This is a genomic window from Mycobacterium venezuelense (genome assembly GCF_054919535.1).
This window is the reverse complement of record NZ_JBONDW010000006.1, coordinates 1-373038: the sequence shown is the minus strand read 5'-3', so window position 1 is coordinate 373038 and position 373038 is coordinate 1. Positions and strand designations below refer to the sequence as shown.

The 373038-nt window shown below is 66.2% G+C and carries 345 protein-coding genes, 2 tRNA genes, 1 other RNA gene, 3 pseudogenes and 1 riboswitch; of the genes and pseudogenes, 186 read left to right on the top strand and 165 right to left on the bottom strand.

What is annotated here, in order from left to right; translation table 11 throughout:
- Positions 1-243 precede the first annotated feature (243 nt).
- The 7 genes from whiB1 to pcaH form a co-directional block, all read right to left on the bottom strand.
- The gene (gene whiB1 / locus ACRCUN_RS12935; RefSeq protein ID WP_003882795.1) at positions 244-498 is read right to left on the bottom strand and encodes a transcriptional regulator WhiB1; all 255 of its coding nucleotides are present in this window, start codon (positions 496-498) and stop codon (positions 244-246) included.
- Between the two features lie 258 nt (positions 499-756).
- Positions 757-1719, bottom strand: coding sequence for a diacylglycerol/lipid kinase family protein (locus tag ACRCUN_RS12930; RefSeq protein WP_462142028.1), 963 nt, complete (start codon positions 1717-1719; stop codon positions 757-759).
- Positions 1720-1754: 35 nt separating this feature from the next.
- Positions 1755-2144 (bottom strand): YchJ family protein, encoded by a 390-nt coding sequence (locus ACRCUN_RS12925; RefSeq protein WP_462142027.1) that lies wholly within the window; start codon positions 2142-2144, stop codon positions 1755-1757.
- Positions 2145-2154: 10 nt separating this feature from the next.
- Positions 2155-2523 carry a 4-carboxymuconolactone decarboxylase gene (gene pcaC / locus ACRCUN_RS12920; protein WP_462142026.1) on the bottom strand — a complete coding sequence of 123 codons (369 nt, stop codon included), beginning with the start codon at positions 2521-2523 and terminating at the stop codon, positions 2155-2157.
- Positions 2520-3716: a lyase family protein gene (locus ACRCUN_RS12915; protein WP_462142025.1), complete on the bottom strand. Its 1197-nt coding sequence runs from the start codon at positions 3714-3716 to the stop codon at positions 2520-2522. The genes pcaC and ACRCUN_RS12915 overlap by 4 nt, the downstream gene beginning before the upstream one ends.
- Positions 3713-4267 carry a protocatechuate 3,4-dioxygenase subunit alpha gene (gene pcaG / locus ACRCUN_RS12910; protein ID WP_462142024.1) on the bottom strand — a complete coding sequence of 185 codons (555 nt, stop codon included), beginning with the start codon at positions 4265-4267 and terminating at the stop codon, positions 3713-3715. Before pcaG ends, ACRCUN_RS12915 begins: the two co-directional genes overlap by 4 nt.
- 1 nt (position 4268) lies before the next feature.
- Positions 4269-5048 (bottom strand): protocatechuate 3,4-dioxygenase subunit beta, encoded by a 780-nt coding sequence (pcaH, locus tag ACRCUN_RS12905; RefSeq protein WP_462142023.1) that lies wholly within the window; start codon positions 5046-5048, stop codon positions 4269-4271.
- A gap of 69 nt (positions 5049-5117) precedes the next feature.
- On the opposite strand from pcaH, the gene ACRCUN_RS12900 reads away from it, so the two are divergent.
- Positions 5118-5867 carry an IclR family transcriptional regulator gene (locus ACRCUN_RS12900; RefSeq protein WP_462142022.1) on the top strand — a complete coding sequence of 250 codons (750 nt, stop codon included), beginning with the start codon at positions 5118-5120 and terminating at the stop codon, positions 5865-5867.
- Between the two features lie 13 nt (positions 5868-5880).
- Here the strand turns inward: ACRCUN_RS12900 and ACRCUN_RS12895 are convergent, their stop codons facing one another.
- The 3 genes from ACRCUN_RS12895 to ACRCUN_RS12885 all read right to left on the bottom strand — a co-directional run bounded on the left by ACRCUN_RS12895 (position 5881) and on the right by ACRCUN_RS12885 (position 8896).
- Complete coding sequence (locus ACRCUN_RS12895; protein WP_462142021.1) at positions 5881-7224, bottom strand: MFS transporter; 1344 nt, start codon at positions 7222-7224, stop codon at positions 5881-5883.
- 38 nt (positions 7225-7262) lie between these two features.
- Complete coding sequence (locus ACRCUN_RS12890; protein WP_462142020.1) at positions 7263-8147, bottom strand: shikimate dehydrogenase; 885 nt, start codon at positions 8145-8147, stop codon at positions 7263-7265.
- Positions 8148-8251: 104 nt separating this feature from the next.
- The gene (locus tag ACRCUN_RS12885) at positions 8252-8896 is read right to left on the bottom strand and encodes a TetR/AcrR family transcriptional regulator (RefSeq protein ID WP_067854484.1); all 645 of its coding nucleotides are present in this window, start codon (positions 8894-8896) and stop codon (positions 8252-8254) included.
- A gap of 106 nt (positions 8897-9002) precedes the next feature.
- Between ACRCUN_RS12885 and ACRCUN_RS12880 the strand changes: the two genes are divergently transcribed.
- The 3 genes from ACRCUN_RS12880 to ACRCUN_RS12870 are packed head-to-tail and all read left to right on the top strand — an operon-like array spanning position 9003 to position 11616.
- Positions 9003-10805, top strand: a complete 1803-nt coding sequence (locus ACRCUN_RS12880) for a bifunctional sugar phosphate isomerase/epimerase/4-hydroxyphenylpyruvate dioxygenase family protein (RefSeq protein ID WP_462142019.1) — start codon at positions 9003-9005, stop codon at positions 10803-10805.
- On the top strand, positions 10802-11242 hold the full coding sequence (gene aroQ / locus ACRCUN_RS12875; RefSeq protein WP_462142018.1) for a type II 3-dehydroquinate dehydratase: 441 nt from the start codon (positions 10802-10804) through the stop codon (positions 11240-11242). The genes ACRCUN_RS12880 and aroQ overlap by 4 nt, the downstream gene beginning before the upstream one ends.
- Complete coding sequence (locus ACRCUN_RS12870) at positions 11239-11616, top strand: hypothetical protein (protein ID WP_462142017.1); 378 nt, start codon at positions 11239-11241, stop codon at positions 11614-11616. The genes aroQ and ACRCUN_RS12870 overlap by 4 nt, the downstream gene beginning before the upstream one ends.
- A 9-nt stretch (positions 11617-11625) precedes the next feature.
- Here ACRCUN_RS12870 and ACRCUN_RS12865 read toward each other — a convergent pair whose 3' ends face one another.
- The 5 genes from ACRCUN_RS12865 to ACRCUN_RS12845 form a co-directional block, all read right to left on the bottom strand.
- On the bottom strand, positions 11626-12252 hold the full coding sequence (locus ACRCUN_RS12865; RefSeq protein ID WP_462142016.1) for a hypothetical protein: 627 nt from the start codon (positions 12250-12252) through the stop codon (positions 11626-11628).
- Position 12253: 1 nt separating this feature from the next.
- Positions 12254-13537: a hypothetical protein gene (locus ACRCUN_RS12860; protein ID WP_462142015.1), complete on the bottom strand. Its 1284-nt coding sequence runs from the start codon at positions 13535-13537 to the stop codon at positions 12254-12256.
- Between the two features lie 66 nt (positions 13538-13603).
- Positions 13604-14083, bottom strand: a complete 480-nt coding sequence (locus ACRCUN_RS12855; protein WP_462142014.1) for a GNAT family N-acetyltransferase — start codon at positions 14081-14083, stop codon at positions 13604-13606.
- 22 nt (positions 14084-14105) lie between these two features.
- On the bottom strand, positions 14106-15194 hold the full coding sequence (locus ACRCUN_RS12850; RefSeq protein ID WP_462142013.1) for an isochorismate synthase: 1089 nt from the start codon (positions 15192-15194) through the stop codon (positions 14106-14108).
- Positions 15191-15802, bottom strand: coding sequence for an acid phosphatase (locus ACRCUN_RS12845; protein WP_462142012.1), 612 nt, complete (start codon positions 15800-15802; stop codon positions 15191-15193). The genes ACRCUN_RS12850 and ACRCUN_RS12845 overlap by 4 nt, the downstream gene beginning before the upstream one ends.
- A gap of 58 nt (positions 15803-15860) precedes the next feature.
- Between ACRCUN_RS12845 and ACRCUN_RS12840 the strand changes: the two genes are divergently transcribed.
- A complete protein-coding gene (locus tag ACRCUN_RS12840) occupies positions 15861-16658 on the top strand; it encodes a ParA family protein (RefSeq protein WP_462142011.1) in 798 nt (265 codons plus the stop codon).
- Between the two features lie 54 nt (positions 16659-16712).
- Positions 16713-17798, top strand: coding sequence for a MerR family transcriptional regulator (locus tag ACRCUN_RS12835; RefSeq protein ID WP_462142010.1), 1086 nt, complete (start codon positions 16713-16715; stop codon positions 17796-17798).
- Between the two features lie 11 nt (positions 17799-17809).
- Here ACRCUN_RS12835 and ACRCUN_RS12830 read toward each other — a convergent pair whose 3' ends face one another.
- A complete protein-coding gene (locus tag ACRCUN_RS12830) occupies positions 17810-19027 on the bottom strand; it encodes an Rv3212 family protein (protein ID WP_462142009.1) in 1218 nt (405 codons plus the stop codon).
- An 18-nt stretch (positions 19028-19045) separates the two neighbouring features.
- Positions 19046-20560 carry a DEAD/DEAH box helicase gene (locus ACRCUN_RS12825; RefSeq protein ID WP_462142008.1) on the bottom strand — a complete coding sequence of 505 codons (1515 nt, stop codon included), beginning with the start codon at positions 20558-20560 and terminating at the stop codon, positions 19046-19048.
- Positions 20561-20872: 312 nt separating this feature from the next.
- Here ACRCUN_RS12825 and ACRCUN_RS12820 point away from each other — a divergent pair, with 312 nt between their 5' ends.
- On the top strand, positions 20873-21571 hold the full coding sequence (locus ACRCUN_RS12820; protein ID WP_462142007.1) for a ferritin-like fold-containing protein: 699 nt from the start codon (positions 20873-20875) through the stop codon (positions 21569-21571).
- 6 nt (positions 21572-21577) lie between these two features.
- On the opposite strand, the gene ACRCUN_RS12815 is transcribed toward ACRCUN_RS12820, so the two are convergent.
- A complete protein-coding gene (locus tag ACRCUN_RS12815) occupies positions 21578-22369 on the bottom strand; it encodes an MmpS family transport accessory protein (protein ID WP_462142006.1) in 792 nt (263 codons plus the stop codon).
- A 243-nt stretch (positions 22370-22612) separates the two neighbouring features.
- On the opposite strand from ACRCUN_RS12815, the gene ACRCUN_RS12810 reads away from it, so the two are divergent.
- Entirely contained in the window at positions 22613-22864 is a 252-nt protein-coding gene (locus tag ACRCUN_RS12810) for a DUF3107 domain-containing protein (RefSeq protein ID WP_462142005.1), read from the top strand.
- A 6-nt stretch (positions 22865-22870) separates the two neighbouring features.
- Here the strand turns inward: ACRCUN_RS12810 and ACRCUN_RS12805 are convergent, their stop codons facing one another.
- Positions 22871-23530 (bottom strand): HTH-type transcriptional activator FasR, encoded by a 660-nt coding sequence (locus ACRCUN_RS12805; RefSeq protein ID WP_067854445.1) that lies wholly within the window; start codon positions 23528-23530, stop codon positions 22871-22873.
- A gap of 205 nt (positions 23531-23735) precedes the next feature.
- On the opposite strand from ACRCUN_RS12805, the gene ACRCUN_RS12800 reads away from it, so the two are divergent.
- The 3 genes from ACRCUN_RS12800 (at position 23736) to ACRCUN_RS12790 (ending at position 26962) form a co-directional block, all read left to right on the top strand.
- Positions 23736-24773: a DUF3152 domain-containing protein gene (locus tag ACRCUN_RS12800; RefSeq protein WP_462142004.1), complete on the top strand. Its 1038-nt coding sequence runs from the start codon at positions 23736-23738 to the stop codon at positions 24771-24773.
- Between the two features lie 119 nt (positions 24774-24892).
- Entirely contained in the window at positions 24893-26071 is a 1179-nt protein-coding gene (gene moeZ, locus ACRCUN_RS12795; protein WP_462142048.1) for an adenylyltransferase/sulfurtransferase MoeZ, read from the top strand.
- Positions 26072-26107: 36 nt separating this feature from the next.
- A complete protein-coding gene (locus ACRCUN_RS12790; RefSeq protein WP_462142003.1) occupies positions 26108-26962 on the top strand; it encodes a TIGR02569 family protein in 855 nt (284 codons plus the stop codon).
- A gap of 117 nt (positions 26963-27079) precedes the next feature.
- Here the strand turns inward: ACRCUN_RS12790 and ACRCUN_RS12785 are convergent, their stop codons facing one another.
- Both ACRCUN_RS12785 and ACRCUN_RS12780 read right to left on the bottom strand, forming a co-directional pair.
- Positions 27080-27376, bottom strand: a complete 297-nt coding sequence (locus tag ACRCUN_RS12785) for an MGMT family protein (protein ID WP_462142002.1) — start codon at positions 27374-27376, stop codon at positions 27080-27082.
- A gap of 2 nt (positions 27377-27378) precedes the next feature.
- A complete protein-coding gene (locus ACRCUN_RS12780) occupies positions 27379-28152 on the bottom strand; it encodes an alpha/beta fold hydrolase (protein WP_462142001.1) in 774 nt (257 codons plus the stop codon).
- A 99-nt stretch (positions 28153-28251) separates the two neighbouring features.
- Between ACRCUN_RS12780 and ACRCUN_RS12775 the strand changes: the two genes are divergently transcribed.
- Together ACRCUN_RS12775 and ACRCUN_RS12770 are read left to right on the top strand one after the other, a co-directional pair.
- Positions 28252-31395: an ATP-dependent helicase gene (locus tag ACRCUN_RS12775; protein WP_462142000.1), complete on the top strand. Its 3144-nt coding sequence runs from the start codon at positions 28252-28254 to the stop codon at positions 31393-31395.
- The gene (locus ACRCUN_RS12770; protein ID WP_462141999.1) at positions 31392-34679 is read left to right on the top strand and encodes an ATP-dependent helicase; all 3288 of its coding nucleotides are present in this window, start codon (positions 31392-31394) and stop codon (positions 34677-34679) included. Before ACRCUN_RS12775 ends, ACRCUN_RS12770 begins: the two co-directional genes overlap by 4 nt.
- Here ACRCUN_RS12770 and ACRCUN_RS12765 read toward each other — a convergent pair.
- Positions 34674-35063, bottom strand: coding sequence for a DoxX family protein (locus ACRCUN_RS12765; RefSeq protein ID WP_462141998.1), 390 nt, complete (start codon positions 35061-35063; stop codon positions 34674-34676). The genes ACRCUN_RS12770 and ACRCUN_RS12765 overlap by 6 nt on opposite strands.
- A gap of 69 nt (positions 35064-35132) precedes the next feature.
- Here ACRCUN_RS12765 and ACRCUN_RS12760 point away from each other — a divergent pair, with 69 nt between their 5' ends.
- A complete protein-coding gene (locus ACRCUN_RS12760; RefSeq protein WP_462141997.1) occupies positions 35133-36227 on the top strand; it encodes a potassium channel family protein in 1095 nt (364 codons plus the stop codon).
- Entirely contained in the window at positions 36224-37159 is a 936-nt protein-coding gene (nudC, locus tag ACRCUN_RS12755; protein ID WP_462141996.1) for an NAD(+) diphosphatase, read from the top strand. Before ACRCUN_RS12760 ends, nudC begins: the two co-directional genes overlap by 4 nt.
- An 8-nt stretch (positions 37160-37167) precedes the next feature.
- Here nudC and ACRCUN_RS12750 read toward each other — a convergent pair whose 3' ends face one another.
- The 3 genes from ACRCUN_RS12750 to ACRCUN_RS12740 are packed head-to-tail and all read right to left on the bottom strand — an operon-like array spanning position 37168 to position 38521.
- The gene (locus tag ACRCUN_RS12750; protein ID WP_462141995.1) at positions 37168-37434 is read right to left on the bottom strand and encodes a hypothetical protein; all 267 of its coding nucleotides are present in this window, start codon (positions 37432-37434) and stop codon (positions 37168-37170) included.
- Positions 37435-37479: 45 nt separating this feature from the next.
- Positions 37480-37728 carry a mycoredoxin Mrx1 gene (gene mrx1, locus ACRCUN_RS12745; RefSeq protein ID WP_462141994.1) on the bottom strand — a complete coding sequence of 83 codons (249 nt, stop codon included), beginning with the start codon at positions 37726-37728 and terminating at the stop codon, positions 37480-37482.
- Positions 37729-37774: 46 nt separating this feature from the next.
- A complete protein-coding gene (locus ACRCUN_RS12740; RefSeq protein WP_462141993.1) occupies positions 37775-38521 on the bottom strand; it encodes an IclR family transcriptional regulator in 747 nt (248 codons plus the stop codon).
- A gap of 128 nt (positions 38522-38649) precedes the next feature.
- Here ACRCUN_RS12740 and ACRCUN_RS12735 point away from each other — a divergent pair, with 128 nt between their 5' ends.
- The 8 genes from ACRCUN_RS12735 to ACRCUN_RS12700 all read left to right on the top strand — a co-directional run bounded on the left by ACRCUN_RS12735 (position 38650) and on the right by ACRCUN_RS12700 (position 46845).
- Positions 38650-39888, top strand: coding sequence for a CaiB/BaiF CoA transferase family protein (locus ACRCUN_RS12735; RefSeq protein ID WP_462141992.1), 1239 nt, complete (start codon positions 38650-38652; stop codon positions 39886-39888).
- Entirely contained in the window at positions 39885-41027 is a 1143-nt protein-coding gene (locus ACRCUN_RS12730) for an acyl-CoA dehydrogenase family protein (RefSeq protein WP_462141991.1), read from the top strand. The genes ACRCUN_RS12735 and ACRCUN_RS12730 overlap by 4 nt, the downstream gene beginning before the upstream one ends.
- A gap of 7 nt (positions 41028-41034) precedes the next feature.
- Positions 41035-42081, top strand: coding sequence for an acyl-CoA dehydrogenase family protein (locus tag ACRCUN_RS12725; RefSeq protein WP_462141990.1), 1047 nt, complete (start codon positions 41035-41037; stop codon positions 42079-42081).
- Positions 42082-42091: 10 nt separating this feature from the next.
- On the top strand, positions 42092-43435 hold the full coding sequence (locus tag ACRCUN_RS12720) for an MFS transporter (protein ID WP_462141989.1): 1344 nt from the start codon (positions 42092-42094) through the stop codon (positions 43433-43435).
- A 10-nt stretch (positions 43436-43445) separates the two neighbouring features.
- Positions 43446-44225: an enoyl-CoA hydratase/isomerase family protein gene (locus ACRCUN_RS12715; RefSeq protein ID WP_462141988.1), complete on the top strand. Its 780-nt coding sequence runs from the start codon at positions 43446-43448 to the stop codon at positions 44223-44225.
- Between the two features lie 110 nt (positions 44226-44335).
- Positions 44336-44893, top strand: a complete 558-nt coding sequence (locus ACRCUN_RS12710; protein ID WP_462141987.1) for a flotillin family protein — start codon at positions 44336-44338, stop codon at positions 44891-44893.
- 33 nt (positions 44894-44926) lie between these two features.
- Positions 44927-45601, top strand: a complete 675-nt coding sequence (locus tag ACRCUN_RS12705) for a translation initiation factor, IF2 family protein (protein WP_462141986.1) — start codon at positions 44927-44929, stop codon at positions 45599-45601.
- Between the two features lie 68 nt (positions 45602-45669).
- Entirely contained in the window at positions 45670-46845 is a 1176-nt protein-coding gene (locus ACRCUN_RS12700; protein WP_462141985.1) for an acyl-CoA dehydrogenase family protein, read from the top strand.
- On the opposite strand, the gene ACRCUN_RS12695 is transcribed toward ACRCUN_RS12700, so the two are convergent.
- Positions 46839-47315, bottom strand: coding sequence for an RrF2 family transcriptional regulator (locus ACRCUN_RS12695; protein ID WP_462141984.1), 477 nt, complete (start codon positions 47313-47315; stop codon positions 46839-46841). The genes ACRCUN_RS12700 and ACRCUN_RS12695 overlap by 7 nt on opposite strands.
- 67 nt (positions 47316-47382) lie before the next feature.
- Here ACRCUN_RS12695 and ACRCUN_RS12690 point away from each other — a divergent pair, with 67 nt between their 5' ends.
- The 4 genes from ACRCUN_RS12690 (at position 47383) to ACRCUN_RS12675 (ending at position 51066) form a co-directional block, all read left to right on the top strand.
- A complete protein-coding gene (locus ACRCUN_RS12690; RefSeq protein WP_462141983.1) occupies positions 47383-48126 on the top strand; it encodes an SDR family oxidoreductase in 744 nt (247 codons plus the stop codon).
- Between the two features lie 36 nt (positions 48127-48162).
- On the top strand, positions 48163-50277 hold the full coding sequence (locus ACRCUN_RS12685; protein ID WP_462141982.1) for an ATP-dependent DNA helicase UvrD2: 2115 nt from the start codon (positions 48163-48165) through the stop codon (positions 50275-50277).
- A gap of 108 nt (positions 50278-50385) precedes the next feature.
- Positions 50386-50616, top strand: coding sequence for a hypothetical protein (locus tag ACRCUN_RS12680; protein WP_462141981.1), 231 nt, complete (start codon positions 50386-50388; stop codon positions 50614-50616).
- A gap of 153 nt (positions 50617-50769) precedes the next feature.
- Positions 50770-51066: a WhiB family transcriptional regulator gene (locus ACRCUN_RS12675; protein WP_110775093.1), complete on the top strand. Its 297-nt coding sequence runs from the start codon at positions 50770-50772 to the stop codon at positions 51064-51066.
- A 51-nt stretch (positions 51067-51117) separates the two neighbouring features.
- Here the strand turns inward: ACRCUN_RS12675 and ACRCUN_RS12670 are convergent, their stop codons facing one another.
- Complete coding sequence (locus tag ACRCUN_RS12670) at positions 51118-52863, bottom strand: helix-turn-helix domain-containing protein (protein ID WP_462141980.1); 1746 nt, start codon at positions 52861-52863, stop codon at positions 51118-51120.
- A gap of 111 nt (positions 52864-52974) precedes the next feature.
- Here ACRCUN_RS12670 and ACRCUN_RS12665 point away from each other — a divergent pair, with 111 nt between their 5' ends.
- The 7 genes from ACRCUN_RS12665 to ACRCUN_RS12635 are packed head-to-tail and all read left to right on the top strand — an operon-like array spanning position 52975 to position 59065.
- Positions 52975-54036: an ABC transporter substrate-binding protein gene (locus tag ACRCUN_RS12665; protein WP_462141979.1), complete on the top strand. Its 1062-nt coding sequence runs from the start codon at positions 52975-52977 to the stop codon at positions 54034-54036.
- Complete coding sequence (locus ACRCUN_RS12660; protein ID WP_462141978.1) at positions 54033-54878, top strand: ABC transporter permease; 846 nt, start codon at positions 54033-54035, stop codon at positions 54876-54878. Before ACRCUN_RS12665 ends, ACRCUN_RS12660 begins: the two co-directional genes overlap by 4 nt.
- Complete coding sequence (locus ACRCUN_RS12655) at positions 54875-55663, top strand: ABC transporter permease (RefSeq protein WP_462141977.1); 789 nt, start codon at positions 54875-54877, stop codon at positions 55661-55663. The genes ACRCUN_RS12660 and ACRCUN_RS12655 overlap by 4 nt, the downstream gene beginning before the upstream one ends.
- A gap of 30 nt (positions 55664-55693) precedes the next feature.
- Positions 55694-56431, top strand: a complete 738-nt coding sequence (locus tag ACRCUN_RS12650) for an ABC transporter ATP-binding protein (RefSeq protein ID WP_462141976.1) — start codon at positions 55694-55696, stop codon at positions 56429-56431.
- On the top strand, positions 56428-57399 hold the full coding sequence (locus ACRCUN_RS12645) for an amidohydrolase family protein (protein WP_462141975.1): 972 nt from the start codon (positions 56428-56430) through the stop codon (positions 57397-57399). Before ACRCUN_RS12650 ends, ACRCUN_RS12645 begins: the two co-directional genes overlap by 4 nt.
- Complete coding sequence (locus tag ACRCUN_RS12640; protein ID WP_462141974.1) at positions 57392-58612, top strand: FAD binding domain-containing protein; 1221 nt, start codon at positions 57392-57394, stop codon at positions 58610-58612. The genes ACRCUN_RS12645 and ACRCUN_RS12640 overlap by 8 nt, the downstream gene beginning before the upstream one ends.
- A gap of 18 nt (positions 58613-58630) precedes the next feature.
- Entirely contained in the window at positions 58631-59065 is a 435-nt protein-coding gene (locus tag ACRCUN_RS12635; RefSeq protein ID WP_462141973.1) for a cupin domain-containing protein, read from the top strand.
- A gap of 183 nt (positions 59066-59248) precedes the next feature.
- On the opposite strand, the gene ACRCUN_RS12630 is transcribed toward ACRCUN_RS12635, so the two are convergent.
- The 3 genes from ACRCUN_RS12630 to ACRCUN_RS12620 all read right to left on the bottom strand — a co-directional run bounded on the left by ACRCUN_RS12630 (position 59249) and on the right by ACRCUN_RS12620 (position 62967).
- The gene (locus tag ACRCUN_RS12630) at positions 59249-60583 is read right to left on the bottom strand and encodes a macrolide-binding ATPase MABP-1 (protein ID WP_462141972.1); all 1335 of its coding nucleotides are present in this window, start codon (positions 60581-60583) and stop codon (positions 59249-59251) included.
- A gap of 42 nt (positions 60584-60625) precedes the next feature.
- The gene (locus ACRCUN_RS12625; RefSeq protein ID WP_462141971.1) at positions 60626-61465 is read right to left on the bottom strand and encodes a TOMM precursor leader peptide-binding protein; all 840 of its coding nucleotides are present in this window, start codon (positions 61463-61465) and stop codon (positions 60626-60628) included.
- A gap of 83 nt (positions 61466-61548) precedes the next feature.
- Positions 61549-62967 (bottom strand): zinc-dependent metalloprotease, encoded by a 1419-nt coding sequence (locus tag ACRCUN_RS12620; RefSeq protein ID WP_462141970.1) that lies wholly within the window; start codon positions 62965-62967, stop codon positions 61549-61551.
- A gap of 91 nt (positions 62968-63058) precedes the next feature.
- On the opposite strand from ACRCUN_RS12620, the gene ACRCUN_RS12615 reads away from it, so the two are divergent.
- From ACRCUN_RS12615 to ACRCUN_RS12595, 5 genes are all read left to right on the top strand, one after another.
- On the top strand, positions 63059-64087 hold the full coding sequence (locus ACRCUN_RS12615; RefSeq protein ID WP_462141969.1) for a YlbL family protein: 1029 nt from the start codon (positions 63059-63061) through the stop codon (positions 64085-64087).
- Between the two features lie 96 nt (positions 64088-64183).
- Positions 64184-67201 (top strand): UPF0182 family protein, encoded by a 3018-nt coding sequence (locus ACRCUN_RS12610; RefSeq protein ID WP_462141968.1) that lies wholly within the window; start codon positions 64184-64186, stop codon positions 67199-67201.
- 102 nt (positions 67202-67303) lie between these two features.
- Positions 67304-70702, top strand: coding sequence for an ATP-binding protein (locus ACRCUN_RS12605; protein ID WP_462141967.1), 3399 nt, complete (start codon positions 67304-67306; stop codon positions 70700-70702).
- Between the two features lie 191 nt (positions 70703-70893).
- Entirely contained in the window at positions 70894-72288 is a 1395-nt protein-coding gene (locus ACRCUN_RS12600; protein ID WP_462141966.1) for an FAD-binding oxidoreductase, read from the top strand.
- A 75-nt stretch (positions 72289-72363) separates the two neighbouring features.
- Positions 72364-72437 (top strand) — tRNA-Met (locus ACRCUN_RS12595).
- Between the two features lie 146 nt (positions 72438-72583).
- Here ACRCUN_RS12595 and ACRCUN_RS12590 read toward each other — a convergent pair.
- Positions 72584-73561, bottom strand: a complete 978-nt coding sequence (locus ACRCUN_RS12590; RefSeq protein ID WP_462141965.1) for an NAD-dependent epimerase/dehydratase family protein — start codon at positions 73559-73561, stop codon at positions 72584-72586.
- Positions 73562-73683: 122 nt separating this feature from the next.
- On the opposite strand from ACRCUN_RS12590, the gene ACRCUN_RS12585 reads away from it, so the two are divergent.
- From ACRCUN_RS12585 to ACRCUN_RS12575, 3 genes are all read left to right on the top strand, one after another.
- A complete protein-coding gene (locus tag ACRCUN_RS12585; protein ID WP_462141964.1) occupies positions 73684-74130 on the top strand; it encodes a MarR family winged helix-turn-helix transcriptional regulator in 447 nt (148 codons plus the stop codon).
- Between the two features lie 92 nt (positions 74131-74222).
- Positions 74223-75668 carry a DHA2 family efflux MFS transporter permease subunit gene (locus tag ACRCUN_RS12580; RefSeq protein WP_462141963.1) on the top strand — a complete coding sequence of 482 codons (1446 nt, stop codon included), beginning with the start codon at positions 74223-74225 and terminating at the stop codon, positions 75666-75668.
- Positions 75669-75680: 12 nt separating this feature from the next.
- Positions 75681-76433: a 5'-methylthioadenosine/adenosylhomocysteine nucleosidase gene (locus tag ACRCUN_RS12575; RefSeq protein ID WP_462141962.1), complete on the top strand. Its 753-nt coding sequence runs from the start codon at positions 75681-75683 to the stop codon at positions 76431-76433.
- A 12-nt stretch (positions 76434-76445) separates the two neighbouring features.
- On the opposite strand, the gene ACRCUN_RS12570 is transcribed toward ACRCUN_RS12575, so the two are convergent.
- The 4 genes from ACRCUN_RS12570 to ACRCUN_RS12555 are packed head-to-tail and all read right to left on the bottom strand — an operon-like array spanning position 76446 to position 80530.
- The gene (locus tag ACRCUN_RS12570; RefSeq protein ID WP_462141961.1) at positions 76446-76886 is read right to left on the bottom strand and encodes a DUF5078 domain-containing protein; all 441 of its coding nucleotides are present in this window, start codon (positions 76884-76886) and stop codon (positions 76446-76448) included.
- Complete coding sequence (locus tag ACRCUN_RS12565; protein WP_462141960.1) at positions 76879-77214, bottom strand: DUF732 domain-containing protein; 336 nt, start codon at positions 77212-77214, stop codon at positions 76879-76881. Before ACRCUN_RS12565 ends, ACRCUN_RS12570 begins: the two co-directional genes overlap by 8 nt.
- Positions 77214-80111, bottom strand: a complete 2898-nt coding sequence (locus ACRCUN_RS12560; protein ID WP_462141959.1) for an MMPL/RND family transporter — start codon at positions 80109-80111, stop codon at positions 77214-77216. Before ACRCUN_RS12560 ends, ACRCUN_RS12565 begins: the two co-directional genes overlap by 1 nt.
- Entirely contained in the window at positions 80108-80530 is a 423-nt protein-coding gene (locus tag ACRCUN_RS12555) for an MmpS family transport accessory protein (protein ID WP_462141958.1), read from the bottom strand. Before ACRCUN_RS12555 ends, ACRCUN_RS12560 begins: the two co-directional genes overlap by 4 nt.
- Before the next feature lie 205 nt (positions 80531-80735).
- Between ACRCUN_RS12555 and ACRCUN_RS12550 the strand changes: the two genes are divergently transcribed.
- From ACRCUN_RS12550 to ACRCUN_RS12535, 4 genes and pseudogenes are all read left to right on the top strand, one after another.
- Positions 80736-81407, top strand: a complete 672-nt coding sequence (locus ACRCUN_RS12550) for a TetR/AcrR family transcriptional regulator (protein WP_462141957.1) — start codon at positions 80736-80738, stop codon at positions 81405-81407.
- A 204-nt stretch (positions 81408-81611) separates the two neighbouring features.
- Positions 81612-82661 carry an alpha/beta fold hydrolase gene (locus ACRCUN_RS12545; RefSeq protein WP_462141956.1) on the top strand — a complete coding sequence of 350 codons (1050 nt, stop codon included), beginning with the start codon at positions 81612-81614 and terminating at the stop codon, positions 82659-82661.
- Positions 82662-82686: 25 nt separating this feature from the next.
- Positions 82687-82812 (top strand): annotated as a pseudogene (locus ACRCUN_RS12540) (SDR family NAD(P)-dependent oxidoreductase); the annotation flags it as partial.
- 214 nt (positions 82813-83026) lie between these two features.
- A complete protein-coding gene (locus ACRCUN_RS12535) occupies positions 83027-83971 on the top strand; it encodes a mechanosensitive ion channel family protein (protein WP_462141955.1) in 945 nt (314 codons plus the stop codon).
- Positions 83972-84036: 65 nt separating this feature from the next.
- Here ACRCUN_RS12535 and ACRCUN_RS12530 read toward each other — a convergent pair whose 3' ends face one another.
- Entirely contained in the window at positions 84037-84186 is a 150-nt protein-coding gene (locus ACRCUN_RS12530; protein WP_110775098.1) for a hypothetical protein, read from the bottom strand.
- A gap of 277 nt (positions 84187-84463) precedes the next feature.
- Positions 84464-85042, bottom strand: a complete 579-nt coding sequence (locus tag ACRCUN_RS12525; RefSeq protein ID WP_462141954.1) for a TetR/AcrR family transcriptional regulator — start codon at positions 85040-85042, stop codon at positions 84464-84466.
- 75 nt (positions 85043-85117) lie between these two features.
- Between ACRCUN_RS12525 and ACRCUN_RS12520 the strand changes: the two genes are divergently transcribed.
- A complete protein-coding gene (locus ACRCUN_RS12520) occupies positions 85118-85942 on the top strand; it encodes an alpha/beta fold hydrolase (protein WP_462141953.1) in 825 nt (274 codons plus the stop codon).
- Positions 85943-85955: 13 nt separating this feature from the next.
- Here the strand turns inward: ACRCUN_RS12520 and ACRCUN_RS12515 are convergent, their stop codons facing one another.
- Positions 85956-86498 carry a putative immunity protein gene (locus tag ACRCUN_RS12515; RefSeq protein WP_462141952.1) on the bottom strand — a complete coding sequence of 181 codons (543 nt, stop codon included), beginning with the start codon at positions 86496-86498 and terminating at the stop codon, positions 85956-85958.
- An 80-nt stretch (positions 86499-86578) separates the two neighbouring features.
- Positions 86579-88105 carry an APC family permease gene (locus ACRCUN_RS12510; RefSeq protein ID WP_462141951.1) on the bottom strand — a complete coding sequence of 509 codons (1527 nt, stop codon included), beginning with the start codon at positions 88103-88105 and terminating at the stop codon, positions 86579-86581.
- Positions 88106-88269: 164 nt separating this feature from the next.
- On the opposite strand from ACRCUN_RS12510, the gene ACRCUN_RS12505 reads away from it, so the two are divergent.
- From ACRCUN_RS12505 to ACRCUN_RS12460, 10 genes are all read left to right on the top strand, one after another.
- Positions 88270-89010 (top strand): FadR/GntR family transcriptional regulator, encoded by a 741-nt coding sequence (locus ACRCUN_RS12505; protein WP_462141950.1) that lies wholly within the window; start codon positions 88270-88272, stop codon positions 89008-89010.
- Positions 89007-89738: a PDC sensor domain-containing protein gene (locus tag ACRCUN_RS12500; protein WP_462141949.1), complete on the top strand. Its 732-nt coding sequence runs from the start codon at positions 89007-89009 to the stop codon at positions 89736-89738. The genes ACRCUN_RS12505 and ACRCUN_RS12500 overlap by 4 nt, the downstream gene beginning before the upstream one ends.
- Positions 89739-89862: 124 nt before the next feature.
- On the top strand, positions 89863-91065 hold the full coding sequence (locus ACRCUN_RS12495; RefSeq protein WP_462141948.1) for a cytochrome P450: 1203 nt from the start codon (positions 89863-89865) through the stop codon (positions 91063-91065).
- 22 nt (positions 91066-91087) lie between these two features.
- Positions 91088-91276, top strand: a complete 189-nt coding sequence (locus ACRCUN_RS12490) for a ferredoxin (RefSeq protein WP_067856493.1) — start codon at positions 91088-91090, stop codon at positions 91274-91276.
- Positions 91276-92499, top strand: coding sequence for an NAD(P)/FAD-dependent oxidoreductase (locus ACRCUN_RS12485; RefSeq protein WP_462141947.1), 1224 nt, complete (start codon positions 91276-91278; stop codon positions 92497-92499). Before ACRCUN_RS12490 ends, ACRCUN_RS12485 begins: the two co-directional genes overlap by 1 nt.
- Before the next feature lie 36 nt (positions 92500-92535).
- A complete protein-coding gene (locus ACRCUN_RS12480; protein ID WP_462141946.1) occupies positions 92536-93921 on the top strand; it encodes a glutamine synthetase family protein in 1386 nt (461 codons plus the stop codon).
- On the top strand, positions 93918-94637 hold the full coding sequence (locus tag ACRCUN_RS12475) for an ABC transporter substrate-binding protein (protein ID WP_462141945.1): 720 nt from the start codon (positions 93918-93920) through the stop codon (positions 94635-94637). Before ACRCUN_RS12480 ends, ACRCUN_RS12475 begins: the two co-directional genes overlap by 4 nt.
- Entirely contained in the window at positions 94634-95347 is a 714-nt protein-coding gene (locus ACRCUN_RS12470; RefSeq protein WP_462141944.1) for a gamma-glutamyl-gamma-aminobutyrate hydrolase family protein, read from the top strand. Before ACRCUN_RS12475 ends, ACRCUN_RS12470 begins: the two co-directional genes overlap by 4 nt.
- Positions 95344-96180 carry a gamma-glutamyl-gamma-aminobutyrate hydrolase family protein gene (locus ACRCUN_RS12465; protein ID WP_462141943.1) on the top strand — a complete coding sequence of 279 codons (837 nt, stop codon included), beginning with the start codon at positions 95344-95346 and terminating at the stop codon, positions 96178-96180. The genes ACRCUN_RS12470 and ACRCUN_RS12465 overlap by 4 nt, the downstream gene beginning before the upstream one ends.
- Positions 96181-96190: 10 nt before the next feature.
- Entirely contained in the window at positions 96191-97666 is a 1476-nt protein-coding gene (locus tag ACRCUN_RS12460) for a PucR family transcriptional regulator (protein WP_462141942.1), read from the top strand.
- 38 nt (positions 97667-97704) lie between these two features.
- Here the strand turns inward: ACRCUN_RS12460 and ACRCUN_RS12455 are convergent, their stop codons facing one another.
- Genes ACRCUN_RS12455 through ACRCUN_RS12435 form a run of 5 tightly spaced genes read right to left on the bottom strand, consistent with a single transcriptional unit; the run spans position 97705 to position 104102 of the window.
- Positions 97705-98808, bottom strand: a complete 1104-nt coding sequence (locus ACRCUN_RS12455) for a CaiB/BaiF CoA transferase family protein (protein ID WP_462141941.1) — start codon at positions 98806-98808, stop codon at positions 97705-97707.
- Positions 98805-100265, bottom strand: coding sequence for an aldehyde dehydrogenase family protein (locus ACRCUN_RS12450; RefSeq protein WP_462141940.1), 1461 nt, complete (start codon positions 100263-100265; stop codon positions 98805-98807). The genes ACRCUN_RS12455 and ACRCUN_RS12450 overlap by 4 nt, the downstream gene beginning before the upstream one ends.
- A gap of 31 nt (positions 100266-100296) precedes the next feature.
- Positions 100297-101502, bottom strand: a complete 1206-nt coding sequence (locus ACRCUN_RS12445; RefSeq protein ID WP_462141939.1) for an acyl-CoA dehydrogenase family protein — start codon at positions 101500-101502, stop codon at positions 100297-100299.
- A 13-nt stretch (positions 101503-101515) separates the two neighbouring features.
- Positions 101516-102868 (bottom strand): 4-aminobutyrate--2-oxoglutarate transaminase, encoded by a 1353-nt coding sequence (gene gabT / locus ACRCUN_RS12440; RefSeq protein WP_462141938.1) that lies wholly within the window; start codon positions 102866-102868, stop codon positions 101516-101518.
- Positions 102869-102920: 52 nt separating this feature from the next.
- Positions 102921-104102, bottom strand: a complete 1182-nt coding sequence (locus tag ACRCUN_RS12435) for an NAD(P)/FAD-dependent oxidoreductase (RefSeq protein ID WP_462141937.1) — start codon at positions 104100-104102, stop codon at positions 102921-102923.
- 123 nt (positions 104103-104225) lie between these two features.
- Between ACRCUN_RS12435 and ACRCUN_RS12430 the strand changes: the two genes are divergently transcribed.
- The gene (locus tag ACRCUN_RS12430) at positions 104226-104492 is read left to right on the top strand and encodes a YdeI/OmpD-associated family protein (RefSeq protein WP_462141936.1); all 267 of its coding nucleotides are present in this window, start codon (positions 104226-104228) and stop codon (positions 104490-104492) included.
- On the opposite strand, the gene ACRCUN_RS12425 is transcribed toward ACRCUN_RS12430, so the two are convergent.
- Together ACRCUN_RS12425 and ACRCUN_RS12420 are read right to left on the bottom strand one after the other, a co-directional pair.
- Positions 104489-107305, bottom strand: a complete 2817-nt coding sequence (locus ACRCUN_RS12425; protein ID WP_462141935.1) for an MMPL/RND family transporter — start codon at positions 107303-107305, stop codon at positions 104489-104491. The two genes, ACRCUN_RS12430 and ACRCUN_RS12425, sit on opposite strands and share 4 nt — an antisense overlap.
- Positions 107302-107715, bottom strand: coding sequence for an MmpS family transport accessory protein (locus ACRCUN_RS12420; RefSeq protein WP_462141934.1), 414 nt, complete (start codon positions 107713-107715; stop codon positions 107302-107304). The genes ACRCUN_RS12425 and ACRCUN_RS12420 overlap by 4 nt, the downstream gene beginning before the upstream one ends.
- Before the next feature lie 139 nt (positions 107716-107854).
- Here ACRCUN_RS12420 and ACRCUN_RS12415 point away from each other — a divergent pair, with 139 nt between their 5' ends.
- From ACRCUN_RS12415 to ACRCUN_RS12395, 5 genes are all read left to right on the top strand, one after another.
- Entirely contained in the window at positions 107855-108418 is a 564-nt protein-coding gene (locus ACRCUN_RS12415; protein ID WP_462141933.1) for a TetR/AcrR family transcriptional regulator, read from the top strand.
- Positions 108419-108723: 305 nt separating this feature from the next.
- Positions 108724-110109, top strand: coding sequence for a GntP family permease (locus ACRCUN_RS12410; protein ID WP_462141932.1), 1386 nt, complete (start codon positions 108724-108726; stop codon positions 110107-110109).
- A 16-nt stretch (positions 110110-110125) separates the two neighbouring features.
- Positions 110126-111343, top strand: a complete 1218-nt coding sequence (locus tag ACRCUN_RS12405) for a CaiB/BaiF CoA transferase family protein (protein WP_462141931.1) — start codon at positions 110126-110128, stop codon at positions 111341-111343.
- Positions 111340-112305: a hydroxymethylglutaryl-CoA lyase-like TIM-barrel protein gene (locus tag ACRCUN_RS12400; protein ID WP_462141930.1), complete on the top strand. Its 966-nt coding sequence runs from the start codon at positions 111340-111342 to the stop codon at positions 112303-112305. Before ACRCUN_RS12405 ends, ACRCUN_RS12400 begins: the two co-directional genes overlap by 4 nt.
- Positions 112306-112345: 40 nt before the next feature.
- Positions 112346-113131 (top strand): IclR family transcriptional regulator, encoded by a 786-nt coding sequence (locus ACRCUN_RS12395; RefSeq protein ID WP_462141929.1) that lies wholly within the window; start codon positions 112346-112348, stop codon positions 113129-113131.
- A 79-nt stretch (positions 113132-113210) separates the two neighbouring features.
- Here the strand turns inward: ACRCUN_RS12395 and ACRCUN_RS12390 are convergent, their stop codons facing one another.
- The 3 genes from ACRCUN_RS12390 to ACRCUN_RS12380 are packed head-to-tail and all read right to left on the bottom strand — an operon-like array spanning position 113211 to position 115631.
- The gene (locus tag ACRCUN_RS12390; protein ID WP_462141928.1) at positions 113211-113636 is read right to left on the bottom strand and encodes a nitroreductase family deazaflavin-dependent oxidoreductase; all 426 of its coding nucleotides are present in this window, start codon (positions 113634-113636) and stop codon (positions 113211-113213) included.
- Positions 113629-114879: a Cmx/CmrA family chloramphenicol efflux MFS transporter gene (locus tag ACRCUN_RS12385; protein ID WP_462141927.1), complete on the bottom strand. Its 1251-nt coding sequence runs from the start codon at positions 114877-114879 to the stop codon at positions 113629-113631. The genes ACRCUN_RS12390 and ACRCUN_RS12385 overlap by 8 nt, the downstream gene beginning before the upstream one ends.
- Positions 114879-115631 carry an SDR family oxidoreductase gene (locus tag ACRCUN_RS12380; RefSeq protein WP_462141926.1) on the bottom strand — a complete coding sequence of 251 codons (753 nt, stop codon included), beginning with the start codon at positions 115629-115631 and terminating at the stop codon, positions 114879-114881. Before ACRCUN_RS12380 ends, ACRCUN_RS12385 begins: the two co-directional genes overlap by 1 nt.
- A gap of 77 nt (positions 115632-115708) precedes the next feature.
- On the opposite strand from ACRCUN_RS12380, the gene ACRCUN_RS12375 reads away from it, so the two are divergent.
- On the top strand, positions 115709-116296 hold the full coding sequence (locus ACRCUN_RS12375) for a TetR/AcrR family transcriptional regulator (protein ID WP_462141925.1): 588 nt from the start codon (positions 115709-115711) through the stop codon (positions 116294-116296).
- Positions 116297-116374: 78 nt separating this feature from the next.
- Here the strand turns inward: ACRCUN_RS12375 and ACRCUN_RS12370 are convergent, their stop codons facing one another.
- Complete coding sequence (locus ACRCUN_RS12370; protein ID WP_462141924.1) at positions 116375-116929, bottom strand: TetR/AcrR family transcriptional regulator; 555 nt, start codon at positions 116927-116929, stop codon at positions 116375-116377.
- Positions 116930-117038: 109 nt separating this feature from the next.
- Here ACRCUN_RS12370 and ACRCUN_RS12365 point away from each other — a divergent pair, with 109 nt between their 5' ends.
- From ACRCUN_RS12365 to ACRCUN_RS12345, 5 genes are all read left to right on the top strand, one after another.
- Entirely contained in the window at positions 117039-117893 is an 855-nt protein-coding gene (locus ACRCUN_RS12365) for an SAM-dependent methyltransferase (RefSeq protein WP_462141923.1), read from the top strand.
- A gap of 85 nt (positions 117894-117978) precedes the next feature.
- The gene (locus ACRCUN_RS12360) at positions 117979-118506 is read left to right on the top strand and encodes a helix-turn-helix domain-containing protein (RefSeq protein WP_462141922.1); all 528 of its coding nucleotides are present in this window, start codon (positions 117979-117981) and stop codon (positions 118504-118506) included.
- 237 nt (positions 118507-118743) lie between these two features.
- Complete coding sequence (locus ACRCUN_RS12355; RefSeq protein WP_462141921.1) at positions 118744-119529, top strand: aldolase; 786 nt, start codon at positions 118744-118746, stop codon at positions 119527-119529.
- A 21-nt stretch (positions 119530-119550) separates the two neighbouring features.
- Complete coding sequence (locus ACRCUN_RS12350) at positions 119551-120435, top strand: dihydrodipicolinate synthase family protein (protein WP_462141920.1); 885 nt, start codon at positions 119551-119553, stop codon at positions 120433-120435.
- A gap of 32 nt (positions 120436-120467) precedes the next feature.
- A complete protein-coding gene (locus tag ACRCUN_RS12345; RefSeq protein ID WP_462141919.1) occupies positions 120468-121223 on the top strand; it encodes a YggS family pyridoxal phosphate-dependent enzyme in 756 nt (251 codons plus the stop codon).
- Between the two features lie 6 nt (positions 121224-121229).
- Here ACRCUN_RS12345 and ACRCUN_RS12340 read toward each other — a convergent pair whose 3' ends face one another.
- Positions 121230-122201, bottom strand: a complete 972-nt coding sequence (locus ACRCUN_RS12340) for an NADPH:quinone oxidoreductase family protein (protein ID WP_462141918.1) — start codon at positions 122199-122201, stop codon at positions 121230-121232.
- A gap of 83 nt (positions 122202-122284) precedes the next feature.
- Here ACRCUN_RS12340 and ACRCUN_RS12335 point away from each other — a divergent pair, with 83 nt between their 5' ends.
- The 14 genes from ACRCUN_RS12335 to ACRCUN_RS12270 all read left to right on the top strand — a co-directional run bounded on the left by ACRCUN_RS12335 (position 122285) and on the right by ACRCUN_RS12270 (position 140036).
- On the top strand, positions 122285-123373 hold the full coding sequence (locus ACRCUN_RS12335; RefSeq protein WP_462141917.1) for an NAD(P)-dependent alcohol dehydrogenase: 1089 nt from the start codon (positions 122285-122287) through the stop codon (positions 123371-123373).
- Between the two features lie 41 nt (positions 123374-123414).
- Positions 123415-124338 (top strand): alpha/beta fold hydrolase, encoded by a 924-nt coding sequence (locus tag ACRCUN_RS12330; protein WP_462141916.1) that lies wholly within the window; start codon positions 123415-123417, stop codon positions 124336-124338.
- A gap of 116 nt (positions 124339-124454) precedes the next feature.
- Positions 124455-127037: a helix-turn-helix transcriptional regulator gene (locus ACRCUN_RS12325; protein ID WP_462142047.1), complete on the top strand. Its 2583-nt coding sequence runs from the start codon at positions 124455-124457 to the stop codon at positions 127035-127037.
- 157 nt (positions 127038-127194) lie between these two features.
- Positions 127195-127500, top strand: coding sequence for a hypothetical protein (locus tag ACRCUN_RS12320; RefSeq protein ID WP_462141915.1), 306 nt, complete (start codon positions 127195-127197; stop codon positions 127498-127500).
- Between the two features lie 102 nt (positions 127501-127602).
- On the top strand, positions 127603-128862 hold the full coding sequence (locus ACRCUN_RS12315) for a GlnX family signal transduction membrane protein (protein ID WP_462141914.1): 1260 nt from the start codon (positions 127603-127605) through the stop codon (positions 128860-128862).
- The gene (locus ACRCUN_RS12310; protein ID WP_462141913.1) at positions 128859-129821 is read left to right on the top strand and encodes a glutamate ABC transporter substrate-binding protein; all 963 of its coding nucleotides are present in this window, start codon (positions 128859-128861) and stop codon (positions 129819-129821) included. The genes ACRCUN_RS12315 and ACRCUN_RS12310 overlap by 4 nt, the downstream gene beginning before the upstream one ends.
- 1 nt (position 129822) lies before the next feature.
- Positions 129823-132024 carry a serine/threonine-protein kinase gene (locus ACRCUN_RS12305; protein ID WP_462141912.1) on the top strand — a complete coding sequence of 734 codons (2202 nt, stop codon included), beginning with the start codon at positions 129823-129825 and terminating at the stop codon, positions 132022-132024.
- Positions 132021-133040, top strand: a complete 1020-nt coding sequence (locus ACRCUN_RS12300) for a PP2C family protein-serine/threonine phosphatase (protein ID WP_462141911.1) — start codon at positions 132021-132023, stop codon at positions 133038-133040. The genes ACRCUN_RS12305 and ACRCUN_RS12300 overlap by 4 nt, the downstream gene beginning before the upstream one ends.
- Positions 133019-134026: an FHA domain-containing protein gene (locus tag ACRCUN_RS12295; protein ID WP_462141910.1), complete on the top strand. Its 1008-nt coding sequence runs from the start codon at positions 133019-133021 to the stop codon at positions 134024-134026. Before ACRCUN_RS12300 ends, ACRCUN_RS12295 begins: the two co-directional genes overlap by 22 nt.
- Positions 134023-136314, top strand: a complete 2292-nt coding sequence (locus ACRCUN_RS12290; protein ID WP_462141909.1) for an ATP-binding protein — start codon at positions 134023-134025, stop codon at positions 136312-136314. The genes ACRCUN_RS12295 and ACRCUN_RS12290 overlap by 4 nt, the downstream gene beginning before the upstream one ends.
- Complete coding sequence (locus ACRCUN_RS12285; protein WP_462141908.1) at positions 136314-136709, top strand: response regulator; 396 nt, start codon at positions 136314-136316, stop codon at positions 136707-136709. Before ACRCUN_RS12290 ends, ACRCUN_RS12285 begins: the two co-directional genes overlap by 1 nt.
- Positions 136709-137830 carry an adenylate/guanylate cyclase domain-containing protein gene (locus ACRCUN_RS12280; RefSeq protein WP_462141907.1) on the top strand — a complete coding sequence of 374 codons (1122 nt, stop codon included), beginning with the start codon at positions 136709-136711 and terminating at the stop codon, positions 137828-137830. The genes ACRCUN_RS12285 and ACRCUN_RS12280 overlap by 1 nt, the downstream gene beginning before the upstream one ends.
- Before the next feature lie 8 nt (positions 137831-137838).
- Complete coding sequence (locus tag ACRCUN_RS12275; RefSeq protein ID WP_462141906.1) at positions 137839-139413, top strand: peptide ligase PGM1-related protein; 1575 nt, start codon at positions 137839-137841, stop codon at positions 139411-139413.
- On the top strand, positions 139410-140036 hold the full coding sequence (locus ACRCUN_RS12270; RefSeq protein ID WP_462141905.1) for a histone deacetylase: 627 nt from the start codon (positions 139410-139412) through the stop codon (positions 140034-140036). Before ACRCUN_RS12275 ends, ACRCUN_RS12270 begins: the two co-directional genes overlap by 4 nt.
- Before the next feature lie 33 nt (positions 140037-140069).
- Here ACRCUN_RS12270 and ACRCUN_RS12265 read toward each other — a convergent pair whose 3' ends face one another.
- The gene (locus ACRCUN_RS12265; protein ID WP_462141904.1) at positions 140070-141422 is read right to left on the bottom strand and encodes a flavin monoamine oxidase family protein; all 1353 of its coding nucleotides are present in this window, start codon (positions 141420-141422) and stop codon (positions 140070-140072) included.
- 28 nt (positions 141423-141450) lie between these two features.
- On the opposite strand from ACRCUN_RS12265, the gene ACRCUN_RS12260 reads away from it, so the two are divergent.
- Both ACRCUN_RS12260 and ACRCUN_RS12255 read left to right on the top strand, forming a co-directional pair.
- A complete protein-coding gene (locus ACRCUN_RS12260) occupies positions 141451-142422 on the top strand; it encodes an LLM class F420-dependent oxidoreductase (RefSeq protein WP_462142046.1) in 972 nt (323 codons plus the stop codon).
- Positions 142423-142466: 44 nt separating this feature from the next.
- Complete coding sequence (locus ACRCUN_RS12255; protein WP_462141903.1) at positions 142467-143954, top strand: flavin-containing monooxygenase; 1488 nt, start codon at positions 142467-142469, stop codon at positions 143952-143954.
- A 94-nt stretch (positions 143955-144048) separates the two neighbouring features.
- On the opposite strand, the gene ACRCUN_RS12250 is transcribed toward ACRCUN_RS12255, so the two are convergent.
- Positions 144049-144789 (bottom strand): AraC family transcriptional regulator, encoded by a 741-nt coding sequence (locus ACRCUN_RS12250; protein ID WP_462141902.1) that lies wholly within the window; start codon positions 144787-144789, stop codon positions 144049-144051.
- 45 nt (positions 144790-144834) lie between these two features.
- Here ACRCUN_RS12250 and ACRCUN_RS12245 point away from each other — a divergent pair, with 45 nt between their 5' ends.
- Positions 144835-145200, top strand: a complete 366-nt coding sequence (locus ACRCUN_RS12245) for a DUF4345 family protein (protein ID WP_462141901.1) — start codon at positions 144835-144837, stop codon at positions 145198-145200.
- A gap of 144 nt (positions 145201-145344) precedes the next feature.
- Here ACRCUN_RS12245 and ACRCUN_RS12240 read toward each other — a convergent pair whose 3' ends face one another.
- Positions 145345-146460, bottom strand: a complete 1116-nt coding sequence (locus tag ACRCUN_RS12240; RefSeq protein ID WP_462141900.1) for an Rv3169 family protein — start codon at positions 146458-146460, stop codon at positions 145345-145347.
- Positions 146461-147597 (bottom strand): phosphotransferase family protein, encoded by a 1137-nt coding sequence (locus tag ACRCUN_RS12235; protein WP_462141899.1) that lies wholly within the window; start codon positions 147595-147597, stop codon positions 146461-146463.
- A 45-nt stretch (positions 147598-147642) separates the two neighbouring features.
- Here ACRCUN_RS12235 and ACRCUN_RS12230 point away from each other — a divergent pair, with 45 nt between their 5' ends.
- The 4 genes from ACRCUN_RS12230 to ACRCUN_RS12215 are packed head-to-tail and all read left to right on the top strand — an operon-like array spanning position 147643 to position 150426.
- Entirely contained in the window at positions 147643-148248 is a 606-nt protein-coding gene (locus tag ACRCUN_RS12230) for a TetR/AcrR family transcriptional regulator (protein WP_462141898.1), read from the top strand.
- Positions 148249-148281: 33 nt separating this feature from the next.
- Positions 148282-148680, top strand: a complete 399-nt coding sequence (locus ACRCUN_RS12225) for a YybH family protein (RefSeq protein ID WP_462141897.1) — start codon at positions 148282-148284, stop codon at positions 148678-148680.
- 2 nt (positions 148681-148682) lie between these two features.
- Positions 148683-149369 (top strand): PIG-L deacetylase family protein, encoded by a 687-nt coding sequence (locus ACRCUN_RS12220; RefSeq protein WP_462141896.1) that lies wholly within the window; start codon positions 148683-148685, stop codon positions 149367-149369.
- 19 nt (positions 149370-149388) lie between these two features.
- Positions 149389-150426 carry a zinc-dependent alcohol dehydrogenase family protein gene (locus tag ACRCUN_RS12215; RefSeq protein WP_462141895.1) on the top strand — a complete coding sequence of 346 codons (1038 nt, stop codon included), beginning with the start codon at positions 149389-149391 and terminating at the stop codon, positions 150424-150426.
- Here ACRCUN_RS12215 and ACRCUN_RS12210 read toward each other — a convergent pair.
- The 18 genes from ACRCUN_RS12210 to ACRCUN_RS12125 all read right to left on the bottom strand — a co-directional run bounded on the left by ACRCUN_RS12210 (position 150423) and on the right by ACRCUN_RS12125 (position 168282).
- Positions 150423-151190: an enoyl-CoA hydratase gene (locus tag ACRCUN_RS12210; RefSeq protein WP_462141894.1), complete on the bottom strand. Its 768-nt coding sequence runs from the start codon at positions 151188-151190 to the stop codon at positions 150423-150425. The genes ACRCUN_RS12215 and ACRCUN_RS12210 overlap by 4 nt on opposite strands.
- A gap of 97 nt (positions 151191-151287) precedes the next feature.
- Complete coding sequence (gene nuoN / locus ACRCUN_RS12205) at positions 151288-152853, bottom strand: NADH-quinone oxidoreductase subunit NuoN (RefSeq protein ID WP_462141893.1); 1566 nt, start codon at positions 152851-152853, stop codon at positions 151288-151290.
- Positions 152854-152855: 2 nt separating this feature from the next.
- Positions 152856-154442: an NADH-quinone oxidoreductase subunit M gene (locus tag ACRCUN_RS12200; RefSeq protein WP_462141892.1), complete on the bottom strand. Its 1587-nt coding sequence runs from the start codon at positions 154440-154442 to the stop codon at positions 152856-152858.
- Positions 154436-156316 carry an NADH-quinone oxidoreductase subunit L gene (gene nuoL, locus ACRCUN_RS12195; RefSeq protein ID WP_462141891.1) on the bottom strand — a complete coding sequence of 627 codons (1881 nt, stop codon included), beginning with the start codon at positions 156314-156316 and terminating at the stop codon, positions 154436-154438. Before nuoL ends, ACRCUN_RS12200 begins: the two co-directional genes overlap by 7 nt.
- Before the next feature lie 7 nt (positions 156317-156323).
- A complete protein-coding gene (nuoK, locus tag ACRCUN_RS12190) occupies positions 156324-156623 on the bottom strand; it encodes an NADH-quinone oxidoreductase subunit NuoK (RefSeq protein WP_036428167.1) in 300 nt (99 codons plus the stop codon).
- Positions 156624-156630: 7 nt separating this feature from the next.
- On the bottom strand, positions 156631-157401 hold the full coding sequence (locus ACRCUN_RS12185) for an NADH-quinone oxidoreductase subunit J (RefSeq protein WP_462142045.1): 771 nt from the start codon (positions 157399-157401) through the stop codon (positions 156631-156633).
- An 11-nt stretch (positions 157402-157412) separates the two neighbouring features.
- The gene (gene nuoI, locus ACRCUN_RS12180; protein WP_462141890.1) at positions 157413-157937 is read right to left on the bottom strand and encodes an NADH-quinone oxidoreductase subunit NuoI; all 525 of its coding nucleotides are present in this window, start codon (positions 157935-157937) and stop codon (positions 157413-157415) included.
- Positions 157930-159153, bottom strand: coding sequence for an NADH-quinone oxidoreductase subunit NuoH (nuoH, locus tag ACRCUN_RS12175; RefSeq protein WP_462141889.1), 1224 nt, complete (start codon positions 159151-159153; stop codon positions 157930-157932). The genes nuoI and nuoH overlap by 8 nt, the downstream gene beginning before the upstream one ends.
- Positions 159150-161537, bottom strand: coding sequence for an NADH-quinone oxidoreductase subunit G (locus ACRCUN_RS12170; protein ID WP_462141888.1), 2388 nt, complete (start codon positions 161535-161537; stop codon positions 159150-159152). The genes nuoH and ACRCUN_RS12170 overlap by 4 nt, the downstream gene beginning before the upstream one ends.
- A gap of 44 nt (positions 161538-161581) precedes the next feature.
- Positions 161582-162898, bottom strand: a complete 1317-nt coding sequence (gene nuoF, locus ACRCUN_RS12165) for an NADH-quinone oxidoreductase subunit NuoF (protein WP_462141887.1) — start codon at positions 162896-162898, stop codon at positions 161582-161584.
- Positions 162895-163761 (bottom strand): NADH-quinone oxidoreductase subunit NuoE, encoded by an 867-nt coding sequence (gene nuoE / locus ACRCUN_RS12160; RefSeq protein WP_462141886.1) that lies wholly within the window; start codon positions 163759-163761, stop codon positions 162895-162897. The genes nuoF and nuoE overlap by 4 nt, the downstream gene beginning before the upstream one ends.
- Positions 163758-165095: an NADH dehydrogenase (quinone) subunit D gene (gene nuoD, locus ACRCUN_RS12155; protein ID WP_462141885.1), complete on the bottom strand. Its 1338-nt coding sequence runs from the start codon at positions 165093-165095 to the stop codon at positions 163758-163760. The genes nuoE and nuoD overlap by 4 nt, the downstream gene beginning before the upstream one ends.
- Positions 165095-165811 (bottom strand): NADH-quinone oxidoreductase subunit C, encoded by a 717-nt coding sequence (locus ACRCUN_RS12150; protein ID WP_462141884.1) that lies wholly within the window; start codon positions 165809-165811, stop codon positions 165095-165097. Before ACRCUN_RS12150 ends, nuoD begins: the two co-directional genes overlap by 1 nt.
- A complete protein-coding gene (locus tag ACRCUN_RS12145; protein WP_462141883.1) occupies positions 165808-166362 on the bottom strand; it encodes a NuoB/complex I 20 kDa subunit family protein in 555 nt (184 codons plus the stop codon). Before ACRCUN_RS12145 ends, ACRCUN_RS12150 begins: the two co-directional genes overlap by 4 nt.
- Positions 166353-166721 (bottom strand): NADH-quinone oxidoreductase subunit A, encoded by a 369-nt coding sequence (locus tag ACRCUN_RS12140; protein ID WP_462141882.1) that lies wholly within the window; start codon positions 166719-166721, stop codon positions 166353-166355. Before ACRCUN_RS12140 ends, ACRCUN_RS12145 begins: the two co-directional genes overlap by 10 nt.
- A 171-nt stretch (positions 166722-166892) precedes the next feature.
- Entirely contained in the window at positions 166893-167291 is a 399-nt protein-coding gene (locus tag ACRCUN_RS12135) for an Rv3143 family two-component system response regulator (RefSeq protein WP_067856644.1), read from the bottom strand.
- A 64-nt stretch (positions 167292-167355) separates the two neighbouring features.
- Positions 167356-167874, bottom strand: coding sequence for a YceI family protein (locus ACRCUN_RS12130; protein WP_462141881.1), 519 nt, complete (start codon positions 167872-167874; stop codon positions 167356-167358).
- Between the two features lie 18 nt (positions 167875-167892).
- The gene (locus tag ACRCUN_RS12125; RefSeq protein ID WP_462141880.1) at positions 167893-168282 is read right to left on the bottom strand and encodes a nuclear transport factor 2 family protein; all 390 of its coding nucleotides are present in this window, start codon (positions 168280-168282) and stop codon (positions 167893-167895) included.
- A 61-nt stretch (positions 168283-168343) separates the two neighbouring features.
- Here ACRCUN_RS12125 and ACRCUN_RS12120 point away from each other — a divergent pair, with 61 nt between their 5' ends.
- A complete protein-coding gene (locus ACRCUN_RS12120) occupies positions 168344-168973 on the top strand; it encodes a class I SAM-dependent methyltransferase (RefSeq protein WP_462141879.1) in 630 nt (209 codons plus the stop codon).
- 4 nt (positions 168974-168977) lie between these two features.
- Here the strand turns inward: ACRCUN_RS12120 and ACRCUN_RS12115 are convergent, their stop codons facing one another.
- The 10 genes from ACRCUN_RS12115 to ACRCUN_RS12070 form a co-directional block, all read right to left on the bottom strand.
- On the bottom strand, positions 168978-169316 hold the full coding sequence (locus ACRCUN_RS12115) for a DUF6285 domain-containing protein (RefSeq protein ID WP_462141878.1): 339 nt from the start codon (positions 169314-169316) through the stop codon (positions 168978-168980).
- Positions 169313-170284, bottom strand: a complete 972-nt coding sequence (locus tag ACRCUN_RS12110) for a phosphotransferase family protein (RefSeq protein WP_462141877.1) — start codon at positions 170282-170284, stop codon at positions 169313-169315. Before ACRCUN_RS12110 ends, ACRCUN_RS12115 begins: the two co-directional genes overlap by 4 nt.
- Positions 170281-171525, bottom strand: coding sequence for an acyl-CoA dehydrogenase family protein (locus ACRCUN_RS12105; protein ID WP_462141876.1), 1245 nt, complete (start codon positions 171523-171525; stop codon positions 170281-170283). The genes ACRCUN_RS12110 and ACRCUN_RS12105 overlap by 4 nt, the downstream gene beginning before the upstream one ends.
- Positions 171526-171545: 20 nt before the next feature.
- On the bottom strand, positions 171546-172157 hold the full coding sequence (locus tag ACRCUN_RS12100; protein ID WP_462141875.1) for a TetR/AcrR family transcriptional regulator: 612 nt from the start codon (positions 172155-172157) through the stop codon (positions 171546-171548).
- 7 nt (positions 172158-172164) lie between these two features.
- Positions 172165-173067: a hydroxymethylglutaryl-CoA lyase gene (locus ACRCUN_RS12095; protein ID WP_462141874.1), complete on the bottom strand. Its 903-nt coding sequence runs from the start codon at positions 173065-173067 to the stop codon at positions 172165-172167.
- On the bottom strand, positions 173067-174269 hold the full coding sequence (locus ACRCUN_RS12090; RefSeq protein WP_462141873.1) for a CaiB/BaiF CoA transferase family protein: 1203 nt from the start codon (positions 174267-174269) through the stop codon (positions 173067-173069). The genes ACRCUN_RS12095 and ACRCUN_RS12090 overlap by 1 nt, the downstream gene beginning before the upstream one ends.
- Entirely contained in the window at positions 174266-175492 is a 1227-nt protein-coding gene (locus tag ACRCUN_RS12085) for an alpha/beta hydrolase family protein (protein WP_462141872.1), read from the bottom strand. Before ACRCUN_RS12085 ends, ACRCUN_RS12090 begins: the two co-directional genes overlap by 4 nt.
- Before the next feature lie 34 nt (positions 175493-175526).
- A complete protein-coding gene (locus ACRCUN_RS12080) occupies positions 175527-176630 on the bottom strand; it encodes a homogentisate 1,2-dioxygenase (protein WP_462141871.1) in 1104 nt (367 codons plus the stop codon).
- A gap of 216 nt (positions 176631-176846) precedes the next feature.
- Positions 176847-177434: a GrpB family protein gene (locus ACRCUN_RS12075; RefSeq protein WP_462141870.1), complete on the bottom strand. Its 588-nt coding sequence runs from the start codon at positions 177432-177434 to the stop codon at positions 176847-176849.
- A gap of 18 nt (positions 177435-177452) precedes the next feature.
- A complete protein-coding gene (locus ACRCUN_RS12070) occupies positions 177453-178619 on the bottom strand; it encodes an acyl-CoA dehydrogenase family protein (protein ID WP_462141869.1) in 1167 nt (388 codons plus the stop codon).
- 422 nt (positions 178620-179041) lie between these two features.
- On the opposite strand from ACRCUN_RS12070, the gene ACRCUN_RS12065 reads away from it, so the two are divergent.
- Complete coding sequence (locus ACRCUN_RS12065) at positions 179042-180019, top strand: esterase family protein (RefSeq protein ID WP_462141868.1); 978 nt, start codon at positions 179042-179044, stop codon at positions 180017-180019.
- 66 nt (positions 180020-180085) lie between these two features.
- On the opposite strand, the gene ACRCUN_RS12060 is transcribed toward ACRCUN_RS12065, so the two are convergent.
- The 4 genes from ACRCUN_RS12060 to hisN form a co-directional block, all read right to left on the bottom strand.
- Positions 180086-181084 carry an oxidoreductase gene (locus tag ACRCUN_RS12060; RefSeq protein WP_462141867.1) on the bottom strand — a complete coding sequence of 333 codons (999 nt, stop codon included), beginning with the start codon at positions 181082-181084 and terminating at the stop codon, positions 180086-180088.
- 85 nt (positions 181085-181169) lie between these two features.
- The gene (locus ACRCUN_RS12055) at positions 181170-182390 is read right to left on the bottom strand and encodes an acyl-CoA dehydrogenase family protein (protein WP_462141866.1); all 1221 of its coding nucleotides are present in this window, start codon (positions 182388-182390) and stop codon (positions 181170-181172) included.
- Between the two features lie 14 nt (positions 182391-182404).
- Positions 182405-183802, bottom strand: coding sequence for an acyl-CoA dehydrogenase family protein (locus ACRCUN_RS12050; RefSeq protein WP_462141865.1), 1398 nt, complete (start codon positions 183800-183802; stop codon positions 182405-182407).
- 171 nt (positions 183803-183973) lie between these two features.
- Positions 183974-184756 (bottom strand): histidinol-phosphatase, encoded by a 783-nt coding sequence (gene hisN / locus ACRCUN_RS12045; protein ID WP_462141864.1) that lies wholly within the window; start codon positions 184754-184756, stop codon positions 183974-183976.
- A 23-nt stretch (positions 184757-184779) separates the two neighbouring features.
- On the opposite strand from hisN, the gene ACRCUN_RS12040 reads away from it, so the two are divergent.
- Entirely contained in the window at positions 184780-185133 is a 354-nt protein-coding gene (locus ACRCUN_RS12040; RefSeq protein WP_462141863.1) for a hypothetical protein, read from the top strand.
- Between the two features lie 85 nt (positions 185134-185218).
- On the opposite strand, the gene ACRCUN_RS12035 is transcribed toward ACRCUN_RS12040, so the two are convergent.
- On the bottom strand, positions 185219-186589 hold the full coding sequence (locus ACRCUN_RS12035) for an FAD-dependent oxidoreductase (RefSeq protein WP_462142044.1): 1371 nt from the start codon (positions 186587-186589) through the stop codon (positions 185219-185221).
- Between the two features lie 163 nt (positions 186590-186752).
- On the opposite strand from ACRCUN_RS12035, the gene prfB reads away from it, so the two are divergent.
- The 10 genes from prfB (at position 186753) to ACRCUN_RS11985 (ending at position 195671) form a co-directional block, all read left to right on the top strand.
- Positions 186753-187859, top strand: coding sequence for a peptide chain release factor 2 (prfB, locus tag ACRCUN_RS12030; protein WP_462141862.1), 1107 nt, complete (start codon positions 186753-186755; stop codon positions 187857-187859).
- Entirely contained in the window at positions 187849-188856 is a 1008-nt protein-coding gene (locus ACRCUN_RS12025) for a mechanosensitive ion channel family protein (protein ID WP_462141861.1), read from the top strand. Before prfB ends, ACRCUN_RS12025 begins: the two co-directional genes overlap by 11 nt.
- On the top strand, positions 188853-189371 hold the full coding sequence (locus tag ACRCUN_RS12020) for an Rv3103c family proline-rich protein (protein WP_462141860.1): 519 nt from the start codon (positions 188853-188855) through the stop codon (positions 189369-189371). Before ACRCUN_RS12025 ends, ACRCUN_RS12020 begins: the two co-directional genes overlap by 4 nt.
- 45 nt (positions 189372-189416) lie before the next feature.
- Entirely contained in the window at positions 189417-190106 is a 690-nt protein-coding gene (gene ftsE, locus ACRCUN_RS12015) for a cell division ATP-binding protein FtsE (RefSeq protein WP_462142043.1), read from the top strand.
- Positions 190107-191000 carry a permease-like cell division protein FtsX gene (ftsX, locus tag ACRCUN_RS12010; protein ID WP_462141859.1) on the top strand — a complete coding sequence of 298 codons (894 nt, stop codon included), beginning with the start codon at positions 190107-190109 and terminating at the stop codon, positions 190998-191000. It abuts the gene before it with no gap.
- A gap of 2 nt (positions 191001-191002) precedes the next feature.
- The gene (gene smpB, locus ACRCUN_RS12005; protein ID WP_067857432.1) at positions 191003-191488 is read left to right on the top strand and encodes an SsrA-binding protein SmpB; all 486 of its coding nucleotides are present in this window, start codon (positions 191003-191005) and stop codon (positions 191486-191488) included.
- Positions 191489-191649: 161 nt separating this feature from the next.
- Positions 191650-192018: a transfer-messenger RNA gene (gene ssrA / locus ACRCUN_RS12000) on the top strand.
- A 223-nt stretch (positions 192019-192241) separates the two neighbouring features.
- A complete protein-coding gene (locus tag ACRCUN_RS11995) occupies positions 192242-193096 on the top strand; it encodes a cutinase family protein (RefSeq protein WP_462142042.1) in 855 nt (284 codons plus the stop codon).
- Positions 193097-193148: 52 nt separating this feature from the next.
- A complete protein-coding gene (locus tag ACRCUN_RS11990) occupies positions 193149-193925 on the top strand; it encodes a YwaF family protein (RefSeq protein WP_462141858.1) in 777 nt (258 codons plus the stop codon).
- Positions 193926-194015: 90 nt separating this feature from the next.
- Positions 194016-195671, top strand: coding sequence for an alkaline phosphatase D family protein (locus ACRCUN_RS11985; RefSeq protein ID WP_462141857.1), 1656 nt, complete (start codon positions 194016-194018; stop codon positions 195669-195671).
- On the opposite strand, the gene ACRCUN_RS11980 is transcribed toward ACRCUN_RS11985, so the two are convergent.
- From ACRCUN_RS11980 to ACRCUN_RS11965, 4 genes are read right to left on the bottom strand one after another with little or no spacing between them, the layout of a single operon-like run.
- Positions 195646-196548, bottom strand: coding sequence for a diacylglycerol/lipid kinase family protein (locus ACRCUN_RS11980; protein ID WP_462141856.1), 903 nt, complete (start codon positions 196546-196548; stop codon positions 195646-195648). The two genes, ACRCUN_RS11985 and ACRCUN_RS11980, sit on opposite strands and share 26 nt — an antisense overlap.
- Before the next feature lie 5 nt (positions 196549-196553).
- Positions 196554-197654: a YihY/virulence factor BrkB family protein gene (locus ACRCUN_RS11975; RefSeq protein WP_462141855.1), complete on the bottom strand. Its 1101-nt coding sequence runs from the start codon at positions 197652-197654 to the stop codon at positions 196554-196556.
- Between the two features lie 54 nt (positions 197655-197708).
- Positions 197709-198422, bottom strand: a complete 714-nt coding sequence (locus ACRCUN_RS11970) for a phosphatase PAP2 family protein (protein WP_462141854.1) — start codon at positions 198420-198422, stop codon at positions 197709-197711.
- A gap of 57 nt (positions 198423-198479) precedes the next feature.
- On the bottom strand, positions 198480-199238 hold the full coding sequence (locus ACRCUN_RS11965; protein WP_462141853.1) for a phosphatase PAP2 family protein: 759 nt from the start codon (positions 199236-199238) through the stop codon (positions 198480-198482).
- A gap of 258 nt (positions 199239-199496) precedes the next feature.
- Here ACRCUN_RS11965 and ACRCUN_RS11960 point away from each other — a divergent pair, with 258 nt between their 5' ends.
- Positions 199497-200471: a YihY/virulence factor BrkB family protein gene (locus ACRCUN_RS11960; protein ID WP_462141852.1), complete on the top strand. Its 975-nt coding sequence runs from the start codon at positions 199497-199499 to the stop codon at positions 200469-200471.
- On the opposite strand, the gene ACRCUN_RS11955 is transcribed toward ACRCUN_RS11960, so the two are convergent.
- Positions 200468-201424: a DNA polymerase domain-containing protein gene (locus ACRCUN_RS11955; protein ID WP_462141851.1), complete on the bottom strand. Its 957-nt coding sequence runs from the start codon at positions 201422-201424 to the stop codon at positions 200468-200470. The genes ACRCUN_RS11960 and ACRCUN_RS11955 overlap by 4 nt on opposite strands.
- Before the next feature lie 204 nt (positions 201425-201628).
- Here ACRCUN_RS11955 and ACRCUN_RS11950 point away from each other — a divergent pair, with 204 nt between their 5' ends.
- The 3 genes from ACRCUN_RS11950 to ACRCUN_RS11940 all read left to right on the top strand — a co-directional run bounded on the left by ACRCUN_RS11950 (position 201629) and on the right by ACRCUN_RS11940 (position 206708).
- Positions 201629-202537: a metal-dependent hydrolase gene (locus ACRCUN_RS11950; protein WP_462141850.1), complete on the top strand. Its 909-nt coding sequence runs from the start codon at positions 201629-201631 to the stop codon at positions 202535-202537.
- Positions 202530-203696, top strand: coding sequence for a PDR/VanB family oxidoreductase (locus ACRCUN_RS11945; RefSeq protein ID WP_462141849.1), 1167 nt, complete (start codon positions 202530-202532; stop codon positions 203694-203696). Before ACRCUN_RS11950 ends, ACRCUN_RS11945 begins: the two co-directional genes overlap by 8 nt.
- Before the next feature lie 168 nt (positions 203697-203864).
- The gene (locus ACRCUN_RS11940; RefSeq protein ID WP_462141848.1) at positions 203865-206708 is read left to right on the top strand and encodes an MMPL/RND family transporter; all 2844 of its coding nucleotides are present in this window, start codon (positions 203865-203867) and stop codon (positions 206706-206708) included.
- Positions 206709-206791: 83 nt separating this feature from the next.
- Here ACRCUN_RS11940 and ACRCUN_RS11935 read toward each other — a convergent pair whose 3' ends face one another.
- The gene (locus ACRCUN_RS11935) at positions 206792-207679 is read right to left on the bottom strand and encodes a glycoside hydrolase family 5 protein (protein ID WP_462141847.1); all 888 of its coding nucleotides are present in this window, start codon (positions 207677-207679) and stop codon (positions 206792-206794) included.
- A gap of 780 nt (positions 207680-208459) precedes the next feature.
- On the opposite strand from ACRCUN_RS11935, the gene ACRCUN_RS11930 reads away from it, so the two are divergent.
- Entirely contained in the window at positions 208460-209911 is a 1452-nt protein-coding gene (locus tag ACRCUN_RS11930; protein WP_462141846.1) for a glycoside hydrolase family 183 protein, read from the top strand.
- On the opposite strand, the gene ACRCUN_RS11925 is transcribed toward ACRCUN_RS11930, so the two are convergent.
- Both ACRCUN_RS11925 and ACRCUN_RS11920 read right to left on the bottom strand, forming a co-directional pair.
- Positions 209883-210536: a TetR/AcrR family transcriptional regulator gene (locus tag ACRCUN_RS11925; protein ID WP_462141845.1), complete on the bottom strand. Its 654-nt coding sequence runs from the start codon at positions 210534-210536 to the stop codon at positions 209883-209885. The two genes, ACRCUN_RS11930 and ACRCUN_RS11925, sit on opposite strands and share 29 nt — an antisense overlap.
- The gene (locus ACRCUN_RS11920) at positions 210533-211867 is read right to left on the bottom strand and encodes an aromatic ring-hydroxylating oxygenase subunit alpha (protein WP_462142041.1); all 1335 of its coding nucleotides are present in this window, start codon (positions 211865-211867) and stop codon (positions 210533-210535) included. The genes ACRCUN_RS11925 and ACRCUN_RS11920 overlap by 4 nt, the downstream gene beginning before the upstream one ends.
- Before the next feature lie 106 nt (positions 211868-211973).
- On the opposite strand from ACRCUN_RS11920, the gene ACRCUN_RS11915 reads away from it, so the two are divergent.
- Positions 211974-213734 carry an N-acyl-D-amino-acid deacylase family protein gene (locus tag ACRCUN_RS11915; RefSeq protein WP_462141844.1) on the top strand — a complete coding sequence of 587 codons (1761 nt, stop codon included), beginning with the start codon at positions 211974-211976 and terminating at the stop codon, positions 213732-213734.
- Positions 213735-213740: 6 nt separating this feature from the next.
- Positions 213741-214751, top strand: a complete 1011-nt coding sequence (locus ACRCUN_RS11910; RefSeq protein WP_462141843.1) for an alpha/beta fold hydrolase — start codon at positions 213741-213743, stop codon at positions 214749-214751.
- Here ACRCUN_RS11910 and ACRCUN_RS11905 read toward each other — a convergent pair.
- Positions 214696-215313, bottom strand: a complete 618-nt coding sequence (locus tag ACRCUN_RS11905) for a TetR/AcrR family transcriptional regulator (RefSeq protein ID WP_462142040.1) — start codon at positions 215311-215313, stop codon at positions 214696-214698. The genes ACRCUN_RS11910 and ACRCUN_RS11905 overlap by 56 nt on opposite strands.
- A 126-nt stretch (positions 215314-215439) precedes the next feature.
- Here ACRCUN_RS11905 and ACRCUN_RS11900 point away from each other — a divergent pair, with 126 nt between their 5' ends.
- The 5 genes from ACRCUN_RS11900 (at position 215440) to ACRCUN_RS11880 (ending at position 219786) form a co-directional block, all read left to right on the top strand.
- Positions 215440-216390, top strand: a complete 951-nt coding sequence (locus ACRCUN_RS11900; protein ID WP_462141842.1) for a metal-dependent hydrolase — start codon at positions 215440-215442, stop codon at positions 216388-216390.
- Entirely contained in the window at positions 216383-217549 is a 1167-nt protein-coding gene (locus tag ACRCUN_RS11895) for a hypothetical protein (RefSeq protein ID WP_462141841.1), read from the top strand. Before ACRCUN_RS11900 ends, ACRCUN_RS11895 begins: the two co-directional genes overlap by 8 nt.
- Positions 217550-217605: 56 nt before the next feature.
- Entirely contained in the window at positions 217606-218583 is a 978-nt protein-coding gene (locus ACRCUN_RS11890) for an LmeA family phospholipid-binding protein (protein ID WP_462141840.1), read from the top strand.
- Between the two features lie 79 nt (positions 218584-218662).
- Positions 218663-219277: a hypothetical protein gene (locus ACRCUN_RS11885; protein WP_462141839.1), complete on the top strand. Its 615-nt coding sequence runs from the start codon at positions 218663-218665 to the stop codon at positions 219275-219277.
- Positions 219274-219786 (top strand): hypothetical protein, encoded by a 513-nt coding sequence (locus tag ACRCUN_RS11880; protein ID WP_462141838.1) that lies wholly within the window; start codon positions 219274-219276, stop codon positions 219784-219786. Before ACRCUN_RS11885 ends, ACRCUN_RS11880 begins: the two co-directional genes overlap by 4 nt.
- A gap of 8 nt (positions 219787-219794) precedes the next feature.
- On the opposite strand, the gene ACRCUN_RS11875 is transcribed toward ACRCUN_RS11880, so the two are convergent.
- Positions 219795-221363: a PTS transporter subunit EIIC gene (locus ACRCUN_RS11875; protein WP_462141837.1), complete on the bottom strand. Its 1569-nt coding sequence runs from the start codon at positions 221361-221363 to the stop codon at positions 219795-219797.
- 147 nt (positions 221364-221510) lie between these two features.
- Here ACRCUN_RS11875 and ACRCUN_RS11870 point away from each other — a divergent pair, with 147 nt between their 5' ends.
- The 4 genes from ACRCUN_RS11870 (at position 221511) to ACRCUN_RS11855 (ending at position 226700) form a co-directional block, all read left to right on the top strand.
- Positions 221511-221981 carry a PTS sugar transporter subunit IIA gene (locus ACRCUN_RS11870; RefSeq protein ID WP_462141836.1) on the top strand — a complete coding sequence of 157 codons (471 nt, stop codon included), beginning with the start codon at positions 221511-221513 and terminating at the stop codon, positions 221979-221981.
- A complete protein-coding gene (gene nagB / locus ACRCUN_RS11865) occupies positions 221982-222767 on the top strand; it encodes a glucosamine-6-phosphate deaminase (RefSeq protein WP_462141835.1) in 786 nt (261 codons plus the stop codon). It abuts the gene before it with no gap.
- The gene (nagA, locus tag ACRCUN_RS11860) at positions 222768-223913 is read left to right on the top strand and encodes an N-acetylglucosamine-6-phosphate deacetylase (RefSeq protein ID WP_462141834.1); all 1146 of its coding nucleotides are present in this window, start codon (positions 222768-222770) and stop codon (positions 223911-223913) included.
- A 168-nt stretch (positions 223914-224081) separates the two neighbouring features.
- Positions 224082-226700 carry a LuxR C-terminal-related transcriptional regulator gene (locus tag ACRCUN_RS11855; RefSeq protein ID WP_462141833.1) on the top strand — a complete coding sequence of 873 codons (2619 nt, stop codon included), beginning with the start codon at positions 224082-224084 and terminating at the stop codon, positions 226698-226700.
- Here the strand turns inward: ACRCUN_RS11855 and ptsP are convergent, their stop codons facing one another.
- Genes ptsP through ACRCUN_RS11835 form a run of 4 tightly spaced genes read right to left on the bottom strand, consistent with a single transcriptional unit; the run spans position 226701 to position 231535 of the window.
- Positions 226701-229130, bottom strand: a complete 2430-nt coding sequence (gene ptsP / locus ACRCUN_RS11850) for a phosphoenolpyruvate--protein phosphotransferase (protein WP_462141832.1) — start codon at positions 229128-229130, stop codon at positions 226701-226703.
- The gene (dhaL, locus tag ACRCUN_RS11845) at positions 229127-229762 is read right to left on the bottom strand and encodes a dihydroxyacetone kinase subunit DhaL (RefSeq protein WP_462141831.1); all 636 of its coding nucleotides are present in this window, start codon (positions 229760-229762) and stop codon (positions 229127-229129) included. The genes ptsP and dhaL overlap by 4 nt, the downstream gene beginning before the upstream one ends.
- Position 229763: 1 nt before the next feature.
- Positions 229764-230762, bottom strand: coding sequence for a dihydroxyacetone kinase subunit DhaK (gene dhaK, locus ACRCUN_RS11840; protein ID WP_462141830.1), 999 nt, complete (start codon positions 230760-230762; stop codon positions 229764-229766).
- Between the two features lie 11 nt (positions 230763-230773).
- On the bottom strand, positions 230774-231535 hold the full coding sequence (locus tag ACRCUN_RS11835; protein ID WP_462141829.1) for an MIP/aquaporin family protein: 762 nt from the start codon (positions 231533-231535) through the stop codon (positions 230774-230776).
- A gap of 130 nt (positions 231536-231665) precedes the next feature.
- Here ACRCUN_RS11835 and ACRCUN_RS11830 point away from each other — a divergent pair, with 130 nt between their 5' ends.
- Complete coding sequence (locus ACRCUN_RS11830) at positions 231666-232403, top strand: IclR family transcriptional regulator (protein ID WP_462141828.1); 738 nt, start codon at positions 231666-231668, stop codon at positions 232401-232403.
- Between the two features lie 2 nt (positions 232404-232405).
- On the opposite strand, the gene ACRCUN_RS11825 is transcribed toward ACRCUN_RS11830, so the two are convergent.
- Positions 232406-232606: a hypothetical protein gene (locus ACRCUN_RS11825; RefSeq protein WP_462141827.1), complete on the bottom strand. Its 201-nt coding sequence runs from the start codon at positions 232604-232606 to the stop codon at positions 232406-232408.
- Positions 232607-232625: 19 nt separating this feature from the next.
- Between ACRCUN_RS11825 and ACRCUN_RS11820 the strand changes: the two genes are divergently transcribed.
- Complete coding sequence (locus ACRCUN_RS11820) at positions 232626-232985, top strand: DUF488 domain-containing protein (protein ID WP_462141826.1); 360 nt, start codon at positions 232626-232628, stop codon at positions 232983-232985.
- A gap of 62 nt (positions 232986-233047) precedes the next feature.
- Positions 233048-233659 carry a GNAT family N-acetyltransferase gene (locus tag ACRCUN_RS11815; RefSeq protein ID WP_462141825.1) on the top strand — a complete coding sequence of 204 codons (612 nt, stop codon included), beginning with the start codon at positions 233048-233050 and terminating at the stop codon, positions 233657-233659.
- Between the two features lie 14 nt (positions 233660-233673).
- Here ACRCUN_RS11815 and mbtN read toward each other — a convergent pair whose 3' ends face one another.
- From mbtN to crcB (ACRCUN_RS11785), 6 genes are all read right to left on the bottom strand, one after another.
- Positions 233674-234858, bottom strand: a complete 1185-nt coding sequence (mbtN, locus tag ACRCUN_RS11810; RefSeq protein ID WP_462141824.1) for a mycobactin biosynthesis acyl-ACP dehydrogenase MbtN — start codon at positions 234856-234858, stop codon at positions 233674-233676.
- A complete protein-coding gene (gene mbtM, locus ACRCUN_RS11805) occupies positions 234855-236426 on the bottom strand; it encodes a long-chain-fatty acid--ACP ligase MbtM (RefSeq protein ID WP_462142039.1) in 1572 nt (523 codons plus the stop codon). The genes mbtN and mbtM overlap by 4 nt, the downstream gene beginning before the upstream one ends.
- 5 nt (positions 236427-236431) lie before the next feature.
- On the bottom strand, positions 236432-236701 hold the full coding sequence (locus tag ACRCUN_RS11800) for a mycobactin biosynthesis acyl carrier protein MbtL (RefSeq protein WP_462141823.1): 270 nt from the start codon (positions 236699-236701) through the stop codon (positions 236432-236434).
- A gap of 80 nt (positions 236702-236781) precedes the next feature.
- Positions 236782-237846: a putative PII-like signaling protein gene (locus ACRCUN_RS11795; RefSeq protein ID WP_462141822.1), complete on the bottom strand. Its 1065-nt coding sequence runs from the start codon at positions 237844-237846 to the stop codon at positions 236782-236784.
- Positions 237843-238211 (bottom strand): fluoride efflux transporter CrcB, encoded by a 369-nt coding sequence (gene crcB / locus ACRCUN_RS11790; protein ID WP_462141821.1) that lies wholly within the window; start codon positions 238209-238211, stop codon positions 237843-237845. Before crcB (ACRCUN_RS11790) ends, ACRCUN_RS11795 begins: the two co-directional genes overlap by 4 nt.
- Positions 238208-238606: a fluoride efflux transporter CrcB gene (gene crcB, locus ACRCUN_RS11785; protein WP_462142038.1), complete on the bottom strand. Its 399-nt coding sequence runs from the start codon at positions 238604-238606 to the stop codon at positions 238208-238210. Before crcB (ACRCUN_RS11785) ends, crcB (ACRCUN_RS11790) begins: the two co-directional genes overlap by 4 nt.
- Before the next feature lie 79 nt (positions 238607-238685).
- Between crcB (ACRCUN_RS11785) and pgm the strand changes: the two genes are divergently transcribed.
- The 3 genes from pgm to ACRCUN_RS11770 all read left to right on the top strand — a co-directional run bounded on the left by pgm (position 238686) and on the right by ACRCUN_RS11770 (position 241710).
- The gene (gene pgm, locus ACRCUN_RS11780) at positions 238686-240320 is read left to right on the top strand and encodes a phosphoglucomutase (alpha-D-glucose-1,6-bisphosphate-dependent) (protein WP_462141820.1); all 1635 of its coding nucleotides are present in this window, start codon (positions 238686-238688) and stop codon (positions 240318-240320) included.
- Positions 240317-241582, top strand: coding sequence for an MFS transporter (locus ACRCUN_RS11775; RefSeq protein ID WP_462141819.1), 1266 nt, complete (start codon positions 240317-240319; stop codon positions 241580-241582). Before pgm ends, ACRCUN_RS11775 begins: the two co-directional genes overlap by 4 nt.
- Positions 241583-241637: 55 nt before the next feature.
- Positions 241638-241710 (top strand) — tRNA-Ala (locus tag ACRCUN_RS11770).
- Positions 241711-241936: 226 nt separating this feature from the next.
- On the opposite strand, the gene ACRCUN_RS11765 is transcribed toward ACRCUN_RS11770, so the two are convergent.
- Positions 241937-243187, bottom strand: a complete 1251-nt coding sequence (locus tag ACRCUN_RS11765) for a neutral zinc metallopeptidase (protein ID WP_462141818.1) — start codon at positions 243185-243187, stop codon at positions 241937-241939.
- 957 nt (positions 243188-244144) lie between these two features.
- Here ACRCUN_RS11765 and ACRCUN_RS11760 point away from each other — a divergent pair.
- Positions 244145-245338 (top strand): S1C family serine protease, encoded by a 1194-nt coding sequence (locus ACRCUN_RS11760; protein WP_462142037.1) that lies wholly within the window; start codon positions 244145-244147, stop codon positions 245336-245338.
- A 312-nt stretch (positions 245339-245650) separates the two neighbouring features.
- Positions 245651-247905 (top strand): annotated as a pseudogene (helR, locus tag ACRCUN_RS11755) (RNA polymerase recycling motor ATPase HelR).
- On the opposite strand, the gene ACRCUN_RS11750 reads toward helR, so the two are convergent.
- Complete coding sequence (locus ACRCUN_RS11750) at positions 247850-249346, bottom strand: potassium/proton antiporter (protein ID WP_462141817.1); 1497 nt, start codon at positions 249344-249346, stop codon at positions 247850-247852. The pseudogene helR and the gene ACRCUN_RS11750 overlap by 56 nt on opposite strands.
- An 81-nt stretch (positions 249347-249427) precedes the next feature.
- Between ACRCUN_RS11750 and ACRCUN_RS11745 the strand changes: the two genes are divergently transcribed.
- Both ACRCUN_RS11745 and ACRCUN_RS11740 read left to right on the top strand, forming a co-directional pair.
- Complete coding sequence (locus ACRCUN_RS11745; RefSeq protein ID WP_462142036.1) at positions 249428-250120, top strand: potassium channel family protein; 693 nt, start codon at positions 249428-249430, stop codon at positions 250118-250120.
- A 21-nt stretch (positions 250121-250141) separates the two neighbouring features.
- Positions 250142-250438 carry a hypothetical protein gene (locus tag ACRCUN_RS11740; RefSeq protein WP_462141816.1) on the top strand — a complete coding sequence of 99 codons (297 nt, stop codon included), beginning with the start codon at positions 250142-250144 and terminating at the stop codon, positions 250436-250438.
- Positions 250439-250442: 4 nt separating this feature from the next.
- Here ACRCUN_RS11740 and ACRCUN_RS11735 read toward each other — a convergent pair whose 3' ends face one another.
- On the bottom strand, positions 250443-250964 hold the full coding sequence (locus ACRCUN_RS11735; protein WP_462141815.1) for a methyltransferase family protein: 522 nt from the start codon (positions 250962-250964) through the stop codon (positions 250443-250445).
- A gap of 90 nt (positions 250965-251054) precedes the next feature.
- On the opposite strand from ACRCUN_RS11735, the gene ACRCUN_RS11730 reads away from it, so the two are divergent.
- The gene (locus tag ACRCUN_RS11730; protein WP_462141814.1) at positions 251055-251651 is read left to right on the top strand and encodes a TetR/AcrR family transcriptional regulator; all 597 of its coding nucleotides are present in this window, start codon (positions 251055-251057) and stop codon (positions 251649-251651) included.
- Between the two features lie 6 nt (positions 251652-251657).
- On the opposite strand, the gene ACRCUN_RS11725 is transcribed toward ACRCUN_RS11730, so the two are convergent.
- Both ACRCUN_RS11725 and ACRCUN_RS11720 read right to left on the bottom strand, forming a co-directional pair.
- The gene (locus ACRCUN_RS11725) at positions 251658-252437 is read right to left on the bottom strand and encodes a Fic/DOC family protein (RefSeq protein ID WP_462141813.1); all 780 of its coding nucleotides are present in this window, start codon (positions 252435-252437) and stop codon (positions 251658-251660) included.
- Positions 252434-253444: a putative nucleotidyltransferase substrate binding domain-containing protein gene (locus ACRCUN_RS11720; RefSeq protein ID WP_462141812.1), complete on the bottom strand. Its 1011-nt coding sequence runs from the start codon at positions 253442-253444 to the stop codon at positions 252434-252436. Before ACRCUN_RS11720 ends, ACRCUN_RS11725 begins: the two co-directional genes overlap by 4 nt.
- 168 nt (positions 253445-253612) lie before the next feature.
- Here ACRCUN_RS11720 and ACRCUN_RS11715 point away from each other — a divergent pair, with 168 nt between their 5' ends.
- The 5 genes from ACRCUN_RS11715 to atzF are packed head-to-tail and all read left to right on the top strand — an operon-like array spanning position 253613 to position 260308.
- Positions 253613-255157, top strand: coding sequence for an amino acid permease (locus ACRCUN_RS11715; RefSeq protein ID WP_462141811.1), 1545 nt, complete (start codon positions 253613-253615; stop codon positions 255155-255157).
- The gene (locus tag ACRCUN_RS11710; protein ID WP_462141810.1) at positions 255158-255997 is read left to right on the top strand and encodes an urea amidolyase associated protein UAAP1; all 840 of its coding nucleotides are present in this window, start codon (positions 255158-255160) and stop codon (positions 255995-255997) included. It begins immediately after the preceding gene.
- Positions 255994-256602, top strand: coding sequence for an urea amidolyase associated protein UAAP2 (locus ACRCUN_RS11705; RefSeq protein WP_462141809.1), 609 nt, complete (start codon positions 255994-255996; stop codon positions 256600-256602). Before ACRCUN_RS11710 ends, ACRCUN_RS11705 begins: the two co-directional genes overlap by 4 nt.
- Complete coding sequence (locus ACRCUN_RS11700) at positions 256599-258596, top strand: 5-oxoprolinase/urea amidolyase family protein (protein WP_462141808.1); 1998 nt, start codon at positions 256599-256601, stop codon at positions 258594-258596. The genes ACRCUN_RS11705 and ACRCUN_RS11700 overlap by 4 nt, the downstream gene beginning before the upstream one ends.
- Positions 258597-258622: 26 nt before the next feature.
- Positions 258623-260308, top strand: coding sequence for an allophanate hydrolase (gene atzF, locus ACRCUN_RS11695; protein ID WP_462142035.1), 1686 nt, complete (start codon positions 258623-258625; stop codon positions 260306-260308).
- A gap of 100 nt (positions 260309-260408) precedes the next feature.
- On the opposite strand, the gene ACRCUN_RS11690 is transcribed toward atzF, so the two are convergent.
- Complete coding sequence (locus ACRCUN_RS11690) at positions 260409-260987, bottom strand: TetR family transcriptional regulator (RefSeq protein WP_462141807.1); 579 nt, start codon at positions 260985-260987, stop codon at positions 260409-260411.
- 181 nt (positions 260988-261168) lie between these two features.
- On the opposite strand from ACRCUN_RS11690, the gene ACRCUN_RS11685 reads away from it, so the two are divergent.
- Positions 261169-262764: an FAD-dependent oxidoreductase gene (locus ACRCUN_RS11685; protein ID WP_462141806.1), complete on the top strand. Its 1596-nt coding sequence runs from the start codon at positions 261169-261171 to the stop codon at positions 262762-262764.
- Here ACRCUN_RS11685 and ACRCUN_RS11680 read toward each other — a convergent pair.
- Genes ACRCUN_RS11680 through ACRCUN_RS11670 form a run of 3 tightly spaced genes read right to left on the bottom strand, consistent with a single transcriptional unit; the run spans position 262742 to position 266051 of the window.
- Positions 262742-263638 (bottom strand): DMT family transporter, encoded by an 897-nt coding sequence (locus ACRCUN_RS11680; protein WP_462141805.1) that lies wholly within the window; start codon positions 263636-263638, stop codon positions 262742-262744. The genes ACRCUN_RS11685 and ACRCUN_RS11680 overlap by 23 nt on opposite strands.
- 25 nt (positions 263639-263663) lie before the next feature.
- Positions 263664-264806, bottom strand: a complete 1143-nt coding sequence (locus tag ACRCUN_RS11675; protein WP_462141804.1) for an acyl-CoA dehydrogenase family protein — start codon at positions 264804-264806, stop codon at positions 263664-263666.
- A 12-nt stretch (positions 264807-264818) separates the two neighbouring features.
- The gene (locus tag ACRCUN_RS11670; protein ID WP_462141803.1) at positions 264819-266051 is read right to left on the bottom strand and encodes an acyl-CoA dehydrogenase family protein; all 1233 of its coding nucleotides are present in this window, start codon (positions 266049-266051) and stop codon (positions 264819-264821) included.
- A gap of 198 nt (positions 266052-266249) precedes the next feature.
- On the opposite strand from ACRCUN_RS11670, the gene ACRCUN_RS11665 reads away from it, so the two are divergent.
- Positions 266250-266612, top strand: a complete 363-nt coding sequence (locus ACRCUN_RS11665) for a PAS domain S-box protein (protein WP_462141802.1) — start codon at positions 266250-266252, stop codon at positions 266610-266612.
- Positions 266613-266619: 7 nt separating this feature from the next.
- Here the strand turns inward: ACRCUN_RS11665 and ACRCUN_RS11660 are convergent, their stop codons facing one another.
- Both ACRCUN_RS11660 and ACRCUN_RS11655 read right to left on the bottom strand, forming a co-directional pair.
- Entirely contained in the window at positions 266620-267273 is a 654-nt protein-coding gene (locus tag ACRCUN_RS11660) for a TetR family transcriptional regulator (RefSeq protein ID WP_462141801.1), read from the bottom strand.
- A 22-nt stretch (positions 267274-267295) separates the two neighbouring features.
- Positions 267296-268009 (bottom strand): TetR family transcriptional regulator, encoded by a 714-nt coding sequence (locus ACRCUN_RS11655; protein ID WP_462141800.1) that lies wholly within the window; start codon positions 268007-268009, stop codon positions 267296-267298.
- Between the two features lie 474 nt (positions 268010-268483).
- Here ACRCUN_RS11655 and ACRCUN_RS11650 point away from each other — a divergent pair, with 474 nt between their 5' ends.
- Positions 268484-269374 (top strand): FAD-dependent oxidoreductase, encoded by an 891-nt coding sequence (locus ACRCUN_RS11650; RefSeq protein ID WP_462141799.1) that lies wholly within the window; start codon positions 268484-268486, stop codon positions 269372-269374.
- Here ACRCUN_RS11650 and ACRCUN_RS11645 read toward each other — a convergent pair.
- The 3 genes from ACRCUN_RS11645 to ACRCUN_RS11635 are packed head-to-tail and all read right to left on the bottom strand — an operon-like array spanning position 269324 to position 274099.
- Positions 269324-271171, bottom strand: a complete 1848-nt coding sequence (locus ACRCUN_RS11645) for a bifunctional diguanylate cyclase/phosphodiesterase (RefSeq protein ID WP_462141798.1) — start codon at positions 271169-271171, stop codon at positions 269324-269326. The two genes, ACRCUN_RS11650 and ACRCUN_RS11645, sit on opposite strands and share 51 nt — an antisense overlap.
- Before the next feature lie 19 nt (positions 271172-271190).
- A complete protein-coding gene (locus ACRCUN_RS11640; RefSeq protein WP_462141797.1) occupies positions 271191-273350 on the bottom strand; it encodes an Rv1355c family protein in 2160 nt (719 codons plus the stop codon).
- Positions 273347-274099, bottom strand: coding sequence for a hypothetical protein (locus tag ACRCUN_RS11635; protein WP_462141796.1), 753 nt, complete (start codon positions 274097-274099; stop codon positions 273347-273349). The genes ACRCUN_RS11640 and ACRCUN_RS11635 overlap by 4 nt, the downstream gene beginning before the upstream one ends.
- 496 nt (positions 274100-274595) lie before the next feature.
- Here ACRCUN_RS11635 and purU point away from each other — a divergent pair, with 496 nt between their 5' ends.
- The 4 genes from purU (at position 274596) to ACRCUN_RS11615 (ending at position 278391) form a co-directional block, all read left to right on the top strand.
- Complete coding sequence (gene purU, locus ACRCUN_RS11630) at positions 274596-275486, top strand: formyltetrahydrofolate deformylase (protein ID WP_462142034.1); 891 nt, start codon at positions 274596-274598, stop codon at positions 275484-275486.
- Positions 275487-275508: 22 nt separating this feature from the next.
- Positions 275509-275961, top strand: coding sequence for a MaoC family dehydratase (locus ACRCUN_RS11625; RefSeq protein ID WP_462141795.1), 453 nt, complete (start codon positions 275509-275511; stop codon positions 275959-275961).
- A 154-nt stretch (positions 275962-276115) separates the two neighbouring features.
- Positions 276116-277444 (top strand): flavin-containing monooxygenase, encoded by a 1329-nt coding sequence (locus ACRCUN_RS11620; protein WP_462141794.1) that lies wholly within the window; start codon positions 276116-276118, stop codon positions 277442-277444.
- A complete protein-coding gene (locus tag ACRCUN_RS11615) occupies positions 277441-278391 on the top strand; it encodes an alpha/beta hydrolase (protein ID WP_462141793.1) in 951 nt (316 codons plus the stop codon). The genes ACRCUN_RS11620 and ACRCUN_RS11615 overlap by 4 nt, the downstream gene beginning before the upstream one ends.
- On the opposite strand, the gene ACRCUN_RS11610 is transcribed toward ACRCUN_RS11615, so the two are convergent.
- Genes ACRCUN_RS11610 through ACRCUN_RS11600 form a run of 3 tightly spaced genes read right to left on the bottom strand, consistent with a single transcriptional unit; the run spans position 278388 to position 281846 of the window.
- A complete protein-coding gene (locus ACRCUN_RS11610; protein ID WP_462142033.1) occupies positions 278388-279866 on the bottom strand; it encodes a class I adenylate-forming enzyme family protein in 1479 nt (492 codons plus the stop codon). The two genes, ACRCUN_RS11615 and ACRCUN_RS11610, sit on opposite strands and share 4 nt — an antisense overlap.
- 4 nt (positions 279867-279870) lie before the next feature.
- Positions 279871-280692 carry a mycofactocin-coupled SDR family oxidoreductase gene (locus ACRCUN_RS11605; RefSeq protein WP_462141792.1) on the bottom strand — a complete coding sequence of 274 codons (822 nt, stop codon included), beginning with the start codon at positions 280690-280692 and terminating at the stop codon, positions 279871-279873.
- On the bottom strand, positions 280689-281846 hold the full coding sequence (locus ACRCUN_RS11600) for an acyl-CoA dehydrogenase family protein (RefSeq protein ID WP_462141791.1): 1158 nt from the start codon (positions 281844-281846) through the stop codon (positions 280689-280691). The genes ACRCUN_RS11605 and ACRCUN_RS11600 overlap by 4 nt, the downstream gene beginning before the upstream one ends.
- Positions 281847-281960: 114 nt before the next feature.
- Between ACRCUN_RS11600 and fabG the strand changes: the two genes are divergently transcribed.
- From fabG to ACRCUN_RS11575, 5 genes are read left to right on the top strand one after another with little or no spacing between them, the layout of a single operon-like run.
- A complete protein-coding gene (gene fabG, locus ACRCUN_RS11595) occupies positions 281961-282701 on the top strand; it encodes a 3-oxoacyl-ACP reductase FabG (protein ID WP_462141790.1) in 741 nt (246 codons plus the stop codon).
- Positions 282698-283918, top strand: a complete 1221-nt coding sequence (locus ACRCUN_RS11590; RefSeq protein ID WP_462141789.1) for an acetyl-CoA C-acetyltransferase — start codon at positions 282698-282700, stop codon at positions 283916-283918. The genes fabG and ACRCUN_RS11590 overlap by 4 nt, the downstream gene beginning before the upstream one ends.
- On the top strand, positions 283915-285108 hold the full coding sequence (locus ACRCUN_RS11585) for an acyl-CoA dehydrogenase family protein (protein ID WP_462141788.1): 1194 nt from the start codon (positions 283915-283917) through the stop codon (positions 285106-285108). Before ACRCUN_RS11590 ends, ACRCUN_RS11585 begins: the two co-directional genes overlap by 4 nt.
- 3 nt (positions 285109-285111) lie before the next feature.
- On the top strand, positions 285112-285780 hold the full coding sequence (locus ACRCUN_RS11580; protein ID WP_462141787.1) for a GntR family transcriptional regulator: 669 nt from the start codon (positions 285112-285114) through the stop codon (positions 285778-285780).
- Between the two features lie 22 nt (positions 285781-285802).
- Complete coding sequence (locus ACRCUN_RS11575; RefSeq protein WP_462141786.1) at positions 285803-286507, top strand: alpha/beta fold hydrolase; 705 nt, start codon at positions 285803-285805, stop codon at positions 286505-286507.
- A gap of 13 nt (positions 286508-286520) precedes the next feature.
- On the opposite strand, the gene ACRCUN_RS11570 is transcribed toward ACRCUN_RS11575, so the two are convergent.
- Positions 286521-287375 (bottom strand): bifunctional 5,10-methylenetetrahydrofolate dehydrogenase/5,10-methenyltetrahydrofolate cyclohydrolase, encoded by an 855-nt coding sequence (locus ACRCUN_RS11570; RefSeq protein ID WP_462141785.1) that lies wholly within the window; start codon positions 287373-287375, stop codon positions 286521-286523.
- A gap of 18 nt (positions 287376-287393) precedes the next feature.
- Positions 287394-287471, bottom strand: a riboswitch (ZMP/ZTP riboswitch).
- 91 nt (positions 287472-287562) lie between these two features.
- Between ACRCUN_RS11570 and ACRCUN_RS11565 the strand changes: the two genes are divergently transcribed.
- The gene (locus tag ACRCUN_RS11565; protein WP_462141784.1) at positions 287563-288750 is read left to right on the top strand and encodes a CaiB/BaiF CoA transferase family protein; all 1188 of its coding nucleotides are present in this window, start codon (positions 287563-287565) and stop codon (positions 288748-288750) included.
- Between the two features lie 60 nt (positions 288751-288810).
- Here the strand turns inward: ACRCUN_RS11565 and ACRCUN_RS11560 are convergent, their stop codons facing one another.
- Genes ACRCUN_RS11560 through ACRCUN_RS11535 form a run of 6 tightly spaced genes read right to left on the bottom strand, consistent with a single transcriptional unit; the run spans position 288811 to position 295591 of the window.
- Positions 288811-290298 carry a class I adenylate-forming enzyme family protein gene (locus tag ACRCUN_RS11560; protein ID WP_462141783.1) on the bottom strand — a complete coding sequence of 496 codons (1488 nt, stop codon included), beginning with the start codon at positions 290296-290298 and terminating at the stop codon, positions 288811-288813.
- Positions 290291-291772, bottom strand: a complete 1482-nt coding sequence (locus ACRCUN_RS11555) for a class I adenylate-forming enzyme family protein (RefSeq protein WP_462141782.1) — start codon at positions 291770-291772, stop codon at positions 290291-290293. Before ACRCUN_RS11555 ends, ACRCUN_RS11560 begins: the two co-directional genes overlap by 8 nt.
- Entirely contained in the window at positions 291747-293189 is a 1443-nt protein-coding gene (locus tag ACRCUN_RS11550) for a class I adenylate-forming enzyme family protein (RefSeq protein WP_462141781.1), read from the bottom strand. The genes ACRCUN_RS11555 and ACRCUN_RS11550 overlap by 26 nt, the downstream gene beginning before the upstream one ends.
- Complete coding sequence (locus tag ACRCUN_RS11545; RefSeq protein WP_462141780.1) at positions 293189-293971, bottom strand: enoyl-CoA hydratase/isomerase family protein; 783 nt, start codon at positions 293969-293971, stop codon at positions 293189-293191. The genes ACRCUN_RS11550 and ACRCUN_RS11545 overlap by 1 nt, the downstream gene beginning before the upstream one ends.
- Positions 293968-294783, bottom strand: coding sequence for an enoyl-CoA hydratase/isomerase family protein (locus ACRCUN_RS11540; RefSeq protein WP_462141779.1), 816 nt, complete (start codon positions 294781-294783; stop codon positions 293968-293970). Before ACRCUN_RS11540 ends, ACRCUN_RS11545 begins: the two co-directional genes overlap by 4 nt.
- 13 nt (positions 294784-294796) lie before the next feature.
- Complete coding sequence (locus ACRCUN_RS11535; RefSeq protein WP_462141778.1) at positions 294797-295591, bottom strand: enoyl-CoA hydratase/isomerase family protein; 795 nt, start codon at positions 295589-295591, stop codon at positions 294797-294799.
- Between the two features lie 109 nt (positions 295592-295700).
- Between ACRCUN_RS11535 and ACRCUN_RS11530 the strand changes: the two genes are divergently transcribed.
- The 3 genes from ACRCUN_RS11530 to ACRCUN_RS11520 all read left to right on the top strand — a co-directional run bounded on the left by ACRCUN_RS11530 (position 295701) and on the right by ACRCUN_RS11520 (position 298609).
- Complete coding sequence (locus tag ACRCUN_RS11530) at positions 295701-296468, top strand: FadR/GntR family transcriptional regulator (protein ID WP_462141777.1); 768 nt, start codon at positions 295701-295703, stop codon at positions 296466-296468.
- Positions 296458-297360 (top strand): enoyl-CoA hydratase/isomerase family protein, encoded by a 903-nt coding sequence (locus ACRCUN_RS11525; protein ID WP_462141776.1) that lies wholly within the window; start codon positions 296458-296460, stop codon positions 297358-297360. The genes ACRCUN_RS11530 and ACRCUN_RS11525 overlap by 11 nt, the downstream gene beginning before the upstream one ends.
- Positions 297361-297433: 73 nt before the next feature.
- Positions 297434-298609 (top strand): thiolase family protein, encoded by a 1176-nt coding sequence (locus ACRCUN_RS11520; protein WP_462141775.1) that lies wholly within the window; start codon positions 297434-297436, stop codon positions 298607-298609.
- A 9-nt stretch (positions 298610-298618) separates the two neighbouring features.
- Here the strand turns inward: ACRCUN_RS11520 and ACRCUN_RS11515 are convergent, their stop codons facing one another.
- Positions 298619-299389 (bottom strand): TetR/AcrR family transcriptional regulator, encoded by a 771-nt coding sequence (locus ACRCUN_RS11515; RefSeq protein ID WP_462141774.1) that lies wholly within the window; start codon positions 299387-299389, stop codon positions 298619-298621.
- A 257-nt stretch (positions 299390-299646) separates the two neighbouring features.
- Here ACRCUN_RS11515 and ACRCUN_RS11510 point away from each other — a divergent pair, with 257 nt between their 5' ends.
- The 9 genes from ACRCUN_RS11510 (at position 299647) to ACRCUN_RS11470 (ending at position 309159) form a co-directional block, all read left to right on the top strand.
- A complete protein-coding gene (locus tag ACRCUN_RS11510) occupies positions 299647-300411 on the top strand; it encodes a crotonase/enoyl-CoA hydratase family protein (protein ID WP_462141773.1) in 765 nt (254 codons plus the stop codon).
- 47 nt (positions 300412-300458) lie between these two features.
- The gene (locus ACRCUN_RS11505; RefSeq protein WP_462141772.1) at positions 300459-301256 is read left to right on the top strand and encodes an SDR family NAD(P)-dependent oxidoreductase; all 798 of its coding nucleotides are present in this window, start codon (positions 300459-300461) and stop codon (positions 301254-301256) included.
- 11 nt (positions 301257-301267) lie between these two features.
- Positions 301268-302275, top strand: a complete 1008-nt coding sequence (locus ACRCUN_RS11500; protein WP_462141771.1) for a dihydrodipicolinate synthase family protein — start codon at positions 301268-301270, stop codon at positions 302273-302275.
- A gap of 107 nt (positions 302276-302382) precedes the next feature.
- Positions 302383-303207, top strand: a complete 825-nt coding sequence (locus tag ACRCUN_RS11495; protein WP_462141770.1) for an enoyl-CoA hydratase — start codon at positions 302383-302385, stop codon at positions 303205-303207.
- A gap of 4 nt (positions 303208-303211) precedes the next feature.
- Positions 303212-304459 carry an amidohydrolase family protein gene (locus ACRCUN_RS11490; RefSeq protein WP_462141769.1) on the top strand — a complete coding sequence of 416 codons (1248 nt, stop codon included), beginning with the start codon at positions 303212-303214 and terminating at the stop codon, positions 304457-304459.
- 8 nt (positions 304460-304467) lie between these two features.
- Positions 304468-306090 carry an acyl-CoA synthetase gene (locus tag ACRCUN_RS11485; protein ID WP_462141768.1) on the top strand — a complete coding sequence of 541 codons (1623 nt, stop codon included), beginning with the start codon at positions 304468-304470 and terminating at the stop codon, positions 306088-306090.
- Positions 306087-306923, top strand: coding sequence for an amidohydrolase family protein (locus ACRCUN_RS11480; protein WP_462141767.1), 837 nt, complete (start codon positions 306087-306089; stop codon positions 306921-306923). The genes ACRCUN_RS11485 and ACRCUN_RS11480 overlap by 4 nt, the downstream gene beginning before the upstream one ends.
- Positions 306923-307966 carry an acyl-CoA dehydrogenase family protein gene (locus ACRCUN_RS11475; RefSeq protein WP_462141766.1) on the top strand — a complete coding sequence of 348 codons (1044 nt, stop codon included), beginning with the start codon at positions 306923-306925 and terminating at the stop codon, positions 307964-307966. The genes ACRCUN_RS11480 and ACRCUN_RS11475 overlap by 1 nt, the downstream gene beginning before the upstream one ends.
- Positions 307967-307968: 2 nt before the next feature.
- The gene (locus ACRCUN_RS11470) at positions 307969-309159 is read left to right on the top strand and encodes an acyl-CoA dehydrogenase family protein (RefSeq protein WP_462141765.1); all 1191 of its coding nucleotides are present in this window, start codon (positions 307969-307971) and stop codon (positions 309157-309159) included.
- Between the two features lie 65 nt (positions 309160-309224).
- Here the strand turns inward: ACRCUN_RS11470 and ACRCUN_RS11465 are convergent, their stop codons facing one another.
- The gene (locus ACRCUN_RS11465; protein ID WP_462141764.1) at positions 309225-310538 is read right to left on the bottom strand and encodes a hypothetical protein; all 1314 of its coding nucleotides are present in this window, start codon (positions 310536-310538) and stop codon (positions 309225-309227) included.
- A gap of 485 nt (positions 310539-311023) precedes the next feature.
- A complete protein-coding gene (locus ACRCUN_RS11460) occupies positions 311024-311614 on the bottom strand; it encodes a CGNR zinc finger domain-containing protein (RefSeq protein ID WP_462141763.1) in 591 nt (196 codons plus the stop codon).
- A 108-nt stretch (positions 311615-311722) separates the two neighbouring features.
- Between ACRCUN_RS11460 and ACRCUN_RS11455 the strand changes: the two genes are divergently transcribed.
- Positions 311723-312613, top strand: coding sequence for an alpha/beta fold hydrolase (locus ACRCUN_RS11455; RefSeq protein WP_462141762.1), 891 nt, complete (start codon positions 311723-311725; stop codon positions 312611-312613).
- Positions 312614-312723: 110 nt separating this feature from the next.
- Here ACRCUN_RS11455 and ACRCUN_RS11450 read toward each other — a convergent pair whose 3' ends face one another.
- A complete protein-coding gene (locus ACRCUN_RS11450) occupies positions 312724-315048 on the bottom strand; it encodes an MMPL family transporter (protein WP_462141761.1) in 2325 nt (774 codons plus the stop codon).
- 104 nt (positions 315049-315152) lie between these two features.
- Between ACRCUN_RS11450 and ACRCUN_RS11445 the strand changes: the two genes are divergently transcribed.
- Positions 315153-315743, top strand: coding sequence for a TetR/AcrR family transcriptional regulator (locus ACRCUN_RS11445; protein WP_462141760.1), 591 nt, complete (start codon positions 315153-315155; stop codon positions 315741-315743).
- On the opposite strand, the gene ACRCUN_RS11440 is transcribed toward ACRCUN_RS11445, so the two are convergent.
- Both ACRCUN_RS11440 and ACRCUN_RS11435 read right to left on the bottom strand, forming a co-directional pair.
- Complete coding sequence (locus tag ACRCUN_RS11440) at positions 315740-316972, bottom strand: amidohydrolase family protein (protein WP_462141759.1); 1233 nt, start codon at positions 316970-316972, stop codon at positions 315740-315742. The two genes, ACRCUN_RS11445 and ACRCUN_RS11440, sit on opposite strands and share 4 nt — an antisense overlap.
- Before the next feature lie 91 nt (positions 316973-317063).
- Positions 317064-318212, bottom strand: coding sequence for a thiolase family protein (locus ACRCUN_RS11435; protein ID WP_462141758.1), 1149 nt, complete (start codon positions 318210-318212; stop codon positions 317064-317066).
- 163 nt (positions 318213-318375) lie between these two features.
- Between ACRCUN_RS11435 and ACRCUN_RS11430 the strand changes: the two genes are divergently transcribed.
- Positions 318376-320565 (top strand): molybdopterin-containing oxidoreductase family protein, encoded by a 2190-nt coding sequence (locus ACRCUN_RS11430; protein WP_462141757.1) that lies wholly within the window; start codon positions 318376-318378, stop codon positions 320563-320565.
- Between the two features lie 42 nt (positions 320566-320607).
- The gene (locus ACRCUN_RS11425) at positions 320608-322146 is read left to right on the top strand and encodes an aldehyde dehydrogenase family protein (protein ID WP_462141756.1); all 1539 of its coding nucleotides are present in this window, start codon (positions 320608-320610) and stop codon (positions 322144-322146) included.
- Positions 322147-322216: 70 nt separating this feature from the next.
- Here ACRCUN_RS11425 and ACRCUN_RS11420 read toward each other — a convergent pair whose 3' ends face one another.
- The 3 genes from ACRCUN_RS11420 to ACRCUN_RS11410 form a co-directional block, all read right to left on the bottom strand.
- The gene (locus ACRCUN_RS11420; protein WP_462141755.1) at positions 322217-322918 is read right to left on the bottom strand and encodes a TetR/AcrR family transcriptional regulator; all 702 of its coding nucleotides are present in this window, start codon (positions 322916-322918) and stop codon (positions 322217-322219) included.
- Between the two features lie 11 nt (positions 322919-322929).
- On the bottom strand, positions 322930-324150 hold the full coding sequence (locus tag ACRCUN_RS11415) for a cytochrome P450 (RefSeq protein WP_462141754.1): 1221 nt from the start codon (positions 324148-324150) through the stop codon (positions 322930-322932).
- Between the two features lie 76 nt (positions 324151-324226).
- Entirely contained in the window at positions 324227-325012 is a 786-nt protein-coding gene (locus ACRCUN_RS11410) for an SDR family oxidoreductase (protein WP_462141753.1), read from the bottom strand.
- Positions 325013-325156: 144 nt separating this feature from the next.
- On the opposite strand from ACRCUN_RS11410, the gene ACRCUN_RS11405 reads away from it, so the two are divergent.
- Entirely contained in the window at positions 325157-326644 is a 1488-nt protein-coding gene (locus ACRCUN_RS11405; protein ID WP_462141752.1) for an aldehyde dehydrogenase family protein, read from the top strand.
- Here the strand turns inward: ACRCUN_RS11405 and ACRCUN_RS11400 are convergent.
- Genes ACRCUN_RS11400 through ACRCUN_RS11390 form a run of 3 tightly spaced genes read right to left on the bottom strand, consistent with a single transcriptional unit; the run spans position 326628 to position 329926 of the window.
- Positions 326628-328280 carry a medium-chain acyl-CoA ligase Mig gene (locus ACRCUN_RS11400; RefSeq protein WP_462141751.1) on the bottom strand — a complete coding sequence of 551 codons (1653 nt, stop codon included), beginning with the start codon at positions 328278-328280 and terminating at the stop codon, positions 326628-326630. The genes ACRCUN_RS11405 and ACRCUN_RS11400 overlap by 17 nt on opposite strands.
- An 18-nt stretch (positions 328281-328298) precedes the next feature.
- The gene (locus ACRCUN_RS11395; protein WP_462141750.1) at positions 328299-328916 is read right to left on the bottom strand and encodes a cysteine hydrolase family protein; all 618 of its coding nucleotides are present in this window, start codon (positions 328914-328916) and stop codon (positions 328299-328301) included.
- Positions 328913-329926 carry an aromatic ring-hydroxylating oxygenase subunit alpha gene (locus tag ACRCUN_RS11390; protein ID WP_462141749.1) on the bottom strand — a complete coding sequence of 338 codons (1014 nt, stop codon included), beginning with the start codon at positions 329924-329926 and terminating at the stop codon, positions 328913-328915. The genes ACRCUN_RS11395 and ACRCUN_RS11390 overlap by 4 nt, the downstream gene beginning before the upstream one ends.
- A gap of 118 nt (positions 329927-330044) precedes the next feature.
- Between ACRCUN_RS11390 and ACRCUN_RS11385 the strand changes: the two genes are divergently transcribed.
- Positions 330045-330479, top strand: coding sequence for a nuclear transport factor 2 family protein (locus ACRCUN_RS11385; protein WP_462141748.1), 435 nt, complete (start codon positions 330045-330047; stop codon positions 330477-330479).
- Here ACRCUN_RS11385 and ACRCUN_RS11380 read toward each other — a convergent pair.
- Complete coding sequence (locus ACRCUN_RS11380) at positions 330476-331387, bottom strand: TIGR03619 family F420-dependent LLM class oxidoreductase (RefSeq protein ID WP_462141747.1); 912 nt, start codon at positions 331385-331387, stop codon at positions 330476-330478. The two genes, ACRCUN_RS11385 and ACRCUN_RS11380, sit on opposite strands and share 4 nt — an antisense overlap.
- A 77-nt stretch (positions 331388-331464) precedes the next feature.
- Between ACRCUN_RS11380 and ACRCUN_RS11375 the strand changes: the two genes are divergently transcribed.
- Genes ACRCUN_RS11375 through ACRCUN_RS11365 form a run of 3 tightly spaced genes read left to right on the top strand, consistent with a single transcriptional unit; the run spans position 331465 to position 335181 of the window.
- On the top strand, positions 331465-332478 hold the full coding sequence (locus tag ACRCUN_RS11375) for an NAD-dependent epimerase/dehydratase family protein (RefSeq protein ID WP_462141746.1): 1014 nt from the start codon (positions 331465-331467) through the stop codon (positions 332476-332478).
- Complete coding sequence (locus ACRCUN_RS11370) at positions 332475-334094, top strand: flavin-containing monooxygenase (RefSeq protein WP_462141745.1); 1620 nt, start codon at positions 332475-332477, stop codon at positions 334092-334094. Before ACRCUN_RS11375 ends, ACRCUN_RS11370 begins: the two co-directional genes overlap by 4 nt.
- Entirely contained in the window at positions 334087-335181 is a 1095-nt protein-coding gene (locus ACRCUN_RS11365; RefSeq protein ID WP_462141744.1) for an alpha/beta hydrolase, read from the top strand. Before ACRCUN_RS11370 ends, ACRCUN_RS11365 begins: the two co-directional genes overlap by 8 nt.
- Here ACRCUN_RS11365 and ACRCUN_RS11360 read toward each other — a convergent pair.
- Positions 335164-335751: a TetR/AcrR family transcriptional regulator gene (locus tag ACRCUN_RS11360; RefSeq protein ID WP_462141743.1), complete on the bottom strand. Its 588-nt coding sequence runs from the start codon at positions 335749-335751 to the stop codon at positions 335164-335166. The two genes, ACRCUN_RS11365 and ACRCUN_RS11360, sit on opposite strands and share 18 nt — an antisense overlap.
- 82 nt (positions 335752-335833) lie before the next feature.
- Here ACRCUN_RS11360 and ACRCUN_RS11355 point away from each other — a divergent pair, with 82 nt between their 5' ends.
- From ACRCUN_RS11355 to ACRCUN_RS11345, 3 genes are read left to right on the top strand one after another with little or no spacing between them, the layout of a single operon-like run.
- Positions 335834-336898, top strand: coding sequence for a phosphotransferase (locus ACRCUN_RS11355; RefSeq protein ID WP_462141742.1), 1065 nt, complete (start codon positions 335834-335836; stop codon positions 336896-336898).
- A complete protein-coding gene (locus ACRCUN_RS11350) occupies positions 336895-337269 on the top strand; it encodes a nuclear transport factor 2 family protein (RefSeq protein ID WP_462141741.1) in 375 nt (124 codons plus the stop codon). Before ACRCUN_RS11355 ends, ACRCUN_RS11350 begins: the two co-directional genes overlap by 4 nt.
- The gene (locus tag ACRCUN_RS11345; protein ID WP_462141740.1) at positions 337266-338324 is read left to right on the top strand and encodes a TIGR03857 family LLM class F420-dependent oxidoreductase; all 1059 of its coding nucleotides are present in this window, start codon (positions 337266-337268) and stop codon (positions 338322-338324) included. Before ACRCUN_RS11350 ends, ACRCUN_RS11345 begins: the two co-directional genes overlap by 4 nt.
- Here ACRCUN_RS11345 and ACRCUN_RS11340 read toward each other — a convergent pair.
- A complete protein-coding gene (locus tag ACRCUN_RS11340; protein WP_462142032.1) occupies positions 338299-340437 on the bottom strand; it encodes a PAS domain-containing protein in 2139 nt (712 codons plus the stop codon). The two genes, ACRCUN_RS11345 and ACRCUN_RS11340, sit on opposite strands and share 26 nt — an antisense overlap.
- A gap of 145 nt (positions 340438-340582) precedes the next feature.
- Here ACRCUN_RS11340 and ACRCUN_RS11335 point away from each other — a divergent pair, with 145 nt between their 5' ends.
- The 6 genes from ACRCUN_RS11335 to ACRCUN_RS11310 all read left to right on the top strand — a co-directional run bounded on the left by ACRCUN_RS11335 (position 340583) and on the right by ACRCUN_RS11310 (position 347474).
- A complete protein-coding gene (locus ACRCUN_RS11335) occupies positions 340583-340933 on the top strand; it encodes a response regulator (RefSeq protein WP_462141739.1) in 351 nt (116 codons plus the stop codon).
- A gap of 167 nt (positions 340934-341100) precedes the next feature.
- Complete coding sequence (gene rox / locus ACRCUN_RS11330) at positions 341101-342546, top strand: rifampin monooxygenase (RefSeq protein WP_462141738.1); 1446 nt, start codon at positions 341101-341103, stop codon at positions 342544-342546.
- Between the two features lie 166 nt (positions 342547-342712).
- Positions 342713-343759, top strand: coding sequence for a cupin domain-containing protein (locus ACRCUN_RS11325; RefSeq protein ID WP_462141737.1), 1047 nt, complete (start codon positions 342713-342715; stop codon positions 343757-343759).
- A complete protein-coding gene (locus ACRCUN_RS11320) occupies positions 343760-345964 on the top strand; it encodes a xanthine dehydrogenase family protein molybdopterin-binding subunit (RefSeq protein WP_462141736.1) in 2205 nt (734 codons plus the stop codon). It begins immediately after the preceding gene.
- Entirely contained in the window at positions 345964-346482 is a 519-nt protein-coding gene (locus ACRCUN_RS11315) for a (2Fe-2S)-binding protein (RefSeq protein WP_462141735.1), read from the top strand. Before ACRCUN_RS11320 ends, ACRCUN_RS11315 begins: the two co-directional genes overlap by 1 nt.
- Positions 346479-347474 carry an FAD binding domain-containing protein gene (locus ACRCUN_RS11310; protein ID WP_462141734.1) on the top strand — a complete coding sequence of 332 codons (996 nt, stop codon included), beginning with the start codon at positions 346479-346481 and terminating at the stop codon, positions 347472-347474. Before ACRCUN_RS11315 ends, ACRCUN_RS11310 begins: the two co-directional genes overlap by 4 nt.
- On the opposite strand, the gene ACRCUN_RS11305 is transcribed toward ACRCUN_RS11310, so the two are convergent.
- Entirely contained in the window at positions 347451-348947 is a 1497-nt protein-coding gene (locus tag ACRCUN_RS11305) for an acyl-CoA carboxylase subunit beta (RefSeq protein WP_462141733.1), read from the bottom strand. The two genes, ACRCUN_RS11310 and ACRCUN_RS11305, sit on opposite strands and share 24 nt — an antisense overlap.
- 87 nt (positions 348948-349034) lie before the next feature.
- On the opposite strand from ACRCUN_RS11305, the gene ACRCUN_RS11300 reads away from it, so the two are divergent.
- Positions 349035-350072, top strand: a complete 1038-nt coding sequence (locus ACRCUN_RS11300) for an LLM class F420-dependent oxidoreductase (protein ID WP_462141732.1) — start codon at positions 349035-349037, stop codon at positions 350070-350072.
- A gap of 11 nt (positions 350073-350083) precedes the next feature.
- The gene (locus ACRCUN_RS11295; protein ID WP_462142031.1) at positions 350084-351298 is read left to right on the top strand and encodes a cytochrome P450; all 1215 of its coding nucleotides are present in this window, start codon (positions 350084-350086) and stop codon (positions 351296-351298) included.
- 75 nt (positions 351299-351373) lie between these two features.
- Here the strand turns inward: ACRCUN_RS11295 and ACRCUN_RS11290 are convergent, their stop codons facing one another.
- The 7 genes from ACRCUN_RS11290 to ACRCUN_RS11260 form a co-directional block, all read right to left on the bottom strand.
- Positions 351374-352660, bottom strand: coding sequence for an amidohydrolase family protein (locus ACRCUN_RS11290; protein ID WP_462141731.1), 1287 nt, complete (start codon positions 352658-352660; stop codon positions 351374-351376).
- 91 nt (positions 352661-352751) lie between these two features.
- The gene (locus ACRCUN_RS11285; protein WP_462141730.1) at positions 352752-352955 is read right to left on the bottom strand and encodes a YbdD/YjiX family protein; all 204 of its coding nucleotides are present in this window, start codon (positions 352953-352955) and stop codon (positions 352752-352754) included.
- Positions 352889-355195 (bottom strand): carbon starvation CstA family protein, encoded by a 2307-nt coding sequence (locus ACRCUN_RS11280; RefSeq protein WP_462141729.1) that lies wholly within the window; start codon positions 355193-355195, stop codon positions 352889-352891. Before ACRCUN_RS11280 ends, ACRCUN_RS11285 begins: the two co-directional genes overlap by 67 nt.
- 92 nt (positions 355196-355287) lie before the next feature.
- Complete coding sequence (locus ACRCUN_RS11275) at positions 355288-356823, bottom strand: ATP-dependent DNA ligase (RefSeq protein WP_462141728.1); 1536 nt, start codon at positions 356821-356823, stop codon at positions 355288-355290.
- A gap of 21 nt (positions 356824-356844) precedes the next feature.
- Positions 356845-357213: a GatB/YqeY domain-containing protein gene (locus tag ACRCUN_RS11270; RefSeq protein WP_462141727.1), complete on the bottom strand. Its 369-nt coding sequence runs from the start codon at positions 357211-357213 to the stop codon at positions 356845-356847.
- A gap of 51 nt (positions 357214-357264) precedes the next feature.
- Positions 357265-357753, bottom strand: a complete 489-nt coding sequence (locus ACRCUN_RS11265) for a universal stress protein (RefSeq protein ID WP_462141726.1) — start codon at positions 357751-357753, stop codon at positions 357265-357267.
- A gap of 197 nt (positions 357754-357950) precedes the next feature.
- On the bottom strand, positions 357951-359471 hold the full coding sequence (locus ACRCUN_RS11260; protein WP_462142030.1) for a molybdopterin-dependent oxidoreductase: 1521 nt from the start codon (positions 359469-359471) through the stop codon (positions 357951-357953).
- 206 nt (positions 359472-359677) lie between these two features.
- On the opposite strand from ACRCUN_RS11260, the gene ACRCUN_RS11255 reads away from it, so the two are divergent.
- Complete coding sequence (locus ACRCUN_RS11255; RefSeq protein WP_462141725.1) at positions 359678-360445, top strand: SDR family NAD(P)-dependent oxidoreductase; 768 nt, start codon at positions 359678-359680, stop codon at positions 360443-360445.
- 54 nt (positions 360446-360499) lie between these two features.
- Here ACRCUN_RS11255 and ACRCUN_RS11250 read toward each other — a convergent pair whose 3' ends face one another.
- From ACRCUN_RS11250 to ACRCUN_RS11225, 6 genes are read right to left on the bottom strand one after another with little or no spacing between them, the layout of a single operon-like run.
- Positions 360500-362011 carry an amino acid permease gene (locus ACRCUN_RS11250; RefSeq protein WP_462141724.1) on the bottom strand — a complete coding sequence of 504 codons (1512 nt, stop codon included), beginning with the start codon at positions 362009-362011 and terminating at the stop codon, positions 360500-360502.
- A complete protein-coding gene (locus tag ACRCUN_RS11245) occupies positions 362008-362877 on the bottom strand; it encodes a 2-keto-4-pentenoate hydratase (protein WP_462141723.1) in 870 nt (289 codons plus the stop codon). The genes ACRCUN_RS11250 and ACRCUN_RS11245 overlap by 4 nt, the downstream gene beginning before the upstream one ends.
- A complete protein-coding gene (dmpG, locus tag ACRCUN_RS11240) occupies positions 362874-363884 on the bottom strand; it encodes a 4-hydroxy-2-oxovalerate aldolase (protein ID WP_462141722.1) in 1011 nt (336 codons plus the stop codon). Before dmpG ends, ACRCUN_RS11245 begins: the two co-directional genes overlap by 4 nt.
- Positions 363881-364753 carry an acetaldehyde dehydrogenase (acetylating) gene (locus ACRCUN_RS11235; protein ID WP_462141721.1) on the bottom strand — a complete coding sequence of 291 codons (873 nt, stop codon included), beginning with the start codon at positions 364751-364753 and terminating at the stop codon, positions 363881-363883. Before ACRCUN_RS11235 ends, dmpG begins: the two co-directional genes overlap by 4 nt.
- Entirely contained in the window at positions 364750-365232 is a 483-nt protein-coding gene (locus ACRCUN_RS11230) for a RidA family protein (RefSeq protein ID WP_462141720.1), read from the bottom strand. Before ACRCUN_RS11230 ends, ACRCUN_RS11235 begins: the two co-directional genes overlap by 4 nt.
- A complete protein-coding gene (locus tag ACRCUN_RS11225) occupies positions 365219-365956 on the bottom strand; it encodes an aspartate/glutamate racemase family protein (protein WP_462141719.1) in 738 nt (245 codons plus the stop codon). Before ACRCUN_RS11225 ends, ACRCUN_RS11230 begins: the two co-directional genes overlap by 14 nt.
- A 64-nt stretch (positions 365957-366020) precedes the next feature.
- On the opposite strand from ACRCUN_RS11225, the gene ACRCUN_RS11220 reads away from it, so the two are divergent.
- Both ACRCUN_RS11220 and poxB read left to right on the top strand, forming a co-directional pair.
- The gene (locus tag ACRCUN_RS11220) at positions 366021-366914 is read left to right on the top strand and encodes a LysR family transcriptional regulator (RefSeq protein ID WP_462141718.1); all 894 of its coding nucleotides are present in this window, start codon (positions 366021-366023) and stop codon (positions 366912-366914) included.
- 35 nt (positions 366915-366949) lie between these two features.
- Complete coding sequence (poxB, locus tag ACRCUN_RS11215) at positions 366950-368686, top strand: ubiquinone-dependent pyruvate dehydrogenase (RefSeq protein ID WP_462141717.1); 1737 nt, start codon at positions 366950-366952, stop codon at positions 368684-368686.
- Positions 368687-368691: 5 nt separating this feature from the next.
- On the opposite strand, the gene ACRCUN_RS11210 is transcribed toward poxB, so the two are convergent.
- Positions 368692-369366: a winged helix-turn-helix transcriptional regulator gene (locus ACRCUN_RS11210; protein ID WP_462141716.1), complete on the bottom strand. Its 675-nt coding sequence runs from the start codon at positions 369364-369366 to the stop codon at positions 368692-368694.
- A gap of 202 nt (positions 369367-369568) precedes the next feature.
- Between ACRCUN_RS11210 and ACRCUN_RS11205 the strand changes: the two genes are divergently transcribed.
- Positions 369569-370339 carry a class I SAM-dependent methyltransferase gene (locus tag ACRCUN_RS11205; protein ID WP_462142029.1) on the top strand — a complete coding sequence of 257 codons (771 nt, stop codon included), beginning with the start codon at positions 369569-369571 and terminating at the stop codon, positions 370337-370339.
- A 23-nt stretch (positions 370340-370362) separates the two neighbouring features.
- On the top strand, positions 370363-371424 hold the full coding sequence (locus ACRCUN_RS11200) for a phosphotransferase family protein (RefSeq protein ID WP_462141715.1): 1062 nt from the start codon (positions 370363-370365) through the stop codon (positions 371422-371424).
- 2 nt (positions 371425-371426) lie between these two features.
- On the opposite strand, the gene ACRCUN_RS11195 is transcribed toward ACRCUN_RS11200, so the two are convergent.
- Positions 371427-372188 carry a sulfite exporter TauE/SafE family protein gene (locus tag ACRCUN_RS11195; RefSeq protein ID WP_462141714.1) on the bottom strand — a complete coding sequence of 254 codons (762 nt, stop codon included), beginning with the start codon at positions 372186-372188 and terminating at the stop codon, positions 371427-371429.
- A gap of 190 nt (positions 372189-372378) precedes the next feature.
- On the opposite strand from ACRCUN_RS11195, the gene ACRCUN_RS11190 reads away from it, so the two are divergent.
- Positions 372379-372882, top strand: a complete 504-nt coding sequence (locus ACRCUN_RS11190) for a 2-isopropylmalate synthase (protein ID WP_462141713.1) — start codon at positions 372379-372381, stop codon at positions 372880-372882.
- A gap of 5 nt (positions 372883-372887) precedes the next feature.
- Here the strand turns inward: ACRCUN_RS11190 and ACRCUN_RS11185 are convergent.
- Positions 372888-373038, bottom strand: a pseudogene (locus ACRCUN_RS11185) (nitroreductase); the annotation flags it as partial.

Below are 373038 nucleotides of genomic sequence, written 5' to 3'. Positions count from 1 at the left end.
AATAAGCTTATGCGTCTCGTGGGCGTCGGAGATGTGTACCAGAGACAGGCGGTAGCGAGCCGCCACAGGCAGTTGGCAGACGGTTGGCAGGCCCGGTGCAGCCACGCCGATTAAATAGACAGTTTCGTCAATGCGAAATGTGACGGCGATTACTCAATTCGCTATTGAATTCGTCGGGAAAAAGGTTACGGCCCCGACTATTTCGTCGGGGCCGTAGGTGCTTCGGGGAAGCTGTGCGAAGGCTCAGACTCCCGTGCGGGCCTTGGTGCGGGCGTTGCGACGCTTGAGCGCGCGACGCTCGTCCTCGCTCATCCCGCCCCACACGCCGGCGTCCTGGCCGGAGTCCAAGGCCCAGGTGAGGCACTCGGTGGTCACCGGGCAGCGGTTGCACACGAGCTTCGCGTCAGCGATCTGGGCCAGCGCCGGGCCGCTGTTCCCCACGGGGAAGAACAGCTCCGGATCCTCGTCGCGACAGACCGCCTTGTGGCGCCAATCCATAAGATCAAACTCCTCGTCAGATTTGTCATGTGTGCGCAGCGAAGCGCACGAGTTTTTCTTCGGCTGTTAACGCGTGCACACGAAATGTTTCTGCACTGTTGCATCCGATGCTTTCACAGGCTGAACAGATGTCAATAGCAGTGAGTTAACACGTGGGCAATGTCACTACGTAGGGCTGTTACCAGACCCCTCATTCGTTTGTACTACACTGAACTCACCTGCGCCCTAAATTGCCAGGTGTGAGATTATTCTCCCAGTTCAGAGCGGTTTTGCCGGAGGTGCGACGACGCACAGAGCGTCCGGAACCGCGGTGAACGTCACAGTTTCGCGCAAACCGGCGTAATCCCCGTCGATCTGGCACGAGACGGGCGTGTCGCTCGTCACTGTCACGGTCGAGACGTCGTCATTGCGGATCAGGTGCTTGCCGGTGATCCTCGGATTCTTGGCCACCATCTGGCGCACGAGGCGCAGGTTCGCCCAGAGGTTCATGCTCGTCGTCGCGAACACTCCCAGCCCCGTCTCGAACGTCGTGTTCGGGTTGGTCCACACCGGCCGGGTGTTGGCGTATGTCCACGGGCTGGAGTTGGACACGAACGCGAAATGCACGCCGGTGATCGGTTCGATGCCGGGCAGGTGCAGCGTCAGTTCCGGCTCCTTGCGGGCGCTCGCCAGGAACTGGCGAACCGCCACCCGGATGTAGCGGCCCGCGGTGACCTTGCGTCCCTTGGCGCGCTGCGCTTCCACCGCCGCCACCACGTCGCCGTCGACGCCCATACCCGCGGTGAACACTCCCCAACGCTCCCCGCAGTCCATCAAGCCGATCCGCCGCCACGGCCGACCCATCCGATAGTCGCTGAGCAGGTCGACGAGTTGGTTGGTGGCTTCGATCGGGTCCGGGCTGATGCCGAGGGCACGGGCGAACACGTTCGCCGATCCGCCCGGCACCACCGCGACCGCGGGCGCGGTGCCGGCGTCCGGGCGGGTGCCGCAGGCGGGCAGAACTCCGTTGACCACTTCGTTGACCGTCCCGTCGCCGCCGTGAACGATCAGCACGTCGACGCCGTCGCGTGCGGCATCGCGGGCGATCTCGATCGCGTGACCGCGATGGTCGGTATGCGCGACGGTGAGCGTGACGCGGCTTTCGAGTGCGTGAGCGAGGAGGTCACGCCCGGCAGGGGTGGTCGAGGTCGCGTTCGGGTTGACGATCAGCACGGCACGCACGGGGCACCACCCTATCCGGGCAATGTGAAGGACCGTCAGTCCAGCAGATCCCCGTCGACGTACATCCACTTTCCGCCGGTACGGGTGAACCGGCTGCGTTCGTGCAGTATGCGCCGTTCGCCGTCCGCCACGTACTGGGCCCGGAACTCGACGACGCCGTGAGCGTCATCACCGCCGCCGGCTTCGGTGTCGACGATCTGCAGCCGACGCCACACGATGGTGTCGTCGAGTGTGAGCGTCTTCGGGCGCGTGGTGCGATGCCAGGTCGCCATCAGGTAATCGGCGTCACCGACCGCGAAAGCGCTGAAGCGCGAGCGCATCAGTGCGACGGCGGTATCCGCAGCCCGCTCGCCGCGGTGCAGCGGACCGCAACAGGCGGTGTAGTCGGCGCCCGATCCGCACGGGCAGGCTCCATCACGCGGCACCCGACGATTATCACGCCTCCTCGGCGAGCACCCGGGCCGCGATCCGAAACGCCGTGTTGGCGTCGGGCACTCCGCAGTAGATCGCGCTCTGCAGCAGGACTTCCTTGATCTCGTCGGTGGTCAGCCCGTTGCGCAGGGCGGCGCGCACGTGCATCGCCAATTCGTCGTGGTGGCCCCGGGCGATCATCGCGGTGAGGGTGATCATCGAGCGTGATCGCCGGTCCAGGCCCGGCCGGGTCCAGATCTCGCCCCACGCATACCGGGTGATGAGATCCTGGAAGTCGGCCGTGAACTCCGTCGTGGCCGCGACGGCGCGGTCGACGTGATCGTCGCCGAGTACCTCGCGCCGCACAGTCATGCCGTCCTCATGGGTGGTCATGGTGCATCCTTCAGATAGTCGCGGGCGCGCTGAAGCGCGCTGTCGATGAGGAGGTCGGAGGCGCCGAGGTAGTTCGGGGCAGGTTCTCGGCCGGTCAGTTCGGCCATCTTCTGTTGTTCGGCGTGAATGCCTTGTGCTGCGGCGAGGTTGGCGGCAGCGCGGTCGGTGTCCACTCGGAGCCCGGCCAGCAGGTCCGCCGCCTCCGACGCGGCCACCGCGGTGCGCCGCGTCAGCGTGGCGAGCGTGGCCCATTCTGCGTGCCATCCGCCGTCGGAGCGTTCGTCGATGCTCGCCGCCGATGTCGTATGCAGGGTGGCGCCGAGCGGGGGAGCGGTCAGCGCCGCCCGGCGCAGCAGCACCGTAAGCACCGGATTGTTCTTGTGCGGCATGGTCGATGAGCCACCGCCGGACCCCTCGGACAGTTCACCGGTACGGCTTCCGGCGGCGATGTCGTTGGCCAGGTGCCCCCAGGCGTCACAGCAGCCGACCAGTGCATCGCCGGCCCGCGTGATCACCGAGCGTGTGGTGTGCCAGGGATGTGCCGCCGCCAGTCCGAGACCCTCGGCCCATCGCCGGGTCAACGCCAAGGCGGCCTCCGGCGACCCGGCGAGCTCGGTGGTGGCGGCCAGGGTTCCCGCCGCCCCGCCGACGGCAATGGGCAATGGAGACAACGCTTTCAGGCATTCGGCGGCATCGAGCACCGCGGTCAGCCAAACCGAGAACCTTCGGCCCGCGGTGCCAGGTAGTGCGGGTTGGGTCAGGGTGCGGGTCAGCATCGGCGTGCCGCAGTGCGTCTCGGTGAGCTCCGCCAGGGCTCGAACCTGCCGACCGATGTCGTCGGTGATCGCCTGCAATGCGTCACGCACGCACAGCATCAGTGCGGTGTCGAGCACGTCCTGACTGGTCAGGCCGCGGTGCAGCCAGCGGGACGGCTCACCTTCTGCGCGTGACCGCAGCAGTGCCACCAGACTCGTGACCGGGTTGCCATCGCGTTCGGCACCGGCGGCGATCTCGTCGAGGTCGCCGGGACGAATCAGGGCATGCAGATCGGCCGTGGCCGCACGTGGCGCGATGCCGGAGTCGACAAGTGTTGTCAGCCAATCATTTTCGGCTGATATCAAGGCGTCCAAAAATGCGGCGCCGCTCATCAGGTCGCCGGCCCGGTGGTCGCCCGGCCAGAACAGATCGCTCACTGGCCCGAGAACCGCAGGAAGACGGTTTCGTTCTCGCCCTGTAGTCGGATGTCGAACCGCAGCCCTTGTGCGTCGCGTTCGGCGATCAGGGTCTGACGGCGATCCTCGGGCAGGCTTGCCAGTAGGGGTTCGTCGTCGCAGCCGGGACCGGGCACGTATGCGCGGGTGAACAAGCGGTTGAGCAGTCCACGGCCGAACACGGTGATGGCGATGAACGGGGCGCGGCCGGGATCGGTGGCGCCGGGTTCGACGGTCGTGAAGCTGAAGTGGCCTTCGTCGTCGGTGGACACCCGGCCCCAGCCGGTGAACGTCCAGCCGTCGCGATGCAGGGAGCCACCCGACCGGGCGATCTGCCCGTCACCGTCGGCCTGCCAGATCTCCAGCATGACATCGGGCACCGGCTTTCCCTCGCCGTCGGTGACGAGGCCGTGGAATCGGATGGACCCCGGAACGCCGGTTGGCACAAGCTCATTGCCCCGGTCGAACGGAAGCGCGTAGCCGTAGAAGGGGCCAATGGTCTGGCCCGGGGTTGCCATAAGGAGCGTACCCATGTCAGTCCTCCTCGAAGTGCGTGCGGTGGGCGCCGGTCAGGACGATGTCCCAGCGGTACCCGGTGGCCCATTCGTGGCTCGTGACGTCGTGGTCGTAGGCGGCGACCAACCTGTCGCGGGCTTTTTGATCGGTGATCGACTGGTAGATCGGGTCGAGGCCGAACAGGGGATCGCCCGGGAAGTACATCTGGGTGATCATCCGCTGGGTGAAATCCGTTCCGAACAACGAGAAGTGGATGTGCGCGGGACGCCACGCATTGCGGTGGTTCTTCCATGGGTACGGGCCCGGCTTGATGGTGGTGAAGCGGTAGGTGCCGTTGTCGTCGGTCAGACACCGTCCTACACCGGTGAAGTTGGGATCGATCGGCGCGTGGTGCTGGTCGCGTTTGTGGATGTAGCGCCCGGCCGAATTGGCCTGCCAGATCTCGACGAGCTGACGGCGCACCGGCCGCCCTTCGCCGTCGACGATGCGTCCGGTCACCACCATCCGCTCACCTATCGGCTCGCCGTCGTGCTGAATCGTCAAGTCGGCTTCCAGCGGATGCACGTCGCGCGCTCCGAACACCGGTGCCCAGGTCTCGATGGTCTCGGGGTCGGCGTGATGCAGGTTTTTGGTGGGGTGACGCAACAGGCTGCTGCGGTAGGGCGCATAGTCCAGACGTGGCTGTGTCTCCTCGACACCGGTTTGCAGATACCCGGTTTCGATGGCGGCGATCTCGGCGTTGATCTCCGCCTGGCTCGCCGACGCACTGTCGGGATTGGTGTCGATTTGGGCTGTCATGAACTTGACGCTAATTACGCCCGGCGGCCGCGGGAAGACTAGACTTTCGCTCAGTGAAAGGAAGTGTAGATGGCCGGCAACACTTCGGTGCCTGGCGCAACGGTGGCCTCGCGACTGCTGGCCATCATCGCTGCCTTCGATGAACGCCACCGCGCGCTCACTCTGACAGAACTTGCGCAGCGGGCGAATCTCGCGCTTCCCACTGCTTCTCGACTGGCGGGGGAACTCGTGGCGGGCGCGGCGCTTGACCGCCGTGAGGACGGGCGCTACGTCATCGGAAAGCTGTTGTGGGAGGCCGGCCTGCGTGCCCCGGTTGAGGGCAGGATCAAACAAGTGGCGGAACCGTTTCTGCACGACGTTTACGCGGCCACGCTGGCGACAGTGCATCTGGCCGTACGTGACGGCGCCCAGGTGCTGTATCTGGAACGCATGTCGGGCCGTGCGTCGGTGCCTATCGTCAGCACGGTCGGCAGCCGGTTGCCACTGCATTGCACCGGCGTGGGCAAGGTGTTGCTCGCGCACGCCCCGAAAGATGTCGAGCGGCGGGCACTGGCGACCCTCACCCGGGTCACGCCCTACACCATCACGACGCCCAATGTACTTGTGGCGCAACTGGAACAGATCCGGCGTGACGGTGTGGCCACGACCGTCGAGGAGATGTCACTTGGTGCGTGCTCGATGGCGGTACCGGTGATCCGGGCTTCCGACGACACCGTGGCGGCCGCGATCGGGGTGGTCGTGCCCACCCTCAAACGCGACCGCCAGCGGTTGCTCGGCGCCCTGCAGGTCGCCGCGCGGGGTATCGGGCGCCTGCTCTGATCGATGCGTTGTTTCAGTGATGCACAAGCTCTTTGGTGGAGGCCGGCATCTTGTGGCCCAGCATGTCGGTGGGGACATCCTTGGTTTCGCGTGCGGTCAGGGCTGCAGCGGCGGCGATCAGGCAGACGACCGCGGTGAAGATGCTGATCACGACCCAGCCGCCTTCGCGCACGCCGCCCAGCGCGGTGACGATCGACGGCGCGAAACCCGCTACGAGGAAGCCCAATTGGGTGCCGATCGCCATGCCGGAGAAGCGGACCTGCGTCGAGAACATCTCGCCGTAGAACGCTGGCCACACCGCATTCGCGGCGGCGTAGCCGAACGAGAACGTGGCGACCGCGAGCGCGAAGGTCAGCAGCTGGTTTCCGCCGCTCATCGACAGCATGTAGAACGGCATCAGCGCGGCCGACGACAGTGCGCCGTAGACGAATACCGGCTTGCGGCCGATGCGGTCGGCGAGAATCCCGAACATGGGTTGGGTGCCGAGCGCGACGACGTTGGCGACCACGACGAGCCACAGTGTGACGTCGGCGTCCAGGCCGACCTTCTTGCCGTAAGCGATCGCCAGGTTGCCGAAGACGGTCGAGACCGCTGCGATGAACGCGCACAGGATGACGCGCAGGACGTCGCGCCAGTGGTTGCGCAGCAGCGGCACCAACGGCACTCGCGCGATGGTGCCTGCCGCCTTGGCCTCGGTGAACTGCGGGGTCTCGTGCAGCTGGCGGCGGATGAAGTATGCGACGACCACCACGACGGCGCTGAGCCAGAACGGCACCCGCCAGCCCCAGCCGTATTTGGCCTCGTCGGGCAGCGATACGAACGGAATCAGCACGAGCGAGGCGAGGATCAGGCCGCCCTGGGTTCCGGTCAGCGTCCACGACGTGAAGAACGCGCGGCGGTGGTCGGGGGAGTGCTCGAGGGTCAGTGAACTCGCACCGGCCTGCTCGCCGGCTGCGGACAAGCCCTGCATCAACCGGCAGACGACCAGCAGGGCCGGGGCGGCCCAGCCGATCGTGTCGAAACTGGGCAGGCAGCCGATCAGGAACGTCGACAGGCCCATCAGCACGAGCGTGAACATCAGCACGCGCTGACGGCCGATGCGGTCGCCGAAGTGGCCGAGGATGAAGGCGCCAACCGGGCGCGCCACGTAGGCGAACCCGAACGTCGCGAACGACATCACCAGCGCGGCTTCGTCGTCGGAGGGGAAGAACACGTGCGGAAAGATCAGTGCGGCAGCCGATCCGAACAGGAAGAAGTCGTAGTACTCGACAGCGCTGCCCATGAAGCTGGCCAGCGCTGCGCGCCTCGGGGTGCGTGCGCCCGGCCCATCCGGTGTCCGGGGTGCGGTGGTGGTCATCAGCTGCTCCTTAGCGAATTGTGCTGGGCGGTGTGGCTTTAGGCGGCGGTTTGAGCGACGAGATCGCGGAAATGGGCCGACATTCTGTCGGCGTCCGGGGTCAGTCCGGTGATGAGGGCGAAGGCGTCGACGGCTTGGTATACGGCCATGTGGCCGCCGTCCAGGGTTCGACAGCCTGCCGCGCGGGCCGCCTGTAGCAGCGCCGTGTCCAGGGGCCGGTAGACGATGTCGGCCACCCACAGGCCGGGGTGCAGCAGGGCTGCGTCGAACGGCAGTCCGGGGTGCTCGGCCATGCCGGTCGGTGTCGCGTGCACGATGCCGTCGGTGTCGGGCAACAGCACCGAGAGTTTGTCCAGTGAGGACGCGTCGACGCGCGACAACGCGTGGCGGCCTGCGAGTTCGCGGGCCAACGTCGCGGCCCGGTCGACGTCGAGGTCGACGACGGTCAGGTGGCCGATACCGATGCGCAGCAGCGCGTCACCGACGGCAACCCCTGCCCCACCGGCTCCGACGAGCACGGCCGAGGTCATGGGCACTCCCGGCAAGCCCTCGGCGAACCCATGGGCGAATCCGGTGGTGTCGGTGTTGTAACCGACCGACGTTCCGCGGTCGAACACGACGGTATTGACTGCGCCGAGCATGCGCGCGGTCTCGTCGATGTCGTCGAGGTGGTCCAGGACGAGCTGCTTGCACGGGTGAGTGATGTTGAGCGCGTCGTAACCGAGTGTCCGCGCCCACGACAGCACCTCGCCGATCTGGTGGGGGGCGATGCCGAACTCGTTGAGGTCGATGGTCCGGTAGACGTAGTCCAGGCCCTCGGCCCGGCCTTCGGCCATGTGCAGCGCGGGAGTCAGGGAGGGACCCACGCCGGTGCCCACGAGGCCAACGAGATAGGGCCGCCCCGCGTCCGATTTGAGGGTCATCAGCTGCCTTCCTTAATGTACGAACTAGTACGTTCGCAAAGTAGAGCACTGTGTTGCGCGTCGCGTCAAGGGGTGAATGTGAGGTGGCTCTCGACGAGGCGCCGTTACGGCCGGCTGGTGAGCCAGCCGACCACCATGTCGCCGAGCATGCGACGCAGGTGAGCGCGCTGCGACGTCTCGGTGAGGTCGACGTCGAAGAGGTAACCGAAGGTGTAGCGGTTGGCAACCTGGAACACGCAGTACGAGCTGATCACCAGATGTACGTCGAGCGCGTCGACGTCGTCGCGGAACACGCCGGCTTCGCGCCCGTCGCGCAGGATCTCGTCGAGCAGTGACGTCGCCGGCCGGGAGAGGTCCGGGAGCTCGCGCAACTGCCGGATGAACTCGCCGCGATGGATGTTCTCGATGGACACCAGCCGGATGAACGCGTCGTGGGCAATGTGGTGGTCGAACGTCACCTCGGCGAGCCTGCGGATCGCGATCACGGGATTGGCGTGATCGACGCGCAACCGCTGTTCAGCAGCGCGGATGCCGCGGTAGGCGTTCTCCAGGACGGCGAGATACAGCTGCTCCTTGCCGCCGAAGTAGTAGTAGATCATCCGCTTCGTGGTGCGGGTGCGTTCGGCGATCTCGTCGACGCGCGCGCCGGAATATCCCGATTCAGCGAACACTTCGGTGGCCACCTCCAGCAGCTCCGCACGCGTGCGCTCGGCATCGCGTTGCAGTTCGGCTTTCGGCTTGGCGGCCATGTCGGCAGAGCTTACTGGGGGAGGCGCCGACGCCTGCGCAACTCTTCCGCCTCAATTAACTATTTGGTACATTGAGGCGATAGTGGCCCCCGTCACAGGAGGAATGATGAAGACGTCGATCGCCACGGTCTCGCTGTCGGGATCGCTCGTCGAGAAGCTGCACGCCTGTGCCGACGCCGGTTTCGACGGTGTGGAGATCTTCGAACCCGACCTGATCGCCAGTGAGCACTCGCCCGAGGAGATTCGACATCTGGCGCAGCGCCTGGGATTGACCCTCGACCTTTACCAGCCGCTGCGCGACCTCGAGGGCGTCGACGAGGTGACGTTCGCCGACAACCTGCGCCGCGCCGGGGCCACCTTCGCCACGGCGCAGCGCCTCGGCATCGACACCGTGCTCGTGTGCAGCAACGTCGCCACCGCCACCGTGGACTCCGATGAGGTGTCGGCCGACCAATTGCGCCGCGTCGGCGATCTGGCCGCCACCTACGGCATCCGCATCGCGTTCGAGGCGCTGGCCTGGGGCCGGTTCGTCGACGACTATCGCCGGGCGTGGCGGATCGTGCAGATCGCCGACCATCCGGCGGTGGGAATCTGTCTCGACAGCTTCCACGTTCTTTCCCGCGGGCACGATCCGGCCGCGATCGCCGACATCGACGGGCAGAAGATCTTCTATCTGCAGCTCGCCGACGCCCCGGCGCTGAACATGGACGTGCTGTCCTGGAGTCGTCACCACCGGCTGTTCCCCGGTGAGGGCGCGTTCGACTTGGCCGAATTCGTGCAGTACACCCTGGGTACCGGCTATGCGGGGCCGCTGTCGCTTGAGGTTTTCAACGACACGTTCCGCCAAACCGACCCGGGCCACACCGCGGTGCATGCGTTGCGGTCGCTGCTGTGGTTGCGTGATCAGGTGTCGTCGACACTCACCGATGCCAAGCCTCCCACCGGGTTCGACTTCGTCGAAATCAAGGCCGAAGACACCACTGAGGTCGAAATCCTGCTCGGCCAACTCGGTTTCACGCCGCGCGGCAGGCATCGCACCAAGCCGGTGTCGCTGTGGTCGGCCGGGGGAGCGCGTGTCGTGCTCAACGAACAGCAGGCGCGCGACGAGGTGCCGCATGTCGCGGCCGTCGGACTCCAGGTACCCGACGCCGACGCCACCTCGCAACGTGCCGCCGAACTCATGGCGCCTGTGGCCTACCGGCGCACGTTTGCCGCCGAGCAGCCTTTCGGTGGTGCGGTCGCGCCCGACGGCACCGAATTCTTCTGGGTCACCGAGCCTTCCGGCGACGGCACGCCGGCCTGGGTCGCGGAGTTCGAACGCGGGCTGCCGGAAGCCGGCCCGAGCTTCGTCCGTGCGATCGACCACGTGAACCTGACCCAGCCGTGGCAGACCGCCGAGGACGCGAGGCTTTTCCTGACGAGTGTGTTCGGCATGACCGCCGATGCCCCGGCCGACGTGCCGGGCCCCACCGGTCTGGTCAGGAGCCAGGTGATGCGCAACGCGGACTCGTCGGTGCGGGTGCCGCTGAACGTCGCTCCGCACATCCTCGACGGTGCCGGGCTGCCGCAACACGTCGCGTTCGCCTGTTCGGACGTGATGGCGCTGGCCCGTACCGCCGCGGCTGCCGGGCTCGTGTTCCTCACCGTGCCGGACAACTACTACGACTACCTGTCGGGACGGTTCGGTCTGCCCGACGCGACCGTTGCCGAGCTGCGTGCGCTCAACCTGCTCTACGACCGGACTCCCGGCAGCCAGCGGGCCGAGTTCATCCACTTCTACACCCGCACGGTCGGCACGGTGTTTTTCGAGTTCGTCCAGCGATTCGGTGGATACGACGGCTACGGCACCGACAATGCGCCGGTACGCCTTGCCGCGCAGCGTGGTGGCGTCGGTACCGTACGGATGTGACCGATCGCCGCCTGCTGCTCGTCAACGGACCGAACCTCAACCTGCTCGGCACCCGGCAGCCCGAGATCTACGGGTCCACCACGCTCGCCGACATCGAACACTCAGTCACCGAGTTGGCTGCCGAACTCGGGTTCGACGTGCGCGCGGTGCAGAGCAATCACGAGGGCGAGCTGATCGACGCGATCCACGCCGCCCGCACCGACTGTGCCGGCATCATCATCAATCCCGGTGCCTACAGCCACACTTCGGTGGCAATCCCGGACGCGTTGACCGCCGTCGAGCGACCGGTTGTCGAAGTGCATCTGAGCAACATCCACCGCCGCGAAGCGTTCCGCCACCACTCCTACGTGTCGGCGGTGGCCGAAGTGGTGATCGCGGGCGCGGGCGCGGCCGGATACGAGTACGCGGTGCGCTACCTCGCGGGGCGGGTGTCGTGATTCAGCCGCCCGCGGTCCGGTACGCCGGTTTCCTGACCGCCGCGGAGGGGGTGGCGGCACTCGTGATGGCCGTCGTGCTTCTGGTGCGCGCCATCGGTGGAGCCGACCAGCACATCGTCAGTGGCTACGGAACAGCGATCTGGTTCGTGCTCATCGGTGGTGGTGTGCTCGCGGGCGGCTGGGCGCTGATCACCGGACGGCGGTGGGGCCGCGGCATCGCGGTGCTGACCAACCTGCTGCTGCTGCCGGTGGCGTGGTATGTCGTCACCTCACATCACATCGTCTACGGCGTGTTGGTCGGGCTGTTGGCGCTGGTGACGCTGGGCCTGCTGTTCAGTCCGTCGGCAGTGCAGTGGCTCACGAGCCGCGACTGATTCCGGCGGTCAGCTCGTCTGTAGGTCCTCCGTACGTTGGGCATCCGTACGCAGCAGGGCCACACCGTTTTTGAGCCGGATGGCCCCGGGCACATCGAACTGGCGCTGCCGTTTGGCCACGACGGCCTTGCCGACTGCCAACGTTGCGGTCACCGTGCAGTTCCCGGACTGTACTTCGATCAGTCGTGCATCCTGCACGACAGCCACCACACCGGCCATCTCGAACGTGACGTCGAGTTTCACGTCGATGACGGCGGCTGATGTGCCGTTGATGAAAACCTCGACCGTGGGTCGGTGGCTGGACGTGATCTGGTGGGTCGCGAGCGAGACATACTCTTTGCTCTTCGGTGTATCCCGGGATCGGCGCGCGGCTTTCATGAGGTCGCCGTAGCGGTTCCAACCGGCGACCGCCAGATCGCGCAGGTCCAAGTCGAGGAGTTCGCCGACCTCGTCGGCGACGGCCCGCTCGACCGCGTGGCGGGCGGGAGCGGTCAACGACGCGATTCCGCTCACCGCGGGCTCGACCGTGTCGTGCTCGTGTAGTGACTTCGCGAGCACGTCAACGGGATCACCACGCACGCCGTCGAAGATCACGTCATGGACGGTGGCGGTTCCGGTCAGCGTGGCCATGGTCATGTCACACCTCTCTGACGGTCTGCGTGCCGGGGTCAGGGTGAGCCTCGAGGCGGATGGCGAGGGTGCGGCCTTCCGGCGCTTGGCTCACCGAGACGGTGGGGGCGGTGTCGACGTGCGGTTCGGCTCGGACGTCGATGCCGACTTCGTGGGTTCGAGGATGACGACGGCTACGGAAGTGAAGCGCGGCCGCGACGATGGCCGCGAGAACCAGCGCCGCGACAAGCCAGCCGAGCCACTGCCAGGTACGTGGGGTTATCGCGGTTGCCGGCACGACCCTGAATTCGGACTTCGCCGTAAGTGTTTTGCCCGAGCAGGTCGCCCGCACCTCGTGTGGGCCCTCACCGGCATCGGTTGGAATCACGAACGGTGCACTGAACTCGCCCAATCCGTCAACCGGGAGGCCGCTTCGCATCGGGCGACCTTCCCACCAGATGTCCACGGTCGGCGACGTGCTCGTACACGTGAACCCGGTACCGCTGATGCGTACGGAATCATCGGGCCGGCCGCGGTTGGGCTGCACTGTCAAGACCGGCTCACTCGCCGCCGCGGTATCGCTTGTCGTGACCGGTGTCGTCACCGTGCCGGTAACGGAGAAGGGTTGCTGCACAGTGAGATCAGGCTGGCCCTCGCAGAACGTCTCGACGAAGTGGGGGCCGGGTTCGGCGTTCGGCGGCACCTTGATCGTCGTGGCAAAGGTGACATCGAGGTCGTCCTTTACTGCCTCCACGCCGTCCCACAACAGTTGCAAGTTTGTGCGGCAAGGGAACCCGCTGCCTGTGGCGGCCACCTCGTTTCCCGGTGCGCCGCTCGACGGATCCAGTGTCAGCGTGGGTTTCTCGGTCGAGGTGACTCGGAATGTGGCGGTGACGGGTGCGCTGACGGCCGGAGCGAGGGGATTCCTGCACTGCGCTGACACGGTGTGCTCACGGGCATCCGCTGTCGTGGGTACCGTGAAGTCGAAGGCCACGCTGCCGCTGTCGAAATCCACGGTTCTGACGGCGTCCGCGGATAGTGGATCTTCGTCCCACCACAGTGCGATCATTCCGCGCGGGTTCCGCATGCACGAATTCATGCCGGTGGTGTTGGCCGTCACCGCAGAACCGGGCCCACCTTTGTCAACGCTGAGAGTGATCGTGGGGACCGCCACATCGGCGACGGGAACCTCGGGCGTGGTCGTCAGGTCATCGTCGGGTTCGGCGAGAGCACCGACCGACGAGAGCATCGTCCATGCCAGCACCAGACCCGCCGTCAGCACGATCCACTTGAATCGCGCGTGCCTGTCCATATGCGGCAGCATCCCGCCCTATGCGCCTCGGTGTCACGAGTAACGCACTACTCGTATGTACGATCGTCAGCTTTCGGCGAGCGCGGTGAGCTCGGCGCCCGAGACGCGGTAGGTGGTCCATTCGGTCTGTGGCTTGCCGCCGACCGCGTCGTAGAGCGCGATGGCGTTGACGTTCCAGTTCAGCACCGCCCATTGCAGCCGCGAGTACCCGTTCGTCACGCACTCCCGGGCCAACGTGGACAACAACTTCCGCGCGAGGCCCCGCCGCCGGAACGCCGGCCGCACGTACAGGTCTTCGAGGTAGACGCCCGCCACGCCATCCCACGTCGAAAAATTCAGGAACCACACCGCCGTGGCGGCAGGCTGCCCGTCGACCTCGACCATGTGTGCATAGGCAACCGGGTGTTCGCCGAAAAGTGCGGTGCGCATATGCTTTTCGGTGACCGTGCAGTCGTCGCTGGCGCGTTCGAATTCGGCCAGTTCGTGAATCATCGCGGTGATCTCGACCTCGTCGCCTGGCTGTGCCCGGCGGATCAACTCGCTCATGCGCGGGCCTCGCAAGCGTCACTCATGTTGCCCCCAGTCCAGTCAGGATCGTGCGGAATTTGGTCGTGGTCTCTTCGACTTCGTCGTCCGGGTCGGACTCGGCGACGATGCCCCCGCCGGCGTTGGCCAACGCGGTGCGGCGATCGGCCGACAACACCGCGCAGCGGATCGACACCACCCAGCGGCCGTCACCGCGACTGTCGCACCACCCGACGGCGCCCGCATAAAAGCCCCGGTCGCCCTCGATCTCACCGATCAGCGCGGCCGCCAGGTCGGCGGGTACTCCGCCGACAGCCGGCGTGGGATGCAGTGCCGTCGCGAGATCGATGGCGGTGGTGTCTTTTTCCCGCAGGCGGCCGCGGATGGGCGTGCTCAGATGCCACAGCGCGTCGGTGCCGTGCAGTTCGGGTGCTGCGGCGATCTGCAGGTCGACACACAACGGGTCAAGGGCCTTGCGCATGACATCGACGACGAGCTCGTGTTCGTGGCGGTTCTTCGCCGAGGCGGCGAGCGCAGCGGCATTGGCCCGGTCGATGTCCGGATCGGCCGCACGCGGCGCCGACCCCGCAAACGGCTGGCAGATCACCGATTCGCCCTCTCGGGCGACGAGTAGTTCCGGACTGGCACCGACCAACGCGGCGCCCGTATGCGGTCCGCCCGCGGGGCTCAGGTCCGCCAGATACACCGTGGCGGCCGGATCGGCATCGGCGAGCCTGCGCAGTACGGCGCGGGCGTCCCAGGGCGATCCGGCGGTCAGCCGCAGGGCCCGCGCCAGCACCACCTTGTCCAGCGCGGTCCGGGGGTCGCGCAGTCGTCGCACCGCTTCGGCCACGCGCTCGCGATGCACCGCACTCGGCGGCACGGTCTCGCGGCCGAGCAACTCGGGGGCTGCGCCCACTGTCCAGTTCGGCAAGCTGTCGACAAACCGCACGTCCTCCGGCTCGTGCAGCGCCGCGGAAGAGGACAAGTCGAACGGCAACGCGCCCAAGACAATTGATGCCGCACCTGAGCGCAATGCGGCTTGCGCCGCGGAGATCTCGGCGTATGACGTCCGGATTCCCTCGGCGATCACCGTGCCGGACGGACCGGCCAGGACGAAGGACGGTGTCATTGGGGAAGGCACGGGTTGGGATGAGCGGTCAGGCCCAGCGCGGTGATCTGGCGGACGCCGTGCTCAAACCCGCACACCGCGATCGACGCGGGCACCATCGAAAGCCGGATGCCGTCGGAGACCGGCAGTTCCACCCAGCGGGTCAGCATCGCGCGGGAGAAGTGACCGTGCCCGACGAACACCACGTCGCGCCTTTCCATATGACTCAAGGCAAGTGCCACGGCCCGGTCAGCGCGCTCACTGACCTCGGCGACGCTCTCGCCGCCGGGGCAGCCGTGCGTCCACACCAGCCAGTCCGGTTCGGTCTCGCGAATCTGCGGGGTGGTCAGGCCTTCGTAATCGCCGTAGTCCCACTCCGCCAGCAGCGGGTCGACCTCATCGACCGTCAGCCCGGCGAGTTCAGCCGTGACCAGCGCCCGGTGGCGCGGGCTGCTGATCACCAACGGATCGTGCAGCTGCAACTCGGCGAGGGCTTCGGCGGCCAACTTGGCCTGATAGCGGCCGGTGTCGGTGAGGTCCAGGTCCGTGCGTCCGGTATGCCTCCCACTGGCGGACCACTCGGTCTCACCATGCCGAAGCAACATAAGGCGGTGCTGCGTGGCGCTCACACCGGCGATTCTGCCGCACGTCGGGCCGCGGCCGCTCATAGCGTGCTTGGATGAACATGTGACGCGAGTATTAGCGGTCGCCAATCAAAAGGGTGGGGTAGCCAAGACGACGACAGTGGCGTCGCTGGGTGCGGCGATTGCGGAGAAGGGCCGGCGTGTGCTGCTGGTCGACCTGGATCCGCAGGGCTGTCTGACGTTCTCGCTTGGCCAGGACCCGGACAAACTGCCGGTGTCAGTGCATGAGGTGCTGCTCGGGGAGGTCGAGCCGAATGCGGCGCTCGTCGCGACCGACGAGGGGATGACGCTGCTGCCGGCCAACATCGACCTGGCCGGCGCCGAGGCCATGTTGTTGATGCGCGCCGGGCGCGAATATGCGCTCAAGCGGGCGCTCGCGAAACTTGAATCCGACTTCGACGTGGTGATCATCGACTGTCCACCGTCGCTTGGGGTGCTGACTCTCAACGGATTGACGGCCGCGCACGAGGTGATCGTGCCGCTGCAGTGCGAGACGCTGGCCCATCGGGGTGTCGGTCAGTTCCTGCGCACCATCTCCGACGTGCAGCAGATCACCAACGCCGAACTGAAACTGCTCGGCGCCCTGCCGACGCTCTACGATTCGCGCACCACTCACAGCCGCGACGTGCTGCTCGACGTCGCGGACCGGTACGAACTGCCGGTGCTGGCTCCGCCGATCCCGCGAACGGTCCGGTTCGCCGAGGCCAGCGCGTCGGGCTCGTCGGTGCTGGCCGGACGCAAGACCAAGGGCGCGCTGGCGTATCGCGAGCTGGCCGAGGCACTGCTCAAGCATTGGAAATCCGGCAAGAAACTGCCGACGTTCAGCCCCGAAGTGGGGTAGCGCACCACGTGCGTCCTTGACCTTGTCCTACGGGCAGGCGCAATCCTTGGCGGCATGAACGAGGAACTGCTGAGCATCGGGGAGTTCGCAGCTGAATGCGGGCTGTCGGCGAAGATGCTGCGGTCATACGCGGCGATGGGTGTTCTGATTCCCGCCGCCGTCGATGAGCTGACCGGCTATCGCTATTACAACCGTCATCAGGTGGCCGAGGCCCGTACTGTCGCACTGTTGCGTCAGGCCCACGTCCCGGTGGCCGAGATCGCCGCTTATCTGCGCGAGCCGAGTGAACGGCAACTCGCCGCGTGGCTGGCCGCCTTGGATGCGGAGTACGACACGCGCCGCCAGGCGCTGGGTACGGTCGGCGCGGAGCTGGCCACACGACCCAACCCGGTGGTAGGGCGCCGCCGGTCACAACCCGAAGACGAGAGGACGTTTCTGATGGCATCGGTTCTCGCGGCAGCGACCGCCTCTGATCAGGGGCCGGTGCGGGAGAGCAACCAGGATGCCGTGCTGGCCGACGGCATCCTGTACGCGGTCGCCGACGGCTTCGGGGTCTGCGGTGAACACGCCAGCCGTATCGCGCTCGAAGTCCTCGCAGCCGGATTCGCCGCCGCGCCGGACCGAGCCGGTTTGATCCAGGCCGTGAAGCACGCCAACCAGCAGGTGTGGGAATTCGTCACGGGCGACGGTGCCGTCTCGGGTGCGACGCTGACCGCTGTGGCCGTCTTCGGTTCCGAGGACGGTGGTCCGCTGGCCGTCAACATCGGGGACTCTCCACTGCACCTGATCCGCGACGGTCGGATGGACCAGCTCACCGACGATCACAGCGTCGCGGGTGAATTGGTGCGTGCCGGCGAGATCACCCGGGATGAGGCGCGCTCCCATCCGCAGCGGCACTTGCTCACCCGGGCGCTCGGCATCGGCCCGCACATTCAGCCAGATCTCCTCGACATCGACTGTCGTCCCGGCGACCGGTTGCTCATCAGTACCGATGGGCTGTTCGCGGCCGCCGCAGACGCGGCGATCGCCGACGCCGCGGCCACGGTGGCACCGGAGGCGGCCGTGCGCCGACTGGTCGATGTGGCCAACGACGCCGGCGGACATGACAACACCTCGGTCGTCATCATCGACATCGGTTGAGCCGCAAGCTGTTACGCGGGGCCGAGCGCCACGATCTCCGAGCCGCGCTGCTCGAGCACGGTGGAGCCGGCCACCGCGGGCACGACCGGTGACACGCTCGGTTGCCTGGGCACCGCGATGTGCCGCTCGCCCGCACCGGTGGCCGGGTCGAAGACGTCATAGCCGTCGTCGACGGGCACCAGGAGGCGCCCGGCCATCAGCGTGGCCGGGCCGACCGGAACATGGGGACCCGACGGTGTGACAGTGAACTTGTAGCGCAAGCCGCTGGCACTGAACACGAGTACCGAGTCGCCGGTCCACCAGGTGATCAGATCACCGGCCTTCGTGGTGGTGGACTGCGGTGCGGCCGGCTTCGCCAAAAGCGTGCTTGCGACCGTCGCACCCGTCTCGTCGATGATGTTGACCGTCGGCTTCGGCGTCGGCACATACACCGCTGTCGTCGTCTCCGACACCGCGATCACCTGCGCGCCGGAATCGTCGGTGACACCCGGCAGCTCGACGTAGCGCACCTCTGGGGTGTCTTCCTCGTCGGCGGGCCGCAGCAGCGTCAGCCGCACATCCTTCTGTTTGGGACACGATTCCAGCACCGACACCGCCGAGGAACTCGCGGCTGCCGACAGCTTCCGGCACACCGGCGAGGCCGGAACATCCGGCTTGATCCGGGCATCGAGCGCGCCGTAGCTCAGCATGCGAACCATGTCGGAACGCCATAGCTCCAGGCGGCTGTCACCGGCCGACAACACCGTCACACCGTCGGAGGCCAACCTGACCTCGGGATCGGAGTAGCCGGTGCGGGCCGGGCCGCGACGACCGGTTTTGCCGTCGATCGTGCTGACCTGCCCACAACCGCGAGTGTCCGGATAGACCGCGACGGCGTATTGGTACACCGACGTGACACCGCACAACTCGACGTCACGGGCATAGCTCCACAACACCGCACCGGTGACCGGATCACGTCCGTCGACGGTCCGGCCGTCGCCGGTCACCACCGATCCACCGGCGACGACGGGAGCCGTGGTCTTCGGGCTCGGCGTCGCCCACAGCTGTTGCAGGCCGGCGGGCACCTCGGCGGCCGGGGTCAGATAGGGCACCGGTGACGCTGCGGGTCGACTGATCGTCGCCCGAGCGTCACTGGTCCACCAGATCAATCCGGCGGCGACGGCGACCACCACAACGATCGCCGCGGCCGCGACCATATCGCCGCGCGTGCGGCGTTCGGGTTTGACCATCGGGTGGCGAGTTTAGGGTCAGCCCGTTGTTGCTGCTTGAGTGGCCGCTTCGGTTTTGCGCGGACGGCGCCGCCGCCGACGTCGCCCGGCATGCGTACCTTCGCCGGCGCTGTCGCCGGAATCCGGCGCGGCGTCGGTGTCGTCCGATGCCGCCGCAGCCTCGACATGACCGGTGACGGGCTTGCCGCCGCGGGTGCGACGACGCGTGCGGGTCTTGGCCGGGCGGTCCGCCGAGTCATCCGACGAGGAGATCCGCGTCTCGGAGCCGTCGGAGTCGTCGCTGCGGCGCTTGGCACGGGACCGGCGCGGTGTGCCGACGTTGCCAGTGGCATCGGTCGGGATGTCGAGTTCCTCGTAGATGTGCGGTGAGCTCGAATATGTCTCGGCCGGGTCGGGGCAACCCAGGTTCAGCGCCTTGTCGATCGTCTCCCAGCGGGCCAGCTCGTCCCAGTCGACCAGGGTGATCGCCACACCGGTCTTGCCGGCACGGCCGGTGCGGCCGATGCGGTGCACGTAGGCCTGCTCATCTTCGGGGCACTGGTAGTTGATGACGTGCGTGACGTCGTCGATATCGATGCCCCGTGCCGCGACATCCGTCGCGACGAGCACGTCCACCGCACCGGTGCGGAACGACTTCAGCGCCTTCTCGCGCGCGCCCTGGCCGAGATCGCCGTGTACAGCGTCGACCTTGAAGCCGCGTTCGGCGAGTTCGTCGGACACCTTCTGCGCGGTGCGCTTGGTGCGCGTGAAGATCATCGTGGCGCCGCGGCCCTTGGCCTGCAGGATCCGGCTGACCAGCTCGGCCTTGTCGAGGGCGTGAGCCCGATAGGCGAACTGCTCGGTGGTGTCGTGCGTGGCCGCGGAGTGCGGTGCCTCGGCCCGGATGTGGGTCGGCTGGTTCATGAACGTGCGGGCCAGCGTGATGATCGGGTCGGGCATGGTCGCCGAGAACAGCATCGATTGCCGGTCGTCGGGGGTGAGCCGCAGGATGCGCTCGATGTCGGGCAGGAAGCCCAGGTCGAGCATTTCGTCAGCCTCGTCGAGGACGAGCACGGACAGCCCGCCGAGCTGGAGGTGACCCTGCTGTGCCAGGTCGAGCAGGCGTCCGGGGGTGCCGACGACGACGTCGACGCCTTTGCGGAGCGCTTCGATCTGGGGCTCGTAGGGCCGTCCGCCGTAGATCGACGTCACGGTGAATTTGCGGTCAGGCCCGGACAGGTATTTCGACGCGGCGGCCAGATCGTCGTAGACCTGGAGACACAGTTCCCGGGTCGGTACGACGACGAGCGCACGCGGCGTTCCGGTCAGCGGACGGCTTTCGTCGGTCGAGACCCGGTGCAGCAGCGGTACGCCGAATGCGTAGGTCTTGCCCATACCGGTGCGGGCCTGACCGATCAGATCGTCGCCGGCGAGCGCCAGGGGCAAGGTGAGTTCTTGAATGGCAAAGGGGTGTTCGATGCCGTTGTCGGCGAGTGCGCGGACTATTTCGTCGCGAACGCCGAGTTTGGCAAACGATGGATTGAGTTGCGTCATATGCGGTGGAGGTAACCTTTCACTGTCAAACCTCATGGGCATCCAGCGCGCACGAGTTCGACGATGAAACGGCCGGGTTCGCCGGGATACGTCCGTATCCGGTGGCGCTGCCGATCCGCTGGGCCCAGCTCTGCTGGCGGGCCAACGCGTGCACGCGCATTTCCTGGTAGCGGTTCGTGCGGCCCAGAAGCGACTCAGCATCGATCCAGAAGTCGGCCCGAAGCCGTTACCACATGCCATTGTAGCTGGTCGGGGTAGTCAGCCTGATTTGCCGGCACGTCGGCATGCCGCGCGGCGTCTAAAGTTGGCCCCATGAACGCGTCTCAGCCTGCCGCAGAACAGGTCGCCGAGTCGGTCACCGCAGGCGTGACGGCGGATCATCCTGGCGTCAACGAGCTGTTCGCGGTGCTTGCTTATGGAGAGGTGGCGGCGTTCTACCGGCTCACCGACGAGGCGCGGATGGCGCCCAATCTGCGCGGCCGGATCAACATGGCGAGCATGGCCGCCGCCGAGATGGGCCACTACGAGCTGTTGCGAGATGCGTTGGAGCGCAGGGGTGTTGACGTGGTCCCGGCGATGACGCGCTATGCCTCGGCGCTGGAGAACTATCACCGGATGACGACCCCAAGCACATGGCTGGAGGCGTTGGTGAAGACCTACATCGGCGACGCGCTCGCCGCCGACTTCTATCTGGAGATCGCCGACGCGCTGCCCGACGAGGTGGCGTCGGTGGTACGCGCGGTGCTGTCCGAGACCGGTCACTCGCAGTTCGTCGTCGCCGAGGTGCAGGCCGCGGTGACGGCCAGCGATCGCCAGCGACACCGGCTGGCCCTGTGGGCGCGCCGGCTGCTGGGGGAGGCCGTCACCCAGGCCCAGTACGTGCTTGCCGACCATGACGAGCTCGTCGACCTCGTCATGTCGAGCGGCGAGGGGTTGACGCAGTTGGCCGAGTTCTTCAGCCGGCTGCAGAACACCCATCACAACCGCATGCAGGAGCTCGGCCTGGCCTGACGCCCGCTACTGCGTGCAGGTCGCGATCATGCTGTTGTTGGCCTGCTGCACCAGCACGGCGCCTGCGGCGTCGGTGATCGCGCAGTTGAGCTGACCGGCCACGCTCGTCGCGGTGACCGATTTGAGCTGCACGCCCGGGTTGAGCACCACGGTCTTGGTCCACGGCAGCGCCACGTTGATGTCGGTCTGCAGCGCACCCTGCGCATCGGTATAGACGATGGTCACCAGGTCGATCAGCTGGCGGTTGCCCGTCACGGTATAGGTGACGGTGCGTGGGTCCGGCGGCGGCGGGGCGGCCTCGGCGGGCGGTGCGGCCGGTGCGGGTGCGGCGGTCGCCGACGGTGCCGGAGCGCTCGGCGTCACCGTGGTCACGGTCTCGGGAGACAGCGGCCCGGTCGGCGCCGACCGCGGCGGAGCCGGCTTCGACGTGGCATCCTGCGGCGCGGTGGTCGCGGGCTGGCTGGTTTGCGGTGGTGCGGCCACGGTGGCCGACACCGAACCGCTGTCGCCGCCGCCGAGGATGACGACCGTGCAGATCACCGCCACGAGCAGGATCGCGCCTGCCACCCCGGCGACCCAGATCCAGCGCCGGTCGATCGACTCTTCGTAGAACTCGATGTCGTCGTCGACGAAGTCGTCGTAGTTCTCGTAGTCACCTGCGTAGGCGCCGTAGTCGCTGCCGGCGTAACCGGTGGAGCCCGGGTGGGAGGTGTGCTCGCGGTAGCTTCCCGGCCCGTGTGGGCGGTCCCCGAAGCGTTCGGTCGGCGCGGTGTCATACGGCGAATAAGGCCTGGTCATGCGGCTTTCCCAGTCGTCTCGTCCAATATCGCTGCTGATGCTATCGAGGCAGATGTGACAGATGAGGTTGAGCACGGGGCGTGTTGGTTACGGTCCGGACTCGGTTCGGTCGCCGAATATCACTGCGGGCGCGCGACGGCTTCGCTCACCGCGAACCGCCTGCGTCGGCACCTCACCCGTTCTGTCTACTAGCCTGCTGATGGACACGAAGTCCATGAAGAGAGATAGAGAAGGGGTTCCAGCGTGGAGGTCAAGATCGGTGTCACGGACAGCCCGCGTGAGCTGACCTTCAACAGTGCGCAGACACCGAGCGAGGTGGAGCAGCTGGTCACCGACGCAATCGGTCAGGGTTCGGGTGTGCTCGCGCTGACCGACGAGAAGGGCCGTCGTTTCCTGGTGCAGACCGCCAGGATCGCCTATGTCGAGATCGGTGCCGCCGATGTGCGGCGGGTCGGGTTCGGAATCGGCTCCGAACCGGCCGGGGCTTCCGTCTGAGCGGGTCTAGGAGCGCGTGAGCGGCACGTGTGACAGTCCGCCCCAGGCGAACTGCACCGTGCCCTCAACGGCCGCGTCCTTGTCGATCGGCCGCTCGTTGTTCAGCCAGTAGCGCGCCGAGTCGACGCTGATGGCCACCAGCCCGACGGCGATCATCCTGGCGCGATGGGCTTCGAGTCCCGAATCGCGACTGATCAGGTCGAACACCGCATCGGTGCACGCTTCGGTGGCCACTTTCACCTGCGAGGCCACCTGCGGTTCGGTCACGTAGTCGTTCTCGAAGATCAGCCGGTAGCCCTGGCTGTCATGTTCGATGAAATCGAAGAACGCCTCCACCGCTGCGCGCAGCCGTTGCCGGTTGTCAGTCGTGGTGCGCAACGCCTGGCGCACGCCCGAGACCAGGTTGTCGACGTGGCGTTGCAGCACGGCCAGATACAGCTCGAGCTTCGACGAAAAGTGTTGGTACAGAACAGGCTTGCTGACGCCCGCGCGCTCGGCGATCTCGTCCATGCCGGCCGCGTGATAGCCACGGTCGACGAAAACCTCGCTCGCGGCCACCAGAAGCTGCCCCCGCCGTTCGTCGCGGGGCAGCCGGTTTCCACGTCGTCCACCACCGGTCGCCGGTTTTTCACCTCTCTTCTCGGCGGTGTTGGCGAGATCGCTCATCAAGTCCTCAATCTGTATTGCTCTGGCGCACTTGGACATGTTCGTCCACGCGGCTCATCGCAACGACATTACTACCGTTGCGCCACACGTTGCGAAATGCAGGCGCTGAACCGCGCTGCGCCGGTTGTTTCGAAATGGCAGCGGCGTGGTCACGGACCAGATGCACGGGCGACAGATCCTCAGGTGGCTATGCCATCCTGGTTCGGTGACCTACGACCCGGGACATCGCGGGGGTGGCCGTGTCCCGGCGCTGCGCAACGAGTGGCGGGAGCCGCTGCGCGCACAACGCGATCCGCTCGCGGCGGACTCGGGCCGGCCGCGGTCCAACCGCGATGAGCACCAGCATTGGCGCAAGCAGACCTGGATCGGGCGCTTCGTCTCCACCTACGGCTGGCGGGCCTACGCGCTTCCGGTGCTCATCGTGCTGACAGTGGTCGTCGTGTACCAGACGATCACCGGCACCAGCAGCTCGTCGCCCGCCCATGAGGCCGAAGGACCCGTGCAGGGACCGCCGACCATCGACGCTGCCAGCACCGCGATCATCGGCGCCCCGCCCAAAGGCCTCACCCAGTTCGACGCCAATCTCCCCACCGGGATCCTGCCGGCGGGCGGACCGTTCACCGAGGCCGGTGCGAGAACCTGGCACGTCGTGCCGGGCACGACGCCGAAGGTGGGCGAGGGCACCACGAAGTCGTTCACCTACACCGTCGAGGTCGAGGACGGCCTGGACACCACGTCCTTCGGCGGCGACGAAGGTTTCGCGCGGATGGTCAGCGAGACGCTGGCCAACCCGAAGAGCTGGACGCACAACGGGCTGTTCGCGTTCACCCGCATCGACGCCAGCAGCGGGATCGAGCCCGATTTCCGGGTGTCGCTGACCTCGCCCATGACGGTGCGCGAAGGCTGCGGGTACGACATCCAACTCGAGGCGTCCTGCTACAACCCATCGTTCGACGGCAACCAGCCGCGGGTGTTCGTCAACGAGGCCCGCTGGGTGCGTGGCGCGGTGCCCTTCCAGGGTGACATCGGCTCCTACCGGCAATACCTCATCAACCACGAGGTCGGTCATGCCATCGGTTACCAGCGGCACGAGGCGTGTGCCGCGAACGGGGAGCTCGCGCCGATCATGATGCAGCAGACGTTCTCGACGTCCAACAACGATGCGGCGAAGTTCGACCCGGAAACCGTCCAGGCGGACGGGTTGACGTGCCGGTTCAATCCCTGGCCATACCCCATCGCCTAGCGGGCGTGCACGCGGCTGCCGGAGTACGGGAAGTATGGCGGCCGGATTACCGTTGTGGTTACGAGCACCTGGGATCATGTAGTGACCACAAACTGAGGAGACGTGCGGTGTCCGCGAATTTGGATGTGTCGTTACCGCCGCTGGTTGAGCCGGCTGCCGAGCTGACCCGTGAAGAGGTGACCCGCTACAGCCGGCACCTGATCATCCCGGACGTCGGCGTGGACGGCCAGAAGCGGCTCAAGAACGCCAAGGTGCTGGTGATCGGTGCGGGCGGGCTCGGATCGCCCGCGTTGCTGTACCTGGCCGCGGCCGGCGTCGGCACCATCGGCATCGTCGAGTTCGACGTAGTCGACGAATCGAATCTGCAGCGCCAGATCATCCACGGTCAGTCCGACGTCGGGAAGTCCAAGGCGCAGAGCGCCAAGGAATCGATCAACGAGATCAACCCGCTGGTGCAGGTCAATCTGCACGAGTTCCGGCTGGAGCCCGACAACGCCGTCGAACTGTTCAGCCAGTACGACCTGATCCTGGACGGTACCGACAACTTCGCGACCCGCTACCTGGTCAACGATGCAGCGGTGCTGGCAGGCAAGCCGTACGTGTGGGGTTCGATCTACCGGTTCGAGGGCCAGGTCTCGGTGTTCTGGGAAGACGCCCCGGACGGGCTTGGCCTCAACTACCGCGATCTCTACCCCGAGCCGCCGCCACCCGGCATGGTGCCGTCGTGCGCGGAGGGCGGCGTGCTGGGCATCCTGTGCGCATCGATCGCCTCGGTCATGGGCACCGAGGCCATCAAGCTCATCACCGGCATCGGGGAGCCGCTGCTTGGCCGGCTGATGGTCTACGACGCGCTGGAGATGTCCTACCGCACCATCCGTATCCGCAAGGATCCGGCGACACCGAAGATCACCGAGCTGATCGACTACGAGGCATTCTGCGGTGTGGTCTCGGACGAGGCCGCGGCCGCGGCGGCCGACTCGACGGTCACTCCGCGCGAACTCCGGGAGCTGCTGGACTCCGGAAAGCCGTTGGCGCTGATCGATGTCCGCGAGCCGGTCGAGTGGGATATCAATCACATCCAGGGTGCCGAGCTGATCCCGAAGCCGTCGTTCGAATCGGGCGAAGCACTCGCCAAACTCCAGGTGGACCGCACCCCCGTGCTGTACTGCAAGACCGGTGTCCGGTCGGCTGAGGTGCTGGCCATCGTCAAGAAGGCCGGATTCTCCGACGCGGTGCATCTTCAGGGCGGCATTGTGGCGTGGGCCAAGCAGCTCGAGCCCGACATGGTCATGTACTGACGGCCGGTTTGCGGGCTCACACCTTAGGCTGAGCTTGTGACTGTGGAACGCCCGCCGGAACATGTGCTGGCGGCGTTCGGCCTTGCCGGGGTGCGCCCGGTACCGCTCGGCTCGAGCTGGGAGGGTGGCTGGCGCTGCGGCGAAGTTGTGCTGTCGATGGTTGCCGACCACGCCAGGGCGGCGTGGTCGGCCAAGGTCCGCGAAACCTTGTTCGTCGACGGAGTCCGGCTCGCGCGGCCGGTGCGCTCGACCGACGGCAGGTACGTGGTCGCCGGTTGGCGGGCCGACACGTACGTCGCGGGCACGCCAGAACCCCGCCATGACGAAGTCGTCTCGGCCGCTGTGAGATTGCACGAGGCCACCGCCAAACTCGAACGGCCCCGGTTCCTGACGCAGCCGCCGGTCGCGCCGTGGGCCGACGTCGACGTGTTCATCGCGGCCGACCGCGCGGCATGGGAAGACCGTCCACTGCACTCGTTGCCGCCCGGCGCCAGGGTGTCGCCTGGCTCGGCGGACGGTCAACGCTCCGTCGAACTGATCAACCAGCTCGCCGGACTGCGCAGGCCGACCAAGAGCGCCAGCCAGCTGGTACACGGCGACCTCTACGGCACAGTGCTTTTCGCGGGCACCGCGGCTCCTGGCATCACCGACATCACCCCGTACTGGCGCCCCGCGCCGTGGGCCGCCGGCGTCGTCGTGGTCGATGCGCTGTCCTGGGGCGATGCCGACGACGGGCTCATCGAGCGGTGGGAATCGCTGCCGGAATGGCCGCAGATGCTGTTGCGGGCACTGATGTTCCGGCTCGCCGTTCACGCGCTGCATCCCCGCTCCACCGCGGCGGCCTTTCCCGGCCTCGCGCGGACCGCGTCGCTGATCCGACTGGTGCTCTGACTTTTCCGGCGAGCAGCTATCCGGCGGCGCCGTATCGAGTCTGCGGTTGTGCGGTTTCATACGCGACTCGCCGCTGCGCGCGTATGAAACCGCCCACTCGCGGTGACCGCCTCGCGCTCAGAACGCGTGCCGGTATTCGCGCAGCGGCACCCGACCGTCGACCGCCAGGACTCCTTCGGCGCGCAGTCGTTCGAGCTGGCGCGCGGCCAGATGCGGGGCAGGCCGACCAGATGCGGTGATCACGCGGTGCCAGGGCAGATCCGACGAATCGGTGCGCATGATCCAGCCGACGATGCGTGGGCTGGAAAGCCCTGCCGCATCGGCGATGTCGCCGTACGTCGAGACACGCCCCGCCGGGATCGCGGCGACCAGCCCTCGCACCATCTCCACCTGTTCCTCGGTCACCGCAGCCATGGCTACCCCAGCCGGTCCCGGATCAGCGCGGCCGTTTCGGCGGGCTTGGCCACCGGAACCATGTGGTCGCAATCCCAGTCCAGCAGCGTGAAGTCCGCACCGAGGTGCTCGGCGAGCGCATCGATCAACGTTTCGCGGGCATACGGCGGGTCGGTGCGGGTGGCGCGCACGAGTGCGGTAGGGGTTCCCTTGCGCGGCAAAGCAACCGGTCGGGCGAGTTCACTCCAGTACGCCATCATCGCCGGGATGCTGATACGCCAGCCCCAGCGACCGGCGGGAAATTCGATCAGGTGCTCATCGAGCTCGCGTTCCAACTCGGCGGGCTCGACCTCGCCCCACGATCCATTGACCTTCTCGTCGCGGGCCTCATCGCGGTCCGGGTAATCCGGGGAGGCCATCATATTGTCGGCGATGTCACGCATCCACGCACCGTCGAGCCCGACGGCCGGATCCAACAACACCAGCCCGCTGACGAGATCGGGACGAGCGGCCGCCAGATTCAGTGCGACCGCGCCGCCGAACGAATGCCCCACCACCAGCGTCGGGCCATCCAGCAGGGCTGACAGCGCCGCCACATTCGCGTCCAGCGTCCAAGGCGCAGCCCACGACGACCGGCCATGCCCGATCAGATCGGGTGCCACGATCGAGAATTCGGCCAGGTGCCGGGTGGCGAGGGTCTTCCAGCGCTGGCCATGACCGGTCAATCCGTGGACGAGCAAGAGCTGCGGAGACCCCGGCGGGCCGAAGCGGTGGAGGTGCAAAACATCGGCTGACACCCCGTCGATGCTGCCAGGTGGCGCGCAGCCGCTACTTGTCGGGTTTGTCGCTCCAATCCGCTCCGCTACTTGTCGTACCCCTCTGGTGTCATCCCTTCCATGACCGCACAACATGTCGACTCCGTATCACCGACGGGCACCGCTCTGCTCGAACCGGGGTGCAGCGGTGTGGTGCGCCTACTCGGCGGGCCCGGCACCGGCAAGAGCTCGCTCCTGGTGAGCACTGCCGTCGAACACATCGAGGCGGGTACCGATCCCGAATCGGTTCTGCTGTTGACCGGTTCGGCCCGGCTCGGCGCGGCCGCGCGGGCCGCCATCACGGCGCGACTGTTGGGCGCCGGTGAACAGGGTGTCGTGCGTGAGCCGCTGGTGCGCACGGTGCACTCGTATGCGTTCGCGGTGCTGCGGCTCGCTGCGCAGCGTAACGGGGATCCGCCGCCGCGATTGATCACGAGTGCCGAGCAGGACGGCATCATCCGGGAACTGCTGGCCGGCGATCTCGAGGACGGACCGAACTCACCCGTGGGGTGGCCCGAGCAGTTGTGGCCCGCGCTCAGCACGGCGGGCTTCGCCACCGAGCTGCGCGACATGATGGCGCGGTGCACCGAGCGCGGGGTGGATCCCGTTGCGCTGCAACGCCTCGGCCGTTCCGCGGGGCGGCCCGAATGGCTGGCCGCGGGCCGGTTCGCGCAGGCCTACGAGCAGATCATGCTGCTGCGCTCAGCCGTGGGAATGGCTGCCCCGCAGGCCACCGTGCCGGCCTTGGGAGCTGCCGAACTCGTCGGTGCCGCCCTGGAGGCGCTGGGTACCGACGCCGAGCTGCTGGCCGCCGAACGTGCCCGCATCAAGCTGTTGTTGGTCGACGACGCGCAGCACCTCGACCCACAGGCTGCCCTGCTGGTTCGGGTCCTTGCCGCGGGCGCGGGCCTGACCGTCATCGCCGGCGACCCCGATCAGTCCGTATTCGGTTACCGTGGCGCGGATCCGGTGTTGTTGCGCGACGAAACCCACCCCGCGATCACCCTGACCGAATCCCACCGCTGCGCACCGGCGGTCGCATCGGCCATCTCGGGTGTCGCGCAGCGGTTGCCCGGCGTCGGGGCCACCAGGACACTGACGGGAAATCCACGGACCGACGGCACGCTGACGCTGCGCCTGGCCGCATCGTCACACGCCGAAGGTGCGCTGATCGCCGACGTGCTCCGCCGCGCACACCTGGTCGACGGGGTGCCTTGGTCGGAGATGGCCGTCATCGTCCGGTCGGTTCCGCGAGCAGGAGCCGCGCTGGCGCGTGCGCTGACCGCTGCGGGGGTGCCGGTGCAGGAACGGTCCACCGGGCTGCCGCTCGCACACCAGCCTGCGGTTGCCGCACTGCTGACTGTGCTCACCGCAACCGCGACGGGCGGCCTGGATGCCGATGGCGCGGTGAGTCTGCTCACGGGGCCTATCGGCCGGGTCGACCCGGTGACGCTGCGCCAACTCCGGCGGGCGCTGCGGCGTGCCGACGGATCAACGCCGCCAAGGGATTTCGGCCAGTTGCTGATCGCGGCGATCGATTCGGACCCGAACGGCGTGTCGGCCGAGTTGCTGCGTCCGCTGCGACGGCTGCGCGCGGTGTTGGCGGCCGCGCGCCGCAGCGCGGGCGACGGAGCCGATCCCAGGTTCACGCTGTGGCAGGCCTGGCATGCCAGCGGATTGCAGCGTCGTTGGCTCGCGGCCAGTGAGCGCGGAGGAAGCACGGCCGTGCAGGCCGATCGTGACCTCGATGCGGTGACGGCACTGTTCGACGTAACCGACCAGTATGTGAACCGGACCGCTGGGGCCTCGCTGGGCGGCTTGGTCGACCACGTGACCGGCCTTGGCGCGCCGGCAGGTGAAGACAAGCAGCAGGACAACGCGGTCGCGGTCCTCAGCGCGCACGCAGCGCTCGGCGGTGAATGGGAGTTCGTGGTCATCGCCGGTGTGCAGGAAGGGTTGTGGCCCAATACGATCCCCCGGGGCGGCGTGCTGGGTACTCAGCATCTGGTGGATGTGCTCGACGGCGTCGCGGCGCCTGCGGACCGCGCGGTGTCGACCAGGGCGCCGTTGCTGGCCGAGGAGCGGCGGCTGTTGATGGCCGCGATGGGCCGTGCCCGCACCCGGCTGTTGGTCACCGCGGTCGACAGCGATGCCGGTGACGAATCCATGCTGCCGTCGCCGTTCTGCGCCGAACTGGCCGCGCTGGCCACCGAGCCGGTGCCACAGCCACCGTTGATCGCGCCGCGGGTACTGGCGCCCTCTGCGCTGGTCGGCCGGTTGCGGTCGGTGGTCTGCGCACCTCCCGGGGCGATCGACGACGATTCACGTGCCTGCGCGGCAACGCAATTGGCCCGGTTGGCCGCAGCGGGCGTGCCCGGTGCCGATCCGGCCCAGTGGCACGCGTTGACCCCGCTGTCCACCGAGGAGCCGCTGTGGTCGGACACGGATGGTGCGGCCGCCCCCGCGGTCTCACTGTCGCCGTCGACGTTGCAGATGCTCACCGACTGCCCGTTGCGCTGGCTGCTCGAACGCCACGGCGGCAGTGACGGACGTGATGTGCGGTCCACCGTGGGATCAATGTTGCACGCGCTCGTCGCCGATTCCGGAAAAACCGAGAGCCAACTGCTCAACGAACTCGAAAAAGTTTGGGGTCAGCTGCCTTACGAAGCGCAATGGTATTCGGACAACGAGCTGGTGCGGCACCGTGCGATGCTCGAGACCTTCGTCCGGTGGCGCGCCGAGAGCCGGCGTGAACTCACCGAGGTCGGCACCGAGATCGACGTCGACGGTGTCATCGTCGAGCCGGGGGAGGGCACACCGGGGGTACGGGTACGGGGCCGCCTGGATCGCCTCGAACGCGACGATGCGGGTCGGCTCGTGGTTGTCGACCTCAAGACCGGCAAGACCCCGGTCAGCAAGGACGACGCGCAGAGCCACGCGCAGCTGGCGATGTATCAGCTCGCAGTCGCGGCCGGCCTGCTGTCCGACGGGAATCAGCCCGGCGGTGGCCGATTGGTCTACCTCGGTAAGGCAGGCGCGGCCGGCGCGACCGAACGCGAGCAGGACCCGATGACCCCCGCCGCCCGTGCCGAGTGGTTGGAATCGGTCAGGCAGGCGGCTTCGGCGACTGCGGGTCCGCAGTTCCTCGCGCGCGTCAACGACGGGTGCTCGAATTGCCCGGTGCGGTCGAGCTGCCCGGCTCAGTCTGGTGAAGGACGGTCATGACCGCTGTGAGTTCCGCGCCGGCCCGGCCCCGGTACAGCCCCGCCGAACTGTCCAGGGCGTTGGGCCTGTTCCCGCCCACCGACGAGCAGGCCGCCGTCATCGCCGCGCCGCCCGGGCCGCTCGTGGTGATCGCCGGTGCCGGGGCGGGCAAGACCGAGACGATGGCTGCGCGCGTCGTCTGGCTCGTGGCCAACGGGTTCGCCACGCCGTCGCAGGTACTCGGCCTGACGTTCACCCGGAAAGCGGCGGGGCAGTTGCTGCGCCGGGTGCGCACGCGGCTCGCCCGCCTCGCCGGTGCGGGACTGGCGCCCGCGTCGGGTGTCGCCGACGAGTCCGCCGAGTCCGTGACAGTAGGCACCTATCATGCGTTCGCCGGCACGCTGCTCCGCGAGCACGGTCTGCTGTTGCCGGTCGAGCCGGATACTCGCCTGCTCAGCGAGACCGAACTGTGGCAGTTGGCTTTTGAGGTGGTGTGCGCGCATCCGGGCGAGCTCGCCACCGACAAGACGCCCGCGGCGGTCACGGCGATGGTGCTGCGGTTGTCCGGGGCACTCGCCGAGCATCTGGTCGACACCGACCAGCTCCGCGATACGCACGTCGAACTGGAACGGCTGGTGCACACCCTGCCCGCCGGGCCGTACCAACGCGACCGCGGGCCAAGCCAGTGGCTGCTGAAAATGTTGGCCACGCAGACCGAACGCACCGAGCTGGTGCCGTTGATCGACGCCCTGCACGAACGGATGCGCGCCGACAAGGTCATGGATTTCGGGATGCAGATGGCGGCCGCGGCTCGATTGGCGGCGCAATTCCCTCAGGTGGGCCGGCAGCTGCGCGAACGGTACCGGGTCGTGCTGCTCGATGAATACCAGGACACCGGTCACGCCCAGCGGGTGGCGTTGTCAGCCCTGTTCGGTGGAGGGGCCGACGACGGGTTGGCACTCACGGCCGTTGGCGATCCGATCCAGTCGATCTACGGCTGGCGTGGTGCGTCGGCGACGAATCTGCCGCGCTTCACGACCGACTTCCCGTACGCCGACGGAACCCCCGCGCCCACGCTGGAATTGCGTACGAGTTGGCGAAACCCGCCAAGCACCCTGCACGTGGCGAACGCGGTGTCGGCCGAGGCGCGGCGGCGCTCGGTCGCGGTGCGCGAGCTGCTACCGCGGCCCGACGCCGACCCGGGCACCATTCGGTGCGCTCTACTGACTGACGTTGTGGCCGAACGTGATTGGGTTGCCGATCACCTCGCACAGACATATCACGACGCCATCGGTCGCGGCGCGGCCGCGCCCACCGCCGCGGTGCTGGTGCGGCGCAACGCCGACGCCGCACCCATGGCTGCGGCACTCACTGCTCGCGGGGTGCCGGTCGAAGTGGTCGGCGTGGCGGGCCTCTTGGCGGTTCCCGAGGTCGCTGACCTGGTGGCGATGCTGCGGCTCGTGGCCGACCCCACCGCGGGGTCGGCCGTCATGCGCGTTCTCACCGGGCCGCGGTGGCGGTTCGGCGGGCGCGACATCGCTGCGCTGTGGCGGCGTGCGGTCGAACTCGACGATCGGCAGCCGGGGGAGTTGAGCACCGCCGACATCGTCGCGCAGGCCGCGCCCGACGCCGACGCGGCATGCCTGGCCGACGCGATCTGTGACCCGGGCCCGGCCGAGAACTATTCGGGCACCGGCTATCAGCGCATCGTGGCGCTGAGCCGTGAGCTGACAATGCTGCGCGCGCACCTGAGTCATCCGCTGCCCGAGTTGGTCGCCGAGGTGCGGCGGGTGCTCGGCCTGGACGCCGAAGCGCGGGCAGCCCGGCCGGTTACGGCGGGATGGACCGGCACCGAGCACCTCGACCGGTTCGGCGATCTGGTGGCGGACTTCTCCAGCAGGTCCACGGCCTCGGTGCTGGCGTTGCTGGCGTACCTGGACGCCGCGATGGAGGTGGAGAACGGTCTGGCCCCCGCCGAATTGACGGTGTCGCACGACCGCGTGCAGATCCTCACCGTGCACGCCGCCAAAGGGCTGGAATGGCAGGTGGTTGCGGTGCCGCACCTGAGCGGCCGGGTGTTTCCCTCGACGGCGCAGGCTCGAACCTGGTTGACCGACGCCTCGGATCTGCCGCCGCTGCTGCGCGGGGACCGGGCAACCGTCTCCGAAATCGGCGTGCCGGTGCTCGACACGTCGGATGTGAACGACCGGAAGATCTTGTCAGACAAGATTTCCGAGCACAAACGCAGCCTCGACCAGCGTCGTATCGACGAGGAACGTCGACTGCTCTATGTCGCGATCACCCGTGCCGAGGACACCTTGCTGCTGTCGGGCCACCACTGGGGCGCGACCGAGAGCAAGCCCCGTGGGCCCTCGGAGTTTCTGTGTGAGCTCAAAGCCATCATCGACGAGGCCGCGGGCGGTGGGCTGCCGTGTGGCGAGATCGAGCAGTGGGCTGCCGAGCCCGCGCCGGGTGAGCAGAACCCATTGCGGGACAAGGCTGTCGAAGCGATGTGGCCGGCCGTGGCCGCAAATGGTGCCGATGTCGGCGGCGGTGCTGATCTGGTGGCCCGCGCGATGGCCGGTGATTTCGAGACAAGTGCCGACCGCGAAGACTGGGCGGCCGACGTCGACGCGCTGCTGGCGGAGCGTGAGCGCGGACCGCAGGCTGCGGCGGCCGAACTGCCCGGCCAGCTGTCGGTCAGCACCCTGGTCGAGCTGAGTCGCGATCCCAAGGCGGCACGGGAGCGGCTGCGTCGGCGGCTACCGCAACGGCCCGATCCGCACGCCTTGCTCGGGACCGCCTTCCACGAGTGGGTGCAGCGGTTCTTCCACGCCGAGCGGTTGTTCGACCTCGACGACCTGCCGGGCGCGGTCGACAGTGACAGTGGGCGGGCATGCGCAGAGGACCTCGCCGAACTGCAGGATGCGTTCGTCAAGTCTCGGTGGGCGGCCCGTACGCCGGTCGAGGTGGAGGTGCCGTTCGACATGGTGATCGGGGAGACGCGCAGGACTATCGTGCGTGGTCGCATCGACGCGGTGTTCGCCGAATCCGACGGCACGACCACGGTGGTGGACTGGAAGACCGGCGATCCTCCGGCCACCCCAGAAGCTTTGGGGCAGGCCGCGATTCAGCTTGCGGTGTATCGGCTCGCGTGGGCCGCGCTGCGGGGCTGCCCGCCGGAATCGGTGCGGGCGGCGTTCCACTATGTGCGTTCCGGCCAGACTGTCAGTCCGGATTCGCTGCCCGGCCCGGACGAACTGGAGGCGCTGTTGGCCGAGCAGCAGGCGCAGGAGGGCCTATGAGTTGCGATACACCTTGAGTGCCGTGGTGATCATCGGGATCTGCAGCGGCAGCCGGGCGATCGCGCCGATGCGCATCGGCCATGGCTTACTCCACCACAGACGCACCATGTTGATGTTGGCCGGGTATACCGCAAGGAACAATGCCACCGCGGCGAGGGCTCCGGCCCGCCGCGTGCGCGGTGCGGCCAATAGCGCGCCGGTGGCGAGTTCACCGACCCCCGAGGCATAGGTGTAGAAGCGGGGGCTGCCCGGCAGCTCGGCCGGGATCACCGAGTCGAACGGTTTGGGTGCGACGAAGTGCAGCGCCCCCATGCCGAGAAGGAGCGCGGAGAGGCGGCGGGCGGCCGGTGCAGCGGAGATCCGCTGAGGGGAGGAGGCGGTCATGGTTACATTGTGGCGTGCGTCTGCTCGGATCGATCCCGGCGCTGCTCGGGACCTGGGTGAAAACTTCCCGTGGCTAAAGGCAGGCTGCGGCGCAGGCTCGCCGCCATCGACCCGAACCTGACCTCGCGGCCGGACGCCGCGCTCGTCGACGTGCTGCGCATTCCCGAGCCGTTCGTCAGTCCGGGACGCAAGATCGCCATGCGCGTGTTGTATGCGCTCGGGGCACTTTTTGCCGCCGTGTTGATCGTCTACCTCGACCGGCACGGTTACCGCGACATCGAGAGCGCGCCCGACGAGAACAACCCGTTGTCGTTCTTGGACTGCCTCTATTACGCGACGGTGTCGCTGTCGACGACGGGCTACGGCGACATCACGCCCTACACCGATTCGGCGCGGCTCGTGAACGTCCTCGTCATCACTCCGCTGCGGGTGGCATTCCTGATCGTCCTCATCGGTACCACGGTGGAAACGCTGACCACCCAGTCGCGCCAAGCACTGAAGATCCAGCGATGGAGGAGCAGAGTGCGTAACCACACCGTCGTCATCGGATACGGCACCAAGGGCCGTACCGCGGTCGCAGCCATGGTCGGTGACGAGGTCGCGCCGGCCGACATCGTCGTCGTCGACGAGAACGCGTCTGCATTGGAACGGGCCAAGAGCGCCGGTCTGGTCACCGTGCACGGCGACGCCACCAAGTCCGACATCCTGCGGTTGGCCAGTGCCCAGCACGCCAAGGCGATCATCGTCGCGACCGACGATGACGCCAGCGCCGTGCTCGTGACGCTGACCGCGCGCGAACTCGCCCCGAAGGCCAAGATCATCGCCGCGGCGCGCGAAGCCGAGAATCAGCATCTGCTCAAGCAGTCGGGCGCGGATTCCACCGTGGTGTCCTCCGAGACGGCAGGCCGGTTGCTGGGTATCGCGACGCAGACGCCCAGCGTTGTGGAGATGATGGAAGATCTGTTGACGCCCGACGCCGGGTTCGCCATCGCCGAACGTGAGGTGAGCCCCAAGGAGGAGGGCGGCTCACCGCGGCATCTGCACGACATCGTGCTCGGCGTGGTTCGTGAAGGTCGCCTGGTGCGCGTCGACGCGCCGGAAGTGGATGCTTTGGAGGCCGGCGACCGCCTGCTCTACATCCGCAGTGCGGACACCGAACGATGACCGATCGCCGGTCTTTCAGCCTCCGTAACGTCCCGCTGTTGTCCCGTATCGGTGCCGACCGCGCCGACACCGTGCGCACCGATGTCGACGCCGCATTGGCCGGTTGGCCGGATGCCCTGCTGCTGCGGGTGGACCGGCGCAACCAGGTGCTGATCTCGGAAGGGCGGGTGGTGCTGGGCAAGGCAATTGCCTACGCCGACAAGCCGCCCGAGAACGCGGTGTTCCTGGGCCGCCTCTATGACGGCCCACACGTGTGGGCGGTGCGTGCCGCACTCGAAGGGCCCGAGGACCCCAGCGAGGAAACCGAGGTGTTGGATCTGCGCCGCGCCGGTCAGGTTTTCGACGACACGAGCGCTCAGCTCGTCGCAACCGCGACGGCCTTGCTCAACTGGCATGACCACGCGCGCTTCAGCCCAGTCGACGGTGCGGTGACCAAGCCGGCGCGCAGCGGCTGGGCGCGAGTCAACCCCGACAACGGTCACGAGGAATTTCCCCGCATCGACTCGGCCGTGATCTGTTTGGTGCACGACGGTCATGACCGGGCTGTGCTTGCCCGCCAAGCGGTGTGGCCGGAGCGGCTGTTCTCGATCCTGGCCGGCTTCGTCGAGGCCGGCGAGTCCTTCGAGACGTGCGTGCAGCGCGAGATCGCGGAGGAGATCGGCCTGACGGTCACCGACGTGCAGTACTTGGGCAGTCAGCCGTGGCCGTTCCCGCGTTCGCTGATGGTCGGGTTCCACGCGATCGGTGACCCGGAGCAGCCGTTCTCATTCAACGACGGCGAGATCGCCGAGGCTGAGTGGTTCACGCGGGCCGAGATCCGCGAGGCACTCGACCACGGCGACTGGAACAGTGAATCGCCGTCGCGGTTGCTGCTGCCCGGATCGATTTCCATCGCGCGTGAAATCATCGAATCCTGGGCTGCCCTGGACTGACCGCCCGGTCACGGCCCGGCGAGCGCGACCTCCCTCAACAGACGCCGGGCCTGCTCGTGATTGATGTTGAGTCGCCTCGACAGCACTTCGACCCAGGATCGAGCGCCCAGCGCCGCCGGTGTCGTGAGCGTTTTCAGCCGGGCGATGGCCTGGACCCGCGCTGCGTGTGCCTCTTTGGCCCGCCGATCGTAATAGGCGATGCCCTCGCGTAATTGCTCGTCACTCAGTGACGACAACGATGCGCCGTCGTAATCGCGCCATTGGAAATCCATCATGCATCGAACACTAGTTCGATGCGCCGACAGGTCGTTGGCGAGCGGCTAACCGAGCTTGGCTTTGACCTGCTTGACGCTCGGGTTGGTCAGCGTGGACCCATCGGCGAACTTCACGGTCGGCACGACGTGGTTTCCACCGTTCACCGAACCCACGAACTCGGCCGCGCTCGGATCGGCCTCGATGTCGACCTCGGTGTAGGGAATGCCTTCGGCCTTGAGTGCGGTCTTGAGCCGCGAGCAGTAGCCGCACCACGTCGTGGTGTACATGGTCAGCGCCGTGGATGAACCAGTCATAGTCCACACAACGTAACCGAACCCCCGGGTATGCCGGTACTCGCGATCAACTGGTCTCGCGTGCCGACCACTGCCCGGCCCGGTCGGTCAGAATCGCGGTCAGCTCGTCGCGGCGTGAGGAAATCTCTTCGTGTGTGGAGATGATGCCGACGGCCGCGACGGTCTTGTCATTTTCGCGCACGGCGATGGAAATGCCGTCGCCGTGCTCGGAAGCGTTGGGTGCCGCGCAGACTCCGGTCTGCGCGATCTGCGGCACTGCCGCGAAGAAGCGGTCGATCAGTGGCCGCTCGGCCTCCTCGACGCCCCTCAGGTAGGCCCATTGATCACGCTTGTCCATGCCGGCGAGCAGCACCCAGCCCGCCGAAGTGCGGATCAACGACCGCTGCACGTAGTTCTCGGCCAGGTATGCGAACCGCGGGTCCGACGAGCAGTAGTCGACGTAGAAGATGTTGGGGCCGACGGCAATGGACAGCACGGTGGTCAGCCCGGACTGCTCGTGGATGTGTGCCAGATCGGCGTGGGTGACGGTGGAGACCGGTTGGCGCCCCGCCATGCGATTGAGCAGATAGGGCGCACTGCCGAGAACGTACCGGCGATTGTGTTCGTCCAAATAGCCGGTGGCGACGAGTCCATTGACCAATCCCTGCACTGAACTCACCGGTGCGCCAAGGTTTTTCGCGATCTCACTCAATGTCGTACCGGCGTGGGCGCGTGCCGCGAATTCCAGGATCTCCGCAATCCGGTCAACGGTGCGGTGCCTCGCGCGGGGCTTCGCGTCGGATGGCTGTGTCACTGGCGGTCCTCTCGCTGGAGCCACAATCGTACTGTCTATGTATATACGTAAAATGATCCGACATTGCGTAAGTTCAACGAAACTGCAATAGTTTCCGGTGCTGCCCGTCACAGCGAAAGGAGGTTTCGATGCACATCACACCCGGCGCTCTGACAGGTCTGCGGGTGATCGATCTGACGACGGTGATCATGGGTCCGTTCGCGACGGCGACACTGGCTGACCTCGGCGCCGAGGTCATCAAGGTGGAAAGCCTCGACGGCGACATGAGCCGCGACATCGGTGCCCGCCGGCATGAGGGCATGGGTGCGCTCACCATGAATTTGCAGCGCAACAAGCGCAGCATCGCCGTCGACCTCGGCTCTCCCGACGGTCGGAAGATTCTGGACGACCTGGTGCGTGACGCCGACGTGCTGGTGACGAATCTGCGACCCCGGTCGCGCGAGAAGCTCGGCATCACCTACGAACGGATGTCCGCGATCAATCCGGGTCTCATCCTGTGCACCGCGCAGGCCTACGGGTCGCAGACGGCGTACCGCGACTATCCCGCTTACGACGACATCGTCCAGGCCGCATCGGGCGCAGCGAAACTCTCCGAACTCATCGATGGCGCACCGCGGTACGCGCCCTACGTCATCGCCGACAAGGTGGTCGCGCTCTACATCGTCATCGCGGTGCTCGCGGCGGCGATGGAGAAGAAGGCCACCGGCCTCGGTCAGGCGGTCGATGTTCCCATGGTCGACGCGATGATCGCGTTCAACCTCGTCGAGCACCTCGGCGGGCACACCTTCGCCCCTGCGGAGGGCGCCTTCGGCTGGACGAGAGTGCTCACGCCGGAACGGGTCCCGCACCGCACCGCCGATGGCTGGATCTGCATCATGCCGTACTCCGCGCAGAACTGGCGTGACTTCTTCACCGCGGCGGGCCGCGCTGACCTGGTCGACAACCCGCGTTACGCCACGGTGGACGACCGGCACCGCCACATGGGCGAACTGCTCACGGCAGTCCGTGAAGCCGCCCCCGGGCGGAGGACCGAAGAATGGCTGAAGATCTGTGAAGCACATGGCATCCCGGCGTCCGGCCTGCTCGATCTCGCCGATGCTCACAACAACGACTACGTGGCGGGTCAACAACTGCTCGCCAAGCACACACACCCCACCGAGGGCGAGTACTACGCCACGCGGACGCCGTTCGATATGTCACGCACACCGGTGAGCCTGCAGAGACATGCGCCGCTGCTCGGGCAGGACACCGCCGAAATTCTTGCCGGCCTCGGGTATCCGGAGGCCGATATCGCCGCGCTGCTCGAAGCCGGCGTCGTGACGGCCACGTCAACGGTCACATCGATGGCGACCCAGGGAACGGAGTGAACATGACCAGACTCGTGCCACCGGTAGCCGGCGATCCGCACGACTTGGACGAATTGCGGCTGGAGGTACGGAAATTCGTCGGTGCGCAGCAGCAATCCGGCAAGATCGGACGTTACGCCGACAGCTGGTTGACCGGCTGGGACGAGGACTTCAGCCGGGCTCTGGCCGCCCGGGGCTGGCTCGGCATGACCGTGCCGGTCGAATACGGCGGTCACGGCCGTAGCCATCAGGAACGATTCGTCGTCACCGAAGAACTGCTGGCCGCCGGCGCGCCGGTGGGTGCGCACTGGATCGCCGACCGCCAGATCGTGCCGTCCTTGCTGAAGTACGGGACCGAGGTGCAGAAACGAAAGTTCCTGCCTGCCATAGCAAAAGGTGAATGCTACTTCGGTATCGGCATGAGCGAGCCGGACTCCGGCTCGGACCTGGCCAGCGTGCGGACCAGGGCCGTGCAGACAGAGGGCGGCTGGAACCTGACGGGCACCAAGGTCTGGACCTCGGGTGCCCATCTGGCCCACGCGTTCATCTGCCTGGCACGCACCGCACCCGTCGACCCCGCACACCGCCACGACGGACTGAGCCAGTTCATCGTCGACCTGCGTGCGCCCGACGTTGACATCCGGCCCATCATCTCGATGAACGGCAAGCACCATTTCAACGAGGTCATCCTCGACGAGACATTCGTGCCCGACGACATGGTATTCGGCACGATCGGTAACGGCTGGCAACAGGTGACCTCGGAGCTGAGCTTCGAACGCAGTGGCCCCGAACGCTTTCTGTCCACGTTCCCGTTGCTGGCCGACGTCGCGGGGCACATGGCCGACGGAACCTTGGCCCGGCACACCGATCTGGGCCGCTATGTGGCGCGGATCGCGGGGCTGCACCAGATGTCGATCGCGGTGGCCGGTGCGTTGGAACGCCATGAACCGGCTGACACCGCCGCTGCCGTCGTGAAGGTACTCGGCACGTCTACCGAAGGCGATATCGCCGATTTCGCCGACCTGCTCGGTGAGACCGAGGATGACGCCTACAACGTGATGCTCGCCGACGCCGTGGTCCAACGCCCCGGGTTCACGCTGCGGGGCGGTACCAACGAGATTTTGCGTGGTGTGGTTGCGCGGGGACTGGGGTTGCGCTGATGAGCGCTTGCGCGAAGAAGAGAGGGCGCTGATGAAGAGCGTCGATACCGAACTCGTCAACATGATGTCCGCGGTGTTCGCTGCCCACCGCGAGCAGTACGAATCCGGGCACGGCCTGGACGAATTGTGGGAAAAGTTGGGCGAACTCGGCCTGGTGCGGCTCACCGGATCCGAGGAGTCCGGCGGGAGCGGAGCAGGCTGGCCCGAGGCCGCCGAGCTGTTGCGGGCCGCGGCCCGCAACGGCGTGAGTGTGCCGGTGGCCGAACATGATCTCCTGGCCTGCTGGTTGTTGGAGAAGGCCGGACTGCCGGTGGACGACTCACGGCGAACCGCCTGCGTGCTCGATGACGACGGCGGCGCGCGCGGTGTGCCGTGGGCGTCGACCGCCGGGCGCGTCGTGGTCGTCTGGCGTGACGGGCCGAACTACCGCGTGGAAGATGTTGCAGCCGAGTCGCTGTCGATCAGAAGCGGCAGAAACGGTGCGGGCGAACCGCGGGATGAGTTCCGTGTCGACACCGCAATGCTGACCGGCACACCCCTGTCGGAAACCGTGATGCGGCAATGGCATCTGCGCGCCGCGTTGGTGCGCGCGATACAGGTGTGCGCGGTGTTTGACCGGATCCTGGAGTCTTCGGTTGCCCACACGATCGAGCGCACTCAATTCGGCAGACCGCTGGCCAAGTTCCAGGCAGTCCAGAACCTCGTCGCCGACATCGCCGCCGAGGCGGCCCTGGCCCGCGCGGCGACCGATGGCGCTTTGGCCGAGGCGGTCCGCACCGAATGGAGTTCGCCGAACCTGGAGTTTCTTGTGGCCGTGGCCCGTTCGTGTGCAGGGCACGCCGCATCGGTTGTGGTGCGTAATGCGCATCAGGTGCACGGCGCCATCGGCACCACACGCGAACACCGTCTGCACGAGTTCACCAAACCCGCACTGTCCTGGCGTTCGGAGTTCGGCTCCGTTCAGCACTGGGACGACAAGCTGACCGATTTCGCCACTGCCGCAGGCGCCGACGGGCTCTGGGCCCTGACGACGGCCACCGCGGCCCACCAGTAAGGACATCGGCATGACGACTCACACTGAGCCGCAGCACTCACGCGGCTACTACTTCCGGATGGTGATCGCCGGATCGATCGGCAACATGATCGAGTGGTACGACTGGTTCGTCTACACCACGTTCGCGATCTACTTTGCGGGACAGTTCTTCCCGAAGGGCGACACCACGGCGCAATTGCTCAACACTGCAGCGATTTTCGCGGTGGGCTTTCTGGCTCGCCCGCTCGGTGGCTGGCTGCTGGGACGGCTGAGCGACCGTAGTGGCCGCAAGGCCGGTCTGACCATCACCGTCACGATGATGTCGTTCAGCGCGCTTCTCATCGCGGTGGCCCCGAGCCATGCCACGGCCGGCTACGTGGGCGCCGCGATGCTTCTCATCGCCCGCATCCTGCAGGGTCTTTCGGTCGGCGGCGAGTACGCGACATCGGCGGCCTATCTCACCGAGGTGTCGAAGAAAGGCTGGCGTGGCCTGGGAGCCAGTTTCCAGTACATCTCGGTCACACTCGGGCAGATCGCCGGTGTGCTGCTGCTGGTGATCCTGCAACTCTTCCTCAGCGACGAGCAACTCAAGGACTGGGGTTGGCGCATCCCGTTCGTCATCGGCGCGGTCGCCGCGGTCGCGGTGTTCTACCTGCGCCGCGGCATGCACGAGACCGATGCGTACTCGACTGTGGAACAGCAGGATTCGCATAACCGCCGGGGCACGCTGGCCGAGGTGTGGAAGCACCGCAAGGCGGCTTTCCTGGTGCTGACGCTCACGCTCGGCGGTTCGGTCGCTTATTACACCTACACCACTTACCTGTCGAGCTACCTGGTCAACAGCGTCGGACTGTCGAAGGAGGATGCGGCGCGGGTCAACTTCATCGCGCTCGTGGTGTTCCTGTTCCTGCTGCCGCTCGGCGGCTACATCTCCGACAAGATCGGCCGAAGGCCGGTGCTCATCTTCTTCGGGCTTGGCACCACGCTGTTCACCTACCCGATCCTGCAGGGCATGCAGGATCAGCCGACCTGGTTGTGGTGCCTGGCGTACACGCTGTTGGGGCTGCTGTTCGTCGCCGGATACTCGTCGGTCAACGCGGTGGTCAAAGCCGAACTGTTCCCGACCGAGGTCCGCACCGTCGGCGTCGCGATCCCGTACAACATCGCGCAGGCGGTGTTCGGCGGGACGGCTTCCTACGTCGCGCTCGCACTGCGCGACGCCGGCCACGAACCCTGGTTCTTCATCTACGTCTCGGTCTGCGCGGCCATCTCGCTGGTGACCTATCTGGTGATGCGCGAAACCCGTGACGTCGAACTGATCGCCGATCCCACCAAATCAACTGCCAGCGAAACGCATTCCGCGGCCAACGTCTGAAAGCGACACCATGCCTGATCTCGAATACACCGTTGCCGACGGTGTCGGCACCATCCTGCTGAACCGCCCGCACCGCAAGAACGCCTTCACCCTCGACATGCTCGACCGATGGGCCGAGGCACTGCGTTCGGCCCGCACCGACCCCGATGTGCGCGTCCTGGTGGTCACGGGCGCCGACGGCGCCTTCTGCTCCGGGGTGGATCTCGACGACTTCGCCGAGATCACCACGACTCTCGGCCGCCAGCAGGTGTTGCAGGATCGCGTACATCGGGTGGCGGCGGCCGCGCTCGACCTCGACAAGCCGCTGATCGCCGCGGTCGACGGCGTCGCGGTCGGCGCGGGCATGGACATGGCATTGGCTTGCGACCTGCGATTGGCCTCGACCCGCGCGCGGTTCTCAGAAGGCTACGTGCGGGTCGGCCTGATCCCCGGCGACGGCGGCGCGCATCTGCTGCCGCGGATCGTCGGGCAGGCCCGCGCGTTGGAGTTGCTGTGGACGGGACGGTTCGTCGAGGCCGACGAAGCGCTGGCGCTCGGCCTGGTGTTGTCGGTGCACGGCCCGGACGAGTTCCCGTCCGCGGTCGGCGATCTGTGCCGAAAGCTGGCCGCGGGTCCGCCGGTGGCGATCCGCGCGATCAAGCGGTTGGTGCGCAACGGCGAGCGCGTCGACTTCCTGACCTCGTTGTCGATGGTGGCCGCTGAGCAGGCCGTCGTGCAGTCCACCGAGGATTCCGCCGAAGCGGTTGCCGCATTTCGGGAGAAGCGCAAGCCGGTGTTTCAGGGGCGGTGACCGGCAACCCGTAGCGGGACGCGATTCCCGATTAAGTGGGGCACGCCACATTGGGATTAGGCGCTCGGCATGTGTGGAACCCAGGGGGTCAGTTACCGAAGGGGACCCACATGACTGAGCACAGCAAGGCTGATCAGGCGCGCAAAGGCTTCATCGACTCCGTCAAAGGCACGGCGAAAGAGGTCGTCGGTGCTGTGACCGGGAACGACTCGTTGACGGCCGAAGGCCAGCTCCAAAAGGCCGAGGCCAAGGAACGCAAGGAAGCCAGCCGGGCCGAGGCCGTCGCCGACGCCGAGGCCAAACAGGCCCAAACCGCGGCGACAGAGGCCAGGACCGAGGCCGCCCGCGAGCGCGCGGCGGTCAGAACCGAGACAGCGGCCGTCGAGAACGCCGTGCAGGCCGACAAGGTCGAGCAGAAACAGGCCGCCGAACGCGCTGCGCACCGCGATGCCGAGCGCGAGAGGTCGCGGGCCGACGTCGAGGCGCAGCGTGACGTGGAGCAGGCCAAAGCCGAGGAACGGTTGGACGTCGCGGTGGCCCGTGAAGAGGCCGCAGAGGCCGTCGAAGACCATCAGGACGCCGTCAAGGAATCGGCGAGCGCCCGGGCGGAAGCCGACCGCAAGCGGCGGGCGGCCGACAAGTTGACCGACGAAGCCGACCTGCCCTGAGGCTTGGCGGATCCCGACAATCAGGAGTGACAAGTGAGAATCACCGACGTCCCTATCGCGGTTCTGCGATTCCAGTATCAGCTCGCTCGGCTTCCGCTTCAGTTCATCGAGGAGCAGGTGGTCACTCGCATGGACTCCGAAGCGCCCGCCCGGCTCTTCTACGAGCGCTCGCTGGGCATGCTGGATGTCACCGTGGGCGGTGCACTCGGGGCTCCGGAGCTGGAGAAAAGGGGCACGGCGCTGATCGAGCGCAGCGACGCGCTACGCCAGGCCGCCCAACTCGACGCCGAGGCCGCCGCGAACGTCAAACAGGCGGATGCCGACCTCAAGAACGCCCGCACGCAGGCGAAAGAAGAGCAGAAGGCAGCCCATAAGGACAAAGAGCAGGCGGTCAAGGACGCGCGGTCCACCGCGCTCCAGCGGAAGACCGCCGCGACGGAAGCCGCCCAGAAGCGCACTGCCGCCGCCAAGAAGCGGGCCGATGAAGTCGCAGCCAAGCGCACCCAAGCCGCCGAGACCGCCAAACAGCAAGAGGAGGCCGTGATTCGCGCGGCCGAACAGGCCGAGACCATGGTCGCGCGAGCCAAGGCCAGCGAGGCGCAGGACAAACGCGCCGACGCGGCCGCCAAGCGCGCACGCGCCGACGAGATGGAAGAGTTGGCCGACGCCGAAAAGCAGAAGCGCCAGGAGGATCGGGCCAACGACTGACCGACGCCACTCGTTGTCGACCACCGGCGACCGAATATCGTCGGTGGTCACAGCGAGGAGGCGCCCCGATGAGTTCGACGAAGCTGACGGCCGAAGAAGAGACCATCGTCAAGACCGTCCACGATTTCGTGGAAAAGCAGGTCAAGCCGGTTGTCCGGGAGCTTGAGCACGCCAACACCTACCCCGAAGAGCTGATCGGCACCATGAAGGAGATCGGCATTTTCGGGCTGGCGATCCCCGAGCCGTACGGCTTTGGCGCGGTGTCGATGCCGTGCTACGTGCGGGTCGCCGAGGAGTTGGCGCGCGGCTGGATGAGCTTGGCCGGCGCGATGGGCGGCCACACCGTGGTGTCGAAGCTGTTGCTGTTGTTCGGCACCGAGGAGCAGAAGCAGAAGTACCTGCCGCGAATGGCGACCGGTGAACTGCGAGCCACGATGGCACTCACCGAACCTGGCGGCGGATCGGATCTGCAGGCCATGCGGACCGTGGCACGCCGGGATACCGGCGCCGCCGACGGCTATGTCATCAACGGCAGCAAGACCTGGATCTCGAATGCCCGTCGCTCGGATCTCGTTGCGCTGCTGTGCAAAACGGACGCAACCGCTCAACCCCAATACAAGGGCGTATCGATCCTCCTCGTCGAGAAGGTACCCGGTTTCGAGATCTCGAAGGACCTGCCGAAGCTCGGCTACAAGGGTGTCGAGAGCTGCGAGCTGAATTTCACCGACTGCCACGTGCCTGCCGATGCGTTGTTGGGCACAGAAGAGGGCCTGGGCTTCGCGCAGATGATGAAGGGTCTCGAGGTGGGCCGATTGCAGGTGGCGGCCCGGGCGACGGGGGTGGCTCGTGCGGCATTCGAGGACGCGCTGCAGTATGCGCAGGACCGGGAGAGCTTCGGCAAGCCCATCTGGCAGCACCAGTCGGTGGGAAACCTGTTGGCGGACATGGGAACCAAACTTTATGCCGCTCGGTCGCTGCTGCTGAGCGCCGCCGAGAAGTTCGACGCGGGCGAGCGCTGCGACATGGAGGCCGGTATGGCCAAGTTGTTCGCGTCCGAGACGGCGATGCAGATCGCGCTCGACGCAGTGCGGGTGCACGGCGGCTACGGCTACTCGACCGAATACGACGTGGAGCGCTACTTCCGGGACGCGCCGCTGATGATCGTGGGTGAGGGCACCAACGAGATCCAGCGCAACGTCATCGCCAAACAGTTGGTCGCACGAGGCGGTCTCGACCTCTACTGACGGTCCCTGGTCAGCAGTGAGCGGGTGCGGGCCGGAGCGGTGGCAGGCAGGTCGGCGAGGATGTCGGCAAGGGTGACGCCCTCGAGGCTGGCCCGCCACGCCTGATGCGCATCGGCCATTTTCACCGCGAGGATGCATGTGTGACGGCACCAGCTGGCGGGCAGTGCGCCGCGGCCCTGCTTGCGGATCTCGCGGCATTCGTACGGCGCTGAGGCCCCGTCAACCGCCTCGACGATGTGTAGCAGCGTGATCTCGGAGGCTGCCCGCCCCAGCCGAAACCCGCCACGCGGACCCGTCGTCGCCGCCAGCACGCCCGCCCGCGTCAGCGCCTGCAACTGCTTGGCGAGATAGGCCGCCGGGAGATCGAAGTACTCGGCGAGATCGGCCGCCGAGGCGGTCGCTCCCGGCTCCAGCTGCGCGAGCGATGTCGCGCAGTGCAGCGCCCACTCCGTGGCTACGGGAAGTTTCACAGCTCGTATCCTATTACAGCTATCAAGGACCTATATTGTCCGAAATACCTACCGAAGGAGAGAGACCATGCGAATCGCAGTTGCCGGGGCCACGGGGAACATCGGGGCCCGGGTGGTGGCGGCCCTGGAAGCGGCCGGCCACGACGTCGTGGCCATCAGCCGTGCGCGCGGCGTCGACTTGACGACCGGGGAGGGCCTCGATGCCGCGCTCGAGGGTGTCCAAGCGGTCGTCGACGCCATCAGTGCCCCACCCACCGACCGGGACAGGACGGTCGACTACCTGGGCACGGCCACCGCGAACCTGCTCGCCGCCGAGGAGCGCGCCGGCGTCGGTCATCACGTCCTGCTGTCGATCGTCGGGATTCACGCGATCGAGGGCAATCCGCACTATGCCGGCAAGCGCGAGCAGGAGCGGCTCATCGAGGCCGGCTCGGTGCCGTGGACGATCGTGCCCGCGACGCAGTTCCACGATTTCGCCGAGATGGTGGTCGGCTGGACCGAACAGGACGGCACCGCACCGATCGCACCGCTCCTCGTGCAGCCGATCGACCCCGACGACATCGCCGCGATCCTGGCCGAGGTCGCCATCGGTGCGCCGCAGGGGCGGTACCCCGACGTCGCCGGCCCGCAGACGCAGGACCTCGTCGACATGGCGCGTCGCACGTTGGCGGCCCGCGGGCGCGCGGTGACGTTGGTGCCCGCCTGGTCGGCCGTGTTCGGCCTGGACATGGCGGGCAACGCGCTGCTGCCGGGTGACGGCGCGCGCATCGCCCCGACCACGTTCGAGGAGTGGCTCGCCCGGCAGCGATAGGCCGCGATGTCGGGCGTCCCTGCCATGATGGGAGCCATGCCGTTGGAGGCTCCCCCCTCGACCCTGAGCGATCTGGACGATGAGCAGCGGGAGGCGGTGCTGGCTGCCCGTGGCCCGGTGTGTGTGCTTGCCGGGGCGGGCACCGGCAAGACCCGCACCATCACGCGCCGGATCGCGCACCTGGTTGCGGCCGGCCATGTCGCCGCCAGCCAGGTGCTGGCGGTGACGTTCACCGCGCGCGCGGCCGGTGAGATGCGGGGACGGCTTCGCGTGCTCGGCCAGGAATCGGGGGTGGGCACCGGGGCCGTACAGGCGGTGACGTTTCACGCCGCCGCGCGGCGGCAGCTGCAGTACTTCTGGCCGCGGCTCGTGGGCGACACCGGCTGGGAGCTGCTCGACAGCAAGTTCTCCGTCGTCGCGCAGGCGGCCAGCCGGTCCGGGATGCAGCCCAGCACGGACGACGTCCGCGACCTCGCAGGCGAAATCGAATGGGCCAAGGCATCTTTGATCACGCCGGAGGCATATGGCGCGTCCGTCGCGAAGACCGGTCGCGATATTCCGTTCGACGCTGCGAAGGTCGCGGCGGTTTATGCCGGCTACGAGGCACTCAAGGCCCGTCGGGACGGGTCGGCCCTGCTGGATTTCGATGACCTGCTGCTGCACACCGCAGCCGCGATCGAGAACGATCCCGCGGTCGCGCAGGAGTTCCGCGACCGCTACCGGTGTTTTGTGGTCGACGAGTATCAGGACGTCACCCCGCTGCAGCAGCGTGTGCTCGATGCGTGGCTGGGGGACCGGGACGATCTCACCGTCGTGGGCGACGCCAACCAGACGATCTATTCGTTCACCGGGGCGACTCCGCGCTACCTGCTCGATTTTTCGCGGCGCTTCCCCGATGCCGCGGTCGTGCGGCTCGAACGTGACTACCGCTCCACACCGCAGGTGGTGTCGCTGGCCAACCGCGTGATCGCCGCCGCGCGCGGACGGATGGCCGGCAGCAAGCTGCATCTGGTGGGTCAGCGTGACCCCGGCCCGGTGCCGACGTTCTCCGAGTACTCCGACGAGGTGGCCGAAGCCAACGCGGTGGCCAAGGCGATCAAGAAGCTGATCGAATCCGGTACGGCGCCCGCCGAAATCGCCGTGCTGTACCGGATCAACGCGCAGTCCGAGGTATATGAAGAGGCGCTGACCGAGGCAGGCATCGCGTTCCAGGTGCGTGGCGGGGAAGGGTTCTTCAGCCGTCAGGAGATCCGCCAGGCGCTCGTCGCGCTGCAGCGCAACGCCGATCGGGAGGCCGGTCCGGCGCAGCTGCCCGCTCTCGTGCGCGAGCTCCTGGAGCCGTTGGGACTGACGGCCGAACCACCGTCGGGCACGCGCGCCCGCGAGCGCTGGGAAGCCCTGACCGCGCTGGCCGAATTGGTCGACGAAGAGGTCGCGGTGCGGCCCGACCTCGACCTGCGCGCGCTCGTCGCCGAACTACGTCAACGCGCCGACGCACGACATCCACCCGTCGTGCAGGGCGTGACGCTGGCCTCGCTGCACGCGGCGAAGGGGCTGGAGTGGGACGCGGTGTTCCTCGTCGGCCTGGCCGACGGCACGCTGCCGATCTCGCACGCACTCGCGCACGGCCCCGACAGTGAGCCGGTCGAGGAGGAGCGCAGGCTGCTCTACGTCGGTGTCACCCGGGCGCGCGTGCATCTGGCGCTGAGCTGGGCTTTGGCGCGCACCCCTGGCGGGCGGCAGGGGCGACGCCCGTCGCGGTTCCTCAACGGCATCGCACCGCAGACCCAGGGGTCGAAGTCCACTGGGCCCGACCGGCCCCGTCGTCAGCGCGGCCCCGCTCCGCGCTGCCGAGTATGCAACGGACCCCTGACAACACCCTCGGCGATCATGCTGCGGCGGTGCGAAACCTGCCCGGCCAATCTCGATGAGCAGCTGCTCGCCGAACTCAAAGACTGGCGCCTGCGCGTCTCCAAGGAGATGAAGGTGCCCGCGTTCGTGGTGTTCACCGACAACACGTTGATCGCCATCGCCGAAACGCTGCCGACCGACGACGCGGCCCTCGTCGCCATCCCCGGTATCGGCGCTCGAAAACTCGAGCAGTACGGCCAAGACGTACTGGAGTTGGTCAAAGCCCGCCAGGCTTCGTAAAGATCGTGCCAAAACCGCAGGTAGAAAATAGGTTGTGCGATTCGGCTGTTAGGCTTTAGCCTCAAGATCACACTCAGGCGACGAGACGGAAGGAGGGTGCCCGCAATCATGGATATCAACATCACGTTCAGCGGTGTAGCGGTTGCAGGCATGCCGGCGTCCTTCCGTGCGGTCGAAACCATCGCCAAAGCTGCTTACGTCGTGCCGCAGAGGCTCGCCGAGCACCCCACCGCACATGCCGCTGGCGCTGGATGGCCGGCCGCTGCTGCCGTTGCACCGCAGCGTAAGCGCCGCCCCGCCGCCGCGAACCGCGCGTCCGTGGATTGGAGCCCCCTCTAGGTAGAGCTCCACCACCAGCCAAATGGCCACGGACCCGCAGTCAACCCGGATCCGTGGCCAAATTTTTTTCGGAGTTGTTCGAAACCCGAAACCTGGTCGCAGATCCAACAACTTCTCCGACAAACAACGACCAGGAAGTAGGGGGACAAGCACATGTCCATTGCGATGAGCGCTCCGGGGATGAGCGTCGCGCCGGTGACATGCGAAGAGCGGCTGCCGGCAGTGCCGTGCCACATCGGTGATCCGGATCTGTGGTTCGCCGAAAGCCCCGTCGAACTCGAGCGCGCGAAGGCGCTGTGCACGGATTGCCCGATCCGGCGCGAATGCCTGTCTGCCGCGCTGGAACGGCAGGAGCCGTGGGGTGTTTGGGGCGGCGAGATCCTCGACCGCGGCACCATCGTGGCGCGCAAGCGGCCGCGTGGGCGTCCGCGTAAGGTCGCGGCGGCCTGACACCGGGAACGGCGCCGAGTGCGAGTACGCACTCGGCGCCGTTTCGCGCGTTCACCCGATGCCGGCGATGCGGGCGACGGTCAGTGCGGCGGTGAGCCGTAACAGGTCACGGGGGCGGGCGATCCGCAGGCCCGTCAGTTCTTCCAGTCGATGGATTCGCTGTTGAACGGTATTGGGATGCAGGTGAAGAACTGTCGCGGCGGCCCGGCGGTCGAGGTTGTGGTCGAGCAGGATGCGGGCGGTGCGCAACAACTCCGTTGAGCGTTCGCGGTCGTAATCCAGCGCGGAACCCAAGACCGCAGAGGCGAACTCGCGCAGCCGCCGCGGATCGTCGAGTTGCAGCAGCAGATGTTCGATCGCGACGTCCTGCAGGTCGATGACCCGTGAGGTGCCGTCTTCCGCGGCCAGCCCGAGCACCCCGCGCAACGTGCGGTAGACGCCGGGGAGTTCGGCAGGTTCGGCCGCGGGCGTGACCGCGGCGACGGCCCGCTCGATATTTCCTGTGGCGGTGAGGGTTTCGACGAGCCGCGCTGCGGCGTCGTCGGTGTGGAGGCCGGTTGTGTGCACATTTCGCGGCCAGAGCAGGATCAGATCGCCGCGATAGATCGCCGCGAGCGGACGAGGCGTCACGTGGGTGATGAGCCGGTCCGCGGCCGCGAGCATGTGTTCGGTGACGGGCCTGCCTGCGGATGTCCCCGAATCGACGCACCGCAGTCCCAATAGCAGATGCTCGCCCGAGAGGTCCCAGCCGAGGCGGCGGGCCCGGTCGAGCAACCCTTCGACGTCGGTGCCGTCGGAACTGAGCAGATCGGCCGCGAGCGATCCCCGAAGGCGTTGCTCCACTTCGGCAGCCGTGCGGGCGCGCAAGAGTTCAAGCGCTGCCACCACAGCGGTGTGTTCGATCGCGCGTACATCGAGTCCGCTGAGCAGCCGGCGTTGCGCGTCGACGTGGATGTGGGCCACGACGGCGCCGTCGAGGACGACACCGGCGACGGTGGTGTCGTCGGTGCCGACGACCTGGCCGCGTACGAGGTCGTCGGACGCGGGGGTGCCTGGGCTCTGGCCCGCCCAGCCGGCCGCGGCCAGCGTTTCGCGGTAGACGTCTGTGATGAGCACGGGCCGTCCGAGCAGCTCGGCGAGTGCCTGCGCGACGCCCGTCAGGCCCTCACCGCGCAGCGCGGTGGCGGTCAGCAACTCGTGCACTTCTTCGGCGCGGCGAAGCTCTCGGATGGTGTTCTGTTCGCTCGCTCGCAACTGGGCAGTGCCCAGCGCGATCGCGACCTGCGTGGCCAGCGTGGTCACCAGGCTGATCTCGGCGGCATCGAATCGATGCGGCAACGCGTGGTAACCGTTGAGCGCACCGACGACTCGACCGGAGCGCCGCAGCGGCGCCGAGATCAGTGCGCGGTAACCCTGTTCGTGCGCGACACCGCCCCACGCGAAGCCGGGATAGGCCTCGATGTCCTCGATCGCGACGACGTCACCGGTCCGGTAGGCGATGCTCGTGGGCGCCTCGTCGTCGCCGCGGACGTCGAGGAGGATCGGCCGATCGGCGTTGACCTGGGCGATGTATTCGGCCGACAACCCGTGCGAGCCGACGATCGTCAGGGCGCGGCCGCTGGGTTCGGGCAGGAACGCCGCGCAGAAGTCGTATCCGAGCAGTGTGCACGCCGTGCGGGTGACGCGGTCGAGCAGATCGGCGACCGGTTCATCGCTTCCGACGGCCTCGCCGATGCTGGCCAGCGCATCGAGCCAGCGTTCCAGAGGCGGACCGATCGGAGGTGTTTCAGCAGACACACTCGACAGCATAAGAGTGTGTGGACAGACATTGTCGGTGGTTTCGTTTTCCCGGATCGTTGGTGTGCGACGGTGACAGCCGTCACAGACGGTGATCAAGGAGGTTCTCCGTTGCGCAACCGACTACGCGGCCGGTGGATCCGGTCGACGCTGGCGTTGGGACTGTCCGCGGCCACGGTCGCGTGCACCGCGGCGTGCGCGGCCGGTCTCGGCGGCCCGGCTTCGTCGCGCGCCGCCCAGGACGGCGTCATCCGTTTCACGTTCGCCCCGGACCCGGTGTGGGACTACATGAACGACACCGGACTGCTCGACGAGTTCGAGCAGGAGAACGGCGTCCGGATCGAAACGAGCGCCACCTGGGACGAATTCGGTTTGTTCGCCGGCGGCCACGCCGACATCATCTCCTCGGCGTCGTTCGAGGTTCCCGGGCTCGAGGAGCAGACCGAACGCGACACCGTGGTGATCGGGCGCTACAACTCCGAGCGCAGCCGAATCCTCGTGCGTGCGGACGATCCCGCGCAATCGCTCGCCGATCTGAAGGGCAAGCGGCTGGGGGTGTTCACCACGGTGTCGGGCACGTTGGTGTGGAGTGCCCTCGTGAAAGAACTGCACGGTCTCGATATGCGCAGCGGCGGAGGTGATTTCGACCTCGTAGTGGCCGACATCCAGAACTTGTCGAACCTTCTGGCGCGTGGTGAGATCGACGCCTGCATCTGCTATCCGGATCTGTCCGCGCGTGAGCTCAGGGAGCAGACCGTGCGGCCGCTCTACGACGGGAAGTCCTCGGCCGAGGTCTTCGCCGAGACCAACGCGCCCGGCCACGACGGTCCGATGGGCAACGTGTTCGTCGCACGTCGCGACTGGGTCGAGGACCACCCCCGCGAGGTGTCGGAGTTCCTCGATCTGTGGAACCGCGGCCTGGCCGAGTGGCGCGCCCACCGCGACGAGATCATCGAACGCTACCCACAGCATTTCGCCGTCGAATCGCCTGTCGACATCGCGTTCATGAAAAAGTATGTCGCCCAGCATGACTGGGTGGTCGATGACGTCCGGTTCGACGAGAAGTGGGCCACCGACGAAAGTTCGATCTTCGACCTGATGCGCAAGACCGGGGTCATCGGTGACGACGTCAAAGACCCGGACTTCCTGCCGACCGAAGGAGTCGACAAGTGACCCAATCGCCGACCATCGCGCCACCCGAACCCGAGGCGGCCGCACCGGCCCGTACCCGGCGCAGGCAGGCCGGCAGCACCGGCGCGAGGCGCCGTCCGGCCCGCTGGGTGGTCTCGCTCATCTCCCTGGCGCTCGCCGTCTGTGCCTGGGCCGCGGTCGCCGCCTGGATCGACGACCCCATCGTGCCCTCGCCGGGTGAGGTGTTCGAACGCGTCGTCGCGATCACGGTGTCGGGGGAGGCGTTCACCAACTTCGCTTCCAGCATCGGCAAGATCGCCGTCGGGTTCGCACTGGCCATGGTCGGCGGCTTGGTCATCGGATTCCTCATGGGCCGAAGCTCGTTCATGTCGTCGTACTTCTCCTTGCCGTTGTTCGTGATCGGCAACATGCCCGGCCTGACATACGCGGTGTTCGGCCTGCTCATCTTCGGGGTCGGCGCCACCGGGCCGATCGTGGTGTCTGCACTTGTGGCGTTGCCGTTCATCGCGATGAACGTCGCCGAGGGCGTGCGGTCGGTCGACGGCAAACTGCTCGACATGTGCCGCGCGTTCGAGCGCAACCGCTGGGACATCGCTCGCCACCTCTACTTGCCTGCGCTTGTGACGTTCGTATTCGCCGGCGTCCGTTATGGATTCGCGATGGCCTGGAAGGTCGAGGCACTCACCGAGGTGTTCGGCGCGCGCGAAGGTGTCGGCTTCATGATCCGCCGCGCCTACCAGGAATTCCAGGTCGCCGACATGCTGGCATGGACCATGCTCTTCATCGTCGCGATGATCCTGATCGAACGCGCCCTGGCCCACCTGGAGAACCGGTTCTTCGCCTGGCGGAAGGAAATCGCATGACCACCACCGCAATGCCGGTACAGTTCCGGCGCCGAGCCAAAGCACACACCACGTCGGTGATCGCAGTGCTGGCCGCGGTGGCCACGCTCGTGGCCGGATGGCAGGTCGCCGTCGTCGTCGGCAACCGGGTTCCGTCCCCGGCCGACACCCTCGACCGGCTGGCCGCCGAGCAGGCGGCAGGCCAGCTGTGGCACCAACTCGCCATCAGCACCAACAGGTTTCTGCTCGGCCTGGCGCTCGCGCTGGTCGTGGGCGCTGCCCTCGGCGTATTGATGGGGTTGTCCCGACTGGCCGACCTCGCGTTCTCCGACCTCACGATGGCCGGGCTCGCGATGCCCGCGGTGATCTGGGCGCTGTTGACCACCATGTGGTTCGGATTCGGCTGGCTCACACCGGTAACCACGGTCTTTCTGTCCGGCTTGCCGTTCGTCATCGTCAACATCGCCAAGGCGACCCGTGCGGTGCCGGCCGACCTGGTGCTCATGGCGCGGGCGTTCGGGGTGCCGCGGGTTGCGGTCCTGCGTCAGATCGTGGCGCCCGCGGTCGCGGGATCGAGTGTGGCGGCCGTGCGGTTCGCGATCATGAGCGCGTGGAACGGCTTGCTGCTGGCCGAATGGTTCGGCGCCACGTCCGGCGTGGGCTGGCGCTCGCGCTACTGGTACGACGCCAACCAGCTCGACGGCTTCTTCGCCTGGGTGCTCGTGTTCGTCCTGCTGCTCGTCATCGCCGATCAGCTGATTCTCGGCCCGCTCGAGCGTTACGTGACCCGCTGGCGCTCAGCCTGACCTCCACCCCTCCTACGAGAGCGAGACAACATGGCATCGATCGAAGTTCGCAGTCTGGTCAAGGATTTTCACGACCGGCACGGCAATCGCACGCGCGTGCTCGACGGCATCGACTTGACCATCTCCGGCGAGACCTTCGTGTCGGTCGTCGGGCCGTCCGGCAGCGGTAAGACCACGCTGCTCAACATCGTCTCCGGCATCGAGACCCACACGTCGGGGTCGGTGCGGCTGCGGTCGGGCGAGCGCGACGCCCGGGTCGGATACGTGTTCCAGGACCCGCGGCTGTTGCCGTGGCGCACCGTCATGGGCAATCTCGGGTTCGTCCAGCGGGAGCGTGACGGCTGGGAGCAGCGTGCGCGGCATTACCTCGATCTGGTGGGCCTCGGGCACGTCGGCGAGCGTTATCCCGCACAGCTTTCCGGTGGTCAGCAGCAGCGCATCGGCATCGCCAGAGCCTTCTCCGTCGAGCCCGACGTGCTGTTGATGGACGAGCCGTTCAGCCACCTCGACGCCATGACCTCGCGCACGCTGCGCGAGCACCTGGAACGGATCTGGCTGGAGACCCGCCGCACGGTCATGTTCGTCACCCACGACGTGACGGAGGCCGTCCAGCTCTCCGACCGGATCGTCGTGCTGGCACCGGGCGGACGGGTCCACGAGATCATCGAGGTGGACCTGCCCCGGCCGCGACGCGCATCCGATCCGGCGGTGGCGGTGCTGCAGGCCGAGGTGCTCGCCCGCTTCGAGGCGCTGGAGGTCGCGGCATGAGCATCGACGTGCACGCACACTGGCTGCCCGAGGAGCTGTTCTCACTGCCTCCCGGCTCGCCGGTTCCCCCGTTGAACGGCCGTGACGAGCAACTGCACCTGGGTGACCTGCCGTTGTCCATCGAGACCGCGGCGATGAGTGACGCCGGCCGGGTGCTCGCCGATACCGACGCGGCCGGTCTCGCCACGCGAGTGCTGTCGGCGCCGCCGTTCGCGTTCCCGGTGGCCGACGCTCCTGGGGTGGACGATTACGTCGGGTCGTTCAACGAGCACCTGGCGCGCGTATGCAGCGACAGCGGGGGCCGGCTGCTCGGACTCGGCCTGGTGTCACTGCACGACCCAGCTGCGGCGGCAGAGCAGATGGACACGATCAAACGCTCGGAGTTGTTGCGCGGCATCGCCGTACCACCGCTCTTGGGGGCGACCTCGTTTGACAATGGCCCGCTGCGCGAGGTCGTCGAGACCGCGGCCGACCGGGGGCTGGCCGTGCTGGTGCACCCGATGCAGCTGCCGCGACCGGAGTGGTCGTCGTACTACCTGGCGAATCTCATCGGCAATCCGACCGAGACGGCAACCGCGGTAGCCGCATTGGTGCTCGGTGGGGTCATGGACAAGCTGCCCGAGCTCCGCATCTGTCTCTTGCACGGCGGCGGCTGTGCACCGGCGCTGCTCGGCCGCTGGCAGCACGGTTGGCGGCAGCGGGCCGATGTGCGCGCCGGCGGTGGCCGTCCGCCTGTCGAGGGCTTCAGCAAACTGTGGTTCGACACCCTGACCCATGATGTCCCGACGCTGGAACTGCTACGCGCACATGCCGATCCAGGCCATCTCATGTGTGGCAGCGATTACCCGTTCGACATGGGCGTCGCACGCCCGCTGGAACTTCCGCGCGCCGCAGGCATCGACGACGACCTGCTGGAACGCAACGCACGCCGATTCCTCGGCATCGACGAAGGAGAGACACATGCCTGAGCACATCGACCGCGGCACGACCCGGCAAGACTGGAGTGGCCACCGCGCCCTGGTCATCGGCGGCTCCATCGGTGGCCTGACGACAGCACTGCTGTTGCGGCGTCTCGGGTTTGACGTATCGGTCTTCGAACGAACCCCCACCGCACTCGAGCACCGCGGCGGCGGCATCGTCCTGCAGCCCGACACGTTGCGCTGGTTCGCCGAGTGCAGTGCGCAGCATCCCGAACAGGTCAGCACGGCCACCGAGTATGTGCAGTACCTCGACGGCGCCAACGGGGTGCTGCATCGCGTCACGGCGCCATGGCGCTACACCTCGTGGGGCACGTTCTACCGGGCTCTGCTGGCCGACTTCGGGACAGCCGACTACCACCTCGGCGAGTATGCCGCCGGATTCGGCGAGGACGCCGATGGTGTCGAGGTGCGGTTCGCGTCCGGGCGTCGCGAGCGCGGTGACCTCGTCGTGTTCGCCGACGGCATCACCTCGCCGAGCCGGCGGCGCATCTCACCCGGAACCGACCTGGTCTACTCCGGCTACGTGGGCTGGCGCGGCACCGTGCCGGAATCTGAGGTGTCGCGCGAAACCTTTGAGCTGATGCGTGATTCGATCACCTACAGCGTCGCGCCCTATACACACATCGTCATCTACCCGATCCCGTCACACGACGGCGGCCTCGCGGTCGGTGACCGGTTGCTCAACTACGTCTGGTACCGCAACGTGCCCGAAGGCCACGAGCTCGACGAGCTGATGACCGACACGCGCGGATTCCCCACCAAGGTGTCGCTACATGCGGGCCAGGTGCAGGATCGCTTCGTCGCCGAAATGCGCTCGGCAGCAACGGAACTGTTGGCTCCCGCCGCGGCCGAGGTGGTCAACCGCACCGAGCAGCCCTACCTGCAGGCGGTGTACGACGCCGGCGTCGACCGGATGGCGCTGGGCCGCGTGGCGCTGATCGGTGATGCCGCGAGTGCCGCCCGCCCCCATGCCGCGGCCGGCACCGCGAAGGCCGCGGCGAATGCGTGGGCGCTGTTCGACGCACTCGCCGACTCCGGTGACATCGCCGAAGCCCTCGCGAAATGGGAGCCCGGACAACTCGAACTGGGGCAGCGGCTCCTGCGTCGGGTCAAGGACATGGGCACCCGGTCGCAGGTCTCCTGCACTTGGACGCCCGGGGACCCGGATCTGCGGTTCGGCCTGTACGGGCCGGGCCGGTAACAACGAAAGGACGAAAAGTTGACCAGCACACACGAATACCTGACCGACGCGCCACTCGCGGGCACGCTGGTGGCCACCGACTTCGAGGGCTGGACACCCGAACTGCGGGCCGAGTTCGACGCGCACGCCCACGACGGGAACGTCGGGTCGCGACTGCTGAGCCAGAACGAGCGCGTGCGGGTTTGGGAGATCCGGCTCGCGCCGGGGGAGCGGTTCCACGCCCACCGTCACGTGCTCGACTACTTCTGGACCGCGGTCAACGCCGGCCGCAGCCGCCAACACACCGCCGACGGCACGACCCGCGAAGTGTCCTACGTCGCCGGTGAAACCCGCCACTTCCACTTCGCCGAGGGCGAGTTCCTGCTCCACGACATCGAGAACGTCGGATCAGACGAGCTCGTGTTCACGACCGTCGAGCATCTCGACTCAGCGAATCGCCCCCTGCCGATTTAATTTCGGACGTGCGTGCGGGCCTTTGGCGTGCGCTGAGTTGCGCGGCTTTTGGTGTGCGCGCGAGTGTCACGCTGGAGTGACGTCAGCGGTCCGCAGCCACTCTGGCGTGACAAAGGCGGGCCGGGGGCGTGTCAAGCGCACGCCCGCCAAGCGCAAGCACGCCAAGCGCACGCCCAGAAGGAGCTAGGCAGCTTCCTCGGCGAAGCCCGGAACCAGTTCTGTCGCAATGGCTTTCACCGGGACATGGGCATCTAGCTGGCAGCAGATCGCGATCGTCGATGCGATCACGCGCAAGGGGATCGCCAGGTTGGGCGGCAGATCGAGTTGGCGGGCCATCTTGATCTGGGCCACGGAGTTGTCCATCTGGCCCGCGGCCATCCGCTGGATCCACCGGCGGGTGTAGTGGAAGACGTCGACCTCGATGGGCTCGACGTATTGGCGCAGCATGTCGTCGACTTCCTGCACCGAAACCTGTTGGCCCTTCTGGATGAAGCCCGCGCTCTCCATGACCGGGATCAGTTGGTCGTAGTTCTTGTCGCGGGCCAGCCGGATCGTCAGGCCGAGCGAAGGCGGGAACCCGCCGGGCAGAGGTGCGACGGCGCCGAAGTCGATGACGCCCATGCGCCCGTCGGGCAGCAGCATGAAGTTTCCGGGATGCGCGTCGCCGTGCATCATGTCCAGCCGGGCCGGCGCTCCGAAGGTGAGTTCGGTAAGGCGGGTACCCATCAGGTCCCGTTGCTCGGGGGTGCCCTCGCGGATGATCACCGACATCGGGATGCCGTCCATCCATTCGGCGATAACGACTTTCGGCGCGCTCGCAATCACGGCGGGAACGGCGAAGTGCGGGTCGTTGCGATAGGCCTTGGCGAACGCGCGCTGGTTGTCGGCCTCCAGTCGGTAGTCCAGTTCCATCTCGGTGCGTTCGATGAGCTCATCGACGACGCCTTGGATGTCGGCGCCGGGCGCGAGTTGTTTGAACACGCCGACGAGCCGCTGGATGGTCTTGAGGTCGGCGCGCAACGCCTCGTCGGCGCCGGGGTACTGGATCTTGACGGCGACCTCGCGGCCGTCCGACCAGATGCCTTTGTGCACCTGGCCGATGCTGGCCGATGCGACGGGCGTGTCGTCGAACGAGGTGAACCGGTCACGCCACTTGGTGCCCAACTGGGCGTCGAGGACGCGATGCACCTTGGCCGCAGGCAGCGGGGGAGCGTCTTTCTGCAGTTTGGTGAGCGCCTCGCGATACGGTTTGCCGTATTGCTCGGGAATGGCGGCTTCCATCACCGAAAGGGCCTGGCCGACCTTCATGGCGCCGCCCTTGAGCTCGCCCAAGACGGTGAACAATTGCTGAGCGGCCTTGTCCATCAGCTCAGCGGTGACTTCATCCTTGGACTTGCCGGTCAGGCGTTTGCCGAAGCCCAACGCGGCGCGGCCGGCCATGCCGACGGGCAGGCTAGCCAGCTTCGCGTTCCGGGCGACGCTTCCCCGTTTGATGTCAGACACCAGACCATCATCCACGACTCTGCTGAACAGCCCACAACCAACTGGCAACATTCGTTTTCAACAAGGGCACTCCGGATGTCGTGACCAGCGGCGCGCGACGATCGAATAACCGTCGGCGTCGAGCTCGAGCGTGGTGTTCAGAGTCGGCGGCTCGGGTGCCTGGGCGGCGGCGTCGCCGACCGCCCGAATGACCAGATCGACCTGGCGGAGGGCGAGCGCCGCGGTGGCAAGCAGGGTGGCGCGGTTTGCGCTGCCGACGGCACCGCGCAATTGTGCGGCGACGGCAGGCCAGGCCGCGTCCTTATCGCTGCGGTGCAGGTCGGCGCATTGCAGGCAACTGGTCACACCGGGGATGACGAGTGGCCCGACGAGCCCGGCCCCGTCGCGCACCCGGACGGGAAGATGCGCGACGCCGGTGCGGTGCAGCTCGCGCACCACCCGTGGTTCGGCGATCAGGTAGTCGGCCAGCACCACCAGGTGGGTCTGATCCGGTATTGCCGCCGCGTGGGGCTGGGCGCTGCGCCGGACCCGGGCGCCCGAGCAGCGCAGCGCACCGGCCAGCAGTTCCGACAACGGTCCGCGGCCGTGGATGCGGACCGATGCCGTGCGCGTCGGAGGGGGTGGGGGAGCGGTGAGCAGCCCGGCCGCGGTGAGCGCGGCGATCACCTCGTCGATCGCGGCGGTGTCATGGAACTCGAACTTCGTTGCTGCCGTGAGCAACTCAGACCGGCTGATCCCGCCCTGCAGCGTGCGCAACAGTGCGGCCAGCTGCCCCTGCGTCGTACCCGCCGGTGGGCGTACCAGGACCGCGCGGCGCGGATCCCAGCCGACCTGCACTGCGCCGTCGGGCCGCAGCAACACCGGCTTGTCCGCCGCCAGGACATAGCGCGCCGTCATGCGATGACTGTGCCATGCGCAGCGGTTGTGGCGAATCAGTTATCCACAGGCTCCCGGAACGCCGGGGCCAACCCACGGCGGCGTCAGTTCTCGGGCTTGTCTTCGCCTTCGTCCTGGCCCTTGCCCTGTTCCTTCTCGAGGTCGGCCAGGCCCTGTTCGAAAGCCTGCTCCAAGGCGCTGTCGATGCCGCTGGTGTCGCCGCCGACCATCCGGTCGATGAATCCGGCGGGTTCGTCGAGATCGGACGAGTTCGGCAGCAGGTCGGGGTGTTGCCACACGCCGTCGCGGGCATCGGAGCCGACTGCCTCGGTCAGCCGTTCCCATAGCGCAGCGGCTTCCCGCATCTTGCGGGGGCGCAGTTCGAGGCCGACGAGCGTGGCGAAGGTCTGTTCGGCAGGGCCGCCGGTCGCGCGGCGCCGCCGCAGGGTCTCCGACAGTGCCGACGTGCCGGGGATGCGGTCGCCGAGCGCGGCGCTGACGACGGTTTGGACCCAACCTTCGATGAGCGCCAGCAAGGTCTCGAGCCGCTCCAGCGCGGCCTCCTGCTCGGGGGTGGCCTTCGGCTCGAAGATGCCTTGATTGAGCAGCTGCTCCATCTCCGACGGATCGCTCAACGACGCCGGGTTGAACCCGCGGGCGAAGTCTTCGATGCCGGACATGTCGACCTTCATGCCCTTGGCGAACGCCTCGACGGCACCCAACAGCTGGCTCGGCAGCCACGGCACATGGCTGAACAACCGGTGGTGGGCGGCTTCGCGGGCCGCGAGGAACGTCAGGATCTCGCTGCGCGGGCGTTCGAGCCCCTCGGCCAGTGATTCGATAGCCTCCGGCATCAGCGCGGCCACGCCCTTGGGTCCGAGCGGCAGGCCAATGTCGGTGGAGGTCAACACTTCTCGCGACAACTTGCCCAACGCCTGCCCGAGCTGCGAGCCGAAGGCCATGCCGCCCATCTGCGACATCATGGCCAGCAGCGGGCCCGCCATGCTCCTGGCTTCCTCGGGCAGCGCCGAGGCCCAGACCGCCGAAATCTGCTCGGCCACGGGGTCACACAACCGCTTCCAGGTCTCCAGTGTGTTGTCGAGCCAGTCGCTGGGCGTCCACGCCACGGCCTTCGTGGTGCCCTCGGGGAGCGGGGTCACGCCGTCGAGCCAGGTCTCGGCCAACCGAACCGCGTCGGCGACCGCGCCCCGGGTCTGCTCGGGCACCGGCGCCACGAAGCCGATCGAGCTCGACGCCAGCTGGCGGGCGAGGTCGTAGTTGACCGGCCCCGATTTGCCTCCGGCCATCGTGCTGCCCGCGCCGCTGAACATCTCGCCCAGCTTGGTGAAGATCTGGCCGAGGTCACCCATGTTGAAGTTGCCCCCGGCCGCGCCGAAGCCGAACGGATCCGACCCAGGACCAGGTCCGGGATTGCTCGGGCCGGACCCCGAATCGGGGTCTTTTTTGGGCTTGTCTTTGTCGGGGTCGTCCCCGGCGGAGAAGCCGAAGGGCAGGTCAGCCATACCCTCAACGGTACTCATGCCGAGGTGCCGGCGTACCCGTGCGGGTCACGCTCTAAGTGAACCTCTAACCGCAGGCTTTACTGTGGGCGGCGTGAACAGGCGGATTTTGACGCTGCTGGTCGCGCTCGTGCCCCTCTTGGCGTTCGGCGTGCTGCTGTCGGTGGTGAAGGTTCCCTTCGTGTCGCTGGGGCCCGGTCCGACGTTCGACACCCTCGGTGAGGTCGAAGGCAAGCAGGTCGTCGACATCGAGGGACCGGACGCGAACGTGCATCCCACCACGGGGCATCTGAACATGACGACGGTGTCGCAGCGCGACGGCCTGACACTGGGGCAGGCGCTCACGTTGTGGATGTCGGGCCGTGAGCAGCTGGTCCCGCGTGACCTCGTCTATCCGCCGGACAAGTCCAAGGACGAGATCGATGAGGAGAACACCGCCGATTTCAAGAGCTCCGAGGACAGCGCCGAGTACGCCGCACTGTCGTTCCTGAAGTACCCGCTGGCGGTAACCGTGCAGGGCGTGACCGATCCGGGCCCGTCGGCGGGCAAGCTGCACGACGGCGATGCCATCGACGCGGTCAACGGCAAGCCCGTCGCCAACCTCGACGATTTCCAGGCGATCCTCAAGACGACGAAGCCGGGCGACACACTCGTCGTCGACTATCGCCGCAAGAACTCCCCGGCCGGCGTCGCCACCATCACCCTCGGTGACAACCCCGACCGCGACTACGGCTATCTGGGCATCGGCGTGCTCGACGCGCCATGGGCGCCGTTCGACATCGATTTCAACCTCGCCAACATCGGCGGGCCGTCGGCCGGTCTCATGTTCAGCCTGGCCGTCGTCGACAAGCTGACCACCGGCGATCTCAACGACGGCAAGTTCGTCGCGGGCACCGGAACCATCACCGGAGACGGCAAGGTCGGGTCGATCGGCGGTATCACCCACAAGATGCTGGCCGCGAGGGAAGCCGGGGCGACGGTGTTTCTCGTACCCGCCGACAACTGCACGGAGGCCCGCTCGGCCCCGCAGGACGGGCTGGAGTTGGTGAAGGTGGAAACGCTCACCGGAGCCGTCGACGCCTTGCACGCGCTTTCCGCTGGTGGCGAACCTCCTCGCTGCTGAGCCGCATGTCGTCGGCACATGACTAGAGTTGTAGAAAATCGGTCGGGCCGCATCGGGCTCGTCACGTTTCGAAGAATCTGAGACTGGAGTTGACGAGTGGGTATGCGGCCCGCGGCAAGGATGCCGAAGCTGACGCGACGTAGCCGGGTTCTCATCGGCCTGGCCCTGGTCGCGGTGCTGCTGTTGCTGATCGGGCCGAGGTTCATCGACACCTATGTCGACTGGCTGTGGTTCGGCGAGCTCGGGTACCGGTCGGTGTTCACCACCGTCCTGGCCACCCGGATCATCGTGTTCCTGGTGGTGTCGGTGCTGATCGGCGCGATCGTGTTCGCCGGGCTGGCATTGGCCTACCGCACCCGTCCGGTGTTCGTGCCGACGGCCGGGCCCAACGACCCGGTTGCCCGGTACCGCACCACGGTGATGTCGCGGCTGCGGTTGTTCGGCATCGGCATTCCGATCGTCATCGGTCTGCTCGCCGGCATCGTCGCGCAGAGCTACTGGGTGCGCATCCAGCTGTTCCTGCACGGCGGTGACTTCGGCATCACCGATCCGCAGTTCGGCAAGGATCTCGGCTTCTACGCCTTCGACCTGCCGTTCTACCGGCTGGTTCTGAGTTACCTGTTCGTCGCGACGTTCTTGGCGTTCGTCGCGAATCTGCTGGGCCACTACCTGTTCGGCGGCATCCGGCTGACGGGGCGCACGGGTGCGCTCAGCCGCGCGGCTCGCATCCAGCTCATCAGCCTGGTCGGCACGCTCATCCTGCTCAAGGCGTTCGCCTATTGGCTCGACCGCTACGAGCTGCTCAGCAACACCCGCGCGGCCAAGCCGTTCACCGGCGCGGGCTACACCGACATCAACGCCGTGCTGCCGGCCAAACTCATCATGCTGGCCATCGCCGTGATCTGTGCGGTGGCGGTGTTCTCGGCAATCGTGCTGCGGGACCTACGGATTCCGGCGATCGGTGTGGCGTTGCTGCTGCTGAGCTCGCTGGTGGTGGGCGCGGGCTGGCCGCTGATCGTCGAACAGTTCAGCGTCAAGCCCAACGCCGCGCAGAAGGAAAGCGAGTACATCAGTCGCAGCATCACCGCGACCAGGCAGGCGTACGGGCTGACCGACGAGACCGTGACGTATCGCAACTACGAGAGCAGCGGGCAGACGACGGCGGCCCAGGTCGCGGCCGACCGGGCCACCACGTCGAACATCCGGCTGCTCGACCCGACGATCGTCAGCCCCGCCTTCACGCAGTTCCAGCAGGGCAAGAACTTCTACTTCTTCCCGGATCAGCTGGCCATGGACCGCTATGTCGGCCCGGACGGCAATCTGCGTGACTTCGTGGTCGCGGCCCGTGAGCTCAACCCGGACCGGTTGATCGACAACCAGCGCGACTGGATCAACCGCCACACCGTCTACACCCACGGCAACGGCTTCATCGCCTCGCCGGCCAACACCGTGCGCGGAATCGCCAACGACCCCAACCAGAACGGCGGTTACCCAGAGTTCCTGGCCAGCGTGGTCGGCGCCAACGGCAGCGTCGTGTCGCCCGGCCCGGCCCCGCTCGATCAGCCGCGCGTCTACTTCGGCCCCGTCATCGCGAACACGCCCTCCGACTACGCGATCGTCGGCAAGAACGGTGACGTCGACCGCGAGTACGACTACGAGACCAACACCGAGACCAAGAACTACACCTACACCGGCAGCGGCGGCGTGCCGATCGGCAACTGGCTGACGCGCAGCGTCTTCGCCGCGAAGTTCGCCGAGCGGAACTTCTTGTTCTCCAACGTGATCGGCGAGAACAGCAAGATCCTGTTCAACCGTGACCCGGCCGAGCGCGTCGAGGCCGTGGCACCGTGGCTGACCACCGACACCAGCGTGTACCCGGCGATCGTCAACAAGCGCATGGTGTGGATCGTCGACGGCTACACGACCCTGGACAACTACCCGTATTCGGAGTTGACCACGCTGTCGAGCGCGACGGCCGACTCGAACGAGGTCGCGGTCAACCGGCTCGCACCCGACAAGCAGGTGTCCTACATCCGCAACTCGGTGAAGGCGACCGTCGACGCCTATGACGGCACGGTCACGCTCTACGCGCAGGACGAGACGGATCCGGTGCTGCAGGCGTGGATGAAGGTGTTCCCCGACACCGTCAAGCCCAAGGCCGACATCTCCAAGGAGCTGCAGGACCATCTGCGCTACCCCGAGGATCTGTTCAAGGTGCAGCGGGCCCTGCTGGCCAAGTACCACGTGGACAACCCGATCACGTTCTTCTCGGCGCAGGACTTCTGGGACGTGCCGCTCGACCCGAACCCGACGGCCAGCAGCTTCCAGCCGCCGTACTACATCGTCGCGAGAGACCTTGCGAGCAACGACAGTTCGTCGTCGTTCCAGTTGACCAGTGCGCTCAACCGGTTCCAGCGTGACTTCCTGGCCGCTTATGTCAGTGCGAGCTCGGACCCGTCGACGTACGGCAAACTCACCGTGCTGACCATCCCGGGCCAGGTCAACGGTCCTAAGCTGGCGTTCAACGCGATCAGTACCGACACGGCTGTCAGCCAGGACCTCGGTGTGATCGGGCGCGACAACCAGAACCGGATCCGGTGGGGCAATCTGCTGACACTGCCGGTCGCCGACGGTGGTCTGCTCTACGTCGCGCCGGTGTACGCGTCGCCGGGCGCCAGTGATGCGGCCTCGTCGTACCCGCGCCTCATCCGGGTGGCGATGCTGTACAACGACCGAGTCGGCTACGGCCCGACGGTCGGCGACGCGCTGACCGAGCTGTTCGGCCCCGGCGCCGCTGCCACCGCGACGAACGTCGCCCCGACCGATGGCCGGCCACAGGCCGCACCGCAGCAGGCCCCGACCGACGGGCAGGCGCCCGCCGCGCAACCGCCGGCCAACCAGGACGGCCGGCCGGCCCAGGCGCCGCCACCGGCGGCCGCGGTGCCGCCGGGCGGCCCGGTGCAGCTCTCGGGTGCCAAAGCCGCGGCGCTGCAGGAGGTCCAGTCGGCCCTGACAGCCGCGCAGGAGGCGCAGCGCAGCGGTGACTTCGCCGAATACGGCGAGGCGTTGCAGCGCCTCGACGACGCGATGAAGAAGTTCGACAGCACCCGGTAACTTCGCCCCGCGAGCGTGCGTGTCTGCTGCGCAGCACGCCGCTCGCGGGCCGCATTACGCGCACGCTCGCGCGCTGGGGACGGGGACATTTACGATGCCCCGGTGCACTATCGCGTGCTGGGGCCGTTGCAGGTGGTGCACGGAGGATCGCCGGTCGACATCGGCGCACCGAAGCAACGGGCCGTGTTGGCGATGCTCCTGCTGGCCCAGGGCCGGGTCGTCTCCGTCGATCGCCTGATCGACGCGGTCTGGGGCGACGACCCACCGGCCAGCGCGACGGCCAGCCTGCAGGCCTACATCTCGAACCTGCGGCGCGCGCTGCGTGACGACACGGCCGTGTCGCCCATCGTGCGCCAGTCCCCGGGCTATTACCTCGACGTACCGGCCGACGCCGTCGACCTGACGGTGTTCGCGGCGGGGTGTGCACAGGCCGCCGCGGCCGTGGAGGAAGCCCGCTGGGCCGACGCGCTGACTGCCGCCGACGACGCACTGGCGTTGTGGCGCGGCGCATTTCTCGACGATCTTCGTGATCAGGACTGGGTCACCGAGGACGCCGCCCGTGCCGCCGAGATGCGCACGGAGTGTGTGGACCACCGCATCACCGCGCTGCTCGCGCTCGGGCGGGTGCCCGCGGCGCAGGCCGCGGTCGGGGAACTGCGGGCGGCCGAGCCACTGTCCGATCGCGCCTGCTGGTTGCACATGCTGACGCTCTACCGGTCGGGCCGGGCCTCCGAGGCACTGGAATCCTATGGGCGCTACGCGCGGCTGCTCGACGACGAGCTCGGTCTCGCACCGGGAGCGGAGGTTCGGGAGCTGCAGACCGCGATCCTGCGGCAGGCACCTGAGCTGGCGGCGTGGCCGCGGTCACCGGAGTGGACCGGTGCGGGGGAGGTGCACACGCCTGCGGGCCCGATGGCTCAGGCTCCGACCGCCGAGGTGCGCCGTGCAGTCCTGATCGGTCGGGATCGCGAATTATGTGTGGCGGCAGATCTTCTCTCCGATGTGCGGGCAGGGGAGACCCGCTGGCTGGTGTTGTCCGGCCCACCGGGTATCGGCAAGACCCGCCTGGCCGAGGAGATCGACGATCGGTTCGACGTCGGGGCGATCTGGGTGACCTGCCCCGACGAGCAGGCTCCGCCGTGGTGGCCCATGCGCCAATTGGTCCGCGGCCTGGGCGCAGATCCCGACGAGGTGCTGGAGGTGCCGCCGCACGCCGATCCCGACACCGCGCGGTTCCGGGTCTACGAGCGGGTGCAGACGCTGCTGGAGTCGGCGCGACGGCCGGTGGTTGTCGTGATCGACGATGTGCAGTGGGCGGATTCGACGTCGGCGGCCTGTCTGGCGTACATCGCCGGCGCGCTGTGGGGGCATCCGGTCGCGATACTGCTCACGGTCCGCGACGGCGAGCGCAATGCCGAAGTGTCGCGGCTGTTGGCGACGGTCGCCCGCGGCGAAGGAAACCGACACCTCGAGCTGTGCTCGCTGTCGTCGGAAGACGTTGCCGCGCTTGCCAATCAGGTCGCCGAGGATGCCGTCGACGCCGACGAGGCACAGGTGCTGGCCGAACGGACCGGCGGCAACCCGTTCTTCGTCTCCGAGTACGCGCGACTTCCGCGCGCCGAACGCGGCGAGATTCCCGTGGCGGTCAAGTCGGTGCTCGAGCGCCGCCTCGCCGGCCTGGATCCGGCCGTGCTCGGTGTGCTGCGCGTGGCTGCGATCATCGGGGACGCGATCGACGCCGATGCGATTCCCGTGCTCGCACAAGTGGCGGGCCTGGATTTCGACAGTCTCGCAGACCATCTCGACGCCGCGGCCGACGAGCGCATCGTGGTGAGCGCGCATTCGGGCGACGGTTACGCCTTCGCCCACGGTCTGCTACGGGACCACCTCGTCGCCGACCTGCCGGCGCTGCGCCGTCAACGGTTGCACGCGCAGGTCGCAAAGGTGCTGGCGAACAACACATCCGAGGACATGGTGACTCGACGGGCCCAGCACCTGGTGGCCGCGCAACCGCTTGCCGATCCGCAGGACGTCGTCGCCGCGTGCCGACTGGCCGCCGAGCAAGCCACCGCGCGCTGGAGCTCGGACATCGCCGCCAACTGGTGGCAGGCCGCGCTCGACGCATACGACCGGATGCCCGCCGCCGCGCGCAGCGATACAGAGCGTGACGCGTTGACCGTCGCGATGCTGGAAGCACATTCACGAGCAGGCCGTGGCCGGTTGGTGCTCGACACCGTCGAACGCCACCTTGCCGAGGCGCTGCGCAGCGAGCGGGCCGAGACGGCGGGCCGCGTTGCCAGCGCGCTGTTGCGGGCCAGTGGCGGCTGGCCATGGTTGGCACCCGGCGACGATCCCGGTGCGCTACTGGCGTTGCTGTCGCGCGCGGCCAGGATGGCTGACGCACATCCGGCCGCCGGAGCGCGCGTGCTTGCTGCGTTGGCCGTCGGACTCTGCTATCACCCCGATCCGTCACTGGCCGCCGGCCACCTCGACCGAGCCGAGCAATTGGCTGAGAGCACAGCCGATCCCGACATCATCGCCGACGTCGTGATGGGCCGGCTGATCACCTACTCCGGCGTGGCCTCCTTCAGCCGCCAGACGTCCGACTGGATCGCGCGGTTGAATTCCCTGCGCCACACCAGGTCCCGGGAGGACGCGGTGATCGCGCACTCGGTCGCGACGATGGCCGCCATGACGCTGGCCGACGTCTCGCTCGCCGAACACCACCTGCGGGCGGGTGTCGAGGGCAGTGAAGAACTTCAGCTTCCCGTGCTGCGGGCCCAATTGCGGTGGATGGAAGCGGTGTTGGCGATGTGGCACGGCGACTTCGCCGAGGCGCAACGCCACCACGCGATTGCCGCGCACGTCCACGAGCAGACGGAGCTCTACGTCGCCGGCAGCGGGCTGGTGGCAGTCGTGACGCTGCTGCGCGAGCAGGGTGGGCCGATCGGGCCGGGTTGGTCAGGTCTACAAGCCAGCAGCGAGACCGGCGGGCAGAGCATGGAGGCGCTCGTCCACACCGCGCTGCTCACGATCGACACGGGCTCGCGGGCCGAGGCCGTCGCGCGGCTCGACGATTGGCTCGCTGACGGCTCCCGCAGTGAGGTGTGGACCACCCTCGGCCATCTGACCTGGCTTGCGCATCTGGCGGCCGACCATGAGCTGACCGAGTACGCGACGCCACTGCTGGCCGCGCTCGAACCGTTCATCGACGGCATCGCGGTGATCGGTCAGGTCGGCCTCGCCGGACCCGTTTCGTTGGCGACCGCCCGGCTGCACGCCCTGCAGGGGGACCGCGACCGTGCGCTGGCGGATCTCGCCAAGGCTGAGGACATCGGCCGCCGCCACGGCGGCAAGCCCACGCTCCTGCGGTGTGCGCTGCTGGCCTGCCAGCTCGACAACGATGGGCCGGCCCGCCGCGAGGCTGCACGCACGGTCGCGCACCAAGCCGAGGAACTCGGCATGCGCGGCATTGCCGCCCGCGCGTCCTTACTCACCTAAACACCGCGCCTAAACACCGCGAGCGAGCGTGTCTGCGGGCCAACACGCCGCAAAACGTCGTCGCTCCACGCTCGCTCGCGCCGCGCGAGTGAGCGTGTCTTGCGGCATCCTTGAGCTGACCGCCAAGGGAACGCCAAGCGGGCCGAGCGATGCTCTGCGCAACTCGCCTGGACTGCTTGGAGGACACCCCGATGACCCTGACCGACCTGCCGCACGACGGACTTGCCGACGCGCTCGGTGAACTGCGCACGCACGTCGCTGCACCCGTCGCGCTGCCCGGCGAAGCCGGCTACGAGCGCGCCACCCCGTGGAACGTGGCCGCAGCCGTGGAGCCCGGCGCGGTCGTGCTGGCGACGTCCGCGTACGACATCGCCAACACCGTGCGCTTCGCGGCGGCACGTGGCCTGCGGGTCGCCGTGCAGGCCACCGGACACGGCGCCCTTGCCGTCACCCGCGACACAATTCTCGTCGTCACGTCCGGAATGACCAGCTGCACAGTCGATCCGGCCACCCGCACCGCCCGAGTCGCCGCCGGAGCCAAGTGGCAGCACGTGCTCGACGCCGCTGCACCGCATGGCCTCGCCGGGCTGTGCGGGTCCTCACCCAACGTCGGCGTCGTCGGTTTCCTCACCGGCAGCGGTATCGGGCCCCTGGTCCGTACCGTCGGAGTGTCCTCGGACTATGTGCGCTCCTTCGAGTTGGTCACCGGGAAGGGGCAATTGCTGCGCGCGACGCCCGACGAGAACGCCGAGTTGTTCTGGGGGCTGCGCGGCGGCAAGTCGACGCTCGGCATCGTCACCGCCGTCGAGATCGATCTGCTGCCGATTCCCGAATTCTACGGCGGTGCACTCTATTTCGACGGCGCCGACGCAGCGGCCGTGCTACGGGCGTGGAGTGTCTGGTCGGCCGCGCTGCCGGACTCGATCAACGCTTCCATCTCCCTGCAACAACTTCCGCCGCTGCCCGGTGTGCCCGAGCCGTTGGCGGGACGGCTGACCGTCGCAGTGCGCTACACAGCGGTGGGGGATTTCGCGCGCGCCGAGCGGCTCTTGGAGTCCATGCGCGCGGTTGCGACGCCTTTGCTGGATACCGTTGCCGTGCAACCCTATGCGGCCATCGGCGCGGTGCACGCCGACCCCGTCGATCCCATGCCGATCTACGAACATCAGACCCTGCTGCGTGAGTTCAACGCCGATGCCGTCGACGTCATGCTGGCCGCGGCCGGGCCCGACACCGGCTCTGTCCAGACCATAGTGGAAGTGAGAATGCTCGGCGGTGCACTCGCGCGTGAACCCCGTCACCGCAGTGCGTTCTGCCACCGTGACGCCGCCTATGCGGTGACGATCATCGGTGTACCCGTGCCACCCGTCGCCGATGAGGTCCGCGGGCAGGCGCAGGCCCTCGTGGCCGCACTCGCGCCATGGTCCACCGGCGGTCAGCTGCCCAACTTCGCGCCATCTCACGATGCCGGCCGGGCCGCGCGCGTCTACGACGAGGACACCCGGCACTGGCTGGCCGCGCTGGCCGACCGTCACGACCCCGCGGGGGTGTTCCGGTGCGGTCAAGTAGTGAGATTCATCGAGTGATTTCGGGGCAGAAACCGCGGTTGACCATACGATTTGGAGCACGCGTCACGCCCCCGGTAACCTTATGTTCACCGACGCGGGGTGGAGCAGCTCGGTAGCTCGCTGGGCTCATAACCCAGAGGTCGCAGGTTCGAATCCTGTCCCCGCTACTAGCGAGAATGGCCCTCGGACGAAAGTCCGAGGGCCATTTTCTATGGGCTATGTACTCAACTCAGCGTGGGCGTGCGGCTTGGAGGCCTATGCGCGACGCACATAGAACCGCGTTGACCGACAACGCTATTCATCCGCACAAGAGCTACCGCGCCATCTCAAGCATGCCGGCGTCGAGGCTGACGCGCGGTTGGTACCCGAGATCTGCACGGGCCGCGCTGATGTCGTAGATGCGGTCGCGGCCCATGGTGGCGATGAGCCAGTTGGTGAGCGGTGGCGGCGTGCGTCGGCGGAGCAGGCGGGCGGTGCCGTCCATGATTGCTGCGAGCGGCGCGGCGATCGCGAGTGGGATGCTGCGGCTGCCGGAGATGTCGACGCCTTGTGTGTCGAGTAGCGCGGTGAAGAAGTCGCGGACCGGCATGGGGTTACCGTCGGTGATGTAGTAGACCCCACCGTCGCTACCGCGGGTGAGCGACAGCACGACGGCGTCGGCGAGGTTGTCGACGTGGACGTAGTCCATGAGATGGCGGCCACCGTCGATCCACATCCACTGCCCTTTCTTGGCGGCCTCGACCGCGTCGGCGATCGTGGTGAGCCCCGAACCCCAGATGAAGGGCGGGCGCAGGATCACCAGGTTCATGCCCGGAGTAGTGACGCTGCGTAACGCATTCTCGGTGGCGAGTTTGACGCGGCTGTAGGCGATGTTGGGCGTGCCGTTGTCGGTGTTCTCGTCGACCACGGTGGCACGTTGGCTGCCGATGGAGACGCCCGCGGCGCTGATGAGCACGAACCGGGACACCCCGGCCTGTGCGGCCGCGGCGTGCAAGGCGACGGTCGGCTCGTGGTTGTCGGTGCGGAAGCCTTCGTCGGGCCCCCAGAACTCCATGCGGGCCGCGGCATGCACGACGGCCTCGACCTCTTGCAAGCGAACGAGCCAGACCCCCGGGCTGCGGCCGGACAGTTCGGCAAGGTCACCGCGCACGGGCTCGGCACCGGCATCGGTCACCGTCCGCGCGCTGGAGGCCGATCGGGCCAACGCCAGGACGGTGTGACCCTCAGCCCGTAATTGGCGGATCAGGTGCCGGCCCACGAAGCCGCTTCCGCCGGTCAGAAAGATACGCATGAAAGACTCCTCATCATCGAAGGCAATGCATTCGCATAGATGTATCGAGGCCAATACATCGGTAGGGATATATTGGCGTGAATGCATCGACGCGTCAAGACATGCGCGAAGAAAGGTGCGAGATGGCAAACCGAACCGACGCCAAGCACACGGAGCCGTCGGCCGCCGAACTTGCCGACACTTTCGGCCGGGTGGCGAAGACCTTGGCCCGCAAGTTCGACGAGCGACTGGCCGAGGTCGGTGTGTCCTTCCCACGGGCGCGCGTGCTCGCGGAGGTGGTCCGGCTGGGGCCCATCCGCGTCACCGACGTCGCCGCGGCTGTCGGCATCGCGCAAGGCACGGCCTCGACTCTGCTGGAGGCGCTGGTCCGCGATGGGCTCGTGGCGCGTTCCGAAGACTCCGCCGATCGACGTGTAACAAAGATGGTCGCGACCCCGAAAGGCGTGCAGCAGGCGCAGTTATGGCTTCGGGCCTACGAAACCGCGGCCGAGGAGTTGTTCGCGCCACTACCGCGATCCCGCTGGACCGAACTCGTCGACATCATGTCGATCCTCAGCAGCCAGGACTGAGCGCCACTGCGGCAAAAACGATTTTCGGCCCCAAGGTTTCCCACATACCCTGGGGAGCCGCGCAGACGAAGCCGGGGGAGTAGGGAGAGGTAATGACGACGGGCCCGAGCACGGGGGAGACGGTGACGTTGCAGCGTTCCCAGCCGAGCGCCAATGTGATCATCGCGCTGCTGGTCGGTTCGGCGTTCGTGATGATCCTCAACGAGACGATCATGAGCGTCGCGTTGCCTGCCCTGATCGTCGACCTCGACATCGCCGCCAGCACCGCGCAGTGGCTGACAAGCGGCTTCCTGTTGACGATGGCCGTGGTGATTCCGATGTCGGGTTCGCTGCTGCAACGCTTTCCGGTGCGCGGCATCTATCTGACGTCGATGGGATTGTTCTGCACGGGCACATTGGTGGCCGCGCTCGCGCCCGGTTTCGCCGTCCTGTTGGTGGGCCGCATCGTGCAGGCGTGCGGTACCGCCGTGATGGTGCCGTTGCTCATGACGACGGTCATGACGTTGATTCCCGCCGAACGGCGCGGGCAGACAATGGGCACCATTTCGATCGTCATCGCCGTCGCGCCCGCGATCGGGCCGACCCTGTCGGGGTTCATCCTCGGTTCGCTCAACTGGCGCTGGATGTTCTGGATCGTGTTGCCCATCGCCCTTGTGGCGCTGACGGCCGGCCTGGTGTGGCTGCGCGTCGACGACGAGCGGGAGGACCCGACGCCGATCGACGCGATATCGGTCCCGTTGTCGGCGATCGCGTTCGCGGGCTTGGTGTTCGGGCTCTCACTGATGGGTGAGTCAAGTCACGGCGAGCAGAGCGTACCGGCGTGGGTGCCGATGATCGTGGGCGCCGTGGCGATGGTTCTGTTCGGCGCACGGCAGGTGCAGTTACAGCGACGCGATCGCGCGTTCCTCGACCTGCGGCCGTTCACGTACCGACGGTTCTCGGTATCACTGTCACTGGTGATCCTCGGCTTCATGGGACTGTTCGGCGCGATCATCATGGTGCCGCTGTATGTCCAGGATGTGTTGGGGCAGAGCGCGTTGGCCGCCGGTTTGACGAGCCTGCCGGGCGGTGTGCTGATGGGGTTGGCCGGACCGATCGTCGGGCGCGCCTATGACCGTCACGGTGCTCGGCTGCTCGTCGTGCCGGGTTCGGTGCTGCTGTGCGCGTCGCTGTGGGGTTTCACGCTGCTGTCGGCCGCATCCCCGATCTGGGAACTGATCATCATGCAGACGATCATGATGGTGGGCCTGTCGATGATGTTCACGCCGCTGATGACCGACGCGCTCGCCGTCCTGCCCGACCGGCTCTACTCGCACGGCAGCGCCATCCTGACGACCCTGCAACAGGTCGGCGGAGCGGCGGGTACCGCGTTGTTCGTTACGGTCATGACCACGGCCTCTCAGTCGGGTGGAGCCCCGGATCTGCCTGGCGTGCATGCGGCTTTCCTGGTTGCGGCGATCATCAGCATCGCTGCGGTCGTCGCGGCATTCTTCACCGCGCCCCGTCCGAGCCCGGCCGGTGGTACGCCTACCCACTAGGAAAGAGGCGTTGTGCCCATCGGTTTGATCTCGGCGATCCCGCAGGAGCTGGCTCACTTTCGCAGCGTGATGGGCGATGTGCGTGGTGAGGACATCGCCCATACGCGCTTCGAAACCGGGACGCTCGACGGCTGTGAGATCGTTCTGGCCGAGACGGGTATGGGCAAGGTCAACGCGGCGGTGGTCACGACCCTTCTGGCGCACCGGTTCGGTTGCCGCACCGTCGTTTTCTCCGGTGTCGCCGGTGGTTTGGACCCACAGCTGCATGTGGGGGACGTGGTGATCGCCGATCGGCTCATCCAGTACGACGCCGGTCTCATCGAGGACGAGCGGTTGCAGACCTATCAGCCCGGCCACGTTCCGTTCATCAACCCGACCGATCGTCTGGGGTACGAGGTCGACGGGGCGGTACTGGAGAAGGTCCAACAGGCGTTGCGCGGCCTTGAGCTTCCGCCGCTGTCGCGGCGCGCCGGTGGGCAGGGAAGGCCGGCCCAGATCGTGTACGGCACCGTCCTGTCCGGCGATCAGTACCTGCACAGCGAGCCCACGCGGGTACGGCTTCACAGTGAATTCGGGGGCCGCGCAATCGAGATGGAAGGCGGCGCGGTGGCCCAGGTGTGTGAGTCGTTCGGGATCGATTGGCTGGTGATCCGGGCATTGTCCGATCTGGCCGGCCAGGATTCTCAGTTCGAGTTCAACCAGTTCGCGGGTGAAGTGGCAGCCTCGTCGGCCATGGTTTTGCCCACGCTGTTACCCGTGTTGTGAACCGAGCCGCGCTCAAGTCCAGTTCCACACGGACATGTCGTCCGGCGGGTACTGCTGGCAGATGTCGGTGGTGTTGGCTGCCACGCCCTTGTTGTTGAAGAACAGCTTCGCCCAGTTCGGCCACATCCACGTCACCTGCTCATAGAACGCGTTGGTGGCGGTGTTCTCCGAGTATTGACGGCGCCCGGCGTAGTCCATCGAGAAGAACCAGTGGATCCGGTCTTTCGTGGCCTGCTGCACGTGTGGCGGCTTGTTGTTGTAGTCGATCATGTAGCGCTCGTAGTAGACCGGCTCGACGTCGCGCGCGGCCGCCATGATCTGCTCGGCCGTGCACGGCGTCTTGAGTATCCGATTGGGGATCGGGTAATCGTCGGTGGCATCAGCCGACGCCACCCCGGGCGCCGCCGAAAGTGCCATCACCGCAATCACACCCGCGATCAGCCGCTTACCCATGAGCTGCCAACTGTTCCAACACCACGCGCTTCTCCGGGCAGTAGTAGTTGATGGCGGTGCCGAGGAACTGCCACGCCTGCGCCGTGGTGCTGTCCTTGTCGAGTTGATCGGACACGAACTTCGCCGACTCATGGGCGTCGGCGTCCACACCCTGATACATCCGCTTGCACGTCAACTTCCCGATCCACGCGTTGTAATCCCTCGGCCCGTAGATCCCGTGAGTGTGCAACTCGTTGGCGAAGTCGGTGTCCGGGTCGGCAGACGCCGGCGCCGACAACGCAAGACTCGTCGCTGCACAGGCAATCCCAGCTGCTACAAGACGTTTCATCAGACCACCGCCTCCTGGGGATCGCGCTGGATCGGCTTCGGCCACGGCTGCGGTACCGGCCGGGGCCGCACCCGCATTGGCCACCAGAACCAGCGCCCGAGCAGCGCCGCCAGTGACGGTGTCATGAGCGAGCGCACCACGAGCGTGTCGAACAACAACCCGAGACCAATGGTGGTCCCGACCTGACCGATCACGATCAACTCACTGACCGACATCGAGATCATCGTGAACGCGAACACCAGTCCGGCCGCGGTGACCACGGATCCTGTGCCTGCCATCGACCGGATGATGCCGGTCTTGAGCCCGGCGTGGATTTCCTCCTTCATCCGGGACACCAACAGCAGGTTGTAGTCCGCGCCGACGGCGAGCAGCACGATCACCGACATCGGCAGCACCATCCAGTGCAGCGGAATCCCGATGAGGTGTTGCCACAGGAGCACCGAAAGACCAAACGACGCACCGAGACTCAGCACCACAGTGCCGACGATCACCGCCGCGGCCGCGATGGCGCGGGTAAGCACCACCATGATGAGGAAGATCAGGATCAACGAAGCGATCGCGGCGATCAGCAGGTCGTAGTCCGCGCCCTGCTGCATGTCCTTGTACATGGCCGCGCTGCCACCGATGTAGACCGTCGAGCCCTCCAGCGGCGTGCCCTTGATCGCGTCGACCGCGGCGATCCGCAACGGGTCGATGTGGGCGGTGCCCTCCTCGGTCAGCGGATCACCTTGGTGGAACACGGTGAACCGGACGGCACGGCCGTCGGGCGACATGAACAGTTTCATGCCCCGCTGGAAGTCGGCGGTCCCGAACGCCTCGGGCGGCAGGTAGAACAACTCGTCGTTGCGGGCCGCGTCGAAGGCCTGGCCCATCGCGGTGGCGTTCTCCTGCTGCGCCATGTTCTGGTCCTGCTGCGCCTTCTGCGCCTGATACTGGTTGAGCAGCATCTGTTTCTGGTTCTTCAGGGTCTGGATCTGCGCCGGCATCACCGCCGCCATCTGGGGCGTCAGCTCGGCCATGCGATGCAGGTCCGGAACGATCTCGGCGAAATCGTCGGACATCGTGCCGATGCCGTCCAGCGCGTCGAAGATCGACCGGAGCGAATGGCACATCGGGATGTCGAAGCAGTGCGGTTCCCAATAGAAGTAGTTGCGCAGCGGGCGGAACTGATCGTCGAAGTCGGCGAGGTGGTCACGCACCTCGTCGAGGTTCTGCGACGTCGTGTCCATCTTGTCGGCCATCCGTTTGGTGACCTCAGCCAGCTGCAGCGTGATGCTCTGCATCTTCTCCATCGAGTCGATGCTGGCCTGGAGATCGTTGGCCTGCTTGAGCGTGTTGTCCAGCACCTTCTGCTGGTAGTCGTTGTTCATGAGTTGGCCTGTGCCGCTTTGGCTGAGCGTGTAGGCCAGCGAGGCGTGTTCGACGGGCTTGCCGTCAGGGCGGGTGATCGTGTTCACCGACGCGATGCCGTGCACCCGCGCCATGGCTTTGGCGATCTTGTCGATCACCAGGAAGTCGGCGGAGTTGCGGAGGTCGTGGTCGGACTCCACCATCACCAGCTCGGGATTCATCTTGGCGTCGGAGAAGTGTCGATCGGCGGCCGCGTAGCCGACATTCGCCGGCACCTCATCCGGCAGGTAGATGCGGTCGTTGTAGGTGGTGTGGTAGCCGGGCAACGTGAGCAGCCCGACCAGCGCCAGCACGGTGGCCCCGATCAGCACCGCGCCGGGCCAGCGCACGGTCGCCGCGCCGACGCGCCGCCACCCGCGGGACCGATCCATCCGCTTGGGCTCCAGCACCCGCCCGAACCGGGTGACGATCGAGATGAGTGCGGGCCCGAGGGTGAGGGCTGCCGCGACCACGATCGTCATGCCGACCGACAACGGTATGCCCATGGTTTGGAAGTAGGGGAGCCGGGTGAAGTGCAGGCACAGCGTGGCCCCGGCGATCGTGAGGCCCGAGGCCAGCACGACATGCGCCGTCCCATGAAACATGGTGTAGTAGGCCGATTCTCGATCTTCGCCGCTTCGCCGCGCTTCTTGGTAGCGGCCTATCAGGAAGATCGCGTAGTCGGTCGCGGCGGCGATCGCCAGCGTCACCACCATGTTGGTCGCGAACGTCGTGAGCCCGAAGACATCGTGATAGCCGAGGAACGCGACGATTCCGCGGGCCGAGAGGAGGCCGACGACCACCATGCCGAGGGTGATCACCACGGTGATGATCGATCGGTAGACCATCAGCAGCATCACCGTGATGACGGCGAAGGTGAGGCCTTCGATCATCTTCATGCTGGCATCGCCGACGGCGTTCTGGTCCGTCGTCGTCGCGGCCGGCCCCGTCACGTATGCCTTGACACCATCGGGCTTCTGGACACGGTCGACGATGTTGCGGACGGCCTCCACTGACTCGTTGGCCAGCGTTTCGCCTTGGTCACCGGCGATGTACACCTGGACGTATGCGGCTTTGCCGTCAGCGCTTTGGGCGCCGGCCGCAGTCAACGTATCGCCCCAGAAGTCCTGCACGTGCTGCACGTGTGTCTTGTCGGCGCGCAACTCGCGGACCATCTCGTCGTAGAAGGCGTGGGCATCCGCGCCCAGCGGATTGTCGCCCTCCAGCACGATCATCACCGAGCTGCTGGTGTCGTACTCGCCGAAGACCTTTCCGACGTGTTTCGTCGCGATCAACGACGGCGCATCGTTGGGGCTCATCGACACCGCGCGCAGTTTGCCCACCTCTTCGAGCTGCGGCACGGTGGTGTTGAGGATCGCGACGATGGCTATCCATCCGAGCACGATCGGCACGGCGAAGGTGCGGATGAACCGCGCCAACCGAGGGCGTTTGACGTGCCGGGCCGGCGGTATCGCGTCGGTCGGGGCGTCATCACTGATGGTGCTCATGCTGCCTTCACCAAGCAGTACGTCGCGGCATTCACGCCGTGGGCCGTCCTTTCGTCTTTGACCTCGTCATCGACGGTGACGCGGCAGCTGATGGATTGGCCGTCGCCCTGCACCATCAGGTTCGGCATGACGGACGGGATCGTCGTCTCCAACCTCAACGTCCACGGCAGGCTGACCTCGCCCGTTCGCTGTGGCAGGCCGGCGAGATCGGTGTAGTTGATCACCGCGGTGGAGCCCGATCCGAATACCTCGTACACCACGACCTTGGGGTTGAACTTCTCTGCGGTGTCCGTGTCCACGGGCGTCACGACCGCCCCATGGGATCCGAACACCGACCGCAGATGGGCCACGCTCGCCACGCCGATGGCTACCGCAATCACCATGAGAACGGGCAGCCAGACCCGCTTGAGAATCGACATCACGCCTGCCGCTCCGAGTGCGAAAGGCGTTGGTAAGCGGCCGCCTTGAGGCGCACAGCGAGGTGCTTCGGGACGACGGTCACAGTCGAGCCTTTCCATGTGGGTCCGCGGACCAGCCGAAACGAGACGCGTTAAGTAGGCAACCTAAGCGCAATAAGTGGATGAAGTCAATCCACTTATGACGCTCGTCACCTAAACTGAGGTCATGACTGCCGACGAACCTCGTCGCGCACTGCGCAAGGACGCGGAGCGCAACCGGCAGCGCGTGCTCGACGCTGCCCGGGAACTGTTTGCCGAAAAAGGTCTCGAGGCGACGCTCAATGACGTGGCACACCATGCCAACGTCGGTGTGGGAACGGTGTACCGACGATTCGCCACGAAAGAAGAACTGCTCGACGCGGTCTTCGAGGATGGCATCGACCAGGTCGTCGCGCTCGCGGAATCCGCTCTGGAGTACGAGGATTCGTGGGCCGGGTTCGTGTGGTTCGTCGAGCACATGTGCGAACTGACGGCAACCGATCGCGGTCTGCGAGAGATGGTCTACAGCAAGGCCTATGGCGGGTGTGGAGTCGAGTCGTCGCGGCTGCGTCTCATCCCGCCGATCTCGAAACTGGTCGAACGGGCCCGCGATGACGGTCACCTGCGGCCCGATGTCGAACATACGGACATGCCGGTCTTGGGCCTGCTGGCCGGCACTGTGAGCGAGTGGTCCGGCCATGTCGAACCGGAACTGTGGCGACGCTACGTCGCACTGTTGCTCGAAGGCATGCGCCGACGGGACGGGCAGCCGCGCCTGCGGGTCGAAGCACTCTGCGAGGAGCGGATGGAAGCCGCGATGCAGGGGTGGCACCCTGCCGGGTGTCCGGCGCAGAGCTGACGCACAACCGCAGGGCGGCGATTTCGCCGTCTGCGCTTGACGCCGCTCGGCGAGCGTGTATGTTCAGTCGTGTTATTCCCATTTGGAAGTAACTGGCTCGTCCCGCCACGGAAGGTGCGGCATGGCTTGCCCTTGATGCGCCTGTGGCACAAGCGGATTCAATGATTGTGGGCATCCGGTCCCACCCGCCCGAAGGAGCTCATCGTGCCGCCACCCACCGATGCCGAGTACTTCGACCTCGGCGACTTCACCCTCCAGGGCGGTTTCACGTTGCGCAACGCACGCCTTGCGTACAAGACCTATGGCACGCTGAACGCCGACAAGACCAATGTGATCGTCTATCCCACTTGGTATTCGGGTTGGCACACGGACAACGAATGGCTGATCGGCACCGACAAAACGCTCAATCCCGACGAGTGGTTCATCGTCGTCCCCAACATGCTGGGAAACGGACTGTCGTCGTCGCCGTCGAACACCCCGGCACCATACGATCGGGCCCGCTTTCCGGCTGTGACGTTCTACGACCAGGTGCAGGCGCAGCACAAGCTCGTTACCGAGAAGTTCGGGATCTCCACGATCGCGCTCGTCACCGGGTGGTCGATGGGTGCAGGCCAGACCTACCAGTGGGCGGTCAGCCACCCAGAGATGGTGCAACGCGCGGCACCGTTCTGTGGGTCGAGCATCACAGCGCCACACAACAAGGTCTTCCTTGAATCGCTCATCTGCGCGCTCACCGCGGACGCCGCGTGGGCCGACGGCGACTACTCGCCGCAGGCACTTCCCATCAAGGGTTTGCGGGCATTCGCCCGGGTGTACTCCAGCTGGGGATTCTCGCAGGCGTTCTATTGGGAAGAAACGTGGCGCGAGCTCGGCTTCACGTCATTCGACGACTTCCTCTACGGATTCTGGGAGAACTTCTTCCGCGACGGCCGCGATCCCAACAACCTGATCGCCATGCTGCGGACTTGGCACAGCGGAAACGTCGGCAACACACCAGGTTTCGGCGGCGACGTGGAGAAAGCACTGGCTTCGATCAAATGCCCCCTGCTGGCGATGCCGGCCGAAAAGGACCTGTATTTCCCGCCTGAGGACGAACAGTGGGCGAGCCAGTTCATCGCCCATGGTGACGTGCGGGTCATCCCCGGTGTCTGGGGTCACTTTGCGGGAGGCGGCGCGAACCCCGTCGACACAGCGTTCATCGACGCGGGCATCCGGGACCTGATGTCGAAGCCGGGTTATTCGCCCGCGGGCTGATTCGCACGGAGACACACAGGGCACAATCGACCACGTGCGAAAAGTCGTAGTCGTCACCGGGGCGGGTAGTGGCATCGGCCGTGCCACGGCGCGGGTGCTGCTGGATGCCGGTCACGATGTCGTCCTGGCCGGTCGGCGTTCGGAGCGGTTGTCCGAGGCCGTGGTGAACCAGGCTCCGGCGCCATCGATTTCGCTGAGCATCTCACACATCTGAAAAGTCGTGGATATCGCGGGAACGTCAGCCTGGAGTACTTTGCCACCGCCCCGGATTCATTCGCGTGGCTACCGCCGTCACGACGAAGCCCGAGCCCCTGGAGCTGAAGCGGCCCTTTGAATGCATAGACGCAGTCCGTACGGTCGGGCATATGCATGTGTACAACCTGGCTTTCGAATGGACGGACACCAATCGACATTGGCTCATCGAAGTACCCGTGCGGATCGTCGCCTACATCGTCATCGCACTGATCGCGCGCTATGTGTTGCACCGGCTGATCGACCGGGCCACCACCGGCCGGCCGCGCAAGGCCGGCGCGGCGCCTGACCGGGAGGGAACCAAGCCGCCGCTGCTGCGGCATCTACGCGATCGCACACCGAAGGCGGCCAGCGGTCAGCGAATCGCCGAGCGACGCCAGCAGCGCGCGCAGACGATCGGATCCGTCCTCAAGTCGACGGTGTCGATCGTCCTCCTGGTCTGGGTCGTGCTGACCGTTCTCAACGTGCTTGGCGTCAACATCGCGCCGTTCATCGCGTCGGCCGGCGTGGTCGGGCTGGCGATCGGCTTCGGTGCGCAGAACCTGGTGCGTGATTTCGTCACCGGTGTATTCATGCTGCTCGAAGACCAGTACGGCGTCGGTGACAACGTCGATCTCGGCGACGCCGTGGGTGAGGTGCAGAGTGTGGGCTTGCGGATCACGACTGTCCGCGACATCGACGGCACGCTCTGGTACGTGCGCAATGGTGAGATCGCGCGGGTGGGGAACATGAGTCAGGAATACGCCGTCGCACGCATCGAGGTGCCGGTCGCGTTGACCGCTGACATCGATCGTGCCGAAGAGGTCGCGTTAGAGGCCGCTGAAGCTGCCATCGCTGACCCCACGTTGGCCAACAAGGTGCTGGGCAAACCCGAGATGCTCGGCGTGCAGGAACTGTCGCCGGATCTTCTCAAGTTACGGATGACCGTGAAGACGAAGCCCAACGCGCAATGGGCGGTGCAGCGCAAGCTTCGCCGCGAGGTCTTACGTTCGTATGACGAGCACGGGATCGATCTGCCCTATCCCAGCGGACGGTTCCAAGCCGTGGTCGGCGGGTGACTGCACCCGAGAAAACAACAGAGCCGGGGCCTGTGGGCCACCGGCTCTGTAGGGCGTCTGTCGCGTCAGCGACGAGCTTCTTCAAGCTCGTACCGCTGGGCCACTGCAATCAACTCTTCGCGAACCGTCGAGTCGGGCAGTGCGCTGATCCGTGCATACAGGCGCCGCCGATTGTTGGCACGCTTCATATTTGCGCGAAACTGCGCGAACGGCATTTCTTCTCACTCCTCGTCACGCTCCCCGGATCGCGGGGAACCGTTTGATCTCATCGCCCACAGGCTGGGGGTCTCCCAAAATGTGGAACACCTCGATCCTCCTTGTTAATTCTGGGTAAAGCAACTTTCTTGGTGTGAGTTTCACTACAGCTCTTCAGTGTTCTGGACTCGCGCACCAGGATCGACTGTGCTGCGGTCACTTTCGGGGCAAGAAGTAGCGTAGGTCACTGCCAATCTCTATCGCACTCTTGCGCAACGGGATTCGGCGATGCAGCACCTACTTCTCGGCACGCATGGCAGCCACGGCGGCCTGCACGCCGTGACCGGCGATCGTCATCGGCTCGGTCGACCGCAGTGTGCGGCACAACACGAATGCTCCCTCGAGGGCGGTCAACGTGGTCACCGCCAAGCGTCGGCTCTGCTCGCCGGTGAGGTCGAGCTGCCCGAACCAGTCCGCGAGCCGTGTCAGCCAGTTCTCGAACACCTCGGCGGCTTCGCGTCGTAGCCGTTCGTTGGTACTCGCGACTTCCAGGGCGATGGTTTCGATCGAACACGCCTCGCTGTAGTCCTGGGACTCCAGGAGTCGGCCGGCGTTTTCGAACAGTTGTGGAATGCCGTCGGCGGGATCGGTGTGCGCCAGCTCTGCGCCGACGAACTCGCCGTACCGCACGCCCTCGCATCGGATGACCTCCACGCTGATCGATTCCTTGCCACCGGGGAAGTGGTGGTAGATCGAGCCGAACGGTGCGCGGGCCGCGCTCGAGATCTGTTTGAGTCCGGTGGCCGCCATGCCTTGGCGCCGGTACAGCTCCGCCGTTGCCTCCAGGATCCGGTCGCGGGTGCCGAGGTCGGCCATGGCATCACTCCTTGCGCGGGGTACCGGGACAGCATATCGTCAGCCTGAGTAGAACGATCTATCTAGGAGTGTCGAATGCCCACAGTCGACCTGCCTGCCGGTCCCGTCTCGTACGAAGACACCGGTGGAGACGGGCCCATCCTGGTTTTCGGTCACGGCCTGCTCATGGACGGCCGACAATGGCGCAAGGTCCTGCCACTGCTGCCCGGTTACCGCTGCATCACGCCGACACTTCCGATGGGCGCGCACACCACGCCGATGAACGGCGACGCGGTTCTGACCGAGGACGGAATGGCCCGCATCCTCGCCGACTTTCTCGACGCGCTTGACCTCGATGACGTGACACTGGTCCTCAACGATTGGGGCGGAGGGCAATTCATCATCTCGGAAGGCCGGGACAAACGGGTGGGCAAGCTGGTGCTCGCCTCGTGCACGGCGTTCGACAACTACCCGCCCAAGCCTGCTCGTCCGGCAGCGCTCCTGTGCCGCTTTCCGGGTGGTGGATGGGTACTGAGCAGAATGTTCGGCACAAAGTTCTTCCGGCGCAGCCGCCGGGCCTATGGCGCGATGAGCAAGAAGGGGATTCCCGACTCACTGTACGACGAGTGGTTTCGGCCTTCCGTCGAGAACGCGGCAATCCGCCGCGACCTGGTGAAGTTCGCCACGGGCGCGCCCTCGCGTCGTCGGCTGCTCGAAATGTCAGACCAGATGCGGACATTCACCCGACCGGTGCTCGTCGTCTGGGCGCGCGAAGATCTGATGATGCCGCTTGAGCACGCAGACCGCCTGGTGGCGCTCTATCCCAACGCCACCAAGATCGTCATCGACGACGCGTGGACATTGATACCCGAGGATCAACCCCAGGCGATGGCAAAGGCGTTGCGGGAGTTCGTACAGTGACCGGAATCCGGACTCACCGGCGGCCGTGGCGGAGTTGAGAATCCAACTCGCGCATCAACTCACCGACTCGGCCACCGCCGTCCGGCGCGTGCGGGAAGCGGTGCAGGACGGCGACGACGGCAGGCGTCGCTCGCTTCACTGCTCGATCAAGATGCTCGGCCCCGACGGTGCGATCGTCACCCGCGAAAAGCTCGGCCGCCCGGGCCGCGAACGCGCCCGCCCCGACAATGTGTTTCACCTGCGTGGCCTTGGCCAACGGATGTAAGTATGCCGCCCCGGCGGCAGACATCGCCGCCATCGCCGCTTCCCGCGCAGCGGGGTTGTCGGTCTCCTTGGCCGCTCTGAGCGCCGCCCATGCGGTATCCCGGAGAGACTTCCCGCGGCGCCCGCCGCGAGCGAAATCCCATGCGGCCTCGATTGCCGCCCGCGGCCGCGGGTCGTCGGGCCGATCGGCTTGAAAGATCCCGACCGCGACTTCCGCGCAGCCGGCGGCGAACGCCGTGACCTCGCGGAGGTCCGGCACGCTCAACGCGATCGCGGTCGGGTCGGGGGCCATGACGCCATTGTGCGCCGACGCGAAAACGGCCCCGGGAGCGGACTCCGGGGGCCGTTCTGATCGCGCGGCTTCGTCGACCCTCAGGCCGTCGGAACCTTGCGCGCCTCAGACTTCTGCGGGATGGCATCGCTGAATGGCGCGGTGCTGCGGTCGTGCAGCGGATGAATCGTCATGTACACCAATCCGATTCCCACGACGACCACCGCAGACAGTGCGACGATCCAGTTGTCGTACCACGGCGCGTCCGGGGTGCGGGGCCACGCCATGTTGATCATCGCGATGACGCCGTAGGCGAGGGCGGCGATGTTGACCGGCAGACCCCATTTGCCGAGCGTGTACTTGCCGCTGGGCACCCAGCCTTTGAGCCGGGCCCGCAGCGCCGCGAGGACCACCATCTGGAATCCGAGGTAGATACCGAAGGCCGCGAAGCTGATGATCTTCGTGATGGCGTCGGTGGACACCTTCGATCCGATCACGATCACCGCGGGCACCAGGGCCGCCAGCAGCAGCGCATACGGCGGGACATGGCGGGTCGCCGAGAACTTGTTGAGCAGCGAGCTGCCCATGATCATGCCGTCACGGCCGTAGGAGTAGGCCAGCCGGCTCGCCGCGGCCTGCAGGCTCATCGCGCAGGACAGGAACGAGATCAGCACGATGACGAGGATGACCTTGGAACCCACCGGGCCGAAGGCCTCGTTCAGGACGGTGCTCACCGGATCGGTGTTCTCACCGGCGATGACGGCGGGGATGTCGGCGACCGCCAGCACGAGGGCGAGGCACACGAACGTCGCGGCGGCGCCGCCGATGTAGATGGTGCGACGCATGGCCTTGGGGATGAGGCGCCCCGGGTTGGGCACCTCTTCCGCGACGTCGCCACAGGCCTCGAAACCGTAGTACTGGAAGACGCCGATCAGTGCCGCGGCGGCGAACGCCCACAGGTAGTTGCCGTCGCCGCCCGCGCCGAAGCTGTCGAACAGGACACCGAGGTTGTGGTGGCGATGTGCGATCAGCAGCCATCCGCCGACGATCAGCGCGCCGATGATCTCGGCGGTGAAGCCGATGATCGCCGCTTTCGCAAGGACTTTCGTGCCCATGAAGTTGACGGCGGTTGCCAGCGCCAGCAGCGCGAGAGCGAACGCGATGGTGTTGTTCACGGTCGCTTCGATCCCGAACGTCGCCGCGATGAACGGGCCTGCGCCGTAGACCACCGAGGCGATGGTGACGAGCAGCGCCACCAGATAGACCCAGCCGGTCATCCACGCATATCGGCGGCCCCACAGCCGCCGCGCCCACGGATACACGCCGCCCGCGACCGGGAACTGCGCCACGATCTCACTGAAGATCAGTGCCACCAACAGTTGGCCCACGCCGACGATGAGGAAGCTCCAGATCATCGGCGGCCCGCCGGTCGCCAGGGCAAAGGCGAACAGCGTGTAGACGCCGACAACGGGGGACAGGTAGGTGAAGCCGAGCGAGAAGTTCGCCCACGGGCTCATGTCGCGCTTGAACTCCGACTTGTAGCCGAGAGCATGCAGATGCGCGGCGTCGTCCTCATCGTGGTACGAGTAGTACCCCTCGTCGGGGCGTTCTGGGCTGGAGGTTGACATCGCCCTACTTTCTTGGGTGATTGAGGTCACTGTAGTGAAGTAGTGCGAAAAACTACAGTCCTATTGTTTAACGGGCAACCGGAACGGCAGAATTTGTTCAAAATCGGGTAGATTGCCGACGACGGACCCTCCAGGAGAGGGTGTTCGCGGAGGAGGAGACGCCGGTGTCGTCGTTGTCGCCCCTCGTCGCGCCAGAGGCCCCGGTGGGCCGGGCCGACGAGATCGTGCAACGCATCACCGAGGCGATCCATCTGGGATTGCTCGACGACGGTGAGCGGCTGCCGGTCGAGGTCGATCTGGCCGCCCAATTCGGTGTCGCACCCATGACCGTGCGGGAAGCCCTGGCCACCCTGCGCGAACAAGAGCTGGTCGAGACGCGCCGTGGCCGCAGCGGTGGGTCGTTCGTCCGACGGCCCGCGGGCCCTCCCGTCGACCAGCTGGCCGCGCGACTGTCTGCGATGAGCGCCTCTGACCTGCGCGATCTGTTCGACGAGCACACCGCGATCGCCGGCCAGGCGGCCCGGCTTGCGGCCGAGCGGGCGGCGCCGTATGTGGTGCGGCGGCTCTTTGCGTTCACCGATCAACTCGACTCGGCCACCACGTTGGGCGACCGCATCCGCGCGGACAGTCGCTTCCACATCGAGGTGGCCGTGGCCTCCCAATCGGCGCGGCTGGCCCGTCGGGAAGCCAACCTTCAGGCCGAAGTCGCCGGCCTGGTCTGGCTGCCCATCGGCCCTCCGGTAGACGTGGGCGCCTACGTTGAGGAGCTGCACGCGATCGCCGCGGCGGTGGCCGCCGAGAATCCGCTAGAGGCGCGTCGCGTTGCCGAAGACCATGTGATGGGCCAGCTTCCGCGACTGACTTCGGTCCATCTCGACCTCACGACCCAGGAACCCGCCGGATGACCGACGACACGCTGGCGCATCGCCTCGCCGAGCAGGCTTCGGAGCCCTTGGAGCCGATCTATGCGCTCCTCGGCCGCATTGCCGAGGTGGTCTTGCGCAGCAGGCCGCCCCGGGCCGCGCTCACCGAGGCGCACTTCAGTGGATTGCAGCGCATGCTCGCCGAGCTACTCCAGGATGAGCGGGGCGTATGGGGCATGGGTTTCATCGCGGCCCCGTTCGTCGTCGAAGGGCGCGAGCGCTATCTCGCCTGGTGGCAGCGGCGCGACGATCGAGTGGCCCGCCTGCGTCTCAACTTCGACCCGACGAGCGTCGACGTCTACGACTACCTGCAGATGGACTGGTATCAGCTGGCGCTGCGCGGCCAAGCGCGCGTGGCCTACGGCCCGTACGTCGACTACAGCGGGTCGGACATGTACACGATCACCGCGACGATCCCGATCGTCACCGACGACGGGACCTTCCTCGGGGTGGCCGGCGCTGACCTGGTGGTCGGCGACGTCGAACGCAAGCTGCTCGAGGTGTTGCGCCAGACGAGCGAGGACGCGGTCGTGATCAGCACCGAACGGCGAGTCATCGCCGCGAACACGCCCCGATGGATCGTCGGCTCACGGCTGCCCGCCATGCCCGCAACCGGGCCGGCCGATGATTCGTCGACGTTCCGCGAGGTCGCCGAGATGCCCCTTGGCATCGGCTGGGTGCTGGCGATCGCCTGGCCCGAAGCCCGCTGAAACCCCAGGTGAATCGTTCGTAACTGACACTTAACAACCAATCCGCTTCCGCCTATTGACATTAAGAATCTACTTCTAGAGTATTTAGTGACCATTCGGTCCCGAGATCTCGGAGGTAATCCCGATGTCGTCCACCACCCTCGGCCCCGTCCCCGTTTTCGACGTCGCCGACCCGGCGTTTTCCATCACGTCGGCCGAGGTCCACGAGGCTCGCGAGCAGAGCTGGTATGCCACCACGCCATACGGCATCGCGGTGCTGCGCTACGAACAGGTCAGCCGGCTCCTCAAGCACCCCAAGCTGCGGCAGGGCAGTGTCGCCTGGCCGGCTCACAACGGCGTGACCGAGGGCCCGTTCGCCGAATGGTTCGCCAGCTGGATCCTGAACAAAGAGGGCGAAGAGCACCACCGGCTGCGCCGGCTCATGAACCCCGCGTTCTCGCCCAAGCTCATCGGTGGTCTGGTGCCGAGGTTTCAGGCGCTCGCCAACGAGCTCATCGACGACTTCGCCGAGCCCGACCGCTGCGAATTCGTCAGCGAGTTCGCCGAACCGTATGCCGCGCGGGTGATCGCCATCATGCTCGGGATCCCCGAGGGCGAGTGGAGGATCATCTCCACCGAATCGGTCACGATCGGGCTGGCACTTGGCGTGACGCTGCGCGACGACCTGCCCAAGATCGAGGCGGCGCTGCAGCGGCTCTACACGTACTGCGACGACCTCATCGCCGATCGCCGGAAGAACCCGCGCGACGACTTCGTCACCGCACTCGTCAACGCTTCACGTCCCGAAGACGGCCGGCTCAGCGACACCGAGCTGCGAGATGCCATGGTGCTGTTGATCTTCGGGGGCTTCGACACGACCCGCAACCAACTCGGCCTCGCGATGCAGACCTTCATGGCCAACCTCGACCAATGGCGGCTGCTCGCCGAGCGACCCGACCTCGGCGGCAAGGCCGTCGAGGAGGTCATGCGGGTCAACCCGACCGTGCGGTGGGTGACGCGAGAAGTGCTGGAGGACTTCGAATACGAAGGCGCGATGCTCACGGCCGGCACCACCGTCCATCTCTACAGTGAGTCGGCGGGCACCGACCCCCGCGTATTCGAGCCGGGTTTCGACATCACCGCTGAGCGCAAGCCGCACTTCGGTTTCGGTGGCGGCGCCCATCACTGCCTCGGGCATTTCGTGGCCCGCTCCGACATGAGCGAGGCGCTGCCGCTGCTGGCCCGCCGGCTGCGCGAGCCCTATGAACTGCCCGGCGCCACCTGGCTGCCCGACTCGGGCAACACCGGGCCGATCCAACTGCCCATCGGTTTCACCCCAGCCCCCTGACCGGCATACGAAAGGACTTCCCATGCGCGTCACCGTCGATCTCTCGCTCTGCCAGGACCATGGCCAGTGCGCCATCGCCGCCCCGGCCGTCTTCACGATGAACGACGACGGCAAGCTCGAATTCAATGGCAACCCCGATGATTCCGAGCGCGACTACGTCGAAGAAGCCGCGGACGTCTGCCCGGCCCAGGCCATCTTCATCGAGGACTGATGTCGACGCCGCGTCACGTCGCCGTCGTCGGCGGCTCGCTGGCCGGCCTTCGGTCGGCTGAGCAGCTGCGCGCATGCGGCCACACCGGGCCCATCACGGTGTTCTCCGCCGAACACCACTTCCCGTACAACCGCCCGCCGCTGTCGAAAGACGCTCTCGCCAACCCTGATTCGATTGCACCCGAGGAGCTGGCCGGTCGCCTGGCCTTCCGCAGGCGGGCCAGCGTTGCTGACGTCGACTTCCGCTTCGGCGCGTATGTGTCAGACGCCGACCTCGACGCCCACGCCGTCACGGTCGATTCCGGCGAGACGGTGTCCTACGACGGGCTCGTCGTCGCGACCGGACTGCGGCCACGCCGGCTCACCGTGCCCGGCCCCGAGCGCGGGCGCCACGTGCTGCGTACCGTCGAAGACTGCCTCGGACTGCGCAACGCGTTGCTGCCCCACAGCCGCATAGTCGTGGTCGGCGGCGGGTTCATCGGCTGCGAGGTGGCGGGAACCCTGAGCGCGCTGGGACACCATGTGACCGTGGTCGAACCGGTCGGCCCACCGATGCAGCGCGTCCTGGGAACCGAACTGGCCACCGCGATCCAGCGCCACCACACCGCCAAGGGCATCGACTTCGTCATCGGAACCGGTGTTGTCGCGTTCACCGGCGACGACGTTGTCGCGGGCGTCGAACTCGGAACCGGCGAGACCCTGTCCGCCGACCTCGTGGTCGAGGCTGTCGGGTCGGTCTGCAATGTCGAATGGCTTGACGGCAATGGGCTCGACCTCAGTGACGGTGTCCTGACCGACAATCATCTCGCGGTCGTCGGCGCCACCGACGCCGTCGCGGTCGGCGATCTCGCGCGCTTTCCTAATCCGCTCTTCGACGGCGTGGCCCGCCGTGTCGAGCACTGGTCGATCCCGAGCGACACCGCCAAACGGGCCGCGGCGACCCTGGCCGGCCGAGTGGCCGGCGAGCCCGACGACACGACACCGTTCGCACCCGTTCCGGCGTTCTGGAGCGATCAGCTCGACCTGCGTCTGCAGAGTTACGGATCACCGGCTCTCGCCGATGAAATCCGTTTCGACGAAGGCACTCTCGACGACCTGACCGGCGGCGTCATCGCGACTTACCACCGTGACGGCCGACATGTCGGGACGGTCGCCGTCAACCTCAGCCCCGCACGGTGCCGCGTGCTCCGTGAAGCCTTCACCGCCGTCGACGTGACGGCGTGAGAACTTCCTTTCCCTTCCCAACAAAGAGGTGACCCGATGACTACGACACCACTCGACTCACATCGACAGGCGAACGCCACCAGTCCCGATCTGGCCGCGGCCCTGGAGACAATCGCCGACCGCGGCGTGGAATTCGTCTATTTCCAAGCGATCACGATCACCGGCCGCGTCGTCGGAAAGGTAGCCCCGGCGCGGCACTTCGAACGACTGGCCACCAAAGGCGTACAGCAGCACCAGACCGCGGTCGCTAACCTGCAGGGCACGCGTGAGGGTGTGCTGCTGGCCGGCGGCGTGAACGCTCCCGAATACACCGCGGTCCCGGACCTGGAGACCTTCGCGGTGCTGCCCTGGGACACCACGTTCGCCCGGGTGTTCTGCCGGCTCTACGAGCCCGACCACCTGGCCGAGGGTGCCGGCGCCGAATTCGCGTGCGATACCCGGGGCTTGCTGCGCCGCATGCACGCCGCGTTCATCGACCGCACCGGCCTGGAACTGCGCACCGGCTGCGAACCCGAGATGACCTGGCAGGGCGAAGGTTTGGAGGCGAGCTTCCGGCCCGGATCGAGTCCTGCCTACCACATCGAGCACCTCGAGCGGAACCGCCCGATCGTCAAGAAGGTGGTCGAGTATGCGCAGGCGCTCGGTCTGGACATGATCGAAGGCGACTACGAAGACGAGTTCCAGGTGGAGCTCAACTTCATGTACGACCGTGCCGATCTCACCGCCGACCGGCTGACCACATACCGCCAGATCTGCAAGCAGGTGGCGCGCGAACTCGGCATCCACGCGAGCTTCATGCCCAAACCGGCCACTGGCATGATGGGCAACGGCTGCCACCACAACTTCAGTTTCTGGCGCGACGATGTCAACGTGCTCGCTGATCCGGGAGTCACCGAGCTGCACCTGTCCGAGGTAGGCCAGCACGCACTCGGTGGACTGCTGGCCCACACCGCCGGCGCCATGCTCGTCAACGGTTCGACCGTCAACTCTTACAAGAGGTATTGGGACGACGGACAATTCGCGCCGTCGCGGATCAACTGGGGCCTCGACAACAAGACCTGCACGGTCCGGTTGTCGGCCAACGGCCGCCTCGAGTACAAGCTGCCCGACGCGAGCGTCAACCCGTACCTGTCGCACGCGGTGATTCTCGCGGCCTGCGAGGACGGGATGAAGAACGCCATCGACCCGGGACAGCCGACGCAGGGCTCGTCCTACGACACCGCGCAGGACACGCGATTCCCCGCCCTGCCGCTGACGCTGGGCGAGGCCATCGACGCCTTCCGCGCCGACGAGGTGCTGACGCAGGCATTCGGACCGAAGTTGTCGGATCTGCTCATCGACTTCCATGCCGATGAGTGGGCTCGATTCTGTGGATACGTCACTGATTGGGAGCGCGATATGTACTGGGATGACACGCCGTGAACCAAAACGGGAACGCACTGAGGCTGGCGTGCCTCGACGCCGAAGCGCCGCCACTGTTTTCGCTGTGGACGCCTGAGCACGGCCGCAAGGGTTACGAACCCGGCGTCGCCGAAGCACTGGGCGCCGAACTCGGCAGGCCCGTCGAGTGGGTACGGGTGCCGTGGGTCGACATGATCCCCGCCGTGCAACGCGGCGACGCCGACGCGGTGCTGTGCGGTCAGGGCATCACCGCCGAGCGGCAGGCGCAGGTCGACTTCACCCGGCCGTACGCGATCTTCCACGAAGGGGTGCTGGTGCGGCGGGGTGCCGACATCCACACACCCGAGGATCTCGTGGGCCGCAAGGTCGCCGCGATCGAGAACAGCACCAACATGGCGCTCGTCGAAACGTTCACCGGCGCAGTGCCGGTGGCATTCGGACCCGGATCCGACGACGTGTACGCCGACATGCTGGCCGCATTGCTCGCCAAGGACGTCGACGCCGTGGTCGACGACGACGTGGTGTTCGTCCCCCTCGGTACGACGCACCCCGACTACGAACTCGCCTTCACGGTGCAGACCGCCAACAAGTGGGGGATCGCGGTTTCCAAGGATCGGCCGGACACATTGGCCGAACTCGATGGTGCGCTCGGCCGGATGATCGATTCCGGCCGCCTGCACGACGTATGGAAGGAATGGCTGCCGACCCTCGACTATCCGTTCGGCGGGTCGCAGTGACCAGACCGCTGGTCGCCGTGGTCGGCCGGCGGGCCGTGCAGGTGCCGATCCTGCGCTTCTCGGCAACCCTCGCCGCCGAAGCCATCTGTGAAGCCGTGTGGGCGGCGGGCGGCGAGCCCGTCGTCCTGCACGGCCCGGCCGCCGATCCGGAGGCCGAACTGCCGGGCCGCTTGGCGGCTTTCGATGGGATACTGCTTCCGGGCGGTGCCGATGTCGCACCCGGCCGCTACGGACAGGAACGCGCGCCCGAGACGCACGACACGGTGGCGTTTCAGGACGACTTCGATCTCGGCGTCACCCGAGCCGTCATCGAACTCGACATGCCGACGCTGGCGATCTGCCGGGGCATGCAAGTCCTCAACGTCGGGCTCGGCGGCAGTCTCACACAGCATGTGCACGAAACGAACACCGCGCACCACAACGCCGTTCACGACGTCGAGGTCGTGAGCGGCTCGCGGCTGCACGCCATCGTGGGCTGTGAGAGCATCGCGGTGTCGTCCTACCACCATCAGGCGCTGGACCGACTTGGCACCGGTTTGACGGTGACGGCCGTCGCGGCCGACGGCATCGTCGAGGCGGTCGAGCACCGGCGGTCCGACATCGTCGCCGTCCAGTGGCATCCCGAGGACCGTCACGCCAGCTCGGACACCGACGCCGCACTGTTCGCCGATCTGGTCGATCGTGCCCGCAAACGAAAGGAAACCAAGTGAGCAGCCCTCAGTCCGCGGAAGACCCGGTGAGCCGTCAAGACGTCACCCCGGATCTGCCGATGCCGGAGACGCCACGCGCCCATGTGTGCGTGCTGGCTTCGCTCAACTTTCCGGACATCAGTCCCGAGGACGTCGCGCTCATCCGCCGGTTCACGCGCCTCGCGCTGACGACGTTGATCGAGCTCGGTGCGTCCTACGAACTGTGGGACACCACGGCTGCACTCGACAATCCCTCGGCTGCAGGAGAATTCGACGGCCTCCTGCTGCTCGGCGGTGGCGACATCGACGGCTCGTGCTACGGCGTCAGCACGCCGAACCCGAAGGCGTACGGTGTCGACGCACGCGCCGACCGCGACGCGTTCGCCGCGATCACCGCCGCGGAGGCCGCCGACCGCCCGATCTTCGGCATCTGCCGAGGTTCGCAACTGCTCAACGTCGCCCGGGGCGGCACCATCATTCCCGACATCGTCGACTACAAACTCCATCACGGCGCACCCGGTGAACCCGAGTTCGTCGACGAGCCGATCGACATCGTGGCGGGCACGCGGCTGGCGTCGATCCTCGGTACCGAGCGGGTCATCGGGCGTTCCGGCCATCACCAGGCGGTCGACCGCGTGGGCGAAGGGCTCGTCGTGGCCGCTCGCGCCTTGGACGGCATCGTCGAAGGCATCGAGGACCCGTCACGCTTCTACCTGGGCGTGCAATGGCATCCCGAAGACGAGTACGGCCCGGAGGCTGACCGGCTCCGGTTGTTCAGTGCGTTCGTCGCCGCGGCGGAGCAGACGCGCCAGGGGAGTGTGGCCTCAGTGGCTTCGGCGGCAGTGAGCGAGTAAGACTGCTCCTGTGGCGATCACTGCACGGGACCTGGCTCAAGTCGAGAGCCTGGGCTTGTCGTTGGTCGCCGGGACGCAGGCCGCCGACCGCGAAATCGCCTGGGCGCACGCCATCGAGCTTGCCGACCCCACCCCGTATCTCGCTGGGGGCGAGCTCGTCATGACGACGGGTATCAACATCGGCACCGACGACGCTGCGCAAGCCGCGTACGTCGCGCGGCTGGCAGCGGCAGGCACCGCTGCCCTCGCCGTCGACACCGGCACCACGTTCACCGACGTGCCGGAGGGTGTGCGCGCTGCCGGTGACCAGACCGGGATGCCGGTGCTCAAGGTGCCTGCCTCGACACCCTTCATCGCGATCGCGCGTGTGGTCATCGATGCGCTCAAGGCCGACGAGCTGCGCTCGGTCCAGCAGGTCGTCGACCAACAGGAAGTGCTCGCACGCGCGACGTTGCGGGGCGGTATCCCCGGCGTGGTGAGCGCACTCGCCGACTGCCTGCCGGCGACCGTCGTCGTCGTCGATACCGACAACACCGTGCTCGCCACCGGAGGGCCCGAGCGGGAGCGGCTGATCGGGCTGCTGACCGAGTCGGTCCCGGCGGGCCGCCGGCACGGCGGTTACGTAACCGCTGACGGTGACGCCTTCGTCACGGTTCAGAATCTCAGGGCGGCCCAGCCGGTTCGAGGCCAGCTCGCGGTGCGGACGGTTGGGCCGTTGTCGAACTCGGACCGCCTGCTGGTCGCGCACGCGGTATCGCTCATCTCGATCGCGATCGAGAAGCCGGCCCGGGTGAGCGACGCCGAACAGTTGTTGCGCACCGCGGTGACACGCGAATTGTTGTGCGGATCCGGATCGGTGGACAGCGCGGTGCTGCGCTACTTCGGTTTTGAACCGGACAGTGACGTCGTCGTGGTGGTGTTCGACAGCGTCGGCCCGGTCTTGGCAGCCGAACAAGCTCTGGGGCGTCTGTTGAACACCTTCCTGATGGCGCCGATCGGCGATGAACTGGTGATCGTTGTGCCTGCGGCCGGAAGCCGGCGTCGACTTCTCAGCGTGCTCTCCGAAGATGAGTTGAGACCCGGTGGCGGCGCCAGCCTGCCCGTCCGGATCTCGGATATCGCCGTGGGCCTTGAGCAAGCGCGTCTCGCGGCCAGGTCGGGTTCCGGCTTCACCGAATTCGTCGAACTGGGCACCTACGGGGTGCTTCTCGGCGGCCGAAGCAGAGCCGAGCTCCGGGTGCTCGCGACTCCTGTGGAACCTCTCGTTGGTGACGAACTGGTCGATACGCTCGAGGCGTTCCTGCGGCGCAATGGCCAGGTCGAAGCCGCCGCATTGGATCTCGGGGTCCACCGGCACACCCTGCGCAATCGCCTGCGCCGCATCAGCGAGGTTTTGGGTGACGACCTTGAATCCGCGGACAGCCGGGCGCAACTCTGGTTGGCGCTCAAGGCGCGACGCCTGCTGGCGAGCCGGCGGTCCGGCTAGATCTGTCGGGTGAGTCCAGGCGCCGTCTTCCGAGGAACCTATCCCAGCGACGGCGGCCCGCTGCGGTACGTCACCGGAGTGGCCGACATCGTGACCGGATTCGCCACTTGCGGGGTGGGCGAATCGGGCACCGACACCTCGGCCTCGATCCCGAGGTCACGCGCGAACGCGAATGCCTCGGCCAGGTCGTTGATCGGCCCGGCCGGCACCCCCACCGCAGTCAGCGCGGTGTACCAATGGTCGGCGCCGTTGCCCTTCAACTCGGTTTCGATCAGAGCGCACAACTCATCCCGGTTCGCCACGCGCTGAGGATTCGACGAAAACCGGGGATCGTCGGCGAGCTCGGGGCTTCCGATGGCGCCGGCAAACGCCCGGAACTGCTTGTCGTTTCCGACGGCGATCGCGATGGGACGGTCAGCGGTGTCGAACGTCTGGTAGGGGGCGATGCTGGGATGGCGGTTACCCATGATCTGCGGCACGGCGCCGGCGCCCAGATAGCCCGAGGCCTGATTGACCATGGACGACAACAAGACCGACAACAGATTGGTGTCGACGCGCTGCCCCTCGCCGGTACGATTGCGGTGGTTGAGAGCAGCGAGGATTCCGCTCAACGCGTGCAGGCCCGCGAGGACATCCACCAGGGCGACACCGGCTTTGGTGGGATCACCCGGCTCGGTTCCGGTCACGCTCATCAACCCGCCGACAGCCTGCACCAGCAGGTCGTACCCGGGCAGATCGGCACCGCCGTCGCGGCCGAATCCGGTGATCGAGCAGTAGATGAGATCCGGACGGATCGCACGCAGGTCGTCGTACCCCAGACCGAGTTTCTCCATGGTTCCCGGCCGGAAGTTCTCCACGACGATGTCGGCCCCGGCCACCAGATCGCGGGCCCGCTGGACATCGGCGGGATCGGTCAGATCCAGCACGACGGATCGCTTGTTGCGGTTCACGGCGTTGAAATACGTTGCCACGCCGGCCGAATCGTAGGGCGGTCCCCACTGGCGGGTGTCATCGCCCACTCCGGGGCGTTCGATTTTGATGACCTCGGCGCCGAAGTCGCCCAGCATCATCGTCGCGTACGGCCCGGCGAGCACCCGGCTGAAGTCGACGACCACCAGTCCGTCCAACGCGTATGCGCTCATGCGCCCGCGCTCCCACCACGCAGATACACCGTGGTGGTGTGGGTGAAGAACTCGCGAGCCGCGCCGCCCTGTTCTTTCGGGCCGAGCCTGCTCTTCTTGGCCCCGCCGAACGGTACGTGCGGATCGGCGCCCGCAGACTCGGAGTTGATGTGCAGGACGCCGACATCGATGTGGTCGACGGCCTGCAACGCACGCGTGACGTCCTGAGTGAACACTGCTGCGGAGAGGCCGAATTCACTGTCGTTGGCCAGGGCGAACGCCTCGTCGGCGTCGCAGGCCCGTTTGACGGCGAGCACAGGACCGAACAGTTCCTCGTTCCAGACGTCCGCGGACGTGCCGTTGAGCTCGACGATCGTCGGCGGAACGAAGTAGCCCTCGGCGAGCAGATCGTCGGTATAGGGATGACCACCGGCCAACAGGGTTGCGCCCTGAGCAGTGGCGGTGTCGATGCCCGTGGAGATCGACTTGTGCGCGGAATCGTTGACGACGGGGCCCATCTGGGTCGCATCGTCGGTCGGGTCACCGACGGTCAGTGCTTGCGCCCGGTCGGCCAGCAGGGTCAAGAACCGGTCGGCGATGCCGTCGGTGACGATCAATCGCGATGTGGCCGTGCACTTCTGGCCGGTGGACCGGAACGCGCCGAGCATCACCTGTTCGACGGCGAGGTCGAGGTCGGTGTCGTCGAGCACCACCGCTGCGTTCTTACCGCCCATCTCGGCCTGCACGGGCACCCCGCGCGCGGCAGCGGCTGAGGCGATGCGACGCCCGATTCCGGTGGACCCGGTGAAGGTGATGGCGTCGATTCCGGCGTGGCCGACGATCGCATCGCCGATTGCCGAGCCGCCGACAAGCAGGTTGAGCACCCCGGCGGGCAGCCCGGCGGTCGTCAGCGCTTCGGCAAGCCGCATCGCCAGTAGCGGAACCGTGCTCGCGGGTTTCCACACCACGGTGTTGCCGTACACCAGAGCGGGTGCGATTTTCCACGCCGGGATCGCGATGGGGAAGTTGAACGGCGTGATAATCCCGACGACACCAATGGGCTTGCGCGTGACCAGGATCTGTTCACCGGCCCGCGGTGAGGCGAAGATCTCGCCGGCCTGGCGATCACCCTCGTTGCCGTAGTAGCGCAGGATCTGCACGGCGCGCCGGACCTCGCCGACGCCCTCGGCGCGGGTCTTGCCTTCCTCCGTGGCGAGCTCGAGCCCCCACGCCTCGGCGTTGCGCTCGGCCACGTCGGCGGCGGCCAGCAGCACCGCGCCGCGCTGGTGGATCGGCGTGGCCGCCCACGCGGCGGCTGCCGAGGTGGCCGCGGCCACGGCCGCGTCGACATCGGACGCGACAGCGCCCGCCCCTTCGGCCACGACGATGCTCGGGCGGGCCGGGTTCAGGCTGCGCAGCTCACCGCCGCTGCCTGCCAACCACTCGCCGCCGATGAGGTGCTGGATCTGTGCGCTCATCGGTGCATTCTCTTCTTCGCGCAGGCGCTCATCAGCGAAACGCCGCCTGACCGGTCAGCGCCTTGCCGATGGAAAGCAGATGCATCTCGGATGTGCCCTCATAGGTCAGCACGGATTCGAGGTTGTTGGCGTGCCGCAGCGGCGAGTACTCCAGCGTGATTCCGCTGCCACCCAACAAGGTTCGGCATTCGCGGGCGATCGCGATGGCTTCCCGGACGTTGTTGAGTTTACCCAGCGACACCTGCTCGGGACGCACGCCTTCGGCGTCCTTGATGCGGCCAAGGTGGATCGCCAGCAGCATGCCCTTGCCGAGCTCGACGGTCATGTTGGCGAGCTTCTCCTGGGAGAGCTGGAAACTCGACAGCGGCCTGTCGAACACCTCGCGGGATTGCGCGTAGGCGATCGCGGTCTCCAAGCTGTCGCGAGCCGCGCCGAGCGAGCCGAACACGATGCCGAACCGGGCCTCGTTGAGACAGGACAGCGGCGCGCTGAGCCCCTCGGCAAGCGGCAGCTGTGCCGATGCGGGCAGACGGACGTTGTCGAGTACCAGCTCGGAGGTCACCGAAGCCCGCAGCGAGAGCTTGCGGTGAATCTCATTGGCGGTGAATCCCGGTGTGTCGGTGGGCACGAGGAAGCCCCGGATGCCGTCGTCGGTCTGTGCCCATACCGTCGCGACGTCGGCGAGATTGCCGTTGGTGATCCACATCTTGGTGCCGTTGAGCACCCAGTCCGCATTTTCTCCGGCGCCGGAGCGCTTAGCACGCGTCCGCATGCCGGCAGGGTTGGAGCCGAAGTCGGGCTCGGTCAGGCCGAAGCAGCCGATCGCGTCGCCGGTCGCCAGCCGCGGCAACCACTCGTTCTTCTGCTCCTCGGATCCGTAGCGGTGGATCGAGAACATCGAAAGCGAGCCCTGCACCGACACGAAACTGCGGAACCCGCTGTCACCGGCCTCGAGCTCCATGCAGGCCAGGCCGTAGCTGACGGCATTGGTGCCCGCGCAGCCGTAGCCGTCCAGGTGCATGCCGAGCACGCCCAGCTTGCCGAACTCTTTGCCGAGTTCCTTTGGCAGCGTGGCTGATTCGAACCACTGCTCGACGTTGGGCTTGAGCTGGGTTTCGACGAACCTGCGTACCGTGGCGGCGATGTCGCGCTCGTCGTCGTCGAGCAGTCGGTCGGTGTCGAACAGCTCGAGCGGCGCGTAGGTGGCCTTCTTGTTCGGTGCGGTTGTTGCGGTCATGGTCAACTCCTTGTCAGAGATTCGCAAAGCCGTCGCGTACGACCTCGAAGGCCTCGGCGAGCAGGTCGTCGGAGATGGTCAGCGGCGGCAGGAAGCGTAGGACATTGCCGAAAGTCCCTGCCGTCAAGGTCAATACCCCGTTGTTCTGGCAGTGTCGGGTGATGGCGGCGACGGCCTCGCGGTTGGGTTCGCGGGTACCCGGCGCCACCAGCTCGGCGGCGATCATGGCGCCCCGGCCACGGATCTCGCCGATGACGCCGGTGGTGGCGGCGATGTCGCGCAGTTGTTGCACCATCAGGTCACCGATCAGGCGGGCACGCTCGATGAGACCGCCGGTCTCGATCTCCTCGAGGACACCGAGTGCGGCGGCGCACGCCACGGGATTGCCGCTGTAGGTGCCGCCGATGCCGCCCGCGTGTGCGGCGTCCATGATGTCGGCGCGGCCGGTGACCGCGGCCAGCGGCATACCGCCGGCCAGTCCCTTGGCGGTGGTGATGAGGTCGGGCACCAGGTCTTCGTGCTCGCACGCGAACCAGGCGCCGGTGCGGGCGATGCCGGTCTGCACTTCGTCGGCGACCAAGATGATGCCGCGGTCGCGGCAGAACTCGGCCACCTTGGCGAGGAACCCTGGTGCGGGCACGATGAAGCCGCCCTCGCCCTGGATGGGCTCGACCACCACGCACGCCACGGCGTCGGCGCCGAGCTGCGCGTCGATGAGTTGCGTGAACTGGCTGAAGGCTTCGTCCGCGCAGTTGTCGGGTCCCGACGGCCAGCGGTACGGGTAGGCCATCGGCGCGCGGTACACCTCGGGGGCGAACGGCCCGAAACCGTGCTTGTACGGCTGGTTCTTGGCCGTCATCGTCATGGTCAGCAGCGAGCGGCCGTGGAACGCGTGGTCGAACACCACGACCGCCGGGCGCCCGGTCGCGGCGCGCGCGTATTTGACCGCGTTCTCGACGGCTTCGCTGCCGGTGTTGAACAGGGCGGTGCGCTTTTCGTGGTCACCGGGCGTGAGCCGGTTCAACGCCTCCGCCACCTCGATGTACGGCTCGTACGGGGTGGCCAGGAAACACGTGTGGGTGTACTGCGCGAGCTGCGCGGCCGCCTTGGAGACCACGGCCGGGGCGGCGTTGCCGACGGTCGTGACCGCGATCCCGCTGCCGAGGTCGATGAACGAGTTGTCGTCCACGTCGACCACGACACCGCCGCCGGCCGCGGCCACGTACACCCCGGCCGCGCTGGCCAGCCCGGCCGGCAGTGCCGCCGCGCGGCGTTCGGCCAGTTCGAGCGAGCGGGGGCCCGGTATGTCGGTGCGGACCCGGCGCACTTGCTGCAGTGCGGGCCCGCCCACGAGAGACGCAGTCATGCGTCCAGGCTAGGCCCGCCGCCCCGATCAGCCGATGGCCGATCTGTACATCTCAGGGATGACTGCTGTCCAACTCGGCCACGACAGGCCGAATGCCGCCCTTGGGCCATACGGTCGAGCCCGGCTTGCGGCCCTCGCGACGGATGCCCCACAACGTGCCTTTCGTGACGGCCTCCTTGATCGCGCCGGCGATACGGCCGCCGATGCGGCCACCGATGTAGACGTTGACCGGGGTGTCGTCCTTGCGGGTGAACTGGAACCGGGCGGCTCGCCGGCCCAGGCCGACGTTGGTCACCGTGTACGCCAGGTCGAGCACGGCCGGTTGAGCACCGGCGATGCGGCTGAGCACGGTGTCGGCCGCGGTGGCGGCTGTGGGTCCGGCGGTGTAGCAACTCATCCGGAGCGGTTGTCCGGACGGGGCGGCCGCGTCACCCGCCGCCACGATGCGGTCGTCGTCGACGCTCGTCAGTGTCTCGTCGGTCAGCAGCCTGCCCAGCGGGTCGGTGCGCAGGCCGCTGCGCCCGGCGAGGTCGGGTACGCCGAATCCCGCCGTCCACACCGTGACGGCGCTGGGCAGGTCGGTGCCGTCGGCCAGCGCCACACTGTCGGCGCGTACCTCGGCCACCACGCCGGTCTCGACAACTCCGACACCGTGCTTGGTCAGCCAGTCGGCCACCGAGCGCCGGGCAGGGTCGGAGAACGACGGAGCAAGCCTGCCGCCGCAGGCCAGGATGACCTTGTGGCCCTGTTCGGCGAGTTCGGCGGCTGTCTCGATGCCGGTGAGCCCGCCTCCGACCACGGTGATCCAGGCGTCCGGGCTCAAGTCCGCGATGGCGCCGCGCAGCCGAGCGGCGTGCTCCAATTCCGCTATGGGGTAGGCGAATTCGGCAGCACCGGGCACCGTTGCCGGAGCGGCACCCGTGCTGCCGACGGCGTAGATCAGATAGTCGTAGGTGAGCGCGCGGCCCGACGCCAATTGCACTGTCCGCGCGGCGGTGTCGATACGGTCGGCGTTGTCCACGACCAGGTTTACGCGGCGGCCGAGAAGCGAACCGTAGTCGGCCGTGGCCTCGCCGGTGCCAGCCGCGAATTGGTGCAATCGCAGGCGCTGGACGAAACGCGGGCGCGGATTGACGAGCGTGATGTCGATTTCGCTGTTCTGCTGTAGACGGTTGGCCGCCAGTGTTCCGGCGTAGCCACCGCCGATGACGACGACGTGCGTGCGGGCGTTCATGGTGTCTCCTGTCCTCACGGGTTCGATGATCACAAGATGCCGCTCACTGCCGAGCTGTGACACGGTGTGACGGGAGTCACCCTCGTGTCTGGGTTGAGCGCGCGTACGGGTTACCGTGACTGCATGAGCGGCAAGCGAGTTCCCGGGGGCGTGGTGCACAAACTTCCCGCCGACCTGCGGGAAGCGCTGATCGGCAACGGCACGGCCCTGGCCGCGTGGAAAGACATCACGCCGTTGGCGCGCAATGAGTTCATCTGCTGGGTCGAAGACGCCAAGCAGCAGGCCACGCGCGAGCGCCGGATCCGCCGCACCCAGGAGGAATTGGAGGAGGGCATGCGCCGGCCGTGCTGCTGGCCCGGCTGCAAGCACCGCGAGCGAAACGGCCGTTAGCGCACGTTCGGGGCCGTCCGCCGGAGGATGTTCTCGGGCCACCAGAACCAGCGGCCGGTCAGGGTCGCGATGGCGGGGATGACGTAGGAGCGCACGATGAGAGTGTCGAGGAAGAGGCCGATCCCGACGACGGTGCCGATCTGGGCGATATTGTGCGCCGAACTCGCCAGCATCCCGAACATCGTGAGCCCGAAGACAAGTCCGGCGGTGGTGACGACACCACCGGTGTTGACCATGGATCGGATGATGCCGGTCTTGATGCCCGCCGGGAGTTCTTCCTTGAAGCGCGCCACCAGCAGCAGGTTGTAATCGGCTCCGACGGCGACCAGGAACGTGAACGCGATCGGCGCGACCGACCAGTGCAGCGGATTGTCGAGCAGGTGCTGCCAGATGAGGATCGACAGCCCGAGCGCGGACAGATAGGCGATCGCGACCGTCGAGATCACGGTGATCGCCGCCACCAGGCTGCGTAACAGAATCAGGATCACGCAGAACACGAACGCGAACGCGGCGACCACGCTGGTGGTGAAGTCCTCCTCGGTGAAGGCCTCGAGATTCAGCAACGTGCCGCCCGGACCGCCGACGCTGACGGTGCTGCCGGCCAGTGATGTGCCCTTCATCGCTTGCAGCGCAGACGGAACGAGCTCGGCGGCCACGTCCATGGCTTCGCGGCTGAAGCCTTCCATCTCGGGTGTGACGATCATGCGGGTGACCTTGCCGTCGGCCGAGAAGAACAGCGGCAAGGCGCGATGGAACAGCGGGCTTTCGAACGCCTGGCTCGGCAGGAAGAAGAACTCGTTCGGGGTGCCGTGGGCGAATGTCTCGCGAATCTCGTTGGTGAACTCGGTGATCTGCGAGATCTGGGGGATGAGCACACCGAGGGCGGCCTGCAGCGGCGAGACGAGCTGAGTCAGCTGATCGACGAACGACGTCAGGCTGCCGATCTGGGCCGACAACTGGGGCAGCGTCGACGATGCCGCGCGAGCGCCGTCGGCCAATCCGGTCACTGGCGCGTTGATGCGGTCGACGTCGTCGAGCAGCGCGAAGCCGGTGAGTACGGATTGGCACGGTGCGAGGGTTTGGCAATTGGGCAGCGATCCGATGAACTGGCGTGCCGGTTCGGCCGTACCGCGGATGTCGGCGAGTTTCGTGGTCACATCGGTCAGCTGCGTCTGCAGCTGTGCGGCACTGTCGTTGACCCGGTCGAACCCCTGATTGGTGTCCGTCAAGGCTTTTCGGGCACCTGAGATCGTGCCGTTGAGCCGGCCAAGCAATGCGCCGAGCGCGTTGAGGTCGTCGAGTCGTTGCGTCAACAGTGCGGTGATCTGGTCGATGCGGTTGCCGATGTACCCGGCCTGGTTGGGCAGGGTCGCCTGTTCCAGCGGGACGCCGAGCGGACGGGTGATCCCCTGGACGTTGTCGATACCGCGGATCTGCAGGATCGCGTTGGTGACTTTGGCCAGTGCGAGCAGATCGGCCGGGTTGCGCATGTCGTGGTCGGCTTCGATCAGAAACAGGCTGGGCGCCATGATGTTCGGCGGGAAGTGGCGGTCTGCCGCGGCGAACCCGAGGTTGGACGGGGTGTCACTGGGCTGAGTGATGCGCTCGTTGTAGCTCACCCGCAGCGTCGGCACGAGCAGCATCAGCACGATGAGAATCGACATCGCGCCCACCAGTACGGGACCCGGCCAGCGGACCACGGTGGTGGCGATACGGCGCCACCGACGCAGCGACGGTTGGGGTTTGGGTTCGAAGAAACCCAGGCGGCTGCCGAGCGCGAGCAGGGCAGGCCCGAGGGTCAGGGCGGCGGCGAGGGTCGCTGCGATGCCGATCGTGCACGGCAGACCAGCCGTGCTGAAGATGGCCAAGCGCGTCACGCACATGCACGCCGTCGCACCGGCGACGGTGATCCCGGAAGCCAGGATGATGTGCTGGGTGCCGCGCATCGCGGTGTAGTAGGCACTGGCCGGGTCTTCGCCGGCGCGACGGGCCTCCTGGTACCGGCCGAGAAGGAAGATGCCGTAATCGGTTCCCGCACCGAGCACGATGACCAGGAGCAGCGCGGACGCGAAGATGGACACGCCGATGATTCCGTGGTCGCCGAGGAACGCGACGAGTGGTCTCGCGACGGCGATGCCCATGCCGACGGTGAGCAGCGGAAGTGCCACGGTGATCGGTGAGCGGTAGACCCAGAACAAGATGATGGCGATCAAGGCGGCGCAGGTCACCATGATGATCAGGATCGAATCGTTGATCTCCACCAGTTCGTCGTTGACGATCGCCGACGGTCCGGTCACGTGCACTCGAATGCCTTGCGGCGCAGGCATGCCGGCGATGGTGTCGCGCACTGCCTGCGTCGACTCCATGGCCAGGGCCGTGCCCATGTTCCCGGCCAGATTCACCAGCGTGTAGGCACTCTTGCCGTCAGCGCTCTGATTTGCCGCCGCGAAGTCCGGTTCCGACCACAGGTCCAGCGCCGACACCACATGTTCGGTGTCGGCGGTGAGGGTGGCCAGAAGCTTGCCGTGGTAGTCGTGTGCCTGCGGGCCGAGCGGCTCGTCACCTTCCAGCAGCACGTAGACGAAGTTGTTCGTGCCCGTTTGCCCAAAGTACTGGCCCATCTTCGAAATCGCCTGCACCGACGGGGCGTCGTCGGGCAGAAAGGACCGGGCATGCTCTTTGATGACGGTTTCCAGTTGGGGCACCGCGAGATTCAGCACGCCCGCCAACGCGATCCAGCCAAGGATGACCGGGATGGCCAACACGTAGAGCGCGTTGGCGAATCTGGGCCGTCGCTCGTCGCCGATCGTCATGACACCAGCACCTGGCAGTTCACCGCTCCCGGCTGGGTTTCCGAGTGGCGCTGATCGCGCACCGCGCCGTCGATCAGGATACGGCAGGTCAGCCCACCGGCCTCCGACTGGGCAACCACGCCACCCGCGACAGTGAGGTTGCGGGTGTGCAACTGCAGTGTCCATGGCAGGGATGCGGTGGCGTTCTGGGCGAACCCTGACTCGTCGAGATAGGACACCGTCGTCGACGCTCCGACTGGTCCCTGTACTTCGTAACTGAGCACTTTCACGCGCGATTCGGCCATCGATGCCGGGCGGTTGGAGTGCCCGATGGCCAGGTCGGGGATGTGGCTCAACCTCAGACTGGCGATGAACATGCCTGTGGCGGTCAGTACGAGGACGACCGTGATGGACACCCATCGTTTTCGCATCGGCAAACCCCCACCCGCCTCGCGTCGGCGCAGCCCGTGGGCTATACCGATCGATCTACATGTGATTACGGCAAACTAGTAGACCGATCGTGATAGTGTCAACGGGCTGTCGGGGGACGGAACGAAGAAGGGCTCCACCGTGGCCGTACGAGATCGCCTCATCGCCAGCGCTATTGGATTGATGCGTCGTCATGGCGTTGCCGGCACCGGAATCTCCGAGCTCATCGATCAAGCCGGCATCGCGCGCCGCTCGTTGTATCTGAACTTTCCCGGCGGCAAATCCGAATTGCTCGCCGAGGCGACCGCGGTGGCCGGCCACACCATCACCCAGGCTGTCACCGCGCTGTCGGGGCACGGGCCGGTGCGCGCCCTCCAGACGTTCATCCAGGGATGGCGTGTCGCGCTCGCCGAGAGTGAATTCACTGCCGGTTGTCCGATTGTCGCTGCGGCCTTGGGGCGTACCGAAGCTCCTGAAGTGGCGGAGGTTTCGGGTCAGGTGTTCACCGAGTGGGAGCGCAAGCTGACCGACGAACTGTGCGCTGCCGACATCGAACCGGCCACGGCCCGGGACATCGCGACGACGACGCTGGCTGCCGTCGAAGGTGCCATCGTGATGGCGATCGCCACCCAGACGGTCGCACCGCTCGATCGCGTCGGGCGAGTGCTGACGGAGCTGATCCGGCAGCACGTCGACAGCTCGTGACCGTTGCCGTGCTCGTGGTGTCTGCGCCGTCCCGCTCCTATGCCGGGACTGGAATCGGCCTTCTCTTGTGACGCACTGTGACGAATGTGCAGGCTTTTGCGCTCTGCGACCGAGATCGCCACAACAGGTTGCACGCTCGCCACAGGAATCGGCTCACCACATACCCATAGGTTGACCTCACGCGGCCCGCAAGCTTGTTTATATTGTGGGTGTGTGCTCATAATGTGAGTGAGCCGTAGATCACACCGCGCTGTGCCAGTGATGTGACCCACCGGCTGGCAAGAGTCGATCTAGGGAGTTCGCCCATGTCACACACCGCAGTGTTGATCAATACCGCGGTCGCGATCCTCGCCGTTGTCGTGATGATCGTGAAGTTCAAGTTCAACCCGGTGGTATCGCTCGTGATCGGGTCCGCCTATCTCGGGTTGGCGGTCGGTCTCGGTGTCGAGAAGACCATCGAGGCGATAACGCTCGGATTCGGCGACATCATGGCCGAGGTCGGGTTGTTGATCGCCTTCGGCGTCCTGATGGGAGCGATCCTGCAACAGACCGGCGCCATCGAGCGCCTCGTCGAGCTGCTGCTGCGCCTGTTCGGCCCGAAGCGTATGCCCTATGCGATGTCGCTGACGATCGCGACCGCCCTGCAGTCGATCTTCCTCGACGTTCTCCTCGTCATCTCGGCGCCGCTGGCACGCAATCTCGCCAAGCGCATCGGCAAGAACGGCACCGCCCGGATGGCGGTGGCGATGGCGATCGGCCTCGAATGCGGCATCGTGCTCACGGTTCCCGGCGTCGGCGCGCTGGCGCTGGCCGGACTGCTCGGTGTCCCGCTCGGCAAGATGCTGCTGTTCGGCGTGTGCCTGGTGATCCCGACGGTCGCGATCTCGGTGGCCATCATGTCGTTCCTGTTCAACCACGGCTGGTGGGACGCCGATCGCGACGAGCAGCCGTTCCTTGGGGAAGAGCCGACCACCGACGAGCCCGGTGACACCGACGCCGACGCCACCGGCGGCGTGGCCGTCAAGACGGCGACGACACCCCGTACGCAAACCCCGCTACTCGTACTGTTCGCGCCGATGCTCGCCGCATTGGTGCTCATCGCGACCGGCGCGATCCTCGACGCGGCCGAAATCCACAATCCCATCGTGAAATTCGTGTCCTCCCCGGTGATCGCGCTGCTGATCGGCCTCGTCGGCACGAGCTTCGTCGGCCGTCACGCGTTGGGAGCCGAGGCGATCCAGAAAGCGATCGCTACAGGCTTCAAGGAGAGTGGCCAGATCCTCATCCTGACCGGCGTCGGCGGTTCGCTCGCAGCCACGATCAAGGCCGCAGGGCTTGGCGACATCCTCGGCGAGTACTTCACCGCGAGCACCGCCGCCCCGCTGTTGGTGGTGTGGGCGATCGCCGCGGCGCTGCACGTCGCGGTCGGCTCGGTCACCATCTCGGCGATCACCTCAGCAGGCATCCTGGCCCCGGTCGCGCCGATCATCGGCCTTGACCCGGTGCTCATCGCGCTCGCCGCCGGCGCGGGTTCGCTGTTCGCGGTTCACGTCACCAGCAACACGTTCTGGCTGCTGCAGTCGCTCATGGGGCAGTCCACCCGTGGCGCGCTCAAGACCGTGACGGTCGGCGTATCGGTGGCCTCGGTCGTCGCGATCCTGCTGATCCTGCCGGCCAGCCTATTGTTCTGACACCTACGGAAAGACCATGACTGACAAAGGTATTCGGGTTATTCGCCCTCTCGCCGGTGTGCGGGTGCTCGAACTGGGCAACTACATCGCCGCACCGACCGCCGGTCGCATGCTCGCCGACTTCGGAGCCGAGGTCATCAAGGTGGAGCGGCCGGTCACCGGCGACGAACTGCGCAACTGGCGGCTCTACGCAGGCACCACATCGATGCTGTACCGCACGATCAACCGCAACAAGAAGTCGATCGTGCTCGACCTGAAGACCGAGCGGGGCCGCGGCGTCGTGCTCGATCTGCTCAAGCACTGCGATGTCCTGCTGGAGAACTTCCGGCCCGGCACGCTCGAGAAGTGGGGGCTGGGGCCACAACAACTCGATGAGGCGAACCCGAATCTGGTGATCACGCGCATCTCGGCGTTCGGCCAGACCGGTCCGCTCGCCCAGCGGCCCGGCTTCGCGGCCGTTGCCGAGGCCTACGGCGGATTGCGCGAACTGGTCGGCGATCCCGACCGCCCACCGGTACGCACCGGGGTGTCCATCGGCGACTCGATCGCCGGCATCTACGCCGCATTCGGCACCGTCATGGCTCTGTTCCAGCGCCAACGCACGACTGTGCCGTTGGAGCAACGCATCGTCGACGTCGCGCTCAACGAGGCGATTCTGTCGGTGATGGAATCGCTGGTTCCCGACTACCTTGCCTACGGCGTCAAGCGCCAACGCGTGGGCGGGCGAATGGAAGGCATCGCGCCGAGCAACGCCTACCCGTGTGCCGATGGCACCAGCATCATCGTCGCGGGCAACGGCGACGCGATCTACCAGCGCTACATGACCACGATCGGCCGCCCGGATCTCGCGGCCGACCCCGACTTGCAGACCAACGCCGGACGCTGGCAGCGCCGCGACGAACTCGATTCCGCGATCGCCGAATGGTCGAGCCGGCTCACGCGCGACGAAGCGCTCAAGCTGCTCGACGAGGCCGGGGTGCCGTCCGGGCCGATCTACACGGCCGCCGACATCTGCGACGACGAACAGTACGAGTCGCGAAACATGATCCAGCACTTCGATGTCGACACCGGCGGCACCGAGCCGCAATCGGTCGGATTTCCCGGCATCGTGCCGGTGATCGGCGGCGCGTCGCTGCCCATCCGCAGCGTCGGACCCGACCTGGGCGAGCACACCCACGAGGTGTTGTCGAACCTGCTTGGTCTCGACGACGAGGAAATCGGAGCTCTCACATGACCATTCCGCAACCCCGCTCCTACACCCCGCAAGCCGAGCTGCGCGATGTGACGTTGCGCGACGGTCTGCAGTTGACGGCCAAGATGCTGCCAACCGATCTCAAAGTCGAAGTCATCCGCGAACTTCTGGCGATCGGCGTGCCCGCACTCGAGATCGGGTCGATGGCCCGGCCCGATCTCGTGCCACCCCTCGCCGACACCCTCGACGTGGTTTCGGCGTTGACGCCTGAGGAACTGGACAAGTGCTGGATCTGGGTGGCCACCCCGAGGCACGTCGAAAAGGCGGCCGGGGCGGGTGCGCGCCACTTCCAGTACTGCTTTTCGGCATCCGACTCCCATAACAAGGCCAACATCGGCCGCGACACCGAGACCAGCGTGGCCGCGATGCCTGATGCCGTACGCATCGCGACCGAAGCGGGGGGCTCGATCCAACTGTGCATCGCGACTGCGTTCACGTGCCCGTTCGAAGGGCTGATCGACCCGCAGCGGGTGTGGGCGATCGCGTCGGACCCGCGCACCGATGGCGCGAGCGACGTCGTGGTGTGCGACACGATCGGCCAGGCCATCCCGACCCAGGTCGGCGATCTGATCCGAGGCCTTCGCACGTCGAATGCCGAGCGCCGCATCGTCTTTCACGGTCACGACACGTGGGGTCTCGGCGTGGCCAACAGCTTGGCGGCCATCGACGCGGGCGCGACCATGGTCGATGGATCCCTCGGCGGCCTTGGCGGTTGCCCCTTCGCGCCGGGTGCCAGCGGCAACACGTCCAGCGAGGACCTGTTGTTCGCCTTAAGGCCGCCGTGGTTGACCCCGAATGCCCTCGCATCGCTCGTGCAGCTGTCGGACAAGGTGCTCGCCGAGATCGGTGAACCGAATCGGTCGAAGGCCGCGCAGGGCGCGCGGTCGAGCGCCACCGCCTTCCCGTGGGTCATCGGTGGTGCGGCCGCGGAGTGCACTGAGTGAGCCGCGCGGCCCGGCAATAGCGGTTGGGTAGATTCTCGGCATGGCCAAGGAAGAGGTGGATTCGTCCGGCAAGCAGCAGACGCTGTTGGTGCTGACGAAGATCACGGAGATCCTCAACGCGTTCACCTTGGCACGGCCTGCGATGACCCTCGGGGAGATTCAACAAGCGACCGGGCTACCGACGTCGACCGTCCAGCGCCTGGTCAGCAACATGGTCGCGCAGGGCATGCTGGACCGTGTCGGCGACCAGATCCGCATCGGAATCCGGATGTCGTACTGGGCGGCCACCGCACGCAAAGACATCGACGTCCTGGCGGTGGTCAACCCGGTGCTGAAGGAAGTCCGCGACAAGACCGGCGAGACCGCATGCTTTTTCACGGTCGAGCAGAATTTCCGGGTGTGCGTCGCCGTCGCGGAAACTCATCACGCGCTGCGCCGGGACATGTACGTCGGCAAGGTGATCCCGTTGCATGTGGGTTCGGCCTCGCGTGTGCTGCTGGCCTGGAATCCCGACCTCGCCAGACGCATCCTGAGCGCACCACTGGAGCCGATGACGGAAGGCACTGTCACGAGTGCCGATGAGCTCGCCGGCCTCGTCGCGGCCGCCCGAGCCGACGGCTACGCGATCACCGCCGGGGAGCGCGAGGACTCCGCGTCGGGACTGTCCGCGCCCGTATTCGACTCTGCGGGTGACATTCTCGGCGCGTTGACGCTGAGCGGTCCCACGGTCCGCATGCCGCGCGAGCAATGCGAGGCGTGGGTCGACTTGGTGGTCGGCTATGCCGAGCAGATCACCCGAACCCTCGGTGGCCGCCCACCGCAGTGACCGCCGTAGCCGGTGGTACGCCAAGCGGCCCCGGATGTTCTCCGCGGCCGCTTGGTGTCTTGATGTCTGGGCGAACGTGTTACTCCACTACGAAGACGGGAATGAGGCGATCGGTCTTCGTCTGGTATTCGGCGTAGGGCGGGTAGGCCTCGACGGCCAGCTTCCACCAGTGTTCGCGCTCTTCACCCTCGAGCTCGCGGGCGGTCAGGTCCTTGGCCACCTTGTCGCCGTCCTGCACCGTCACGGTGGGGTTGGCCTTGACGTTGAAGTACCACGACGGGTGCTGGGGATCGCCACCCTTCGACGCGACCATTGCGTAGCGGCCGTTCTCCTCGACGCGCATCAACGGTACGTAGCGCTTCTTACCGGATTTCGCGCCCGTGGTGGTGAACAGGACAATGGGCCGGTCCAGAACCTCGACCCCGTCGGTGGTGCCCTGCTCCAAAATGCGTTCGGTCTGCTCGCGAACCCAATCGGTGGGGCTCAACTCGGCGTGTTCAGTCACCCACCGCGCAACACGCGCGCCCCCGCCCATATTCCCCCTGCACCGCGACCGTGCGCGTCTGCTGCCCGCCACGCCGTGAATCTTCAGCAGTTTGCGCACGCTCGTGGCCCGCGGCGCGCATGTCGATGGCCAGCAGGACCAGCGCGAACCCCGCCAACACCGCGCCGATCCACGGCACCGCCGGGTATCCGAGACCCGCGGTGAGCGCGGTCCCGGCCAGCCACGGGCCGATGCTGATGCCGACGTTGAACGATGCCACGTTGCCGGCCGCGGTCAGCGTCGGCGCTGCCGGGGCAAGCGCGAACACGCGAGAGTTGAGGGCGGGGTTGGTCCCGAATCCCGCGAAACCGAGCAGGCACGTGAGCGCGCCGACGGCGGCGACATCGCGGGTGGTCAGCGCGATCGCCATAAGGATCACCAGCAGGGTCGTGAAACCGACCGCGAGGGTCACGCGCGGCCAGCGGTCGGCCGCCTGCCCGCCCACGGCCATGCCGGCAAGTGCCCCCAGGCCGTAGCCGAGCAACACGGCGGGCACCCATCGCGGCGACAGCCCACTCGTTGTGACGAGCATGGCGGCCAGATACGTGAATGTGCCGAGCAGCGCGGCGGTCGAGACCGCCGTCATGGCGTAGGACAGCCACAGCCGCGGCACGCCGAGCCCGCGAAGCTCATCGCCGATACGTGGTGCGGTGTCGGCCCGGGTGTCGGGAACGGCGGCCAGCACGGCGCCCGCGGCGACACACGACAGTGCGGCCACCGCCCAGAATGCGCCGCGCCAACCGAGGTGCTGGCCGATCCACGTGCCTGCGGGCAGGCCGATCACCGTTGCGACGGTGAGCCCTCCCGCGACGATGCTCATGGCGCGGCCGCGTCGCGCTGCACCGACCAGTGCCATCGCGGTGCCGGCCCCGACCGCCCAGAATCCGGCGTAGACGAACGCTGCGACAAATCGGGCCGTCATCAGCACCGCGTACGAACTCGTCAAGGCGCTTGCGATGTGCACGACGACGAAGATCGCGAGGAACGCGACCATGGCGCGGCGGCGGGACCATCGCAGGGTGACGATCGCGAGAATCGGTGCACCGACGAGCATTCCGAGCGCGAACACCGACACCAGAAGACCGGCCTGTGGGATCGTCACGCCGAGGTCGGCTGCCGTCTCGGGCAGCAGGCCGGCGAGCATGAGTTCGCTTGTCCCCTGGGCGAATATGGCCAGACCGATGACCCAGATCGCGATCGGCATCAGAGCATCGACCCGCCGCTCGCATCGATCCATTGGCCGGTGACCCACCGCGCGTCGTCGGATGCGAGGAACGCGACGATGTCGGCGATGTCGCCGGCCTGAGCGACCCGGTTGAACGGAGACTGCGCCGCGACCGCCGCTCTGCCCTCCGGAGTGGCCAGCCGGGCCGCGTTCATGTCGGTATCGGTACTTCCCGGGCCGACGGCATTGACGGTGATGTTGCGCGCGGCAAGCTGTTTGGCCAACGTCGCGGTGAACGAGTCGATCGCTGCCTTCGACATCGCGTACGTCATCAATTCGGGTACGCGGGAACCGTGCGTGAAGCGCGTCGAGATGTTGACGATCCGGCCGTTGTCCCGCAGCCGGGGCAGCGCGTGCTGGGTCACAAAGAACGGCGCCCGGGTGTTGACGGCGAAGATCTCGTCATAGGTCGATTCGGCCACATCGGTGAACGGGACACGGCCGCCGAGGATTCCGGCGTTGTTGACCAGGATGTCCACACCGTCGGCGTGTGCGTCGAACGCGGCCCACACGGCGGCGGCGTCGCCGGGGACACCGAGTTTCGCTTGCACTGCGAACGCGTCACCGCCGGCATCGACGATGTCTTGCAGGGTTTGCTTCGCGGCGTCGGCGCCCGTGCCGTAGTGCACGCCGACCCGAGCACCGTCACGGGCCAGGCGTAACGCGATCGCACGGCCGATACCGCGGCTGGCACCGGTCACCAGGGCAGTTCTGCCAGTCAGAGCGGACACGGCAAATCCTTTCTTTAGCGGCTGATACAGAAATAGACGCTAGCACATTATCTAGCGCCCGCTATAGAATGGTGTGCATGGCACCGGTGCGCGGGCGTCCCCGCTCCTTCGATCGCGATGCCGCCCTCGACAAGGCCATCCGGCTGTTCTGGGAGCGCGGCTTCGAGGCGACGTCGACGCGCGACCTCAGCAGCGCGCTCGGCGTCGGAATCCCCAGCATCTACGCCGCTTTCGGTGACAAGCAACAGTTGTTCACCGAAGCGGTGCAGGTCTACGACACGCGTTACGGCGGATTCATCGAAGCCGCGCTGACCGAAGAGCCGACCGCGCGCCGCGCCGTCACACGGATTCTCACTGAGGCCCCCGGGCGCTACACCCGCCGTGGACTGCCCAGTGGGTGCCTGGTTGTCAGCGGCGACGACGGCACCGCCGACGAGGCGGTGAAAGGATGCCTGCTCCGGATCCGCCGCCACAAGACGGACATGCTCGCGGACAAGATCCGGACCGATGTCGCCGCCGGCGACCTACCGGACGACACCGATTCCCTCGCGCTCGCGCAGTACGTGATGACCACGCTCAGCGGCATCGCGCAGGCCGCGTCGGACGGGACCTCGCGGGCCATGCTCGACCGCGTCGCAGCGATCGCGCTGCGCGCCTTCCCGTAACCCCTGCACCGCGAGCGACCGTGTCTGCCCTTAGACACGCCGCGAAATAGCGGTATTTTGCGGTCGCTCGCGAGAATGTCAGCTCCGGTTGTAGATGCCGAGCGCGATCGTCAGCGCGGTTTCGTTGCACTGTTCGTCGGTCAACGGCAGATCGCCCATCATCGCCACGCTCCACGACATCGTCAGCAGTGCCTGGCGCGCATGGAACACGGCGAGGGGATCGTGGTCGGGTGCGGTCATCGCGTCCGCGACCGCCCGGAACTGATAGCGCAAGTCGGTACCGATGCCGAGTCGATTGAACGCGGCGTAGTTCTCGTTCATGAATCGAGTCATGGCCCGGCCGGTGCCGTGCAGCACTGCGCCGTAGCGGCGAAGGATCTCGCGGCCGGTGCGCTTGCCGGGTGGTTGGCCGGCAGCCCAGGACAAGATGTCGTCCACGCCGGTGCGCAGATCGTCCGACAGGCTCACCACGATGTCTTCCTTCGCGGAAAAGTGGTAATAGATGGCCGCTTTGGTGATGCCGAGTTGTTCGGCGATCTGCCGGATGGAGGTCTGGTCATAGCCATGGGTCGAGAACAGATCCAGCGCGACGGAACGGATCTTGTCCCGTGTGTCGGTGCGGCGACCCACCACGGCCGAACTCCAATCAATACTTGACGACCGGTCAGCGATGAGCCTAGCGTTGCGGCCAGGCGATCAATACTTACCGGCCGTCAAGTAATGACATGGACCAGGGGGACCCATGGCAACGCCAATACCTGAAATCTTGAGCGGTGCGCCGTTGACGGCTGTCGGCGTCGCGGTCATCAGGGCCAGAGAATCCGAGCGTGACGACCGGCTGTACGACGATCCCTATGCGCGCCGGTTCGTCGAGGCGGCCGAACAGGCGTATCTGAGTCCGACGGCACCGGACGGGGCTGCCGAGACGTGGGCATCGGTACTGCGACTGGCCGATGTCATGTACGAAACCCGCACTCTGGGGGTGCGGATGGCCGACGATGCGCTGCTGCAGGCCGCGGCCGAGGGGCGCACCCAGATCGTGGTGCTGGGAGCGGGCCTGGACACCCACGCATTCCGGCTGGCCTGGCCGAAGCCCGTGCGTCTCTTCGAAATCGACATGCCACAACTGTTCGCGTTCAAGGAGCCGGTGCTGGCTGGGGTCGAACCGGTCTGCGACAGACACGTCATACCCGCTGACCTGTGTGGGAGCGAGTGGCCGAAAGCGCTCCTGGACGGTGGCTTTCAACCGGACCGTCCCGCGCACTGGGTCGATCATGCGTTGATGACCCTGTCGATCGAGGCGGCCCGCGCCGGTGTGCGCATCCTGACCGAGCTCTCTGCACCCGGCAGTCAGTATGGGTTCCCGGTGATGTCCGGCGACTCGTTCAAAGACACGTTGCGATCAGTTGATGCCGAAAGGCTGTATCGGAATATTCCGAACAGCGACCGGGGACTCGGTGAGGACGCTCGAGAGTGGCTTGAGAGTATCGGTTGGACAACGTCTTTCGAGACAACGGCCGACTTGACCAAAGCCTACCCGCGTCGATCGGCGGTCGAACCTTCCGGTGGACATATCACCGCAACCCGGTGCGGGTAGCCGTCGACACCTCCACAGGACACCGGATGTCCTGTAGTGGATGTGCCACACTGTCAGGCGTGGCATCGACAACTGCTGAGCAATCGTGAGCGCCCTGCTGCGCGCCGTGCGCCAACAGCGGGGTATGACGCTCGATCAGCTCGCCGAGGCCACCGGCCTGACCAAGAGCTACCTGTCCAAGATCGAACGGCAACGGTCCACACCGTCCATCGCGGTCGCGATGAAGGTTGCGCGCGTCCTCGAGGTTGACGTGGCGCAACTGTTCGCCGAGGATCCGGCCACCGCGACGTTGTCGGTCGACCGTGCCGACGAGCGTCCGGATGTTCGATATCATGCTGTTGCGGCTGCCATGCTCGGAAAGACGATGTCGCCGTTCATCGTTCGTCCCACACAACGATTCGCCGAACATCCACATCCCGCGCATGCCGGACAGGAAATGGTGTTCGTGCACCGGGGGGCAGTCGAATTGCGCTACGAGGACCAGTTGGTGACGCTGGAAGCCGGCGACAGCGCCTACTTCGACGCGTCTCGGCCACACCAATTGCGTCAACGGGGGAGCGCGCCGAGTGAGGTGCTGGTGGTCACGCACACGGAGTACCCCAGAAACCGCTGATTCGGTCGGCGATCGAGGCCGACATGCGGGGTGCGGATCCTGCAGGCAAACCGGACGGCGTGGACCGATGTCACGGTAAAAGTCGATGAAATGACACTTGGTGTCCTGAAGGGCCTCAGCGCCACTTGACGGGGTGGCGCGCCTTTGTGCCGGGAAACAAGCTTGACGGTAGGACACAAAGTGTCCTACCGTCTGCTATGTGTCACCTATCGCGTACCAACGGAAAGGGGTTCTCTGATGACGAGCACACTTGGTGATTCGAAGCAGGTCTTGATGCAGCGCGCCCTCGACGGACTGTCGAATCATGTCGAGGACTCTGCGCTGACCACCCGGCAGAAGCTCGCGCTGACGTGCCGGGCGTTGTTCGACGCCGGCCATGATTCAGGTCTGGCGGGCCAGATCACGGCACGGGCCGAGCAGCCGGGAACCTATTACACGCAGCGCCTCGGTTTGGGATTCGACGAGATCACCGATGAGAACCTGCTGCTCGTCGACGAGGATCTGAATGTCCTCCATGGCAGCGGAATGGCCAACCCTGCCAACCGCTTCCATTCCTGGATCTATCGTGCCCGGCCGGACGTGCAGTGCATCGTGCACACGCATCCGTTCCACGTGGCGGCGCTGTCGATGCTGGAGGTTCCGCTGAAGGTTTCGCAGATGGACATCGCCCCGCTCTACGGCGACTGCGCATTCCTCGCCGACTGGCCCGGGGTGCCGGTCGGCAACGAGGAAGGCGAGATCATCAGCGCCGCACTTGGCGACAAGAAGGCCATCCTGCTGGCCCACCACGGGCATGTGGTCGCAGGCGCGAGCGTCGAGGAGGCGTGCTCGCTGGCGATGTTGATCGAACGCGGCGCCAAACTGCAGCTCGCCGCGATGGCCGCCGGCACGATCGCCGACCTTCCGCCCCGGCTGGCCCGCGAAGCCCACGACTGGACGCTTCGCCCCAAACGCAGCCAGGCCAACTTCGCCTATTACGCGCGGCGCGCACTCGTCCGCCATCCCGACGCAATCACGAGCTAACCCAACCTGAAAGAGAGAAGAATGTCCGACAATACCGAAATCCACGGCATCCTCGCCTATCCCGTCACGCCCTTCACCGCGGACAACGACGTCGACACCGGCAAACTGGCCGCGCTCGTCGAACGTTTGGTGGCCGGTGGCGCACACGGCATCGTTCCGCTCGGCAGCACCGGTGAATCCGCTTATCTCACCGAGGCGGAGTTCGATGCCGTCGTCGACACCACGATCGGCGTGGTCGGCCGTCGCGTGCCGGTCATCATCGGCGCTTCCGACCTGACCACCGCCAACACCATTCGTCGCGCGCGGTATGCCGAGCGTGCCGGTGCCGACGCGGTGATGGTGGTGCCCATTTCCTACTGGAAACTGTCGGAACGCGAACTGCGACAGCACTATGCCGCTATCGGCGCCGCTATCGGCATTCCCATCATGGTGTACAACAACCCGGCGACCAGCGGCATCGACATGAGTCCGGAGCTGCTTGTGGGCATGTTCGACGACATCGACAACGTGACGATGGTCAAGGAGTCCACCGGAGATCTTTCGCGCATGCAACGGATCGCCGAGCTCAGCGACGGGCAGCTGCCGTTCTACAACGGCAACAATCCGTTGGCGCTCAAGGCGTTCAACGCGGGTGCCAAGGGTTGGTGCACCGCGGCGCCAAACTTGCGCCCACAGCCGTGCCTCGACCTCTACGACGCGGTCCGCGGCGGGGACGGCTCACGTGCTGAAGCGTTGTACGAGGAGCTGCGGCCGTTGCTGGAGTTCATCCTGGCGGGCGGGCTGCCGACCACGGTCAAAGCCGGGCTCGAGCTGCTCGGCCAAGGTGTTGGCGATCCGCGCCTGCCGCTGCTCCCGCTCGACGACGCCCGCCGTGCGCAACTGAGCCGTCTGCTGACCACCGCGTAACCCGGACGGTTGGCCGGAGGAGAATTCGATTCATGAGTCACCCGACCGCCTACCCGCAGGCTCGCACCGTCGCCGACCTCGCGAACAACCTCCGCGAGGTCGGTGCGCGGATGGAGGAGGCGCTGCAGCGGGCCGGTCGCGAGCCCGGTGAAGTGCGGCTGCTGCCGGTGAGTAAGACGGTCGACGAGGATCGCCTGCGGCTCGCGGCCGCCGCCGGGTGCACGATGTTCGGGGAGAACAAGGTGCAGGAGGCCAAGCGCAAGTGGCGCAACCTGTCCGACCTCGACGTGCAGTGGTCGGTGATCGGCCACCTCCAGACCAACAAGGCCAAAGACGTCGCGGAGTTCGCCGCGGAGTTTCAGGCGCTCGACAACCCGCGGGCCGCGGAAGCCCTCGACCGGCGCCTGCAAACGCTCGGTCGCTCTCTCGACGTCTTTGTCCAGGTCAACACTTCCGGCGAGGACTCGAAGTACGGCTTGGCGCCCGACGACGTGATCGCGTTCCTGCGGACTCTGCCGAACTACAGCGCGCTTCGGGTCCGCGGGCTCATGACCATCGCCGTCTTGAGCTCCGACGTCGAGCGCGTCCGGCCCTGTTTCGCGCTGTTGCGCGGGCTGCGTGATCACGCACGCGAACTCGACCTCGTCGGTCCGGGCGAATTGTCGATGGGTATGTCCGGTGACTACGAGGTCGCGATCGAGGAGGGGGCGACGTGCGTGCGGGTCGGGCAGGCGATCTTCGGCGCCCGCGCCACTCCGGACAGCCGCTACTGGCCCGCGAGCCAGTAGCGGCGCTCACCGCAGCTTGAGCACCACCTTGCCCTTGGCAGTCCGATTCTCCAGGGACGCAATGGCTTCGGCGGCCCGCTCGAGTGGATACACGTCGGGTTGCGGTGCCGCGACGGCTCCGGAGGCCAACAGCGGTTCGAGCTCGGCCCACTGCTCGGCCAGGTAGCCGGGATGCGAGAAGCTCCACGCTCCCCAACCGGCACCGACGACGTCGACGTTGTTGAGCAGCAGGCGATTGACCTTGACGGTGGGGATCTCACCACCGGTGAAGCCGACCACGAGGAGCCGACCGCCGACCGCGAGCGAGCGCAAGGAATCGGTGAACCGGTCACCGCCAACGGGGTCCAGGACGATGTCGACGCCCCGCCCACCGGTGAGTTCTTTGACCGCATCGCGAAAGCCGTCGGCCAGAACCACGTCGGAAGCTCCGGCGCTCCTGGCGATTTCGGCCTTCTCCTCGGTGGACACCACCGCGATGGTGCGCGACGCGCCCAGGGCGGGCGCCAGTCGCAGCGCCGACGTCCCGATGCCACCGGCCGCGCCGTGCACCAGAACGGTCTCACCCTGGGCGAGTCTGCCGCGGGTACGCAGGGCGAATTGCACCGTCAGGTCGTTGAACAGGATGCCGGCGCCTGCCTCGAACGACACGGCATCGGGCAGCTTGAACACCCGATCGGCAGATAGCGCAACCACTTCGGCCATCCCGCCCGACAGCATCGTCAGCCCGAGCACCCGGTCCCCGGCCGTCACGTGCGCATCGGCCGGGGCGCTGCGCACCACACCGGCGATCTCGGCACCCGGACTGAACGGCAACTCCGGCTTGTACTGGTAGAGCCCGCGGGTCAGCAGCGCGTCGGGAAACGCCACCCCGGCGGCGTGGACGTCGATGACGACGGCGTCGTCGCCTGCCGGTTCCGCCACGTCGGCGACCTCAACCGCATCGGGACCGTCGAGCCGGGTGATCACTGCTGCACGCATGAGGGCCTTCCTGTTGTCGTCGTGCCACATTCTGCCCGGAACCGATTGTGACAGGTGTCAAGTTTGTCGCTTAACATCACCGGATGCTCACTGCCCGCGCCGCCGTCCTGCTCGAAGCCGGAGCCGACCCGCAACTGGCTGACGTGCAGATTCGCCCGCCGGTCGACGACGAAGTGCTGGTCAAGATCGATGCTGTGGGCATCTGCCACACCGATGTCAGCGTGGCTTCCCGCTTCCGCAAGTTGCCGATGGTGTTCGGCCACGAGGGAGCGGGAACCGTCGTCGAGGTCGGGCCGAACTCGCAGCGGCGGGTTGGCGAGCATGTCGTGCTGACCTTCGCGAGCTGCGGCACCTGCGCGAACTGCGTCGCCGACCGCCCGGCCTACTGTGACCATTCCAGCGATCTCAACTTGCGTGGCAGCCGCCGCGACGAGTCCAGTGCCCTGCGCCTGGACGGCGCCCCGATCAGCGGCGGCTTCTTCGGCCAGTCCAGTTTCGCCACGTACGCGATCGCCGGAAGCCGCAACGCCGTCGCCGTACCCGAATCGATCGATCCCGCATTGGCCGCCCCGCTCGGCTGCAGCGTGCAGACCGGTGTCGGCGCCGTGCTCAACGTGCTCGCGTCGCGGCCCGACGACGCGGTCGTCGTGTTCGGCGCCGGGGCGGTCGGCTTGTCGGCCGTCATGGGCGCCAGAATCGCGGGCTGCCGGACCATCGTCGCGGTCGACCCCATCGAGCAACGGCGCACGCTCGCAACCGAATTGGGCGCCACCGCCACCGTCGATCCCACGGCCACCGATAGCGCTGCGGCGGTGCTGGAGTTGACCGGGGGAGTTGCCGGCGCGGTCGACACCACGGCGCGGCCCGATGTCATCGCATCGGCTGTCGCGGTGTTGCGTTCCCGCGGGACGTTGGCACTGCTCGGTCTCGGCGCCATGACTGCCGAGCTTCCGGTCGCCCTCATGATGGGCAGGGGCTTGACGGTGCGCGGCGTGGTGGAGGGTGACAGCGAGCCCCACACCTTCATCCCCCGGCTCGTCGATCTCTACCGAACTGGCGAACTGCCGCTCCACAAACTGGTCACGACATACGCCTTCGGCGACTTCGACCGGGCATGGGCCGCCGCCAAGGCCGGTGAGGTGGTCAAACCGGTGTTAGTTACCGAGCGGTAGGATCGCGCAATCAGGCAACGAAGCCGATGAACGGAGCATCCATGACTCTTCCCCAGCTACCTTCCGGCCGCACCGTCGAGGTGCGCGCCGTCGACGGGGTCAAGCTGCACGCGCAGGTCTTCGGCCCCGAGGACGGCTATCCGATTGTGCTGGCACACGGCATCACGTGCGCCATCGAAGTCTGGGCCCACCAGATTGCCCACCTGGCCGGCGAATACCGGGTCATCGCCTACGACCATCGGGGGCACGGCCGCAGCGAGACGCCCCGCGGCCGCAACCGCTACAGCCTCAACCACCTCGCCGCCGACCTCGACGCCGTGCTCGACGCCACGCTCAAGCCCGGCGAACACGCCGTCATCGCGGGTCACTCGATGGGCGGGATCGCGATCACGTCGTGGTCGCAGCGCTACCCGAACCGGGTTCGGTCGTGCGCGGATGCCGTCGCCCTGATCAACACCAGCACCGGCGACCTCCTGCGCGACGTGCAGCTGGCCCAGGTGCCCGCGCGCCTGACGGCCACCCGGATCCGCACTGCCGGGACGGTGCTGCGGACGTTCGGCAGCACCCGCGTGCCGAAGATGGCCGAGGGTCCCAACAAACGGTTCGTCGCGCAGCTCGCGGTCGGGCGGGACGCCGAGCCCTGGGTCGCCGACTTCGTCTATCAACTGTTCGCCTCGACCCCACCGGCCGGGCGCGGTGCGTGGACGCGCGTACTCGTGGACAACCTCGGCCCCAGGCACATCTCCCTTCGCAACCTCACGGTGCCGACGCTCGTGATCGGCAGCGCGAAGGACCGCCTGCTGCCGATCAACGCGTCACGGCGCATCGCCGCCGACGCCCCGAATCTGGCCGGCTTCGTCGAGTTGGGCGGCGGGCACTGCGCGATCCTCGAACGCCCCGCCGACGTCAACGCCCAGTTGCGGTCACTGGCCCGGTCGGTGACGACCGGGCAGCCGATCAGCTAGCCGGGCGTTCGGCCACTCCGCTCGGCGGATTCGGTCAAGCCCAGTAAATGCGGTGCGCACCGACTTAGGCTTTCGAGGTGCGCTTGTCGTGGCCGTTGACCGGCCGCACCGAGGAGATGCGTGCCATCGAGGCCGCCATCCTGTCTCCGGATGTGTGCGGAATCGTGGTCTCGGGCGCGGCAGGGGTCGGCAAGAGCCGGATCGCTCGCGAGGCGCTGTCCGCGGCTGCGTCGCACGGATGTGAAGGTCGCTGGACGGTCGGCACGTCGGCGGCCCGCATGCTGCCGTTGGGTGCCTTCGCTGCATGGGCCCAATCCGGCGTCAGCGACACTGTCCAACTGGTGCGGGGCGTGCTCGAATCACTGACATCCGCGCCCCCAGGCATCGCGGTGGTCGTCGGAGTCGACGACGTCCATCTGCTCGATGCGCTGTCGACGTTCGTCGTCGAGCAGATCGTGCAACGGGCCGCTGCGAAAGTGGTGCTCACCATGCGTGACGGCGAGCCGGTACCTGCTGCCGTGCGAGAGATCTGGCGCGACGATCGATTCGACCGGCTCGATCTGCAGCCCTTGTCACCCGAGGAGACCTCGGCCCTGTTGGCGGCGACGCTCGGCGGAGCGGTCGACCATGAGGCCGCGGTTCGACTATGGACGATGACCCGCGGCAACGTTCTGTACCTGCGCAACATCGTCGAGCGCGAGGTCGCCGACGGCCGACTCGAGATACGGCACGGCTCATGGCGGTGGACAGGGGAACCGGTTGTGGCGCCGGGCCTGGCGGAGCTGATCGAGTCGCGGATCGGTGACCTGCCCGCACCGGTCGCCGATGTGATCGACGCGGTGGCGGTGGGCGAACCGATCGAGTTGACGGCTCTGATCCGGATCGCCGGACGATCGGCGGTCGAAGAAGCGGATTCGCGGGGTCTCATCGCGGTGGAATCTGCCGACCACGCGGTCGAGGTGCGCGTTGCGCATCCGCTCTACGGTGAGGTCCGCCGACGGCGCGCGGCTCTGACACGATTACGCCGGTTGCGCGGACTGGTCGCCGGCGAACTGGCTGTGTCCGACGATCCCGACGACATCCGGCTTCTCGTTCGTCGGGCCACACTGAGTCTGGACTCCGACCTCGCGCCGGATCCAGATGTCTTCGTCAAAGCGGCCCACGGTGCGGTTGGCTTGGCGGATCTGTCGCTTGCCGAACGGCTCGCCGACGCCGCCGTTCGCGCCGGAGCCGGTCCGGAGGCGAGTTTCATTCGGGCGCATGCACTGTCATGGCTGAGCCGCGGCGACGAGGCGGACTCGGTGCTGGCCGGGATGCCCGCTGCAGAGTTGACGGCAGGCGACCGTGCCAGATCCCTGTTCCTCCGCGCCAGCAACATGCTCTGGGTGCTCGCCGATCCCGACCGTGCAGCGGCGATCATCGACGGGGCGGCGGACCAGACGTCGCCGGAGGCGCGCTGCTATCTCGACGCCTTCCGCACGGTGTACCGGTTCGCCATGGACGATCCACGTCTGGCGATACTGGCGTCGGAGAATCTCCGCCTGAACGATCTGCCGGGCGTCGTTGCCGCTGAGGTGGCGTGGGCCCTCGCCTCCATATCCGCCGACGCCGGGCGTACGACCGAAGCGGTGGGCGTCGCCGATGCCGGTTATGCCCTCGCCGCACGCTCATTCGACGCTCCGCAGATGAGGTTCAACATCGCGGACGCCCATGTCAGTGCACTGCTGCTGTCGGGAAGGATCCCCGACGCCGCCGACGTGGCCGAGCAGGTACGTCGGGAGGCGGCCGATCTCCCTGGCACCGCACACTTGCTCGGTCCCGCTGTGGCGGGGCGTGTCGCGCTAGGTGCAGGCCGACTGGATGCCGCGTGCGTATCGCTGGAACATTCGGCAAGTGCTTTGGCTGACAACGGTTATGCCATCGGCTGGGGTTACCGCTATCACGTCGCTCGAGCGATCGCCCTGGCCATGAGGGGTTTCACCGAAGAGGCGGCGACCGCGCTCGCCGAGCTCGACACGGTGGTACGGCCTTTCCGATCGCTGGACTACGAGCGAAGTCTGGCACGCGCGTGGGTGTCGGCCGGTCAGGGGGCCATCAGTGAAGCCGTCTCCGGTTTACTGACGGCAGCCGAAAAGGCAAGGGCGAAAGATCAATTCGCAGCGGAGGTGTTTTGTCTGCAGACGGCGGCCCAGTTCGGTGACCGCACGGTAGCGCCACGGCTGCGCGAGCTCGAGGCGATCGTCGAAGGTCCGCGTGTCGGTCTCGCGGCCCGGCTGGCTGAGGCGCTGCGTGATGGCGATGCGTCTGAATTGGCCGCTCTTTCCGAGGATTTCGAGCGTATCGGCGACGTCGTCGCGGCCGTAGATGCCGCCGCGCACGCCGCCATCGGATTCCGCCGCCGTGGTCTGCGCGGGTCGGAACTGCGTTGCTCGACACGAGCAAACGCTCTCGCTGAGCAATGCGGTGACGCCCGAACGCCTGCACTTCGTAGAACGTGTGAGAAGTTGCCACTGACCGATCGCGAACGTGAAATCGTCGGGTTGATCGCCGCGGGACTGTCGAGCCGTGCGGTCGCCGAGCGTCTGACGCTGTCGGTGCGCACCGTGGAAAGCCATCTCTACCGCGCCATGGCCAAGACCGGAACCACCAAGCGTGACGAGATCGCGCGGCTGCTGCCCCGCCAGGAGCCGCGCACCTGAGCGGTGCGGGCTCAGTAGCTACTCACGGGAGTTCGGCGGGATTGCAGTAGCCCTCTACTGATTTCGTGCGAGCGAATACGGGCGACGATTCCCATGACGGCTCAGCCGGTGGCAAAAGTGCCGGTGGCAGCCGCGAGACCGCGAGAAAGGAACGGCCATGAAACATCTCCTGCTAACCGCTCTCGCAGCGGGCGCGCTTGGCGCATCACTCGGACTGGGCGCACCCGCCGGTGCCGCTCCCACCGGCCCGTCGTCGGCCGAAGATGCCATCGGCCAATTACGTGCGCAAGGTTTCGACGTCGTGGTGAACCGGATCGGCAGCGGCACATCCGACCGGTGCGTCATCACTGCGGTCCGTCCCGGACATACGTTCTCGCGCACGGACTCCGGTGTACCCGGGGCGGGCGACGACCTCGTCACCACGGTGATCGGCAGGACCCTCTACGTCGACCTCACTTGTTGAGATATTCGCTACCGCAAGGATCGACGGCGTCGATCGGTTCAATGCCAGCTTCGGTTGCACCGTCCGCGGTTACGATCGCGTCGTTAGAGACGGGTGATCGGTATGGGTACTCCTCTCAGGCCGGATGTGCGGGCATCCGTGGAGTGGTTGCGCCGCTTCGCCCGGACGACTCCCGGCATCGTCGGCATGGTCGCGATAGCCGTCGCGACGTTGTGCGTCATCGCCGGTGTGGTGTCCGCGGCGCAACTCGGCGGTCGGCTCGCCGAGCGCGACGCGATACTCACCCACTCCGAACCGTTCGCGTACGCCGCGCAGAATCTCTACGCCGCGCTGTCTGCCGCCGATGCGGCCGCTGCGTCAGAGTTCTTGTCGAGCAACGAGACAGGTCCCATGCGAGAGCGTTATCAGCAGGCACTGGCCGACGCGTCGGCGGCTCTCGCGGATGCCACCGCGGGATCGGCCGACATCGAGACCCGCACCGCGGTCGCCGAAATCGCGGTCCAACTGGCCGCGTACGCGGGATTGGTCGAATCTGCCCGGGCGAACAATCTTCAGGGGTTCCCGATCGGTTCCGCGTACCTGCGGGAGGCTTCGTCGTTGATGCAGTCGGCGCTGCTGCCCGGCGCGGAGAGGATCCACACCCGCAATCTCGCCGAGGTTGACGCAAACCAGCGTGTCGTCGGCTCCACGCCCACGGCGGGTCTCGTACTCCTCGGGCTCGCTGTAGTCTCGATCGTCCTCGGCTCGGTGGTTGTTGCGGCCCGCACCAACCGTCAGTTCAACGTCGGTCTCGTCGTCGCGGCGGTCACGGTGTTGGCGGTCGTGGCGTGGGTCGTCGTGGCCACTCGGCTGGCCGCGGGTGACATCGAGAAGAGTCGTACCGAGGGCACCGAGATGTTCGGGCAGCTCGCCAAGGCACGCATACTCGCCCAGCAAGCCAGAACCGACGAGACGTTGCAGCTGATCGCGCACGGTGACATCACCGCAGGAGAGGAATCGTTCAACGGCCATCTTGAGAACCTGGGCGTACTGCTCGGCACGGCGTCGTCTGCCGCCGGGGAAGCGGTGCAAGGCTGGGCGGACAGTCACCGCAGGCAGGTAGAGGCCTATCAAAGCGGGGACTATGCCGGCGCCGTCGGATTGGCGATCGGGCCCGACCCGCGCGGCTCCGCCGGGCAGTTCACCCTTGTCGAATCCAGTCTGCGGACCGAGATGGAACGCAGCCGCGCCACATTGCGCGACGGTGTGTCCGCCGCCGGGGGATGGTTGGCGTGGAGTCCGACCGGAACGCTCGTGCTGATGGGGTTTGCGGCCGGCGCTGCCGTAACAGGACTGTGGCCACGGCTCAAGGAGTTCGTGTGAGAGCGCGCATCGCGGCCGCGTCGATCGCGATGGCGCTGTCAGCCGGATGCGGAACGCCGTCGTCCACACCGGAGGCGGTCACGGTGGCACCGGTCGATGTCCGGCCGGCCGGTGCCCAGGAGGTCACGTCTGCGCCCGCGGCGCCGAACACCGAATGCGATCGCGAAGCAAGCTTGCGGCCGGGCCCTGCGCCCACACCCGGTGCCATGCCGCCCGGCTCGACGATGGCGGCGATCGCACAGCGTGGGCGGTTGATCGTCGGGGTCGATCAGAACACGTATCTGTTCGGGTTCCGCAACCCGTCATCGAGACAGTTGGAAGGCTTCGACATCGACGTGGCACGCGAGATCGCCCGCGACATCTTCGGTGATCCGGACCGCATCGATCCGCGCGTGGTCGAAGCGAACCGACGGGAATACGCGTTGCAGTCGGGTGAAGTGGATCTGGTGGTCCGAACGTACTCGATCACGTGCGACCGCAAACGCTCGGTCGCATTCTCGACGCCGTACTACCACGCCACGCAACGGATACTCACATTTGAGGGATCTGGAATCGATTCAGCCGCAGCGCTTTCCGGCAAGCAGGTGTGCGCGGTGTGGGGAACCACGTCACTGCCAACGCTGTTCGCGCTCAACCCGAGGCCAATCGTGATCGGGGTGAACAGCTGGACCGATTGTCTGGTGATGTTGCAGCAGGGCCAGGTTGACGCGATCAGCACCGACGACGCCGTGCTGGCCGGGCTTGCCGAACAGGACCCGAACGTGAAGTTGGTCGGTGCCGGCCTCGGCGTCGAACCCTACGGTGTGGGAATCGGCAAGGACCATCGGGACCTCGTGCGGTTCGTCAACGGTGTGCTCGCCCGGATACGTGCCGACGGAACGTGGGAACGTCTCTACCGAGCACGGTTGAGCAGCCTGGGGCCCTCTCCGGGCCCGCCGACGGCACGGTATGAGGACTGAGATGAAGTGCGCCGAGGCGGGCTGCGACGGGGCCGTGGTCGACGGCTACTGCGACCTGTGCGGCACCGCGCCCACCAACGCCGGCCATCAGGAACCCGAGCCGACTGCGGCGGCAGGCAGTGTGCGGGCGCGCCAGGCGAGGGCGGCGCGTGCCGGATCGTCTCGGTCCGGCGGCGGCCGAGGCCGCCTCGGCGCCGGAGTGATCACCATCCCGCCTGTCCCACGAGGTGATCCGGCCGCCGCGATCCTCGCCGATCCGCAGGTGCCCGAACGAAACCGGTTCTGCGGCAACCCGGTCTGCCGGCTCCCGGTAGGGCGTGGCAACGACGGGCGACCCGGTCGGGTCGAGGGTTTCTGCCCGCAGTGCGGGACTCGATATTCGTTTATTCCCAAACTGTCTCGTGGTGACCTGGTCGGCGGGCAGTACGAGGTGCAAGGCTGCATCGCACACGGCGGGTTCGGTTGGATCTATCTGGCGATCGACCGCAACGTCAGTGATCGCTGGGTGGTACTCAAGGGCCTGATCAACTCGGGCGACGCCGATGCCATGGCCGCCGCTGCTGCCGAGGTTTTCACGCTCGCCGAGGTGGAACATCCGAATATCGTCCGGATCTACAACTTCGTCGAGCACATGGACACCGCAGCCGCCACGCCAGTCGGCTACATCGTCATGGAGTACGTCGGCGGCACATCGCTCAAACAAATCCGCAAGGCGCGCAACGCACCATTGCCTCCCGACCAGGCGGTCGCCTACATGGTCGAGATCGCGTCGGCGCTCGATTACCTGCACACCCAGGGATTCGCCTACTGCGACTTCAAACCTGACAACGTGATGCAGACCGACGAGCAACTCAAACTCATCGATCTCGGTGCCGTGGTCGCCATGGACGACGACGAGTGCTCGATCTACGGGACGATCGGCTACCAGGCGCCGGAGATCGCGATGACCGGCCCGACCATCGCCAGTGACGTCTATACGGTCGGGCGCACGCTGGCTGTTCTGGTGATGGATGTCCCTCAGACGAACGGCCGGCTCGTCGAGCAGTTGCCCGGGCCCGAGGAGGTGTCGGTCCTTGCGCGGCACGATTCGTTGTACCGGGCGATCCTACGGGCCACGGACCGTGATCCCCGGCGACGTTTCCCGTCGATGGCAGAGATGGCCGACCAGCTGACCGGAGTGCTGCATGAGATCGTGGCCGCCGACACCGGGGTTGCGCGACCACGGATGTCGAACCACTTCAGCCCACAGCGGACGGTCTACGGCGTCGGGCCAGATGTTCTCGTTGACCCTGCTGCTGTCATTGCGGCGTTGCCGGTTCCCGTCGTCGACCCGAGCGACGCAGGCGCCGCGTTGCTCGCCACGACGAGTGGCACGCCGCCCGATCAGCTGGAGCACGCTCTCCAGCTGGCGAGGGGCGGCGCACATCAGGGCGACAATTCGTCGGTCGAGGTTCCACTGCGACTGGTCCGCGCGGCACTCGAGACCGGCTCCCCGAAAGACGCCAGGAAACGCCTGGCAGAACTGGAGTCTGTGGTGCCCGGCGACTGGCGGCTGCCGTGGTATCGAGGTCAGTGTGCCCTCGTCGAGGGCGACTTCGAGCAGGCCGCCGTAGATTTCGAGTCGGTCCTGGCGATGCTGCCGGGCGAACTCGGCCCCAAACTCGCGCTCGGCGCCACCGCCGAGCTGCGCGGGGCGCACGCCGAAGCCGCGCGGTACTACGAGACGATCTGGCGGACCGAACACAGCTACTACAGCGCCGCATTCGGTCTGGCACGAGAGCGTAGGCGCGGGGGAGACCGCGCCGATGCCATCACCGCACTGGACCAGATTCCCTCGTCCTCGGCGCATTTCACCGCCGCGGGAGAGACCGCGATCGACATCCTGTTGGACGGCCGGACGCCCGAGCACCTGGATGAGCAGACACTCCTCGACGCCGGAGGCCGGGCGGCGGCGCTGAAGCTGGAATCCGTCACCAAACGGGCAGCCGTCCGGCTGTCGATATTCGATGCGGCGTTGGGCTGGCTACGGGCTGGGCACGATGCGAAGGCACCGCGATTACTCGACGCCGAGTTCGACGAAGCGGGTGTCCGCACCGGCATGGAACGCTGCTATCGCGATCTGGCACGCGCGACAGATGACGGGTGGGCGCGAATAGCGTTGGTGGAAAAAGCAAATGCGATCAGACCGAGGACACGGATATGACAGGTCCCGACCTCGCAGACATCACGGCGCCCGGCAACCAGGCGTGCCCACGATGCGCTGCGACTGTGCGGCACGCCGACCAGTTCTGCGAAAGCTGCGGCGCGCTGCTGTTAGACGTTCGGCGAGTTGCCATACCCCGGCGCGCTGCCGATCTTCACGCTGCGTCCCGCGTCGAGGCCGGTGATCGGCACGGCGAATCCGATCGAGCGGTGGCCGAACTCGGCGGCGTTGCGCTCGTCACGGACCGCGGTTTGCAGCACGCACACAACGAGGACGCCGCCGCGGCCGGGATCATGACCGGACACGGCTTCGATCGGCCGTATGCGATCGCTGTCGCAGTGTGTGACGGGGTATCGACTTCGCGCGACGCCCAGACCGCCGCGGTCGCGGCCTCGATGGCGGGCGTGGACGCGATGCTCACCGCGCTGTCCGCGGCCGATCAACCCCGCGACACGGTGTTGTCCGGGCTCGCCGCCGCAGCGAAAGCCGCTGTGCGGGTGGGACAGTCCGGCCACGCGGGACCGTCGTGCACCTACACCGGGGCGGTGGCCGTCAGATCGGCGGCAGGCGACGTGGTCATCGCGGTCGGCAATATCGGCGACGGCAGGGCGTACTGGCTTCCGGAACCCCCAGCGCAAGCCCAATTGCTGACCGTCGACGACTCGGTGGCGCAGGAGCTGCTCAGTGTCGGCACGCCGCAGGACTCGGAAGAGGTACGTCGCGGCGCGCACACGCTGACCAGGTGGCTAGGCGAGGGCGCCGAAGCCGAGCCATGGTCGGATTCCGACGTGCGCACTTTCACACCGGCGTGCGCCGGTGCGTTGTTGATCTGCACCGACGGCTTCTGGAACTACCTGCCGCGTGCCGACGACATCGCGGGGATGTGCACCGATCTCGACACGACGAGGGTGGCGCATCGACTCATCGACCACGCGATGCGGGCCGGTGGCGAGGACAACATCACGGTCGTGGTGATCCCGATCGGAGAACGGTCATGGGCTCGGATGAAGCGCTGACCATTTCGGTCGACGTCGACCACAACCCCTACCTCGCCGACGGCGCGGGCACGGTCGACGCGATCGTCAGTGTCCGCGCGACGACAGGGCGCACATCGATGGACATGCCGAATCCCGATCTGAGGCTGCGGTTGTGGACACCGGCAGGCGCAGGGATCGAGTTCGTCAAGCAGGTCGCACCCACGGTTGAAGATCTCACGTGCCGACGGATCGACGCGGACGATCGGACCGGGGAATACCCGCTGGGCTCCAGAGTCGCCGAGGATCGGGACTACCACATCCGTATCGAGGTCCAACCGGCCGCGGTCGGCCGAGAGAAGCTCGCCGCCCGGGTGAGCGTTGTTGCGGGGGACCAGGTTTTGGGCGAGGGGTTGGTGCGGGCAGTGTGGACGGCCGATACGGCGTTGTCGGCCGTGATCAGCCGCCGGGTCGGGCACTACACCGGTACGGCGAAGCTGCTGGACAAGGCGATCGAACGGGGCGAACGGACCGGAACAGCTCAGCTCAGCCGTCAAGGACTTGACGAGATGGCGCTCGATGCGTGCTCGGCGAACGGCACGGTCGGCTGGATCGCCGTCGTCGTTGCCGATCGGGAATTCTACGAACGGGTGCTGGCACGCGGCGGGCCGGACATCGTTGAGTTCCCGTCGTCCTTCCCGGAGCGTCGAATCACTTTGCGCGACAGCATGTTGATCGGCAGGCGCAACCGCGATCAGGGTGTGGAACCGGCGATCGACCTCGGTACCCATCCAGCGGACCGGGGCGTATCCACCCGACATGCGCTGCTGCGATGCCACGAGAATTCCGTGACGGTCACGGATCTCGGTTCGACCAACGGCACCACTCTCAACGAGTCCGACGACCGTCTTGGCTACGGCGAAGAGGTGTCACTCACCGACGGCGACCGCATCCATGTCGGCGCATGGACAACGATCACGATTCGGCAGGCTGGTGCCCCGCCCCCGGCTGGAACGGAGGGACCGTGACCGATCGCAGTGAACGCACGTCCCGTACGTCGCGAGCATCCTTCGCGAAACACCGCGAGTTGCGCGATGCACGCCACCAGTCGGCGGCGAGCCGGGAGATCCTTGCGGCACTCGGTCGTTCTGCCGCGAATCCGGGTGAGGTACTGGACACCATCGTCGAGTACGCGGCACGCCTGTGCGGTGCGCGTGCTGCGCAATTGTTCCTGTTGGAGGACGGAGTCTTCCGGCTCTCGCGCGTGGGCGGCGAGACGCCCGAGGAGTACCGCAGATATCTGCAGCACCACCCGATAGCCAGGAGCCGGTCGTCCACCGTTGGGCGTGCGGCCGAGGACAGGTGCACCCACCAGATTCCTGACGTTCTCACCGATGCCGACTACGGACGCCACGACCTGCAGCGCCTCGCGGGCTTTCGCACCCTCCTGTCCACACCGATGATCCTTCAGGACGAGGTCGTCGGCGTGCTGTCCATGTGGCGTACCGACGTCGCACCGTTCAACGTCCGCGAGCGAGAGTTGTTGGAGGAGTTCGCTGTTCAGGGTGCGATCGTGCTGCGGCAGGTCAATCTGATGCGCTCGCTCGAGGCCAGAGGTTCCGAGTTGGCCAGCAAGGTGACACAGTTGGAGGCCTTAAGGGAGGTGGGAGAGGCCGTCGGATCGAGTCTGGACCTCGACGAGGTGCTCGACCAGATCGTAAGCAATGCAGTACGGCTGACGAATCTCGGCTTCGGCGATATCACCCTGAGCACCGACGGTGGATCGATACTGGAGTACGACGAGTCCAGCGATTGGTTCGAGGTCCGCGCGGCGTTCGGCAGCAGCCCGGACCTGATCGCCAAGCTGCGTGCGATCACGATCGACCGCGAATCGACGCAATTGGGAAGAACCGCACTGCAACACCGGCTACTGGAAATCCCCGACCTTGCGGCGACGGAGGCAGATCCCTATGTCGAGATCATGCTGAACGACGGCTGGCGGTCGCTGCTCGCGGTCCCGATGCTGCGTGGCGACACGATGGTCGGTGTCTTGGTGGTCCGGCGTCGCGGCACCGGTCGTTTTCCTTCCGATGTGACCGAGATGCTGGAGACCTTCGCCAGCCAGTCGGCGCTGGCCATTGTCAACGCCCGCCTGTTCCGGGAGCTGGAGACCAAGACCAGGGAGCTCGAGATCGCGAGCCAGCACAAGTCGGAATTTCTGGCCAGTATGTCCCACGAGTTACGCACCCCGCTGAACGCGGTGATCGGTTTCTCCGAAGTGCTGCTGGACCGGATGTTCGGCGAACTCAACGAGCGACAAGACGAGTACCTGCGAGACATTCGCAATTCCGGCCGGCACCTGCTCGAACTGCTCAACGAGATCTTGGACCTGTCGAAGGTCGAAGCAGGGCACATGGTTCTCGATCCCAGTGAGTTCAGCATCGCCGGAGCGCTGGAGTACACGCTGACGATGATCCGGGAGCGCGCGGCGATGCATGCCATCACGGTGACAGTGGAGGTCGCCGATGATCTCGACACAATTGAGGCCGACGAGCTGCGCTTCAAACAGGTCGTGCTCAACCTGGCCTCGAACGCGGTGAAATTCACGCCGGACGGCGGCAATGTCACGATACGCGCAGACCGCGATGGGACGCAGTTACGGGTCACGGTGAGCGACACGGGAATCGGAGTGGCTGCAGAGGATCAGGAGCGGATATTCGAGTCCTTCCAACAAGGTCGCAGGGGCCCGGCGAAGGAGGAAGGCACCGGCCTCGGATTGACGCTGTGCCGGCGCATCGTCGGGCTCTTCGGCGGTCAGATGTGGCTGGAGAGCACCCCAGGCGTCGGAAGCACATTCGGCTTCTCGATTCCAGGGCTGCCTGCCGAGCGCGGCGATGGCGCTGATTCCGACCATGGCGAGTTTCCCGTCGTGGTTCTGGTCGACGACGACCGGGCATCACTGGATCTCATGTCCGCCTACCTCGACGGCGTCCCGGTGCGGATCCTGCGCGCGAAAGACGGCGCGGCTGGGCTTGCGCTGGTCCGGCGAGTGCTTCCCGCGGCGGTGGTGCTCGACATCAAGCTGCCCCGGCTCGACGGCTGGCAGGTGCTCGGCGAACTCAAGGCCGGTCCCGCCACCACCGACATCCCGGTGGTCATTGCCTCAGCCGTCGACGATCGGGTCCGCGGCCTTGCCAGTGGTGCGACCGCGTATCTGCGAAAGCCCATCGGCCGCAACGAATTTCTGGACACACTGCGGCGCGCGGCCAGCTTCGATTGGCCGGATTCCGGCCACAGCGCCGCGGAGCCGGCCTGATGGGCCGGCGCATCCTCGTGGTCGAGGACAATCCGTTGAACCTCAAACTCGTCCGTGACGTCCTCCGGTTCGCCGGCTATGACGTCTTCGAGGCCAGTTCCGGGGAAGAGGGTCTGCGAGTCGCCGAGGAACATCGTCCCGATCTGGTGTTGATGGATCTTCAACTCCCGGGCATCGACGGGACCGAGACACTGCACAGATTGAGGCAGGGCAGCTGTGGGCCGGCGATCCCGGTCGTCGCGGTCACCGCCTTCGCGATGGCCGAGGACCGGGAGCGAGCATCTGTGGCGGGTTTCGACGGGTTTGTCGAGAAACCGATCAGTGTGCGAGCACTGCCGGGTCAGGTCGCGGCGTTCTTGGCCGGCGCCGAAGAAGCAACGGACAGGAGACGGTGATGGACACCCCCGTTACCGTGCTGGCCGTCGACGATCAACCGGCCAACCTCAAGCTCCTCGACGCAGTTCTCACACCACGCGGGCATCGGGTACTCACCGCGATGTCCGGGGCCGACGCACTCGCGCTACTGGGCACCGAGGACGTCGACGTGGTGCTGCTCGACATCGTGATGCCCGGGATGGACGGACATGAGGTGTGCCGCAAGATCCGCGCCACTCCGGCGACGGAATTCCTTCCAGTGGTGATGATCACCGCCAGCGGAAGTGAACAACGCCTCGCCGCCCTCCAGTCGGGAGCCGACGACTTCGTCAACAAACCGTTCGACCAGAACGAACTCCTGGCCCGCGTGTCATCGCTGGCGCGGATCAAGCGGTATCACGACACCATCCAACGGCAGGCCGACGAATTGGCCGCCTGGAATGCCGAGCTCGAAACGCGGGTCGCGCGGCAGGTGTCCGAGTTGGAACGCACCAACCGCCTAAGACATTTCCTGTCACCGCAACTGGCCGATCTTGTGGTCGGCGACGAAGAACTGCTGCGTAGCCACCGTCGCGAGATCGTGGTCTTCTTCGCAGATCTCAGGAACTTCACCCCCTTCGCCGAAACCAGCGAGCCCGAAGAGGTGATGGGCGTGCTCGCCGAATACCACCGCGAGATGGGAAGTTTGGTTCACGCATACGAAGGCACCCTCGAACGGTTCACCGGTGACGGCGTCATGGTTTTCTTCAACGACCCGATCCCGTGCGACGACGCGGCCGAACGCGCCGTCAGGATGGCGATAGGAATCCGTGACGTGGTGCGGGACCTTGCCGGCGGCTGGTTGCGTAGGGGCCATGACCTCGCCCTCGGAATGGGTATCGCGCAAGGCTTCGCGACGCTGGGCAGGATCGGCTTCGAGGGACGATTCGACTACTCGGCGATCGGCAGCGTCACCAACCTGGCTGCCCGGCTGTGCTCGGAGGCCGGTCCCTGGCAGGTGCTCGTCACGGACCGGGTGTTGGCTGCGGCCGAACACGTTTCGGTGTCGGAGCTGGTCGGTGACCTGCAGCCCAAGGGATTCAGCCGTTCGGTGCGAGTTCACAACGTCAGTGCTCTGAAGCAAGAACCGGACAACGGATAGGAGTTGCCATGACCCGGGTAGACGCTCCGGCGCGACCACTGTCGCAGCTCGATGATGCCGAACGATACCGTCGCTTCGACGAACTGCAGCGGGCGATGCCGGCGGTGTGGGAGGCGATGCGCCTCGGCTTCGACGATGAATCGGTGGTCGTGGTTCCGTCGATCAGCATCGAGGGACCAACTCCCAAGAGCGGCACGCTCATACAGGCAATGGAAGAGCGCGCGCTGTTCTTGCTGTTGCTGCTGCGGCAACCTCAGCTTCGCATGATCTACGTGACCTCGCAGCCGGTATCCGAGGCGATCATCGAGTACTACCTCGGGTTGTTGCCGGGCGTCATCCCCAGTCATGCCAGGGCGCGGCTCACCATGGTCGCGGTCGGGGACGCGTCACCTCAGCCGCTAAGCGCCAAGCTGCTCGCCAGACCGCGACTCATGCGTGAGATCCGGTCGCTGATTCCCAATGTGGCCCGCAGCCATCTGATTCCGTACAACACGACAGCGATGGAGCGGGATCTCGCGCTGATCTTCGGCATCCCGATGTATGGGGCCGATCCCCGGTTGGCCGAACTCGGAAGTAAGACCGGATGCCGCAGGATGTTCGAGGAACTCGCGGTGCGATGCCCGGTCGGTGCGGAGGATCTGCACACGGTCGAGGACATCGTGGCCGGTGTGCAGAGCATGCGGAGGCGGCGGCCGTCGCTCACCCAGGCGATCGTGAAACTCAACGAAGGGGTGTCCGGCTCCGGCAATGCCCTCGTCGACCTCGGCGGCCTGCCCGACATCGGTGCGGCAGATGAGGCAGCCACCATCGCCGAGCGCGTACTCGGGATGCAATTGGAGGCGGAGAATCTCGCACTCGATGTCTACCTCGCCGCGTTCGCCGAACACGGTGGAATCGTCGAGGAACGGGTCACGGGCGTCGCGTTGACGAGCCCTAGCGTTCAGATGCGGGTGCTGCCGAACGGCACCGTGGAGCTGCTGTCCACCCACGATCAACTCCTTGGCGGCAAGAGCGGTCAGAAATACCTCGGCTGCGTGTTTCCGGCGGACCCCGGCTACGCGGCAGCCATCGCTGAGCCGGCGATGGTGATCGGGCGGCATCTCGCGCAGCTCGGGGTGCTCGGCAGGTTCGCGGTGGATTTCGTTGTCGTCCAAGATGACCGGGGAACATGGTCGCCGTATGCGATAGAGCTGAATCTCCGGAAGGGCGGCACCACCCACCCGTTCCTCACGCTGCAGTTCCTCACCGACGGAAGCTACGACGGAGAACGCGGTGTATTCCTGACGCCCGGTGGCAGCGCCAAGTATCTGATCGCGACCGACCACCTCGAGGACGACCGGCTCAAGGCGCTGACGGTCGCCGAACTGTTCGAGGTCATCGTCAACCACGGGCTACATTTCGATCAGTCCCGCCGTAGTGGCGTGGTGTTCCACATGATCAGCTGTCTCACCGAATGCGGCCGGATCGGCCTGACCGCTGTCGGAGACAACCCGGAAGACACCCGTCGGATATACGAGGAGGCGCAGGCAGTCATCCTGCAGGAGGCGGAGCTCGCCCTCGCGGACGGACTGCTCGGCAGTTGAACATCCGGCTGAGTACCGGTGATCCGGTCTGGTATGTCGCGTACGGGTCCAACATGCGCGCAGCGCGGCTCGCGTGCTACATCGCGGGAGGGCGGCCACGCGGTGCCTCCCGTACCTACCTGGGTTGCCGGGACATGTCGCCGCCCCGCCGAGTCGTCGGGGTCAGCCTGCCTGGCTGCCTGTGGTTCGCGGGCAGATCCAGGGTGTGGGGCGGTGGCATGGCTTTCTACAACCCCGATGCGGACGGCGAACTCGCCGCGCGTGCCTATGTACTCACCTTTGGGCAGCTCAGTGACGTGGTAGCGCAGGAACGGCGGCGCGCGGTCGGCCACGACCTGGTGCTCGGCCATGGCCGCCATCGCCGATGGGCGCTCTCTGCCGATGGTTACGAGACGTTGATGCACGTCGGCGACCGGGATGGGATGCCCATGTTCACCCTGACTTCGCTACGAAACCTCGAGCCCGCCCCGCCGTCTGCGGCCTATCTGCGGACGATTCTCTGCGGACTCGCAGAAGCGTTCGCTTGGACTTCGCGTGAGCGTGCGCAGTATCTGCATGATGCGCCCGGGGTCAGCGCGGCCTGGTCCGTCAGGCGGATAATCGCGCTGGACGACCGCCGGTGACCCATCCCGACGCCGACCGGCCAGCTCTGCACGTCAGCTCCTCAGCCGCTCGGCCACCTCACCGGCCGCCCGCTGGCCGGACCGTACGGCGCCGTCGAGGAATCCGGTCCAGTGGTCGGCGGTCTCGGTGCCGGCCCAGAAGATCCCGTCGACCGGCGTACGCAGCCAGCAACCGTAGTTGGTCCAGGCGAGTGGCGGCACTGCGGCGGTGGGCCCGCCCGGCGCGAATTGCTCTGTACCCCAGCAGTGATCGACGTAGTCGATGGGCTTGAGGGCGGCATCACCGAACAGCGCGGCGAAGCCGGCAAGCGCCTGCTCGCGGCGTTGCTCGGGCGGCAGCTCGTCGAACGATCGGGAGTCGGTGAAACCGAGCAGGATCCCGGGGCCGTCGTCGCCGGGGCTGACGTCGAACGTGATGAACACCGGACCCTCGTCGGAGAGCGCCTCACCTGAGCAGCCGTTGGCGCGCCAGTACGGGCGGTCGTAAGCCGCGTACGCCTTGCTCTGGCTGCCCTGCGGCCAGTGCGCCGCCACCTGGTCGTACTGTTCAGCCAGCGGCGGGTCGAATTCGATTGCGGTGCGGTGTTGCGGTGCGATCGCCACGATCACCGCCTGCGCGCTCACATGGCCGCCCGGGCAACTGACCGCCACCGTACCGTCGACGAGCCGCTCGATCCGCTCAACGGGCGCCCCGAGCACGACGCGGTCGCCCAGCTCATCAGCCATGCGCACGGCGATCTGCTGTGTTCCCTCGGGGAACCGGTCCTGTTGCGCACCGCCCTTGACGTCGAGAAGCCGGTCGAGCCCGCCGGCAGCCTTCACATAACGCACGGCATGCAGCATCGAAACCGCTTCCGGTTCGGCGCCCCACGTGACTCGCGACATGATCGCCATCAGATTCCGCGTCGACGCGCTCGCATGCAGCGAGCGCAGCCACCGTTCCAAGCTGATCTTGTCGAGCTTGTGCGCCTGCGGACCGCTCCATGGCTCGTCGACGCGGATACCGCGGCACAAGCGCTCGAATCGCCACTGGATGCGGGACACGTCGAGCAGTTCCAGGATCGACAGTCGCGGGATCGTGCTGCGGTAGGACCGCACCTTGCCGTGCCAGCGGATCAAGTTCTTACCGCGGCTGTAGGTGGGGACGGTCTGGCAGCCGAGCTCGGCCGCCAGGGCCAGGACGGCATCCTGAGTGGGGCCGACGAACGTGCCGCCCAGGTCCACCGGCACCCCGGCGATCGTGGCGGTCGACGAGCGGCCACCCACCCGGTCGCGACCCTCGAGCACCACCACCCTGTGTCCGCGGCGGACCAATTCGCGGGCGGCTGAGAGACCGGCGAACCCGGCCCCCACGATGACGACATCGGCACTCGGTGGAATGCTCACGTGACTAGGCTCTCACGGCGTGAAGGTCATGACGGCGTTGTTCGGGCCGATGGATGCAATTGAGCGGGCGCAAGCACTGCGAGAGGCCGGGGCGAGCGGGGTGTTCACGTTCGAAGGCCCGCACGACGTGTTCGCGCCGCTGACACTGGCCGCCACGGTGGGTGGCCTCGACCTCATGACCAATGTGGCAATCGCATTTCCGCGCAATCCGATTCACCTGGCGCACCAGGCGATCGACCATCAGCTGCTGTCCGGCGGCCGATTCACCCTCGGGCTGGGCACGCAGATCCGCACCCAGATCGAGAAGCGGTTCGGCGCCGACTTCGACCGGCCAGTGGCCAGGATGACCGAGCTCATCGGGGCGCTGCGAGCCATCTTCGCGGCCTGGCAAACCGGCGAGCGGCTCGACTTCCGGGGCGAGTTCTACCGGCACACCCTGATGACGCCCACGTTCAGCCCGGGCGCAAACCCGTACGGCCCGCCACCGATCTATGTCGGTGCGCTCGGGCCTCGGCTCACCCGGGCGACCGCTGAGCTGGCCGATGGACTGCTGGTGATGCCGTTCGGCTCCAAGCGCTTCTTGAACGAGGTGACGATGCCTGCGGTGCGGGCCGGTCTGGCCGCGGCCGATCGCGATCCGGCGGCATTCGCCGTCGTGCCGGAGATCATCGTGTCGGTCGGAGACGATCACGACGCGGCACGCCGGCTGCTGGCGTTCTACGGGTCGACTCCGGCCTATCGGCCGGTGTTGGAGGTACACGGCTGGGGTGACCTGCAGCCCGAGTTGAACGCGCTGTCCAAGCAGGGCCGTTGGCTGGAGATGGGTTCGCTGATCGACGACGAGGTGCTGCACACCATCGCGGCCTGCGGTAGCCCTGCTGAGATCGCCGCGCACATCACCGATCGCGTCGCCGGCGTGTCCGACCGGATCTGTCTGTATCAGCCGGGTCCGATCGCGGTGGATTCGCTCGCGCAGATCGTTGACGCGCTGGCCACCTGAGCACCTACTGTGGTGGTACGCAGCGGGACCAAAGGAGGTTCGCCATGGGTGCCAACGAGCCCGGAGACCCCGAATATTCGGACGTGCTCATCATCGGGGCGGGCATATCGGGACTGGGCGCGGCCTACCGCATCCACGAGAAGTGCCCGGGGCTGACCTACACGCTGCTCGAACGCCGCGCACGCATCGGGGGCACGTGGGACCTGTTTCGGTACCCGGGCATTCGGTCCGACAGCGACATCTTCACACTGAGCTACCCGTACGAGCCGTGGACCCGGCCTGAGAACGTGGCCGACGGCGCCGACATTCGCGAGTACCTGGTTCAGACAGCCCACAAGCACGGCATCGACCGGCACATCCGGTTCAACACCCATGTGCTGTCGGCGGATTGGGACTCGACGACCGACACCTGGACCCTGCACACCCAACAGGACGGTCAAGCCAAGGACTACCGCGCGCGGTTCGTGTTCTTCGGCACCGGCTACTACAACTACGACGAGCCATACACCCCCGAGTTTCCCGGCGTCGAGAACTTCCACGGCGAGGTCGTGCACCCGCAGTTCTGGCCCGAATCCCTGGACTACACCGGCAAGCGCGTCGTCGTCATCGGTAGCGGCGCCACGGCGATCAGCCTGATCCCGGCGCTCGCGAAGCAGGCCGGGCACGTGACTATGTTGCAGCGTTCCCCGACCTACATGATGTCGATGGCCCGGGTCGATCCGATGGTGCAGGCCATCCGTAAAATGTTGCCGCGCAGGCTGTCTCATCAAGTCGTGCGGTTCCGCAACGCGATGGTCCACGTGTTGATGTACTTCTTCTTCCGCAAGGCACCCAAGGCCGGGCGCTGGCTGATCCGCAACCGGAACACGGCCGCGCTGCCGCCGGGCTATCCGGTCGACGTGCATTTCAGGCCGCGCTACAACCCGTGGGATCAGCGGATGTGCCTGGTGCTCGACGGCGACCTGTTCGAGCACATCAGCCAAGGCCGCACCGAAGTGGTGACCGATCACATCGACCACGTCGACGCCGACGGCATCGTCCTCAAGTCCGGCAACCGCATCGACGCCGACGTGATCGTCACCGCCACCGGTCTGCAACTACAGGCACTCGGCGGCGTCGCATTGCGTGTGGACGGCAGTGAGGTCAAGCCGACCGAACGATTCGTCTACAAGGAATTCCTGCTCGAAGATGTCCCGAACATGGCGTGGTGCATCGGGTACACCAACGCGTCGTGGACGCTGCGCGCCGACATGACCGCGCGGGCCGTCGCGAAGCTGTTGGCGTACATGGGTTCTCACGGCTACACCCACGCCTACCCGCACAAGGGCGCGGTGCCCATGCCGGAGAAACGGACCTGGGACCTCGAGGCGGGCTACATCCAGCGGTCCGAACACGCGTTGCCGCGATCTGGCACCAGGCGTCCCTGGCATGTCCGGCACAACTACGTCCTCGATGTCATCGACCACCGCTTCGACCGCATCGAGGAGTCGATGGTCTTCGGCCGCGCCCCCGCCGCGCAGTCCGTCGCCTAGTTCGATCCCCTTGGCACCTTGGCACCTTGGCACCGCGAGCGTGCGTGTCTGTTGCTCAACACGCCGCGCCCCAGCAGCATTTCGCGCACGCTCGTCAGGGCACCCGCACCGTCAAGCCCGTCCCGAGAAGCTGTGTCGCCGAAAGCCCGAACGTCGTCTTGAACCGATCGGCGAGGTGTGACGGGCTGGCGAAGCCCGCCTCGGCGGCGGCCGTGGTGAGATTTCGCCCGGCGGCGATCTCGGCGCCGGCCCGCAACAGCCGACTCCACAGCCGATAGCGGCGCAGGCTCGAACCGATTTCCTGCCGGAATAGATGCAGGAACCGCGATTCGGACAGTCCCACCGAGGCCGCCAACTCGCGTGCCGACACGTCAGCGGCAGGGTTATCTCGAATCTGCTTGGCCGCCAATTCGATTCGAGGGTCGATAGCGTGCACCGCCGATGGCGCAGCGGTGTTCAACCAGCGCAACGCCGAACCGTCGTCGTCCGGTGCGGTCAGCAGCACGTCCTCGGCCCGGTGACCGACACCGATGCCATGACGCATCTCGTCGAACTGTTGCCGACACGACGCCGTGCGGTGTGACGCCGGATCCAGGTAGCACGACACGAGCGGCCCGGTCATCGCGAGGTGGTGGGTCAATCGCGGCGGAATCAGCGCCGTTCGTGCGACGACTGTCTCGCCATCCACAGCCACCATCAACGGGGTGTCGACGCCGACCGCCAGGCACCATGCCGATCCGGAGTGCGGTTCCAACCCGAGGCTGGGCCCGGAGTAAAGCGCCTGCCCCGGCCACAGCCACACCGCTGGATAGCAGGTTTGTGGAAGCGCTGTCATGGGTTCAGTCTGCATGCTGAGCGGACAACTGATCAGGAGGCCAGCGTGGCAATCGCAGTGATCGTCGTGGTCGGGGTGTTCTTCCTCGGCATGGGTATTTATGCGCTGGCGGCACCGCAGGCGATTCTGCGTCCGTTCGACTACGCACTCAAGACGGCGGCGTCTCGCGCGGAAGTGCGTGGGGTGTATGGCGGTTTCGGCCTTGCCATCGCCGCAACACTGGCCTATGCGGCCGTCACACCGGGGGAGACACGCACCGGGATACTGATCACGGTCGGCGCGGCGCTTGCGGGAATGGCGCTCGGCCGCGGCGTCTCAGCGGTGTTCGATGAGCGGACAGCGTTCTACCCCAACTGGTTCTATTGCCTGGTCGAAGCAGTTGGCGCAGCAGCGTTGTTCTGGGCGGCGTGATGGCTTGGGCGAGTGTGCATCGGTTGGTTGCCGAGCGTCGTTGGCTGCCGATTGTCACGCCAGAGTGACGCTCGAAGCCGGCAGCCACGCTAGCGTGACAATCGGCGGGAACCGACAATCAGCGGGGAACGGACAACCAACCAACTAGGGCGCGACAGTCAACCAGTCGGCGAAACCTGACGGGTCGTGGCGCCCCAGCGCGCCATGCTCGAACAGGCCCCAACCCTCGGCGGGCGACGCATTGCCTTCGGTGCACACCGCGCGGCCGACATGGTCGATGACGCCGAACCCGGACCGGCCGACGATCGCCGGATCGTTCATGTCGTAGGTGAGCCGTTCGGTGAACTTCTCGCCTTTCCAAACGCCGTGAATCCAGTCCGAGTCGCCGCCGTAGCCGCCGCCGACGTGAATGGGCACGGGCAGTTTGGATTCCACGTCGAACCGCACAGGCGAACCGTCGGCCGCGGTGGCGTCGATGGTGGCCCCGGTGGGAATGCGGGTGCCGGACCGGTAGTGAATCTTGATGCGCGGCCAGCCCAGCTGCTCGATGCGGCCGTCCTTCCAGATCCGCGTGCAGTCGTTGAGCGACCGGAACCCGTTGGGCTCCTCCTGGATGATGATGACGATCGAGAACTCGTCGAACGCCATCGGCACGTACAGCCACCACATGCCCTCGAACGGCGGATCGGCCGGCCGACCCGCGGGCTCGGCCTCACCGATAGGGCGGATACCCCAGGACCGGTCGCGGGAGCCGATCCAAGTGGCGGGGTCGACGGCGATGCGCTCGCCGTCGATCGTCAGATGTCCACTCCACGAGCCCAATTGCGCGAACCGTTGTGCGTTCAGCGTCACCCGGTTACCCGAGCGGAGGATGTGCGGCTGTTCCTGCACAACGTCGAACAATCCGTTCCATGTGAGGTCGGCCGAGATTCCCTCGGTCTGGTCGAGCGTGATGCGCAGCTTGTGCAGCGGTTGCTCGACGTCGACGCGGTAGCCCATCACGTGCTGGTTGAGCCGGTCCTGGTCGATCGCATCGGACAAGTGCACCGCGGTCTGGGTGTCGCCTCGGCGGACGAGAAAGAACGCGTCCTTCACCCCTAGGTTCGGGTAGTACCCGATGCCGGTGATGACGAAGATGTCGCCGGTGCGGTCGTGAGCGTTGAAGTACGAGCGGTCGTAGAAGTTCCGGTCCGAGGAACCCGGCCACGCGATCGGCTGCGGAACCTGGTGTACCGGAAACTCATCCATTGGGCCGAGCATCTAGGACTCCTCAATCAGTCGGCGGAGCAGGGACGCGTGGTAGAAGGTCGATTCCACGTCGTCGGGCATTTCCATCTCGCCGAACCGCACTCGGCGGGCCGAGGTGCGCATGAACACGCAACACCAGATCACCCCGGAATAGATGTAGAACCACTTCAGGTCGCCGAGCCGGGCGCCCGTCAGTTCCTCGTAGGTGGCCCGGACATCCTCTTCGCGCATGACATCCGGCAAACCGGGCAGCCCGGCCAACCCTGACAATTCCTGGAAGACCATGTGCGCGAAAATGATCCAGGAAACGTCGAGCTCGCGCGGGCCCACGGTGGCCATCTCCCAGTCCAGCACCGCCACCGGCCGGAAGTCGTCGTAGAGCACGTTGCCGATGCGCGAGTCACCCCATGCGAGAACCGGTTCGGACGCCGCGACGTCTTCCGGGAAGTGGCTTTCGAGCCACGCCAGCGCCTGTTCGACCAACGGGGACCGTCCGATGTCGGGGACGGAGAATTCGTACCAGTCCTTGAGCCAGCCGAAGTGCCGGTGCAGCGGGGTGTCGCCGGGCGGGTCCACTTCGGTGAGGAACCCGAACCGGTTCTGCGCGTCGGGAATCGAGTGCAGCTTGGCCAGCACGGCAACCGTGCTGTCCTGGAGTTCCCGACGTCTCTCGGCTGGTGCGTCAAAGAACCAGTTGTCGCCGAACGTGTAGGGCATGACGTCGGGTGGCACGACGCCGTCGACACGGTCCATGAGGAAGAATGGCGTCCCCAGCACCGCACCTGTGGTTTCCAGGCAGCGGACCCGGGGGACCGGGACATCGGTCAGTTCGGCGACCTGGCGCATCAGCTCGAATTGGTGATCGAGCCGGTACGACGAGAACACCGGCACGTCCTCGTCGGTCGGTGCGACGCGCGCGACGAGGCGCTGCTCGACGGGCGAGCCGTCCTCCTGCCAGCGTGCGGTCAGCAGGATGGTCTCCGAGGACATGCCATTGGAATCCACGCCGCTCTCCACGGTGACCTGCGGGTTGGCGCCGGTAGGCAACACCGTCGCGAGCCAATCCGCCAGCGCGACGGGCAGGGTGGTGACGTCGCGACTTGAATGCTGCAGGCGGCTGACATCTTCGACAGCCGGTTCATGTGCCATCCGATTCTTCCTTACGACCGCAATTACGATACTGTTAGTAGCGTTATGAAAGCAGAGCCATCAACCGTTGGCAAGACTGCCGGCGCAGGACGTCCCCGCGACCCACGTATCGACGCTGCCATATTGCGCGCCACCGCGGATCTGCTTGTGGAAATCGGCTATTCGAACGTCACGATGGGCGCGGTCGCGGAGCGGGCCGAGACCACGAAAACGGCGCTGTACCGCCGGTGGTCGAGTAAAGCCGAGCTGGTCCACGAAGCGGTGTTTCCCGCAGCCCCGACCGCGCTTGCCACGCCGGCCGGCGACATCGCCGCGGATGTGCGCGCGATGATCGGCGCCGCGCGCGACGTGTTCACCAGCCCGGTGGTGCGCGCCGCGCTGCCCGGATTGGTGGCCGATGTCGCCGCGGACGCGGATCTCAACGCCCGGGTCATGGGTCGGTTCACCGACATGTTCGCCGCGGTGCGGGAGCGGATCGTCGACGGCATCGTGCGCGGCGAGGTTCACGCTGATGTGGACCCCGATCGACTCGTCGAAATCATCGGCGGGGCCACCATGCTGCGGATGCTGCTCTGGCCCGACAGTGAACTCGATGACGACTGGGTTGCGCAGACCGCGGCGATCGTCGTGCATGGGGTCACCAAGGGTTGACCTCAATTACCGTTGAGGTTTCACACTGGCCTGGTGAACGCGAAAGATGAACAGGACATCAGGGCCGTGATCGCCGTGATCACCGATCTGTGGATTGCGCACGATATGGACGGGTGGGGTGAACACTTCACCGAGGACTCCGACTTCGTCGCGCACAGTGGCCGGTGGTGGGCTTCCAGGGGCGACAACGTCGATGGCCACAAAGACGTCCCGGAATCCGTTGTAGGACAGAAGCGCAACTACCGCCAACAGGTCGAGTCCGTCGCCGACGTGGCACCGGGTGCGGCCGTTGTGCACACTCGCTGGTCCTGGCCCGATCACGTCCAGCCCGGCGCCGACCCGCAGGACCGGTCCGGCATCATCACCTATGTCATGGTCAAGCGCAACGATCGGTGGCTGATCCGTGCCGCCCACAACACCCGAGTGAGCTAGCCATGAATATTCAGCCGTTTCCCACAGATTGGCGCACCGCACTGGTACTGGTGCCGCATCCCGACGACCCGGAGTACGGAATCGGTGCGGCCGTCGCTAAATGGACGGCGGAGGGAAAGTCCGTTCACTACGCGCTCGCGTCACGCGGCGAGGCGGGCATCGCCGGCATGCCCGCCGAGCAGGCCGGTCCGATCCGGGAGGTGGAGCAGCGCCGGTCCGCGGCGATCGTCGGGGTCGACGACGTGGCGTTCTGGGGGTTTCCGGACAGCGACATTCGCAACACACCTGAACTGCGCGCCAAGATAGCCGAGACCATCGCCGCACACGCACCCGACGTCGTCATCACCATTTACAGCGGCCCGAGTTGGGCACCCGACGCGCCCAACCAGAGCGATCACATCGAGTTCTCGCAAGCCGTCGCGGCGGCCTTTGACGAGCTCTCAGGCAGCCTTGCCGACCCGCCGCGGTGGCTGTTCGAGAACGGGCCTGAGCCCACCCATGGCGAGGTCATCGATGACTACGTCGCTCTCGCCGTGGATTCCCTTGCCGCGCATAAGGTTTACCTCGAGGTTCTCGATCCCGACACGCCCGTCGTCGAGCAGGCCCGCAGGCAGGTGGACATGTCGACCCCGCCGTGTTCTGAATTGGGCGGGCGCATCGCCGAGTTCATCCTCAAGCGTCACCGCTGAGCGAACGTACGATCAGACGGTGCGTGCAGTCGTGTATCCCGAGGTCGGCGTGGTGCCTGCCGTTGTCGACGTGGCCGACCCGGAGTGTCCCGAGGACGGGGTGATCATCGAGGTGGCGGCCACGGGGGTGTGCCGGTCGGACTGGCACGCCTGGCGCGGACACGATCCGGTGGAAATGCCGATCATCCCCGGGCACGAATTCGCCGGAGTGATCGTGACGGTGGGCGCCGAGGTGTCCGGCTGGCGGGCCGGGGATCGAGTGACGGCGCCGTTCGTGCTCGGCTGCGGCCGGTGCGAGTTCTGCCTGGCCGGTGACGCGCAGGTGTGTCCCGATCAGTTGCAACCCGGCTTCACACTGCCGGGCACGTTCGCACAGCAGGTGGTGATTCCGCGCGCTCAGTTCAACCTCGTGCGCCTGCCCGACGCCGTCTCGTTCGTCGCGGCAGCGTCGCTCGGGTGCCGGTTCGCCACGTCGTTCCGCGCGGTGGCGACGCACGGACGGGTGCAACCGGGGCAGTGGGTGGCGGTCCACGGCTGTGGTGGGGTGGGCTTGTCGGCGGTGATGATCGCGAAAGCGTTCGGGGCCAAGGTCGTCGCGATCGACGTCAGCGCCGAGGCGCTGGAGATCGCTGGGCGCCTCGGTGCCGACGAGCTCGTCGATGGCAGCGAAACCCCTGACACCGCAGCCGAAATCGTGCGACGAACCGGTGGCGTGCACATCGGAATCGACGCCGTCGGCCATCCCGCCCTCGCCGCGGCGTCGGTTTCCTCACTGCGCCGTCGCGGCCGGCACATCCAAGTGGGTCTACTCCTCGGCGATGCGGCCCAGAGCGCGTTCCCGATGGACCGGGTGATCGCGCAGGAATTGGCAATCCTCGGATCGCACGGTATGCCTGCCGTCGACTATCCCGCGATGCTCGAACTCCTCGCGTCGGGCGCCCTGGACCCCGAGCGGTTGGTGACACGCCGAATTGGTCTCGACGGCGCCGGTGCCGCACTGGCGGATATGGACAATCCCGCCGGCCACGGCATGACGATTGTCGAACCGGGCGCTTAGCCGCCGATCTGGTTCTTGTTGCGCTGCGCGACGGCCCGGTACTGATCGCCGAGGGCGTCGAAGTCCTGTGTCTGGGCACCGGCGATCTCCTGCTCGGCGGCCAGCGCAGGGGAGATGAGCGGATCGGTGCCGCGCAGGTAGATCTCCTTGAGCCCAGCCATGATCGGTCCGGGCACCTCGGCGATCTGGCCGGCCAGTTCAAGGGCCCGGTCCATGAGTTGCGCGTGCGGCACCACCTCGGTCACCAGGCCGAGGCGTTCGGCGCGCACCGCGTCGACCACCTCACCTGTCATCGACAACCGGCGTGCCATCGCGGCGCCAACGACATGGGGAAGCCGTGCCGTCATACCGCCGCCCGGCAGGATGCCCACCCGAGCGTGAGTATCGGCGAACACGGCTCGCTCGGAGGCGATCAGGAAATCACAGCCCAACGCCATTTCCAGCCCGCCGGTGAACGTCGCACCGTTGATCGCCCCGATGATCGGTGTGCGCATCTGACCGGTCTTGGTGATGCAGTTGTGCGTCTGGAACCGCTCGAAATACTCCAGGCCGAGCGACTGCGCCTGCTTGAGGTCGACACCAGCGCAGAAGGCGGGATCGGTCCCGGTCAGCACGACCGCCCGGACCGCCTCATCGGCATCGGCGGCATCGAGCGCCGTGTACAGCGCCTCGATCAACTCCGCGCCGAGCGCGTTACGCGCCTCCGGACGGTTCATCGTCAGGACGCGGACTGCGCCGTGGTCGGCGGTCAGCAGGATGGTCATGGATCGAACGTAGCCCTCGGCAGCACGAGAAGACGCGAAAGCACCCTGGATTGTGCAATTCCCGGGTACCTGCGCGTCTGTTCGCGCAGGGAAAGCCCTAGCGCAGGAACGCCTCGGCGTTGTTGGCCAGATCCAGCAATGGCTGCGGGAGTGCGCCGAGCGCGAAGGTGACCGCCGCGGTGACGGTGACGACGGCGGTCGTGAGGCCGCTCGGCACCACGACTTCGGGTGCGTCGTCGGGTGGATCGGTGAAGAACATCAGCACGATCACCCGGACGTAGAAGTAGGCCGCGACCGCGCTGGCGATCACGCCGACGATCACCAGCGGAATCGCGCCGCCTTCGCCCGCTGCCTTGAACACCGCGAACTTGCTGACGAATCCACTCGTCAGAGGAATACCGGCGAAGGCGAGCAGGAACAGCGAAAACACCGCGCCGACAACCGGATAGCGGCGACCCAGGCCGGCCCACGATGCCATCGCGGTCTCCTCGTCCCCCGCGGCGTTGCGCACGAGCCCGACAACCGCGAACGCGCCAAGTGTGCTGAACCCGTAGGCGAACAGATAGAACAGCGTTGACGACACTCCGGCGGCATTGGCGGCGATCACGCCGGTGAGGATGAAACCGGAGTGCGCGACCGCCGAATACGCCAGCATGCGCTTCACGTCGTTCTGGGCGACGGCGGTGACGGTGCCGACCACCATGGTCAGGATGGCGATCGCCCACAGCACGGGCCGCCAGTCGTCACGTAACTGCGGCAGCGCGACGTAGAAGATCCGCAGCATCGCACCGAACGCCGCGATCTTGGTGGCGGCCGCCATGAACGCGGTGATCGCGGTCGGCGCGCCCTGGTACACGTCGGGTATCCACGAATGGAACGGCACCGCACCGACTTTGAACAACACGCCGACGAGCAGCAGGCCCACCCCGATCAGCGCCAGGGGTGTGTTGCCTGATCCGTTGTCGACCGCATCGGCGATTCCGCCGAGGTCCAGCGTGCCCGAGTAGCCGTACAGCATCGCCGCGCCGTACAGGAAGAACGCGGACGAGAACGCGCCAAGCAGAAAATACTTGAGCGCGGCTTCCTGTGACAGCAGCCGGCGTCGACGGGCCAGCCCGCACAGCAGATACAGCGGCAGCGACAGCACCTCGAGCGCGATGAACATCGTCAGCAGATCGTCAGCCGCCGGGAACAGCAGCATGCCGCCGATCGCGAACATCGTCAGCGGGAACACCTCGGTCTGCATCACGCCGGTCTTGGTGGCGAGCTGCTCGGCGACGCTACCGGCCACCGCCGAGGCCTGCGGCGTGAACCCGTCCAAACCTCGTTCGCCGTCGGCTGTTTGGCTGACCTTCTCCCGTTCGGCGATCAGCAGGATGCCGAGAATGCCGACCAATGCGATCGTGCCTTGCAGAAACAGCGCGGGTGCGTCGAGTACGACCGAGCCCAGTACCGCGGGCTTGCCTGGCGTGCCGTGCAGATCGCGGGCCACCAGCACGACGGCCACCGCCGCGGCGACCAAACCGCCGAGGGCGATGGTCACCTGGGCGGCGTAACGCGCCTGGCGGGGCGCGAACGCCTCGATGAGGACGCCGAGAACCGCCACGCCGAACACGATCAGCATGGGGGACAGCAGGCCGTACTCGATGCTGGGTGTGACCATGTCTAGCGTCCCCCCTCTGCCACAGTCGGCGCGCTCGGCGGCGGATCCGTCTGGCCGATCGTGGTCATGGTGTGCTCGACGGCCGGGTTGATCACGTCGAGTGCGGGCTTGGGATAGATGCCGAGCACCAGCAAGAGGGCGATCAACGGTGCCACCACGGCGAGTTCGCGCGGTACCAGATCGCGGACCCGGTGCTCACCGTCGGCCAGTCCGTCCCGTACCGGGCCGGTCATCATCCGCTGATAGGTCCACAGGATGTAGACGGCCGAGAGCACGAGAGCCGTGGCGGCGAACACCGCGAGAACCGGGTATCGCGTGAATGTCCCGATGAGGACCAGGAACTCGCTGATGAACGGTGCCAGCCCAGGAAGCGAGAGAGTGGCGAGCCCGGCGACCAGGAATGTCCCGGCCAGCACCGGCGCGACTTTCTGTACGCCGCCGTACGCGTCGATCAGGCGGGTGCCACGCCGGGACACGAGGAATCCGGCGACGAGGAACAGTGCGGCCGTGGAGATTCCGTGGTTGACCATGTAAAGCGTCGAGCCGGACTGTCCCTGGCTGGTCATCACGAAGATGCCGAGGATGATGAACCCGAAATGCGATATCGATGTGTAGGCGATCAACCGCATGACATCGACCTGGCCGATCGCGAGGATTGCGCCGTACACGATGCCGATCACCGCCAACGTGATCACGACAGGACGGAAATACGTTGATGCGTCGGGGAACAACTGCAGGCAGTAGCGCAACATGCCGAAGGTGCCGACCTTGTCCATGATGGCCATCATCAGCACCGCGCTGGCCGGCGTGGCTTCGACGGCCGCGTCGGGCAGCCACCGATGGAACGGCCACAGGGGAGCCTTGACGGCGAACGCGAACATGAAGCCCAGGAACAAGAAGTTCATCACCGCCGGGCTGATCATCAGTTCCCCTGACGAGACGGCCGCGACGATCGCACGGAAGTCGAACGTGCCCGACGCGAACGCGTCGCTGCCGGCGGTCACCACATAGAGGCCGATCACCGCGGCCAGCATGACCAATCCGCCGAACAGGTTGTACAGCAGGAACTTCACCGCCGCTTTCGATCTGTTCTCACCGCCGAAGCCTCCGATCAGGAAGTACATCGGGATCAGCATCGCTTCGAAGAACACGTAGAACAGCAGGATGTCGAGCGCCACGAGGGAAATGAGCACCATGCCCTCGACGGCGAGTGTGAGGGCCAGGTAGGCCTGCACCGACCGGCCCGCCAGACCGGACTGCCCGGCGGCGTCGTTCCAGCCTGCGACGATCAGCAGCGGCACCAGCACGACGGTGAGCACGATCAGGGCCAGTGCGATGCCGTCGACCCCCAGGATGTACCCGGTTCCGAATGACGGTATCCAGCGGTGGGATTCGACGAACTGATACTGCTCACCGGCGGGATCGAAGCCGACCGTGATCGCCACGGTCAGGCCGAGGGCCGCCACCGATATGGCCAGCGCAAGCCACTTGGCCAGTGCCCGTTGGGCAGCAGGCAACAGCATGACCACCGCGGCTCCGATGGTCGGGGTCGCCCACAACGCCGTGAGCCACGGGAAAGAACTCACCACAGTCGCACCGCCAGGATCGCCGCCACGACAAGGGCCGCGCCGCCGAGCATCGACAACGCGTAACTTCGCGCGAACCCGGTCTGCAACTGACGCAGGCCGTTGGAGGTTCGGCTCACCAGGGTGGCCAGCCCGCCGGCCGCACCGTCCACACCCTTGTCGTCAACCGTCACCATCGCCGCGGTCAAGACCTGGCCGCCCCGCATGAACACCGCCTCGTTGAATGCGTCACCGTAGAGGTCGTTGCGCGCGGCGACGGTCAACTCCGAACCCTCCGGCACCTCGACCGGCACGGTCTGCTGTGCGTACATCCGGTAGGCCACCGCGATGCCGATCGCCACGACCGCGAGCACCACGATCGTGACGATCCACACCGGGACCGCGTGATGGGCCTCGTGCGCGCCGACGACCGGCTCGAGCCAATGTGACAGCGTGCCACCGACGGCCAGTGCTCCACCCGAGACCACCGAGCCGATGGCCAGCAGGATCATGGGCCACGTCATGACGGCAGGTGCCTCATGCGGATGTGCGCCGTCGGCCCAGCGCTTGTCACCGAAGAAGGTCATCAGCATGACGCGGGTCATGTAGAACGCGGTGATGCCGGCACCCAATATGGCCGCACCGCCGAGGATTACGCCGCGGACACCGCCGGCGCCCAGCGCGGCCTCGATGATGCTGTCCTTGGAGAAGAAGCCGGCCAGCGGTGGCACGCCGATGATCGCGAGATATCCCAGCCCGAACGTCGCGAAGGTTATCGGCAGGGCCTTGCGCAGGCCACCGTAGCGGCGCATGTTGACCTCGTCGTCCATCGCGTGCATGACCGAGCCGGCGCCGAGGAACAGGCCGGCCTTGAAGAAGCCGTGCGTCAGCAGATGCATGATCGCGAACGCGTATCCGGCCGGGCCGAGCCCGGCCGCGAGCACCATGTAGCCGATCTGACTCATGGTCGACGCGGCAAGTGCCTTCTTGATGTCATCTTTCGCGCAGCCGATGATCGCGCCGAACAACAACGTGACCGCACCCACGAGCACGACACCGGTCTGGGCCGCGGGAGCCAGGTCGAAGATCGGTCCGGACCGCACGATCAGATAGACGCCTGCCGTCACCATGGTGGCCGCGTGAATGAGTGCCGACACCGGGGTCGGACCTTCCATCGCGTCGCCCAGCCAGGACTGCAGCGGGACCTGAGCTGACTTGCCGCAGGCTCCGAGTAGCAGGAGCAGCCCGATCGCGGTCAGTGTGGGTTCGCTCAGTGCCGGAGCGGATCCGAACACCGCGGCGAACGAGATCGAGCCGACGGAGGCGAACATGATCATCAGCGCGATCGCGAGACCCATGTCGCCGACCCGGTTGACGATGAACGCCTTCTTGGCCGCGGTGGCGGCCGACGGCTTGTGCGACCAGAACCCGATCAGCAGGTAGGAGGCCAGGCCGACACCTTCCCACCCGGCGTACAGGCCCAGGTAGTTGTCGGCGAGAACCAGCAGGAGCATGGCTGCCAGAAACAGGTTGAGGTATGCGAAAAACCTTCTGCGGTCGGGATCGTGAGCCATGTAGCCGACCGAGTAGATATGGATCAGCGAGCCGACCCCGGTGATCAACAGCACGAAACACATCGACAGCTCGTCGAGTTGCAGCCCGAAGTCGACCTGCAACCCGGCCACCGGAACCCACGAGAACAGATTCTCGTGGACCGCGCGGTCCTCCCCGTGGCGGCCCAGCATGTCGACGAACAACAACGCGCCCACGACGAACGACGAGAGCGCGGCGGCGCAACCCAACAGGTGCCCCCACCGGTCCGCTCGCCTGCCGGCCAGCAGCAGGATCACCGCACCCGTGATCGGCAGGTCGATCAGCAACCACACTGGAAGTGACATGGCGCCCTTAGTTCTTCAGCAGGCTGGCGTCGTCGACCGAGGCCGACCGGCGGGTGCGGAAGATCGTCATGATGATGGCCAGGCCGACGACGACTTCGCAGGCGGCGACCACCATGGTGAAGAACGCCACCACCTGGCCGTCGAGGTGGCCGTGCATACGGGAGAACGCCACGAAGGCCAGGTTGGCCGCGTTCAGCATCAGCTCGACGCACATGAACATCACGATGGCGTTGCGCCGCAACAGAACCCCCGCCGCACCGATGGTGAACAGCAGCGCCGACAGATACAGGTAGTTGTCGGGATTCATCCTGGCATCACCCCTCCCCGTTTCTCGAATTGCTCATGGCCCGCTGCGGCAGAATCGAGCTGACCGATATCGCGGCGTCCGAACCGTCGGGCAGCCGCGCCGGGATGTCGACGGCATTGTGCCGGGCATAGACGCCGGGATTCGGCAAGGGTGTCGGGTGCCCACCCGCCTGGAAGCGCTCGACGGCCAGTTCGCGCTGAGTCTTGCGGCGCTCGAAGCGCTCGCGGTGCGCGAGCACCATCGCCCCGAGTGCGGCGGTGATCAACAGCGTGCTGGTCAACTCGAACGCCCACAGGTAGCGCGTGAAGATCAGTGCCGCCAAGCCTTCCACGTTGCCGCCGGCGTTGGCCTCCGCCAGGCCGGTGAAGCCGGCCACCGAGACGTTGCCGATTCCTGCGATCAGCAGCACCCCGAAACCCACCCCGGCTGCGAGTGCGGCAATGCGCTGGCCGCGCAACGTTTCCACGAGCGATTCCGACAGGTCGACACCGATGAGCATCAGCACGAACAGGAACAGCATCATCACGGCGCCGGTGTAGACCACCACCTGCACCACACCCAGGAACACGGCATCCTGCGCGATGTAGAGCACGGCCAGCACGATCATCGTGCACGCCAGGAACACCGCGGAGTACACGGCTTTCGGCGCGGCGACGACTCCGATGCCGCCGAGCACCGCGACCGCCCCGAGAATCCAGAACAACACCGCCTCGGTCGTGGACGTGCGGGCCGCGCCGTCGACCGCGGCGAGCCGCGAAATATGCTCCGCCAGCAGCATCACCTCAGGCGTCATCGAACGTCCTCCGTGATGGGGTTGATCTTTCCGAGGTAGTAATCGTCGTCGGTGCTGCCGGGCGCCATCTCATGCGGCGGTGCCTGCATACCCGGCTGCAGGGGAGCGAGCAGCTTGTCCTTGCCCCAGATCAAATCGGCGCGATTGTCGTCGGCCATCTCGTAGTCGTTGGTCATCGTCAACGCTCTGGTGGGGCAGGCTTCGATGCACAACCCGCACCCGATGCAGCGCAGGTAGTTGATCTGGTACACCCTGCCGTAGCGTTCGCCGGGCGAAAAGCGTTCGCCCGCTGCGTTGTCGGCGCCTTCGACGAAGATCGCATCGGCCGGGCAGGCCCACGCGCACAATTCGCATCCGATGCACTTCTCCAGCCCATCGGGATATCGGTTGAGCTGGTGGCGGCCGTGATAGCGCGGCGCGACCGGTCCGGGTTTCTCGGGATACTCCTCGGTGAGCGGCTTTTTGAACATCGAACCGAACGTCACCGCGAACCCCGCGAGTGCGTCGAGGAACTTAGGCATCAGCGGTCTCCTTGCTGGCAGCCGGCAGCGGTGGCACGGGATAGGCTCCCGAACTCTGCTGCGGTGCCGGTCGAACAGTTTTGCGGCGCAGGGCTTTCCACAGTGCCCAGGCGAGGACGACGACCGCGACCACGGCCGAGGTGACAAGCCAGGTCGCCCAGTTGTGGTAGCCGTGTTCGCGCAGGCTGTGCGTGGTCGCGACGATCATGATCCAGGCCAGCGATACCGGAATCAGGACTTTCCAGCCCAGTGCCATGAACTGGTCGTAGCGCAGCCGGGGCAGTGTCGCGCGCAGCCAGATGTAGAAGAACATGAACGTCCACACCTTGGCGGTGAACCACAGCAGCGCCCACCAGCCGCTGTCGGCGCCGTCGATCATGTTGAACGGGAACGGTGCATGCCATCCGCCGAGGAACATCGTCGTGGCGAGGGCCGAGACCGTGGTCATGTTGACGTATTCGGCGAGCATGAACATCGCGAACTTCAGCGAGGAGTACTCGGTGTGGAACCCGCCGACGAGCTCACCCTCGGCCTCGGGGAGATCGAAAGGGGCCCGGTTGGTTTCGCCGACCATCGACGTCACGTACACCAGGAATGACGGCAACAGCAGGAAGACGAACCACGTGCCGTCCTGCGCGGCGACGATGCCCGACGTGGACATGGTGCCCGCATAGAGGAACACCGCGGCGAACGACAACGCCATCGCGATCTCATACGAGATCACCTGCGCGCTCGAGCGCAGTCCGCCGAGCAGGGGATAGGTTGAGCCGGACGCCCAGCCGGCCAGCACGATGCCGTATACGCCGATCGAGGTGACGGCCAGGATGTAGAGCACCGCGACCGAGAGATCCGTCAACTGCAGCGGGGTGCGGTGCCCGAACACCGATACCTCGCCGCCCATCGGGATGACCGCGAACGCCATGAACGCCGGGATCACCGAGATGACCGGGGCGAGCAGATAAATGGGTTTGTCGACGCCGGCCGGGGTGAGGCCCTCTTTCAGAGCGAGCTTGATGCCGTCGGCCAGCGATTGGAGCAGGCCCCACGGGCCGACGCGGTTGGGTCCCGGCCGCATCTGCATGCGGCCCAGGACTTTACGTTCGATCAGAATCGCCGAAAGCACCGTCAGGAGCAGGAACACGAAGATGGCGAGTGCCTTGGCGAGGATCAGCCACCACGGGTCGTGGCCGAACAGCGTCGGGTCCGGGTGTGTCATGAGGCGGTCCGTCCGATCGATACCAGCGCGCCTGCCGTGACGCCGAGTTGCGAATGCACCGCCGAGCCGGAGGAGTTCATCGGCAGCCACACCACGCGGTCGGCCATGTCGGTGATGGCCAGCGGCAGCGTGATCGCACCCCGGTCAGTGCCGACCGTCACCGGATCGCCATCGGCCGCGCCGATCTCGGCGGCGGTCGCTGCGGACAGGCGGGCGACCGCAGGCCGGGCGGTTCCGGCCAGGTACGGTTCGCCGTCTTGGAGCCGGCCGGCATCGAGCAGCATGCGCCAGCAGGCAAGCACCGCCTGACCGGCTTCTGGCTCGGGCGGCTTGGCCGGCGACACCGTTGGTGCGGGAGCGCGGGTGCCGGTCCACACACCGAGGCGGGCCAGCTCGGCGTCGGCGGCATCCGCGGTCGTGAGGCCGAGGTCGACGCCGATCTCGTCGGCGAGGTAGTGCAGGACCCGCAGGTCCGGTATGGCGTTGGACTGCAGCGACGGCTTGAACGGCCGAATCCGGCCTTCCCAGTCGAGGAAGGCCCCTGCCTTCTCCACCACCGGTGCGACGGGGAACACCACGTCGGCCAGATCGGTTACCGCGCTCTCGCGCAACTCCAGGCTCACCACGAACGGCGTCATGCGCAACGCGTTCAGTGCCACGTCCGGATCGGGCAGATCGGCGATGTCCACCCCGCCGATCAGCAGCGCTGCCAGCTTGCCGTCGGCTGCCGCGGCGAGAATCTCGGCGCCGTCACGCCCTGGCGAGTCCGGCAGGTCGCCGGTGTTCCAGGCTTCCGCGGTCTGCGCGCGGGCCGTCGCATCGGTGACCGGGCGGCCGCCCGGCAGCAGATTGGGCAGCGCACCGGCTTCCAGTGCGCCACGCTCGCCGGCGCGCCGCGGAATCCACGCCAGCCGAGCACCGGTCCCGGCCGCCAGTCTTGCGGCAGCAGAGAGCGCGCCCGGTGAAGTGGCCAACCGCTCACCGACCAGGATGACCGCACCGGGCATGCGCAGCCTCTCGTCGTCGGCGAGGCTGTCCAGCGCCGCGGCTTCGCCTCCGGGCGCCGTGGGGATCAACGTGCCCGCCATCTTCGTAAGCCCGCGACTGGCGAACGGCGCCACGGAAAGCACCCGAACCCTGTTCTTGCGGGCCCCTTTGCGGAGCCGCAGGAACACGATCGGCGATTCTTCTTCTGGCTCGAAGCCGGCCAGCAACACCGTCGGCGCCTGCTCGAGCTCCGCGTAGCGCAGTGTCATCGCCGTCCCGGCCACTTGCGCGGCCAGGAACTCGGCTTCCTCCGCTGAGTGGGCCCGCGAACGGAAGTCGATGTCGTTGGTGTTGAGCACCATTCGGGTGAACTTCGAGTACGCGTAGGCGTCCTGGACGGTGCACCGACCTCCCGCGAGCACGCCGGTGCTACCGGCCGCCGCGAGGAGACCCGCTCCCGCAACGCCGAGTGCTTCCGACCACGACGCCGGGCGCAATACACCGTTGTCGCGCAGCAGCGGTGTGGTGATCCGATCGCCGACGGTCGCATAGGTGAAGGCCCAGCGGCCCTTGTCGCAGTTCCACTCCTCGTTGACCTCGGGGTCGTCACCGGCCAACCGGCGCATGACTTTTCCGCGCCGGTGGTCGGTTCGCTGCGCACATCCGGACGCACAGTGCTCGCACACACTGGGGCTCGAGACGAGGTCGAACGGGCGGGCCCGGAACCGGTAGGCGGTGCCGGTCAGCGCGCCCACCGGGCAGATCTGCACGGTGTTGCCCGAGAAATAGGACTGGAACGGCTCGCCGGGAGCGATACCGACCTGTTGCAGGGCCCCTCGCTCGAGCAAGTCGATGAACGGATCGCCGGCAATCTGTGCGGAGAACCGCGTGCAGCGGGCGCACAGAACGCAACGCTCGCGGTCCAGCAGCACCTGCGACGAGATGTTGATCGGTTTGGGGAAGGTCCGTTTGACGTCTTCGAACCGGGTCTCCGGGCGCCCGTTGGACATCGCCTGGTTCTGCAGTGGGCATTCGCCACCCTTGTCGCAGACCGGGCAGTCCAATGGATGGTTGATCAGCAGCAGTTCCATCACCCCGCGCTGCGCCTTATCTGCTGCCTCGGAGCTGAACTGGGTGCGCACCACCATGTCCGGCATGACCGTGGTGGTGCACGACGCCATCGGTTTGCGTTGACCTTCCACCTCGACCAGGCACTGTCGGCACGCCCCGACCGGATCGAGCAGCGGATGGTCGCAGAACCGCGGGATCTGGACCCCCATCAACTCGGCGGCGCGGATCACCAACGTGCCCTTGGGAACGCTGATCTCATGCCCGTCGATGGTCAGCGGCACCATTTCCACCGGCGGGCTGTCCTTGGTCGGCTCGGCCAGCGTCATCGACGTGCCCCCTTTCTCTGCGTGTCCGCTCGCCGAATGACCATCTACACACCGACCCCTTCGGTCGCCATCAACGTCGAGGCGTGCGGATCGAACGGACACCCGCCGCCCAGGTGCGCCACGTACTCGTCGCGGAAATGCTTGATGGACGACATGATCGGGCTCGCAGCGCCATCACCCAACGCGCAGAACGACTTCCCGAAGATCGTGTCGGAGATGTCAAGCAGCTTGTCGATGTCGGCCTCGGACGCGGCCCCGGTCTCCAGCCGCGCATAGATCTGTGCGAGCCAGTAGGTGCCCTCCCGGCACGGGGTGCACTTACCGCAGGATTCGTGCGCGTAGAACTGAGTCCAGCGGCGTACGGCCCGCACCACACACGTGGTCTCGTCGAAGATCTGCAGTGCCTTGGTGCCCAGCATGGAACCCACCGAGGCCATGCCCTCGTAATCCAGTGGTACGTCGAGATGCTCACCTGTCAGCAGTGGCGTCGAGGATCCGCCAGGTGTCCAGAACTTCAGGGTGTGTCCCGTTCGGATGCCGCCGGCATAGCCGAGGAGTTCGCGCAGCGTGATGCCGAGCGGCGCCTCGTACTGCCCGGGACGATTGACATGGCCCGACAGCGAATACAACGTGAAACCAGGGGATTTCTCCGATCCCATCGAGCGGAACCAGTCGACGCCGTTGAGCAGGATCGGTGGGACGCTGGCGATGGATTCGACGTTGTTGACCACGGTCGGGCACGCGTACAGACCCGCCACGGCCGGGAACGGCGGCCGCAGACGAGGCTGCCCGCGCCGGCCTTCCAGGGAATCCAGCAGCGCGGTCTCCTCGCCGCAGATGTAGGCGCCCGCGCCGGCGTGGACCGTCAGCTCCAGGTCGAATCCCGAATCGAGGATGTTCGAGCCCAGATAGCCGGCGTCATAGGCCTCGGCGACCGCTGCCTGCAGGCGCCGCAACACCGGAACCACCTCGCCGCGTACATAGATGAAGGCGTGCTTGGCGCGGATCGCGTACGCCGCGATGATCACGCCTTCGATCAGGAAGTGCGGCGTTGTCAGCAGCAGCGGGATGTCTTTGCACGTGCCCGGTTCGGACTCGTCGGCATTGACCACGAGGTAATGCGGTTTCGCACCGGCGCCCTCGTCACCCTGGGGGATGAACGACCACTTCGTGCCGGTGGGGAATCCGGCGCCGCCACGGCCGCGCAGGCCGGAGTCCTTCACCAGCGCAATCACATCGTCCGGAGCCATCGACATGGCGCGTTGCAGCCCCTGATAACCATCGTGACGGCGGTAGGTATCCAACGTCCACGGATCGGGTTCGTCCCAGAATCTGCTGAGTACCGGCGTCAGTGCGGTCATGAGCGCGAATCCGTTGCGTCCGGGTCGGTTTCGGGGGTGTTCGGCTCGGGTGGCACGGTCGCGGACGGCCCGGGCGCCGGGGCGTCCTGCGTGGCCTCCGCGGCCGCCTGCTCGTCGTCGACGACCTGCTCGGAGGACGCGGATGCGTTGGTGCCGGGTGCCGCCATACCGCGTTCGTGTGCGACGCGCAGCCCGGCGAGGGTGGCGTCGCCGGGTGCGCCGCCCGCTGCGCGGGGATCGCCCAAACCGGCCAGGGTGCGCGCGGTTTCGCGGAAGCTGCACAACGGCGCGCCGCGGCTGGGCGCAGGCGCGTCACCGGTGCGCAGCCCGTCGACGAGATCGCGTGCCGACGAAGGAGTCTGGTTGTCATAGAACTCCCAGTTGACCATCACCACCGGCGCGTAATCGCAGGCGGCATTGCATTCGATGTGCTCAAGCGTGACTCGGCCGTCGGCGGTGGTCTGCCCGGCGTGGATATCCAGATGGTCCTGAAGCGCGTCCAGAATCGCGTCGCCGCCCATGATCGCGCACAGCGTGTTGGTGCACACACCGACGAGGTAGTCGCCGGTCGGTGTGCGCCGGTACATCGAGTAGAACGTGGCCACCGCGGTGACCTCGGCCTCGGTCAGACCCAATTGTGCGGCGCAGAACGCGATTCCGGCCGGCGTCAGGTAGCCGTCCTCGGCCTGGGCCAGGTGCAGCAGGGGCAGCAGCGCCGAGCGGGCGTCTGGGTAACGCGCGATGATCTGCTCGGCGTCGGCGCGTAGCCGGGTCGTGACCTCGTCGGGATATGCCACGGGCCCGTTGATCGGCGGGCCCGCTTCGTCGGGGCGCTGCCCCAGTTCCAGGAACACTTCGCTCATCTGTCGACCCCTCCCATGACCGGGTCGATCGACGCCACCGCCGCGATCGCGTCGGCCACCATGCCGCCCTCGCACATCGCGGCCACGGCTTGAAGATTGGTGAAGGAGGGATCGCGATAGTGCACCCGATAGGGGCGGGTTCCGCCGTCGGAGACCATGTGCACCCCGAGCTCGCCCCGCGGTGACTCCACCGCGACATACACCTGACCCGCAGGCACTCTGATGCCTTCGGTGACGAGTTTGAAGTGGTGGATAAGCCCCTCCATCGAGTGGCCCATGATCCGGGCGATGTGCTCGGGCGAGTTGCCCAAACCGTCCGGACCGAGCTTGAGATCAGCCGGCCAGGCCAGCTTCTTGTCGGTGATCATCACCGGCCCCGGGCCGAGTCTTTCCAGCATGTCCACACACTGCTCGACGATCTTGAGCGACTCGCGCATCTCCTTGACGCGGATGATGTAGCGGCCGTAGGAGTCGCAGCGGTCATCGGTGATGACGTCGAATTCGTAGTTCTCGTAACCGCAGTACGGTTGTGCCTTGCGGAGATCGTGCGGCAGGCCGGTGGATCGCAACACCGGACCGGTGATGCCGAGCGCGATGCAGCCCGTGAGGTCGAGGTAGCCCACGTCGATGGTGCGGGCCTTCCAGATGTAATTCTCGTTGAGCAGATTCTCCAAGTCGCGCAGGCGTTTCGGGAGCAGGTCGAGGAGTTCCCGAACCTGGGGGATCGCTTCGTCGGGGAGGTCGGCGGCCAATCCGCCTGGGCGGATGTACGCGTGGTTCATCCGCAGGCCGGTGATCGTTTCGAAGACCCGCAGGATCTCCTCGCGTTCCCGGAACCCGTAGAACATCGCGCTCATCGCGCCCAATTCCATGCCGCCGGTTGCCAACGCCACCAGGTGCGAGCTGATGCGGTTGAGTTCCATGAGCATGACGCGGATGACGCTCGCGCGCTCCGGAATGTCGTCGGTGATGCCGAGCAGCTTCTCAACCCCGAGGCAGTACGCGGTCTCGTTGAAGAACGGTGAGAGGTAGTCCATTCGGGTGACGAATGTGACGCCCTGGGTCCAGTTCCGGTACTCGAGGTTCTTCTCGATTCCGGTGTGCAGATAGCCGATGCCGCAACGGGCTTCGGTGATGATCTCGCCTTCGATCTCGAGGATCAGCCGCAGCACGCCGTGCGTCGACGGGTGCTGGGGACCCATGTTGACGACGATCCGTTCGCCGGCCGCCGCCGCCGCGCTCGACCGGGCCGCGGCCACCACCTGGTCCCAATCCGCGCCGCCGACCACGACGACCTTTTCCCCGCCCTCGGGCGGCACCGTTGAAGTGCTCATCAGTTGTACGACCTCCGCTGATCTGGCGGTGGGATCTGAGCGCCGTGGTATTCCACCGGAATTCCGCCCAGCGGATAGTCTTTGCGCTGCGGATGGCCCACCCAGTCGTCGGGCATCTCGATGCGGGTCAGTGCCGGATGGCCGTCGAAGACGATGCCGAAGAAGTCGTAGGTCTCGCGTTCGTGCCAGTCGGTGGTGGGGTAGATCGCGTAGAGCGACGGTATGTGCGGATCGGCGTCTGGTGCCGCGACTTCGAGCCTGAGCCGGCGGTTGTGGGTGATCGACATCAGCGGATACACCGCATGCAATTCACGGCCGGTGTCGTCGGGGTAATGCACGCCGCTCACCCCGAGGCACAATTCGAAACGCAGGGCCGGATCGTCCCGTAACACACTCGCGACGGCGGGAAGCTGGACTCGACTGACTTCGAGAGTCAGCTCGTCGCGGTACACCACCACACGCTCGATCGAGACGGCGTAGCGCTCCTCGCCGAGAACCGCGGCCAGTTGGTCGACCACCTCGTCGAAATACCCGCCGTACGGTCGGGGGGAACTCCCGGGGAGAGCCACCGGACGCACGAGACGCCCGTACCCAGAAGTGTCGCCGGTGCCCTTGGCGCCGAACATGCCGCGCCGCACCCCGATCACCTCGGGTGTGTCGCCGATCCCGGTCCGGACGCCGTTGGTGCCGTTGGAGGATCCGTTGGATGTGCTCACCGCAGCAACCCCTTGAGCTCGATGGTCGGGGGGAGCGCGAGCGCAGCCTGTTCGGCTTCGCGGATGGCCTCCGCACGGTTCACGCCGAGCGGCATCTGCTGAATCTTGTCGTGCAGCTTGAGAATTGCATGCAAGAGCATCTCCGGGCGGGGTGGACATCCGGGTAGGTAGATATCCACCGGAACCACGTGGTCAACGCCCTGGACCACTGCGTAGTTGTTGAACATGCCGCCCGACGATGCGCACACGCCCATCGCCAGCACCCATTTCGGTTCGGCCATCTGGTCATAGATCTGCCGAAGCACCGGCGCCATCTTCTGGCTGACCCGCCCCGCGACGATCATCAGATCGGCCTGCCGCGGGGTGGCCGAGAACCGCTCCATGCCGAACCTGGCGATGTCGAACCGTGGCCCCGCCGTGGACATCATCTCGATCGCACAGCAGGCCAGGCCGAATGTCGCGGGCCATAGCGAGCCTTTACGGACGTATCCGGCAACCGTCTCGACTGTCGACAGCAGGATCCCGCCGGGCAGACGTTCTTCTAGTCCCAATTCAGGCCCCCTCGGCGCCAGACATACGCGTACGCCACGAAGACCGTGAGCATGAACAACAACATCTCCACCAGCGCGAACAGGCCCAGACTGTCGAATGCGACCGCCCACGGGTAGAGAAAAACGATCTCGATGTCGAACACGATGAACAACATCGCGATCAGGTAATAGCGGATCGGCATCCGTTGACCGGTGGCTCCCGCCGCGCCGGCCGGCATGGGCTCGATACCGCATTCGTATGCTTCGAGTTTGGCCCGGTTGTAGCGCCTTGGTCCGATGACGAGCGCGATGACCACGGACACCACGGCAAAGGCAGCCGCAATCGCTCCGAGAACCAGGATGGGCGTGTAGAGATTCATGCCTCGCGGTCGCTCCCTCGGTGGGCTGTCGATGTGAGCTAACCCACAGCCTAGCGAGGTTTGCGGCCCGTGCCACATATTTTGGTTAGTATCGTTTCATACCGCGGCAGCGCACAGCTGCGTCGCAGCCATGCCGTGAAGAACCAACGGCTACAGGGTAATTCGCTGGGATTACTGAACCGGGGCACGCAATAGGCGCACGACGGCGTCGCCCAGCCGGATGGGATCGATCGGATGGGGGACAGCGGCTTCGGCACGCGACCAACTGGCGAGCCAGGCGTCGTCGGGACGCCCGGTGAGCACCAGGATCGGTGGGCAGACGTCCAGCTCGTCCTTGAGTTGCTTGGCGACGCCCATGCCGCCGGCCGGCGTGGCCTCGCCGTCGAGGATCGCCAGGTCGAATCCTCCAGCGTCCATCTGAGAAATCACCATGGGCGCGGTGGCGACCTCGACATAGGTGAGCTCCGGCAAATCCGGGTGGACGCGTTTGCCGAGCGCGAGTCGCACCTGTTCGCGGGTGCGTGGATTGTCGCTGTACACCAGGATGCGCAGCGGCGCGGGGCCGGCCATGCCGCCGATGCTACTGCGTGCGGGGTCGACGATCGGGCAACTCGCCGAATCCTGTTGCGCCGCTTCAGGCCCGGACGAACACCAACGTGGCCGACAGCGCGGTCGCCGGCCCGACCATGCCGAGCATATTGCCGGAAACGCCGAATTCGCCGCGCTCGACCGTGCACTGGCCGGCCAGCTGCACGGCGCCGTCGTCCAGAACCTGCACGCTGACCGGCAATTCGATCGGCCGGGCCACACCCCGAACGGTCAGGGTGGCGCCCAACCGAGCGTCGTTCGCTCCTGACGGTCGTGCCTCGTCGACGTCGACGGTGATCTCCGGATGTGTGTCGACGTCGAAGAAGTCAGCCGAGCGCAGATGCTCGTCCCGCTTGCGGATACCGGTCCGCAGCGACGCCGCACGAATCGCAACCCGGCCGCTGACCCCGCCGTTTGCCCGGCCTTCGCCGCTGAACTCGGCAAATCTGCCGGTGACAGTAGCCAAACCCCACATGGTCTTGTTCCGAAAGGTCACCGAGGACCGCTCAGGGGCCAAGGTCCAGTTGCCCGCGCTGGCGGTGAGGATGTCTCGCAGCGTCGTCATGTTGCCTCCGTGGTGAACTCAGTTGAGCAGTGGTGCGATGTCCTTGGGGTCGAAGTACTCGTCGATGCGGTTGATCAGGCCGTCAGCTCCTACCTTGATGACGATGCAGACCCGCAGTGCGATCAACGCACCGTCGCGCCCGGTCGCGTGCACGATGTGCTGCTGGACGAATCCGCCGTCGAAGAACTGGCGGTCGAGAACCTCGTAGCGGCGCTCGGTGGTGGCGTCGATGAACCAATCGATAACCCGCAGGGCGCGGGCTCGTTTGTTGTCCTTGGGATCGCCGGAGTGCCACACCGTGACATCGTCGGTCCACAGCCCCGCGATGGTGGCGCGGTCGCTGCGTTCGATCGCCTCGAACAGCCGATTGGCGACCTCGTCGATGGCCTCAGCGTCGATTACGGGCATCTGTTCCCCTTCCCCGGCTGATGCTTGACCTCAAGCGACATTGAGGTTGAAGACTTGATCCATGGATACGACACCGGCACTTTCCCTGTTCGATGAAGCGTACGAGTCCCGCACCGCACCGTGGGTGATCGGCGAGCCGCAATCGGCGATCGTCGACCTGGAACGCCGTGGGCTGATCCGCGGCAAGGTGCTCGACGCGGGCTGTGGGACGGGCGAACACACGATGCTGCTCACGCGCATGGGCTATGACGTGCTCGGCATCGACTTGTCGCCGCGGGCGATTGCTCAGGCTCGGGAAAACGCTGTTCAACGCGGTGTGGACGCACGTTTCGCCGTTGCCGACGCGATGCGGCTCGATGCCGATCCCGGTTACGACACGATCATTGACAGCGCGCTGTTCCACATCTTCGACGACACCGACCGGCCCACGTATGTCGCGAGCCTGCACACGGCCTGCCGGCCCGGCGGGTCTGTCCACGTGCTGGCCCTGTCCGACGCCGGGCGCGGCTTCGGTCCCGAGGTCAGCGAGGACGTCATCCGCGGTGCGTTCGCCGACGGCTGGCTGCTCGAGGCGCTGGACACCACCACCTACCGCGGGGTGGTCAGCCCGGCTCAGGCCGACGCCATCGGCCTGCCGGCCGGCACGCACGTCGACGAGCCCGCATGGCTGGTACGGGCACGCCGGGTATGAGCGACTACGGCCCGTCATAGCCCGGATGCGCAGCCGCCAACCGCTGTCGTACCAGCATGCGCAAACACGCGGTGACGGCATCGGCGCGGTCGTCGAGGTCGCCCGCGCGAATGGCTGACGCGAGCGCCGCCTCGTCGGGGAAACCGAGCCCGGCCAGGGCGGCGTCGGTGTCGACGGGGTCACCGGCGAGCAGCTCGCGCTCGACCATGCGCAGTGCGTTGGCCGCCACGCGGGCGTGGAAGTTGACCGCTCCGGCGGTCTGGGCTCGCACCTCCGTCTCGAGGAACTCGGCCACCGCCGCGACGAGCTCGGCCGCCGTCGGCCGGCCGTAGAGACCACTCACAGCGCGCTCCCGTCCAGCAGGTCAAGCAGATCCCACTCGGTTTCGCAGACCCGGCGCCCGATCGTCGCCAACTCCACCGATCTGGTCTGGCCGCTGAGGTGCCGCTCGGCCTGATACCGGCAGATGATGCCCCAGCGCAGGGTCGCCTGCACGAGCCACCAGCGGATCGCCGCGCGGTCGACCGCCATCCCGCCGGCCTCCTCGTATGCGGTCAGGAAATTTTCGATACTGCCGAGGCCACCGGCCCCCATGGACTGCGGCGCCCCGAAGCGCCACGCGCGGATGCAGAACCAGGACAGGTCTTCGTACACCTCGCCAAGATGCACCAGCTCCCAGTCCAGTACCGCAGCCAGGTCCGAGCCGTCAACGATGAGATTGCCCATCCGGAAGTCGCCGTGGACCAACCGATGTGGCGAGGGCGGTGGCCGATTGGCCGCCAGCCAGCGAAACGTCCACTCGAAAGTCGCTGTGGTGTCGCCCATCTCGTCGAGCTGGCCGCGCCACTGGGTCAGCTGGTCCTGTTCGGCCAAACCGGGCATCCGCGGGGGTTCTGCCCGGTGGATCGCGGCGAGGGCCTGCGCGCATTGCGTGAGCAACTTGGCGCGGCCGGCGTCGTCGAGCTGACGCTGGATGCGTCGAACGATGGTCTCCCCGGCGATGAAATCGCAGATGAGGAACGGATTGCCCAGCGCGCCAGCGGAATTGTCGGCGACGAGGACATGCGGGACGGGTGCGCCGACCGCGGCAGCCGCGCGTTGTGCGCCCGCTTCCAACTCCATGCCGGCATGCACTTCGTCGGGTGGTCCGGTGCGCAGGATCAGTGCACGGCGTGCCGAGGACGTGACGGCGTCGAACGACCACGTCGTGCGGCTGGCCCCGCCGGTGAGCTCACGCAGGTTCTCGACGGCCACGTCGGGATCGAGCACGGGCGCGAGCACCTCGGCCAGCGCGCCCGGCAGGTCGGTCACTTCTTGGCCTTGCCGAACCCGAAGAGGCGCTGCGCCACCCGACGCATCTGGATTTCCTCGGCGCCCTCGGTGATCCGGTAGCGGCGGTGGTGTCGGTAGATGTGTTCGAACGGCTCATGGCGGCTGTAGCCGATGCCGCCGTGCACCTGCATCGCCCGGTCGGCTGCCTCGCACACCAACCGATTGGCCCGGTAGTTGGCCATCGACACCTTGTCTGAGACTTCCATGTGGTGATTCGCGTCCAGCTGGGCCGCGGCGTACCGGACCAGGAGCCGCACCATCTGCGCCTCGGTCTGCAACTCGACCAGCGGCCATTGGACCGCCTGATTGACCGCCAGCGGCTTGCCGAACACCACGCGGTCACCGGCGTAGGCGACGGCGCGGTCGATGCAATATTGCGCGGCGCCCAGGCTGCTCGCGGCCTGGCGAATCCGGTTCTCGTGCAGGAAGGTCTGGCCGACCTCCAGACCGCGGTCGACCTCACCGAGTACGGCGTCGGCGGGCACCCGGACATCCTTCAGTTCGACCTCGCCGTGGTCGGTAGGCATGTTGAACGTCCACCAGTAGAAGGGGACATGAAAACCCGGGGCATCCGTCGGGACGAGGAACGCGGTGATCCCGCGAGCCTGACCCGGCTCACCGGACGTGCGCGCGAAGATGAGATCGTGCGTGGCGCGGTGCACGCCGGTGTTCCAGCGCTTGGTGCCGTTGATGATCCAACCGTCACCGTCGGCGACCGCGGTGGTCTCCAGCCAGGTGGCGTCCGACCCGTGGCCGGGCTCGGTCAGCCCGAAGGCCATCGAGCGCTTGCCGGTGAGCATCGCCTCGACCCATACGCTCTTCTGATCTTCGGTGCCGAACCGGTCCATCATGATGACCTGTGGAAAGTTCCCGACGATCGACGACTCGTCCTGAAGATCGTTGTGTAGGCCAAGTCCCTTGTGCGCCAGGTGTTCCCGGATGACGGCCATGTCGAGGTTGCTGCCGTCGCGGCCGCCGAAGCGGGCGGGCAGGCCGTATCGCAGCCAGCCCGCGGCGTCGGCGCGCCTGCGCATCTCGTCGAGGAGGTCTTCCCACTCGCGCCGGGGGATGCCGCCGTTGTCCCAGTCGGTGCGGGCATATTCGCGTCTGTGGTCGAAGTACTGGATGTGTTCGCGTTCAAGCGGCTTGATCTCCGTCTCGATGAATGCGTCCATCTCCTGGAGTAGACCTGGAAGGTGTTCTGGTAAAGCGAAATCCACGATGATCTCTCTTTCTGGCTTCAGAAGCCGTACAGGGTTTTCTTCCAGATGCTCGATAGGGTGGCGATTGCCTCGGAGTCGCTGAGTTCGATGCCCAACCCGGAGTGGCCCACGAACACCGTGGTGAAGTTCTCGAACAGCAACGCGATCGCTGCCGCAACGTGCTCGGGGTTCAGGTCCTTGGCGTGGCCTTGTTCCTGCGCGCGCTCGACCGATGCGGCGACGATGTCGATACCGAAGCGGCGGAACCCGTTTTGCACGTCGGCGAACCGCTGCTGGGTGGCCGCCAGTTGTGCGACGGCGATCATGATGCCGATGTTCTGTTTGAAGATGTTCCAGTAGCCGGTCACAACCGAGGTGAAGAACTCGGTGTCGTCCGGGGAATCCGGCAGGTGCAGGTTCAGTCCGGACGGCTCGACTACGTCGTGGAGGAACGATTCGGCCAGTGCGGCCAGCAGATCCTCCTTGTCATCGAAATAGCGGTAGAACACCGCGGGGCTCTTGCCGGCCGCTGACGTGATGTCGGCGAGGGTGGTGCCGTGAAAACCTCGTTCGGCGAACAGCTTCCGCGCGGCCAACTCGATCGCCGATCGCGTTTGGCGTCCCTTGGAGCTCAGTTCACCGACTGCCATGGGGGGCTCAGTTCAGGATCCGGTCACCGGCGCGCAGCAGTGCGCTCGGCAGGTCGTGCCCGACGGCTCGCTGCGCCACCCGAGCCGCGCCGATGGCCGCGGTCAGGTCGACGTCGACGCTGATGTCGCTGTCGCGCAGCAGATACACGAGGTCCTCGGTGGCGATGTTGCCGTTCGCGCCCGGTGCGAACGGGCAGCCGCCGAGGCCGCCCACCGACGCGTCCAGCCTGGTGACGCCGGCCTGTACCGCGGCGTAGGCACTGGCGAGCCCGCATCCGCGGGTGTTGTGGAAATGTGCGCCGAGCGGTGTGGTGCCGAGCAACGGTGTGACGGCGGCGACGAGGTCGGTGACGCGTTTCGGCGTCGTGGTCCCGATGGTGTCGGCTATCGCGATCCGGTCGACTCCGAGATCGACGGCCGCCGAAACGATATCGAGCACACGGTGCTGCGGTGTCGGGCCGTCGAACGGGCAGTCCCATGCGGTGGCGACGATGACCTCGATTGCGGCGCCGCTGTCGTGCGCGATGCGCGTGACATCGGCTATCGCGACGGTCGCCTCGGCAGTCGACCGCCCGACGTTGGCGCGGCTGTGGCTGTCAGCGGCCGACACCACATATTCGATCGAGCTCAATCCCGCCGCGATCGCGCGTTTCGCCCCGTTGGGACTGGCCACGAGCGCGGAGAACTCAACGTCCGGGAACCGGTGCAGCTCGGCGGCCAACTCGGCGGCGTCGGCCAGTGCGGGCACTTTCGACGGTGACACGAACGCCGTCGCCTCGACCTCGCGCACCCCGGTCGCGACGATCGCTTCGAGGACCTCGATCTTGGCCGCCAACGGGATCGGGTCCTCGATCTGCAAGCCGTCGCGCAGGCAGACTTCGCGGATGTCGACGTGGCTGGGCACGCTCATCACAGCACCCCCTCGGCGCGAAGCGATTCGAGTTCCTCGGCGCTGCGCCCCAGCAGGCCCCGGTAGACCTCGTCATTGTGCTGACCCGGCCGGGCCGACCCCGCATTGCGGATGCTGCCGGGTGATTCGGTGAGAACGGGGACGATGCCGGGTCCCTTGACGGCCCGCTGGACTCGCTCATCCCAGTGATCGGCGATCATGCCGCGGGCCCGCAGCTGCGGGTCGTTGACCACCTCGGCCACGGTGTTGATCGGACCGCTGATGACCCCCGCGTCCGACAGCGTGGCGATGATCTCGGCGGGCTGTCGTTCGGCCGCCCAGTCGCCGATGATCTTGTCCAGCTCGTCCTGATTGCGGCCACGCGCAAGGTGATTGGCGAACCGCTCGTCGGTGGCCAGCTCGGGGCGGCCCATCGCTTCGCACAGCCGCCGGAAGACGGTGTCCTGGTTCGCCGCGATGACCACCCAGCTGCCGTTGGCGCTCTGGTAGATGTTCGACGGGGCGATTCCCTCCAGTCGCGTGCCCGACGGCCCGCGGACCACACCACCCACGTCGTAGTCGGGAATGGTGGATTCCTGGATGGCCAGGCATGATTCGGTCAGTGCGGTGTCGACGATCTGGCCTTCACCGGTGACGGTGCGCCGGTAGAGTGCGGCCAGGGCGCCTTGTGCGGCGAACATCCCGGCCAGGCTGTCGCCCAACGACAGGGCCAGCCGCGGGGGAGGACCACCGGGGAATCCGTTCATATGTCGCAACCCACTCGCGGCCTCGGCCACCGAGGCATACCCGGCCTTGCCGGAATCGGGGCCGGTCTGCCCGTATCCGGACACCCGAACCAGGATGATGCCCTTGTTGCGTTCGCGCAGAACGTCGTAGCCGAGGTTCCACTTTTCCAGCGTGCCGGGGCGGAAGTTCTCGACGATGATGTCGGAGCGCTCGACGAGGTCGAGGAACATCTCGCGGCCTTGCGCGGCACGCAGGTCGAGTGTGACTGCTTTCTTGTTGCGGGCGTGCACGGTCCAGAAGAAGTGGTGACCGTCGAGTTCGGCCTGCCCCCACGTCCGCAGCGGATCCGGTGTGTTCGGCAGCTCGATCTTGATGACTTCGGCGCCCATGTCGCCGAGCAGCCGGCCGGCGAACGGACCCGAGATCAGGGTGCCGAGTTCGATCACCCTGACCCCGTCGAGAGCCCCAGTGCTCACTGTGCCGAATCTCCGGTCTCTGTGCTTCCAACCCCCAGTGAAAACCCGTGCCGGTGCAGCCAATCCGTGCAGACTTCGACGGCTTGGCGCAGCTTGTCGCGCTGGTCCGGTCCGGAGTAGTAGTGGTTGGCGCCGGGAATCTCGTGCATCTCCTTGTCCGGGTGGCCGATCGCCTCGAACAGCCGCCTGGTGTGACTCGGCGTGCAGGCGTCATCGGCGAGATTGCCGATGACGAGTGCCGGCACCGCGATGTCCGGGCCTGCCTTGACTGCGTCGCCGTTGGCGTCGTCATAGCTCCACTGCGAGAGCCAGCTGCGCAATGTGCAGAACCGCGCCAGCCCGACCGGGCTCATGTTCACCACCTGAGGATCGCCCAGGTAGCAGGTTCCCGGTGTGCGTTCGTTCGGATCGACCGTCGGATCGAGCCAGCGCGGGTCGGCCATCGTGCCGTGCACGACGAAGGCAAACTCGTCATCGGGCCGACCGGCGGCGTTGAGCTCGGCGAGTTTCTCCTTGACCCACTTGGTGATTCGCCGGTTCCGCGCGATCTGCGCCTGGTGGTAGCGCTCGAGGAACTCCGGTGTGTACGGGGGCTGGTTGGGATTGTCGGGGTTGTAGAGATCCAGCTCGGGGTCGCGCTTGGTGGGGTCGTTCTCATCGAGGATCGACGCGTCCATCCACTCGGTCATGGTGCCGTGCCTGCTGATGTGGGCGGCCAGCAGCATGATGCCGTCAGCGGGGATCAAACCGAGCTTGGTCAGGTCAGGGCCGTCGCCCGACGGGCTCGCGGTGACGGTGGGTTTTTGCGCCTGTTGCTGATAGAACACCGAAAGCGAGCCCCCGCCGCTCCACCCGGCGAGCACGACTTTCTCGTAGCCGAGGCGGTTCTTGGCGTCCTTGATGCACTCGCCGAGATCCTCGACGACCTTCTCCATCAACAATGCGGAGTCCGTGCCGCGGAACCGGCTGTTGCAATAGATGACGTGGTGCCCGGCGCGGGCCAGGGCATTGATCATCGGCAGGTAGGCGCCGCCGCCGATGGGGTGCATGAACACCAGCACGGTGTCACTCGGCTTGGCTTTGGGCTTGAGCAGATAGCTTTCCAGCACCACCAGCTCGGCGACGCCGCCGTATACGTCTCGGACAGACGAATTATTCTGGTAGGCAACCAGATACGGGATGCGGTCGTACGCGTGCTTAACCGGTGCTTCTGCGGTGGTCATGCTCAAGCCCTCTTCTTCGTCGCGCCAGCCCACATCAGTGCTGCCCCAGATCGTTGGCCAGAATCTCAGCGGACGGGACGAGTCGACGGCGGGTGTCGATCGCGATCACCGACCAGTCCACCCGGTCATATTCGTCGAACTTGCGGCGAGCCCGCTCCCGTGCCTTCTCGGGCGCACCGTGATGGACTCCTTGTGGCGCATGGGAAACCAGACCCGGCGGCATCGGGATACCGTACAGCGAGCCGGCGTGGAAAAACGCGATCTCGTCGTAGTCCACGTTGCGGTGATACCACGGGGTGCGTTCGGTGCCAGGCACACTCTCGGCGGGTTTGGGCAGGAAGTTCATCACGTACACCCCGGTGGCCTGCATGAACAAATGCACCGTCGGCGGCAGGTGCACGCTTTCGGACGTGATGACGGTGTAGTCCTCGATGTTGAAGGTGAACGGGAAGTTGTCGCCCCGCCAACCCTCCACGTCGAGCGGATGATGTTGATAGAACAGAGATGTCGTCGCAACCCCGTCGATCGGCGAATGGACGAGCCGCACCTCGTACTCGTCGCGGCCGTCGTCATCGATCGGCTGCGGCTCGGGGATGGCGACCTGTGCGGGATCGAACGGGAAGTGGCGCCCCAGAGTCCCGGCCGGCGGGACGCGGAAGTCGTCGGTCGCCTGGATCATGAGCCACGTGGATTCCCCGTCGGGCACCTGACGGAACGTGCAGGCCTTGGGGATGTACACCCAGTCGCCCTCGCGGTAACGCAATGGCCCGAACTCCGTCTCGAGCAAGCCCGAACCCCGGTGGACGAACAGCAGCAGATCCCCGTCGACATACCGAACGAAGAATGGCATCTCCTCGCTGCGGCGGCTCAGCAGCACCTGGCAGTCGGCGTTGGAGAACATCAGCAGGGGGCCGCCGTGTGCGTCGGTGCTGTCGCTGGGCTTGAGCTCGCTGGACAGCACGTCGGTGGGGCGCAGGGGCCCGACGGTCCGGTACGCGGTCGGATCGTTGCGGCGGTACATGTTCGCCGTCCGGCCGACGAAGCCGCCGCGACCGAGCTCGTCGTCTTTGAGGCCGTCGAGATCGGCGTGTATTCGCTTGGGCGTCTTGCCTTTGCGGAGGTGAACGAAGGATTCCATGCCAGCTCCTGGGGATTTGTCTGGGGGAGTTCACGACCAAAACTGAAAGTGACTTTAGTTTTTGTTTCAACGCTGGGCAAGAGTGTCTTTCCGAGTGTCGATCCCTGTGACGAGCGTGCAGCTTCTTGCGCTGCCCGCCGACCGCTGAGCGCAAAAGCCTGCACGTTCGTCACAGTGCTTCGCGAGAGGTGCGGCCTGGCCTGGCCGGCGAACGCCCTAGAACAAGCCGTGTTCGCGAAATATCCGGTCGTAGATCTCGCGGACCACGGGCTGCTTGCGCAGGTTGTAATCCATCACGTGACCGCCGCCGGGTGCGGCGGTTCGTTTGGCTTCTTCGTATCGCATCCGATCGTCGGGATGGGTGCGCAGCCAGTCGCGAAACAACTTGTGGCGGATGGTCTCCGGGCAGTCGGGCCCGAAGACGTGCAGATTCACCCGCGGACGGTCGCGGCGCAGGCAGCGGTGCTCATGCCAGCCGGGTTCGCGGATGGTCAGCCGATAGCCGACGGTCTGCAGTCGGGGAACGTATGCCTCTTCATCGCGGGGATCGGCGACCGTGAGGTCGATGTCGATCACGTCCTTCGCAGCCAAGCCGGGGACCGCCGTCGACCCGACATGGTCGAGGTCGAGCACACCGGAGCCCATCGCTGAGCGGATGTCGGCCGCCAACGCGTCGTAGCGGCCGGGCCACTGCGGGTTGTACGGCACGAGTTCGACCACCTCGGGCGCCGGTGGCCCGTCGACCCATGGGCTCACATCGGGTTCGGGATCGTGGTGGCGGGTGATCTGCTCGGGCGTGGGCATTCAACCGAGGCTAGCGATTCAGACCATGGCGATCGGGGAGATTTTCATGCCGATCGAAAGCGCGCCCGCGAGCTCGCGGCTGGTGTCGTAATCGAAGATCACGTGCCCGGAGAGCACGCCGACGTCACGGCTGATCCGCTGCAGCGGATTGTCGAGAAAATGTGCGCTGGCCCCCGACGACGCGAGCAGCAGGGCAATCACCGCCTTCGACTCGTGGACGATGTGGGCGGCGGCCAGTCGCGCCTGACCCCTGATGTCGCGCGACACCGCGTCGCCGGCAGCCAGGATGTCCTCGATCTGCTCGACGGTGTCGGCCAACAGCCCGCGCAACGCGCGAAGTCGCACACGCGCCTCGCCCAGATGTGCCTGCGCGGCCGGCTTGTCCTTCTGCTTCACCCCTTCGTACGCGATCACCCGTTCTGCCAGTCGCTCGGCGTAGACGTCCGCGGCGCGTTCGGCGCTGCCGAGCGCAGGCATCGCCGCCAGCAGGGCGAGCGCGGGCACCATGGGCCAGCGGTAGGTGGGGGCGTTGTGGATCTTCGCGCCCGGCGCGGTCCCCGAATAGATGTCGACGACGCGCACGAGCCGGTGCTCGGGCACGAAGACGTCGGCGATGACCACATCGTTGGATCCGGTGGCCCGCATGCCGTCGGTGTGCCACACGTCCTCGACGCGCATCTCGGAGGCGGGCAGTAACGCCAGAGCGGGATAGATCGCGTCGTCCGGCCCGCACAGTGCGCCGACCATGATCCAGTTGGCGTTCATCACGCCCGTCGCCCACGACCATCGTCCGGTGAGTCGTATACCGCCGTCGGCGGGCACGCCGCGGCCGGTGGGCGCGAGCGGGGCCGGGGCGAGGAACGGTCGAGTCGCGTACGCCTCGGCTTGGGCCTGCTCGTCGAACAACGCGAGCATCCAGTTGTGCAATGTGTAGAAGCCGATGGTCCAGGCGCTCGACGCGCAGCCGTGAGCCATGCGCCGTACCGGATCGAGGATGGCTCCGAACTCCGCCTGCTCTCCGCCGTAGCGCGCGGGCACCAATAGATCGGTGAATCCGGACTCGGTGAGGTCGGTGACGGTCGCATCGGGCAGGCGGCGCAGCTCCTCGGCTTCGCGCGCCCGATCGGCCAATCGAGCGACGAGTTCGTCGGTGATCGACGACGCCACGGAAGTGATCGAGGTCATCGCCGGAACGTACCATACTTTTTAGTATGGACCTCGGCATGCGCTTTTGGCGACGATCGGATAACCCTCCGGACACCACTTGTGAACGGATCGAAATCGAAGGTTCGGCGACGGCTTCGCGGTGCTCGTTCCGGTATCTGCATTTCCCCAGGCAGAACCGTTGACGACAGGGTCAGGGCGGGCCCGAGCTCACGTTTTGTTTGCAACAGATGCGCTGCTCGACGGCGCGCCGCGGGTTTTCCCTAATTGCAGCCCCATGATTTACTCATGGCGCAACAACTGAATTCTCTCGGTCCGCTCTTCCGAGACACCGGCTCAGTCGAGCGGGCGCGACAACGCAGTGAAACCACCGCTGCGGTGCCGCTGAATGATCGATGATCGCGCCTCAGGCGTAATGACCGGATGACGGATGGATTCGCAGTATGACCTTCATTGACAAGATTCGTGGCCGTTGGGCGCGCCGTATGACGGTGGCGGCCATGGCAGCCCTCCTGCTGCCTGGCTTGATCGGCGTTGTCGGCGGATCGGCGACCGCGGGAGCCTTCTCCCGCCCGGGTCTGCCGGTTGAGTACCTGATGGTCCCGTCGCCGTCGATGGGCCGCGACATCAAGATTCAGTTCCAGAGCGGTGGGCCGGGTTCGCACGCGGTGTACCTGCTCGACGGCCTGCGGGCACAGGACGATTACAACGGCTGGGACATCAACACCAACGCCTTCGAGATGTTCCTCGACTCGGGCCTGTCGGTGGTCATGCCCGTCGGTGGCCAGTCGAGCTTCTACAGCGACTGGTACAACCAGGCGTGCGGCAAGGCCGGTTGCACCACTTACAAGTGGGAGACCTTCCTGACCAGCGAGCTGCCGAACTGGCTGGCCGCCAACCGTGACGTCGCAGCGACAGGCAACGCGGCTGTCGGTTTGTCGATGGCGGGCTCCGCCGCGCTGATCCTGGCGACCTACCACCCCGACCGGTTCATCTACGCCGGTTCGATGTCGGGCTTCTTGAACCCCTCCGAGGGTTGGTGGCCGTTCCTGATCAACATCTCCATGGGCGACGCCGGTGGCTACAAGGCCAATGACATGTGGGGCCGGACGGAAGACCCGAACAGCGCTTGGAAGCGCAACGACCCGATGCTGCAGATCCCGACGCTGGTGGCCAACAACACCCGACTGTGGATCTACTGCGGTAACGGCCAGCCCAACGAGCTCGGCGGCGGCGACCTGCCCGCCACCTTCCTTGAGGGCCTGACCATCCGCACCAACATCACCTTCCGCGACAACTACATCGCCGCGGGCGGTAACAACGGCGTGTTCAACTTCCCGGATGCCGGTACCCACAACTGGGCGTACTGGGGTCAGCAGTTGCAGGCCATGGTTCCGGACCTGCAGCGGGTCCTGGGCTAACCTCACGCGATAACGAAATCGCCCAGAACACCATGTGTTCTGGGCGATTTCGTTTGTTCCGGACTCCTAGAAGCCGTCGGCCACCTTCACAACGGCCCGGCCGGCGTAGCGGCCTGCGCGCACCTCGTCCAGTACGCCGACGACATCCTTGACGTCGACCTCGTTCGTGACGTCGTCGAGATGGCGCGGCTTGAGCGGTCCGGCGAGTTGCTCCCACAGCGCCCGCCGCGGCCCGATCGGCATGAGCACCGAGTCGATTCCGAGCAGAGCGGCGCCGCGCAGGATGAACGGCATCACGGTCGTGTTGAGCGCCGCGCCGCCGGTGAGACCGCTCGCCGCGACCGCACCGCCGTACTGCAGTGTGCTGAGCACGTCCGCCAGCGTCGCCCCGCCTACGCAGTCCACCGCGCCCGCCCACTGTGCCTTGCCCAACGGCCGTGGTTTGGCGCCCGGATCGGCGGGCAGCCTGCCGATCACCTCCGCGGCGCCCAGCGCCCGCAAGTCATCGGCCCGGTCGGCCTTACCGGTCGACGCCACCACGTGATAGCCCGCGGCGGCGAGCAGGTCAACGCTCACCGAGCCGACCCCGCCGGTCGCACCGGTCACGACGATCGGGCCGTCCGGTGGCGTGATGCCTCGGTCGGCCAGCGCCTGCACACTCATCGCCGCGGTGAAACCGGCGGTCCCGATCGCGGCGCCTTCGCGCGGGGTCAGGGCGCCCAGTGCCACCACCTGCTCGGCGGGCAGCCTGGCGTATTCGGCGTAGCCGCCGTGGTGGCCGGTGCCGATCTGGTAGCCGTGCGCGAGGACGAGGTCACCGGGTTTGAACTCGCCGGAGTCCGACGCCACCACCTCACCCGTCAGGTCGATGCCCGGCACGATCGGATAGTCGCGGACCACACCGCCTTTCGGCGTCAGGGCAAGCGCATCTTTGAAGTTGACGCTGGAATACAGCACCCGGATGGTCACCTCACCCGGGGGAAGATCTGATTCGTGCAGGGTTTCGACCGCCGCGGTGACGCGGTCGTCGTCTTGCCGTGCGATGAGCGCCTGAAACGTGTCCATGCGGCCCACCTTATTGGCCGAGCAGACACAGAATCGCCGGTATCCGCACGGCGGAGTGCGATTCTGCGTCTGCTCGGCGGGACCGTTACTTCAGTTCGGCCGAGGACAGGCCGAGCAGGCGGCGGGCGACCACCAGCTGCTGGATTTGCTGCGTGCCCTCGAAGATGTCGAGGATCTTGGAGTCGCGGGCCCACTTCTCCAGCAGAGTCTGCTCGGAATAGCCGGTGGTTCCTGCCATTTCGACGGCCTTGAGGGTGATGTCGCTGGCGACCCGGGCCGCCTTGGCCTTGCCCATCGAGGCTTCTTTGGAGTTGGGGATGCTGTTGTCGGCCTGCCATGCCGAGCGCACGGTCAGCAGGTAGCCGGCCTCCCAGTCGGCCTCCATCCGCAGGAACTCCGCCGCCGCGGCGCTCTGTGCGTGTGCTGGCTTGTCGTAGGAGATCTCCACACCGGCGTCGGTGAGGATCGCGCGCAGGTCCTCCAACGCGGCGCGGGCGATGCCGACGGCCATGGCCGCCACGATCGGCCGGGTGTTGTCGAAGGTCTCCATGACCCCGGCAAAACCCTTCTCCACGTGGATTTCCGGGTCGCCCAGCAGATTGTCTTTGGGTATGCGCGCGTTCTCGAAGCGGATCACCGCGGTATCCGACGCCTTGATGCCGAGCTTGTGCTCGAGGCGCTCGACAGTGACGCCAGGATGTTCGCGCGGCACGATGAACGACTTGATCGCCGCGCGGCCGAGTGACTTGTCCAAGGTCGCCCACACCACGATGTGGGTGGCCCGCGATCCGGCGGTGACGAAGATCTTCTCACCGTTGATGACGTACTCGTCGCCGTCGAGCACTGCGGTGGTGGTCACGGCCGCGGAGTCGGAGCCGAACCCCGGCTCGGTGATGGCCATGGCGGCCCACACGTCCTTGCCGAGCCGTTCCAGCTGCTCCGGCGTCGCGACCGACGAGATGGCGGCATTGCCGAGGCCCTGACGAGGCACCGAGAGCAGCAGGGCCACGTCGCCCCAACTGATCTCAAGCGCGTTCAGCAGTGCGGACATGTTGGCGCCGTTGACGGTGGTCTTGTTGCCGTCGCCATTGGCGTCGTCGCGGAATGCCTCGGCACCCGCGAACGAGATCGTCTTGGCGCTCGAGATTCCCTCGAACAGGTTGGCCAGGGTGTCGAGCTCGACGGGGTAGGCGTGCTCGGCGAGGTCGTACTTGCGCGAGATGGGGCGAAGCATCTCGGCGGCACCCTGATGGCCCTTCTCGATGACCGCCTGAAGCTTGCGGGGCATTTCCAGATTGATTGCCATGATTCGTCTTTCGCTTAGAGGACCACGACACCCTCGGCGACGCCGATGGCCCGCAGATCGCGGTACCAGCGCTCGACCGGGTGTTCCTTGGTGTAACCGTGACCGCCGAGCAGCTGGACCCCGTCCAGGCCGATCTGCATGCCCTTGTCGGTTCCGAGCTTGCGGGCCAGCGCGGCCTCGCGGGCGAACGGCAGGCCCTGCTCGGCGCGTGCGGCGCCGCGCCAGGTGATCAACCGCAGGCCGTCGAGTTCGATGGCGATGTTGGCGGTCATGAATGCCACCGACTGGCGGTGGGCGATCGGCTCACCGAATGCCTGGCGTTCCTTGATGTAGGGGATGACGTAGTCGAGCACCGCATGCGACGTGCCGACCGCGAGCGCGGCCCAGCCGAGCCGGGACAGGGCGATGGCCTCGGAGTAGTCCTGATCGGTCGCGCCGTCCTCACCCAGCCGGGCGCTGAGCGGCACGGCCACGTCGTCGAGCTCGATCTGGCCGAGGGCGGCGGCCCGGATGCCCATGCTCGGATCGGGCTTGACGGTTAAACCGGCCGACGAGGCCTCGACGATGAACAGCGCCGGCTTGCCGTTGAGTTGCGCTGCGACGATGAACAATTCGGCGTCGGCGGCGGCAGGCACCAGCGACTTGACGCCGGACAACCGGTAGCCGCTCGGGGTGCGGACCGCGGTGGTCTTGAGGGCGGTCGGGTCGAACAAGGCGTGCGGCTCGGCGATCGCCACGCACGCCTGCGGGACGTTCTCGCCTGCGAATTCCTTGAGGTAGGTGGCCTGCTGGTCGGCGCTGCCCCAGTGCGTCAGGGCCGATGCGACGCCGCCGGGCGCCAGGATCGGTAGCGCCAGACCCATGTCTCCGTACGCCAGCGCCTCGGCGACCAGGGCGTTCGTCACCGTGCTGCGGTGCTCGGCGATGCCGTCGAAGTCCTCGGGGACATTGACGGCGGTGATGCCGAGTTCGGCGGCCTTGGCGATCAGATCGGCCGGGTAGGCCGCGGCCTCGTCGGCATCGTGGGCGGCAGGCCGCAGGATCTCCTCGGCGAACTCGCTGACGGTCTCGACGATCATCTTCTGGTCGTCGTCGGGAGTCAGGTCGAACAGGTCGGCACTCCCGGCCTTGAGCCGCGTCGGCTCCTTGCCGAGGCCCTGGATCTTCTTGAACTGCCGGGTCGATGCGCCGGCGACCGAAAAGACCTGTTTCACACCATATTTCAGGCCGCGGTTCAGCGGATCGCGCAGTCCGTAGCGATCCAGGAACTCCTGGCCGACGATGGGAGTGATCAGCGCCAACCCGATGTCGGTCGCTGTCCGCTTGTGCTTTTGCAGGCCCACGGCGCTTTGCTGGCCGGAGCGTATGGGACGAGTTGCAGAGCCGTTCTTGGACGGCAGGGTGTTGGTCATGTCAGCTGCCTCTGGTGGTAGTGGCGACGCTTCTGACCGTATCTTACTCCGGAGTAAGATACGGAGGAGCTGTTACCAACCTCACAACACGTTGAGATTGCGCACCGGGTTGTGGCCGCCGCCGAACCACGGCCCTGTGCGCAGTTTGAGCGCGGGAATCCGCGTGGGCCGTCAGCTCTTCGAGAGCCTGCTCAGCACCGCGTCATGAAGCAGACCGTTGGTGGCCAGCGCGCTGCCGCCATGCGGCCCCGCCTGGCCGTCGATGCTCGTGAACGTGCCCCCGGCCTCGCGGATCAGGATGTCGAGCGGTGCGATGTCCCACAGCTTCACCTCGGGTTCGCACGCGATGTCGACCGCGCCCTCGGCCACCATGCAGTACGACCAGAAGTCCCCATAGGCCCGCACGCGCCAGACAGCGTCGGTCAGATCGACGAAGCGCTCGCGGCGGTCCTCCCATCCCGTCGTCAGATCGGAGTACGACAGGCTTGCCGACTCCAGGTCCTTGACCCCGGACACCGCCAATTTGCGGGTCGCACCGCCGAATGAGGCGAACGCGCCCTGGCCCTGTCCGGCCCACCAGCGGCGCGCCAGAGCCGGCGCGCTCACCACGCCGACAACGGGGACGCCGTCGGCGATGAGTGCGATCAGGGTGCACCACACCGGGACGCCGCGTACGAAATTCTTCGTCCCGTCGATCGGGTCGATTACCCACTGCCGGCCGCTGAAAGTCGTTGTGCCGCCGAACTCTTCGCCGAACACCAGGTCGCCGGGGCGCGCGGCGGCCAACGATGCGCGCAGCGCCTCCTCGGCACCGCGATCGGCATCGGTGACCGGCGTCAGGTCCGGCTTGGTCTCGACATGCAGATCCATCGCACCGAAGCGGTCCATGGTGAGTGCGTCGGCCTGATCGGCCAGTGCCAGTGCCAATGTCATGTCATCTGCGACGGTCGTCATGGCAGCAGTCCTACCATGGCGGGGTGTGGGAATTCGGCATGCTTGTCTTGCTCGTCGGTGCGCTCGTGTTGCTGCTGGCGCCCCGGATCATGCGGCGCCGCGGAATCGGCGGTGAACTCGCGAACGGCACGCTGCTGGTGACGGGGGTGAGCCCGCGGCCGGATGCGACGGGGGAGCAGTTCGTCACCATCACCGGTGTGATCAACGGGCCGACGGTCCGAGAGCACGTCGTGTATCAGCAGATGGCGGTCGATGTGAATGAATGGCCGACGATGGGCTCACTGTTCCCGGTGGTGTACTCGCCGAAAAACCCCGACAAGTGGGCGTTCGCGCCGGCCGGCCCGCCACCGGCGCCTCACGAGCCGCCGCCCGTCTGATCGCCGGAACTGCATTCCCGGTCGTTACCGGCGCCGCGCAACAGCCGTGACGTCAGTTTCGGCGATCGCATCGTCATCAGCCGTGTCAGCCGTGCCCGATCCGCAACAACTCCGCCAAACTCGCGAGCTTCACCCGCGGCCGGCCGGTCGGCTCCCCGGCGGCCCGCTCGTGGGTATCGATGAGCTTCCAATGGTCGCCGGTGACGAGTTTGGGCTGACGTTCCAGCAGCCACGCGACGAGTTTCTCGTCGTGATCGGGGCCGAAGTCGCGTAGCTCGCGCGAGTGCAGATCGTCGAGGAGCGTGTTGACGGTGTCCTGCGAATCCTTCTTGTTGCTGCCGATCACTCCGGAGGGTCCGCGCTTGATCCAGCCGACCACGTATTCGTTGGGGCTGCCGTCGACGCGGCCGTCGGTGTGGGGGATGGTGCCCGACCGTTCGTCGAACGGCAGGCCCGGAGTCGGCACGCCGCGGTACCCGACCGCGCGGACCACGAGCTGGACGGGCAGCTCCTCGCGGTCGCCGGTGTCCTTGGCGACCACCCGTCCGTCGGCGTCACGCACAAGTTCGTTGCGGCCCAACACGATCGACTCGACCCGGCCGTCACCGCGCAGTTCGATCGGCGACGTGCAGAACCGGAACACGATGCGGCGCTTGGCACCTCGAGGCTCTTGTTCGGCATAGCCGCGCAGCACCTTGATGTTCTGTTTGACGGTCTTGCCGGCCGCGTCGAGGTCTTCGTCGGTGATATCGGCGAAGTCGGCGGGGTCAAGGATGACGTCGACGTCGTCGAGCCCGTCGAGATCGTGCAGCTCACGCAGCTCCAGCGTCGTGAACGTGGCCTGCAGCGGTCCGCGGCGCCCGATGACGACGACTTCTTCCATGCCTTGGGCGCCCAATGATTGCAGGGCGTGGTCGGCGATGTCGGTGTTGGCCAGCGCCTTCGGATCGCTGACGAGGATGCGCGCCACGTCGAGGGCGACGTTGCCGTTGCCCACCACGACCGCACGACCGCCTGACAGGTTGGGTGCCATCTCACCGAAATGGGGATGCGCGTTGTACCAGCCGACGAAATCGACCGCGGCGACGCTGCCCGGCAAGTCCTCGCCCGGGATCTTCAGCGCGCGATCGGACTGTGCGCCCACGGCGTAGACCACCGCGTCGTACTGGTCGGCCAGTTCGGCGGCCTGTACGTGCTCGCCCACGGCGATGTTGCCGAAGAACCGGAATCGGGGGTCGGCCGCGGTCTTCTCGAACTGGGCGCTGATCGACTTGATCTTGGGATGGTCGGGCGCGACCCCCGACCGCACCAGACCCCACGGGGTCGGCAGCATCTCGATCATGTCGACGCGCACGTCGCGGTCGGCGTCGGAGGAATCGGCAAACTTCAGCAGTGATGCGGCAGCAAAGAAACCCGAGGGTCCTGAGCCGACGATCGCCACGTGGTATGGGCGCATCTTGGGCATGTAGTGCCTTACTCATCAACGTCTGTCGCTCGCTCTGCCATGCGCAAGGGGCTGTCGCGACGTGGCAGGGCCGGGTACACCCCGATGCTAAACGCGGATGCGCCGCCCTGCCGCCGGTCGGGAAGAACTGCCTCGACAGGTACCCTGAACCGTTGTGGATCCAGACCGTCAAGCCGATATCGCCGCACTCGACACCACTCTGACAACGGTGGAGCGGGTGCTCGACGTGGATGGTCTGCGTGGCCGGATCGAGAGCCTCGAGGCCGAAGCGTCGGACCCGAACCTGTGGGACGACCAGACGCGGGCGCAGAAGGTGACCAGTGAGTTGTCGCATGCGCAGGGCGAGCTGCGCCGCGTCGAGGATCTGCGCAGCCGGCTCGACGATCTCCCGGTGCTCTATGAGTTGGCGACGGAGGAGGGCGGAGCCGACGAGCTCGCCGAGGCCGACGCCGAGCGCAAGAAGTTGCGCGAGGACATCGAGGCGATGGAAGTGCGCACGCTGCTGTCGGGGGAGTACGACGAGCGCGAGGCCGTCGTCACCATCCGATCGGGTGCCGGCGGCGTCGATGCCGCGGACTGGGCCGAGATGCTGATGCGCATGTACATCCGCTGGGCCGAACAGCACAAGTACCCGGTCGAGGTGTTCGACACGTCGTACGCCGAGGAAGCGGGCATCAAGAGCGCGACGTTCGCGGTGCACGCGCCGTTCGCATACGGCACGCTCTCGGTCGAGCAGGGCACCCACCGGCTCGTGCGGATCAGCCCGTTCGACAACCAGAGCCGTCGGCAGACGTCGTTCGCCGATGTCGAGGTGCTGCCCGTGGTGGAGACCACAGACCACATCGACATCCCGGAAACCGACATCCGTGTCGACGTGTACCGGTCCTCGGGTCCGGGCGGGCAGTCGGTCAACACCACCGACTCCGCTGTTCGACTCACTCACATCCCGACCGGTATCGTGGTGACCTGCCAGAACGAGAAATCGCAGCTGCAGAACAAGGTCTCGGCGATGCGAGTTCTCCAAGCAAAGTTGCTGGAACGCAAGCGGTTAGAAGAACGTGCAGAGCTCGACGCGTTGAAGGGCGACGGCGGCAGTTCCTGGGGCAATCAGATGCGCTCCTATGTATTGCACCCCTACCAGATGGTGAAGGACTTGCGCACCGAGTTCGAGGTCGGCAACCCGGCAGCGGTACTCGACGGAGACATCGACGGATTCCTGGAGGCAGGAATCAGATGGCGCAACAGAAAAGATGACGATTAATACCCTGGCCTCGAACTGGGCCGCCACCACGCTCGCCTTCCCCATGGCCGAACGCTGGCACGACTTCTGGCACGGCGAAATCGGCGCCTGGATCCTGACCAAGGGTCTGCGGATCGCACTCCTGCTGATCGGCGCCCTGCTTGCCGCGCGCTTCATCAACTGGGCGGCGCAGCGGGTCGTGCGGCGCATCGACGCGGAATATGAGGAAAGCGATCAGCTGGTGCGCTCGGAGAGCGCCAAGCATCGGCAGGCCCTCGCATCGGTGATCTCGTGGGTGTCGGTAGCGCTGCTGTTCGTCATCGTGTTGGTCGAGGTCACCGACGTGCTGGCGGTGCCGATCGCCTCACTGGTCGCGCCCGCCGCGGTGCTCGGCGCCGCCCTTGGTTTCGGTGCGCAACGCATCGTCCAGGACCTGCTCGCCGGGTTCTTCATCATCACCGAGAAGCAGTACGGCTTCGGTGACCTGGTCAGGCTGACGATCGGGGCGGCCAACGAAGCGGAGGGCACGGTCGAGGACGTCACGCTGCGCGTCACGAAGCTGCGGTCGTCGGAAGGGGAGATGTACACCGTCCCCAACGGTCAGATCGTCAAGGCATTGAACCTGTCCAAGGACTGGGCACGGTCGGTCGTCGACATCCCCGTGCCGGTCGGCGCCGATCTCAACCTCGTCAACGACGTGCTCAACGAGGTCGCGGAGAAGGCCGCCGAGGACCGCGAGCTGTCGAAGCTGGTCCTCGACAAGCCGCAGTTGATGGGTGTCGAGAGCATCGGTGTCGACACCGTGAACCTGCGGATGGTCGCACGCACGCTGCCTGGCAAACAGTTCGAGGTGGGCAGGCGGCTGCGCGTGCGGGTCGTGCGCGCCCTGCGCCGGGCGGGCATCGTGACGGCGTCCGACGGGTCTGTCGCCGCCGCGGGCGACATCGTGCATCCGGTCGCCGTCGCCGAGGTGCAGAAGGCTGCGCCCCCGGCCGCGCCCGAGGAGCAGAAGAAGTGAAGTTCGACCTGAGTGCGGTCACCAACGGAGCCGCGCGCCTGTGGCGCAGCCGCCTCGGCAGGCTGCGGACGTCGACGCTGGTGCTGATCGTGGCATTCATCGCGCTGTCGTGGGTGCAGCAGAACTATGCGCCCAAGCCGGCGAGCACCGAGTCGCCCGCGACGCAGGTCGTCCCGCCCGGATTCGTGCCGGACCCCGACTACACGTGGGTGCCGCGCACCAACGTCGCGCCGCCGCGCACCACGACGCCGACGACGACTCCGACTACGACACCGGAAACCACCACGACGACCGAGGAGACGCCCACCACGACGTCCCCGACCGAGACCACAAGCCCGACCAGTCCGACGACCACAACGCCGGGGCCAGGGCCGCAGACCACGGTCGTCGACCCCGACGGCCCCGGCCTTCTGCCGCCGATCACGCTTCCGGTTTTCCCGGGCCCCGCGCCGCAGACACCGGCCGTCCAGCCGCAAATCGCCGACGAACCCGTCGCACCGGCACCGCCGCGATAGCTTGGCTCGCTCTATTAGTTCGCACCGCTACACTGGCGTGCCGTGATGATCACCCTCGACCACGTGACGAAGCAGTACAAGTCTTCGGCGCGCCCAGCACTCGACGATGTCTCGTTGAAGATCGACAAGGGTGAGTTCGTCTTCCTCATCGGGCCTTCGGGGTCGGGCAAGTCCACGTTCATGCGGCTGCTGCTGGCCGCCGAGCATCCGACGGCCGGCGACATCCGCGTGTCGAAGTTCCACGTCAACAAGCTGCGCGACCGGAACATCCCGAGCCTGCGCCAGGTCATCGGGTGCGTGTTCCAGGATTTCCGGTTGCTGCAGCAGAAGACGGTGTTCGAGAACGTGGCGTTTGCCCTTGAGGTGATCGGCAAGCGTTCCGACGTCATCAACCGGGTCGTACCGGACGTGTTGGAGATGGTCGGTTTGTCCGGCAAGGCCAACCGCCTGCCGAGTGAGCTCTCCGGTGGCGAGCAGCAGCGCGTGGCCATTGCCCGCGCGTTCGTGAACCGCCCGCTGGTGCTGATCGCCGACGAGCCCACCGGCAACCTGGATCCGGAGACCAGCAAGGACATCATGGATCTGCTCGAGCGGATCAACCGCACCGGGACAACGGTGCTGATGGCCACCCACGACCATCACATCGTCGACTCCATGCGGCAGCGGGTCGTCGAACTCGAACTCGGCCGGCTGATCCGTGATGAGCAGCGCGGCGTCTACGGAATGGATCGCTAAGTGCGCTTCGGCTTTCTCGTCAATGAAGTTCTGACCGGGCTTCGTCGCAACGTCACCATGACGGTCGCGATGATCTTGACCACGGCGATTTCCATCGGCCTGTTCGGCGGTGGTCTGCTGGTGGTGCGCCTCGCCGACCAGTCGCGCGACATCTACCTGGACCGGGTCGAGAGCCAGGTGTTCTTGACCGACGACATCTCGGCCAACGACGCCACGTGCGACTCGGACCCGTGTAAGGCGCTGTACCGCGAGATCGATGACCGCGACGACGTCAGGTCGCTGCGCTTCCTCAACCGCGAGCAGGCCTATGACGACGCGATCAAGAAGTTCCCGCAGTACAAGGACGTCGCGGGCAAGGATGCGTTCCCGGCCTCGTTCATCGTCAAGCTGAACGACCCCGAGCAGCACGAGGCGTTCGACAAGGCGATGGTCGGCCAGCCCGGCGTGCTCAACGTGCTCAACCAGAAGGACCTGATCGACCGGTTGTTCGCGGTGCTCGACGGCCTCAGTAGCGCGGCGTTCGCCGTCGCGCTCGTCCAGGCGATCGGTGCGGTGCTGCTGATCGCCAACATGGTCCAAGTCGCGGCGTACACGCGCCGAACCGAGATCGGCATCATGCGACTGGTCGGCGCGACCAGGTGGTACACCCAGCTGCCGTTCCTCGTCGAGGCGATGCTTGCGGCCCTGATCGGTGTCGTGATCGCCGTCGTGGGATTGATCGTGGTGCGGGCGGTGTTCCTGGAGAAGGCGCTCGACCAGTTCTATCAAGCGAATCTGATCGCCAGAATCGACTACGCCGACATCCTCTATATATCGCCGATACTGTTGTTCGTCGGCGTCGCAATGGCCGGTGTCACCGCGTATGTCACCCTGAGGCTTTACGTACGAAGGTAACTGTGACCAAGAAGTCCAGCCCCGCCGGCAACAAACAGATTGTGGCCAGCAATCGCAAGGCGCGGCACAACTACACCATCCTCGACACCTACGAGGCCGGCATCGCCCTGATGGGCACCGAGGTGAAGAGCCTGCGCGAGGGCCAGGCGTCGCTCGCCGACGCGTTCGCGACAGTCGACGACGGCGAGATCTGGCTGCGCAACGTCCACATCGCCGAGTACCACCACGGCACCTGGACCAACCACGCGCCGCGCCGCAACCGCAAACTGCTGCTGCACCGCAAACAGATCGACAACCTCATCGGCAAAATCCGCGACGGCAACCTCACCCTGGTCCCGCTGTCGATGTACTTCTCCGACGGCAAGGTCAAGGTCGAGCTCGCGCTGGCCCGCGGCAAGCAGGCCCACGACAAACGCCACGACATGGCCAAACGCGACGCCGAGCGGGAAGTGATCCGCGAACTCGGCCGCCGCGCCAAAGGGATGTGACCTAGTACCGCGAGCGTGCGCGTCTGCCGCCCGCCACGCCGTCAAATCCCAGCGTTTTCCGCACCCTCACCGGCCACGAGCGACACGGAATAATGGCTTGGCATTCCCGGTTGAGACTGGCGTACCATTGACTGTCCTGCCGAAAGTCGGCAGGGATGCGAGGGGCTGATCGGTTTCGACTTCGCGCATCGAATCAAGGGAAGCGTGCCGGTGCAGGCAAGAGACCACCGTAAGCGTCGTTGCAACCAATTAAGCGCCGATTCCAATCAGCGCGACTACGCCCTCGCTGCCTAAGCGACGGCTGGTCTGTCAGACCGGGAGCGCCCTCGGCCCGGACCCTGGCATCAGCTAGAGGGACCCACCCACGGGTTCGGTCGCGGAACCCGTGGGGACATCAAACAGCGACTGGGATCGTCATCTCGGCTTGTTCGCGTGACCGGGAGATCCGAGTAGAGGCATAGCGAACTGCGCACGGAGAAGCCTCGAGGACATGCCGTAGGACCCGGGTTCAATTCCCGGCAGCTCCACCGAGAAGATGCAGGTCAGGGACACAGTCCCTGGCCTGTTTTCTTTTGTCCTCCCCACCGGGTATGGCGCACGATGAAGCACCGCAAACCATCCACAGCCATCGTTGCTGGAAACACGTTAGATTGAGGCGTGTTTTCTCGCCGCATACATAGCCCCCGCACGGGCAGTACGCGGTCAAGTGGTCGCTGGGTCGGGCTTGGCGCTACTGCACTCTTCGCTGCGGGCATCCTGCTCGTGGCCCCGAACACGCCGCAGGCGGCCGCCGCCGACTGTGCCGACGCGGAGGTCGTCTTCGCGCGCGGCACGGATGAGCCGCCGGGTCTCGGCCGTGTCGGCGACGCCTTCGTCGATTCGCTGCGCAAGCAGGCTGCCGGCATGGACATCGACACGTACGCGGTGGATTACAAGGCCGGCAAGCTGCAGTTGAACGGCGGTGACGGCGCGAAAGACGCGATCTCCCACATCAAGTCCACGGTCTCGTCCTGCCCCGACACCAAGATCGTCTTGGGCGGCTACTCGCAGGGTGCGAGTGTGATCAACATCGTGGCGGGCAACCAACTGGGCGGCATCACCTGGGCCGATCCGCTTCCGGCTCAATACGCCGCCAACGTTGCGGCGGTCGCCACGTTCGGTGACGTGGCCACCCGCACCGGTGAATCGCTCGCGAGCCGCAGCACGCTGCTCAGTTCCAAGGCGATCGACCTGTGCAACCCCAATGACCCGATCTGTCACGCCGGTCCGGGCAACGAGTGGAGCGGACACACCGACGGCTACGTGCCCGTGTACACCACCCAGGCAGCCGTTTTCGTTGCGGCGAAGCTGCTGGCCGGGTTCGGTCAGACGCTGCCCGGGTACGGGCCGGACCTCGGGTACGGCCAGGCGAGCCCGGCATACGGACCGCCGACCGGATACGGCCCTGGGACGCCGGGGTACGACCCGAACACGACGCTGCACGGTCCACCACCGGGGTACGTCCCGGAGACGCCGGGGTACGGCCTGCAGCCACCCGGGTCTGTCCCGTCGACAACCGGGCCTACCGCGCCGTCTCCCGAAGTCGGATTGGTCTCGGCGGTCCGCTGACGAAACCGGCAGCCCGCCGGCATCAGCCAACGGCCGCGGGCCGCCTGCGATGATGAGTAATCGTTCCCTGCAATGGAACCGGGGGGAGTTGATCGAACTGATCTCTGCGGAACGGGAATTCGCGGCGTACGGCCCATCGCATTGGACGGTGCTCACCATATTCGCGATAGGCGCCGTGCTGCTGGTCTGGGTGGGGCGTCGGCAAACCGATTCGCAGGCCCGGCTTTTCGGCCGGGTCATGGCGGTGTTGATCGTCGTGGCGTTCGGCGTGGCGCTGGTGTACAAGCTGATCCGGCCGAACCTCGATACATCGATACCGCTGCAGCTGTGTGATATCGCGGAGCTGATGGCCGCCTATGCGTTGTGGTCGCAGCGGCAGTGGGCCTTCGTGCTCACGTACTACTGGGGGCTCGTTCTGAGCTCACAAGCGTTGTTGACACCGGACGTGGGCACCCCAGAGGAAGGTGCGCCGGATTTCCCGCACCACCTCTTCATCACCTTCTTCACGCTCCACCTGCTGGTCGTATGGACCGCCATCTATCTCACGTGGGGGCGGAGGATGCGGCCGACGTGGGTGCACTATCGCTTCGCGGTCTTCGTAACCCTCGTGTGGGTGTTTTTTACTTTCACCTTCAACGCCATCACGGGTACGAACTACGGCTACCTCAACAGGAAGCCACCGACGGCGTCGATCCTCGACTTGTTGGGCCCGTGGCCGGTATATCTGTTGGCCGAGGTCGCGGTCGTCCTCATCGTGTGGGCCCTGATGACCTGGCCATGGGTGCGAAGCCTGCGACCGGCCGCGGCACCCGGTTCCACTCGCAAATAAGTCAGCAATTCACAGCGAGCAGCTGGTACATGCCGGGGTTCCCCGCGAAAGTGGCAACGTCAGTGCGGCAGCTGTTCGTAAGGTGGATCGGTGACGCTACTGCTCGGTCCCGTCCTGCGGCACGTTTCAGACACCACGGCGGTGGTGTGGGTACAAACCGATTGCGCCGGAACAGTGGAGATCCTCGGCTGCTCGGCGCGAACGTTCGCGGTGCAGGGTCACCATTACGCCCTTGTCACGGTGACCAGGCTGACCCCGGACACCGCGACCGAATACGACGTCAAGGTCGATGGAGAAGTGGTCTGGCCGGCCGCGGACTCGTCTTTCCCGCCCAGTGTCGTCCGAACACGCGGGCCGGCGTCGACGCACCGGCTGCGGGCGATCTTCGGATCGTGTCGATACCCCAAGACCGGCGACAAGAAGGTCGACGCCAAACTCGGGCTCGACGCGCTGGACGTGTATGCCAGGCGGATGGCCACACAACCAATGGACGACTGGCCTGAAGCGTTGATCTTGCTCGGCGACCAGTTGTATGCCGACGAACTCACACCCGAGGCGAGGCGCCGCCTGACGGGCCGGAGACCCCGAATGAGAAGGCATGGGCGGCCGCCGGACGAGGTGGTGACTTTCGCCGAATACGAACGGCTGTACCGACATTCGTGGGGCGACCCCGAGATCAGATGGCTCATGTCCACGGTTCCGACGGCAATGATCTTCGACGATCACGACATACGGGACGATTGGAACACCTCGGCGTCCTGGCGCGCCGATATGGGGAAGAAGCCGTGGTGGCGTGACCGGATCCGAGCTGGACTGGCGTCCTATTGGGTGTATCAACACCTGGGCAATATGAGCCCGGCGGAGTTGGCCGACGATGAGGACTTTCAGCGGCTGGTGGCCATCGATGGCGAAACCTGGCCACATCTTGTCGATCTGGCAGACCGGGCCGATCGGGAGGTGGACGCCGGCAAGGGCATCAGATTCAGCTATCGGTGGGATCTGGGCCGCAGTCGGCTCATCATGATCGACTCGCGTAACGGCCGGATCCTTGATACCGGCGAACGCATGATGATCGGTGGACGCGAGTTCGCCTGGTTGGAGGCGCAAGCCACCGATGGCCTCGAGGAATTGGATCATTTGATGCTGGCGTCATCGGTGCCGTGGCTGATGCCGCCCGCCGTCGGAGACATGGAGGCGGTCAACGAGCGATACGCCGACCGGCCGGGGCGGCGCGGAAAACTTGCCGAAAAGACCCGCAGAGCAGTCGATTTCGAGCACTGGCCAGCGTTCCACAAGTCATTTCTACGTCTGGCCGACATGATTGCCCGGGTCGCAAGTCATCCCGACGGGCCGACGACTCTTACCGTGCTCTCCGGGGACGTTCATCATTGCTATGCCGCACGTGCCGAGTGGTCGGGAAGTGCGGGTGAGTCGGTGCGCGCGACGGTGCATCAACTCGTGTGCTCACCGGTGAACAACTATGTGCCGCTGATCCTGAAACCGGTGTTCAGACTGGGCTGGTCGCGCCCCGCGAGCGCACTCGCCCGATGGTGGGCACGTCGGCACGGCGTGCCTGCGCTTCCGCTGTCCTGGGCGAACACGTGCGGTCCGTTGTTCGGTAACACGATCGCCACTCTCCAAGTAGACGGCCGGAGCGCCGAGGTGCGTTTCGAGCAGCCCCGTGGCCCCGCGGTGCTGGAAGAGGTTGGCCGCGTGCAGCTCAGTCCTCGGGCACGCAAAACGTGAGCGCTGCCGGCACGATCTTCGCCCGCAACCGCTTGCTGAAACCCCGCTCCCCACCGTCGAGTTCGTACACGAAAGGCTCGGCGAACCTGACGTCGATCTTGCGTCCCTGTGTCATCTCGACGAACGGTGAGCGCGCCGAGCGGCTCGTGGCCGCGCGGCCAAGGGTTCGCGCCCACTGAAGGGCTCCCTGGGCCGTGACGACCCCGACGTCGAGGTAGCCATCATCGGGTTTCGCGTCGTCGAATGCGCGGATGCCGCCGGTCATCGTGCCGACATTGCCGAAGAGAACGCAGGTTGCCTCACCATCGAACCACTTGTGCCCGTCGACCCGAATCCTCGTGCGCACGGGCTCGTCCCGTACGTGACGTATCCCGGTCAGAACGTACGCGAGACGCCCGGCCCGGTCCTTCAGACCGCTATCGGCGTCGATGATCATCTGGGCGTCGAAGCCGGCGCCGGCCATCACAGCGAAGTGTTCGTCGTTCAGCTTGCCGAGGTCGAGCCGCCGTCGCGACCCGTGGAACGCAATCCGCACGGCCTCCGAAAGATCGGTGGGGATGCCGAGATTCCCGGCGAGTTGATTCGCAGTGCCGGCCGGGATGACCGCAACGGTGGCGTCCGAGCCGGCGAGCCCGTCCGCGCACCGCTGAACCATGCCGTCGCCGCCCCACACGAGTACCAGATCGACACCGTCCTCGACTGTGCGTCGGGCTCGCTTGCGCGCCTTGCGGCTTTTGGATACCTCGTGCCAGACGGGATCGTCGAACCCCTCGTCTGCAATCAGCTTCCGAAGCTCTTTCAGACCGCCACCAAGGGACTTCTTCCGGTGCGCGATGACGGCCACCCGTTGTGGCGATGCCGAAGATGCGGCGGCCATGGAGTTCAACCCTTTCGTGTCGGCGCGGGTTGCCCGTCGGCAACGGAGGCCGTAGCGGAAAGACCGTCTCGGTGTCCATCGAACGCCTTGCCGGTCCGAGGTTTCGGTGGAGGTTCGCTTTGCGCGGTGACGGTTCCGGATGATCCCTCCGTCATCAGCGGGTCAGCGGGAACTGGCGCAGGGACGCCTGCTCGGACGGCTTCGAGCTGGGCGGCGAAAGCGATACCGAGAAAAAGCGCCACCGAGGACAGGTTGGCCCAGAGCAGCAGGGCGAAGATCCCGGTCAACGGGCCGTAGGTGGTGCCGAACGATGCGCCCTTGGCCACATAGAGCGCGAGCAGGCCCGTGAGCATCAGCCAAAGCGCAAGGGATACACCGGATCCGACCGCCAGCCACGAGTATCCGGGCTGCTTGCGCCGGGGCGCGCGTTCCAAGACGACGGTGAACGACGCCCATGCCAGGATGACCCCGATCGGCCAGCGACCGATCCGCCACAGCGTCTCTGAGGTTTCGCTCCAGCCGTACACCATGGCCAGCGACTCACCGAGCGCGTTGCCGGCGATGATTACGAGGAACCCCAGCAGCGACAGCAGGCCCGCGGTCAACGCCATCAGCAGCGCCCTGGTGTACTTCCGCAGCGCGGGCCTGTCGCGTTCGATGCCGTATATGCGGTTGGCGCCCCGCTCGATCTGGCCCATCGCGGTGGTCAGTGCCACGATCGCGGCGATCAGACCGAGCCACAGGGCGAGCTGGCCTCCGCTTGCTCCTTGATCGCTGCTGTGTTGGGCGGCTTCTTGCATCATGTCGCCGTCGTCGCGGCCGGGCAGCACCCGACTGAGGGTGCGGGTGACGACCCGCGCCAACTCCTGGTGATTCAGTGCACTCGCCAGTCCGACCACCGCGATGACGAGCGGGATGAAACACAGACAGATCTGCAGCGCCAGGGCGCGCGCATGGGAGAAGCCGTCGGCGTACCTGAAGCGGATGAACGAGTTCTTGACGAGCTTCCAGCGGCCGTACCGGCGTAGGGTCGTGACTGCGTCGTCGACCGAAAGTTCGTCGCCGGAGATGGTGATCGTCTCCGGCACACGCGTCGCGGTGCTCATCTCGGACTCCTCACTCGGCGCATGAGCGGTCATCGACGCCGTGGGCGCGCATTGCTACCCGCCTACCAAGCGCCGGTCGGCGTCGGCGGCCGCGTGGCGCCGCCCGCCGGCATCATGGGTGCGCACGTAGACGATGACCACGGTCAGCCACAGAGCGCCGAGCAGCAGTCCAGCGAGCACGTCGGTCGGGTAATGCATGCCGCGGTACACGCGGCTGCCGGCAACCAGTAGCGGCACGGCCGCGCACACGACTACGGCGGCCACCGTGATCCACCGATAACGGCTGTGCCACAAGATGATTGCAGCGACCGAGCCGTAGAAGCACACGGCGGCGGCAGTATGGCCCGATGGAAACGACGAAGTCGGCGGCGCTTCGTCGAGATGCGGGACGCTCGGCCGGGGGCGGTCGATGAACAGCGTCGTCGCCACGAATATGGCCGTTTCGCCGGTAACCGCGTAGATGACCATCAGCGATTCGCGCCACCGGCCGAACATCCAGCGGAACGCCGCCGCGGCGAGCGCGGTCAGGGTGACTATGGTCGTGGTCTCGGACAGCGTCGTGATGATCTTGCTCTCCGAGATGCCCTCTTGTTGGCGGTATTCCACGAGCCGACGGGGCACCTCGGCATCCCACCGCCCGAGCGCCGTCGATGGGAGTACGTCGGTGAGAACGAAGCCCAAACCCACCATCAACGCGAGAAGACAAGCGGCCGGAATCAGCAGCCACAAGATGTCGCGGGCGACGCCACCGAACCGCTCCGAGATCATTGCCGTGGAATACCCACGCCGGCGACAATTAATTCTGGTGCGATGGAACCCAACCTGTCAGCGCTGCGTCATCGGATGCTCGGGGGTTCCCACGTCTGCCGGCCGCTCGACCGGCTGCCCGGTCTCGCGACGCCACGCCGCGTAGGCCCATGTCGTCACGGCCACCCAGCCGACACCGAGCGTGATACCGGCCAGCACATCACTGACGAAGTGGACACCCAGCACGATTCGCGCAAGGCCGACCGAGCTGACGATCAAGACAGCCACGATGACGGCAGCGACGCGGCCGCCGCGCGGCAGGAAGCGGAGAGTGATCAGCAGCAGCAGGCAACAACCGATCGACGCCCCGAGCGCATGGCCGGACGGAAACGACATTCCAGGCGCTGTCGAGACCGGATCCGGCAGAATCGGGCGGGCCCGGCCGACGATCTCCTTCAGCGCCAAGCCGAGCGCGGCACCCCCGAAGACCGCGACGACAAGCCAGATCGCATGGTGACGTTCGCCGCGGATCAAGTACACCAACGCGATCGCCGCGAGCGCGACGCGGAACACGTTCGGGTCGAAGACATCGCTGACGACCTCGGCGGACTTCACCAGTCCGGGATTTTCGACACCGATCCGGTTCAGCGTCTCGGCGGTGTCGGCATCGAGATTGCGAAGCGGCGGCCAGCCCGCGCGGACAAGCAGCAGGAGCGCCAGGAACGCGACCGCCGCAACGGGTGCGAGGACAACTCCCGCCCCGAGCCGCAGCCCGAAGTGCTCGTCGGCGGCCGACAGATGTCGTTCGATCGCCCACTTCCGCGCACTCTTCGCCATACCTGTGGCATCCCCTCAACACCCGCTCGGTAAACGAGAATGCGAAGCGGCAATGCCCACTCTCTCGATCCTTCGCCGCCAATACCGGTTGTCTAGACCCCGAAGCCGTCGACGGCGTCCGGGACCTTGTCGGCCGCTGGTTCAAGCTCGAGGAACCCGCGCTCGACACGTTGTTCGACTGAACCACGATTGCGTTTGCGCGCCGTGGGTATATCTGCAGCGTGCGGGCCTCGCCGCACTTGTGCGGTGGAGTACGTCATGGTGGGTTGGCTCGATCGACTGCAGCGGCGAAGCCGTGTCGCCGGCTTCCTTATCGCCGTCGTGTACAAGTACGTCGACGACCAAGGCAGCTACCTCGCCGCACTGATCACGTACTACGCGTTCGTATCCCTGTTCCCGGCGTTGCTGCTGTTGACCACCGTTCTGGGTGTGGTGCTCGTGGGCCGGCCGGATCTTCAGGAACAGATCTTGCAGTCGGCTGTCGCGCAATTCCCGGTCATCGGTGACCAACTCGGACAACCGCAAGGACTCAGCGGCGGCACGATCGGCGTTGTCATCGGCATCGCGGGCGCGCTGTACGGCGGTCTCGGCGTTGGGCAGGCCGTGCAGAATGCGATGGACACGCTGTGGGCGGTGCCGCGCAACAACAGGCGCGACCCCATCCGGGCCCGGCTGCTGAGTTTTCTGCTGCTCCTCGTGCTCGGTACGACGCTGATCGCTACGACGGTCCTGGCGGCTGTCGGGCGCGCGTCGGCGTCGTTCGGGTTCGCCGGGCGCGCGGGCATCGTGGTGGTCTCGGTGCTGATCAACGCCGGCGTGTGTCTTATCGTCTTCCGGTTCGCGACGGCCAGGACGGTGACTTTCCGGCAAGCTGCGCCGGGTGCGTTCCTGGCCGCACTCATCTGGCAACTTCTGCAATGGTTCGGCGCGATCTACGTCGCCCAGATCATCAAGACGTCGAGCGCGACGAACAGCGTGTTCGCCCTCGTGCTCGGTCTGTTGGCGTTCCTGTACCTGGTCGCGACGACGTTGCTGCTGTGCGCCGAAGCCAATGTGGTGGCCGCCGACCGGCTGTATCCGCGTGCCCTGCTGACTCCGTTCACCGACAATGTGAAGCTGACTCGCGGTGATCGCAAGACTTACACGGGTCAGGCTAAAGCGCAGCGCGCCAAGGGGTTTCAGCGTATCGATGTCAGCTTCGACGAGCAGAAGCCCAAAGGCGGGCAAACCTAGTCTTGCGCGCGGCGAGCGCGGGCCCGCCGTTTACCCTCGTGCATGGCGGCGACGCGGGCCACCGGGATGGTGTGGCCTTGTTCGACGAGATCGCCAGGCAGCTGCTGGGGCGGGGGCATCGAGTCGGTCCACGATCGCCGGCCCGCCAGAGCGTCGAGCGCTGTGTGCACTGTGAAATCCATTGGCTTGACGTGTTCTAACTCCGGCCATTCCAACGGAAATGACACGGGCAGGCCCGGACGCAGGCGTGGACTGTAGGCCGCGGCGACGGTCGCACCGCCCGACCGCGTCGAGTCCACGAACACCTTTCCGTGCCGGTCCTCGACAATGAAGGCCGTGGTCGCGATCGAGGGATCGAGTGCCTCGGCGCGGGCGGCGAGTGCGCGGGTGGCCGCAGCGACGTCGTCGACGGGGCACGTGGTGTCGATCGGCACGAACACGTGCAGCCCGCGCGATCCACTGGTCTTGACGACGCCGGCCAAATCACAGTCGGCGAGTGCTTGCCGCACCAGGTGGGCAACGGCGACGACCGCGGCGAAGTCTCCTGCGGTGGGTGGATCGAGATCGAGCACCAGATGCGTGGGCCGGTAGATGTTGTCCGAATGGCCGAGCGCTGGATGGTATTCGACAGCGCGCTGGTTGGCGAACCACAGCAGCGTGCGTCGGTCGTTGCATACGGCATAGTGGATTTCCCGCTTGGACGCCTCGGCCCAGATCGGAACTCTGGCCACCCATTCCGGTGTGTACTTCGGAATGTTCTTCTGAACAAAAGGTTTTTGCCCACGCAAAATTCTGAGCACGGTCAGCGGGCGGTCGGCGAGGACGGGCAAGATGTATTCGGCGATGCCGTCCAGGTAATCCACCAGATCCCGTTTGGTCGCCCCGTCTTCCGGCGCCAACTGCTCATCCAGGTTGGACAGACTCACCCCGGCGCGCTGCTCTCCGACGCTCATGAATTCAACCCTACGGTCACCTCAGCGCTTCGACCGTCGGATCGAATACGGAAGGCATGGCGGAATCTATGACGTTTCGCCGTTTGTGGGCGAAAGGCGCCAACCGGCGAGCGGGACGACGTTAGGGTGGCCGGAATTCTGACGCCAACGTCGAGATCCGGGTCATGCAGTTTGGCCGGTACGTGGGGCGGGAAAGCAGGGGCGATGAACGCACACCGGCGCATGCCGGACGCCGCGGACGAATTCGAACCCGAAGAAGTGGCACTTCGTCCGAGGAACGTCCGCTTCGACTTAGCCAATGCGCCGTTGCACTGGATCCCGGGCGATCCCTACGCATCGCATGCTGCCACCGCGTTGAACCTCTTCCTACCGGTCGCGGAGCGGTGGTTCAGCAAGTTGCTGGCGGACTCGCTGGAATACGTGCGCGACGACCACCTCCGGGAGGAGATCGTCGGCTTCATCGGGCAAGAGGCCGTGCATGCCAAGACGCATGACGACGTCCTTGTCGATTACCTGCACCGACACGGCATCGACCCGGCACCGTTTCTGAGCCAGCTCGAATGGGTCGCCGAGCAATACGAACTGCGGACAGCCCGGGCGACCCCGCTGCGCAGGCGCAAGGCTCTCGCCTCGGGGACGCATGCCCTCAGCGCGGCCGAGCATTTCACCGGAGTACTCGGGCAGTGGTCGCTCAACAACGCGTGGGACGGATTGGGAGTGAACCCGACGCTGGCCGATCTCTACCGCTGGCACGGCGCGGAAGAAGTCGAGCATCGTCACGTCTCCTACAACGTCGCAAAGTACTTCGGCATGGATTACGTCGCCCAGGCGGTGGCCGGGATATTGGTGAGCTTCGCATTCTTCACGATGATCTTGCGCGGCTTGAAGTTCATCGTTCACGAGGACCCCTCGTTGCCGAACGACGGATACCTCCGGATCTTGTGGCACCTTCGCCAGTCCGGCAAAAGCGGCGCCATCCCGACGATGGGCTTCCTCGTCCGCTCGGGGCTGACACTGCTGCGGCGGGACTACAACCCGGCCGACGAGGGGAGTACCGCGCAGGCGGTTGCGTATCTGGCCACCTCGCCGGCGGCCCGAGCGTGCTATGGATGAGCCGTCGGGGTATCCCGCCGAGCGGCATCGGTTGGGACGGCGTCTTTCGGCGTTGGTCAAGCCGTACGCGGGCGAACCGCCGCCTGGACTGTACAAGCCGGCCACGCCCGATCTGCTGATCCGGTTGGCCGGAACCGCGATACCGCACTTCCTTTCGGTGGTGATGCGCCTGGGCGGCGACCGGGAGCTGCCGCAGCTTCCGGAGTCCGTCAACCGCAGGCCGGTGCGGGTCGTCAGTCGCAAAATCGTGGCGCACGACCCGGTTACGGTCGAGTTGATCTTCGGCTCGCCAAACGGCGGCGTACTGGGGCGCTGGCACGCGGGTGCACATATCGACCTTCATCTGCCGTCGGGGCGCACCCGGCAGTACTCCTTGTGCGGTGATCCGAGCCGTCGGGACGAGTACCGAATCGCGGTGCGACGGATCGCTGCGCCCGACGGCGGCTCAGCGGAGGTGCACGGTCTCACCGTCGGCCAGAGCGTGGAGGTCAGCGATCCGCGTAACGCCTTCATGATGCCGCTGCCGGGATCTGGGTCGCGGGCCGAGAGGCTGCGGTTCATCGCGGGCGGTATCGGGATCACCCCGATCCTGCCGATGACCAAGATCGCCGAACAACGCAGTGTCCCATGGTCATTGCGCTACACCGGCCGACACCGCGGCAGCTTGCCGTTCCTCGACGAGCTGCAGGCGTACGGGGACAAGGTACACGTGCGGACCGATGACGAGTGCGGCCTGCCGACCGCGGCCGATCTGCTCGACGGGGTGGACGACAAGACCGCGGTTTACATGTGTGGCCCGCCGCCGATGATGGCCTTGGTGCGGCGCAGCATCCCGGTGGGCTTCGAGGTGCATTCCGAACGGTTCTCCCCGCCGCCGGTCGTCGACGGGGCACCATTCGAGCTGAAACTGGCGCGCACCGGGGAGGTGGTGCCGGTCCGCGCGGACCAAAGCGCACTGGCAGCGCTGCAGGAGGCCAGGCCGGACGCGAGTTACTCGTGCCGACAGGGCTTTTGCGGTACGTGCGTCCAGCAGGTGACCGCGGGTGAGGTCGAGCACCGCGACAGCACTCTCACCGGGCGCCAACGTGAGCTTGGCCAGATGCTGGTATGCGTATCGCGCGCCAAACACGACGGTGGACAGCTGGTCCTGGACATCTAGCCGAGCCGAAAACTGCGATTGAGCTGTGAATATGCTGTCAGTGGGCCGCGATATCAGTGATTGACACTGACACTTTGACCGGCTAGGTGTATTACACGCGACGGCGGATGTGTATCGCCTGCGACCTGTCCACGGGGCGACAGTGGCCTGATCGAAGGGCGGGCGCGGATGAGCGGCATCGATACCAGGCGTAGGCGGTTCGACTCCGGCATCGCCAATGCCATCCGGGCACTCGCGCTCCCGATCCTGCTCGGTTGGGTGGTCGTGACTGTCCTGACCAACGTTCTCATCCCGCCGCTGGAGAAGGTGGGGGAGGAAAACACTGTCGGCTTGAGCGCCAAGGACGCACCCGCGATGATCGCGATGCGCAAGATCGGCAGCGACTTCCAGGAGTTCGATTCCGACAGCAACGCCATGGTGGTCCTGGAAGGCCAGCAGCCGCTCGGCGACGACGCTCATCACTACTACGACGGGGTTGTCGACAAACTGGAAGCCGACACCGCTCACGTGCAGCATGTGGCGGATTTCTGGGGTGATCCCCTCACGGCATCCGGGGCCCAGAGCAACGACGGCAAATCCGCCTACGTCCAGGTCTACCTACGCGGAAACCAGGGCGAGACGCTCGCGAACGAGTCCGTGGCGGCGGTGCGGGACATCGTCGCGCAATCCTCGCCGCCGCCGGGCATCAGTGTGTACGTCACCGGCGGCGCACCGTTGGTCTCCGATCAGCACCATGCCGGCGACAAGAGCATCGCGAAGGTCACGGCGATCACCCTCGTGGTGATCGCCGTGATGCTTCTGATCGTCTACCGATCGATCGCGACCATGATCCTGGTGCTGCTGATGGTCTTCCTCGAGCTCGGGGCGGCCCGCGGAATCGTGGCCACCCTGGCTCACTTCGGGATCATCGGCCTGTCGACCTTCGCGGTAAATCTGCTGACTCTGATGGTGATCGCCGCTGGGACCGACTACGCGATCTTCGCGATCGGTCGCTATCAGGAAGCGCGCGGCGCAGGGGAAAGTCGGGAAGCCGCTTACTACACCATGTTCCGTGGCACCGCCCACGTCGTTCTCGGGTCCGGCATGACGATTGCGGGCGCGATGCTGTGCCTCAGCTTCACTCGCCTGCCGTACTTTCAGACGATGGGCGTGCCGTGCGCGGTGGGCACCTTCGTCGCTGTCGTCGCTGCGTTGACGATGGGCCCCGCGGTCATCGTGCTCGGCAGCCGGTTCGGACGGTTCGAGCCCAAGCGCAGCATCCGTTCGCGCGGCTGGCGTCGCGTCGGCATCGCGGTGGTGCGGTGGCCTGGGCCGGTTCTGGCCGCAACGCTGGGCCTCGCGCTCATCGGCCTGCTCACCTTGCCGGGCTACAAGACGAATTACGACGCCCGCAAGTACCTGCCGGCCGATCTGCCGGCGAACGTCGGATATGCCGCGGCCGAAAGACACTTCAGTGCCGCGCGGATGAACCCCGAGCTGCTGATGATCGAGACGGATCACGACCTGCGCAATCCCGCCGACTTTCTCATCATCGACAAGGTCGCCAAGGCGATCGTCCGGGTGCCCGGCGTCTCCAGGGTTCAGGCGATCACCAGACCCAACGGTCGTCCCATCGAGCACACGTCGATCCCGTTCCTGTTGAGCCGGCAGGGCACGACCAACACGATGAACCGGAAATATCAGCAGGACCGGATGGCCGACATGCTCGTCCAGGCCGACGAGATGCAGAAGACCATCGACACGATGGAGCAGATGTCGCACCTGACCCAGCAGATGGCCGACACGACGCATCAGATGGTGACCAAGACCAAGGCGATGACGATCGACATCGCCGAATTGCGGGACAACATAGCGGATTTCGATGACTTCTTCCGTCCCGTGCGCAATTACTTCTATTGGGAGCCGCACTGCTCCGACATCCCGGCATGCTGGTCGATCCGGTCGATCTTCGACACGCTCGACGGTATCGACACCATGACCGACGACATTCAGGCGCTGTTGCCCGACCTGGAACGCCTCGATTCTCTGATGCCGCAACTGGTCACGCTGCTGCCCCAGCAGATCGAGACCATGAAGACGATGAAGACCATGATGCTGACGATGTATGCGACCCAGAACGGTCAGCAGGATCAGATGGCTGCGATGCAAGAGAATTCGACCGCCATGGGCAAGGCGTTCGACGACGCCCGCAACGACGACACGTTCTACCTACCGCCGGAAGCCTTCGACAACAAAGACTTCAAGCGCGGCATGGAGAACTTCATCTCACCCGACGGCAAGTCGGTTCGGTTCATCATCAGCCACGAGGGTGACCCCGCGACGCCGGAGGGCGTGGATCACGTGGACCCCATCAAGTTGGCTGCAAAGGAGGCGATCAAGGGTACGCCGCTGGAGGGCTCGAAGATCTATCTGGCGGGCACGGCGGCAACGTACAAGGACATGCGAGACGGTTCGTTCTACGATCTGCTGATCGCCGGAATCGCCGCGGTGTCATTGATTTTCATCATCATGTTGATCATCACCCGCAGTGCGGTGGCGGCGGCCGTGATCGTCGGAACCGTGCTGCTGTCCCTCGGTGCGTCGTTCGGTCTGTCCGTGCTCGTCTGGCAGCACCTCCTGGGGCTTGAGTTGCACTGGATGGTGCTGGCCATGTCGGTGATCCTGTTGCTGGCGGTCGGTTCGGATTACAACCTGCTGCTGGTGTCACGCTTCAAGGAAGAACTCCCGGGCGGGCTCAAAACCGGGATCATTCGAGCGATGGCGGGCACCGGCTCCGTGGTGACATCGGCTGGTCTGGTGTTCGCCTTCACGATGGCCTCCTTCGCGTTCAGCGATCTACGGGTCATGGCGCAGGTAGGCACCACGATTGCCCTCGGATTGCTGTTCGACACACTGATCGTGCGGTCTTTCATGACGCCGGCCATCGCGGCCCTGCTGGGACGCTGGTTCTGGTGGCCGCAGGTGATCCAGTCGGCCGCGTCCAAACGTCGCCTCGCTGGGCTGCGGACGTAGCGTTACGACAGCGTCGGCTCCGGTGGCCGGAACCAAGCGGCGGGCCGTCGTGCCGGCCGGCCCGCCGCTCATGTTCGAGGGCGCTACACGAGGGCAGCGACCGTGTCGAAGTACACGCCCTTGGGAGCGCCTGCGCTGTCCTTGATCCCGTAGCCACCGCCATCGCCCGCGGTGTCCTGGTAGCAGAAGAACCATGTGGGCGGGAAGTTGGGATCCTGATTGGCCAATTGCCATGTCAGCCAGTCGGATGCGTCCGCCAGGCTCACCTTGTCCGGCGTGATGTAGCCGACCTCGGTGAAGGCCATCGGTCGGGTATCACCCTTGGACGCCTGCACCGCCTTGAGCGCGTCGATCTGCGCGATGCCGAACGGGGTCGTCCGGGGATCCACAAAGGTGGCGTTCTGGTCGTCCTTGATGCTGTAGGGGTGGTATCCCAGCAGGTCGTAGTCGCCGCTCTCGCCGCCCGCGTACATGCCGTTCAGCCAGTCCACTGGAGACCAGTTTTTGCCCAGCGGCGACTGGAAGGTCGGGTACGCGGCGAGCCCTGCCGAGATGACTTGTGACCCAACGGCTCTGATGCGTGGCGCGGCAGCCTTGAGGTACTTGACATAGTTGGCCGGGCTGCCGATGTTGAACGCGATGATGTTGGGCTCGTTCCACACCTCGTAGTACGGAATGTTGCCGAAGATCTCGGTGCACTTGCCCACGAAGTTGCCGAACCCGGTCGAGCTGTGATTGAACGGATAGTGGATGCCCAGGCATGGCATGGCGGTCAGGCCGCGAGCGTCCAGCGCGGTCTTCACAGCCCGGACCGGGGTGTAATTGGTCTGGCCGAACGCATTGCTCAGGTAGCCCCAGTCGACAGCGAATCGCACTGTGTCGAAGCCCATCCCGGCAATGCCGTCGAGTGTGGCGGCCAGCGCGGACGACGACAACTGACACAGGTTGCTTTGGTTGATACCGATGGTCACTTCAGTTCCCCCTTCTTCGAGTGGTTCGCCCGAACGCTGGGCGATCCGGCAGCAGGACCATACGGGAGATGGCTGACATCGCGATGGCGCAGTCGGCCGGGTTCTGCGCCGCTCGTGGTGGCCGAATGCATGGGTGATATCCCGGCGGCGAAGGGGTTTCGCCGGGGCCTCAGTGCGTCGGCAAAGGGGGCAGCTGCTGCGTGTTCGAACGGTTTGTGCGGCTTTGGTGGTGCGCGACTGTAAAGGCAAAGCTGTTCGGCGATGTCGGCGGTATGTGCCACCCGGCCGCTGCGTATCGGTTAGGTGTGTATCTGATCGACAGCTGAAACTGCCCGCTTACGAACCCAAGTCGTTCGTAGGCGGGCAGCTCTGGAAGGCGCCACAAGTCGACGCGCCAGCATCGGCAGCGCGTGCTCAGGCGCGGAACGCGTCCCGGATCAGGCGGTTACTTGTCTTTGCGTCCAGGACGCGGCGGCGGTGGCGGCTGTGCCTTGGTGGTCGGCGAGAATTTGCCGCCCTTCTTCGGGTCGTACGTACCTTTCTCGGCCATGGTGACCTCCTTTTCGTTCGACCGACTTCCACGCTATAGAAGGATTTGATACCCGGTTGCAGAACCGGCGATTGCACACGCGACACGCCGCCGGCCACTTATCCGGTTGCGACACGGTCACGGATGCATCTCTATCAATGCATCAGAGAGCACAGCAGCCTCTTTGATCACTATCGTCACACCTGCTAACTGTTGACGTCGGTGCGACGTCCCCTCTGGGAAGGTGTGACATGTCGCGACGTCCCCCACTCACCTCCAAATCGGTGGCGACGGCGGCTGCAATCGGGCTGACAGTCGCCATCGGCGTCGCAGCGCCTGCCGCCGCGGAACCCTGCACCGGTGCCGCTGCGGCAGTGCAACCGCCGGCGGGTCCGAACGCCGCGGCCACTCCGGCATTGCCCGGTGGCCTGCCGCGAGGGCACCGGCCCGCCGGTGCGAACGAAGGCGCGCCGCTACCCAGGCTCGGCCAGCTGTCGCGGGCGCTGCTCAACGCGCTGACCCCGCGCTCGGCGCCGGTACGCCAGCAAGCGCAAGTGCTACCGCAGCAACCGGTTCCGCAGCCGCAGACCCCAGTGCAGAACACCCAACCGGTGCCGGTCGTCGCTCAACCCGCACCGGCTCCCGCTCCGGCGCCGCCCTCGCCGCCCGGTACGACGCTTGTCGGCTGGGTGACCGGCCCGGAAAGCCCGAACGACACCATCAAGCGGTTCGCGATCACCGGAACCGACCTCGGGATCATGTGGGACAACGGCGATCCCAACGCCCATCAGGTGCTGATGGCCTTCGGCGACACTTACGGATACTGCAGTGTGCGCGGCCAGCAATGGCGGTACAACGTGTTGTTCCGCAGCCAGGACGGCGCGTTGTCGAAAACCATCAGCGTGCCCAACGGCGCTGCCGCCAACAAGTATTCGGGTTCACCGGTGTGGGGGCCTGGCCTGTCGAAGCAGATCATCAACAGCACGAAGTGGGCGGCGACCGAGAAGGGGATCATCCCGACCGCCGGCGTTGCCGTTGGAACGACGCAGTACCTGAACTTCATGTCGATCAAGAACTGGGACAGTGACGGTCGGTGGACGACGAACTACTCGGCCATCGCGGTTTCACCCGACAACGGTGAGAACTGGGGCGTCTATCCCGGCACCGTGCGCACACCGGCCGACGGCAGCGTCGCGGGTGCCAGGTACGTGCGAGGCAATGAGAACTTCCAGCAGGGCGCGTTTCTCAAGCCAGGACCGGGTGACCCGTACCTCTATACGTTCGGGACACCGTCCGGGCGCGGCGGCGCGGCATACATCGCGCGGGTGTTGCCCGGATATGTGCCCGACTTGACGAAGTACGAGTACTTCAACGCTCCGACGAACTCCTGGGTCCCTCGGGATCCTGGTGCGGCCACACCGGTGATTCCTGGACCGGTCAGCGAGATGTCGGCCCAGTACAACACGTATCTCAAGCAGTACCTGGTGCTCTACGGCAACGGTGCCAACGACGTCGTGATGAGGACCGCGCCGACCCCACAAGGCCCGTGGAGTCCAGAACAGCTGCTCATACCGTCATCGCAATACCCCGGCGGGATCTACGCCCCGTTCCTGCACCCGTGGTCGACCGGCAAGGAGCTGTACTACAACCTGTCGCTGTGGTCGGCCTACAACGTCATGCTGATGAAGACGGTTCTGCCGTGACAATCCGTCGCAGCGACACCAGCAGGGCCTCAAGCCCGTATTCGAACACGGCGTCGTAGTCGGTAGGCGACTGCAGTGCTTCGACGAGTTCCTGGTCGGGCCACTCCGTGGTCCACAGCGTTGGATCCTCCTCCTGGTGTGCAGGACCGCGGACGGCCGAGAATTGCATCACCGCAGACGAAATCACGTGCACCTCGACAGCTCGCAGCGCGAGCGCCGCATCGGTTCCCGTGATCTCGAGTTCGGCGAGCTGCGCCGCCAGACGCTGCTGGACCGGCAGGAACAACGTGGGCGTCCGGTCGCGCTCGTGTGCGAGCGCAAGAAGGTGTTGACGTTCGATGAGAAGCCTGCGCTGGGTTCGCGCGAGTGAGCCGATGCGCTCCAGCGGACCGCTGCCGTCCATCGGCAGATTGGCCATCTCGCCGAGAAGGCGGTCGACCAGACTGTCAAATAGTGTGTCGCGTCCGCCGACGTGCCAGTAGATGGACGTGACGGCCACCCCGAGGCGTTCGGCCAACCCACGCATCGAAAACCCAGCCACCCCATCGCGTTCGATGAGGACCGCCGCGGTGTCGAGGATGGTCTCGGCATCGACAGTGGTCGGCCCCTTATGTCTTGCGCTCATGTACCCATCCCGGGGATCTGCCCGCCCTCTGGCAGTGAGAGGTATCGCTCGAGGTTGCGGTGCATGTTGATGATTCTCCGTTCCTCGTTGGACAGCACGAGGTGGGTGAAACCGGGCTGGTGCAAACCCCGCTGCAGGCCGGCCAGCACGGTGATGTCCTGGCTCATGACCAAGCCGGGGTGGGCATCGGCCGCGCTCAGCCGAACATCGGCCGGACGGGTGCGCGGCGACCCCGGCGGCATGCGAGTCATCAGGGTCATCACCAGCTGTCCGTGGTCGGGATCGGTGCCGGGCAGTGCGGTCATCACCGTCAAGTGGTCGGCGGTGGCCAGCATCGTCATGTTGGGAAAGACGTTGTACTGGTGCAGGCGCATCATCTGATCGGTGTCGGCCCAGCTCAGGTCGACGCCGCGGCCGGCCGCGAATTCCCTTATGCGATCGGCTATCACGTCGGCCACCGACTGGCCGGGCTGGGTTTCGGGCGGAAACGGCGTGCCGTCCTCCAGCCCCATCAACGCACCTTGCGTTGAGACGTACGCGGCCCACACCTCCTCATCGGTCAATGCGTCCTTCAGTTGGGGGCTCGGCACACCGTACATCGACTCGGACTTTCCGGTGCGGCCCCAGATCGATTGCGGTGCATAGACATCGTCCATGCACCGGTGAAGTTCGGGGTGCAGCGTCTGGACGTGATAGGTCTCGCTGTACCCGTCGGCGATCGTCTTCCAGTTGGCGTCCACGTCGATCGTCATCGTCGCGTAGCACCGGAAATCGTCGAGCCCGCACCACGCGATGTCGCGCGGGACGGCCTCCAGATACTCAAGGAGTGGTATGGCGCCGGCATCGAGATTGACGAACACCAATCGTTCCCACGTGTCGACTTTGGCGGCGATCAGTGGGAAGTCGGACATGTGCACCGCGCCGAAACCCTTGCGGTTCGGGATCCGCTTGAGCGCACCGGTGAGATCCCATGTCCAGCCGTGGTAGCCACATTTCAGTTCGCGCAAGTCCGAACCCGCACCGGCGCACAGCGTGTTGCCGCGGTGCCGGCACGCGTTCTGAAACGCTCGCAGCATGCCGTCCTCGCCGTGCACGATCAGAATCGAGTATGGGCCGCAGCGGTATTCGAAGTAGTCGCCCGGTGCCGCGACGTGATCGACGGTGCAGGCGACCTGCCAGACTCTGGGCCACATGCGCTGCACCTCGAGCGCGGCGAACGCAGGCGAGCAATAGCGTTCGGCCGGGATCAGGGTGGGCCGCTCGGGTGGGGTGCCGATCGCGTCCTCGCGCCGAGTGCGAGCCGTATCGCTCATGCTCTCGTCGGTGTGCATCGCCATGGGAACTCCTCCGAACGAAGGGATCAAACTCGGCGCGGCCGTTCTGTAACGGTGTTACATTGCCACCGTAGCGGCCGGCAGGCATTCAAGGGAGTGAAACGTGTTCGATCTGAAGATCACGGGCGGCACCGTCGTCGATGGGACAGGGACCGACAGATTCACCGCTGACGTGGCACTCAAGGACGGAAAGATCGTCGAGGTCCGTCGGCGCGGCCCCGGCGACCCGCCGCTGGCCGGCGATGCGGCCGAGACCATCGACGCCACCGGAAAGATCGTCGCGCCCGGATTCGTCGACATCCACACGCACTACGACGGCCAGGTCAGCTGGGACGACGTGCTCGAGCCGTCGAGCAACCACGGGGTCACGACGGTCGTCGCGGGGAACTGCGGGGTGGGCTTCGCGCCGGTGCGGCCCGGGCAGGAGCAATGGCTCATCGAGTTGATGGAGGGCGTCGAGGACATCCCGGGCACCGCGCTGACCGAGGGCATCACGTGGGGCTGGGAGAGTTACGCCGAGTACCTCGACGTGATCGGCAAGCGTGAACTAGCCGTCGACATCGGCAGCCAGATCGCGCACGGAACCGTGCGTGCATACGCGATGGGGGAGCGCGGCGCCCGCAACGAACCGGCGACGCCAGAGGACATCGAGGCCATGAGCCGGTTGGTGCGGGACGCGGCTGAGGCTGGGGCGCTGGGCTTTTCGTCATCACGCACGCTTGCCCATCGGGCGATGGACGGCGAGCCGGTGCCGGGAACCTTTGCCGCGGAAGAAGAGTTGTTCGCGCTGGGCCGCGCGATGGCGGCGGGCGGCGCAGCGGTGTTCGAGCTCGCACCGCAGGGTGCGGCGGGCGAGGACATCGTGGCGCCGAAAAAGGAACTGGAGTGGATGCAGCGTCTCGGCGCCGAGATCGACTGTGCGTTGAGCTTCGCGCTGATCCAGGTCGACGCCGACCCCAAACTCTGGCGCGAGCAGTTGGACATCTCGGCAGCGGCCCATGACCGGGGTGCCCGCCTGCACCCGCAGGTGGCCGCCCGGCCGTTCGGGATGTTGCTCGGGTTCCCCGGCCATCACGCGTTCACACATCGCCCGACGTACCGGAAACTCAAGGCCGAATGCGGTCGTGAGGAGCTGGCCGCTCGCCTCGCCGAACCTGCCGTTCGCGCGGCGATCCTGTCCGAAGACGACCTGCCCATCGATCCAAATGTGTTGTTCGACGGGATGTTTGCGTTGGCGCAATACTCGGCGGAGCGGTTGTATGCGCTCGGCGAGCCGCCCGATTACGAACCCACTGCCGAGCGCACCGTCGCAGCGATCGCCCGCGACCGCGGCGAGGATGTCTTGGCGACGATGTATGACCTGATGCTGGAAGCCGATGCCGGATCGATGCTCATGCTGCCGATGTTCAACTACGCCGACGGCAATCACGACGCGATCCGCGAAATGATGACGCACCCGGCGGCCGTGCTTGGGCTGTCGGACGGCGGCGCACACTGCAGCATGATCTGTGACGCGTCCTATCCGACGTTCCTGCTGACCCATTGGGCGCGGGACCGGCATCGGGGCGAGAAGTTGCCGCTGGAATATGTGATCCGCAAGCAATCCCATGACACCGCACAGCTGTTCGGCTTGTCCGACCGGGGCGTGATCGCCGTCGGCAAGAAGGCCGACGTCAACGTCATCGACTTGGATGCGCTGACGTTGCATGCCCCACGGATGGCCTATGACCTGCCGGCCGGCGGGCACCGGCTGGTCCAGGGGGCGTCCGGCTACACCGCCACGATCGTCAACGGAGTCGTCACGCGCCGCGACGGTGTGGACACCGGCGCTCGGCCGGGCCGCCTCGTGCGCGGAGCCCGCTGAACGACGGTGAGTTTCAGATACGATCCGCGCCACCGGCCGCCACAGCCGCCGACTCCATCCGCGGACCACTTCACGATCCACAATGCTGAAGTCGCGGAACATGTTTCGCTCGCGTACATCCGGGAAGGGCTGGGCGGCGCGCCGTTACTGCTGATTCACGGGTACCCGGAGACCAAGCGCATCTGGTGGCGCAACATCGAGCCCCTTGCCGCGGCGGGCTTCGAGGTCATCGTGCCGGATCTGCGCGGCATGGGTGACAGCGCCACACCGCCGGATGACCGCCACGACCTCGTGACGTACTCGCGGGACCTGTATGCACTTGTGCACGACCGCCTCGGCCACTCGTCGTGCCTGATCGCAGCGGGGGACGTCGGCGGCGTGGTGGCCACCGACATGATTCACCGGTTTCCCGGATTCGTCGACGGTTTCTGCGTTTTCAACACCGTGCCGCCGATGGGCGTGGACTACGCGGGGATCACTTCACCGCATCCGTGGTCGCTGGCCGGTGCCTTCGATCCCACTGCCGACTACCGGTGGATGCAGGGCGCCTTCCCCGACGAACTCGCCGCGATGCTCACGTCGCCGCAGGCTCGCAGGCAGTGGGTCGCGGCGATGTATACGAATCGGCTCTGGGGCTCGCCCTACACGTTCACCCAGGCCGATGTGGACTTCATGACCGAACCGTTCGCCGACGAGGTGAGGCTGCGGGCAGGATGGGCGTCCTATCAACTCGCATACGGCCGTGCCATGCCCGACATTCCGCTCATGGATGCGGTCGACGTGCGCACACTGGTCCTCTACGGACCCGACGATCACGCGCTCGGCGAGGATTTCGTCCCGAAGTGCGAACGGGCATTTCGCAATCGCGTCGGCCCGTTGGTGATCCCCGGCGCCGGTCACTTCCTGCAGTGGGAACGAGCCGACATCTTCAACACGCTAGTCGCGGCAGTATTCGAAGACGTCATCGGTCGCCGTCGCGCGGTTGAGCCAGGATCGCGCCACCCAGCCAACGCCTGATGAAGCGGCGCAACTCATCCCGGGATCGGGTCGCCTCGTTCGGCGCGACGAAAAACGACATCATCACCCGGAGCGTGAACTCGACGAGTTCGCGCTGCGCCGTCTCGTCGTAGCCGTACTTGTCCCAGTCGACGTCGAATCGCGTCATCATCCGCATGCCGAAGGTCTGCGCCTCATCCGAGGCCAGATTCCCCGAGTGCGAGTGCAAATACGGCTCGGAGAGCAGAATTCCCAGATGAGGCGTTCGGGTGACCTCTTCGAGCGTGAAGACCACGCCCTCGGTCATCGCCTCGGCCGGATCGGTGATACCGCGCACGCTCTCAGCCAGTCGGTCGAAGAATCCGTCGACCGAGGCCAGCGCGGCCGCATGCATGAGCGAATCGGCCGTGGGGAAGTAGCGGTAGACCGTCTGCCTGATCACGCCCAGTGATGCCGCGACGTCGGCGATGCTGACGTCGGAACCCGTCTCGGAGATCAGCTTGACCGCGGCGTCGACGATGCGCGCAGCGGCTTCCTCGTCGCTGCTCGGCGGGCGGCCGTCCCACCCGCGCCTACGCGCCACCGACCGAACCTCCCAACGACATTCCTGCAGGATATCGCCCCGGCCGTTGACGATCGGCGTCACGTGAAGTAATCATACAAGTACTCCGACTTTTGTATGATTGCTTCGATCGAACGAAGGTGCTCGATGACTGACCTGATAGTGCGCAAAATGCGGTTCGCGTTCGCCGACCACCACGTCCCATTCCTGTGGAACGAAGCCAACCCGGCTTTTTCGAGCATGGCCAACGCGGTGTCGTTCCTGGCAATTGCCTTCGAAAAGATGATCGGCCACATGATCACCGAAGCCATGCCGCACATCACCGACCCCGAGATCGCCGAGGAGGCCCAGGCCTTCGTCCGGCAGGAGGGGCAGCATTCGATGGCCCACCGCCAGCACGCGAAAGGGCTCATCAAGAGTTACCCCGCGCTGAAAGAGACGCTCGACGAGGTGATGCGCGCATTCGACGATCTGACGGCCAGCACGCCGTTGAAGTACCGGCTTGCCTATACGGCCGATCTCGAAGCGACATTCACGCCGGTGTTCAAGCTCATGCTCGATCATGACGACACGCTGTTCGCGCCGGGGGACGACCGCGTTGCCTCCCTGTTCCTGTGGCATTTCGTCGAGGAGGTCGAACATCGCAGCTCGGCGTTGATCATCTACGACGCGGTGGTCGACGATCCGTGGTACCGCATGCGGGTCGCTCCGTCGATCTTCAAGCACGTGTGGAGTGTCCTTCGGGTGGCTTGCGAAGGATTCAACAAGCATGTGCCGTTGTCCGAGCGCAAGATCGACGCGCTGTCGATCTTCGGCATGCAGGCCAGGAAAAAGGCACTGATGCAACGCCTTCCGTTCGTCAACGCGCCCGACGACGGTCCGTTCGCCAACGCCTTCAGCCACCTGCCCATCCGTGAACAGCTCACTGCGCTCGCGGGAGTCGTGCGTAGCCAGATTCCCGGCCACAACCCGGCGCACGAGAAGCTGCCTGCGCTGGCCGACGAGTGGTTCGCTCGCTACGAGGCCGGTTACGAGGTCACCCAGTGGTACACCGCGGGGACGGCCGCGGCGCAGAAAGTGAACCCGGCCAATGTCTGATCTGTGCACCCCGACGTTCGCCGATCTCGCTCAGCGGCTTGGCTTTTCGTGTGACACCGCAGGCGGACTCGTGGAGTTCCGCAGCCCCTTCGGATTGGAGAACTGGACACTGCCGGTCCTGGAACTCACCGTGATCGTCGGGGCGGTGCTCGCCCTGGTCTACGCGACCGCGAGGCTGCGCCGCCACAACGATCCGACCAATCTCGTGCTGTGGTTCGGCGCCATCGCGTATCTGTTGATCATCGAACCGCCCCTGTACTTCCCTGGCGCGTTCGGCATCAGTGAGTACGTCGACACGATGTTCGCCCACAATGTGTTCACCATCGACTTCCTCTGGGGGCGGCTGCCGCTCTACATCGTGGCAATCTATCCGATGATGGCCACGGTCGCGTTCGAGATCGTCCGCAGCCTGGGAGTCTTCCGGCGATACGGCGCGCTGGTGGGCGCCGTATGTGTCGGTTTCGTCCACCACGCGTTCTACGAGATCTTCGACCATCTCGGACCGCAATTGCGCTGGTGGGAATGGACTTTGGACCACCCGATGAATCAGCCTTTCTTCGACTCCGTTCCGCTGCCCAGTGTCGTCGTGTTCGCCGCCCTGTGGCCGATGTCGCTGGCATTCTGCGTGCAGATCTTCGTCGGCCGGTACGCCGACGAGGGCAAGACCTTCACCGGCTTGCAGATCGTGTGGCGGACGATCGCCGTCGGCGTGCTGGCGTCGATCGGCACGGCAGTGCTGCCCATGCCCGCGACGATCGGCGCGGCGATCTCCGGCAGCACCACCGTCGGTGGGTTCATCTACGCCGCTGAACTCGTGGTGCTCAGTGTGGTGGCGATACCGGTCCTCATCAGGCAGTGGTCGGCGGTGCGTCGCGAATCAACGGAGGCGTACTCGAATCCGCTGATCCTGCGCTATGCCGTCGTGTACCTGGGTGTCATGGCTGTCCTGTGGGTGACGGCCCTTCCGGCGTACTTCGGCGCTGTAGACGGTGTCACGGCCGACGGCGATCCGATCGGCAGCCTCTGGTACACCGTGCTGTGCCTGCTGATCGCGGCCTTGTCCATCGCGGCGGCCGCAACTGCGCCGCGCGGTACAGGTAGCGGGCGTGTCGATGCCGCGGCGTCACCTTCAGTCGACGCCGCACGACAGACATCGTGAACTGACTCTCCTCCAACCGCTCGGAGCATCCCCGGTAATGGGGCACAATTGCGGGGGTGCCGACACCGCCGCAACGCCCAGGGCAGCCTGGCTGGCGCGGGCAGGGGCGTCCGCCGTCTGACCCGGCCACCCGGCGGCTGCCTCGTGCCGGCCGACCGCAAGAACCGCCGACCGAGCAACTCCGGGCGCGCTACCGGCCGCCCGACGCGGCGACAGAGAAGATCGCCCGACCTCACCCGCGTGACGCGGCGGCAACCGAGAAGATGTCACGGGCGCGGCCGCCCACGACGGCGCCCACCGGCAGTCGGCCGCGTCGTCGCAATCGCCAAACCGTCCTTCTCATCGTCGTCATTGCGGTCTCGGTGGTGGTCGGTGGCCTGGCCGCCGCCGAGCTGTACGCGCGGCACCGCGCGGGCAACCTCCTCGTCGCCGTAGCCGAGTGTGTGGTGCAAGATTCGGCATCGGTTTCGTTCGGTGTCAACCCGCCGTTCCTGTGGCAGCACATCACCGGCCACTACACCAACATCTCGGTGGAGACCGGGGGGAAGCGCGTTCAGGAAGCCGAGGGCATGACCGCCGACGTGACGCTGGAAGACATCCGGCTGCAGGGCACGGCGGATTCCAAGGGCACCATCGGATCGCTCAACGCAACGCTGGCCTGGACGGCGGCCGGCATCAAAGACACCGTCGCCGCCAACCTGCCCGGCGTCGGCAGCCTGGTGACCGGGGTGAGCACCGACCCGGCAGCCGGCACCATCACTCTCGAAGCCGCGGGCGGTACACGAGTCACCGCGCAGCCTGTCGTCACCGGCGGCGACCTCGGCCTGCAGGTGCTCGACGTCACCGGCCCGTTCTCGAAAGACGCCGTGCAGACGGCGCTCAACGAGCTCACCACGAAACTCAACGACAACTACCCGCTCGGCATTCACGCCGACAGCGTCGCGGTCACCGATTCCGGTGTGGTCGGGAAGTTCTCCAGTCAGGACGCAAAGATCCCGAACGACGACTCCGAGCCCTGCTTCGAGCGACTCTGACCAGGTCTCGGACGGCGCCCCGAAAATTGACGTTTCTGCAGACAAGTAGCGGGTATTCCGCCGTGCAGGAGGTCTGGAGATGCCTACGTGGAGTTGGATTGCAATAGCAGTAGTTGTCGCGGTCATCGTCATCCTGGCGTTGATCGTCGCCGTATCGATGAGCCGTCACAAACGGTCGGAAAGGCTACGAGACCAGTTCGGTCCAGAGTATGAGCGCGCTGTCGACGCGACCGGTGACGAACGTGCCGCGGAAAAAGAGCTTCTTGCGCGTCAACGCAAGCGGAAGAAGCTGGACATCGTCGAGTTGAGCCCCGAGTCGCGGGCGAAGTACGCCCAAGCCTGGGCATCGACGCAAGCCGGGTTCGTCGACAACCCGTCACAGGCGGTGGACGAAGCCGACCGCCTCGTCACCGAGGTGATGAATGAACGCGGCTATCCGGTAAACGATTTCGAACAGCAAGCAGCAGATATCTCGGTCGATCATCCCAAGGTCGTCGAGCACTACCGGGCCGCACACATCCTGCAGATGGCCCAGGCGCAGGGTGACATCGGCACCGAGGCCCAACGGGAGGCGATCGTCCACTACCGAGCGCTTTTCGAACAGTTGTTGGGCGCCGAGGAGCGTCCCCACGTTGCCGAGCAGCGTCCCCACGATGTCCCGCCCACCGACTCGCCGAAGGAGGCGCGCGCATGACCACCCACGAGCGGCCGATGCCGACTGCCCAACCCGACCAGACTTCGATCGCCGAACCGCAGCAGATGCCGAACATAGATCCACAGCAGACGTCGCCCGTTGAACCGCAGCAGACGTCCACTGCCCAACCCGAGCACATGTCGGCCACCGCGCAACCGGGACACGCCGCCGAGGAAGGCGACGTCCGGGATGCCGGCACCACCGGCACGCAGCAGGCCGACGTTGAGACGCCGGACGACAACACCTTGCTGTTCGCCGACGAACATCGGTCCGGACTGCGGTCGCGGTGGGATGAAGTGCAGGCGGCGTTCGTCGACGACCCGAAGCAGTGCGTTCAGAAGGCGGACAATCTGGTGGCCGATGTCGTCGAACAGCTCACGGCGAGCTTCGCCGACACGCGGTCGCGCCTGGAGGCGCAGTGGGCACGTGGCGAGGACGCCTCGACCGAAGATCTTCGCCTGGCGCTCAAGCGGTATCGCGACTTCTTCCAGCGGCTGCTGTCAGTCTGAGGTGTCGGCTACAGAGTCTCGATGATGGCGTTCTTGATGGCCTCGGAGTTCGTGCCGAAGACCGCTTGAACGCTGTTGCCGACCTCGATGACGCCCGCGGCGCCGAGCGTTTTGAGTCGCTCGTGATCGACCTTGGTCTTGTCCGCCACATCCATGCGCAGGCGCGTGATGCAGGCATCGACGTTCACGAGGTTGTCGCGGCCGCCGAACGCCGCGATGATCTGTTCGGCCTGGGTGTCGGCGCGTGCGGGCGCGGTCAGGGTTCCGCCGCCGGCGGCGACGGCGGTCGTCGACTCACCGCCTTCGCCGAGGTTCGCGGCTTCGTCGGCCTCGAACTCGGACTCGGGCTCGCGCCCGGGCGTGCGCATGTTCCATTTCGTGATCGCGACGTAGAACAACACGAAGTAGATCACGAAGAACACCCCGCCCATGGCGATGAGCAGCCAGATGTTCTTCGCCGCTGGCGCACCGCCGTACAACAACAAGTCGATGAGCCCGGCCGAGAACGAGAAGCCCAAATGGATGTCGAGCAGATAGGCGATCGCGAGCGACAGCCCGGTGAGCACGGCGTGGACGACGTAGAGCGGGAACGCCACGAACATGAACGCGAACTCCAGCGGTTCGGTGACCCCAGTGAGGAACGCGGTCAGCGCCGCCGCCGACAGGATGCCCACCGCGAGCTTGCGTTGCTTTCTGTTGGCCGCCAGGATCATTGCCAGCGCGGCGGCGGGCAACCCGAACATCAACACCGGGTAGAAACCTGACGTGAGAATTCCCGCGGTGGGGTCACCGGCGGCGAAGCGAGTGAGCTCACCGGTGACCACCTCGCCGTCGGCGGTCTGGTAGTCGCCGTAGATGAACCACACGTATGAATTCGGAATGTGGTGCAGGCCCAGCGGAATCAGCATGCGGTTGGCGAAGCCGTACACGAACGCACCCAGTGCTCCACTGCCGCCGATGAACTTGCCGAGCGCCGTCAGCCCGGCATCGAAGATGGGGTAGAAGTAGCTCATCAGGAACGCGATGAACAAGCTGGCCAGTGACACCACGATCGGGACGAACCGCCTCCCGCCGAAAAAACCCAGATACGACGGCAGTTGGATGGTGTGGTATCGGTCGAACAACCACGCGGTCAGCAGGCCGACGACGATGCCGGCGAACACGCTGTAATTGATCAGCGCCTGCTCGCCGGCTTTGTCGACCTCGCCGGCCAGCACGATCGGCGACATGGTTTTGAACACTGCTTCCATCACCAGATAGCCCACGACGGCGGCGAGTGCGGTCGAACCGTCGGCCTTGCGGGCGAAACCGATCGCGACGCCGACGGCGAACAGCAGCGGCAGGTTGCTGAACAGCGCGTCGCCCGCCGCGCTCATCGCCTTGAAGAACGAGCCGATGACGGGTGACTCGATGCGGCCGAGCAAGTCGGGTTGGCCGAGTCGCAGCAGAATGCCCGCCGCCGGCAACACTGCGATGGGCAGCATGAGGCTCTTGCCGAGCCGCTGCAGTTGGGCGAACCCCGGTATGCGCATCCAGGATTCTCGCTGTGCGCCTTGCGGTTTCGTTGTGCTGTTCATTGAATGATCGCCCTTCCGGTCGCATACGGCGACCCGCCGCCCAAGCTGAGCGGAAGCTTAGACGAGAACCTGCGGAGAAGAGGCGAACTCGAGTCCATCGGCCGACGACGCTCGTATTGTTGAAGCACGAGCAAAGGAGTCACGAGCGTGAGCAGAACCCAGGTACTGGCCCCCGTCACCGGTCGCGCCGTCGCACTCACCGATGTCGACGATCCCGTGTTCTCGGCGGGCATGGTGGGTTACGGCGCGGCGGTGGATCCTCCGCATGAGGTGGTTGACGCGGTGGCCCCGGTCAGCGGCCGGGTGCTGAAGCTGATGCCGCATGCGTACGTCGTGATGACACCCGGCAACGTGGGTGTGCTGGTCCATCTCGGGCTCGACACCGTGCAGCTCAACGGCGACGGGTTCACCACCCACGTCAGCCAGGGCGACGACGTCACCGCGGGCGATGTCGTCATCACGTATGACGTCGCGGCAGTGGTGGCCAAAGGCCTCAATCCGATTGTCCCGGTGGTGGTCATGGACGAACGTGAATCCGGCAACGTCCTGGTGTCGCAAGCAGTCGCACAGGGAGCCGACATCGACTCGGGCGACGAACTTTTCGTCGCCACCAAGTAGATGGAAGTCATCATCCTCGCCGATGCCGGGCAGATCGGCACCGTCGCCGCAGGTGCGATCGCCGCGCTGCTGGGCCGCAAACCGAACGCGGTCCTCGGCTTGGCCACCGGATCCTCGCCGTTGGCCATCTATGACGAACTGGTGTCGCGCTGCGATGCCGGGCTCATCTCATTCCGGCAGGCGCGTGGTTTCACCCTCGACGAATACGTCGGCCTGCCCGCCGATCATCCCGAGCGGTACCGCAACGTCATCGACACCGTGTTCGTCTCCCGTGTCGACTTCGCGCCGGATGCGGTTGCGGGCCCCGACGGCCTGGCCGCGGACATACCCGCCGCATGCGCGGCATTCGAGAAAGCGATCGAAGACGCGGGCGGCGTCGATCTGCAGATCCTGGGGATCGGCACCGACGGGCACATCGCGTTCAACGAGCCGGGATCCTCGCTTGGATCCCGTACCCGGATCAAGACATTGACCAGACAGACCCGACTCGACAACGCCCGGTTCTTCGGCGGCGATCCCGACAAGGTGCCCACGCACTGCTTGACGCAGGGGCTCGCCACGATCATGGCGGCCCGGCATCTGATCCTCGTGGCCACCGGCCGCAGCAAGGCAGAAGCGGTGCACCATCTCGTCGAGGGCGCCGTGAGCGCAATGTGGCCGGCGACCATACTGCAACACCATCCGCACGTGACGGTGTTGCTCGACGACGCCGCGGCGCAGCGCCTGCAGCTCATCGACTACTACCGCGAGACGTACCGCGCCAAGCCGGAATGGCAGGGCCTCTGAGTGCTGTTGACCGCTGACACCGTGCTCACGGGCACAGAACTGTTGCGGCCCGGGTGGATCGACGTCGCGCATGGCGTCGTGACGGCCACTGGCGCAGGCAGCCCGCCACGCGTGGCGGATCGTCACCTCGGCGCGGTGACGGTGGTGCCGGGCTTCGTCGACACGCACGTGCACGGCGGTGCCGGAGGTAACTTCTCGGCGGCATCGACGCCGGAAACCGCCGCTGCGGTCGACCTCCACCGCCGGCACGGCACGACGACACTTGTGGCGTCCCTGGTTACCGCAGCCCCCGACGATCTTCTGCGCCAGGTCACCGAGTTGGCCGAACACGTCCGCGTTGGCCTGATCGACGGAATTCATCTGGAAGGTCCGTGGCTGTCGGTCAAACGGTGCGGAGCCCATCAACCCGCACTCATGCGGGACCCGGACCCGGTTGAGATCGACCGTGTGCTGACGGCAGCCGCGGGCACCGTCCGGATGGTCACCATCGCACCGGAACGCGATGGCGCACTTGCCGCGATCGGTCAGATCGTCGAGGCGGGCGCGGTGGCCGCCGTCGGTCACACCGAAGCGACGTACGAACAAACACGGGCCGCGATCGCGGCAGGCGCAACAGTGGGTACGCATCTGTTCAACGCGATGCGCCCGATCGATCGCCGTGAGCCGGGCCCGGTCATCGCGCTCGTGGAGGACGAGCGCGTGACCGTCGAGATGATCACCGACGGCGTGCACGTCGACCCAGCGATCTACCGGCACGTCACGCAAAGCGTTGGGCCGCAACGATTGTCGCTGATCACTGACGCGATGGCGGCGACGGGCATGTCCGACGGTGTCTATCATCTCGGGCCGCTCGCGGTCGACGTGGTGGCCGGAGTCGCGCGCGTAGCCGGAACCGACACGATCGCAGGCAGCACCGCCACGATGGATCAGCTGTTCCGATTCGCCGCCACCCATTGCGGGCACTCCGGAGACGAGGCCCTGATGTTGGCGGTGCGTCAGGCTTCGCTCAATCCGGCCCGCGCACTCGGTCTGCCGTGCGCGGGGCTCGTGCCAGGCGGTGCGGCCGATATGGCGGTGTTGGACTCGGCTCTCAGCGTTGTCGCTGTGCTGCGTCGCGGGGATTGGGTCGTCGAACCGGCGGACTGACCGTCGCGTTTGCCCAAACGTGGCCGAAGGAGCGCGATCGGGACGACCGGCCTCAGAACTGGTTTCGCCCGCAAGGATTCAAGATGCGGCATCCGCGAAATGTCGATACAGATATTTGCAGGAGCGTAAAGTCGGCCCGGCACAACGGGCTCACGTTGGGGGTTGCTGTTGTCGGATTGGCCGTTTGTCGCACGGGGAGTGGAGTTCAGCGAGGCTTCACTCGCATTACGTGACGGATCCCGCGGTGTCGTGCTCGCCGGGCCGGCCGGCGTGGGCAAGACTGCACTCGCCCGCGCGCTCGCCGACGAACTCGAATCCGACGGCTGCCCCATGCGTTTCGTTCTCGGTACCGAGACCGGGCAGGCCGTGCCGTTCGGGGCGTTCCACCACGCGCTCAAGTTGCCTGACGCGCACGAGCCCACGGTCATGTTGGCCGCGGCCCACCAAGCGCTGTCGTCCGAGCCCAACCTCGTCATCGTGGTCGACGACGCCCAGCACCTCGACCCACTGTCGGCATTGCTCGTTCAGCAGCTTGCCGTGCACGGGTCGACGAAACTGATCGTCACCATCCGTTCCGGTGAGAGCACGTCGGATGCGGTGACCGCGCTGTGGAAAGAGCAGTTGCTGCTGCGGCTGGATATCGAACCGTTCACCCGCGCGCAGACGGCTGAGTTGGTCTCGACGGTGCTTGACGGTGACGTCGACGATCGGGCCGTCGGAGAACTGCACCGCTTCTCGTCGGGCAGCCCGTTGTATCTGCGCGGCGTGCTCATGGCGGCCATCAGCGACGGCGTATTGGTCCGAGACCACGACCGGTGGCGGCTGCGTGGCCAGTTGCGCCCCAGTGCAGACCTGCACGAGCTCGTGGCCTCGCGGCTCGACACCCTCGCCGACGACGAACGTGATGTCGTGGAAGTGGTGTCGACCGCGGAGGTGCTCGACTGGGACGTTCTGCTCGCGATGTGCGGGCCCGATGCGCTCGCGCGCGCCGAGCGACGAGGCGTGGTCCAGGTGACGAGCGATGCCACCCACACCCTGGTACAGCCCGGTCACCCGATCGTGGGCGAAGTCGCCAGGCGCCGCTGCCCGGTTGGGCGCGAGCGCCAGATCAACACGCTTCTGGCCCAACATCTGTCGGACCATCTCCGCGCGACGGGTAACGGTCCGGCCACCGATGTGCGTGCCCAGATCCAACTGGCCCGGATCATGACCCGTGCCGACGTGGCTCCGGATACGAGCTCGATCACCGATGCCGCCGCCAGTGCGGTCACCATGTCGAATCTGGTTCTCGGCGAGGAACTCGCCGGGTTCTCCCTCGCGCACGGCGGTGGCGTGCACGCTGCGATCGTGCTCGCCGATGCGATCAGCTGGCAGGGCCGCGGCCAGGAGGCCGAAGACCTGTTGGCGCAACACGAACCGGACCCAGACGACGAGCTCGCCGTCGCACGTTGGGGCTGCCTGCGCGCGGCGAATCTGTTCTTCGGTTGCGGTCGACTTGAGCCGGCCCGGTCGGTGCTCGAGGTCGTCCGCGAACGGGTGGGATCCGATCAGATGTTGAGCCTCGTCGTGTCGATGGAGGTGGCGTTCGCGTTCTTCTCCGGTGACCTGCCCGCCGCCATCGCCCTCGGCACGCAGGCACTCAGCACGGACATGTTGCCGACGGCCACGGTATGGACCGCGCTCGCCACCGCGGGCGCGCTGGCGCTGTCCGGTCGGTTCGGTGAGGTGTCCGCGGCGGTGGTGGCCGGCGAACGCGCAGCCGAGCACTGCGAATCGGGACCGCAGCGTTACTCGCTGGCGCTCGCCGACGTCCTCGCGGGCACCGGATCGGGACAGTTGGACAGCGCACAACGGGTCTGCGATCGCTATGCCGCGACGACAGCGGGCGCAAAACAAGCCGACGCCATCGTGTCCGCCCTCACCGGCAAGGTGGAACTGTCCCGTGGGCGTCTGTCGGCCGCGTGCGAGACGTTGCAGGCGTCGGTGTGGACGATGTCGGACGGCCTTCCGCCGGGCTGGCTCATGCTCGTCGCCTCGTGGCTGGCGCAGGCCGAGGCCGCCCGCGGCAACGTCGACGCTGCCGCTGCCGCGCTGGCCAGAGCCGAAGCCGCGTACGGGCCGCAGGTCGATGTGTTCGTGCCCGAACTGGAGCTGGCCCGCTCGTGGTTGGCGGCCACGACCGGCGAGACGTCGATGGCCCAGCAGCACGCGCACCGCGCCGCGCAGATCGCCGGGGCCTGCGGCATGCGCGCGGTCGAACTCGTCGCGCTGCATACCGCGCTGCGGTTCGGCGACCGGTCTCACCATGCCCGCATCCAGCAGTTGGCGGGCCAGCTGGATTGCCCGCTCGCCGACGCCATCGCCATGCACAGTCGCGGGCTCGCCGAACATGACGGTGCGCTACTCACCCACGCGACAGAGGATTTCGAACATCTCGGCGCGCTGATCCTGGCCGGTGATGCGGCTGCCCATGCCGCGCGCGAGCACGCCCGCGCGGGCCACCGGGGCAGCGAACTCGAGGCAGGCACCCGGGCGCACTGGCTGGCCAGCCAATGCGGGGCCGTCACGCCTGCGCTGCGCTGTGCGGCCGACCCGCTGCCGCTCACCGACCGGGAATGGGAGATCGCCAACCTGGTCGGTGTCGGGCTGAGCAATCGCCAGATCGCCGACCGCTTGTGCCTGTCCGTCCGCACCGTGGACGGACACCTCTACCGCATGTTCGCCAAGCTCGGGGTCGAGGACCGCGACCAGCTGTCGCGACTGGTCCGCTTTCGTCCGGCGACCTGATCAGCCCAGTTGCTCGCGCACCGCGGCCGCACTTTCGGCAGACAGTGCCGATTCGGCCACCCGCTCGGCCTGTCGGCGATCGACCGCACGCACGGCCTCCTTCGCCGCGGGTATGGCCGGGGGAGTGACACTCAACGCATCGACCCCGAGTCCGATGAGAAGCGCCGCGGCGCGCTCGTCGGCAGCGAACTCCCCGCACACCGATACCGACGCGTGTCCTGCCGCACCGCGACAGGTCGCGGCGATCAGGCGCAGCAGCCCCGGGTCGAACGTGTCGCCGATGGTGGCGACGGCATCGTTGTTGCGGTCCGCGGCGAGCGCGTACTGCGTCAGATCGTTCGTTCCGATCGACAAGAAGTCGAGGTGGCGCGCGAACACGGCCGATTTCAGTGCGGCGGCAGGCACTTCCACCATCATGCCCACCTGCAGTCCGGCCGGCGGTCGCGGACCGGCACGTCGCACCGCCTCGTCGAGCGACCGGCGCGCGGCCAGCAGTTCGTCGACCGTGCTGACCATCGGGAACATGACGCTCACCGGTGTCTGCTGCGCGAGCCGGGCCACGGCCAACAGTTGGTCGGACAGCAATTCGGGGTGCGCCAGTGAAAGCCGGATACCGCGCACCCCGAGGTAGGGGTTCAGTTCGGCAGGGCCGGGCAGAAACTCCAGTGGTTTGTCACCGCCGACATCGAGTGTCCGAAGCGTGATCCGCTTGCCATCAAGCGATTCGGCGATTTTGCGGTACACCGCGAGCTGTTCGTCGACATCGGGGGCCTGTGCCCGGCCGAGGAACAGGAACTCGGTGCGGATCAGGCCCGCGAAGTCGGCGCCCTGGGCCGCGGCAGCTCGTGCGTCGTCGACCGAGCCGATATTGGCGCCGACGCCGATGGTCACACCGTCGCGCGTCACCGCGGGTTCGGCAGCGCGTGCCCTGGCCTCGCGCTGACGCTGAGCCGATTCCGTGACCCTGGCCTGGAAGTCTTCGCGCACATCGTCGGGAGGGTCGACGATGAACTCGCCACGAGTCCCGTCGACGGCGACGGTGGTGCCGTCCGGAATGGCGAGCACGGTGGGCCCGGCACCGACCACTACGGGAATTCCTTTGGCGCGCATGAGAATCACGTTGTGAGCGTGCGGGCTGCCGAAGGCCAGCAGTACCGCGGCGACCCGTTGCGGGTCGAGTTCGGCGGCCTCTGCCGGCGTGAGGTCGCTCGTCACCAACACGCCGCTCGCGGAATCCGAGGCGGCGGTGGTGCCCAGCATGGCCCGCAGCACCTGCCCGCCGACCGCGCGGACATCCTCGGCCCTGGCCTGCTGATACGGATCGGGCAGTGCAGCGAATTGCGCAGCCAGCTCGGACACGGCCGCCGACCAGCCCGCCGCGGCGTTGTGGCCCTGATCGATTCGCCGCCGCGCACCGCCGAGCAGCGCATCGTCGTCGAGCAGTAGCTGGTGGGCATCGAAGATCGACGCCTCGGGTTCACCTACGTCACGTGCGGTCCTGGCGCGCAGCGCGGTGATGGCGCGCCGCACCTCGGCGATCGCGGTGCCGAGCCGGCGCCATTCGACCGCCGGATCCTCGCCAGGGGTGTCCGGGACCGAGATGTCGCCTGCCCCCGCCGAATACGCCGGTCCGATACCGAGCCCGGGTCCCGCCCCGATGGGCGCGTGCGACGTGGCGGGAGCCGGTATCGACGGGGTATCGGCCGTCGACTCGTCGAAGTTGCGCGCGGCCAGTGCGAGGATATGGTCGAGCGCTTCGGGGGCCTGACTGCCCGACACCGCGACCTCCACCTCGTCACCGCAGCGCACGCCGAGCGTAGCGATCGCCGACAGGCTGCCGGCGTCGACCCACGGAGAATCGGTGCGCCGGTTGCGGACCCGGACACGAGCGTCGCGGCGTCGCACCTCACCCGCCAGCCGTGCGGCGGGGCGGGCATGCAGCCCGTGCGGGTTGGCGACGACGAAAGTGCGCGTGAGTTCGTCGGCACCCGCGGCCATGTCGGTCGCCGGCGCAGGCGACGCCGGACCGAGATGGGCGATTTTGCCTGCCAGCGCTCCGGACGCCTCAGCGGCGACTTCGGCTGCCGACGCACCGCCTGCCGCCGCGACCGCGGCCACCACCAAGCCCTCCACCAATGGCGCCGGGCACAGCACGGTACGGGCCCGCGCCTCGTCGTCGAGCAGTTCCAACGCCAGTTCGGCAGACAGCACCGCGCTGCCGAGATCCATCAGCACCACTGCGCCGTCACCGGTGTCGGCGCTCGTCACGGCGTCGAGGATCTCGGCGGCGTCGGTACCGAACGTGGTCTCGTCAAGGCCGGCCGCGACCGCGATCCGAATTTGCTTGCCGTGCAGCATTTCCTGCGCCAGTGCCACCGCTGCGCGCGCGAGTGGCCTGCTGTGGGATACGACGACCAGACCCACCGTCATGTCGAGCTCCTGCCCGCCACCGTTGCCGCGGCGCCGATCAGCAGTGCGGCCGACGTCGCACCTGGATCGACGTGTCCCACGCTGCGCTGCCCGAGGTAGCTCGCGCGGCCCTTGCGGGCGACCATCGATTCAGTGGCGTCCCTGCCTTTCTCGGCAGCGGCGGACGCGGCTGCCAGACCGTCCGGCAGACTCGCGCCCGAGGACAGCGCCGAGTCGAGCGCGTCGAGCGCGGGTGCCAAGGCGTCGAACATCGTCTTGTCGCCGGCCTCGGCGCGGCCCCGCTGTACGACGCCGTCCACACCTGCCCGCAATGCCTTGGCGAAGTCCGCGTCGCTCACCGTGTCGCCGGAACCCAACGCTGGTGCCATTCTCAGGAAGAACGTGCCGTAAAGCGGGCCACTGGCTCCGCCGACGGATTTGACGAGCGTCATGCCCACCTGCTTGCACAGGGCGGCCATGTCGCCTGGCGCCGTATCGGCGAAGGCCGCGATCACCGCCGTCATGCCGCGCTCCATGTTGATGCCGTGGTCGGCATCGCCGATGGCCGCATCGAGATCACTGAGGTTCTGCGCGTTCTCGCCGATGACCCGGGCGTACTCGCGGACCCATGCGGTCAGCGTGGTCAGATCCATGTCAGCATCCCTTCCGTAGCGCGGGCGTGTTCACCGGGTGATCCCATAGCCGCAGCAGATCGTCGTCGGCCTTCAGCACGGTCACCGAACAACCCGCCATGTCCAGGCTGGTGATGTACGGGCCCACCAGGGAGCGCGCGATCCGAACCCCGGCCTTGTCCAGGATGGCCGCGAATTCCGAATACATCACGTACAACTCGATGAGCGGCGTGGCGCCCATGCTGTTGACGAACAAGATGACGCCGTCATCGCCGGTGAAGTCGAGATCGGCCAGGACAGGCTCGGCCATGAGTTCAGCAACGGCGCGTGCCGGTTGGATCGGGACCCGTTGCCGTCCCGGTTCGCCGTGAATTCCGATGCCGACCTCGATCTCGGTGTCCGGAAGGTCGAAGGTGGGATGGCCGACGGCAGGGACTGTGCACGATGTCAGGGCAACACCCATGCTGCGGGACGCCGCGTTGACCTTGCGCGCGACCTCGGCGACATCGGCCAACGACCGGCCCTGCTCGGCCGCCGCGCCTGCGATCTTCTCCACCAGCACCGTGGCGCCGACGCCACGCCGTCCCGCGGTGTAGGTGCTGTCCTGAACCGCGACATCGTCGTCGACGATCACAGACTCGACCGTGATGCCTTCCGCGGCAGCCAGTTCGGCAGCCATCTCGAAATTCATGACATCACCGGTGTAGTTCTTGACGATGTGTAGCACGCCGGCACCACTGTCGACGTTCTTCGTCGCCTCCAGCATCTGGTCGGGCACCGGCGAGGTGAACACCTCACCCGCGCACGCGGCGTCGAGCATGCCGGCACCCACGAATCCGCCATGGAGTGGTTCGTGGCCCGACCCGCCTCCCGAAATGAGGCCGACCTTGCCTGCCACCGGTGCATCGCCGCGGTAGACGATGCGGTTCGTGTGGTCGACGCGCAGTTCCGGGTGGGCAATGGCCATGCCGCGCAAGGCTTCACTGATCACATCGGCAGGATCGTTGATGAGCTTTTTCATGGTGGGCATCCTCATGCTGCGGTGGTGGTCTGGGCGGGTGCGGGTGCGGTGGCCGGCGGAGCGTCGGCCCGGGTCCGGGAAATGGCGACGTAGGCCAGCGCAGCCAGCGCGCCGGCGAGGAATTCGGCGGCGAGGTAGACGGGCAGTTGGTTCCACGACACCGAACCGCCTGCGATCTGTTGGACGAGCATCGGGCCGAATGTGCGTGCCGGGTTGATCGAGGCGCCGGTGGTCGGTGCCACCGGGATGATCGCGGCGAACACCACGAGACCGATCGCGACGCCGGCGAAGCCTGCGGTGGCCTTGCGGTGTATCACGCCGAAAACGGTGAACACGAGAATGAACGTACCCACGAACTCGGCGAAAAACGCCTGTACTGCGCTGATGTCGGCGGTGTAGGTCGCGATGCCGAGCCCGGCGTCGCGGGCCGCGGTACCGAGGACGCCGATGATCGCGGCTGCGCCCGCGACCGCACCGAGCGCCTGGGCGCCGATGTAGGCGGGTACGCGCGACCACGGGAACTGACCGGTGACCGCGAGTCCGAGTGTCACGGCCGGGTTGATGTGGTTGCCGGATATATGTCCGAGGGCGTAGATCGTCGCCACCACCACGGTTGCGAAGGCGAACGAGATCATGCCGAGGTCGGCCATCGTGAACGGCGCGTCACCGTTGACGATGATCGTCGCCGGTACCGATCCGACCCCGACGAAGACCAAAAATGCGGTTCCGAATGCCTCAGCCGCCAATTTCTGGGGTAACGAGGGCTCGTCCATGGCGTTCTCCTGGAGTGTGAGTCGACGATCTCGGATGTCATTCGATAATGTCGAATGTGATCTGGAACATACGCTTATGCTTCGGTGAACACAAGGGCCGAGCGGACAGGGGGCAACGATGATCCAGGCGGTGGATCGTGCGCTCCGCATCCTCACGGTGCTGGGTGGCGGACGCCGGATGAGCCTCGGCGAGATCGCCGCGGCGATCGAGCTGGCCCCATCGACCGTGCACGGCCTCGTGCGCACGCTGCTCGCGCACGGCATGGTGCAGCAGGAGTTGGACAGTGGTCGCTACCGGCTCGGCCCGGCGACGCTGCGGCTCGGCAACGTCTACCTGGACACGCTCGAACTGCGCTCGCGCGTCACGATTTGGGCCGAGAACCTGGCTCGGCGGACCGGCTGTGCGGTGCGGACGGGGGTGTTGTTGTTCGACGAGGTCGTTGTCGTCGCACACGAACCCCGGCCGGACGGCACCCGGCAGATGCCCGAGGTCGGGATCGTCATACCGGCTCATGCCAGCGCGCTCGGCAAGGCCATGCTCGCGTTCCAGGCCGAGCGCCCGCCGGTGACATCGTTGCGCAGCATGACCGGTGAGACCATGACCGATCCGGCGGCGTTGGCCGATCAGCTTGTGGAGGTGCGGACGACCGGTATCGCCACCGAGGCCGAAGAAGCTGTGCTAGGTGAATGTTCGGCAGCCGCAGCGGTTTTCGACACCACCGCCGAGGCGGTCGGCGCGATCAGCTTGGTCGTGCCTGCCGCGCGATGGCCGCTTTCGCCCGACGCGATCGACGCATTGCGCGACACTGCCCGCACCATCTCCCGGGAACTGGGCGCGCCGGTGTGGCCCCCGCGCCCTGCGACGTAGGTCTACTCGGGTTCCTGGCTGCTCGAGCGTCCACCCACGTAATCGAGAAGGCTCGGGTCGATCGAGGTGAATCTGTCGACTTCTTCGCCGCCGTCGCACCGCAGGAGCGCGACGGTGAGGCCGTCTTTGGTTCGCGCGATCACCTGCCAGTGGCCCCCCGAGTCCACCCAGCGCTGCAGATCGGCGACGCGATCTTCACTCATGCTTCTACGATGGCACGCCATGGGGGATAAGCGGCAGGTGCGGTTGGCGCGGGTTTACGACCAACCCGAACCGGGCGAGGGGACCCGGGTCCTGGCTGACCGCCTGTGGCCGCGTGGCATGCGGAAAACGGATCCTCGGGCCGGGACCTGGTTGCCGGGTGTGGCGCCCTCCACCGAACTGCGCCGCTGGTATGACCACACGCCGGAGCGGTTCGACGAGTTCGCCGAGCGCTATGCCGAGGAACTGTCGGCGCCCGCGGGTGCTGCCGCACTGGAAGAGTTGCGCGCCATACAGCGCGACGGCCCCGTCACGCTGGTGACGGCAACCCGTGAGCTCGAACTGAGCCACTTGACGGTGCTCGCCAAACTCCTCGTCTGAATCGCGACGGATCAGAGGAAGGTAAACCTACCCTCACTGGCTACGGTAGGCTCGGCGCTCAAATGACCGAGATCGATGAGGCGCTCGAACCTGTTCTGAAGCGCGAACTGACGGATGTTTCCGATGCGGTGCGTGCGGTCCCGGCACCGCCCATCCCGGTGGTGGCCGAGCCATACGGCATCCGGCTCGCCGCCGCCGACGATGCCGAGATGGTGTCCGAGTGGATGAACCGCCCACACCTCGTGGAGGCCTGGGAGTACGACTGGCCGCCGGAGCGCTGGCGGCGTTACCTGCAGGCGCAACTCGACGGTGAGTACTCGCGACCGCTGATCGCCAGCTTCAAGGGCACACCTGCCGGCTACATCGAGGTCTACCGGGCCGCGAAGGATTCCATTGCGCCGCGCTACGACGCCGATCCGCACGACGTCGGTCTGCACGCCGCGATCGCCGATCTGAATCTGGTGAACAAGGGGATCGCCCCGTTCCTGCTGCCGAAAGTCGTGGCAAGCGTTTTCGAGCTCGACCCGAAATGCCGGCGCATCATGTTCGACCCGGATCACCGCAACACCGGTGCACGCCGGGTCTGCGAGTGGGGCGGCTGCACCTTCCTTGGCGAGCACGACATGTCCAACCGGCGTATGGCCCTGTACGCGCTGTCGCGCACCCCGGCCTGACTCCCCGAAGGGAATCAGTCCTGCCCGAACTCGGCGTATCCCTCGTAGTCGGGCTTCATGGCTGCAGCCACCAACTCCCACAGCACTTCGTCGGTGCCGCCGCCAACGCGGGCCAGCTTCATGTCGCGCCACCACTTGCCCAGCGGTGTCTCGTCGACCAGATAGCCCGAGCCGCCGAAGATGTGCATGCACTCCGAGAGCACTTCTTCGCCGAGCCGCGCGGCGGTGACCTTGATTGCCGCAGCGGCGCGCAGGTCCAGCTTGCCGCCGGCGGCGATGCCGGCCAGACCGTGGCGTAGCAGGTCCACCCGCGCCTGCAGGTCGGCCATCCGCATGCGCAGCGCCTGGTGCTCATAGAGCGTGTGGCCGAACTGGCGTCGTTTCATCATGCGGGCCAGGGTGATTCCGAGGACGCGCTGTGTTGCGGCAGCCACCTGCCCGGCGATCGACATGCGCTCGTGCGCCAAGCCCCACGAGATCGCCGCCAGTCCCGTGCCGGCCCGCGCGACGAGCGCATCGGCGGGCACCCAGGTGTCGATGTGCACCGCAGCCGTGTCGAGCGGTCCGGCACCGACCTTGCGGTAGGGCGTCTGCACCTCGACCTGGGCCGTAGGGACGGCGATGACGACGACGTTGCCGTGCCTGCTGGTCGGGTCATGGTCGACGTTGCGCGCCACCACCATGATGTGGTCGGCGATCGGCGACAGCGAAACGAACTTCTTGATGCCCTTGATCTCGAAACCGTCCCGGGCCGTGCGCACTTCGGTCTCCACGATCTGCAGATCGGAGCCACCGGATGCTTCCGAGGCGCCGATGCACAGCACCGCCTCACCGCGGACCGCCTGCTCGCAGATGGTGCGCAGGTAGTCGTTCTTGCCGAAGCGGCGCAGGATCGAGATCGCGGAATCGTGCAGGCTCACGCCGACGCCGATGCCCGCGGACCCCGTGCGCCCCAGCGAAAATGCGAGCTCGATCAGCTTGGCCACATCCGGTTGCTGACCGTCACCCCACTTCTCCCTGAACACGCCATTGCGCCCGAGGTGTTCGATGAGCTGACGCGGAAAACGTTCGGTCTCTTCGGCTTCCGCGGTCCAGGCCTTGACCTGATCGTCGAACACCCGGTCGAGCAGGTCGCGGTATTCGTCGATTGTCGTGGTGGCCGGTGTCCGTTCCGCTGAGGTCTTTGTTGTCGCGGTCATGACTTCACACTCTCCAGATGTTGTTTGACCTCCAGCCGGCGCAGCTTGCCCGAGGAGGTGCGTGGTAGTGAACCGGGCGGTAGGAAGACCACATCTGCCGGCACCACACCGCATTCCGATGCGACGCGCTGCACGACTTCGCTTCGGGCCCATGACTCGTCGGCGCCACGGAACTCGGCGGCGATCACGAGTCCGGGTCGTATCGCGCGCTCGTTGGTCCCAACGGCGACCACCGCACCTTCGCGAACACCCTTCACCTGCGCGGCGATACGCTCGATCTCGGTCGGGAAGATGTTGCGCCCGGCCACGGTGATCAGCTCCTTCTTCCGTCCGCAGATCACCAGTCCGCCGTCGACGAAATAGCCGAGGTCGCCGGTCGGGAACCAGTCGTCGCGATTGATCGGCGGCTCGCCGCGGTATCCCGACATCATCGAGGTGCCGCAGATCTCGAGTTCGCCCACCTCACGATCGGAGATGCCGGCGTTGTCCTCGCTGGGCCGCAGCCGCATCTCCATGCCGGGGATGGCCTCGCCGAGAACGGCCAGCTTTTGCATGTTGGCACCGTTTTCGGTCTCGACCTTGATCTCGTCGATCTGCAATCCGACGCCGGGAACGGGAATGGTCACAGCGCAATTGGATTCGGCAAGGCCATAGGACGGGCACAGGCTGCCCGGGTCGAAGCCGAAACGGGCCAGTTCGCTGCCGAACCGAGCCGTACCGTCACAGTCGACCGGCTCGCCGCCGTTCAGCGCGAACCGCAGCGAGGACAGATCGACGTCGACGAGCCGCCGGGTGTACTTGCCGATCAGACCGTAGGCCATATTCGGCGCTGCGGTCAGCGTGGCGCGGCTTTCGGTCAGCCAATGCACCCAGCTGAACGGTGATGCCGCGAAGGCCGTCGTGGGTGCTTGCCAGACCTCACAGCCGGCGAACACCCCGGTGAGGAGGAACGTCAGACCCATGTCGTGGTACAGCGGCAGCCATGAGCAACCGACATCATTGCGGGACAGGCTGATTCGTTCACCGAGGCCGCGAAGGTTGGCCAGGACGGCCTCGGGAGGGATCTGCGCCGTGCGCGGAACCCCGGTCGAGCCGGCCGTGCCCTGCAGCACCGCGAACTCGTTTGCCGGAGCGGCGAGATTCAGCGTGGATGAGCGCTTGTCGTGGGCGACTTCGGTGTCGTCGTGGATCCGCAGCGCGGTGTCGCCGCTGCGCAGTTGTTCGAGGTATTTGCCGTGACTGAACACCGATCCCACGCCGATTCCAGCGAGGCGCGTGAGCGTCGACCGCACCCACTGGTCGGGATCTGAACCGCGCACCGGTCCAGGCAGAATCGACAGCGCAGCCCCGGACACCAGGGCTCCGATGATGGCGGCGACGGATTCGACGCTCGGTTCGGCGACCACACCGACGGCCGCGGACCCGTCCTCACCGATTCGCTCTGCGACGTTTTCGGCGCGTGCGTACACCTGGCCCCACGGATGCCGGCTCCACGTGCGGTTCTCGGAGTCGAAGATGACAAGATCCGCGCTGCTGGTCGTCAGCGACTCCGACAGCGCTGCGCCCAGGGGGTTCACCGGTTGCTCTGGGCGGCAGGAACTTTCGCCATGATGGCGGCCTCCAGATCGCCCACGGTGTCGCAGCTCAGCAGATCTTCTTCGGAGAGCGCTACGCCGAGCTTGTCCTCGATGGCCACCATGCCGACCGCGAAGGCCACCGAGTCGAGGCCGACGTCGTCAACGAGCCGGGAATCCCGGGTCACCCTGCGGATGTCGACGTTCATGTCGTCGCGCAGGATCTCGGTGAGGGCGGCGCTGATCGCTTCAGGGGATGTTGACTGCATGGGTTGGGACGGTACACCTGAAAGTAAAGTTAGGCTAGGCTTACATATACCTGTGAACACCCTGAAAGGATGCTGGGAGCTCAGTAGTCGTGCCGGCCGAGATCCGTGCTGCCGGAGCGGTATCCGGCATCCACGGTGGTCGCGGACGGGACCAGCTCGGAGGTCACCAGGCCGTGGGCGGCAGTCAGGCCGTCCACGATGTCGAACGTCGCAGCGATCCGATCCGGGGAATCCACGACGATCGTGGTCACCGGAACCTCGCGACCAAGCTGAAACAGTCTGTCCCCGTGGGGATTACCGTTGTCGCCGAAGCCCCAGACGCCACGCAGCACGGTTGCGCCACCGGCCGCGCCGGATTCCAGGACGCTTCGCACGATCGCCCGGTGAATAGGCACACCGGCGTGCAACGCGGTCTCGGACGTGTGGATCATCAGCTTCTGCCACAGAGCGCGGCCTTGATTGTCTTGCGACGGTATCGCTTTCGGGCGGCTCAGCAGTTCGCCGTTGCGCTTGCACAGCTGCGCGCGTTCGACGGTGAACAGCGGCTCGGTCAACAGCTTTGGCAATTCGGCGAGCACCGCGGCGACTTGCTCGCCGGTACCGATTGCGATGATCATCATCGGAACATCGGCGTTGCGGCTGAAGAAACGGGCGCGGCGCCGCTGCCCGCGGACGGTGCCGTCGACACCGAGGAACACCGTGGCCCCGGCGAACCCGTGGCGATGCAGTGCCGCGCAGACCGCGCGGTACGCCGGTGCGCCGGCGACCCGGTGATGGCGGCCGACGTAGATGGTCAGTTTGGCCGTCTCGGGTACGGCGGGCGGAGATCCGGCGCTGACCAGAACAGCGCGTTCGAGTGTGATGAGCCCGCGGGGGATCATCGCGACCGCTTGTTCGGCCAGTGCCGCGATCTTGCCGGCAGCGTCGACCGCCGCGATGGTGACCGGCGGATCCTCGGACATGCTCAATGTCTCGTCGGTCCGCAACTGCTGGCGCGGACCGAAGCTTGCGATGCCGCGCAGCAGGACGCTTGTGGCGACGTTGGTCTCGCCGTACAGGTTGAGGAGTGCATCGGCGGCGAACCGCTGCTCGTGGCGCTGCCGTTCGCCGAAATAGGCGGTCAGCTTGAGGTAGTCGTCGCTCACAACCGTCCCCCCAACCACACGCCCAGCCATGCAGCCGTCAGACCGAGAACGACGCTGACGATGATGTTGGCCGCCGCGGGCCCCACTCGACGCTCCTCGGTGAGGCGCTGGGTTTCCAACATCCAGGTGGAGAAGGTCGTGTACGAGCCGACGAATCCGGTGCCGACCAGAAGTGCGGTATGCGGGCTGAGCGCCAATCCGGCGAGGAATCCGAGCAACACCGCGCCGCTGACGTTGACGACGAGCGTGCCGAACGGGAAGCCGCGGGTCAGTCGTTTGGATACGGCCCGATCCACCAGGAAACGGCAGACCGCGCCCGCCCCGCCCAGCAGTGCCACGCCGGTCCACACCAGTGTGGTGGTCATGCGCGCACGCTCACCCGGCGCACCACGGCGGTCCCGACGGCCACCGCGAGCAATCCCGCGACGACGCTGCCGGCGGTGTATCCGGCGGCCAACGCCCAATGCCCGTGCTCGAGCATCCTGATGGTCTCGACCTGCATGGTCGAGAACGTGGTCAAACCCCCGCACAGGCCGGTGCCCAGCAACGGCCTGCGGTAACTCGACACCGGCAGGCGTTCCAGCAGCCGGGTGGTGAAGTAACCCAACAGGAATGCGCCGACGATGTTCACGCAGAACGTCGGCCACGGCCACCGCCCGGGATCGGGAGCCAGCAGCGTCTCGAGACCGGCGCGCGCCAGCGTGCCCAGTGCCCCGCCGACGAACACCGCGGCAAGCTCTCGTGGGTCGTGGCCGAGCATGCGGAACATGGGGTAAAAGTATGGCGGCAACTCGGCGACTGCCGCGCACCGACATTCGCCAGGTAGCAGAATCGGTTCCATGGCTGCCAATCCACGAGCCGGACAACCGGCACTACCCGAGGACCTCATCGACGTCGCACAGGTGGTGACCGCGTACTACACCAGGCGGCCTGACCCGGAGGACGTGGCCCAGCAGGTGGTGTTCGGCACGTCCGGGCATCGCGGTTCGAGCCTGGACTCGGCGTTCAACGAAGCCCACATCCTGGCGACCACGCAGGCCATCGTCGAGTACCGCGCGGCGCAGGGCACCACCGGCCCGTTGTTCATCGGCCGCGACACCCACGCGTTGTCGGAGCCGGCGTGGGCTTCCGCGCTGGAGGTCCTGGCCGCCAATGACGTTGTGGCGATGATTGATTCGGCTGACCGCTACACGCCGACGCCTGCGGTCAGCCATGCAATCCTTACGTTCAACCGAGGCCGAGATACAGACCTGGCTGACGGAATCGTCGTCACCCCGTCTCACAACCCGCCCCGCGACGGCGGGTTCAAGTACAACCCGCCCAACGGCGGGCCCGCCGACACCGACGCGACGGGCGCCATCGCCAAGCGGGCCAACGAGATTCTGCGTGACGGGCTCAAGCCGGTGAAACGCATGCCGCTGGCCCGCGCCCTGCAGACCGCGCAGCGCCACGACTATCTCGACGCGTACGTCTCGGATCTTCCGAACGTCGTCGACCTGCATGCGATCCGCGCGGAGGGCATCCGGATCGGCGCCGATCCGCTCGGCGGGGCCAGCGTCGACTATTGGGGTGCGATCGCCGAACGGCACAACCTCGACCTCACCGTGGTCAATCCGCTCGTCGATGCGACGTGGCGGTTCATGACGCTCGACACCGACGGCAAGATCCGGATGGACTGCAGCTCACCGAACGCGATGGCCTCGCTCATCGCCAATCGGGGGAGTTACCAGATCGCCACCGGCAATGACGCCGACTCCGACCGGCACGGCATCGTCACGCCTGACGGCGGACTGCTCAACCCGAACCATTACCTCGCCGTCGCGATCGACTATCTGTACACGCACCGGCCGAACTGGCCGGGCAGCACCGCGGTGGGCAAGACGGCGGTCAGCAGCTCGATCATCGACCGGGTGGTGGCCGGGCTCGAGCGCAAGTTGGTGGAGGTTCCGGTCGGGTTCAAGTGGTTCGTGGACGGGCTGATCGGCGGCAGCATCGGGTTCGGTGGCGAGGAGAGTGCCGGTGCGTCGTTCTTGCGCATGGACGGGTCGGTGTGGACCACCGACAAGGACGGCATCATCCTGGCGTTGCTGGCCTCGGAGATTCTCGCCGTGACCGGTTCGACGCCGTCGCAGCGATATGCCGAGCTCGCCGAACGCTACGGGGCGCCGACCTACGCCCGCATCGATGCGCCCGCCGACCGTGAGCAGAAGGCGCGGCTTGCCAAGTTGTCACCCGAGCAGGTCACCGCCACTGAACTCGCCGGTGAGCCGATCACCGCGAAGCTGACCGCCGCACCTGGTAACGGCGCCGCGCTGGGCGGGCTGAAGGTGACGACCGAGAACGCGTGGTTTGCCGCACGGCCGTCAGGCACCGAGGACGTCTACAAGATCTATGCCGAGTCGTTCCGCGGCGCCGACCATCTGGCGGAGGTGCAGCAGGCCGCCAAGGACGTGGTGAATACAGTCATTGGGTGAGTTCTGTAGCGGAGGGCGACTGTTCCAGCCAGACAAAGCCCAAGCTGCCCGGTGAAGTCTGGGTTCTGATCGTCGCCAACGCGGTGATCGCCCTCGGCTACGGCGTCGTCGCGCCGGTGCTGCCGTCCTACGCCCGTCACTTCGGCGTCAGCATCAGCGCCGCGACCTTCGTCATCACCGCGTTCGCCCTGATGCGGCTGTGCTTCGCGCCGGCCACCGGCATGCTGATCCAGCGGCTGGGGGAGCGGCGGATCTACGTCAACGGTCTTGTCATCGTGGCGTTGTCCACCGGCGCGTGTGCGTTCGCGCAGACCTATTGGCAGCTGCTGCTGTTCCGGTCGCTGGGCGGGATCGGCTCGACCATGTTCTTCGTCTCGGCGCTCGGACTGATGATCCGGGTGAGTCCCGAAGACGCTCGCGGTCGCGTGGCGGGCATGTTCTCGTCGGCATTTCTGGTCGGTTCGGTCGGCGGGCCGGTGCTGGGCAGCCTCACCGCGGGGCTCGGGCTCAGTGCGCCGTTCTTGATCTACGGCGCGGCCCTGCTCGTCGCGGCCGCCGTCGTGTTCATCAGCCTGCGTCATTCGTCGCTGGCCGCGCCCGCCCCGGAAGAAGGCGACAAGGTGACGTTGCGCACCGCGCTGCGCAACCGGGCCTACCGTGCTGCGCTGCTGTCGAACTTCGCCACCGGCTGGTCGGCATTCGGGCTGCGCATCGCTTTGGTGCCGCTGTTCATCGCCGAGGTGTTCCATCGCGGTGCCGGCATGGCCGGGCTGGCCCTGGCCACCTTCGCGATCGGCAACGTTTCCGCCGTGATTCCGAGCGGCTACCTGTCCGACCGCGTGGGCCGGAAAATGCTGCTCATCATCGGGCTCACGGCGGCGGGTATTTCGACGGTCCTCGTCGGCTTCACCGATGGCCTGACGCTGTTTCTCGTCAGCGCCTACATCGCCGGCTTCGCGACCGGCATCTTCACGTCGCCGCAGCAGGCCGCGGTCGCCGACATCATCGGCAACAAGGCTCGCGGCGGCACGGCCGTGGCGACGTTCCAGATGATGGCCGACGTCGGTTCGATCGGCGGTTCGTTGCTTGTCGGTCTGATCGCGCAGTACCTGTCGTTCTCCTGGGCGTTCGTGATCAGCGGGGCGATTCTCCTGCTGGCCGCCCTGGGCTGGACATTTGCGCCCGAGACCCGCCCGAGGCCGCCCGCGGAGCACACGCCGGCCCGTCCCCTCGGTCCAGAGGCCGGCGGCGAGGTCCCCTGACCAGCGATTTTGAACCAGGGGTGGCCGTGGTGTAACTTCGATGAGCACGACATCAGGGGCTATGGCGCAGTTGGTAGCGCACCACACTGGCAGTGTGGGGGTCAGGGGTTCGAATCCCCTTAGCTCCACGTTTTGAAGCCCGCTTCTAGCGGGCTTTTTTATTGCGCGGACGTGCCGCGTCGAGGTCACATGCGTCACACCGGTAACGCCAGGACAGGACGAAGTACTTTCTCAAGTGCGATATCACGGGTGATATCAGACGCGGGATGAGTTCACCGGGACCCGCGGGGGCAGGGACTCCAACGCATATTGTCCGGTGGGCGGTCGCGGCCGAATGCCAGATACGCCAGAGACTCAGGCGAAGCTCTCGACGCAATGATCCTGATCGCTCAGTACGCCGGTGCGGAAAGCGTCGATCCGGGCAAAGCCTGCCGGCGCTGACTGGCCATTGATGTCGCTGGCAGCCAATCCGTTGACGAGCAGTCCGGTGACGGCTTCATCGAGGTCGCCCGCGGTCAACGCAACGGTGTTGCCGTCCGGGGTGCTCACCTGGTTGGTGAGCTTGCGCGTGGCGACTCCGGTGAGGCAAGCCGTACGCAACCCCGTCTCCGCGGAGTCGAGCGGCAGACCCAATTCATGCTGCACCGCCAACATATAGCGCGATATCAGCACCGAGTAAGCCGTATTGTCGCCGGTCAAACCGGACACTCCCTCGCGGGCGGTGCCGAGCTTCTTCAACCCGGCCAGGTCGACGGCAATGATGTTGGTTGCGGGGCAGAACGACGCCGGCGGCGTTGGATCGGCGTCGGGGCACTTGGCCGCCGCGCCAGGATCGAAGGTGAGCCGCGGGGGATTGGCCGGCTGGAACAAGATGTTCATCGCTGCGATGACCGACCTCACGGAGGCCGGTGAAACCGGCCAGTCGCCGGTTTGACCGCGCTGCAGCGCGACCGGCAGGTCGCCGCGTCGCTGCGTTACCTCCTTCTCATCGATCCCTTTACATGTCTCGGGTCCGTCCGTGAAGCCGAACTGGAACGCCGAAACCCGCTCGAAGGCAGACCCGTGCTCGCCGCCCGAGGACGCCCTGTTGCGGTTGAACAGGGGGTCGCGAAAGGAGATAACGCTGGCGAGAATGGCGTTGAGGCCGTTGCCGCTCGACAGGGTGAAGCGAGCCGAATTCCCCTCTGCCACCCAACGCATGTAGGCCCCGGCGAAACAGTCTGCTTGCTGCTCGGCCACGAGCGTCGGCGTGTTCGCCGGGTTCAAGTCGGCCTGGTACTGCACGGCATGTCCGTACTCGTGCGCCAACACCATGGCAACCGCCATCTCGCCGTAGGATTTCCGGAGGGATGGCAGCAAGACACCTCGATCCCATCCGATCGTGCTGTCCACCGGACAGAATGCGGCGTTGACCAGTCCCGAAGTGGTTTCACCGCAGAACGGTGCGGCGCTGCCGGGCTTCTCGGCATCCCACGAAACGAGCTTGCGGACCGGGGTAAAACCCGTTCCGAACGCATCGCGGAACGCACCTTTCCAATAGTCCTCGACGTCGCTGACGGACTGCGCCGCAAGCAGATCGATCGGGCCGCCGTCACTGTTGGTCACCGTTCGCGACGGTTTAGGTGCGCCTGCCCGCAACCCCGAGGGACCGTCTGTGACTCGCATCCCCGCGACGGTGAACGGGTCGACGCGCTCGGGAGTGGTCGTGCCGCATGCCGATGCCACAATTGCCACGGCGAGCGATGCGCCGATCAGTCGAGGCCATGGCCAATTGCCCAGTGTCCGCTCACGGTTCGAGCGCAGCCGAGGTCTCCGCAGAACCGAATGACGGCCGTATCGTCTCCGAGCCTCGGTGTTGTCGGTGGCAATGGTCGTCGCGGGGCGCATGATGCGCTTGATTATTGTCGATTTCGCACTGCCGCGCAGTCGTCTGGCTCCGGAACTTGCACGGCAACTCGGTACCGCGCGGCACGCTCTACGAGGCTGAGATCAGAAGCATCGAGGGGAATTTGGTGCGTGGCGGGCACGTCGACGGCGGCGTGCTGGTGCCCAGTGAGCAGTGCGCACCACATCGGGGGCGGAGAGGCCCATCAGGTCGGCACACCACCAACGAGAAGGGCATCGACCCCGGTAGGGGTCGATGCCCTTCTTCCTTCTCGAACTCACATTGAAGTCCTCGGCAAAGTCTTGGCGTGCGCAGAACGTCTTCTCAGCGCACCCTCAGCGAACACCGGCACCTTGGAGGAGAGCGCGGCGCGGCCGCGCAGCTCGTCGTCGACTCTTAGAGGAAGAAGAACGCACGCCATGACGCATCGGCCAGAGTACCCGCCGTCTCCGGACAGTTATGGGGCGGTTCCGGGACATCGTGTGGGAAAACCGTATCCGAGCCCGTGGTCCAGGGAAGGTTATCGGAGGTACGGCGGCGCACATGCCATATCGCAGCCACCGTTTCCCGAAGGCGCGCCGGATATCGATGACACACAACGTATCCCAGTGCAGTCAGGTCTTAATGAGCAGCCGCAGAAGCGATCCCGGGGACGCGCCGGCGTTCTCGTCGCCGGCATGGCGGCCGTTGCGGTGGCGTCTGGCGCGGTGGCGGGCATTGCGGTGGTCAATCACGAAGCTAAGCCCGCGGCAAACTCCGCGACGCCGGCAGCGGCCGCGCAGAAGCCGGCTGATGTTCCGCGCCTTCCCGCGGCGGCAGCTCCGAACGGTTCGGTCGAGCAGGTCTCGGCCAAGGTCCTGCCCAGTGTGGTGAAGCTGCAGATCGACATGGGCCAAGAAAGCGCCGAGGGATCGGGCATCGTCATCAGCCCGGACGGCATGATCCTGACCAACAATCACGTCGTGGCCGCTGCCAAAGAGGCCGGCGCCCCGCAACGTCCGCTACCCGGCTTCGGTGGGCAGATGGGCGCACCGGGCCAGGATCCGTTCGGCGGCCTGTTCGGTGACGGTTCGGACACTCCGACCGCGCGGACGACGTCGGCTCCGCAGGCCACGGTGACCTTCTCGGATGGCCGCACCGCACCGTTCACGGTGGTCGGGACCGACCCGGCCGATGACCTCGCCGTTGTCCGTGCCGAGGGTGTTTCCGGGCTCACCCCGATCGCGATCGGATCGTCGAAGGACCTCAAGGTGGGCCAGGACGTCGTGGCGATCGGCTCACCGCTGGGACTCCAGGGCACCGTGACGACGGGAATCATCAGCGCCCTGGACCGTCCGGTCGCCACCGGTGACGAGCAGACGGGCCAGGCTTCCGTGATGAGTGCGATCCAGACCGACGCCGCGATCAACCCGGGCAACTCCGGTGGCGCGCTGGTGAACATGAACGGCGAACTGATCGGCGTGAACTCGGCGATCGCGTCGCTCGGCGGGGGACAGGGCTCCGGTGGGGCGCAGAGTGGTTCGATCGGGCTGGGTTTCGCGATCCCGGTGGACCAGGCCAAGCGCATTGCCGATGAACTGATCTCGACGGGCACCGTTCAGCACGCGTCGCTGGGAGTCCAGCTCAGCACTGACGGCGGTACGAGCGGAGCCGCGATCGCCGGCGTCGCCAACGGTGGCCCGGCTGCGCAGGCGGGCCTGCGCAGCGGGATGGTCATCACCAAGATCGATGACCGTCCGATCGACGGGCCGGAGGCTCTCATCGCCGCAGTCCGGTCGAAGGCCCCGGGCGACCAGGTGACGGTGACGTACGAAGATCCGTCGGGCGACTCGCAGACCACCCAGATCACCCTGGGCGCCGTGCAGGCCTGATTCGGGCGTCATCGATCTCGTGCGTCACGCCAGTGTGGCTGTCGGCTCCGACGGCCACACTGGCGTGACAAACGCGTGTGATGGGCCATGAGTGCCAAAGCGGTATCGACCGGAACAATTGGGTACCGGGCCTCGTTGACTAACGGTCGCGAGCCCGCACCCATGGATGGCTGTCAGAAAGGAAAAGGAGGAGCTTCTGCTCCGTTCCCCTTCCAACGTATAGCGGACAGGGGGGCTTGCGGCAAGGCCGGGGTGATGGCGCAAAATCGCTGGCCGAAGCCGGACGCGGAGAGATGGGATAACGAGAAGCACGTGTCGAATCGACAGTACGAAGACGAACTGCAGTCCGAACGCGACTATGTCGCCGGGTTGTACGCGCGACTCGATGCGATCGTGCTGACGCCAAGCGCCGTTACGAAGAAGCGCTGCGCAGCCCGGTGGACGCCCAGGACGGCGGGGCGTTCGTGGGCCGCGACGCCGAGGTGCGTGCCATGGCCAAGGAGATGCAGCGACTTGACGTCGCCGACAACGGCCTGTGTTTCGGTCGGTTGGAAACCGTTGAGGGCGAACATCTCTACATCGGCCGCATCGGCATTCTCGACCGCGACAACGACTACGAACCGTTGCTGCTCGACTGGCGTGCGCCGCTCGCGCGTGCGTTCTACGTCGCGACCGCGGCGAGCCCCGAGAACATGCGGCGCCGTCGCCAATTCCACACGCGCGGGCGGCGGGTGATGGATTTCACCGACGAGGTCCTCGGCCGACCCACCGGCGCCGAACTCGGCGACGAGCGCGAGGGCCCAGGAGATGCCGCGCTGCTGGCCGCGGTCAATGCCCCGCGCGGTGAGGGCATGCGCGACATCGTGGCGACGATCCAGGCCGAGCAGGATGAAATCATCCGGTTCGATCACTCCGGAGTGCTGGTGATCGAGGGCGGTCCCGGCACCGGCAAGACCGTGGTCGCGCTGCACCGGGTCGCTTATCTGCTGTACACCCAGCGCAAACAGATGGAACGTCATGGGGTGCTCGTCGTCGGGCCCAGCCCGGCGTTCCTCAACCACATCGGACGCGTGTTGCCGTCGCTGGGCGAGTCGCAGGCGGTGTTCATGACCACGGGAGACTTCGTGCCTGGGCTTCGTGTCACGGCCGAGGACACGGCCGACGCCGCCCGCCTGAAAGGTTCGTTGGAGATCCTCGACGTGCTCGCCGCGGCGGTCGCGGACCGCCAGGAACTGCCAGAGGATCCGATCCCGATCAACCTGTCGGACGTCACGGTGCAGATCGACGCCGAGACGGCGAAGTGGGCGAGGGATGAAGCCCGTAAAACGGGCCTGCCGCACAACGAGGCCCGCGCCGAGTTCGTCGACGTCGTGACGTACGTGGTCATCGAACGGGCTGTCGCGCGGATCGGCCGGGGTTGGCTGACCCGCGAGGACAAGCACGCGTGGGAGCAGATGCGCGCCGACGTGCTCAACGAACTCGAAGACCACGAACAGTTCGCCGCCGCACTCGACAAGCTGTGGCCGGTGCTGACACCGGAAAACGTTCTCGCACAGCTCTATACCTCACACGAACGATTACGCGCAGCGGGAGCCGACGAGGCCCTGTGGCGGTCCGACGGCGAAGCGTGGACGGTGTCGGACGTCCCGCTGCTCGATGAGCTTGTCGATCTTCTCGGGCGCGACAAGGCGGCGGACCTGGCAGCCGAGCGGGAACGGCAGGTCGAGGAGGCATACGCCGCGGGCGTTCTCGAACTGATGGTTGCCCGCGAGGATCTGATGGACGACGAGGACCGTCTGCTCGCCGGCGACCTGCTCGCCGCCGAGGATCTCGCGGAACGCTTCCAGGAGCGCGACAACCGTGAACTCGACGAGCGGGCCGCCGCGGACCGGGACTGGACCTACGGGCACGTCGTGGTCGACGAGGCCCAGGAACTGTCGGAAATGGACTGGCGAGTGCTCATGCGCCGCTGCCCGCGCCGGTCCTTCACGATCGTCGGCGATCTCGCGCAACGCCGGTCGGCAGCCGGGGCGACGTCGTGGGATCACATGTTGCAGCCGTACGTGCCCAACCGGTGGGTGTATCGGTCGCTGTCGGTGAACTACCGCACTCCTGCGGAAATCATGGCGGTCGCCGCCGGGGTGCTCGCCGAGTTCGCGCCGGGTGTGCAGCCGCCGGAGTCGGTCCGTTCGTGCGGTGTGATGCCGTGGTCACGGCACGTGTCGAACGACGACGAAATCGGTTCGGCCATCAACGAATTCGTCGAGGACGAAGCCGGACGTGAGGGTACGTGCGTCGTGATCGGGCCGGCGGGGGTGGCGGGTACGGTGCCTGCCTCGGAAACCAAAGGTCTGGAGTTCGACGCGGTTTTGGTGGTCGAGCCGGAACGCATCCTGGCCGACGGCCCGCGCGGCGCGGCCGAGCTCTACGTCGCGCTCACCCGCGCGACTCAGCGGCTAGGCGTCCTGCACGTGGGTCCGCTGCCGCAGGCGTTGAGCGGCCTTGTCGAGATCAGTCCGGATGGCCGTACTCGTCAAACCAGTACGCAAGCTTGCCCCGTCGACTGACGGCCCGCAGCCGCGCTTCTGCGGCAGCCCGGGTTTTGCTGGTGGTGACGATCAACAGCTCGTCGCCCACCGCGATGCGGGTGTCGGGCAGCGGGACGAACGTGTGACCGTTGCGGATGATCAGGGTGATCACCGCGGGGTCGGGCAGTCGCAGTTCGAGAATCGTGACGTTGTGCAGCCGGGACCGCGGGCGCACCGTCATGCTCAGCAGGTCGGCGTCGATCACGTCCAGCGGTGCGGCTTCCACCTGAATCTCGCGGGTCGTATCCCGGGTGACCAGGCCGAGTCCACGCGCGACGATCCGCAGGCTCGGTGCTTGTACCAGGGTGAAGATGACCACCAGGACGAAGACGATGTTGAGCAGCCGGTAACTGTCCGGCACGCCCGCGACGATCGGAAAGGTCGCGAGCACGACGGGGACGGCGCCGCGCAGCCCGGCCCAGGACAGGAAAAGCTGCTCGCGAAACGGGATTCGAAACGCGACGAGCGACAGCAGCACCGACAGCGGCCGGGCAACCAGGAGCAGGACGAGCCCGATCCCGATCGCCGGGATGATGTCGGGGCCAAGATCGTGCGGATTCACGAGCAGGCCGAGCAACACGAAGAGCCCGATCTGCGCGAGCCAGCCGACGCCCTCGGCGAACGATCGCGTCGCCGATCGGTGTGGCAGCCCGGAATTGGCCAGGACGACCGCGGCCAGGTAGGCGGCGATGAAGCCGCTGGCGTGCGCACTGCCGGCAGCGGCGAACGCGACGAGCCCCAGCCCGAATGTCGCGATGGGGTACAGACCGGAGGCCGGCAAAGCGATGCGACGAAGGGCAAGCGCCCCGACGAATCCGACCGCCAGACCGAGCGCGATGCCGGCGAGCAGTTCGTAGACGAGGTCGGTGACCGCACCCTCCGGATCGAATACGAACGGCACCACACTGAACATCAGCACGAGGATCACCGCGGGCGCGTCGTTGAACCCGGATTCCGCCTCGAGCAGACCTGCCAGGCGGCGGGGCAACGGCAGCACGCGCAAAACCGAGAACACCGCAGCGGCGTCGGTGGACGCGACGATCGCTCCGAGTAACAACGCCAGCTGCCAGTGCATGTCCAGCAGGAGATGCGCGCCCACGGCGGTGACGAGTGTGCTGACGACGACGCCGACGGTGGCCAGCGAAGCGGCCGGTGCCAACACCTTGCGGATGTCGGAGTACCGCGTGGTCAGACCGCCTTCGACCAGGATCACAGCGAGCGCCGCGGTGCACACATTCCTGGCCAGTTCGACGTTGTCGAACTCCAGGCCGATACCGTCCACACCGAGCACGACACCGACCAGGAGGAACAACAGAAGGCTCGGGAATCCGACCTTGGTTGCCACGCGCGTGCCGACGATGCTGGCGAGCAGCACGAGGCCGCCCACCAACAGGGTGAGGTACAGCTGATTCAAGCTCATTGTGCGGTCAGTTAATCACCGACCAAGCGCACCGGGTGGGCAGTGCGGATAGGTCAAAATGACTGAGTGGCGGAACGAAAGATGCGCATCGGGGTTGCGGGCGCGGGCAACGTAGGCCGCTCCGTCGCGCGAGAGTTGTTGGATTACGGCCACAAGGTGCTGTTGATCGAACGGGAGCGGCGCAATTTCGAGCCGCAGACCGTGCCCGCCGCGGATTGGTTGCTGGCCGACGCTTGCGAACTCACCGCGCTGGAGGAGGCGGGCACCGAAACGTGCGACGTGCTCATCGCGGCGACCGGCGACGACAAGGCCAACCTGGTCGTCGGTCTGCTCGCCAAGTCCGAGTTCGGGGTGCCTCGTGTGGTGGCCCGTATCAATGACATCCGCAACCAGTGGCTGTTCAGCCAGCAGTGGGGTATCGATGTGGCCGTGTCGACGCCGGGCGCGCTGGTTGCCGGTGTCGAAGGCGCGATCGACGTCGGGCACCTGGTGCGGTTGATGGGGTTGCGCGAGGGCCGGGCGGAGCTGACCAAACTGACGCTCCCCGAAGACAACCCAGTGGTGGGGCAACGGGTGGATCGGTTGGATCTGCCTGCTGACACCGCGCTGGTCACGGTCGTCAGGGGCAGCAAGGTCATCCTTGCGAAACCTGACGATGTGCTCGAGGCCGGTGACGAGATGTTGTTCGTGGCCAACCGCTCTTCGGAGAGTTCACTGCTCGCGGCGATCCACGGCCGGGAATTCCTTCGCGAGGTGATCGGCGACGAGGCGTGACCGCCGATCTACCCTCGTGCCATGGATGCCACCGAGGACGCACCGCCCGCTCCGGAGAAGCGACTGGTCATCAGGGTCAATTCGAACGCCAAGATGTCCCGGGGCAAGGCAGCCGCACACGCCGTTCACGCGGCGCTCAAGCTGTACGGCATCGAGTACGAACATCCGGTGATCGTCATCGGAGGCAAGCCGGACGAGATCCTCGCCCAGACCGTGCACATCCGCGACGCCGGCCGAACCGAGCTCGAACCCGGCACCTTGACGGCGGGGGCGAGCTGGGAGTGGCGGGACCACGCGGAACCGGATCCAGCGCAATAGCCTGTCAGTCAACATATTTCGGCACCCATGGGGTTACCCGTGGAATCCACCGGGGGACGTGCTGCCGGTATGCCTCGTATTCCGCGCCGAACCGGCGGAGTAGGTGTGGCTCCTCGATGGCCGGGATGGCGATCGTGACGATCGTGCAGAACAGCACGAACCAACCGAACAACCACGGTGAGGCGGTGGCGACTGCCGTTCCGAGCTGAATGCAGAACACGGCCGTCATCATCGGATTCCGGACGTATTGATACGGACCGCGCAGCACCAGGTGAACGGGTGAACCGATCGCCAGCGTGCCCTCGCCGATCCGGTCGAACAGCACGACAGTCCACACCAGAAACCAGAGCCCGAGCCCGATGAGGGCTGCTCCCGCGAGCGCGAGCAGCAGCCCTCCCGTCGTGGACAGGTCGGGTGCTTTCTGCCCCGTGAGCTGTGCGATCACCGCGGGTATGAACACCGTCATCGTCACAGGGGCGATCAGCACCGAGATCAGATGCCGCCACCACAGCCGTCGTTTCGCCATCGTCGGATCCTTTCTTCAACCACTGTTGAAGAAAGACGCTACGCCTCAGGGGAGCGATAGGTCAACGCTTGTTGAAGTAAACTCCGGCCCATGTCGGAGACCCCGCGCAGCGGCCGGTGGCGCACGGGCCAGCAGAACAAACAGCGCATCATCGACGCTGCCCGCGAGCACTTCATGCGTGACGGCTACGAACAGGCGACGGTCCGCGGCATCGCCGCTGCGGCCGGGGTGGACGTCGCGATGGTCTACTACTTCTTCGGCAACAAGGAGGGCCTGTTCACCGCGTCGGTGCTCGACACGCCCGAGCATCCGTTGCACCAGTTGGCGCATCTGCTCGACGATGGTCCCGACGACATCGGCGCCCGCCTCGTGCGGTACTTCGTGCAGCGGTGGGACGAAGGGGCATCGTTCGACCCGTTGCTCACGGTCTGGCGGTCGGCAGCCATTCAGCCATTGGCGCGCAAGTTGTTGCACGATTCGCTTGCCGGCCCGGTGGCACAACGGGTCTCGGCCCAGTTCGGTGTGACCGATGCCGAGCTACGCGTCGAACTGGTGACGACGCACCTGGTGGGTCTGGCGTTCGCGCGCTATCAGCTCAAGATCGAACCGCTGGCCTCGGCGAGTGCCGACGAGTTGGTGGCGTGGGTCGGGCCGACGGTGCAGCGGTATCTGACCGAGCCGCAGTAGGCGGACTCAATTGCCGCCGCGGCGTAGGCAATTCCGCAGGATGGGGATGAACGGCCGAGGGTCGGCCTGACCATCACGCCGGAACGGCAGGGAATCCCGCGATGCGGTGATCCATTCGTCGCGAGAGACGCCGTCCAGATACAACCGTCGGCCGGCGCGGCTTGCCAAGAGATGCAACAACAGGGTTCCGGTGCGGCCGTTGCCGTCCCGGAACGGATGAATCTGGTTATACACAGCGTAGATTCGGGCAAGGCGGTAGGAGAGCTCGCCGGAGTCGATGGAGGCCCCCGCGCCGGCCAGCGACTCGATGTCGGTGTGCAACTCCTGCAGGGCGCGCGGGATGCGTTCGCATGAGCCGAACGTGCTCTCGCCGCGACGGAGTTCGACGATACGAAGTTCGCCGGCCCACGCGTAGACGTCGCCGAACACGTGCTGGTGCAACCGACGGGCGTCGAGGTCATGGTCTTCCGGGCGCAGGTGTACCTGCAGGATCCGGCCCGCCGTGACGATGAACTCGAGCCGGGCCAGTGCGGAAGCGTCATGGATGCCGAAATTGTTTCGCAGCACTGTCGTGCCGGGGATGAGATAGGGCTTGCGTCGCGCAAAGAGCGGCCGCCGGTACCGGTCGGTCTCGCGCGGCAGATGGCGTCCCAGATATTCGCCGAATGTGACTGCCCCCGTCGCGAGTTCGGTCAGATTGCAGATCTGCTCGGACGTGGGCCGCCAGCCTTCGAGGCGTTCTGCGGCAATGGTCTCGGTGAGCGCATGACGCTCGCGTGTGCTCACCACTCCGAAAACGTCGACGTCGACGCCAGATAGTCGAGCTTGCGTCGCACGCCGTTGAGTTCGCGGCCGATGCTGCGCAGTGCGGTGCGGTCCTGGGGAGATAGCGTCGACAGCTCGACGCGATCATCGACAGGTGCGTGCGGTGACCACCGAGCGGCGCGTAGCCGCCAGCGGATGCTCGATCCGATGGTGTAGCAATGCTCCAGTGCCGTGGCGTCCTCGTCGTCGAGGTAGCGGCTACCCGCCGCGTAACGGATCCGCTCGCTCGTCGGGAGCGCCGTCGATCCGCAACTCAGCGCGGCCCAGCGTGCGATGCGGACCACCGGGTCGACGGCTGCGTTCTTGACGTCCACTCCGCTGTCGCCGGTGGCAAGCACCCGAAGCCGGGACGGCACGTGGCCACGGGCATGGGTCGCGTCCTGCAGCATGGCCGTCAGCGCGTCGGGATGTGTGCGGGCCGCGACGCCCACCTGCCCGCGGAGGTCGGGTCCGTCGGTGACCGGTACGGCATCGGCGAGCAGACCCATCATCACCACGCCGCGGTCGGCCGCCGCGTCGGCGGTCCAGCGGCCGATGCCGGCGTTCCACTCGTGCGCGGCGCGGTTGAACCGGGCCCGGGCGGCGGTCGCGCCGTTCGCGTCGGCGGGAAAGCCGCATTCGGCGAGAAGGTCATGGACCTCGATCGCATGGCTGACCGCGGCATCGGCGGAGATGGTGTCCGCACGGACGAAGAGGGTGTCGAGGTCAGAGCCCGGCAGTGCGTCGCCTCTGCCGATGCTGCCCGACGCGTACCAGGTGCCCGCTGCGCCGGACAGGATCCGCCCGGCGCAGGCAAGCGCCGATCGTCCGAGTGCGGACCAGGCGGCCGCGACGGTCGCTGCGCCGGTACGGGATTCGGCCAGCTCACGCACGGTGTCGTGCGCTGACCGGCAGGCCGTCAGCAAGGCTTGTGCGTCGTCTGCCGCCGCGACCTCGCGCTGCGCGCGTTCCAGCGGACCCTCTGGCATACCGGCGATTCTGACAGGCCCGAGCGTCGTGAGGTTTCGGCAACCAGATCCTTACCGGCGGCTACATGAACGAAACATCTGGGTGACGCTCTGGACATGCGCGAGCGGTTATCTGTCGTCTGATAGTTAAGCCCGTGGCGGCAGCGCCCCAACCCGAGAGAAACGCTTATGACCAGCAGCGCAACCGCGCCGGGACCCGACGTGGCGGATGGTCACTCCGGCGATCATCAAGACCTGGCCGAGTTTGGTTATGACCAGCAGTTGCACCGCAGGCTCGGCAAGTTCGAGTCTTTTGCCGCGGGCTTCTCGTTCGTCTCGATTCTGACGACGATCTTCCAGTTGTTCGGCCTCGGGTTCGGGTTCGGCGGACCCGCGTTCTTCTGGACGTGGCCCGCGGTCTTTCTCGGACAGTTTCTCGTCGCGCTCTGTTTTGCCGAGCTTGCCGCGCGCTACCCGATCTCGGGGGCCATCTACCAGTGGTCGCGGCGTATGGGCGGCGAGGTGGTCGGTTGGTTCGGTGGCTGGTTCATGATCTTGGCGCAGATCGTCACCGCATCCGCCGCCGCGATCGCACTGCAGGTGGTGTTGCCCTCGATCTGGTCCGGGTTCCAGATCATCGGCGACGATCCGGCGCTGACCACGCCGAGCGGTGCCGCCAACGCCGTCCTGCTCGGCACCGTCCTGCTTGTGATCACCACGACGATCAATTGCCTTGGCGTGAAGTGGATGTCGCGTGTCAACAGCGCGGGCGTGGTCTGCGAGATCGTCGGCGTCGTCGCCGTCATCGGGGTGTTCTTCACCCACGCCCAGCGCGGACCGCAGGTGGTGTTCGACACCGGGCATGCCGGCGGGCAACCCGGCTACATCTGGGCCTGGATCGTATCCGGGCTGATGGCGGCATATGTGATGGTGGGCTTCGGCTCGGCAGGTGAACTCGCCGAGGAAACCCGCAATCCACGCCGGGTCGCGCCGCGCACGATTCGCCTCGCGCTGTCGGTATCGGCGCTCGGCGGTGGCCTGATGATCCTCGGCGCGCTGATGGCCGCGCCGAGCCTGACCGACGGCAGGCTGGCCACCGAGGGCCTGCCGTACGTGCTCGATACGGTGCTGTCCTCGCCGTGGGGCACGATCCTGCTGATCGACGTCTGCATCGCCATCATGATTTGCACGTTGGCAATTCAGACCGCGGCTTCGCGCCTGATGTTCTCGATGGCCCGCGACAACCGGTTGCCCGCATCGGCGATCCTGTCCCGCGTCAACGGGCGTACCGGTACCCCGATTTGGCCGTCGGTGCTCATCGGCGTCCTGTGCATCGCGGTGCTGCTGGTCAACGTGGGCAACTCGGCCATCTTCGCGACTCTGGCCAGCGTCTGCATCATCCTGATCTACCTGGCCTACCTGCTGGTGACCGCGCCGCTGCTGTATCGCCGGCTCAAAGGGTGGCCCACCCAGCGCAACCAGGTGGACGCCGAAGGGCTGCCGCTGTTTTCACTCGGCCGGTTCGGCCTGGTGGTCAACGTGCTCGCCGTCGCATACGGCGCACTGATGATCGTCAACCTGGGCTGGCCCCGCGCTGAGATCTTCAACCCGACCGGGGAACTGCCCATCCTGCAGTGGGCAGGGCCGCTGTCCATCGCGGCTGCCGTCCTGCTCGGCGCGCTGTGCTTCCCGCGCGGCAAGACCCATCCGAAGCCCGTCACGATTGGAGCCTGAATGTCCGTCACGACAGAGACATCCACGACCGCGGGCGCGCGCGAACACGCGCGAGCCCAGGCGACCACGATCACCGACTCGATGCCCGTGGTGCCGGCGTCGAGTTGGCCCTCGCCGCCCGACGGGATCGCCGCCGAGAACCTCACGTGGGCCGAAACCGTTCCCGGCGGGCGTTACACCAGCAAGGTGCTGGCCCGCGGTACCCGGCTGCGGTTGCGTGACCTGCAGGGCACGGCGTGCGCGCATCTGATGCTGTGGCGTGCTGACGCATCCTGGGAGCGACTCAACGTCGCCGACACCGTCAAAGTGCCATGGCAGGCCTATCTTTCGTCCGGACATCCGCTGCTGAGCGACCAGGGCCGGGTGCTCGCGACCATCGCCGCAGACACCTCAAGCCATCACGACGCCGTCTGCGGAACCACGACGCTGTCCGGCAACATCACGAAATACGGTGCGGGAAGCCCAGAGTCGGCCAGCCCGGCCGGGCGGGAACTGCTGGCGCTCGCCGCACTCAAGAACGGTCTCACGCGACGCGATGTGGCTCCGAGCGTGTCGTTCTTCCACGGCGTGCGGGTGCAACCGGATGGTGAGTTGGTGTCGACCGGATCGGCAGGCGCCGGCAAGGCCGTTGAACTGATCCTCCATCTGCCGGTCATCGTCGCGATAGCCAACACCGCGCATCCGCTCGATCCGGCACCGGCCTTCGACGTCGGATCGCTGGAGGTGCTGGCGTGGTCGGCACCTGAAGATCTCGCCGAGATCGGTGCGCACATCGCCGAGCGTGACCCCGAATACCAACGTGCCTACCTCAACTCCGAAGACGTCTGGAGCGCCCGATGACCGCGACAATCGTTGACGAGATCGTCGCCCCGCGGGGGCCGTGGTCGAAGATCGTGAAGGCAGGCGATGTACTCACCATCATCGACCTCCACGGCAATCAGGCTGTCGACACATTGTTCTACGGTGCCGACGACCACGGTGTCCGCTACAGCGCGCCCGCCACCGTCGCCGCGCAGGGCAACATCTTCCTGACCACCGGATCGGTACTCCGCGACAGCGATGGTGAGCCGATGTTGACGATCGTCGAAGATGAAGTCGGCAACCACGACACGCTGGGCGGCGCATGCTCGCAGGAGTCGAACACCCTGCGCTACGGCCACCACACCAAACACCAGCACGCGTGTGTCGAGAACTTTATCGGGGAGGGCGCGCGGTGGGGCCTGACCAAGGCCGACATCGTCAGCAACATCAACTTCTTCATGAACGTGCCTGTCGATCCCGACGGATCGCTGGGCATCGTGGACGGGCTGTCCGCTCCCGGCAAGAAGTTGTCGCTGCGGGCCGAGATCGACACGCTCGTGCTCGTCTCGAACTGTCCGCAGATCAACAACCCCTGCAACGGATTCGACCCTACGGCGGTGCGGATGGTCGTGACTCGCTCATGACGAGCGGCATCGAGATCATCCGCCCCGGCATGGCCACCACGATCCAGGACTGGCCGGGCCGCTTCGGATACTGGCAGGTCGGCGTGCCGCCCTCCGGACCGATGGACGATGTGTCTTTCCGGCTCGCGAACATCGCGGTGGGCAATCCAGAGGGCGCTGCGGGTCTGGAGGCCACGATGGGCGGTCCGGCGCTGCGTTTCGACACCGATACGTGGGTGTGTGTGGCAGGCGCGCCGGCCCCGGTGACCGTCGATGGCAGAAGAGGTCCGCAGTGGGAACCGGTGTTGGTCGAGGCGGGTCAGGTGCTCGACGTCGGTATGGTCGACGGCCCGGGCCTGCGGATCTACATCGCCGTGGGCGGGGGTCTCGCCGCCGACGAATACCTGGGCAGCGCAGCGACATTCACGCTGGGCCGCTTCGGTGGCCATGAAGGTCGCGTGCTGTGTGCCGGCGACAAGTTGGAGACTGCCGCGACGCCGGTGGGCAGGCGTCGGCGCATTCTGTTCGACGAGCAGCCTGCCATCGGCAAGCACTGGTTCATCGCCGTGACCGTCGGTCCACATTCGGCGCCGGAGTTCTTCACCCGCGACGACATCGACACCCTGCTGAGCCACGACTACGAAGTGCACTTCAACTCCGACCGCACGGGTGTCCGGCTGATCGGGCCGAAGCCCGAATGGGCCAGGCCTGACGGCGGCGAGGCCGGGCTGCATCCCTCGAACATCCACGACAACGCGTACTCCGTGGGCTCGCTGGATTTCACCGGCGATACCCCGATCCTGCTCGGTCCCGACGGGCCCAGCCTGGGTGGCTTCGTCTGTCCGGTCACGGTCACGGCCGCCGACCGGTGGAAGTTGGGTCAGCTGGCTCCTGGCGCCACGGTGCGGTTCATACCGGTGCGGGCCGAGGCCGCACCGCCCGTCGCGACGGTCGGACGTGAGCGCCGTGCCTTCATCCCCGCCGTGTTCTCCGCCGGTGGCGACGCGGACAACGGAATCCTCGCCCGCACAACATCTTCGGACGAGACGACGAGCGTGACCTACCGCCGGATCGGCGACGACAACATCCTCGTCGAGTACGGCGATATGCGACTGGACCTTACGTTGCGGGCCCGTGCCCACGCGCTGCACGCGGCGCTGGAACAGGATCGACCGGACGGGCTGATCGACCTCACACCCGGCGTGCGGTCGTTGCAGGTCAAGGTGAATCCGGGTCGCCTCCCACTGTCCGCGCTGGTGCCGATGCTCACTGAGATCGAGGCGTCGTTGCCGACCGCGCAGGAGCTGGTGGTACCGAGCCGAACGGTCCGGCTTCCGCTGAGCTGGGACGACCCGGCCACCCGTGAAGCGATCGAACGCTACATGCACGGTGTGCGCGCGGATGCGCCGTGGTGCCCGTGGAACATCGAGTTCATCCGGCGGATGAACGGGCTGGCCTCTACCGACGATGTGCACCGGATCGTGTACGGCGCCGAGTATCTCGTGCTCGGGCTCGGCGACGTGTACCTCGGTGCGCCGGTCGCCACGCCGCTGGATCCGCGGCACCGCCTGGTGACCACGAAGTACAACCCGGCGCGCACGTGGACGCCCGAGAACGCGGTGGGTATCGGTGGCGCCTACCTGTGCATCTACGGCATGGAGGGCCCCGGTGGCTACCAATTCGTCGGTCGCACAACACAAATCTGGAACCATCGTCATCCGCTCGCCGCGCAGGGCTTCGAACCGCAGCATCCGTGGCTGTTGCGGTTTTTCGACCGGATTCAGTGGTACCCCGTGTCGGCGGAGGAGTTGTTGGATCTGCGCGCCGACATGGCCGCCGGTCGGGGTCATGTCGAGATCAGCGACGGCGTGTTCTCCCTTGCCGAGCATGAGGCGTTCCTGGCCGCCAACGCCGACGACATCGCCGCTACCCGTGCCACGATGGAGGCCGCACGGGCCGAGGAGCGCGAGCGTTGGGCGGCGGCAGGCGAATTCGTGAGAAAGGAGTCCGCATGAGCGAGCTTGCGAACGAATCATCGATGATGAGCGATCTTGCGAACGAATCATCGGCCATGACGCGCATCGCCGAGATCTTCGGCCAGATTCAGCAGAGTGGACGCACCGAGGTATTCATCCATCTGCGTGCACAGGCCGAGGTTGAGGCCGATTATCGTGCTGCCGAAGGCCCGCTGGCGGGCCTGGTGCTGGCGGTCAAAGACAATGTCGACGTCGCCGGTGTGCCGACGACAGCAGCGTGCCCCGGGTTCAGTTACACCCCCGATGCCGACGCACCGGTCGTCTCCGCTCTCAAGGCGGCCGGTGCCGTCGTCATCGGCAAGACCAACCTCGACCAGTTCGCGACCGGCCTCGTCGGAACACGCAGTCCCTATGGCGCGGTGCGGGATTCACGTCGGCCCGATTACATCTCGGGCGGTTCCAGTTCCGGTTCGGCGGTAGCGGTGGCGTTGGGTTTCGCCGACATCGCGATCGGCACGGACACCGCGGGATCGGGACGGGTGCCTGCCGGATTACAGGGCATCGTCGGGATCAAGCCGACGATCGGCGTGGTGTCCGCGGCGGGCGTGATTCCTGCGTGCGCGAGCTACGACTGTGTGACGATCTTCGCCAGGGACCTCGGGACGGCCGAGCGGGCGATGGCGGTCATGAGTGCCGGTGCTCCGCACCGCAATTGGCCGTCGGACACGCCGCTCGCCGCCGGAACGTCGCCCCGCGTGGCGGTGCCCGATCAGCTGCCCGGTCTGGATGCGGAGTGGCGAGTCGCGTTCGGCGCGGCAGTGCGCCAGGCGCAGGCGGCCGGGTTCGAGACGGTGCCGATCGCGATGGACGCGTTCTTCGCGGCGGCCGAGTTGCTGTACAACGGCGCGCTCGTCGCCGAACGATTTGATGCCGTCGGCGAATTCGTAACCACCGCATCGGCAGACGCTGGTCTCGACCCCACCGTGACGGCCATCGTCACTGCGGGTGGTAGGCATTCGGCGGCGGATCTGTTGCGCGACCGCCGTCGAGTAGAACAACTGCGGCATGAGGCGTTCGAGCAGCTGGCCGGCTGTGACGCTCTGCTCGTGCCGACGGCACCCGCGCATCCGACGATCGCCGAAGTCGCTGCCGATCCGATCGCGGTGAACAGCCGCATGGGTCGATACACCAACTTCTGCAATCTGTTCGACATGTGTGCGATCGCGATTCCGGCCGGCTCGGTGGCCGACGGTGCTCAGTTCGGTGTCACGCTGTTGGCGCCGGCGTTCCACGACGGCGTGATCGCCGATTTGGCGGGACGTTTCCTTGCCGAGCCCGCGGGTGCGGCCTGGCCCGAATCGGCAGGCGCACCCGTCACCGAACTCGCGGTGTTCGGCGCACACCTGCGCGGCCAGCCTCTGGAGCACCAGCTGATCGAACGAGGGGCGCGGTGGGCAGGGCCGATCGCGACCGCGCCTCGGTACCGGTTGTTTGCACTCGACACCGTCCCGCCCAAACCGGGCCTCGTGCGCGACGACGGCGGTGCGGCGATCCTAGGGGAGCGGTGGGTGCTTTCTGTTGCGGCATTGGGCGAGTTCCTGGCAGAGCTGCCCACCCCGATGCAGCTGGGCAAGGTCGAACTCGATGACGGCAGCTGGATCACCGGCTTCGGCTGCGACCATGTCGTGCCGGCGCAGGGTCGCGACATCACGGAATTCGGAGGTTGGCTGGCAGCGCAGACGCGGGTCTGACTTGGGCCGTGGCTCTGGCGCCAGGCCCGCGGGTGTCACGCCAGCGTGGCGCAGACGTCCGAGTGTCACGCCAGCGTGACAATGGCGCGGAAGGTAGCCGTTAAGCGTCGGGCACGATCACCGCGACCATGGTCTCGAGTTGGCGGGCCATCTGCCGGTAGCTCATCGCCCCGGTCTGCGCTTGCAACAACGCGCCCCAGAACACCGACTCCAGCGTCGCGAGCACTTCGGGCCATGCGCCCGCGCCCAGTGCGGTCGAGATACGTCGCCGTACCTCGGTCACAATCCGTGTCCGGACGTCGGCGACCGCGTCATCGTCGGTGCGCACCAGTGCCTCGGTGCACGCGCGCGCCAGCCGGGGTTCGTCGGCCAGCAGCAGGGTGATCGCCGAGAGCTGCTCGCCGACTCGGGTGGCAGAGTTCGCGGCGGGATCGATGACGAGCGGCAACACCGAGAGCCGGTGCAGGTAGAGCTCGGCGAACACCACCTCGACCGTCGGGAAATGGGCACACAGGGTTGCCGGTGCGATCTTGGCGCGTGCGGCCAGCGCCGGTACCGAGACGTCGCTCTGCGTGTCGAGCAGCTGTGCGGCCGCACCGAAGACCCGCAGATAGGTGTGCGTGCGTTGCGCATGCGCGTCGCGCAGCCGAGTGACAGCTGTCATCGCTGACCTGGACATGTGTCCAGGGTAAGACCCATCCTGGCGCATGGCAATGGCTTGGTCAAAGCGGCTTCTCATCACCGAGTTTCGCGTCCAGTTGAGGTACCCGAAGCTGTGGTGCGGGATCGCCAGCTGGAACTTTGCTTGTGCAAATCGGACAGGTGTCCAGTAAGCTTGCCGATCGATGAGAGGGGGCCGCGTGGCTTATGTGATCACCCAGAACTGCTGCAAAGACGCCAGCTGCGTACCGGTGTGCCCGGTGGACTGCATCCGTCCGGCCGACGGGTTCGGCGAGTTCAGCGGCAGCGAGATGCTCTACATCGACCCCGAGTCGTGCATCGACTGCGGCGCCTGCTTCGAGGAATGTCCCGTCGGCGCGATCCACTACGAGGAAGACCTGCCCGACGATTTACGGCGGTTCAAAGACCTCAACGCCGAATACTTCGCGCGGCACCCGCTTCAGCCCGACACCACGCCAGTGCGCGCGTCCCGACCGGGTATCGCGGCGGGCGCGCTGCGGGTGGCGATCGTCGGCTCCGGTCCGGCGGCCTGCTACGCGGCCGCCGAACTCATCGATGTCGACGGCGTGGAGATCAACCTGTTCGAGCGGCTGCCGACGCCGTTCGGCTTGATCCGCGCTGGGGTGGCGCCGGACCATCAGCACACCAAGTCAGTGGTCGGCATCTTCGATCGGATGTTCACCAACCCCCGGTTCACGTGTCACTTCAATGTCGAGATCGGCAGCGACGTCAGTCACGAGGAATTGATGGCGCACCACCACGCGGTCATCTACGCCGTTGGCGCCCCAGACAGTCGGCGGCTCGGCATCCCAGGTGAGGAGTTGGCAGGCAATCATCCGGCAGCGGATTTCGTCGGCTGGTACAACGGCCATCCCGACCACGCCGGGCACACGTTCGACTTGTCCACCGAGCGTGCGGTCATCGTGGGCAACGGCAATGTCGCTCTCGACGTCGCCCGCGTGATGTTGATGAGTCGCGACGCGCTGGCGGCGACGGATATCGCCGAACACACCCTGGAAGCGTTGGCCGACAGCGCAATCGACGAGGTTGTCGTGATCGCCCGGCGCGGTATCCGCGACGCGGCGTTCTCGGTCGGCGAGTTCCTGGCCCTGGGACACCTCGACGGCATCGACGTCGTGATAGATCCAGCCGACCTGCCAGACACCGACGAGGACGACGATGTCGAAACCTCGTTCAAGCTGAGGGTTGCCCGTGAATACGCACACCGCGAACAGGTTGCGGGTAACAAGCGCATCGTGTTTCGGTTCGGCACGTCACCGGTTGCCGTCGTTGGCGAACATCGCGCAGAAGGCCTGGAGGTGCGAAGCGACCGGCACGGCACAGACTTGATCGAGACATCGCTGATTCTGCGCTCGATCGGTTACCGCGGCCTGCCGATCAATGGGCTGCCGTACGACGATCGGACCGGGACGGTGCCCAACGACGCGGGCCGAGTCGCCGCCAGTGCACCGGGCACCTACGTCGCGGGGTGGATCAAACGTGGACCCCGCGGTGTCATCGGCACGAATCGGCTGTGCGCGGAACAGACCGTCGCACAAGTGTGGGCGGACTTCGATGCGGGATTGCTCGAGCGTGAGATCGACGATCGAGAGTCGTTGAATGCGCTCCTGACCCGCCGTGGATGCGAGGCGGTGGGCTGGACCGGTTGGCGTGCGATCGACGCCGCCGAACGCACCCGCGGCGAGCAAGAAGCGCGACCGCGGATCAAGTTCGTCACGATCGACGAACTGCTCACCGCGGGCCGGCCCGCGTAGGTTCGGCAAGCTCGGGCTCCGGTTCCCGCGGCTTGCGGGTGGCGAGTACCGATCCGGTCAGGATGAGCGCGAGGCCCGCGACGTTCCATGCGGTCAACGGCTCACCCAGCACGATCACACCCGCGGCCAGCGCCACCGCGGGATTGACGTAGGTGAAGACCAGGGCCCGTGCGGCGCCGACCTCCCGGATGAGCGCGAAGAACACGATGAAGGCCAGCGCCGTGCAGATGACCGCGAGTGCGGCGAGCGCGAAAAGCACGCGTTCGGATGGCATTTGGTCGGGCCACGTCAGGGCGGCCGGGGTGGCATAGATGAGTGCGGCGACCGTCAGGCACGCCGCGGTCAACGGCAGCGTCGGAACGTCACCCAGATAGCGGGCCGCCACGAGCGGCGCGATCGCGTAGCACGTCGCCACCAGCAGAACCTCGGCGATCGGCCAGGCGTGCCCACCGGCCAGGCCGGGCCCGGCGAGCACCGCGACCCCGGACAGGCCGACGCCGAGGCCGACAATTCGTTTGACGCCCAGCCGCTCGCCACCGGTGAGGCGGTCAAGAACCGCGGCGATGATGGGGGCGGCGGCGATGAGCAGGCCCGTCATCGAGCTGCTCAGGTGCCGTTCGGCGTCGGTCAACAACAGCCAGGCGGCGATGATCTCGAAGAACGCGAAAGCCAACACCGGCTTCCAATGCCGCAGAACCGGAGCCCAGGCCGCTCGCGACATCGCCAGCGGCAACAGCACGGCCGCGCCGACCGCCGTGCGGGCCAAAACCAGAACCGGTACCGAAACCCCTTCGACCGCGATTTTGATCAGCAGGTACGGAATGCCCCAGATGATGCTCATCGCGCCGAACAGCAACCAGCCGCGAAAGCTCACCGTCCCACCCTACGGGCGGCAGACCTCAGGGCCGCGTCAACTGTGCGTATCGGGTGATGTGGTGGTCGGTCGAGCCGAACTCGTACTGCACCGCCGTGAGCCGCTTGAAGTAGTGACCGATCGCGAGCTCTTCGGTCATGCCCATCCCGCCGTGCAGCTGCACCGCGTTCTGGCCCACGAAGCGGGCGGCTCGGCCCACGGTCACCTTGGCGGCCGACACCGCTTGGGCCCGCGCGGCGGGTCCGGAGTCCAGGTTCAACACCGCCAGGTATACCGCTGCCGAGGCTTGTTCGACCTCCATGAGCATGTCGACCATGCGGTGCTGCAGCGTTTGGAAACTGCCGATCGGCTGGCCGAACTGCTGGCGCTGCTTGCAGTACTCGACGGTGTCGGCGAGCACTTTGCGCATCCCGCCAACGGCTTCCGCGCACACCGCCGCCGCACCTTCGTCGCGGGCCAGTTCCAGGGACGGCCAGGCCCCGCCTTCTTCGCCGAGCAGCGCATCGCCCGGCAGTCGTAAGCCGTCGAAGCTCAGATCCGATGCCCTGCGGTCATCGACGGTGCGGTAGTGATGAGCCGTGAAACCGTCTGCCGCCGAGCTGAGGTCGACGAGGAACAACGAGATGCCCTCGGCGTCGCCGCGTTCCCCCGAGGTACGCGCCGTGACCAGCAGGTGGGTAGCAAGCGGTGCGCTCACGGCCATGATCTTCGTGCCATGCAACACCCATTCGTCACCATCGCGCCGAGCGGTCGTGGCGGCGTCGCCCCAGTTGTCCCCGGATTCCGGCTCGGTAGCCGCGAGTGTGACGACTGCTGCGCCGGACACCAGGTCTTCCAGGAGTGCCTGGGCGCGTTCGGTGCCCGCGCGATGCAGCAGGCCACCCGCAACCACGACGGTGTCGACGAACGGTTCGACCACGAGTGCGTGCCCCAGGGCCTCGGCGATGACCATCGCCTCGACCGGTCCGCCGCCGATTCCCCCGGCTTCCTCGGGCAGGGTCGCGCCGAGAATTCCGAGCTCATCGGCGAATCCGCGCCAGATCTCCGGTTGCCAGCCCGCGCCCAGCTTGGCTGCGGTTCGGCTCGACTGCAGGTCGTAGCGGCTGGACAGGAACTTGGTTAGCCCGTCCCGCAGCAGTTCCTGTTCCTTGGTCAGGTTGAAGTCCATCACTGATTCCCGTCAGAGTCCGAGGGCCGCTTTGGCGAGGATGTTTCGCTGAATCTCGTTGCTGCCGGCGTAAATTGAGCCGGCCCGGTCGTTGAAGTACCGCAGCGGTGCCACGGCCTGCCACGGCTCGCCGCTGACATAGCCGTCCGCCGGGGGCTCGTACTCGGCGATCGGACCGCCCGGGCACGTCGCGTGCGGTTGATAGGCCCGGCCACGTGGGCCGGCCGCTTCCATCGACAGCTCGGTCAGCGTCTGGCTCAGTTCGGTGGCCAAAACCTTGAGCATGGAAGAAGCGGTGCCCGGATTGCGTCCCTCGGCCACTGCCGCCAGCACCTGGTACTCCAGGATTTCCAGCACGTCGGTGCGGATGCGGGCGTCGGCGAGCTTACGGCTGAACGCTGGATCATCGATCAGCGGGCCTTCACCCGGACCCGGCTGGTCCGCGGCCGCCGCCGCGATTTCCTCGGCGAGCACCTGTAGTGCCGGGGCAGACGCGCCGCCGCCGCGCTCGAACTCGAGCAGGTACTTCGCGACCGTCCAACCGTCGTCGATCGTGCCGATCACATTGGACTTCGGCACGCGCACTTCGTCGAAGAAGACCTGGTTCTGGACCTCCTCGCCGGACGTCATGACGAGCGGCCGGATCTCGATACCCGGTGAGGACATGTCGATCAGCACGAACGTGATGCCCTGCTGCTTCTTGCCCGTGCGGGACGTGCGGACCAGTGCAAACATCCAGTTCGCCTCGCGTGCGTGGGTCGTCCAGATCTTGCTGCCCGTGCAGACGAGGTCGTCGCCGTCGGCAACCGCCGACATCGACAGCGCGGCAAGGTCCGAGCCGGCCTCGGGTTCCGAATACCCCTGGCAGAAGAACACTTCACCGGTCAGGATGCGGGGAAGGAAGTACTCCTTCTGCGCGTCGGTGCCGAACGCGATGATCGCGTGGGCCACCATCCGAATACCCATGGGGGACAACGACGGTGCGCCGGCCAGCGTCGATTCTCTGCTGAAGATGTAATGCTGCGTCAGGCTCCAGTCGCAACCGCCGTGCTCGACCGGCCAGGCCGGGGCCGCCCACCCGCGCTCATGCAGGATCGCCTGCCAGGCCATGCTGGCGTCGTGATCGGCATACACGCTCGTCATCAGCCGACCGGCCCGCCGTAGTTCCGGAGTCAGCTTCTGCGCGAGAAAGCCGCGCACTTCGTCGCGGAACTCCTGGTCGGATTTCGACCACTTCAGGTCCATGCCATGCCCCTGTCTGCCGATGTCGCCCCCACAGAGTAAACCTAGTTAGTCATGTGGCGTGCGCCACCCCGGCTCATGAGCGGCCACTGACGCTCCCTCTCTCCAAAGGTGCTGGCCACGGCTGGTAACCCGCGCGGCGCAGGGGCAATAATCGGAGGCGTGGAGCGGCGACAGAACGGTCAGGGCACTGACTCACCGATGGCACTTCTGCAGCAAATGCCTGCGCTCGTCGTTTTGGAGCGGTTTCCAGTTCCGGTGCTCGCAATCGCCGCGGACGGAGCAATCCTCTTCGCCAACAGCGCTTTTGCCGAAATGGTCGGCCACAGCGCCGACGCGCTTAACATGATGAAGTTTGCTGACATTTTTCACTCGTTGCCCGCTGACGAGTCGGCCGTATCCGTCGTACGCGCACACGCCGATCTCATCGTCGATCTGGTACATCACGATGGCTCCATCGTGCGGGCCAGAATGAGCAAGTCGGCACTGCTGCGGGGCGACGACCCCGTAGCGCTCGCGACGTTCCAGGACCTCACCGAACGGTTGTGGGTGGACGAGCTGTAATCGCGTTCTATTGGGCGGTGGGGGACCGCCGCAGCGATTCGCGAGCCAGGAACTCGCGGAAGTAGTCAAGCGATTCTTCGCTGACGATCGCCGGCAGTAACAACTCCCAGGTGTGGGCCACCCGTTGTCGGAGAGCTACCCCGGTCACACCGGCCTGAGACAGCGCTTCGGCGCCGAGGATGGAGCCCAGGATGACTTCGGAGGCGCCTTGGACGTCCAACTCCGCACGGAGATCGCCCTCGGCGGCGGCCTTGCCCATCTGCTCGGTCAGTTCGTCCAGCCAGCTCGTATAGACGCGTCCGGCGACCTCGTTGATTCCGGTGAACGTGCGCAGCAACTGCATGCCGATCTCTGCCACTTTGTCGGTGCGGCTGAAATCGCACACCACGAACATCCCGTGGATGACGTTCTCCAGTGCGGGCGACGCCGATTCGGTGATGGAGCGGAGAGCGGCCAGCATGCTGGCTCCGCACTCGTCGATGATCGCCTCTGCCAAGGATTCCTTGGAGTCGAAGTGGTAGTAGAGCGCGCCTTTCGTCATCTCGGCGCGTTCGATGATCTCGCCCAGACCCGTTGCGGGGTAACCCATCTCGCTGAATACGTCAACGGCGGCGGCAATGATCTTGCGTCTGGTGATCCCGGATCGGGCTTGGCGTGGCATGTCGATGTCTTTGACGGTCCGGTCACCCTGACCCGGTGCGGGCGGTCGTGTCGAAGCCGGTTTCTCCGACGTTGAGCGGTTCTACGTTCCGTATCGCCAACGCGGTACGCCGCCGGATGAACTGGCCGAGGTAGCCGAGTCGGTCGGGGTTGGCGAAGCCCGGCAGGACGAGCTTCCAGCTCTGTTCGAGGTCGGTGAGAAAACGCTGCGGGTCGTCGAGGTCGCTTGTCTGGCGCGTGCCGAGATACATCGACACCAGCAGTCTTGCGACGGTCTGCGGGTCGCTTTCGGGGGCGATGTCCCCTTCATCGGCAGCCCGTCGCGCGATGTCGGTGAATCCGTGCACCCAGGCGTCCAGCACGCGCGGTCCCAACCCGTCGGTGCGGCCGATGGACTCGACCAGGTTCAGGCCTGCGCGCGCCATGGTGTCGCCGATGTCTTCCGCGGCCAGTAGGCACGTGATGTCGATCAGTGTCTCCAGACCGGACAGGTTGCGCGCCAGCACCTCTTCGACGGCGAGACGCGACTGTTCGGCGCGGTGATCGACGATCGACGATGCCAGCGCATGCTTGGACCGGAAGTGGAAGTAGAGCGCGCCCTTGGTCACCTCGGCGTCGGCCAGGATGTCGTCAAGGCTGACCAGGCTGTATGGCTTGCGTGCGAACTGACCGGCCGCGGCTTGAAGGATCTGAAGCCGGGTGAGGTGTGCTCGGCGGTCGAGCTGCTCGGTCACCAACCAACCTCGAAATCTTTGCGACTGCAATGTCGGGCGAATATGCGGATCCCGTCGGGTGCGGGGTACGGCAATTCTTTCATCTGGTCTTCCTGGGGCAGACACACCAGCGGTCGTGTCCTCATTGGCCTCGCCGTCGCGTCGAAATACTCAAAGTCTCCGTGGCACGTGCAGAACATTCTAAAGGTATGTAAGGTGCGTAGCGTGATAACTCTTGGTTCGCCGTGGCTGAGCCGAGCAGCGTTGGATCGCGCCCCCGCTGCCGGTGCTGCGACGGACCGTGCAACAACGCCGTCGGCGTTCGCGCAGAGTTATCCTGTGTGCGTTGCCATGGCCTGCACCGGCAATCCCCCTCGAATCCCGGTGCGGGCCGTGGCAACCTCATACCTTCGGCATCAACCGCGTCGGATGACGCTGGTACCGGCCTGTCCGTCAGCCACAACCGCGCTCGCTTCCGATGGGTCGGGACGTCGATAGATGATGTGGGACGACGAATTCGATGTAGTTTGCTGCGGCACGGGCTTCGGTGCTCTGGCGACGGCCATCACGGCGATGGACGCCGGCCTTGAGGTCTTCGTGGCCCGGGCCGGGCAGCAAGACGCGACCACGCCCAGCCGGTGGCTGGGCGAGAGGATCGAAGATCCGGAGACCCGCGACTATTTCGACGGCCTGACCCAGGACCTGGGCCCACGAGAAGCCGCCGCGGTCGAAGCGGATGTGTCGATCCGCGCGATGAGTGACCTCAGTCCGGCTGAGCTCAGCGGTCCCGTGCCCCCGTTCTACGGTGCACGTCTCAGGGACTGGGCCTCGCGCTGCCTGCTCTCGCCCTACGGAGTGCTTTACACCCGGCTTCTCGACCGCGGAACCACCCCGATGCGGACACCGGCCGGCGCGGAGATCGACGTCAAAGTGATCGGTGCGATCCAACCCGACCACGGCATCAGCGCGTCATCGGCAGTCAACGAATGGCTGCTCAGCCAGACCCGTGAGCGCGGCGTTCAGATATCGGACGGCATCTCACTGGAACGCATCGTGTTCGAGGAAGGCGAGATTGTGGGCGCGGTGCTCACCACCGCCGACGGTCCACTCGCACTGCGCGCTCGTCACGGCATCGCGATCGCCATGCCGAGCCGACATGGCGCCGGTGCCGCCCACGCGCTGCCCGAACACCGACACTCGTTGCAGGTCGCCTTGGTGGGCCACAGCGCGAGCAGATTCGGCCGGGTCGAACTACTGGCCACCGACTCCCCGAAACCATCGCGGTCGGGCTACTGCCGGATCAACCGTCTGCACGACGGGCTGCACGAGGCCGGGCGTTCACATGCGCGGGGCAGCCGAGAAGTGCACGGGTACCCGCCCCTTGGCTAGCAGCGTCTGCATCTCGCTGCCCAGAATCGGCTTCGAAAGCAGGAAGCCCTGCGCTCGGTAGCACCCGTGGCGCAACAGGGTGAGCGCGGCGCGTTCGGTCTCGACGCCTTCGGCAACCAGTTGCAGCCCGAATGCTCCGGCGAGGGCGATCACGGCCCGCACGATCGGAAGGTCGCCGGGATTGGAGCCGAGTTCGGCGACGAAGCTGCGGTCGATCTTCAGGGTGTCGACGGGCAGCGATTTCAACAGCGACAGCACGCTGTATCCGGTGCCGAAATCGTCGATGGCCACCTGGACCCCGACGTTGTGCAGGCCGGTCAGCGTCGTGCGGGTCGTTTCGATGTCCTGGACCACAACGCTTTCGGTGATCTCCAGGCACACCGAACCGCGCGGCAGACCGAACTCGCTCATGATGCTGGCCACCGAGTCGACGAACCCGTCGGTCACCAGCTGAACCGGCGACACGTTGATCCGCAGGACGATGTTGCGGCCAACGCCGTTGGCGCGCCAGCGGGAGAACTCGGCGCATGCCGTCCGCAGCACCCAGCGACCCAACTCGCCCGCCAGGTTGATCGATTCGGCCACGCCGATGAACGAATCGGGGGCCAGTAGACCGCGGGTCGGATGCTGCCAGCGGACCAGCGCCTCGGCGGCCAGCACCTCGCCGGTGCGCATGTCGATCTCGGGAAGGTAGTGCAGAAGCAGTGCGCCGCTTTCGATCACGCTCTGCAGGTGCAGTTCGATGTCGTTGCGGAAGTCGATTTCCATCGCCATCGCATCGGAGAACACGGTGACCTTGTTGCCGCCTGAGCTCTTGGCGGTGAGCACCGCGTGGTCGGCGCGGTTCAGCACGTCCGATGTCGAATCCCTGCCCGGAATGCCTTCGGCCAAACCGATGCTGACCGTGCGGGTGAGCATCTCCCCGTCGACGGTCACGCGCTCGCGCAGCACCGACTGCAGCCGGTAGGCGAGTGCGGTAGCCGCCTCGGCCGACATCGGAGCCGCGGGAACGACGACGAATTCGTCGCCGCCGAGCCGCGCGATCAGCTTCGGCTGGTCGTCGCCGCGTTGAAGCCGCTGGGCCAGGATGCTGATGAATGCGTCTCCGGCGGTATGACCCAGGTAATCGTTGATGGCCTTCAACCGGTCGAGGTCGAAGAACAACACCGACACCGGGCCTGGCTGTCCAGGGGCCAGCCGGGCCTCCAGGTGCGCCATCAGAGCGCGCCGGTTGTGCAGCCCGGTGAGGTGGTCGTGGTCGGCGAGATAACGCAACCGTTCCTCCGCCTCGATGCGGGCCTGCACTTGCGCGAACAGCGATGCGATCGCCTTGAGTGCGTTGAGCTCGGCGGGCTGCCACTCGCGGTCGCCGAACTTGACGAAGCCCAGTACACCGGTGGTGACGTCGCCCGAAAGCAACGGAACACACGCCATCGAGGTGCTCGGGATGTGCCGCCCGGCCTCGATGGTGCGCTGGTAATCGTCGGTGGCCGGCTCTGGCCGGAACACCGCGGGCTCCTTGAGATGTTCGGCCATCGCGAATACCGGGTCGGCGTCGGCGAAGTGGATGACGGCGATCGGATCGGTCGGCGAGTCCAGGGGACGCGGTGGCCACTCGGCGACCAACCGCGTCGCGTGCGCTCGATGATCGTTGTGCCGCAGAAAGCTCACATCGACGTCGAAGAAGGACACCAGTTCGGCCAGTACCTGCTGACTGACCGGCACCGAGGTTGCCGCGTCGACCGCCATCAGTTGCGTGGCCACCGACGTGACAAGAAAGTCCAGGCTGCCTGGCACCGACTACCTCCGGTCTTCGTCAGCCGTACTGCGGCGTCTGACCCGGCAGATGGGCCCGACGCCGACTGCGTACGGTCGGGCGCGGTGCGAAGGACAACCTGAGCACCAACGCCTGCGATTCGTCGCGCTCGGTCGTGGTCAACCTGCGGAAAGAGTACTGCAGATCGCGCAGCGTCCCGGCGTGGGCCATGGACAACTCTTCGAGGTCACGGTCGTCGTGGGCATAGAGGAACACCGGCGACACCGGTTGAACGGCAAGCCCGTTCTGCTGCGCGGCCACCCACACCGACTCCACTGCCGAACCGGCTTGCGCGTAATCGGTCAGCCGGCGTCCCCGTACCGAGACGACTGCGAGGGCAGAACTCGATGTCACCCGCTCGTAGGTGTCGTCGCCGAGCGCCGCCCCGGCGTCCCAGTCCGACAACTTCGCCATCACGTCCGGGCGGCGCAGGATGTCCAGCAGCACCAGGTCGGCCGGATCGAGTCCGAGGGTCGTCACGTCGATCCCGGAGTCCTGAGCCGGGTCACCGGGCCAACGCAGTTCGGAGATCATCTCCTGGTGCAGCGTCGGGGTGAGATAGCGGATCCGGTCGGTCTTGGCGAGAAGGCCTGCCGCCGTTTCGATATCGGCCCGTGTGTCGAGAACCGTCAGCCTGGCGCCTTCCTGAAGGGCTGCCGTGCGCAGCGTCTCCAGCACGTCCGGCGCGATCGGGGCCGCGGTTCCCCGCAGTCGGTTGGTCTCGCGCTGCAGCATGGGTTCGTACAGCGCCGCAAGTTCCGGTGCCGCGCCGGGAGACATGCTCATCGTGCCGTACAGCGGCGTACCTTCATCGCCGCGCGACCACTCGATCCGCCCCGTCAGCCCGTGTGCGGCAGCGGCGACCCGCGCATTGAACGCCGCGGCGCCCAATGCCACCGCGCTGCCGCGGTAGCCCACGTCCATCGTGCTGGTGTACTTGATCGCCAACCGCAGGTTGAGCTGGGTGTCGCTCGACTCGATGTGCCACGGTTGGACATTGCCTCCCGACGGTGCACGGGCGGCGGCCATCGCGATGATCTCGGCCACGTCAGTCGGTTCAGTCGGCCGCTGATCGTCGTCAGGTTCGGATGGCTCGCGCCGCGCGGTCAGCGGGTCGTCGATCCGGTCGAGCGTGTCAGCGATGTCGACACGCACTCGGCCGGAGCGCATCGGCTCGCCCAGCCCGATGCGCCGCACAGCGTCGGCGACGACGGTGGCCCCGAGTACCACCTCGGCGGCCAGTTGCGGCCAGGTCGTCAGTGTCCGGCCGACCTCGACGAGCGAGGCGGCCATCCGAGGCGACAACTGCGGTGCGTCGAGTATCCGCAGCACATGCGGCACCTTGTCCTTGCTGCTCAGTCCCGCCAGCTGTGCGGTTTCGATGTCGCCGAGCAGGCCGTGCAGAATCGGCCGCGTCGGTTCCAGGTCGAACCGCTCCACGTCGAGCAATCCCCGATCGGCGGTTGCCATCAGCACGGGAAGGTGCCGGGCTCGGGCCGCTTCGCGTACAAGGACTTTCGCGTCGAGCGAATCGCATTCCTCGACCACGATGTCGAGGCCGCGGACGAACTCGTCGATCGACTCCGGCTGGGCGCCGCCGAGATCGACCCGAACCGGTAGATACGGATCGATCTCGGCGATTCTGCGCGCAGTCACCACGGCCTTGTTGACGCCTAGGTCGAACACCGTGCCAGGCACCCTGTTGAGGTTGGGCAACTCCAATTCATCGAAGTCGGTGAGCCTCAACTCGCCGCAAAGGCCCTCTGCGGCAAGGTTATATGCGATGGCATGGCCCACACTGAGCCCGATGACCCCGACTTTGAGCTTCGCCAGCCGCTGTTGTTCGGCGGCGCTGATGAGGTTGCGGTTGCGGTCGAGGCGTAGCCGGTGAAATGCCCGCGGGCCGACGATGTGCACGACGCTGCGTCGCCACGGGTAGTACACCCATCTGGTCGGCTCGTCGAGGATGTCGGGCTCGACCTTCGGTACGAGCCCGACAAGGGCCTCCTGCTGCTGTCGGCAGTCGTCGATGACGGTGACCCGTGGATCGGCTCGTAGCTTCTCGAGGATGCCGACACCGGATGCGCTGTCGGCGTCGATGATGACGGCACTGTGCGGTGCGCTGCCGTCGATGTCGGTGAGATCGTCGTTGTAGGTCATTGCCCTGCCGCGGTAGAAGTGTCGGAGTCATCGTTGTCGTCGAGCCGTGGACCGATCCGCTGTGCCTCGGAAAAGTACGACGAAAGTTGTTTCGGATCAGCATGGTTGGCGAAGGTTCGGCGGTCCCACCACATCATCTTTGTTTGGTAGCGCTCATCCGGGTAGGGCGTCGCCGGGATCTTGGCGGCCAATACCCCGCCCGACGACAGCCATCGCTTGAGCACATAGGCGGCCGCGGTCGCCATCGCGAACTGCGTGTTGAGCAACGTCATCGAGTGCAACGGCATCCGGGCCAGCGTGTCGGTGAGCGCGCGACTCTGTTCCGGATCATCGCAGACCCACGCCGTTTTCATCTCGACGACACCGAAGGGCAGCCGGTCGGCCACCATCTTGCGCACCGCATCGAGCCCCGGCTGTCCACTCCATTCAACGACCGCATGGCATTCCTCGGTGTTCTGGTAGGGACCCTTGGCTCGCAGACCGCCGACCACGTGTCCGGCGTCGTTGATTCCGACGCAGAACAAAGCGGTGTCGGCACCGGTGTGCAGTGCCTCCATATCGAGGGCGCGCTCAACACCGTGCTTAAGATAGTTGCGTTCTGCGCCGCGGACGTATTCCGACCACAGTTCGCGCTCCATACCTGGCTCGGCCACCACGATCGTGCATTCGCTTCCGGGATCCCACCAACTCGGGCTTTTTTCGAGAGCGACGGGGGAGCTGCCTGCGGCATCGAGATGAGGAGCGGTCATGTGGTGTCCATTTCGTCCGGTCAGCCGCACCCCCGACTGGTACGGCTGATTTTGGTGCGCAGCACGGTTGTGCGAATACGCGACATGAGTATCCCGCCGGTCAGCGTTGTAATTCCAGCTAGCCGAGAAAGCTTGTCCAGCGGCGTGTTGAATTTCGCACTCCCGTAGCCCAATTACCTGCAGGTAAGTGCGATTATGGCAAATTCGGAACTGCCGATAAATGGCGTTTACGATGGACAATCGGTGCGGATAGCAAATTTTCATATTGACGTTGACGTCGAATGATCTTTGTTGGCGTCAGTTTCGGCCAGTTTTGCTGTCGTCGCGCGAGCCAGCCGCTTCGCGTCTTGTGGGCGAACGTGAACTCGAATGGGCCCACCGCGGTCGCCTGCGCGGCGGATCGGTAAATGGCGATGTCTTCTTCGCGGTATTTCGACCGCCCGGCACGTGGCCGGTTCTGCAACCCGGACCCGCGCCGGGGGAGAATCTGGTGGTGATGGCGCAGGAGTATCCGAAAGCAAACGCCCTACCGGCCCAGGACATGGGCCGGCTGCTGCTGCGGTGTGCCGACCGGCCGGGGTTGGTCGCGGCGATCAGCAGCTTTCTCACCGGCGCCGGCGCGAACATCGTGTCTCTGGACCAGCATTCCACCGAGCAGTCCGGTGGCACCTTCATCCAACGCACGATCTTCCACCTGCCCGGTCTGACGGCGGTGCGCGATGGCCTGGAACGTGACTTCCGTGAGCAGGTGGCGGGTCCATTCGACATGGATTTCCGGCTCACCGAGGCGTCCAAACCCAAGCGGGTGGCGTTGATGGCGTCGCGCGAGGATCACTGCCTTTTGGACCTGTTGTGGCGCAATCGGCGCGGTGAGCTCGATATGTCGGTCGTGATGGTGATTTCGAACCACCCCGACCTGGCCGATCAGGTCCGGGCATTCGGCGTTCCGTTTCTCTATGTGCCGGCCACCAAAGAGAACCGTGCCGAGGCCGAACAACGGCTCTTGGACCTGTTGCGGGGCAATGTCGATCTGGTGGTGCTCGCCCGCTACATGCAGATCCTGACCCCGGAGTTCCTCGACGCGGTGGGTTGCCCGTTGATCAACATTCACCATTCGTTCCTGCCGGCGTTCATCGGTGCGGCCCCGTACCGCCGGGCCAAGGAGCGCGGGGTCAAACTCGTCGGCGCGACAGCGCATTACGTGACAGAGGATCTCGACGAAGGGCCGATCATCGAACAGGATGTCGTCCGGGTGGATCACCGCCACACGGTCGACGACCTCGTGCGGCTGGGTGCCGATGTGGAACGGCTGGTGTTGTCCCGTGCGGTGCTGTGGCACTGTGAGGACCGCGTAATCCGGTTTGGGAACCAAACGGTGGTCTTCTGACCACGGTCCGAGAGGAGTGACGGTGAAGGTCTTCGAGAATCTTGACGAGTTGGTCGCGGCGGCGGGCAGCGAACTGGGGCCGACTGAGTGGACGGAGATCACCCAGGATCGGGTGAATCTGTTCGCCGACGCCACCGACGATCACCAGTGGATTCATGTCGACCCCGACAAAGCCGCCGCCGGCCCCTTCGGCGGGACGATCGCCCACGGTCTGCTCACCCTGTCCCTGTTGCCGTACTTCACCCATCAGCTCTACCGCGTCGACAACGTCGCCATGGCGATCAACTACGGCTACAACAAGGTTCGGTTCATCACGCCGGTGCGGGTCGGAGCCAAGGTGCGGGCCCGCGCCCAGATCGCCGATGTCGCCAAGCTCGACGGGGCGGTGCAGGCAACGATGACCGTGACGGTCGAGATCGAGGGTTCGGACAAGCCGGCGGCAGTCGCCGAGTCCATCATCCGGTTCATCGGCTGATTTTCTTTCGCGAGCAGACACGGAATCGGCCTCAGGGCACCTGCTCCGGTGCGATTCTGTGCCTGCTCGCACGCTGTGGCTGACACTTGTCAGATTTCATTGACGTCCGTCAAATGGCGCTGTTAGTGTGCTGCATCACAACGTGAGGAGCACTGTGTTTCAGCAATCGCCACCGCGGACCGCGATCATCGGGGCGGGCATCAGCGGGCTCACCGCGGGCAAGATGCTCAAGGACTACCGGGTGCCCTACACGACCTTCGAGACCTCCGACCGCATCGGCGGAAACTGGGCTTTCGGAAACCCCAACGGACACAGCAGCGCCTACCGGTCGCTGCACATCGACACGAGCAAGCATCGACTGTCGTTCAAGGACTTTCCGATGCCCGAACACTATCCGTCGTTCCCGCACCACTCCGATATCAAGGCGTATCTGGACGCCTACGCCGATGCGTTCGGACTCCTCGACAACATCGAGTTCAACAACGGGGTGGTGCACGCGTCGCGCGCCGACGGCGGCGGCTGGGAGATCGAGGACCAGGCGGGTGCGCGACGCCGGTTCGACCTGCTCGTCGTGGCCAACGGCCATCACTGGGATCCCCGGCTGCCGGACTTCCCTGGCACCTTCACCGGCCAGGCGATCCACTCGCACCACTACATCGACCCCACCTCACCGCTCGACCTCATCGGCAAGCAGATCCTTGTCGTTGGTATCGGCAACAGTGCCGCGGACATCACCGTGGAGCTGTCCTCCAAAGCCCTGCAGAACCAGGTCACGCTGTCGACGCGGTCAAGCGCCTGGATCGTCCCGAAATTCATTGCGGGACAACCCGGTGACAAGTTCTTCCGTACCACGCCCTACCTGCCGTTGTCATGGCAGCGAAAGGCGGCGCAGTTGATCGCGCCGGTGCTCGGCACGGATCCGACTGCCTACGGCCTGCCCGCACCCAATCACAAGCTGTTCGAAGCGCATCCGACCCAGTCGGTGGAACTGCCGCTGCGGCTCGGATCCGGTGATGTCAAGCCCAAGCCGAACGTGACCCGGCTCGACGGTGACACCGTCCACTTCGAAGACGGTACGAGCGGTGTCTTCGACGCGATCGTGTATGCGACGGGGTACAACATCACCTTCCCGTTCTTCGATCCCGATGTCGTCAGCGCTCCCGACAACCACATCCGGCTCTACAAGCGCATGTTCAAGCCGGGAATGGCGGATCTGGTGTTCATCGGCTTCGCACAGGCGATTCCGACGCTGTTCCCGTTCGTGGAATGCCAGTCCCGGCTGCTCGCGGCCTACGCGGTCGGGCGTTACGCGTTGCCGTCGGCATCCGAGATGGAACGGGTGATCGACGCCGATCAGCAACTGCACGCCGGGCACTGCACCGACCGGCCCCGCCACACCCAGCAGGTGGACTACTTCTACTACGAGCACGATCTCCAGAAGCGTGAGCTGCCTGCCGGCGCGAGTAGGGCCCAGACCGTATGACCCACAACGATGTCACCTTCTACTCCGAGGGCGATCGGTGTAATGCATGGCACTTTCCCGGCGTAGGAGACGCGTTCGCCGGGCCGGCAGGCCGCCCGGTGGTGGTGATGGCGCACGGCTTCGGCGGCACGAAGGACTCCGGTCTCCAACCCTTCGCCGACCGGTTCAGCGCCGCCGGACTGGATGTCTTGGCTTTCGACTACCGCGGCTTCGGCGCCTCAGAAGGCTCACCGCGGCAGAGTGTTTCGGTCGACCGCCAGCTCGCCGACTACGGCGCCGCGCTCACCGCCTCGCAACGCCTGCCCGGGGTTGACCCGGGGCGGGTGGTGTTGTGGGGCTCGTCGTTCTCGGGCAGCCATGTGCTGCGTACGGCGGCGCGATGCAGCGACGTCGCGGCAGTCATCGCGATGACCCCGCTGACCAGCGGGCTGGCTGCGAGCCGGGCCGCGGTGGCCCACCGCGACGTCGGTTCGGCGCTGCGCTGGACGTTGGCCGGTCTCAAGAGCCGCGTGGCCGTGGCGCGGGGTGGTGCTCCGACGCTGATGCCGTTGGCCGCGCGGCCCGGCGAGCCGGGTGCCCTCGCCCTCGACGGCGCCTACGAGAGCTACCTGTCGATCGCCGGGCCAACCTGGCGCAACGAGGTTGATGCGGGTATCGGCATGGAGCTGGTGCGCATCCGCACCGCCGCGGCCGCCAAAAGCCTGAAATGCCCTGTCCTGGTGCAGATCGCCGACTTCGACCGGTTCGTCCCGGCCGACTCGGTTGTCAAGACCGCCGTGCAGGCCAGAGCCCAGGTGCACCACTACCCGTGCGACCACTTCGATGTCTGGCCGGGCCACGACTGGTTCGACACCGCGGTCGAGGATCAGCTGCGGTTCCTCGCCCGTTCCTTGATATCCGCGAGCAGACGCGAAGGTACCCAAATTCCCGCCGATACCGGTACCTAGATGTCTGCTCGCGAGTGGTAAAGCGCCGCAACGTCACCCGGGCGAACCTTCATCGCCGCGTTGCGGGGCAGAGCGTCGGCGATCGCTATCGCCACCGGCACGTGGTGGCTCGGCAGTGCCTCCCGGACCACGTCTTTCAACTCCGCCTCGGTCGGTGGCGGCGCACCCTGTCTCAGTTCCACCGCGGCGAATGGGACCGCGCCGAGACGCGAGTCGGGTACCCCGACGACACAGGCGTCGCGAACCGACGGGTGTGCGATCAGCACCCGCCGCACTGTTTCCGGCAGAATCTTGAAGCCGCCGCGGTTGATGGCACCGTCGCCACGGCCGTGCAGGGTGACGAAATCGTCCACGTCGATCGATGCGAGATCGGTGGTGCGTACCCAATCCGGTCCGATGACTTCCACACTGGCCTCCAACAGGCCGATGGCGCCGGCCTGGACCGGATCGCCGGTGTCGGGATCGACGACGCGGACCCGGACGCCCGGCAGGGGTCTTCCCACACTTCCGGGCTTCTCGGCACCGTACTCGCGGTACAGATCCGGCGTCCAGGCGCAGACCGATCCAGCGAATTCCGTTGCGCCATAAGCCCATAACAACGGTATGCCGTAGCGCTTCTCGAACTCTGCTTTCAGTTCGGGTTCCAGCGGCCCGGAACCGCCGGGCAGATACTCCAGTGAGGCCAGATCGTCTTTGGGCACGTCGGCTTCCAACAGCATCCGGATGATCGCGGGCTGGACGCCAGTCCGGCGTATCCGGTAGGTCTTGACCGCCCGTACCCATTCCTCGACGGTGAACTTCTCCAGCAGGACCATGCGCTTGCCGTTGCAGGGCGCGGCCAGCAATTGGCAGATGCCGATGCTGCCGAACGGCCAGTACACCAGCTCCGGTGGATCGTCGGGCTGCGTCGTGGTCCCGATCGTCATGCTGAGCACGGTATGGGCAAGCACGTGTGTTGCCACCGGGATCCGCTTGGGTGGGCCCGTGGTGCCGCTGGTGAGAATGTGTAGGCCGGCGCCGCCCAGTGCTGGCTCGGGGCGCACGGTGCCGCGGGGCGCCGTCTCGGTCACCGCGAGTGGCTCGCTCGACAACGCGATGCCTGCGGACCCGGCACATCGTACCGCGGCACGCAGCTGTGGTGTCCAGTCCTCGGTGCCGGCGACTATCGCTGCGACTCCGAGGTTTTCGGCGTCGCGGGCGATCGAGGTTGTCGACTGATACGAGTAGATCATCGCCACGGGACGGCGCGCGGCGATGAATCCCAGAATGGCCGCGGCGTGCGGTGGGCGGTTGCGCACCACGATGCCGACCGCCTCGTCGTCTCCAACGCCGGCCTCGCGCAGTGCCGTCGAGATCCGGCCGATGTAATTCGTTATAGCGTTGCCCGACAGCCACGTTCGATTGAACTCGAGAAACGGCCGTTCGCCGTAGCCGGCCAATCCGGCCGCGAGCATTTCGGCGAAGTCGGCGGTCATCCGGTCAGAACTGCGTGGCACCCAGGTCGACCGCGACGCGGCTGGCCGTGACGAACCGCGACTCGTCGCTGGCCAGCCACACGGCGGCGTCGGCGATGTCCTCGGGCTCGGCGATGAAGTCGGGCAGGAACGGCGTGACCATGTTCATCAGGCCGGGATTCGTCTCATTGGCCCGGTTGAGGGCGGCCATCATGTCGCCGGTGCCCATCGGGGTGTTGACAGCGCCGGGATGCAGGCTGTTGACCCTGATCTTGTGCTTGCCCAGTTCGGCGGCGAAGGCACGGGCCAGCCCGGTGACCCCGTGCTTGCTGGCAGTGTAGTGAACCATGAACGGCTGCATCTTGATTCCCGCTGCTGAGCTGATCAGGATGATCGAGCCGCCGCGGCCGCCGTCGATGATGTGCTGGGCACCCGCCATCACGGTGTTCCAGGTACCGGTCAGGTTGATGTCGATGACATCGCGAAACGACTCCGGCGTGGTCTCGTTCCAGGCTTCGGGGACCGTGATGCCCGCGTTGGCGACGATGATGTCGAGCCTGCCGAACTCGGCCACGCCTTTGTCGACCACAGCCCGCAGAGCTTCGAGATCGCGAGTGTCTGCAGCGGCAGCCGAGATTCGCCTGCCGGTGTCCTCGACCAGGCGCACGGTCTCGGCGAGGTCCTCCGGCGTCGCCGAGTCGTAGGGGACGCTCGGCGGAAGTGGACCGGCGATGTCGATCGCGATGATGTCGGCGCCTTCCTTGGCCATCCGCACCGCGTGGGCGCGGCCCTGACCGCGGGCCGCTCCGGTGATGAAGGCGACTTTTCCGGTGAGCCGCTCGGTCATTTCTGCGCTCCTTTGACGAGGTTCGAACCGATGATGAGGCGCTGGATCTCGCTCGTGCCTTCGTAGAGGCGCAGGAGCCGAACTTCGCGGTAGATCCGCTCTACGGGGACCTCACGCATATATCCGGTGCCGCCGTGGATCTGAACCGCGAGATCGGCGACGTTGCCTGCCATTTCGGTGCAGAAGAGCTTGGCCGCCGAAGGAGCGATGCGCCGGTCTTCGCCGGACACCCACTTGGCTGCGGCGTCACGAGCCAACGCCCGTCCGGCCAGGACACCGGTCTGCTGGTCGGCGATCATCGCCTGCACGAGCTGGAAACTGCCGATGGGCTGACCGCCTTGAGTGGCGGCGGCCGCGTACGCGACCGACTCGTCGAGTGCACGTTGCGCGGTGCCGACAGCCAATGCGGCGATATGGACGCGCCCGCGGGCCAGCGAGGTCATCGCGGCCCGGTACCCCACATCCTCGCTTCCACCCACGAGCGAGCCCGCCGGGACACGGACGTCGGTGAAGTTGACGTCGGCCGTCCAGGCGCCCTCCTGGCCCATCTTGGCGTCCTTCGTGCCGACCTCCACGCCTTCGGCGTCGGCCGGTACGAGAAACACCGCGATTCCGGGGCCGTCATCGTCGGCCGGGCGGGTGCGCGCGAACACGACGAACAGGTTCGCGGTGGGCGCGTTGGTGATGAAGCGCTTTTGGCCCGTGATGACCCAATCGTCGCCGTCGCGAACAGCCTTGGTGCGCAAGCCCGCCGGATTTGACCCGGCGCCGGGCTCGGTGAGCGCGAAAGAAGCGACCACGTCGCCGGACGCGATGCCCTCCAGCCATTGGGTCTTCTGCTCGTCGGTGCCGAAGCCGACGAGCACCTGGCCGGCAATGCCGTTGTTGGTGCCGAACATCGACCGCAGCGCGAGTGATGTATACCCGAATTCCATTGCGAGTTCGACGTCCTGGGCGAGGTTGAGGCCAAGGCCGCCCCACTCCTGCGGTATGGCGTAGCCGAACAAGCCCATCTTCTTGGCCTGATCCCGCAGATCGTCGGGGACCGCGTCGGTGGCGAGGATTTCGCTTTCTCGTGGAACGACGGCAGTCCGGATGAAGCTGCGGGTCTGCGCCAGGATCTCCTGGAAATCCTCGTTGCTGACTTCGGTCACAGAGTTGACTCCTTCGCGTCATCGCATAGGGGGCCGCGCGTGGCCAATATCGTATATGAAATATGATCCTGCTCTAACAGCGCCCCGGCTTCGAGAGTTAGGACAGGTGATCAGGTGTCATTGCTGACCGACCAGACTGCGGTGGTTACAGGTGGAGCCCAGGGTTTGGGCCTTGCCATCGCCAAACGTTTCATCGCCGAGGGTGCTCGCGTGGTGCTCGGAGATCTCAACGTGGAGGCGACCGAGGCCGCTGCCCAGGAACTCGGCGGTGCCGACGTCGCAACGGCCGTGCGCTGCGACGTCACGTCCGCATCCGACGTACAAGCGCTGGTCGACGCGGCCGTGCAGCGCTTTGGTGGGTTGGACATCATGGTCAACAACGCAGGCATCACGCGCGATGCCACCCTGCGCAAGATGACCGAAGAACAGTTCGATCAGGTCATCGCCGTGCACCTCAAGGGCACCTGGAACGGCACGAAGTCGGCCGCGGCGATCATGCGCGAAAACAAGCGCGGGGCGATCGTGAACATGTCGTCGATCTCGGGCAAGGTCGGGCTCATCGGTCAGACGAACTACTCGGCGGCCAAGGCAGGCATCGTCGGCATGACGAAGGCGTCGGCCAAGGAACTGGCGCATCTCGGGGTTCGGGTGAATGCCATCCAGCCGGGCCTTATCCGTTCCGCGATGACAGAGGCCATGCCGCAACGGATTTGGGACCAGAAGCTGGCCGAGGTGCCGATGGGCCGGGCCGGTGAACCGGACGAGGTTGCCAAGGTGGCGCTGTTCCTGGCCAGTGACCTGTCGTCGTACATGACGGGCACCGTCCTCGAAGTGACGGGTGGTCGGTACGTATGACAACGCGCGACGCCGTCATCTGCGAACCGGTCCGCACCCCGATCGGCCGCTACGGCGGCATGTTTCAGACACTCACCGCGGTCGAGCTCGGTGTCGCCGCGCTCAAGGGCCTGCTCGAGCGCACCGGTGTCGCACCGGAACAGGTGCAGGATGTGATTCTCGGGCACTGCTATCCGAATAGTGAGGCACCGGCGATCGGCCGCGTCGTGGCCCTCGATGCCGGCCTGCCGGTGACGGTCCCGGGCATGCAGGTGGACCGGCGCTGCGGCTCCGGATTGCAGGCCGTGATCCAGGCCTGCCTGCAGGTGCGCAGTGGCGACAACGATCTCGTCGTCGCCGGCGGTGCGGAGAGCATGAGCAACGTCGCGTTCTACTCGACCGACATGCGATGGGGTGGAGCCAGAACGGGTGTTCAGATCCACGACGGACTCGCGCGCGGACGCACCACGGCGGGCGGGCAGTTCTATCCGGTACCCGGCGGGATGCTGGAGACCGCGGAGAACCTGCGCCGCGAGTACGGGATCACCCGCGCCGAGCAGGACGAGCTCGCGATGCGGTCACACCAGCGCGCGGTGGCCGCCCAGGCCGAGGGCGTGCTGGCCGAGGAGATCATCCCGGTGACGGTGCGCACCCGCAAAGGTGACGAAACGGTCAGTGTCGACGAGCATCCGCGCGCCGACACCACGGTTGAGGCGCTCGCGAAGCTCAAACCTGTTCTACTCAACCAAGACCCGGATTCCACCGTGACGGCGGGCAATTCCAGCGGCCAGAACGACGCGGCCTCGATGTGCATCGTCACGACACCGGACAAGGCTGCCGAACTCGGACTGACGCCACTTGTGCGATTGGTGTCGTGGGGTTCGGCAGGCGTCGCGCCGAACATCATGGGTATCGGTCCGGTGCCGGCCACCGAGGTCGCGCTCGCGAAAGCCGGCCTGCAGCTGAGTGACATCGACCTGATCGAGCTCAACGAGGCGTTCGCCGCGCAGGCGCTCGCGGTGATGAAAGAGTGGAAGTTCGGTGCGGCAGATCACGAGCGCACCAACGTCCGCGGATCGGGGATCTCGCTCGGTCACCCGGTCGGCGCCACCGGTGGCCGGATGTTGGCCACACTTGCGCGGGAACTGCACTGCCGCGAGGCCCGGTACGGCCTGGAGACGATGTGCATCGGAGGCGGGCAGGGACTGGCCGCCGTTTTCGAAAGGGTGGCATCGTGACCAGACTCGCCCAGACCCTGGGACTCACCGAGTTTCAGACCGAGATCGTCTCGACGGTAAGACAATTCGTCGACAAAGAGATCATCCCGGCGGCTCAGGAGTTGGAGCACTCCGACACTTATCCGCAGGCCATCGTTGACCAGATGAAAGAGATGGGCCTGTTCGGGTTGATGATTCCCGAGGAGTACGGCGGCCTTGGCGAATCCCTGCTGACCTATGCGCTGTGCGTCGAAGAACTGGCACGTGGCTGGATGAGCGTGTCCGGGGTGATCAACACCCACTTCATCGTCGCCTACATGATCCGCCAGCACGGTACCGATGCCCAGAAGCAGAACTTCCTGCCGCGCATGGCGACCGGTGAGACGCGCGGCGCGTTCTCGATGTCGGAGCCAGAGCTCGGCTCCGACGTGGCGGCCATCCGTACCCGTGCCACCAAGCAGGCCGACGGTGGGTACGTCATCGACGGCCAGAAGATGTGGCTGACGAACGGGGGCAGTTCGACGTTGGTCGCGGCCCTGGTGCGTACCGACGAGGGTGCCGACAAACCACACCGCAACCTGACGGCATTCCTGGTCGAGAAGCCAACTGGTTTCGGCGAAGTCGTTCCCGGCCTCATAATTCCGGGCAAGCTCGACAAGCTCGGCTACAAGGGCATCGATACCACCGAGCTGATCTTCGACGGGTATCGGGCCAGTGCCGACGACGTCCTCGGCGGTGTCACGGGGCAAGGCTTCTTCCAGATGATGGACGGTGTCGAGGTCGGGCGGGTGAACGTGTCCGCACGCGCCTGCGGTGTCGGTATCCGGGCCTTCGAGCTTGCGGTGCGTTACGCGCAGCAGCGCCAGACATTCGGCAAGCCCATCGCTGAGCATCAGGCGGTGGCGTTCCAATTGGCCGAGATGGCAACCAAAGTCGAGGCAGCCCATCTGATGATGGTCAACGCGGCCAGACTGAAGGATTCGGGCGAGCGCAACGACGTGGCCGCGGGCATGGCCAAGTATCTGGCCAGTGAGTTCTGCTCGGAGGTCACGCAGCAGAGCTTCCGGATCCACGGCGGCTACGGGTATTCCAAGGAATACGAGATCGAGCGGTTGATGCGTGACGCGCCGTTCCTGCTCATCGGCGAGGGCACCAGCGAGATCCAGAAGAACATCATCAGCAAGCGCCTGCTTGCCGACTACCGGATCTGACGCATGACCGTCCCGGATTTCGCCGCCCGTCCACAGCTTGCCGAAGATGTGGCGCGTTTGATCCGTCGGCGGATCTTCGACGGCACCTACCCGGCGGGCAACTACATTCGGCTCGAACAGCTCGCAGCCGAGTTGGGCATCAGCGTGACGCCGGTGCGCGAGGCTCTGTTCGGGCTGCGCGCAGAAGGGTTGCTGACTCAACAACCTCGGCGCGGTTTCGTGGTGTTGCCGGTCACCCGGCGTGACATCGACGACGTTGCCGGGGTGCAGGCACACATCGGCGGGCAACTGGCGTCCCGGGCCGCAGTGCAGATCACCGACGGGCAACTCGACCAACTCGAGCAGGTCCAGCGCGAGCTGGAGGACGCCTACGCCCGAGGTGACCATGAGGGGGCGGTGCGGCTCAACCACGCGTTCCACCGCGGCGTCAACCTTGCCGCGGAGTCGCCGAAGCTGGCCCAGCTGATGTCCCAGATCACCCGATACGCACTGGAATCCGTGTACCCGACCGTCGAGGGCTGGCCCGAACACTCGACGCATGACCACCGACGGATACTCGCGGCGCTCAAAGCACGTGACGCGGATCAGGCGCGCGAGGCCATGGCCGAGCATCTCTGTGCGGCCTCGCAGCCGTTGACCGACCATCTGACCCGGCTCGGCGTGCTGGAATAGGACGTTCGAGCTGGGGGTGAATATGCGGACGAAGACGGTGACTGCCGATGACGGCACGGTGCTGCACGTCGGCGTCACCGGGGACGGTCCCGACGTCGTGGTGCTGTCCGGCGGACCGGGGTGTGTCCACTACCTCGAAGACGACGCGCTCGCGCCTCGCGAGATGCGAGCGTGGTTTCCCGAGCCAAGAGGGGTAGGGCGCTCCGCGGGTGGGCCACACGACCTCGCACAGGCGGTATCCGATCTCGAATCGGTACGGCGATCGCAGCGGATCGACAGATGGGTGGCGCTGGGCCATTCCTGGGGTTCCGACTTGGCCGTGCGTTACGCGCTGGACCATCCGGACAGGGTCGCATCGGTCGTCGGCATCGCCGGACACGGGTTGCACAAGGACCGAACCTGGTCACAGGCGTATGAGGCGGCACGCCATCTCGAAGCAGATTTGCAGATCCCTTGGGAGCCAGGGGTTCACGCCGCGTTGACCGCATCGTTCGTGGAGTGGATTCACGAACCGCGCCTGCTGCGCCGACTGGCCGACTCCGATGTTCCCATGACGTTCATGGCCGCTCAACACGACATCCGTCCACCATGGCCGCTGCGCCAACTCGCCGCGCTGGTGCGGCGTGGACGGTTCGAGGAGATACCCGACGTCGGCCACAATCTGTGGTCGACCGACCCGCATGTGTGGGTCGACCACATCACCGAGGCGTGCGCGGGCGCGCTCTGAGTGACGCTGGTGCTCACGCCGGGGAACGTTCGGATGCTTGTCGGGCGGCCATCACGGTTTGTTGGAGTAGGACCGCAATGGTCGTGGGGCCGACCCCTCCGGGTACCGGTGTGATGAGTCTGGCTTTCTCGGCAGCTGAGGAGTATTCGACGTCACCGACATTGCCGGGGTTGTAGCCCGCGTCGATAACCACAGCGGCCGGTTTGATCCAGGTGCCTTTGATCAGTTCTGGCTGTCCGACAGCGGCAATGACGATATCTCCGCCAGCGACAATCTGGGGTAGGTCACGGGTTTTCGAATGGCAGTAGGTGACTGTGGCGTTTCGTGCCAGTAGCAGCATTCCGACCGGCTTGCCCAGGATGGGGCTGCGGCCGACGACGACCGCGTGTAAGCCGGTGGGATCGACGTTGTAGGCATCGAGCAAGTGGATGATTCCTGCCGGGGTGCACGACTGGAAGCCGCTACCGCCAAGGGCCATTGTGGCGAACGATGCCATGGTCACTCCGTCGACGTCTTTGCTTGGAAGTATGGCCTCGAACACGGCACGTTCATTGACATGCGCAGGCATCGGGTGCTGGACCAGAATGCCGTCAACGCTGTCGTCGTGAGAAAGCCGGTCCACCAATGCGACGACCTCGCTGGTCGTCGCGGTGGCGGGAATCTGGTGGCTGCGTGAGTCCAGCCCGGTGGTGCGGCAGCGGTTGGCCTTCATTCGCACATACGTATGGGAGGCGGGGTCGTCGCCGACGAGTACAGTTGCCAGGCAGGGCTTTCGGCCTGACTGCTCCTCGAAGGCGGCAGCTTGTCGGCGAGTGTCGGCGAGGATTTCGCCAGCGACGTGTACGCCATCGATGATTGTGACGGGCATGGTAGTTCTCCTCAAGGTGAGGAGCACCCAGGCGGTCGATGCTTCCGTGCTTGGCTTCCCGGTGGTGTTCCACCTGCGCCAGTTGCCGACCCTGACTCTACCGAGGCCGGCCGGATTGGGCGGCAAGGAGCCTTCGGCGACGTACTGTAATACTTACAGTCGACCATTCGACGAAGGTGGGTGAGCGATGCCGGGTGTGCTCGACGGGATTCGGGTGCTCGACTACGGGCGCTTCATCGCGGCGCCGTGGTGCAGTGCAATCTTGGCGGATATGGGCGCCGACGTACTTCGGGTGGAAAAGCGCGAAGGCGGCGAAGACCGCTGGGTGCAGGCCGTCACCGAAAGCGGCGAAGGTGGGACCTTTCTGCAGTGCAACCGCAACAAGCGGTCGCTGACGCTGGACTCGACGAAACCCGAAGGCGCCGAGATCACCCGGCGCCTCGTGGCTCGGTCCGACATCGTCATTGCCAACATGCCCGCCGCGGGAATGCGGGCGAGCGGACTGGACTACGACACATTGAGGGCCGTCAAGCCGGACATCATTCTGGCCAGCGCCACGGCCTACGGGGAGGGCGGTCCATACAGTGACCGGATCGGCTTCGACGGTGCCGGTCAGGTCATGTCGGGCGCGGTCTACCGGCAGGGTCTGCCAGACCAGCCGATCCGAACCGTGGTGCCCTACGCGGACTTCGGGACTGCACTCACATTGACGATCGGCGTGATGATGGCCCTCTATCACCGGGATCGGACGGGAGAGGGGCAGCACGTAGAGGGCGCGCTGCTACCAACCGCGCTCATGTTGTCGAACGCGTTCCTGATCGAGCGCGAGCTGCTGCAGGTCGACAAACCTCGGATGGGCAATCGCGGCGCCTCGGTGGCGCCGTGCGATCTGTACCGCACCTCGGATGGCGAGTGGGTGTTGCTGCAGGTCGCCGGTCAACCGATGTTCAAACGCTGGTGCCGGCTGGTGGGCCGCGAAGAACTCTTCGACGATCCGCGGTTCGCCGACGACGACTCACGCTGGCAGCACGGCGATTACCTCAATGACATCATGCAGTCCTGGTGTGCAGACAAGACCAAGGCCGAAGTACTGAAGCTGTTGGAGAAGGCGAAAATGCCTGCTGCTCCGCTGCACTCGACGCAGGACGTCCTGGATGATCCGCATGTGCAGGCGATGGGCTATCTACGGCGCGTGGCCTTTCCCGGAGCGGCACGCGACGTGCCGATTGTCGAGACCCCTTTTCGGATGTCGGCGACGCCCGGCACCATCCGCCACCGCGCTCCGCTGCTGGGCGAGCACACCGACGACGTGCTCGGGGAAATCGGCTACAGTGCCGACGAGATCGCGAAGCTGCGTGCGAACTGGATCGTGTGAAACCGTTGAGATTGCGCACAGGGTCGCGAAGTTCGTGAAACAACAGCCCTAAGCGCAGTATCAACGTGCCAGGAGCATGGCTCGCAGTCGACCGTTATCGACCTTGCCGGTCGGCCCGCGGGGTACGGCCTCCTCGTTGGTGAGTAGTAGCCACACCGTGGGCACCTTGAACGAGCTCATGGCTTCCCGCGCGGCAGTGCGCAATACCTCGACAGGTATGTCGGACACCACGGCCGCTCCCACCCGATTGCTTTCACCATCAGAAACATTGGTGACGAATGCGGCCTGCACGCCGGCGATGCTGCGCAGCGCACGCTGTACCTCGCTCGGATACACGGTGGCGCCGCGGACCTTGAACATGTCGTCGGATCTGCCGTGGTAGAACAGGAATCCGTCGGGGTCGAGATGGCCGCGGTCGCCGGTCGGGTAATAGCCGTCCGCGGTGAACACCTCCTCACGGCTGCGACGGCAGATGCCCCGCATGACGTGTCGGCCGCGGATCTGGATCTCACCGACCGCACCCGACGGCAGCGTCGTACCCGCGTCGGCATCGACGATGCGCACGTCCATGCCCGCGAACGGTTTACCGCAGCTGCCCCACGCTGACCGGGGTATGTCGGTGTCGGCCGGGTAGCCGCAGTACGGTCCGAACGATTCGGTCATCCCGAACAGCGATGCTCGCGCCCCTGGCCGCGACCGCAGGCGGGGCGGCAGCAGCGCCTCGAGACTTCCGGGCTGCAGCGCCGACAGGTCAGCGGCGTCGGCGTGGCGAGCCAATGCCTCAGCTTGTTCGGGCCAGCCTCGAAACAGGGTGACGCGTTCTCGCTGAAGCAGTTTCAGCGTTGAGTCGGGGCTCGGGATCGGCTCGGTGACGAGGGTCGCACCGGCCAGCAGTGCGGACAGGATGCCCGCTCCGAAGCCGCCGACCCAGAAGAAGGGCATCGGCAGGTACAGGCGGGTGGTAGCTGTGATGCACCGGGCGTTCAGACCGGACCGCACGGCGCCCAGCGCGTTCGCGTGCGAGTGGATGACGCCCTTGGGTGGGCCGCTGCTTCCGGAGGTGAACATCACGACGAGCGGGTCGCTCGGGCGCACCCGTGCGGCCATCGCATCGACCAGGCCGACTTCGGTTGCAGGCAGCGCCCGTGCTTCGGAATCCGTCCAGACCTCTCGCAGTGCCGGGAGTTGCGCACGGTTCACCGGGTAACGACGGCCCCGGAACTCGTCGACCGCGATCAGGAATTGCACCGACGCCATGCGCAACTGTGCGGTCAGCTCGGCGGGGGACAGCAGCGTGCTCAACGGAACGAGCACCGCACCGATTCTGGTCAGGGCGATGGTGATCCGCACCCATTCGACCCCGTTGGGCATGATCAGGCCGACTCGGGTCCCCTTGCCGATCCCGGTGGTAAGGAATCGGTCGGCTAAAACCCGTGTGCTTGAATCGAGTTCGGCGTAACTGAGGCGTGTGTTCGGGTCGATCACCATCGCCTTGTCGGGTGTGGCGGCGGCATGGGCACGGACCAGTGCGTCGATCGTGTCAATCATCGAACAATCCCGCCAACCTGGCCATGTCGACCTTGCCGCTGGAAAGTACGGGAAGCTCTGCCGGCCGGATCACTGCCCAGCGTTTGGGCACCTTGAACGCCGACAGCTCGTCGCGCAGTGCCGTGCGGGTGGCGACCTCATCGAACGCGGACGGATCGTCCATGGCGATGACCGCCGCCACGACCTGGCCTCGCTCGGCATCGGGCAGCCCGACAACGTGGACGGCGCTACAGCCCAGCAGTTTGACTAGCGCCTTCTCCACCTCGGCGGGGGTGACGTTGGCGCCGGCCGTCTTGATCATCGCGCCCGCCCGGCCCAGATAGTAGTAATACCCGTCGTCGTCGACACGCACGAGATCACCGGTGTGGAACCAACCGTCGGCGTCAAAGCAGTCCTCGCGGCTGCGACCGTGGTAACCCAGCATGACGTACGGCCCACGGATGCAGAGTTCGCCTGAGGTCAGGACCTTCGTCTCGAAACCAGGTGCGGGGCGGCCGTAGGACCCGCGGCGGTGTTCGGGTTGATCGCCGCCGTCGGCGTCGATGAGTACGACGCTGCCCGCCTCGGTCATGCCGAGCATGTTGTGGCGCAGCTCGGGATCGGCGGGCCTGGCATCGGGCGCCATGATCGGGTACAGGTTGCCGCGACGCATCGAGGACAGATCACGATGAGCGAAGCTTGGATGGCGGCTCAGATGGGCGATACCCGCGGCGAAACCGTTGGTCAGTGTCGGCTTCTCGGATTCCAGGAGGTTCAGCGTCGCGCCCGCGTCGGTGGCGTTCGAACAGATCAGGGTCGCACCGGCGACCATCGTGGCCAGCAAGCCGAACGCGAAGCCGCCGACCCAGAAGAACGGCGAGTTGCAGAACAGCCGGTCCGACGCGGAGAACCCGCGAATAGCGTTGAGGTTGCGTTGATGTGCCAACAGCCCGTTGTGGGAGTGGACGACGCCTTTGGGTGCCCCCGTCGAGCCGGAGGTGTAGATGATTGCCAACGGATCGCAGCCGTCGACGTCGGCTTCGAGGCCCGCGATGTCCGGCTCGACCGCATCTGGCAGCTCGAACAGCACGTGCCGCAGGCACGGAGCGTCGCCGACCTCAGCCAACCGCTCCGCATAGTCATGGTTCCGGAAGGACCGCGCCGACAGCATGACCGCCACGTCGCTGTCGAGCAATTGGGCCTGCAACTCGGCGGAGGTGAGAAACGTCGAGAACGGCACCACGACCGCGCCGATCCGCGCGGCGGCCAGCATCGCGACGACGAACTCGATGCCGTTGGGATACAGCAGCCCGACGTGGGTTCCTTTTCCCACGCCCAGCGTCGTGAGCCCGCGGGCCAGCCGGGCCGAGCGGTCCTCGGCTTCGGCATAGCTGATCCTGGTGTCGTCGCAGATGAGCAGAGGGTGATCTCCCCGTCCGCGGAGACCCGCGAGCAGGTCGATGAGCGATTCAGACACCGGCTGCGAGTTGGTCACGGACGGCGCCCAGATCTGCTTTGCCAGAAGGGGTCCGGGGAATCGTCTCCACGATCGCGATCCTGGCTGGAATCTCGTACCGGGCGAGGCGGCCCCGCAGGTATTCGGCCAGCTCGTCCGTCGATGCTTCTGCCCGGAGTTCGACCATGGCCACCGGAGTCTCACCGAGCCGTTCGTCCGGCAACCCGATCACGGCGGCGCCGCGCACGGCGGGATGGCTTTCGAGCGCCGCGCGGACATCGTCGGGCATGACCTTGAACCCGCCGCGGATGATGGCCTGATCGGCGCGTCCCAGAATCCAGACGAAGCCATCGGCGTCGATGCGTGCGAGGTCGGTCGTGCGTAACCAGCCCGACGCCGGGTCGAGCTGTGCGGGCTTGACCTCCAGGAGGCCCTGCTGGTCGGGCCCGAGGGGATTACCGTCGTCGTCGACGACGCGCAGTTGAGCGCCTGGGTTGACGCGACCGACGCTGCCCCGCTTGGCTTTCCAATACTTCTGGTGGTCGGCGAGTGTCCAGCTGGCAACGCCGCCACCGAATTCCGTTGCCGCATACGAGGTCAGCACCGGAATGCCGAACTTCTCGGTGAACGCGTCGGCATCGTCGGCCGACAGCGGCGCGGTGCCGGACGTGACGGCACGGATGCTCGCCAGATCGTCGCGGGTGAGGTCAGAGTGCAACACCATGCGCAGTGCTGCCGGGACCAGCGACACTGCGCGGGGCCGGTGCTCGCGCACCGCGGCGGCCCAGCGCTCGAGGTCGAACTTCGGCAGCAATACAAACGGGCGGGCCTCGGCGATGCACAGCAGCACTCGGAACACGCCGCCGACGTGCACGAGCGGTGAGTTGACGATTGCGACCCCACGCCGCAACTCGGCGGGTGCCGGCGAGGGCTCACGGCCCATCACGCTGCGGGCCAACATGTCGTAGGTGAGGTCGACTCGCTTCGGGGGCCCGGTGGTGCCGCTCGTCAGCATCCACACCGCGACACCTGGCCGACCGTCGTCAGCGGCTGGTGCCGCAGCTGCACTGATGGCCGGTGGGCTGTCCACATCGGAGATGGCGACGGTCGTCGTCGCCGGTGAAGGCGCGACCAGGGTGTCGATGTCTACGGCGAGCCCGACGATCACCGGTAACGCCATGGTCGCGATGTCGGCGCGGGTGCGGTCGTCGCCGCGGGATGGATTGATGACGACGACCGTTCCGCCGGCTGCCAGCACGCCGAGCAACGCGGCGACGTGCGCAGGCTGATTGCGCAGCATGATGCCCACCCGTGAGCCGCCGGTGAGGGCGCCGATGCGCCGCGCGAGCGTCGCAATCTGTCCCCACGTACACCACCGACCGTCGTATTGGATGGCCGGTGCCGTCGGATCCAGATCGAGGACGTGGTCGATGCGCTGCGAAAGCGGGTGAGTCATCAGCGGATCCGAGGTGCCGGCTTGGACGGGTTCATTTCGGCCAGTTCTGCCTTGGCGATCGGATTGCCCAGCCGGGTGTAGATCAGACCATGATCCATGGCGGCCCGATACGGCTTGTCGAGGGATTCCCAGATCGCCTTGACGGTGCCCTGGGTGGCGGTCGGGGGTTTGGCGGCGATGGTCGCGGCGATCTCGTGCGCCCGTGCCCACAATTCGTCGCGACCCACCACCTCGGTCACCAGACCGATCCGCAGTGCGGTGTCGGCGCAGACTCGTTCGTCGTTACCCATCAACGCCATTCGCAGGGTGTCGCCGAGGCCCACTCGACGCATGAGACCGACCGGCTCCAGTGCGGACACCAGGCCGGCGCTGACGTGGGAATCGAAGAACGTGGCCTCCTGCGAGCAGATCACCACGTCGGCCTCGTTGACGAAGTACAACGCGCCCGCGGTGCACATGCCCTGAACGGCGCACACGACGGGCTTCCACATCTTCTGCCACTTCGGGCTGAGCAGCTCACCCGGATCCTCGTGGTTCCAAACGATATTCGGTTGCCCGTAACTCGATTTGACGTCGAGTCCGGCGCTGAACGCCCGGTCGCCCGCCGCGCGCAGTACGACGGCGTTGATGCTCTCGTCGGCCTTGACCGTCTGCCAGACATCGCGCATCTCCTCGCACATTCTGCGATTGAACGAGTTGAGCGCTTCGGGCCGGTTGAGCGTGACGGTCGCGACCCGATCGTCGTGGTCGAGGTCGAGCAGAATCGTCCCGAAGTCGCTCATCGGCACCGCCAGTTCGGCGCACGCTTCTCCACAAACGCCAACGGACCCTCCTGAGCGTCCTCGGTACGGACCACCCGTTCCCGGAACGTCTCGGCCAGAATCTCACCTTCGAGCAGAGGTAGGTCGAGCGTCTTGTGGATGGCCAGTCGGGTGCCCCGCACCGCGAGGGGGGCATTGGAATTGACGACGTCGGCGATCTCGTGTGCCCGTTGCAGCAGCTTGTCGTGTTCGACGACCTCGGTGACCATCCCGAGTTCGTAAGCGCGTTCGGCGCTCATCCGTTCGTGCTTGCCCATCAACGCCATTCGCAGCGCGACCGAACGAGGCAGGGCACGGGCCAGACGCACCATCTCACGCGCCGCGACCAAGCCGATGCTGACGTGCGGATCGAAGAAGGTCGCCTTATCCGAGGCGATCACGATGTCGCCGGTGGTCACCCAGTCCAGGCCGGCGCCGCAGCAGATGCCGTTGATGGCCGCCAGCACCGGTTTGGCCATCCGGCGAAACGGGGGAGTGCCCTCTTGCGGCGCCTCCCACTGGTCGTAGGTGGACAGGTAGGGCCGTTCGTAGATGACCTTGCCGTCGTCGGGAATTTCTTTGACGTCGGCGCCCGTGCAGAACGCCCGGCCGGTGGCGGTGACGATCATCAGCCAGATGTTGTCGTCGTTCTCGGCTTCGTCGTAGGCCGCACGCAGTTCGTTGATCATGTGTGGGGACAAGGCGTTGAGCGCCTCGGGGCGGTTGAGCGTGATGGTCGCTTTGTGCCCGTCGACCTCGTACTTGATGGTGTCGTACGTAGCAGAAGCAGTCATGGGTTCCCTTCGCTCATCGGCCTTCGAAGTCTGGGTCGCGTCGTTCCCGGAAGGCCGCGAGACCCTCTTTGAAATCAGTTGTTCGGCAGGAGAGTTCGAGGTTGGACAGCTCCTGGCTGAGCGAAGCCGACAGCGTGGCGTGTTGGCCGTAGGCCAGCGCTTGTTTGGCCAACCCGATCGCGACGGTGGGCCCGGCCGCCAGTCGGGTGATCAGGTCCTCGGTCGCGTCGTCGAGTTCGCCGGCGGGGACGGCGTTGTGGATCAGCCCCCAATCGGCCGCCTGCGTGCCGTTCACCTTCTCGCCGAGCAGCAGCATGCGTTTGGCCCTGGACACTCCGGCCAGCCGCGGCAGCAGCCACGTCGCGCCGGAGTCCGGGCTGAACCCTCGGCTCAGAAACGGCTCCCAGAACGTGGCGTTGGCGTCGGCGATCGTGAAGTCCGCGGCCAATGCGAGATTGCAGCCCAGACCGACGGCCCATCCTCGCACCGTGCAGATGACCGGCAGGTGGATGGTGGCGACCAACTCGATGACGCGGTGTGCGGTGTGGGGAATGCGCCGGACCAGGTCACCCGTGCGGGGCCGCTGCCCGCCGCTGTTGGTGGCCACCCAGTCTGCCCCCGTGCAGAAATCTCCGCCTGCGCCCGTGATCGCGACGGCGCGCAGCGAGTCGTCGCTGGCGGCGGCCGTCAGGACGCTCACGAGATCATCGATCATGCGGTGGCTCAACGAATTGCGTCGATCCGGGCGGTCGAGAACGATCCGCAGGACGGCGCCTTCGCGGGATGTGGAAACCGCCTCGTCGCTCACCGCTCACCCGCTTCCACAATCTATACAGTTGCCCATACAGTAGACGATGCGATTACTATCCTGTACAAGTTAGCAAGGAAAAGCCCTCGGCGGAACAGTGGAGGAACGGGTGCCGGCACACCGGATACGGCAACCGCGGGTCGCCGAGATCGTCGCGTCGAAACTGCGGGACGACATTCTGTCCGGCCGCCTGTGCGAAGGCGACATACTGCCGACGCAGGAAAGCCTGTTTCAGCAGTTCGGAGTAAGTCCACCGGCATTGCGTGAAGCCATCCACCTGTTGGAGACCGATGGGTTGATCTCGGTGCGCCGCGGAAACATGGGCGGCGCCGTGGTCCGTCAGCCCTCTGCCGATCGGACCGCTCACATGATCGGCATGGTTCTGCAGTCTCGATCGGCGACCCCGGCCGACGTCAGCGAGGCCCTGCTGCACATGGAGCCGATCTGCGCGGGAATGTGTGCGGCCCGAGCGGACCGCGCGACCGAGGTGGTGCCGCATCTACTGGCCGAGATCGATTTCCAGACAGCACAATTCGGGGACACGTCACAATTCGTGCCGAACGCTCGGAGGTTTCACGAGGTGTTGGTGGCGCGGTGCGGTAACGAGCCGATGATTCTGCTGATCGGATCCCTGGAATTGATCTGGTCTGCGCACGAATCGTCGGTGTGGGGTGGCGAAGTCGATGACGGGATGAACGAGAAAACGATGCGGGCCGCGTTGCGCGACCATCAGCGGTTGCTCGACGCCATCGCCGACGGCGACGCCGCGGGCGCCGTCAAGCTCGCTGCCGACCACCTGACCGCGGCGCGCCGCACCACATTGGCGGCCGGAACCGACAAAACCATTGAAGCGAGGCTGATTTCGAATGACCGATGACCGCGTACTGTTCGAGGTCGACGATGACCACCGGATAGCGACCATAACGCTCAACAACCCGAAACAGCGCAATTCGTATGACGCGGCGATGCGCGACGAGATCGCCCGCTACCTCGACGTCGTCGCAGAAGACGACGATCTGACCGTGGTGCTGTTGCGCGGAGCCGAGGGGGTGTTCAGCACCGGGGCCGACATGAACAATGCCTACGGCTGGTATGGCGATGAGCGCTCGCGCGAAGAGCAGAAAACTGGCGATCAGAAAGAATCCGCCCAGAAGAAATCCCGCCCGAGCCAGCGCCGCCGCCTCACCGTCGACCGAAAATCGTTCGGCTTCTACCACAACTTCATGGGCTTCCCGAAGGTTACGGTCGGAGAGATCAGCGGCTACGCACTGGGCGGCGGATTCGAAATGGCTTTGATGACAGACATATCCGTGATCGCGAGGGACACGAAGATCGGAATGCCGGCCACCCGGTTCCTCGGCCCGGCGCTGGGCAGCCTGCACATGTTCTTCCACCGGCTCGGCCCGGTGCTGGCGCGGCGGATGTTGCTGACCGGCGACATCATCGAGGCGGGCTCGATCGAGCACCTTGGCATCTTCACCGACACCTGTGACGCCAACCAGGTGGCGGCGCGTGCGCAGTACTGGGCGCAGAAAGCGGCGAAGATGCCCGCCGACGGCGTCGTCATCGCCAAGGAGGCGTTCCGGCTGGTCGAGCAGAGTCAGGCGTATCAGGGCGAGGAAGTCGCGAGCTACATCTTCCATGCCTACGGCACCAACCTGCAGTTCTCGCCGGGCGAGTTCAACTTCGTCAAGACCCGTGCCCAGCACGGAACCAAGGAGGCGTTCCGGCTGCGTGACGAGCACTTCCACGTACCGGAGCCGCATTAGCAGACCCGCTACCGCAGCGCGTACGGTAGCTGGTAGGGTTTACATAAATCGCGAATAACGTAAAGGTGGAACTATGCCAACACCCGTCATCGTCGGTGCGGCCCGCACAGCGATCGGCCGTTCGTTCAAAGGGACGCTGGCCAACACCCCGGCCGAAACCCTGATCACCACCGTCCTTCCCGAGGTGGTTCGCCGCGCGGGCATCTCCCCGGACGCGATCGACGACCTGATCTTCGCCGAGTCCCACTACGGCGGTGGCGATCTCGCTCGGTACGCCGCCGATGCCGTCGGCTGGCAGCAGGTCTCCGGTCAGGCCGTCAATCGGCACTGTGCCGGCAGCCTGACCGCGATCGGCAATGCCGCCGCCCAGATCGGCTCGGGCATGGAGCGGGTCCTGGTGGCAGGCGGTGTGCAGTCGTTGTCGATGATGCCGCTGATGAAGTGGCGCGTGCCCGGCCCGGAGCTGACATTCCAGGAGCCGTGGATGCCGCCCACCCACGTGGAGACTCCTGACGCCCCGACGCGCGACATGTCGATCACCGTCGGATGGAACACCGCTCAGGCCGTCGGGATCACGCGCGAAGAGATGGATGCGTGGGCCGCGCGGTCACACCAGCGCGCCGTCGCCGCAATCGATGCGGGCAAGTTCGTCGACGAAATCGTGCCACTCAAGGTCAGCCTGCCCGACGGTTCGGTCACCGAGTTCACCGTCGACGAGCACCCGCGCCGCGACACCACCGTCGAGAAGCTGGCCGGCCTCAAGGTCCTGCACCCGGAGATCGAAGGATTCTCCATCACCGCGGGCAACAGCAGCGGCACCAACGATGCTGCCGCTGCTGTCGCGCTCGTCGAGGCCGACTATGCGGCGGCTGAGAACCTCAGTGTGCTCGCGACGGTCAAGGCGTGGGGCGCCATCGGTGTCGCACCGCGTGACACCGGCCTGGGCGGCGTCAAGGTCATCGGCAAGGTGCTCGACCGCGCCGGGCTGAAGCCATCCGACGTCGCACTCTGGGAAATCAACGAGGCGTTCGCGTCCGTGCCCATCGCGGCGTGCCGTGAGTACGGCCTGGACGAGGAGTTGGTGAACTTCTCCGGAAGCGGATGCAGTCTCGGCCATCCCATCGCGGCGTCCGGGGCTCGCATGGTCACCACGCTGGTCTACGAACTGCAGCGCCGTGGCGGCGGTATCGGCGTTGCCGCAATGTGCGCGGGTGGCGGTCAGGGCGGCGCGGTCGTTCTCGAGGTCTAGCGCGCAGAGTCAGCTGGCGGCGGCCTTGCGTTTCGCGGGGGCCTTCTTGGCCTTGGTGCCTGCCGCATTCGACTCGATGAGCCGGGCGGCGTGGTCGAGGATGCACTCGAGGCCGTACTCGAAGTTCTTCTCGTCGGCGGCGCCGATCCGGTGGCCCTCGCTGGTCACTTGAGCCAGCAGCGGGGTGACATCGGGGTCGATGATCATGGTCTCTTCGTAATCGCCCGGCGCGTTGTCGTTGGCCCGGTTCTTCTCGTAGAGGCGGTGCAGCACGACCGAACCGCGGACGTGCACCGAAACCGCGGAATACGTGTCGAACGCGTCTTCCACCGAGAGCCCGGCCTCGACCAGACCGGCGATCGCGGTTTCCATCTCCTGCACCCCGAGCCGCGCGGCCCGCGGGCTCAACGCCGACCTGATGAGAATGAGGTCGCACAGGATGGGATTGCCCATGAACGCTTTTCGCATGGTTCGGGCGTGGTTGGCCAGTGACTCGCGCCAGTCCTTGGCCTCGACGTACGGGGTGGCGACGACGAATTCGCGCAGCGCGCGATCGGTCATCGCGTTGAGCAGATCGTCCTTCTTGCGGAAGTACCAGTAGATGCTGGTGACACCGACGCCGAGATGCTTGCCGAGCAACGGCATGCTGAGGTTGTCGATCGACACCTGCTCGGCCAGTTCGAAAGCACCCTTGATGATGTCGTCGGGATTGATGGAACCGCGTTCGCGCCGTTGGCGTTTCTCAGCGGTCGGTTGCTTTGCCACTGCGGGCACCTCCATCAAAATCGATACTGCTCAAGCAGTCCCGCGCCGCGGGTCAGTACCACCGAATTTACCGTCGGCTACCGCCTGAACTGCGCCTATGGACGCGTGTCGTCGGGTGTTGTCACCGTCAACCTTACCGGTAGCCATCCCGTCGCTCCGCTCTACAGTTGCCCTCGGCACGTCGCTGCGGTGCTGCGTGCGGGGTGTCCGGTTTGTACTGTAATCCCTATAGTAGGCTTTTCGGCGGTTACCGGACCGCGAGCGAAGGGGCGATGGTGTCGGAAGTAGTTCTGCGGGAGCGTCGAGGTAGAACGCTCATTATCACGATCAATCGGCCAGAAGCGCGCAATGCGTTCAATCTCGCCGTGGCCCAGGGTCTGGCCGACGCCATGGACGAACTGGATGCGACGCCCGAGCTGTCCGTGGGGATCATCACAGGGGCCGGTGGCAACTTCTGCGCGGGCATGGACCTCAAGGCGTTCGCGTCGGGCGAGGTGCCCCACGTACCCGGCCGCGGTATCGGATTCACCGAACAGCCTCCGCGCAAGCCACTCATCGCGGCGGTCGAGGGCTATGCGCTGGCCGGCGGTACGGAGATCGTGTTGGCCACCGATCTCGTGGTGGCTTCCAAGGTTGCCAAGTTCGGCATTCCCGAGGTCAAGCGTGGACTTGTCGCAGCGGGCGGCGGCCTGTTGCGGCTCCCGCATCGCATCCCGTACCAGAAGGCGCTCGAGCTTGCGCTCACCGGCGACAACTTCACCGCCGAGGAAGCCGCCGCGTGGGGATTCGTCAACAAGCTGACCGAACCCGGTGAGGCTTTGACGGGCGCCATCGAGTTGGCCGAGCGCATCACGGCGAACGGCCCGCTTGCGGTCGCGGTGACAAAAGAGATCATCATCAAGTCCGCCGCGTGGTCGGAGGACGAGATGTGGAAGAAGCAGGGCGAGTTGATTATGCCCGTCTTCTCGTCCAAGGACGCGATCGAAGGGGCGACGGCGTTCGCCGAGAAGCGCGCCCCCAACTGGACCGGTTCTTGACGTTCGGCGGCCAGGAGCGAAGCGACCGGGGAGAGTGGTAGTTCACGATGGACCTCGGTTTCGAAGGCGCGGCCACCGTCGTTGTCGGCGGTGGCCGCGGCATGGGTTTCGCGACGGCGCAGTGTCTGGCCGACGACGGTGCGAAGATCGCGATCGTCGGGCGCTCGAAGGACATACTCGATGCCGCTGCAGCGGACCTGAGCAGCCGAGGCAGCCCGGACGCGGTGGGCATCGTCGCCGACACCGGCGACGCGGTCCAGGTTGAGCGGGCGTTCGTCGAGATCGGTGAGCGATGGGGCGGCGAGCTTAACGCGCTCATCAACACGGTGGGGCCGGGGGCCGCGGGCAACTTCGAGCAGTTGACCGACGCGCAGTGGCAGGAGGCGTTCGACGCCGGTTTGATGGGCATGGTGCGTTGTGTCCGGGCGGCACTACCGTTGCTGCGACAGGCGGAATGGGCACGGATCGTGAACTTCTCGGCCCATTCCACCCAGCGGCAGAGCACCCGGCTGCCTGCCTACACGGCCGCCAAGGCCGCGGTGAACAGTGTGTCGAAGAACCTCTCGCTGCTGCTGGCCAAGGACGAGATCATGGTGAACGTTGTTTCGCCGGGCAGCGTATCGTCGGAAGCCCTTCTCGGATGGGCTGATTCAGTGGGCGTCGACGGTTCCGATCCGTACAAGTTGATGGCGGCGATCGACGAGCACTTCGGCCATCCCGCGCATCTGCCGCGCGCCGGCCTGCCCGACGAGATCGGTCCGGTGGCGGCTTTCCTGGCTTCCAAGCGCAACTCGTACATGACGGGTGCGAACGTCAACGTCGACGGCGGGTCAGACTTCATCTAGAGGGGTGCACCATGGCGACAGCCGCGGAAGCTCGGGACTGGGCGCGCGGCGCCTTACGGGGTATCGGGGATTCCCTCTACACGCCGTTCAGCGGTGCCGACGGAGACGACATCGATTGGGACGCGTACCGCACCCTGGTGCGTTACTGCATCGCCGACCTCGACCATCAGATGCTGTGGTGCACAAGCGGTTTGGCTGAGTTCTGGGCACTGACGCTCGCGGAGCGCAAGCAGCTGCTCGAAGTCGCGGTCGACGAGGGGCGCCGGGCGAACCCGAATGTCGTCATCCAGGCGTGCACGGCGGCGACGTCGGCCAAAGACTGCCTCGAACTGGCTCGGCATGCTCAGGAGGTCGGCGCCGACATTGTCTACATCCAGACACCGATGATGGAGACGCACGGCGGTGAGGGGGTGCTGCGGTTCTTTCGCTACATCGCCGAGCGCACCGATATCGCGCTGGGCATGTTCAACTCGCCGTCATCGGGCTATGTGCTCACACCGGCCGAAGGCGCGCGCATCGCCGAGGAGATCCCGGCGGTGTGCGCCACCAAAGAGGGCGCATTTCGTCCCGCTGCCAGCCGGCTGCTGCATGAGCTCGCGCCCGAGCTCGTGATCTGGGAATGCGATCGGACGGTCTACCGCGCGGGTTGGCTGCGCGACGGAATCGTGTGCCCGGCACAACTGGGCACGGCAGGCTATCTCTACGAAACTCCGCAGCGGCCGATCTTCAGCCAATACTGGGACCTCATCCTGGCCGGCAAGCTCATCGAGGCGATGGATTTCGCGCGGGACTGCGGACTGGACCAGTTCGACCTCGACATCGGGTCGTGGTTCACCTGCTATCCGGGCCGTGCCGACTACTTCACGCACTGGGCCGGCGCCTTCAAGTACGCCGCGTCCGTGCTGGGCCTGCCGATCGGGGATTACCCGCATTCCCGGCCTCCGCAGGCTGTGCTGCCCGATGCCGCGAAGGACCAGATTGCCGCAGCGTATCGCGGGCTCGGTTTGATCCCGTCCTGACGGTACTTTGCGCAGGTCGCAGGCGGATCGGAGTACGGACGGGAGCTTGCGGAATGCTCTACCGATAGGTATACAGTATGTGTGCCTGAACGAGAGCTTGCCCGCGTATGACCCTCGCCGACGACGGTGTCGCCACCGAGGCGGTGCTCTACGACGTCAACGATGCCGGCGTCGCGATCATCACGCTCAACCGGCCGGACCGCTTGAACTCATGGGGTGCCGACATCTCCGCCGGCGTGTATGCGGCATTCGACCGTGCCGAGGGCGATCCCGAGGTGCGGGCCATCGTGTTGACGGGGACCGGCAGGGGATTCTGTGCAGGCGCGTACATGGGATCGATGGCAGCGCTTGGCGAATCGATCGACGGTGATACCGACGTCAGCAAAATCGTCGGTGAGCGGCATCCGCACTTCCTCACCACTTTACGCAAGCCCGTCATCGCCGCGATCAACGGCGCGTGCGTGGGCATCGGCCTGACACACGCGTTGATGTGCGACGTGCGGTTCGCGGCGGCGGGCGCCAAGTTCGCCACTGCTTTTCCGCGTCGCGGCCTGATCGGCGAGTACGGAATCACCTGGATCCTGCCGCGACTCGCCGGCTGGGGCGCGGCGGCCGATCTGCTGTTGAGCGGCCGGACGTTCTTCGCCGAGGAGGCCGCACAGTTGGGGCTCGTGAAAGAAGTTGTGGCGCCCGACGATCTGCTGCCCAGGGCCTTGGAGTACGCCGAAGATCTGGCGCGTAACTGTTCGCCTGCCTCGATGGCGGTGATCAAACTGCAGCTCTACGGCGATGCCAACGACGATGTGACCGACGTCAGCGCGCGGGCAGAGACGCTCATGCACGAATCCATGGTGCGGCCCGACCTGATCGAGGGCATCACCGCATTCTTCGAGAAACGGCCCCCGAATTTCCCGCCCCTGAAAGAAGGTTGATGAAATGACCGACACACCAGAACGTTTGCCGTACCTGGCCGTCGACGTCGACAACCATTACTACGAACCGATCGACGCCTTCACCCGGCACCTGCCCAAGGAGTTCCGCAGCCGTGGCGTGCAGATGGTCCAGGACGGCAAGCGGACCCTCGCGGTAATGGGCGGGACCGTCAACCACTTCATCCCCAACCCCACGTTCGACCCCATCATCGAACCGGGCTGCCTCGATCTGCTGTTCCGGGGCGAGATCCCCGAGGGCGTCGATCCGGCCTCTTTGATGAAGGTCGACCGCCTCGCCGACCACCCCGAGTACCAGAACCGCGATGCCCGGATCGCGGTGCTCGATCGGCAGCGTCTCGAAACCGTGTTCATGCTGCCGACTTTCGCGTGCGGCGTGGAGGAGGGGCTCAAGCACGACATCGAGGCCACCATGGCCTCGGTGCACGCCTTCAACCTGTGGCTCGACGAGGACTGGGGCTTCGACCGGCCCGACGGGCGTTTCGTCTCCGCGCCGATCATCTCGCTGGCCGATCCGGCGAAGGCGGTCGAAGAGGTCGAGTTCGTGCTCGGGCGCGGCGCCAAGCTGGTGTGCGTGCGCCCGGCCCCGGTGCCGGGCGAGGTCAGGCCACGGTCGCTCGGTGATCCACTCCACGATCCGGTGTGGGCCAGGCTGGCCGAGGCAGGCGTCCCGGTGGTATTCCACCTGTCGGACTCCGGCTACATGGCGGTCCCGGCGTTATGGGGCGGCAGCGGCGTATTCAAGGGATTCGGCAAGCGAGACCCGCTCGACATGGTGATCATGGACGACCGCGCCATCCACGACACGATGGCCTCGATGATCGTGCACCAGGTGTTCACCCGGCATCCCACGCTCAAGGTGTGCAGCATCGAGAACGGCTCGTACTTCGTCTACCGGCTGATCAAGCGCCTCAAGAAGGCTGCAAACAACGCGCCGTACCACTTCAAGGAGGACCCGGTCGAGCAACTGCGCAACAACGTCTGGATTGCGCCGTACTACGAGGACGACGTGAAGCTACTCGCCGACACCATCGGCGTGGACAAAATTCTGTTCGGCTCGGACTGGCCGCACGGCGAGGGGCTCGCCGACCCGACCACGTTCACCGCCGACATTCCACAGTTCCCCGAGTTCAGCCTCGAGGACACCCGAAAGGTCATGCGCGACAACGCACTCGAACTGCTCGGCGATGTCACCCGCACCGCACCCGGTGTGTCGCATCTGGTGTCGGTGTAACCGCGACCATGGCCGAATGGACGATCGGTGCCGTCGTCGACGCCATCGCCGATGCGGTGCCCGACCGGGAGATGACGGTGTGCGGTGCTCGCCGCACGACATTCGCGCAGGGCGCGGACCGGACGCGGCGGCTGGCCAACTTCCTGTCCGGACACGGCCTGGGTGCGCACCGCGAACGCGGCGAGCTCGATCGCTGGGAGTGCGGGCAGGATCGCGTCGCAGTCATCATGCACAACGATCAGTACCCCGACATGGTCATCGGCTGCCTGAAAGCGCGCACCGTGCCGGTGAACGTCAACTACTACTACTCGCCGCGCGAGGTAGCCGAACTGCTCGCCTACCTCCAGCCGCGCGCGGTGATCTATCACCGGTCGTTGGGCGCGAAGTTCGCCGACGTGCTGCCATCACCTGGCGCGCAGTTGCTCATCGCCGTGGACGACGGCCCGGGCCCCGACCTTCCCGGCGCGATTGCGTTGGAAGATGCGTTGGCCCATTCCAATTCGGACTGCACACCGCACACGTCGCCGGATGATCTGCTGATGATCTGTACCGGCGGAACCACCGGGCGACCCAAAGGCGTTATTTGGCGCCAGGCCGACATCTACGTGTCGTCGATGAACGGCGCCGATCACGTAGCGGTGTCGGAAATCCACGACAAGGTCGCCAATGCCGGGCCGCCGTGGTTCGCCGTGTCACCGTTGATGCATGCCGCGGGCATGTGGACGGCGTTCTCCGGACTGCTCTCCGGCCAGACCGTCGTATTGCACGACACCAAGCCAAAATTCGACCCGCGCGCGGTGCTGGAAACCGCCGAGCGCGAAAAGGTCGGGCTCATGACCATGGTCGGCGATGCGTACGCGGCGCCGATCGTGGAAGAACTTGGCAGGCGGTCCTACGACCTGTCTTCGATGTTCGCCATCGGCACCGGTGGCGCGGCCACCAACCTCAAACACCAGCGCGCACTGCTCGACCACATCCCGCAGATCACCCTGATCAACGGATTCGGTTCTTCCGAGACCGGCAACATGGGATTCGGGCACAGCCAGCGTGGCACGCACGCCGAGACATTCCAGCTGCGGGCCGGGGGGCTGGTATTGGCCGAGGACTACTCCCGATTTCTCCAGCCGGGTGAGACCATGGTGGGATGGGTCGCGCGCAATGGCCGAATCCCCTTGGGGTATTTCAACGATCCGGACGCGACCGCGAAGACCTTTCCCGAGGTTGAAGGGCAGCGCGTGGTCATCTCCGGTGACCGGGCAGCGTTGGATGCCGACGGCACCCTGCGGTTGTACGGCCGTGACTCGCTGGTGATCAACACCGGTGGCGAGAAGGTGTTCGTCGAAGAGGTCGAAGAGGCTCTGCGTGCGCATCCGGATGTCGCCGATGCGCTCGTGGTCGGCCGGGCCAGCGAGCGGTGGGGCGAGGAGATCGTGGCGCTGGTCGCGTTGCGCGACGGTTCCGCGGTCTCGGGGGAGGCACTTCGGGAACACTGCTCGTCGCGGTTGGCGCGGTTCAAATCCCCCAAGGAAGTGCAGTTCGTCGATCAGGTTCGCCGGCTCGGCAACGGCAAGGCCGACTACCGCTGGGCCAAGGCCCAGGCGGCACGCGACGATGGGAAGGTTCGGGCATGACCCCCAAAGTGATCGACTGTCTGGCGAATGTGCACTTCGGCGAGACGCAGAATCAGCCGACGTTCATGAAAAAGGTGCGCGACGACTACTTCAAGGGTCCGAAGTCGATGTACGACCCGATCGACTTGTCGGAACTCCTCGATGAGATGGACACCCACGGTGTGCGCAAGGCGATCCTGATGGATTCGCTGACCAAACCGTCGGTGACGGCACGCAAGTTTGTCGAGGCCCACCCGGACCGGTTCGCCCTTGCGATGGGCGGGGTGAACCTGCTGCGACCGATGCCGTCGCTTCGCGAACTTGCTGCGGCAGCTAATGACCTGCCTGTCGCCTATGCCGTTGTGGGGCCCAGCTTCTGGGCCGACGGGCAGTATCCGCCGAGCGACGCGGTGTATTACCCGCTGTACACGAAATGTGCCGAGCTCGAGTTGCCGCTGTGCGTGAACACCGGGATTCCGGGCCCGCCGATTCCTGGTGAGGTGCAGAACCCGATCCACTTGGACCGGGTGTGCGTGCGGTTCCCCGAACTCAAGTTGTGCATGATCCACGGGGCCGATCCCTGGTGGGACATCGCGATCCGGATGTTGATCAAGTATCAGAACCTGCGGCTCATGACGTCGGCTTGGTCGCCGAAACGGTTGCCGGAGAGCCTGTTGCACTTCATGCGCACGCGCGGGCAGACCAAGATCATTTTCGCGTCGGACTTCCCGGTGCTGCGGATGCAGCGCGTGGTGCCGGAGGCGTTGGCACTCGACCTACCGCCGGAAGTCCTCGACAACTACCTCTACAACAACGCCGCGGAGTTCTTCTTCGGCGAGGAGAAGGAGATCTGATGGATCGTTTCGAGTTGCGCAGGCTGGATTACAGCCTGAGCGAGGACCACCTCGATCTGCAGACCGCGTACAAACTGTTTTTCAAGACCCACTGCTCGATCGACACGGTTCGGGCCGCGGAACCGGGCGGATTCGACAAGAGCTTGTGGGAGCGGTTGTGTGCCATGGGCGCCACGACGATGGCGCTGCCGGAATCCGTCGGCGGGGACGGCGCGACGCTCGTCGACCTGACCTTGGTTGCCGAGGAGATCGGTCGCTCCTTGGCGCCCGTGCCGTGGATCGACCACATCGTGGCGGCCCGTTTGCTCGCAGCGCTCGGCGCGCTGGAGTCCGAAGACATCCTCAACGGAACACAACTCGTGGCATTCGATCCGCAGCAGGTTGCGCCGTCCGGAACCCGGCTGATACCGGCCGGGTCCATCGCTGACCAGATCGTCGTCCGGGACGGCAACGACGTGGTGAAGCTGAGCTTCGACACCCGTCCGGCCAAGGTGGACAACATCGGCAAACTGCCGATGGCATGGGTAGACCCGGCCGTCGCGGACAGCCGCACCGTCGTCGCAAGCGGATCGGACGCGCTCGCGGCCTACCAGCGAGCCCTGGATGAATGGCGACTGCTCACCGCTGCGGCATTGGTGGGGCTCGTCGAGGAGACCATGACGATCGCCGCCGAGTTCGCCAAAACCCGCTACACGTTGGGTGTTCCGATCTCCACGCTGCAGGCGATATCGCATCCGCTGGCGAACATGGCGATCACAGTCGAAGGTGGGCGCGGGCTTTCGCGTCGCGCAGCGTGGTTCCTCGACAACGAACCCGACGAGCGTCCCGAACTCGCGCCGTCGGCGTTCGTGTTCATGGCCGAGGAGGCCTCGAAAGCCGCCACCATGGCTGTCCACATCCAGGGCGGGCTCGGTGTGTCGGCGGAAGCCGCGGCGACCGCCTACCTCGTCCGGGCGAGAGGCTGGGCACTTGCGGGCGGAGATCCCGCCGCCACGGCCGTTCACATCGCCGGAATCGTCGCCGCACGCGAAAGCAAGGACTAGACATGGATTTTTCACGGGTTGAGCTCTCCGCGGAGGACGCTGCGTTTCGCGACGAGGTGCGGAGCTTTCTGGCTGCCCAGGTCACCGAGGACGTCATCCGGCGTGACCGGGAAACCGGCGACAACTTCGATGAGGTCGTGCATCTGGCGCTCGGCGCAGCCGGCTATCTGGAGAAGGAATGGAAGGCCGAGGCCGACGGCGGGTTCACCCGGGTGCGTCGCCGGATCTGGGAGCTGGAGAAGCGTCGCGCCGAAGTGCCCTGGGTGACATGGGGTACCACGTCGATGGTGGCCCGCTCGGTTGCCAAATTCGGATCACCCGAACTCAAGGACGAGGTCATGCCTCGGGTGTTCGACGGCACCGTCCGGCTCTGCTTGGGCTACACGGAACCCGAGGGCGGTTCGGACGTCGCAACGTGCAAGACCCGGGCGGTGCGCGATGGCGATGCTTGGATCATCAACGGCTCCAAGATGTTCACCACAGGCGCACACAACTGCCAGTACGTCTTCCTGATCACCAACACCGATCCTGAAGCGCCGAAACACAAGAGCCTGACCATGTTTCTGGTTCCGCTCGACTCGCCGGGCATCGAGATCCAGGGCATCCGGACCGTCGACGGCGACCGCACCAACATCGTCTACTACAGCGATGTGCGCATCGACGACAAGTATCGGCTGGGCGAGGTCAACGGTGGCTGGGCGGTGGTCCGTGAGCCACTCGACGCCGAGCACGGCGCCGTGGCCGCGGCTGTCGACGGACTTGCCGACGTGTCGATCATGATGCACCAAGCCGGCTTCATGGCCGAGGCCGCCGACAACGTCGCCGCGTTGCTGGCAAAGCCAGATGCGAACGGCCACCGTGGGATTGACGACGCTTCCGTGGCCTATCGGCTGGGGCGTAGTCACGCCCGCATGGAGGTGGCGCTGTCCAGTCCGAGCATCTTCGGGCGCGTCGCGATCGCTCAGACCATGCGCGATATCGCGCCCGATCTCATGGACATCGCCGGATCGATATCCGCACTGCCGATCGGGGCCGACGGGGGAGCCGACGATCGCAGCGAGTACGTGTACCGATTCGCGCCGCTGGTCGGCATCTACGGCGGCACGCTCGAGGTGTTCCGAAACATGATCGGGCAGTACGTGCTCGGGCTCGGCAGGCCCAACTATTCGCCGCCGAAGGCGAAGGCTTCCTAGCGCGACCACACACATAGGTACCGGGAACGTGCGTTCCCGGTACCTACGCGTCTGCTCAGCGGTTTTCAGTCACTGTCTTTGGAGTCGGTATTCGACCCGCCAGAGCCTGCCTCACTAGTCTTGGATCCGGGCTTGTCGGACTTCGGCCTGGCGTCGGGCTTGTCCTCGGCCTTCTTCACAGTCTTTCCGGTCTGTCCGTCCGCGGCGGACTGTCGGTCAGACGTGGCGTCTTTCGCTTTGCCTCTCGGCTCGGTGTCCTTGTCGCTTGCCGGCGTGGCCGCATCCTTGATGGGCTTGTCTGTCTTCTCGGGTGTGATTTCCTCACCTGTCTGGGTGCCGGGCGTCAACGATTCGACGGTGTTCTGGACCTTCTCGGTGACCTTCTCAACCGTCGTGGCCACGGTGCTGCCGACCTTCTCGGCCACAGTGCGTGATTTAGCGGCCTCGTCGGATCGAGTATTCGCGCCGGCGCTCACCTCGTCCGCCGTCTCGTCGACGGCGGACGAGACCTTTTCGGCCACTGCCTTGAACGCCCCTTGAATGCTCGGGGTCTCGCCCGATGAGATCGATGAAGTCGAGGGCTGCAGCGAGATGGCGCCTGTCGTCGACACCGTCGGTGTACTGGCCGATTGCGTGATCGCATCGATCAGCGAGTCGATGACGTAACGGGTGACGCCGGCGACGCCCGTCGGCGCGTCCTCGTCATCCTCTGGGTAACCGATGAAGTACGCCTGTGTGAGCCCGGACGGGATCGAATCTTCGCCGAACACCTGATCGCTCACACCGAGTAGCGCGTTGCCGATCACCTGGTTGATGCCGCCGGTGAACGCGTCCTCGATCACCTGCGACGGCACCGAGTCCGGTCCGAAAATCGCATCGCTGGCCGCCACCAGGACAAGCCCCGCGATGCCGGGCACCCCATGCGTGACGTAGGTGTCAAGCAGCACCGACGGCAGGGAATCTTCGCCGAACACCTCGTCGCTGACGGCAAGAGCCACGTAGGCCACCGCTTTGGGGGATCCGCCGGTGATGTACGCCTGCAGCAGGCCGCCGATGAAGTCCACCGGATCGTCGACGACAAGCGCAGTGTTGTCGGCCGCGGCGGGCTGGTCTTGCGCCGGAATCACTTGCGGCAGCGCTGTCGTGCCCGCGTCGATCTGATTGACGAGCGTCAATCCTTGCAGCAGGCTCGCCGGATCTACTACGAGCGGCTGGTTCGACGCGGTGAGGGTGACATCGGTTGTCGACAATCTGGTGCTCGTCTGCGAGACGACCTGTTGGTCCCGCGCCGACAACGGTGGCGTAATCGCCGGTACCGCAACAAGAACGCCGGCCGCAGCCAACGCCGCTCCAGCGGATAGATACGGTTGTATGGCCATGTGGATGTTCCCCCCAATGTCGATATATGACAAAGGGAACATAAGGCAAAGTCGCGTCAAATGCGCGGCTCCGTTGATTATTCAGCTTTCCTTCATGCGGATTTCTGGCACGTGCGCGATGGCGCGGCGCGTCAGCATGGTGAAAATATCTGCGAAGCCATGTGTTTCGGCTGAAGACTCGCCGGCAAGACGCTTCGTCTGTCAGCGCCCAAGGTGCTGTTTAGCTTTTGCCCCGAGCGGTATGTGGAATTTCAGACGGGCTTCAGCAAATTCCGAGTATCGGGGTGACGATGGCTCGCATCTGCAGGTTCCGTACGACACGGTAGGCGTCGGAAAACCCATACACCATGCATTTGTTACCCAACCCACGGTCGGCGGTGACGTGCGACCTGTGCCACGGCTTGACGGTCGGTGGTCTGGGGTTGTCATGGTGACGAGTGAGCGGATGGCTCGACGTCGCGCCTCGGCCCGCGGCCATGAGTTCTCTAGGCGTGCTCCCTGTGGCGTGAGACTTTCTCGCGGTTTCCGCAGATCTGCATGCTGCACCAACGGCGCTTGCCGCCGCGTGACGTGTCGAGGAACAGCCACTCACAGCGAGGGCAGGAACGCAGCCTTTCGCGCGGCAGGGTGTAGAAGCCTTCGATCGCGAGCATCGCCAGGACGGCCGCGACGGCGTCGGGGTCTCGCCAGCGGGTAAGTGCCAGCCGGGGTCTCGTGCAGTCCAGTTTGACCGCATTTAGGGCAAGTCCGCGTGTGGCGGACGTGAAAAGTACTGCCAACGCGTCCGCCGCGGGCGTCGTATCCGCCGCGATCGCCCCGAAGATCTCGGCTGATGCCTCCCGTACCGCGTGGATCCGCTCCACGAATGATTCGTCTGCTATTCGGGTGACTGCCGCGGCCTCGCGCGCGCTGGCAATCCCTGAGGCTTTGAACCAGTTTCCGATGTCGCGGGTGGTTTTCAACAACTCGTTGTCAGCTTCGGGCGCCCGCCGGTCGAAAACGGCGTTCGCGAGGTCGAGGGCGGGATGGCCACCGATGAAATGCTCGGGCACCCATTTCGTCTCTACGTCCGACACGACTGTAACCCCACTTCGCATGTTTAGCAGTTACAGCGAGCGGTAACCGCTATAAGGAGCTTATCCGGTAGGCGGTACCGCCGCCATGTCCGACAAGGAGAAGAGGAAATGCACAGCTCACGCCACAAGACCCGTCACGAGACGGTCGACGTCCACGGCTTGGACATCTTCCACCGGCATGCCGGAGACCCGACGATGCCGACGATCCTCCTGCTGCACGGCTATCCGAACTCGTCTTACGCCTATCGCAACCTCATCGAGCCGTTGGCAGAAGCCGCCTATGTCGTTGCGCCGGATCTGCCCGGTTCCGGATTCTCCTCCGCGCCCTCCTGCGACGCATTCGACTACACCTTCGAGAACCTCGCCGACACGATCGACGCCTTCCTCGATGCGCTGGACGTCGAGAGTTTCTTCCTGTTCGTCACCGATTTCGGGACGCCCGTCGGCTACCACCTCGCCACGCGCCGGCCGGACCGGATCCGGGGCCTTATCGTGCAGAACGGCAATACCCACGACGAGGGGCTCGGGCCGGATTGGAACGCGCCGAAGGCATACTTCGCCGATCGCACCGAGGCGAACCGGGCGAAGCTCACCGAATGGATGAATTTCGAGACAACCCGATACCAGTACGTCGGCAATCAGCCGGAGCGCGTGGCATGTCTCTATCCCCCGGAGGGCTGGCACCTCGACTGGGAGCGCCTGTCGCGGCCGGGCATCACCGACATTCAGTTCCAGATCTTCTCCGACTACGGGTCACACATCGCTCGGTTTCCGACCATCAGGTCCTACCACCGCGATCACCAACCGCCATGCCTTCTCCTGTGGGGCCGCCACGACCCGTTCTTTGACCTCAACGAGATCATGGCCTACAACGAGGTGCTCGATTCGCTGGAAATCCATGTATTCGAGAGCGGCCATCAGCTGTTGGAAACCCATCCCCGGGAATGTGCCGATCTCGTCGCCGGCTTCATGCACGGTGTCGAGGCCGGACGGCTGTAGAGACTGAACCGGAGATTTACTCACCTTGTGGCGAGCAGACACGCGGATACCCGAGAACGCGCGTTCCCGGGTACCCACGCTGGGGGCACCTCCCGCTTGCGGGGGACTGCTCAGCGGTGGACCAGGCGCGATGGCTCGCCTGCCGACAGCTGCCGGTTGAGCTGGTCGCCTTCGATGTCGAGATCGGGCAGCACCTGCTCGAGGCGCTTGGGCAGCCACCAAGCGCGGTCGCCGAGCATCGACATCACGGCGGGCACCACCGTCATCCGCACCACGAAGGCATCGATCAGGACACCGAAGGCCAGCGCGAAGCCGATCTGCTTGATCATCGGATCGGCGTTGAACACGAACCCGGCGAACACCGACATCATGATGACAGCCGCTGCGACGACGACGCGGCTGGCCTGCGCGAACCCGTGGGTGACGGCGGTGTCGCCGCGGTGCCCGTGTACGTGCGCTTCCTTCATCGACGACACCAGGAACACCTCGTAATCCATTGCGAGGCCGTACAGCACGCCGACCACGATGATCGGCAGCAGGCTGAGGATCGGTCCGGTGGCGCTGAGGCCGAACAGCTCCTGGAACCAGCCCCATTGGAACAGCGCGGTCGTGGCGCCGAACGTGGCGAGCACACTCAGCAGGAATCCGAGGGTGGCCTTCACCGGCACCGCGATCGAGCGGAACACCACCAGCAGGACCAGCAGTGACAGTCCGACGACGACACCGATGTACAGCGGAACGGCTTCGGCGAGACGGTCCGTAGTGTCGACGCCCATCGCGGTGATGCCCGTGACCCCGAGGTCGACGTTGCGTAGTTCGGCCAGGGGACCGGCGTGCGCACGGATGTCGCGGACCAGTTGTGCGGTCGCGTCGTCGGTGGGGCCGTCGGCGGGGACCACGGAGAACAACGCGAATTCCTCGTCGTCGCTGACCTTTTGCAGGCTCACCGATTCGACGCCGGGCAGACGCTGCAAATCGCTGTTGGTGTTCACCAGGTCAGCGGTCGACAGCTTGGTGTTGCCGGCGCCCGGCTCGGCGACGACGATCAGCGGGCCGTTGTATCCGTCGCCGTAGTGGGTGGCGACCAGATCGTAGCTCGCGCGCTGTGGCGTGCCCTCGTTGTAGCTGGAGCCCGCGGGCAGCCCCAGCGACATGTTGAGCGCGGGCAATGCCAGCAGCGCAGCGACGACGACACCGCCGATCGCGACCGGCACGCGGTGGCGCAGCACGGCGCCGACCCAAGCCGTCGCGAAGCGGTGATTCGAATTGTCTTGTCCGGATTGGCTGTTGCGGGCCTTCTCGGAGCAGATCCGCTCACCGACGAGTCCAAGCAGCGCGGGCAGCAGCGTCAGCGACGCGATGACCGCGACGACCACGGTGCCTGCCGCGGCAAGAGCCATCGGCGTCAGCAGGGAAATCCCGACCACGGTCAGCGCGACGAGCGCGATGACGACCGTCGTGCCCGCGAAAACCACGGCGCTCCCCGCCGTGCCAATTGCACGGCCAGCTGCCTCGGCGGCACTCAGTCCCTTGTCGAGGATCAGGCGACGCTGCCGGTTGACGATGAACATCGCATAGTCGATGCCGACGGCGAGGCCCAGCATCAACGCGAGAACTGCGGTCATCGACTGCATGTTGACCAGATGCGAGAACAGGAACGTTGCGCCGACACCGACGGCAACCGAGCTGAGCGCGGTGGCCAGCGGCAGGCCTGCGGCCACGAGCGAGCCGAGCGTGATGATCAGCACGAGTGCGGCGACCGCCAAGCCGATGACCTCGCCGGCGCCGACGAGTTCGGGCATTTCGACCATGCTTGCCGAGGGCAGCACGTCGATGTCGGTGTGCGCCACCGCGTCACGTGCGGCGTCCACGGTGTGCTCGACCGTGCCGGTGGGCAATTCGGCTGTCTGCTTGTCGAATTGGAACTGATACAGCGCGGCCGCACCGTCGGCGGATATCAGGACACCGGGTACCGGCTGTCCGTTCATGACCAACGGCCGGGGAGCGTCTGCGGCTGCAGGCGCGGCGGTCTGTGTCTTGGCGATGGCCGCCGACGCGGCCAACGTCGGGCTCGCCGGGCCCTTGGCCAGCTCGGCCTGTGCCAGCTTGGCCGGATCGAGTACGTGGTCGGTATGCGACACCGCGTCGACCGCACGCAGCAGTGCCGCGCGGTTGTCGCCGTCGTCCATGCGCTGGCCCTCAGGGGCTGCGAACGCGATCAGGCCCTGACCACCGGACGATTCCGGCATGCGCTGCGCGAGGTCGTCGATCACCTCTTGTGCTGGTGTGCCGTTGATGCGCATCTCGTTCGAGATCTTTGGTGGGTTGAGCACCAGGAACCCGGCCACGACCCCGATCAGCGCCAACCAGCTGCCGATGACGAGCCACGGGCGGCCGAACGCGAAGCGTCCCAGGCGGTATAGAAAGGTCGACATATAAGTGAGAGTAGGCTCCCAATATGGGAGTCAGCTATCATTTGTTGCCAAGCCCACCACCGGCGTACCGACATGACCTACGCCACGTCCATTGAACTGGAGAAATGACCGCACGTACCGATCGTCGCCGCTCAGACGCATACGCGAACGAAAGTCGAATCATCGCCGCCGCACGCGAAATCTTCGCCACGGACGGGGCGGCCGCCACCCTTACTCAGGTGGCGGCTCGGGCCGGAGTGGGTAACGCGACGCTGTACCGCCATTTCCCCAACCGGCAGGCGCTCGCAGCAGCGGTGTATGAAGACGTATTCGCGACCGAGATCGAGCCGGTGGTCCTCGAATTGGTCGACAGTGACGCGCCGCGCGAGGCGTTCATCGATGTCATAGAGCGCATGGCCGAGCTCATGTATGCACAGCGTCCGTTGCTGCCGTCGCTGGATCACCTGACCGCTTTGACATCCCGGCTGTTCGGCAGGAAGCGTGAACTCCTCGCGGCGGTGGTCAGGCGAGGCCAGGAGGTGGGCGAGCTACGCACTGATCTCACCGTCGAAGATGTGCCGACCTTCGTCGCGATGGTGACCGCGGCGTCGGTCGCCCTCGAGCAGCCCCCGGCGCTGCGGCGTCGCTATCTGAGCCTCATGCTCGACGCGCTCAACCCGGCCGACGCTCAACCGCTTCCGCCGTTGCCGGACTAAGTGCCGGCAAGCGCGGGCGGCCTGGTGGCCTCGGGGTCCGGGTTGGCGATCGGCAGGCCCATGAACCGTCGAGCGTTGTCGCCCATGAAGTCATAGGTGCGTCGCAGGTCCATGCCTTCGGCGTACTTCCAGAATCCCTTAGGCTCGGCCAGTCCCTCGGGGTGCGGGTAGTCCGAGCCGAAGAGCACGCGGTCCCACCCGACCGTCTCGACCACATCGGACACGCAGCCCTCCCAGAACGGGCTGACCCAGATGTTGCGCCGGAACACGTCATGTGGGTGTTCGGGGAAGTTCTGCGGCATCTTCTTGTAGAGGTCGGCGAAATCCTGGAACAGCGGGAAGATCCAGCTGCTGCCGTTCTCGACACTGGCGATGCGAAGTTTGGGGAATCGGGTCAGCGTGCCGTGGCAGATCAGTGCGGTGATCATGTCGGCGATCTCGCGGTGGCCCAGCACCATCCAGCGAAAGGCGCTCTGGGTCATGAAGTTCTGCGTGTAGGGCGGCTCCCACTTGCCGACGTAGTCGTCGAGCGGCGGGAAGCTGGCATGTAACACGATCGGCAATCCGGCGGCTTCGACGTCGCGCCAGAACGGGTCGAACTCGGGCAGGGCGGGGGAGCGCCAGCCGTGCAGACCGTTGACCGGGCCCGGCTTGATCAACGCGACCCTGGCGCCGTTGGCCAGGATGTACTCCAATTCGCGTTGCGCGGCGTCGACTTCGGACAGGTTGATGATCGGCGTGGAGAACACCCGGTTGTCGAAGTTGTAGGTCCAGTGCTCGAGGATCCATTCGTTGAGCGCGTGGATGATCGCGAGAGTCAGCTGTGGGTCGTCGGCGCTGGAGTGTTCGACGAGGCTGCCCAGGGTCGGGTAGTTCAACGCCTCGACGACGCCTTGCCGGTCTAGTTCGGCGATGCGGTCCTCGGGGTTGCGGGTGGCCGCGGGCGCCTCGATGGCCTTGCCCTGCATCTCCCGCAATGTGAGTCCTTCGGTGTTCTCACCGGCGAAGAACTTCTCGTGCGCGCCTGGCGCCGCGACCCGTTCGAACGTCGGGTTGGGGATGAAGTCCGTGACCCGGTTGTTGATCACCACTCGGGTCTGGCGGCCGATCTGGGCGTACTGGACGGCGCGCCGGTAGCGCTCGGGAAGGAACTTCGTCAGCGCATCGACCGTCTCATACATGTGCTGGTCGGCATCGAATATCGGTGCGTCTCTGAACTGTTCGGTCATGGTGTGAGGTTCCTTTTCTCAGGCGAGCAGACGCGAATGTCCCCGAAAGCTCGGCGTGTCGGGTACATATGCGTCTGCTCGGCGAGCACAGTCACAGTGTCAGGACAGTCGCGCCGGCGGTGCCGGGCGCGCCGTAGAGTTGCGCGAAGCCGACCTTCGGTTCACCGGGCACCTGGCGGTCGCCGGCTTCGCCGCGCAGCTGGCGCACGAGTTCGTGGATCTGGCGCAGACCGGACGCGCCGATCGGTTCGCCGTTGGCGATGAGCCCGCCGTCGGTGTTGACCGGAAGCGAGCCGCCGATCTCGGTGGCACCGTCGGCCAGCAGCTTCTCCTGATCGCCGTCGGCGCAGAAGCCACACTCGGCCATGTGGATGATCTCCGCACCGGCATCGGTGTCTTGTAACTGCACCACATCGACGTCTTCCGGTGCGACACCGGCCTTTTCGAACGCGGCGCGCGCGGCGTACACCGTCGGCGCGGCATCCTCTTCGACGGGCGCGCACGTGGTGTTGACCTCGTAGGCGCCGTAGCGGCGGGTGCGGACCTCCACTGCTTTCAGATACACCGGTTTGTCGGTGTAGCGGTGCGCGATGTCGGCGCGGCACATCACCACCGCGGCGGCGCCTTCGTCGGGTGCGCAGAACATGTATTGCGTCAGCGGGTAGTTGAGCATGGTCGAGTTGAGGATGTCGTCCTCGCTGATCGGCTTACGCCGGAAGGCGTTCGGGTTCAGTGCTCCGTTGCGGAAGTTCTTGGCCGCGACCCTGGCCAAGGTGCGCTGGGAGATGTTGTGATCGTGCAGATAGCGATTGGCCTTCATTCCGAAGAACTGGGTGGTGAGATACTGGCCGTTCTCGGCGTACCAGCTGGGCATGCCCACCAATGCGGGATCCTCGGTGAAGGCGCCGCGCGGGTGCTTGTCCAGTCCGACGGCGATGCCGATGTCGTAGTCGCCCAGGCGAATACCGTCCGCGCATACCTTGGTGGCGCTGGCCGCCGTGGCGCACGCGTTGAACACATTCGTGAACGGGATTCCCGATAGGCCGACCATGCCGACGATGGCGTCCGGATTGGCCACGGTCCAGCTGCCGCCGGCGGCGGCGCCGATGTCCTTCCATTCCACCCCGGCATCGGCGACCGCGGCGAAAATCGCGTCGACGCCCATCTGCATGGCCGACTTACCCTCGAATCGGCCGAAGGGGTGGATGCCGACTCCGATGATCGCGACGTCGTTGGTCATCGGTCGGCCCCTTCGGGTGTGAAGGCGAAGGTGATGATGAGCCGGGGGTTCTCCTCGGGCCAGGTGGAGATCTCCGGCGCCAAAGCCTTCTGCATTCGTCCGAATCCTCCCTGTTCAACGAAAATGGTAAAGCAACTGTAACTCTTACAGTAACCTAGTCCCGGTGATCGAGGGCAAGGCTGAGCGCAAAGCCACGTTCTGCCGAATCTGTGAGCCGTTGTGCGGCATGATCGCCACCGTCGAGGACGGTCGGTTGACCGCGCTGCGGCCGGACAAGGACCATCCGTTGTCGGCGGGTTTCGCATGTCAGAAAGGCATTGCGTTCGCCGAGGTGGTCAACGATCCAGACCGCGTCACCACACCGCTACGGCGAACCGACACCGGATTCGTTCCCGTTTCCTGGGATGCGGCGCTCGACGACATCGCGGCCAGGCTCACCCAAATCCACCGAAAGCACGGCTCCGGCGCCGTGGCCTGGTATATGGGAAACCCCGCGGCATTCAGCTACTCGCATCTGTTCGCGGCGATGGCGTTCGCGAAGGGGATCGGCGGCGACAGTCACTTCTTCAGCTCGTCGACCCAGGACACCAGCAGCCGGCTGTTGGCCAACCAGTTCCTGTACGGAGCGCCGTTCCCGGTGCCGATACCCGATCTGATGCGCACCGACTTGTTGGTCATGCTCGGAGCGAATCCCGTGGTGTCGCACGGCAGTTTCCTGACGGCGCCCCGTATCAAGGACCGAATGCACGACATCGTGAAGCGCGGCGGACGCGTCGTCGTCGTCGATCCGCGTCGCAGCGAGACGGCCGCCCAATTCGAATGGCTCGGCATCGTCCCGGACGCGGATGCCTACCTGTTGCTGTCGCTGCTGCACGTGCTCTTCGCCGAGGGTCTCGTCGATCGGCGCGCCCGCGCCCAGGCCGATGGGCTGGCCTGGTTGCAGGAGCGGTGCGCACCGTTCAGTCCGGAGGCCACGAGTCGCCACACCGGCATCGCGTCTGTGGCCGTGCGGTCATTGGCTCGCGACCTCGCCCGCACCGAACGCGCGGCCGTCTACGGGCGGCTCGGCACCTGCGTCGGCCGAAGCGGCACCCTCACCACCTACCTGATCGATGCGGTCAACCTCGTCGCGGGCAATCTCGACGTCCCCGGCGGCAGTGTCTTCAGCACCCTCGGAATGCCCGGGCAAAAGTGGGGATCGATGGCGATGGGTGCCTCGCTACGGCGGAGCTACCGGCGAAAGCGCACGCGCGTCGGCGGCTTCCGCTCGGTCATCGGTGCCGAGCCCGCGGCGCTGATGGCCAAGGAGATCTCCACGCCGGGGCTGCGGCAGATCAAGGCGATGTTCATCGGCGCGGGCAACCCCGTGCTGTCGGTGCCCAACGGCGACGAACTCGAAGCGGCGTTCGCCGAACTCGACCTGTCGGTGGGCTTGGACCTCTACGTCAACGAGACGACCGCGCTCTGCGACTACGTGCTGCCGGTTACCTCGATGTACGAACGCGACGACTTCGCGGTGACGTTCCAGATGTTCCAGGCGACCCCGTTCCGGCAGGCGACGGACGCGGTCATCGCGCCACCCGGTCAGGCGCGCACCGAATGGGACATCATCGCCGATCTGATCGGCCGAACCGCCATCCGCACACCGGTTTTCGCGGCGCTGCGATCGGCCGCCAAAGTCGCTGCCCGCCGGGGCAAGCGACTCAGTCCGCGCCCGGCGATCGACCTGATGATCCGGCTGTCTGATGGTGGAGACCGGTTTGGTCTGCGCCGCGGAGGCTTGACGTTTCGCCGGCTGATCGACCGTCACCCGCACGGCGTGGTGGTCGCCCCCGAGATCCGTACCGGAGTACTGCGAAACGTGGTGGTGTACCCGAAGGGGCGGGTTCGACTCGCGCATGAGGACATCGCCACCGAGATCTCGGCTCTCGCCACCCGGAGTCAGCCGCCCGGTTACCCGTTGCGGATGATCGGCATGCGTGAGCCGCGCTCGGAGAACTCGTGGTTGCACAACTCACCGCTGCTGATGCGCGGCAAGCGGACTCAGCACGCCCTCATGCATGCCGACGACGCTGCCGCACGGCAGCTGTCGGACGGCGACGAGATATGTGTGCGGTCGCCGTACGGCAAGATTGCCGTGGCGGTTTCGCTCACCACCGACATCGTGCCGGGAACGGTGGCGATACCGCACGGATGGGGGCACAAGGGGAGCGGCGGCTGGCACATCGCCAACCGGGCCGGCGGGGCCAACGTCAACAAGCTGATGTCCAGCGATCCGGCCGATGTCGAAGCGCTGGCCGGAATGTCCTGGCTGACCGGGGTACCGGTGCAGGTGGAGCCCGCCCGTTCCTGATACCGTAATGGTTACGGTTGCGAAGTGCGCTTGGAGGTAGTCGTGAGTGAAGCCGTGGCCGCAGTCACGAGCGTGGAAATCGGGGTTCGTGCGGCAGGCCGGGCCGAGAGCCGGATGCTGATCGACGGCGTATTGACGGCCTCCTCGTCGGGTGATGAGTTCGACAACATCAGCCCTGCAACAGGTCTGGTGCTCGGCCGGACGGCGGCAGCGGGTCCTGAGGACATGAACATGGCGATTGCGGCGGCCCGTCGTGCATTCGATGAGTCGGACTGGTCGACCAATCGCAGGCTTCGGCAGCGAGCGCTGCTTCAGCTGCAGGACGCGTTGGAGGACGAAAAGGAAGACCTCCGTGAGGAATTGATCGCCGAGGTGGGATGCCCGGTGATGACCACGCAGAACGCGCAGCTCGACTGGCCGCTGGCAGACGCGCTGCGCTATCCGGCCCGGCTGATCGACGAGTTCGAGTGGGAACGCACCCTCGACGGCGGAGGCCTCTTCGGCGAGCGCAACGCCCGCACCGTCGTCAAGGAACCGGTCGGTGTGGTCGCTGCTATCACGCCCTCCAATTTTCCGATCGAAGTCATCCTCAACAAGCTCGGTCCGGCGCTGGCGGCAGGCAATACCGTTGTGCTGAAACCGGATCCGAACACGCCGTGGAATGCGACCAGGATCGGGCGGCTCATCGCCGAGCGCACCGACATGCCGCCCGGGGTCGTCAACGTGGTGCCAACGCCGTCCAACGAGGTCGCCGGATTGCTTGGGACTGATGCCCGGGTGGACATGGTGTCGTTCACGGGTTCGACGGCGGTCGGCAAGCACCTCATGCGGGTGGGCGCTGACACCATGAAGCGGACTTTCCTTGAGCTGGGCGGCAAGTCGGCGATGATCGTGCTCGACGACGCCAAACCGGCGCACATCATCCCGGGCGCGATCGGCGCCTGCGTGCACGCCGGCCAGGCGTGCGCGGCCAACACTCGCATGCTCGTGCACCGATCGCTTTTCGATGAGGCCGTCGCCAACGTGACGATGGCGTTCGGCGGAGTTCCGGTCGGTGACCCCGCATTGCCGGCCACGTTGGTCGGTCCGGTGATCAGCGCTGCGCAGAAACAGCGCGTATTGGACGCGTGTGATCATGCTCGTCGCGACGGCGCCGAGATCGTCGTCGGGGGAGGGGCGTTCGCCGATCTGCCACCGTATCTCGCCGACGGGCACTTCGTGGCGCCCACGGTGATCGTCGGTGCCGATCCGCGCTCGGCGATCGCACAAGACGAGGTGTTCGGTCCGGTGCTCGTCATGATTCCGTTCGATGATGACGACGAAGCGGTGCGGCTCGCCAATGACAGCGCCTTCGGTCTCGCGGGCGCTGTGCTCTCGGCGTCGCCCGAACGCGCAATGGGCATCGCCCGACGGATCCGCACCGGAGCCATCGGTGTCAACGGCGGGATGTACTACGGGGCCGACGCGCCGTTCGGCGGCTACAAGAACAGCGGTGTGGGACGGCAGTGCGGCATCGAGGGCTTCACGCAGTACACCGAGACCAAGACCATAGGGTGGCGGCGGCCGCGCAGGCAGGTCTGACGTCGATCGTGCGGTTTCATACGCGAACCGCCGCGTAATGCGCATGGGCCCGCACATTCGGCGGAAGCGCTCAAGGGTCGGGAGATGCGGTCAGCGCATGGGCGCGATCGAGGATGCTGTCGAGGATATGGTCGAAATTCGTGTCGTCGGCCATGCCGATCCGATAACCGTGGCCGGGAATCGACGAAATCAGCGGCATGGAATCGGGATCGAGGACCTGCTCCCAGTATTCCCGGGGTAGTTGGGTTTTCGTCGTCTTGGTCGCGAGCCGGTGCAGGACCGCTGAGCTACGCACGAGAACCGAGATCGCGGTATAGGTCTCGAGGGCCTGATGCGCCGTCAGACCGGCCTGCACCAGCGCGGCCACGGGCTGCTCGATCTTCTCCAGCGCGTGACGAGCGGCAGGAGTGCTTCCGGTGCCGCGGATCAGGATGAGGTCGCACAGGATCGGGTTGCGCTGGAACGTCTCCCGCATCCGATGCGCGTGTGCACGTAGAGACTCTCGCCACACGCCGGCGTCGATGGACAGCACGCTGAAGTCGTACTCGTCCAGAGCGTGCTCGGTCATCGCATCGAGCAGGTCGTCCTTACGGCGGAAGTACCAGTAGATGCTGGTGACGCCCACGTCGAGGTGTTTGGCGAGTTGCGGCATGCTGAGATTGTCGACCGACACTTCACGAGCCATGTCGAATGCGCCACGCAGGATTTCGTCGACGCTGATCGAACCGCGCTCCCTTCGCGGACGTCCGCCATTTGTCGCTGCTGTGGCCATGTCAAGGCGCCTCAGGCGATCGGTTCGAACGTGACCGGTATCGCGGTAGGGGACCGGAACGGTTGGCCGAAGATGTGCGGGTCGTCGTCGGTGACGAGTTCAATGTCGGTGACCCGGTTGAGCAGGCTTTCCATCGCGACCCGAGTCTCCATCCGCGCCAGGTGCAGGCCCATACAGGTGTGTTCGCCGGCCGCAAAGGTGATGTGGGGGACGCGTTTACGGAAGATGTCGAATTCCTCCGGACGGTCCCAGCGCTTATCGTCGCGGTTGGCCGATCCGATGCAGACGTCGATGACCGCACCCGCCGGAAGCTCGACACCCTCCAGTACGGTGTCCTGGTTGGCCGAGCGCTGCACGGTGGTCAATGGGGTCTCGTACCGCAGCCCTTCCTCGATCGCCTGACCGATGAGTTCATGATCGTTTTGTACGGCGGCGAACTGTTCGGGATGGGTGAGCAGCAGGTAGAGCAGGTTGCCCGACGACCGATACGTGGTTTCCAGCCCCGCGGGAAGAAGCAGCCTCAGAAACGAATAGATGGCTTCGTCGGTCAACTTCTCGCCGTCGATCTCGGCCGTGACGAGATCACCGATGATGTCGTCGGTAGGGTTGGACCGCCGTAGCTCGATCTGGGTGAGGAAGTAGTCCTTCAACGCCGCCGACGCCTCAAACGCGCGTTTGTATTTGACCGTATAGCTGATCAATTCGACCGCACGTTGGCGGAACCATGGCAGATCGTCCTCGGGTAGGCCCAGTAACTTGGAGATCACCCGGGTGGGGAACTCGAAGGTGTAGTCACGGACGAGGTCGGCGCTACCCGCCTCGACGAACTCGTCGACGAGTGCTTCACAGATCGGCCGCACGATCTCCGGTTCCCAGCGCTGCAACGACCGTGCCTTGAACGCCGCCGAAACGAGATTGCGGTGATCGCGATGGGTCTTACCTTCCATCGCGAGAATGCTCGGCCCGATGAAGAGGCCGATCGTGCTGTCATAGATCTTCGAGTTGAAGGCTTTACCGTCACGGAACACCGTGTTGACTGCGTCGAACGAGACTGCGGCGTACTGGTGCTCGGGCAGCAGCGATTCCGGAGTCTTGGACCAGTCCATCACCGACCCGCGAAACACCCCATGCTCGGCACGATGCCGCGCGAAGATCGGATATGGATCACGCAGCAGGTTGTCCGCGGGTTCGCCGGCGGACTCTTTCCGGCTGTCCTGCACCTGGCTTTCCACGCTCACCCCGCAACTCGCAACCGATCAACTGTGCCAAACATATTACTGTAAATATTACAGTAAGAAAATCGAGTCGTCAGAGCGTTATCGGGACACCACTCGTCATGGCCGTGATGAAGCCGGCGTCCACCTGGATGTCCTGGCCATTGATCCACCGCGATTCCGGTGATGCCAGGAACGCGATGAGCGGGACCACGTCGTCGACGGTGGCGTGCCTGCCGACCGTCGACCGCACCATGTCGAGGACGTCTTTACCCATGGTCTGTTCGAAGTCGGACAGGATGGGCGTTTCGACGGGGCCCGGGCTCACGGTGTTGACGCGCACGCCGTACTTGCTCCATGCCGGGCCCGCGATCCGCTTGGCGAACAGGATCGCGGCTTGCTTGGAGGTCGTGTACACGGGGAAGTCGGGGTCCTGGCCGGCCTGCCACCGGTCCACGTCCGCGCCGTCGGTGAGGTCGAGCAATCCGGTCAGGATGTCGACGCGTTGTTCCCAGCCGAGTGCCGCCGTTGACGCGACGCCGACGATGGATCCGCCTCGGCGTAACAGGGGCAGTATGCCTTCCGCCATCAGTCGCATGCCCAGATAGTTGACCCGCAGCACGTCACCCGCGGGCGCCGTTCCCGGCACGCCGGCGACGTGCGCAAGCATGTCCCAGCCGCCGCCGATCTCGTCCAGCAATGCCGTAATGCTGCCGGCGTCCCGTAGGTCGCATGTGAGGTGCTGTGACGCCGGAGTGTCGTTGGGGCGCAGGTCCACTGCGAGCACGTGGTCGCCACGGTCGTGGAAGTGCGCGGCGGTGGCTGCGCCGATCCCGGATCCGGCTCCGACAACGACGATCCTGCGCGGGGTTTCCGGCATGCGCGGTTCCTCACTGAAGTTACGACAGTAAGGATGACTGTAAACAATTCCGGTGAGTCGGACAAACGTGTTCGGAATCGCAGCGCGGTGCTACCGTTAGCCTTACCGGATGGCCATACAGCCTTCGAGGAGGAGCCGGCACCGATGAGCGCGATCGAAGAACGTACCGCGGTGGGCTCGCCATCAGGCGGGTCTGAGCGCGTCCTGGCGTCGCAACGCGAGGCCTTCATCGCAGAGGGGCCACCGGATGTCGCCCTGCGGCGCAACCGGATCGACCGCCTGATGGCCATGATTCTGGACAACTGCGAGGACTTCGTCACCGCCACCGCCACCGATTACGGATCGCGGTCGCGCTCAGCGGCCTTCTTCGCCGAGATTCTCGGCATGATCTCGGTGATCGAACACACCAGATCCAATGTGCCGCAATGGATGCGCTCGACCAAGCTGATGCGCGCGGCCCGGCTGGCGCGTATGCGCGCCGAGGTGGTGCCGTCGCCGCTCGGCGTGGTGGGAATCATCGGGCCGTGGAACTTCCCCGTTCAGCTGACGGTGCTGCCCGCGGCCGCGGCCTTCGCGGCAGGCAACCGCGTGATGATCAAGATGTCGGAGGTCACCGCGAACACCGCTGACCTGATGGCGGCTGTCGCGCCGCGGTATTTCGACGAGCGCGAGCTCGCGGTCGTCACCGGCGGGGCAGACGTGGCAGCTGAATTCGCCGGCTTGCCGTTCGACCACCTCTTCTTCACCGGTTCACCGGCGATCGGGGCGCTCGTGCAGCAAGCAGCGGCCCGCAACCTCGTCCCGGTGACGCTCGAACTCGGCGGCAAGAATCCGGTCGTCGTGGCGCCCGGCGCCGATATCGGCCGGGCGGCGAGCCGAATCGCCCAGGGCCGGATGGTCAACGGCGGCCAGGTGTGCGTGTGCCCGGATTACGTGTTCGTCCCCGATGCGCGTGTCGACCAGTTCGTCGACGTCGCGCGCCGGACTCTGAGCTCGATGTTCCCGACCATCGTCGACAACGGCGACTACTGCTCATCGGTCAATCAGGCCAACTTCGACCGGATCGTCGGCCTGATCTCCGACGCTCGTGCACATGGTGCCCGCATCGATTCCGTCGTCCCCGCCGGCGAGGTCCTGCCGGACCCGGTCTCGCGCAAGATCGCACCGACCATCATTCGCGACGTCGATGACCGCATGCGCATCGCGGAGGAGGAAGTGTTCGGGCCGGTTCTGGTGGTACGCGGCTACTCGGCTCTCACCGATGCGATCGACTACATCAACGCACGCCCGTCGCCGTTGGTGGCGTACTGGTTCGGGCCTGACGACGACGACTTCCGGCGTTTCGTCGTGCGCACGCGCAGTGGTGGCGTCGCCCGCAATGATTTTGCCGCCCACATGATTCCGTCGTCAGCACCGTTCGGGGGAGTGGGCCGCAGCGGAATGGGCGCCTATCACGGCAAGGCCGGGTTCGACGCCTTCAGTCACTACCGCACGGTCGTGGGCAGTGACCTACCGTTCAGCATCACCGCACGCGCCGCCCAGCCTTTCACCGGTTCCATGCGGGTCAGCGCCGACCTCGCGCTGCGCCGCGCCCGCCGTCGAACCGGCAGTCGTCTCAAGAGGTTTCGCTGACGGCCTGCTCGCGGGCCCAGCGGTAGTCGGCTTTGCCCGCCGGACTACGTTCGATCACCGGACGGAACACCACGGCCTTCGGCAACTTGTAGCGGGCGATGGACTTCTCGGCGTGCCGGATGAGTTCGTCGGCGTCGACAGCGTTGTCGGCCTCGGCATCGTCGGCCAACGCGACGATCGCGACCACTTCCTGTCCCCAGCGTTCACTCGGCCGACCGGCGACCACCACATCCCGCACCGCGGGATGCGATGCGATGGCCGCCTCCACCTCCTCAGCGAAGATCTTCTCGCCGCCGGAGTTGATCGTCACCGAATCCCGGCCGAGCAACTCGACGATGCTGCCGTCGAGGTGACGGGCCCGATCGCCGGGCACCGCATACCGCACATCGTCGATCACCGGGAACGTCGCCGCCGTCTTCGCAGCATCGCCCTTGTAACCGAGGGGTACGTAGCCGCGCTGCGCCAGCCACCCCAGCCCGTCGTGGCCGGGCGCGAGCACCGCGGTGAAATCCTCGGTGACGACACAGGTGTCGGGCCCTGGTTTGAACGTGCCGGTCGAGACCGCGCCGGGTGCCGACATGTGACTCATCTGCGCACCCGTTTCCGACGAGCCCACCCCGTCCACCACGATCAGGTTGGGTTTGGCATCGATGAGCTGTTGCTTCACATGGGGCGTCAGTTGCGCGCCGCCGTTGGCGACGACCGAGAGCGTCGACACGTCGGCGATCCCACTGCGGATGGCGTCGACGAGGGGCCGGGCCATCGCATCACCCACGACCGTCGCGACGAGGACCTGTTCGCGTTCGATGGTGCGCACGACGTCATCGATGTCGAATCGGTCGACGACACTGGGGAACACGAGCGTCTGACCGGTGGTCACCGCGGTCATCGCGGCCCACTGAGCCGCGCCGTGGATCAGCGGGGGCAGGATCATCAGCTTGGTGCCCGGGTTTTCGGTTGCCCTGTCCGCGATTTCGTCGACCGATTGCGCCTTGTCGCCGGTCATCATGTTGCGGCCACCGAATGCGGTCATGAAGATGTCATGCTGGCGCCACAGCACGCCCTTGGGCATCCCGGTGGTGCCGCCGGTGTAGAGGACGTAGAGATCATCCGGTGAAGGCTCAACAGCGGGAGAAGCAGTGTCGCGCGCGACGATGGACTCGTAGTCGACCGCACCGTACAGCAGGTCGTTACCGGAGTCGTCGGCGATCTGGATGAGCACCCGGAGTGCGGGCAGCTCCGGCAGGATTTCGGCCACGCGCGGCGCGAACGTCGCATGGTAGACCAGCGCGGTGGCACCTGAATCGGCCAATAGGTACTGCAATTCGTTCTTGACGTAGCGATAGTTGACGTTGAACGGGGCAACCCTGGCGCGAAACGAACCGAGCATCGACTCGACGTACTCCGGGCCGTTGTGGGCGTAGATGCCGAGCAGATCTTGACCCACCTCGTGGCCGGCCAGGACGTCGCGCTCGGTATGGGCGCCCAGGCCCCGGGAATGCAGGTAGGCGGCGAGCCGGTTCGACCGGTCGACGATCTGGCGGTAGGTGTAGCGCCGGTCCCCCTGAACGATGAGCGGGCGGTCCGGGATGGCGGCGGCGACGGCTTCGGCTACGGCTGGGACGGTGAACAGCACGTGGTCTCCTCGAGTGGGTCAGCGCTGCCAGGCCTGCAGCAGGTCATCTGTGGTGGTGACGGTAGCCAGCAGGGACAGGGTGTTGTCAATGACCGCATCGGCATACCCGGCGGGGATTCCGGCGACGGCGTCTCTGGGAAGCACCACGCGGTAGCCGGCGTTGACCGCGTCCATCACGAGATTGGTGATCGCGACATTCACCGAGACGCCGACGGCCACGATCGTCGTCACGCCGAGGTTGCGCAGGATCGGATCGAGGTCGGTTCCACCCATGGGGCCGAGCCCGTGCCACCGCGACAGCACGAGATCGGTTGCTTCCGGGCCGAATTCGGGTAGCAGCATGGCGCCGGGCGTGCCGGGCAGGATGCCGACGTCCGAGCGGCCGATGGCGAAGATCTTCGCGTTGTGGTTGGAACCGAGCCCGTCCTGGCGTCGCTGGACCAGACAATGCACGACGTGCGCGGATACCGCGCGGGCTGCCGGCAGGAGTCGTCCGATGTTGGGCAGTGCGACCCGTCGCGCCTCGTCGGCGAGTGCGGCGAGTCCGGCGTCCGGGCCGACCACTGCTCCCTGACATTCCTGCGTGACGATCGCGGTGCGCCCGGGTGCGACGAGCGCTCTCAGGTCAGGCTTCATACGTGAGCGGGTACGTCGGCCGGCGGTACCTCGTAGAACTGCGTGGCCCACTTGCGCATGGCCATATAGGGTTTCGCGTCGATCTTCGCCAACGGCGGATGCTCGACGTACTTCTGGTAACGCCAGATGTCGCAGTCCTCCCACACGGTTTTGAGGAACTGCTTTTCGACCTGCTTGCGCACCTGTTCGGGTGGGATGTCGGACGTCTCACCGGGCAGCTTGGGCCACCAGATCGAATAGAACATGTCCGACACCTCGTCGTCGACCGGGGTGCAGGCGAAGATCAGCCGGTGATTCGACGAGCCTTCGAACGCGCTCATCGCGAAGCCGAGCCCGGAGAAGTGGCTGTGAATACGCAGTGCCATCTTGTCGGGATCGTCGCTGCGCGCGTCGGGCCAGCCGGTGAGGAACCGCCACTCCTCGTCCACGTGCTCCCAATGCAGGCACACCGGCGTCACGGTGGCGCCGTGCACGTAGCGGAAATGTGAACTGTCCGGGCCGTTTTCAGCCACGATCTGCGGGTGCACCGGGATGGCGTCGGCACGGCTGGAGAACTCGGGATAGGGCCGGTAGTAGGCATCCGGGTCGGTCTCGAACTGCGGGAATTTGTGAAAGATGTCGGGCAGTTCCCACTGCGGCGGCTTACCGTCGGGCTGGTACCACATGAAGATGCAGCCGTACTGCTCCTTGACCGGGTATGACCGCAGCCGCAGGCCGCGGTTGGGCCGGTCGGGCTGATAGGGAATGTAGGTGTTGTTGCCCTCCGGTCCCCACCGCCACCCGTGGAACGGGCATTCGACGCAGTCACCGACCACCTTGCCACCGTGTCCGATGTGGGCGCCGAGATGCTTGCAGTGCGCCTCGAGCACATGAAGCTCGCCGGACTCGTCACGGTAGGCGGCCAGGTCCTCGCCGAAGTACTTCAGCGCCTTGACGTCACCGACCGCATACTCGGCCGACCAGCCGATCATGAACCAGCCGGTGACCTTCCAGGTGAACGGCACCTTCATGCCAGCTGCCTCCCGTGTTTCACTGCTCTCACAATAGGTACGGAAGACATTACAGTATAGGTTTCCACAAGCGGAAGCATCGGGTAGCGTTCGACGCGAGAAACGCGAGGAGGCGTACATGTCCGACGACATCGAGGCGATCAAACAGCTCAAGGCCCGCTATTGCCGGTTCCTGGACACCAAGGACATCGACGCATGGCGGGCGCTGTTCGCCGAGGATGTCGTCGTCACGCTGGACATGGCCGTCTCCACCGGCGGGGCCAATCCGCAGACCGCGCCGCCGTTGAACGGCTTCGACGAGTTCTTTCCGGTCGTCTGGGGCGGTGTGGAACATGCGGCGACGGTGCATCACTGTCATACGCCAGAGATCGAGCTGACCTCTGAGACGACGGCGACCGGCATCTGGGCGATGGAGGACATGTTGTTCTTCGCCGACGGCAATGAGCTTCACGGGGCGGGCCACTATCACGAGACTTATGAAAAACGAGGCGGCTCATGGCAGATCACGAGCCTGCACCTGACCCGGACGTTGTTGAAGTTCAAGAACGCCTAAGCGGACACGATCGCCTCGCCGAATGCCTCGATGTAATCGAGCGCGGACTGGGGGCTGGTGCCGTCGACGTGCACGACGGCCCACGTGGCGCCGAGGCCCGCCTGCTCGGCCAGTGTCTGCCGGGCATGGCGCAGCGATGCGTCGTCGTCGAGGTCGACATGCGGGCAAACCACCTGGATGTCGACTGACGACGGGTCGCGGCCCGCATCGGTCAGGCGTCGGTGCAGCCGCCGTACACCGTTGCCGAACTGCGCGGCGTCCTCGATCGCCGCGGTGCGGATTACCGACGCCATTCCGGCCGGGACGATGAGCGGCATCCAGCCGTTGCCGTACTCGACGACGCGACGTATCGCTGCCGCACCGTTTCCGCCGATCCAGATCGGCGGATGCGGTCGCTGCACCGGCGGTTGCAGCCATACCGGACCGACGGCTGCGAAATCCCGGCCGGCAACGGGGCGATCCGGATCTGTCCAGATCGACCTCAGCGCGCGCAGGGCCTCGTCCAGCAATTCGGCGCGGCGGTCGATGTCGATGCCAACCGCGGCGAACTCTGACGAAAGATAGCCCGCGCCAACCCCGGCGATGAGCCGCCCGCCGGATACCTGATCCAAGCTGCCCAGCGCTTTGGCCGACAGGTACGGAGTGCGGAACGGCAGGACGTAGAGGTTGGTCATGAGCCGGATGTGCGACGTCACCGCCGCCATGAAGCTCAGTGCCGCGATCGGGTCGAGGGTGTTGTGTCCACCGTTGCGCCGCCATTTGACCGATGGAGCGGGATGCTCGCTGAGCGCCACCGCCGCAAAGCCGGCTGCTTCGGCATGAGTGGCGACCAGTCGAATAACTTCAGGTTGCAGGAAATCATCAGGCGCCGTGGGGAGTTCGCTGGGATATTCCAGAGTGAACTTCATCGATTTTCCCGTTCCGCCGCGCTACTGTAATCGTTACCGTAACATCCATTGCTGATCTTTCGATGGGATGGAGCAGCATGGGACGCAAGGTGCTGGTCATGGGTGCGAGCGGCAACGTGGGCGCATGCGTCACCCGCCAACTGGTCGAACGCGGAGATGATGTGCGTGTGCTTCTTCGCCGGAGCAGTTCCACGAGAGGCATCGACGGCCTCGAAATTGAGCGGCATTACGGTGACATCTTCGACACCGGCGCGGTGGCGGGTGCCATGGCCGACCGAGACGTGGTCTTCTACTGCGTGGTCGACACCCGGGCTCATCTAGCCGATCCCGCGCCGCTGTTCGCGACGAACGTCGAAGGCCTGCGCAAGGTCCTCGATGTTGCCTTGAAGGCCGACCTGCAACGCTTCGTCTTCCTGAGCACCATCGGCACGATCGCCGTTGGGCGCAACGGTGCGACGGTCGACGAAGACACGCCGTTCAACTGGGCCGGGAAGGGCGGGCCCTACATCGAATCCCGCCGGGCGGCCGAAGATCTCGTGCTGTCCTACGCCGCTGAGCGGGGGCTGCCCGCCGTGGCGATGTGCGTGTCGAATCCGTACGGCCCACCGGATTGGCAACCCAAGCAGGGTGCTCTGATCGCGATGGCCGCGTTCGGAAAGACGCCGGTCTACATTCGGGGCGTCGGGGCCGAAGTGGTGGGTATCGACGATGCCGCGGAGGCGCTCGTCTTGGCGGCCGAGCATGGCCGGATCGGCGAGCGTTACATCGTCTCCGAAAGCTATATGACCCAGCGGGAGATGTTCACCGCGGCGGCCGAGGCTGTGGGGGCAAGACCGCCGAGGTTCGGCGTACCGATGGCGTTGGTTTACGCGTTCGGCTGGCTGGCGGGTATGTCGAATCGACTGTTCGGAACCGATTTTCCCATGAACCTGACCGCCGCGAGGCTGCTGTGGATGACCTCGCCGGCCGACCACGGCAAGGCGACGAGGGATCTGGGCTGGAAGCCTGCGCCGACTGCCGAGTCGATCGCCCGCGCCGCGCAGTTCTACGTCGAGCGCAAAAATCGCCAAGAGAAAGTGATCGACCTGTGAGGGCAGCCTCCGACTACGACGTCATCGTCATCGGTGCCGGCTTTTCGGGCCTCTACGCATTGCACCGGCTCAGAGAACTCGGTCTGCGCGTCCGCGTGCTGGAGAAGGCTGAAAACATCGGCGGCACATGGCTGTTCAACCGGTATCCGGGCGCTCGGTGCGATATCGAGAGCATCGAGTACTCCTACAGCTTCTCCGACGACATCCAGCAGGAATGGGTGTGGACCGAGACCATGCCGGCCCAGCCCGAGATCGAGGCGTACCTGAACTTCGTCGCCGACCGGCTCGACCTGCGGCGCGACATCGCGTTCGAATCCGAAGTCGTCGCAATGACATTCGACGAGGCGAGTGCGCTGTGGACGCTGAAGACGCAAACGGGTCAATCGGTCACAGCTTCCTTCATTGTCGCCGCCACGGGGATACTGTCGGTGCCGTTGGAGCCCGCGATCGCGGGAATGGCGGACTTCATCGGGACATCGCTCTTCACGAGTCGCTGGCCGCGGGATGGCTTCGATCTCAGCGGCAAGCGCGTCGGTGTCATCGGTACCGGATCCACCGGTGTCCAGCTCATTCCCGTGGTGGCCCGAGAAGCCGCACAGCTGACGGTGTTTCAGCGCTCACCGGCCTACACGCTGCCGTGGCGGGTGCGCCCCTTCGAACCCGGCGAACTCGACCGGCTCAAGGCCGACTATGACCAGATCCGCGCCGCTCAACGTGAGCATCCGGTGGGTGCCGCGCGGCTCAGTGCATTCTCGGTACTGCTGGACATGCTCGGTCGACCGCCGGTGAAAGCGGCTTCGCGGGATGAACAACTGCGTGCCGTCGAGGAGAGCGGCGTGATGGGCGCGTTGAATTGGGGTGACGTCTTCTTCGATATCGAGGCCAACCGGATGGCCGCCGAGTTGTACGGGGAGGCGGTGGCGCGGATCGTCGACGATCCCGACGTGGCGGCCTCGTTGACCCCGAGCCATCCGTTCGCGTGCAAGCGACCGATCATCGATCAGGGCTACTACGAGACGTTCAACCGAGACAATGTCACACTCGTCGATCTCCGCAAAGGCGCGATCCGCGAGGTGACTCCTACTGGCATCGCCACTGACCAAGGTGACTTCGATCTGGACGTGATCGTGTATGCCACCGGATTCGATGCGATGACCGGTGCGTTGAGCCAGATCGACGTACGCGGCCGGGCGGGTTTGGGCTTGGGTGAGTACTGGGCCCAAGAAGGTCCGTTGTCATACCTCGGGCTGGCGGTGGCCGGTTTCCCGAATCTGTTCACCGTGCAGGGGCCGGGCAGCCCTTCGGCCGCAACGAATTTCGTCACTGCTCTGGAGCAGCACGTCGACTGGATCGGCGATTGCATCGCGTACCTGCGCGCGAACGGCCACCGCACCATCGAGGCGACGGCCGAAGCGCAGCGGGAGTGGATCGAACACGCGACGGCACTCGTGGCGTCGACCGTGCTTGTGCATCCGAGCTGCAATTCCTGGTACAACGGCGGAAACGTCCCCGGTAAGAAACGGATGTACATGGGCTACACCGGAGGCATCCCGGAGTACCGACGCCGCTGTGACGAGATCGCCGCGGCGGGCTACAAGGGCTTCACCCTTGCTTAGATCGGGCCAGATCGTCTGGGAGCTCGGCGGGGTGCTGCCCCGTTCCGTTGGTGCGCTTCGGAACTCGCGCGATTGGAACCCACTGTCGTGGTGCGGCCTGCGCCAACTCGGCGAGGTCGCGCTCGACGAGCTTGTGGTCACCGGAATGACGCTGACGGGACCACCGCCGCACTTGCCGCGGCCGTCGGCCGACTATGAAGCCGCGGCGGAGGAACTCGCCGCACTCGGCATCGACCGGGCGCATGGATCCCCACAACCACTGGAGATCACCGAGATTCAGCGGGCGAAGTTCGGGTCACTGAAATTCGAGGAGCTCACGTTCGAGCATGAGCCGAGCTTGCCGGCATCGCTGCTCGCGGACGGGCACGGTGGAGTCGCGACTGCCCGCGTGCGGCTTTACCGGTCCGGAGAAGCCGCGCGTCCCTGGCTGATCTGGGTGCACGGTGCCGGGCAGGGCGACCCCATGGACCTGATGGTGGCGCGCGCCCGGCGCCTGCAGACCCGGCTCGGCTTCAATATCGCACTGCCGGTCCAGCCGGGTCACGGTGCGCGGCGCCGGTCGTGGCCGCAGTACCCGGCTCGCGATCCGCTGGCCAATGTCGCGGGCATGATGCGCGCGGTGTCCGAAGTGCGCGCGCTGATCGGCTGGCTGGTACCGCAATCGACGACGATCGCATTGGGCGGGCTGTCCTTGGGCAGTGCGGTCGCAGGACTGGTGTCCCATCTCGACGACCGGGTGAACGCGGTTGCGGTGTACACGCCGATCCTGGGGCTCAACACCATGATCGGCATGCATCTGGGGCGGTGGGGGAGCGCGGGCCGGGCGGCGGGAGCGCTGCTGCAGTCGGACACCGTGGCGGCCCTGACCTCGGTCGTCGATCCGCTCAGGACCGTGCCGCGGGCCGAAGGCCGCCTCATCGTCGGGGCATGGCACGACCGCATGGCGATGCGTGATTCAGCACTGGCCCTGCACGAGCGGTGGGGCGGAGAACTGCATTGGCATGACGGCAGCCATGTGGGGCATCTGTTCTCGGCGGGCGTATGCGCGGCCACGGAACGGTTCCTCCGCTCAAGCGCCGTACTGTGAAACGATCCGGCTGCGTACACAAATGAGTTCGTCGTCGAGATCGTGCGCCTCGGGGAGCACCACCCACTGGAAGGCAATGCCGAACACCGAGGACGTGATGTCCTGCAGTGCGGTGTCGACGTCGATATCGGGTCGGATCGACCCGTCCCGGATTCCGGTGTGTATGCCTGCCTCGATCTTGACTGATGCGCCGCTCAATTGCGTTCGGACTGCGTCGCGCAGCGGCGAAGTCGTCTTGACGGCTTCGAACGCGGAGACGAACATCGCGCGCATCAGCGCCGGATCCTCGGCGTGAATCTCCTGGATGCGGTCGAAGTGCGCGAGCACCTGGGCAAGCCCGGTGGCCCGTGGCTCGGGGTCGGGATTCAAGCGCACCACATATGTCTGCTGGAAGGCGTCGAGGATCGCGTCTTTGCTTCCGTAACGGGCGTGCACCATGGCCCGGCTATATCCCGCCCGGCGGCCGATCTCTGCCGCTGTCGTTGCTTCCCAACCCTTTTCGACGATGAGCTCGGCCGCAGCCAGCAGCAGGCGGCGCGATGACAGTTCGACACGCTCCGGTTGGGTCATGCGGGACGGCACCCTTGCATATTAGACGCCCGACAACTAACTTACTTGTTCAGCGTCAAATTTCTTTCCTCGGAGGTCGCGGATGACTTCAGCCATGGCGGCGATCCCGCCGACCATCGCTGACGTCACGCCGGCGTGGCTGACGGATGCACTGCCCGGGCCTGTCGTCGTGACTGCCGTGCGGGCCGAACGGATCGCCGAGGACAGCGGGTTCTCGGCGCAGCTCTACCGCTTGCACCTGACCGGAAATGCCGATGTTCCTTCGACTCTGATCGTCAAGCTGCCCGCAGAAACAGAGGCGCGGGGTGCGATGGAGCTGTTGGGCGGTTACCGCAAGGAGTTGGAGTTCTACCGGCAGGTCGCGCCGGCCGCGCCCATCTCGACCGCCCGCTGCCACGTCGCACGGATCGCCGAGGGCTCGCCCGATTTCGTGCTGGTGCTGGAGGACCTGAGGGATTGGGAGAATGCGGACCACCTCGCCGGATTGTCCGTCGATCGCGCCCGCCTGTGTATCGACCAATTGGCGGGCTTGCACGCCTGGTCCGTGCGCGGTGCGGACGACGCGGCGCTCGGGGCTTATCCGGTGGTGGACAACGCCATCACGCGGCAGCTTTTCCTGCCGGTATTCGCGCCCGCGTGGCAGGTGTACCGCGATCACACGAGGCAACTCGTGCCAAAGGCGGTGTCGGACTTCGCCGAGCGTTTCACCGAACTGGTCCCGCAGGCGCTGACCGCGCTTTCGGAGCGAAGCATGTTGCTGCACGGCGACATCCGCGCCGACAACATGTTCTTCCGGGGAACCGAGCTCAAGATCGTCGACTTCCAGATGGCCGTCAGGGGGGCCGGGGCCGCCGACATCGCTTACCTCGTGAGCCAAGGTGTTCCCACAGAAGAACGGCGCGGCAATGACGAACCGTTGGTGCGCGAGTATCTCGGGCATTTGTCACGGCGGGGAGTGACGGACTATTCGTTCGACGAGGCGTGGCGCCACTACCGATTCGGTGTCGCCTATCTGATGATCCTCCCGGTCATCACGCTGATCGGTTGGGACGCGCTGCCGGAGCGGTCGCGCCAACTGTGCGTGACGTTGGTTGACCGGGCGGTCGCGACCATCGAGGACGTCGATGCGTTGGAGGTGTTCGGATGACCCGCTCGGCGCGTGACGTCGTCGAGCTCTACAACCTGGTGGTCTGGAACCAGCGAGATTTTGCGCTGGCCGACGAGCTGATGGGCGACAACGTCATTCGCCACGACGTGGGGGAGGCCCAGACGCTCACCCATCAGCAGGCCGTGCAGCGCATCGTCGACCACTGCCAGATGTTCGAGAAGATCCGCTTCGATCTCAACCTGGTCGTGGCGGGTGATGACGGCGAGCACGTCGTGATCGTGTATGAATCCCCGATGACGCTCAAGGACGGCACGGAAATGACCATCAGCAGCATGGAAATTTTCCGGGTGATCGACGGGCGGATCACCGAAGTCTGGAATTGTGGCTACAAACAAGGAGTTTGGGCGTGAGCATCCAAGTACTCGATGAACTGGGCTACTACCTGTTGGCCGGCGCTGGCGGTGAGGGTCCGGCGACGCTGATGGACGAGGCGCGCCGTGGCGAGCAACTCGGCTTCGGCACCGCGTTCATCTCGGAACGGTGGAACGTCAAAGAAGCGTCCTCGCTCGTCGGTGCGGCGTGCGCGGTGACCAATCGCATGCAGATCGCCACCGCGGCGACCAACCACAACACCAGACACCCGCTCATCACGGGGTCGTGGGCCACCACGATGCATCGACTGTCCGGCGGCCGGTTCACCCTCGGCATCGGGCGCGGAATCGCGGCGATGTACAACGCATTCGGGGTGCCCGCGGTCACCACGGCCCAGATGGAGGACTTCGCCCAGGTCATGCGCAGGCTGTGGCACGGCGAGGTGATCTTCAACCACGACGGGCCGATCGGTAAGTACCAGGTGCTGTTCCTCGACCCGGATTTCAACGAGGACATCCGGTTGGCGATCGTGGCCTTCGGGCCGCAGACCCTCGCGCTCGGCGGGCGCGAATTCGATGACGTCATCCTGCACACCTACTTCACCCCGGAGACGCTGCAGCGAGCCGTCAAGACCGTCAAGGAGGCCGCGGAACAGGCCGGGCGCGACCCCGACAGCGTTCGCGTGTGGTCGTGTTTCGCGACAGTCGGCGACCATCTGCCCGAGGAATTGAGACTCAAGAAGACAGTCGCCCGACTGGCCACGTACTTGCAGGGCTATGGCGACCTCATGGTCAGCACCAACAACTGGGATCCGGCGGTGCTCGAGAGGTTCCGCGGGGACGCCGTCGTCACTTCCATCCCGGGCGGCATCGATCACAAGGCCACCCCTGAGCAGATCGAGCACATCGCGACCCTGATTCCCGACGAATGGCTCGAACCGTCGGCGACGGGATCGGCCCAGCAGTGCGTCGACCGCATCCGCAAGGAGTTCGACTACGGCGCCGACGCGGTGATCATGCACGGCGCCACGCCCGACGAACTCGAGCCGATCGTCACCCAGTACCGGGCTACTCGGGCTCCAGCGGGATCATGACGGACAGGGTGGTGCCGTCGCCGGGCGGGCTGGAAATCTCCAGCCGGCCCGACAATGCCTCTACCCGGTCCTTGAGGCCGATCAGGCCAGAGCCCGCGCCCGAGATCGCCCCGCCGACGCCGTCGTCGGCGATGCACACGGTGAGTTGGTCGTCGGTTGCCGCCGCACGCACGGTCACCTCGTCCGCGGACGCATGCTTGGCCGCGTTCGTCAGCGCCTCAGCCACGACGTAATAAGCTGCCACCTCGACGGATTCGGGCAATCGCCGGTCCACGTGGAGCTCGAGGACCACCGGGACCGACGATCGGCGTGCAAGAGTTTTCAGCGCCGGCCCCAGCCCGCCCTTCGACAGGATCGCCGGATGGATCCCGCGCGAGAGTTCCTGCAGATCGGTGTAGAGACCCGCGAGCCCGTCGACCACATGCGACATCTGGTCGTGCAGCGCAGATTCTTCGGCGGGCAGCGATGCCTGCACGGCGCGCAGTTCAAGCCCCAGCGACACGATGCGTTGTTGGGCTCCGTCGTGGAGATCCCGCTCGAACCCGCGCCTGGCCTGGTCGGCTGCCGTGACGATGCGCGCCCGCGACGCGGTGATCTCCGCGCGGGATTCGGAGTTGAATATGGCGGTGGCGACCAGGTCGGCGAAATCGCCTACCCGCACCTCGGTTCCGGGTGGCATCGGTCGGTCCCGGGAGGTCCCCGCCATGAGCGCACCCCAGATCCGGCCGTCCACGGTGATCGGGGCGCCGACGCCCGCCCGAACACCGAAGCCGCGCAGCCGGTCCGCGATCTCGCTTTCGACGCCGGCATAGGAGTCGAGCCGGGCCGGGTCCCGACTGCGCAGAATCCGCGCGGCGAGGCTGTCGCCGTGCAGCGAAAGGCGTTCGCCGACAACCAGTTGCTTGCTCGACTCGGTGTCGAGCGCGGCGACCACCACGCATGCGTTGTCAGTCTCGTACCGGATCAGCGTCGCGTGGGTCACGCCAAGACCGACCGACAGCTCGGTGACGGCGCGAGGGTAGACGTCGGCGGGCGCCGCACCGCGCGCCACCAACGTCGCCACGCGGCGTAACGCCGTCTGCTGCTCGACAAGGGCACGTCGTTCGGTCACGTCGCGGCCGGCCCCGAACAGCAGCCCGTTGTCGGAGACAACGCTCCATTGGAACCACCGGATCTCGCCGTCCTTGCGGACACATCGGTTCTCGAAGCGGGCTTCGCGTTTGTCGGTGCGCAAGCCGTCGAGCATGGCCCGGGTGTGATCGAGGTCTTCGGGATGAACCAGGTGCAGGAGCGGTTGCGACATCAACTCGGAACCTGAGTAACCCAACGTCCGAACGAACGCCGGGTTGATCCGCGTCAGAGTGTCGTGATCGCTGATGTAGAGCAGTTCGGACGCGACGGCGAAGAAACGTTCCAATTCCTGACGGCTCGTCTCCAACTCGGTGGTGATCCGTTCGCGATCCCTCGCGGCGATGAGCAGCGCCTCCAGGGACGGAACCATGCGCTGCCACCGGCGTAGCGTGTCCGGCGGCAACGCCGCCGGTACCAACACCGTGCCGATCCGCTCCCCGCCGTCGCGTAGGGGGATCGCAGTCTGGTCGTCGTTGGGCTGGACCCGCCCCAGCGTGAGCGTGACCTCGCCCACGTCGAGCACCTGCGCCATCCGCCGCCCCGCCCGGTCGAGTGCGTGCGGCAAGTCACCGGCCCCCAGCATCAGCCGCGCGAGCTCGGCCGACAGATCGGCCTCACGGCGTCGTTGCTCGGACTCCTGTGCGCGCAACCTTGCTTGGCCGGCCAACACGTTGGCCAACAACGCGAGAGGCAGAAATACGAACACCGCGGGAGCCAGACTGTCGGCCCCCTCAAGGTGGAAATAGACGTAGACGAGCGCGCTCACCACGGACGTCGCGACCGCAAGGGGAAAACTCCAGCCCGCCGAGATGACCAGGACGCCGAGCAGGAAGATCGCGCCGAACGCGTTCTCGGGCGCGACGCGCTTGAGCTGGAACACCAGAAGTGTCTCGCCGATGATGAATGCGGCCGCCACCAGAACGCCCCACCGGAGGGGGCGCGCGGTGGGCCGCACGACGAACGTCAACAGTCGCTGTGGCAGTGATGTCAATCGGCTGTCTGGACTGTCGTCGGATGCTGGCACTGGCCGATGGTAGTTCGCGTTCCTAGAAACTTCCGGCTAACGGTAGTGCCGTCGATTTGCTGGCATGCGAAGCTCGACATATGGGTGCACGGGGAGGGCCGCAATGCGCTGTCTGATCGTCGACGACAGCGCACAGTTCTGCGCAGCCGCGAGCGCGATGCTCGAACGGGCGGGCATCACCGTCGACGTCGCGTCCGACGGAGCCGAGGCGCTGCGGTGCTACGAGGCGCACCCGCCCGACGTCACCCTGGTGGACATCGACCTCGGCATCGAGAGCGGATTCGATGTCGCCGAGCAGCTGCACCGGGTCGAGCCAGCGGGGACTCCGGTGATCCTCATCTCGACCCACGACGAACAGGATCTGGCCGACATGATCGCAGCCAGTTGCGCGGTCGGCTTCCTGCCGAAGATCGCATTGTCGCCCGACGCCATCCATCGCATGATCGAGGCGTGAACCGGCGGAATCGGATTGGCAGAGGACGGCTTTCGCAGCTCGCCACTTTCAACATATAGCGCACCCCCGGTCTTGCGGCAAGACCCGGGTCGTGCTGCAGAATCTCCCAGCCGAGGCCGGAACCTGCGGAAATCCGTGGTCTGAGCGGAGTGCAGATTGGGGGATTCATGATCGATGTGATCATTGCCGGCGGTGGGCCGACCGGGCTGATGCTCGGCTGCGAGTTGCGGCTGCACGGCGTCAACGTCGTCTTGCTGGAGCGAGACGCCGAGCCGACGAAGGTTGTCTGCGCACTCGGATTGCATGCGCGCAGCATCGAGGTGATGGACCAGCGTGGCCTGTTGGAGCGGTTCCTCGCGGTCGGCCGACAGCATCCGCTCGGGGGTTTCTTCGCGGCCATCCGCAAGGATGCGCCCAAGCGACTCGACACCGCACACGCATACGTTCTGGGTATCCCGCAAACGATCAGCGACCGCCTGTTGGCTGAACGGGCAGCCGAACTCGGGGTCGACATACGCCGCGGCTGCGAACTGGTCGGGTTGAGCCAGGACGAGTACGGCGTGCGGGTCGAAGTGACCGCAACCGCGGCGCACGACGATGTCACGCAGCTGCAGGCCCGTTATCTCGTCGGCTGCGACGGCGGCCGAAGTACGGTCCGCAAATTGCTCGGCGTCGGCTTTCCCGGTGAACCCGCCACGGTCGAGACGCTCATCGGCGCGATGGAGATCGGGGTGTCGCCGGAGACGCTCGACGCGGTGGTGGCCGAAGTCCGCACTGCACAGGTTCGGTTCGGCGCGATGCCGCTCGACGACGGCGCATACCGAATCGTCGTTCCCGCCGACGGCCTGGCCGAGGACCGCACGGCGGCGCCGACGCTCGAGGAGTTCAAGCGCCAACTGCAGGCGACCGCGGGTACCGACCTCGGCGTGCACTCGCCGCGTTGGCTGTCGCGATTCGGTGACACCACCCGGCTGGTCGATCGGTATCGAGTCAACCGCGTCTTGTTGGCCGGCGACGCCGCGCATGTGCATCCGCCCGCCGGCGGGCAGGGACTCAACCTCGGCATCCAGGACGCGTTCAACCTCGGCTGGAAACTGGCTGCCGAAATCGAAGGTTGGGCGCCGAGCGGTCTACTGGACACCTACCACAGCGAGCGCCGCCCGGTGGCCGCCGACGTGCTGGAGAACACGCGCGCGCAGATGGCGCTGATGTCGCTGGACCCGGGCGCACGGGCAGTCCGCCGGCTGATGGCCGAGCTGATGGACTTCGACGACGTGAACCGGCACCTGACCGAGAAGATCATCGCGACCGGAATCCGCTACGACTTCGGCGACGGTCACGAGCTCCTCGGTCGGCGGCTACGCGACATCCAGTTGCAGCGGGGCCGCCTCTACGAATTCATGCACACGGGCCGGGGGCTGCTCCTCGACCAGACCGGCGGGCTTTCCGTAGCCGGCTGGGGTGATCGCGTCGACCAGATCGGTGACACCAGCGACGAGCTGGGTGCGCCCGCTGTGTTGCTGCGGCCGGACGGGCACGTCGCGTGGGCCGGTGACGGTCAGAAGGATCTGCGGGAGGCGTTGACCAGGTGGTTCGGTGCCCGTCGGGAGTGACGCACATTCGGTGGCCGTGGTCAATGGTGGCTAGCAGGAGTCCCGGTATCCGGCCAGCGTGTGCCGGATATGGCGGTCAGCATTGACGACTCGGTACCCGTCGGCCAGCCAAGGTGGTTACCACGCCGCAGCGGCGCGAAGGGCTATCGCAGAGGAGACCGCGGACATGACCGTTTCACTGACCCACAGCATCCACGCCGCCTCTCTACTCGACGGTGAGCTCGTCGAAGAGACCGACTTCGGTTCGATCCGCCGACTGACCGCGGACAACTTCCCGATCCTGCAAGGGCTTTCGATCAAGCGCCTGGTGCTCAACCCGGGTGCCATGCGTACGCCGCACTGGCACGCGAACGCCAATGAGCTCACCTATTGCGTGTCGGGCACGGCGCTCGTCACCGTCCTCGACACCGGCAGCCAATTCGCCAGTTTCACGATCAAGGCCGGCGAGATGTTCCACATCGATTCCGGCTCGCTGCACCATATCGAGAACATCGGACCCGACCCCGCCGAATTCATCATCACGTTCCGCCACGAGCGGCCCGAGGACTTCGGTCTGGCGGGTGCGTTCGGTGCCATGACGGACGCGGTGCTCGGCAACACCTACGACCTCGATGCCTCGGATTTCACGACGATCCGCCGAAACCTCGTCGACCGCGCGATCGTCGCGCGTACCGGTGACCCGGCGGTGCCGTCGACTGCGCACTTCAACGACCCGCACAAGTTCAGCGTCGAGGACATGACCCCACCCGTGCAGGCCGCAGTCGGATCGGCCCGCACCGCCCGCGTCCAGTTCTGGCCGGCACTCAAGGATCTGTCGATGTATTCGCTGCGCATCCGCGAGGATGGCATGCGGGAACCGCATTGGCACCCGGTGACCGCCGAAATGGGTTATGTGCAAAGCGGTTCGGCGCGCATGACGGTGATGGACCCAGGCGGCACCCTGGACACGTGGTACCTCAATCAAGGCGACGTCTACTTCATCCCGCGGGCCTACCCGCACCACATCGAGGTGTTCGACGCACCCGAGTGGCACTTCCTGATCTTCTTCGATCAGCCGTTCCCGGCCGACATCGGATACCGCACCTCGGTCAGCGCGTATTCGCGTGAGGTGCTGGCAGCGACCTTCAACACGCACATCGAGGACCTGCCGGACTTCCCGTTCACCAAGTCCGACCCGCTGATCGTCAACCGGCACAACCCGCTGGACCGCTAGATGGCCGACAGTGTTGGCCGGCCGGTGAACCGAGTGGAGGGTCGCGACAAGGTCACCGGCAAGGCGGTCTACACCGCCGACACAGCCGTAGCAGGTGTGACCTACGCGGTGCTCGTGCAATCGGAAATCGCCTGCGGCGCAGTGACCGAGGAATCGCTGCGTCGCGGCGCGCGTACGGCGGCGGAAGCCTCCGGGGTGCTTCATGTACTGACCCCGCTGAATTGCCCGCCGCTGCACACGCTTCCGGAGGAGCTGACAAGGGACTTTCCGGTGGAGCGGCGGCCTCCGCTTTCGGACCTGTCGGTCCACTACGTGGGCCAGCACATGGCCCTCGTGGTGGCCGACACCCCCGAAAACGCGGCAGCTGCAGCCGATCTGTTCGAACTCGACTACGTTGCCGAGCCGGCACGCATCGCGATGGCAGATGTGTCAGCCGATGATCGGTACCGGCCGGACCACTTCGTCAAGCTGCCGGAGGAGAAGTTGCAGGATCGGCGCGGTCCCGACGCCGAACCGGACGGCGGCACGAAGGTGTGTGCGTACTTCCGCACCCCTGTCAACGCGCATTACCCGATCGAGCTGTCCGCGACGATTGCCCAGTGGTCAGGCGACGATCTGATCGTGCATGACGCCACCCGCTGGATCGAGGGCGAACGCCGCGTGCTGGCCGGCTATCTCGGCCTCGATGAGCGCCGGATCAGGATCCTGTCACCGTTGGTCGGCGGCGCATTCGGGTCGAAGAGCTTTCTGTGGATGCACGTCGTGCTGTGCGCGGTTGCCGCCCGGACCGTCGGACGCCCGGTCAAACTGGTGCTCACGCGAGCCCAGATGTTCACCTCGACCGGACATCGCCCCCGCACCGAGCAGCGGGTGTCGCTCGTGGCAGACGAACGTGGGACGCTTCTGAGCACCGAACAGCACACCCTGACCGAGACATCCCCGGTGGCTCACTTCTGCGAACCCGCCGGTTTGTCGGCGCGGTTTCTGTATCGCTCGCCGCGGCTGGTCATCTCGCACACCGTCGCCCCGATCAACGCCGCCACACCGTGTTTCATGCGTGGGCCCGGTGAGGCGCCCGGACTGTTCGCGCTCGAGTCGGCCATCGATCAGCTGGCATACGCCTGCGGCCTCGATCCGGTGAACTTTCGCCTGGTCAACGACCCCGATTACGACCAGACAAACGGCAAGCCGTGGTCGGGCAAGCACTTACGGGAATGCTTCGTGGACGGCGCCAAACGGTTCGGCTGGGCACGCCGGCCGATGGCGCCGCGGTCCATGAGCCGCGACGGTGTTCTGGTGGGCTGGGGAATGGCGACCGCAACCTACCCGGGGCGTCGGATGCCCGCCGGTTGCCGGGTCACCACCGGTGTCGACGGGGTCGTCCGATTCGCGACGGCCACCCATGAAATCGGCACCGGTGTGCGCACCGTGATGAGCCAGGTCGCCGCCGATGCGGCCGGATTGGCGCTGGGCGCAGTGTGTTTCGCGACCGGCGACTCCGAGTTTCCGCAAGCGCCGTACAGCGGGGCGTCACAGACGACCGCCACCGTTGGCTCGGCCGTGCACCGTGCCGGCACGGAATGGAAGCGGCGGCTGCTGGACTGGTTGTCCCGCTTGGACGGGGCGACGGCGCTGGACGTCCGGCATGGTGTCGTCGTGTGCGACGGGCGAGCGGTGGCGCCGGTGGCCGACGTACTGCGTGACGGCGGTGACGCGTTGGCGAAGAAGCTGAGCTTCACCGTATCCAGCGACGGCGGTGACCAGGACGGTGCGGTGTCGCAGTCGTTCGGCGCGCACTTCTGTGAGGTCGAAGTCGACGAGACGATCGGCCGGGCCACCGTCACCCGCTGGGTCGCCACACTCGACTGCGGGCGAGTGCTCAACCCCAAGCTCGCGCGCAATCAGGTGATGGGCGGCATCACTTTCGGCCTCGGGATGGCCTTGCTCGAGCAGGTGCCCTACGACGCGCGGACCACCCAGTTGATCGGGGAGTACTACGTGCCCACGCACGCCGACATCCCCGAATTCGACATCTCCTTCGTCGACGCTCCCGACTATGGCCTCGATCCGATCGGGGTGCGTGGTATCGGCGAGATCGGCTCCTGCGGAGTGCCTGCCGCGATCGCCAACGCCATATTCCACGCCACCGGCAAGCGGTTGCGTGACCTGCCGATCACGCTCGAAATGTTGATGGGAGAACACTGATGACCGGACTGATGATCGAGCTGAACGTGAACGGCAAGCGCTACTCGGTACACACCGACGTGCGCACCACGCTGCTGGACTTGCTGCGCGAACGGCTGCATCTGACGGGCACCAAGAAAGGCTGCGACCACGGTCTGTGCGGAGCATGCACGGTCGACGTCAACGGGGAACGGGTGCTGAGCTGCCTGACCCTCGTAGCGTCGATTGCCGGTAGCTCGGTTGACACCGTCGAAGGTCTCGCCGACGGCGACGAACTCGCGCCCATCCAACAGGCGTTCGTCGATCACGACGCGTTCCAGTGCGGCTACTGCACTTCTGGTCAACTGTCGTCTGCTCAGGCGATGTTGCGCGAACACGCCCGCGGGGATCTGTCGGCCGAATCGTTTGGCACGACCGACATGACCTCGCGGCCGTGCCTGACCCATCGCGAGATCCGAGAGCGCATGGCGGGCAACATCTGCCGGTGCGGGGCATATGCCAACATCGTCGCCGCCATCCAGGACGTCGCCGCCCGATGAGGACATTCGAGTTCCGGCATGCCGCCGGTGTCAGCGATGCCATCGAGTCGGCGGCGGCGGGCGCCCGCTACTACGCGGGTGGAACCAATCTCCTGGACCTCATGAAGAACGGTGTGGAAACGCCGGATTCGCTGGTGGACATCGGCCGGTTGGGCTTGCGCTCCATCTCGGAGACCCGAGCCGGCGGCGTACTCATCGAATCGGGGGCGACCAACAGTGCGGTGGCCAACCATCCGCTGATCCGTGCCCGGTACCCGGTGCTGTCGCAAGCCATCCTGTCCGGGGCCACCACGCAGCTGCGCAACATGGCGACCGTCGGCGGCAACCTGATGCAGCGAACCCGGTGTCCGTACTTCATGGACACCGTGTTCGACCACTGCAACAAGCGGAAGCCGGGATCGGGCTGCGCGGCGCTCGCGGGGTTCAACCGCGAACATGCGTTGTTCGGTGCCAGTGCGGCGTGCGTCGCGGTGCATCCCAGCGATATGGCGGTGGCGTTGACGATGCTCGACGCGACGGTTCACGTGTTGGGGCCCGACGGCCCGAGAAGCATTGCCATCGCGGACTTCTTCGTGCTGCCCGGCCATCATCCGCACCGCGAGCACATGTTACGGCCGGCCGAGCTGATCACCGGTGTCGAGCTGCCGCGGTCCGTGTTCGGTTCCAGCAGTTGGTATCTGAAGGTCCGTGACCGGCACAGTTACGCCTTCGCGTTGGTGTCGGTCGCGGCGGGCCTGCACATCGAAGACGGCGTGATCCATGCGGCCGCGATGGCATTGGGTGGTGTGGCCGCCAAACCATGGCGCGTGCGCGAGGCCGAGCGAAGCCTGATCGGCGAGCCCGCCAACGAGGAAAGTTACCGGTATGCTGCCGACCTGCTGATGACGGGTGCGGAACCCTTGAGCGAGAACGGTTTCAAAGTGCTACTGGGCGCCAACAGCGTGGTGCGTGCGCTCACCGTGGCAGCGTCACGGCATGATCAGCGTGCGTGATACCGGCTCGGCGACCTCCTGACGACTGAAAATGCCGCGCTGCAGCGTGATCAGAAGCGCGTTGCGGGTTTCCTCGGGCGAGATCAGCTCATCGAAGCCGAGGTGGCTCGCCGACCGGAATGACGCCTCGAGCTCCATCCGCTTGAGCACTTCGGCGTAGTCCTCGCCGGCATGCGTCGCGGCGCTGAGCGCCGCGGCGCCCATCGCGCCCATGGTCGCGCCCGGGTATGCGAACGTGGCGACCTGATCGTCGAAACCCAAAAGGGACATCACCATCGAGCCGAATCCGAAGGCCTTGCGCAGCGTCACGTGCAGTTTGAGCGTCGTGGCGGCGGTCTGGGCGGCGAACATCCGTGCGCCACTGCGCAGCACACCGCTGCGCTCGGACTGGCTGCCGGGCAGCATGCCGGGATTGTCCGCGAGGAACACGATCGGCAGGTGAAAGGAGTCCGCCACCGTGATGAAATGCGCGGCCTTGTCGGCAGCGTCCGCGTCGATGGACCCGGCAAGCACCTGCGGCTGATTGGCCACCACCGCGACCGGATAGCCACCGAGATGCGCCAGCGCGCAGATGATGGCCCGGCCGAATCGGGGCTGAACCTCGAACCAGTCGGGGCGGTCGAAGATCTCGTCGAGCACCGCGCGCATGTCATAGATATGGCGGTTGTCGCGCGAGACGATGTCGAGAATGTCGGGGGTCAACCGTGGTTCGGCGGTGTCGTCGGCGAGTCTGGTCGGGGGATAGGACCACGCGCTGGACGGGAAATACGAGAGGTAGCGCCGGATGTCGTCGATGGCCGTCTCGTCGTTTTCGGCGTAGTTGTGAATCACGCCGCTGGGCAACGCCACGTCGGGGCCGCCCAGGTCCTCTTTCGAGATGTCTTCGCCCGTCGATTCTTTGACGACCGGTGGGCCCGCCGTGAAGATGGCGCCCTGACGACTCATGATGGTGAAGTCGCACACCGGTGCCACCAGCGCGCCATGGCCGGCCGATGGCCCGAGGATCGCCGATACGGTGGGCACCTTGCCCGAACACTTCGCCTGGGCGATCAGATCGGTCGGCGTTCGTCCATAGTGTTCTCCACTGGGGCGGAACCCAGCGCCTTCCAGCAGCATCACCAGGGGAATCTTGTTGCGCAGAGCCAATTCCGCGAGGCGGTACCGTTTGGAGTTTCCGCCGGGACCGATACTGCCTGCGAGCGTGGTGAAGTCCTCGGCACCCACCATCACCGGCGTTCCCTCGATTCGGCCCGAGCCCGCGACGAGTCCGTCGGCAGCGATGTCGCCGCCGACCAGCGTGCCGAACTCCTGAAAGGTGCCGTCGTCCAGTAGTCGCGCGATCCGCGCGCGGGCGTCGAGCTTGCCCTTGCCGCGGTGTCTGGCCAGGCGCTCGGGGCCACCCATGCCGTACGCACGCTCACGTCGGCGGGCGAGATCGGAAAGCGTTTCTTTCCACTCCGGGTCGTTCGTCATGCCGCCGTCCTTTGTCGAGGTTCGCCAACGGGTGTCAAGCCTACCGCCGTTGACCATACTGAATTGCTTACTGTAGCGTCTGCGGCTATGGCTGACGGTACCGCGTCCGGCCTCAAGATCGACCGGGGTGTTCCCAGTGACCTGAGGCGCGTTCCCGAAGTGGCTGCGGCACTGGAGGACCGGGGCTACGACGGCTGTTGGACCGGCGAGCTCAGTCACGATCCGTTTCTCCCGCTGTTGCTGGCCGCCGAGCACACGTCGCGGCTGGAGATCGGAACCAGCATCGCCGTCGCGTTCGCCCGCAGTCCGATGACCGTTGCCAACCTCGGCTGGGATCTACAGGCCTATTCACAGGGGCGCTTCATTCTCGGCCTCGGATCGCAGATCCGGCCGCACATCGAGAAGCGGTTCAGCATGCCGTGGAGCCATCCGGTGCGGCGTATGCGCGAATACATCCTGGCCCTGCATGCGATCTGGGACTGCTGGCGCGACGGGACGCAGCTGAAGTTTGCCGGCGAGTTCTACCGGCACACGCTCATGACCCCGATGTTCACTCCGGAGGCTCACCCGCACGGCGTGCCCAAGGTATTCGTCGCCGCGGTCGGTGAAGCCATGACCGAGATGTGTGGCGAGGTCGCCGACGGCTTGCTGGCCCACGCCTTCACCACCAGGCGGTATCTCGACGAGGTCACGATCCCGGCGCTGGAGCGCGGCATCAAGCGCGCGGGTCGCCCGCTCGACGACGTCGCGGTGTCCTGTCCGGTGTTCCTGGTGACCGGCGAAGACGAGGAGCAGATGCGGGCCGCGGCCGTGCCGGTGCGTAAACAACTCGCCTTCTATGCGTCGACGCCTGCCTATCGGAAGGTGCTCGAACTTCATGGTTGGGGTGAGCTGCAGACCGAGCTGCACCGCCTGTCGAAAGCCGGTGAGTGGGATGCGATGGGCACGCTGATCGACGACGACGTGCTGGACGCCTTCGCGGTCGTCGCACCGGTCGACACGTTGGCGGCGGCCCTGGCCCGCCGCTGTGCGGGCGCGATCGACCGCGTCCTGCCGAGCTTTCCCGCCGCCGTTCCACAGTCCACGGTGACGGCTGTTCTAGAGGAACTGAGGAGTTGTTCGTGAACACACGCGTTATCGACGAAGCCGCCCAGGCGTTCGCCACGCCGTCGGCCTACGCCGACGAAGCGACATTTCATGCGGCACTGACCCATTTGCGGACCAACGCGCCGGTGTCCTGGGTAGAGGTCCCGTCGTACAAGCCTTTCTGGGCGATCACCAAGCACGCCGACATCATGGCGATCGAACGGGCCAACGACGTCTTCACGAACTCGCCGCGGCCCGTGCTGATGACCAGTGAGAACGATGACAACCAAGCCGCCGTCGGAGTGCGCACCCTGATCCACATGGATGACCCCGAACACCGCGTCATGCGTGCCATCGGGGCGGACTGGTTCCGTCCGAAAGCCATGCGCGCGTTGAAGATGCGGGTGGACGAGCTGGCGAGGATCCACGTCGACAATATGGTGGAAGCCGGCGGCGAATGCGACTTCGTGCAAGAGGTCGCGGTCAACTACCCGCTCTATGTCATCATGTCGCTGCTCGGTGTGCCCGAGGCCGACTTTCCGTTGATGCTCAAGCTCACCCAGGAACTGTTCGGCAGCGACGACGACGAATATCAGCGTGACTCAGGGGATTCCATGACCGCGCTGATCGAGATGTTCCAATACTTCACCGCGCTGACCGCATCGCGTCGCGAGAACCCCACCGACGACCTGGCATCGGCCATCGCGAACGCCCGCGTCGACGGTGAACCGCTCAACGACATCGAGACGGTGTCCTATTACGCGATCGTGGCGGCCGCCGGGCACGACACCACCAGCGCGACCATATCCGGTGGCATGCTCGCGCTGCTCGAAAACCCGGACCAGATGGCGCGATTGAAGGCCGATCCGGGACTGATGGGCACGGCCACCGAGGAGATGATCCGCTGGGTGACCCCGGTCAAGGCGTTCATGCGGACCGCCGCCGCCGATACCGTGGTGCGTGATGTGGAAATCGCGGCGGGGGAGTCGGTCCTGCTGTCATATCCGTCGGGCAATCGCGACGAGGAGATCTTCGCCGACCCGTTCCGGTTCGACGTCAGCCGCGACCCCAACAAGCATGTGGCGTTCGGCTACGGCGTGCACTTCTGCCTGGGCGCGGCGCTCGCGCGCATGGAGATCAACAGCTTCTTCAGTGAGCTCATCCCGCGGCTGGACTCCATCGAGCTGACCGGCCCGCCGCAGCACACCGCGACGACGTTCGTCGGTGGTCTCAAGCACCTGCCGGTGCGCTACGCGTTGCGCTAGGAGTCGCCGAAACCGACGCTGTGGTCGAAGTTTTCGCAAGACTTCGACCACAGCGTCGGTTTCGGCAAGGTGTCGTTAGTCGCTTCCCGAGTTACCGCGGGCCGCGGCGTGCAGTGCGTCGCCGCGGCTGCCTTTCTCGTGATGGCTGAGCGCCCGGATCGACACGTCGTGGCCTTCGGCGGCCTTGCGCAGCGCCCCGACGGTCGCCTGCTCGCGCGCGATGTGGCTGAACGGATCGAACGAGTACCACCGCATGGCATTCTCGTAGGTCATCTTGTTGATCTCGTCTTCGGGAACATCGTTCTCCGTCAACACATCCCACAGCTCTTCAGGGGCACCTGGCCACATCGAGTCGCTGTGCGGATAGTCGGCTTCCCAGCAGATGTTGTCGATGCCGATCTTGTTGCGCAGGGCCACGCCCACGGGATCGGAGATGAAGCACGTAAGGAAGTGGTCGCGGAACACCTCGCTGGGCCGCTTATCTCCGAAGTTCTGATGCGTCCAGGTCGAGTGCATCTCGTAGGTGCGGTCGACGCGCTCGAGGAAGTACGGGATCCACCCGGTGCCGCCTTCGCTGAGCCCGATCTTGAGATCCGGGTAGTCCTTGATGGGCTTGGACCACAGCAGATCCGCGGCGGCCTGCACGATGTTCATGGGCTGCAGCGTGATCATCACGTCCAGCGGGGCGTCCGGCGCGGTGATGGCCAGCTTGCCCGAGGATCCGATGTGCACGTTGAGCACGGTGTTGGTGTCGCACAACGCTTTCCACAACGGAGTCCAGTAGTCGTCGTGAAAGCTGGGGTATCCCATCGCGGCGGGGTTTTCGGTGAAGGTCAGCGCGTGGACGCCCTTCTTCGACACCCTCCGTACCTCGGTGGCGCAGGCCTCGGCGTCCCAGATCACCGGAAGCGCCATCGGGATGAAGCGGGCCGGGTAGGCGCCGCACCATTCGTCGATGTGCCAGTCGTTGTAGGCCTGCACCAGGGCCAGCGAGAATTCGGGATCCTCGGTGGCGAAAAGGCGCCCGGCGAAGCCGGGGAAGGACGGGAAGCAGATCGAACCGAGAATGCCGCCGGCGTTCATGTCCTTGACTCGCTCGTCGACGTCGTAGCAGCCCTTGCGGATCTCGTCGAGACCCTGTGGCTCCAGGCCGTACTCCTCCTTCGGGCGACCGGCCACCGCGTTGAGCGCGACGTTGGGGATGACGATGTCGCGGAACTGCCACGTGTCCGACCCGTCGGGGTTGTGGACGAGACGCGGCGCCTCGTCGACGTACTTCTTGGGCAGGTGGTTGGCGAACATGTCAGGCGGTTCGACGATGTGATCGTCGACGCTGATCAGGATCATGTCGTCTTTGTTCACGGGCGCGCTCCATTCACGACTGCCTTACCGTATGGCCGACAGTTTAGCCGAATGTTCTCCTGCCAGGACAGGTGATCGCGCAGATTCGGGGTCAGCAGCAGCGTGCCGACGGGTTCGCATCCGTGTTGCGGTGGCGCACCTTCCAGTAGTCGCGCTCGGAGAGCACCGGCTCGCCGGGATGGGTGCGCGCCCGGTGCTCGACGTAGCGCCGATAGTGGTTGTCGCCCATCAATGTGCCCCAGTACCAGCCGATTTGGCGTGCGGCCGCGCGTGCGCGCCGGGCAATGCGTCCCATTGTTTCTGCACCTCCTTCTCCGCGGATGTCGGGATCAGACCGGACGGTGCGAAGATGCGCGACGGCACGGGCTCGTCCTCGGTCATCGGTTTGCCGGTGCCTTGAATCGCTCTGAGAGCCACGATGACACCGGCCGCGAACACGATGATCACGAGCAGCGCGAACACGATCGACAGGGTGCCCTGGATGAACGTATTGCGGATCACGTCGCTGATCTCATCGGGATTCTTCGCCGCGCCGAACGTCGTCGCACCGGCGTCCTGCGCCTCGCGGTAGCGGAAATGCTGAGTCCAGTAGCCCACCCGGGGATCGCCGGAGAAGATCTTCTGCCAGGACGCCGTCAGCGTGACGATGAGATCCCACGCCAGCGGAATCGCGGGAATCCACGCCCATTTCAGCAAGCCCTTCTTGATGATCACCACCGTGACCACGGTCAGGGCGATGGCGGCCAGAAGCTGGTTGGCGATACCGAACAACGGGAAAAGGGTGTTGATGCCGCCGAGCGGATCGGTCACACCCATCAACAAGATGCTGCCCCAGCCGGCGACCACCAGCACGCTGCAGATCCAGGCGCCGACGCGCCAGCTCGGATCCTTGAGCTTGCGCAGCGGTCCGCCGAGGTTGCTCAGGCCGTCCGACAACATGAACCGGGCTACCCGGGTACCTGCGTCGACGGTGGTGAGAATGAACAGTGCTTCGAACATGATCGCGAAGTGATACCAGAACGCTTTGAGCCCTGCTCCACCGAAGACCTGGTGCAGTACCTCGGATATGCCGATCGCCAGTGTCGGTGCGCCGCCGGTGCGGGAGACGATCGACTCCTCGCCGACGTCTTCGGCGGCCTGGGTGATCTGTTCGGGCGTGATGTCGGGTCCGGACAATCCAAGGCTGTTGGCATAGGCGGCTGCGGTTTCCGCGGTGCCACCGGTCTGGGCCGTCGGTGCGTTGAGGGTGAAGTACAGATGCTGGTTGAGGATGGCCGCGGTGATCAGTGCCATGATCGCGACGAACGACTCCGTGAGCATGCCGCCGTAGCCGATGAGCCGCATCTGGCTTTCCTTCTCCACCAACTTCGGTGTGGTGCCAGACGAGATCAGGGCATGGAAGCCCGACAGAGCACCGCAGGCAATGGTGATGAACAGGAACGGGAACAGCGAACCCGCGAATACCGGACCGTCGCCGCGCGTGGCGAAGTCGGAGATCGCCGGGGCCTGCATCACGGGTTGGGCGATGAGGATGCCGATCGCGAGCAGCGCGATGGTGCCGACCTTCATGAACGTGGACAGATAGTCACGGGGTGCCAGCAGCAGCCAGACCGGCAGCACCGAGGCGGCGAAGCCATAGATGATGAGGCACCACGACAGAGTCACCTTTGACAGCGTGAACCAGTCTGCACCCCAGTCTGTTTCGGCCACCCAGCCGCCGGCGACGACCGCGAGCAGCAGCAGGGCGACACCGATGAGCGAAACCTCAGAGACCCGCCCGGGGCGCAGGAAGCGCAGGTACACGCCCATGAACAGGGCGATGGGGATCGTCATCGCAATCGAGAAGACGCCCCACGGGCTCTCGGCGAGCGCGCCGACGACCACCAGCGCCAGCACCGCCAGCAGAATCACCATGATGGCCAGGACGCCGACGATCGCGGCCACCCCTCCGACCGCGCCGAGTTCGTCGCGCGCCATCTGGCCCAACGACCGACCGCGGCGGCGGGTCGAGATCGACAGCACCAGATAGTCCTGCACACAGCCGGCCAGCACCGCACCGATGATGATCCAGATCGTGCCGGGCAGATAGCCCATCTGCATCGCCAGGACCGGGCCGACGAGTGGGCCCGCGCCGGCGATAGCGGCGAAGTGGTGACCGAACAGCACCCGACGATCTGTCGGCATGTAATCGGTGCCGTTCTCGAAAAGCTCAGCGGGAGTTGCTGCCTCGTCACGCGGCTTGACGATCTTCATTTCGATCAGCCGCGCATAGAACCGGAATCCGATGACGTAGGTGCAGATCGCGGCAATCACGAACCAGACCGCGTTGACCGTCTCCCCGCGGAAGAACGCGATGACGGCCCAGGCGACCGCACCCACCAGAGCGGTGATCGCGAAGATGATCTTGTGCTTGGTGGTGATCGGCGATCGGTCGATGATCGCCACCGGCGGCAGATCTTTGTCCGTGCGGATATAGGTGATGTCGCCGTCGTGCTCCTCGATGCGATCCGCCGTTGGGGCATCAGGTGTAGCCACGGTCTCTCCTCGCTGGCCCGGTGTCGTGTGCGTATCGACTCCGATCCTTGCATCGCATGAAACGATGCGGCTGTAATTCCCGGTATCGAGTGTTATCCGCCGCGTTCGTAGAATGCGCGGACGGTGTCGACCGTATCGGCCTCGGCCGGTGCCTTGTCGTCGCGGTAACGCAGGACCCGCGCGAAACGCAATGCCATCCCGCCCGGATACCGCGTGGACTTCTGTACACCGTCGAATGCGATCTCGACGACCTGCTCGGGCCGCACCGTGACGACGTAGCCGTCGGTCGGGCCGTCGGCCAGCTCGGTGAAGCGGGCGGTCTGCCAATCGAGCATGGCGTCGGTCATGCCCTTGAACGTCTTACCCAGCATGACAAAACCGCCGCTGGCCGGATCACGGGCGCCCAGATGGATATTCGACAGTTTGCCGGTGCGCCTGCCCGAGCCCCACTCGACGGCGAGGACGACCAGATCCAACGTGTGCACAGGCTTGACCTTCAGCCAGCCGGCTCCACGCCGCCCGGCTTCGTACGCTGCCGTCGGCGACTTCGCCATCACACCTTCGTGCCCGGCAGCCAACGTGCGGTCCAGAAATTGTTGTGCCGCGTCGGCTTCCGACGTCGCCAGGCGATCGACGCGCTGCGCATCCGGGACGATCGCGTCGAGTGCCGCGAGCCGTTCGTGGGTGGGCAGATCGAGAAGATCGCTGCCGTCGACGTGCAACAGGTCGAAGAAGAACACCGAGAGCGGCTCGAGGTCGCGCGGGTTCTTGCTGCCGAACCGGGCTGCGGTGACCTGGAATCGGTGCGGGCGCCCGTCCTGGCGCAACGCGATGGCTTCGGCGTCGGCGATCAGCTCGGTGGCAGGCAGTGCCAGCGTCGCCTCGACCACTTCGGGCAAACGTGCGGTCACGTCGTCGAGGCTGCGGGTATAAACCGACACCTCAGAACCCGCGCGGTGGATCTGTACCCGGGCGCCGTCGAGCTTCGCCTCCAGAATGGCTTTGCCGCCAAGCCGTTCCAGCGCATCGGCGACGCCCGTCGCGGTTTGGGCAAGCATCGGCCCGACCGGACGGCCGACCTGCAGGCTGAACTCGGCAAGCGCGCCGTGACCTCCGGTGAGCGCCGCAGCGGCGACCGCGGGCAGATCGCCGGCAAGCATGGCTGCGCGCCGCACGTCGGGTGCCGGGATGCCCGCGGCCTTGGCCACGGCGTCGGCCATCACCCCAGCCAGCGCGCCCTGGCGCAACTCACCGCTGAGCAACCGGCGAAGGAAGGTCTGTTCGGCATCGGTCGCCGTGCTGAACAGATCGCGCACCAGCTCGGCCCGTCTGGCCTGAGAACCCTTCCCGGAGACGCCGCCGATCTCGCTCAACCGGCTGTCGACGTCTGCGACGGTCAGCGTCGGTGTGGCTGCGGGCGCGGGCAGCGAGCGCAACGCGGCCCAACCCACCCCGATCTGGCGCTGCGGCAGCTCACCGGACAGCCACGACACGGCGACCGCCACGAGGCGGGCATCGCCGTCGTCGGCGACGCGGGTCAGCAATGTGGCGATGCGGCCGATCTTCGCCAGCCGCGCTGAGGTCGCCGCAACGTCGGCGGAGGCGGCAGCGACTTCGGCGAGCAACATTCCCTCAGGGTGCCACGGTGCTCAGACATCGCCGAGTACTTGGGCGAGTACCTCAGCCTGCGAGCGCAGATCGGCTGCTTGCGTGTGGTGACCGCCCGCGGTGTATTGATCTGCGGCGGCGAGGCGTTCGTCGATCTCCGCCTGGATGAGGTCGCGGATCTCGCCGTCGGTGAGTTCGCGGCGGGCGACCTCGCCGGCGCCGAGGCCCGACAATGCGCCCGCGACGGGGCCGTCCATGCTCCCGTCGAGCGTGACGGCATCGGGCGTCTCGGCGTTGTCGATTGCGCTCAGCGCCGAGCGGATCGCGGCGACGCGTGCGGTGTCACGCGCCTTGCGCGCTGTCAGCAGGGACTGGCGGAGCGTGTCGCGCCATTGCTGTGCCGATGTCATGGCACGCCAACCTATGCGGCCTGCGTACCGACGTCGATGGATTTTCCGCTACTAACCGGCGGTATGGACGATCAAGATGTCGACTTTGGCTTTCCGGGCGACGTCTGCCGGTACCGAGCCCAAGACCCGTCCGGCGACCGTGTCGAGTCCGACGTCGCCGACGACGAGTAGATCCGCATTGACCGTGCGGGCCAGTTTCAGAAGGGCATCGACGGCCGCGCCTTCGACCGCCTGCTCCTCGATGTCCTCGGCGCCCGCGGCGTGCGCGCGGTCGCGTGCCTCCCGGAGGATGGCATATACGGGTGCCGCGCCGTGCAGTTGATAACCCTCACTCCCGAGGGAGTCGGCGGCGCGGAGATCGGACACATGGTCATGTGAGGGGGCTCGCGACCAGCTGCCCTTCTCCACGACCGGGATATACGCGCTGGCGATGATGAGTTTGGCGTTCTCTTGCGCCGCGATCGCTCCTGCGCGGTCGACCGCACGCAAAGACGATGCCGAACCGTCGGTCCCGACAACGACCGTCCGATAGCCGCTCATGGCCGCCCCTTAATGGTCGGGTGCGAGATCAAGACAATAGCCGGTCCGTTGAGGACCCGGATCGGATTTGCCCATCGCTGTGCGAAGACGGCGCACTCCGTCAGCTGGTGCACGCTGGACGGCTGCGAGGGTGCGAGAAGTGTTGGAGGTTTGCGGCGTCGCGGGGGACAGACTCGCACGCTCGCGGGGCGAGGTGATCAGACCACGTCGAAGGTGACCGTGTGCCGGCCGGTTGCGCCGTCGGGGACGGGGTCGGCGCGATCCGCAGTCTGCACCGCGCCCGTGTTGTCCGTGGCGCGCACGGTGATCGTGTGCTCGCCGGGTTCGGTGGCCGTCCAGTCGATACTCCACAAGCGCCAGGTGTCACCGGAGTAGGCAGCGCCCAACTCTGCCGCCGCCCAGTCGCCTTGGCCGTTCGGGCCGTCGATCTTGACCTCGACGGCCCGCACGCCGCGATTCTGCGCCCACGCGACGCCGCCGAAGCGGACCGGCCCACGGCTGACGTCCTGGCCGTCGCGCGGGACGTCGATGCGTGACTGCGTCTTGATCGGGCCGTGCGCCGCCCAGCCGAGTTTGGTCCAGTACGCCTCGGCGCGGTCGAATCGGGTGAGTTCCAGATCGACCACCCACTTGGTGGCCGATACGTAGCCGTACAGTCCGGGCACCACAAGCCGCGCCGGATAGCCGTGCTTGGGCGGCAGCGGCTCGCCGTTCATGCCGATCACCAACAGCGCGTCGCGGTCGTCGGTGAGTGCTTGCACCGGTGTGCCCGCAGTGAATCCGTCGATCGACGTCGACAACACCATGTCGGAGTCGGGTGACACACCGGCCTCCGCGAGCAGATCGCGGACGCGGTAGCCGGTCCAGCGGGCGGTCGAGATGAGGTCGCCGCCGACGAGGTTCGACACGCAGGTGAGCGTCACGACCTTCTCGACAACCTCGAACCGCTCCAGGTCGGCGAACCGGTAGACGACTTCGCGGTCGGTCATGCCGTGGATGCGCAGTGACCAGTCGGCGCGGCTGAGCTGCGGCACGCTCAGCGCGGTGTCGATCCGGTAGAACTGCGGCGTCGGGGTGATGAACGACGGCAGTGCCACTTCCGCCGGTTGCACGGCCGGTGGCACGGGCGGTGCGGGAACGGCCGCGCGCGGGAGCGCGAACGCATTGCGGTCGTCGGCCACCGAAGCCGCCAGTCGAGACAACACCGCACCCGCCACACCCGTCACCGCGCCCGCGGTCAGAAACCCAAGCGTGATGAGTGAGAGCCGGCGGCCCGGATCGACACCGTCGTCGGTTTCGGCGCTCGCGGGCGGATCGCTGAATCGGCCCGATGTGAGCAGGCGCAGCACCGCGATACCGCACACCGTTCCGGCGAGGGTCGGCACGATCGCCCATGCGGAGGCACCCGGGCGCGACAGCACGGCCGCGCAGCCGAGCACACCGCCGAGGCCGATCGCGATGCTGCCGACCGGGACCTTGCGGGTTTCCCACGGGGCGGTGAGCGCGGCGATCACCGCGATGACCGCGAGCACGAGCAGCGTCAGCACCAGTTTGTCCGCGGTGCCGAATGTCGTGATGGCCCATTCCTTCACCGGGCCCGGTGTCAGGTCGATGACCGCCGAGCCGACCGCCGTGCGCGCATCGGCGGCGGGTCCGAACGGCACGGCGACGATCTCGGCGACGCCGAGCGCGACGGCCGCGGCGGCGACGCCGGCCATCGGCGCCGCGGGTCGGGTGCGATCTGGGGCGGCCGTGCGGAGCCCGCGATCTGCCATGGTCAAAACCTACCGCCGCGAGCCGGTGTGCGGGCCTTACGAAGTCGTGACATGTGCGTTCGCGCGCGGCGGGAACCCGAAAGCCTTACGGGAAGCCTTCATGGGATAAGTTACTTTACGATTCCGGTCATTTTTGGAAAGGGAGCTAGATGGAGATCGAAGGCAAGAAGGCCGTCGTTGTCGGCGGCGCGTCGGGCTTCGGCCGGGCGACCGCGGAGGCATTGGCCAAGCGCGGTGCCAGCGTGGCGGTGCTGGACCGGCCCCAGTCGAAGGGCCAGGAAGTAGCCGATCAGATCGGCGGTTCGTTCTTCGCAGTCGACGTCACCGACTTCACGGGTACCGAGGAGACGCTGCAGCGTGCCGTCGACGCACTGGGTGGTCTGCACATCGCGGTGACGACGGCGGGCGGCGGCATCGGCGAACGCACCATCAAGAAGGACGGCCCGCACAGCCTCGACTCGTTTCGGGCCAGCATCGACCTCAACCTGATCGGCACGTTCAACATCAGTCGGCTGTCGGCGTGGCACATGAGCAAGAACGAACCGGTAGACGCCGAGGCCGAGGAACGCGGCGTCATCATCAACACCGCCTCGATCGCAGCGTTCGAAGGCCAGATCGGCCAGGTCGCCTACACAGCGTCCAAGGCCGCGATCGCCGGTATGTGCCTCACGATGGCACGAGATCTCGGAAGTCTCGGCATTCGCGCGCTGGCGATCGCGCCGAGCCTCTTCGCGACGGGCCTCACCGAGGGCATCCCCGACGAGTTCGCCAACGTGCTGACCAAGGACGCCGCGTTCCCGAAGCGGCTGGGCCGGCCAGAGGAGTACGCCAAACTCGCGGTGGCGATCGTGGAGAACGCGATGCTCAACGGCCAGTGCATCCGGTTGGACGCGGGCCAGCGCTTCGCCCCCAAGTAGCGTGATTTCGGCGTGATCGGTTGCGCTGGACGCAGCCGATCACGCCGACACCGGCTACCGGTGCGAGGGGGTCGCCGCACCAAAGACGTCGTCGATCGACTCGACGTCGCGATTGAGTTCGGCATTGTGGTAGCTGTAGGCGAAGTAGATCGCGAAGCCGAGCAGCATCCAGACGATGAACCGCAACCATGTCTCGATCGAGAGATTCAGCATCAGGTACACCGAGCACAGCGCCGACACGATCGGCAGCACCGGCGAGAACGGCACTTTGAACGCCCTGGGGAGATCGGGGCGACGCCGGCGCAGGATCGGCACGGAGATGCTGACGATCGTGAAGGCTGCGAGCGTGCCGATGTTGATCATCTCGCCGAGATCGACAGTCACGAACCCGGCGATCAACGCGATGACACCACCGACGATGGCTGTGAGAAGTACTGGCGTGCGGGTTATTTCGTTGACCTTGGACAGCCGCTCGGGTAGCAGCCGGTCACGACTCATCGCGAACAGCAGTCGAGTGGCGCCGACGATCAAGGTCATCACCACCGTCGTCAGGCCCGCGACCGCGCCTGCGGCGATGAGGGTGGCAAACCCACTGTGGCCGACGTGGGTGAATGCCGTCGCCAGTGCCGCCTGCGGGCTGATCTCGTCGTACTTCACCATCCCGGTGATGACCACAGCCACCGCCGCATACAGAACCGTGCAGACGAGCAGCGACAGAAGGATGCCGATCGGTATGTCGCGTCGCGGCCGCTTCGCCTCTTCGGCAGCCGAAGCGACGACCTCGAAACCCAGGTAGGCGAAGAACACGAGTGCCGCGCCGCTCACGATGCCGCCCACCCCGTACATCACCGGTTCGAGGCCGAACAGGGCCTGGATCAGCGGCTGGTGTGCGCCGGTGCTCTGTTCGGCTGACACCGCTGGTGGGACGAACGGCTGATAATTGGCGGGATTGATGTAGAAGAAGCCGGCGACGATGACGAACAGGACGACGAACAGCTTGATGGCGACGAATACGAAGTTGACCCGCATCGTCTCCTTGATTCCCCATGCCACGATCGCAGTGAGGATCACGACGATGGCAAACGCCAGCACGTTGAAGTTGCTCGGGTTGTCGGCCGTGTGTGGTGCCAGTGCACGCGGGATCTCGATGCCGACGGCCTGAAGGAACAGGTCTGCGTATTGCGACCAGCCCTGCGCGACGATCCCGGTGCCCAAAATCAGTTCCAGCATGAGATCCCAGGCGATGATCCACGCGATCATCTCGCCGAGCGATGCGTAGGCGAAGCTGTATGCCGATCCAGACACGGGGACGGTGGACGCGAACTCTGCGTAGCAGAGCGCGGCCAGAGCGCACACGACGGCGGCGATGACGAACGAGACGACGACGGCTGGGCCGGAGTGGGTCGCGGCGGCTCGACCGGTCAGTGTGAATATGCCTGCACCGATGACCAGACCGGTGCCGAAACAGGTCAGGTCGAACCAGGACAAGGTCTTCTTGAGGGAATTCTCTGTCTCGTAGCTGTCCAGGAGGCTTCGCTCGATGGGCTTCTTGCGGAGGATCTTCACGCAGGTCTCCTTGGTGCGGGAGGCGTTGTCATTTCAAAATTGATGTGGGGGAGTCCATCTGGGGTTAATCCGTCGGCGTCTGGTCTGCCTTGCAACATGGTCAGGCTGACGGCCCCCAGGCCGTGGAAGTCCACGGTCACCGTGTCGCCCGGCAGGACCGGAACTGCCCGGGTGAACGATCCGGTCAGCACGATGTGTCCCGCTTCAAGTGGGACACCAAGTGCGCCAAGCATGTTCGCCAACCACGTCAAGGCATACAACGGCGAGCCACACACCGCGGCCCCGACACCGTGGTCGACGACCCTCCCGTTGCGCGACAAGGCACACACCAGGTGGGTGAGGTCGAGCCCGGCGAGCGGAACGGCGTCGGCACCCAGAACGACGGCACCGGAGGACGCATTGTCTGCGACGGTGTCGCGGATCGTCAGGTTCCAGTCCTCGATCCGGGAATCCACGATCTCAAGGGCCGGCAGAACCAACTCGACCGCCCGTGCGGCGTCGGCCACTGTGAGGCCGGGACCCCGCAGGTCACGGCCGAGAATGACCGCTATCTCCGGTTCGACTCTCGGTTGGATGAATTCCTCGGCGAACAAGGGCATCGTCGCCAGTCGGAACATGCTTGCGGTGAGGTGACCGAAATCGGGCTCGCGTACCCCCATCTGTTCGCGAATGGCCGCCGACACCAGGCCGATCTTGTGCCCACGCACGGGGTCACCGCCGCGTACCCAGGACTCGACGAGCACTCGCTGGATGCCGTAGGCGTCCTTGATCGTCACCGCAGGCCAGGTCTGTGAGATCGGCGGAATCGGCATACGCGTGGCGAACGCCTTCGACAATGCGGTCGTCGCGGAGCGGATGTCGTTCATGCGGGTTCCGCGAGCCCGGCCATCTCGGCGGCGACCTGCACGATCATGTCCTCTTGTCCGCCGATGACGTTGCGGCGGCCGAGTTCGATCAAGAGGTCGGGCAGATGAACCCGGTATTTGGCACTCGCTCGCTTGGCCGGGTGGAAGAACGTGGAGTACAGCCCTGCCCAGCCAAGGATCAGCGCCGTCTGATCGACGACCTGCGGCGCATGCATTCGAGGCGCCATCGCGTGCTCGGCAAGATCAGCCAGAAACAAGGTGTCGACGTCGATTCGGTGGCCGCTGCGCTCCAGCGCTGCGGCCAGGGCTTCAGTCGCGGCGTTCCCTGCGCTTGCGCCCAGCCCGCGCAACGAACCGTCGGCGTAGGTGGCGCCTGCGGCGGTGGCGGCCAGGGTGTTTCCGACAGCCAACCCGAAGTTGTTGTGCGCATGAAAACCGATGGGCACGTCGACCGCCGAGCGCAGGGCCGCCACCCGGGCGGTGACACCGATTGGTACGAGTGCCCCTGCGGAGTCGACGACGTAGACCACCTGCGACCCATAGCCTTCCAGCTTCCGGGCCTGCTCTGCGAGCGGTTCCGCTTCCAATTTGTGGCTCATCATCAGAAAGCTCATCGCCCGCATCCCGTGTGCGCGGGCATATTCGATGACCTGCTCGGCGCAGTCCGCCTCGGTGCAATGGGTAGCGACCCGCACGACCCGGGCGCCGGCATCGTGCGCTGCTTCGAGGTCGGCCAGCGTCGAGATGCCGGGGACGTAGAGCACCGCGATGTCGGCGTGCTCGACAGCCGCGACGGCGGCGCGGACATACTCGGGATCACGCTCGGCTGCGACGCCGAACTGGAGCGAGGATGCGCCGATACCGATCCCGTGGGCGACCTCGATGGTGCGGACGCCGCCACGGTCAAGCCCGCGTGCGAGGACTGCGACGTCCTCGGCGGTGAACTGGTGGCCGACGCTGCTCATGCCGTCGCGCAGCGTGGTGTCGACGAGATGGACGCGGGTCATCGGGCCACCGCCATCCTGGCCGTCACCCGCTCGGCCACGGCAACCGCTGCGGCCGTGATGATGTCGAGATTGCCGGCATAGCGGGGTAGGTGATCGCCCGCGCCTTCGACCTCCACCATGACGGTGACGACGTCGCCCTCACATTCGATCAGCACAAGACGATAGCCCGGGACGTATTGCTGAACGCGGCTCACCATCGCGCGAACGGCCTGTCCGACGGCGCCGGAATCCGGCCGGCGCACGCGCGCCCGGATCGTGTCGCGCATCATCATGGGCGGTTCAGCCGGGTTGATGATCGAGATGGCCTTGGCGGTATCGACACCCGTCACCGCCGCCAGTGCCTGCCCCGTTTTGAGACTGAACTCGCTGAGGTTCGCCCGGGTGCCCGGCCCGGCGCTCGCGCTGGCGATGGTCGCGACGATCTCGCCGTAGGAGGCGTCCGCAACCTGGTTGATGGCGTACAGAATCGGGGCGGTGGCCTGCCCGGCGCAGCTGATCATGCTGAGGTTCGGTGCATCGATGTGTTCATCGAGGTTCACGGTGGGCACCACATACCGGCCCACCGATGCCGGGGTCAGATCGATCGCCACGTAGCCCGCCTCCTGATAGCGCGGGGCCGCCTGGGCGTGGACTTTCGCCGAGGTGGCTTCGAAGACGATCAGTGGGGGCCGGACGTTCTTCAGCAGCCACTCGGCCCCCTCTGCCGACGTCTCCAGCCCGAGGTCGCGGGCCAGTTGCAGTCCGGGACTGGCGGGATCGATCCCGATGACGTAGCGGGGATCCAGCCGCTCCGAGCGCAACAGCTTGTACAGCAGGTCGGTTCCGATGTTGCCGGAACCGACGATGGCGGCAGGGTATTTCGTTGTCATTCAGGCACTTTCAAAGATGGGTTGATACGTACGATGAGTTCGAGCTCGACAGGTGCGTCGAGAGGCAGAGTTGTGACGCCGACTGCGGAGCGCGCCGGGCGGCCGCCGGCTCCCAGGACCGAAATCAGCAGATCGGTGGCGCCGTCGGCCACTGCGACGTGCTCGGTGAAGCCGGGTACGGATGCGATGAAAACCCTTGCGAAGAGCATGCTTTCGACTGTGGACAATCCCGCGGGTCCGAGTTCGCCTGCCAGTGCCGCCAATGAGTTCGCCGCGCACTGCCGGGCACACGCCCGGCCTTGCTCGACCGTCAGCTCGGCGCCCAGTCGGCCTGTCGACAGCAGCGCGCCGTCGCGCCATGGCACCTGGCCAGAGACATACAAGCGCTGCCCGTCCCGCACCACCGCGGAATATGAGCCTGCCGGTTCCACGGGCGCCGCCAGCGCGTAGGCGTCGCTGGACTCGTCAGGCGCGCGCACGATGCACCGGCCCGCCCTGCCACGTCGGCATCGGGGTTTCGCCGACGGCCACCGCGTAGGCGGCGTCGGCCAACAGGTCGGTCGAATCCAGCAGCGGCAGCGGCGAGATATCGGCCGTGACGAGAAGGGGGATCTCGGTGCAGACCAGTGCGACCGCATCACATCCGCGGCGGCGTAACCGGCGGATCACCTCCACATAGGCCGCGCGCGCCGCATCGGTGAAGATGCCGTGCACCAACTCGCCGAAGATCAGCGAGTCAACCAGCTGACGGTCGGCCTCGTCGGGAATGACGGCCTCGATGCCGCGGGCGCCGAAGGCATCCGGATACAGCGGACCGGTCATCGTGAACCGGGTGCCGAGGACGCCCACGCGGCGGTATCCCTCGGTCGCTGCCCGCTCTGCCACGATCTCCGGCAGGTGCAGACCCGGTAGCGCAAGCGATACGCCGGGTCGTTCCAACGCCATGTGTGCGGTGTTGTCGGGGCACGCGAAGAAGTCGGCACCCGCCGCGGCCAGCCGGCTGACGCTGAGGGCCAGGGTCTCGCCGATTGCGTTGTGGTCGCCGGTTTCCCAGGCTGTCATCACCCGGCCGAAGGCTATGCAATCGAGCGTGACGTCAGGGTGAATGTAGTTGCCGGAGCGTGTCATCCCGATGCTGCAGAACGTGCGAAAGCGCATCGCCGCGCCCTCCGAGCTGTGCCCCAAGATGCCGAAATGATGCATGCGAGCAGCATGGGGTCAGCCCACACTCATATACAACCAATAGGCATGGAATAGCATCGTGGCTATGCCTGTGAAGTATGACCTTCGGGTGCTGGAATATGTCCTCGCCATCGCCAGAGAGGGCTCTGTCAGTGCTGCGGCGCGCCACCTCAACGTGACTCAACCGACCATCAGCCGCCAGCTGCGCGAGCTCGAGAAACGTCTTGGCACACAGCTTTTCGAGCGAGGACGGCGTGGGCTCACTCTGACGGCAGCCGGTAATGCCTTCGCCGGCCGGGCGACAAGGGTGCTCGCCGAGGCCGACAGCGTGCTCGACGATGTGCGCCGTGCCGAACGTGGGCTGGCGGGCCGGATCACAATCGGCTTCACGGGTTCGGCGATCAACGGGCCGTTGGGTAATGCGTTGGCGCGGATCCGTCGCGTGCTTGCCGGTGTCGAGCTCAATCTCGTCGAGTCGTTCGACGACGCCGATCTGACGGCCGGACTGATCGACAAGCGCTACGACGTCGCGGTGCAGCGCCTGCCTGGCCACGACGTGCGCCTGTCCAGCCGGCTCTGGGTGCAGGAGCCACTGTCGCTGTTCGTCCCGCAGAAGCATCCGTTGGCCAAGCGTCGGCCGCCGGTGGACGTCGAGATCCTCGAGAGTATTCCGCTGATCATCTGGCCCCGTGACAGTTCCGCCAGGGCTTATGACGAGGTGATCAGCATCTGCCAGCACGCTGGGGTCGTACCCAGGATCGCTGCCGAAGCGCGAACCGTTCAGACCATGCTCGCCCTGGTGGCAGCAGGTTTCGGCGGTGCCGTGATGACAGATTCGTACTCGGTTTTGAAGCGCGACGGCGTGGTTGCGCTGCCGTTGGCCCGCACGCTCACGGCACTGCACCTCGGTTGGCGTACCGGCGACACGAATCCGGTGCTCCCGCGGTTGATGGAGATCCTCGTTCCCGCATCCGAATAAGGTGCGAGAGTGAAACCGGCTACCGGGGAGGTGCGATGGCAACCGTTGCAGACCATGTCATATCCGCATTGACAGCCAGCGGCGTCCGCCGCGTCTACGGGCTTCCGGGCGACAGCCTCAACGGATTCACCGATGCGATCCGCCGCAGCGGCGACATCTCGTGGGAACACGTACGGCACGAAGAGTCGGCGGCGTTTGCGGCTGCGGCCGACGCCGGCCTGACCGGTCAGCTCGCGGTATGTGCGGGCAGTTGCGGTCCGGGCAATCTGCATCTCATCAACGGCCTGTTCGACGCGAATCGTAGCCGCGTCCCGGTTCTCGCGATCGCCGCGCACATTCCGCGCACCGAGATCGGGTCGGAGTATTTCCAGGAGACGCACCCGCAAGACCTGTTCCGCGAGTGCAGCGTCTACTGCGAACTCGTCAGCACACCCGAGATGGCTCCACGCATCCTGCAGATGGCCATGCGGGCCGCGGTCGAGGAGAACGGCGTCGCCGTCATCGTCATCCCCGGCGAGATCTTCCTGCAACGGGCCGCCGAGACCGAGTGGGCACTGCGGCCGGTGCTGCCAACCCGCGCGGTGATGCGCCCCGACGACGAATCGCTGCGCCAGGCCGCCGACATCCTCAACGCCGCCAGGCACGTGACCATCCTCGGCGGGGCAGGCGTGGCCGGGTCGCACGACGCACTGATCCAACTCGCCACGATGCTGCAGGCGCCCATCGTTCATGCGTTGCGCGGCAAGGAGTTCATCGAATACGACAACCCGTTCGACGTCGGGATGACCGGGCTGCTCGGATTCGCCTCCGGCTACAAGGCGATCAAAGAAGCCGACACCCTGTTGATGCTCGGCACCGACTTCCCGTATCAGCAGTTCTATCCGGAGGGCGCGAAGGTCATCCAGGTCGACATCCGCGGCCGCAACCTCGGCAGGCGAACACCGATCGACCTCGGCCTGCGCGGAACCGTCAAGGACACTCTTGCCGCGCTGATGCCGTTGCTGCGGCCCAAGCAGGACCGCGAACACCTCGAGCGGGCGCTGTCGCACTACCGCAAGACCCGCAAATCGCTCGACGCTCTTGCGGTCAACGACCGCGACCGGACGCCGATCCGGCCCGAATACGTTGCGGGACTTGCCAACCGACTCGCCGCCGATGATGCCGTTTTCACCTGCGACGTCGGGTCACCGGTGGTCTGGGCGGCGCGATACCTGACGATGAACGGCAGACGCCGCCTCGTCGGCTCGTTCAACCACGGCACGATGGCGAATGCCCTGCCCCACGCGATCGGTGCGCAGACCGCGTACCCCAACCGCCAGGTGGTCGCGCTGGCCGGTGACGGCGGTTTGACGATGCTGTTCGGCGAATTGGTGACGCTCATCCAGAACCGCCTGCCGGTCAAGCTCATCGTGTTCAACAACTCGTCGCTGAACTTCGTCGAACTGGAGATGAAAGCGGCAGGCATCGTCACGTTCGGGACCGATCTGGTGAACCCGGACTTCGCCGCGGTCGCGCAGTCGATGGGTGTCTTCGGCAGGCGGGTGACCGAACCCGGCGACCTCGAAGCGGCGCTGCGCGAGGCGTTCGCCCACGACGGTCCAGCCGTCGTCGACGTCGTCACGGCCCGCCAAGAGCTGTCGATACCACCGGCGATCACCGCCGAACAGGCCAAAGGCTTTTCGTTGTACGCGATCCGCACCATCCTGGCCGGCCGCGCCGACGAACTACTCGACCTCGTCAGTACCAACGTCGCGCGCCGGCTGCTGGACTGAGCGGCTCAGGCCGGTCTCGGGATCGCCGCCGACAGGCTCTGCCCGAGCCACTTCGGGATGGCGCGACGAACTTCGGCGGGCCCCGAGAGTGCGACGGTTCCGTCGAGCACCGCATGTGACCAGCCGACATCGCCCCGCCAGATCCGGGTGAGCGTGGCCAGGGTGGTTTCGACCGTGCCGGTGACGTCATAGCCGGGATCGAAGTCGCACACATCGGCGTGCCCGTCGGCGACCACCAACCACCAACGCGACGCCTTCGGTGCCACACCGTCGAGAATGAACGCGACGGTGGTGCGTGTCCGTGGCCAGTCGTCGATGGGAATCGTGCGGCGCATGTCCCAGAACAGCAGGTGCGGGTCGAGGTCTTCCTCGCCGAGGTCGCCGATCCACCGCACCCCCCAGGCGCCGAGCGCATCGACGACACCGGCCAGCTCCCGCCCGCACGGCGTGAGGGAATACGTTGCCCGGCCGTCGATCTCGCTGCGTTCGACAACGCCGGCGCGGGTGAGCGACTTCAGTCGCTTGGACAACAGGGCAGGCGACATCTTCGGCACGCCGCGGCGCAGATCGTTGAAGTGGGTGCTGCCCAGTAGCAGCTCACGGACCACGAGCAAGGTCCAACGCTCATCGAGAAGTTCCATGGCCTTGGCCACGGGGCAGAACTGACCGTAGGTCGACATCGGCGACACCTCCAGGAGACCCTGCGCATAAGTACACCGCTGATAGCCGCGGAAGCCAATACAGATTTTGAACCACCCCCAGTACAGATCTGGTACTGGACCGCACGGGCAGCTGGCGTGACGATTGTCGCAACCGTCTGAGAGGAGCCCTCCCGTGAACTCCGTGATATCCGATCGCGAGATAGCGACCAAACATCGCGCCATGTGGGCGTCCGGCGACTATCCGAAACTCGCCGCCGAACTCGTATCACCACTTGGCCCCGTCCTGGTGCAAGCCTGCGGCATCGGCCCGGATGACCGCGTGCTCGACGTGGCCGCCGGCACCGGCAACGCGGCGATCCCTGCCGCGGAGACCGGCGCCAATGTGATTGCCAGTGACCTGTGCCCCGAGCTACTCGAACACGGCCGTGCGCTGGCTGCCGAGCGCGATGTCGAGCTCGAATGGCGTGAGGCCAACGCCCATCAATTGCCGTTCGCCGACGACGAATTCGATGTCGTCATGTCGTGTATCGGCGTGATGTTCGCGCCGTTTCATCAGCAGGCCGCCGACGAATTGATCCGGGTGTGCAAACCGGGCGGCAGGATCGGTATCCTGAGTTGGACACCCGAAGGTCACATCGGACAGCTTTTCGCGACGATGAAACCGTATGTGCCCGCGCCACCGCCGGGCGCGCAGCCGCCTCCGCTGTGGGGACAAGAGGACCATGTGCGTGCGCTGCTCGGCGACCGGGTCGGCGACCTCGTGACTGAGCGGCGCACACTCACCGTCGATCACTTCGCCGACGGGGCGGCCTTCCGCGACTACTTCAAATCCGTCTACGGTCCGACGATCTCGGCGTACCGCAACATCGAGGGAGATGGTGATCGCGTCGCGGCACTGGACGCCGACATCGCGCGGATCGGCGATGGATTTCTCCAGGGCGGCTCCACGATGGAGTGGGAGTACTTGTTGGTGACCGCCCGCAAAAACTGAACGACGACTGGCACGATGTCTGCATGCCCGGTGATGTGCAGCAGCTGCCAACGTTGAGCGAAACCGATCAGGCCGCGCTTCAGCGGTGGGCTCGGACACAGGGACTCGGTTCACGGGTGAGCGATGTGGAGCCTCTGACCGGGGGAACCCAGAACATCGTGGTGCGGCTGCACATAGACGGGCGCTCCATGGTGCTGCGCCGCCCGCCCGCGCATCCGCGCCCCACGAGCGACAAGACGATGAAGCGTGAGATCGCGGTACTGCGCACCTTGGCCGGGTCCGCGGTCCCGCATCCCGGCTTCATCGCCGGGTGCACCGACCTCGATGTGCTCGGCGTGGTGTTCTACCTGATGGAGGAGATCGACGGCTTCAACCCGGGAAACGAAGTGGCGCCTGCGTACCAGGATGCCGGCATGCGCCATCGGGTGGGTCTGTCCTACGCGGGCAGTCTGGCGCAGCTCGGCAACGTGCCGTGGGAGAACAGCGAGCTGGCGGCGATCCGGCCGCCGGGTTCCTTTCTGGCACGCCAGGTTCCGCAGTTTCTCAGACTTCTGGAGAGCTACCGCCACGCCGCTTATCAGCCTGAGTCGCTGACGCAGGTCGGCGAACTGGCGCAATGGCTGGAGGACAATCGGCCGCCGGACAGCGAGCCCGGGATCATGCACGGCGACGCGCATCTGAACAACGTGCTGCTGCGTCGCGAGTTACCGGAGCTGGCCGCGTTCATCGATTGGGAGATGTGCACGGTCGGCGACCCACTGCTCGACCTGGGCTGGATGCTGGTGTGCTGGCCGCACGACCCCAATCCGATCAACGCCGGGTCGGCACTTGCGGCCCTGGGCGATCTGGCCAGCCGCAGCGAGCTGCTCGACGCGTACCGTGACGCGGGTGGTCGCGAAACCTCAAGGCTGAACTGGTATGTCGCGCTGGCGTGCTTCAAGCTCGGCATCGTCATCGAGGGCACCTGGTCGCGTTACCTGGCGGGGCAGGCCAGCCGCGAAGCGGGCGAGCAGCTGCACGCGTCGGCCGAGAACCTCATCGCACTCGGGACCCGGGTTACCAAGGGCGACGGCCCTTTCGAATAGGTCTAGTAGGCGTCGAGTGCGAGCTTGACCGCCAGGGCCACGCCCGCCACGCCGATGACCACTCGCAGCGGGGTGGCCGGAGCGTGCCGCACGACGATCGGTCCGAGCCTGCTGCCGATCAAACATCCGATGCCCAGCGGGATGACGGCGGGCCAGTACACCGGTGCGAAGACCACGAACGCCGCTGCGGCCACCGAGTTCGCGACGCCCAGAATGACGTTCTTGCCGGCATTGGCGTGCGCGAGCGTGGCGCCGCCGGCGCGCAGCAGCAGCGCCAGCAGGAGTACACCGGCCGCGGCACCGAAATACCCGCCGTAGATGGTGATCAGGAATATCGCGGTGGCCTCGAGTGAGACGCGGATCATGTGGTCGCGATGGTTGGCGACCCGTGCTTCGCGATGTGCCCGCCGGGGAAGCAGGATCGCCACCGAGGCGAACGCGAGCAGGAACGGCACGATCCGTTCGAAGCCCTCGGCGGGTGTACAGAGCAGCAGGGCCGCACCCGCCGCGCCGCCCAACGCCGCCACCGGGATGATGCGCTTGATCCATGCGCCCTGCCCGGTGAGCTCCGGCCGCGAACCCCACACGGATCCGATGCCGTTGAAGACCACGGCAACGGTGTTGGTGACGTTGGCCGTCACCGGTGGCAGGCCGATCAGCAGCAGGGCCGGATAGGTGGCCACCGAGGCGAGTCCGGCGATGCTTCCAGTGAGGCCGCCTGCGATCCCGGCGACGAAGAGCAGCGCGATGTCCCAGAAGGTCATGCGGCGTCCACTCCGCCGAGGTTACTGAGCGAAAGTGTTTGCGTGACCGCTGGGGGAGCGTCTAGCATCGCCAACGTGCCGAGGCGACTCGTAGTAGCAACCCGCAGCGGGGTCTGATTCAGACCGACCCCTCGCTGTGGGTCGTTCGCTACTTCGTCGGTCAATTCCTCTGAGCAGAGAAGACCGGCACATGATCACCTCGACTTCAGCACCGTCTGCAACCCACGCCGAGCCGTCGTCGTTTGCGGCCAACTTCGCCGCTCCGTTGCCGCGCGGGCTTCGGGTCAGCGCTCAATCCGCGTCGTGGGACTCATTTCTCGCCGAGTTCGCATCGAGCAGCGGGCCGTTGCGGCTGGGCCAATGGACCTGCGCCGACGCTGAGCGGCCGGCCGGCAGGCTGGGTCCGCAGGCCCGCCGGTATCAGGCCACCTTGGCGGTCGGCGACAGCATCACCACGTCCACTGCCGCCGCCACCGGACCGGTGGCCGCGCTGACCGAGATGCTCTACGAGCGCGGCATCACAGTCGAGACGACGTCGTTTCACCAGCTGCCGACGGGTAGTCAGACCGCCACCTTCATCAAGGGCTCCGACGGTATGCGGAGCACCTGGGCGATGGGGCTCGCCGAGGACCCCGTGCAGTCCGCGCTGCGCGCGGTGATCGCCTGCGCCAACCGGTTGCTGACCGCGGCCTGATCCGGCTAGGCGTCGACGAAGGTGACGGTTTCGTCGAGGGGTGCGCGGCCGGTGCGGACGTAGGGGACGGTGGGGTCTTCGTAGCCGATGGACATGCCGCAGAACAGCATCAGGTTGTCAGGAGGTGAAAGAACCTCGCCGACGGTTTGGCGCACC

What these genes read in the sequence shown, in the direction of transcription:
- whiB1 (WP_003882795.1), bottom strand. Translation starts at nt 498, where the DNA reads ATGGATTGGCGCCACAAGGCGGTCTGTCGCGACGAGGATCCGGAGCTG.
- pcaC (WP_462142026.1), bottom strand. Translation starts at nt 2,523, where the DNA reads ATGACCACCCATGAGGACGGCATGACTGTGCGGCGCGAGGTACTCGGC.
- pcaG (WP_462142024.1), bottom strand. Translation starts at nt 4,267, where the DNA reads ATGGGTACGCTCCTTATGGCAACCCCGGGCCAGACCATTGGCCCCTTC.
- pcaH (WP_462142023.1), bottom strand. Translation starts at nt 5,048, where the DNA reads ATGACAGCCCAAATCGACACCAATCCCGACAGTGCGTCGGCGAGCCAG.
- ACRCUN_RS12900 (WP_462142022.1), top strand. Translation starts at nt 5,118, where the DNA reads ATGGCCGGCAACACTTCGGTGCCTGGCGCAACGGTGGCCTCGCGACTG.
- ACRCUN_RS12895 (WP_462142021.1), bottom strand. Translation starts at nt 7,224, where the DNA reads ATGACCACCACCGCACCCCGGACACCGGATGGGCCGGGCGCACGCACC.
- ACRCUN_RS12890 (WP_462142020.1), bottom strand. Translation starts at nt 8,147, where the DNA reads ATGACCCTCAAATCGGACGCGGGGCGGCCCTATCTCGTTGGCCTCGTG.
- ACRCUN_RS12885 (WP_067854484.1), bottom strand. Translation starts at nt 8,896, where the DNA reads ATGGCCGCCAAGCCGAAAGCCGAACTGCAACGCGATGCCGAGCGCACG.
- ACRCUN_RS12880 (WP_462142019.1), top strand. Translation starts at nt 9,003, where the DNA reads ATGAAGACGTCGATCGCCACGGTCTCGCTGTCGGGATCGCTCGTCGAG.
- ACRCUN_RS12865 (WP_462142016.1), bottom strand. Translation starts at nt 12,252, where the DNA reads ATGACCATGGCCACGCTGACCGGAACCGCCACCGTCCATGACGTGATC.
- ACRCUN_RS12860 (WP_462142015.1), bottom strand. Translation starts at nt 13,537, where the DNA reads ATGGACAGGCACGCGCGATTCAAGTGGATCGTGCTGACGGCGGGTCTG.
- ACRCUN_RS12855 (WP_462142014.1), bottom strand. Translation starts at nt 14,083, where the DNA reads ATGAGCGAGTTGATCCGCCGGGCACAGCCAGGCGACGAGGTCGAGATC.
- ACRCUN_RS12850 (WP_462142013.1), bottom strand. Translation starts at nt 15,194, where the DNA reads ATGACACCGTCCTTCGTCCTGGCCGGTCCGTCCGGCACGGTGATCGCC.
- ACRCUN_RS12835 (WP_462142010.1), top strand. Translation starts at nt 16,713, where the DNA reads ATGAACGAGGAACTGCTGAGCATCGGGGAGTTCGCAGCTGAATGCGGG.
- ACRCUN_RS12830 (WP_462142009.1), bottom strand. Translation starts at nt 19,027, where the DNA reads ATGGTCAAACCCGAACGCCGCACGCGCGGCGATATGGTCGCGGCCGCG.
- ACRCUN_RS12825 (WP_462142008.1), bottom strand. Translation starts at nt 20,560, where the DNA reads ATGACGCAACTCAATCCATCGTTTGCCAAACTCGGCGTTCGCGACGAA.
- ACRCUN_RS12820 (WP_462142007.1), top strand. Translation starts at nt 20,873, where the DNA reads ATGAACGCGTCTCAGCCTGCCGCAGAACAGGTCGCCGAGTCGGTCACC.
- ACRCUN_RS12815 (WP_462142006.1), bottom strand. Translation starts at nt 22,369, where the DNA reads ATGACCAGGCCTTATTCGCCGTATGACACCGCGCCGACCGAACGCTTC.
- ACRCUN_RS12805 (WP_067854445.1), bottom strand. Translation starts at nt 23,530, where the DNA reads ATGAGCGATCTCGCCAACACCGCCGAGAAGAGAGGTGAAAAACCGGCG.
- ACRCUN_RS12785 (WP_462142002.1), bottom strand. Translation starts at nt 27,376, where the DNA reads ATGGCTGCGGTGACCGAGGAACAGGTGGAGATGGTGCGAGGGCTGGTC.
- ACRCUN_RS12775 (WP_462142000.1), top strand. Translation starts at nt 28,252, where the DNA reads ATGACCGCACAACATGTCGACTCCGTATCACCGACGGGCACCGCTCTG.
- ACRCUN_RS12770 (WP_462141999.1), top strand. Translation starts at nt 31,392, where the DNA reads ATGACCGCTGTGAGTTCCGCGCCGGCCCGGCCCCGGTACAGCCCCGCC.
- ACRCUN_RS12765 (WP_462141998.1), bottom strand. Translation starts at nt 35,063, where the DNA reads ATGACCGCCTCCTCCCCTCAGCGGATCTCCGCTGCACCGGCCGCCCGC.
- nudC (WP_462141996.1), top strand. Translation starts at nt 36,224, where the DNA reads ATGACCGATCGCCGGTCTTTCAGCCTCCGTAACGTCCCGCTGTTGTCC.
- ACRCUN_RS12750 (WP_462141995.1), bottom strand. Translation starts at nt 37,434, where the DNA reads ATGATGGATTTCCAATGGCGCGATTACGACGGCGCATCGTTGTCGTCA.
- mrx1 (WP_462141994.1), bottom strand. Translation starts at nt 37,728, where the DNA reads ATGACTGGTTCATCCACGGCGCTGACCATGTACACCACGACGTGGTGC.
- ACRCUN_RS12735 (WP_462141992.1), top strand. Translation starts at nt 38,650, where the DNA reads ATGCACATCACACCCGGCGCTCTGACAGGTCTGCGGGTGATCGATCTG.
- ACRCUN_RS12720 (WP_462141989.1), top strand. Translation starts at nt 42,092, where the DNA reads ATGACGACTCACACTGAGCCGCAGCACTCACGCGGCTACTACTTCCGG.
- ACRCUN_RS12715 (WP_462141988.1), top strand. Translation starts at nt 43,446, where the DNA reads ATGCCTGATCTCGAATACACCGTTGCCGACGGTGTCGGCACCATCCTG.
- ACRCUN_RS12710 (WP_462141987.1), top strand. Translation starts at nt 44,336, where the DNA reads ATGACTGAGCACAGCAAGGCTGATCAGGCGCGCAAAGGCTTCATCGAC.
- ACRCUN_RS12700 (WP_462141985.1), top strand. Translation starts at nt 45,670, where the DNA reads ATGAGTTCGACGAAGCTGACGGCCGAAGAAGAGACCATCGTCAAGACC.
- ACRCUN_RS12690 (WP_462141983.1), top strand. Translation starts at nt 47,383, where the DNA reads ATGCGAATCGCAGTTGCCGGGGCCACGGGGAACATCGGGGCCCGGGTG.
- ACRCUN_RS12685 (WP_462141982.1), top strand. Translation starts at nt 48,163, where the DNA reads ATGCCGTTGGAGGCTCCCCCCTCGACCCTGAGCGATCTGGACGATGAG.
- ACRCUN_RS12680 (WP_462141981.1), top strand. Translation starts at nt 50,386, where the DNA reads ATGGATATCAACATCACGTTCAGCGGTGTAGCGGTTGCAGGCATGCCG.
- ACRCUN_RS12675 (WP_110775093.1), top strand. Translation starts at nt 50,770, where the DNA reads ATGTCCATTGCGATGAGCGCTCCGGGGATGAGCGTCGCGCCGGTGACA.
- ACRCUN_RS12655 (WP_462141977.1), top strand. Translation starts at nt 54,875, where the DNA reads ATGACCACCACCGCAATGCCGGTACAGTTCCGGCGCCGAGCCAAAGCA.
- ACRCUN_RS12650 (WP_462141976.1), top strand. Translation starts at nt 55,694, where the DNA reads ATGGCATCGATCGAAGTTCGCAGTCTGGTCAAGGATTTTCACGACCGG.
- ACRCUN_RS12645 (WP_462141975.1), top strand. Translation starts at nt 56,428, where the DNA reads ATGAGCATCGACGTGCACGCACACTGGCTGCCCGAGGAGCTGTTCTCA.
- ACRCUN_RS12640 (WP_462141974.1), top strand. Translation starts at nt 57,392, where the DNA reads ATGCCTGAGCACATCGACCGCGGCACGACCCGGCAAGACTGGAGTGGC.
- ACRCUN_RS12625 (WP_462141971.1), bottom strand. Translation starts at nt 61,465, where the DNA reads ATGACGGCGCGCTATGTCCTGGCGGCGGACAAGCCGGTGTTGCTGCGG.
- ACRCUN_RS12620 (WP_462141970.1), bottom strand. Translation starts at nt 62,967, where the DNA reads ATGGCTGACCTGCCCTTCGGCTTCTCCGCCGGGGACGACCCCGACAAA.
- ACRCUN_RS12600 (WP_462141966.1), top strand. Translation starts at nt 70,894, where the DNA reads ATGACCCTGACCGACCTGCCGCACGACGGACTTGCCGACGCGCTCGGT.
- ACRCUN_RS12590 (WP_462141965.1), bottom strand. Translation starts at nt 73,561, where the DNA reads ATGCGTATCTTTCTGACCGGCGGAAGCGGCTTCGTGGGCCGGCACCTG.
- ACRCUN_RS12585 (WP_462141964.1), top strand. Translation starts at nt 73,684, where the DNA reads ATGGCAAACCGAACCGACGCCAAGCACACGGAGCCGTCGGCCGCCGAA.
- ACRCUN_RS12580 (WP_462141963.1), top strand. Translation starts at nt 74,223, where the DNA reads ATGACGACGGGCCCGAGCACGGGGGAGACGGTGACGTTGCAGCGTTCC.
- ACRCUN_RS12570 (WP_462141961.1), bottom strand. Translation starts at nt 76,886, where the DNA reads ATGGGTAAGCGGCTGATCGCGGGTGTGATTGCGGTGATGGCACTTTCG.
- ACRCUN_RS12565 (WP_462141960.1), bottom strand. Translation starts at nt 77,214, where the DNA reads ATGAAACGTCTTGTAGCAGCTGGGATTGCCTGTGCAGCGACGAGTCTT.
- ACRCUN_RS12560 (WP_462141959.1), bottom strand. Translation starts at nt 80,111, where the DNA reads ATGAGCACCATCAGTGATGACGCCCCGACCGACGCGATACCGCCGGCC.
- ACRCUN_RS12555 (WP_462141958.1), bottom strand. Translation starts at nt 80,530, where the DNA reads ATGTCGATTCTCAAGCGGGTCTGGCTGCCCGTTCTCATGGTGATTGCG.
- ACRCUN_RS12550 (WP_462141957.1), top strand. Translation starts at nt 80,736, where the DNA reads ATGACTGCCGACGAACCTCGTCGCGCACTGCGCAAGGACGCGGAGCGC.
- ACRCUN_RS12535 (WP_462141955.1), top strand. Translation starts at nt 83,027, where the DNA reads ATGCATGTGTACAACCTGGCTTTCGAATGGACGGACACCAATCGACAT.
- ACRCUN_RS12530 (WP_110775098.1), bottom strand. Translation starts at nt 84,186, where the DNA reads ATGCCGTTCGCGCAGTTTCGCGCAAATATGAAGCGTGCCAACAATCGG.
- ACRCUN_RS12525 (WP_462141954.1), bottom strand. Translation starts at nt 85,042, where the DNA reads ATGGCCGACCTCGGCACCCGCGACCGGATCCTGGAGGCAACGGCGGAG.
- ACRCUN_RS12520 (WP_462141953.1), top strand. Translation starts at nt 85,118, where the DNA reads ATGCCCACAGTCGACCTGCCTGCCGGTCCCGTCTCGTACGAAGACACC.
- ACRCUN_RS12515 (WP_462141952.1), bottom strand. Translation starts at nt 86,498, where the DNA reads ATGGCCCCCGACCCGACCGCGATCGCGTTGAGCGTGCCGGACCTCCGC.
- ACRCUN_RS12510 (WP_462141951.1), bottom strand. Translation starts at nt 88,105, where the DNA reads ATGTCAACCTCCAGCCCAGAACGCCCCGACGAGGGGTACTACTCGTAC.
- ACRCUN_RS12500 (WP_462141949.1), top strand. Translation starts at nt 89,007, where the DNA reads ATGACCGACGACACGCTGGCGCATCGCCTCGCCGAGCAGGCTTCGGAG.
- ACRCUN_RS12495 (WP_462141948.1), top strand. Translation starts at nt 89,863, where the DNA reads ATGTCGTCCACCACCCTCGGCCCCGTCCCCGTTTTCGACGTCGCCGAC.
- ACRCUN_RS12490 (WP_067856493.1), top strand. Translation starts at nt 91,088, where the DNA reads ATGCGCGTCACCGTCGATCTCTCGCTCTGCCAGGACCATGGCCAGTGC.
- ACRCUN_RS12485 (WP_462141947.1), top strand. Translation starts at nt 91,276, where the DNA reads ATGTCGACGCCGCGTCACGTCGCCGTCGTCGGCGGCTCGCTGGCCGGC.
- ACRCUN_RS12480 (WP_462141946.1), top strand. Translation starts at nt 92,536, where the DNA reads ATGACTACGACACCACTCGACTCACATCGACAGGCGAACGCCACCAGT.
- ACRCUN_RS12455 (WP_462141941.1), bottom strand. Translation starts at nt 98,808, where the DNA reads ATGAGCGCATACGCGTTGGACGGACTGGTGGTCGTCGACTTCAGCCGG.
- ACRCUN_RS12450 (WP_462141940.1), bottom strand. Translation starts at nt 100,265, where the DNA reads ATGAGCGCACAGATCCAGCACCTCATCGGCGGCGAGTGGTTGGCAGGC.
- ACRCUN_RS12445 (WP_462141939.1), bottom strand. Translation starts at nt 101,502, where the DNA reads ATGACCGCAACAACCGCACCGAACAAGAAGGCCACCTACGCGCCGCTC.
- gabT (WP_462141938.1), bottom strand. Translation starts at nt 102,868, where the DNA reads ATGACTGCGTCTCTCGTGGGCGGGCCCGCACTGCAGCAAGTGCGCCGG.
- ACRCUN_RS12435 (WP_462141937.1), bottom strand. Translation starts at nt 104,102, where the DNA reads ATGAACGCCCGCACGCACGTCGTCGTCATCGGCGGTGGCTACGCCGGA.
- ACRCUN_RS12430 (WP_462141936.1), top strand. Translation starts at nt 104,226, where the DNA reads ATGAGCGGCAAGCGAGTTCCCGGGGGCGTGGTGCACAAACTTCCCGCC.
- ACRCUN_RS12425 (WP_462141935.1), bottom strand. Translation starts at nt 107,305, where the DNA reads ATGACGATCGGCGACGAGCGACGGCCCAGATTCGCCAACGCGCTCTAC.
- ACRCUN_RS12420 (WP_462141934.1), bottom strand. Translation starts at nt 107,715, where the DNA reads ATGCGAAAACGATGGGTGTCCATCACGGTCGTCCTCGTACTGACCGCC.
- ACRCUN_RS12410 (WP_462141932.1), top strand. Translation starts at nt 108,724, where the DNA reads ATGTCACACACCGCAGTGTTGATCAATACCGCGGTCGCGATCCTCGCC.
- ACRCUN_RS12405 (WP_462141931.1), top strand. Translation starts at nt 110,126, where the DNA reads ATGACTGACAAAGGTATTCGGGTTATTCGCCCTCTCGCCGGTGTGCGG.
- ACRCUN_RS12400 (WP_462141930.1), top strand. Translation starts at nt 111,340, where the DNA reads ATGACCATTCCGCAACCCCGCTCCTACACCCCGCAAGCCGAGCTGCGC.
- ACRCUN_RS12395 (WP_462141929.1), top strand. Translation starts at nt 112,346, where the DNA reads ATGGCCAAGGAAGAGGTGGATTCGTCCGGCAAGCAGCAGACGCTGTTG.
- ACRCUN_RS12385 (WP_462141927.1), bottom strand. Translation starts at nt 114,879, where the DNA reads ATGCCGATCGCGATCTGGGTCATCGGTCTGGCCATATTCGCCCAGGGG.
- ACRCUN_RS12375 (WP_462141925.1), top strand. Translation starts at nt 115,709, where the DNA reads ATGGCACCGGTGCGCGGGCGTCCCCGCTCCTTCGATCGCGATGCCGCC.
- ACRCUN_RS12365 (WP_462141923.1), top strand. Translation starts at nt 117,039, where the DNA reads ATGGCAACGCCAATACCTGAAATCTTGAGCGGTGCGCCGTTGACGGCT.
- ACRCUN_RS12355 (WP_462141921.1), top strand. Translation starts at nt 118,744, where the DNA reads ATGACGAGCACACTTGGTGATTCGAAGCAGGTCTTGATGCAGCGCGCC.
- ACRCUN_RS12350 (WP_462141920.1), top strand. Translation starts at nt 119,551, where the DNA reads ATGTCCGACAATACCGAAATCCACGGCATCCTCGCCTATCCCGTCACG.
- ACRCUN_RS12345 (WP_462141919.1), top strand. Translation starts at nt 120,468, where the DNA reads ATGAGTCACCCGACCGCCTACCCGCAGGCTCGCACCGTCGCCGACCTC.
- ACRCUN_RS12340 (WP_462141918.1), bottom strand. Translation starts at nt 122,201, where the DNA reads ATGCGTGCAGCAGTGATCACCCGGCTCGACGGTCCCGATGCGGTTGAG.
- ACRCUN_RS12335 (WP_462141917.1), top strand. Translation starts at nt 122,285, where the DNA reads ATGCTCACTGCCCGCGCCGCCGTCCTGCTCGAAGCCGGAGCCGACCCG.
- ACRCUN_RS12330 (WP_462141916.1), top strand. Translation starts at nt 123,415, where the DNA reads ATGACTCTTCCCCAGCTACCTTCCGGCCGCACCGTCGAGGTGCGCGCC.
- ACRCUN_RS12325 (WP_462142047.1), top strand. Translation starts at nt 124,455, where the DNA reads ATGCGTGCCATCGAGGCCGCCATCCTGTCTCCGGATGTGTGCGGAATC.
- ACRCUN_RS12320 (WP_462141915.1), top strand. Translation starts at nt 127,195, where the DNA reads ATGAAACATCTCCTGCTAACCGCTCTCGCAGCGGGCGCGCTTGGCGCA.
- ACRCUN_RS12315 (WP_462141914.1), top strand. Translation starts at nt 127,603, where the DNA reads ATGGGTACTCCTCTCAGGCCGGATGTGCGGGCATCCGTGGAGTGGTTG.
- ACRCUN_RS12305 (WP_462141912.1), top strand. Translation starts at nt 129,823, where the DNA reads ATGAAGTGCGCCGAGGCGGGCTGCGACGGGGCCGTGGTCGACGGCTAC.
- ACRCUN_RS12300 (WP_462141911.1), top strand. Translation starts at nt 132,021, where the DNA reads ATGACAGGTCCCGACCTCGCAGACATCACGGCGCCCGGCAACCAGGCG.
- ACRCUN_RS12295 (WP_462141910.1), top strand. Translation starts at nt 133,019, where the DNA reads ATGGGCTCGGATGAAGCGCTGACCATTTCGGTCGACGTCGACCACAAC.
- ACRCUN_RS12285 (WP_462141908.1), top strand. Translation starts at nt 136,314, where the DNA reads ATGGGCCGGCGCATCCTCGTGGTCGAGGACAATCCGTTGAACCTCAAA.
- ACRCUN_RS12280 (WP_462141907.1), top strand. Translation starts at nt 136,709, where the DNA reads ATGGACACCCCCGTTACCGTGCTGGCCGTCGACGATCAACCGGCCAAC.
- ACRCUN_RS12275 (WP_462141906.1), top strand. Translation starts at nt 137,839, where the DNA reads ATGACCCGGGTAGACGCTCCGGCGCGACCACTGTCGCAGCTCGATGAT.
- ACRCUN_RS12260 (WP_462142046.1), top strand. Translation starts at nt 141,451, where the DNA reads ATGACGGCGTTGTTCGGGCCGATGGATGCAATTGAGCGGGCGCAAGCA.
- ACRCUN_RS12255 (WP_462141903.1), top strand. Translation starts at nt 142,467, where the DNA reads ATGGGTGCCAACGAGCCCGGAGACCCCGAATATTCGGACGTGCTCATC.
- ACRCUN_RS12250 (WP_462141902.1), bottom strand. Translation starts at nt 144,789, where the DNA reads ATGACAGCGCTTCCACAAACCTGCTATCCAGCGGTGTGGCTGTGGCCG.
- ACRCUN_RS12240 (WP_462141900.1), bottom strand. Translation starts at nt 146,460, where the DNA reads ATGCTCGGCCCAATGGATGAGTTTCCGGTACACCAGGTTCCGCAGCCG.
- ACRCUN_RS12235 (WP_462141899.1), bottom strand. Translation starts at nt 147,597, where the DNA reads ATGGCACATGAACCGGCTGTCGAAGATGTCAGCCGCCTGCAGCATTCA.
- ACRCUN_RS12230 (WP_462141898.1), top strand. Translation starts at nt 147,643, where the DNA reads ATGAAAGCAGAGCCATCAACCGTTGGCAAGACTGCCGGCGCAGGACGT.
- ACRCUN_RS12220 (WP_462141896.1), top strand. Translation starts at nt 148,683, where the DNA reads ATGAATATTCAGCCGTTTCCCACAGATTGGCGCACCGCACTGGTACTG.
- ACRCUN_RS12210 (WP_462141894.1), bottom strand. Translation starts at nt 151,190, where the DNA reads ATGACCATCCTGCTGACCGCCGACCACGGCGCAGTCCGCGTCCTGACG.
- nuoN (WP_462141893.1), bottom strand. Translation starts at nt 152,853, where the DNA reads ATGGTCACACCCAGCATCGAGTACGGCCTGCTGTCCCCCATGCTGATC.
- nuoL (WP_462141891.1), bottom strand. Translation starts at nt 156,316, where the DNA reads ATGTCACTTCCAGTGTGGTTGCTGATCGACCTGCCGATCACGGGTGCG.
- nuoK (WP_036428167.1), bottom strand. Translation starts at nt 156,623, where the DNA reads ATGAATCCCGACAACTACCTGTATCTGTCGGCGCTGCTGTTCACCATC.
- ACRCUN_RS12185 (WP_462142045.1), bottom strand. Translation starts at nt 157,401, where the DNA reads ATGCTGCTGGCGGAGCATATTTCGCGGCTCGCCGCGGTCGACGGCGCG.
- nuoI (WP_462141890.1), bottom strand. Translation starts at nt 157,937, where the DNA reads ATGCCTAAGTTCCTCGACGCACTCGCGGGGTTCGCGGTGACGTTCGGT.
- nuoH (WP_462141889.1), bottom strand. Translation starts at nt 159,153, where the DNA reads ATGACACACCCGGACCCGACGCTGTTCGGCCACGACCCGTGGTGGCTG.
- ACRCUN_RS12170 (WP_462141888.1), bottom strand. Translation starts at nt 161,537, where the DNA reads ATGACGCTGGCCGAGCCGACCAAGGACAGCCCGCCGGTGGAAATGGTG.
- nuoF (WP_462141887.1), bottom strand. Translation starts at nt 162,898, where the DNA reads ATGACCGCACTGACGCCGGTACTCAGCAGATTCTGGGACGAACCCGAT.
- nuoE (WP_462141886.1), bottom strand. Translation starts at nt 163,761, where the DNA reads ATGAGCGAAGTGTTCCTGGAACTGGGGCAGCGCCCCGACGAAGCGGGC.
- nuoD (WP_462141885.1), bottom strand. Translation starts at nt 165,095, where the DNA reads ATGAGCACTTCAACGGTGCCGCCCGAGGGCGGGGAAAAGGTCGTCGTG.
- ACRCUN_RS12140 (WP_462141882.1), bottom strand. Translation starts at nt 166,721, where the DNA reads ATGAATCTCTACACGCCCATCCTGGTTCTCGGAGCGATTGCGGCTGCC.
- ACRCUN_RS12135 (WP_067856644.1), bottom strand. Translation starts at nt 167,291, where the DNA reads ATGGCCGGCCCCGCGCCGCTGCGCATCCTGGTGTACAGCGACAATCCA.
- ACRCUN_RS12130 (WP_462141881.1), bottom strand. Translation starts at nt 167,874, where the DNA reads ATGACGACGCTGCGAGACATCCTCACCGCCAGCGCGGGCAACTGGACC.
- ACRCUN_RS12125 (WP_462141880.1), bottom strand. Translation starts at nt 168,282, where the DNA reads ATGCCCGTAATCGACGCTGAGGCCATCGACGAGGTCGCCAATCGGCTG.
- ACRCUN_RS12120 (WP_462141879.1), top strand. Translation starts at nt 168,344, where the DNA reads ATGGATACGACACCGGCACTTTCCCTGTTCGATGAAGCGTACGAGTCC.
- ACRCUN_RS12100 (WP_462141875.1), bottom strand. Translation starts at nt 172,157, where the DNA reads ATGGCAGTCGGTGAACTGAGCTCCAAGGGACGCCAAACGCGATCGGCG.
- ACRCUN_RS12095 (WP_462141874.1), bottom strand. Translation starts at nt 173,067, where the DNA reads ATGAGCGTGCCCAGCCACGTCGACATCCGCGAAGTCTGCCTGCGCGAC.
- ACRCUN_RS12085 (WP_462141872.1), bottom strand. Translation starts at nt 175,492, where the DNA reads ATGACCACCGCAGAAGCACCGGTTAAGCACGCGTACGACCGCATCCCG.
- ACRCUN_RS12080 (WP_462141871.1), bottom strand. Translation starts at nt 176,630, where the DNA reads ATGGAATCCTTCGTTCACCTCCGCAAAGGCAAGACGCCCAAGCGAATA.
- ACRCUN_RS12075 (WP_462141870.1), bottom strand. Translation starts at nt 177,434, where the DNA reads ATGCCCACGCCCGAGCAGATCACCCGCCACCACGATCCCGAACCCGAT.
- ACRCUN_RS12070 (WP_462141869.1), bottom strand. Translation starts at nt 178,619, where the DNA reads ATGACCTCGATCACTTCCGTGGCGTCGTCGATCACCGACGAACTCGTC.
- ACRCUN_RS12065 (WP_462141868.1), top strand. Translation starts at nt 179,042, where the DNA reads ATGACCTTCATTGACAAGATTCGTGGCCGTTGGGCGCGCCGTATGACG.
- ACRCUN_RS12060 (WP_462141867.1), bottom strand. Translation starts at nt 181,084, where the DNA reads ATGGACACGTTTCAGGCGCTCATCGCACGGCAAGACGACGACCGCGTC.
- ACRCUN_RS12055 (WP_462141866.1), bottom strand. Translation starts at nt 182,390, where the DNA reads ATGGCAATCAATCTGGAAATGCCCCGCAAGCTTCAGGCGGTCATCGAG.
- ACRCUN_RS12050 (WP_462141865.1), bottom strand. Translation starts at nt 183,802, where the DNA reads ATGACCAACACCCTGCCGTCCAAGAACGGCTCTGCAACTCGTCCCATA.
- hisN (WP_462141864.1), bottom strand. Translation starts at nt 184,756, where the DNA reads ATGACGACCGTCGCAGATGACATGACATTGGCACTGGCACTGGCCGAT.
- ACRCUN_RS12035 (WP_462142044.1), bottom strand. Translation starts at nt 186,589, where the DNA reads ATGCGCCCATACCACGTGGCGATCGTCGGCTCAGGACCCTCGGGTTTC.
- ACRCUN_RS12025 (WP_462141861.1), top strand. Translation starts at nt 187,849, where the DNA reads ATGACGATTAATACCCTGGCCTCGAACTGGGCCGCCACCACGCTCGCC.
- ftsE (WP_462142043.1), top strand. Translation starts at nt 189,417, where the DNA reads ATGATCACCCTCGACCACGTGACGAAGCAGTACAAGTCTTCGGCGCGC.
- ACRCUN_RS11990 (WP_462141858.1), top strand. Translation starts at nt 193,149, where the DNA reads ATGAGTAATCGTTCCCTGCAATGGAACCGGGGGGAGTTGATCGAACTG.
- ACRCUN_RS11980 (WP_462141856.1), bottom strand. Translation starts at nt 196,548, where the DNA reads ATGGCCGCCGCATCTTCGGCATCGCCACAACGGGTGGCCGTCATCGCG.
- ACRCUN_RS11975 (WP_462141855.1), bottom strand. Translation starts at nt 197,654, where the DNA reads ATGAGCACCGCGACGCGTGTGCCGGAGACGATCACCATCTCCGGCGAC.
- ACRCUN_RS11970 (WP_462141854.1), bottom strand. Translation starts at nt 198,422, where the DNA reads ATGATCTCGGAGCGGTTCGGTGGCGTCGCCCGCGACATCTTGTGGCTG.
- ACRCUN_RS11965 (WP_462141853.1), bottom strand. Translation starts at nt 199,238, where the DNA reads ATGGCGAAGAGTGCGCGGAAGTGGGCGATCGAACGACATCTGTCGGCC.
- ACRCUN_RS11960 (WP_462141852.1), top strand. Translation starts at nt 199,497, where the DNA reads ATGGTGGGTTGGCTCGATCGACTGCAGCGGCGAAGCCGTGTCGCCGGC.
- ACRCUN_RS11955 (WP_462141851.1), bottom strand. Translation starts at nt 201,424, where the DNA reads ATGAGCGTCGGAGAGCAGCGCGCCGGGGTGAGTCTGTCCAACCTGGAT.
- ACRCUN_RS11950 (WP_462141850.1), top strand. Translation starts at nt 201,629, where the DNA reads ATGAACGCACACCGGCGCATGCCGGACGCCGCGGACGAATTCGAACCC.
- ACRCUN_RS11945 (WP_462141849.1), top strand. Translation starts at nt 202,530, where the DNA reads ATGGATGAGCCGTCGGGGTATCCCGCCGAGCGGCATCGGTTGGGACGG.
- ACRCUN_RS11940 (WP_462141848.1), top strand. Translation starts at nt 203,865, where the DNA reads ATGAGCGGCATCGATACCAGGCGTAGGCGGTTCGACTCCGGCATCGCC.
- ACRCUN_RS11930 (WP_462141846.1), top strand. Translation starts at nt 208,460, where the DNA reads ATGTCGCGACGTCCCCCACTCACCTCCAAATCGGTGGCGACGGCGGCT.
- ACRCUN_RS11925 (WP_462141845.1), bottom strand. Translation starts at nt 210,536, where the DNA reads ATGAGCGCAAGACATAAGGGGCCGACCACTGTCGATGCCGAGACCATC.
- ACRCUN_RS11920 (WP_462142041.1), bottom strand. Translation starts at nt 211,867, where the DNA reads ATGCACACCGACGAGAGCATGAGCGATACGGCTCGCACTCGGCGCGAG.
- ACRCUN_RS11900 (WP_462141842.1), top strand. Translation starts at nt 215,440, where the DNA reads ATGACTGACCTGATAGTGCGCAAAATGCGGTTCGCGTTCGCCGACCAC.
- ACRCUN_RS11895 (WP_462141841.1), top strand. Translation starts at nt 216,383, where the DNA reads ATGTCTGATCTGTGCACCCCGACGTTCGCCGATCTCGCTCAGCGGCTT.
- ACRCUN_RS11885 (WP_462141839.1), top strand. Translation starts at nt 218,663, where the DNA reads ATGCCTACGTGGAGTTGGATTGCAATAGCAGTAGTTGTCGCGGTCATC.
- ACRCUN_RS11880 (WP_462141838.1), top strand. Translation starts at nt 219,274, where the DNA reads ATGACCACCCACGAGCGGCCGATGCCGACTGCCCAACCCGACCAGACT.
- ACRCUN_RS11875 (WP_462141837.1), bottom strand. Translation starts at nt 221,363, where the DNA reads ATGAACAGCACAACGAAACCGCAAGGCGCACAGCGAGAATCCTGGATG.
- nagB (WP_462141835.1), top strand. Translation starts at nt 221,982, where the DNA reads ATGGAAGTCATCATCCTCGCCGATGCCGGGCAGATCGGCACCGTCGCC.
- ptsP (WP_462141832.1), bottom strand. Translation starts at nt 229,130, where the DNA reads ATGACGGTGGGTCTGGTCGTCGTATCCCACAGCAGGCCACTCGCGCGC.
- dhaL (WP_462141831.1), bottom strand. Translation starts at nt 229,762, where the DNA reads ATGGATCTGACCACGCTGACCGCATGGGTCCGCGAGTACGCCCGGGTC.
- dhaK (WP_462141830.1), bottom strand. Translation starts at nt 230,762, where the DNA reads ATGAAAAAGCTCATCAACGATCCTGCCGATGTGATCAGTGAAGCCTTG.
- ACRCUN_RS11835 (WP_462141829.1), bottom strand. Translation starts at nt 231,535, where the DNA reads ATGGACGAGCCCTCGTTACCCCAGAAATTGGCGGCTGAGGCATTCGGA.
- ACRCUN_RS11825 (WP_462141827.1), bottom strand. Translation starts at nt 232,606, where the DNA reads ATGAGTGAAGATCGCGTCGCCGATCTGCAGCGCTGGGTGGACTCGGGG.
- ACRCUN_RS11820 (WP_462141826.1), top strand. Translation starts at nt 232,626, where the DNA reads ATGGGGGATAAGCGGCAGGTGCGGTTGGCGCGGGTTTACGACCAACCC.
- ACRCUN_RS11815 (WP_462141825.1), top strand. Translation starts at nt 233,048, where the DNA reads ATGACCGAGATCGATGAGGCGCTCGAACCTGTTCTGAAGCGCGAACTG.
- mbtN (WP_462141824.1), bottom strand. Translation starts at nt 234,858, where the DNA reads ATGACCGCGACAACAAAGACCTCAGCGGAACGGACACCGGCCACCACG.
- ACRCUN_RS11800 (WP_462141823.1), bottom strand. Translation starts at nt 236,701, where the DNA reads ATGCAGTCAACATCCCCTGAAGCGATCAGCGCCGCCCTCACCGAGATC.
- crcB (WP_462141821.1), bottom strand. Translation starts at nt 238,211, where the DNA reads ATGACCACCACACTGGTGTGGACCGGCGTGGCACTGCTGGGCGGGGCG.
- crcB (WP_462142038.1), bottom strand. Translation starts at nt 238,606, where the DNA reads ATGCTCGGCCACGACCCACGAGAGCTTGCCGCGGTGTTCGTCGGCGGG.
- pgm (WP_462141820.1), top strand. Translation starts at nt 238,686, where the DNA reads ATGGCTGCCAATCCACGAGCCGGACAACCGGCACTACCCGAGGACCTC.
- ACRCUN_RS11760 (WP_462142037.1), top strand. Translation starts at nt 244,145, where the DNA reads ATGGCGGCCGTTGCGGTGGCGTCTGGCGCGGTGGCGGGCATTGCGGTG.
- ACRCUN_RS11750 (WP_462141817.1), bottom strand. Translation starts at nt 249,346, where the DNA reads ATGAGCTTGAATCAGCTGTACCTCACCCTGTTGGTGGGCGGCCTCGTG.
- ACRCUN_RS11745 (WP_462142036.1), top strand. Translation starts at nt 249,428, where the DNA reads ATGCGCATCGGGGTTGCGGGCGCGGGCAACGTAGGCCGCTCCGTCGCG.
- ACRCUN_RS11740 (WP_462141816.1), top strand. Translation starts at nt 250,142, where the DNA reads ATGGATGCCACCGAGGACGCACCGCCCGCTCCGGAGAAGCGACTGGTC.
- ACRCUN_RS11735 (WP_462141815.1), bottom strand. Translation starts at nt 250,964, where the DNA reads ATGGCGAAACGACGGCTGTGGTGGCGGCATCTGATCTCGGTGCTGATC.
- ACRCUN_RS11730 (WP_462141814.1), top strand. Translation starts at nt 251,055, where the DNA reads ATGTCGGAGACCCCGCGCAGCGGCCGGTGGCGCACGGGCCAGCAGAAC.
- ACRCUN_RS11720 (WP_462141812.1), bottom strand. Translation starts at nt 253,444, where the DNA reads ATGCCAGAGGGTCCGCTGGAACGCGCGCAGCGCGAGGTCGCGGCGGCA.
- ACRCUN_RS11715 (WP_462141811.1), top strand. Translation starts at nt 253,613, where the DNA reads ATGACCAGCAGCGCAACCGCGCCGGGACCCGACGTGGCGGATGGTCAC.
- ACRCUN_RS11710 (WP_462141810.1), top strand. Translation starts at nt 255,158, where the DNA reads ATGTCCGTCACGACAGAGACATCCACGACCGCGGGCGCGCGCGAACAC.
- ACRCUN_RS11705 (WP_462141809.1), top strand. Translation starts at nt 255,994, where the DNA reads ATGACCGCGACAATCGTTGACGAGATCGTCGCCCCGCGGGGGCCGTGG.
- ACRCUN_RS11700 (WP_462141808.1), top strand. Translation starts at nt 256,599, where the DNA reads ATGACGAGCGGCATCGAGATCATCCGCCCCGGCATGGCCACCACGATC.
- atzF (WP_462142035.1), top strand. Translation starts at nt 258,623, where the DNA reads ATGAGCGATCTTGCGAACGAATCATCGGCCATGACGCGCATCGCCGAG.
- ACRCUN_RS11690 (WP_462141807.1), bottom strand. Translation starts at nt 260,987, where the DNA reads ATGTCCAGGTCAGCGATGACAGCTGTCACTCGGCTGCGCGACGCGCAT.
- ACRCUN_RS11675 (WP_462141804.1), bottom strand. Translation starts at nt 264,806, where the DNA reads ATGGACTTCAACCTGACCAAGGAACAGGAACTGCTGCGGGACGGGCTA.
- ACRCUN_RS11670 (WP_462141803.1), bottom strand. Translation starts at nt 266,051, where the DNA reads ATGGACCTGAAGTGGTCGAAATCCGACCAGGAGTTCCGCGACGAAGTG.
- ACRCUN_RS11665 (WP_462141802.1), top strand. Translation starts at nt 266,250, where the DNA reads ATGGCACTTCTGCAGCAAATGCCTGCGCTCGTCGTTTTGGAGCGGTTT.
- ACRCUN_RS11660 (WP_462141801.1), bottom strand. Translation starts at nt 267,273, where the DNA reads ATGCCACGCCAAGCCCGATCCGGGATCACCAGACGCAAGATCATTGCC.
- ACRCUN_RS11650 (WP_462141799.1), top strand. Translation starts at nt 268,484, where the DNA reads ATGATGTGGGACGACGAATTCGATGTAGTTTGCTGCGGCACGGGCTTC.
- ACRCUN_RS11640 (WP_462141797.1), bottom strand. Translation starts at nt 273,350, where the DNA reads ATGACCTACAACGACGATCTCACCGACATCGACGGCAGCGCACCGCAC.
- ACRCUN_RS11635 (WP_462141796.1), bottom strand. Translation starts at nt 274,099, where the DNA reads ATGACCGCTCCTCATCTCGATGCCGCAGGCAGCTCCCCCGTCGCTCTC.
- purU (WP_462142034.1), top strand. Translation starts at nt 274,596, where the DNA reads ATGGCGCAGGAGTATCCGAAAGCAAACGCCCTACCGGCCCAGGACATG.
- ACRCUN_RS11615 (WP_462141793.1), top strand. Translation starts at nt 277,441, where the DNA reads ATGACCCACAACGATGTCACCTTCTACTCCGAGGGCGATCGGTGTAAT.
- ACRCUN_RS11610 (WP_462142033.1), bottom strand. Translation starts at nt 279,866, where the DNA reads ATGACCGCCGACTTCGCCGAAATGCTCGCGGCCGGATTGGCCGGCTAC.
- ACRCUN_RS11605 (WP_462141792.1), bottom strand. Translation starts at nt 280,692, where the DNA reads ATGACCGAGCGGCTCACCGGAAAAGTCGCCTTCATCACCGGAGCGGCC.
- ACRCUN_RS11590 (WP_462141789.1), top strand. Translation starts at nt 282,698, where the DNA reads ATGACAACGCGCGACGCCGTCATCTGCGAACCGGTCCGCACCCCGATC.
- ACRCUN_RS11580 (WP_462141787.1), top strand. Translation starts at nt 285,112, where the DNA reads ATGACCGTCCCGGATTTCGCCGCCCGTCCACAGCTTGCCGAAGATGTG.
- ACRCUN_RS11575 (WP_462141786.1), top strand. Translation starts at nt 285,803, where the DNA reads ATGCGGACGAAGACGGTGACTGCCGATGACGGCACGGTGCTGCACGTC.
- ACRCUN_RS11570 (WP_462141785.1), bottom strand. Translation starts at nt 287,375, where the DNA reads ATGCCCGTCACAATCATCGATGGCGTACACGTCGCTGGCGAAATCCTC.
- ACRCUN_RS11565 (WP_462141784.1), top strand. Translation starts at nt 287,563, where the DNA reads ATGCCGGGTGTGCTCGACGGGATTCGGGTGCTCGACTACGGGCGCTTC.
- ACRCUN_RS11560 (WP_462141783.1), bottom strand. Translation starts at nt 290,298, where the DNA reads ATGATTGACACGATCGACGCACTGGTCCGTGCCCATGCCGCCGCCACA.
- ACRCUN_RS11550 (WP_462141781.1), bottom strand. Translation starts at nt 293,189, where the DNA reads ATGACTCACCCGCTTTCGCAGCGCATCGACCACGTCCTCGATCTGGAT.
- ACRCUN_RS11545 (WP_462141780.1), bottom strand. Translation starts at nt 293,971, where the DNA reads ATGAGCGACTTCGGGACGATTCTGCTCGACCTCGACCACGACGATCGG.
- ACRCUN_RS11540 (WP_462141779.1), bottom strand. Translation starts at nt 294,783, where the DNA reads ATGACTGCTTCTGCTACGTACGACACCATCAAGTACGAGGTCGACGGG.
- ACRCUN_RS11525 (WP_462141776.1), top strand. Translation starts at nt 296,458, where the DNA reads ATGACCGATGACCGCGTACTGTTCGAGGTCGACGATGACCACCGGATA.
- ACRCUN_RS11520 (WP_462141775.1), top strand. Translation starts at nt 297,434, where the DNA reads ATGCCAACACCCGTCATCGTCGGTGCGGCCCGCACAGCGATCGGCCGT.
- ACRCUN_RS11515 (WP_462141774.1), bottom strand. Translation starts at nt 299,389, where the DNA reads ATGGAGGTGCCCGCAGTGGCAAAGCAACCGACCGCTGAGAAACGCCAA.
- ACRCUN_RS11510 (WP_462141773.1), top strand. Translation starts at nt 299,647, where the DNA reads ATGGTGTCGGAAGTAGTTCTGCGGGAGCGTCGAGGTAGAACGCTCATT.
- ACRCUN_RS11505 (WP_462141772.1), top strand. Translation starts at nt 300,459, where the DNA reads ATGGACCTCGGTTTCGAAGGCGCGGCCACCGTCGTTGTCGGCGGTGGC.
- ACRCUN_RS11500 (WP_462141771.1), top strand. Translation starts at nt 301,268, where the DNA reads ATGGCGACAGCCGCGGAAGCTCGGGACTGGGCGCGCGGCGCCTTACGG.
- ACRCUN_RS11495 (WP_462141770.1), top strand. Translation starts at nt 302,383, where the DNA reads ATGACCCTCGCCGACGACGGTGTCGCCACCGAGGCGGTGCTCTACGAC.
- ACRCUN_RS11490 (WP_462141769.1), top strand. Translation starts at nt 303,212, where the DNA reads ATGACCGACACACCAGAACGTTTGCCGTACCTGGCCGTCGACGTCGAC.
- ACRCUN_RS11485 (WP_462141768.1), top strand. Translation starts at nt 304,468, where the DNA reads ATGGCCGAATGGACGATCGGTGCCGTCGTCGACGCCATCGCCGATGCG.
- ACRCUN_RS11480 (WP_462141767.1), top strand. Translation starts at nt 306,087, where the DNA reads ATGACCCCCAAAGTGATCGACTGTCTGGCGAATGTGCACTTCGGCGAG.
- ACRCUN_RS11475 (WP_462141766.1), top strand. Translation starts at nt 306,923, where the DNA reads ATGGATCGTTTCGAGTTGCGCAGGCTGGATTACAGCCTGAGCGAGGAC.
- ACRCUN_RS11470 (WP_462141765.1), top strand. Translation starts at nt 307,969, where the DNA reads ATGGATTTTTCACGGGTTGAGCTCTCCGCGGAGGACGCTGCGTTTCGC.
- ACRCUN_RS11465 (WP_462141764.1), bottom strand. Translation starts at nt 310,538, where the DNA reads ATGGCCATACAACCGTATCTATCCGCTGGAGCGGCGTTGGCTGCGGCC.
- ACRCUN_RS11455 (WP_462141762.1), top strand. Translation starts at nt 311,723, where the DNA reads ATGCACAGCTCACGCCACAAGACCCGTCACGAGACGGTCGACGTCCAC.
- ACRCUN_RS11450 (WP_462141761.1), bottom strand. Translation starts at nt 315,048, where the DNA reads ATGTCGACCTTTCTATACCGCCTGGGACGCTTCGCGTTCGGCCGCCCG.
- ACRCUN_RS11445 (WP_462141760.1), top strand. Translation starts at nt 315,153, where the DNA reads ATGACCGCACGTACCGATCGTCGCCGCTCAGACGCATACGCGAACGAA.
- ACRCUN_RS11440 (WP_462141759.1), bottom strand. Translation starts at nt 316,972, where the DNA reads ATGACCGAACAGTTCAGAGACGCACCGATATTCGATGCCGACCAGCAC.
- ACRCUN_RS11435 (WP_462141758.1), bottom strand. Translation starts at nt 318,212, where the DNA reads ATGACCAACGACGTCGCGATCATCGGAGTCGGCATCCACCCCTTCGGC.
- ACRCUN_RS11420 (WP_462141755.1), bottom strand. Translation starts at nt 322,918, where the DNA reads ATGGCCACAGCAGCGACAAATGGCGGACGTCCGCGAAGGGAGCGCGGT.
- ACRCUN_RS11410 (WP_462141753.1), bottom strand. Translation starts at nt 325,012, where the DNA reads ATGCCGGAAACCCCGCGCAGGATCGTCGTTGTCGGAGCCGGATCCGGG.
- ACRCUN_RS11405 (WP_462141752.1), top strand. Translation starts at nt 325,157, where the DNA reads ATGAGCGCGATCGAAGAACGTACCGCGGTGGGCTCGCCATCAGGCGGG.
- ACRCUN_RS11395 (WP_462141750.1), bottom strand. Translation starts at nt 328,916, where the DNA reads ATGAAGCCTGACCTGAGAGCGCTCGTCGCACCCGGGCGCACCGCGATC.
- ACRCUN_RS11390 (WP_462141749.1), bottom strand. Translation starts at nt 329,926, where the DNA reads ATGAAGGTGCCGTTCACCTGGAAGGTCACCGGCTGGTTCATGATCGGC.
- ACRCUN_RS11385 (WP_462141748.1), top strand. Translation starts at nt 330,045, where the DNA reads ATGTCCGACGACATCGAGGCGATCAAACAGCTCAAGGCCCGCTATTGC.
- ACRCUN_RS11380 (WP_462141747.1), bottom strand. Translation starts at nt 331,387, where the DNA reads ATGAAGTTCACTCTGGAATATCCCAGCGAACTCCCCACGGCGCCTGAT.
- ACRCUN_RS11375 (WP_462141746.1), top strand. Translation starts at nt 331,465, where the DNA reads ATGGGACGCAAGGTGCTGGTCATGGGTGCGAGCGGCAACGTGGGCGCA.
- ACRCUN_RS11360 (WP_462141743.1), bottom strand. Translation starts at nt 335,751, where the DNA reads ATGACCCAACCGGAGCGTGTCGAACTGTCATCGCGCCGCCTGCTGCTG.
- ACRCUN_RS11355 (WP_462141742.1), top strand. Translation starts at nt 335,834, where the DNA reads ATGACTTCAGCCATGGCGGCGATCCCGCCGACCATCGCTGACGTCACG.
- ACRCUN_RS11350 (WP_462141741.1), top strand. Translation starts at nt 336,895, where the DNA reads ATGACCCGCTCGGCGCGTGACGTCGTCGAGCTCTACAACCTGGTGGTC.
- ACRCUN_RS11335 (WP_462141739.1), top strand. Translation starts at nt 340,583, where the DNA reads ATGCGCTGTCTGATCGTCGACGACAGCGCACAGTTCTGCGCAGCCGCG.
- rox (WP_462141738.1), top strand. Translation starts at nt 341,101, where the DNA reads ATGATCGATGTGATCATTGCCGGCGGTGGGCCGACCGGGCTGATGCTC.
- ACRCUN_RS11325 (WP_462141737.1), top strand. Translation starts at nt 342,713, where the DNA reads ATGACCGTTTCACTGACCCACAGCATCCACGCCGCCTCTCTACTCGAC.
- ACRCUN_RS11320 (WP_462141736.1), top strand. Translation starts at nt 343,760, where the DNA reads ATGGCCGACAGTGTTGGCCGGCCGGTGAACCGAGTGGAGGGTCGCGAC.
- ACRCUN_RS11315 (WP_462141735.1), top strand. Translation starts at nt 345,964, where the DNA reads ATGACCGGACTGATGATCGAGCTGAACGTGAACGGCAAGCGCTACTCG.
- ACRCUN_RS11310 (WP_462141734.1), top strand. Translation starts at nt 346,479, where the DNA reads ATGAGGACATTCGAGTTCCGGCATGCCGCCGGTGTCAGCGATGCCATC.
- ACRCUN_RS11305 (WP_462141733.1), bottom strand. Translation starts at nt 348,947, where the DNA reads ATGACGAACGACCCGGAGTGGAAAGAAACGCTTTCCGATCTCGCCCGC.
- ACRCUN_RS11300 (WP_462141732.1), top strand. Translation starts at nt 349,035, where the DNA reads ATGGCTGACGGTACCGCGTCCGGCCTCAAGATCGACCGGGGTGTTCCC.
- ACRCUN_RS11285 (WP_462141730.1), bottom strand. Translation starts at nt 352,955, where the DNA reads ATGGGACGCATTGCCCGGCGCGCACGCGCGGCCGCACGCCAAATCGGC.
- ACRCUN_RS11275 (WP_462141728.1), bottom strand. Translation starts at nt 356,823, where the DNA reads ATGTTGCTCGCCGAAGTCGCTGCCGCCTCCGCCGACGTTGCGGCGACC.
- ACRCUN_RS11270 (WP_462141727.1), bottom strand. Translation starts at nt 357,213, where the DNA reads ATGACATCGGCACAGCAATGGCGCGACACGCTCCGCCAGTCCCTGCTG.
- ACRCUN_RS11265 (WP_462141726.1), bottom strand. Translation starts at nt 357,753, where the DNA reads ATGAGCGGCTATCGGACGGTCGTTGTCGGGACCGACGGTTCGGCATCG.
- ACRCUN_RS11260 (WP_462142030.1), bottom strand. Translation starts at nt 359,471, where the DNA reads ATGGCCGGCGTCGCCGCCGCGGCCGTCGCGCTCGGCGTCGCCGAGATC.
- ACRCUN_RS11255 (WP_462141725.1), top strand. Translation starts at nt 359,678, where the DNA reads ATGGAGATCGAAGGCAAGAAGGCCGTCGTTGTCGGCGGCGCGTCGGGC.
- ACRCUN_RS11245 (WP_462141723.1), bottom strand. Translation starts at nt 362,877, where the DNA reads ATGAACGACATCCGCTCCGCGACGACCGCATTGTCGAAGGCGTTCGCC.
- dmpG (WP_462141722.1), bottom strand. Translation starts at nt 363,884, where the DNA reads ATGACCCGCGTCCATCTCGTCGACACCACGCTGCGCGACGGCATGAGC.
- ACRCUN_RS11235 (WP_462141721.1), bottom strand. Translation starts at nt 364,753, where the DNA reads ATGACAACGAAATACCCTGCCGCCATCGTCGGTTCCGGCAACATCGGA.
- ACRCUN_RS11225 (WP_462141719.1), bottom strand. Translation starts at nt 365,956, where the DNA reads ATGCATCATTTCGGCATCTTGGGGCACAGCTCGGAGGGCGCGGCGATG.
- ACRCUN_RS11220 (WP_462141718.1), top strand. Translation starts at nt 366,021, where the DNA reads ATGCCTGTGAAGTATGACCTTCGGGTGCTGGAATATGTCCTCGCCATC.
- poxB (WP_462141717.1), top strand. Translation starts at nt 366,950, where the DNA reads ATGGCAACCGTTGCAGACCATGTCATATCCGCATTGACAGCCAGCGGC.
- ACRCUN_RS11210 (WP_462141716.1), bottom strand. Translation starts at nt 369,366, where the DNA reads ATGTCGACCTACGGTCAGTTCTGCCCCGTGGCCAAGGCCATGGAACTT.
- ACRCUN_RS11205 (WP_462142029.1), top strand. Translation starts at nt 369,569, where the DNA reads ATGTGGGCGTCCGGCGACTATCCGAAACTCGCCGCCGAACTCGTATCA.
- ACRCUN_RS11200 (WP_462141715.1), top strand. Translation starts at nt 370,363, where the DNA reads ATGCCCGGTGATGTGCAGCAGCTGCCAACGTTGAGCGAAACCGATCAG.
- ACRCUN_RS11195 (WP_462141714.1), bottom strand. Translation starts at nt 372,188, where the DNA reads ATGACCTTCTGGGACATCGCGCTGCTCTTCGTCGCCGGGATCGCAGGC.
- ACRCUN_RS11190 (WP_462141713.1), top strand. Translation starts at nt 372,379, where the DNA reads ATGATCACCTCGACTTCAGCACCGTCTGCAACCCACGCCGAGCCGTCG.